The sequence below is a fragment of the uncultured Roseobacter sp. genome, assembly GCF_947495025.1.
GTDB lineage: Bacteria > Pseudomonadota > Alphaproteobacteria > Rhodobacterales > Rhodobacteraceae > Roseobacter.
The window spans coordinates 114,555-572,235 of sequence record NZ_CANLXG010000001.1 but is presented as its reverse complement, the minus strand read 5'-3'; the positions used below and the strand labels follow the sequence as shown (position 1 = coordinate 572,235).

437 protein-coding genes, 8 tRNA genes, 1 other RNA gene and 1 pseudogene (1 of these 447 running past the window's edge) are annotated in these 457,681 nt (G+C 59.6%); 220 read left to right on the top strand and 227 right to left on the bottom strand.

Annotated features, from left to right (window positions below; genetic code table 11):
* The 5 genes from Q0792_RS02790 to Q0792_RS02770 all read left to right on the top strand — a co-directional run.
* Positions 1-716 carry the 3' portion of an N-acetylmuramoyl-L-alanine amidase gene (locus Q0792_RS02790; protein WP_298836189.1) on the top strand. The gene continues 490 nt to the left of window position 1, outside the view, so 716 of the gene's 1,206 nt are visible here — the last part of the coding sequence; the start codon falls outside the window, past its left edge; the stop codon is at positions 714-716.
* A 95-nt stretch (positions 717-811) separates the two neighbouring features.
* On the top strand, positions 812-3,370 hold the full coding sequence (locus Q0792_RS02785; protein WP_298836187.1) for a penicillin-binding protein 1A: 2,559 nt from the start codon (positions 812-814) through the stop codon (positions 3,368-3,370).
* Between the two features lie 84 nt (positions 3,371-3,454).
* Positions 3,455-4,579, top strand: coding sequence for a peptide chain release factor 2 (prfB, locus tag Q0792_RS02780; RefSeq protein ID WP_298836185.1), 1,125 nt, complete (start codon positions 3,455-3,457; stop codon positions 4,577-4,579).
* 15 nt (positions 4,580-4,594) lie between these two features.
* A complete protein-coding gene (locus Q0792_RS02775; RefSeq protein ID WP_298836183.1) occupies positions 4,595-6,007 on the top strand; it encodes an amidase in 1,413 nt (470 codons plus the stop codon).
* Between the two features lie 30 nt (positions 6,008-6,037).
* Positions 6,038-6,823, top strand: coding sequence for a DUF2189 domain-containing protein (locus tag Q0792_RS02770; protein ID WP_298836181.1), 786 nt, complete (start codon positions 6,038-6,040; stop codon positions 6,821-6,823).
* Here Q0792_RS02770 and Q0792_RS02765 read toward each other — a convergent pair.
* From Q0792_RS02765 to Q0792_RS02755, 3 genes are all read right to left on the bottom strand, one after another.
* Positions 6,802-7,038: a hypothetical protein gene (locus Q0792_RS02765; RefSeq protein ID WP_298836179.1), complete on the bottom strand. Its 237-nt coding sequence runs from the start codon at positions 7,036-7,038 to the stop codon at positions 6,802-6,804. The two genes, Q0792_RS02770 and Q0792_RS02765, sit on opposite strands and share 22 nt — an antisense overlap.
* Positions 7,035-8,195, bottom strand: coding sequence for an aromatic ring-hydroxylating dioxygenase subunit alpha (locus tag Q0792_RS02760; protein ID WP_298836176.1), 1,161 nt, complete (start codon positions 8,193-8,195; stop codon positions 7,035-7,037). Before Q0792_RS02760 ends, Q0792_RS02765 begins: the two co-directional genes overlap by 4 nt.
* A gap of 102 nt (positions 8,196-8,297) precedes the next feature.
* Entirely contained in the window at positions 8,298-9,095 is a 798-nt protein-coding gene (locus tag Q0792_RS02755) for a helix-turn-helix transcriptional regulator (protein ID WP_298836174.1), read from the bottom strand.
* A 225-nt stretch (positions 9,096-9,320) separates the two neighbouring features.
* On the opposite strand from Q0792_RS02755, the gene Q0792_RS02750 reads away from it, so the two are divergent.
* Entirely contained in the window at positions 9,321-9,659 is a 339-nt protein-coding gene (locus tag Q0792_RS02750) for a hypothetical protein (protein WP_298836172.1), read from the top strand.
* Positions 9,660-9,678: 19 nt separating this feature from the next.
* Here the strand turns inward: Q0792_RS02750 and ilvN are convergent, their stop codons facing one another.
* The 5 genes from ilvN to Q0792_RS02725 all read right to left on the bottom strand — a co-directional run bounded on the left by ilvN (position 9,679) and on the right by Q0792_RS02725 (position 15,237).
* A complete protein-coding gene (gene ilvN / locus Q0792_RS02745; RefSeq protein WP_298836170.1) occupies positions 9,679-10,239 on the bottom strand; it encodes an acetolactate synthase small subunit in 561 nt (186 codons plus the stop codon).
* A gap of 66 nt (positions 10,240-10,305) precedes the next feature.
* Positions 10,306-12,057, bottom strand: coding sequence for an acetolactate synthase 3 large subunit (locus tag Q0792_RS02740; RefSeq protein ID WP_298836169.1), 1,752 nt, complete (start codon positions 12,055-12,057; stop codon positions 10,306-10,308).
* 322 nt (positions 12,058-12,379) lie between these two features.
* Positions 12,380-13,096 carry a methyl-accepting chemotaxis protein gene (locus tag Q0792_RS02735; RefSeq protein ID WP_298836168.1) on the bottom strand — a complete coding sequence of 239 codons (717 nt, stop codon included), beginning with the start codon at positions 13,094-13,096 and terminating at the stop codon, positions 12,380-12,382.
* Positions 13,097-13,159: 63 nt separating this feature from the next.
* On the bottom strand, positions 13,160-13,810 hold the full coding sequence (locus tag Q0792_RS02730; RefSeq protein ID WP_298836167.1) for a response regulator transcription factor: 651 nt from the start codon (positions 13,808-13,810) through the stop codon (positions 13,160-13,162).
* A complete protein-coding gene (locus Q0792_RS02725; RefSeq protein WP_298838576.1) occupies positions 13,807-15,237 on the bottom strand; it encodes a cache domain-containing protein in 1,431 nt (476 codons plus the stop codon). The genes Q0792_RS02730 and Q0792_RS02725 overlap by 4 nt, the downstream gene beginning before the upstream one ends.
* A gap of 252 nt (positions 15,238-15,489) precedes the next feature.
* On the opposite strand from Q0792_RS02725, the gene Q0792_RS02720 reads away from it, so the two are divergent.
* The 4 genes from Q0792_RS02720 to Q0792_RS02705 all read left to right on the top strand — a co-directional run bounded on the left by Q0792_RS02720 (position 15,490) and on the right by Q0792_RS02705 (position 20,914).
* Positions 15,490-16,578: a TRAP transporter substrate-binding protein gene (locus tag Q0792_RS02720; protein WP_298836166.1), complete on the top strand. Its 1,089-nt coding sequence runs from the start codon at positions 15,490-15,492 to the stop codon at positions 16,576-16,578.
* Positions 16,579-16,697: 119 nt separating this feature from the next.
* Positions 16,698-17,630 carry a C4-dicarboxylate ABC transporter permease gene (locus Q0792_RS02715; RefSeq protein WP_298836164.1) on the top strand — a complete coding sequence of 311 codons (933 nt, stop codon included), beginning with the start codon at positions 16,698-16,700 and terminating at the stop codon, positions 17,628-17,630.
* 42 nt (positions 17,631-17,672) lie between these two features.
* Positions 17,673-20,027: a TRAP transporter large permease subunit gene (locus Q0792_RS02710; protein ID WP_298836162.1), complete on the top strand. Its 2,355-nt coding sequence runs from the start codon at positions 17,673-17,675 to the stop codon at positions 20,025-20,027.
* A 371-nt stretch (positions 20,028-20,398) separates the two neighbouring features.
* Positions 20,399-20,914, top strand: coding sequence for a VPLPA-CTERM sorting domain-containing protein (locus Q0792_RS02705; protein WP_298836160.1), 516 nt, complete (start codon positions 20,399-20,401; stop codon positions 20,912-20,914).
* A gap of 75 nt (positions 20,915-20,989) precedes the next feature.
* Here Q0792_RS02705 and Q0792_RS02700 read toward each other — a convergent pair whose 3' ends face one another.
* From Q0792_RS02700 to Q0792_RS02690, 3 genes are all read right to left on the bottom strand, one after another.
* A complete protein-coding gene (locus Q0792_RS02700) occupies positions 20,990-21,808 on the bottom strand; it encodes an arginyltransferase (protein WP_298836158.1) in 819 nt (272 codons plus the stop codon).
* Positions 21,809-21,879: 71 nt separating this feature from the next.
* The gene (locus Q0792_RS02695) at positions 21,880-22,320 is read right to left on the bottom strand and encodes an RDD family protein (RefSeq protein ID WP_298836156.1); all 441 of its coding nucleotides are present in this window, start codon (positions 22,318-22,320) and stop codon (positions 21,880-21,882) included.
* 54 nt (positions 22,321-22,374) lie between these two features.
* Positions 22,375-22,794, bottom strand: coding sequence for a DUF2852 domain-containing protein (locus Q0792_RS02690; protein ID WP_298836154.1), 420 nt, complete (start codon positions 22,792-22,794; stop codon positions 22,375-22,377).
* Between the two features lie 246 nt (positions 22,795-23,040).
* On the opposite strand from Q0792_RS02690, the gene Q0792_RS02685 reads away from it, so the two are divergent.
* The 5 genes from Q0792_RS02685 to Q0792_RS02665 all read left to right on the top strand — a co-directional run bounded on the left by Q0792_RS02685 (position 23,041) and on the right by Q0792_RS02665 (position 28,701).
* Positions 23,041-25,830: a bifunctional [glutamine synthetase] adenylyltransferase/[glutamine synthetase]-adenylyl-L-tyrosine phosphorylase gene (locus tag Q0792_RS02685; protein WP_298836152.1), complete on the top strand. Its 2,790-nt coding sequence runs from the start codon at positions 23,041-23,043 to the stop codon at positions 25,828-25,830.
* Positions 25,827-26,099 (top strand): hypothetical protein, encoded by a 273-nt coding sequence (locus Q0792_RS02680; RefSeq protein WP_298836150.1) that lies wholly within the window; start codon positions 25,827-25,829, stop codon positions 26,097-26,099. The genes Q0792_RS02685 and Q0792_RS02680 overlap by 4 nt, the downstream gene beginning before the upstream one ends.
* A gap of 118 nt (positions 26,100-26,217) precedes the next feature.
* Positions 26,218-26,895: a DUF6778 family protein gene (locus tag Q0792_RS02675; RefSeq protein ID WP_298836149.1), complete on the top strand. Its 678-nt coding sequence runs from the start codon at positions 26,218-26,220 to the stop codon at positions 26,893-26,895.
* A 38-nt stretch (positions 26,896-26,933) separates the two neighbouring features.
* Positions 26,934-28,157 (top strand): RSP_2647 family RNA methyltransferase, encoded by a 1,224-nt coding sequence (locus Q0792_RS02670; protein WP_298836148.1) that lies wholly within the window; start codon positions 26,934-26,936, stop codon positions 28,155-28,157.
* A gap of 4 nt (positions 28,158-28,161) precedes the next feature.
* Complete coding sequence (locus Q0792_RS02665; protein ID WP_298836146.1) at positions 28,162-28,701, top strand: RSP_2648 family PIN domain-containing protein; 540 nt, start codon at positions 28,162-28,164, stop codon at positions 28,699-28,701.
* A 4-nt stretch (positions 28,702-28,705) separates the two neighbouring features.
* On the opposite strand, the gene Q0792_RS02660 is transcribed toward Q0792_RS02665, so the two are convergent.
* From Q0792_RS02660 to Q0792_RS02635, 6 genes are all read right to left on the bottom strand, one after another.
* Positions 28,706-29,401, bottom strand: coding sequence for a M48 family metalloprotease (locus tag Q0792_RS02660; protein ID WP_298836143.1), 696 nt, complete (start codon positions 29,399-29,401; stop codon positions 28,706-28,708).
* A 50-nt stretch (positions 29,402-29,451) separates the two neighbouring features.
* Positions 29,452-30,639 (bottom strand): VWA domain-containing protein, encoded by a 1,188-nt coding sequence (locus Q0792_RS02655; RefSeq protein WP_298836142.1) that lies wholly within the window; start codon positions 30,637-30,639, stop codon positions 29,452-29,454.
* A gap of 9 nt (positions 30,640-30,648) precedes the next feature.
* Positions 30,649-30,816 (bottom strand): apolipoprotein acyltransferase, encoded by a 168-nt coding sequence (locus Q0792_RS02650; RefSeq protein ID WP_298836140.1) that lies wholly within the window; start codon positions 30,814-30,816, stop codon positions 30,649-30,651.
* 47 nt (positions 30,817-30,863) lie between these two features.
* Entirely contained in the window at positions 30,864-32,231 is a 1,368-nt protein-coding gene (locus tag Q0792_RS02645; protein ID WP_298836139.1) for a DUF2927 domain-containing protein, read from the bottom strand.
* A complete protein-coding gene (locus tag Q0792_RS02640; protein ID WP_298836137.1) occupies positions 32,228-32,683 on the bottom strand; it encodes a GNAT family N-acetyltransferase in 456 nt (151 codons plus the stop codon). Before Q0792_RS02640 ends, Q0792_RS02645 begins: the two co-directional genes overlap by 4 nt.
* A 104-nt stretch (positions 32,684-32,787) precedes the next feature.
* Positions 32,788-33,627, bottom strand: a complete 840-nt coding sequence (locus Q0792_RS02635; protein ID WP_298836134.1) for a MoxR family ATPase — start codon at positions 33,625-33,627, stop codon at positions 32,788-32,790.
* Between the two features lie 132 nt (positions 33,628-33,759).
* On the opposite strand from Q0792_RS02635, the gene dksA reads away from it, so the two are divergent.
* Positions 33,760-34,215 carry an RNA polymerase-binding protein DksA gene (gene dksA, locus Q0792_RS02630; RefSeq protein ID WP_298836132.1) on the top strand — a complete coding sequence of 152 codons (456 nt, stop codon included), beginning with the start codon at positions 33,760-33,762 and terminating at the stop codon, positions 34,213-34,215.
* 41 nt (positions 34,216-34,256) lie between these two features.
* Positions 34,257-35,453: an FAD-dependent monooxygenase gene (locus Q0792_RS02625; protein WP_298836130.1), complete on the top strand. Its 1,197-nt coding sequence runs from the start codon at positions 34,257-34,259 to the stop codon at positions 35,451-35,453.
* Between the two features lie 74 nt (positions 35,454-35,527).
* Here the strand turns inward: Q0792_RS02625 and Q0792_RS02620 are convergent, their stop codons facing one another.
* Both Q0792_RS02620 and rocF read right to left on the bottom strand, forming a co-directional pair.
* Complete coding sequence (locus Q0792_RS02620; RefSeq protein ID WP_298836128.1) at positions 35,528-36,580, bottom strand: ornithine cyclodeaminase; 1,053 nt, start codon at positions 36,578-36,580, stop codon at positions 35,528-35,530.
* A 14-nt stretch (positions 36,581-36,594) separates the two neighbouring features.
* Positions 36,595-37,515, bottom strand: coding sequence for an arginase (gene rocF, locus Q0792_RS02615; RefSeq protein ID WP_298836126.1), 921 nt, complete (start codon positions 37,513-37,515; stop codon positions 36,595-36,597).
* Between the two features lie 109 nt (positions 37,516-37,624).
* Between rocF and Q0792_RS02610 the strand changes: the two genes are divergently transcribed.
* A complete protein-coding gene (locus tag Q0792_RS02610) occupies positions 37,625-38,050 on the top strand; it encodes an Lrp/AsnC family transcriptional regulator (protein ID WP_298836124.1) in 426 nt (141 codons plus the stop codon).
* Here Q0792_RS02610 and Q0792_RS02605 read toward each other — a convergent pair.
* Positions 38,047-38,505 (bottom strand): disulfide bond formation protein B, encoded by a 459-nt coding sequence (locus Q0792_RS02605; protein WP_298836122.1) that lies wholly within the window; start codon positions 38,503-38,505, stop codon positions 38,047-38,049. The two genes, Q0792_RS02610 and Q0792_RS02605, sit on opposite strands and share 4 nt — an antisense overlap.
* Positions 38,502-39,080 (bottom strand): YqaA family protein, encoded by a 579-nt coding sequence (locus Q0792_RS02600; RefSeq protein ID WP_298836120.1) that lies wholly within the window; start codon positions 39,078-39,080, stop codon positions 38,502-38,504. Before Q0792_RS02600 ends, Q0792_RS02605 begins: the two co-directional genes overlap by 4 nt.
* 125 nt (positions 39,081-39,205) lie before the next feature.
* On the opposite strand from Q0792_RS02600, the gene Q0792_RS02595 reads away from it, so the two are divergent.
* Positions 39,206-39,289: transfer RNA gene (locus Q0792_RS02595), tRNA-Leu, on the top strand.
* 336 nt (positions 39,290-39,625) lie between these two features.
* Here Q0792_RS02595 and Q0792_RS02590 read toward each other — a convergent pair.
* The 3 genes from Q0792_RS02590 to Q0792_RS02580 form a co-directional block, all read right to left on the bottom strand.
* The gene (locus tag Q0792_RS02590) at positions 39,626-40,249 is read right to left on the bottom strand and encodes a nucleotidyltransferase family protein (protein WP_298836118.1); all 624 of its coding nucleotides are present in this window, start codon (positions 40,247-40,249) and stop codon (positions 39,626-39,628) included.
* Between the two features lie 55 nt (positions 40,250-40,304).
* Positions 40,305-42,722, bottom strand: coding sequence for an FAD-dependent oxidoreductase (locus Q0792_RS02585; protein ID WP_298836116.1), 2,418 nt, complete (start codon positions 42,720-42,722; stop codon positions 40,305-40,307).
* A gap of 124 nt (positions 42,723-42,846) precedes the next feature.
* Positions 42,847-43,197 carry a DUF1330 domain-containing protein gene (locus tag Q0792_RS02580; RefSeq protein ID WP_298836115.1) on the bottom strand — a complete coding sequence of 117 codons (351 nt, stop codon included), beginning with the start codon at positions 43,195-43,197 and terminating at the stop codon, positions 42,847-42,849.
* A gap of 235 nt (positions 43,198-43,432) precedes the next feature.
* On the opposite strand from Q0792_RS02580, the gene Q0792_RS02575 reads away from it, so the two are divergent.
* Entirely contained in the window at positions 43,433-45,853 is a 2,421-nt protein-coding gene (locus tag Q0792_RS02575) for an FAD-dependent oxidoreductase (RefSeq protein ID WP_298836113.1), read from the top strand.
* Between the two features lie 75 nt (positions 45,854-45,928).
* Here Q0792_RS02575 and Q0792_RS02570 read toward each other — a convergent pair whose 3' ends face one another.
* Complete coding sequence (locus tag Q0792_RS02570) at positions 45,929-46,606, bottom strand: VPLPA-CTERM sorting domain-containing protein (protein WP_298836111.1); 678 nt, start codon at positions 46,604-46,606, stop codon at positions 45,929-45,931.
* A 659-nt stretch (positions 46,607-47,265) separates the two neighbouring features.
* Complete coding sequence (locus Q0792_RS02565) at positions 47,266-48,573, bottom strand: HlyC/CorC family transporter (protein ID WP_298836109.1); 1,308 nt, start codon at positions 48,571-48,573, stop codon at positions 47,266-47,268.
* 76 nt (positions 48,574-48,649) lie between these two features.
* Between Q0792_RS02565 and Q0792_RS02560 the strand changes: the two genes are divergently transcribed.
* Positions 48,650-49,465, top strand: coding sequence for a metallophosphoesterase family protein (locus tag Q0792_RS02560; RefSeq protein ID WP_298836105.1), 816 nt, complete (start codon positions 48,650-48,652; stop codon positions 49,463-49,465).
* On the opposite strand, the gene Q0792_RS02555 is transcribed toward Q0792_RS02560, so the two are convergent.
* Genes Q0792_RS02555 through Q0792_RS02545 form a run of 3 tightly spaced genes read right to left on the bottom strand, consistent with a single transcriptional unit; the run spans position 49,402 to position 52,026 of the window.
* A complete protein-coding gene (locus Q0792_RS02555; protein ID WP_298836104.1) occupies positions 49,402-50,370 on the bottom strand; it encodes a site-specific tyrosine recombinase XerD in 969 nt (322 codons plus the stop codon). The genes Q0792_RS02560 and Q0792_RS02555 overlap by 64 nt on opposite strands.
* Positions 50,367-51,887, bottom strand: coding sequence for a hypothetical protein (locus Q0792_RS02550; RefSeq protein ID WP_298836102.1), 1,521 nt, complete (start codon positions 51,885-51,887; stop codon positions 50,367-50,369). Before Q0792_RS02550 ends, Q0792_RS02555 begins: the two co-directional genes overlap by 4 nt.
* Positions 51,877-52,026, bottom strand: coding sequence for a hypothetical protein (locus Q0792_RS02545; protein ID WP_298836100.1), 150 nt, complete (start codon positions 52,024-52,026; stop codon positions 51,877-51,879). The genes Q0792_RS02550 and Q0792_RS02545 overlap by 11 nt, the downstream gene beginning before the upstream one ends.
* An 85-nt stretch (positions 52,027-52,111) precedes the next feature.
* Between Q0792_RS02545 and Q0792_RS02540 the strand changes: the two genes are divergently transcribed.
* Both Q0792_RS02540 and aroB read left to right on the top strand, forming a co-directional pair.
* The gene (locus tag Q0792_RS02540; RefSeq protein ID WP_298836098.1) at positions 52,112-52,705 is read left to right on the top strand and encodes a shikimate kinase; all 594 of its coding nucleotides are present in this window, start codon (positions 52,112-52,114) and stop codon (positions 52,703-52,705) included.
* Positions 52,698-53,807 (top strand): 3-dehydroquinate synthase, encoded by a 1,110-nt coding sequence (aroB, locus tag Q0792_RS02535; protein WP_298836096.1) that lies wholly within the window; start codon positions 52,698-52,700, stop codon positions 53,805-53,807. Before Q0792_RS02540 ends, aroB begins: the two co-directional genes overlap by 8 nt.
* A gap of 6 nt (positions 53,808-53,813) precedes the next feature.
* Here aroB and Q0792_RS02530 read toward each other — a convergent pair whose 3' ends face one another.
* Together Q0792_RS02530 and ssb are read right to left on the bottom strand one after the other, a co-directional pair.
* On the bottom strand, positions 53,814-54,251 hold the full coding sequence (locus Q0792_RS02530) for a GNAT family N-acetyltransferase (RefSeq protein WP_298836094.1): 438 nt from the start codon (positions 54,249-54,251) through the stop codon (positions 53,814-53,816).
* Positions 54,251-54,757, bottom strand: a complete 507-nt coding sequence (gene ssb / locus Q0792_RS02525; RefSeq protein WP_298836092.1) for a single-stranded DNA-binding protein — start codon at positions 54,755-54,757, stop codon at positions 54,251-54,253. The genes Q0792_RS02530 and ssb overlap by 1 nt, the downstream gene beginning before the upstream one ends.
* 219 nt (positions 54,758-54,976) lie before the next feature.
* Between ssb and Q0792_RS02520 the strand changes: the two genes are divergently transcribed.
* Both Q0792_RS02520 and Q0792_RS02515 read left to right on the top strand, forming a co-directional pair.
* Positions 54,977-55,567 carry a lytic transglycosylase domain-containing protein gene (locus Q0792_RS02520; RefSeq protein ID WP_298836090.1) on the top strand — a complete coding sequence of 197 codons (591 nt, stop codon included), beginning with the start codon at positions 54,977-54,979 and terminating at the stop codon, positions 55,565-55,567.
* Positions 55,568-55,683: 116 nt separating this feature from the next.
* Positions 55,684-56,097, top strand: a complete 414-nt coding sequence (locus tag Q0792_RS02515) for a hypothetical protein (protein ID WP_298836088.1) — start codon at positions 55,684-55,686, stop codon at positions 56,095-56,097.
* A gap of 71 nt (positions 56,098-56,168) precedes the next feature.
* On the opposite strand, the gene Q0792_RS02510 is transcribed toward Q0792_RS02515, so the two are convergent.
* The 5 genes from Q0792_RS02510 to miaA form a co-directional block, all read right to left on the bottom strand.
* Positions 56,169-58,262 (bottom strand): ABC transporter ATP-binding protein, encoded by a 2,094-nt coding sequence (locus Q0792_RS02510; protein WP_298836086.1) that lies wholly within the window; start codon positions 58,260-58,262, stop codon positions 56,169-56,171.
* Positions 58,263-58,344: 82 nt separating this feature from the next.
* Positions 58,345-59,562 (bottom strand): ABC transporter permease, encoded by a 1,218-nt coding sequence (locus Q0792_RS02505; RefSeq protein WP_298836084.1) that lies wholly within the window; start codon positions 59,560-59,562, stop codon positions 58,345-58,347.
* A gap of 12 nt (positions 59,563-59,574) precedes the next feature.
* Positions 59,575-60,624 carry an ABC transporter permease gene (locus Q0792_RS02500; RefSeq protein WP_298836082.1) on the bottom strand — a complete coding sequence of 350 codons (1,050 nt, stop codon included), beginning with the start codon at positions 60,622-60,624 and terminating at the stop codon, positions 59,575-59,577.
* A 208-nt stretch (positions 60,625-60,832) separates the two neighbouring features.
* Complete coding sequence (locus Q0792_RS02495; protein ID WP_298836080.1) at positions 60,833-61,639, bottom strand: AraC family transcriptional regulator; 807 nt, start codon at positions 61,637-61,639, stop codon at positions 60,833-60,835.
* An 89-nt stretch (positions 61,640-61,728) separates the two neighbouring features.
* Positions 61,729-62,628 carry a tRNA (adenosine(37)-N6)-dimethylallyltransferase MiaA gene (gene miaA, locus Q0792_RS02490; protein WP_298836079.1) on the bottom strand — a complete coding sequence of 300 codons (900 nt, stop codon included), beginning with the start codon at positions 62,626-62,628 and terminating at the stop codon, positions 61,729-61,731.
* A gap of 90 nt (positions 62,629-62,718) precedes the next feature.
* On the opposite strand from miaA, the gene pyrH reads away from it, so the two are divergent.
* The 13 genes from pyrH (at position 62,719) to lpxB (ending at position 75,374) form a co-directional block, all read left to right on the top strand.
* Positions 62,719-63,447, top strand: a complete 729-nt coding sequence (pyrH, locus tag Q0792_RS02485) for a UMP kinase (protein ID WP_298836077.1) — start codon at positions 62,719-62,721, stop codon at positions 63,445-63,447.
* Between the two features lie 554 nt (positions 63,448-64,001).
* Positions 64,002-64,565, top strand: coding sequence for a ribosome recycling factor (gene frr, locus Q0792_RS02480; RefSeq protein ID WP_298836075.1), 564 nt, complete (start codon positions 64,002-64,004; stop codon positions 64,563-64,565).
* Positions 64,566-64,714: 149 nt separating this feature from the next.
* Positions 64,715-65,455, top strand: coding sequence for a polyprenyl diphosphate synthase (gene uppS / locus Q0792_RS02475; RefSeq protein ID WP_298836073.1), 741 nt, complete (start codon positions 64,715-64,717; stop codon positions 65,453-65,455).
* Between the two features lie 7 nt (positions 65,456-65,462).
* On the top strand, positions 65,463-66,251 hold the full coding sequence (locus Q0792_RS02470) for a phosphatidate cytidylyltransferase (protein ID WP_298836071.1): 789 nt from the start codon (positions 65,463-65,465) through the stop codon (positions 66,249-66,251).
* A 4-nt stretch (positions 66,252-66,255) separates the two neighbouring features.
* On the top strand, positions 66,256-67,428 hold the full coding sequence (dxr, locus tag Q0792_RS02465; protein ID WP_298836069.1) for a 1-deoxy-D-xylulose-5-phosphate reductoisomerase: 1,173 nt from the start codon (positions 66,256-66,258) through the stop codon (positions 67,426-67,428).
* 4 nt (positions 67,429-67,432) lie between these two features.
* Positions 67,433-68,785, top strand: a complete 1,353-nt coding sequence (gene rseP, locus Q0792_RS02460) for an RIP metalloprotease RseP (protein WP_298836067.1) — start codon at positions 67,433-67,435, stop codon at positions 68,783-68,785.
* Positions 68,786-68,888: 103 nt separating this feature from the next.
* Complete coding sequence (locus Q0792_RS02455; RefSeq protein WP_298836065.1) at positions 68,889-69,020, top strand: hypothetical protein; 132 nt, start codon at positions 68,889-68,891, stop codon at positions 69,018-69,020.
* A gap of 151 nt (positions 69,021-69,171) precedes the next feature.
* Entirely contained in the window at positions 69,172-71,529 is a 2,358-nt protein-coding gene (bamA, locus tag Q0792_RS02450; RefSeq protein ID WP_298836063.1) for an outer membrane protein assembly factor BamA, read from the top strand.
* A 4-nt stretch (positions 71,530-71,533) separates the two neighbouring features.
* The gene (locus tag Q0792_RS02445) at positions 71,534-72,100 is read left to right on the top strand and encodes an OmpH family outer membrane protein (protein ID WP_298836061.1); all 567 of its coding nucleotides are present in this window, start codon (positions 71,534-71,536) and stop codon (positions 72,098-72,100) included.
* 83 nt (positions 72,101-72,183) lie between these two features.
* Positions 72,184-72,639, top strand: coding sequence for a 3-hydroxyacyl-ACP dehydratase FabZ (gene fabZ, locus Q0792_RS02440; RefSeq protein ID WP_298836059.1), 456 nt, complete (start codon positions 72,184-72,186; stop codon positions 72,637-72,639).
* Positions 72,640-72,643: 4 nt separating this feature from the next.
* Positions 72,644-73,426, top strand: coding sequence for an acyl-ACP--UDP-N-acetylglucosamine O-acyltransferase (gene lpxA, locus Q0792_RS02435; RefSeq protein WP_298836057.1), 783 nt, complete (start codon positions 72,644-72,646; stop codon positions 73,424-73,426).
* Positions 73,426-74,217 carry an LpxI family protein gene (locus Q0792_RS02430; RefSeq protein WP_298836055.1) on the top strand — a complete coding sequence of 264 codons (792 nt, stop codon included), beginning with the start codon at positions 73,426-73,428 and terminating at the stop codon, positions 74,215-74,217. The genes lpxA and Q0792_RS02430 overlap by 1 nt, the downstream gene beginning before the upstream one ends.
* Positions 74,217-75,374, top strand: coding sequence for a lipid-A-disaccharide synthase (lpxB, locus tag Q0792_RS02425; protein ID WP_298836051.1), 1,158 nt, complete (start codon positions 74,217-74,219; stop codon positions 75,372-75,374). Before Q0792_RS02430 ends, lpxB begins: the two co-directional genes overlap by 1 nt.
* A 52-nt stretch (positions 75,375-75,426) precedes the next feature.
* Here the strand turns inward: lpxB and mnmA are convergent, their stop codons facing one another.
* A complete protein-coding gene (gene mnmA / locus Q0792_RS02420; protein WP_298836049.1) occupies positions 75,427-76,569 on the bottom strand; it encodes a tRNA 2-thiouridine(34) synthase MnmA in 1,143 nt (380 codons plus the stop codon).
* Positions 76,570-76,691: 122 nt separating this feature from the next.
* Here mnmA and Q0792_RS02415 point away from each other — a divergent pair, with 122 nt between their 5' ends.
* From Q0792_RS02415 to Q0792_RS02395, 5 genes are all read left to right on the top strand, one after another.
* Positions 76,692-76,970 carry a DUF1153 domain-containing protein gene (locus tag Q0792_RS02415; protein WP_298836047.1) on the top strand — a complete coding sequence of 93 codons (279 nt, stop codon included), beginning with the start codon at positions 76,692-76,694 and terminating at the stop codon, positions 76,968-76,970.
* Positions 76,971-77,069: 99 nt separating this feature from the next.
* On the top strand, positions 77,070-77,789 hold the full coding sequence (gene ctrA / locus Q0792_RS02410) for a response regulator transcription factor CtrA (protein ID WP_298836045.1): 720 nt from the start codon (positions 77,070-77,072) through the stop codon (positions 77,787-77,789).
* A gap of 141 nt (positions 77,790-77,930) precedes the next feature.
* Positions 77,931-80,048, top strand: coding sequence for an NAD-dependent DNA ligase LigA (gene ligA, locus Q0792_RS02405; protein ID WP_298836043.1), 2,118 nt, complete (start codon positions 77,931-77,933; stop codon positions 80,046-80,048).
* Entirely contained in the window at positions 80,045-82,135 is a 2,091-nt protein-coding gene (gene recG / locus Q0792_RS02400; protein WP_298838573.1) for an ATP-dependent DNA helicase RecG, read from the top strand. Before ligA ends, recG begins: the two co-directional genes overlap by 4 nt.
* A gap of 85 nt (positions 82,136-82,220) precedes the next feature.
* Complete coding sequence (locus Q0792_RS02395) at positions 82,221-82,349, top strand: hypothetical protein (protein WP_298838678.1); 129 nt, start codon at positions 82,221-82,223, stop codon at positions 82,347-82,349.
* Between the two features lie 162 nt (positions 82,350-82,511).
* Here Q0792_RS02395 and Q0792_RS02390 read toward each other — a convergent pair whose 3' ends face one another.
* Together Q0792_RS02390 and Q0792_RS02385 are read right to left on the bottom strand one after the other, a co-directional pair.
* Positions 82,512-83,906, bottom strand: coding sequence for a methyl-accepting chemotaxis protein (locus Q0792_RS02390; RefSeq protein ID WP_298836041.1), 1,395 nt, complete (start codon positions 83,904-83,906; stop codon positions 82,512-82,514).
* 65 nt (positions 83,907-83,971) lie between these two features.
* A complete protein-coding gene (locus Q0792_RS02385; RefSeq protein WP_298836040.1) occupies positions 83,972-84,424 on the bottom strand; it encodes an iron-sulfur cluster assembly scaffold protein in 453 nt (150 codons plus the stop codon).
* 77 nt (positions 84,425-84,501) lie between these two features.
* Here Q0792_RS02385 and hisI point away from each other — a divergent pair, with 77 nt between their 5' ends.
* A complete protein-coding gene (gene hisI, locus Q0792_RS02380; protein WP_298836038.1) occupies positions 84,502-84,894 on the top strand; it encodes a phosphoribosyl-AMP cyclohydrolase in 393 nt (130 codons plus the stop codon).
* On the opposite strand, the gene gluQRS is transcribed toward hisI, so the two are convergent.
* The 3 genes from gluQRS to trmFO are packed head-to-tail and all read right to left on the bottom strand — an operon-like array spanning position 84,889 to position 87,764.
* Complete coding sequence (gene gluQRS, locus Q0792_RS02375; RefSeq protein ID WP_298836036.1) at positions 84,889-85,749, bottom strand: tRNA glutamyl-Q(34) synthetase GluQRS; 861 nt, start codon at positions 85,747-85,749, stop codon at positions 84,889-84,891. The two genes, hisI and gluQRS, sit on opposite strands and share 6 nt — an antisense overlap.
* Positions 85,746-86,360: a methyltransferase domain-containing protein gene (locus Q0792_RS02370; protein ID WP_298836034.1), complete on the bottom strand. Its 615-nt coding sequence runs from the start codon at positions 86,358-86,360 to the stop codon at positions 85,746-85,748. Before Q0792_RS02370 ends, gluQRS begins: the two co-directional genes overlap by 4 nt.
* A gap of 51 nt (positions 86,361-86,411) precedes the next feature.
* Complete coding sequence (gene trmFO, locus Q0792_RS02365; RefSeq protein WP_298836032.1) at positions 86,412-87,764, bottom strand: methylenetetrahydrofolate--tRNA-(uracil(54)-C(5))-methyltransferase (FADH(2)-oxidizing) TrmFO; 1,353 nt, start codon at positions 87,762-87,764, stop codon at positions 86,412-86,414.
* 342 nt (positions 87,765-88,106) lie between these two features.
* Here trmFO and Q0792_RS02360 point away from each other — a divergent pair, with 342 nt between their 5' ends.
* Positions 88,107-88,538 carry a PaaI family thioesterase gene (locus tag Q0792_RS02360; protein WP_298836030.1) on the top strand — a complete coding sequence of 144 codons (432 nt, stop codon included), beginning with the start codon at positions 88,107-88,109 and terminating at the stop codon, positions 88,536-88,538.
* Between the two features lie 114 nt (positions 88,539-88,652).
* On the opposite strand, the gene Q0792_RS02355 is transcribed toward Q0792_RS02360, so the two are convergent.
* Positions 88,653-88,886 carry a DUF1127 domain-containing protein gene (locus tag Q0792_RS02355; protein WP_298836028.1) on the bottom strand — a complete coding sequence of 78 codons (234 nt, stop codon included), beginning with the start codon at positions 88,884-88,886 and terminating at the stop codon, positions 88,653-88,655.
* Positions 88,887-88,980: 94 nt separating this feature from the next.
* On the opposite strand from Q0792_RS02355, the gene Q0792_RS02350 reads away from it, so the two are divergent.
* The 6 genes from Q0792_RS02350 (at position 88,981) to Q0792_RS02325 (ending at position 94,432) form a co-directional block, all read left to right on the top strand.
* Positions 88,981-90,396 carry a PLP-dependent aminotransferase family protein gene (locus Q0792_RS02350; RefSeq protein WP_298836026.1) on the top strand — a complete coding sequence of 472 codons (1,416 nt, stop codon included), beginning with the start codon at positions 88,981-88,983 and terminating at the stop codon, positions 90,394-90,396.
* 231 nt (positions 90,397-90,627) lie between these two features.
* Positions 90,628-91,089: a 50S ribosomal protein L13 gene (rplM, locus tag Q0792_RS02345; RefSeq protein WP_298836024.1), complete on the top strand. Its 462-nt coding sequence runs from the start codon at positions 90,628-90,630 to the stop codon at positions 91,087-91,089.
* A 2-nt stretch (positions 91,090-91,091) separates the two neighbouring features.
* Positions 91,092-91,583 carry a 30S ribosomal protein S9 gene (gene rpsI, locus Q0792_RS02340; RefSeq protein ID WP_298836022.1) on the top strand — a complete coding sequence of 164 codons (492 nt, stop codon included), beginning with the start codon at positions 91,092-91,094 and terminating at the stop codon, positions 91,581-91,583.
* A 134-nt stretch (positions 91,584-91,717) separates the two neighbouring features.
* Complete coding sequence (locus tag Q0792_RS02335; protein ID WP_298836020.1) at positions 91,718-92,083, top strand: group 1 truncated hemoglobin; 366 nt, start codon at positions 91,718-91,720, stop codon at positions 92,081-92,083.
* On the top strand, positions 92,080-93,135 hold the full coding sequence (locus Q0792_RS02330; RefSeq protein ID WP_298836018.1) for an adenylate/guanylate cyclase domain-containing protein: 1,056 nt from the start codon (positions 92,080-92,082) through the stop codon (positions 93,133-93,135). The genes Q0792_RS02335 and Q0792_RS02330 overlap by 4 nt, the downstream gene beginning before the upstream one ends.
* A 64-nt stretch (positions 93,136-93,199) precedes the next feature.
* The gene (locus Q0792_RS02325) at positions 93,200-94,432 is read left to right on the top strand and encodes an MFS transporter (protein ID WP_298836016.1); all 1,233 of its coding nucleotides are present in this window, start codon (positions 93,200-93,202) and stop codon (positions 94,430-94,432) included.
* A gap of 6 nt (positions 94,433-94,438) precedes the next feature.
* Here the strand turns inward: Q0792_RS02325 and Q0792_RS02320 are convergent, their stop codons facing one another.
* The 10 genes from Q0792_RS02320 to Q0792_RS02275 form a co-directional block, all read right to left on the bottom strand.
* Complete coding sequence (locus Q0792_RS02320; RefSeq protein WP_298836014.1) at positions 94,439-95,056, bottom strand: TetR/AcrR family transcriptional regulator; 618 nt, start codon at positions 95,054-95,056, stop codon at positions 94,439-94,441.
* On the bottom strand, positions 95,049-95,918 hold the full coding sequence (gene ppk2, locus Q0792_RS02315; protein WP_298836012.1) for a polyphosphate kinase 2: 870 nt from the start codon (positions 95,916-95,918) through the stop codon (positions 95,049-95,051). The genes Q0792_RS02320 and ppk2 overlap by 8 nt, the downstream gene beginning before the upstream one ends.
* A gap of 48 nt (positions 95,919-95,966) precedes the next feature.
* On the bottom strand, positions 95,967-96,947 hold the full coding sequence (locus tag Q0792_RS02310) for an alpha/beta hydrolase (RefSeq protein ID WP_298836010.1): 981 nt from the start codon (positions 96,945-96,947) through the stop codon (positions 95,967-95,969).
* Positions 96,931-97,848: a homoserine O-succinyltransferase gene (gene metA / locus Q0792_RS02305; protein ID WP_298836009.1), complete on the bottom strand. Its 918-nt coding sequence runs from the start codon at positions 97,846-97,848 to the stop codon at positions 96,931-96,933. Before metA ends, Q0792_RS02310 begins: the two co-directional genes overlap by 17 nt.
* A 91-nt stretch (positions 97,849-97,939) precedes the next feature.
* A complete protein-coding gene (locus Q0792_RS02300) occupies positions 97,940-98,788 on the bottom strand; it encodes an ATPase (RefSeq protein ID WP_298836008.1) in 849 nt (282 codons plus the stop codon).
* Between the two features lie 61 nt (positions 98,789-98,849).
* Positions 98,850-99,776 carry a DMT family transporter gene (locus Q0792_RS02295; RefSeq protein WP_298836007.1) on the bottom strand — a complete coding sequence of 309 codons (927 nt, stop codon included), beginning with the start codon at positions 99,774-99,776 and terminating at the stop codon, positions 98,850-98,852.
* Positions 99,777-99,876: 100 nt separating this feature from the next.
* Positions 99,877-101,001: an OmpP1/FadL family transporter gene (locus tag Q0792_RS02290; RefSeq protein ID WP_298836005.1), complete on the bottom strand. Its 1,125-nt coding sequence runs from the start codon at positions 100,999-101,001 to the stop codon at positions 99,877-99,879.
* A gap of 131 nt (positions 101,002-101,132) precedes the next feature.
* Complete coding sequence (locus tag Q0792_RS02285) at positions 101,133-101,996, bottom strand: DMT family transporter (protein ID WP_298836003.1); 864 nt, start codon at positions 101,994-101,996, stop codon at positions 101,133-101,135.
* Between the two features lie 22 nt (positions 101,997-102,018).
* Positions 102,019-103,593: a glutamine-hydrolyzing GMP synthase gene (gene guaA / locus Q0792_RS02280; protein ID WP_298836001.1), complete on the bottom strand. Its 1,575-nt coding sequence runs from the start codon at positions 103,591-103,593 to the stop codon at positions 102,019-102,021.
* A 166-nt stretch (positions 103,594-103,759) separates the two neighbouring features.
* Complete coding sequence (locus Q0792_RS02275; protein WP_298835999.1) at positions 103,760-104,557, bottom strand: alpha/beta hydrolase; 798 nt, start codon at positions 104,555-104,557, stop codon at positions 103,760-103,762.
* Positions 104,558-104,779: 222 nt separating this feature from the next.
* Between Q0792_RS02275 and Q0792_RS02270 the strand changes: the two genes are divergently transcribed.
* A complete protein-coding gene (locus Q0792_RS02270) occupies positions 104,780-106,321 on the top strand; it encodes a trimethylamine methyltransferase family protein (RefSeq protein ID WP_298835997.1) in 1,542 nt (513 codons plus the stop codon).
* Between the two features lie 2 nt (positions 106,322-106,323).
* Here the strand turns inward: Q0792_RS02270 and Q0792_RS02265 are convergent, their stop codons facing one another.
* A complete protein-coding gene (locus Q0792_RS02265) occupies positions 106,324-106,614 on the bottom strand; it encodes a DUF6477 family protein (RefSeq protein ID WP_298835994.1) in 291 nt (96 codons plus the stop codon).
* A gap of 390 nt (positions 106,615-107,004) precedes the next feature.
* Between Q0792_RS02265 and Q0792_RS02260 the strand changes: the two genes are divergently transcribed.
* Positions 107,005-108,114 carry a DUF6456 domain-containing protein gene (locus tag Q0792_RS02260; protein ID WP_298835992.1) on the top strand — a complete coding sequence of 370 codons (1,110 nt, stop codon included), beginning with the start codon at positions 107,005-107,007 and terminating at the stop codon, positions 108,112-108,114.
* Positions 108,115-108,225: 111 nt separating this feature from the next.
* On the top strand, positions 108,226-109,185 hold the full coding sequence (gene lipA, locus Q0792_RS02255) for a lipoyl synthase (protein WP_298835990.1): 960 nt from the start codon (positions 108,226-108,228) through the stop codon (positions 109,183-109,185).
* Positions 109,186-109,188: 3 nt separating this feature from the next.
* On the opposite strand, the gene Q0792_RS02250 is transcribed toward lipA, so the two are convergent.
* From Q0792_RS02250 to hpt, 4 genes are all read right to left on the bottom strand, one after another.
* Positions 109,189-110,079, bottom strand: a complete 891-nt coding sequence (locus Q0792_RS02250; protein ID WP_298835988.1) for a c-type cytochrome — start codon at positions 110,077-110,079, stop codon at positions 109,189-109,191.
* Between the two features lie 8 nt (positions 110,080-110,087).
* A complete protein-coding gene (locus Q0792_RS02245) occupies positions 110,088-110,564 on the bottom strand; it encodes a cytochrome c (protein ID WP_298835986.1) in 477 nt (158 codons plus the stop codon).
* Between the two features lie 105 nt (positions 110,565-110,669).
* Entirely contained in the window at positions 110,670-110,813 is a 144-nt protein-coding gene (locus Q0792_RS02240; RefSeq protein ID WP_298835984.1) for a hypothetical protein, read from the bottom strand.
* A gap of 33 nt (positions 110,814-110,846) precedes the next feature.
* Complete coding sequence (hpt, locus tag Q0792_RS02235) at positions 110,847-111,389, bottom strand: hypoxanthine phosphoribosyltransferase (protein WP_298835982.1); 543 nt, start codon at positions 111,387-111,389, stop codon at positions 110,847-110,849.
* A 69-nt stretch (positions 111,390-111,458) separates the two neighbouring features.
* Here hpt and Q0792_RS02230 point away from each other — a divergent pair, with 69 nt between their 5' ends.
* The gene (locus Q0792_RS02230) at positions 111,459-111,908 is read left to right on the top strand and encodes a type II toxin-antitoxin system RatA family toxin (RefSeq protein WP_298835980.1); all 450 of its coding nucleotides are present in this window, start codon (positions 111,459-111,461) and stop codon (positions 111,906-111,908) included.
* Entirely contained in the window at positions 111,905-113,185 is a 1,281-nt protein-coding gene (locus Q0792_RS02225) for an MmgE/PrpD family protein (protein ID WP_298835978.1), read from the top strand. The genes Q0792_RS02230 and Q0792_RS02225 overlap by 4 nt, the downstream gene beginning before the upstream one ends.
* Here the strand turns inward: Q0792_RS02225 and Q0792_RS02220 are convergent.
* The 4 genes from Q0792_RS02220 to ispD are packed head-to-tail and all read right to left on the bottom strand — an operon-like array spanning position 113,167 to position 115,273.
* Positions 113,167-113,646 carry a CinA family protein gene (locus Q0792_RS02220; protein WP_298835975.1) on the bottom strand — a complete coding sequence of 160 codons (480 nt, stop codon included), beginning with the start codon at positions 113,644-113,646 and terminating at the stop codon, positions 113,167-113,169. The two genes, Q0792_RS02225 and Q0792_RS02220, sit on opposite strands and share 19 nt — an antisense overlap.
* A gap of 1 nt (position 113,647) precedes the next feature.
* Positions 113,648-114,142, bottom strand: coding sequence for a phosphatidylglycerophosphatase A (locus tag Q0792_RS02215; protein ID WP_298835973.1), 495 nt, complete (start codon positions 114,140-114,142; stop codon positions 113,648-113,650).
* The gene (gene ispF / locus Q0792_RS02210) at positions 114,139-114,618 is read right to left on the bottom strand and encodes a 2-C-methyl-D-erythritol 2,4-cyclodiphosphate synthase (protein WP_298835971.1); all 480 of its coding nucleotides are present in this window, start codon (positions 114,616-114,618) and stop codon (positions 114,139-114,141) included. The genes Q0792_RS02215 and ispF overlap by 4 nt, the downstream gene beginning before the upstream one ends.
* The gene (gene ispD / locus Q0792_RS02205; RefSeq protein ID WP_298835969.1) at positions 114,599-115,273 is read right to left on the bottom strand and encodes a 2-C-methyl-D-erythritol 4-phosphate cytidylyltransferase; all 675 of its coding nucleotides are present in this window, start codon (positions 115,271-115,273) and stop codon (positions 114,599-114,601) included. The genes ispF and ispD overlap by 20 nt, the downstream gene beginning before the upstream one ends.
* 178 nt (positions 115,274-115,451) lie before the next feature.
* Here ispD and dusB point away from each other — a divergent pair, with 178 nt between their 5' ends.
* From dusB to Q0792_RS02180, 5 genes are all read left to right on the top strand, one after another.
* A complete protein-coding gene (dusB, locus tag Q0792_RS02200; protein WP_298835967.1) occupies positions 115,452-116,432 on the top strand; it encodes a tRNA dihydrouridine synthase DusB in 981 nt (326 codons plus the stop codon).
* On the top strand, positions 116,429-117,517 hold the full coding sequence (locus Q0792_RS02195; protein ID WP_298835965.1) for an ATP-binding protein: 1,089 nt from the start codon (positions 116,429-116,431) through the stop codon (positions 117,515-117,517). The genes dusB and Q0792_RS02195 overlap by 4 nt, the downstream gene beginning before the upstream one ends.
* A gap of 3 nt (positions 117,518-117,520) precedes the next feature.
* Positions 117,521-118,885: a response regulator gene (locus tag Q0792_RS02190; protein WP_298835964.1), complete on the top strand. Its 1,365-nt coding sequence runs from the start codon at positions 117,521-117,523 to the stop codon at positions 118,883-118,885.
* 102 nt (positions 118,886-118,987) lie between these two features.
* Positions 118,988-121,249 (top strand): PAS domain-containing sensor histidine kinase, encoded by a 2,262-nt coding sequence (locus Q0792_RS02185; RefSeq protein ID WP_298835963.1) that lies wholly within the window; start codon positions 118,988-118,990, stop codon positions 121,247-121,249.
* Positions 121,242-122,654, top strand: a complete 1,413-nt coding sequence (locus tag Q0792_RS02180; protein ID WP_298835962.1) for a sigma-54 dependent transcriptional regulator — start codon at positions 121,242-121,244, stop codon at positions 122,652-122,654. The genes Q0792_RS02185 and Q0792_RS02180 overlap by 8 nt, the downstream gene beginning before the upstream one ends.
* A gap of 5 nt (positions 122,655-122,659) precedes the next feature.
* Here Q0792_RS02180 and Q0792_RS02175 read toward each other — a convergent pair whose 3' ends face one another.
* Positions 122,660-123,688, bottom strand: coding sequence for an ester cyclase (locus tag Q0792_RS02175; protein ID WP_298835961.1), 1,029 nt, complete (start codon positions 123,686-123,688; stop codon positions 122,660-122,662).
* A 52-nt stretch (positions 123,689-123,740) separates the two neighbouring features.
* Positions 123,741-124,289, bottom strand: coding sequence for a hypothetical protein (locus Q0792_RS02170; protein ID WP_298835960.1), 549 nt, complete (start codon positions 124,287-124,289; stop codon positions 123,741-123,743).
* A gap of 36 nt (positions 124,290-124,325) precedes the next feature.
* On the opposite strand from Q0792_RS02170, the gene trkA reads away from it, so the two are divergent.
* The 4 genes from trkA (at position 124,326) to hflX (ending at position 128,926) form a co-directional block, all read left to right on the top strand.
* Positions 124,326-125,702 (top strand): Trk system potassium transporter TrkA, encoded by a 1,377-nt coding sequence (gene trkA / locus Q0792_RS02165; RefSeq protein ID WP_298835959.1) that lies wholly within the window; start codon positions 124,326-124,328, stop codon positions 125,700-125,702.
* A gap of 60 nt (positions 125,703-125,762) precedes the next feature.
* Positions 125,763-127,259: a TrkH family potassium uptake protein gene (locus tag Q0792_RS02160; protein WP_298835958.1), complete on the top strand. Its 1,497-nt coding sequence runs from the start codon at positions 125,763-125,765 to the stop codon at positions 127,257-127,259.
* A 132-nt stretch (positions 127,260-127,391) separates the two neighbouring features.
* Complete coding sequence (hfq, locus tag Q0792_RS02155) at positions 127,392-127,631, top strand: RNA chaperone Hfq (protein ID WP_007119530.1); 240 nt, start codon at positions 127,392-127,394, stop codon at positions 127,629-127,631.
* Positions 127,628-128,926, top strand: coding sequence for a GTPase HflX (hflX, locus tag Q0792_RS02150; protein ID WP_298835957.1), 1,299 nt, complete (start codon positions 127,628-127,630; stop codon positions 128,924-128,926). The genes hfq and hflX overlap by 4 nt, the downstream gene beginning before the upstream one ends.
* Here hflX and Q0792_RS02145 read toward each other — a convergent pair.
* Together Q0792_RS02145 and Q0792_RS02140 are read right to left on the bottom strand one after the other, a co-directional pair.
* The gene (locus Q0792_RS02145) at positions 128,923-129,486 is read right to left on the bottom strand and encodes a pseudouridine synthase (RefSeq protein WP_298835956.1); all 564 of its coding nucleotides are present in this window, start codon (positions 129,484-129,486) and stop codon (positions 128,923-128,925) included. The two genes, hflX and Q0792_RS02145, sit on opposite strands and share 4 nt — an antisense overlap.
* Positions 129,487-131,955, bottom strand: coding sequence for a penicillin acylase family protein (locus Q0792_RS02140; protein ID WP_298835955.1), 2,469 nt, complete (start codon positions 131,953-131,955; stop codon positions 129,487-129,489). It lies immediately after the preceding gene.
* A gap of 87 nt (positions 131,956-132,042) precedes the next feature.
* Between Q0792_RS02140 and Q0792_RS02135 the strand changes: the two are divergent.
* Positions 132,043-132,927: pseudogene (locus Q0792_RS02135) on the top strand (NAD(P)-dependent oxidoreductase); the annotation flags it as partial.
* A gap of 152 nt (positions 132,928-133,079) precedes the next feature.
* On the opposite strand, the gene Q0792_RS02130 reads toward Q0792_RS02135, so the two are convergent.
* The 3 genes from Q0792_RS02130 to hemB form a co-directional block, all read right to left on the bottom strand.
* Positions 133,080-133,565 carry a GNAT family N-acetyltransferase gene (locus Q0792_RS02130; RefSeq protein ID WP_298835954.1) on the bottom strand — a complete coding sequence of 162 codons (486 nt, stop codon included), beginning with the start codon at positions 133,563-133,565 and terminating at the stop codon, positions 133,080-133,082.
* Positions 133,566-133,714: 149 nt separating this feature from the next.
* The gene (locus Q0792_RS02125; protein ID WP_298835953.1) at positions 133,715-134,281 is read right to left on the bottom strand and encodes a YSC84-related protein; all 567 of its coding nucleotides are present in this window, start codon (positions 134,279-134,281) and stop codon (positions 133,715-133,717) included.
* 105 nt (positions 134,282-134,386) lie between these two features.
* Positions 134,387-135,391, bottom strand: a complete 1,005-nt coding sequence (hemB, locus tag Q0792_RS02120) for a porphobilinogen synthase (protein WP_298835952.1) — start codon at positions 135,389-135,391, stop codon at positions 134,387-134,389.
* Positions 135,392-135,512: 121 nt separating this feature from the next.
* Between hemB and Q0792_RS02115 the strand changes: the two genes are divergently transcribed.
* A complete protein-coding gene (locus tag Q0792_RS02115; RefSeq protein ID WP_298835951.1) occupies positions 135,513-136,040 on the top strand; it encodes a component of SufBCD complex in 528 nt (175 codons plus the stop codon).
* A gap of 33 nt (positions 136,041-136,073) precedes the next feature.
* Positions 136,074-139,538 (top strand): transcription-repair coupling factor, encoded by a 3,465-nt coding sequence (gene mfd, locus Q0792_RS02110; RefSeq protein ID WP_298835950.1) that lies wholly within the window; start codon positions 136,074-136,076, stop codon positions 139,536-139,538.
* A 3-nt stretch (positions 139,539-139,541) separates the two neighbouring features.
* On the opposite strand, the gene Q0792_RS02105 is transcribed toward mfd, so the two are convergent.
* From Q0792_RS02105 to Q0792_RS02095, 3 genes are all read right to left on the bottom strand, one after another.
* The gene (locus Q0792_RS02105) at positions 139,542-140,708 is read right to left on the bottom strand and encodes a multidrug effflux MFS transporter (protein ID WP_298838570.1); all 1,167 of its coding nucleotides are present in this window, start codon (positions 140,706-140,708) and stop codon (positions 139,542-139,544) included.
* Between the two features lie 177 nt (positions 140,709-140,885).
* Entirely contained in the window at positions 140,886-141,527 is a 642-nt protein-coding gene (locus tag Q0792_RS02100) for a DsbA family oxidoreductase (protein ID WP_298835949.1), read from the bottom strand.
* Positions 141,524-143,038: a class I adenylate-forming enzyme family protein gene (locus Q0792_RS02095; protein ID WP_298835948.1), complete on the bottom strand. Its 1,515-nt coding sequence runs from the start codon at positions 143,036-143,038 to the stop codon at positions 141,524-141,526. Before Q0792_RS02095 ends, Q0792_RS02100 begins: the two co-directional genes overlap by 4 nt.
* Positions 143,039-143,104: 66 nt before the next feature.
* Between Q0792_RS02095 and Q0792_RS02090 the strand changes: the two genes are divergently transcribed.
* Positions 143,105-143,728 carry a helix-turn-helix domain-containing protein gene (locus Q0792_RS02090; protein ID WP_298835947.1) on the top strand — a complete coding sequence of 208 codons (624 nt, stop codon included), beginning with the start codon at positions 143,105-143,107 and terminating at the stop codon, positions 143,726-143,728.
* Here the strand turns inward: Q0792_RS02090 and Q0792_RS02085 are convergent.
* On the bottom strand, positions 143,717-145,438 hold the full coding sequence (locus Q0792_RS02085; RefSeq protein ID WP_298838568.1) for an extracellular solute-binding protein: 1,722 nt from the start codon (positions 145,436-145,438) through the stop codon (positions 143,717-143,719). The genes Q0792_RS02090 and Q0792_RS02085 overlap by 12 nt on opposite strands.
* A gap of 427 nt (positions 145,439-145,865) precedes the next feature.
* On the opposite strand from Q0792_RS02085, the gene Q0792_RS02080 reads away from it, so the two are divergent.
* Positions 145,866-146,651, top strand: coding sequence for a 3-hydroxybutyrate dehydrogenase (locus Q0792_RS02080; RefSeq protein ID WP_298835946.1), 786 nt, complete (start codon positions 145,866-145,868; stop codon positions 146,649-146,651).
* A 59-nt stretch (positions 146,652-146,710) separates the two neighbouring features.
* On the top strand, positions 146,711-147,748 hold the full coding sequence (locus tag Q0792_RS02075) for a patatin-like phospholipase family protein (RefSeq protein ID WP_298835945.1): 1,038 nt from the start codon (positions 146,711-146,713) through the stop codon (positions 147,746-147,748).
* On the opposite strand, the gene Q0792_RS02070 is transcribed toward Q0792_RS02075, so the two are convergent.
* The 4 genes from Q0792_RS02070 to Q0792_RS02055 all read right to left on the bottom strand — a co-directional run bounded on the left by Q0792_RS02070 (position 147,749) and on the right by Q0792_RS02055 (position 151,224).
* On the bottom strand, positions 147,749-148,465 hold the full coding sequence (locus tag Q0792_RS02070; protein ID WP_298835944.1) for a DUF502 domain-containing protein: 717 nt from the start codon (positions 148,463-148,465) through the stop codon (positions 147,749-147,751).
* 87 nt (positions 148,466-148,552) lie between these two features.
* Positions 148,553-149,467, bottom strand: coding sequence for a pseudouridine-5'-phosphate glycosidase (locus Q0792_RS02065; RefSeq protein WP_298838567.1), 915 nt, complete (start codon positions 149,465-149,467; stop codon positions 148,553-148,555).
* Positions 149,468-149,472: 5 nt separating this feature from the next.
* Positions 149,473-150,366 carry a PfkB family carbohydrate kinase gene (locus Q0792_RS02060; protein WP_298835943.1) on the bottom strand — a complete coding sequence of 298 codons (894 nt, stop codon included), beginning with the start codon at positions 150,364-150,366 and terminating at the stop codon, positions 149,473-149,475.
* 48 nt (positions 150,367-150,414) lie between these two features.
* Positions 150,415-151,224 carry a DUF4198 domain-containing protein gene (locus tag Q0792_RS02055; RefSeq protein ID WP_298835942.1) on the bottom strand — a complete coding sequence of 270 codons (810 nt, stop codon included), beginning with the start codon at positions 151,222-151,224 and terminating at the stop codon, positions 150,415-150,417.
* Between Q0792_RS02055 and Q0792_RS02050 the strand changes: the two genes are divergently transcribed.
* A complete protein-coding gene (locus tag Q0792_RS02050; RefSeq protein ID WP_298835941.1) occupies positions 151,223-152,416 on the top strand; it encodes a HupE/UreJ family protein in 1,194 nt (397 codons plus the stop codon). The genes Q0792_RS02055 and Q0792_RS02050 overlap by 2 nt on opposite strands.
* Before the next feature lie 7 nt (positions 152,417-152,423).
* Here Q0792_RS02050 and Q0792_RS02045 read toward each other — a convergent pair whose 3' ends face one another.
* Positions 152,424-153,047: a thiamine phosphate synthase gene (locus Q0792_RS02045; RefSeq protein ID WP_298835940.1), complete on the bottom strand. Its 624-nt coding sequence runs from the start codon at positions 153,045-153,047 to the stop codon at positions 152,424-152,426.
* Between the two features lie 136 nt (positions 153,048-153,183).
* On the opposite strand from Q0792_RS02045, the gene Q0792_RS02040 reads away from it, so the two are divergent.
* From Q0792_RS02040 to Q0792_RS02030, 3 genes are all read left to right on the top strand, one after another.
* The gene (locus Q0792_RS02040; RefSeq protein ID WP_298838564.1) at positions 153,184-153,942 is read left to right on the top strand and encodes an RNA methyltransferase; all 759 of its coding nucleotides are present in this window, start codon (positions 153,184-153,186) and stop codon (positions 153,940-153,942) included.
* A 63-nt stretch (positions 153,943-154,005) separates the two neighbouring features.
* Positions 154,006-155,157 (top strand): heme A synthase, encoded by a 1,152-nt coding sequence (gene ctaA / locus Q0792_RS02035; protein WP_298835939.1) that lies wholly within the window; start codon positions 154,006-154,008, stop codon positions 155,155-155,157.
* Positions 155,157-156,632, top strand: coding sequence for a carboxypeptidase M32 (locus Q0792_RS02030; RefSeq protein WP_298835938.1), 1,476 nt, complete (start codon positions 155,157-155,159; stop codon positions 156,630-156,632). Before ctaA ends, Q0792_RS02030 begins: the two co-directional genes overlap by 1 nt.
* Before the next feature lie 98 nt (positions 156,633-156,730).
* On the opposite strand, the gene Q0792_RS02025 is transcribed toward Q0792_RS02030, so the two are convergent.
* Positions 156,731-157,327 carry a hypothetical protein gene (locus Q0792_RS02025; protein ID WP_298835937.1) on the bottom strand — a complete coding sequence of 199 codons (597 nt, stop codon included), beginning with the start codon at positions 157,325-157,327 and terminating at the stop codon, positions 156,731-156,733.
* A gap of 440 nt (positions 157,328-157,767) precedes the next feature.
* Positions 157,768-160,527, bottom strand: coding sequence for a DNA gyrase subunit A (gene gyrA, locus Q0792_RS02020; RefSeq protein ID WP_298835936.1), 2,760 nt, complete (start codon positions 160,525-160,527; stop codon positions 157,768-157,770).
* Between the two features lie 193 nt (positions 160,528-160,720).
* Here gyrA and Q0792_RS02015 point away from each other — a divergent pair, with 193 nt between their 5' ends.
* Positions 160,721-160,990 carry an usg protein gene (locus tag Q0792_RS02015; protein ID WP_298835935.1) on the top strand — a complete coding sequence of 90 codons (270 nt, stop codon included), beginning with the start codon at positions 160,721-160,723 and terminating at the stop codon, positions 160,988-160,990.
* Between the two features lie 35 nt (positions 160,991-161,025).
* On the opposite strand, the gene Q0792_RS02010 is transcribed toward Q0792_RS02015, so the two are convergent.
* Positions 161,026-161,973: a radical SAM protein gene (locus Q0792_RS02010; RefSeq protein ID WP_298835934.1), complete on the bottom strand. Its 948-nt coding sequence runs from the start codon at positions 161,971-161,973 to the stop codon at positions 161,026-161,028.
* 168 nt (positions 161,974-162,141) lie between these two features.
* Between Q0792_RS02010 and zwf the strand changes: the two genes are divergently transcribed.
* Genes zwf through pgi form a run of 3 tightly spaced genes read left to right on the top strand, consistent with a single transcriptional unit; the run spans position 162,142 to position 165,868 of the window.
* Positions 162,142-163,611 (top strand): glucose-6-phosphate dehydrogenase, encoded by a 1,470-nt coding sequence (gene zwf, locus Q0792_RS02005; protein WP_298835933.1) that lies wholly within the window; start codon positions 162,142-162,144, stop codon positions 163,609-163,611.
* Positions 163,608-164,279 carry a 6-phosphogluconolactonase gene (gene pgl / locus Q0792_RS02000; RefSeq protein ID WP_298835932.1) on the top strand — a complete coding sequence of 224 codons (672 nt, stop codon included), beginning with the start codon at positions 163,608-163,610 and terminating at the stop codon, positions 164,277-164,279. Before zwf ends, pgl begins: the two co-directional genes overlap by 4 nt.
* Positions 164,276-165,868 carry a glucose-6-phosphate isomerase gene (gene pgi / locus Q0792_RS01995; protein ID WP_298838561.1) on the top strand — a complete coding sequence of 531 codons (1,593 nt, stop codon included), beginning with the start codon at positions 164,276-164,278 and terminating at the stop codon, positions 165,866-165,868. Before pgl ends, pgi begins: the two co-directional genes overlap by 4 nt.
* Before the next feature lie 2 nt (positions 165,869-165,870).
* Here the strand turns inward: pgi and Q0792_RS01990 are convergent, their stop codons facing one another.
* The gene (locus Q0792_RS01990; RefSeq protein ID WP_298835931.1) at positions 165,871-166,353 is read right to left on the bottom strand and encodes a thioesterase family protein; all 483 of its coding nucleotides are present in this window, start codon (positions 166,351-166,353) and stop codon (positions 165,871-165,873) included.
* A 97-nt stretch (positions 166,354-166,450) separates the two neighbouring features.
* On the opposite strand from Q0792_RS01990, the gene Q0792_RS01985 reads away from it, so the two are divergent.
* The 5 genes from Q0792_RS01985 to Q0792_RS01965 all read left to right on the top strand — a co-directional run bounded on the left by Q0792_RS01985 (position 166,451) and on the right by Q0792_RS01965 (position 170,627).
* Positions 166,451-168,070, top strand: coding sequence for a long-chain-fatty-acid--CoA ligase (locus tag Q0792_RS01985; protein ID WP_298835930.1), 1,620 nt, complete (start codon positions 166,451-166,453; stop codon positions 168,068-168,070).
* A gap of 83 nt (positions 168,071-168,153) precedes the next feature.
* Positions 168,154-168,594 (top strand): hypothetical protein, encoded by a 441-nt coding sequence (locus Q0792_RS01980; RefSeq protein WP_298835929.1) that lies wholly within the window; start codon positions 168,154-168,156, stop codon positions 168,592-168,594.
* 269 nt (positions 168,595-168,863) lie between these two features.
* A complete protein-coding gene (locus Q0792_RS01975) occupies positions 168,864-169,139 on the top strand; it encodes a hypothetical protein (RefSeq protein ID WP_298835928.1) in 276 nt (91 codons plus the stop codon).
* A gap of 90 nt (positions 169,140-169,229) precedes the next feature.
* On the top strand, positions 169,230-169,637 hold the full coding sequence (locus Q0792_RS01970) for a hypothetical protein (RefSeq protein ID WP_298835927.1): 408 nt from the start codon (positions 169,230-169,232) through the stop codon (positions 169,635-169,637).
* Between the two features lie 21 nt (positions 169,638-169,658).
* On the top strand, positions 169,659-170,627 hold the full coding sequence (locus Q0792_RS01965) for a YeeE/YedE thiosulfate transporter family protein (protein ID WP_298835926.1): 969 nt from the start codon (positions 169,659-169,661) through the stop codon (positions 170,625-170,627).
* 100 nt (positions 170,628-170,727) lie between these two features.
* Here Q0792_RS01965 and Q0792_RS01960 read toward each other — a convergent pair.
* The 4 genes from Q0792_RS01960 to speB (Q0792_RS01945) form a co-directional block, all read right to left on the bottom strand.
* Positions 170,728-170,801, bottom strand: a tRNA-Gly gene (locus Q0792_RS01960).
* A 55-nt stretch (positions 170,802-170,856) separates the two neighbouring features.
* Positions 170,857-171,699, bottom strand: coding sequence for a class I SAM-dependent methyltransferase (locus Q0792_RS01955; protein WP_298835925.1), 843 nt, complete (start codon positions 171,697-171,699; stop codon positions 170,857-170,859).
* Positions 171,696-173,741 carry an ASKHA domain-containing protein gene (locus Q0792_RS01950; protein WP_298835924.1) on the bottom strand — a complete coding sequence of 682 codons (2,046 nt, stop codon included), beginning with the start codon at positions 173,739-173,741 and terminating at the stop codon, positions 171,696-171,698. Before Q0792_RS01950 ends, Q0792_RS01955 begins: the two co-directional genes overlap by 4 nt.
* A 140-nt stretch (positions 173,742-173,881) precedes the next feature.
* A complete protein-coding gene (gene speB, locus Q0792_RS01945) occupies positions 173,882-174,865 on the bottom strand; it encodes an agmatinase (protein WP_298835923.1) in 984 nt (327 codons plus the stop codon).
* A 160-nt stretch (positions 174,866-175,025) separates the two neighbouring features.
* Between speB (Q0792_RS01945) and guaB the strand changes: the two genes are divergently transcribed.
* The 6 genes from guaB (at position 175,026) to Q0792_RS01915 (ending at position 184,648) form a co-directional block, all read left to right on the top strand.
* A complete protein-coding gene (gene guaB, locus Q0792_RS01940; RefSeq protein WP_298835922.1) occupies positions 175,026-176,474 on the top strand; it encodes an IMP dehydrogenase in 1,449 nt (482 codons plus the stop codon).
* Positions 176,475-176,496: 22 nt separating this feature from the next.
* Positions 176,497-177,654 carry an RsmB/NOP family class I SAM-dependent RNA methyltransferase gene (locus Q0792_RS01935; RefSeq protein WP_298835921.1) on the top strand — a complete coding sequence of 386 codons (1,158 nt, stop codon included), beginning with the start codon at positions 176,497-176,499 and terminating at the stop codon, positions 177,652-177,654.
* Between the two features lie 204 nt (positions 177,655-177,858).
* Positions 177,859-180,066, top strand: coding sequence for a PAS domain-containing hybrid sensor histidine kinase/response regulator (locus tag Q0792_RS01930; RefSeq protein ID WP_298838558.1), 2,208 nt, complete (start codon positions 177,859-177,861; stop codon positions 180,064-180,066).
* Positions 180,067-180,473: 407 nt separating this feature from the next.
* Positions 180,474-181,553, top strand: a complete 1,080-nt coding sequence (gene recA, locus Q0792_RS01925) for a recombinase RecA (RefSeq protein ID WP_298835920.1) — start codon at positions 180,474-180,476, stop codon at positions 181,551-181,553.
* 141 nt (positions 181,554-181,694) lie between these two features.
* Positions 181,695-184,358, top strand: coding sequence for an alanine--tRNA ligase (alaS, locus tag Q0792_RS01920; RefSeq protein WP_298835919.1), 2,664 nt, complete (start codon positions 181,695-181,697; stop codon positions 184,356-184,358).
* A gap of 2 nt (positions 184,359-184,360) precedes the next feature.
* Positions 184,361-184,648 (top strand): DUF1330 domain-containing protein, encoded by a 288-nt coding sequence (locus Q0792_RS01915; protein ID WP_298835918.1) that lies wholly within the window; start codon positions 184,361-184,363, stop codon positions 184,646-184,648.
* A gap of 63 nt (positions 184,649-184,711) precedes the next feature.
* Here the strand turns inward: Q0792_RS01915 and typA are convergent, their stop codons facing one another.
* Together typA and Q0792_RS01905 are read right to left on the bottom strand one after the other, a co-directional pair.
* The gene (gene typA / locus Q0792_RS01910) at positions 184,712-186,529 is read right to left on the bottom strand and encodes a translational GTPase TypA (RefSeq protein WP_298835917.1); all 1,818 of its coding nucleotides are present in this window, start codon (positions 186,527-186,529) and stop codon (positions 184,712-184,714) included.
* 156 nt (positions 186,530-186,685) lie between these two features.
* Positions 186,686-187,144 (bottom strand): Lrp/AsnC family transcriptional regulator, encoded by a 459-nt coding sequence (locus Q0792_RS01905; protein ID WP_298835916.1) that lies wholly within the window; start codon positions 187,142-187,144, stop codon positions 186,686-186,688.
* A 110-nt stretch (positions 187,145-187,254) separates the two neighbouring features.
* On the opposite strand from Q0792_RS01905, the gene Q0792_RS01900 reads away from it, so the two are divergent.
* Together Q0792_RS01900 and Q0792_RS01895 are read left to right on the top strand one after the other, a co-directional pair.
* Positions 187,255-187,458: a DUF6356 family protein gene (locus Q0792_RS01900; RefSeq protein ID WP_298835915.1), complete on the top strand. Its 204-nt coding sequence runs from the start codon at positions 187,255-187,257 to the stop codon at positions 187,456-187,458.
* 114 nt (positions 187,459-187,572) lie between these two features.
* The gene (locus tag Q0792_RS01895; RefSeq protein ID WP_298835914.1) at positions 187,573-188,097 is read left to right on the top strand and encodes a hypothetical protein; all 525 of its coding nucleotides are present in this window, start codon (positions 187,573-187,575) and stop codon (positions 188,095-188,097) included.
* A gap of 50 nt (positions 188,098-188,147) precedes the next feature.
* On the opposite strand, the gene Q0792_RS01890 is transcribed toward Q0792_RS01895, so the two are convergent.
* The 4 genes from Q0792_RS01890 to Q0792_RS01875 all read right to left on the bottom strand — a co-directional run bounded on the left by Q0792_RS01890 (position 188,148) and on the right by Q0792_RS01875 (position 190,964).
* A complete protein-coding gene (locus Q0792_RS01890; RefSeq protein WP_298835913.1) occupies positions 188,148-189,362 on the bottom strand; it encodes an NADP-dependent isocitrate dehydrogenase in 1,215 nt (404 codons plus the stop codon).
* A 133-nt stretch (positions 189,363-189,495) separates the two neighbouring features.
* On the bottom strand, positions 189,496-190,074 hold the full coding sequence (locus Q0792_RS01885) for an HD family hydrolase (RefSeq protein WP_298835912.1): 579 nt from the start codon (positions 190,072-190,074) through the stop codon (positions 189,496-189,498).
* Positions 190,064-190,306, bottom strand: a complete 243-nt coding sequence (locus tag Q0792_RS01880) for a hypothetical protein (RefSeq protein WP_298835911.1) — start codon at positions 190,304-190,306, stop codon at positions 190,064-190,066. The genes Q0792_RS01885 and Q0792_RS01880 overlap by 11 nt, the downstream gene beginning before the upstream one ends.
* A gap of 4 nt (positions 190,307-190,310) precedes the next feature.
* Positions 190,311-190,964, bottom strand: coding sequence for an alpha/beta hydrolase (locus tag Q0792_RS01875; RefSeq protein ID WP_298835910.1), 654 nt, complete (start codon positions 190,962-190,964; stop codon positions 190,311-190,313).
* A gap of 181 nt (positions 190,965-191,145) precedes the next feature.
* On the opposite strand from Q0792_RS01875, the gene Q0792_RS01870 reads away from it, so the two are divergent.
* From Q0792_RS01870 to Q0792_RS01820, 11 genes are all read left to right on the top strand, one after another.
* Positions 191,146-191,604 (top strand): Rrf2 family transcriptional regulator, encoded by a 459-nt coding sequence (locus tag Q0792_RS01870; protein ID WP_298835909.1) that lies wholly within the window; start codon positions 191,146-191,148, stop codon positions 191,602-191,604.
* 88 nt (positions 191,605-191,692) lie between these two features.
* Entirely contained in the window at positions 191,693-192,877 is a 1,185-nt protein-coding gene (locus Q0792_RS01865; protein ID WP_298835908.1) for an aminotransferase class V-fold PLP-dependent enzyme, read from the top strand.
* 14 nt (positions 192,878-192,891) lie between these two features.
* Positions 192,892-194,430, top strand: coding sequence for a Fe-S cluster assembly protein SufB (gene sufB, locus Q0792_RS01860; RefSeq protein ID WP_298835907.1), 1,539 nt, complete (start codon positions 192,892-192,894; stop codon positions 194,428-194,430).
* A 27-nt stretch (positions 194,431-194,457) separates the two neighbouring features.
* The gene (locus tag Q0792_RS01855; protein WP_298835906.1) at positions 194,458-194,727 is read left to right on the top strand and encodes a hypothetical protein; all 270 of its coding nucleotides are present in this window, start codon (positions 194,458-194,460) and stop codon (positions 194,725-194,727) included.
* Complete coding sequence (locus Q0792_RS01850) at positions 194,724-195,038, top strand: heavy metal-binding domain-containing protein (protein ID WP_298835905.1); 315 nt, start codon at positions 194,724-194,726, stop codon at positions 195,036-195,038. The genes Q0792_RS01855 and Q0792_RS01850 overlap by 4 nt, the downstream gene beginning before the upstream one ends.
* Positions 195,039-195,105: 67 nt before the next feature.
* A complete protein-coding gene (gene sufC / locus Q0792_RS01845) occupies positions 195,106-195,861 on the top strand; it encodes a Fe-S cluster assembly ATPase SufC (RefSeq protein WP_298835904.1) in 756 nt (251 codons plus the stop codon).
* Positions 195,861-197,144, top strand: a complete 1,284-nt coding sequence (locus tag Q0792_RS01840) for a SufD family Fe-S cluster assembly protein (protein ID WP_298835903.1) — start codon at positions 195,861-195,863, stop codon at positions 197,142-197,144. The genes sufC and Q0792_RS01840 overlap by 1 nt, the downstream gene beginning before the upstream one ends.
* Positions 197,144-197,629: a YIP1 family protein gene (locus Q0792_RS01835; RefSeq protein ID WP_298835902.1), complete on the top strand. Its 486-nt coding sequence runs from the start codon at positions 197,144-197,146 to the stop codon at positions 197,627-197,629. The genes Q0792_RS01840 and Q0792_RS01835 overlap by 1 nt, the downstream gene beginning before the upstream one ends.
* Complete coding sequence (locus Q0792_RS01830) at positions 197,626-198,219, top strand: YIP1 family protein (RefSeq protein ID WP_298835901.1); 594 nt, start codon at positions 197,626-197,628, stop codon at positions 198,217-198,219. The genes Q0792_RS01835 and Q0792_RS01830 overlap by 4 nt, the downstream gene beginning before the upstream one ends.
* Positions 198,212-199,432, top strand: a complete 1,221-nt coding sequence (locus Q0792_RS01825; protein ID WP_298835900.1) for a cysteine desulfurase — start codon at positions 198,212-198,214, stop codon at positions 199,430-199,432. The genes Q0792_RS01830 and Q0792_RS01825 overlap by 8 nt, the downstream gene beginning before the upstream one ends.
* A 59-nt stretch (positions 199,433-199,491) precedes the next feature.
* A tRNA-Arg gene (locus tag Q0792_RS01820) sits at positions 199,492-199,568 on the top strand.
* A 131-nt stretch (positions 199,569-199,699) separates the two neighbouring features.
* On the opposite strand, the gene Q0792_RS01815 is transcribed toward Q0792_RS01820, so the two are convergent.
* A complete protein-coding gene (locus tag Q0792_RS01815; RefSeq protein WP_298835899.1) occupies positions 199,700-200,041 on the bottom strand; it encodes a copper-binding protein in 342 nt (113 codons plus the stop codon).
* Entirely contained in the window at positions 200,038-200,562 is a 525-nt protein-coding gene (locus tag Q0792_RS01810) for a DUF4142 domain-containing protein (protein ID WP_298835898.1), read from the bottom strand. Before Q0792_RS01810 ends, Q0792_RS01815 begins: the two co-directional genes overlap by 4 nt.
* Before the next feature lie 136 nt (positions 200,563-200,698).
* On the opposite strand from Q0792_RS01810, the gene Q0792_RS01805 reads away from it, so the two are divergent.
* Positions 200,699-201,655 carry an AraC family transcriptional regulator gene (locus Q0792_RS01805; protein ID WP_298835897.1) on the top strand — a complete coding sequence of 319 codons (957 nt, stop codon included), beginning with the start codon at positions 200,699-200,701 and terminating at the stop codon, positions 201,653-201,655.
* Between the two features lie 109 nt (positions 201,656-201,764).
* The gene (locus Q0792_RS01800; protein ID WP_298835896.1) at positions 201,765-202,133 is read left to right on the top strand and encodes a hypothetical protein; all 369 of its coding nucleotides are present in this window, start codon (positions 201,765-201,767) and stop codon (positions 202,131-202,133) included.
* Positions 202,134-202,416: 283 nt separating this feature from the next.
* Here Q0792_RS01800 and Q0792_RS01795 read toward each other — a convergent pair whose 3' ends face one another.
* The 6 genes from Q0792_RS01795 to Q0792_RS01770 form a co-directional block, all read right to left on the bottom strand.
* On the bottom strand, positions 202,417-203,322 hold the full coding sequence (locus Q0792_RS01795; protein ID WP_298835895.1) for an HAD hydrolase-like protein: 906 nt from the start codon (positions 203,320-203,322) through the stop codon (positions 202,417-202,419).
* The gene (phnE, locus tag Q0792_RS01790) at positions 203,319-204,134 is read right to left on the bottom strand and encodes a phosphonate ABC transporter, permease protein PhnE (protein ID WP_298835894.1); all 816 of its coding nucleotides are present in this window, start codon (positions 204,132-204,134) and stop codon (positions 203,319-203,321) included. The genes Q0792_RS01795 and phnE (Q0792_RS01790) overlap by 4 nt, the downstream gene beginning before the upstream one ends.
* A complete protein-coding gene (phnE, locus tag Q0792_RS01785; RefSeq protein ID WP_298835893.1) occupies positions 204,134-204,949 on the bottom strand; it encodes a phosphonate ABC transporter, permease protein PhnE in 816 nt (271 codons plus the stop codon). The genes phnE (Q0792_RS01790) and phnE (Q0792_RS01785) overlap by 1 nt, the downstream gene beginning before the upstream one ends.
* Complete coding sequence (gene phnC / locus Q0792_RS01780; protein WP_298835892.1) at positions 204,946-205,740, bottom strand: phosphonate ABC transporter ATP-binding protein; 795 nt, start codon at positions 205,738-205,740, stop codon at positions 204,946-204,948. Before phnC ends, phnE (Q0792_RS01785) begins: the two co-directional genes overlap by 4 nt.
* A 66-nt stretch (positions 205,741-205,806) precedes the next feature.
* A complete protein-coding gene (gene phnD, locus Q0792_RS01775) occupies positions 205,807-206,781 on the bottom strand; it encodes a phosphate/phosphite/phosphonate ABC transporter substrate-binding protein (RefSeq protein WP_298835891.1) in 975 nt (324 codons plus the stop codon).
* A 149-nt stretch (positions 206,782-206,930) separates the two neighbouring features.
* Positions 206,931-207,443, bottom strand: a complete 513-nt coding sequence (locus Q0792_RS01770) for an SRPBCC domain-containing protein (protein WP_298835890.1) — start codon at positions 207,441-207,443, stop codon at positions 206,931-206,933.
* Between the two features lie 133 nt (positions 207,444-207,576).
* On the opposite strand from Q0792_RS01770, the gene Q0792_RS01765 reads away from it, so the two are divergent.
* Positions 207,577-208,470 carry a LysR family transcriptional regulator gene (locus Q0792_RS01765; RefSeq protein ID WP_298835889.1) on the top strand — a complete coding sequence of 298 codons (894 nt, stop codon included), beginning with the start codon at positions 207,577-207,579 and terminating at the stop codon, positions 208,468-208,470.
* 220 nt (positions 208,471-208,690) lie between these two features.
* On the opposite strand, the gene Q0792_RS01760 is transcribed toward Q0792_RS01765, so the two are convergent.
* Positions 208,691-208,915: a DUF6552 family protein gene (locus Q0792_RS01760; RefSeq protein WP_298838556.1), complete on the bottom strand. Its 225-nt coding sequence runs from the start codon at positions 208,913-208,915 to the stop codon at positions 208,691-208,693.
* Positions 208,916-208,934: 19 nt separating this feature from the next.
* Positions 208,935-209,639 carry an SDR family oxidoreductase gene (locus Q0792_RS01755; protein ID WP_298835888.1) on the bottom strand — a complete coding sequence of 235 codons (705 nt, stop codon included), beginning with the start codon at positions 209,637-209,639 and terminating at the stop codon, positions 208,935-208,937.
* Between the two features lie 96 nt (positions 209,640-209,735).
* On the opposite strand from Q0792_RS01755, the gene Q0792_RS01750 reads away from it, so the two are divergent.
* Positions 209,736-210,614: a LysR substrate-binding domain-containing protein gene (locus Q0792_RS01750; protein WP_298835887.1), complete on the top strand. Its 879-nt coding sequence runs from the start codon at positions 209,736-209,738 to the stop codon at positions 210,612-210,614.
* Between the two features lie 138 nt (positions 210,615-210,752).
* On the opposite strand, the gene Q0792_RS01745 is transcribed toward Q0792_RS01750, so the two are convergent.
* Positions 210,753-211,322 (bottom strand): DUF882 domain-containing protein, encoded by a 570-nt coding sequence (locus Q0792_RS01745; protein WP_298835886.1) that lies wholly within the window; start codon positions 211,320-211,322, stop codon positions 210,753-210,755.
* A gap of 345 nt (positions 211,323-211,667) precedes the next feature.
* Between Q0792_RS01745 and Q0792_RS01740 the strand changes: the two genes are divergently transcribed.
* The 4 genes from Q0792_RS01740 to Q0792_RS01725 are packed head-to-tail and all read left to right on the top strand — an operon-like array spanning position 211,668 to position 215,876.
* Positions 211,668-213,242 carry a L,D-transpeptidase family protein gene (locus tag Q0792_RS01740; RefSeq protein ID WP_298838554.1) on the top strand — a complete coding sequence of 525 codons (1,575 nt, stop codon included), beginning with the start codon at positions 211,668-211,670 and terminating at the stop codon, positions 213,240-213,242.
* Positions 213,243-213,276: 34 nt separating this feature from the next.
* Positions 213,277-214,371 carry a UDP-3-O-(3-hydroxymyristoyl)glucosamine N-acyltransferase gene (gene lpxD, locus Q0792_RS01735; RefSeq protein ID WP_298835885.1) on the top strand — a complete coding sequence of 365 codons (1,095 nt, stop codon included), beginning with the start codon at positions 213,277-213,279 and terminating at the stop codon, positions 214,369-214,371.
* A gap of 33 nt (positions 214,372-214,404) precedes the next feature.
* Positions 214,405-214,662 (top strand): acyl carrier protein, encoded by a 258-nt coding sequence (locus Q0792_RS01730; RefSeq protein WP_298835884.1) that lies wholly within the window; start codon positions 214,405-214,407, stop codon positions 214,660-214,662.
* A 5-nt stretch (positions 214,663-214,667) separates the two neighbouring features.
* Positions 214,668-215,876 carry a beta-ketoacyl synthase gene (locus Q0792_RS01725; RefSeq protein ID WP_298835883.1) on the top strand — a complete coding sequence of 403 codons (1,209 nt, stop codon included), beginning with the start codon at positions 214,668-214,670 and terminating at the stop codon, positions 215,874-215,876.
* Between the two features lie 51 nt (positions 215,877-215,927).
* On the opposite strand, the gene Q0792_RS01720 is transcribed toward Q0792_RS01725, so the two are convergent.
* Positions 215,928-216,548, bottom strand: coding sequence for an invasion associated locus B family protein (locus Q0792_RS01720; RefSeq protein WP_298835882.1), 621 nt, complete (start codon positions 216,546-216,548; stop codon positions 215,928-215,930).
* A 415-nt stretch (positions 216,549-216,963) separates the two neighbouring features.
* On the opposite strand from Q0792_RS01720, the gene Q0792_RS01715 reads away from it, so the two are divergent.
* Positions 216,964-218,508 carry a helicase HerA-like domain-containing protein gene (locus Q0792_RS01715; protein ID WP_298835881.1) on the top strand — a complete coding sequence of 515 codons (1,545 nt, stop codon included), beginning with the start codon at positions 216,964-216,966 and terminating at the stop codon, positions 218,506-218,508.
* Between the two features lie 106 nt (positions 218,509-218,614).
* Here the strand turns inward: Q0792_RS01715 and Q0792_RS01710 are convergent, their stop codons facing one another.
* Positions 218,615-218,983 carry a GFA family protein gene (locus Q0792_RS01710; RefSeq protein ID WP_298838551.1) on the bottom strand — a complete coding sequence of 123 codons (369 nt, stop codon included), beginning with the start codon at positions 218,981-218,983 and terminating at the stop codon, positions 218,615-218,617.
* Positions 218,984-219,227: 244 nt separating this feature from the next.
* On the opposite strand from Q0792_RS01710, the gene Q0792_RS01705 reads away from it, so the two are divergent.
* Together Q0792_RS01705 and Q0792_RS01700 are read left to right on the top strand one after the other, a co-directional pair.
* A complete protein-coding gene (locus tag Q0792_RS01705) occupies positions 219,228-219,566 on the top strand; it encodes a hypothetical protein (RefSeq protein WP_298835880.1) in 339 nt (112 codons plus the stop codon).
* The gene (locus Q0792_RS01700; protein ID WP_298835879.1) at positions 219,566-220,171 is read left to right on the top strand and encodes a hypothetical protein; all 606 of its coding nucleotides are present in this window, start codon (positions 219,566-219,568) and stop codon (positions 220,169-220,171) included. Before Q0792_RS01705 ends, Q0792_RS01700 begins: the two co-directional genes overlap by 1 nt.
* 3 nt (positions 220,172-220,174) lie before the next feature.
* Here the strand turns inward: Q0792_RS01700 and Q0792_RS01695 are convergent, their stop codons facing one another.
* From Q0792_RS01695 to Q0792_RS01670, 6 genes are all read right to left on the bottom strand, one after another.
* Positions 220,175-221,491 carry a branched-chain amino acid ABC transporter permease gene (locus tag Q0792_RS01695; RefSeq protein WP_298835878.1) on the bottom strand — a complete coding sequence of 439 codons (1,317 nt, stop codon included), beginning with the start codon at positions 221,489-221,491 and terminating at the stop codon, positions 220,175-220,177.
* A complete protein-coding gene (locus Q0792_RS01690; protein WP_298835877.1) occupies positions 221,488-222,498 on the bottom strand; it encodes a branched-chain amino acid ABC transporter permease in 1,011 nt (336 codons plus the stop codon). Before Q0792_RS01690 ends, Q0792_RS01695 begins: the two co-directional genes overlap by 4 nt.
* A complete protein-coding gene (locus Q0792_RS01685; protein WP_298835876.1) occupies positions 222,498-222,953 on the bottom strand; it encodes a hypothetical protein in 456 nt (151 codons plus the stop codon). Before Q0792_RS01685 ends, Q0792_RS01690 begins: the two co-directional genes overlap by 1 nt.
* 5 nt (positions 222,954-222,958) lie before the next feature.
* A complete protein-coding gene (locus Q0792_RS01680; RefSeq protein WP_298835875.1) occupies positions 222,959-223,783 on the bottom strand; it encodes an ABC transporter ATP-binding protein in 825 nt (274 codons plus the stop codon).
* Positions 223,784-223,928: 145 nt separating this feature from the next.
* Entirely contained in the window at positions 223,929-224,708 is a 780-nt protein-coding gene (locus Q0792_RS01675; protein WP_298835874.1) for an ABC transporter ATP-binding protein, read from the bottom strand.
* 94 nt (positions 224,709-224,802) lie between these two features.
* A complete protein-coding gene (locus Q0792_RS01670; protein WP_298835873.1) occupies positions 224,803-225,993 on the bottom strand; it encodes an ABC transporter substrate-binding protein in 1,191 nt (396 codons plus the stop codon).
* Positions 225,994-226,174: 181 nt separating this feature from the next.
* Here Q0792_RS01670 and Q0792_RS01665 point away from each other — a divergent pair, with 181 nt between their 5' ends.
* A complete protein-coding gene (locus tag Q0792_RS01665) occupies positions 226,175-227,299 on the top strand; it encodes a PQQ-dependent sugar dehydrogenase (RefSeq protein ID WP_298835872.1) in 1,125 nt (374 codons plus the stop codon).
* 218 nt (positions 227,300-227,517) lie between these two features.
* On the opposite strand, the gene Q0792_RS01660 is transcribed toward Q0792_RS01665, so the two are convergent.
* On the bottom strand, positions 227,518-229,056 hold the full coding sequence (locus Q0792_RS01660; RefSeq protein WP_298835871.1) for an ankyrin repeat domain-containing protein: 1,539 nt from the start codon (positions 229,054-229,056) through the stop codon (positions 227,518-227,520).
* A 66-nt stretch (positions 229,057-229,122) separates the two neighbouring features.
* On the opposite strand from Q0792_RS01660, the gene Q0792_RS01655 reads away from it, so the two are divergent.
* A complete protein-coding gene (locus tag Q0792_RS01655) occupies positions 229,123-230,478 on the top strand; it encodes a hypothetical protein (protein WP_298835870.1) in 1,356 nt (451 codons plus the stop codon).
* On the top strand, positions 230,475-232,007 hold the full coding sequence (locus Q0792_RS01650) for an ankyrin repeat domain-containing protein (RefSeq protein ID WP_298835869.1): 1,533 nt from the start codon (positions 230,475-230,477) through the stop codon (positions 232,005-232,007). Before Q0792_RS01655 ends, Q0792_RS01650 begins: the two co-directional genes overlap by 4 nt.
* A gap of 227 nt (positions 232,008-232,234) precedes the next feature.
* Here Q0792_RS01650 and Q0792_RS01645 read toward each other — a convergent pair whose 3' ends face one another.
* A complete protein-coding gene (locus Q0792_RS01645; RefSeq protein ID WP_298835868.1) occupies positions 232,235-233,236 on the bottom strand; it encodes a GlxA family transcriptional regulator in 1,002 nt (333 codons plus the stop codon).
* 190 nt (positions 233,237-233,426) lie between these two features.
* On the opposite strand from Q0792_RS01645, the gene Q0792_RS01640 reads away from it, so the two are divergent.
* Positions 233,427-234,797 (top strand): class II 3-deoxy-7-phosphoheptulonate synthase, encoded by a 1,371-nt coding sequence (locus Q0792_RS01640; protein WP_298835867.1) that lies wholly within the window; start codon positions 233,427-233,429, stop codon positions 234,795-234,797.
* Positions 234,798-235,436: 639 nt separating this feature from the next.
* Here Q0792_RS01640 and Q0792_RS01635 read toward each other — a convergent pair.
* Positions 235,437-236,144, bottom strand: a complete 708-nt coding sequence (locus Q0792_RS01635) for a PAS domain-containing protein (RefSeq protein WP_298835866.1) — start codon at positions 236,142-236,144, stop codon at positions 235,437-235,439.
* A 287-nt stretch (positions 236,145-236,431) separates the two neighbouring features.
* Between Q0792_RS01635 and Q0792_RS01630 the strand changes: the two genes are divergently transcribed.
* The 11 genes from Q0792_RS01630 (at position 236,432) to phoB (ending at position 247,116) form a co-directional block, all read left to right on the top strand.
* Positions 236,432-237,322: a YicC/YloC family endoribonuclease gene (locus Q0792_RS01630; RefSeq protein WP_298835865.1), complete on the top strand. Its 891-nt coding sequence runs from the start codon at positions 236,432-236,434 to the stop codon at positions 237,320-237,322.
* A gap of 3 nt (positions 237,323-237,325) precedes the next feature.
* Positions 237,326-237,970, top strand: a complete 645-nt coding sequence (gene gmk / locus Q0792_RS01625; RefSeq protein WP_298835864.1) for a guanylate kinase — start codon at positions 237,326-237,328, stop codon at positions 237,968-237,970.
* Positions 237,967-238,494: a gamma carbonic anhydrase family protein gene (locus Q0792_RS01620; protein ID WP_298835863.1), complete on the top strand. Its 528-nt coding sequence runs from the start codon at positions 237,967-237,969 to the stop codon at positions 238,492-238,494. The genes gmk and Q0792_RS01620 overlap by 4 nt, the downstream gene beginning before the upstream one ends.
* Before the next feature lies 1 nt (position 238,495).
* On the top strand, positions 238,496-239,683 hold the full coding sequence (locus Q0792_RS01615) for an aminotransferase class I/II-fold pyridoxal phosphate-dependent enzyme (protein ID WP_298835862.1): 1,188 nt from the start codon (positions 238,496-238,498) through the stop codon (positions 239,681-239,683).
* 10 nt (positions 239,684-239,693) lie between these two features.
* Positions 239,694-240,743, top strand: coding sequence for an ATP-binding protein (locus tag Q0792_RS01610; protein WP_298835861.1), 1,050 nt, complete (start codon positions 239,694-239,696; stop codon positions 240,741-240,743).
* Between the two features lie 183 nt (positions 240,744-240,926).
* The gene (locus tag Q0792_RS01605) at positions 240,927-241,967 is read left to right on the top strand and encodes a substrate-binding domain-containing protein (RefSeq protein ID WP_298835860.1); all 1,041 of its coding nucleotides are present in this window, start codon (positions 240,927-240,929) and stop codon (positions 241,965-241,967) included.
* A gap of 104 nt (positions 241,968-242,071) precedes the next feature.
* Positions 242,072-243,544 (top strand): phosphate ABC transporter permease subunit PstC, encoded by a 1,473-nt coding sequence (pstC, locus tag Q0792_RS01600; RefSeq protein ID WP_298835859.1) that lies wholly within the window; start codon positions 242,072-242,074, stop codon positions 243,542-243,544.
* On the top strand, positions 243,541-244,896 hold the full coding sequence (gene pstA, locus Q0792_RS01595) for a phosphate ABC transporter permease PstA (protein ID WP_298835858.1): 1,356 nt from the start codon (positions 243,541-243,543) through the stop codon (positions 244,894-244,896). The genes pstC and pstA overlap by 4 nt, the downstream gene beginning before the upstream one ends.
* Positions 244,897-244,911: 15 nt before the next feature.
* On the top strand, positions 244,912-245,709 hold the full coding sequence (pstB, locus tag Q0792_RS01590) for a phosphate ABC transporter ATP-binding protein PstB (protein WP_298835857.1): 798 nt from the start codon (positions 244,912-244,914) through the stop codon (positions 245,707-245,709).
* Between the two features lie 4 nt (positions 245,710-245,713).
* Positions 245,714-246,421 (top strand): phosphate signaling complex protein PhoU, encoded by a 708-nt coding sequence (gene phoU, locus Q0792_RS01585; RefSeq protein WP_298835856.1) that lies wholly within the window; start codon positions 245,714-245,716, stop codon positions 246,419-246,421.
* Between the two features lie 5 nt (positions 246,422-246,426).
* Positions 246,427-247,116: a phosphate regulon transcriptional regulator PhoB gene (gene phoB / locus Q0792_RS01580; RefSeq protein WP_298835855.1), complete on the top strand. Its 690-nt coding sequence runs from the start codon at positions 246,427-246,429 to the stop codon at positions 247,114-247,116.
* On the opposite strand, the gene Q0792_RS01575 is transcribed toward phoB, so the two are convergent.
* Positions 247,117-247,950 carry a 3-keto-5-aminohexanoate cleavage protein gene (locus tag Q0792_RS01575; RefSeq protein ID WP_298835854.1) on the bottom strand — a complete coding sequence of 278 codons (834 nt, stop codon included), beginning with the start codon at positions 247,948-247,950 and terminating at the stop codon, positions 247,117-247,119.
* Between the two features lie 335 nt (positions 247,951-248,285).
* Between Q0792_RS01575 and Q0792_RS01570 the strand changes: the two genes are divergently transcribed.
* Complete coding sequence (locus Q0792_RS01570; RefSeq protein WP_298835853.1) at positions 248,286-250,010, top strand: bifunctional sulfate adenylyltransferase/adenylylsulfate kinase; 1,725 nt, start codon at positions 248,286-248,288, stop codon at positions 250,008-250,010.
* A 195-nt stretch (positions 250,011-250,205) separates the two neighbouring features.
* Positions 250,206-250,643: a type II 3-dehydroquinate dehydratase gene (gene aroQ, locus Q0792_RS01565; RefSeq protein ID WP_298835852.1), complete on the top strand. Its 438-nt coding sequence runs from the start codon at positions 250,206-250,208 to the stop codon at positions 250,641-250,643.
* A 93-nt stretch (positions 250,644-250,736) separates the two neighbouring features.
* Here the strand turns inward: aroQ and tsf are convergent, their stop codons facing one another.
* Together tsf and rpsB are read right to left on the bottom strand one after the other, a co-directional pair.
* Positions 250,737-251,612: a translation elongation factor Ts gene (gene tsf, locus Q0792_RS01560; protein ID WP_298835851.1), complete on the bottom strand. Its 876-nt coding sequence runs from the start codon at positions 251,610-251,612 to the stop codon at positions 250,737-250,739.
* A gap of 81 nt (positions 251,613-251,693) precedes the next feature.
* Positions 251,694-252,491, bottom strand: coding sequence for a 30S ribosomal protein S2 (gene rpsB, locus Q0792_RS01555; protein WP_298835850.1), 798 nt, complete (start codon positions 252,489-252,491; stop codon positions 251,694-251,696).
* A 260-nt stretch (positions 252,492-252,751) separates the two neighbouring features.
* Here rpsB and Q0792_RS01550 point away from each other — a divergent pair, with 260 nt between their 5' ends.
* Complete coding sequence (locus Q0792_RS01550; protein WP_298835849.1) at positions 252,752-253,330, top strand: PA14 domain-containing protein; 579 nt, start codon at positions 252,752-252,754, stop codon at positions 253,328-253,330.
* Positions 253,331-253,345: 15 nt separating this feature from the next.
* Here the strand turns inward: Q0792_RS01550 and Q0792_RS01545 are convergent, their stop codons facing one another.
* The 3 genes from Q0792_RS01545 to Q0792_RS01535 all read right to left on the bottom strand — a co-directional run bounded on the left by Q0792_RS01545 (position 253,346) and on the right by Q0792_RS01535 (position 255,240).
* Entirely contained in the window at positions 253,346-254,167 is an 822-nt protein-coding gene (locus Q0792_RS01545) for a 1-acyl-sn-glycerol-3-phosphate acyltransferase (RefSeq protein ID WP_298835848.1), read from the bottom strand.
* Positions 254,164-254,928, bottom strand: a complete 765-nt coding sequence (locus Q0792_RS01540; RefSeq protein WP_298835847.1) for a GNAT family N-acyltransferase — start codon at positions 254,926-254,928, stop codon at positions 254,164-254,166. The genes Q0792_RS01545 and Q0792_RS01540 overlap by 4 nt, the downstream gene beginning before the upstream one ends.
* A gap of 129 nt (positions 254,929-255,057) precedes the next feature.
* Entirely contained in the window at positions 255,058-255,240 is a 183-nt protein-coding gene (locus Q0792_RS01535) for a DUF3553 domain-containing protein (protein WP_298835846.1), read from the bottom strand.
* Positions 255,241-255,268: 28 nt separating this feature from the next.
* On the opposite strand from Q0792_RS01535, the gene Q0792_RS01530 reads away from it, so the two are divergent.
* Entirely contained in the window at positions 255,269-255,865 is a 597-nt protein-coding gene (locus Q0792_RS01530; RefSeq protein WP_298835845.1) for a histidine phosphotransferase family protein, read from the top strand.
* 8 nt (positions 255,866-255,873) lie between these two features.
* On the opposite strand, the gene Q0792_RS01525 is transcribed toward Q0792_RS01530, so the two are convergent.
* The 9 genes from Q0792_RS01525 to Q0792_RS01485 all read right to left on the bottom strand — a co-directional run bounded on the left by Q0792_RS01525 (position 255,874) and on the right by Q0792_RS01485 (position 263,370).
* Complete coding sequence (locus tag Q0792_RS01525; RefSeq protein WP_298835844.1) at positions 255,874-257,139, bottom strand: glutamate-5-semialdehyde dehydrogenase; 1,266 nt, start codon at positions 257,137-257,139, stop codon at positions 255,874-255,876.
* A 45-nt stretch (positions 257,140-257,184) separates the two neighbouring features.
* Complete coding sequence (gene proB / locus Q0792_RS01520) at positions 257,185-258,309, bottom strand: glutamate 5-kinase (protein WP_298835843.1); 1,125 nt, start codon at positions 258,307-258,309, stop codon at positions 257,185-257,187.
* On the bottom strand, positions 258,297-259,331 hold the full coding sequence (obgE, locus tag Q0792_RS01515; RefSeq protein WP_298835842.1) for a GTPase ObgE: 1,035 nt from the start codon (positions 259,329-259,331) through the stop codon (positions 258,297-258,299). Before obgE ends, proB begins: the two co-directional genes overlap by 13 nt.
* 35 nt (positions 259,332-259,366) lie before the next feature.
* Entirely contained in the window at positions 259,367-259,903 is a 537-nt protein-coding gene (locus tag Q0792_RS01510; RefSeq protein ID WP_298838548.1) for a GNAT family N-acetyltransferase, read from the bottom strand.
* A 2-nt stretch (positions 259,904-259,905) separates the two neighbouring features.
* Positions 259,906-260,508, bottom strand: coding sequence for a LysE family translocator (locus tag Q0792_RS01505; RefSeq protein ID WP_298835841.1), 603 nt, complete (start codon positions 260,506-260,508; stop codon positions 259,906-259,908).
* Positions 260,509-260,600: 92 nt separating this feature from the next.
* Complete coding sequence (gene rpmA / locus Q0792_RS01500; protein WP_298835840.1) at positions 260,601-260,870, bottom strand: 50S ribosomal protein L27; 270 nt, start codon at positions 260,868-260,870, stop codon at positions 260,601-260,603.
* Between the two features lie 11 nt (positions 260,871-260,881).
* Positions 260,882-261,529: a 50S ribosomal protein L21 gene (locus tag Q0792_RS01495; protein ID WP_298835839.1), complete on the bottom strand. Its 648-nt coding sequence runs from the start codon at positions 261,527-261,529 to the stop codon at positions 260,882-260,884.
* Positions 261,530-261,716: 187 nt separating this feature from the next.
* Positions 261,717-262,529 (bottom strand): DUF2059 domain-containing protein, encoded by an 813-nt coding sequence (locus Q0792_RS01490; protein ID WP_298835838.1) that lies wholly within the window; start codon positions 262,527-262,529, stop codon positions 261,717-261,719.
* A 1-nt stretch (position 262,530) separates the two neighbouring features.
* Positions 262,531-263,370: a DUF2059 domain-containing protein gene (locus tag Q0792_RS01485; protein ID WP_298835837.1), complete on the bottom strand. Its 840-nt coding sequence runs from the start codon at positions 263,368-263,370 to the stop codon at positions 262,531-262,533.
* 148 nt (positions 263,371-263,518) lie between these two features.
* Between Q0792_RS01485 and Q0792_RS01480 the strand changes: the two genes are divergently transcribed.
* Both Q0792_RS01480 and Q0792_RS01475 read left to right on the top strand, forming a co-directional pair.
* A tRNA-Ser gene (locus Q0792_RS01480) sits at positions 263,519-263,608 on the top strand.
* A gap of 471 nt (positions 263,609-264,079) precedes the next feature.
* Positions 264,080-264,427, top strand: coding sequence for a hypothetical protein (locus Q0792_RS01475; protein WP_298835836.1), 348 nt, complete (start codon positions 264,080-264,082; stop codon positions 264,425-264,427).
* A 15-nt stretch (positions 264,428-264,442) separates the two neighbouring features.
* Here the strand turns inward: Q0792_RS01475 and Q0792_RS01470 are convergent, their stop codons facing one another.
* Together Q0792_RS01470 and Q0792_RS01465 are read right to left on the bottom strand one after the other, a co-directional pair.
* Positions 264,443-265,339: a LysR family transcriptional regulator gene (locus Q0792_RS01470; protein WP_298835835.1), complete on the bottom strand. Its 897-nt coding sequence runs from the start codon at positions 265,337-265,339 to the stop codon at positions 264,443-264,445.
* A 399-nt stretch (positions 265,340-265,738) separates the two neighbouring features.
* Positions 265,739-266,674, bottom strand: a complete 936-nt coding sequence (locus Q0792_RS01465) for a LysR family transcriptional regulator (RefSeq protein WP_298835834.1) — start codon at positions 266,672-266,674, stop codon at positions 265,739-265,741.
* A gap of 129 nt (positions 266,675-266,803) precedes the next feature.
* Between Q0792_RS01465 and Q0792_RS01460 the strand changes: the two genes are divergently transcribed.
* From Q0792_RS01460 to Q0792_RS01445, 4 genes are all read left to right on the top strand, one after another.
* Entirely contained in the window at positions 266,804-267,811 is a 1,008-nt protein-coding gene (locus Q0792_RS01460) for a TAXI family TRAP transporter solute-binding subunit (RefSeq protein WP_298835833.1), read from the top strand.
* A gap of 96 nt (positions 267,812-267,907) precedes the next feature.
* Positions 267,908-270,124: a TRAP transporter fused permease subunit gene (locus tag Q0792_RS01455; protein ID WP_298835832.1), complete on the top strand. Its 2,217-nt coding sequence runs from the start codon at positions 267,908-267,910 to the stop codon at positions 270,122-270,124.
* Between the two features lies 1 nt (position 270,125).
* Positions 270,126-271,364 (top strand): FAD-binding oxidoreductase, encoded by a 1,239-nt coding sequence (locus Q0792_RS01450; protein WP_298835831.1) that lies wholly within the window; start codon positions 270,126-270,128, stop codon positions 271,362-271,364.
* 16 nt (positions 271,365-271,380) lie between these two features.
* Positions 271,381-272,118 carry an aspartate/glutamate racemase family protein gene (locus Q0792_RS01445; protein ID WP_298835830.1) on the top strand — a complete coding sequence of 246 codons (738 nt, stop codon included), beginning with the start codon at positions 271,381-271,383 and terminating at the stop codon, positions 272,116-272,118.
* A 358-nt stretch (positions 272,119-272,476) separates the two neighbouring features.
* Here Q0792_RS01445 and Q0792_RS01440 read toward each other — a convergent pair whose 3' ends face one another.
* The 9 genes from Q0792_RS01440 to Q0792_RS01400 form a co-directional block, all read right to left on the bottom strand.
* Complete coding sequence (locus Q0792_RS01440; protein WP_298835829.1) at positions 272,477-273,457, bottom strand: 2-dehydropantoate 2-reductase; 981 nt, start codon at positions 273,455-273,457, stop codon at positions 272,477-272,479.
* Positions 273,458-273,467: 10 nt separating this feature from the next.
* Positions 273,468-274,979: an acyl--CoA ligase gene (locus Q0792_RS01435; RefSeq protein WP_298835828.1), complete on the bottom strand. Its 1,512-nt coding sequence runs from the start codon at positions 274,977-274,979 to the stop codon at positions 273,468-273,470.
* Between the two features lie 52 nt (positions 274,980-275,031).
* Complete coding sequence (locus Q0792_RS01430) at positions 275,032-276,543, bottom strand: tripartite tricarboxylate transporter permease (RefSeq protein ID WP_298835827.1); 1,512 nt, start codon at positions 276,541-276,543, stop codon at positions 275,032-275,034.
* Positions 276,544-276,567: 24 nt separating this feature from the next.
* A complete protein-coding gene (locus Q0792_RS01425) occupies positions 276,568-277,071 on the bottom strand; it encodes a tripartite tricarboxylate transporter TctB family protein (RefSeq protein ID WP_298835826.1) in 504 nt (167 codons plus the stop codon).
* Positions 277,072-277,097: 26 nt separating this feature from the next.
* Positions 277,098-278,069 carry a tripartite tricarboxylate transporter substrate binding protein gene (locus Q0792_RS01420; RefSeq protein WP_298835825.1) on the bottom strand — a complete coding sequence of 324 codons (972 nt, stop codon included), beginning with the start codon at positions 278,067-278,069 and terminating at the stop codon, positions 277,098-277,100.
* A 121-nt stretch (positions 278,070-278,190) separates the two neighbouring features.
* Positions 278,191-279,042, bottom strand: coding sequence for a universal stress protein (locus Q0792_RS01415; RefSeq protein ID WP_298838545.1), 852 nt, complete (start codon positions 279,040-279,042; stop codon positions 278,191-278,193).
* Positions 279,043-279,713: 671 nt separating this feature from the next.
* Complete coding sequence (locus tag Q0792_RS01410) at positions 279,714-280,559, bottom strand: enoyl-CoA hydratase/isomerase family protein (protein ID WP_298835824.1); 846 nt, start codon at positions 280,557-280,559, stop codon at positions 279,714-279,716.
* Between the two features lie 103 nt (positions 280,560-280,662).
* Entirely contained in the window at positions 280,663-281,451 is a 789-nt protein-coding gene (locus tag Q0792_RS01405; RefSeq protein WP_298835823.1) for an SDR family NAD(P)-dependent oxidoreductase, read from the bottom strand.
* 43 nt (positions 281,452-281,494) lie between these two features.
* Complete coding sequence (locus Q0792_RS01400; RefSeq protein WP_298835822.1) at positions 281,495-282,277, bottom strand: CmcJ/NvfI family oxidoreductase; 783 nt, start codon at positions 282,275-282,277, stop codon at positions 281,495-281,497.
* Between the two features lie 96 nt (positions 282,278-282,373).
* Here Q0792_RS01400 and Q0792_RS01395 point away from each other — a divergent pair, with 96 nt between their 5' ends.
* Both Q0792_RS01395 and Q0792_RS01390 read left to right on the top strand, forming a co-directional pair.
* The gene (locus Q0792_RS01395) at positions 282,374-283,282 is read left to right on the top strand and encodes a LysR family transcriptional regulator (protein ID WP_298835821.1); all 909 of its coding nucleotides are present in this window, start codon (positions 282,374-282,376) and stop codon (positions 283,280-283,282) included.
* A 127-nt stretch (positions 283,283-283,409) separates the two neighbouring features.
* A complete protein-coding gene (locus tag Q0792_RS01390) occupies positions 283,410-284,312 on the top strand; it encodes a 2OG-Fe(II) oxygenase (RefSeq protein WP_298835820.1) in 903 nt (300 codons plus the stop codon).
* Positions 284,313-284,501: 189 nt separating this feature from the next.
* Here the strand turns inward: Q0792_RS01390 and Q0792_RS01385 are convergent, their stop codons facing one another.
* On the bottom strand, positions 284,502-285,455 hold the full coding sequence (locus tag Q0792_RS01385; protein ID WP_298835819.1) for a DMT family transporter: 954 nt from the start codon (positions 285,453-285,455) through the stop codon (positions 284,502-284,504).
* Between the two features lie 101 nt (positions 285,456-285,556).
* Here Q0792_RS01385 and Q0792_RS01380 point away from each other — a divergent pair, with 101 nt between their 5' ends.
* The 4 genes from Q0792_RS01380 (at position 285,557) to Q0792_RS01365 (ending at position 289,638) form a co-directional block, all read left to right on the top strand.
* Positions 285,557-286,459: a LysR family transcriptional regulator gene (locus tag Q0792_RS01380; RefSeq protein WP_298835818.1), complete on the top strand. Its 903-nt coding sequence runs from the start codon at positions 285,557-285,559 to the stop codon at positions 286,457-286,459.
* Positions 286,460-286,537: 78 nt separating this feature from the next.
* The gene (locus Q0792_RS01375) at positions 286,538-287,104 is read left to right on the top strand and encodes a nuclear transport factor 2 family protein (protein WP_298835817.1); all 567 of its coding nucleotides are present in this window, start codon (positions 286,538-286,540) and stop codon (positions 287,102-287,104) included.
* 49 nt (positions 287,105-287,153) lie between these two features.
* Positions 287,154-288,287 (top strand): aldo/keto reductase, encoded by a 1,134-nt coding sequence (locus Q0792_RS01370; RefSeq protein ID WP_298835816.1) that lies wholly within the window; start codon positions 287,154-287,156, stop codon positions 288,285-288,287.
* A 454-nt stretch (positions 288,288-288,741) separates the two neighbouring features.
* Positions 288,742-289,638 carry a sulfotransferase domain-containing protein gene (locus Q0792_RS01365; RefSeq protein WP_298835815.1) on the top strand — a complete coding sequence of 299 codons (897 nt, stop codon included), beginning with the start codon at positions 288,742-288,744 and terminating at the stop codon, positions 289,636-289,638.
* Between the two features lie 99 nt (positions 289,639-289,737).
* Here the strand turns inward: Q0792_RS01365 and Q0792_RS01360 are convergent, their stop codons facing one another.
* Entirely contained in the window at positions 289,738-291,387 is a 1,650-nt protein-coding gene (locus Q0792_RS01360; protein WP_298835814.1) for a VPLPA-CTERM sorting domain-containing protein, read from the bottom strand.
* 350 nt (positions 291,388-291,737) lie between these two features.
* Between Q0792_RS01360 and Q0792_RS01355 the strand changes: the two genes are divergently transcribed.
* Complete coding sequence (locus Q0792_RS01355) at positions 291,738-292,202, top strand: Lrp/AsnC family transcriptional regulator (RefSeq protein WP_298835813.1); 465 nt, start codon at positions 291,738-291,740, stop codon at positions 292,200-292,202.
* 93 nt (positions 292,203-292,295) lie between these two features.
* The gene (locus Q0792_RS01350) at positions 292,296-293,084 is read left to right on the top strand and encodes an inositol monophosphatase family protein (protein ID WP_298835812.1); all 789 of its coding nucleotides are present in this window, start codon (positions 292,296-292,298) and stop codon (positions 293,082-293,084) included.
* On the opposite strand, the gene Q0792_RS01345 is transcribed toward Q0792_RS01350, so the two are convergent.
* Genes Q0792_RS01345 through Q0792_RS01335 form a run of 3 tightly spaced genes read right to left on the bottom strand, consistent with a single transcriptional unit; the run spans position 293,081 to position 297,399 of the window.
* Positions 293,081-294,154 (bottom strand): ABC transporter ATP-binding protein, encoded by a 1,074-nt coding sequence (locus Q0792_RS01345; RefSeq protein WP_298835811.1) that lies wholly within the window; start codon positions 294,152-294,154, stop codon positions 293,081-293,083. The genes Q0792_RS01350 and Q0792_RS01345 overlap by 4 nt on opposite strands.
* Positions 294,151-296,370, bottom strand: a complete 2,220-nt coding sequence (locus tag Q0792_RS01340; protein WP_298835810.1) for an iron ABC transporter permease — start codon at positions 296,368-296,370, stop codon at positions 294,151-294,153. Before Q0792_RS01340 ends, Q0792_RS01345 begins: the two co-directional genes overlap by 4 nt.
* Positions 296,371-296,373: 3 nt before the next feature.
* Positions 296,374-297,399: an ABC transporter substrate-binding protein gene (locus Q0792_RS01335; RefSeq protein WP_298835809.1), complete on the bottom strand. Its 1,026-nt coding sequence runs from the start codon at positions 297,397-297,399 to the stop codon at positions 296,374-296,376.
* 393 nt (positions 297,400-297,792) lie between these two features.
* Between Q0792_RS01335 and Q0792_RS01330 the strand changes: the two genes are divergently transcribed.
* The 9 genes from Q0792_RS01330 (at position 297,793) to Q0792_RS01290 (ending at position 306,934) form a co-directional block, all read left to right on the top strand.
* Positions 297,793-298,971 (top strand): peptidase S41, encoded by a 1,179-nt coding sequence (locus Q0792_RS01330; protein WP_298835808.1) that lies wholly within the window; start codon positions 297,793-297,795, stop codon positions 298,969-298,971.
* A 320-nt stretch (positions 298,972-299,291) separates the two neighbouring features.
* Positions 299,292-299,828: a hypothetical protein gene (locus tag Q0792_RS01325; RefSeq protein WP_298835807.1), complete on the top strand. Its 537-nt coding sequence runs from the start codon at positions 299,292-299,294 to the stop codon at positions 299,826-299,828.
* A gap of 11 nt (positions 299,829-299,839) precedes the next feature.
* Positions 299,840-300,817, top strand: a complete 978-nt coding sequence (locus tag Q0792_RS01320; RefSeq protein WP_298835806.1) for an LLM class oxidoreductase — start codon at positions 299,840-299,842, stop codon at positions 300,815-300,817.
* Between the two features lie 42 nt (positions 300,818-300,859).
* Positions 300,860-301,483 (top strand): methyltransferase, encoded by a 624-nt coding sequence (locus Q0792_RS01315; RefSeq protein ID WP_298835805.1) that lies wholly within the window; start codon positions 300,860-300,862, stop codon positions 301,481-301,483.
* Positions 301,484-301,743: 260 nt separating this feature from the next.
* The gene (locus Q0792_RS01310) at positions 301,744-302,700 is read left to right on the top strand and encodes a TAXI family TRAP transporter solute-binding subunit (RefSeq protein ID WP_298835804.1); all 957 of its coding nucleotides are present in this window, start codon (positions 301,744-301,746) and stop codon (positions 302,698-302,700) included.
* Positions 302,701-302,754: 54 nt separating this feature from the next.
* Positions 302,755-304,527, top strand: coding sequence for a TRAP transporter fused permease subunit (locus Q0792_RS01305; RefSeq protein ID WP_298835803.1), 1,773 nt, complete (start codon positions 302,755-302,757; stop codon positions 304,525-304,527).
* Positions 304,528-304,976: 449 nt separating this feature from the next.
* Positions 304,977-305,561, top strand: coding sequence for a YceI family protein (locus Q0792_RS01300; protein WP_298835802.1), 585 nt, complete (start codon positions 304,977-304,979; stop codon positions 305,559-305,561).
* A 118-nt stretch (positions 305,562-305,679) separates the two neighbouring features.
* Positions 305,680-306,210, top strand: a complete 531-nt coding sequence (locus tag Q0792_RS01295) for an RNA polymerase sigma factor (protein WP_298835801.1) — start codon at positions 305,680-305,682, stop codon at positions 306,208-306,210.
* A complete protein-coding gene (locus Q0792_RS01290; protein ID WP_298835800.1) occupies positions 306,200-306,934 on the top strand; it encodes a hypothetical protein in 735 nt (244 codons plus the stop codon). The genes Q0792_RS01295 and Q0792_RS01290 overlap by 11 nt, the downstream gene beginning before the upstream one ends.
* A 34-nt stretch (positions 306,935-306,968) precedes the next feature.
* Here the strand turns inward: Q0792_RS01290 and Q0792_RS01285 are convergent, their stop codons facing one another.
* The 3 genes from Q0792_RS01285 to Q0792_RS01275 form a co-directional block, all read right to left on the bottom strand.
* Positions 306,969-309,593 (bottom strand): EAL domain-containing protein, encoded by a 2,625-nt coding sequence (locus Q0792_RS01285; protein ID WP_298835799.1) that lies wholly within the window; start codon positions 309,591-309,593, stop codon positions 306,969-306,971.
* A complete protein-coding gene (locus Q0792_RS01280) occupies positions 309,590-310,834 on the bottom strand; it encodes an ABC transporter substrate-binding protein (RefSeq protein ID WP_298835798.1) in 1,245 nt (414 codons plus the stop codon). Before Q0792_RS01280 ends, Q0792_RS01285 begins: the two co-directional genes overlap by 4 nt.
* A gap of 148 nt (positions 310,835-310,982) precedes the next feature.
* Positions 310,983-314,024, bottom strand: a complete 3,042-nt coding sequence (locus Q0792_RS01275) for an ABC transporter transmembrane domain-containing protein (RefSeq protein ID WP_298835797.1) — start codon at positions 314,022-314,024, stop codon at positions 310,983-310,985.
* 238 nt (positions 314,025-314,262) lie between these two features.
* Between Q0792_RS01275 and Q0792_RS01270 the strand changes: the two genes are divergently transcribed.
* On the top strand, positions 314,263-314,445 hold the full coding sequence (locus Q0792_RS01270; RefSeq protein ID WP_298835796.1) for a hypothetical protein: 183 nt from the start codon (positions 314,263-314,265) through the stop codon (positions 314,443-314,445).
* A gap of 23 nt (positions 314,446-314,468) precedes the next feature.
* Here Q0792_RS01270 and Q0792_RS01265 read toward each other — a convergent pair whose 3' ends face one another.
* The 3 genes from Q0792_RS01265 to Q0792_RS01255 all read right to left on the bottom strand — a co-directional run bounded on the left by Q0792_RS01265 (position 314,469) and on the right by Q0792_RS01255 (position 316,986).
* Positions 314,469-315,041, bottom strand: coding sequence for a hypothetical protein (locus Q0792_RS01265; RefSeq protein WP_298835795.1), 573 nt, complete (start codon positions 315,039-315,041; stop codon positions 314,469-314,471).
* Between the two features lie 98 nt (positions 315,042-315,139).
* On the bottom strand, positions 315,140-315,871 hold the full coding sequence (locus Q0792_RS01260; RefSeq protein ID WP_298835794.1) for an RlmE family RNA methyltransferase: 732 nt from the start codon (positions 315,869-315,871) through the stop codon (positions 315,140-315,142).
* Positions 315,871-316,986, bottom strand: a complete 1,116-nt coding sequence (locus Q0792_RS01255) for a Ppx/GppA phosphatase family protein (protein WP_298835793.1) — start codon at positions 316,984-316,986, stop codon at positions 315,871-315,873. Before Q0792_RS01255 ends, Q0792_RS01260 begins: the two co-directional genes overlap by 1 nt.
* Before the next feature lie 265 nt (positions 316,987-317,251).
* Here Q0792_RS01255 and Q0792_RS01250 point away from each other — a divergent pair, with 265 nt between their 5' ends.
* From Q0792_RS01250 to Q0792_RS01205, 10 genes are all read left to right on the top strand, one after another.
* The gene (locus Q0792_RS01250) at positions 317,252-317,548 is read left to right on the top strand and encodes a virulence factor (protein WP_298835792.1); all 297 of its coding nucleotides are present in this window, start codon (positions 317,252-317,254) and stop codon (positions 317,546-317,548) included.
* 47 nt (positions 317,549-317,595) lie between these two features.
* The gene (locus Q0792_RS01245) at positions 317,596-318,522 is read left to right on the top strand and encodes a methylenetetrahydrofolate reductase (protein WP_298835791.1); all 927 of its coding nucleotides are present in this window, start codon (positions 317,596-317,598) and stop codon (positions 318,520-318,522) included.
* A 16-nt stretch (positions 318,523-318,538) separates the two neighbouring features.
* Positions 318,539-319,618 carry a methyltetrahydrofolate cobalamin methyltransferase gene (locus Q0792_RS01240; protein ID WP_298835790.1) on the top strand — a complete coding sequence of 360 codons (1,080 nt, stop codon included), beginning with the start codon at positions 318,539-318,541 and terminating at the stop codon, positions 319,616-319,618.
* Positions 319,619-319,845: 227 nt separating this feature from the next.
* Positions 319,846-320,121: an STAS domain-containing protein gene (locus Q0792_RS01235; RefSeq protein ID WP_298835789.1), complete on the top strand. Its 276-nt coding sequence runs from the start codon at positions 319,846-319,848 to the stop codon at positions 320,119-320,121.
* The gene (locus tag Q0792_RS01230) at positions 320,118-320,483 is read left to right on the top strand and encodes a response regulator (protein WP_298835788.1); all 366 of its coding nucleotides are present in this window, start codon (positions 320,118-320,120) and stop codon (positions 320,481-320,483) included. The genes Q0792_RS01235 and Q0792_RS01230 overlap by 4 nt, the downstream gene beginning before the upstream one ends.
* A gap of 10 nt (positions 320,484-320,493) precedes the next feature.
* Entirely contained in the window at positions 320,494-322,734 is a 2,241-nt protein-coding gene (locus Q0792_RS01225; RefSeq protein WP_298835787.1) for a chemotaxis protein CheA, read from the top strand.
* Complete coding sequence (locus Q0792_RS01220) at positions 322,731-323,189, top strand: chemotaxis protein CheW (RefSeq protein ID WP_298835786.1); 459 nt, start codon at positions 322,731-322,733, stop codon at positions 323,187-323,189. Before Q0792_RS01225 ends, Q0792_RS01220 begins: the two co-directional genes overlap by 4 nt.
* A gap of 17 nt (positions 323,190-323,206) precedes the next feature.
* A complete protein-coding gene (locus tag Q0792_RS01215) occupies positions 323,207-324,043 on the top strand; it encodes a protein-glutamate O-methyltransferase CheR (protein WP_298835785.1) in 837 nt (278 codons plus the stop codon).
* 22 nt (positions 324,044-324,065) lie between these two features.
* Positions 324,066-324,452, top strand: coding sequence for a response regulator (locus tag Q0792_RS01210; RefSeq protein WP_298835784.1), 387 nt, complete (start codon positions 324,066-324,068; stop codon positions 324,450-324,452).
* Positions 324,453-324,830 carry a hypothetical protein gene (locus Q0792_RS01205; RefSeq protein ID WP_298835783.1) on the top strand — a complete coding sequence of 126 codons (378 nt, stop codon included), beginning with the start codon at positions 324,453-324,455 and terminating at the stop codon, positions 324,828-324,830.
* 364 nt (positions 324,831-325,194) lie between these two features.
* Here the strand turns inward: Q0792_RS01205 and Q0792_RS01200 are convergent, their stop codons facing one another.
* From Q0792_RS01200 to Q0792_RS01160, 9 genes are all read right to left on the bottom strand, one after another.
* Positions 325,195-325,713 (bottom strand): chemotaxis protein CheD, encoded by a 519-nt coding sequence (locus tag Q0792_RS01200; RefSeq protein ID WP_298835782.1) that lies wholly within the window; start codon positions 325,711-325,713, stop codon positions 325,195-325,197.
* Complete coding sequence (cheB, locus tag Q0792_RS01195) at positions 325,713-326,843, bottom strand: chemotaxis-specific protein-glutamate methyltransferase CheB (protein WP_298835781.1); 1,131 nt, start codon at positions 326,841-326,843, stop codon at positions 325,713-325,715. Before cheB ends, Q0792_RS01200 begins: the two co-directional genes overlap by 1 nt.
* Positions 326,844-326,957: 114 nt before the next feature.
* Positions 326,958-328,109, bottom strand: coding sequence for an acyl-CoA dehydrogenase family protein (locus Q0792_RS01190; RefSeq protein WP_298835780.1), 1,152 nt, complete (start codon positions 328,107-328,109; stop codon positions 326,958-326,960).
* A 79-nt stretch (positions 328,110-328,188) separates the two neighbouring features.
* Entirely contained in the window at positions 328,189-330,429 is a 2,241-nt protein-coding gene (locus tag Q0792_RS01185) for a molybdopterin cofactor-binding domain-containing protein (RefSeq protein ID WP_298835779.1), read from the bottom strand.
* 65 nt (positions 330,430-330,494) lie between these two features.
* Positions 330,495-331,568, bottom strand: a complete 1,074-nt coding sequence (locus Q0792_RS01180; protein ID WP_298835778.1) for a lipocalin-like domain-containing protein — start codon at positions 331,566-331,568, stop codon at positions 330,495-330,497.
* On the bottom strand, positions 331,558-333,921 hold the full coding sequence (locus Q0792_RS01175; RefSeq protein WP_298835777.1) for an FtsX-like permease family protein: 2,364 nt from the start codon (positions 333,919-333,921) through the stop codon (positions 331,558-331,560). The genes Q0792_RS01180 and Q0792_RS01175 overlap by 11 nt, the downstream gene beginning before the upstream one ends.
* Before the next feature lie 11 nt (positions 333,922-333,932).
* Positions 333,933-334,643: an ABC transporter ATP-binding protein gene (locus Q0792_RS01170; protein ID WP_298835776.1), complete on the bottom strand. Its 711-nt coding sequence runs from the start codon at positions 334,641-334,643 to the stop codon at positions 333,933-333,935.
* Positions 334,640-335,617: a 2-dehydropantoate 2-reductase gene (locus Q0792_RS01165; protein WP_298835775.1), complete on the bottom strand. Its 978-nt coding sequence runs from the start codon at positions 335,615-335,617 to the stop codon at positions 334,640-334,642. Before Q0792_RS01165 ends, Q0792_RS01170 begins: the two co-directional genes overlap by 4 nt.
* A gap of 107 nt (positions 335,618-335,724) precedes the next feature.
* Positions 335,725-337,251: an acyl--CoA ligase gene (locus tag Q0792_RS01160; RefSeq protein ID WP_298835774.1), complete on the bottom strand. Its 1,527-nt coding sequence runs from the start codon at positions 337,249-337,251 to the stop codon at positions 335,725-335,727.
* A gap of 164 nt (positions 337,252-337,415) precedes the next feature.
* Here Q0792_RS01160 and Q0792_RS01155 point away from each other — a divergent pair, with 164 nt between their 5' ends.
* Positions 337,416-338,102 (top strand): fumarylacetoacetate hydrolase family protein, encoded by a 687-nt coding sequence (locus Q0792_RS01155; RefSeq protein WP_298835773.1) that lies wholly within the window; start codon positions 337,416-337,418, stop codon positions 338,100-338,102.
* On the opposite strand, the gene Q0792_RS01150 is transcribed toward Q0792_RS01155, so the two are convergent.
* Together Q0792_RS01150 and uxaC are read right to left on the bottom strand one after the other, a co-directional pair.
* Complete coding sequence (locus tag Q0792_RS01150) at positions 338,095-339,099, bottom strand: NAD(P)-binding protein (protein WP_298835772.1); 1,005 nt, start codon at positions 339,097-339,099, stop codon at positions 338,095-338,097. The two genes, Q0792_RS01155 and Q0792_RS01150, sit on opposite strands and share 8 nt — an antisense overlap.
* A 61-nt stretch (positions 339,100-339,160) precedes the next feature.
* Positions 339,161-340,567, bottom strand: coding sequence for a glucuronate isomerase (gene uxaC, locus Q0792_RS01145; protein WP_298835771.1), 1,407 nt, complete (start codon positions 340,565-340,567; stop codon positions 339,161-339,163).
* A gap of 224 nt (positions 340,568-340,791) precedes the next feature.
* On the opposite strand from uxaC, the gene Q0792_RS01140 reads away from it, so the two are divergent.
* The 10 genes from Q0792_RS01140 (at position 340,792) to Q0792_RS01095 (ending at position 351,501) form a co-directional block, all read left to right on the top strand.
* A complete protein-coding gene (locus Q0792_RS01140; RefSeq protein WP_298835770.1) occupies positions 340,792-341,601 on the top strand; it encodes an enoyl-CoA hydratase in 810 nt (269 codons plus the stop codon).
* A 166-nt stretch (positions 341,602-341,767) separates the two neighbouring features.
* Complete coding sequence (locus Q0792_RS01135; protein ID WP_298835769.1) at positions 341,768-342,607, top strand: universal stress protein; 840 nt, start codon at positions 341,768-341,770, stop codon at positions 342,605-342,607.
* A 237-nt stretch (positions 342,608-342,844) separates the two neighbouring features.
* Positions 342,845-344,131: a serine/threonine-protein kinase gene (locus Q0792_RS01130; protein WP_298835768.1), complete on the top strand. Its 1,287-nt coding sequence runs from the start codon at positions 342,845-342,847 to the stop codon at positions 344,129-344,131.
* Positions 344,132-344,159: 28 nt separating this feature from the next.
* Entirely contained in the window at positions 344,160-345,281 is a 1,122-nt protein-coding gene (locus Q0792_RS01125; RefSeq protein ID WP_298835767.1) for an FHA domain-containing protein, read from the top strand.
* Positions 345,274-346,176 carry a protein phosphatase 2C domain-containing protein gene (locus Q0792_RS01120; RefSeq protein ID WP_298835766.1) on the top strand — a complete coding sequence of 301 codons (903 nt, stop codon included), beginning with the start codon at positions 345,274-345,276 and terminating at the stop codon, positions 346,174-346,176. Before Q0792_RS01125 ends, Q0792_RS01120 begins: the two co-directional genes overlap by 8 nt.
* Before the next feature lie 11 nt (positions 346,177-346,187).
* On the top strand, positions 346,188-347,306 hold the full coding sequence (locus tag Q0792_RS01115; protein ID WP_298835765.1) for a hypothetical protein: 1,119 nt from the start codon (positions 346,188-346,190) through the stop codon (positions 347,304-347,306).
* Positions 347,307-347,452: 146 nt separating this feature from the next.
* Positions 347,453-349,522, top strand: a complete 2,070-nt coding sequence (locus tag Q0792_RS01110) for a dynamin family protein (protein ID WP_298835764.1) — start codon at positions 347,453-347,455, stop codon at positions 349,520-349,522.
* Complete coding sequence (locus Q0792_RS01105) at positions 349,519-350,433, top strand: dynamin family protein (RefSeq protein ID WP_298835763.1); 915 nt, start codon at positions 349,519-349,521, stop codon at positions 350,431-350,433. Before Q0792_RS01110 ends, Q0792_RS01105 begins: the two co-directional genes overlap by 4 nt.
* A 40-nt stretch (positions 350,434-350,473) precedes the next feature.
* The gene (locus Q0792_RS01100) at positions 350,474-350,821 is read left to right on the top strand and encodes a hypothetical protein (RefSeq protein ID WP_298835762.1); all 348 of its coding nucleotides are present in this window, start codon (positions 350,474-350,476) and stop codon (positions 350,819-350,821) included.
* Entirely contained in the window at positions 350,818-351,501 is a 684-nt protein-coding gene (locus Q0792_RS01095) for a hypothetical protein (protein ID WP_298835761.1), read from the top strand. Before Q0792_RS01100 ends, Q0792_RS01095 begins: the two co-directional genes overlap by 4 nt.
* Positions 351,502-351,511: 10 nt before the next feature.
* Here the strand turns inward: Q0792_RS01095 and Q0792_RS01090 are convergent, their stop codons facing one another.
* The 25 genes from Q0792_RS01090 to Q0792_RS00970 all read right to left on the bottom strand — a co-directional run bounded on the left by Q0792_RS01090 (position 351,512) and on the right by Q0792_RS00970 (position 379,123).
* Positions 351,512-354,571, bottom strand: coding sequence for an efflux RND transporter permease subunit (locus Q0792_RS01090; RefSeq protein ID WP_298835760.1), 3,060 nt, complete (start codon positions 354,569-354,571; stop codon positions 351,512-351,514).
* Between the two features lie 4 nt (positions 354,572-354,575).
* Positions 354,576-355,820 carry an efflux RND transporter periplasmic adaptor subunit gene (locus Q0792_RS01085; protein WP_298835759.1) on the bottom strand — a complete coding sequence of 415 codons (1,245 nt, stop codon included), beginning with the start codon at positions 355,818-355,820 and terminating at the stop codon, positions 354,576-354,578.
* A 106-nt stretch (positions 355,821-355,926) separates the two neighbouring features.
* Positions 355,927-356,172 (bottom strand): MoaD/ThiS family protein, encoded by a 246-nt coding sequence (locus Q0792_RS01080; protein WP_298835758.1) that lies wholly within the window; start codon positions 356,170-356,172, stop codon positions 355,927-355,929.
* A 3-nt stretch (positions 356,173-356,175) separates the two neighbouring features.
* Positions 356,176-358,419, bottom strand: a complete 2,244-nt coding sequence (locus Q0792_RS01075) for a xanthine dehydrogenase family protein molybdopterin-binding subunit (protein WP_298835757.1) — start codon at positions 358,417-358,419, stop codon at positions 356,176-356,178.
* A gap of 1 nt (position 358,420) precedes the next feature.
* Entirely contained in the window at positions 358,421-358,897 is a 477-nt protein-coding gene (locus tag Q0792_RS01070; protein ID WP_298835756.1) for a (2Fe-2S)-binding protein, read from the bottom strand.
* 3 nt (positions 358,898-358,900) lie between these two features.
* On the bottom strand, positions 358,901-359,758 hold the full coding sequence (locus tag Q0792_RS01065; protein ID WP_298835755.1) for a xanthine dehydrogenase family protein subunit M: 858 nt from the start codon (positions 359,756-359,758) through the stop codon (positions 358,901-358,903).
* A gap of 273 nt (positions 359,759-360,031) precedes the next feature.
* Positions 360,032-361,129 carry a PucR family transcriptional regulator gene (locus Q0792_RS01060; protein ID WP_298835754.1) on the bottom strand — a complete coding sequence of 366 codons (1,098 nt, stop codon included), beginning with the start codon at positions 361,127-361,129 and terminating at the stop codon, positions 360,032-360,034.
* Positions 361,126-362,562, bottom strand: coding sequence for a PucC family protein (locus tag Q0792_RS01055; protein ID WP_298835753.1), 1,437 nt, complete (start codon positions 362,560-362,562; stop codon positions 361,126-361,128). The genes Q0792_RS01060 and Q0792_RS01055 overlap by 4 nt, the downstream gene beginning before the upstream one ends.
* Before the next feature lie 107 nt (positions 362,563-362,669).
* Positions 362,670-363,020 (bottom strand): light-harvesting protein, encoded by a 351-nt coding sequence (locus tag Q0792_RS01050; protein ID WP_298835752.1) that lies wholly within the window; start codon positions 363,018-363,020, stop codon positions 362,670-362,672.
* A gap of 14 nt (positions 363,021-363,034) precedes the next feature.
* Positions 363,035-363,190 (bottom strand): light-harvesting protein, encoded by a 156-nt coding sequence (locus Q0792_RS01045; protein ID WP_298835751.1) that lies wholly within the window; start codon positions 363,188-363,190, stop codon positions 363,035-363,037.
* Between the two features lie 461 nt (positions 363,191-363,651).
* Positions 363,652-363,741 (bottom strand) — tRNA-Ser (locus tag Q0792_RS01040).
* A 69-nt stretch (positions 363,742-363,810) separates the two neighbouring features.
* Entirely contained in the window at positions 363,811-364,530 is a 720-nt protein-coding gene (locus Q0792_RS01035) for an alanyl-tRNA editing protein (RefSeq protein WP_298835750.1), read from the bottom strand.
* Complete coding sequence (locus tag Q0792_RS01030) at positions 364,527-366,842, bottom strand: DUF3772 domain-containing protein (RefSeq protein WP_298835749.1); 2,316 nt, start codon at positions 366,840-366,842, stop codon at positions 364,527-364,529. The genes Q0792_RS01035 and Q0792_RS01030 overlap by 4 nt, the downstream gene beginning before the upstream one ends.
* Positions 366,839-367,867, bottom strand: coding sequence for a cysteine synthase A (locus Q0792_RS01025; protein ID WP_298835748.1), 1,029 nt, complete (start codon positions 367,865-367,867; stop codon positions 366,839-366,841). Before Q0792_RS01025 ends, Q0792_RS01030 begins: the two co-directional genes overlap by 4 nt.
* 54 nt (positions 367,868-367,921) lie before the next feature.
* Positions 367,922-369,031 carry an NUDIX domain-containing protein gene (locus tag Q0792_RS01020; protein ID WP_298835747.1) on the bottom strand — a complete coding sequence of 370 codons (1,110 nt, stop codon included), beginning with the start codon at positions 369,029-369,031 and terminating at the stop codon, positions 367,922-367,924.
* Between the two features lie 12 nt (positions 369,032-369,043).
* Positions 369,044-369,484 carry a TrgA family protein gene (locus tag Q0792_RS01015; RefSeq protein WP_298835746.1) on the bottom strand — a complete coding sequence of 147 codons (441 nt, stop codon included), beginning with the start codon at positions 369,482-369,484 and terminating at the stop codon, positions 369,044-369,046.
* 122 nt (positions 369,485-369,606) lie between these two features.
* The gene (locus tag Q0792_RS01010) at positions 369,607-370,815 is read right to left on the bottom strand and encodes a cyclopropane-fatty-acyl-phospholipid synthase family protein (RefSeq protein WP_298835745.1); all 1,209 of its coding nucleotides are present in this window, start codon (positions 370,813-370,815) and stop codon (positions 369,607-369,609) included.
* Positions 370,816-370,884: 69 nt separating this feature from the next.
* Positions 370,885-372,303, bottom strand: coding sequence for a deoxyribodipyrimidine photo-lyase (locus Q0792_RS01005; protein ID WP_298835744.1), 1,419 nt, complete (start codon positions 372,301-372,303; stop codon positions 370,885-370,887).
* A 68-nt stretch (positions 372,304-372,371) separates the two neighbouring features.
* Positions 372,372-373,595: an aminotransferase class V-fold PLP-dependent enzyme gene (locus tag Q0792_RS01000; protein WP_298835743.1), complete on the bottom strand. Its 1,224-nt coding sequence runs from the start codon at positions 373,593-373,595 to the stop codon at positions 372,372-372,374.
* A gap of 529 nt (positions 373,596-374,124) precedes the next feature.
* On the bottom strand, positions 374,125-374,769 hold the full coding sequence (locus Q0792_RS00995) for a LysE family translocator (protein WP_298835742.1): 645 nt from the start codon (positions 374,767-374,769) through the stop codon (positions 374,125-374,127).
* A 174-nt stretch (positions 374,770-374,943) separates the two neighbouring features.
* Complete coding sequence (acuI, locus tag Q0792_RS00990) at positions 374,944-375,936, bottom strand: acryloyl-CoA reductase (RefSeq protein ID WP_298835741.1); 993 nt, start codon at positions 375,934-375,936, stop codon at positions 374,944-374,946.
* 76 nt (positions 375,937-376,012) lie between these two features.
* A complete protein-coding gene (locus Q0792_RS00985; RefSeq protein ID WP_298835740.1) occupies positions 376,013-377,116 on the bottom strand; it encodes a dimethylsulfoniopropionate demethylase in 1,104 nt (367 codons plus the stop codon).
* Position 377,117: 1 nt separating this feature from the next.
* The gene (locus Q0792_RS00980) at positions 377,118-377,600 is read right to left on the bottom strand and encodes a DinB family protein (protein ID WP_298835739.1); all 483 of its coding nucleotides are present in this window, start codon (positions 377,598-377,600) and stop codon (positions 377,118-377,120) included.
* 23 nt (positions 377,601-377,623) lie between these two features.
* A complete protein-coding gene (locus tag Q0792_RS00975; RefSeq protein ID WP_298835738.1) occupies positions 377,624-378,331 on the bottom strand; it encodes a DUF1326 domain-containing protein in 708 nt (235 codons plus the stop codon).
* A gap of 3 nt (positions 378,332-378,334) precedes the next feature.
* On the bottom strand, positions 378,335-379,123 hold the full coding sequence (locus tag Q0792_RS00970; protein WP_298835737.1) for a DUF2182 domain-containing protein: 789 nt from the start codon (positions 379,121-379,123) through the stop codon (positions 378,335-378,337).
* A gap of 71 nt (positions 379,124-379,194) precedes the next feature.
* Here Q0792_RS00970 and Q0792_RS00965 point away from each other — a divergent pair, with 71 nt between their 5' ends.
* Positions 379,195-379,932 carry a GntR family transcriptional regulator gene (locus Q0792_RS00965; protein WP_298835736.1) on the top strand — a complete coding sequence of 246 codons (738 nt, stop codon included), beginning with the start codon at positions 379,195-379,197 and terminating at the stop codon, positions 379,930-379,932.
* On the opposite strand, the gene Q0792_RS00960 is transcribed toward Q0792_RS00965, so the two are convergent.
* Together Q0792_RS00960 and Q0792_RS00955 are read right to left on the bottom strand one after the other, a co-directional pair.
* On the bottom strand, positions 379,924-380,295 hold the full coding sequence (locus tag Q0792_RS00960) for a hypothetical protein (RefSeq protein WP_298835735.1): 372 nt from the start codon (positions 380,293-380,295) through the stop codon (positions 379,924-379,926). The two genes, Q0792_RS00965 and Q0792_RS00960, sit on opposite strands and share 9 nt — an antisense overlap.
* 86 nt (positions 380,296-380,381) lie before the next feature.
* Positions 380,382-380,837: a GAF domain-containing protein gene (locus tag Q0792_RS00955; RefSeq protein ID WP_298835734.1), complete on the bottom strand. Its 456-nt coding sequence runs from the start codon at positions 380,835-380,837 to the stop codon at positions 380,382-380,384.
* Between the two features lie 321 nt (positions 380,838-381,158).
* On the opposite strand from Q0792_RS00955, the gene Q0792_RS00950 reads away from it, so the two are divergent.
* The 6 genes from Q0792_RS00950 (at position 381,159) to Q0792_RS00925 (ending at position 385,245) form a co-directional block, all read left to right on the top strand.
* Positions 381,159-381,521, top strand: a complete 363-nt coding sequence (locus Q0792_RS00950) for a DUF4345 family protein (protein ID WP_298835733.1) — start codon at positions 381,159-381,161, stop codon at positions 381,519-381,521.
* Positions 381,522-381,599: 78 nt separating this feature from the next.
* Positions 381,600-381,946: a transfer-messenger RNA gene (gene ssrA, locus Q0792_RS00945) on the top strand.
* A 93-nt stretch (positions 381,947-382,039) separates the two neighbouring features.
* Positions 382,040-382,483 (top strand): nuclear transport factor 2 family protein, encoded by a 444-nt coding sequence (locus tag Q0792_RS00940; protein ID WP_298835732.1) that lies wholly within the window; start codon positions 382,040-382,042, stop codon positions 382,481-382,483.
* 114 nt (positions 382,484-382,597) lie between these two features.
* Positions 382,598-383,404: a chromate resistance protein ChrB domain-containing protein gene (locus tag Q0792_RS00935; RefSeq protein WP_298835731.1), complete on the top strand. Its 807-nt coding sequence runs from the start codon at positions 382,598-382,600 to the stop codon at positions 383,402-383,404.
* Positions 383,401-384,645, top strand: a complete 1,245-nt coding sequence (gene chrA / locus Q0792_RS00930) for a chromate efflux transporter (protein WP_298835730.1) — start codon at positions 383,401-383,403, stop codon at positions 384,643-384,645. Before Q0792_RS00935 ends, chrA begins: the two co-directional genes overlap by 4 nt.
* Positions 384,646-384,729: 84 nt before the next feature.
* Entirely contained in the window at positions 384,730-385,245 is a 516-nt protein-coding gene (locus Q0792_RS00925; protein WP_298835728.1) for an SspB family protein, read from the top strand.
* A 2-nt stretch (positions 385,246-385,247) separates the two neighbouring features.
* Here Q0792_RS00925 and Q0792_RS00920 read toward each other — a convergent pair whose 3' ends face one another.
* On the bottom strand, positions 385,248-385,802 hold the full coding sequence (locus Q0792_RS00920) for a hypothetical protein (RefSeq protein WP_298835726.1): 555 nt from the start codon (positions 385,800-385,802) through the stop codon (positions 385,248-385,250).
* 174 nt (positions 385,803-385,976) lie between these two features.
* On the opposite strand from Q0792_RS00920, the gene fumC reads away from it, so the two are divergent.
* From fumC to Q0792_RS00905, 3 genes are read left to right on the top strand one after another with little or no spacing between them, the layout of a single operon-like run.
* The gene (gene fumC / locus Q0792_RS00915) at positions 385,977-387,368 is read left to right on the top strand and encodes a class II fumarate hydratase (RefSeq protein ID WP_298835724.1); all 1,392 of its coding nucleotides are present in this window, start codon (positions 385,977-385,979) and stop codon (positions 387,366-387,368) included.
* On the top strand, positions 387,365-387,541 hold the full coding sequence (locus Q0792_RS00910) for a DUF4169 family protein (RefSeq protein ID WP_298835722.1): 177 nt from the start codon (positions 387,365-387,367) through the stop codon (positions 387,539-387,541). Before fumC ends, Q0792_RS00910 begins: the two co-directional genes overlap by 4 nt.
* Entirely contained in the window at positions 387,538-387,783 is a 246-nt protein-coding gene (locus tag Q0792_RS00905; RefSeq protein WP_298835720.1) for a ribbon-helix-helix domain-containing protein, read from the top strand. The genes Q0792_RS00910 and Q0792_RS00905 overlap by 4 nt, the downstream gene beginning before the upstream one ends.
* Here the strand turns inward: Q0792_RS00905 and Q0792_RS00900 are convergent.
* The 4 genes from Q0792_RS00900 to Q0792_RS00885 form a co-directional block, all read right to left on the bottom strand.
* Positions 387,765-388,655: a fructose bisphosphate aldolase gene (locus tag Q0792_RS00900; protein WP_298835718.1), complete on the bottom strand. Its 891-nt coding sequence runs from the start codon at positions 388,653-388,655 to the stop codon at positions 387,765-387,767. The two genes, Q0792_RS00905 and Q0792_RS00900, sit on opposite strands and share 19 nt — an antisense overlap.
* A 70-nt stretch (positions 388,656-388,725) precedes the next feature.
* Entirely contained in the window at positions 388,726-390,081 is a 1,356-nt protein-coding gene (locus tag Q0792_RS00895) for a cytochrome P450 (protein ID WP_298835716.1), read from the bottom strand.
* Positions 390,078-391,325, bottom strand: coding sequence for a hypothetical protein (locus Q0792_RS00890; protein WP_298835714.1), 1,248 nt, complete (start codon positions 391,323-391,325; stop codon positions 390,078-390,080). The genes Q0792_RS00895 and Q0792_RS00890 overlap by 4 nt, the downstream gene beginning before the upstream one ends.
* A 56-nt stretch (positions 391,326-391,381) precedes the next feature.
* Positions 391,382-392,134, bottom strand: coding sequence for a cytochrome c biogenesis CcdA family protein (locus Q0792_RS00885; protein WP_298835711.1), 753 nt, complete (start codon positions 392,132-392,134; stop codon positions 391,382-391,384).
* A gap of 93 nt (positions 392,135-392,227) precedes the next feature.
* Here Q0792_RS00885 and Q0792_RS00880 point away from each other — a divergent pair, with 93 nt between their 5' ends.
* Positions 392,228-392,464, top strand: coding sequence for a sulfurtransferase TusA family protein (locus Q0792_RS00880; RefSeq protein WP_298838542.1), 237 nt, complete (start codon positions 392,228-392,230; stop codon positions 392,462-392,464).
* 44 nt (positions 392,465-392,508) lie between these two features.
* Here Q0792_RS00880 and Q0792_RS00875 read toward each other — a convergent pair whose 3' ends face one another.
* The 7 genes from Q0792_RS00875 to purC all read right to left on the bottom strand — a co-directional run bounded on the left by Q0792_RS00875 (position 392,509) and on the right by purC (position 401,347).
* Positions 392,509-395,193 carry a ribonuclease E/G gene (locus Q0792_RS00875; protein WP_298835709.1) on the bottom strand — a complete coding sequence of 895 codons (2,685 nt, stop codon included), beginning with the start codon at positions 395,191-395,193 and terminating at the stop codon, positions 392,509-392,511.
* A gap of 478 nt (positions 395,194-395,671) precedes the next feature.
* Positions 395,672-396,442 (bottom strand): class I SAM-dependent methyltransferase, encoded by a 771-nt coding sequence (locus tag Q0792_RS00870; RefSeq protein ID WP_298835707.1) that lies wholly within the window; start codon positions 396,440-396,442, stop codon positions 395,672-395,674.
* Between the two features lie 84 nt (positions 396,443-396,526).
* Positions 396,527-397,861 carry a sigma-54 dependent transcriptional regulator gene (locus Q0792_RS00865; RefSeq protein WP_298835705.1) on the bottom strand — a complete coding sequence of 445 codons (1,335 nt, stop codon included), beginning with the start codon at positions 397,859-397,861 and terminating at the stop codon, positions 396,527-396,529.
* Positions 397,862-397,864: 3 nt separating this feature from the next.
* Positions 397,865-399,625, bottom strand: coding sequence for an ATP-binding protein (locus Q0792_RS00860; RefSeq protein WP_298835703.1), 1,761 nt, complete (start codon positions 399,623-399,625; stop codon positions 397,865-397,867).
* 36 nt (positions 399,626-399,661) lie between these two features.
* On the bottom strand, positions 399,662-400,330 hold the full coding sequence (purQ, locus tag Q0792_RS00855; protein ID WP_298835701.1) for a phosphoribosylformylglycinamidine synthase subunit PurQ: 669 nt from the start codon (positions 400,328-400,330) through the stop codon (positions 399,662-399,664).
* On the bottom strand, positions 400,330-400,560 hold the full coding sequence (gene purS, locus Q0792_RS00850; RefSeq protein WP_298835700.1) for a phosphoribosylformylglycinamidine synthase subunit PurS: 231 nt from the start codon (positions 400,558-400,560) through the stop codon (positions 400,330-400,332). The genes purQ and purS overlap by 1 nt, the downstream gene beginning before the upstream one ends.
* 25 nt (positions 400,561-400,585) lie before the next feature.
* Positions 400,586-401,347: a phosphoribosylaminoimidazolesuccinocarboxamide synthase gene (purC, locus tag Q0792_RS00845; protein WP_298835698.1), complete on the bottom strand. Its 762-nt coding sequence runs from the start codon at positions 401,345-401,347 to the stop codon at positions 400,586-400,588.
* Between the two features lie 155 nt (positions 401,348-401,502).
* Between purC and Q0792_RS00840 the strand changes: the two genes are divergently transcribed.
* The 4 genes from Q0792_RS00840 (at position 401,503) to Q0792_RS00825 (ending at position 404,594) form a co-directional block, all read left to right on the top strand.
* Positions 401,503-401,817 (top strand): DUF1476 domain-containing protein, encoded by a 315-nt coding sequence (locus Q0792_RS00840; protein WP_298835696.1) that lies wholly within the window; start codon positions 401,503-401,505, stop codon positions 401,815-401,817.
* Positions 401,818-401,959: 142 nt separating this feature from the next.
* Positions 401,960-402,982 carry a betaine--homocysteine S-methyltransferase gene (gene bmt / locus Q0792_RS00835; RefSeq protein ID WP_298835694.1) on the top strand — a complete coding sequence of 341 codons (1,023 nt, stop codon included), beginning with the start codon at positions 401,960-401,962 and terminating at the stop codon, positions 402,980-402,982.
* A 191-nt stretch (positions 402,983-403,173) separates the two neighbouring features.
* Positions 403,174-403,875 carry a B12-binding domain-containing protein gene (locus Q0792_RS00830; protein ID WP_298835692.1) on the top strand — a complete coding sequence of 234 codons (702 nt, stop codon included), beginning with the start codon at positions 403,174-403,176 and terminating at the stop codon, positions 403,873-403,875.
* Positions 403,876-403,955: 80 nt separating this feature from the next.
* Positions 403,956-404,594, top strand: coding sequence for a DUF1638 domain-containing protein (locus Q0792_RS00825; protein ID WP_298835691.1), 639 nt, complete (start codon positions 403,956-403,958; stop codon positions 404,592-404,594).
* On the opposite strand, the gene Q0792_RS00820 is transcribed toward Q0792_RS00825, so the two are convergent.
* The gene (locus tag Q0792_RS00820) at positions 404,591-404,998 is read right to left on the bottom strand and encodes a SufE family protein (RefSeq protein WP_298835689.1); all 408 of its coding nucleotides are present in this window, start codon (positions 404,996-404,998) and stop codon (positions 404,591-404,593) included. The genes Q0792_RS00825 and Q0792_RS00820 overlap by 4 nt on opposite strands.
* 110 nt (positions 404,999-405,108) lie before the next feature.
* Here Q0792_RS00820 and Q0792_RS00815 point away from each other — a divergent pair, with 110 nt between their 5' ends.
* Entirely contained in the window at positions 405,109-405,633 is a 525-nt protein-coding gene (locus Q0792_RS00815; RefSeq protein WP_298835687.1) for a hypothetical protein, read from the top strand.
* Between the two features lie 2 nt (positions 405,634-405,635).
* Here the strand turns inward: Q0792_RS00815 and rnd are convergent, their stop codons facing one another.
* The 3 genes from rnd to purM all read right to left on the bottom strand — a co-directional run bounded on the left by rnd (position 405,636) and on the right by purM (position 408,524).
* Positions 405,636-406,796, bottom strand: coding sequence for a ribonuclease D (gene rnd / locus Q0792_RS00810; RefSeq protein ID WP_298835685.1), 1,161 nt, complete (start codon positions 406,794-406,796; stop codon positions 405,636-405,638).
* Between the two features lie 79 nt (positions 406,797-406,875).
* A complete protein-coding gene (gene purN / locus Q0792_RS00805) occupies positions 406,876-407,481 on the bottom strand; it encodes a phosphoribosylglycinamide formyltransferase (protein WP_298835682.1) in 606 nt (201 codons plus the stop codon).
* A complete protein-coding gene (gene purM, locus Q0792_RS00800; protein ID WP_298835680.1) occupies positions 407,478-408,524 on the bottom strand; it encodes a phosphoribosylformylglycinamidine cyclo-ligase in 1,047 nt (348 codons plus the stop codon). The genes purN and purM overlap by 4 nt, the downstream gene beginning before the upstream one ends.
* 118 nt (positions 408,525-408,642) lie before the next feature.
* Between purM and Q0792_RS00795 the strand changes: the two genes are divergently transcribed.
* A tRNA-Ile gene (locus Q0792_RS00795) sits at positions 408,643-408,719 on the top strand.
* A 35-nt stretch (positions 408,720-408,754) separates the two neighbouring features.
* Here the strand turns inward: Q0792_RS00795 and Q0792_RS00790 are convergent.
* Positions 408,755-410,080, bottom strand: a complete 1,326-nt coding sequence (locus Q0792_RS00790; RefSeq protein WP_298835679.1) for an ATP-binding protein — start codon at positions 410,078-410,080, stop codon at positions 408,755-408,757.
* 47 nt (positions 410,081-410,127) lie between these two features.
* Here Q0792_RS00790 and Q0792_RS00785 point away from each other — a divergent pair, with 47 nt between their 5' ends.
* Both Q0792_RS00785 and Q0792_RS00780 read left to right on the top strand, forming a co-directional pair.
* Positions 410,128-411,054, top strand: a complete 927-nt coding sequence (locus tag Q0792_RS00785; protein WP_298835677.1) for an MBL fold metallo-hydrolase — start codon at positions 410,128-410,130, stop codon at positions 411,052-411,054.
* 66 nt (positions 411,055-411,120) lie between these two features.
* A tRNA-Asn gene (locus Q0792_RS00780) sits at positions 411,121-411,195 on the top strand.
* Positions 411,196-411,746: 551 nt separating this feature from the next.
* Here Q0792_RS00780 and Q0792_RS00775 read toward each other — a convergent pair.
* The gene (locus tag Q0792_RS00775; protein ID WP_298835675.1) at positions 411,747-412,373 is read right to left on the bottom strand and encodes a response regulator; all 627 of its coding nucleotides are present in this window, start codon (positions 412,371-412,373) and stop codon (positions 411,747-411,749) included.
* Positions 412,370-414,679, bottom strand: a complete 2,310-nt coding sequence (locus tag Q0792_RS00770; RefSeq protein ID WP_298835672.1) for a cache domain-containing protein — start codon at positions 414,677-414,679, stop codon at positions 412,370-412,372. The genes Q0792_RS00775 and Q0792_RS00770 overlap by 4 nt, the downstream gene beginning before the upstream one ends.
* Positions 414,680-415,079: 400 nt before the next feature.
* Here Q0792_RS00770 and Q0792_RS00765 point away from each other — a divergent pair, with 400 nt between their 5' ends.
* Positions 415,080-415,514 carry a hypothetical protein gene (locus tag Q0792_RS00765; RefSeq protein WP_298835670.1) on the top strand — a complete coding sequence of 145 codons (435 nt, stop codon included), beginning with the start codon at positions 415,080-415,082 and terminating at the stop codon, positions 415,512-415,514.
* 169 nt (positions 415,515-415,683) lie between these two features.
* Here the strand turns inward: Q0792_RS00765 and Q0792_RS00760 are convergent, their stop codons facing one another.
* Positions 415,684-417,018: a c-type cytochrome gene (locus Q0792_RS00760; RefSeq protein ID WP_298835668.1), complete on the bottom strand. Its 1,335-nt coding sequence runs from the start codon at positions 417,016-417,018 to the stop codon at positions 415,684-415,686.
* A gap of 164 nt (positions 417,019-417,182) precedes the next feature.
* Here Q0792_RS00760 and Q0792_RS00755 point away from each other — a divergent pair, with 164 nt between their 5' ends.
* The 4 genes from Q0792_RS00755 (at position 417,183) to Q0792_RS00740 (ending at position 420,921) form a co-directional block, all read left to right on the top strand.
* A complete protein-coding gene (locus Q0792_RS00755) occupies positions 417,183-418,364 on the top strand; it encodes a M24 family metallopeptidase (protein ID WP_298835666.1) in 1,182 nt (393 codons plus the stop codon).
* Positions 418,365-418,366: 2 nt separating this feature from the next.
* The gene (gene doeB / locus Q0792_RS00750) at positions 418,367-419,371 is read left to right on the top strand and encodes a N(2)-acetyl-L-2,4-diaminobutanoate deacetylase DoeB (protein WP_298838539.1); all 1,005 of its coding nucleotides are present in this window, start codon (positions 418,367-418,369) and stop codon (positions 419,369-419,371) included.
* A 3-nt stretch (positions 419,372-419,374) separates the two neighbouring features.
* The gene (locus Q0792_RS00745) at positions 419,375-420,757 is read left to right on the top strand and encodes an aminotransferase (protein WP_298835664.1); all 1,383 of its coding nucleotides are present in this window, start codon (positions 419,375-419,377) and stop codon (positions 420,755-420,757) included.
* Between the two features lie 74 nt (positions 420,758-420,831).
* Positions 420,832-420,921, top strand: a tRNA-Ser gene (locus tag Q0792_RS00740).
* Positions 420,922-421,052: 131 nt separating this feature from the next.
* Here the strand turns inward: Q0792_RS00740 and Q0792_RS00735 are convergent.
* Positions 421,053-422,579, bottom strand: a complete 1,527-nt coding sequence (locus Q0792_RS00735) for a hypothetical protein (RefSeq protein ID WP_298835662.1) — start codon at positions 422,577-422,579, stop codon at positions 421,053-421,055.
* 209 nt (positions 422,580-422,788) lie between these two features.
* Positions 422,789-423,409 carry a VPLPA-CTERM sorting domain-containing protein gene (locus Q0792_RS00730; RefSeq protein WP_298835661.1) on the bottom strand — a complete coding sequence of 207 codons (621 nt, stop codon included), beginning with the start codon at positions 423,407-423,409 and terminating at the stop codon, positions 422,789-422,791.
* A 183-nt stretch (positions 423,410-423,592) separates the two neighbouring features.
* Here Q0792_RS00730 and Q0792_RS00725 point away from each other — a divergent pair, with 183 nt between their 5' ends.
* Positions 423,593-423,994 carry a cytochrome c gene (locus tag Q0792_RS00725; protein ID WP_298835659.1) on the top strand — a complete coding sequence of 134 codons (402 nt, stop codon included), beginning with the start codon at positions 423,593-423,595 and terminating at the stop codon, positions 423,992-423,994.
* Here the strand turns inward: Q0792_RS00725 and choV are convergent.
* From choV to Q0792_RS00705, 4 genes are all read right to left on the bottom strand, one after another.
* Positions 423,985-425,040, bottom strand: a complete 1,056-nt coding sequence (gene choV / locus Q0792_RS00720; protein WP_298835657.1) for a choline ABC transporter ATP-binding protein — start codon at positions 425,038-425,040, stop codon at positions 423,985-423,987. The two genes, Q0792_RS00725 and choV, sit on opposite strands and share 10 nt — an antisense overlap.
* Entirely contained in the window at positions 425,037-425,870 is an 834-nt protein-coding gene (choW, locus tag Q0792_RS00715; RefSeq protein ID WP_298838536.1) for a choline ABC transporter permease subunit, read from the bottom strand. The genes choV and choW overlap by 4 nt, the downstream gene beginning before the upstream one ends.
* A 60-nt stretch (positions 425,871-425,930) precedes the next feature.
* A complete protein-coding gene (locus Q0792_RS00710; RefSeq protein ID WP_298835655.1) occupies positions 425,931-426,857 on the bottom strand; it encodes a choline ABC transporter substrate-binding protein in 927 nt (308 codons plus the stop codon).
* A gap of 94 nt (positions 426,858-426,951) precedes the next feature.
* A complete protein-coding gene (locus Q0792_RS00705; protein WP_298835653.1) occupies positions 426,952-430,209 on the bottom strand; it encodes a chemotaxis protein CheB in 3,258 nt (1,085 codons plus the stop codon).
* Positions 430,210-430,457: 248 nt separating this feature from the next.
* Here Q0792_RS00705 and Q0792_RS00700 point away from each other — a divergent pair, with 248 nt between their 5' ends.
* The 3 genes from Q0792_RS00700 to Q0792_RS00690 all read left to right on the top strand — a co-directional run bounded on the left by Q0792_RS00700 (position 430,458) and on the right by Q0792_RS00690 (position 432,767).
* Complete coding sequence (locus Q0792_RS00700) at positions 430,458-431,141, top strand: hypothetical protein (protein ID WP_298835651.1); 684 nt, start codon at positions 430,458-430,460, stop codon at positions 431,139-431,141.
* A gap of 67 nt (positions 431,142-431,208) precedes the next feature.
* On the top strand, positions 431,209-432,156 hold the full coding sequence (locus tag Q0792_RS00695) for an aldose epimerase family protein (RefSeq protein ID WP_298835649.1): 948 nt from the start codon (positions 431,209-431,211) through the stop codon (positions 432,154-432,156).
* Positions 432,157-432,431: 275 nt separating this feature from the next.
* A complete protein-coding gene (locus Q0792_RS00690) occupies positions 432,432-432,767 on the top strand; it encodes a TfoX/Sxy family protein (RefSeq protein WP_298835647.1) in 336 nt (111 codons plus the stop codon).
* A gap of 59 nt (positions 432,768-432,826) precedes the next feature.
* Here the strand turns inward: Q0792_RS00690 and ndk are convergent, their stop codons facing one another.
* Entirely contained in the window at positions 432,827-433,249 is a 423-nt protein-coding gene (gene ndk, locus Q0792_RS00685) for a nucleoside-diphosphate kinase (RefSeq protein ID WP_298835645.1), read from the bottom strand.
* A 131-nt stretch (positions 433,250-433,380) separates the two neighbouring features.
* Here ndk and Q0792_RS00680 point away from each other — a divergent pair, with 131 nt between their 5' ends.
* The 3 genes from Q0792_RS00680 to Q0792_RS00670 are packed head-to-tail and all read left to right on the top strand — an operon-like array spanning position 433,381 to position 436,563.
* On the top strand, positions 433,381-435,240 hold the full coding sequence (locus tag Q0792_RS00680; RefSeq protein ID WP_298838533.1) for an ABC-F family ATP-binding cassette domain-containing protein: 1,860 nt from the start codon (positions 433,381-433,383) through the stop codon (positions 435,238-435,240).
* 58 nt (positions 435,241-435,298) lie between these two features.
* On the top strand, positions 435,299-435,928 hold the full coding sequence (locus Q0792_RS00675; RefSeq protein ID WP_298835643.1) for a MarC family protein: 630 nt from the start codon (positions 435,299-435,301) through the stop codon (positions 435,926-435,928).
* Between the two features lie 53 nt (positions 435,929-435,981).
* A complete protein-coding gene (locus Q0792_RS00670; RefSeq protein WP_298835641.1) occupies positions 435,982-436,563 on the top strand; it encodes a TIGR02281 family clan AA aspartic protease in 582 nt (193 codons plus the stop codon).
* Between the two features lie 7 nt (positions 436,564-436,570).
* Here the strand turns inward: Q0792_RS00670 and Q0792_RS00665 are convergent, their stop codons facing one another.
* Both Q0792_RS00665 and Q0792_RS00660 read right to left on the bottom strand, forming a co-directional pair.
* Entirely contained in the window at positions 436,571-437,032 is a 462-nt protein-coding gene (locus Q0792_RS00665; protein WP_298835639.1) for a DNA polymerase III subunit chi, read from the bottom strand.
* Positions 437,033-437,038: 6 nt separating this feature from the next.
* Positions 437,039-438,511 carry a leucyl aminopeptidase gene (locus tag Q0792_RS00660; RefSeq protein ID WP_298835637.1) on the bottom strand — a complete coding sequence of 491 codons (1,473 nt, stop codon included), beginning with the start codon at positions 438,509-438,511 and terminating at the stop codon, positions 437,039-437,041.
* 133 nt (positions 438,512-438,644) lie between these two features.
* On the opposite strand from Q0792_RS00660, the gene lptF reads away from it, so the two are divergent.
* The 6 genes from lptF to rsmA are packed head-to-tail and all read left to right on the top strand — an operon-like array spanning position 438,645 to position 446,041.
* Positions 438,645-439,772 carry an LPS export ABC transporter permease LptF gene (gene lptF, locus Q0792_RS00655; protein ID WP_298835635.1) on the top strand — a complete coding sequence of 376 codons (1,128 nt, stop codon included), beginning with the start codon at positions 438,645-438,647 and terminating at the stop codon, positions 439,770-439,772.
* The gene (lptG, locus tag Q0792_RS00650) at positions 439,769-440,866 is read left to right on the top strand and encodes an LPS export ABC transporter permease LptG (RefSeq protein ID WP_298835633.1); all 1,098 of its coding nucleotides are present in this window, start codon (positions 439,769-439,771) and stop codon (positions 440,864-440,866) included. The genes lptF and lptG overlap by 4 nt, the downstream gene beginning before the upstream one ends.
* A gap of 4 nt (positions 440,867-440,870) precedes the next feature.
* Positions 440,871-442,997 (top strand): LPS assembly protein LptD, encoded by a 2,127-nt coding sequence (locus Q0792_RS00645; RefSeq protein ID WP_298835631.1) that lies wholly within the window; start codon positions 440,871-440,873, stop codon positions 442,995-442,997.
* 5 nt (positions 442,998-443,002) lie between these two features.
* A complete protein-coding gene (locus tag Q0792_RS00640; RefSeq protein WP_298835629.1) occupies positions 443,003-444,223 on the top strand; it encodes a peptidylprolyl isomerase in 1,221 nt (406 codons plus the stop codon).
* Positions 444,220-445,197, top strand: a complete 978-nt coding sequence (pdxA, locus tag Q0792_RS00635) for a 4-hydroxythreonine-4-phosphate dehydrogenase PdxA (RefSeq protein ID WP_298835627.1) — start codon at positions 444,220-444,222, stop codon at positions 445,195-445,197. Before Q0792_RS00640 ends, pdxA begins: the two co-directional genes overlap by 4 nt.
* A 1-nt stretch (position 445,198) precedes the next feature.
* Positions 445,199-446,041 (top strand): 16S rRNA (adenine(1518)-N(6)/adenine(1519)-N(6))-dimethyltransferase RsmA, encoded by an 843-nt coding sequence (rsmA, locus tag Q0792_RS00630; RefSeq protein WP_298835625.1) that lies wholly within the window; start codon positions 445,199-445,201, stop codon positions 446,039-446,041.
* A 32-nt stretch (positions 446,042-446,073) separates the two neighbouring features.
* On the opposite strand, the gene Q0792_RS00625 is transcribed toward rsmA, so the two are convergent.
* The 3 genes from Q0792_RS00625 to prfA form a co-directional block, all read right to left on the bottom strand.
* Positions 446,074-446,637: a DUF4167 domain-containing protein gene (locus tag Q0792_RS00625; RefSeq protein WP_298835623.1), complete on the bottom strand. Its 564-nt coding sequence runs from the start codon at positions 446,635-446,637 to the stop codon at positions 446,074-446,076.
* 225 nt (positions 446,638-446,862) lie between these two features.
* Entirely contained in the window at positions 446,863-447,678 is an 816-nt protein-coding gene (gene prmC, locus Q0792_RS00620; RefSeq protein ID WP_298838530.1) for a peptide chain release factor N(5)-glutamine methyltransferase, read from the bottom strand.
* Positions 447,679-447,695: 17 nt separating this feature from the next.
* Complete coding sequence (gene prfA / locus Q0792_RS00615) at positions 447,696-448,751, bottom strand: peptide chain release factor 1 (RefSeq protein ID WP_298835622.1); 1,056 nt, start codon at positions 448,749-448,751, stop codon at positions 447,696-447,698.
* A gap of 62 nt (positions 448,752-448,813) precedes the next feature.
* On the opposite strand from prfA, the gene Q0792_RS00610 reads away from it, so the two are divergent.
* A complete protein-coding gene (locus Q0792_RS00610; protein WP_298835621.1) occupies positions 448,814-449,101 on the top strand; it encodes a hypothetical protein in 288 nt (95 codons plus the stop codon).
* Here Q0792_RS00610 and Q0792_RS00605 read toward each other — a convergent pair.
* Genes Q0792_RS00605 through Q0792_RS00590 form a run of 4 tightly spaced genes read right to left on the bottom strand, consistent with a single transcriptional unit; the run spans position 449,045 to position 452,562 of the window.
* The gene (locus Q0792_RS00605; RefSeq protein WP_298835619.1) at positions 449,045-449,446 is read right to left on the bottom strand and encodes a DUF1499 domain-containing protein; all 402 of its coding nucleotides are present in this window, start codon (positions 449,444-449,446) and stop codon (positions 449,045-449,047) included. The two genes, Q0792_RS00610 and Q0792_RS00605, sit on opposite strands and share 57 nt — an antisense overlap.
* A gap of 23 nt (positions 449,447-449,469) precedes the next feature.
* Positions 449,470-450,420 carry an agmatinase gene (speB, locus tag Q0792_RS00600; protein ID WP_298835617.1) on the bottom strand — a complete coding sequence of 317 codons (951 nt, stop codon included), beginning with the start codon at positions 450,418-450,420 and terminating at the stop codon, positions 449,470-449,472.
* On the bottom strand, positions 450,420-451,388 hold the full coding sequence (gene speB, locus Q0792_RS00595) for an agmatinase (RefSeq protein ID WP_298835615.1): 969 nt from the start codon (positions 451,386-451,388) through the stop codon (positions 450,420-450,422). The genes speB (Q0792_RS00600) and speB (Q0792_RS00595) overlap by 1 nt, the downstream gene beginning before the upstream one ends.
* Positions 451,389-451,392: 4 nt before the next feature.
* Positions 451,393-452,562 (bottom strand): M20 aminoacylase family protein, encoded by a 1,170-nt coding sequence (locus Q0792_RS00590; protein WP_298835612.1) that lies wholly within the window; start codon positions 452,560-452,562, stop codon positions 451,393-451,395.
* Positions 452,563-452,625: 63 nt separating this feature from the next.
* On the opposite strand from Q0792_RS00590, the gene mazG reads away from it, so the two are divergent.
* Positions 452,626-453,441 (top strand): nucleoside triphosphate pyrophosphohydrolase, encoded by an 816-nt coding sequence (gene mazG / locus Q0792_RS00585; protein ID WP_298835610.1) that lies wholly within the window; start codon positions 452,626-452,628, stop codon positions 453,439-453,441.
* Here the strand turns inward: mazG and Q0792_RS00580 are convergent.
* Positions 453,438-453,848, bottom strand: a complete 411-nt coding sequence (locus Q0792_RS00580; RefSeq protein WP_298835608.1) for a hypothetical protein — start codon at positions 453,846-453,848, stop codon at positions 453,438-453,440. The genes mazG and Q0792_RS00580 overlap by 4 nt on opposite strands.
* Positions 453,849-453,933: 85 nt before the next feature.
* On the opposite strand from Q0792_RS00580, the gene Q0792_RS00575 reads away from it, so the two are divergent.
* From Q0792_RS00575 to Q0792_RS00565, 3 genes are read left to right on the top strand one after another with little or no spacing between them, the layout of a single operon-like run.
* Entirely contained in the window at positions 453,934-454,875 is a 942-nt protein-coding gene (locus Q0792_RS00575) for a nucleoside hydrolase (RefSeq protein ID WP_298835606.1), read from the top strand.
* Positions 454,872-455,321 carry an N-acetyltransferase gene (locus tag Q0792_RS00570; RefSeq protein ID WP_298835604.1) on the top strand — a complete coding sequence of 150 codons (450 nt, stop codon included), beginning with the start codon at positions 454,872-454,874 and terminating at the stop codon, positions 455,319-455,321. Before Q0792_RS00575 ends, Q0792_RS00570 begins: the two co-directional genes overlap by 4 nt.
* A gap of 41 nt (positions 455,322-455,362) precedes the next feature.
* Entirely contained in the window at positions 455,363-456,775 is a 1,413-nt protein-coding gene (locus Q0792_RS00565) for a YdiU family protein (protein ID WP_298835602.1), read from the top strand.
* Here the strand turns inward: Q0792_RS00565 and Q0792_RS00560 are convergent.
* Positions 456,772-457,659 (bottom strand): DMT family transporter, encoded by an 888-nt coding sequence (locus Q0792_RS00560; RefSeq protein ID WP_298835600.1) that lies wholly within the window; start codon positions 457,657-457,659, stop codon positions 456,772-456,774. The two genes, Q0792_RS00565 and Q0792_RS00560, sit on opposite strands and share 4 nt — an antisense overlap.
* Positions 457,660-457,681 lie beyond the last annotated feature (22 nt).

Sequence of the window (457,681 nt, the reverse complement as noted above, 5' to 3'; positions counted from 1 at the left end):
CTGCGGATGACGACATGTTCACTGTCGTGATTGACCCCGGTCATGGCGGCATAGATCCGGGCGCAGAACGCGACGGGATTTCAGAGAAAACGCTGATGCTCCGGCTGGCTGTTGAACTCAGAGATGCCCTTGAGGCCACTGGTCTCGCCCGCGCCGTCCTGACCCGGCAGGGCGACACGTTTGTTTCTCTGCAAACCCGCGTGGCGCTTGCGCATAAGGCGGGGGCTGATGCCTTTCTGTCGCTGCACGCGGATGCGCTGACGGATGGCGGTGCGCGGGGCGCGACGGTCTACACCCTGTCAGAGGATGCCAGCGACAAGGCGACTGCGCTGCTCGCGGCGCGTCACAACCGCGCAGATATCCTCGCCGGAGCGGATCTGACGGGTACAGACGACGCCGTCACCGGTGTGCTGCTTGATCTGGCACGGCGCGAAACGGTGCCGCGCACAACGGCACTGGCGCGTGCGCTTGTAAAGGGCATGACGGATGCCGGTGGTCCGATGAACCGTCATCCACTGCGCAAAGCCGGGTTTTCCGTGCTGAAATCAGCCGATATTCCCTCGGTTCTGGTCGAAGTCGGATTTCTGTCAAGCCAGCGCGATCTGGATAATCTGCGCCGGCCCGAATGGCGGACACAGATGGTCGGCGGTCTTGTTTCGGGTCTGCTCGCCTGGCATATGCAGGATGAGGCGCGCCGCAGCCTTGTGCGGCAGTAACAATTGCGCGTTTGCCCGCCGGCAGGCTTTTGACCATTCCGGCGCCGACCTTTATAACAGCGACAGCGCGCAAGCCCTGAAAAGTGAGTCCTTTTGTGATCCGGTTTATCCTGTCCTTCTTTGGCGGCATCTTCACCACCATAACCATGGCTTTTGCGATGGTCGTGCTTACCGTTGGTGCAATTTTCTGGGTTTACGGGCGGGATCTGCCCAGCCACGAGTCGCTGGCGCAATACTCCCCGCCAACGATCAGCCGCATATACTCCGGTCAGGGCCAGATCATCGACGAATTTGCCACCGAACGGCGTTTGTTTGCACCGGCGGAAACCATTCCGGACCTTGTCAAACAGGCGTTCATTTCTGCCGAAGACAAGAATTTTTACGAACACGACGGGTATGATCTGCGCGGTATTGCTGCGGCCGGCGTCGAGGCCGTGCGGTCGCGCGGGCAGGATGTGCGCGGTGCGTCAACGATCACACAGCAGGTTATGAAAAACTTCCTGTTGTCCGGAGACCGGCGTGCAGAGCGCAAAATCAAAGAGATCATTCTGGCCGCGCGTCTGGAAGAGACCCTGAGCAAGGAGAAGATCCTTGAGCTTTACCTGAACGAGATTTTCCTGGGCCAGAACTCTTATGGCGTCGCGGCGGCCTCGCAGACGTATTTCAACAAGCCGCTGGTGGATCTGGAGCCGCACGAGGCGGCTTTCCTCGCGTCTCTGCCCAAATCGCCGGGTAAATATCATCCCGTACGTCAGAAAGACCGGCTGCTCGCACGCCGCAATTTCGTGCTGCGCGAGATGATGGAGAACGGATATATTTCCACGGCCGCCTATGAGGCTGAGCGCGCAGCCCCTTTGCGGTCCGTGCAGAACGGGGATTTTGAAAGCTTTAAATCGGTCCTGCCGCCGCGCGACTATTTTACTGATGAAATCCGGCGCCAGCTGAGTGCGGATTTCGGGGAGGGCGAGTTCTTTACCGGCGGTCTGACCGTTCGGGCAACGATTGATCAGGAGTTGCAGCCCGTTGCCGCAGAGTCGCTGCGCAGGCAGCTTGAGGAATACGACCGCAATCTGGGTATCTGGCGTGAAGCGGTCAATAAGATAGACCCCGAACGCCTGACGTCGGAGGAAGCATGGCGCGAGGCGCTTGGTGAGGTCGAGATTGCCCGTGACATCGAACTGGATGGTCCGTGGTATCCGGCTGTTGTGCTGTCGATCGGAGGCGGAAACGCGCGTATCGGCATCGAAGGTGTCGAGGAGGACGCAGAAGGTCACTTCATCGCCGCCCGTGATGTGACATGGGCGCGTAAACGTACCATCGAAGGCGAAACCGGCCCCAAAGCCGATGCTGCGAGCGATCTGCTGGACGTTGGTGATGTCGTGCATGTGCGGGCCATCATTTCTGACGAGGACGGCAAATTCGTGCGCTGGTCTTTGCGCCAGGTGCCGAAAGTGCAGGGTGCCTTTGTAGCCATGGACGTGAACACCGGACGCGTTATCGCGATGCAGGGCGGTTTTTCCTATCAGTCCAGCGTTTTTAACCGGGCCACGCAGGCCAAACGCCAACCCGGATCGAGTTTCAAACCCTTCGTCTATGCATCAGCGCTCGACAGCGGCTATTCCCCGGCGACCATCGTCGTGGACGCACCAATCGAAATAGACACGCCTCAGGGCCTGTGGCGCCCGCGTAATGCTTCCAATGAGTTTTACGGCCCGACACCCCTGCGGACAGGTATTGAGCGTTCGCGTAACCTGATGACCATCCGGCTGGCGCAGGAAGTCGGCATGGATGTTGTCGCCGATTATGCCGAGCGCTTTGGCGTCTATGACAACATGGGCACCTTCCTTGCCAACGCGCTGGGATCGGAAGAGACCACGCTTTATCAGATGGTTGCCGCCTATGCGATGTTTGCAAACGGGGGCGAACGGGTAAAACCGACACTGGTGGACCGTGTCCAGGACCGCTATGGCAAAACCATCTACCGGCATGACGACAGATACTGTTTCGACTGCGAAAAACCGCAGCTGACACCGGGTGTTGCACCGAAAATCGTCTCGAATCGCGAGCGTGTGATGGATCCGGTGACGGCTTATCAGCTGACATCCATGATGCGCGGCGTCGTCCAGCGTGGCACCGCTGCGCGCACGGTCAACCTGCCGGTACCCACTGCGGGCAAAACCGGCACGACCAATGACGCCAAGGATGTCTGGTTTGTGGGCTTTACCAGCAACATCGTGGCGGGATGCTACATCGGCTATGACCAGCCCAGTGGTCTTGGGCGTGGCGCGTCCGGCGGCGGCATGTGCGGACCGGTGTTTCAGCGCTTTATGGAAGAAGCCACCAAAAAATATGGCGGGGGTGATTTCGAAATCCCACCGGGTGGCCGCTTTATCAAGATCGACCGCTTTACTGGTGCGCGTCTGAATGATGACGCTCAGGGTGAGTCCGTTGTCGCCGAATACTTCCGCGCAGGTGAAGAACCGGTGTTCGGGATCATGTATGACGGTGGCTTTGCTATGGGGGCCGATCTGCCGCTCTTTGAGGAGGTTGGCCAGAACCAGCAGGCGCAGCAGGTGACCACCTCGACGGGCGAAACGGTGACGGTCGGGCCCAACGCCGGGTTCGGTACGGTGAGTTCCGGCGGCCTTTATTAAGGCCGTCGTGTTCACCGCGCACCGCTTGCCGCCGGTGGGGCTGTGGTCTATCAACAGGCAGATATTGGCTGAGGCAGGATCGCAATGCGCGCAGACGCACAGAACACCGTTGAAAAAATTGAGAAATCGCTGGAGCTTCTGGCGCAGCGTCTGGATGTGGAAACAGCGCCGCACCGGCTCGAGGAATTCAATGCGCGGGTAGAGGACCCAAACCTGTGGGATGACCCGGAAGCGGCTCAGAAACTGATGCGCGACCGCCAGATGCTGGTGGACGCGATGGAGACCTATGAAAGCATCCGCCAGGATATGACCGACAACATCGAACTCATCGAACTGGGGGAGATGGAAGAGGACGAGGAAGTCGTTGCGGACGCCGAGAAGGCTCTGCATGCGCTGGCCGAGAAAGCCGCACAGAAAGAGCTTGAGGCGTTGCTGGACGGCGAAGCCGACGGCAATGATACCTTTCTGGAGATCAATGCCGGTGCCGGCGGTACTGAAAGCTGTGACTGGGCCAGTATGCTGGCACGGATGTATGTCCGCTGGGCGGAGAAAAAGGGATATAAGGTCGAACTGCAGGCCGAGAGTGCCGGTGACGAGGCCGGGATAAAATCGGCGACCTATAAAATCAGTGGTGTGAACGCCTATGGCTGGCTGAAGTCGGAGAGCGGTGTGCACCGCCTCGTTCGGATCTCGCCATACGATTCTGCAGCCAAGCGGCATACATCTTTCAGTTCTGTGTGGGTCTATCCGGTGGTCGATGACAACATTGACATCGAGGTTAACCCCGCGGACATCCGCATCGACACCTACCGGTCCTCGGGGGCTGGCGGTCAGCACGTGAACACCACCGATTCAGCTGTACGGATCACCCACCATCCTACGGGCATCGTCGTGACCAGCTCGGAAAAATCACAGCACCAGAACCGCGACATCGCTATGAAAGCGCTGAAATCCCGGCTTTATCAGCTGGAACTGGACCGCCGGAATGCGGCGATCAACGAGGCGCATGAAAACAAGGGTGATGCAGGCTGGGGCAATCAGATCCGGTCATATGTCCTGCAGCCCTATCAGATGGTCAAGGACCTGCGTACCAGTTTTGAAACCTCGGATACCAAGGGTGTTCTGGACGGTGATCTGGACGGGCTCATGGGGGCCACGCTGGCGCTGGATGTCTCGGGCAAAACCCGCGCCGAAGCGCAGGGTACCTGACGCGGCGGCGCCCGGATGGAGGACCATTCCTTCCGACCCGCGCTGGAACTCAGTGACGACATTGCCTCTGGCAGGCTGACAGCCGAAGCCCTTATGCGTTCCACGCTCGCCCGTATTGCGGCGGTCAATGCTGACGTGAATGCCATCATTTCGCTGCGGCCTGAAGAAGAGCTTGTGGCGGCTGCCCGTGCGGCAGATCAGAACCCGCGCAGCGGCTGGTTGCACGGTATCCCGATCGCGATCAAGGAGCTGGCCCACGCCCGTGGTCTGTCCGCAACCGCCGGGTCCCCGATATTCGCAGACCAGATCGCCGAAAGCGATGACCTCTTCGTCGCGCGCATCCGGGCGGCCGGCGCCATCATTATCGGCAAAACCAATGCGCCGGAATTTGGCCTCGGCAGCCATACATACAACTCTGTTTTCGGAACGACGCGTAACCCTTACGATCTCACCCGCTCTGCCGGCGGATCATCAGGTGGCGCGGCGGTCGCACTGGCCACGGGCATGCTTAGCATTGCGGACGGGTCGGATATGATGGGATCGCTGCGCAATCCTGCCGGCTGGAACAATGTCTACGGTATGCGCCCGACCTGGGGTCTGGTGCCGGATGCCGGCGCTGAAGATGCCTTTGTGAATACGCTGGCCACGGACGGCCCGATGGCGCGCAATCCCCGGGATCTTGCGGCGCTTCTTGATACGATGGCAGGGGCCGATCCACGCGTGCCTTTTCCATACAGGACGCAGGTGGCGCTTCGTGACCTTCGTGATCTGACCGATGCGCCCCGCATCGGATGGTTGGGGGACTGGGGCGGAGCTTTGCCAACAGAACAGGGGGTGTCTGAGACCTGCGAGGCGGCACTGACCCAGATGCAGCAGATGGGCTGGGTGGTCGATCCGGTGGCCCCGCCTTTCAGTTCTGATGCAATCTGGGACAGCTGGACGCGGCTTCGCGCCTGGCTTGTCGCGATGCGGCACCGGGAAAAACTGGAGAATGCCGCGCTGCGGGATCAGCTGAAACCGGCCATGGTATATGAAATAGAAAAAGGTCTCGGGCTGACAGCGCAGGAGATCTACAGCGCCAGCTGCACAAGATCAGCGTGGTTTCGCTCTGCGGCACAGCAGTTTGAGCGTTATGACGCCATAGCTCTGCCGTCCGCCCAGGTCTGGCCCTTTGACGCCAGCCTGTCGCATCCGGAGAGTATCGAAGGGCATCAGATGGACACGTATCATCGCTGGATGCAGGTGGTTGTACCTGCAAGCCTGGCTGGTCTGCCGGCTGTCAGTCTGCCTGCCGGGTTCGGGGAAAACGGCCTGCCTATGGGGTTGCAGCTGATCGGCCCACAGGGCAGCGACGCAGATCTGCTCCGGATCGCCGCGACCTGGCACAAAGAGACAGATTGGCCGGGGAAACGCCCTGCAATGGTGTAAAATCGCAGACAGGATCCGGGGGGAATCAGTATGAGCGACACGGCGACACAGGACCTTAAACCGGGCGCACCGGACATGCGGCCTGCACAGTTCGGTGACATCCGAACGGCTCTGGCCGCAGGTCTGGGTGATTTCAGACGCCATCCGTTCTATGGCCTCGTTTTTGGCGGCTTCTATGTCCTCGCCGGCTGGCTCATGACAGTTGTGACGCTGCAGACGGGTCATACCTTCTGGCTGGTTCTGGCTGCCATCGGCTTTCCGCTGCTCGGCCCTTTTGCGGCGGTGGGCCTTTATGAGATTTCCCGACGGGTTGAGGCCGGCCTGCCGGTCACGCCGTCGGCAGTGTTCGGGGTGATATGGCAACAGCGGCTGCGGCAGCTTCCGTCGCTCTGTACGATGATGGTGGTGATCTTCATGTTCTGGTTTTTTCTGGGGCACATGATCTTTGCGCTGTTCCTTGGCTTGTCGACAATAACAAATATATCATCATCTTACGAGGTGTTCCTCACGCCGAACGGGATCATGATGCTGCTGTTTGGCACCGGCGTCGGTGCTGTGTTTGCCATCCTGATTTTTTCGATCGCAGTTATTGGCCTGCCGATGCTTCTCGACCGCGAGGTGGATTTCATAACAGCGATGATCAACAGTTTCCGGGCCGTGAGCAGCGCGCCGTTGGTCATGCTGGTGTGGGCAGGCATGATTGCCGTGCTGACTTTTGCCGCGCTTGTGCCGTGGTTTCTGGGCTTGCTGGTCGCGCTTCCGGTGCTCGGACATGCGTCCTGGCATCTTTACCGTCAGTTATCCGCCGGATCCTGAAGCGCGGTTTCGCGACCAAGCGCGATCAGACGCGCTCTGAGACCCGGCACATCCGGGTGACCGCTCTCGAGTGCGAAAACATAGGCATGTGTCAGGTAGAAACCGGCGGCGTCCTCATCGTCAGCGTGCTCTGCCGCACGAGCATAGAGGCGCACGAGAGTTTCTGTATCATTCTGTTCATGCGCAGCGATCAGCTGCGCATCCAGTGTGCTCATTCCGCTGCCCGCGCCGCGCCGCGGGCAGTTTCGAGCCTGCCGGCCACCCAGTCGTGAAACAGATGCGTGGGGTTATCCATGACGGGTGAAAAACGGCCGCCGTCGAAGGATACAGCATGGCGGCCCCGCTGCATGCCCTCGACCACAAAAACGTCCTCGGCAAAGACAGTTTTCCACTGTGCTGCATTGCTGTCGCGCAGCGCCGCGTCCGTATCCGGCTGTGCATAATAAAGATGTACGTGTTCCAGCGTCCGTTCCGGACCTTCGGGCTGCAGGATTATCGCAAATGTATGGTCCCGGTGCACGCCCAGCAGCACGTTCGGGAAAGCAGTGATGTATTCTGCGGCGGTATCCCATCTGGCGCTCAGACCCTCAAAGTCCGGGAAAGTCTCTCCATTGTCACCTCTCAGCTGACGATACACCAGTGTTCCCTGACCGGAAAAACGCCCGGGCTCTTCGATATGGTAGTGGTCTTCGAGGCGCGAATAACTGTTCAGCCCGGGATGAACCCAGGGCAGGTGGTAGCTTTCACAGTAATTCTCAACAGCCAGCTTCCAGTTGCAGTTCACCTCAAGGGTAAACCGGCTCTCTGCGCCACCGTGGTAGAGGGGCACGCTGAACTCGTGCCACCGCGCCAGCAGGTCTGCGTTGACTTCCTCAAACGCGGGCGCCGTGCCCGAAACGTTGATCCAGACGACATCCATCCAGATATGACTGCGGACTTCAATCAGCCCCAGCAGCGCGCGGTCAATGCCTTCGTGGGTGTTCTGTCCGGGACCACCGACGTGAGGCGTGCTCACAAGACGCCCGTCGGTGGCATAGCACCAGCTGTGATAGGGGCAGCGGATTGCACCTTCGATGCGGCGCGGCTCCTCAATCAGGATCATACCGCGATGCCGGCAGATATTCTGGAAAACGCGGATTTTATCCTGACGATCCCGCACCAGAAGCAAGGGCATACCCAGAAAGGTGATCGGAACAGCATCGCCTGCTTCCGGGACCTGGGCTGCGACCGCGAGACCCGACCAGCCATCGAACAGAAGCGCCTGTTTTTCCTCATCAAAAACAGCGGGATCCGTATAGTGCGCATTGGGCAGACCATTGGCCTCGGTGATGGGAAGACGAACGGTGGACAGGTCGGTGACAGGTCGATCCATGGCAGTGATCCTCAGCGTGATGCCAGAACGTTACGCCAAAGCTGATGGATTGCGACCGTCAAAACGACGGGACTTTTCCCGTGGCGACATCAGAACAGTCGCTCAGCGGAAGGGATCCTCTGGCTGCAAAAGACGCTGATGGAAAGGCAGAAGCTCTTCAAAGCTGCAAAAGCCGGCAGATCGTGCCACCTGCATTACCTGCGGCCAGTCATTGCCAATGTGCTCGTAAACCAGCCGGGTCATCCGCGTACCTGACGACGTCTCGCGTACGGTGCGTGCGACGTAGCCGACCCAGAAGTTGTTCTGAAACGAGGTTACGCGCGTCAGATAGTTGAACGATCCGGTCATGCCGTGACGCCGTGTTACAATAGACCCCAGGCCGTCCTCGATGCGCAGGACAAAGCCGCGGAACTCGCGTGCCGACGGACTGGCGGGGATGCCCTGCATCGCCAGCGCCATCTTTGGCTCGTAGCCGCGAAGATAGGTGTCGCTGCCAACCCGCTGAACAAAAGCAAGGCCTCTGACAAACTCGCCATCGCGCACAAAACTGCGCCGGGTGAAATGATAGAAACCGCCGGGCAGGGCCTCTTCAGGCACGTGCCGCACAGTTTCGCCCATGAATTCGCGCAGCCAGTATCCGGAAGCCGCAGCGGATTCCGAAGATATTTCCTCCACCGGCTCCAGCAGCACACGTGCGTCCACACCGAAGAAGTCACAGATACGCGACAGCACATCAGGCCGGGGGAAACTCTCGCCGCTTAGATAGCGGTTGAACTGCGTTCTGTTGATCCCCAGCTCCCGGGAAAGTGCTGAAATCGAGGGGTAATCTGCTGCCAGAAAGCGCAGATTTGCGCCGAACATATTGCGCAGCTGAGCAGGGGTGCGGTTCGTCCCAGACATTTGCGTCCTTTGAAAGGCCTGTTTCACAATGCGAAACAGGCGCGCGGAAATTCTGAACCAGTTAATGTGTTGTCGCTACTTAGCGTCAACTGTCGTTTGTAACTGTGTCAACCGTAATCCAGCGCGACACAAATTCCAAGCGTACGGTGGTATTTTTATCGTGGGCGCTGACGTTAACTTGTTGCTACCATAAGTTGGAGAAAAAAACAGAATAGGCGTTTTGCTATGCTTGGGGTTGTGCTTTGGAGCGATGCATCTGACGGGAAAGCCGTGATCTGGTGTGAGGATCAGGGCGACCTGGCATTTCTGAACTCAACGGATCAGGTGCTTGGTGCCGAACCGTTTTTTGACGCCGGAGATCTCGTGCAGTTCGACATGGAGGTGCAGTCGTCCCTGCGGCGCGCGCACAACCCGCGACTCGTGGTGGAAAACGCGGGGGCGTCCCTTCCGGATGCGCTGCGCCGCACAGGACACGATCCGCGCCCCCGCAGTTCTGCACGGGTTCTTCCGTTTTCCAGACGGGAAGAGGAAAGCCCGCTGGCAGCGAACTGTCGCGCCGGCTGAGACCGGTTTTCCTGTGGATTTACTCGCCGCGTGACAGAGCGGCGACGCCTGTACGGGCAACTTCGGCGAGGCCGAGGGGCCGCATCAGATCCGCAAAGGCATCGATCTTGTCCGGCGCGCCGGTAATCTCGAACACAAAGCTTTCCAGCGTGCTGTCGACAACATTCGCGCGGAAGATATCCGCCAGACGCAGCGCCTCGACACGTTTGTCACCGGTGCCCACCACTTTGAACATCGCAAGTTCGCGCTCGACGCTGGCACCTTCAACGGTCAGGTCATGCACGTCGTGCACACTGACAATCCGCCCCAGCTGAGCCTTGATCTGTTCGATCACCTGCGGCGTGCCGGAGGTCACGATGGTAATCCGCGACAGATGGCCGGTATGGTCCACCTCGGCGACGGTGAGGCTGTCGATGTTGTAACCGCGACCGGAAAACAGACCGATGACCCGGGCCAGCACACCCGGCTCGTTTTCGACCAGCACTGCGAGCGTGTGCCGCTCGATTACATCCGAAAACGTCGGACGCAGGTTATACGCGGAATGGCTGGTGGCGCCTTTTTTGATTTTCAGTGCGGACATGTTCGTGGCCTTTCAGATTGCCGGCGCGCCCGGGGACAGCGGGCGCGCAGAGTTCGTGTCGTAAAGTCAGACCATCACGGCGCCATCGGCTTTGATGACACCCTGTGTTTCGGCTTCACCCAGCAGCATTTCGTTGTGCGCCTTGCCCGACGGGATCATCGGGAAGCAGTTTTCGTGTTTCTCGACGAGGCAGTCAAAGATCACCGGTCCGTCATGGTTGATCATTTCCATGATCGCATCATCAAGGTCGGCCGGGTCAGAGCAGATGATACCCTTGGCGCCAAAGGCTTCGGCCAGTTTCACAAAGTCGGGCAGGGCGTCTGACCAGCTGTGCGAATACCGTTCGCCGTGCAGCAGTTCCTGCCACTGACGAACCATCCCGAGACGCTCGTTGTTCAGGATGAACTGTTTCACTGGCAGGCGGTACTGTACGGCGGTGCCCATCTCCTGCATGTTCATCAGCCAGGAGGCCTCGCCGGCCACATTGATTACCAGCGCATCGGGATGCGCCATCTGTACGCCGATAGATGCCGGGAAGCCGTATCCCATCGTGCCGAGGCCCCCGGACGTCATCCAGCGATTGGGATCCTCGAACCCGAGATACTGCGCGGCCCACATCTGGTGCTGGCCGACTTCGGTGCAGATATAGCGGTCGTGATCCCTGGTCAGCGCTTCAAGGCGCGCGAGTGCATGCTGCGGTTTGATGACCTTACCGGCCTGGGTGAACTTAAGACAGTTCACTTTCTGCCATTCTTTTATCTGCCCCCACCATTTGCCGACAGCTTCGGCATTGGTCTTGCGGCCGCGCGCCTTCCAGACTTTCAGGATGTCTTCCAGCACGTGGCCCACGTCGCCCACAATCGGGATGTCCGTCTTGATGACCTTGTTGATCGAGGAGGGGTCAATGTCGATGTGCGCTTTGACCGACCTGGGGCTGAATGCGTCGAGGCGTCCCGTGATCCGGTCGTCAAACCGCGCACCGATGTTGATCAGCAGATCACAGTCATGCATGGCCATATTGGCCTCATAAAGCCCGTGCATGCCAAGCATCCCGACCCATTTGTCGCCGGAGGCGGGATAGGCGCCAAGGCCCATCAGTGTGGACGTGATCGGAAACCCGGTTGCCTTTACCAGTTCGCGCAGAAGCTGACTGGCCGCCGGTCCAGAATTGATCACACCGCCACCGGTATAGAAAATCGGCTTTTTCGCCTTTTCGATTGCGGCCACCAGTTCGGTGATCTCTTCCATGTCACCCTTGAGACGGGGCTGATAGTGCGACACCGATGGTTTCGGCGCCTGGTAGGTGCCTGTTGCGAACTGAACGTCTTTGGGAATGTCCACCAGCACGGGGCCGGGGCGACCGCTTGTGCAAACGTGGAAGGCCTCGTGGATTACGCCGGACAGGGCATCGGTTTCCTTGACCAGCCAGTTGTGTTTGGTGCACGGGCGGGTGATCCCGACCGTATCGGCCTCCTGGAAAGCGTCCGAGCCGATCATGAATGTCGGCACCTGGCCTGTCAGAACGATAATAGGAATAGAATCCATCAGCGCATCAGTCAGACCGGTCACCGCATTGGTGGCGCCGGGGCCGGACGTAACAAGCACGACACCCGGCCTGCCTGTGGAGCGGGCATAGCCTTCGGCTGCGTGAACTGCGCCCTGTTCGTGCCGCACAAGAACATGCCGGATCGCATTTTGCTGAAAGATTTCGTCGTAAATCGGTAGCACGGCGCCTCCGGGGTAGCCAAAGACGGTATCCACGCCCTGATCAATAAGGGCCTGGACAATCATTTTCGCTCCGGACATCTGCCGCGTCATATCTCTCAACTCCGTATCGGCCCCGGCAGGGACCCTGTGACTGTTGCGCATAAAAAAGCCCCCGGTTTTGGCGGGGGCGCATGGGTCAGACTATGGTCTACCGTTACCGGCCCATGCGCTTGGTTCCTACGATGACGACTAGTGCGTTCACGCCGTGTGCTCCTCAATGCTGCGGGGACATTATGGTCGTGTACGGGGGGCGTCAACACCCAAAGATACAAAATATATGTCTCTGGTGCGCAATTTATTGAAATTTACGTGCGCGCTGAGGGCATCGTGCGCAATTTTGCAAAATATGCCAGTGCTCTGTTCCCGGAATTTTCTAATCAACACCAATATCGCGGATATCGGTGCGGGCAGTCATGATGAGCTGCTGCACCTCTTCGGCAAGGGTTTTGAATTCATGTGCGATGATCGTCAGCCCCTTACCGGCGTCTCCCGCACGGGAGGCCTCGACGGAAGCGTTGATCGACATGGACCGGACATAACGGCCGATCCGGTCCAGCCGATCGAGGCTCGCCTCGAGGTTGCGGGCCGATTCCGCGGCGACGGCCAGCTGTGCTGCCCTGCCTTCCTCGATTCCTTCCCAGAGATGATTGATGATCGTCGTTACGGCAGTGAACACCTCCCCCTTGCCAGAGGATACGTAGCGAGCAAGTGCCTCGTCACTGATCTCTTCATCATTTTCGATACGCCTGACGAGGCTGCCGGTCGCCTCCGCCGCTGCCGTCACGACGCGGCGCTCGTTTTTCAGAGGTTCACACTGTGCCGCGATCCAGTGGCTGAGCGGTTCGGGCAGGTCGGGGAAAACGTCGTTTCCCCCGACTACTGATACAGCGAGCTGAACGGAACCGGCCAGAGCCGTCAGTTCCGTCACCAGCGCCGATGTGGATTTTCCGGCACGGTTCAGCTGGGAGATATCAAGGGCCACCCTGACCACCTGAGCGCGCAGCGTCGCAACGCGGTCAATGGCTTCGCGATAGGGAAGTGTGTCAAGAGTTGCGGCGTCGGGGACGGTGATCTGGCTGAAATCTTTCATGGCGCCACTCTGAGAGTTTTACCTTAACATGATCTGAACTGCCGCGGGTCAGAACGAAAAAAATCAGATGCTGACACCGGTACCCTGCAGCACGCCGTGCTCCAGTGCATAGCGGGTCAGACCCGCTGTGCTTGAGATGCCCAGTTTGCGTTTGATGTTCTTGCGGTGCGTCTCAACCGTGCGCACCGATATATCCAGCGCGATGGCGACTTCCTTGTTGGATTTGCCCTGGGCGAGCTGCAGCAGAATGGTCTGTTCACGCCCGGTCAGCGCCTCGCGCGCGTCGCCCTCTTTGGGTTGCAGCGACCCGCTGGCACCGGTGCACAGGTACTGCTGACCGGCCATCACAGCGTCGATCGCCTGTTTTATCTCGTCGGTGGGAACATCCTTGAGAATGTAGCCCATGGCTCCGTGGCTGAGGGCAGATGAGATATATTCCGGGCTGTCGTGCATCGACAGGACCAGCACACGCGTTTCCGGCCGCTGTTCCAGCAGAATCTCTGTCGCGGTCAGCCCGCCCATGTCGGGCATGTTGAGATCCATCAGAATCACATCCGGGTTGGTCGCGTCCAGTGTGTCGATGGCCGTGCGCGCAGCGTTGCAGGTCCCCACCACCTCGATATCGCCATAGCTTTCAAGGATGGACTGAATGCCTTCGGCGACCATCGGATGATCATCGACAATCAGGACACGGATCGGGGCAGGGGTGGTCATGCGGGTACTTTCGGTGCTTTGGCAGAATCAGAGGCGGGCGACAGCAGGTGGGTCAGGGGAACACTGACTTCGATGACAGTTCCCGGCCCGTTGCGCGGCGAAAAGATGCGGAACGTGCCTTCGAGCTGTTCGACGCGTTCCTGCATGTTTCGCAGCCCGAGGCCACCACCCGCAGGCATACTGCCGTGGGGGTCAAGGCCGCGGCCGTTGTCTTCGATACGCAGCGTGGCGCCGCGTTTGTGACCCCGCAGATCCACCTGGACATAGGTGGCCTGCGCGTGGCGTTCGATATTGGTGAGCGCCTCCTGCGCGATGCGGTAGAGCGCAATCTTGGCCTCCGGGTCCAGCCGGTTGCGGAACACAACTGTGTCGAACCCCGTGGCAATTCCGGTGCGTGTGCTGAATTCCTCGGTCAGGGTTTTGATTGCAGGGCCGAGCCCCAGATCATCCAGAACGCCGGGCCGCAGGTCACGGCTGATGCGGCGCACCTCCGAGATGGCCTCGCCCAGGGTCTCGATGCCTTTGCCGAGCGGTTCGGCAGCGGTCGGGTCACCCCGGTCCAGCTTGCGGCGCGCGGTATCAAGGGCATAGCGGATACCAACGAGGATCTGACTGATGCCATCGTGCAGTTCGCGCGCAACACGACCACGCTCCTCTTCCTGCGCGTCCAGAACCCGCTGTGTCAGTTTCTTGAGCTTGGCGTCCGCCAGCCGGCGTTCGCGGATGTTCAGGACCATGCCGGTCAGAAACACCAGCAGCAGTGCCGCAAACGCAATAGCCATTATATAGACGAATGTCTGCTGAACCCGGGCCTCGACCTCGGCGCGCGCTGTTGCGACTGTACTCAGCACGTCGTCAATGAAAACACCTGTGCCCACCGCCCAGCGCCAGCTGGGAAAGCTGGTGACATAGGTGATCATACGCGCCTCCTGTCCGGTAGTGGGTTTCGGCCACAGATGGGTCAGGTAGCCATCCCCCTGACGGGCGATGTCCAGCAGTTCGGCCACAACGGGCGTGCCTTCGCTGTCTGTCTCTTCGAGCCAGTTGCGGTTGATCCGTTCTGTCTGGCGCGGGCTGACAACGTTATAGCCGTCATAGTCATATACAAAAAAGAAGCCTTCCTCGCCGTAGATCATCGCCGAGAGGATCTGTGCCACCTGATCACGGGCCTCCTGATCGTCTGGTGCGGCATTGCCATAGATAAAGTAAAAACCGTTGCGCGCCTGGGTCACATAGTTGCGCAGTTCCGCCTTCTTGGCTTCCAGCAGCTGAACCTCCAGCGCCCTGATCTCGCGCTCTGCCAGAGCGCGGGACTGATGTGCCACCAGCACAGCAATTGCCGCCACCGCCGCGATCAGCGGGACCGTGGCCAGCAGTGACAGCTTCTGCCCGTAGCTGGGGCGCAATATTTCCGCAAGGCGGCGCATATCCATTCGTTACGGCGAATCCGGCCCGAATCAAAGGCCCGCAAGCTCAGACGGCGCCGTATGTTTGCGCAAACGGCACGGGACAGCCCCGAAAACTGGTAAAGAAATATGTCCAGACCGCCAGAAAACCTGTCCGTCTACGCAGTAGTAGGTATTTAATTCATTAACGATGACGTTAATGTGGCCGACACTCACAACGACCCGGGCGCGGGGTTTGCGCCGCGGGCGTCATATCTGGGAGGAGTATCTCTTATGGATCGTCGTTCATTTCTGAAGACATCTGCACTTGGCGGCTCAGCCGCTGCGGCCACAACGCTGGCAGCACCCGCGATTGCCCAGGGCAACCGCACCCTGACAATGGTTACATCCTGGCCCCGCGGTTTCGCGGTTCTGGACGATGCGGCAACGTATTTCGAGGAAATGGTCGGCGCGATGTCCGATGGCACGCTGACCATCGACAAAAAAGCACCTGGTGAACTGGTTGGCGCGTTCGAGGTTTTCGACGCTGTTTCTTCGGGTCAGGCAGACCTTTATCACTCCGCTGACTACTACTTCATCGGTCAGCACCCGGGCTATGCCTACTTCACAGCCGTGCCCTTCGGCGGTACCGCACAGGAAGTCACAAACTGGTACCACCACGGCGGCGGCCACGAGCTGCACACCGAGCTGGGCGAAATCTTCAACCTGAAATCCTTCCTGGCGGGTAACTCCGGATCGCAGTCCGGTGGCTGGTTCCGCAAGGAAATCAACTCCGCTGAGGATTTCAACGGCCTCAAGTTCCGTATGCCTGGTCTGGGCGGCAAGGTACTCGGCGAGCTGGGCGCATCTGTTCAGAACATCCCGGGCGGCGAACTGTATCAGGCGCTGTCCTCTGGTGCTCTGGACGGGCTTGAGTGGGTTGGCCCGTTCGCTGACGAACGTGCCGGTTTCCAGGAAGTGGCGAAAGTCTACTATACTGCTGGTTTCCACGAGCCGGGCTCCGCTCTGGCCTGCGGCATGAACCTCGACGTCTACAATGACCTGAGCCCGTCGCACCAGGCGATCATCGCCAACGCGGCGATGGCGACAACGCATTACCAGTTGGCCGAAACTCTGGCCAACAACGGTGCGGCTCTGGCCCGTCTGCAGGCACAGGGTGTCAAGGCGCTGCAGTTCCCGGATGATGTCTGGGATGCCTTCGGTGCTGCGTCCAAAACTGTTATGGACGAGAACATGGGCGATGAGCTCTTTGCGAAGATCCGCGGAAGCTTTGAAGAGTCGCTGGCACAGAGCTCTGACTGGCTGCTCAAGTCGGACGGCTACTACGTCGAACAGCGTAACCGCGTTCTGGCCAACGGCTGATCACTGTCAAACACTGCGGGAGGCTGCCACAGCGCGGCCTCCCGCTCCGGTCTGTCTCGCAGACCTGACTTTACTGGCATTCCGATGGGCCATTTCGTGGCCATCCGGGAGGGGGACATATGGAAAATGATGCAGCCGCAGGTGGCGGTTTTTTCAGCGTTGTTGCGGACTTCCTGATCTGGGTCATCTCGAATATCGGGCTGGCATTTTATAATTTCCTCTATGCCTTGTCTCATCCGTCCCTCTGGCTGGACTGGAGCGACAAGCAGGCGATCATGCGCTTTGTCTACTACGGCGGATCGGTCGAATTCTTCTTTGTGGTCTTCACCACTTTCCTTGTGATGTTCGCCATCGGTATCTGGCGTGGCTCTGTGATGTGGGGCTATGTGCGGGTGCTTGAGGGCATCTCCAACACGGTGGGTCGCTTTTTTGCCTGGGCGGGCCTGCTGATGGTGATCCAGCAGATCGTCATCGTCTTTATGCAGCGTATCTTTACGCGCCCCGACATCTCTATCGGCTTTGGTATCCCGCTCCAGTTCGACATCAGCTGGTTTGCCGAGGAACTCAAGCTCTACAACGCGCTCGTTGTCTGCCTGTGCATGGCCTATACCTTTGTCCAGGGCGGACACGTTCGCGTTGACCTGGTCTATTCGGCGGTAAAGTTCCGCACAAAGAAATGCATCGACATGTTCGGCGCGCTTTTCTTTATGATGCCCGTTGCTGTGCTGATCTGGATGTACGGCTGGTTCTTCCTCTGGCGCCACCTGATCGTGCCCAAGCCGTCGGCCTCTGACACGCTGGACCGCCTGATCAACAAATCCCGCGCCCTGCGCTGGAACGTCGAAACCATCGGCTTCAGCCCCAACGGCTTTAACGGCTACTTCCTGTTCAAGATCCTGCTCGTGGCCTTCACCGCGATGGTCTTCCTGCAGGCGATGGCGATGTTCTTCCGCTCGTTCCAGGAATGGCGCGAGGGCGAGGAGAGCGAGAACAAGTACCTTGACCGCGATACGCTGGGCGAAGGTGAGGAAGCGTACGAAGGTACGCACTGAGGACACTGCGCGCACCTGAGACGCGCTGAGAGGACGTAAGACATGTTTTTTGGTCTGGACGGGGTCGAAGTCGGCCTGATTATCGTAGCGATCTGCCTCTTTGGCGGCATCCTGTCGGGTTTTCCGGTCGCTTTCGCCATCGCCGGGGCAGGGGTGATCTCCTTCGGGATCATCGCGGCACTCGACAGCGCGGGCCTGCTGATACACCAGGCGATTGATACCGGCAGTGCGGTCTACCGCGACCTCGTGAACTCGGGGGTCAAGGCCGATACGATATCGATATTCCGATACCCGGATTTACCGCGCATCGAAGAACCGGTTTTCCCCAAGGGCTGGGAAGTCGCCCTGGACCGCAACGTGTCCTTTGTTGTGAACCGCATGAACGAACGCGTGCTGGCCGGCCAGTCCATCGAGACACTGCTGGCGGTTCTGATGTTCGTCCTGATGGGCATCACGCTTGAGCGCTCGAAGATTGCAAATGACCTGCTGACCACAATGGCGCGCGTCTTTGGCCCGCTGCCCGGCGGTCTGGCCGTGTCCATCGTTGTTGTGGGCGCATTCCTCGCCGCCTCCACGGGTATTGTTGGCGCGACCGTTGTCACAATGGGCCTGCTGGCCCTGCCAACGATGCTGCGCAATGGCTATTCACCCGAGCTGTCGACAGGCGTTATTGCGGCGTCGGGCACGCTGGGCCAGATCATTCCGCCTTCTATCGTGATTGTTCTGCTTGGCACACTGGCCGGTGACCTTTATTCCGCCGCGCAGGAAAAGCGCGCGGTCGCCCAGGGATGTACCGATGCGCTGACCTATCTGGGTGAGCCTGCGGTGCTGTCCGTTGGCACGCTCTTTCAGGCGGCACTGCTGCCGGGCATCATGCTGGCGCTGCTCTACGCGCTTTATGCCTTTGGCTATGCGCTCCTGAACCCGGATAAGGCCCCGGCAGTTGAAATGGGCTCGACCAATGCAGAGCCGGTCACACGGGGCGAGGCCTTCACCTGGTTCCTCGGCGCGCCGGTCCTGCTGGTTGTCGGCACCATCCTGCTGGGCAACCTCGGGATTGTGGGCAGCCAGTCCACCGAAGTCTCCCGCTTCTCCGACATCGGAGAGGGCGCATCACTGCGTACGAACGTCAGCGAGCAGTGCCAGGCCTCGATGATCGAACTGCACGGTCAGGAAGCATGGGATGCGGCCATCGCGCAGCAGGCGGTCATCAACGACGCTGGCGGCATCCAGGCATCCGAGCAGCTGACCGAGGAAGAGGTCGAGCAGGCGATCGCCGACCGGGTGAGCAATGCGGCCCCGATCGGGACCGGTGTTGCGATCCTGCTGATCCTGACATCGCTTTTCCTGACCACAGCACGCGGTGTGTCACCGTCATCCAGTGCACAGCCGCTGATCATCGGCGCGATCGGAACGGTGCTTGTTGTGCTGGTGGACATCCTGTTTGTCAGTGCCAACACGTCCGCCGGTGCCATGGTGGCCATGATGGCCCTGCCATTCGCGGCGGTCATGTACGGCGTGGTTCATGCCACTAAAATCTGCGCCACGAATGAACTGATCCGCGTGGTCTTTCCGCCACTGGTTCTGATTGTTGCTGTGCTGGGCTCGATCCTCGGCGGCATCACCAACCCGACACCCGCAGCCGCACTCGGGGCAGGTGGCGCGATCATGCTGGCGGCTTACCGCAAGCTGCGTGACCAGGACCGCACACCCAAGGTGATCATCTGGTCCACACTGGCGATCATTGTCTGTATTCTGGTGGGCATCAATTTTGACCTGCGCATCAATACCGACGAGGTCGGTTTTGAAAGCTGGTTCGCATTCTTTGTCGCCTATGCCGCGTATCTCTATGCGCTTTTCGGTCTGCTGTTTTCGTGCTGGATCCTGTTTACATCCGGCGTGCTGAGCCCTGTCGTGCGCGAGACGGCCAAGGTGACCTCGATGGTCTTCACCATCCTGATCGGCAGTCAGGTGCTGAACCTGGTGGTGATCTCGTTCGGTGGCGAGCACTACATCCAGCAGTTCCTCAAGAGCTTTGACAATGAGTTCACGGTCTTCCTGATTGTGATGCTGGTGCTTTTTGTGCTGGGCTTTGTGCTCGATTTCCTCGAGATCATCTACATTGTGATCCCGATCGTGGGACCGGTCATCTATGGTGGCAGCTTTGATCCCAAATGGGTGACGATCATGATCGCCGTGAACCTGCAGACGTCGTTCCTGACGCCGCCCTTTGGCTTTGCGCTGTTCTATCTGCGCGGTGTGGCCCCCAAAGAGGTTACGACAGGTCACATCTACCGCGGCATCATTCCGTTTGTTCTGATCCAGGTGGTCGGCCTTGCGATCCTGTGGTTCTTCCCGGGCATCGTGACCATTGTGCCGGATCTGATCCCCAACTGATCTGACACGGCAGACTGACAGAAAACGAGAGGGCCCTCTGCGGCCCTCTTTTTTCGTTCCGGGGACCGGCGCGACCTTGCTGGAGGGCACGTCGTCAGAGCGGCGTCTGTCGGTGCTGAGGCGCCGGATAAAGTACCGGATGCCCTGCCTCAGCGATTCGAAAAACCGAGGATGCTGTCGAAGACGGCTGAATCGCGACTGGTGTCGTGCAGGAAACAGGTCAGGTATGCGGGCCGGATTGTTTCGAATTCCCTGGCAGACTAAGGCGGAACCATGGCAGTACTTTGATTTTAAATAGAATTTTATCTTTAGAGATAGACAGCCTGGCCCACGCCTGATGTTTAGGACGCATCAAGTTAAAGGGTAAGATGATGAACAACCTTCTCAAAGCTACGTTTCTTGTGACCGGGCTTATGCTCGGTTCTGCAGCGCAGGCTGCAACGGTCGATCATGAATTCGCGGACTTTGGCTTCTTCAGCTGGTCCGGTGGCAACCCGGATGTCCGGTTCAGCCGGACGCCCACGCTGGACGTCACGGTAGACGAGGAATCTGTATTCACCTTCACGGCGACGGACGGTTACGTCGTCGGCGATGAATTCAGCCTTGTTGTCAACGGCAGCGATGTTGCCTGGGACAGCACGGAAACCACATCGCGTGGCTATTTCTCCGGCTCGGCCGCCATCCGGCTTTCGCCCGGTACCACTAAAATTGACCTCCGGGTTTCGACCTTCGCTCCGGGGTATACCGGCGGAGGCGCTTTCTGGAAGACCACAGCCGCGACACCGGTCGAACCGGAAGTTGTCGTAACGCCGCTGCCGGCGGGTATGCCGCTGCTGATTGCCGGTCTCGGGGTTCTTGGCATCATGCGTCACCGCAGAAAAGCCTGATCCGTCACGAACCATAATGAACAAAGCCCGCGTCTTCGTGATGCGGGCTTTTTCAGTTTTACGGCAGTCGTGGGGTCAGCGTACCGGGCGGGTATCCGGCAGATGAATATTGGCGACCTGTTCCGCAATCGGATCGGTTGAGAGCGGATGCATATCGGCATTGAACTGTTCAGGGTCCTTCATTTTCTGCCAGCGTCCGCCGGCATAAACCTCGAGCCCTGAAAACCGCGACTTGTATCCCATCTTCTGACTGCCCGGGACCCAGTAGCCCAGATAGACATATGGCAGACCAGCCTCGCGCGCGATTTCGATATGATCGAGGATCATCCAGGTTCCCAGAGACCGACGTGCCATGTCGGGGGCATAGAATGAATAGACCATGCTCAGCCCGTCCGACAGAACATCGGTGAGACTCACGCCAATCAGCTGTTTGTCGTCTTCGGCGGTGTATTCCACCACGCGGCTGCGGATCGGTGTTTCTTCGATCATGGCCGCAAATTCAAAGACGTCCATATCAGCCATGCCGCCATCCGCATGCCGGCTGTCCAGGTAGGAACGGAACAACTCGTACTGCTCTTCAGAGGCCCAGGGCGAGGTCGCCCGACGGATCAGGTCGCCGTTGCGCGCAGCGGTTCGGCGCTGACTGCGCGATGGCGCGAAATCGGCCACGCTGATCCGCGCGGACAGGCAGGCAGAGCATTCGGCGCAGGACGGGCGGTACAGCACGTTCTGAGACCGCCGGAAACCCTGCTGTGACAGGCTGTCGTTCAGCTTGTCTGCGCTTTCGCCCTGCAGGGCCGTAAACAGCTTACGCTCCATGCGCCCTTCGAGGTAGGGGCACGGTTGCGGAGCCGTCACGTAGAACTGGGGCGCGATGGGCAGCGTATGGCGCATGGAATTCCGGATGTCTTATGCGCAACAGGTTAGCAAGACCCGAAGCGACAGCCAAGCGCAAGTTTCGCCCCTCAGGCCCTCAGGGCGCGCCGGTTGAGCATCACCGTACCCAGTACATGATCACTCAGGCCCTGGCCGCGCCAGGTGCTGGCCATCATGACCACTGAAATCAGCTGAAACACCGGTACGAACCAGCTCAGCGTGTAGCCAAGTGTATGGGCAAAAGCTGCCCCCGCATCGAGCTGCGTGCCATCAGGGCGGCGCAGCTCGATCGAGAACAGCCGCATCCCCCAGGTCGCCGAGCCATTGGCGATCGTGGCCGTGCGGTAGGCAAAGCCGACCAGCAGAAAGAGAAGCGGAAAGAAAAAGATCCCCGTGAACGCGGTGAAAGGCAGTATCACAACACATGCCAGCAACGTCACAACCGCATCAACCACCCAGGCCATCAGGCGCTTGAGTGGTACGTCGCGGTAAAATTCAGGTTGCGTGTCAGGATCGGGCAGAACGTTCATGTCGGGGTCTTTCAGGCAGGATGATGGCGCCCTGTTGCCAGGGCGCCGGAAGGATCAGGCGTCGGCGGACTTTTCACCGGCCGGTTCGGCTCTGTCGTTCATGAACTGGTCAAATTCGGCTTTGTCCTTTGCGTCACGCAGACGCTCCAGGAAGGCTTCGAATTTCTCCTGTTCCTCTTCCAGACGACGCAGTGTGTCGGCCTTGTAGGCGTCAAAGGCAGAGTTCCCCGACGGGCGCATCGCCTTCATGGACGGCTGCATCATACGAACGGACCGGCGGCAGGATTTGGCGAACATGCGTTTACTCCAGATCATGTAAAACAGAAGGGCGAGGCCAACGGGCCAGAAAAAGATGAAGCTCAGGACCATAACGGCGATCCAGGCGCCCTTGCCGCGTTCATCGAGCCAGTGTTCGGCACGGGCAAACCAGCCGGGCTGGTGCGAAACGGTGGGGGTGTCAGTGATCGTCGTCATTTTGTAGCCTTTCGGTGCGGGTTGATGTGTCCCGGCGTGTCCGGGATGTGAATGCCTTTCACATTGGTAAGATTGGGCTTTATGGCGGGTGTTGCAAGGGCTAATGTGAATGTTTTTTACATTTACCGGAATAGTTGTTTTTAACCAACGGCTTAATGCGGGATACTCTGAGACCATGATTTGCTGCTAGAGGTCTTTCGGGACGTTGCCATTGACCTCGGGGCGTGTGCGGGCGACATCTGAGGCATGAGTCTCACAGCTTCACTGCGCCAGGTGCCACGCCCGTTTGACCCCGATCGCGGGCGCGAAGCTGCCGAACGTCTGCCGGGGCTGGACGCCGCGGCGGTCGGGCTGATTCAGGGCGCTGCAGGGTGCAGTCCGTATCTTGCCGGTCTGATTTCCAGGGAAGCAGACTGGCTGAGACAGGCCATTGAAACACCCGATGCTGCTCTTGCCGAGGTCATCGCGAACGCCGGCGGCTGTGAGGGGACGGATGTCGGGCGACATCTGCGCGAGGCAAAGCGCCGGGTTGCGCTGCTGACGGCGCTGGCAGATCTTGGCGGCGCCTGGCCGCTGGAGAAAGTGACCGGCGTGCTGACGGAATTCGCGGCAACGGCATGTCAGGCGGCCCTGCGCGGGGCCATATCCATCCAGATCAGACGCGGCAAACTGCCTGGTATGAGCGAGACAGATATCGCGGATGCCGCAGGTATGTGCGTGCTTGCCATGGGCAAGATGGGTGCGGGCGAGCTGAACTATTCATCCGATATCGACCTGATCTGCCTTTTTGATGAAACGCGTTTCGCGCCCGACGATTTTCATGATGCGCGTGCGGCCTTTGTGCGTGCCACACGGGCGATGTGCGCCACGCTGAGTGAGATCACGGCAGAAGGTTATGTCTTTCGCACGGATCTGCGGCTGCGTCCTGATCCGGCGGTGACACCGGTCTGCATGTCCATGGAGGCAGCCGAGCGCTATTATGAAAGTCTTGGCCGCACCTGGGAACGGGCCGCCTATATCAAAGCCGCGGTTGTGGCCGGTGACTTCCGCGCCGGTGAGCAGTTTCTGAAAACCCTCACGCCTTTCGTATGGCGCAGACACCTGGACTTTGCGGCGATCCAGGACGCGCATGACATGCGGCTGGCGATCCGCGAACACAAAGGTCTGGGTGGCCCGATTACGCTGCCGGGGCACAACATGAAACTGGGGCGCGGTGGTATCCGCGAGATCGAGTTTTTTACCCAGACCCGACAGCTGATCGCGGGGGGCCGCGACCCGGAGCTGCGATGCCGGGGCACACGCGACGGGCTGGCGGTACTGGCGCGCAAAGGGTGGGTTCCCGAAGAGACCGCGCAGGTTCTGTCCGACCATTATGTGGTGCACAGAACAGTCGAACACCGCCTGCAGATGATTAATGATGCGCAGACACATAACCTGCCCGGGTCCGAAGAGGGGTTCGCGCGGCTGGCCGCGATGATGGATACTGATCCTGACAATCTGCGCGCCGATCTCAGATCCCGTCTGGCGGACGTACACGAGATGACCGAAGGGTTCTTTGCTCCAAGCGCACGTCCGGAGCCCGCAGGGGACGTTGCAGATCTCATTGACGCGCAGACGGTAACGCGCTGGCTGAGCTATCCGGCTCTGCGCAGCGAGCGCAGCCGCGAGATATTCAACAGGCTGCGCCCTGATCTGCTTTTGCGTCTGTCGCGCACGGCAAAACCTGAGGACGCGCTCAATGCCTTTGACGGCTTTCTCGCCGGATTGCCGGCAGGCGTGCAGCTTTTTTCACTGCTGGAAGCCAATCCACAGCTTCTGGACCTGCTGATAGATATCACAGGCACGTCGCCCGCTCTGGCGCAGTATCTGTCCCGGAACGCGTCGGTATTCGATGCAGTGATCGGGGGGGACTTTTTCGCCGACTGGCCGGGAACCGGGGGGCTTTGCGCCTCTCTTGAGGCGGCGCTTGCGCAGGAGACCGACTATGAGACAGCGCTTGATGCGGCCCGCCGCTGGACGCGGGAGTGGCACTTCCGCATTGGCGTGCATCTGCTACGCGGTCTGACCACTGCTCCGGAGGCCGGCAGGCAATATGCCGATCTGGCACGGTCGGTGCTGCGCGTGGTCTGGCCACTGGTTCTGACCCAGTTCGCCCGCCGCCACGGGCCGCCGCCGGGCCGCGGCGCCGTTGTCCTTGGCATGGGCTCGCTCGGGGCAGGACGCCTGAATGCAGGGTCTGATCTTGATCTGATCCTGATATACGACCCCCTTGATGCGGAAAGCTCTGACGGACCAAAGCCTCTGGCCACGCGGCCATATTATGCCCGTCTGACGCAGGCACTGATAACGGCGCTGTCGGCACCAATGTCGCAGGGCAGGCTCTACGAGGTTGATATGCGCCTGCGTCCTTCCGGCAATCAGGGGCCGGTGGCGACCAGCTGGCAGTCATTCCGCAGCTATCAGCAAAAGGAAGCCTGGGTCTGGGAACACCTGGCGCTGACCCGGGCCGCGGTCATTGCGGGTCCGGCTGATCTGGCTGCGGATGTCGAGACCTTTCGTCGTGATCTTCTGGGTCAGGGCCGCAGCCTGCAGGAGGTCGGCCGGGAGGTCGCGCAGATGCGCGACCGTATCCGTGCAGCAAAATCCCCGAGCTCTCTCTGGGACGTGAAAACCGGCCCGGGGCGACTTCAGGAGGCCGAACTGCTGGCGCAGGCCGGTGCGCTGATCTCGGGCGCAGCCGACAGCACAGATGGTCTGCAACGTGCAGCGCAGGCAGGGCTCACAGACAGTGCGGGCGCTGCAGTTCTTGAAAAAGCAACGGACCTGTATGCGACGCTGAATATTGCAATGCGCCTTTTGTCGGAATCGGACACCGACCCGGCGGAACTGGGCCCGTCAGCCCAGAACTTTCTGCTCAGAACTGCAGAGGCGGAAACACTGGACGATCTGGCGCAGCGTCTGTCAAAGACAGCCACTGAGAGCCAGCGTGTCATAGACAGTGCGGTCGACCCCTGGCGTGCGGAGGATGGAGCATGATCAAAGGCGATGAAGACGATCCGAAAGGCCTGATCTATGAGGCCTATCGCATAGAAGGCATCTCAAAGCCGGAATGCCGGTCTGTGTTTCTGGACTGGGCGCTCAGCCTGCCGATGGAACGTGATACGGGCCAGACGCTGCGAACGCTGATCGCGCGCTACCGCGACATCCACCCGGACCACCCGATGACCGAAGTGATGACCGAAGGTCTGACAGGCATGGCGGCGCCACGGCGTCGTGGCGGCTGGCGGTCGCGCCCACGCAACTGAACCGCCCGCGTTTCGGCACAATTTGCTTAAAATTTGTCATAGTTCCGCCCGTTTCACCCGTTATCCGGGAAGATGAAACAGAGCTGGCGTTCAGCAGACGCTGGCAGGGAGACATGCTATGAAACTTCTGAAAGCTCTTGCAGCCTTTGCCGTTGCCACAGCCCTTTCGGCCTGTGCGTCCGGAGATATTCCAAGCCGTGATGCACCGCTGGAACTCATTCAGCCTTCGGTGGCTTTTACAGAGGCTGACAACGGCGAAATCCGGCTCCGCAACGTTGGTCGCTCCTACAGTGTTGAGCGCGTCGTGGTGGACGTGCCGCGTTCGCTGAAGGTTTCCGAGGCCAACAAGTACTATCCCAGAGGGGACATCGTCTGGCGCGAGGATCCGGTCGGTGACCGGTACAGCCAGGTAAAAGCCATTTTTGATGAGGCCATGGCCCGTGGTACAACCGGCGCCGAAGGACAGATACCGGTGAACCTGGGCGTCCGTGTCATGCGGTTCCACGCCCTGACCGAGAAAACCCGCTATACAATCGGGGGCATTCATTCCATCCGCTTTGAGCTTTCGGTGTTTCACGCCGAAACCGGCCTGTTGCTGGAACAGCCGCGGGTCATTCAGGCCGATCTGATCGGTTTCGGGGGGCAGCGTGCGATCAACGCGATTGCGGTCGGTCAGACCCAGAAGGTGCGGATCACCGATCACCTCACCAATGTGATCCGGACAGAACTCAACAGCCCCGAAGGGTACGTCAGTCAGCGTCTTGGCGTCGGACAGCTGATCAACAACACACTCTGAGCTTTCCACCACAGGCGGATAGAGGTAGAGGGGGCGCTATGACAGCGCCCCTTTCTGATGATCAGCCCGCCGTAACGGATATGCCCGTTGTACGCCTGCGCCCCAGGGCCAATGCCCGGGCGATCCGCCATGGATTTCCCTGGGTCTATGCCAATGAACTGGTCACGGACCGGCGGACAAAAAAACTTCAGCCCGGTGTGATTGCCCGGCTCGAGGATGATACCCGCCGGCCCATGGGTGTCGTTGCCGTCAACCCGGTGTCGCGCATCATCTGCAGGATGCTGGACCGGGATCCGGAAGCACAGATCAACGAGGCATGGTTTACCAGCCGGTTTGAAAAAGCACAGGCGCTGCGTAACCGGTTTTCTGATGCGCCCTTTTATCGTCTGATCCATGCCGAAGCAGACGGATTGCCGGGCGTGATTGTCGACCGGTTTGGCGATACCTGCGTCCTGCAGCCCAACGCGGCATGGGCCGAGGCCGCTCTGGAACCTCTGGTAGCGGCCCTGCAGGCGGTTACGGGCTGCACAACAGTGATCAAAAACGCATCGGGGCGGACACGTTCTCTCGAAGGGCTGGACGACGTCTCCGGTGTGCTGGCCGGGGCAGCGCCGGACGTGCCGGTGCCGGTGCAGATGAACGGCGCGACCTATATGGCGGATCTGACAGGGGGCCAGAAAACCGGCCTCTTTTACGATCAGCGCCCGAACCACGCGTTTGCGGCCGGGCTGGCCTCCGGGGCGCGCGTTCTTGATGTTTTCAGCCACGTTGGTGGCTTCTCACTTGCGGCGCTCGCAGGCGGAGCGCAGTCCGCGCTTGCCCTTGATGCATCGGCGCCTGCGCTTGAACTTGCCGCGCAAGGGGCAGAGCTCATGAAGGCCGCTGACCGGTTCAGCACGCGGCAGGGCGATGCCTTTGACGTTCTGACCGCACTGGCCGACGAGGGCGCGCAGTTTGATCTGGTGGTCTGTGACCCGCCGGCCTTTGCACCGTCAAAACCTGCGCTCGAGGCCGGGCTGCGCGCCTATGAACGTGTTGCCCGTCTGGCAGCGCCACTGGTGGCAGAGAATGGTTTTCTGGGACTGTGTTCATGCTCGCATGCTGCTGATCTCGGATCTTTCCGCACGGCAAGCGCGCGCGGCATTGGCCGGGCAGGGCGGCATCCACGCCTGATCCATACCGGGTTCGCCGGGCCCGATCATCCGCAATTGCCGCAGCTTGCCGAAAGCGGCTATCTGAAGTCCGTCTTTTTCGCGCTCTGAACCTGTGAAAATCCTCATCGATACCTGTGTGCTCTACCCAACGGTGATGCGGGAGATCGTCCTGGGTGTGGCACGCACGGGCGCGTGTCAGCCGGTCTGGTCGCCGCGCATTCTGGAGGAATGGGCGCGAGCAGCGATCAGGCTGGGACCAGAAGGCGAAGCGCAGGCGCGCAGCGAGATTGCCCTGTTACGTGCTGCGTGGCCAGGATGCGAAGTCACGCCGCCAGAGGCTCTGATTGCACGGCTCTGGCTGCCCGATGAAAATGATATTCATGTTCTGGCTGCAGCAGTATCTGCTTCAGCAGATGCTGTTATGACCCTGAATGCCAAGGATTTTCCACGCGGGATTCTGGCAGAGGAAGGTCTGGAAAGGGTCGACCCGGACAGCTGGCTGATGACTGTCTGGCAGGACAATCCGGAGGCTGTCCAGGCGGCTGCAGGCGATGTGCTGCAAACCGCTAGGCGTCTGTCCGGCAAAGACTGGGCCATGCGCCCGCTGCTCAAAAAGGCGCGCCTGCCGCGTCTCGCCAAGGCGCTGGGGTAACGTTTCAGGACGGTGTGGCCGCTGCCCATCTTGCCTCAAGCGCCTCAAGCGCGGCAATGCGCTCGGAGGTTTTGGGATGGCTCATCATCCAGGCCGGCACCGCACCGCCGCGCTGGCGGGTGAGGTCCTCGAGTTTCCGGAACAGCGTTTTCTGCGGCTCGACGCCGATCCCTGCCTTGGTCAGCAGTGCGGCAGCATATGCGTCCGCCTCATATTCATCGCTGCGCGACAGGCGGGCGGCCAGAAGAGACGTGAGCGCGCCGGCGATCATCACGCCGACACCGGGCAGAAACCGGCTGAGTACCATAGCAAGCGCTGTACGCAGCGCATTCTGACCCGAAAAGTCGATCATCCGACGGCGCGAATGTCCCAGAGCCACATGCCCCAGTTCATGGGCGATCACACTGGCCATTTCATCTGCCGATACTTCGCCCCGCCGGAATTTATTGTAAAAACCGCGTGTTATGAATATCCGCCCATCCGGTGCGGCCAGCCCGTTGACCGGATCAATCTCGTAGATGTGCACACGGATGCGATCAATCCCAAGCGCTGCGGCCATACGGTCCGTCAGGGTGCGCAGCATCGGGTCCGCCAGCTCGGTCGAGCGTGCATCCAGCTCGCGCGCGGTGCGCCAGGCAGAAAAACGATACATTGCGAACCCGTAGAGGATCGCCAGCAGGATTGGCGTAAACTTCAGCATGACCCTAATATGGTGCCCGCGCCCCGGTGCGGCAAGGCCCTGGTCTGGGTTCAGCGGGTCAGTTCCTTCATGCCGCGGGATAATCCCTCAAGCGTCATCGGAACCATGCTGTCCGGGCCCATGATTTCCCGGATCATCGCGATCGACTGGGTATAGGACCAGTATTTCTCAGGCACCGGGTTGATCCACAGCACTGATGGCCATTGCGCGCGGGCGCGGCTGAGCCAGGTGGCACCGCTTTCTTCATTCCAGTGCTCGGATGCGCCGCCCGGATAGGCCACTTCGTAGGGGGACATAGAGGCGTCCCCGACAAAAATGCATTTATAATCAGGGCCGTAAGTCCGCAGGACCTCATGCGTTGGAATCTGCGCGTTCCACCTGCGCCGGTTGTCACGCCAGACGCCCTCATAAAGGCAGTTGTGGAAATAGAAATATTCCATGTGCTTGAATTCGGCGCGCGCCGCGGAAAAGAGCTCTTCGACCACCCGAACGTGGGGATCCATTGACCCGCCCACGTCCAGAAACAGCAGCACCCGCACCGCATTGCGACGTTCGGGCCGCGTTTTGACGTCCAGATACCCGTTCTCAGCGGTTGCCCGGATGGTGCCGCCCAGATCCAGTTCTTCGTTCGCACCATCCCGCGCCCAGCGGCGCAGACGTTTCAGGGCAACCTTGATGTTTCGGGTGCCCAGCTCCACCGTGTCGTCCAGATTACGGAATTCGCGCTTGTCCCAGACTTTGACCGCGCGCTGATGCCGCGACCGGTCCTGACCGATCCGCACACCCTCGGGATTATAGCCATAGGCGCCAAATGGCGAAGTGCCTGCGGTGCCAACCCACTTGTTACCACCCTGGTGGCGGCCTTTCTGCTCCTCAAGGCGTTTTCTGAGTGTTTCCATGAGCTTGTCAAAGCCACCGGATGCTTCGATTTCAGCTTTTTCTTCGTCGGTCAGATGCTTTTCGGCCATCTTTTCCAGCCACTCGCGCGGAATATCCACCGCTTCCATGACCTGCGCGTCTGTAATCTCCTCAAGTCCGGAAAAGGCGGCTGCAAAGGCACGGTCGAATTTGTCGATGTTACGCTCGTCCTTGACCAGAACAGCGCGCGCCAGAAAGTAGAAGCCTTCGAGGTCATAGGTGACAAGGTCCGCTTTCATGGCCTCCAGAAAGGCCAGAAATTCCCGGAGTGACACCGGAACACTTTGTTTGCGCAGCGCCTCAAAAAAGGGAAGGAACATGACCCGGCCTCAGAACAGCAGCCGGTCAAGAAGAACTGTCACGAACATCGACACAATGGCAAAGACGAGCGCATAGACGGCTGCATATTGAGCAATATCCTTGCGGTTGCCGCCACGTTTGGACGCTTTTCTGCCGCCGATCACGGCGCCCAGCAGCGCCCCGATAATCACAATCATTCTCTGTCTCCACCGGTTCTGTCGTCCCACGGAAGGGCCGCTGATGTTCAGGCGGGTCCGTTGTCGCGGGTCAGGGCCGCGATTTCGCGCAGTTTTGCGCGCACGACCCAGTCAGCGCCAAAGCCGTATCGCGCCCAACCCAGACTGTCCAGTCTGACCGCGCGCGCCTCTTCGACGCGGCCTTCCTGCAGGAGCGCCTCGGCGCGCAGCAATTCAAGTGTCGCAAGCAGGGAAGCATTCTGCGACGCGCGTGCGGCGTCAGTATGGGGGGCGACAAGGGCCCGCGCGCGCGCCGGATTCCGTTCGGAAAGGGCATAGGCCGCAAGCTGGGTTGCCACATAGGCGCGATGAAGCTGTGTTCGCGGAGACCGGGCATAAAAGCGATCTGCCTCGGCATATTGCTGGCGGGCCGCGACACCGTCGCTGGCCTGCAACAGCCTGGCCCGTGCATAATGTGAGAAAGCGCGACGGTTATCGGTCCAGCCCTGACGGACGGCGATCCGAAGTGCCTGGTCGGCTGCCCCCTGACGTTCGCGGAGCCCGGCGCCTGGTCCCAGTGCCGTCTGGATGGCATCGCGCCATTCCTGTGGCGTCTGGCTGGCCCGGCCGGTTCCGGCGCGGTTCCCCGACGGGTTGATCCGGCGGAAGATACCGGGCAGGCGGTCTGCCACTTCCTGTTGTGTCATGCCCGAGCGCAGTTCGGGGGCGTATGTCGCGCGCAGCATCAGCATATCAAAACCCGTCAGCACCGTATGGACATTGTCATCGTTGAAAACAGAGTCCGGCAGTCTGTAGAGGTCGTTCAGCGGGCCAAGCGCCTGGGCCAGTTCCTCATGAAGGCAGTCACGGACTTCCTGAGGGCTGGAATCGCTGGGAATGAAGACGGCCAGTTTTTCGCGCACGCGCAGCTGCGCCCAGTTGGTGCGTTCTGTCCGGCGGGCACTGCGGTATTCCCGCAGGGATGTCACATTCGGTGCCACGAAACAGGCCGCCTGTGGCAGCACATTCCGGATGGCACGCCGGGTAACGGCCTGCACGGTGATGCTGGCGTCACTTTCGGTTGTCAGGCTGATCGGCACATCGGCCTCCTGCTGGAGCCGCGCAATCAGCTGACGCAGATCAGACCTCAGCGTGGGGGGTGCATCTCCCGTCACGCGCACTGTGACCGGTCCTTCGAACCGGGTGAAAGTGGTCAGGATACGCCCGCTTTCCATCTGAAAGGACAGCTGCATGAAATCGCGGATCAGGTCAGGATTGGCGTCCGGGGCACGGGGTGCTGATACCGGTGCTGCAAAGGTCTTCATCGGCGGCAGTTCGATATCGGGCCCGGCAAGCCGTGAGGGCTGTGAGCTCTGCGAGGCCGGCACACAGGCCGACAGCAGCATGATGAGCGGGAGAACGAGGCGGCGTCTCACGCGCGGTTGTACCTGATAAAGGGTGTCTTCACGCCGATCCGGTCATAGAGCAGACGCGCATCCTTGTTGAAATCCTGTGTCAGCCAGTAGACAGAGGGCACCCCCGCGGTATCGGCGGCAGCATAGACCGCTTCGATCAGGGCGCGACCGATGCCCTGGCCCCGCACCGCCGGATCTGCATAGAGATCCTGCAGATAACAGGTGTTTTCTGCAGACCATCCGTGGCGGTGAAAAAGGTAATGCGTCAGGCCGACCAGCCGGCCATCCAGCTCGGCCACCAGTGCATTGAAATCCTGCGGGTCGTGACCCAGCAGCCGCGTGAAGTAGAGATCGTGTATCTCTGTGGGGCGCGAAGTTTCATAGAACGCGAGATAAGCTGTCCACAAAGCCGACCATGCAGCCTTGTCGTCCTCACGCAATGCGCGCACCACGAGCCCTGGTGTCTGTGTCATAATCTGCCCGTCTGCCTCAGCCCGCGATCTTGCGCCACGGGTCAGAATTTGTGGTGCTCTGTGGCACCGTTGGGCAGAGTGTAGCCGCGGATGCGCTGATTTGTCTAGCGGCCGCTGCGCGCAAGGAAGGCAAGCCGTTCAAACAGGTGCACATCCTGCTCGTTTTTCAGCAGGGCGCCGTGCAGCTTCGGCAGGGCACCGGCGCCGCCGGATCTGAGGTCCTCTGCGGTCATATCCTCGGCCAGCAGCAGCTTCAGCCAGTCGAGCACTTCGGAGGTGGACGGCTTCTTTTTCAGACCCTGCTGTTCACGGATCTCAAAAAACTGCGTGAGCGCTGTGGTCAGCAGCGATTCTTTGATGCCCGGGTGGTGCACTTCGACAATGCGCCGCAGCGTGTCCATCTCGGGGAACCGGATATAGTGGAAAAAGCAGCGGCGCAGAAAGGCGTCCGGCAGTTCTTTTTCGTTGTTCGATGTGATGATCACGATCGGGCGGTGGACGGCGCGGATTGTTTCGCCGGTCTCGTAGACAAAGAACTCCATTTTATCGAGTTCCTGCAGCAGATCGTTGGGGAACTCGATGTCGGCTTTGTCGATCTCGTCGATCAGCAGCACAACTTTTTCTTCTGCTTCAAAGGCCTGCCAGAGTTTACCTTTGCGGATGTAATTTGACACGTCATGCACCCGCTCGTCGCCCAGCTGGCTGTCGCGCAGGCGACTGACCGCGTCGTACTCATAAAGTCCCTGCTGGGCGCGGGTGGTGGACTTGATGTTCCATTCGATCATCGGCGTTCCCAGCGCACCGGCGACCTGCCGTGCAAGCTCGGTTTTGCCTGTTCCGGGCTCTCCCTTGACCAGCAGCGGGCGTTCCAGTGTCACAGCCGCGTTAACCGCGATTGTCAGATCATCGGTGGCGATATAGTCCGCCGTTCCCTGGAATTTCATGCTGTTGTCAACCCTTTAGTAAGCAATTTTCATGACGCTTTTAACCGCGTTTGTACCGGATTGTGTAGTGACAATCCGGCGAGGCTGCGGTATCTGCACGGTGAGGGGCACCTGGCCAGGGGACAAGTGCAGATGGAAAACGTTAGCCACGTTGAGGGGAAGCAGATGAAACAGGAACTTTTCCTGCCGGATGACTACCGTCCGGCCGAAGACGAACCGTTCATGAATGAACGTCAGGTTGAGTATTTTCGCCGGAAACTGCTGACATGGCGCTCTGAGCTTCTGGCTGGCAGCCGCGACACGATCGAAGGCCTGCAGGACGGCACGCGCAACATTCCCGATGTTGCTGACCGCGCCTCCGAAGAGACCGACCGCGCGCTTGAGCTGCGCACCCGCGATCGCCAGCGCAAACTGGTGAGCAAAATCGACGGCGCGCTGCGCCGTATTGAAGAGGGTGAATTCGGGTATTGCAGCGTCACGGGCGAGCCGATCTCGCTGAAACGTCTCGACGCGCGCCCCATTGCAACCATGAGCCTTGAGGCCCAGGAACGCCACGAAAGGCGCGAAAAGGTGCACCGGGACGACTGATCCCGCAACAACGGAAACGACGGGAAAAGCGCCGGCATCTGATGTCCGGCGCTTTTGTTTTGGCGATGGAACAGAGACTGGCAAAAAATGCGGTTGTGATCGGTGCCGGCATCGGTGGGCTGGCCTGTGCTGCGGCACTGGCCATGCGCGGGATAGCCGTAACGCTGGTTGAGCAGGCGGATGAGATCACCGAGGTTGGTGCGGGTCTGCAGATCAGCCCGAACGGACTTGCTGTGCTGCGCGCGCTGGGGTTGGCAGAGCCTCTGCGCCGTCAGGGCGCAATCAGGGCCGAAGCTGTGGTCATGCAGGACTACCGGCAGGGGCGTACCGTCGCCAGGCTGGACCTGAACCGTCTGGCCGACCGCGACTATCTCTTTGTCCATCGGGCAGATCTGATCGGTCTGCTGGCCCGCGCCGCGCGGCATCAGAACGTCTCTGTCGAGATGGGCCGGCGTGCGGTACGGGTCACACCGGGAACTTTGCCTGGGGTGGCCTTTGCAGATGGCGGAACGCTGCGGTCCGAGCTGATCGTCTGTGCCGATGGCATCCACTCCGTGGGGCGCAGCGCAGTCTGGCAGGGGCCTGAACCGGCCTTTACCGGACAGGTCGCCTGGCGCGCGCTGGTGCCCGCCAGGACCGATGCAGCGCCTGTTGCCACAGTAACGATGGGCCCGGGACGTCATGTGGTCAGTTACCCGCTGCGGGGCAGGAGTCTGACAAACATCGTCGCGGTTCAGGAGCGCGATGCCTGGGCAGACGAAGGCTGGTCGCACGGTGATGATCCGGAGAACCTGCGCGCGGCATTTGCCGATTTCGGAGGTCCGGTGTGTGATCTGCTGGATCAGGTGCAGGATGTCGGGCTCTGGGGACTTTTCCGGCATCCCGTTGCGGAAAGCTGGGAAAAGCAGGGCGTTGCGCTGCTCGGAGATGCGGCGCATCCGACATTGCCCTTTCTGGCGCAGGGGGCCAATCTGGCGCTGGAAGACGCCTGGGTGCTCGCGGCTCTGGCAGCTTCCGGTGAACTGGCAGAGGGCTATACCCGAACGCGCAGAGCCCGCGTTGTCCGCGCGATTGATGAGGCCAGTGCGAACGCGCGGCGGTATCACCTGCGTGACGGCGCGGCGCGTCAGGCAGCGCATCTGGCACTGTCACTGGGTAGCCGCGTGGCGCCCGGTCTGATGCTGAAGCGGTTTGAATGGCTCTATGGGCACGACGTGACCGCAACTCATCCGCTGTGATCCGGCGGCGCGCGCGCCCTGCCGGGCGCACGCATTCTGTTTCCTGGTTCCGGGCGTGCCCGGAACGGCGCGGATCAGGGCCTCGCGCGTTGCAGCATACCGAAGAGATCGCGCGGATCATCCGGATCGGCCAGCATGTCCAGCATATGACACAGCGGGGTCTTGCGGATCTGGTCGCGCACGTACCTAAGGGCGCTGAAATCCTCGATCGCGAAGCCCACGGAATCAAAAACAGTGATCTGACGCTGTGACGTGCGCCCTGGTGCCTGGCCTGTGAGGACCTGCCAGATCTCCGTTACCGGATGGTCCGGCGCAAGCTGCTGAATTTCGCCTTCGATCCGGGTCTGTTCGGGGTATTCGACAAAGATGTCGGAGCGTTCAAGAATGCCGGGTGCCAGTTCGGTCTTGCCCGGGCAGTCGCCACCGATTGCATTAATATGCACGCCCGCGCCGATCATGTTGTCGGTCAGAATGCGGGCATATTGTTTGTCGGCGGTGCAGGTTGTGATGATCCCGGCCCCCAGAATGGCGTCTTCGGGCGAGGGGCATGCAACGACTTTCAGGCCAAGTCCCTCGAGGTTCCGGGCGCATTTCTGCGTGGCGGCCGGGTCGGTATCGAACAGGCGAACCTCTGTGATGCCACAGATCGCTTTCATAGCGAGGCTCTGAAATTCGGACTGCGCGCCGTTGCCGATCATCGCCATGGTTGTCGCGTTCTCCGGGGCGAGCAGGCGGGCCACCAGAGCAGAGGTCGCGGCAGTGCGTAAAGCTGTCAGTATGGTCATTTCGGAGAGCAAAACCGGATAGCCTGAGGCCACGTCTGCGAGCAGACCAAAGGCGGTGACTGTCTGCAATCCGTCGGCGGTGTTCTTTGGATGGCCGTTTACGTATTTGAAGCCATACACTTCGCCGTCAGAGGTGGGCATAAGTTCGATCACCCCTTCGGCAGAATGGCTGGCCACCCGTGGGGTTTTATCGAAGAGCTGCCAGCGGCGGAAATCGGCCTCGATGTAATCTGCCAGGCCGCGCAGCATGTCCTCGACGCCGATGTGGTGAATCAGTCGCATCATGTGATCCACGGAGACAAACGGCACGAGTGCTTTGTCGGAAGGTGCACTGTTGGTCATGGACATTCTCCTGTTCAGTATGCGCGGGTCGGGCGGTCGAAGACCCTGCGTCCGAACGCAGAGGCAGCAAGATCGACCATGACCTGCGCGGTACGGCCACGCTCATCGAGGAAAGGGTTCAGTTCCACCAGATCGAGCGAGGTCATCAATCCGCTGTCATGCAGCATTTCCATGACCAGATGGCCCTCGCGGATCGTGGCACCGCCCGGCACGGTTGTACCAACGGCCGGCGCGACGGAGGGGTCCAGAAAATCCACATCCAGCGACACATGCAGCATCCCTCCCGCGGCCGCCACACGCTCCAGAAAAGCACTCAGCGGACGCGCAATCCCGGTCTCGTCGATATCCCGCATGTCCACGCGGTGGATGGCAGTTTTCTGCAGGGCGTCGCGCTCCTGAGGGTCCACCGAGCGCAGGCCGATGATAGCAACGTTTTCTTCGGGCAGAGGATCAGTGATCTTTGGGAAACCATCAAACCCGCTTCGCCCCGTGACGTATCCCAGAGGTGTACCGTGCAGATTGCCGCTTTCGGTGCTTTGCGGTGTATGAAAGTCGCTGTGAGCGTCGAGCCAGAGGACAAAAAGCGGACGTTTTTCCGAAGCTGCATACCGCATCGCGCCCGCGACCGTGCCAAGTGACAAAGCGTGATCACCACCAAGGAACACGGGCAGACCCTCTCCCAGGCTGCTTTCGGCGACGTCGGCGAGGGTGCGGGTCCATGCGACAGTCTCGGCCAGCGCATGAAGCCTCGGATGCGGTTCAGCGGTGAACGGGGCAGGGGTGAGATTACCCCGGTCCTCGACATGATACCCGAGGTCCGTCAGTGCCTCATTGAGGCCCGCGGTGCGGTAGGCGTCGGGGCCCATGAGGCAGCCGGTGCGACGCTTACCGCAGTCCACGGGTGCGCCGATCAGAATACATTTGTCGGGGTTCATGTCTATCTCCGGATTTCGAACTGCCCACAGAATATGAACCGGATCGGGATATCGACAAGCACCCGTTTTGATCATAATGTATCCAAAATTATCAATATGGATATACTGAATGGACGAATTGGATGGTCGGCTGATTGCGGCCTTACGTCACGATGCACGTGCGCCGCTATCGGAGCTGGCCTCGCGGCTGGGTGTCTCTCGGGCTACCGTACGGTCACGGCTGGCGCGACTGCAGGCTGACGGCGATCTGCTGGGCTTTTCCGTCATGCTCAGGAGCGATCAGATACGCGACCCTGTCCGCGGGCTGATGATGATTGCGATTGAAGGGCGCGGCACCGAGAGGATCATCCGCCAGCTTCGCGCATTGCCAGAAGTGCGGCATGTCTGGTCCACAAACGGGCGATGGGACGTGATTGTCGAGATCGGTACGACCACACTGGAGGCTTTTGATCAGCAGCTGTCGCGCATCCGGCTTTTTGATGGCGTTACAGCAAGCGAAACCAGCCTGCTGCTGTCGACACGCAAAGCCAGTTAGGCCCGGCGCCAGGCCAGAAGCCAGAGGCAGGCCAATGCAAGCGAGATCACTGCGTTCCATCCTGCCATGCTCAGACCCAGCATTTCCCAGGGGATTTCATCGCAGCGCACGATGGGTGCGGCCATGATCTGGTCAAACAGCTCGTCTGCTGTCAGGCCCCCGATCGAGGCCGATGTGCAGGATGTGGGGCCTTCCCAGAAACCCCGTTCCACGCCGGCATGAAAAAAGCCGATGGCCGAGGTTGTCAGAGCAGCTGCCGCTCCGGCGAGGGTCAGCATGCGGTTCGACAGGCCGAGAGCCAGCGCGCCGATTGCGATGGCGATGATATGCGGGTAGCGCTGCCAGTAGCACATTTTGCAGGGCGGCATGCCACCGATGTACTGAAACGCCAGCGCACCGGCCATCAGCGTGACCGATCCGAACGTTGCCAGCCAGAGCGCCTGTCTGCCTGTCACAGATACCTCACAAGATAAAAACCACCGGCCAGGATGACCACGAACAGGGTGAACATAAGGCCGAGCCTGCGTTCGATAAAGTCACGGATCGGCGCGCCGAACTTCCACAACAGCAGTGCGACGAGGAAAAACCGGATACCACGCGCCAGAATGGACGTTGTAATAAAGGTCGCCAGCGGCATTCCCGTCCAGCCGGACATGATTGTGATGACCTTGTAAGGAAAAGGCGTCACACCGGCAGCCAGCACGGCCCAGAACCCCAGGTCATTGAACCGCGTGTTGAATTCGGTCATCCGCTCGGCTTTGCCCAGGCTTTCAAGGATCGGCTGGCCGATGCTCTCAAAGGCAAAGGCGCCGATGGCATAGCCTGCAATGCCGCCCAGCACGGATGCGACAAGGGCAACCCCGGCGATCAGCCAGGCGCGGGACGGGCGGGCCAGGATCATCGGGATCATCAGCACATCCGGCGGGATCGGAAAGACCGAGCTTTCAATAAAACTGACAAAGGCCAGCACCCAGAGTGCGTGGCGGTGCTCAACCATGCTGAGCGTCCAGTCATAGAGCTTTCTGAGCATCTCAGTTCCGTTCCTGCGTATCGCGCCCCGCAGATCATGAGACCGCCGTCTGGTCAAGATGCAGGCGTATAAAATCCCGGATTATACTTGCCCGGCGGGCGGCTGGCGTGTAATCGCAGGGTGCTGCCCAAGTGGCGGAATGGTAGACGCAGGGGATTCAAAATCCCCCGCCTTCGGGCGTGCCGGTTCGAGTCCGGCCTTGGGTACCAGGCAGCTTTGTAACGACACCGGTCTGTCGCCCGATCCGCGAAAGCATTACTGCGGCGGCACCGTTCGTTTCCTGAACCGGATCGCTACCGGCATCCTGCTGGCATTGTTTCCACGGATCAGCACGCATGGGGTCGGTTCCGGCAAAACTCCGCCCGCGCAGAGCACTGCACTTTGATTTCGGTAGGATGCGGCAGATGCCGGTGCTAACCCTCAGAAACCCCATGACGACGGGGCCGGGGCAAATCGCCCGGGGAAGCTTTATATGCAGCTGCCGCAGCCGGGCTGAACGCCCCGCGTGGCACAAACGGGAGAGTCCGCCAACGGCTCTCCCGTTTTTATTTCCTGGTGGCCTCCCAGGCCTGCCAGTCTTCGGGTGTGTCCAGATCCAGCCGCGCGCGTCGGCCGCCAAGTCTGATGCAGCGCAGCGCATTACGCTCTGCGGCACGTCTGCGCAGCTCCCGCGCACCGTTGTCGCCGGAGATTTTCAGCAGATCGTCAAAGAGGTCTGAGCCCAGCACTACCGGGTGACCTGGCTGGTCATCCTCTGTCATCGCGCACCACATCAAAGTGGTGTCACCCGTTTCCGCGGAGGCCAGCATCTTCCGGATGTCATCCGCCGTGATATCCGGCAGGTCGGGCAGCAGGATCATCGCCGCGCGCGTTGCCGGGGGCAGGGCCTGTACGCCCCGCCGCAGGCTTGCACTCATCCCGTCGCTGGCATCCGGCACCGATACGGAAACCGCGCGGGAGCCCGTGAGGCAGCCGTACCGGTCGTGGGGACCGGACGGCAAAAGCACGATCACAGGCCCGCATGTTGCCTCTGCGGCGCGCGCAATCTGACGCTGCAGCAAGGGAACGCCATCGACATGGCGCATCAGTTTGTCCTCGCCGCGCATGCGCGAAGAGCGACCCGCGGCGGGGATCAACACCGGAATATCGGACGGAGATGTGGTTTTCATGGCCCCGGTTTACAGCAGGACGGTCATTTTCAACAGAGCGCCTTGCCGCGTTACCTTATCCGCGCAGCCGTGAACCCTCCGGGTCGAACAGTGGCCTGGTGATAACCTTTGCCGGGCACATATGGCCCAGGATCTCTATTTCGACATCCGGTGCCTCGCCGACCCTGTCTGCGGGCAGAAAACCCATCGCGATGGACTTATCCGCGTAGTGCGACCATCCACCGGACGTGCAGAACCCGACAACCCCGCCATCAAGCCAGATCGGCTCGTACCCCTGAACATCGGCATCCCGGGCCTGCACGTCAAAGGCAACCAGCCGGCGTGCCGGGCCTGTGCTGCGTTCTGCCTCTGCTGCAGCACGACCGATGAAATCTGCGTTTTTCGACCAGCTGATGAACCGGTCGAGACCTGTCTCGGCCGCAGTGTAATCCGGCGAATATTCTGACATCCAGCTGCCAAAGAAACGGTCCAGACGCAGGGACATCATCGCGCGCATTCCGAACGGCGTTATCCCTTGCGGCTGACCGGCCTCCCACAGGGTGCGCCACAATGCGCGCTGGCTCATGGCGTCACAGTAGATCTCGAACCCCAGATCGCCGGTGTAGCTGACCCGCTGGACGACACAGTCTGCCATGCCAATGGTCATGCGCCTGACATCCAGAAATTTCATCTCCGCGACGTCGGCGAGCGTTGTGGCGGACAGAACATCGCGGGCGCGGGGGCCTGCGATCTGAAAGCCGGTCATGGTGTCAGAAATGTTTTCAATACGGATATCCGGTTCCGCGTGTCTTTCGAACCAGCGCATATGGAAGTCCTGAGCGCCATAAGAAGCCGTCAGCCTGAAGTCAGTCTCAGACAGGCAGGAAACGGTGAAATCCCCGATCAGCCGCCCGCGTTCAGACAGCATCGGCGTCAGGCTGAGACGGCCGGGAGCAGGAAGTCGCCCGGCCATGATCCGGTCGAGCCAGGCGCGCGCACCTGACCCGGTGATGCGATACTTGCCAAAGTTGTGAACTTCATTGATTCCAACGGCTTCCCGGACGGCCCTCACCTCGCGACCGGTCGCGCCAAAAGCATCCGAGCGGCGGAATGACGGGGTCTCAAACCCGGGCTCGTCCCCGCGCGCAAAGTAGTTCGGTACCTCCAGACCGTATTGCTGGCCCCAGACCGCCCCGAGATCGCTGAAAATGTCGTACATTGGTGTCGTGCGGAACGGGCGTGCGGCGGGCAGCTCTTCATTCGGGTAGGCGACTGAAAACCGCTTCTGATAGTTCTCGACGACCTTTGGCAGCGTGTATCCCGGTGTGATCCAGGACCCGAACCGGGCCACATCCATGGCCATCACGTCGCGTTCCGGCTCTCCCTCGATCATCCACTGCGCCAGTGTCAGACCGACGCCGCCGCCCTGACTGAAGCCTGCCATCACACCACAGGCCGACCAGTAGTTGCGCATGCCCGGCACGGGGCCGACCAGCGGGTTGCCATCGGGCGCAAAGGTGAAGGGCCCGTGGATGACGTTTTTCACACCGGCACGCTCCAGATCCGGGAAGCGGCGGTAGGCAAAGGCAATACTGTCCTCGATCTTGTCAAAATCATCGGGCAGCAGATCCTGGCCAAATTCCCACGAGGTTCCGCCAACTGCCCAGGGCCTGCAGGTCTGTTCGTAAAATCCGATGCACAGCCCGCGCCCTTCCTGGCGCAGATAGCTTTCACCCGCCGGGTCCATCACATGCGGGTGCTCAACCCCGTCGGCCATCATTTCGGTGATCAGCGGCACGTCGTCGGTCACCAGATACTGGTGTTCCATTGGGTGCAGCGGAAAATAGACGCCGGCCATGGCACCAACCTCGCGCGCCCAGAGGCCGCCGGCATTGACCACATGTTCGGCGTGAATGCTGCCTTTGTCGGTCACGACGTCCCAGGTGCCGTCGGCGCGCTGAAGGGTCTCGCGCACCATGCAGTGGGTCTCGATCGTGGCGCCCCCCATGCGGGCCGCCTTGGCATAGGCATGGGTGGTTCCTGACGGGTCAAGATGCCCGTCAAGCGGATCATAGAGCGCGCCGATAATGCCATCGGTATTGGTTACAGGCGCGATTTTGCGGATCTCCTCAGGTCCCACAATCTCTGTGTTCAGACCCATGAAGCGGTGCTTGGCACGTTCGGCCAGCAGCATGTCAAACCGGTCCTGATTATCTGCCAGTGTAACACCACCCACATGATGGAGCCCGCAGGACATGCCGGTAAGTTCCTCAAGCTCGCGGTAGAGACGGATGGTATATCCCTGCAGGGCGGCCATGTTGGTGTCACCGTTGAGCGTGTGAAAGCCGCCGGCCGCATGCCACGTGGAACCCGAGGTCAGCTCAGACCGTTCCAGCAGCATAACATCGGACCAGCCGAGTTTCGTCAGATGATACAGGACAGACGCGCCGACAACGCCTCCGCCGATGATCGCAACACGCGTGGTGGTCTGCATGGGGTCTCCGCTCCGCTCTTTGCGGAATGATGGAAGACCCCGCGCACAGCCGCAGGTTCAGAAACGACAGAACATGCCGTTTCGCGCGCACAGTATCCGTTAAGTTTCACACCGCTGTACGAGGTCAGGCTGTGTCCTCGCCTGCTGCAACACTGTTTGCGCCAGCTGCTTCGGGGACGTCTGCGGATTCGATAATGCTGATCTGATAAAACGGAAAGGCGCGGTCCCGGTTTTCCCGCACGGCCTGATATTCAGGGCTCTGGAAAACGGCGTCCACGGCTGCGCGGTCGGGGTAATCGACGACCAGTACGGATTTTGCATCCTGTTTTCCAACCACCACATCGTTGATGGCAAACCGCTGGCGGATGACGGCGCCCACGCTTTTGAGAAGTGGCTGCGTCGCGCGCATGTAGATACCAAGGTCCTCCACAGCATCTTCGTTGATGCTGACCAGAGCCATAACCGTGACGGGCATTAAGCGGTTTCCCCTGTTTCGATGCGCGTTTTTACGCGTTTTGCTGCGTTCAGTGTAACATATCCGCGTTATTGTTGCACGGCGAAATCGATTGCCTGCTCAGGTTGCGTCTAACCGCAACGCTGTGCCAGCGGATGCCTTGTACGCCCACGACCAAAAATGTCGCCAACGCGCAATCCGGGGGCGAGCAGGCGGGTCAGTATGAGCGCGAGGACCCGCAGAACAGGAAAGTATCATGCGCACACATGCCCAGGCCGTCGTCATCGGAGGCGGTGTCATCGGCTGCTCGATCCTTTACCACCTGACGAAACTGGGATGGACCGATGTGGTTCTTCTGGAGCGGGACGAGCTGACCAGCGGCTCCACATGGCACGCCGCGGCGAACATTCACGGCCTGCACGACAGCACCAACATCAGCCGCATCCAGCACTATACAATGAACCTGTATAACAGCCTTGAGGCCGAGACCGGCCAGTCCTGCGGCGTGTTTCAGCCCGGCTCGCTCTATCTTGCACAGACCGAAGCGCGCGAGCATCAGCTGCGGCTGCAGGCCGCCAAAGCGAAACTCTACGGCATGAACTTCCACGAAGTCAGCCGCAACGAAGCCGAGCGGCTGCATCCGCTGGTGGATTTTGACGGAATTCGCTGCATCATGTGGGAGCCTGACGGTGGCAATGTGGACCCGTCGGGGGTGACCAACGCCTATGCCAGCGGTGCGCGGCAGAACGGCGCCGAGATCATCCGGTTCTGTCCTGTGACCGCTACGGAACAGCAGGCGGATGGCACCTGGATCGTTCGAACACCCAACGGTGACATTGCAACGGAATGGGTGGTCAATGCGGCCGGCCTCTGGGGGCGCGAAGTTGCAGCGCTTGCGGGACTGGAACTGCCCCTGCAGCCGACAGAGCATCAATACTTTGTCACTGAAACCATTGCCGAAATCGACGCCCTTGACCGGCGCTTGCCATCCGTCGCGGACCGGGATGGTGAGTATTATCTGCGCCAGGAGGGCAAGGGCCTGCTGGTGGGGGCTTATGAAAAGGACCTGCGGTTCTGGGCAGAAGACGGCACGCCCCAGGGGTTCGGGCACGAGCTTTTCGCGGATGATCTGGAACGGATCGAAGACAACATGATGCGCGCGATTGAACGCGTTCCGGCGGTGGGCGAGGCGGGGATCAAACGCGTGATCAATGGTCCGATGATCTGGTCACCGGATTCCAATGTACTGTTTGGCCCGGCACCCGAACTCAGTAACTATTTCTGCTGCAACGGCATTATTCCCGGTTTCTCGCAGTCGGGCGGCATGGGGCTGCTGGCAGCAGACTGGATTGTCACCGGTGAGACACGGTATGACATGTTCGCCTGGGACGTGGCGCGTTTCGGAGAATGGGCGGACAAAAAGTTCACCAAAGCACGGGTGGGCGACCAGTACGCCAACCGCTTCAAAATTCACTTCCCGAATGAAGAACGCGCAGCAGGACGCCCCATGCGCAAGCGGTCTGCCTATGACATGCAGAAGGAAATGGGTGCTGTGTTCGGGCTGAACTATGGCTGGGAGCACCCTTTGTGGTACGCTGATACGCCCGGGACAACCGATACCGACGGTTTTACCCGCCAGAACTGGTGGGAACCGGTCGGGCGTGAATGCAGAATGCTGCGGGAAAACGCCGGGATCATCGATATCTCCAACTTTGCCAAATACGTCTGCAGGGGGCCGGGGGCCGAAGCCTGGCTGAACAGCGTTTTTGCCAACAACATGCCAAAGTCTGTGGGAAGGTCCTGCCTGACACCACTCATCGGAAAACGCGGCGGCATTGCCGGGGATTTCACCGTAACCCGGCTGGCAGAGGACGAATTCTGGGTGATCGGCTCGGGCATGGCCGAGCGGTACCACAAGCGTTTCTTCAGGCAGGTGCCGCTGCCGGACGGCACAGTCTTTGAAAGCAGAACAGAGGCATTCTGTGGGTTCAATGTGGCCGGTCCAAAGTCGCGCGACATGCTGCAACGGCTCACCAATACGCCGCTGGCGACCAAAGATTTTCCATTTATGCGGTCGTCCTGGGTTGAGCTCAGCGGTATCCGCGTGCTGGCCCTGAGGGTGAGTTTCACAGGCGATCTGGGCTGGGAGCTGCATTGTGCGGCGGACGATCAGGCGCGCCTGCTGGAGGTTTTGCTGGCCGCTGGCCGGGATTTCGGCGCAGGGCCTGTCGGCAGCCGCGCGCTGATGTCCCTGCGCGTTGAAAAGGGGTATGGCTCGTGGTCGCGCGAATACAGCCCGGAATACTGGCCACAGGAAGTCGGTTTGGACCGCCTTTGCAAGATGGACAAGAGTTTTCTCAACAGGGATGCGGTCAGTGAAACTCTTGCACAGAAGCCCCGGGAACATCTGGTGATACTGGCCCTCGATGCAGAGGCCACCGATGCATCAAACGCGGATGCGACCGGTGGAGAGCCCATTTTCAAAGACGGGCAGGGGGTCGGGCGGGTCACGTCGGGGGCTTATGGCTATTCCGTCGGGATGAGCCTTGCGATGGGTTACGTGTCAGGCGCTCAGGCGGGTGATCGTGTCGAGGTTATGGTTCTGGGACAGCCGCACGGGGCCACAATCCTGGATGAGCCGCCGTTTGATCCCGCCGGGACCAGGCTGCGCAGCTGACCGGGAGGCCAGTGGCGCAAAGAGAAAGGGCCCCGCTTTTCAGCGAGGCCCTTCACATTCAGAAACCTGATAAGATCAGGCTGCTTTCTTGCGACGACGCAGCGCGCCGAGACCACCAATGCCCGCGAGCAGCAGCAGACCAGCGGCAGGTACAGGTACCTGGTTGGTATTGATGTTGTCGATGCCCCAGCCGATGTTACGGGTGTGACCGTTGGTGGTACCAACGATGGACACTTCGTCAAACAGACCAGCATAGGAGATGGTTGCGATTTCGCCGTCACCGTCTACGTCCGAAGCGTCAACAACCACGGAACCCTGAAGGATGCCATCGAGCAGGAACTCGAACGTGAACACTTCGTCATTGTCTGTCGGGTCTACGCCAACGCCGCCGAAGTCCTGGCCGGGCTCGTCACCGTCGATGTCAGCGATATCAAAGCTGATAAAGTCGAGTGTGTGTGCACCGAATGTCAGGTTCATGTTCGTGTCGCCGTCGAAATCGCCTGTCAGGAAGATCTCACCGAAGTCACCACCGACCGGCATGTCGTCCGGAACGAAACCGCTTGTTGGCTCGCCAACAACGACCAGCTGCATGTTCTCGGTGGACGAGAAATCAATGATGCCGTTGGAGAACATTGTGCCGACGCTCAGCGGGTCGGAACTCAGTGGTGCCTCATCTTCAAAGTCGACTGTGGCCGCAAAGCCCGTCGTCGCAGTCAGTGCAAACGCACATGTAAGTATACTTAGCTTATTCATCAAAAGCCTCCTGGTGGAAAGAGGCACCTTAAAAAGGCACCGTTAAAGTCGATAACAAAGTATTAACACAAAAATGCCATGTCCACAGGTATTAACGTCATTCCGCACTGCAGAAATTCGCAGTTAAGGACAGTAGCTCTGAAAGCTTCTACTGGTGGTTGAAGTCTGTAAAGGGGCAATTTTCGTCAAAACCCCTGATTTTCAACGGTTTGAGCGAATTTCCGCCGGTTTTCGCTGGTATGGACCGCTCCCGTCCCTGCTATTTTCGGGGGAAAATAAAATTTCGGACGGTTTAACAGGTGATTAAAAAAGGACCTCTGATTGGAAACAAATGATTAATAAACGCAGTATAATGCCCGTTATTGTTGATGAAATGGGGATAATGAGGCGGGTGACCCAACGTCGCGCTGCGTTTGCGAATCATCCTGACGGACAGGAAAACGGGATTTAAGGCAGGAACAAGGCACTTACGGACAGGTTTTCCGGCCCAGGCATATCACTGCCGATACAACCTCTGCGAGAACATTTTGCGCGCGGTTTTCTGCGCAATGACCGTCAGTATTCACCGTGCGATGCTTCTCTTCCGATGCTCGCCAGGATGATCTGAACAGCTTTGCTGCAGCGCCGCAAAAGACCGTCTGATGGCATCACAGCGCCGCTCAGAGTGGCCGGATCTTAAGCTCTGTAATCCGGTTGCCGTCGCGTGCGCGCACCTCGAAACGGAACCCGTGGAAAGAAAACACCTGGCCCACGGTGGGGATCATCTGCGCCTCGTGAATGACCAGCCCCGCGACAGTGTTGGCTTCCTCGTCCGGAAGGTTCCAGTCGGTCGCGCGGTTCAGGTCGCGTATCGTCATGGCACCGTCAACGACATACTGCCCGTCTTCGGAACGCTGCACTGGATGCTCCGCCTGTGGGTCGAATTCGTCGGTGATCTCGCCAACAATCTCTTCGAGAATGTCCTCGAGTGTGATCAGGCCCTGCAGGGATCCGTATTCATCCACAACCAGAGCAAAATGCGTTCTGCGGCGCAGGAACTGCCGCATCTGTTCATCGAGCGTCGAGGTTTCAGGCACGAAATAGGGTTTCATCGCCACATCTGACAAACGGAAGCCGCGCAGTTTTGCGGCGTCGCCGTCCGGGCCGCCAATGATCTTGTACATGGCGCGCAACAGGTCCTTGGCGTGGATCACGCCGATAATATTCTCCTGGTCATCCTGAAAGACGGGCAGGCGGGTATGGCTGGACTGAAGACACTGTTCAAGAATGTCCTCGGGCGCATCGGCTGCATTGATCATCTCGATCCCGGAGCGGTGCAGCATGATCTCTTCAACGGCGCGTTCGTTGAGATCCAGCGCACCAAGAATGCGGTCACGATGCTCTTTTTCGACAACGCCCTCCTGATGCGCCATGGCAAGCGCGCCCTCGATTTCCGCGTGCACATCAAGAATGTTGCTGTCGGGGTCGATCTTGACCCCGAAGAGGCGCAGCACGCCCCGCACCAGCAGCCGGACCACAGCCACAATCGGTGAGAATACCCGCACCACCAGGCTGATCGGATAGGATACAAAACTGGCCGCTTTTTCCGAATTGGTGATTGCGTAGGTCTTGGGCAGAACCTCTGCAAAGATCAGAACAAGAAGCGTCATGACAAAGGTCGCAACGGCGACACCGCTGTCGCCGAACGCGCGGGTAAAGATATAGGTGGCAAGTGACGTCGCCAGAATGTTCACAAGGTTGTTGCCGAGCAGGACTGACCCGATCAGACGCTCGTTGTCCTCTGTGATCTGCAGGGCCCGTGCCGCCCCGCGTGATCCCTTGTCGGCCTGTGCCCGCAGTTTGCCGCGGGAGGCTGCCGTGAGGGCAGTCTCTGAACCGGAAAAGAAGCCGGAGAGCACCAGCAGCGTAAGGATTATTCCGGAGATGATCCAGAAAGCTGCATCAAGCGTTGCGGGGACAGAGTCCATTTGGGATGATACCTTTGAAAATTATGCTCTTTGGTTATGGGGGCGCTACCGGCTGCAATCAAGAGAGGAGCCTGCGATGCTGCAGGATTTGGGCACACTGGATGGGGCTGTGCTGGTTTTTGGCGGGCCCTATTCCAATATTGACGCACTGCAGGCGCTGATGTCGGAGGCAGAGGCGGCCGGGATCGGGTCCGGGCACATGGTCTGTACGGGCGATACGGTGGCCTATTGTGCCGCGCCGCGTGAAAGCGTGGCGCTGTTGCGGGACAAAAACATCTGCGTTGTAGCGGGCAATTGCGAAAAACAGCTGGCAGCAGGGGCGGACACATGCGGATGTGGATTTGACGCAGGCTCTGCCTGTGATCTGCTCAGCGGTTCCTGGTACAGTTTTGCAGCATCTCAGATCAGCGTGTCCGACAGAGACTGGATGCGCAACTGCCCGGATATTGCGGTTTTCCGGCACCAGGGCGCGCGGTACGCCGTTATCCATGGCGGTGTGACGGACATCGCGCGGTTTATATGGCACGACAGTGATGAAACGGTGTTTGCAGACGAGTGGGCCGCGCTGGAAGACATCACCGGGCCTGTGGATCATGTGATTGCCGGGCATTGTGGTATCCCGTTCATCCGCACTGTGAGCCACGGTCGCTGGATCAACGCAGGTGTGATCGGCATGCCGCCGCATGATGGCCGTCAGCAGACACGCTATGCTGTCATCGACGGTGGCGAAGTGCTGTTTCACCATCTCAGCTATGATACAGAGACTGCAGCTGCCCGGATGGAGGATGCCGGACTTGTCCAGGGCTACCACAGCGCGCTGCGCAGCGGTTACTGGCCGTCCGAGGATGTTTTGCCGTCGTCGCTGCGGCTGCCGTCTTTCGCCAGAGGGTGACGGGTCAGGACCAGCTCCTGCAGACGCGCTTCCAGCACATGTGTGTAAATCTCTGTCGTCGCGACGTCCGCGTGGCCCAGCAACGTCTGAATGGATCGCAGATCAGCGCCGTTGGCCAGCAGATGTGTGGCAAATGCATGTCGCAGGGTATGTGGCGTGACTTTGGCGGGGCTGACACCGCCTTCGACCGCGAGCTCTTTGATCAGCGCATAAAAACGGTGCCGCGTCAGATGTCCGGATTTACCGCGCGAGGCGAAAAGAAACTTTGACGGGGGCAGGCCCTTATCGCGCCGTGCCTGGTCATCCCGGTCACGGATTTCCAGCCAGTCCGTCAGTGCGGCACGTGCCGGCGGGGACAAAGGCACGAGGCGTTCCTTGCCCCCTTTGCCGGAAATCAGCAGCATTCTCGGGTCGCCGCGCGTCGCGCTGACGGGCAGGCTGACCAGTTCCGAGACCCGCATGCCGGTCGCATAGAGTAATTCCATCAGGCAGACATTGCGCAGCCGGTCGGTGCCGGCGCGTCCGGCCGTGCGGGCTGCATTCAGCAGGCGGTCGACCTCATCCTCAGTCAGGGTTTTCGGCAGGCGTTTGTCCCGCCCGGGCCCCGCAACCTGAAGCGCGGGATTATCTGCGCGCCAGCCTTCCTCGAAGGCAAAGCGGTAAAGCTGTCTGATGGCGGACAGACGGCGCGCTCTGGTCGCCCGCGACAGCCCCTCGGCATCACACCGGATCAGATAGGCCTCCACGTCATTGCGCGTGGCCCCTGCGAAATCCTGAGACTGCTGTTCAAGCCAGGTGTCAAAGGCCTGAAGATCGCGCCCATAGGCAAGCAGCGTGTTATGCGCGGCGCCCAGTTCAGCGCTCTGGGCCTCAAGAAAGGCGGGGATCCATGCTGCGCGGCTCACGGGTTGTACCTGTCCAGCAACAGCACCTGCAGCGCTGCCCGCCGCGCTGTCGTTTCAAATCCGAGACCGCGCAGTGTTTCCAGCGCCTGTTGGAGTGCTACAGGATCGCCGGCCGCGCCGTCCTCGAGGGTGGCCAGTGTGGTCAGGATGGTCTGACCGAGTTGTTGCCGGTCTGATTTGTCCGGACGCGGCGTGCCGGAAAAGGCAGCAGCAATTGCTGCATCCCGCGCGGTTCCTGCGGCCAGAGGCAGCGGCGTTCTTCTGGCGATGGCCGTGGCCAGATCACCGGGCAGCGCCGGCGCGTCCTCAAAGCCCGGGGACAGCAGGCGCATACGCTGCGCGATTGCCGCGGGTTGGCCGGTCAGCGCCACGCGGTCCAGGTCATCGGTAAAAAGTGTTGCGAACGGCACCTCCAGGCGCGCGCTTTGCATGGCCTGCCAGGCCAGGGGCAGGGCGCTTGCTGTTTCCGCGACGGAGGGGCGCTGCAGCGCGGCCTCCAGTTTCTGAACTGCCGATGCTCTGTCCCAGACGCCGCCCGATGCTGCAGGTCGGCGCGCAGTATACAGCCCCAGAAGCTGATTGTCCGGCAGGCTGCCGGCACGGGACAGACGTTCGGCCGCTTCCAGCTGCGCTTTCCATCCCGCGAGATCGCGCAGGTCTGCAACCGCATACTCGCGGGGCAGGAACCTGGTGGGCAACGGCTCCCCGATTGCTTCATGCAGGCGGAACAGCAGCGGGGTGATCTGCGCCGGAGGGGCCAGCGCCGGGTCGCCTTCGAAAAGGTCAGGGTCAAGAAAGCGCGCTAGCAGGTTGACCTGTGACGGTGCGATGGCTCCAAGCGCGTTGCCTGCATCATACAGGACAGCAGCGGTCGCCCAGTCGCCGCCACGCAACGTGCAGAATATCCGGTGTCCGGCACTCGGCGCGAGATGCGGCCGGTCGGTCAGCAAGGCGCAGGCGGCGTCTTCATCACCCGTCAGGAGAGCCAGATCCATAAATGCCGCAAAATGATCTTTGTCGCGCACAGGACCGGACTGACTGATCAGCGCCAGGGCAGGCTCCAGCGCGCCACTGCGCCGCAGAACCCGGGCGCGGGCCAGAGTGAAGACATCCTCGGTCGCAGCATCATCGCCGGGTCCATAGGCCTCGGTTAGCACGGCACGGTACAACAAAGCCTGCGCGGCCGGCAGGCGCAGATCGGGCAGCCTTTCCAGCAGTGTGCTGAGGACATCCGGGTCACTGCCGGCCCAGAGGCCGGGCGGCAGACCTGTGACATCCGGCGGCACCAGTCCGATCTGCCGCTGAACCCGCTCGTTCAGGGGGGCTACGGTGACATCGGGTGGCAGCCGTTCGGGATTGGCGGCAGACGGCGCCAGCGGGACGGATGCAACGGGCTGTTGCTGAACCACAGGCTGGCTGTCGATCCAGTCAATGGCCGACAGCGGCTGATCCTGCGCGCCCGCAGGCTGCGCGAGAGACAGTGCCGCGACAATATATGGGGGAAACCTACTCAGCATCCAGCGTGACAGGTACCCGGACTTCTGACTGGGGCGCGCCAAAGTCAGCCCCGAAGAACGGGCCGACATAGGCGTATCCTGTAAGCCCCAGAAATCCGAGGATCAGAAGATAGATCAGAAGTTTGAACAAACGTCCCATTGTGCTGCCCTGTTTTTTGCCTGCCTGCGCTTTTTAAGCAACTTATATATGGCCTTTTCAGCAATATCACGTCATTCAGACGATTATGAGCGATTTTCAGCAATCCCTGGCCGATACCTCCGGAACGCACCGTTTTGTGCTGAAAAAGACGATTGTCATGGTTGGTATGATGGGGGCCGGAAAGACTGCGGTAGGCCGCACACTGGCGGCTTTGCTCGACGTGCCCTTTCTCGATTCGGATCACGAGATTGAACAGGCAGCGAATATGACCGTTCCGGAAATCTTCGCCCGTGACGGTGAGGCCTTTTTCCGGGCGCGGGAAACAGAGGTGATCCAGCGGCTCCTGCAGGGCGCGCCCTGCGTCCTGTCCACCGGCGGCGGTGCCTATCTGTCCGGGGTCAACCGCGCCAAGATTTCCCAACATGGTGTTGCGGTCTGGCTGGACGCGGATATTGACCTGCTCTGGAACCGGGTCAGACACCGCGATACCCGGCCATTGCTGCGCACCGAAAACCCCCGCGCCACGCTCGAGGCGCTGTTTGAAGCGCGGGTGCCGGACTACAGCCGTGCCGATGTGCGCGTGCCCTGTGCGCCCCCGGTGTCACTCGAAGCGATGGCGCAGCGCGTCGCGGATGTGCTGGTAACACGGCCTGATGTCCTGGAGCGCTGCAATGCCTGAAATCGTTCATGTCAGTCTGCCGGGCCGGGCATATGATGTGCGGATCGGGCCTGGCCTCATTGCGGATGCAGGCAGACATATCGCGCCATTTCTCCGACGCCCGAAAGTGGCTGTTATCAGCGATAAAACAGTCGCAGGCCTGCATCTGCAGGCGCTGAAGGACGGTCTGGCAACGGCTGGTATCGAGGCCACAGAACTCCTGCTGCCCGCGGGAGAGGCGACCAAATCCTGGGGCCCGCTGGAACAATCCGTTGAATGGCTGCTGGATCAGAAAATCGAGCGGGGCGACATCGTTGTTGCCTTTGGCGGCGGTGTAATCGGTGATCTCGTTGGTTTTGCAGCGGCTGTTCTGCGCCGGGGCGTGCGGTTTGTGCAGATCCCGACATCTCTGCTGGCTCAGGTTGACAGCTCGGTTGGTGGCAAGACCGGCATCAACGCCCCACAGGGCAAGAATCTGATCGGCGCGTTCCACCAGCCCACGCTGGTACTGGCAGATACGGCCGTTCTGGGCACGCTCACGGCACGGGATTTTCTGGCCGGTTACGGTGAGGTCGTGAAATACGGGTTGCTCGGCGACGCTGATTTCTTTGAATGGCTGGAAGTGAATGGTCCGGCGCTGGCTGCCGGCGACATGGAGGCGCGCGTCGAGGCTGTCCGCCGGTCGGTGCAGATGAAGGCCGATATTGTCGAACGCGATGAGACCGAACAGGGGGATCGCGCGCTGCTGAACCTGGGTCATACGTTCGGTCATGCGCTTGAAGCGGCGACCGGATATTCTGACCGGCTGCTGCATGGCGAGGGTGTGGCGATCGGCTGTGCCCTGGCCTACGAGCTCTCCGCCCGTATGGGCCTTTGCAGCCAGGAAAGCCCGAGCCGTGTCAGGGCGCATCTGAAAGCGATGCGCATGAAGACCGACCTGAGCGATATCCCGGGCGATCTGCCGGATGCAGCGACCCTGCTGGGTCTGATGGGACAGGACAAAAAGGTCGTGCAGGGGCAGCTGCGGTTTATCCTGACACGCGGCATCGGAGAGGCTTTTGTCACCGGCGATGTTCCGGGCGATGCGGTTCTGTCCGTGCTCGAAGATGCGCTGCGGACCTGACATTACTCAGGTGCGGCGGATCACCATCGCGTGCTTGTCCTCTGACGAAAACCCGACGCTTTCGTAAAATCCGCGCGCCCCGCGTTTCTGTCCGGTCATCAGCATCACCTTATAGGCATCTGCGGCCCAGGCGGCCCCGATTGCAGCAGACATCACCGCGCGCCCGAATCCGAGCCGCTGGTGGTTGCGGTGCGTCACCACGTTCTCGATCAGCCCATAGGGTCGTGCGTTCCAGGTCACATTCGGCAGCAGGTGCAGGGTTACCATGGCCACTGCGGCACCTTCATGGAACGCGCCGAATACGGTTGTGCCCGGGTGCTTCAGGACCTGTAGAAAGGCCGCCGCGTTGTCCGCCGGCGGCCCGAATGTAAGGTCTGTATAAAGTGCCAGCGCCGCGTCGGTGTCCGCAGGTGTGAGCGCGCGGACAGAACACGCGGGCAGCATCAGAACGGGATTTCGTCGTCCAGATCCCGTGACGGTGCCGGGCTGGAGCTTCCGCCCCCGCCACTGCTGCCACCGTAGCTGTCGCCGCCACGGTCATCATAGCCCATCTGGCCACCTCCGCCGCCGCCGAAGTTGCCGCCACCACCGCCGCCATCGCGGCCGTCCAGCATGGTCAGTTCGGATTTATAGGGGCGCAGCACGACCTCGGTCGAGTAACGGTCCTGGCCGGACTGGTCCTGCCATTTGCGGGTTTCCAGCTGACCCTCGATGTAGACCTTGGAGCCTTTGCGCAGATACTGCTCGGCCACCCGGGCCAGTGGTTCAGAGAAAATCGCGACAGAGTGCCACTCGGTGCGTTCCTTGCGCTCGCCGGTGTTGCGGTCTTTCCATGTCTCGGAGGTCGCGATGCGCAGGTTGCAGACCTTGCCGCCGTTCTGAAAGGTGCGCACTTCGGGGTCACGCCCCAGATTGCCGATGAGAATAACCTTGTTTACTGAGCCGGCCATCATGCCCCCCTCTGATACGGTGTGTGCCGCCGGCCCGGTGCCCGCCCAGTGGCGAATCCGCTCCGGCAGAATTTGAGTAAAACTATACTGACCCGCGATGGTTTGAAACCGGTTAACCGCGCCGGGCAATGGCTTTACCACCATACCGGGCAAGGCTGGTGTCGGTCGTCGTTTTGGCTATAGTGGCGCGGAGGATGTCCGCGGAGGGGGCTTTGCAACATGGCAGTAAGGATCGGTATTGCCGGCGCTCTGGTGCTGGTCATCATCAGCACTGCGGCTGTGTCCGAGACGGTCTCCTCGAAAAACCGGACCAAACTTTTCCGCTCACAGACCAGCGTTCTCGATAACCGGGCTGCCAGTCAGTACAACAATTCAGTGCGCCTGAAGCCGCCGTCTGTTTATACGCCCAGCATCTGGGGCGACGGCAGCTACACCGGTAAATATGACGGTCCGTTTCTTGATATGGCCCGTCGTGCGGCACGCAAACACCGGATTCCCGAGGACCTGTTCCTGCGTCTCGTACAACAGGAATCCGGCTGGAACGCGCGTGCGAAATCACACAAAGGTGCCCTCGGCCTGGCACAGCTGATGCCCGCTACGGCACGTGCGCTGGGGGTCGACCCGCTCGATCCCGAAGAGAACCTTGAAGGCGGCGCGCGCTATCTGGCGAAACAGTACCGCGAGTTCCGCTCATGGCCGCTGGCGCTGGCGGCGTATAACGCGGGTCCGGGCGCGGTGAAAAAGCATGGTGGTATCCCGCCTTACCGGGAAACCCGGAACTACGTGCGGATCATCACAGGCCGTCAGTAGACACACCTCCGTCACAGCAAAATCAGGAAACTTTCACAGCAGGTCCCGATCCGGGCCACAGTGCTGCCTTGATCGCCGTTCATCCAGAGAGGGTAAGTGACGAGGGAGCCGTCGATATGGCAAATGATGTTTTCTATGCACGCCTTGAGCGTATCCAGCAGTCGCAGCAGCAGGCCATGCCGACCCGCTCTGTTCCGATCCGCCAGATGAGCGCCACCATGCCCGGCGCATCACCTGCAGGAATGATCAGCCAGCGTCAGCATCCGGTCTTTGCCCACCTCAAGGCTCTGTTTATCGGGACCGTCCTGGGGGTCATTGCTGCGATCGCTCTTATTGGTCTGTCTTGGGAAGGGTCACCCTGGGCTGCAGGCACCGGATATCACGACTATGTTTTCTGGCCGGCGATGGCCGGTCTCGCGATGGGCGGTGTGCTCATCCTGATCTCGCTTGTGGTGGCCTCGCGACGCCCGGCATTTGCGTTATTCTCGCTGGGCTATCTCAGCGGTCTGATCATCTCGCTGATCGTCTGAACCAGTCTGTTCTGTCAGTACAAAAGGCCCGTGCATCGCTGCCCGGGCCTTTGCTGTTGTCTGCACCGGCCTTATTCGGCCGCGACATCTCCCACCTCGATCACAGGCTCCATCCGGGCCAGTATATCGTCGCTGAGGTGACATTTGACCTGGTGATCGCCCTCCAGCCGGCGCACCGGCGGTACTTCTTTTTCGCAAAGTCCCCCCGGCACTTCGGATTTCCACCGGCACCGGGTCTGGAACGGGCAGCCCGGAGGCGGGTTCATCGCTGACGGAATATCCCCCTCGAGCACAATGTGCTTTTTCTTGACGCTGGTGTCGGCAATCGGCACGGCCGAAAGCAACGCTTCGGTATAGGGGTGATAGGGCGGCGCAAACACCTGATCGGTGGTACCCAGTTCGACAACATGGCCCAGATACATCACCATCACCCGGTCGCTGAGATAACGTACGATGCTGAGGTCGTGGCTGATGAACAACAGCGTGGTCTTGTGTTCGCGCTGGATCTCCATCAGCAGATCGGTCACTGCCGCCTGAACCGAGACGTCGAGCGCCGAGACAGGCTCGTCCGCCACCACGATCCTGGCGTCACCGGCAAAGGCGCGCGCAATCCCCACCCGCTGTTTCTGCCCGCCTGAGAGCTGCCGCGGCATGCGGGTGGCAAACTCGCGAGGCAGCTTGACAAGATCGAGCAGCTTCAGCATCCGCTGCTGGCGGTCTTTCTCATTTTCGCCGATGCCGAAAATTTCGAGCGCCCGGATGATCTGGCGCCCGACGGACATCGACGGGTTGAGCGTGTCAAAGGGGTTCTGAAACACCATCTGCACCTCAGAGACAGTTTTGGTGTCACGCTCCTCGATGGGCGTGTTTCCGATGGAGCGGTTGTCCAGCAGGATCTCGCCCTCGGTCGCCGTCTCCAGGCCCATCAGCACCTTGGCGAACGTCGATTTGCCACAGCCGGATTCGCCCACAATGGCGAGCGTCTCGGATTCGCGCGCCTCAAAACTCAGTGTTTCATTGGCTTTGACAACCTTTCTGTCGCCGCCGCCGAAGATCGCATTTGCGGTGACTTCATAGTATTTCTTGAGGTTGTCCATTTTAAGAACGACATCACCGATCTCGCCCTTGGTTTTGACGTCGGCCAGTTCCAGCGGCGCATCCCAGTCAATTTCGTTGAACTTCAGACAGCGCGTGGCGTGCCGGTCATTGCCCGGGACAGTATCCATCTGAATAACGCCCTGGTCGCATCTCCCGGCTTCGAAATAGTCGCAACGCGGCCCGAAGTTGCAGCCATTGGGACGTTCATGGGGCAGGGGAAAGTTCCCCGGGATTGCCACCAGCGGCCGCGCGTTCTTGTCAGCCCCCGGCAGCGGGATCGACCGGAAAAGCGCCTGCGTATAGGGGTGCTGCATCTTGTCGAACACATCCTCGATAGAGCCACGCTCCACCGCCTCACCGGAATACATCACGCAGATGCGGTCGCAGGTTTCCAGAACCAGGCCGAGGTTGTGGGAGATAAAGAGCATCGACGTGCCGTACTTTTTGCCCAGGTCCTTGACGAGTTCGACGACGGCGGCCTCGACCGTTACATCGAGCGCTGTGGTAGGCTCATCGAGAATGAGCAGCGAGGGCTCTGACATCAGCGCCATCGCGATCACGATGCGCTGTTGCTGACCCCCGGAGAGCTGATGCGGAAAGGAGTTCAGCATCCGCCTGGGGTCAGGCAGCTTTACGTCTGTCACCACCTGCAGCGCGCGCTGATAGGCATCCTTTTCGTTCATGCCCTGGTGGATCATGGGCACTTCCATCAGCTGTTTGCCGATCTTCATTGCCGGGTTCAGCGAAGCCATGGGTTCCTGATAGATCATCGCGATCTCAGAGCCGCGGATGTCCCGCAGTTCCTCGTCGCTCATCGCACCAAGGTCACGCCCCTTGAACTTGATCGAGCCGCCGACGACGCGCCCGTTCTTGCCCAGATCCTGCATCACGCCCAGTGCCACGGTGGATTTCCCGCATCCGGACTCGCCGACCAGGCCTACAGCCTCGCCCGGCTGAACCGTGACCGAAAAATCCATGACGGCAGGAATTTCCCGCAGCCGCGTGAAAAACGAAATCGACAGTTTGTCGATCTCCAGAATGGGACCATCATAATTGGTCTTTGCCATGTCGTTCTCCTTTTGGAGCGGGCCGTCGTCTGGCCCGGAATATCCCGGGGGTCAGGGGGGCAGCGCCCCCCTCAACCTCTCATCAGTCGCGCAGGCTTTCCTCGCGCAGGCCATCGGCCAGCAGGTTCAGACCGAGCACCAGCGTCAGAAGTGCCAGAGCGGGTGCGATCGCCGCATGCGGATAAAGCGCCAGCAGACGCCGCCCTGCGTTGATCGTGCTGCCCCAGTCCGGGCTTTCCGATTCCAGCCCCAGGCCAAAGAAGCCCAGCGTGCCCAGCAGGATCGTCGTGTAGCCGATCCGCAGGCAGAAATCGACGATCAGTGGCCCGCGCGCGTTGGGCAGGATTTCCCAGAGCATGATGTACCAGGGCCCTTCACCTCGGGTCTGGGCCGCCGCCACATAGTCGCGGGTTTTGATATCCATGGCGAGGCCCCGCACGATCCGGAAGACCGTCGGCGAGTTCACAAAAACCACCGAGACAAAGACCACCAGAATGCCCGGATCAATGTCAAAGAGGTCTAGGAACGGCGGCAGGCCCGGAATGGCGTATGTTGGTGTGGCAACCACACTGCCGTCGGTCGAGACAAGCGACAGATAGAGCCACCCGAGGCCACCCAGTACACCGATCAGCAGCGGCGTACGGACCTTGGGCTGCGTGTAGTACCGCGAGTTCAGCAGGATACACATAAAGATCAGCGGGAATACAAAGAGGAACAGCGCCATATAGTTCGGAATACCTGTCAGCACGATTTCCGGCGTCACCAGCAGGTAAAACAGCAGGATGACCGGGAAGGCGAGGATCAGGTTCGCCAGGAATGACAGCGTCGTGTCAAGGCGGCCGCCGTAATAGCCGGCGGGCAGGCCCAGGGTGATCCCAACCATAAAGGCAAAAAGCGTCGCAATCGGTGCGATCTGCACCACCACCCAGGCACCCTTGATCAGGCGGCTGAAAACATCGCGGGCCAGGTTATCACCGCCCAGCAGGAACCAGGCGTATTCGCCTTCCTCAACCCCGCGCATCGGTGTGCCCGGCGGTTTGTTTTTCATCCCCGAGACCTGGCTCAGAGGATCATGGGTGACCAGCATATCGAGCGGGCCGCCGTAAACGCCGACAAAGACCCAGAACATCACCAGCGCAAAACCGATCATGCCGATCGTGCTGTCAAAAAGCTTGCCATAGAGGCCCAGCCGGCGCTTGTAGGTCAGCGAGAGGGTGAAAAGGACAATCAGCGAGATCCAGACCGGTCCAAGCTGAAGGAACATGCGGGCAAGGATGCTGCCCCAGGAAAGTTCTTCCATGACAGATCTCCCTTATGCGATGCGGATGCGTGGATTGAGGTAGACATAACCGATATCCGATATCAGTTGTGTCACCAGAACCACGGCGACCGAGACAACCGAGACCGCCAGCAGCAGTTCGATGTCGTTGTTTCCTGCCGCCTGTACGAGCAGCCAGCCAAAGCCCTTGTAGTTAAAGAGCGTCTCGACAATCACGACCCCGTTCAGCAGCCAGGGGAACTGGAGCATGATCACGGTGAAGGGGGCGATAAGGGCATTGCGCAGGGCGTGTTTCAGAACGATGTCTGAGAATTTCACGCCCTTGAGGCGCGCCGTCCGGATGTACTGGGCGGTCATGACCTCGGTCATTGAGGCCCGCGTCATCCGCGCGATATAGCCCATGCCGTAAAGCGCGATGGTGACCACCGGCAGGGTAAAGTTCTCGAAGGTGGCGTTTTCCATGGCAGAGGTCGCAGACCCCTTGAACCATTTCAGGCCAAAGGCCGACGAGGCGAAGACCGCAATAAAAATGACGCCCGAAACGTATTCGGGCGTGGCAGTCGAGGCAATTGAGAAGGTTGAGAGCGACCGGTCCGTCACCGATCCCTCGCGCATGCCGGCCAGCACCCCGATGATCAGCGCCATGGGCACCATCACCAGCATCACGGCAAACATCAGCTTGCCCGTCAGACCCAGCCGGGTGGCCACGATACCGCCGACGTCATCCTTGAATACGGTTGAAAACCCCCAGTCGCCCTGGATCACACCGCAAAAGGTGCTGCGCTCTTCCTCCGGCGTGCCGGCCGCAAAACACCGGCCCGAGATTTCGCCGCTTTCCGGGTCTTCGAACTCCCATCCGGGCAGGACACCAAGCCACTGGCCGAATTTCACCGGCATCGGCTGCAGATAGCCGTTCTTGTCGAGAAAGCTCGCAACAGCTTCGTCTGACATGCGGAAGTTGCCCTGTGTTTTGGCCAGTTTCTCAAGGTTTGGATAGAGATTGGTGAGCCAGAACACGATGAACGTCAGGCAGAGTGCCGTCAGTATCATCACGCCCAGACGTCTGAGTATGAATAGTCCCATGGATGCCCCTGTTGTCAGGCTGTAGCGCGCTGATGCGCGTCAGTTATCGGGGATCGTGCGCCCCCGGTTTTGATTTATGACCCTATGAGGCATGATCACGGTGACCCCGTCAACGCAGACAAACGCCATCCGGTGTAATATTTGCGACATCCAGGGGTCGCATTCCGGCTTTTTCTGTCAGCGTTGCTGCGAAGTGCCGTATCTGGTGTCAGGCAAGCTCGGGGGCCTGAGCACCCGCGCGGCGCAATGCGGTGGGCGTGGCCTGGGTGTGGTGCTGAATAAACCGTGTGAAATAGGCGGCACTGCCAAACCCGAGATGGCGGGCGATATCCTGTGCCGGTGCGCGCGTACCGGTCAGCAGACTGCGAGCCTCATAAAGGACACGCTCCGTCAGAAGATCAGCCGCGGTCCGTCCCGTTGCAGCTTTGCACGCCCGGGTCAGATGCGTCGGCGTCACGCCCAGCGCCGCGGCATGATCGGCCATCGTCATGGTTTCCCGGAAATGTGCCGTGATACGTCCGCAATAGGCAGCACAGAGTCTGGCCGCAGCATTGCGTTTTTCCGGCATGTGTTCTTCCAGCGCCATCTGTCGCTGCAGCCAGACAGAAATCAGCGCGCCATGGGCTTCCATCGCCTGCGCGGTCAATGGCCGGGCGGCTGCCTGTTCCCGGGTTGCAGCCTCCATCAGCACCGTCAGCTCCGACATCGCGCTGACTTCGCGGATACGCAGCAGTCGCGGCATCTGGGGAAACAGAACCTGACAGCCTTCCGGGATAATCACGGCCTGACCCACGCCCTGACGCCCCATATCCAGCGAAAAAAGGTGATCGGCTGGCACCACAATCGCGTTGTGTGTGCCGACCCCCCGGCGCTGTCCGTTCAGCAACAGCCGTCCCTGACCACGCGTAACCCAGATCAGAAACTGTTCGCGGCGGTCATGGGCCAGTGTCAGGCGCCAGTCACTGTTGCCGGCAAGTTGCGACAGGGGCACAATTCTGAGATCTGTTTCCGGCATTCAACCAGTCCGCGAATAATCATTTTTCATCATGCCAGTGGAGGCTGCAGGCCGGATTCTGCAAGGCATATGTAAAATTTGTGAAAGTTTCAGCGGTTCTCCGCTGGTCGGAACTGCCACCAGGTCTTCATTTTCGAGCGGAACCATGTGCGCTGACGTTTTGCAAACTGACGTGTTGCGACCACGGCCGCCCCGCGTGCCTCATCCAGGGTCTTTTCGCCCCGCAGATGTGCGATCAGTTCCGGCGCGCCGATTGCGCGATGTGCCGGCAGCGAAGGATCGAAGTGTGGCAGGACAGTGCGGGCCTCCTCCAGCGCGCCTGCGTCCAGCATCATATCGAAGCGCTGCGCAATCCGCGGCGTCAGCCAGTCTTTCGGTGCATCAAAGACGATGCAGCGGGCTGTGTCCTCGGGGATGAGTGCAGGACCGGTGTCATCCTGCCAGGCCGCCAGACCCCGGCCCGTTGCGGTCTGGACTTCCCATGCGCGCTGTACCCGCATCCTGTTGGCTGTATCGAGACGGTGCCGTGTCTGCACATCTATGTCTTTCAACAGGTCATCGGCAGACATGCCGTCAGCACGGGTCCGTATTTCCGGCGGCGTTGCCGGGATATCGGCCAGACCGCGGGTCAGTGCGCTGAAATAGAGGCCCGTGCCGCCGACAATGATCAGCCGCTGATCCTGTGCCAGCAGGTTGCGCACCTCGCGCAGCCAGTGTCCTGCCGAATAGGTCTCCGTTGCGGAGATATGACCGTAAAGCGCATGGGGAGCGGAGGCTTCTTCCTCCTCAGAAGGGCGCGCTGTGAGCACACGCCAGCAGTCATAGACCTGGCTTGCATCGGCATTGACGATGATGCCACCACAGCGTGCGGCAGCTTCCAGCGCCAGAGCCGATTTTCCCGAGGCAGTCGGCCCGGCGATCAGCACAGGCATGTTCGCAGGAAGCCCGTCCAGCACCTCGTCAACAGAATGGATCGGGGCATTCGCCATTTTTTGCCTCAGCCCGTGCGGGGCGCATTGAAGTTGCCAGCGTTTTCGGACATTTTGCGCCGCAGTTAAACCCCTGTCAGGAGCACCGACATGACCCAGTCCGAACCACAGACCAAGTTCAGCAGGGTGATGCTCAAGATATCGGGAGAAGCGCTCATGGGCGATCAGGGCTTTGGCCTGAACCCGCCCACCGTGGAACGGATCGCAAGAGAGGTGCAGTCGGTTCACGAGATGGGCGTCGAAATCTGCATGGTTATCGGCGGCGGCAATATCTTCCGTGGCCTCCAGGGATCCGCGCAGGGGATGGAGCGGACCACGGCCGATTATATGGGCATGCTGGCGACCGTGATGAATGCGCTGGCAATGCAGTCGGCGCTCGAGGGGCTGGGCATACACACGCGGGTTATTTCCGCCATCACAATGAACGAGGTGGCAGAGCCGTATATCCGCCGCCGCGCTGTGCGTCACCTCGAAAAGAAGCGTGTCTGTATTTTTGCCGCAGGAACCGGAAACCCGTATTTCACTACGGACACAGCGGCCACACTGCGCGCGAATGAAATGTCCTGCGAGGCGATTTTCAAAGGCACCAAGGTCGACGGTGTCTATGACAAGGACCCGGCCAAACACGCCGATGCCACGCGTTACGATACAGTGTCCTATGACGATGTGCTCGCCCGGCGTCTTGGCGTTATGGATGCATCGGCCATCGCGCTTGCCCGCGACAACAACCTGCCGATCATTGTCTTTTCGCTTGATGAACCCGGTGGCTTCCGTGGCATTCTGGCGGGTGAGGGGACCTATACACGCGTGCAGGGCTGAGCAGTCTGTGGCCCGTCGGTTTTACGCTGAAACCTCCTTGCCGAGAGTTTTGCTGACGTCCGGAGACACGACATAACCTGCGGATGTGCATTCCCGGCGAACCGCTGCTGGTCCGGGAAAACGCCTCCCGGAAAGGCCGGCGGTTCAGGGCGTGCATCCTGCTGCCGTAATCCTTTTATGCTCACCTGGCGCACAATCATTCGCACGCGGGATGTGCGGCAATATACTGTTGTCCGGGTGCCGGGTGTAACGGATCGCTCCGGAGTTTCTGATTTGCAGCATGCGGTGCCAGGATGTGTCCGGACGGTGCTGATGGCTGCTCATCGGGTCGCTGAGGCGCGCAGGCCTCCGGGCGGTTTGCTCTGGCTGCGGTGACGACCGGGATCTTTGCACTGTGCCTCGCGGCTTTCCATACGCCCTGCGCCGGCCTCGGCCGCCGTTCCGGATTCTTGCGCAGTTGTTCTGGCCTTTCCCGGTGATCCCGCTTTATAAGCGTCTGGGAAAAGTTCGCGGTGCCGGTTGGCACTGCTGAAAACTGCGGCAGGAAGAATACCATGTCAGACGATTTTATGCTGGATACCGATGACCTTGAGCGGCGGATGGACGGCGCCATGTCAGCGCTGAAAACCGAGTTTGCCTCACTGCGTACCGGACGCGCCTCGGCGTCGATGCTGGAGCCGGTGATGGTCGACGCCTATGGGCAGCGTACGCCGATCAACCAGGTCGGCACGGTCAACGTACCCGAACCGCGGATGGTAACCATAAACGTGTGGGACAAGGGCCTCGTGGGCAAGGTTGAAAAAGCCATCCGTGAAAGTGGCCTGGGGATCAATCCGCAGCTGAACGGCACAATTATCATGCTGCCGATTCCGGAGCTGAACGAAGAACGCCGCCGTGAACTGACAAAGGTGGCCGGGCAATACGCCGAGAACGCCCGTGTGTCCGTGCGCAATATCCGCCGCGATGGCATGGACCAGATCAAAAAGGCCAAGGGCGACGGCATGTCAGAAGACGACCAGAAGCTCTGGGAAGGTGAGGTTCAGGAGATTACCGACCGCTTTATCAAAGCCGTCGACAGCCTGCTGGAATCCAAACAGGGCGAGATCATGCAGGTCTGACACTGCGGGTTTCGCGGGCCTGTGGCTGTATCGGATAGGGTATTGTCCCGAGCGGTTATGCTATAAATTCTTGCGAAATCTGCCTGTTTGCCGCACAAAGAAGCAGAGTAACCCGCGCCCGTGCGCAGGACAGGCAAGGAGCACACAGTATGGCGTTGCAACGCCAGCCTCAGGCGGCCCGCGTTCCGGGATGTCCCAACCACGTGGCAATTATTATGGACGGCAACGGCCGCTGGGCGACCCAGCGCGGCCGGCCGCGCCTGTTCGGTCACCATGCCGGCGCGAGGCGTGTGCGCGAGATCGTTGAAGCCTGTCCGCATATCGGTGTCGAATACCTGACGATCTTTGCCTTCTCGACAGAGAACTGGAAACGCACCCAGGTCGAGGTGGCGGGCCTCATGAGCCTTTTCCGCCGCTATATTATCAAGGAAACCAAAGCGTTGCGGGCTAATGGTGTACGTGTGCGCTTTATCGGGGACCGGGACCGGCTGGATGACAAGCTGATCGTTCTGATGAACGAGCTCGAACAGGCTACAGAACACAACAGCCTTGTGAATCTGACCATTGCGATCAATTACGGTGGTCGCGACGAGGTCACACGGGCGACCCGCCGTCTGGCGCAGGATGTGGCCGATGGCCGCCTGAAACCGGAAAACGTCGACGAAGAAACGCTGCCACGTTATCTTGATACCTGCGTGCTGCCGGACCCGGATCTGGTGATCCGCACCAGCGGCGAAGCACGGATTTCAAACTTTCTGCTGTGGCAGTCTGCCTATTCCGAATATGAGTTCATCGATACACTCTGGCCCGACTTTACCCGCGACGAATTTGAGAGCCTTTGCCAGGCCTATGGTGGCCGTGATCGCCGCTATGGTGGCGTAAAGGCCTGATGGCATCGTGACGGCATCACCCGATAAATGGTCTGACCTGGCGCAGCGGATGGGATCCGGTGCCGCGATGGTTGTGGGCGGTATGCTGGGTGTCTGGGCCGGCGGGCATGTTTTCCATGTCATGGTGGCCTGCATCTGTGGACTGATGATCTGGGAGCTGGTGCGCATGCTGCACCCCTCCGAGCCCGGCGTCGCGGTTCAGATGGGCGCCCTGTCGGGTGCTGCGACGCTTCTGGCAATCTATCTGCCGCTGGGGTTTGCCCTGCCGGTGTTGCTGGCACCTGCGCTCGTGGGCTTTGGCCAGCTGAGCGCGTTCAGGACAATATTCATGATCTTTACCGTCATGGTCATGCTCGCAGGTTTCGGCATGATGTCGGTACGCGATGATATGGGCTTTGTCTGGATGCTCTGGCTGGTGCTTGTGGTCGTTGCAACGGATGTCGTGGGCTATTTCGCCGGCCGTTTTATTGGCGGGCCGAAATTCTGGCCAAAAGTCAGTCCGAAAAAGACATGGGCGGGCACAGGTGCCGGGTGGATCGGTGCGGCGATTGTAGGGGCGGTCTTTATGTCTCAGACCGGCGCCGGTGTGCAGCTCATCGGTGTCTCGGTTGCGATTTCCATGGCCAGCCAGATGGGCGATATCGCTGAAAGCGCGATCAAGCGGCGGGTCGGTGTCAAGGACAGCTCTTCGCTGATCCCGGGGCACGGCGGGTTGCTGGACCGGTTCGACGGGATGCTGGGTGCGTCGGTTTTCCTGCTGATCATCGGGTCGTTCATTGGCCCGGCGGCGGGCTGACCCTGTGCGTCGTGTCAGCATATTCGGTGCGACAGGTTCCATCGGGCAGAATACCATCGATCTGATTGCGCGCGCGCCACAGGACTATCAGGTTGTGGCGCTGACCGGTGCGGGGAACATCAGTCAGCTGGCGGAAGATGCACGCCGGCTGAAAGCAGAAATTGCAGTAACTGCGCACGAGGGCCGTCTCGAAAATCTGCGCGCGGCACTGGATGGCTCCGGTGTTGCAGTGGCTGCCGGCACCGCGGCAATTGCAGAAGCCGCCACGCGACCGGCGGACTGGGTGATGTCGGCTATCGTCGGTGCGGCGGGTCTTGCACCTGGGATCGCTGCGTTAGAGCAGGGGGCAACCCTCGCGCTTGCCAACAAGGAATCGCTTGTCTGTGCCGGGGCACTGATGCTGGCGACCGCGCGCACACATAAGGCGCGCATTCTGCCTGTTGACAGTGAACATTCCGCTGTTTTTCAGGCACTGGTCGGCGAGGATATGGATGCCATAGAGCGCATTATCATTACTGCGTCGGGTGGTGCCTTCCGCGACTGGCCGGTCGAAAAACTCGCCACAGCCACCCTGAAGGAAGCGTCCTCGCATCCTAACTGGGATATGGGGCAGCGGATCACCATCGATTCCGCATCCATGTTTAACAAAGCCATGGAGCTTATTGAAACCAAAGAGTTCTTTGGGGTAAAGCCTGCGCAGATCGAGGCAGTGATACACCCCGAATCCATGATCCATGCGCTCGTTGGGTTCCGTGACGGCGCATTGATGGCTCATGTCGGACCGCCCGATATGCGACACGCCATCGGCTATGCGCTGCACTGGCCCGACCGTCGCCATCTGCCTGTGGAACGCCTTGATCTGGCGGCCATCGGACAGCTGAGTTTCCGTGCGCCCTGTGAGACCCGCTGGCCGGCGTTGCGGCTGGCGCGCGAAGTCATGGAAGCCGGCGGTCTGTCGGGGGCTGTTTTCAACGCGGCCAAGGAAACGGCGCTTGATGCCTTTATCGCGGGCGAGATCGGTTTTACCCAGATGTCAGAGGTGGTTGAGGCGGTGCTGGACACGCTCTCGGCGGCTCCGGGACATATTGATGCCAAGATGACCCTTGATAACGTCGCCAAAACGGACCATCTGGCACGAGAGGCGGCCAGATCGGTCATAAACAGAAGAGCAGGTTAACCTTTTGGATATTCTGGCACTGATCCCGCAGTTTGGCGGGCTGATCTGGACGATTGCAGCTTTTGTACTGGCGCTCTCTGTCATCGTGGCCATTCACGAATACGGACATTACATCGTCGGACGCTGGTCAGGCATTCATGCGGATGTGTTTTCGCTGGGTTTCGGCCCGGTGCTGTGGTCGCGGATGGACAGGCGTGGCACGCGGTGGCAGATCGCAGCTCTGCCGTTTGGCGGATATGTCAAGTTTGCCGGTGACGCCAATGCGGCGTCCGGCAAAGATGAAGAGGCCATGGCGGAGGTCAGTGATGATCCTGCGCGCCTGCGCGCCACAATGCACGGTGCGCCGCTCTGGGCGCGGACCCTGACTGTGGCTGCCGGCCCTGTCTTTAATTTTGCCCTGTCGATCGCTGTTTTCGCGGCAGTGCTGCTGACCAGCGGTGTCACCCGCGATCCGCTGACGGTCGGCAGTCTGCATCCTCTGCCTGTTGACGCACGCGGACTGGAGCAGGGCGATGTGATCCTGGCTGTCAGCGGTACCGAAGTGCCGTCCCGGGACGATACGGAAGCCTACAGCGCCTTTATCAGTGGGCTGGAACAGAGCCCGACCCTGCAGTACCGGGTGCTGCGCGACGGTCAGGAACAGGACGTAACCGGTACCTGGCTGATGCCGCCGCTGGTTTCAGGCGTTGCACCGCAGTCGGCTGCAATCAGCGCCGGAATCGAGGTCGGTGACGTCATTTCCGGCATCGACGGCGCGCCGATCTACGCATTTGACGAACTCAAGCAGGCCGTTGAGGGCGGGAACGGTACACCGCTGGCGCTGACAGTGTGGCGCAACGGAGATACGCTTGATCTGACGCTCACGCCAAAACGCGTGGATGAACCGCAGGCCGATGGTGGCTTTGCCACATACTGGCGCATCGGCATTTCCGGTGGGCTGGCCTTTGAGCCGGCAACGCAGACACCGGGCGTGGGCGAGGCGCTCTGGGGTGGTGTGCGCCAGACGGTGCGGATCATCGAAGGTTCGCTGTCCGGTCTGGGTCACATGATTACCGGCGCCATCAGCACGTGCAACCTGTCGGGTCCGATCGGTATTGCGCAGACCTCGGGGGCTATGGCCAGCCAGGGTGCTGAATCCTTTATCTGGTTCATTGCTGTGCTGAGCACAGCCGTCGGTCTGCTGAACCTGTTTCCGGTACCTGCGCTCGATGGTGGCCACCTGGTGTTCTACGCCTATGAGGCGGTGGCGGGTAAGCCGCCCAGCGACCGCGCGCTGCGTATCCTGATGACCGCAGGGCTGGCCATGGTGCTGACCCTTATGCTCTTTGCGCTGGGGAACGATATCTTCTGCCCGTAAGCGACAGGCGTTTCCGTCAAAATTGCCATAATTCCGCCATGATCTATCAAACTGGTGCCGCAATCGGCCGGTATCAGGGGATCACTAAAAGCGGAGTTGCATCATGCAAGCAGTACAAAGCGGATATCGTGGCCTGAGCCTTCTGATGGACCTGAACTGGGACCGCATACTTTATATCAGCACCATTGGCCTCGCACTTGGTGCCGGTGGCTGGATTGGTACGATTGCAGGCTGAAACCAACGGTTTCTGACCCTCTCCGGCCATGCGCGCACCGTGCAAAAGGTGCGCATATAGTTGTCGGTGCTTTTTCGACCACATAGTTTTGACAACCCCCGGCTTTGACGGTACTCAGTTAAGCATAATTTACTGAGGATCGGGGCAGATCATGACACGGGGCTTTTCGCGGGCTTTCACCGCCTTTTGCGCGCTTGGAACATCAGTCAGACCAGCAGCGGGTGCGGCGCTTTTTTATGTCGTTCTATCAGCAGCATGGCTTGCAGCACCCCAACCGGTCGTCGCCCAGCAGATCACCCTGAACTCGATTGATATCGAAGGAAACGCCCGCGTCGGTGATGCGGCCATACTGACCCGCGCCGGAATCGCCCGCGGACAGACCGTGACAGCAGGTGAGCTGAACACTGCCTATCAGGCGCTTATCGACTCAGGTCTTTTTGAGACCGTCACCTTCGAGCCCCGCGGTGCTTCTCTGCAGATCACCGTTGTGGAATTCCCGACAATCAACCGGGTCAGTTTCGAAGGCAACCGGCGGATCAGTGATGAGCAGCTCGCTGCTGCGATCAATTCCAGCGAGCGGCGCGTTTTCAACCCTGCCCAGGTCGAACGTGATGCTGCACGCATTGCCGATGCCTATGCAATCGAGGGACGGCTCGCGGCGCGGGTGACGCCCAAGATCATCCGGCGTACCGACAACCGTGTTGATCTTATCTTTGAGGTGCTCGAAGGCGATGTGATCGAGATCGAGCGCCTGAGTTTTGTCGGGAACCGGGTCTTTTCGGACCGGCGTCTGCGCCGGGTACTGCAGACCAAACAGGCCGGTCTGTTCCGCGCGTTTGTGCGCAGCGATACGCTGATCGAAGACAGGATCGAGTTTGACAAGCAGGTCCTGCGCGACTTCTATCTCTCCCGCGGCTACGTGGACTTCCGCACCAACTCCGCCAACGCCGAGCTGACGGAAGAGCGCGACGCTTACTTCCTCGTGTTCAATGTCCAGGAAGGCCAGCAGTTCCGCATCGGCGAGATTTCGGTGACCAGCGATATTGCGGAGGTGAATTCGGACGATTATCTGGCCATCGTCGGGATTGAGAACAACGATGTGTACTCTCCTACCTCTGTGGAAAATGACATCGCCCGCATGGAACGTCTGGCGCTGCGCAACGGCGTTGACTTTCTGCGGGTCGAACCCCGCGTCAGCAGGGACGAGCGCAATCTGGAGCTGGACATTGAATACGTGCTGAGCCGCGGGCCACGCATTTTCGTTGAGCGGATTGACGTTGAAGGCAACACCACGACCCTTGATCAGGTGATCCGGCGCCAGTTCACCAGCGTCGAGGGTGACCCGTTCAACCCGCGTGAAATCCGCGAAGCTGCGGAACGTATCCGCGCACTGGACTTCTTTGAGACAGCCGAGGTCAATGCGCGTGAGGGTTCTACGCCTGATCAGGTAATTGTCGATGTGGATGTTGAGGAAAAGCCCACCGGCTCGCTGAACTTCGGCGCATCCTTCTCGAACAACGATGGTATCGGCTTTGCGATCCGGTTCGCAGAAGACAACTTTTTCGGGCGCGGCCAGCGGTTCACGGCAACGATTTCGACAGCAGAGGATTCGCGCCGCTACGGTCTGTCCTTTGTCGAGCCGGCATTCCTGGGGCGTGACGTGGCTTTTGGCCTGGAGCTTGATGTCGCAGAAACAGACAGCTCATTTACAACCTATGACACGGACCGGTTTCTGTTCCGTCCGTCGCTCACATTCCCGATCGGTGAGAATTCCAGCCTGCAGCTGAGATACACCTTTGAGGACTCAGAGATGCTTGCACGCGAAACGCCGGTGAACGGCGTGGTGATTGGCAACGACATCAACGCGGGCAGGCTCAGCAGCAGTGCGCCGGGGTATGTCTTTACCTATGACACCCGCCGCCGCGGCATTGATACCTCTGCCGGCTATCTGTTGGAATTCGGCCAGGACTTTTCGGGACTTGGCGGTGACAATAAATTCATCAAGACCACTGCACGCGTTGTAGGTGAGCGTCGGGTATTCAACGAAGAGATCACGCTGCGGGCCTCGCTTGAGGGCGGCGCGCTCAGCTTTGGCAGCGGCACAAACCGTGCTGTTGACCGCTTCCTGCTGGATACCAACATTATCCGCGGCTTCGAGCCCGGCGGCATCGGGCCACGCGATCTTTCTGTTTCCGGCGAGGACCCCCTGGGCGGCAACCTTTATCTGGCTGCACGGTTCGAAGCGGAATTCCCGCTGGGGCTGCCGGAAGAACTGGGCATTCAGGGCGGCCTTTTCTATGACGTCGGTAATCTGTGGGATCTTGCGGATGTGAATACGGTCGGCGGCAATATTGTCGGCGAAAGCGGGTCTTTCCGTCATGTGATCGGTTTCTCCATTCTGTGGAACACGCCTCTCGGCCCGCTGCGGTTCAATTTCTCCGAAGCGATCAAGAAAGAAGATTTTGACCGCGATCAGACGTTTGAACTGACGCTCAGCACGACCTTCTGATCCGGTGGCTGCGCTGGTACGCAGTTTATTCGGGGCAACGCTTCTGGCGTTCGCCCTCGCTGCGGGCGCAGTGTCGGCACAGGAGCGCAGCCGGATCACGGTCAAAAGTCCGGTCCTGACGATAGATTCCGAACGGGTGTTTGAGGCGAGCAACTTTGGCCGGGCCACGGCACAGGAATTTGAGGCTCTGGGCGCCGGGCTGAGTGCCGAGAACCGCCGGATTGAGGAAGAGCTCAGCCAGGAAGAGCGCGAGATTACCGAAATGCGCGCTGGTCTGTCTCCGCAGGAGTTCCGCGAACTGGCAGACGCCTTTGATGAAAAAGTTCAGAACATCCGGCGCGAACAGGACGCCAAGACGCGCCAGCTCAACGCAGATCTCGAGGAACGGCGCAGGTTGTTTCTGAATGCGGCAGCACCCGTCCTGGAGCAGCTGATGCGCGAGGCCGGTGCTGGTGTGATTATGGAGCAGCGGACTGTCTTTATCAGCTCGAACGCGATTGATATAACCGACGTTGCCATATCGCGCCTGAACGAGGTGTTGCCCGAGCCCGGCAGCGCTCCCGAACAGTAGCTGCTGATTTCTCAGTGCGCTTGCCCCGGAAGGGTTGAGTTGCTAGGCATGTTCAAGCCCTTGAGGACAAAAGGACACTTTCTATGACAAGCCCGCGCGCCGAGGCGGATATACAGCTCATCCAGCGTATCCTGCCGCACCGTTATCCCTTTTTGCTGGTTGACCGTGTGGTCGATATCGATGGCACACAGTCTGCACTTGGGATCAAGAACGTCACCATGAACGAACCGCACTTCCAGGGCCATTTCCCGGGTTTGCCGATCATGCCCGGCGTCACAATCATCGAGGCGATGGCACAGACAGCGGCCGTGATGGTGGGTGTGACACTCGAGATGGCCGACAAGGATATGAAGGTTTATTTCATGGCGATCGACAAGGCGAAGTTCCGCCGCAAGGTCGTGCCCGGTGACGTGCTTGAGATGCGGATCGGGACACTGCGCGGCAAGCCCGGTGGCAAGGTCTGGCGTTTCGGCGGTGTTGCTTCTGTCGACGGCGAGATGGCGGCCGAATGCGAATTTACCGCGATGATGGATCTCTGAACGCATGGGCAACATTCATCCCAGTGCCGTGATCGGAGAGGGGGCCCGGATCGACCCCACTGCAACGGTGGGGCCGTTCTGTATGGTCGGCCCGGACGTGACGCTCGGCCCGGGGGTGGAACTGCGCAGCCATGTTGTTGTGACCGGACGCACCAGCGTGGGCGAGGATACAATCATTTTCCCGTTTTCCGTTATCGGGGAAATTCCGCAGGACCTGAAGTTCCGGGGCGAGGCCACCGAACTGGTGATCGGCAAACGCAACCGCATCCGCGAGCATGTGACCATGAACTGTGGTACCGAAGGCGGTGGCGGTGTCACCCGGGTGGGAGACGACGGGCTGTTTATGGCGGGATGCCACATTGCGCATGACGCCATCATCGGCGATCGCTGCATCATCGTAAACTCGGTGGCGATTGCCGGACACTGTGTTCTTGAGGACGACGTCATCGTCGGCGGTCTGTCCGGTGTGCATCAGTTTGTGCGCATCGGGCGTGGTGCCATCATCGGTGCTGTGACCATGGTGACCAATGATGTGATCCCTTACGGTCTGGTTCAGGCACCGCGCGGAGAACTCGATGGTCTGAACCTTGTTGGCCTCAAGCGCCGCGGTGTGTCGCGTGCGGATATTACCGCGCTGCGTGCTGCCTTTCAGATGCTGGCGCAGGGCGAGGGTACGTTCCATGACAGAGCGCACCGCCTGCGTGAAGAGACAACCAGCGATTATGTCCGCGAGATCGTCGATTTTGTGCTCGCCGACAGCGATCGCCATTTCCTGACTCCGCGCTGATGCTGGCCCTGATTGCAGGCAGCGGCGGACTGCCCGCTACGGTGGCCGCAGCACAGCAGGAGCCTCCGGTGATCTGCGCCCTTGAAGGGTTTGCGCCGGAGGGGCTGGCGGTGGATTATCCTTTCCGGCTGGAGCAACTGGGTACGCTGCTTGCGGACCTGCAGGCGCACGGTGTGACAGAGGTGTGTTTTTGCGGTGCGATCCAGCGTCCGGCGGTCGACCCGGCGGCCATTGATGCAGCCACGATGCCGTTGGTACCTGTCCTGATGCAGGCCATTGCCTCGGGTGATGACGGCGCTCTGCGCGCAGTGATCGGAATATTTGAGGACCGTGGTTTCACGGTGCGCGCAGCGCATGAGCTTGCCCCTGAAATTCTGGCGCCCGAGGGCGTGCTGACCGCGACATGGCCGGACGATGCCCTGTGCGAGGACGAAAAGCGCGGGCGCGCGGTGCTGGCTGCACTTGCGCCTCTGGATGTGGGCCAGGGATGTGTGGCCGGAGCAGGCCAGATCTGGGCGATTGAGACGACAGGCGGCACGGATCACATGCTTCGGACACTGCCGCCGGCTGCTGCAAAGACCCGGGCGCTTTTGATTAAATCACCCAAGGCGGGGCAGGACCTGCGCGTGGATATGCCCACCGTAGGGCCGGAGACAATTGATGCAGTGGCAGACGCTGGTCTTGCCGGGCTGGTCATCGTCGCAGGGCAGACCATACTGTTGTCCCGGGCGGAAACCATCCGGCGCGCGGATGAAGCAGGTCTGGTGCTCTGGTCGCGTGAGCCGGACTGATGCGGGTTTTCATTATTGCGGGCGAGCCGTCGGGTGACCGCCTTGGCGCGGCACTGATGGCGGGGCTGAAGGAGCTGCGGCCCGACATCACCTTTGACGGTATCGGCGGCGAAGGTATGCAGGCTGAGGGTCTGACCTCGCGCTTTCCGATGAAAGAGCTCAGCGTAATGGGCATCGCGGAGATCCTGCCAAAGTATCGCGCCCTGAAAGCGCGGATCCGGGAAACCGCGGCACAGGTCGTGGAAACCCGTCCGGACGTGATGATCACCATCGACAGCCCCGATTTTTCGCTGCGTGTGGCGCGCCTGGTGAAAGAGGCATGCGATGTCCGCACTGTGCATTATGTAGCACCCACTGTCTGGGCCTGGCGTCCAAAGCGCGCGGCAAAGATGGCGCGGTATATCGATCATGTGCTGGCGTTGTTCCCGTTTGAGCCGCCGCTTATGACACGGGAAGGAATGGCCTGCGATTTCGTCGGGCACCCGGTCGTTGCAGAGCCTCAGGCCACGCCGGAGCAGGCAAAGGCGTTTCGTGCTGCGCACGGTCTGGGCGACGCCCCTGTTGCCCTTGTGCTGCCCGGCTCGCGTTCCGGAGAGGTCGGGCGGCTGGCAGAAGTCTTTGGCGAGGCGCTGGGGTTGTTTCAGAAGGCGCAACCGGATCTGAAGATTGTTGTACCTGCCGCCGCCGCCGTGGCGGACCAGGTCGCAGAGGCCGTCCGGGGCTGGCCGGTGGACGCACTGGTTCTGGACCCACGGGCACAGAGCGCTGCAGATGCCGCGGCAGAGAAACGTGCAGCCTTCCGCGCAGCTGACGTGGCACTTGCGGCTTCGGGAACTGTGTCGCTTGAACTTGCAGCGGCACGTACGCCCATGGTGATTGCCTACAGAATGCACTGGCTGAGTTTTTATCTCATCCGCAGGATGGCGCTGGTGGACACGGTAACACTGGTCAACCTTGTGTCTGAAACCCGCGTCGTTCCGGACTTTCTGGGGCCTGACTGTACGGCTGAAAGGATTGCGGGGGGGCTGGCTGCTGTCCTGGCCGAACCCGACGCACAGAACCGCGCGATGGAACGCACCATGGAACGCCTCGGCGAAGGCGGTGACCCGCCGGGCATGCGTGCCGCCCGCGCCGTTCTTCAGGGAATGCAGGCGTGATCCGAAGGCCAGGCTGCGCCTGACACTTTTCTCCGTCTTTCAGCGCTGCTGATCAGCCTTTGTGAATCCATCCACCGCCGAATATCCGGCTGCTGTCGCGATCATAAAAAACACAGGCCTGTCCCGGAGAGACACCTTCTTCGGGGGTGATCAGCTCGACCGTTGCCTCTGTCGCACTGACCGGGCGGATAATGGCGTCGGTGGGCGGACGGGTTGAACGGACTTTGACAGCCACGTGCCATTCGCTCTGCGACGCAAAGGGTGCGTCACCCAGCCAGTTGATCTCCCGGACAGGCACAGTGCGTGTGGAGAGCATTGATTTGGGCCCGACAACAACCTGTTTGTTGTCCGCATCCAGCATGACAACATAGAGCGGATCCGCCAGCCCGCCGATCCCGAGGCCGCGGCGCTGACCGATGGTGTAGTGGATGACGCCCTCATGCGTGCCCAGAACCCGTCCGTCCGCATGCACGATTTCACCGGGATCGGCCGCCTCGGGCCGCAGTTTGCGGATAACCGAGGCATAATCGCCGTTCGGAACAAAACAGATGTCCTGACTGTCCGGCTTGCCGGCCACGCTGAGATCGTATTTCTCGGCAAGCGCGCGGGTGTCATCCTTTGACGGCAGATGCCCGAGCGGGAAGCGCAGAAAGTCGAGCTGGGCCGGTGTTGTCGAGAACAGGAAGTAACTCTGGTCGCGGCTCGAATCCGCAGCCGTGTGCAGTTCCGGCCCGCTTTCGCCGGAGATCCGCTGGATATAGTGGCCTGTCGCCATGCAGTCGGCCTCCAGATCCTTTGCCATGGCCAGCAGATCTTTGAATTTCACCCGCTCGTTGCAGCGGATGCAGGGCACCGGTGTCGCGCCCGCCAGGTAGCTGTCGGCGAACTCATCAATAACCGCATCTTTAAAAATGTTCTCATAATCCAGAACGTAATGCGGGAACCCCATTTTCTCGGCGACACGGCGTGCGTCATGGATATCGATACCTGCGCAGCAGGCGCCCTTTTTCGCAAGGGCTGCGCCATGGTCGTACAGCTGAAGGGTGACACCCACCACATCATACCCCTGTTCTGACAGCATTGCAGCGACAACCGAGCTGTCAACGCCGCCGGACATGGCAACGACGACCCGTGTTTCAGCCGGTGTTTTGGCAAACCCAAGGGAATTCAGGGGCTGATTCTGATCAAGCGGCATCGTGGTCTCCGGAACTTATGAGCGAATATAGGAAAATCCTAATTACTCTCAAGAGGCGGCTTCATGGGTCTTTAAGGCACCCGCGTCAAGGTGCGGATGAGTAGTAAAGACGAGTAACCAGTATGTATCTCAAGAAAGTAGATGGACCACGCTCCGTTACGCTGGCTGACGGAAGCGTCATGACCCAGGCGGATCTGCCGCCGGCCAATACCCGTCGCTGGGTTGCATCCCGCAAGGCGGCTGTGGTGCGCGGCGTGGCCTATGGACTGATTTCGCAGAGCGATGCCCTCAAGCGCTACGCGATCAGTGATGACGAATTTCATGAATGGGTGCGCGCCGTATCCGAGCACGGCGAGGACGCGCTCAAGGCGACAAGTGTACAAAAATATAGACAACCTTGAGTTGTTAAGTTATGTTTTTAGCAGACGGTAACGTGTGGTTAACCTTTTTTCGTCAGGGTTAATGGCAGGAACCTACGATCATCCGATGCGGAGAAAATGATGCGCGTACTGCTTGTTGAAGACGACCCTACGACCTCGAAAAGCATTGAGCTGATGCTGACACACGCCAATCTGAACGTATATGCGACAGATCTTGGAGAAGAAGGGATCGACCTCGCCAAGCTGTACGACTACGATCTGATACTGCTGGACCTGGATCTGCCCGACATGAACGGTCACGAGGTGCTGCGCCAGCTGCGTCTGTCGCGTATTGAAACACCTATTCTGATCCTGTCCGGGGCTGATGACACCGAGAACAAGATCAAGGGTTTCGGATTTGGTGCAGATGATTACCTGACCAAGCCGTTTCACCGCGAGGAACTGGTCGCCCGTATTCACGCAATTATCCGCCGCTCGAAGGGGCATTCGCAGTCGGTCATCGATACCGGTCTGATTTCTGTCAATCTGGATGCCAAGACAGTAAGCGTTGAAAACAAGTCGGTCCATCTGACCGGCAAAGAGTACCAGATGCTGGAACTTCTGTCTTTGCGTAAGGGGACAACCCTGACCAAAGAGATGTTCCTCAACCACCTCTACGGTGGCATGGATGAGCCGGAACTGAAAATTATCGACGTGTTCATCTGCAAGCTGCGCAAGAAGCTTTCTCAGGCAACAGGCGGCGACAATTATATCGAGACAGTCTGGGGGCGTGGCTACGTTCTGCGTGATCCCGATCCGAGCATTGCGGATGATCCTCAACCTCTTGCGGTCGGCGCCTGAAGCTCCCCACATTAACCTGCCGAACCCGTCGCGTTGCCGCGGCGGGTTTTGTCGTTCAGGGTCCACCGCACGATTAAACTGGACCACATCCGGTCGCAGGCTTATCACGTCAGAGAGTTTGACTGACAGAGGCCCCGACGCGTGTCCGACCCGGAAATCAGCCGTTTCACCGAAGAAGAAGCCCGCACAGAACTGGACCGTCTGGCGGGGCTTCTCACCAGAGCCAACGAAAATTACCACCTCAAAGATGCGCCGGAAATTTCTGATGCTGAGTATGATCGCCTAAAACGGCGGAACGCTGAACTTGAAGCGCTTTTTCCGCATCTGAAACGCGGGGACAGCCCATCGGAACAGGTGGGCGCAAAACCTTCGGATGCGTTTTCGAAAGTTACCCACGCTGTTCCGATGCTGTCGCTTGGCAACGCTTTCAGCGATGAAGACGTGTGGGATTTTCTGCAGCGTAACCGCAGGTACCTTGGGCTTGCCAATGACGCACAAATGGCAGTTTCGGCAGAGCCAAAGATTGATGGTCTGTCATTGTCCCTTCGGTATATCAACGGCGCGCTGGAACAGGCGGCGACCCGTGGTGACGGTGCCGTTGGGGAAAACGTCACAGCCAATGCGCGTACAATCAAGGACATTCCGCCAGCTCTTTCAGGTGCTCCAGACGTGCTTGAAGTCCGGGGCGAGGTCTACATGTCTCATGAGGATTTTGCGGACCTTAACGAGCGGCAGCAGGCGACGGGCGGAAAACTCTTCGCCAACCCGCGAAACGCTGCGGCCGGATCACTGCGCCAGCTGGACGCAGAGATTACACGTACGCGCCCGCTGCGGTTTTTTGCATATGCCTGGGGAGAGCTGTCCGCGCCCCTTGCTGAAACACAGACCGGTGCGATTAAGCGCCTGAAAGATCTTGGCTTCCGGACGAACCCTCTGACGCACCTGTGCGAAACGGCTGATGAGCTCATTGCGCATTACCAGAGAATTGAGGCACAACGCGCGACGCTCGGGTATGATATTGATGGTGTTGTTTACAAAGTAGACGATCTCGCGCTCCAGGAACGACTGGGGTTCCGGTCGACAACGCCCCGCTGGGCCGTGGCGCACAAGTTTCCGGCCGAGCTTGCCTGGACCCGGCTCGAAGCGATCGACATCCAGGTCGGACGCACCGGCGCTTTGTCACCCGTGGCCCGACTGGCGCCTGTGACCGTAGGCGGTGTTGTTGTTTCAAACGCAACGCTGCACAACGAAGACTATATTGCCGGGCGTGACAGCAAGGGGCAGCCGATCCGCGATGGCAAGGACATCAGAGCCGGCGACTGGGTACAGGTATACCGGGCGGGCGATGTGATACCAAAAATCGCCGACGTGGATCTGTCGCAGCGTCCGGACAGCGCGGAAACATTCGAATTTCCGCACAGGTGTCCTGAATGCGGGAGCGCCGCCGTGCGCGATGAGGGCGATGCCGTCCGGCGCTGTACAGGCGGTCTGATCTGTCCCGCACAGGCTGTCGAAAAACTCAAGCATTTCGTGTCCCGGTCGGCCTTTGACATAGAAGGCCTGGGCGCCAGACAGGTTGAACAGTTCTATCGGGACGGCTGGATCACTGAGCCGGCGGATATATTCAGACTTCGCGAAAAATATGGCAGTGGCGTCCGGCAGCTGCGCAACCGCGAAGGCTGGGGCGAAAAATCGGCAGGTAATCTGTTTGATGCAATTGACGAAAAACGGACGATCCCGCTGGCGCGCCTGATTTTTTCTCTGGGAATCAGATACGTGGGCGAAGCCGCATCCGGCCTGGTTGCCCTGCATTACGGTACATGGGAGGCTCTGCTGGAAGGTGTCACCAGTGCTGCCGACCTTTCGGGACCGGCCTGGGAGGACCTGAATTCTGTGGATGGCATCGGGGCCGTGATGGCACAGTCGCTGATCACCGCATTCAACCAGCCGTCCGAGCGCGCATCCATCGAACGCCTGGCCGGGCAGCTTGTGATCCTGCCGGCGGAGCGTGTTGGCACTGCTGACAGTCCCGTTACAGGCAAGACGGTGGTCTTCACAGGAACGCTCGAGACAATGACGCGAGCCGAAGCAAAGGTGCGTGCCGAAAAGCTCGGGGCAAAGGTCTCGGGATCGGTTTCGGCAAAGACGGATATTCTGGTCGCGGGACCGGGAGCGGGTTCCAAGGCGACAAAGGCAAATGCTCTTGGCGTCACGGTTCTGGACGAAGAGGCGTGGCTCAGGCTGATCGGCGACCGATGAGCGGTCGTCCGGAAATTCTGTTTCCATTATTCGCCGGGACCGAAACGCTTGCGGGTATTGGCCCGCGTACAGCACAGAACCTGCAGTCACTGGGCATTGCAACCGCGCGCGATCTGCTCCTGACGCTGCCGTATTCCGGGATCGACCGACGCCCCCGGGGCACGCTGCTGGGCTGTGATTTTCCCTGTGTTGCGACCGTTGAGGTTCGGGTCGGAGGCCATCAGCCTGCGCGGTCCCGGGGGGGGGCTTATCGCATTCGGGTGTCGGATGCTGAAACTGATTTCCAGATCGTCTTTTTTCATTCCCGCGCGGATTACCTGCAAAAAGTTCTGCCGGAAGGATCGCAGAAGCTCGTCTCCGGAAAGGTCGAGGTGTTCGATGGTGTCCCGCAGATGGTCCACCCGGATCACATCGCAGACCCCGGTGTCGCCGGGGATATTCCGGTGTATGAGCCGGTTTATCCGCTGACGTCGGGTGTCACGCAGAAACAGATGTACCGCGCCACGCGCGCAGCGCTGGAACGTGTGCCGACGGTTGCTGAATGGATCGATCCGTCTCAGATGGCGACCAGTGGGTGGCCTGCTTTTGCCGCGGCGCTGTCGCAGGCCCATGCGCCGCTTTCGGACGACGCCCTGCAGATATCGGCGCCGGCGCGTGAACGGCTCGCCTATGATGAACTTTTTGCCCACCAGATTACGCTGGCACTGGCGCGTGCGCGGGACCGGCAGCGCAGGGGACGCAGAACAAAGGGCGACGGACAGCTGCAGCAGCGGGTTCTGTCGTCGCTTCCCTATGAACCCACGTCGGCACAGTCCCGGGCTGTGAGGGAAATCAACACCGATCTGGCCGCGCCGACGCGGATGAACCGCCTCCTGCAGGGCGATGTGGGGGCGGGCAAAACCATTGTTGCTTTTCTGGCCCTGCTGCGCGCGGTTGAAGCGGGCGGGCAGGGGGTATTGATGGCCCCGACAGAGATCCTGGCGCGCCAGCACCTGGAAAGCCTGGCCGACATGGCCGCAACGGCCGGTGTATCTGTTGAAATTCTGACGGGGCGTGACAAAGGCGCTGAACGAAAGCGGAAACTGTCAGCGCTTGCCGGGGGGCACACTGATATACTTCTCGGCACACATGCGGTTTTTCAGTCGGATGTGGTTTTCGCCGATCTGCGCGTTGCGGTGATAGACGAGCAGCACAGGTTCGGGGTGCGCCAGCGGCTTGAGCTCGGCAGAAAGGGAGAGGCGGTAGATGTCCTGGTAATGACTGCTACGCCAATTCCGCGTTCGCTGGCCCTTGCCCGGTACGGCGATATGGACGTGTCGGTGCTCGATGAAAAACCGCCTGGCAGGAAGCCGGTAAAAACAGCGCTGATCAGTGACACCCGGCTGGATGAGGTCACTGAACGGTTGCGCAATGCAATCGCCGAAGGGCGTCAGTGTTACTGGGTCTGCCCTCTGGTGGAGGAAAGTGAAGCTGTTGACCTGACGGCGGCCGAGGCGCGGTTCAGGATGCTGCGGGCCGCACTGGGAGAAGACAACGTCGGCCTGGTGCACGGGCAGATGCCCGCTCAGGAAAAAGACGCGGCCATGGCGCGGTTCCAGTCCGGGCAGACCCGGGTTCTTGTGGCAACGACGGTGATCGAAGTTGGTGTCAATGTCCCCTCGGCCAGCATCATGGTGATCGAGCGGGCCGAGATCTTTGGCCTGGCGCAGCTGCACCAGCTACGGGGGCGGGTCGGGCGCGGGGCTGCGGAATCAACCTGCCTTCTGATGTATCATCCTCCGTTGTCAGACAGCGGTCAGCGCCGTCTGGAAGTGCTGCGCGAAACAGAGGACGGGTTTGTAATTGCCGACACGGACCTGAAGATGCGTGGCGCCGGCGACGTAATCGGCACTGCACAGTCTGGGATGCCCAGGTTCCGCATTGCTGACCCGGAGCGTCAGGCCGGGCTGATGGCCATTGCGCAGTCGGATGCGCGGCGTCTGCTGCACGATGACCCGGGGCTGGAGACCGGGCGCGGCGCGGCGGCCAGAGTGTTGTTGTGGTTGATGAGTCAGGAAGAAGCCATTCGTCTTATTTCCGTTGGATAGCGGTTTGTTCACAAAAGTTCCCATTTAGTTCTTTACAGAGAGTTAAATTTATGAGAACAAAGTAGCAACAAACAGGAGGAACGACATGGCAACTCTGAATATGATCCTTTCAGTCGCGACAAGGTCGCACTCTACACTGGTTCAGGATGCTGCCGGTGCCGCTGCTCTGGTCGTGATGCTCGTTGTCGGGCTGCACCTGCCAAGTTTTATCTGATTTCTGCCTGCGATTTCATGCCGGACGGGAGACCCGCACTGTCCCCAATCATGTGCCGGGGATTTCTACTGCCTTGTTCCTGATCCCCCGTTTTCCGCCGGATCCCACATGAAAGACGCTTTTACTGTGCCGCCGTCCCCTGGACGTGCGGCACTTTTTTTGTCAGAACGTGTAAGCTAGGCGCAGGCCGCCCCAGTGCCTGCCATTTACCGTGATCGGTGCTGACAGGTCCTTCATCATACAGAATTCACCGCCCCCCATGTCCCTGCGGTATACCTGCAGCAGAAACGGCTCCCGATTGCGCCCTGCTTTCAGGCCGACCCGATCATCGAATATGCGGCGGTTTCGACAGTTTGCGGTGTTCCAGACAGGGTCATCTCCGGGCGGGTGCGAAAACTTCATATTGTGCGTTGGCAGATACCCGTTCTCGTCAACTGCGGCGCAAAAGACAATCCTGCTGTCAAAGTCCAGCGCAGGTTCCTGAATGGGGGGTAACAGCTCGTCGAGAAGGTCAACTGCCTGTGTGGTGAACTGCTCCGGGTTTGTTCCGGGGACCGGCCGGTATGTCCGGTCGAACAGGCGTTCCATCGTAGTCCGTCCGGAACTGACGGCGTTCTCCAGAGCGTCAGCAATCCGACGGGACAGCTTCTGAACCTGTCCGATGTAGGGTCCGTCCGCGGATGATGTATTCAGCATGGCGGTGCACTGAACAATTGTTTCTGAGGTATCTATCAGCCGCAGCACCCGCTCATGAGTCTCTTCGATTCCGGAGGCGGTACTTTCGACGGCGTTTCCGATACCCGACAAAGCCGGAACGAAATCGGTCATCGCGTTTTCCACACGCCCGGTCTGGCCGGAAATGCGCTGTGCCTGTCTGTCCGCTTCTGAAATGGACTGCTCGATGCGTGAAAGAGCCGAATCCGTGCTGTCGGCGTTTTCCAGAACATCGACCGCCTGGATGGCAATATCGCCTGCTTCCCCGCGCAGCTCCGCAATCCAGCCCGTGAGAACTTCGATATTTGTTGAAATCTGCACCGCTGCATCGCGCGTCTGGCGTGACAATTCGTTGATGGCTTCGGCAACCACGGCAAAGCCACGCCCGGCATCGCCCGCCCGCGCCGCCTCAATCTTGGCATTGATCGCAAGCGTGTTGACCTGAGTTGCAATACTCGCAATCTGCAGGTTGTTGGTGCGCACGTCAGTGATGGTGCTGCTGACGGATTCCGTTCGCGCCGCCAGTGTATGGACCCATTCCGCGACGTTGCGTGTCTTTTCGCTGGTGGCCCGCACCAGCCCTGCTGATGTCTGTACCTCCCGCGCTGTTTCCCCCGTTCTTTCTGCCATTGTGCCCACGGCTTCCTGAACGTCCGTATTGGCCTGTGTCATGTCGGCGGCACGGTCATTGAGAACACGCAGGCAGCTGCGCTGGGACTTCGCGTGCTCCTCAACGAGGTCGAGGAACCCCGCGATATCCACAATTTCATAGCCGATTGCTGCGGCTGCTTCTGACAGGCGCCTGCTTTGTTCCGGCGTGGTGATCTGCTGATGTACGGTCATGAGGCCCCGCGGTTTGCTCCGGGTCCCTCGTGACAGAAATTTACTTAAAAATAGATAATGTCCGCTCAGGCGCAGTCAGACTGCAGCGCCTGCGCCATGGCTTCGGCGGTCGCTTCGATACTCAGAAGGATGGACGCATGGCGGTTTTTATAGTCGCGGGCAGGCTCCAGGACCCTGAACCCGGAAAAAGGATCCGAAGGTACAGGACCGCCGTCTTTCAGCATCGCGCGCAGTTCGTCGCGTGCCCGCTGGATTTCTTCGAGGCTGCGGCCAACGACGGCCCCCCCCGTTACGGCTGCGGCGGCCTGGCCAAGGGCGCAGGCTTTCACGTCCTGACCGAATGCGCTGATCCGTCCGTCTTCGACAGACAGATCCACCGTTACTGATGATCCGCACAGCGGCGAGCGACGCCGCACCGTTGCCATCGGTGCATCCAGCCGCGCGTGGTGGGGAATATCCGAGGCAAGCGCCAGGATCTGGCCGGAGTAAAGCTTTATCAGATCGGTATCTGTGGACATCGGGCGCCTTTGTGGTTTTCCTTGGTCTCTTCACTCCATACATAGGGGGCAGCAGGCGGATGCAAAAGGATTTTCTGATGCAGGATACAGCGGACGACCGGGTGGCTTTTGATACCGGCACACTGAAATACAACGAGGCCGGCCTTATTCCCGCGATCGCTCAGGATGCCGAAACCGGCGAGGTTCTGATGATGGCCTGGATGAACGCGGACAGTATCACGCAGACCCTGTCGTCCGGTCGTGTCACCTACTGGAGCCGGTCCCGCCAGTCGTTCTGGGCCAAAGGGGAGACCAGCGGGAATGTACAGGAACTGACCGGTCTGCGGATCGACTGTGACCGTGACTGTCTGCTGTTGCAGGTCCGCCAGACGGGCCCGGCCTGTCATACAGGCCGACGCAGCTGTTTTTACACCGACCTGCGGGACGGCGTTGAGGTGATCACAAGCGCGCCGGTCGCCACCGGTTCATAGCCCAACCATCGCGCGGATATCGCCGGGTGAGGCGCCTTCGGACCGGAAAAACGAGATCGCCCGCGCATCATCCCGCTTGGCAAGCCGTTTGCCGGCATCATCGCGGATCAACCGATGGTGGTGATAGACCGGCACCGGCAGGTCCAGCAAGTGCTGCAGCACGACATGGATTACTGTCGCATCAAAGAGATCTTCGCCCCGGACGACGTCTGTGATCTCCTGCATCGCGTCATCCAGCACCACGGACAGGTGATACGACGTGCCCATGTCCCGGCGGCAGAGCACCACATCGCCGGTTCTTGCGGCAACATCTTCTGTTTTGCAGGTGATGCGCTGCGGCGCAGACCCCTTGCCTTTTTCCTCAAAGGAGATTTCCGGAGGCAGATGCCGGGCTGCCGCCCTCAGATCCAGCCGGAGAGCTTTGCCGGACGGCAACGGTGCTCTGGTGTCGCGGGGCAGATCACGGCAGGTGCCCGGGTAGATAAGGCCGTCAGGGCCGGTCAGCGGTGCGCCTTCCTGCGGCGCTGCGGCTGCCTGTTCGATGTCGCGCCGGTTGCAGTGGCAGACAAAAAGCAGCCCGCGCGACCACAGAGCTTCGAGTGCTGCGCGATAGCGGGGCAGATTTCCGGACTGGCGCAGCACCGGACGGTCCCATGACAGCCCCAGCCAGGACAGATCGTCGAAAATCTGCTGTTCCCATTCCTGTCTTGCACGGGACTGATCTATGTCTTCTATCCGGAGCAGAAAACGGCCGTTATTCTGCTGTGCCAGTGCGTCAGCAAAAAGGGCGGAATAGGCATGTCCAAGGTGCAGTGGCCCTGTGGGAGACGGTGCAAAGCGTGTCGTAAAAATCACATTTTTTCAACAACGTAAACGTTGGACTTAAGGTCAATTCCGGGCAGGTGAGGGCCATGCTCACGAAAAAGCAGCCTCGCGGCACCGCAGTCGACCCATTCACACAGAGCCGCCTCATAGGCCGGATCCTCAAGCGCATGATCGTTATAAGAGAATACGAGTTTTCCACCGGATCCGAGCGCGTTCATCAGAACATGAAACATGCTCACAGGGGCCGCACCAGCTCCGATCACGCCGATGGCCGCAATCGTGTCGTAGCTGCCGGTCGGAAAGGACAGCGCGCCGTCCGCATCAATCCGGCGCAGGCTGCGGTAGACACCCTTTGCTGCGGCGTTGTCGAGCATCTCCTGAGACAGGTCCAGACCGTCGATGGTGGTGAAACCCGCAGCCGTCAGTGCCTCGCCCGACAATCCGGTGCCGCAGCCGAAATCCAGAACAGGTGCGGCAAAATCCTGTGTAAAGGAGGCGAGCGCCTCTGCGCACCGACCGGGCGTTGCATAGCCCTGGCCCGTGACTTCGCTGTCATAGCTGTCGGACCAGTCGTCGTAGAGCCTGCGGGTCGAATCTGCGTCCCGCGCGTCATACACTTTATCAAGAAAGGTTTCACTCATGGCTGCTGAGTATAACGGGGCAAACCATTGCCTGTCCACCCGACGGGTGTCTTATGCAGGCGTCAGTTCCCCCGCGAGCCAGCCGTGCCAGTCCGTTTTTGCACGGTCGGTATAAGCCCTGTACCGGTCCTTGCGCCCGCGACGACCTCCCTTCAGTCCCTCGACAGGAGGAAAGAGGCCGAAATTCACGTTCATGGGCTGAAAGGTCTTTGCCTCTGCTCCGCCTGAGATGTGCGTGATCAGCGCCCCGGTGGCAGTTGTATCAGGTGGCGTCGCCAGGTGACGGCCCTGGATTTCGGCAGCAGCAAGCCGTCCTGCCAGCATGCCCATGGCGGCGGATTCCACGTAACCCTCGACGCCGGTGATCTGGCCGGCGAAACGGATATTCGGGCGCGACCGCAAACGCATCTGACCGTCAAGCAGCGTCGGAGAGTTCAGAAAAGTGTTTCTGTGGATGCCGCCCAGACGTGCGAACCGCGCATTCTCAAGGCCGGGAATCATTTTAAATACATCGGTTTGCGCACCGTACTTCATCTTGGTCTGAAAGCCGACAATGTTGTAGAGCGTGCCCAGCTGGTTGTCGCGGCGCAACTGCACCACGGCCCAGGGTTTTTCCTCCGGCGCATGCGGGTTTGTCAGGCCGACGGGCTTCATCGGGCCAAACCGCAGGGTCTCGCGCCCGCGTTCGGCCATCACTTCGATTGGCAGGCAGCCGTCAAAATAGCCCGCTGTTTCGCCTTCCTTGAACTCGGTTTTGTCCGCCGCCAGCAGTGCGTCGATAAACGCCTCATACTGATCCCTGTTCATCGGACAGTTCAGATAGGCCGTGCGTTCTTCTTCGGTTTCACCCTTGTCATAGCGCGACTGCATCCAGGCGCGGCTCATATCAATACTGTCGAAGTAGACGATGGGCGCGATCGCGTCGAAAAAGGCCAGGGCTTCCGCGCCGGTTTCTGCCGCGATGGCCGCGCCCAGTGCGGATGAGGTCAGCGGACCGGTTGCAATGATCCAGCTGCCCTCTTCGGGCAGGGCAGTGATCTCGCCGTATTCCACGCGGATATTCGGGTGCGCTTTCAGCGCGTCCGTTACCGATTGTGCAAAGGGATCGCGGTCCACGGCCAGCGCACCGCCCGCAGGCAGACGGTGTTTATCGGCCGTTCCGATGATCAGACCTCCGGCCTCGCGCATTTCCCAGTGCAGCAGACCAACGGCGTTCTGTTCGTGATCGTCCGAGCGAAACGAGTTGGAGCACACCATCTCACCCAGCAGGCCGGTCTGGTGGGCAAAGGTGCCGACGCCGGGGCGCATTTCATGCAGAACGACGCTGACGCCAAGGTTGGCGGCCTGCCATGCCGCTTCTGATCCGGCCATACCGCCGCCGATGATGTGGAGTTCCTGTGTCATGCCCGCCATGTAGGGCAGGCGGCCTGCGTGCGCAACACGCGCGATGGTCTGACCGTGAGATAAGGAGAACGATGTGAGCCGGTTTTTGGGGTCGCCGCTGCGGGCATGTCGGTCAGTGAGAGGCTGACCTGGAGGGACCTTCCGCGGGGCGGCGACCCAAAAATGGCAGAAGGTGTCATCACCTTCGCCTTATATGTGTCACATTCGTGCCAGATTTATAAGGGGCCAAACAGGAAACGGACCCGGCCCGATCCGGAAACAATGACGCAGGGTCACAGCCTCTGTCGCTTGCCGCTGCGTCAAATCCCTGCAAATTTCCCGCAAGACACGAAGGGGAGCGCCATGGCGATCAAAGTCAACGCAGAAGAAATGATGGCCTTTATTGATGAGGTTTTTCCGCAGGTCAGGGGCGAGTTTGCCATAGACCGGCTGGATGATGAGCTTTTGGTGGCCCGGCTGCTGACAGGTGAAAAGCACCTGCGGCCGGGCAACACGGTGTCGGGGCCGGCAATGTTCGGGCTCGCTGATGTGGCCGCCTATATGGTGACAATGGCACATATCGGGCGCGAAGCGCTGGCTGTTACCACAAACTGCTCCATCGATTTTATGCGCAAACCTGTGGCTGGTGCCGATCTTCTGGCCGAGGCGCGCCTGCTGAAGCTGGGCCAGTCTCTGTCTGTTACGGACGTACTGATTTTCTCAGAAGGCGGTGACAGGCCGGTCGCACGCGCGTCGCTGACCTATTCGCTGCCGAAAACCGTGCGCCGGGACTGAGCCGTCGTCGCTGCAGCGATCGCACCGGTCCGGTGTCAGTGACGGCCGGGTACAAAAAAGCGGCCAGGACGAACCCGGCCGCAGGGAAGAGGTCTGGTGTGCATACCGGGGAGGTTATGCGCGCCAGAACACCTTGGAAGCCTCTGTATCAGCTTCGGCTGGTGTCAGTCCCACGTCTGCGAGCTGCCAGGTGCTGAGTTGTTTCAGCGCTTTTCTGGTGCGTCGCCGTGTGGCCCATTTTGACAGGCAGACGGCGAACTCGACCGCCAGGATCGACAGAACCGGCACAGAACGTGTGTGGTTCAGGTAATCCAGAGTACGGGGCGACAGCGTCATGTCCTGTGTCATGGGAATCTCCTTTAATTGTATTGACACAATATAGCGAAACAGCTATGATGTATTGATATAAAAAGTGGTACAAAGAATCGAGGGAAATATTGTAATGGGTACAATTTGGCAGCCTGAGCTGAAATCCTTCGATGGCCCCAAGTACAAAGCGGTCGTTGCGCTGATCCGGGACGGGATCGGGCAGGGGCTGCTGAAACCGGGGGACAAGCTGCCTCCTGTACGTGAGCTGGCCTGGACACTCAGGATAACGCCGGGCACGGTCGCGCGGGCCTATACCATTCTGACGGAGAGTGGTGCACTGGTGGCCGGTGTCGGGCGGGGTACCTTTGTCGCGCCGGAAAAGCCAGTACCAGTTGACGAGCAACCTATTGAAGTCGATGTTATTTCCCACCGTGCTGAGAAAGACGGAGATGTCTACAAAGTCAGTATGTTTTCACCGCATCTGCCTGCTGTGGGGCAGGACAGGCTGATCCGCAGACTGCTGGGTCAGATCGCGGATGAGCCGCCATCCGGCATGATGCATTACCCAAGCCGCTCGGGCGCACAGCCCGCGCGCGAGGCCGTTGTCCGGTGGCTCGCGGGGACGCCTCTTGGTGCTTTCAGCGAAAAGGACATTGTACTGTCACATGGTGGCCAGAACGGCCTGTCGCTGATCTTTCAGACGATCCTGCAGGGCCGCAGGCCCACGGTTCTGATCGAGGAGTTGTCCTATCCCGGCTTCAGACGGGCGGCAGAACTGCTTCGGGCGGATGTGGTGCCCGTCGCCATGGACGACGAAGGTGTCATTCCCGAAGCGCTGGACGAAGCCGCCCGCGCTCATGATGCGCAGATTTTCTGCACATCACCCGAAGTTCATAACCCGACCGGTGTGTTCACCCCGCTGGCGCGACGGGACGCGCTGGCCGATGTTGCCCGCCGCAATGACCTGCAGATCGTCGAGGATGACTGTTACCGCATGCGCGTCGACCGGGCGCCGACCTACCGGATGCTGGCACCGGAGCGGGGATGGTATGTCTCATCACTTGCGAAAACACTCACACCCGCGCTGCGGATCGGTTTCGCCATCGCGCCGGCGGGGCGGACACCAGAGCTGCGCCGCGTGGCCGAATACAACTGCTTCGGGCTTGCCACCCCGCTGATAGACCTCTGTGCATCGCTGCTGAGCCATCCGCAGATAGATGCCCTGGCCGAAGAGACACGCAACGCCTTCAATCTCTATGTTCAGAGTGCCGTGAACATTCTCGGCGGGTATGATGTGGTCTGGCGTGCAAACGTGCCCTTCCTGTGGCTGCGGCTGCCACTGGGATGGCGGGCCGGCGCCTTTTGTCAGGCCGCAGAACAGCAGGGCGTGCAGATCCGTACTGCCGAGGAGTTTGTCTGCCGCGATGCACGCGCTCCCCATGCGGTGCGGCTGGCGGTCAATGCGGGTGTGTCGCTGCAGAGCTTTGAGGCGGCGATCATGCGTCTGCGTCAGCTGCTGGACAGTCCGCCCGAACAAATCGGCGTCTGATCCGTCCGGGTGCATCTGTCCGTGCCGCGCTACCTGATGCGGTCGCGGGGCAGGGAATCTGATAGTGGAAATATGGGGTAATATAATACCTATATTTTAAGACCATGTTTTCATTGAAATTTATTGGGTCAAAGTCGCTTGACCCGATAACTGGCTCGTTTATAACGCCCCAATCGAATTCCGGCGCCATAGGTAACGATGGCACCTCTCACCTTATACGGGGAACCGTCCATGAAAACCTTTTCTGCAACACCCGCAGACATCGACAAGAAATGGATCCTGATCGACGCCGAGGGCGTTGTTCTGGGCCGTCTTGCATCGATCGTCGCACAGCGTCTGCGCGGCAAGCACAAGCCGTCCTTCACACCGCACATGGATATGGGCGACAACGTGATTGTCATCAACGCTGAGAAAATCCAGCTGACCGGCAACAAGCGTCACGAGAGCCATTACTGGCACACCGGCCACCCGGGCGGCATCAAATCCCGCACCAAGGAACAGATCCTCGAAGGTGCGCATCCTGAGCGCGTCGTGACCCTCGCGGTCAAGCGGATGCTGCCAGGCAACCGCCTGAGCCGTCAGATCATGACCAACCTGCGCGTCTATGCAGGCAGCGATCACCCCCATGAGGCACAGAGCCCCGAAGTTCTGGATGTGAAATCCATGAACAGCAAAAACACCCGGAGCGCATAAAGATGGCTGAAGAAATCAACACACTCGAAGAGCTGGGCCAGGTGGCCGGCGTTGAGGCCGCAGCCCCTGAGGCCGAAGTCATCACCCGCGAGCCCGTGCGTGACGCGCTTGGCCGGTCCTATGCGACAGGCAAACGGAAGGACGCTGTTGCACGCGTCTGGATTAAACCAGGTTCCGGCAAGGTTACTGTAAACGGCAAGCCGCAGAATGAATATTTCGCGCGGCCTGTTCTGCAGATGATTCTGGCACAGCCCTTCACTGTTTCCGGCACCGAAGGCCAGTTTGACGTGGTTGCCACGGTCAAAGGCGGCGGTCTGTCCGGTCAGGCCGGTGCGGTCAAGCACGGCGTTTCCAAAGCGCTGCAGCTCTACGACCCGTCCCTGCGCGGTGCCCTGAAGGCTGCAGGTTTCCTCACACGCGACAGCCGCGTTGTTGAGCGCAAGAAATACGGTAAGGCCAAAGCGCGTAAGAGCTTCCAGTTCTCCAAGCGTTAAGCCGGACCATAGACTGTTACCTGAAGGCCGCTCCTGTGAGCGGCCTTTCTGGTTCAGGGGTATGCTATGGCGCGGTGTTCTTGCACGCTTCGGGTCTTCGCCGTACAACGGTACCGGGAACCGGGTTCAGAATTATGTCCAGCACTTTCCAGAAATACGGTGGGTTCGGCGCAGTCAGCCGGGTGGTTCTGACGTTCTACGAGATGATCCTGGACAGCGATATCGTTGGTCACCACTTTGACAACATTGATATGGCCCGTCTGATGGACCATCAGACAAAGTTCGTCTCCGCTCTCATGGGTGGCCCTTCGGCGATGACCGACGACCGCCTGGCCCATGTGCATCATGCCATTGATATATCGGTTGCAGAATTTGATGAAGTTGTCCGCCTGCTCAGCGAGGCAATGCGCGAACATGGCATGGACGACCGCGATATCCGTGAAGTGACCCGCGAATTCGAGGCCCGCCGGGGCTTTATTCTGCGTCCGGGTGTGCAATGACCGGTAACCCGCTGACCACGATCAATGAGCAGCTTCTGAAATCTATCGGTGTCGGGATTGCCATTCTGCGCTGGTCCGATCTGACGGTATACTACCACAATGCCGCTTTTGCTGACTGGTTTGGCGACCCCAGGAAACCGGGCGCATTGTCTGAAGCAATTGAGGCCATCCGCGAATCCGCGAGCACAGCATTGCGCGAAACGGGCCGTTTTACCGGCGAGGTCGAGGTTAAACCGCGTCGCCGGACACTTGTTATCTCTGTCAGCCTGCACCTTGCCGAGGTTGAAGGCGAAAAAATGATTGTCGCCGAATGCCAGAACATCACGCGCATGCGCGAGCTTGAGCAGATGATCGACAGCTATTCAAAAATGGTCGAGCGGAATACCCGCCAGCTGGAACGCGAAAAGGAGCGGGTGGAAAAGCTGCTCCTCAATCTCATGCCGCGAAAGGTATACGAGGAATTCAAAACCTTTGGTGTGGTGACGCCGCAGCTGTACCGGAACGTCTCGGTTCTGATGCTCGATTTCGTGGGTTTCACTGATTTTACTGAGCAGAACGATCCCACTGTCACGCTGGGAGAGCTGAACGATATTTTTACCGCTTTTGACCGTATCAGCGAGCAGTTCGGTGTCGAGAGAATCAAGACCATCGGCGACGCTTATATGGCGGTTGCGGGAATGCCCGACGAGACACCGGATCATGCCTCGGCCGTTGCCAACTGTGCCGTACGGTTTCTGCGCTTTCTGGAACGCCGCAATCAGAGCCACCGGTTCAAGTGGGAGGCACGGATCGGCATCGGCAGTGGAGCAGCCGTGGGCTCCGTGGTCGGTGTTCAGAAATACGTCTATGACGTTTTCGGCCCCGCGGTGAATATGGCCGCAAGGCTGGAGGTCTTTGCGCACCCGATGAAAATCGTGGCACCTGTCGAGATGAAATACGACCTGATCGACGGTTTCCAGGTTGAAGAGATTGGCGCCTATGACATCAAAGGCCTGGGTTCGATGGAGCTGATCAACGTTGAGGGCAATCTCTCGCTTGCGCGCAGCTTCTGACTGCCGGCTTTCTTCGTATTGCTAAGCGTTTGACACGGGCATCGTGCGGGTCTCTTCTGGCGCCATGGCACTGCTTGCAAAAAACCGGTCGTTCCGCCTTCTGTTCTCTGCGACGGCTGTCTCCAACCTTGGCGACGGCGTGTCTGCGCTGGCCTTTCCCTGGCTGGCTACCCTGATCACCCGCGATCCGGCGCTGGTCGCCCTGGTGGCCTTTGCCACGACCCTTCCATGGCTTTTGTTTTCGGTGCCCGTCGGCGTGTTGGTGGACCGGTATGACCGCCGCTTACTGATGGTCCGGGCGGATCTGTTCCGGCTGGTGCTGACCTGTGGCGTGATCTCGCTCATCTTTTCGGTGCCCGCCTTCCCGCCGGATGGTGATCCGCTGGTTTATATCCTGGCACTGTCGGCGCTGGGTATGCTGCTGGGAACGGCAGAAGTTGTCCGGGACAACGCCGCGCAAACGGTATTGCCCTCGGTCGTGGCGAAGTCAGAACTTGAGACAGCCAATGGGCAGTTGTGGAGTGTAGAGCAGGTAATGGGCTCGTTTGTGGGGCCGCCGCTCGCAGGTCTGCTGATCGCGCTGGCCGTGCCCGCGCCCTTTGCTCTGGATGCGGTGACATTCGGTGTCGCGGCACTCCTCGTATGGTGCATTGCCATTCCACAGCGGCCTGATCCGCCGCGCCGGAAAATCTGGCCGGAAATGGTCGAGGGCTGGCAGTGGATGCGGGGCAGTACGACCATTTTCCGACTGGCGATCATGCTTGGTTTCATCAACGGTATCTCGGTCATGGCCATGACCATTCTGATCCTGTTTTCGCAGGAAGTGCTGGGTCTGAGCGCGGCGCAGCACGGCATAATGATGGCGTTTGGCGCCGCCGGAGGCGTTCTTGGGGGTGTCCTCGGGCCGCGGATCATTGCGCGGATCGGCGGTCAGAGGGCTGTGATCATTGCACTGGTTCTGATCTGTCTGCCCTTCGTCATTCTCTCTCTGACGGCCAGCCCCCTTGTGGCCGCCGGTGCGCTCTTCATCGAGGTGTTCTCGGCCCTGATGTGGAATATCGTAACTGTCTCATACCGCCAGCGGCGCATACCGGATGCGCTGCTCGGGCGGGTCAACGCACTCTATCGCTTCTTCGGCTGGGGCATGATGCCGGTCGGTGCCTTGCTGGGGGGATGGATCGTGACCCTTGCCGAACCCTCGCTGGGACGTGAGCTGGCCCTGCGTCTGCCCTTTATGTTTGCGTCCGCCGGGGCTGTACTTCTGTTGATCTACGGCGTGCGTAAACTGCGTCTCTGAGGGACTTCAGGTGTCCGGCGTGATCAGGCCCAGACCACGCAGGTATATCCCGATACCGGTCTCCAGCAGGTCCTCCGGTGGGAAAGGTGATGCGCGCCCGGGCGAGTTCCGTGCAAAAAGCTCCACGACGCCGTGGCTCATGGCCCAGATATGCGCTGAAAACATCGAAGCAGGGGGACGTTTTTCTTCCGGAATGTGTTCACTCAGATCGGTCGCAGCCCGTTCCAGTACGGCGTTTGCGCGCGCAGACACAGCGGCCAGTTCAGGCGTGCGGTTCACACTGATCCCGCTTTCAAACATAGCGATGTAATGGCCCGGGTATTTACGCGCAAAGGCAAGATAGGCGCGCCCCGTTGCCGAAAAAGCGGCGAGCGCTGAAGGCTGGCCTTTTTCATAGGCGTATTCCATCAGATCCGCGAAAATCTCATAGCCCTGGCGCGCGGCTTCGGCGATGAGATCCTCGCGGCCTTCAAAGTGGCGATAGACCGCCGCGGGCGTGACACCAGCCTGTTTCGCGGCCTCGGACAGCGTAAAACCGGTCGGCCCGCGCAGCTCAATCAGCTCAAGGGCTGCATCTACCAGCGCCTGCCGCAGGTTGCCGTGGTGATAGCCGCGTTTAGGCATTCCAGATGTCCGGACCGCCGCAGATTTTTGTATCAATGGCACCCAGAGCACCGGTGTCCTTGCGGTCGTAATCCAGACCGTGCAGCACTGCACGGATGGCATTCAGCCTGGCGCGACGCTTGTCATCGGACCGCACCACTGTCCAGGGTGCGTCGGCGCTGTGGCTGCGTTTCAGCGTGTCAGAGATCGCATGTGTATACGCATCCCATTTGCCCAGTCCCTTGACGTCGATGCCGCTGAGTTTCCATTGTTTCAGCGGGTCGCTTTCGCGGGCCAGCATACGGCGCAGCTGCTCGGCGCGCCCGACGTTCAGCCAGAACTTCACAAGGTGGATACCATCGTCTGCCAGCATGTCCTCAAAGGGCCTGACCTGAGCAAAGAAATGCTCGCGCTGTTCGTCGGTGCAGAACCCGAAGACAGGTTCAATCACCCCCCGGTTGTACCAGCTGCGATCAAAGAAAACGATCTCTCCGGCTGCGGGCAGGTGATTGATATAGCGCTGAAAATACCACTGTGTGCGTTCCGTTTCCGTCGGTTTGGACAGCGCGACCACGCGGGCACCACGCGGGTTGAGGTTGGTGCGGAAGCGGCTGATTGTGCCGCCTTTGCCCGCCCCGTCGCGGCCCTCAAAAACGATGGCAATCCGCGCGCCGGTCTCTTTGACCCAGGCCTGCAGTTTGACCAGTTCGATCTGAAGCGCTGCGAGATCTTTCTCATAGGGTTTGCGCGCCAGCCGCTCGGAATGGGGATAGGAAATATCCAGAATCGGGCCGGACTCCTGCCGGCGGATTGCGTTGCGCACCTGATCCGGCGCTTCATTTTCGAAAAAAGCGCTGATGGCGCCGTCAAAGGGCAGGTCCATGGGGCCTCCGCTGAAGTATTGCGCTTTATATATGGGATGTTAATCGGATTAACGCAAACCCGCACGCGCCGCCGCGCGGCCGATGGCCGCCAGAACCTCTTCAGTGCGGACATGTTGTGGCATATGGCCCACACCTTCGAGCCTGGTCAGGACGGCACTGTCGATCTGGCTGTCCAGTGGTTCGGAGTGAACGTGCAGCGGAACAATGGTGTCTTCGGTGCCATGCACGATTTCTACCGGCATTTTCAGCGTGTTATACTGCCGGGACATTTCAACGATAAAGGGGCGCAGGCCGTTCACCTGCTGAGCATTTGCGCGCATGGTGCCTCGGCGCAGCGTCATCTGCGGGCCGAAATGTTCCAGGTAGCCGTCGGGTACCTCCTGGGGCTCAAAGATTGACGAGACGGTGTCTTCGACAGTGCTGCGGGGTGCAAACGCCGTAATCAGCGGGATCACAAAGGCGCTTCCGATCCGTGAGGAATTGATCCGGTACAATGCGCCAAGGTCACCTTCCCAGGGATTTGATGCCGCGGCCAGCAGTACAAGAGCGGCGGTGTCTTCGGGCCGCTCCAGCGCCCAGGCCAGGGCCACAGCGCCACCATAGGAATGGCCGACAACCACAGGGTTCGTGACCCCGGCGGTATCCGCGGCCTTCTGCAGCAGCTGCGCCTGCAGGGCAGGCGGTTCAGGGGCTACGTTCCAGATGCCGCCATACCCCGGCGGACGGTCAGACCAGCCCATGCCCGGTCGGTCCATGGCGATCACCCGGAAATCCTTTTCGAGCAGACCGGCCAGACGGAATGTCGCATCGCGCAGGCTGCCGCTTGCACCATGGATCAGTACAACATCGGGTCCCGCGCCGGATACATGCATATGAATCCGGGTTCCGTCGATGTCGACAAACTGCCCCGACGGTGGATAGGCGGCCTCGGCTGCCTTTTCGTTGGCACCGGCACGCCACTGCACGACGGCAAAAAGCGCCAGACCGCAAAGCAGCAGAAGGACCACAGGCCTACGTCCCGATCGCATCGATATCGTAGGGTGTATCCTGATACACCTCTGTCAGCCAGTTGCCGTAAAGCAGATGTGCGTGGCTGCGCCACCGGTTCAGCGGTGTACGCGACGGATCATCGTCCGGATAATAGTTCATCGGCACATTGATCGGCGTGCCCGCTGCCACATCCCGGTCGTATTCCTGTTTCAGCGTATCACTGTCGTATTCAAAGTGGTTGAAGATATAGATCGCGCGGTGGCCGGGGTCTTCGACAAGGCAGGGTCCGGCTTCTTCACTGCCAAGCAGTGTCCGCAGGCCAGAGGCGGCGTCAATCTCGTCCTGGCGCATCTCTGTCCAGCGCGAAACCGGTATGACACAGTCATCCGAAAACCCCCGCAGATAGGGAGAGGCCGGTGCCAGATTACGGTGCCGGAAACAGCCGAATGCCTTGGCATCCAGCATATGTTTTTTCACGCCGTGAAAGTGGTTGATCATCGCCATACCACCCCAGCACACACCAAAGGTGGAGTGCACGTTGGTCTGCGTCCAGTCCATTACCTCGCGCAGTTCCTCCCAGTAGGTTACATCCTGAAAGGCCAGGTGCTCGATCGGCGCACCGGTGATGATCAGACCGTCGAACTTCTCGTGTTTCACGTCCTGGAAAGGCCGGTAGAACTCGGCCATATGTTCGGCTGCGGTATTCTTTGTCTGGTGCTCGGACATCCGGATCAGCGTCAGATCAATCTGCAGCGGTGTTGCACCGATCAGGCGGGCGAACTGGTTCTCGGTCTGGATTTTCTTCGGCATCAGGTTTAGCAGCCCGATGCGCAGCGGCCGGATATCCTGGCGCGCAGCCTGATCCGGGTCCATGACCATCACACCCTCGCGCGTCAGCACGTCATAGGCAGGCAGGTCGGCGGGGATCTTGATCGGCATAGGTTTTTTCCGGTTCCGGGTTGAGCTTGGTCAGATAGCTCTTTGCGGGCTCTGTCTCAAGAGGCGCGTTTTCACGAGGCTGTGCGTGTCGTTACAGGCAGCTCTCCACCAGATCATCAAAGTCTTCCGGTGTCTGTAACGCAGCGACCTGATCAGCGGTGACGGTGATGCCCCAGCGCGCCATTGCCTCGTAACGGGGCTGGCGGTGTGCGAGCGCGCGCGCATAGGTATAACGGATGAAATCATCAGGATTAACAGTCACCTCTGAGCATTTGTTTTCATTCAGATATTCCTGCCAGACACGTGCCAGGAATTCTGGCTGATACGCCATCGGTTTAGGCGCTTTGTCGAACCGGCGTACCAGTTCGGCGGTATGGGCGTCATCGCCGCGGATCCAGATCATCAGACAGTTCGCGGACAACTCGCGCATCAGCGCGTCGTCGTCATTACCGGCGTCCACCCATTCGCAGATCGACCCGCCTGTGTCGCAGATGAAGTTCGGATAGCCGTAGAGGGCTTCGGCCCGCTGCGCAAAGCGCGCAGTGTCCCGCAGGGCCGCGATTTCGGCCAGCCGGAACTGTTCCTGGCGCCGCGCGTATTCCGCCATCGGCAGACCGCCGCGTTCGGGATCGCCGGGCTTGCCGAGATATGTTGCCACAGGGCTGAGGTTGTCAAAGGTGATGTTGGAGCCGATGTAGATACTGTCACTCATCAGAAGATTGCGCAGAAACGGTACCTTCATCGCTTCGGCTTTGGCGTTATCGGCAATGTATTCGCCCATGTACCGCGTACCGATGCGGTAATCGATGGAGTAGTGAAACCATGATCCGCTGGCGCGCAGCAGGTTGGACATATGGGTCTTGCCCAGCCCGGACATGCCGTACACGAGCACAGACCGGCGCCGTGCGGAACGCCATTCGCTGGCAGAAGAATAGAGCATATGGGCGCCGCCTGTTGTGCTGAAAACCTCAGCACGGTCCTAGCCTTGCAGGGGCAAGGCGTCAATCTGTGGCCGCTGGTGTGCTCCTGCGCCGTGCGGGCAGGACACGGCCGTCGAGAATGATCAGACCACAGGCCAGCAGTGCGAAACCGGCATAGGCGTTCGGGCTGAGGGTCTCTCCCAGCATCAGCGCACCCAGCACAATGGCGACCGGCGGTATCAGGAGGGTCACCAGCATCAGGTTCCCGCTCCCGGCCAGTGCAAGCACGCGGTAATAGAGCAGATAGGCGCCCGCCGTGGCGACCAGAGCATAATACCCGATGGCCCACATTGTGCGTGGCTCGAGCGCCAGCGTGATAGGTCCTTCAAATACCAGAGCCAGTGGCAGGGTGACCAGAGTCGAACCGGTGAGCATGCCTGCTGCTGCCACCTGTGGCCTCAGGCCGCCCAGGTGCCGGCGCGCCCAGACGCCGGCAAGGGCATAGGACAGCGTCCCGCCGATCACCGCGATCTGGGCGAGTGACTGCAGGTTGAAGCTGCGCAGGTTTTCCAGACCAATGGCCACGGCAACACCGGAAAATCCAAGGAAAACGCCGGTGAGTTTGCGCAGCGTCAGCCGTTCATCGGCAAAGAACAGCGCAGCAACAAGTACGCCGAAGATCGCCGTCGATGCGTTCAGGATAGACGTCAGCCCGCTTTCGATATGCAGCTGTCCCCAGGCCATCAGCCCGAACGGGATCACATTGTTCAGCAGGCCCATCACCAGAAATGCGAGCCAGATGCCCGGATCGCGCGGGACTGGCAGGCGCATGACCAGCACCACCAGCCAGAGCAGGGCCATGGCCCAGAACGTACGGTGCGCCACGGACGTAAGCGGGCCGATTTCGTCCAGTGCCACACGGATGGACACGAAAGACGCGCCCCAGATGATGCCCAGCAGCAACAGCAGCCCCCAGGCATGCAGTGATATTGATTTCTGTTCGGTCATGCGCTGACCCTGAGCGAAATCCGGTGGGAGTGCCACCCGGATCATGCGCAAAAAAAACGCCCGCACGATGGCGGGCGTTTAGTAGTATCTGTTGGTACGATCAGAAGTTAAAGCCAACCTTGACGCCAAAGGCGATGGCATCGTTGTCATTGAAGGCGGCGGCTGGAGAGCCGAAAAGACCTGTGGTTGTGTCGCCAATTCTTACATAGCGCACACCTGTGGTGATCTTCATGTTGCCGCGGGTATAGATAGCGGCCAGACCGATGCTTTCCTGCCCGTCAGCAGGACCCAGGTTGGTGAAGAGGTTCTGCGTGTTCTCCTCATATCCGATTGTCGCGGCAACCGACCAGGTATCGTTGATCTTGTGACCGACGCCAAGGGTATAGGTGACAACGTCTTCCTCGTAGCTCAGCAGATTTGCACCTGTCAGCGTCGTATAAAGTGACGGGTCAAGCGCAAAGTCGGACCAGTCGACCCAGCGGATGCCGCCAAAGACGAGCGTTTTGGGTGCAACACCGGTCTGAAATGCCAGGTTGACGGACTGGGGTGTTTCAAACTCTGTCGACGTTGACCTTGTCGGAAGGCCAGGCTGGGTTTCCACAGTATCAACGTCGTGCGAGATCTCAGAGCTGTATGTCAGCGAGACGCGCAATGCGATGTCGGGCCGCTCATAAGCGACGCCGGCCACATAACCGATGCCATAATGCACGTCAGCATCTGCGGCATAATCGATTGCGTCGATCGTGGGGACCGGAGAGGTCAGCCCGATATTGACGCTGGCCTCTACAGACTGCAGGCGCAGACCACCATATACCGAGAACCCTGACGGGGTGTTATACTGCAGAAGCCCGGTCAGTGCATAGCTTTCGAAATTTGCGCCGGAACCGTTGGCGAAATATCCGGTACCACCGGGGTAATCAACATCGGCGCCGAAAGGCTCGTCGAGGATCAGCGCATAGGACCATGTTTCGTTAATGTCTGCTTTGTACGCGGCACCGAACCGGAAATAGCTTGGTGCGATATCACCGGAGCCTGAACCAGTAGGCAGGATCGGGTTGAGCGAAACGCCGGTCAGATCCGGTGTGACGCCGGTAAAGCTGAATTCAGCGTAGCGACCCTGTTCAAAGAGCGCGTCAATTGACTGGCCGGAGCGGTCGATCCCGCCTGCCTGGACGCCACCCGCCGCCAGACACAAAGCTGTTACACTTCCGATGTATACTCGCATGAAATCTCCTCCCCAGAAGATCGGTTATCGTTTTCTCGCACCATTGCTCAAAAGTGGGCGCAGGTAAGCACGATTCCGTCGCCGGTCAATTGTTGACGCAGGGGAAAAGGTCATTGTGACGTTACGTAGAACTAATTGCGTCTGCGCGTTTCGGACCAGAGGTTGAGGTATATTCCCGCAAAAATAATCAGCGCGCCGATGAAAACCTGAATTTCCAGCGGTTCCTGATACAGCAGCATGCCGACCACCGCGATGGTGGGCAGACGGAAAAAGTCGACAGGAACCACCACCGTCGCCGGTGCGAGCGACAGCGCGTTTGTCATGCAGAAGTGGGCCATCAGACCCGCAGCGCCGATCAGTAACACGAGAGGCAGCGCGCCGGCCGTGGGGATCGCCACGTCTCCGTCATAGCCTGCGGCAAAAATCCCGAAGACCAGCTGCATGGCTGTCAGCCAGAACAGAATGCAGGTGATGCTTTGTGTCCGGGTCAGCTTCTTGGTCAGCATGATCGTCAGAGCGAAAAAAATCGCTGAAGAGGCCGCGGTGATCACACCGGCATTGATGCCCGCCATGTCAGGCCGGGCAACAATCAGAATCCCGGTAAATCCCATAACAGCGGCCAGCCCGCGCATCGCAGTAAGGCGCTCTCCCAGCACGAGGGGTGACAGGACAATCACCCAGAGCGGAGAGGTGAATTCCAGTGCAAAGACCTGCGCCAGCGGAATGACTGTGACCGCGTAGAACCACAGATTCTGCCCGGTGAAATGGGCCATGTTGCGCACCAGATGCAGCCGGAAGTGTCCTGTGCTGATCTGAGCCAGAGTACCGGCAAACCCTGCCACCAGCAGCACGATCACAAGGCCGAACATGCTGCGGTACATCATGATCTCGAAGGTATCGAGCGAGGTGGACAGTTCGCGCCCCGCAACCGCCATGGAAGAAAACGAAGCGATGGAGCCGATCATCCACAGACAGGCTTTGAGGGTCGGGCTCACAGGATGTCACCGCAGCCGGGCGTTATTCCCATTCGATGGTGCCCGGCGGTTTTGAGGTGATGTCATAGGTGACCCGGTTGATGCCCGGCACCTCATTGATGATCCGCGTGGCGGTTTCCCCCAGAAACTCATGGCTGAACGGATAGTAGTCCGCCGTCATACCGTCCACTGACGTGACCGCCCGCAGCGCACAGGCGAAATCATAGGTCCGCCCGTCGCCCATGACACCCACCGTCCGGACCGGCAGAATGGCGCAGAACGCCTGCCAGATATCATCATACAGCCCGTGTTTGCGGATCTGGTCGATATAAACCGCATCAGCCTCGCGCAGGATGTCGAGCTTTTCGCGGGTGATCTCGCCCGGACAGCGGATTGCAAGGCCCGGCCCGGGGAAGGGGTGGCGTCCGATGAAGCTTGCCGGCAGGCCCAGTTCGCGACCCAGAGCGCGCACTTCATCCTTGAAGAGTTCGCGCAGTGGCTCAACCAGTTTCAGACCCATCTTTTCAGGCAGGCCACCCACATTGTGGTGCGATTTGATCGTGACGGATGGCCCGCCCGAGAAGCTGACGCTTTCGATCACATCCGGATAGAGCGTGCCCTGGGCCAGAAATTCCGCGCCCTCGATCCCGTCTGCGTATTTCTGGAACACATCAATAAAGAGCCGCCCGATGATTTTGCGTTTGGTCTCGGGATCAGACTGGCCCTCGAGTTCGCCCAGAAAAAGATCGCTCTCATCGGCGTGGATGACCTGCAGGTTCATGTTGTCGCGGAACATCGTCACGACTTCCTGCGCCTCGTCCTTGCGCAGCAGGCCGTGGTCCACAAAAACGCAGGTCAGCTGGTCGCCAACTGCCTCGTGGATCAGCGCTGCGGCAACCGAGCTGTCAACGCCGCCCGACAGACCACAGATCACCTTTTTGTCGCCGACCTGGTCGCGGATCGTCTGAACCGCCTGTTCGCGGTACCCGGCCATGGTCCAGTCGCCGGTGAAGCCTGCAAGACGCACAAAGTTTTCATAGAGTTTCGCCCCGCGTGGTGTGTGGTGTACTTCGGGGTGAAACTGTACCGCATAGAAATGCCGCGTGGGGTCGGCCGTGATCGCATAGGGCGCATTGGGCGAGGTACCAAAGACCTCAAACCCGGGGGCGAGTTCGGCCACATGATCGCCGTGGCTCATCCAGACCTGCTCTGGTCCGCCATCGAACCAGCCCTCCAGCAGATCGAGCGATCCGGCAGGCGTCACGAATGCACGGCCGAATTCGGCCGTTCCGCCGCCGCCTGAAATTTTGCCGCCCTCAACCCGGCCACCCAGTTCCTGCATCATGACCTGCTGGCCATAACAGATACCCAGGATGGGCACGCCATATTCAAAGATGCCTTCGGGCGGGCGCGGGGAGCCATCCCGAACCACGCTGTCGGGGCCCCCAGAGAAGATGATCGCTTTCGGTCCCATGTCGCGGATCATCTCCATCGAGACGTTCTGATAGGGATGGATTTCGCAATAGACACTCAGCTCGCGCAGGCGGCGCGCGATCAGCTGCGTGACCTGGCTGCCGAAGTCGATGATGAGGAGGCGGTCGTGATCAATCATGCTCATGTGCGCTGATTAGGGGCAGGGGGTGCCGGTGGCAAGCCCCCGGCGCGCGCTTGCGGGGAATCGCGCTTGCGGGGAATAGTGAACAAGGGCCCGGGATCTGGGCGGGCCAGGGCTGCAAACGCAGCACCTGCTGGTGGCGCAGCACAGATGTATTCCGGTCAGAGGTTCAGTAGCGTTGCAGATGTTCCTTCAGCCATTTGTGGATGTCGTCACTGGTATCCTCAGGCTTTACCAGGCTCTGGTGGTCTTGATCTGAAAGAACGTCAAAATCTGTACAAGTAAGGCCTGCGCTTCTTGCCTGCACGACCATCAGCGCGCCAAGGCTGTCACCGACGACATCTTTGTCTTCTCCTGCACAATGAACAGGAATTCGCATTTGGTTCTGGGCATTCGTCCATTGCCGCTCGAAACTGCCGAGGTAGTTACTGTCTCTGCTGCGTTGCAGTTCGTCGACGATGCCGCCCTGAAAACCGAGCCAGATTGCAAACGTGGCTAGCCCCGATCCTGCCATTGGTGTGCCAAGCGTTATGAGCGCCAGAGTTCGATCCGCGATATCCTGATCCTGCAAAATCGATTTCCGCGCGATAATCCCGCCGAGACTATGCCCGACAAAAATGATTTTCTCTCCCGTGGGGCGGTTCTGCAGAAAACGCTGGAGTTCTCGCGTTACGTCGGTGGCTACATCGTCAATACCCAGATTGGGATCGTTGAGTGACGTTGAATAGCTCACCACAGCGCTGTTGAACCAAGAAAGGTCCGTGTCCGTCCGGAAAAAGTCTGGCCAATAACTGCCGGAAGCAGGGTGCGTCCAGGCCGTTCTGGCATCACTGACAAAGCCGTGCAGGAAAATAACGGTCGTGTCCGCACCGTTTTCAGCACGTGCACTGATAAAGGTGATTGCCTGTGATGCGGTGGCCCAGAAGAAAAATGCGAAAATGAGCGTGAAAAAAGATTTGTGTTTCATAAAGACCCCCAAAAAAAACATCTGAAATCACCACAAGCGTAACCGGTTCGCTGTAAGCGGTCAAAGCGTGGTGACGGGTCTTACCATCGCTGTCCTGCAGTCCCGAGGGCCTCTGTTGCAGGGGAATGTCGCTTTTTTCTCTGCTTCGCCGCAACCGGTGCGGGGGGCTGCGCATGCCCAGGGTAACACCGGGGCCAGATACACCGAACGGAGAGTGGGATCATGGCTGGAGCAGAACGCAGACGGGCACGTGGCGGCGGTGGTGCGGCACGACGTGCAGCCCGCAGCGCAGTGTCTTTTGAGACCGCAAAATATATCGAGCGCAATATCCCCGATTTCGAGGTTCTGACCGAGGAAGCGCTGCAGATCATCGAGCACAACGCCGAGACCGTGCTGGAAGAGATTGGTGTGAACTTTGTCGAGAACCCGGCAGCACTGGCCCGCTGGAAAGAAGCCGGAGCCGACATTGACGGTGAACGGGTCCGGATCCCGCGCGGTCTGGCGCGTGAATTGTGCAAAACGGCACCGTCCAGCTTTACGCAGCATGCGCGTAACCCGGACCGCAACGTTGTGATCGGCGGCCGTAATCTGGTGCTTGCGCCGGTGTATGGCCCGCCCTTTGTGCGGGACGCCAGTGGCGGGCGCCGCTATGCAACGATGGAAGATTTCCGCAAATTCGTGAAGCTGGGCTATATGTCAAAGTGGCTGCACCACTCGGGCGGCACGGTCTGTGAGCCTACCGACATTCCGGTCAACAAGCGCCACCTTGATATGCTGCACGCGCATATGACGCTGAGCGACAAGCCGTTCATGGGGTCGGTGACCGAGCCCAGCCGCGCGCAGGACAGCGTGGATATGTGCAGCATTCTGTTCGGAGAAGACTTTGTTCAGAACAATCCGGTGATGACCTCGCTCATCAACATCAACTCGCCGATGACGTTTGACGATGTGATGATGGGTGCGCTCGAGGTTTACGCAAAGAACAATCAGGCCTGCATCATTTCGCCCTTTATCGTCGGCGGTGCCATGGCGCCGGTTTCGGTCGCGGGCACGCTGACACAGGTGCTGGCAGAGGTTCTGGCTGGTATTGCCTACAGCCAGCTGATCCGTCCCGGTGCGCCGGTGATCATGGGGGCCTTTGTGACATCGATTGATATGAATTCAGGTGCGCCAACCTTCGGCACACCGGAAGCTGCGCATATCACCTATGGTGCAGGACAGCTCGCGCGGCGTCTTGGGTTGCCTTACCGGTCCGCCGGGTCGTTCTGTGGCTCGAAGCTGCCCGACGCCCAGGCGGCCTATGAGACGGCGAACAGCCTGAACATGGGGCTGTTGTCAGGTGTGAACTTTATGCTTCATTCCTGCGGCTGGCTGGAAGGCGGGCTGGTGTCGTCCTTTGAGAAATTTGTGATGGACGCGGATCAGCTCGGGACACTGCATCACCTGGCACAGGGCGTCAGCATGGATGAGAACGCGCAGGCGCTGGATGCTATCCGTGAGGTCGGACCGGGTGGTCACTACCTTGGGTGCGCACATACGCAGGCAAATTTCAAAGCCGCGTTCTGGAAATCGGACCTGCTGGACTACAAACCCTACGAGACCTGGGAAGACGAAGGCGGGCGCGATACGCAGACGCTCGCGTCTGAGCGGGTCGAAAAACTACTGGGTGATTATCAGCAGCCGGCCCTGGACCCTGCGGTCAGTGAAGCACTGTCTGACTATGTCACGCGCAAAAAGGCCGAAGTACCCGACAGCTTTATGTGATCTCAGGCTGCCTGTGAGGCTTTGAGCACGCGGGCTTCGCCGAGCATGGCGATCAGAACATCCACATGGCGCACAAGGCTGTAGGCGGTGTCGCTGTTGAGGCGCTGCACGTTCAGCCCCGCCTCGATTTCCATCAGGCGCAGCAGAGCGGCACTGTGGCGGGGCAGGTTGCCGTACCCCAGAAGCCGCGGCAGGTGAACCGGGCGTCTGTAGTCTTCGGCGCCGATCCTTGCAGCGCGCATCAGAAGTGGTGGACGGCGCAGCGCGTGGAGCATCGAGAGAACGTCTTGCATGGGTATCTTCCTTTGTTGTGCGGTCACAGCCCCCACTGCAACCGGATGAAGACACTATGGCACAACCTTTCCGGGTGTTGCGCCAGGCGGGCTGCGCACGTACCGGGATGCCAGGGTTCTGTTAAGAGTGGTGAATAAAGTCTGACCGCGCACAATGTGGCGGGACTGTTGCGTATTCGTGCAAGATACCGTGCGTTGGTTTAAATACTGTTTATCCAATAGATACAATACTATCGGGAATGCCGGATATTAACGATCAGGTAACCATATTCTCCTCTAGGTTGCGTTCGAAGTCTGAATGCAACTCGTGGCAGGGAATGGTTACGGTAGGTTATGATGACACCTGAGGATTATCCGCTGGTCCCGGACAGGACCACAGAAGAGACGTCAATGCCAGACTGGGTTCCGGCATCCGCACAGATGTACCTGGCCCATACAGAGGCCGGTCTGCCGATCCGGGCTCTGGCCCGTGCGGCCGGATGCCACGCCTCTACTGTTCTGCGTCAGATCCGGCGCATCGAGACACGCCGTGATGACCCGCTGGTCGACGCGGCACTCCGTACCCTGGGTCAGGTCCACTTTCACAGCCCGCGTCCTGACCATGAGTTTGAAAAGGATCCGTTACGTATGAGTTTCCAACAAAAAATCTCTTCTTCCGACAGCAGCACCGATGATGCGATGCTGATGGCCGAAGCGCGCCGCGTACTGCGTCGTCTTTGCGAAAAAGGCGCGGTTCTCGCAGTGGCAACTGATATGGAAAAAGCGGTAATTGTCCGTGATGGCGCTGCAGGACAGGCCACGCGCACAGGCGTGGTGGAACGCTCTGTCGCCGAAGCGCTGGCCCTCAAAGACTGGATCACGCCCGCCAGATCAGGCCGTATCACGCGGTATTCGATCACTGCTGCCGGACGCACAGCGCTTGAAACCATGCTGGAGCATGGCGACGATACCAAAGTGCCAGGCTTCGCAGATGCGCAGGCAGGTTTTGGAGAGCAGCATCGTGACTGGGGCGAAAAAACACTGCCCGATACAGACACCGGTCGCCCGCGGCGCATGCGCTACAACCTCGCAGAAAGCCCGCTGACAGCTCTGGCGCGACGTCGGGACAAAAACGGCGAGAATTTTCTGAGTGACGATCTCGTCACCGTGGGCGAACGCCTGAGAGAAGACTTTGAGCTGGCTCAGATGGGGCCGCGTGTTGCCCAGAACTGGGACCGGTTCCTGACGGCCGGCGGGCGCGGCAGCTATGTGCCTGACAGTGGTGTGGGGGACGGGCCTGCAAATGCCCGCAAACGCGTTGCGGATGCGCTGGCAGATCTTGGTCCTGGCCTGTCAGATGTTGTACTGCGCTGCTGCTGCTATCTTGAAGGGCTTGAAACCGCTGAGAAAAAGCTGGGCTGGTCGGCGCGCTCGGGCAAGATCGTGCTGCGTATCGCGCTGATGCGTCTCAAGCGCCACTACGACGAAACTGTTGGCCCAGGCGGCCCGCTGATCGGCTGACATACACAGGGCGTGCGCTGCAGGGCAGCTATGCGCCCTGCGACAGTCCCGCCGGTTGAACCACACGGGTCAAAAGCGTTAGACAGGTGGAAATCCAACCGGAGACCCGCCATGGCCACCCGCGATCTGAAAATTCCCGCTCAGCGTCACCCTGAAAAGGCACGCCGGCCCGACAATCCGCAGCCGAAAAAACCGGACTGGATCCGCGTCAAGGCGCCGGGCGGCAAGGGGTATACCGATACGGCGCGGATCATGCGCGAGAACAATCTGGTGACGGTCTGCGAGGAAGCAGGCTGCCCGAATGTCGGTGAATGCTGGAGCCAGGGACACGCTACCATGATGATCATGGGCGAGGTCTGCACCCGCGCCTGCACCTTCTGCAACATCGCAACCGGTAAACCACCGGAAGAACTGGATGCCTTCGAGCCGGGACGTGTGGCACATGCCGTTGAGAAACTGGGCCTGAACCATGTCGTCATCACCTCGGTGGACCGGGACGATATCGAGGATGGCGGCGCGGATCACTTTGCGCAGACCATCCGCGCGATCCGCCACCGCAGCCCGGATACAACGATTGAAATTCTGACACCTGACTTTATCCGCTGCGACCCTGCGGTCCTGGAGGTCGTGGTCGAAGCGCGGCCCGATGTTTTCAACCACAACCTGGAGACCGTGCCGGGCCTCTACCCTGAGGTCCGTCCGGGTGCGCGCTACTTTCATTCGCTGCGTCTGCTTCAGCGGGTCAAGGAGCTGGATCCGTCGATGTTCACGAAATCCGGCATCATGGTCGGTCTTGGTGAGGACCGGCAGTCTGTCATCCAGGTGATGGAAGACATGCGCGCCGCCGACATCGATTTTCTGACCATTGGCCAGTATCTGCAGCCGACGCCCAAACACCACCGGGTGGACCGTTTTGTGACGCCGGATGAGTTCGAATCCTACGAGAAAGCGGCTTATGGCAAAGGGTTTCTGATGGTCTCGGCCACACCGCTTACGCGATCATCCTATCACGCGGGCGACGATTTCGCGCGCCTGAGGGCCGCCCGGAACAAGAAACTGGGCCTCGGCTGAGGCTCAGCGTACAGTTTCGATCCGCAGCATATAGGCCGCCAGCGCAGCGCGGTCCGCTTCGGGCAGCTTCGCCAGATTCTCAATCACGACGGCCATATCACCGCCGGCGCTGTCATATTCGGGTGTCAGCCCACTGGTGAAATAGGCTGTCAGATCAGCCTCTGACCAGCCCAGTACTCCAGGCGTGATGTTCGGGATGCGGCCCTTGCCCGTAGGGGACGGCGCCCCTGCCATCCACCGGCTGCGGTTCAGGCCACCCAGCGCATCGCGCTCTGTGTGGCACTCGCTGCAATGGGCCAGCCCCTCGGCGATGTAGCGCCCGCGTACTTCCTGTTCGGAGAGTTCCCCCTGCAGATGATAGTCCGCACTCTGATTGAGCACTTTCCAGACACCTAGACCCCGTCTGATGCTGAAGGGAAAGCCAAGATCATGCGGCTGGCTGACCGTGGGCGACGCGGGCAGGGTGCGCATATAGGCCAGCAGATCACCGGTGTCCTGCGGCGTCATAAAGGCATAGGCCGTATAGGGGAACGCCGGATAGTAGTGCTGGCCGTCCGGAGAGACACCTTTGGTCAGCGCCCGGGCAAAGTCCACCTCTGTCCAGCTGCCGATTCCCGCATCCGGGTCGGGTGAGATGTTGGGCGCATAAAATGTGCCGAAGTCGGTTTTGAAAGCGCGCCCGCCTGACAATACCGGCGCGTCGGGTGAACCGCTGCCGGGTTCTGCATGACAGGAGGCACAGCCGGCGGCCGCAAAAACCAGCGCACCGTTCACGGGATCGCCCGCAGGCAGTGCTGTGTCAGCGGGAAGCGTCGCGGGACGTGTTACAGCCCAGAATGCCAGCCCTGCGACTGCCGCTGTAAACAACGCCAGACGCAGGAGAACACGGATCATGTCGCGCCTCAGTTTTTGGGGCCGCGATACGCCTTGTGGCAGGTGCCGCAACTGGCACCGGCCGCCTGCATGGCGGCCCGCAGCGCATCAAGGTCCTGACCGGCGGCCACAACAAGCCCGTCTGCAGCTGTTTCCAGACCTACCGCAGCTTTTTCAAAACCCGCGGCATCTGTCCAGATTTCCGCCTTGGCACGTGTGCCCGGTACCTCGCCCTGCACTGTGCCGTCTGTCCACAGAATGCTGCGGTCCAGTTTAGCAACCTTTGCCAGGCTTTCCGCTGCGGCTGTCGCCGTTTCGGTGCTGAATTCGGTTTCACCTTTGGCCATCGCACCCAGGATGCCCATGTTATAGGCCACCAGTGACATCTGTGCCTGGCGTGCCTTGATCGCCGGGTCGGCATTCGCGTGCCCGTCGCCAAAGGCTGTGCCGACTGTGGCAGTAACGGCGAGCGCCGCGACCAGAGGAAGAATTACCCGTTTTTTCATCTCGAAAAGCTCCTGAGTTTGGTTCCGGACCAGCGCACGTGATAACAACAGTAGCGCATTCACGCGAAAGGTGTAGTCACAACCTGTTGTAGTCCGGATGCCGCCTCAGCGGTGCATCCGCTCAGCGGTCAGTGCTCCGGGCCAGAGCCCTGCCTGCTCCAGCCCCCAGACCACCAGCAGAACAAGAACCAGACCGATGGTCAGAAGCACCCTGCGCGACGAGGGCGGGTTGCGCTCCCAGAGGGCCATCTTATGGATCCAGCGCAGGTTCAGCGTCTGCGCTCAGGTATCTGTAAACCGCACCGCACCGATAAACGGCAGGTTGCGGTTGCGTTGGGCAAAGTCGATGCCATAGCCCACAACGAATTCGTCCGGAATTTCGAAACCGGTCCAGTCGGCGCGGAAATCGACCTCGCGGCGGCTCGGTTTGTCCAGAAGTGCTATGGATTTCAGACGGGCCGGCATCCGGCTTTTCATGAGCTGCGTGACGTGGTTCAGCGTGTGTCCGGTGTCGACGATGTCCTCGACCACCAGCACATCGCGGCCCTCGATGGCGCCGCGCAGATCCTTGAGAATACGGATCTCACGGCTGCTTTCCATGCCGTCGCCATAGCTCGAGGCCTCGAGAAAATCGACTTCGATGGGCAGGTCAAGTTCGCGAACGAGATCGGCAATAAAGACGAAGCTGCCCCGCAGCAGACCGACGACTACCAGCTTGTCGGTATCGCCGAACTCCCCCTGAATCTCTTTGCACAGGGTTTCGATGCGCGCGGCAATGGACTTGGCCGAGATCATTTCATCTATGACATATGGACGCGTGGGCATCGGAAATACCTTGATCTTGAGGATGGGACATACGACATGGATGGCTAACCTCTGAGACGTGACAAAGCAATGCCGACCCACTCTGAAACCAGAAAACTGCCCTACAGCGCGCAGCAGATGTACGACCTTGTTGCCGACGTGGCGCGGTATCCGGAATTTCTGCCGTGGTGTTCGGCGGCACGCATACGGTCGGTGACGCCAGAGGGGGATCAGGAAATCATGGAAGCGGATCTGGTAATCAGCTTCAAGGTTTTCCGGGAACGTTTTACCAGCCGGGTCGAGCTGACACCGGGGGAGCACCGGATCGATACCGAATATCTTGACGGGCCGTTTCGCTATATGAAGTCGAACTGGGTCTTCCGCGATATCGACGGAGGGTGCGAGGTTTCATTTTTCGTTGATTTTGCATTCCGGAACATGATCCTGCAGCAGCTGATCGGTGTGGTGTTCAACGAAGCCATGCAACGGATCGTGCGGGCGTTCGAAACCCGTGCCCGCGACCTCTATGGCCCCGGATGAGTATTACTGACCGCCTGCTTGACCTCGCGCAGCGTCGCTCCGACCCGGAAGCGCTGGAGATGATGCAGCTGTCGCTGGCAGACTGGGCTGCCTGCGGGATTGCCGGCGCAGAGGATACAACCTTTGATGGCTTCCGGCGTGCTGCCGGACACAACAGCAGTGGTGTGTCGACAGTTTTCGGCGGCGGCACGGCCGCGGCACCAGCTGCGGCGCTGATCAACGGCACGCTCAGCCATGCGCTCGACTATGACGACACACACTTCGCGCATATCGGCCATCCGTCAGTTGCCGTGGTCCCTGCGGTTCTGGCGCTGACAGAGCAACAGGAGGCCGGTTTTGCAGACCTGGCCGATGCAGCCCTTGCCGGTGTCGAGGCCTCGGTTCTGGTCGGGCAGTGGCTGGGGCGGGGGCACTACCAGATCGGATTCCACCAGACGGCAACCGCCGGAGCCTTCGGGGCTGCAGTGGGGGCTGCACGCCTGGTGGGGCTCGGCCAGGATGAGACGCACATGGCGCTCGGCCTTTGCGCCTCCATGGCGTCGGGCCTGAAATCACAGTTCGGAACAATGGCAAAGCCGCTGAACGCGGGCCTTGCGGCGCGTACCGGGGTCGAGGCGGTTCTCTGGGCGCAGGCAGGCGTTACGGCGGCGTCGGACGGGCTTGCCGGTCCGCTTGGTTTCGCAGAGACGCACCATGGCGCGGCGGATGACGCTGCCCTGCCGCCTGCAGACAGGCCTGCACAGCAGATATTGCAGATCAGTCACAAGTTTCATGCGTGCTGTCACGGCCTGCATGCCATGCTTGAAGCGATTGGAACTTTGAATATTGGCCCGCAAGACGTTGCGGCTGTTGATATATTTACACATCCGCGCTGGATGAGTGTGTGTAATCAGCCCGAGCCTGAAACGGGTCTGGCTGTCAAGTTTTCCTATGCGCATACAGCGGCTATGGCTTTGGCGGGTGTTTCGACCGCCGATATCTCGGGCTTTACCGACGCCACAGCGCAGGACCCGCAACTGCGCGCCTTGCGTCGTCTGGTGCGCGTCTGCGAAGACGCCGATCTGTCCGAAATGCAGTCGCGGGTTCGTATCACGCTGGCGGACGGGGGCGAAAAGACCGCCTTTTTCGATCTTGCAGCACCCATTTCGCTGTCGGAAAGACGCTCAAGGCTCATGCGTAAGGCGGTTGCCCTGATCGGCGCGCGCCGAGCAGACATGTTGTGGTCGGCGGTTGACAGGCGGGATCGTCGCGCATTTGTTCAGGTTATCGGTGACTGAAGCCTTGCCAGCAGCAGTTTCAGCGCGTGTTCGCAGGCGGCCTGTCGTACCTGTGCGCGGCCGCGTGCTCCGAATTCAACCGTTTCCGACTGTACGCTTTCCCCTGCGGCCAGGCCAAAGCACACGCGGCCTTCAGGTTTGAAATCCGACCCGCCAGGGCCCGCGATACCGGTGACCGACACGGCCAGACGGGCAGAGGAGTGCACCAACGCACCGCTGGCCATTTCACGCGCCACTTCTTCAGAGACCGCGCCATGCGCATCCAGCGTGCTTTCACGGACCCCAAGCATCTGCATTTTTGCTTCGTTTGTATAAGTGACGAAACCACGTTCGACGACTGCAGAAGCACCAGGAACTTCGGTCAGTGCCGCGGCAATCATACCACCTGTGCAGCTCTCGGCCGTTGCGATCATAACCCCGGATAACTTTGCTTTATCAAAGATCTGCGCGACGATGCTCATGTTATCCGATACCGTGATAGAGCCCGGCCAGCGCGACCACACTCAGAGCTGCAAACAGACCGGCAATTACGTCGTCCAGCATCACACCCAGTGCATCACCGCGACGGTCCGCCCAGCCTACGGGCCCGGGTTTCCAGATGTCGAACAGTCGGAACAGGGCAAATGCCGCGATCCAGCCGGGCCACATCACGAGGATGTTGAGGTCCATGCTCCAGGCCGCCCAGGACAAGGGCAGCAACGCAATCCACTGACCGACAAGCTCGTCCACGACGATCTCGGAGGGGTCATGATCCCCGCTGTCCCGGGTCATGACCGTTGTAGCCCACCAGCCTTTGAGGAACGCCACAACAATTCCGGTAAAAAGCAATGGAAAACCACCGACCACATGCAGCAGCCACCCCCAGGGCAGCGCAACCAGCGACCCCCAGGTGCCGGGTGCCGGACGGATATATCCGACGCCCAGAACGGTACCGATCAGCTGTGCAAGACGGTTCATGCGCGCACCAGAGCTGCGGTGGCAATGCAGGCGATGCCCTCACCACGTCCGGTAAAGCCCAGCTTCTCTGACGTAGTTGCCTTGACGGATACCCGTGTCGGATCCAGATCGAGAAGTCTCGCCATCTCGCGGCGCATGTCGGCGGCATGTGGGCCGATTTTCGGGAATTCGCAGATCAGCGTACAGTCAATGTTGCTGATCTCAAAGCCCATAGACCGCGCGAGAGACGCGGCGTGCTGCAGGAAAATTTCGCTCGCCGCGCCCTTCCATTGTGGATTGGACGGCGGGAAATGCTGGCCGATATCGCCCTGCGCCAGCGCGCCATAAAGCGCGTCGGTTACTGTGTGCATGCCGACATCGGCATCCGAATGACCGACAAGTCCCTGCGTGTGCGGGATTTTGACCCCACACAGAATGACGTGGTCGCCTGGCCCGAAAGCGTGCACGTCAAAGCCGTTACCCAGTCTGATGTCCATTGCGTGCCCTCAGTATGTGCCCGGCGCGTTCAAAGTCTTCGGGCAGTGTGATTTTCAGATTGTCCTCATCCCCGGCGGTGATGGCAACCCTGTGGCCGGCGCGCCGGGCGAGGCCGACATCGTCATCCGCGCCCTGCGGAAAGCGCGTGTGTGCCTCAAGGATCAGTTTCAGGTCAAAGCCCTGGGGTGTCTGGGCGCGAAACAGGCCTGTCCGGTCCGTTGTTCCCGTGACAAAACCATCCGCACCCGTCCAGAGTGCATCGACCACCGCCAGCGCCGGTGCTGCGGCACCTTCGGTTTCCAGGGCCGCCAGAACGCCGTCAATCGTGCCTTTTGACACGCAGGGACGCGCGGCATCATGGATCAGGACCCTGTCGCACCGACCGGCGACCGCCGCAAGACCGGCATTGACCGACGCGCTCCGCGTGTCGCCGCCGGTCACCGTTTCAACATCCGGGCCCATGGCCGTTGCGGCGATTTTCCAGTCCTCCGGGTGGATGACCAGAACAACCGGACCGATGCCCGGATGGTCAACAAAGGCCTGCACCGCATGGGCAGCAACGGGCTGGTCCAGCAGTGCACGCCATTGCTTGGGAACACCGCCCCCCGCACGGGTACCACGCCCGGCGGCGACGATAATTGCTGCTGTGGTCATGGCTCCCCCGACATTCCTTTGTCCTGTCTATGGTTTTGGTTCGTTCCTGGCAATCGTCAGGCGCGCTGCTTAAAAAACAGGCAAACCGCATTGTGTGACCTGCCTCACGACCAGCTAATATTGAGGAAATGCTGTATAATTGATAGATCAGGGCAATCTGCACAAGGATTAGGCATTTATGGCTGTTGCGCCACCCTTTGATATGACGCCACCGGTTCTGCTGGCGCCTATGGCCGGAATCACCGATCTGCCGTTCCGCGAGCTGGTGTCCGGTTTTGGCGCGGGTCTGGTCGTGTCGGAAATGGTTGCCAGCCACGATATGATCAATGCGCGCCCTGGCAGCCGTGAAAAAGCTGAACTGGGGCTGGGGCATACCGGCACCGCCGTGCAACTGGCAGGCCGGGAAGCCGCGCCTATGGCAGAGGCCGCGCGTATGGTCGAGGGTCAGGGCGCTGCGGTCATCGACATCAATATGGGATGCCCGGCAAAGAAGGTGACACAGGGATATTCGGGCTCTGCGCTGATGCGCACGCCGGATCATGCCCTGACACTGATCGAGGCGGTCGTGCGGGCCGTCAGTATTCCGGTAACGCTGAAAACGCGTCTGGGCTGGGACGACAATATGCTCAATGCCCCTGACATTGCGCGCCGGGCCGAGAGCGCCGGCATCACCATGATCACAATACACGGGCGCACGCGCTGTCAGTTCTACAAGGGTACGGCCGACTGGGCTGCCATCCGCGGCGTCCGCGATGCCGTGTCGATCCCGGTGATTGCAAATGGCGACATTGTCGATTCTGCGTCGGCGCGTCGGGCGCTGGAGCTTTCGGGTGCAGATGGCGTGATGATCGGCCGCGGTGCGCGGGGCAGGCCCTGGTTGCTGGCATCTGTGGCACACAGCCTCTGGGGGACGCCTGCACCCGAAGTGCCGGTGGGCGCCGCGTTCTGCGACATGGTCCGGGCCCATTATGACAGCATGATCCGCTTTTATGGCGAAACGCTGGGCCTGCGCGTCGCACGCAAACATCTTGGCTGGTATATGGACACCTGCGACACACCTGCCGATCTGCGCCGCGCGGTACTGACGGCCGCGACACCTTTGGAAACGGACAGGCTGATCGCAGATGCCTGTTTTGCGGGCGAAGGGGTAGCGGCATGAACTCAGATGCGAGCATCTGGGCCAGTCTGCCCGTGCCCACTCTGATCATCGGTCCTGATGACCTGATCATCGACATCAATTCCGCCGCCGAGGGCTTTCTGAATGTGTCTGCCCGAACCGTGCGCGGTGTGCCGGTCTGGGACCAGATTGCCGTGAATGATCCGCTGGAGGCGGCGTTTCAGCGGTCGCGGGACAGTGGAACGCCGCTCTTTGTGAACGATGTGGACGTTGGCAGCGGTGAGCGGGCGCCGATGCAGTCAGACCTGCAGGTTGCGCCGCTTGTGGGCAGCGATGGTCACATGATCCTGATGATCTCGCCGCGCGAACTGGCCGGTCGGATGACCCAGAACCATTCGGTTAAATCGGCGGCGAAATCTGCGATCGGTATGGCGGAAATGCTTGCCCACGAAATCAAGAACCCGCTGGCAGGGATCACCGGAGCTGCGCAGCTGCTGAGCATGAACCTCGGCGCAGAGGATCTGGAGCTGACGGATCTGATCGTCGAAGAGAGCCGCCGTATCGTGAAACTGCTGGGGCAGGTCGAGCAGTTCGGCAATCTGTCGAGCCCGGATTTTCAGCCGGTGAACATCCACGATGTGCTGGACCGGGCGCGCCGGTCAGCGCTGCTCGGCTTTGGCGCGCACATGAAAGTCGTCGAGGACTATGATCCGTCGCTGCCCATGGCCTGGGGCGATCCGGACCAGTTGCTGCAGGTTGTGCTCAATCTTATCCGCAACGCTTCTGAGGCTTCAAAGGGCAAGCCGGGGACGATCCGGCTGCACAGCTATTTTGAGCATTCATTCCGCCTGCGCCGCTCTGACGGATCGGGTCAGTCCCTGCCGCTTCAGATCGAGATCATCGACGATGGTCCGGGTCTGCCCGAGGCCATCAAGGGCGACGTTTTCGAACCTTTTGTATCGGGTCGCGAAAACGGCACAGGCCTCGGCCTCGCGCTGGTCAGCAAGATCATTTCCGATCATGGCGGCTGGATCTCGGTCACATCCGTCCCTGGTCAGACGGTTTTTCGTATTTCACTGGCGCGCGCGCCCCGCGACGCTGTTCAACAGTCACTCAGAGAGGAATAACAGATGGATGGTACCGTTCTGGTCGCAGACGATGACCGCACGATCCGCACAGTCCTGACCCAGGCACTGACCCGCGCCGGCTGCAAGGTGCATGCCACCTCGAGCCTGACGACGCTGATGCGCTGGGTCAGCGAGGGCAAGGGTGACGTTGTGATCTCGGATGTGATGATGCCGGACGGGAACGGCCTGGAAATGCTGCCGAAGATCAGCGAGGACCGGCCAGGGCTGCCGGTGATCGTCATTTCGGCGCAGAACACCATCATGACGGCAATTCAGGCCGCCGAGGCTGAGGCCTATGATTACCTGCCCAAACCTTTCGACCTGCCGGACCTGATGAAGCGGACAGCGCGTGCGCTTGAAACGCGCCAGCAGTCCCGGCGCGCGCCCGTTCAGGGTGACGAGCGGCCTGATGATCTGCCGCTGGTCGGTCGCACGGCAGTGATGCAGGCGCTCTACCGCATTGTTGCCCGGGTGATGAACACCGATCTGCCCGTACTGGTCTGGGGGGAATCCGGCACCGGGAAATCGCTGATTGCCCGCGCCGTTCATGATTTTTCAGACCGGCGCAACCTGCCGTTCGTCACTGCCACCGGCGCTGATCTGCAGGAACTGGAAGGGCCGGCGCGCCTGCTGGCCCGGGTCAAGGGCGGCACATTGCTGATAGATGAGATCGGGGATCTTTCCGAGGAGCTTCAGGCCAGGGTCGTCCGGATGATGGACACGCCGGGCGAATATGCGCCGCGGTTCCTCGCCACCAGTCAGAGTGATCTGAATGCGGCCATGGAAAAGGGCGAAATGCGCAAAGACCTCTATTACCGGCTCAGTGGCGCGACACTGATGGTGCCTGCGCTGCGCGAACGCGTTGACGATATTCCGCTGCTGGCGGAACACTTCCTGACCCGCGCCGAAGCTTCGGGGGCCGCGGCCCGCAGCCTGTCTGCGGAGGCCGCCGAGATTTTCCGGAACTATTCCTGGCCTGGCAACGTCCGCCAGCTGGAAAACGCGATCCGCCGTCTGGGCCTGACCAGCAGGGCAGCGGAAATCACCGCGTCAGAGGTGGAGCAGGTGCTTGGCGCTCAGCCGGATCTGGAGCCGATGCGCGCGGCAGGAAATACAGAGAAACTCGGGGCATCAGTTGAACGGCACCTTCGGCGGTACTTTGATCTGCACGGCAATATGCTGCCGCCTGCGGGCCTGTACGCCCGGATACTGCGCGAAGTCGAAGCGCCGATGATCGAGATTGCGCTGGAAGCGACCGGCGGGAACCAGGCGAAATGTGCGGATTTGCTGGGGATAAACCGGAATACTCTCCGGAAAAAGATCACAGATCTCGATATTGAGGTGACACGCCGCCGCAAATTGATGTAAAACCGCAACACAAACCGTGGCACATGGGGGACACTCCTCGTGGAGATCACAAAATAATGCGGTCTGGTGCTTCTGGCACCACATCATAGGTGAGGACATCGGGTGGCATCCCGTGTGGAAAAGTCACTGCGACTGCGGCTGGGGCGTTTGCGCCGCCTCAGACGTGTGCGCAATGCAGCAACGCTGGGCCTCGTGGTGCTGGGCCCGGTTCTGGCGCTGTCGACCTATCTGATTCTCGGGCCTCTGGGCGAGGCGAGCACCACGCTCAGCCTGCGGCTTATCCTGCTGGCGGATATGGTCTACATCCTGGTCGTCGCAGCCCTTGTGCTGGCACAGGTCGGACGGCTGATCGCGGCCAGACGGGCCAAATCCGCCGGGTCGAGGCTGCACCTGCGGCTGACCGGTGTGTTTGCCCTGCTGGCGCTGATACCGACCGTGACCGTGGCCATTTTTGCCGGCCTGACGGTGAATGTGGGTCTGGAGGGCTGGTTCTCGGACCGCGTGCGCGAGGTGGTCGGCAATTCGCTGGCCGCGGCACAGGCCTATGAGGCCGAACAGCGCGGCGATCTTGCGGAGGACGCGCTTGCACTGGCTGAATCCATCGACGAAGCCCGCCTGGCCGGTATTCTGATTTCGGACAGTGATCTGCTCAGCGAGGGACAGCGTCAGATCCAGCGCGGTCTGCGCGAAGCTTATCTGATCGACGGTACCCGCGACCTGCGTGCGCGCGGCGAGAGGTCTTACCTGTTCAACTACGAAGAACCGACCGAGGCGAATATCCGCGAAGCACAGGGCGGCGATGTGGTGATCATCGAGGACTGGCCCAACAACGAATTCCGCGCGCTGGTGATGCTGACGGCATTTACGGACAGGTATCTCTATGTCAGCCGCGATGTGGACGGCGAAATCCTCTCTCTGCTTGATGAGACACAGGAAACGGTGCGCCTTTATCAGCAGCTTGAGAGCGAACGCGGGCGTCTGCTGTTTGAATTCGGGCTTCTTTATCTGGCCTTTGCGCTCATTCTGATCCTTGCCGCGATATGGCTGGGGCTGTGGTTTGCCGAACGTCTGTCCGGGCCTGTTGGCCGGCTGACGGGGGCCGCGCAACAGGTTGGGGCAGGGGATCTGGATATCCAGGTCCGTGAAGAAGTCGGCGACGATGAAATTGCGATGCTTGGCCGGTATTTCAACCAGATGACGCGCCAGCTCAAAGTGCAGCGTGACACGCTGATGGACAACACCCAGCAGATTGAACGCCGCCGCAGGCTGTTCGATTCCGTGCTCAGCTCTGTGACCTCGGGTGTTGTCGGGCTGGACTCTGACGGGCGGATCACCTTTGTGAACCGCAGCGCAGAGCGGCTGCTGGACTGGAACGGCGAGCGTCAGACCGCCGCCCTGTCGGTTGCCGTGCCGGAATTCGGCCCCTTGTTTGAGGCCGTGAAACAGGCCCCCGAAGAGGTCTCTCAGGGCGAGGTCAAGGTCAGCCGGAACGGCAGGCGTGAGAATCTGCTGGTGCGCATGTCGACGCGGCGGAGCGAAGATGGCCGTCTGGAAGGCTATGTGGTTGCATTTGACGATGTGACCGACCTTGTGAGTGCCCAGCGGATGGCCGCCTGGGGCGATGTGGCCAGACGGATTGCGCATGAGATCAAGAATCCGCTGACGCCTATTCAGCTTTCCGCGGAACGGATCAAACGCAAGTTTTCCTCGCGCGTTGGCGAGGACAGCGAGGCGCTGGAACAGATGACCGGTGTCATCGTGCGCCAGACAGGCGATCTGCGGCGTATTGTCGATGAATTCTCCAAATTTGCCCGGATGCCCGAACCCGAACGCAAACCGCTGGACCTCAAACAGCTTGTGCGTGACGCGGTGCTGCTCCAGCAGACGGGGCAGCCGGATGTGAAAATCACGGCCAGTCTGCCGGATGAACCAGTCGAGGCGGAACTTGACAGCACAATGATCAGTCAGGCGCTGACCAACCTCATCAAGAATGCCGGTGAAGCCATTGAAATACTGCAGGAAAAAGGCGCGCCTGAGGGTCATTCCCCGCAGATCAGAGTGGATATGGTGCTTCGGCGGGGCCGCGCCCGGATCACAGTGGCGGACAACGGTACCGGCCTGCCCGAGGACCGCGCCCGGCTGTTTGAACCTTATGTGACAACCCGCAGCGAAGGCACCGGCCTTGGTCTGCCGATTGTAAAGAAGATCATTGAGGAGCACGGCGGCAGCCTTGTGCTCGAAGACGCGCCCGTTTTTGACGGGCAAACCCATTTCGGTGCGATGGCGGTGATCACACTGCCCTGTACGACATCTGATGCACCGCAAAAAGAACTGGCTCAGGAAGGAACCGGAACCGATGAGTGATATTCTGATTGTTGACGACGAACGCGATATCCGCGAGCTGATATCCGACATTCTGCAGGACGAAGGCTATGCCACCCGGCTGGCGGGCAATTCGGACGAGGCAATGGCGGCGATCAACGGAGAGCCGCCGGCACTGATTATCCTGGATATCTGGCTGAAAGACAGTCGTATGGATGGCATCGACATCCTCAAAACCGTGCGGCGGGACAACCAGGACGTACCGGTGGTGATCATCTCGGGACACGGCAACATCGAGATCGCCGTCGCGGCGATCAAGCAGGGCGCATATGATTTCATCGAAAAGCCTTTTAACATCGACCAGCTGCTTGTCGTGATCCGCCGTGCGATGGAAACCTCGCGACTGCGGCGCGAAAACCAGAGCCTGCGGCGTCGTGACGATACCCGCGCCGAGATGATCGGAAGTTCGGCGTCTTTCCGCACGCTGGTAAGCAACCTCGACAAGGTTACAAAATCCAACGGCAGGGTGATGCTTACCGGGCCCGCCGGCAGCGGCAAAGAAGTCGCCGCACGGTATATTCACGCCAATTCCAACCGGTCTGGTGGCCCTTTTGTGACGGTGAACTGTGCCGGTGTGGCGCCCGACCGAATGGAAGAAGTGCTGTTCGGGCGTGAGACGCCAGAACGTGGTGTCGAGCCCGGGCTGCTCGAAGAAGCGCACGGGGGCATCATCTATTTCGACGAGGTTGCCGACATGCCCGTCGGGACGCAGTCCAAAATCCTGCGCGTGCTGGTGGATCAGCAGTTCCAGCGCGTGGGGGGCAATGACAAGGTGCGGGTGGACCTGCGGGTCATTTCCTCGACCAACCGTGATCTTGAGGAGGCCATTGCAGCCGGAACATTCCGCGAAGAACTTTACCACAGGCTGAATGTCGTGCCGATCATTGTGCCCGCGCTTGAGGACCGGCGCGAGGATATTCCTGAGCTTGCACGCCATTTCATCGCAGAGATGAACACGTCGCAGGGATTGCCGCTGCGCGAACTGAGTGACGATGCGGTGGCCCTGATGCAGACAATGGTGTGGCCTGGCAACGTGCGCCAGCTCAAGAACCTGATCGAACGGGTGCTGATCCTGGGGGACGGCAACGGCGTCATCGAAGCGCGGGAACTGCCCGGCAACGAGGAAGGCGGCAGCGATCAGAACCGTGTGGTGCTTTCAGGCGCGCTTGCAACTCTGGCGCTGCGTGAAGCCCGTGAAGCCTTCGAGCGGGAATACCTGCTGACGCAGATCAACCGTTTTGGCGGCAATATTTCGCGGACCGCCAACTTTGTCGGCATGGAGCGTTCCGCGCTGCACCGCAAACTGAAGTCGCTGGGCGTTGTGACCTCGGCCAAATCAGGCGCGCGTGTCGCGCACATGGACGAAGAACCGGAAACAGCAGAGTAATCGGATCAGCCGCCGATTTCGGCCAGAATGTCGTGCCCCTGCATTTTCAGGAAATGCAGCATGTCGATGAATATCCAGTTCTCGGCCAGCCTGTCACCGTCCCGGCGGTAGATATCAACAACACGCATGTCCGCGCGGACCTCCGATGCCGGGAAGCCCATGAAACCGCCCGCGTTTGTCAGCGTCAGATTGGGCCAGCCAAAGAACCCGCCGTAGTTGCCCTCGGCCATGCGACACAGGTGGCCGTTGAAAGCGCGGTCGTCGATGGCTTTGCGGAACGGCCCCTGGTGCTGTTCGATGTAGCGGTCGATGGTATAGGTCGCGCCGATACCGGCAGGACCCCACCAGAGCATGTCCCGGTTCCAGTCAACCGCCAGTTCGTCACGCGGATGCAGTGGCGTGGCCGCGGCATTGGCGGCGTCAATGCTGCCGATCATGTTGTTGATACGTGCGAGCGTTATCCGTGACGCTTCCGGGTCGCCGGCGGCGAACTGCAGGCCATCATGCGTCAGCGGACCGGGCTGGATCAGGTGCGCACCGGTCTGTTCCGCGCGAAGAGGGTTCAGCCCCGCCTGCAGCATCAGATGCATCAGATCAACGAAAAGCGCCGATTCCGTGATCTGACCGTCCTCAATGTGGTGGAACTCGGCATAGCGCACCATCGCGATACGCCGGGTCGGAGGAATGCCCAGGAAAGGCTGATCAAACAGCCCCATCAGGTGGCCCATTGAACAGGTCCATTGCCCCTGAAACCCGTCGATCTCGTTCAGCCCCGCAAAAAAGATATCCTCGCGGCGCTGCACGCTGGTGAAAGCCTGCAGAAACGGTGACCAGAATACACCGGTGACGGCCTCAGGGCCGGTCTGTTCGTGAAACGGGTGCATGCCGTACCAGTGGCAGTCCGGAGCCATATAACGGCTGAGCACAGCACCGATCGTGTCAGCATCGGCGCGGGCCATATCGGCATAGAGATCCCTGACAAGGGTCCGGGCTGGCTGCAGGTCGGGTGTGATCCGGGGAATCGAAACGCTCATGCGCTATGAGTAGAAAGCCCCCGACAGGGGTGCCAGCGCAAAAGCGACAAAATCAGCCGGAGTTGTTCAGAATCTGCCAGGTTTTGTCCTTGTTGCTGATAATGCAGCTTTTTGGTGTCAGTTCCGGCAACACGCGTGTCACAGCGGGGATCGCGTTGCGCGATATATCGCCCGAACAGCGCGGGATACTGACCTGTCGGTAACCGCGCTCTTCCATACACTGGTTGGTCACCCGCGCGCGCAGGCCCGCATTCACATCTACCGTGTAGACATTGCCCGGATCAAAAAATCCGCCGGTTGTATAGCACGAGCCATCCCGTCGGCAGACGCGCCGCGCGGGGTAATACTGGGGTGGGTCACGCCGTACCTGATTGGAAACCGGAACGTTCTGTGCGGCGGAGACCTGACAGTTCAGCAGGTCGGTCTCCAGCCGGGATACTTCGGCGCCGGCGTCGTAATACATCGTCACCGGCGCGCAGGCGACGAGCAGCCCGAAAAGTGCACCAGAGCAGAAATAACGCAGAAACCGTTTCATACCCGCATATTGCACGGCCCGGTGCCCCTGGACAATTGAATTGACCGTATCAGAGCCATCTGCCATTCAGAGGGTCCGGAAATGCTCTGAAGGACGCAAAGCATGAAGGTCATCATCTGCGGTGCCGGTCAGGTTGGCTGGCAGATCGCGCGACATCTTTCCGGTGAGCGTAACGACGTCACCGTTGTCGACAACAACCCAGATCTTGTGCGCCGGGCAACTGACTCTCTGGATGTTCAGGGTATTGCGGGCTTTGCGAGCTATCCTGATGTGCTCGACCGGGCAGGGGCCCGGGATGCGGAAATGATCATCGCCGCAACCCATTCGGACGAAGTAAACATGGTGACCTGCCAGGTTGCGCATTCGGTGTTCGGCATAAACCGCAAGATCGCGCGCCTGCGCAGCCAGTCCTATCTGGATGCTATTTATTCTGATCTTTACCGGCGTGATCATATGCCCATTGACGTGGTGATCAGCCCGGAAAAGGAAGTCGCGGCGGCCGCGCTCCAGCGCCTGTCCGCGCCGGCGGCCTTTGACACCGAAGTCTTCATGGAGGGCAAGGCGCACCTGCTGGGCATCAGTCTCGATGACAGCTGCCCTGTGCTCAATACGTCGCTGCGCCAGCTGACAGATCTGTTCTCCACACTGCGCGCCGTCGTCGTGGGGGTGCGCCGCGATGGCACATTGTTTGCGCCCGAAGCCAAGGATCAGCTTTTTGCCGGTGACGACTGCTATATCTTCACGCATGTCGACGACATTCCGCGCACGATGGAAATCTTTGGCAAGAAGCAGTCCAAACAGGAACGTGTTGTGCTTGTTGGCGGCGGAAATGTTGGTCTGACCGTCGCGCAGACCCTCGAAAAACGCGTCGCGCGGGTGCGCACCAAGGTTATCGAAAAGAACCGGCATTGTGCAGAGCGCGCGGCCGAGGCGCTTGAACGGACGATTGTCCTGAATGGTGACGGGCTCGATTCCGGGCTGCTGGCCGAAGCAGGGATCGCGCGTGCCGATGCGATGCTCGCCATCACCGATGATGACAAAACGAATATGCTGGCCTGCGTTCGTGCCAAGGCCGAAGGCTGCGCCTATGTCATCGCGCTGATCAACGACCCCACACTGGTGCCGCTGATGGGGCCGCTGGGCATCAATGCCTACATCAATCCGCGTGCGACGACGGTCTCGTCGATCCTCCGCCATATCCGGCACGGGCGGGTGCGGGCGGTCTATTCCATCGGCGATGCCGAGGCAGAGGTGATCGAGGCCGAAGTTCTGTCGACGTCACCGCTGGCGGGTCAGAAAATCTCTGATATCGACTTCCCCGAAGGTGTTCTGGTCGGCGCGCTCCGCAAAGGTGATGAGGTGATCCGGCCGGTTGGCAGCACGCGTATCAGCGAAGGTGACGTCATCGCTATTTTCGCCCTGACAGAGGACGTGCCGGAAGTTGAGCGTCTGATGCAGGTCTCGATCGATTTTTTCTGATCCATGTCCCGCGCGCGACATACCGCCGGGCGCAGATCAGCCCTGGAACAGCTGCTGGAGATGCCACTGTTTCTGCTGATCTTCGGGGTGGCCTCTGTCTCGATGCTGGTGCCGGCTCTGCACGGCGGCGCTGTGCGCGAACTGGAAACCGCACGGGCGTTTTTCTACTGCTGCCTGCTGGGGCTGATCATCTTCGGGATGATTGCCACGGCACATGCAGGCCGCCGGCCGCGGCACGGTGCCCTGGGTACCCTGATGTCGCTGTTCTCGACCTTTGTTTTTCTGCCGTTTTTCCTCGCGGTCCCGTTTTTTGAGGGGCTGAACACCACGACTTTCATGAACGCCTATGTCGAAATGGTGAGCGCGGTCACGACGACCGGTGCGACACTTTTCGACCGTCCCGAAAGGCTGAATGACACGCTGCACCTGTGGCGTGCGCAGGTCGGCTGGATGGGGGGGATCACGATGTGGATCGCCGCGTCTGCTATCCTCGCGCCACTGAACCTTGGTGGTTTTGAGGTGACAGCACAGGCAGAACCTGGTCAGCGCGAGAGCCAGAGCACCATTTATGGCCGCACGGATCCGCGGGCGCGTCTGCTGCGCATTGTGACGGCGCTGGTGCCGATTTATGTCGGGCTGACGGTGCTGCTCTGGGTGCTGCTCTTTATCAGTGGCGACCGACCGCTGGTGGCTCTGACGCACGCGATGTCCGTTATGGCCACCTCCGGAATTTCAGCCGTCGGCGGTCTGGGCGAAAACGGATCGGGTTTCACCGGCGAGATCCTTATGCTGCTCTTTATGCTGTTTGCGCTGTCGCGGCTGACTTTTTCTTCGGACACGATCACCGCGACGCAGGGAGGGCTGACCACAGACCCGGAATTCCGGCTGGGACTGGCCATTGTTCTCGGGGTGCCGCTGATCATATTTCTGCGACACTGGCTGGGCGCGCTGGATTTCGAAACAGGCGAAGAACTGCAGGCGGCCATCCGCGCATTCTGGGGCGCGCTGTTTACCGTCATGTCGTTTCTGACAACAACCGGTTTTGCCAGTGCCGGCTGGACCGAGGCACAATCCTGGTCAGGCCTGCAGACACCGGGACTGATCCTGATGGGGCTGGCGCTTATCGGCGGCGGTGTTGCAACCACTGCGGGCGGGGTCAAACTCCTGAGGGTCTTTGCGCTTTACCTCAACGGCCGTCGCGAACTGGAAAGGCTTGTGCATCCCTCGTCGGTCAGTCGGGCCGGGCGTGAAAGCCGCCGCATACAACGTAATGGTGCCTTTATCGCATGGATTTTCTTCATGCTTTTTGCGCTGACCCTCGCGGCGATCACAATGCTGCTCGCGCTGCTGGGCGTGGAATTTGAGGACGCAATCGTGCTGGCTGTTGCGGGCCTGTCGACGACCGGACCGCTGATTTCTTTTGCGGCCGAAGAGCCCATTGCGCTGTCGGAGCTCAGCGGAACAGCCAAGGCGGTTTTCTGTGCTGCAATGGTGCTGGGACGGCTGGAAACCCTTGCCATTATTGCGCTTTTGACGCCTGATCTCTGGCGCGGGTAAACCTCTGGCGCGAATAGGTCCGTAACGGACTGTTTTTTGGGGTGGAATCTCTTCGCAGTCCCCTTCATACTCGCAACAGAGGGAGAGGGACCGGTCCGCGGCCCCCGGCAAGAAAAAAAGGCGAATACCAGAATGGCGTCGGACAGACAGAACCTTCAGGATGCATTCCTGAATCATGTGCGCAAAACCAAAGTTCCCGTAACGATCTTTCTGATCAATGGGGTGAAACTGCAGGGTGTGATCACCTGGTTTGATAATTTCTGTGTGTTGCTGCGTCGGGACGGTCAGTCCCAGCTGGTGTACAAGCACGCGATTTCCACAATCATGCCCAGCCAGCCGATCAGCCTTTATGAGGGCGAAGACGCTTCTTGAGCCGTCCTACATTTCAGATCGACAATACCGCAGGTCCCGGGGTGACCCGCGCCTGGGTTCTGCATCCTGACATCCGCACGGATCCGGAGCGCAGGATTCCTGAGCATGCGCTGGAAGAGGCCGTCTCGCTGGCGCGCGCGCTGCCGGAGCTTGAAGTGATCGGCTCTGAGATTGTGCCGCTCAAAACCGTGCGGGCGGGTATGCTTTTCGGATCTGGCAAGATCGACGGTCTGAAAGCCGTTTTTGAAGCGCAGGATATCGAACTGGTGCTGGTGGACGGCCCCGTCAGCCCGGTGCAGCAGCGCAATCTTGAAAAAGCCTGGGGCGTCAAACTGCTCGACCGGACAGGGCTGATCCTGGAGATTTTCAGTGATCGCGCCGCAACCCGCGAAGGTGTGCTGCAGGTCGAGATGGCAGCACTCAGCTATCAGCGGACGCGGCTGGTGCGGGCATGGACCCACCTAGAACGCCAGCGGGGTGGCCTTGGATTTGTTGGCGGCCCCGGCGAGACGCAGATCGAGGCTGACCGCCGGGCCATTGACGAGCAGCTTGTGCGCCTGCGCCGACAGCTGGACAAAGTGGTCAAAACCCGTGCGCTGCACCGCGCGGCGCGGGCGAAGGTGCCTTATCCGATTGTTGCGCTTGTCGGCTATACCAATGCCGGGAAATCCACGCTTTTCAACCGCCTGACCGGGGCCGAGGTCATGGCCAAAGACATGCTCTTTGCGACACTCGATCCGACGATGCGGCGGCTGCAGCTGCCCGAAGGACCGGAAGTAATTCTGTCGGATACGGTCGGGTTTATATCGGACCTGCCCACCGAGCTGGTCGCGGCGTTTCGTGCAACTCTGGAAGAAGTTCTGGCCGCAGACGTGATCTGCCACGTCCGGGATATTTCGCATCCGGAATCAGACGAGCAGGCAGATGATGTGCGCAGCATAATGTCCTCGCTGGGTGTGGAGGATGACCGGCCTTCGTTCGAGATATGGAACAAGCTGGACCTGATGCCCGAAGCAGAGGCCGACGCCATGCGCGCCCGCGCGGCGCGTGATGATACGGTGTTCGCGATCTCCGCGCTGACCGGCGAAGGCCTGGATGCGCTGCTGGAGGCGGTAACCACACAGCTCGAAGGCGCGCGCCAGACCGAAACCCTGTCGCTGGGGTTTGCCGACGGCAAGAAACGCGCCTGGCTGTTCGACCAGGACATCGTCGAGCACGAAAATCAGGGCGAGGCCGGTTTCGAGATCACCGTTCGCTGGACAAGGATGCAGCAGGAGCAGTTTGCACGCCTTTAGGGGCCGTCCGCATCCGCATACCGCCAGGCGCCGGGAGCCAGATGGTTCAACCGCCACTGCCCGATCTGAACGCGGATCAGCCGCAGACATGGCAGGCCCACGTGCGCGGTCATCCTGCGCACCTGGCGGTTGCGCCCCTCAGAAATGGTGATGCGCAGCCAGTGATCTGGCACTGATTTTCGGAACCGGACAGGCGGGTTGCGGGGCCACAGCGGATCGGGTGCGTCGATCTGGTTAACCTGCGCGGGGCGCGTCAGACCGTCTTTGAGCGTCACGCCTTTGGCGAGCCGGGCAACCGCCCCGGCATCAGGTGCGCCTTCGACCTGCACAAGGTAGGTTTTGGCCATCTTGTGCTTTGGGTTCGCGATGCGCGCCTGCAGCCTGCCGTCGTCGGTCAGAACCATCAGACCCTCGCTGTCGCGGTCAAGACGTCCCGCAGGATAAAATCCGGGCGCATCGATGAAGCCCGACAACGTGGGCCGGGGTGAGCCCTCTGTTCCCTTGTCGGTGAACTGTGACAATACCCCGAAGGGTTTGTGAAACAGGATGACCCGGGCCATTTATCCGGGCGGCCGCAGGACCGTCACCCCGACGGCTGCCGCGCGCGCCAGGTCTTCGTCGAGCGACATCGGAATGTATTCACCACGTCGCCACAGCTGCGCCATGTCGTCATAGTGCCGGGACAGAAAATGTCCGGACTGACCGGTTGAAGTGATGAAAACCGAACTGTCAGGGTCTGCGAAATCATAGACGCCGCGATAGGCCGCGCCATGCACGTTATGAAAGGGATCGGCACCGGTGCCGCCCCGCGTCAGGCCCCGCTGGAGCGTGTTGTCGCCACCATTGGTCGACTGGCGGATGTTCACAAAAAAGCGCAATACGGGCACGTCTCCCAGCACCGGATGATCATGCGTGGCCTGATGCGCATCGCCCCAGCGCAGCGTCTCGAGCGCCGGTCCCCAGTTTTCGCTGATCCACACAAGGGCGTCATCCAGCGCCAGTCGGGCCATGTCTGCGCAGGTCTCGACAGGTGCAGACTGGATCACATCGCACCAGACGGCGGCACCGTTCACATCTCGGAACGCGCGCTCGATAAAGAGCGGCTCCACATGGGTCAGCTCGCGCGCCAGCGGGCCCAGATCATCCTGGACCATCCGCGCCTGCAGACTGCGCAGCCAGGCCATGTAAATCAGCGGCTCGGGCATATGTTCGTTCATCTCACCCGACCAGCTGGCCAGCAGCGTCAGCGCGCGCTGACGCTGGCGCAGGGCGGTGCCGTCGGGCGCGGCCTCGCCGGTGAACCACAGCTCCGCACCGATGAGCGGCAGCAGCGACCGCGCGGTAAAGCTGACCATGTCCAGCTGTGCCTCGATAAAGCTGTCGCGGGTATGGACCTGGCGCGCCTGCATCAGGCGCTGCCAGCGCTGAACGCGCTGTGTGTCGCCCCAGGTAAAGGACACGTGGTTCGGGAAGGGCCGGTCAACGACCTTGTTGTTCGTGTTTCCCAGAATCCCGCCGTTGGGCGCAACAACCCGTGGGTTGGAGGCATAGGGCAGGCGGCCCTGCCAGCGGTTGGCGGCGATCCAGCCAGGGCTGGGCATCCGCCCCTGGCTCTGATGATTTGCGTCGCGCCGGGGCATTGCGCCGATCATCTTCATGGCGATCTCGTTGCGGTCTGCCAGAACCAGGTTTTGCGCAGGTGCGACAAAGGTTTCTGCGGCATCAATGCCCTCGGCGACTGATCCCGCGCTCATCAGCTTCAGTGCTGCACTCATCGAGGTGTCGTTAGGGCTGAGCACTGTCCACGCGAGTGACGCGACATGGCCCGGCGGTGTGATGGTCCCGAGGTTGTAGTGCGTACCGGGCAGCACAGGTCCGTTGTCGGTCCACCGCAGGGTGATGGTTATCGGGGTCTCATCCTTGATGTTGATGATCGACGATCGTGTCTCAAAGGCCTTGAAGCCATCCGGTGTGCGGTATTCTTCGGGGTTATCGGGGTTCAGCGCTTCGATATAGAGGTCCTGATCGTCCATTCCGGCCGAGGTCAGGCCCCAGCCGAGATCGGCGCTGCGGCCTGTAAGCACAACGGGCATGCCGGGGATGGTACCGCCGATCACCCCACCGCTTTCCAGTTCGAGGCGCGCGAGATACCAGATCGCCGGTGCGGTAAATCCCAGATGTGGATCGTTCGCCAGCAGCGTCCCACCGGCAGCAGACCGGCTCGGGTCGGCAGCCCAGGCGTTTGACGCACCCGCCATCATACGCCGCTTGAAAGGCGACAGGGGGTGGTCGTCATGCGGCACGCTCTGTGCAAAACGGGGCGCGTCCGGGAAGAGTGCGGCATACTCGGGCAGGGCAACGACACCTGTGCCGGGGGCATCGGGCAGAATGTCGGCCAGCCGGTCGGGGTCCGGCACGGCCAGAGACATACGTGCGCGCAGAACCTCGGCGTCGAGATGTCCGGACAGCTGCAGGCCCATCAGTTTGATAATGGCAAGCGAATCTGCCGGCCGCCAGGGCGCGACGGGCGAATTGAACAGAAACATCTCGGGCGCGCCGCGACCAAGAGCCTCTGCGTTTACCTGATCGAGACGCACGTTCACACCGGTGGCATAGGCACGCAGAATCCGCATGGTCCGCTCGTCCTGGGCATCCACCGAAGCTGTCGCCAGAGTGTAGAGGTCAAGGCGTCGCAGGAGCTTGTCGATGTTGACGGTCGCTGTGCCGAACACTTCGGACAGCCGGCCCTGCGCTGTACGGCGCATCATGGTCATCTGCCACAGCCTGTCCTGCGCATGGGCAAATCCCAGCGCATAGAAAACATCCTCGTCGGACTGGCCAAAAATGTGGGGCACGTTCGCATTGTCTCGCACAATTTCGACAGGCGCATTCAGGTATGGCACCTCGATCACCGCGTCGTAATCAGGCAGAGATCTGGACGCGAGATAATAGACGAGGCAGATCCCGAGAACCACCAGCGCAATCATCGCCCCTGCGATACGCATCAGCCATTTGAAAATCAGACCCATCGGCAGCCCGTTTATATCCTGTCGTTTTGTTGACCCGGCGCACCTGACTGTTAGGTAGGACAGCAGCGTAACGCAACACCCAAAGGGGAGGATACAACAATGGCCAAAGTGGCATTTCTGGGACTGGGCGTCATGGGCGGCCCGATGGCGGGGCATCTGCAGAAGGCAGGCCATGAGGTCACGGTTTACAACCGCACAGCATCCAAAGCAGAAGCCTGGGCTGGTACCTTTGGTGGCGCAATGGCGCTGACGCCGCGCGAGGCGGCGGATGGTGCAGAATTCGTCATGGCCTGCGTCGGTAACGACGATGATCTGAGAGGTGTCTGTCTGGGTGATGACGGCGCTTTCGCAGGTATGGGCAACGGGACGGTCTTTGTGGATCACACAACCGTTTCGGCCAAAGTGACGCGTGAGCTTTTTGCCGCGGCCGGCGATGGCGGTATCAGTTTTGTGGATGCCCCCATTTCAGGCGGGCAGGCCGGTGCGGAAAACGCCGCGCTGTCGATCATGTGTGGTGGCGATGCTGACGCCTATGACAAAGCACTGCCGGTGATGGAGGTCTATTCAAAGATCTGCCGCCGTATTGGTGACAGCGGTGCCGGTCAGATGACCAAAATGTGCAATCAGATCGCAATCGCAGGCCTTGTGCAGGGGCTCAGCGAAGCGCTGCATTTTGCCGACAAAGCGGGCCTTGACGGGCGTGCGGTTGTCGAGGTGATCAGCCAGGGTGCCGCCGGCAGCTGGCAGATGGCGAACCGCTACGAAACCATGCTGGACGATCATTTTGATCATGGCTTTGCCACTGACTGGATGCGCAAGGATCTCGGTATCTGCCTGAGCACCGCAGACGAAACCGGTGCCAGCCTGCCTGTCACGGCGCTGGTGGATCAGTTCTACAAGGACGTTCAGAAAATGGGCGGTGGACGCTGGGATACATCGAGCCTGTTCAAAAGGCTTCAGGCGCTCGGCTGAAGCTGCAGGCAATCTGCCGGACCCACCGGCGATCAAAAGCGGAGCCCGCGGTCTCCGCTTTTTTCGGAGGGAATGGCCGCTTTGCGGGACGGAGCGGGCGTTCGCTGCGGCTGCTCCAGTGTCAGATCATCATGGCTCAGTTAACAAACGGTTCAAAGTTGCATGGACATTTCATGCCAGGTCATTCCGCCATGATCGGAGGTCGACGGATGAAGATAGCTGTAGCCTAATCTCTGATAAAGCGGGACGTGATGCTCTTTGCACATAAGGTAGATCGCGGATTTGCCCAGCTTTCTCATGCGATCGACAAATTCAGTCATCAATGCCCGCGACAGGCCTGTTCCCTGATGCGCAGGATCAACGACGACAGACATAATGACGACATTTGGTGCGTCGGGGTCATGCCCCACCAGCTCCTTAAATTCCTCATCAGACATCTGGACTTCATGAGCACATCCGCAATTGATAAAGCCAACGATCCCGCCTTGTTCCTCAAGTATGAGGAAACCATCGGGATAGACGTTGATCCTTTTTGATATCTTTCCGAGGGTTGCTGCTTCGTCGCCTTCATAGGCAGCAGTTTCGATCTCAAAGCATCGAAGTGCGTCAGATTGTCGGGCGTTTCGGAACTTGCGCATGCAAATGACACTATGCGCGTTGTGTCAGGTTGCATAGCCGGCATTGGTTGAGCCCGCAGCATTCAGTGCTTTGGGCTCTGAACTGCCAGTCACAGTGCAGAATGACGCCGGCGCGAACGCCGGCTGTCAGATGTACGTTACCCGAAGATTCAGGGAATGATACGGCTGTATTTCGTGCCTTGCAGCGTCGCGCCCACCCGCAGGCCTGCGCGTCCGAAGACAGCCGCGATGACCGGTGCGAGGGCCGTTGTGGTGTTGGCACTGACGCCGTCACCCTGATCCGAGACGACATATTCAATGTCGCCACCGGCCGCCCAGCCCGATGAGCGGCGGAAGCCTGCAAGCGCGTCCTCGGTCATAAAGAACAGCACATGCGCGTATTGCTGTGCGCCAATCTGCAGACCGCCCGTGATCTTGGTGGTTGAATAATAATCAACGGTGATGTCGTTGACCCGCAGGGCACCCTGACCGTAGGCCCCGCCAAATCCGAAACCGGCCTCGGTCACCAGCGGCATCACCAGGATACCATTGGCCTTTTCGGCAAGGTTGCGCGTGTTAGGGTATGCCGCATACATCTGCTGGAGCGTTGCGTCGACGCGTGCATCAATCTGTGCGCCACCCGGAGAGCCGATGCCATTGCCGCAGGCGGCTGTGACAGCGGTGCCTGCGAGTGCCATGAGGGTGAAACCCCGCCGGGAAATTCCTGAACGTTTCATATTTTTGCCTGTAATCTGTTGCCCGAACGCCGGTTTGCCCGGCTTGTGCGCAAACATACGCCTATTGCGCTGCGCTGTCACCCAAAACCGCCCGGATTGCGCGGCTTATCGCTGTTTGGCCATCAGGCGGGCGGCGGCTGGCGCGAAATAGGTCAGGATTCCGTCGCAGCCTGCACGTTTAAAGGCCATCAGGCTTTCCATCATCACTTTTTCGCCGTCGATCCAGCCGTGTTCGGCGGCGGCCTGGATCATCGAAAACTCACCGGAGACCTGGTAGGCATAGGTGGGCGCGCCAAAGGTGTCTTTGACGCGCCGGCAGATATCGAGGTAAGGCAGGCCGGGCTTGACCATCACCATATCGGCGCCCTCGCGCAGGTCGCGTTCGATCAGGCGCAGGGCCTCGTCCGAGTTGCCCGGATCCATCTGATAGGTTTTCTTGTCGCCGGTCAGCGCCCCGGACGCGCCAACGGCATCCCGGAACGGTCCGTAAAAGGCCGAGGCATATTTGGCCGAATAGCTCAGGATCATGACCCGCTGGTGCCCTGCGGCCTCGAGCGCCTGCCGCATCGCGCCGATGCGCCCGTCCATCATGTCAGAGGGGCCGATGATATCGGCGCCCGCCTCGGCCTGGGCCAGTGTCATTTTCACCAGCGCCTCGACCGTGCGGTCATTCACGATCTCGCCGTTCTCAACAAACCCGTCGTGGCCGTTGATGTTATAGGTATCCAGCGCCACATCCGTCATCACGGCAATCCCGGGTACAGCCTTCTTGATGGCGCGGATGGCCCGGTTTGCATGGTTTTCCGGATCCCAGGCACCGGCGCAGTCTTCGGTGCGCTCTTCGATACCCGTGTAGGGAAAGATGCAGATGGCCGGAATGCCCAGATCAGCGGCCTCGCGTGCGGCCTCGGCGACTTTGTCTACCGAACGTCGAAAGACGCCGGGCATGGATGGTATCGGCTCCTCTATGCCTTCACCCGATCGAACAAAGACGGGCCAGATGAAATCATCCACGCTCAGCGTGTTTTCGCGCGTCAGCGCGCGCAGAGCAGGTGACTGGCGTGACCGGCGCAGCCGTGTCGCCGGAAAGGGGGCCTGTGTTGGTCGCATGGGGGAATTGTCCAATTTCTGTTACACCTGAGATTTGCACGTATTTTTACCCAAGCCAAGGCTAGGATTCGACACAAAGCACCGCTAAGACACTCAAAACCTGCAACCAAAGCGCACTCTCTTGGATTTCTATTCTTCTGTTTTTGAACTGATCGATATGCGGTCTTTCTCGAACCTGTGGTTCTGGATCGCACTGGCCGTGATGTGGTCAACCGCCAGCCACTGGGTCCTGGGTGTGCCGTTTGACATGGTTCTGCGCGCGCGCCGCCACGGAGGACAGTCCGAGCAGGATCTCGAGGATCTCGTCCGGATCAACACCAACCGGTTGCTTTTTATTGCGCGCGTCTCCGGGCTGTGGCTGCTGACGCTCGGATGTTTTCTGCTCACAATGCTGGGTGGCATGGGGTTTTTCTATGGCCTTGAAATTGCGCAGGCGCTGTTTCTGCTTGGACTGCCGATGGCCGTTGTGGCACTGATCTCGCTGTCGACGGCCCGGCTGATTCAACAGGAAGACTCAAGTGGGGAGCTTCTGCGTAAAAGGCTGACGCGGCATCGCCTCTATGTTCAGATGACCGGCGTCGTATCGATTTTTGTCACGGCCCTGTGGGGAATGTATCAAAACATGTCCACGGGCGTTCTGGGCGGTTGACACCGGCGCCCGATGCGCCAATTGAAGCAGCCCATGGCTGACAGTTCGCATATTACCGTTTCCGGCGTGCCCGAAGGGTTCGATGCCCAGTTCCTGCTGCAGGAACTGGCCGATGGTGGCCAACCGGTCATGCATGTCGCACGTGATGACAAACGCCTCGCCGCGATGCAGGCAGCCCTGCGGTTTTTCGCGCCTGATATGCCTGTTGTGGTTTTTCCGGGCTGGGATTGTTTGCCCTATGACCGGGTTTCGCCAAATGCGGACATTTCCGCGCAGCGCATGGCGACACTGGCAGCCCTCGTGCACGGCATGCCGGAGAAATTTGTGCTGCTGACAACGCTGAATGCGGCCAGTCAGCGGGTACCGGCCCGGGCGGTTCTGCGGGATGCGGCCTTTAAGGCGCGGGTTGGAGACCGGATTGACGAAAAGGCCCTGCGGGCGTTTCTCGTGCGGATGGGGTTTGTCCAGAGCCCGACCGTCACGGAACCGGGCGACTATGCTGTGCGCGGCGGGATTATCGACATCTATCCTCCCGGAGATCTGGGCCCCGTACGGCTTGATCTGTTCGGGGATGTGCTGGACGGCGCACGGCGGTTCGATGCGGCCAGCCAGCGCACAACGGAAAAGCTCGACATTGTAGAACTGGCACCGGTATCGGAAGTCATTCTGGACGAGGCCGCGGTCACCCGGTTCCGGCAGAACTATCGTATCGAATTTGGTGCCGCCGGCACGGATGACCCGCTGTATGAGGCAATCAGCGCCGGGCGCAAGCACCAGGGCGCTGAACACTGGCTGCCGTTTTTTCACGACACACTCGAAACGCTGTTTGACTATCTGCCCGGAGCCTCGGTCACGCTGGATGATCAGGTAACGCCGTCACGGCTGGCCCGCTGGGAAAGTATTGCGGATCAGTACGAAACGAGGCGGCTGGCGATGGCGAACCGGTCAAAGATGGATACTGTCTATAAACCGGCGCCGCCGGAAGGGCTCTATCTGGACGATGACGCCTGGAACAGTCAGGTCGCCGGACGCAGAGTGCTGCAGCTGGCGGCATTGCCACAGGCGACGGGGCCGGGTGTCACCGATGCGGGCGCACGCATCGGGCGTAACTTTGCGCCGGAGCGCCAGCAGGAATCCCTGAGCCTTTTCGGGGCACTGGCAGCACATGTTAAAGCCAGGATGGACGTGGGGCCGGTGCTCATTGCCAGCTATTCCGAAGGGGCACGCGAACGTCTGACCGGGTTGATCGAGGATGAAGGCCTTGCCGAGGCGATCCCCGTTCCTGATGCGACACGCATCGGCAAACGCGGGCTGCACCTGGCGGTCTGGGCGCTGGAGCATGGGTTTGAAGCGCCGGGTCTGACGGTGATTTCCGAGCAGGACGTTCTGGGGGACAGGCTGATCCGGTCGACCCGCAAAAAGCGCCGCGCCGAAAATTTCCTGACCGAGACACAATCGCTCAGCCCAGGTGACCTGATTGTACACGTCGACCACGGCATCGGTCGCTACAAGGGGCTTGAGGTTGTGACCGCTGCCGGCGCGGCACACGAATGCATCCTGCTGGAATATGCGGAGCAGGCGAAACTCTATCTGCCCGTTGAAAACATCGAACTGCTGTCGAAATACGGCCACGAAGAGGGCCTGCTGGACCGCCTTGGCGGTGGGGCCTGGCAGGCAAAAAAAGCACGCCTCAAGGAGCGTATCCGGGAGATTGCTGACAAGCTGATCCGCGTCGCTGCCGAGCGGGCGCTGCGCAAAGCACCGGTGCTTGAGCCTCCGCCCGGCATGTGGGATGCTTTCAGCGCGCGCTTTCCCTATCAGGAAACCGATGATCAGCTGCGTGCGATCGGCGAGGTGATTGACGATCTGACCTCTGGCAATCCGATGGACCGCCTGGTTTGTGGCGATGTGGGCTTCGGCAAGACAGAGGTTGCGATGCGTGCCGCTTTTGTCGCGGCGATGTCGGGGGTTCAGGTGGCAGTGATCGCGCCCACGACATTGCTGGCCCGCCAGCACTACAAGAGCTTTGCCGAAAGGTTCCGCGGTTTCCCGATCAACGTACGCCAGCTCAGCCGGTTCGTGAGCAGCAAAGAGGCAAACGCCACGCGTGATGGCATGTCGCGCGGCACCGTGGACATTGTCATCGGCACCCATGCACTGCTCGCAAAAGGGATCCGCTTTCAGAACCTGGGTCTGCTGGTGATTGACGAGGAACAGCATTTCGGGGTCACACACAAAGAACGCCTGAAACAGCTGCGCACGGACATTCACGTACTGACGCTGACGGCCACGCCCATTCCACGCACGCTGCAGCTGAGCCTGACGGGGGTGCGTGATCTGTCGATCATTGGCACACCGCCGGTCGACCGGCTGGCGATCCGGACTTATGTCAGTGAATTTGACGGAGTGACCCTGCGCGAGGCGCTGCTGCGCGAGCATTACCGGGGCGGTCAGTCGTTCTATGTTGTGCCCCGGATCTCAGATCTGCCCGAAATCGAGGAATTCCTGAAGGACCAGCTGCCGGAACTGTCCTATGTGGTCGCACATGGTCAGATGGCCGCCGGCGAACTCGATGACCGGATGAACGCCTTTTACGACGGGAAATTCGACGTGCTGCTGGCCACGACAATTGTCGAATCCGGTCTCGATATTCCGACAGCCAACACGATGGTTGTGCACCGTGCGGATATGTTCGGGCTCGCGCAGCTCTATCAGATCCGGGGCAGGGTCGGGCGGTCCAAAACACGCGCCTATGCCTATCTGACGACGAAACCACGCGCGAAACTCACGCCAACGGCAGAAAAACGTCTGCGGGTTCTGTCCAGTCTCGACACGCTGGGCGCAGGCTTTACTCTGGCCAGCCAGGATCTGGATATCCGGGGTGCCGGTAACCTGCTGGGTGAAGAACAGTCAGGCCAGATGCGCGACGTGGGTTTTGAGCTTTATCAGTCCATGCTGGAAGAGGCGATTGCCAAAATCCGCGCAGGCGAGATGGAAGGTCTGAGCGAGGCGGATGACCAGTGGGCACCGCAGATCAATCTGGGCGTGCCGGTGCTGATCCCCGAGGATTATGTGCCCGATCTGGACGTGCGCCTGGGTCTTTACCGCCGCCTGAGCAGTCTCACCACCAAAGTGGAACTCGAAGGTTTTGCCGCAGAGTTGATCGACCGGTTCGGAAAGCTCCCGCGCGAGGTCAACACACTGATGCTGGTTGTGCGGATCAAGGCCATGTGCAAACGGGCAGGCATTGCCAAACTGGACGGCGGGCCGCGCGGTGCGACGATCCAGTTTCACAATGATAAGTTTGCGTCGCCACAGGGCCTGGTAGAGTTCATTCAGGATCAGCGTGGTATGGCAAAGGTCAGGGACAACAAGATTGTTGTGCGCAGGGACTGGAAAGCGGACGCGGACAAGATCAAAGGTGCTTTTGCGATAGCACGTGATCTGGCGGAAAAGGTTGTGGCGGAAAAGAAAAAGCGCAAAGCACGGGCGGGCTGAGATTTATTCGGCCGGCACCCGCTTCTCGACGCGTGCCATATAGACCATCAGCGCGCAGGCGATGGTTGCCATCACAAACACCGCGCCGACCAGTGGCCGGATCGTTCCGTCAAACAACAGCCCGATCGGCGAGGCGATGGCTGCGGCCAGAACAGTGGATACGCCCCCGATTACGCTGGCGGCCATGCCCGCAATATGCCCCATGGGTTCCATCGCAATGGCATTGAGATTTCCCACGGTCAGCCCGGCCTGAAAGAACACATAGGCCTGCCAGACGAGAAACAGCGCAAAGCCTTCGGGACCGATTGTTCCGGCGGTCAGCAGCATAACACCTGAAAGCCCGATCTGGACAAAAAGCGCCACTGTCACCAGGCGGCGCATGCCCAGACGCACAACCAGCATGGCGTTCAGCAGGCTCGCCAGTGCTGATATCAGGGCAATGCCGCCAAACCAGAAGGGGAAGCTTTCGAGTTTGTCAAAGACCTTTTCGTATATTGGCTGGATCAGCATAAGGAGAGAAAACAGGATTGCCATGCAGAGTGTCTGCACAAAGATCGAAAGCCTGACGACAGGATGCGCAAACATCTGACGTACTGCGTTCAGGATCAGCCGGACGCGCACCGGGCGGCGCTTTTCAACTGGCAGTGTTTCGGGCAGGCGAAAGCCCAGCCACAAGGCCGAGATCAGCGAAAACAACACGAAAGCAATGAAAATACCACGCCAGTCACTCCATTCGATGATCACCACGCCCATCGCCGGCGCAAAGGCAGGGACCAGCGTAAAGATCATCATGACGATGGACAGAATACGCGCCATTTCGCGGCCTGAGAAAAGATCCCGGATGATCGCCACACACACGACCCGGGGGCCGGCAGCGCCGATGCCCTGTATAATTCTGGCAGCCAGAATAACCTCAAACGATGCAGACGCCCAGGCACAGGTTGCCGAAACAATATAAAGGCCAGCGCCACAGAACATGATGGTGCGGCGCCCGAATGCATCCGACAGCGGGCCTGCAAAGAACGTGCCCAGCCCCATTCCCAGTACAAATGAGGTCAGGATCAGCGGTGCCCGCGTCGGGTCATCCGGCGTCAGTTCCATCGCAATGTCCGGCAGTGCGGGCAGCATCGAGTCGATGGAAAAGGCGATTGTCGCGAACATCATCGCCATCAGCGCAATGAATTCGCCCCGTCCCACCGGTATCGGATTGTGTGAACCGCTCACCCGTCAGTACCCTGCACTTCAGCGCCGGTAATGTGGCGCGCATTAGCGTCAGGAGTAACCGGAAGTTGAAGCCCGCACAATCACAGAAAAGCACAGTTCACTCTGTGCACATGCACAGGGACGTTACCCGTCACCGCGCAGTTCGGTGATTACCTTTTGCCACAGTTCAGGGGGCTGTGCGCCCGGAACGGCATGTTTACCCGCAACAATGAATGTCGGCACCGACGAAATACCCATCTGCCGGCTGTGTGCGTCACGCTTGCGGATGTCTTCGACATCGGCGTCAGATGCCAGCAGTTTGGAAACCACCGCAGCGTCCATTTCGATACCGTCGGCGATATCGGCCAGTACCTCGTGGTCGCCGATGTCGCGGGTATCCACGAAATAGGCCTGAAACAATGCGCTGACCGCGGCGGTCTGACGGCCCTCAATGCCCGCCCAGTGGATCAGCCGGTGGGCGTCCAGTGTGTTCGGCGTACGCTGCATCCCTTCAAAATCAATGCTCAGTCCGGCGGCTTCGGCGTGCTCGACCACTGGTGCATAGGCGCGCACCGCGCCTTCCTTGCCGCCGAATTTGCCCTCCAGGTACTCACGACGTCCCATGCCGCCTGCAGGCATGTCGGGGTTCAGCTGAAAAGGGTGCCACTCAATCACAAACGGGTGGTCGGGGTGGTCAGTCAGGGCGCGGTCCAGATGCGCCTTGCCGATATAGCACCAGGGGCAGATCGGGTCGGACATGATGTCGAGCTTGATGGTATCTGTCATGCGGGGGCCTTGAATTGGTCGCGCAGCGCGCGGCGCAGGATTTTGCCATTGGCGCCCAGAGGCAGCGCAGGCATGTGAATAAAAAGGCGTGGTTGTTTGTAACGGGCCAGCTTTTCTCCGACATAGTCACGCAGCATTGCGTCGTCCAGTGGGGCGGGGCCGGTATAAAATGCGGCAATTACACGCGTATCCGGTCGCAGGGCCACATCCGTCACTGCAACGGCCGTGATGCCAGGCACATGCGCCAGTGTATTCTCGACCTCTACAGGAGATACCCGGAAACCGCCGGCATTCATCATGTCGTCATTCCGGCCGAGATAGGTGATCTGACCGTCATCATCCATGACCGCCTGGTCGCCGGTAAGGAACCACTCGCCCTGCATCCGGTCTGCGGTTGCACGGGGCGCATCCAGATACCCGAGCATCAGGCCGGGATCATCGCGGTGTACGGCGATGGTCCCCTCGGACCCGCGGGGCACGGGGCCATCCTGACCGATCAGCGCAATGTGCCTGCCCGGCTGCGCGCGCCCGAGCGTACCGGTCCGGGCAGGCGTTGCAGGGCACCCAGACACAAAGGTCGAGCATTCGGACATGCCATAGGCCTCGTAGACTGCGGTGCCGGTGACGGCCCGCCAGGTTTCTGCTACACTCTGCGGCAGTTTTTCCCCGGCGCTCAGCCCATGGCGCAGTTCCGGCAGATCCCAGGGCCCCGCGGCGCGCAGCATCTGCCGATACACGCCTGGTGCCGCAGCAAAAATAGTTGCCCCCGATCGCCGGAGCACACCGGGCAGGGCCTCGGACCCTGTTCCGGCGGCAGGAATGACTGCCGTCGCACCACATGTCCATGGATCCATGAGCCCTGTGCCCAGTGTATAGGTCCAGTTAAAGGCGCCTGCGTGCATCAGGCGGTCGCCGGGACACAGCCCGTACCACCCCCGGAACATCATCGCCCGGCCAAGAATGGCGCGATGTGCATGCAGAACCGCACGCGGGACACCGGACGTCCCGGAGGTAAAGATGATATATCCGGGCCGCTCAGGATCACCCATGTGCCATTCGGCCGGTGGCAGCTCGCGCCATCTGTGCAGTTCGTCCGGCATGATGACCGGTGTTTCCTTCGGGCAGGCCACATCCGGATCACGCAGAACAGCCGCAGGGCGTATGATTTCGATGATCCGCGCGACTTCGCCCGCGGTCAGCGCAGATGACGTCGGAACAGGCACAAGTCCTGCCGCAAGAGCGCCCAGATAGGCGATCGGGAAATCGACGGTATTGCCCAGGCGCATCAGCACCCGGTCACCGGGCACCAGGCCGAGGTGTCCAAGCCCGGTGGCTGTACCCCGGACCGCGGCAGACAGGCGTCCGTAGCTCCAGGTTTCGACCCTATCCGGGCCGTGGATTTCCAGCGCCGTTTTTTCGGAAAGGCCTGCGGCCTGTGCCAGCACATATGCCGCAAGATTGAACGGAGAGGGGATGTCAGGCGCACTGGCCTCATGCACGACAGAAAGCATATGCCACCTGCTAGACCGCCGGGGCCAGCGTTGCAAGCGCATGGCGATCCTCCTATAGAAATGGACATGACTGACCGTGACCCCAAAAATCTGATCCGGATCGCGCGTGAGAGCGGGCAGGATGCTCAGGCAGTACCGCTCGATCTGGGTGTGCGGGTGCGCGAGCTGCGCAAGGCACGTGACTGGACGCTGGAACAGGCCGCGCGGCAGGCAGGCCTTGCACGATCAACGCTCAGCAAGATTGAAAACGGCCAGATGTCCCCGACCTATGACGCCCTGAAAAAGCTGGCGACTGGTCTGGAGATTTCCGTACCACAGCTTTTTACCCCGCCGCGTCCGGGCCAGGTGAACGGGCGTATGTCAGTGACCCGCACCGGCCAGGGGACGCCGCAGGCCACGGTGACCTACGAACATGAGCTGCTGGCTGATACGCTCACCAAAAAGCAGATGCTGCCCTATCGTGCCCGGGTCCGTGCACGCGAGATGTCCGAATTCGACGGTTGGGTACGCCATGACGGCGAAGAGTTTCTGTATGTCCTGACCGGCGTGATCCGGCTCTATACTGAATTCTATGAACCGGTCGAAATGCGCCGCGGCGACAGCGCCTATTACGATGCCTCAATGGGACATAACGTCGTGTCGGTCAGCCAGGAGGATGCCAACATCCTCTGGGTCACCTCACTGGTCTGACGCCTCATACCACCAGACTTCCGGCATGTAATTGGGACCATCTCCGTAAAGCGGCAGTTCATCCGGGAATTTCATTTCTTTTATATGCGCGATGCGCCCAGTGGTGTACTGCCAGAACGGGATCACGTACCGCCCCGCTGTCAGAATTCTGTCCAGCGCGCGAACGGCAGACGTGAATTCCTCTGCGGTTCTGGCCTGGAGCATGGCGTCGATCATGGCATCCGCAGCGGGAGAAGTGACGCCCATAAGATTGCGGGATCCCTCCTGGCTCGCCGAGTCAGAGCCCCAGTAAAACCGCTGCTCATTTCCCGGTGACAGCGAAAGGGCCCGACGATAGGTGGTCATTTCAAAATCAAAGGCACTGGTGCGCTCGGTAAACTGCGCGTCGTCGGTCGCCTCGATGGTCATTTCCACGCCCAGACGGTCCAGAGCGGACTGGTAGATATCCGCGATGGCGCGGTTTTCGCTGCTGTTCTGTGCAATGAGCAGGGTAAAGGCAAGCGCGTCGCCGCTGGCGTTGCGCATGATCCCGTCCTGCGGTGTCCAGCCTGCCTCCTCCAGAAGTGCCATCGCCCGGCGGATCCCCCGGCGGTTGCGCAGGGAGCCATCGGTAACGGGCAGTTCGTAACCCTCGAGTGTTCCGGGCAGCAGACTGTCGGCAAACGGTGCCAGCAGATCTGCCACCGCGCCGGATGCGGGGCCCGGCGCCATCGCAAGAACGGAGTTGGAAAAATAGGAGGTAATGCGCGGCTGCGCGCCACCGGTGAGGGTGTCGTTGATATACTCAAAATTAAAGGCCTGGATCAGCGCTTCGCGCACGCGCCAGTCGTCAAAGGGCGGACGCCGCGTGTTCATCACAAAACCTGTCATGCCAGATGGCTTGAGGTGGGGGATTTCGGACCTGACCACATCGCCACGCTGAACGGCCGGAAAATCATACTGGCGCGCCCATTTTTCGGCATTGAACTCGCGCACAGCCGAAATATCCCCTGCTTTGAAGCCCTCAAACATCACTGAGGCATCGCCGTAAAAATCGAGCCTGATCCGATCGAAATTATGCGTGCCGGCACGCAAAGGGAGCTCCGCGCCCCAGTAGTCGGGGTTGCGCGTCAGCTGAACAAAGCGTCCGGCCTCATAATCACTCACAACATAAGGCCCCGTTCCGAGTGGAATGTCGGCAATAGGCGCGTTCGCAAAATCCCGGCCTTCCCACTGCGCCCGGCTGAGGATCGGGCGCATACCGGCCAGCAGTGCCAGTTCCCGGTTGTCTGTGTTGAAGGTAATCCTGAGACTGCGTGGCCCGGTCTGGTCAATGGCCGCGATCTGTCCGGCCAGGCCGAGATACCGCGGATGCCCCTGGCTGCCGAGCAGTTCATAAGAAAAGATCACATCATCAATCGTGACCGGTGATCCGTCTGAGAAGCGGGCATTTTCACGCAGCGTAAAAGCGACCCAGGAGCGGTCATCAGGGACCTCAACCGATTCGGCCAGAAGCCCGTAAAGCGTGAAAGGTTCGTCCCAGCTGCGACCCATCAGCGATTCATGGGTGAAAAACCGCAGTTGCCAGGGCACGGTACCTTTGCGCACAAACGGGTTCAGGCTGTCGAAGCCGCCGGTGTTGCCCAGAGTGATGCTGCCGCCCCTGGGGGCATCAGGCCGGGCATAGGGCAGGGACACAAAATCCGGTGGCAGCGCGGGATCGCCATACATAGATAGACCATGCTGCGGCTCTGCAACCGCATGGGTTGTGTAGAGAATCGCTGTCACAATCAGCAAAACCTGCCGGATACGACGGAAAAATACCGTGTTCATTTCGGAGACAATCCCCTGCTGCCCTTATTTTCATTGCCCATAACCTATCGGTGAATTTACGCGTTATCAAACTTTTAGCTTGGACAGCGGCGCGGGATTGCTTATAAAGAGATCACTGCTCGATAGGTTTCTTGCCTGTATGAAACCTGCCTCAATAACTTAACGCCTGCCTTGTGCAGGCGTTTTTTTTTGGACTGGCGGAATCCGGCCGTGCCGGGGTGCTGTCAGACCCGCAGAGCGGGCGTTTGCCGATTACGCATTCACTTTGCACCCGCAGCAAGGCATGATCACTGCAACGCAGCATATTGAAACGGGAAGGCGGAGCATGGCTTTTGAAATCTCACTAATCGGCAAAACGGCCGTAATCACAGGATCAAATTCCGGCATCGGCCTGGGGATCGCATGGGAACTGGCACGGGCCGGAGCGGATGTGGTGCTGAACTCTTTTACGGACAACGCCGAGGACCATGCCATTGCTGCTGAGATTGCAGAGAAAACCGGCGTATCCGCGCGGTACATCCAGGCAGATATGTCAAAGGGCGATCAGTGCCGCGCGCTGATCCGCGACGCAGGCACATGCGATATTCTTGTGAACAACGCGGGCATCCAGCACGTCGCCGGCATTCCTGACTTTCCGGCCGAAAAGTGGGATGCGATTATCGCGATCAATATGTCCTCGGCCTTTCACACGACGGCCGTTGCGCTGCCGATGATGCGCGCGGCGGGCTGGGGCAGGGTGATCAATATCGCCTCTGCACACGGGCTGACCGCGTCACCCTACAAATCAGCCTACATTGCGGCTAAACACGGAGTTGTGGGGCTGACAAAAACAACAGCGCTGGAAACAGCAAAAGAGCCGATCACGGCCAATGCGATCTGTCCGGGCTATGTGCTGACCCCTATCGTGGAAAAACAGATACCCGACACGATGAAAGAATATGACATGACGCGCGAAGAGGTCATCGAGAACGTCATGCTGACACGGCAGCCGTCAAAGGAGTTCGCAACTGTCGAGCAGATGGGCGGGACGGCGACGTTCCTGTGCTCCGATGCAGCGGCTCAGATCACCGGCACCACCATCAGCGTGGATGGTGGCTGGACGGCGCTGTAACGCGATATTCCGCCTCCGGAGGGGAAATTTCCCGCCGGACAAGCAAAAAGGAGCGCGGTATGACGGTCAGACGGATTAATCTGGCGCTGCAGGGCGGGGGCGCGCATGGCGCGTTCACCTGGGGCGTGCTCGACAGACTGTTGTCCGAAGAGGACATTCACGTGTCGGCCATCTCGGGCACCAGCGCCGGCGCGCTGAACGGTGCGGCGTTCAAGGCCGGGATGATAGAGGGCGGCCGCGAGGGCGCGCGGGCGCGGCTGGACTGGCTGTGGCAGGAAGTGGGCGCGCGGCCCGATCTGCACATTCCGCAGTGGATGACACCGTTTTCGCTGGGGGATTTTTCCACCGCGCTCGAGTATTCCTGGCCGGTGATGGCGTCCGAAGCATGGTCGCGGATGTTTTCGCCCTATTCCTACGGTCCGTTTTACCGAAACCCGCTGGAGCCGATTGTCAGCCAGCTGAACTTTGATCTGGTCTGTCAGGAAAACGGACACGGGCCCTGTCTGTTTGTCTGCGCCACCCGCGTGCGCAACGGCAAAGTGCGCGTTTTCAAGGACAGTGAGATCAGTACAGAAGCCATTCTGGCCTCTGCCTGTCTGCCCACAGTTTTCCAGGCGGTTGAGCTGGAGGATGCGGAAACAGGCACCACCGAGGCGTTCTGGGATGGCGGTTATACCGGCAATCCGGCGCTCTTTCCGCTCTTTAACAAAAACCTGCCGGACGACATTCTGGTGGTAAATATCAACCCGCTGGAACGCACCGAAATTCCGCGCACCGCACAGGCTATACAGAACCGTATCAATGAGATCAGTTTCAATTCTTCGCTTCTGCGCGAGCTCAGGGCCATTGAGTTTGTCCAGCGTCTGCTGGATCAGGGCACGCTGAGCACAGAACAGAAAAACCGCGTTCTGGTGCATATGATCGCCGATGACGCGCTGATGAACGAGCTGTCGGTGGCGACCAAACTGGTGCCGACGCCCTATACGCTGGCACGGCTTAAAGAGGCGGGACAGCGGGCCGCAGATGCGTTCATCGAACACCACAAGGATGATCTGAACAAGCGCAGCACCATCGACCTGCCGGCGATGTTCAGCTGATCAGTTCTGGTCCGGCGGCTGGGCCGGATCCTTGCCATTGGGGTAAACAAGGCCTGCAGAGATCACCAGTTTGGCGGCATCTTCCACGGTCATTTCCAGCTCGATCACATCCTCCTGAGGCACGAACAGCAAAAACCCCGAGGTCGGGTTGGGCGTCGTGGGCAGAAAGATACTCAGCATGGGCCGTCCGTCATTGGCGCGGGCAGCGATTTCGCCTTTGGTGTTGGTCGAGATGAACCCGATGGCCCAGATACCCTTGCGCGGATATTCGATCACACAGGCCTTCTCGAATGACCGCTCGGATTGCGCAAAGACCGTCTCGGAGATCTGTTTGATCCCCGAATAGATCGTCCGCACCACGGGCGTGCGTTCCACGAGGCTTTCGGCGAAACGGATCATCGACCTGCCAATAATGCCTTTGGCCATCCAGCCGACAATCACCGTAAAGATCAGGAAGATAATGACGCCGATACCGCGCACATTGATCTGCACAGAGGGGTCGAGGCCCAGCAGGTCCTGGATCAGCCGGTCGGGCTGGTAGGCGCGCGGCACAAGTGGCAGCACGAAGCCGTCGATCCATCCAACGACAGACCAGATCAGCCAGATCGTCAGTCCCACCGGTGCAATCACCACCAGGCCTGTCAGGAACGAGGCGCGGAAGCTTGCCAGAAGGCTGCGGCGGGACGGAGGGGTTTCAGGATCGAAGGGCGTGTTCATTCAGGTTCCAACGGGTGTTCACCGGATAGTTAGGCGCTTTGACCCGTATCCACAATGGCCCAGGGCCACCAGAGCACGCTGTTGTGCCTATGCGTTGCGGATTGTGCTCAGTGCCTGAGCGATACGGGCCGCCAGACGCGCGTTATTGCGGACCAGGGCAATATTCGCCGTCAGTGAACGCCCCTCTGTCAGCTCGAAAATCCGCTGCAGCAGATATGGGGTTACAGCCTTGCCGCGGATACCGTGCTCATCTGCGTCCAGCTGTGCCCGTGTAATCACCGGCGCGAGCTCTGCTGCGGGAATCTCATCGTCTGCAGGGATCGGGTTTGCAATGAGCTGCCCGCCCGGCAGGCCGAGAAGGCCACGCATGTGGTGTGCAGCTGCAATATCTTCGGGGGTATCCATGCGCAGCGGCGCACGCAGCGGCGAACCGGCGCTCCAGAAGGCGGGGAACGCGTCCTGGCCGACGGCGATCACCGGCACGCCCTGTGTTTCCAGCACTTCGAGGGTCTTTTCGACGTCCAGGATTGCCTTGGCGCCTGCCGCAACGACGCTGACAGGTGTCTGCGCCAGTTCCATCAGATCGGCCGAAATATCAAAGCTGTTCTCGGCACCCCGGTGCACACCACCGATCCCGCCGGTTGCAAACACCTCAATACCCGCAAGACGGGCTGCGATCATTGTCGCCGCCACCGTCGTGGCACCGGTGCCACCTGTTGCCAGACAGGCGGCAAGGTCTGCGCGCGACAGCTTGGCGACACCACGGGCCTGCGCCAGCGTATCGAGCTGTTCCGGCTCCAGACCGGCGCAGAGCGTCCCGTTCAGCACCGCCATAGTTGCCGGCACCGCGCCGGCTGCGCGGATGTCGTCTTCGACCTGACGGGCCACCTCAAGGTTCTGGGGAAATGGCATTCCGTGCGTAATGATGGTGCTCTCAAGCGCCACGACGGGTTTGCCTGCTGCACTGGCGGCGGCAACTTCGGTGCTTCGGATCATGGGCATGTCAGTCACAGGGGTGTTTCTCCGGATACAAAGTGGGCTGCAGCGCCCAGAGCGCGTGTCAGTGCCGCAGAGCGGTCCGCGCCTGCCGCTTCGGCGGCAATATGGGCGGCCATAAAGGTGTCACCGGCGCCGGTGACACGGGTCACCAGAACCTGCGGCGGTGTACGTGTGATCAGGTCATCGCCCGTGCCTTCGGTCGCGTCGTTTCCGCCATCGGTCACGAGCACGCGCGATGCACCGCGCTCCAGCAGGCCACGCGCGGCGTCGGACGAGGTGTCAAAACTCTGCTGGCACAACAGCCCGGCCTCTTCCAGATTGACATACAGCGTCCCGCGCCCGGACCTGACAAACGGCAACAGCCGTTCGGCTTTGCCTGGCGATGCGGGGGCCACGCGCAGGTCGGCCTGCGCGAGCAGCGGGCTGGTGGCTATATCGGTGAGCAGATCAAGCGTGAGGTTGCCATCAAGTGCGACCAGCCCCTGGTAAGGATGCGCCTCGGATGCAAGACGGCCATCGGACAAAGGTGACAGAATACGCGCACCCGCTGCTTCAAGGGAATGGGCGTCGGCGACAGCTGCAATCAGTCCGTTGGCGCCTTCTACCGCCATATATACATCCGTGGGCAGATCGTCGGACCGATAGACGTGATCCGTGATCATGCCCCGCGCGATACAGGCCGCCACCAGTTCCTCGCCCTCTGCGTCCCTGCCGATGGCCGTCAGCAACCCTGGCGTCAGGCCAAAACGTGCAAGCGTCATGGCGATGTTCATGGCAACGCCGCCGGGCAGCCGGGTAATGCGCCCCGGTACATCTGATCCCTGACGCATAGCGCTGGCAGAGCGGCCGATCACGTCCCACAGAACAGATCCGATGCACAGAATGTCGGGCTGGTTATTCATGAGGGCCTTTTGCCGGGGATCGACGCGCGGTGCAAGAGTGTGTCGGCGTCAGTCCGGCACCCGGAACGTCAGTGCCGCCCAGAGGGTGCGCCACACAGGTGCATCCGGCTCAGATCCCGCGCTTTCTGCTTCTCGCAGCACCACAGCATCCAGCAGGTATTCATGTCCCGCGCGCACGGGAACCGGTGCAATGCCACGCGCGTCGGTACGGACAAGCGATACAGTGACCTCACCCGACGGATCGCGTTCAAAAACCTCGACCTGAGCATCTGCGCGCGGCGCGTCCTGATACAATACGCGCACCCGAAGCGGGCCGGCGAAACCTCCGGCATACGGGTTGTCCAGCGCCACGATTTCAGTCTCAAGCCCAAAGGCACGGTCAGCTCCTGCACCGTCACCTGCTGCGATCAGCGCCTTCACGTGGCGGGTATAGCTTTCACGGAATTTTTCCGTCGACCAGCCACGCTCTTCATGCACAGCCGCCGCATCCGGGAAATCCTTGTGGTCCGCAAATTTCTGAAATTTTTCCCATTCGCGGTACGTCAGGCTGGCCGGAGTTGTTTCGTGCAGCACAACCAGCAGCCCGTCTGCTGGTGTCTGCATGTTCAGCGCCGGGTAATCACCGGGTCGCCCGTCAACTGCAACCAGCCGCTGACCGGCCGCAATATCAAAGCGGGTAAAGTTGTTGTCGAACCAGCCAAGCGACGTTCCCCTGAAATTCTCGCCATTTTTCAGGTCAGCAGTCAGAATTGCGCCGCTTTCGACTTGATACTCCGTCGGTTCGATCCAAAACTCGTGTGCAAGTACCGGCGCCCCTGCCAAAATCATCATCAGTATGAAAAGACGTTTCAACATCATGCCCCAGACCCTTGTTCGCTGCATTGCAAAGCTGATGCTTTTTGGTTTCGTGTCAACTCACTTCGTGGTGTTGGGCGCACGGGAGGTGGCGGCGCATGAACTGGTGCCGACCATTGTCGACATGGCAGTCACGGAAGGTGACGAAATCACCCTGGACATGCGTGTGAACATCGAGGCATTTCTGTCAGGTATCGATCTTGACGCTGTTGCGGATACGGATGAAGCAGACGGATCAGATGATTACGACAGGTTGCGGGCACTGGACGTGGCCGGGTTGCTTGCCCGGTTGCCCGAGCTAGTGGACGCCTGGAATGCAGTACCGCTGGCCGAGGCGGGCACGCCGCTGACATTTACGGTACGGAGCGCCCGGACCGAACCGGCAGAGGATTTCGAGCTGCCGCGGATTTCTCTTGTGCAGCTGGTCGCAACGCTGCCCCGGGATGCGACGGCGATCACGGTCAACTGGCCCGGAGGCGGCGGCCCGATGGTGCTGCGTCAGCAGGGGGTCGAAGAGCCCTATACCGGGTATCTGTCCGGCGGTGAAAGCAGCCCGCCGATCGGTTTTGACGGCGGTGGCGCCCAGAGCCCGGGCGAGGCTTTCATGAGCTATATTCCCGTCGGTTTCGACCACATCCTGCCCAGGGGGCTCGACCATATTCTGTTCGTACTTGGTCTGTTTTTCCTCAGCACCCGCTGGCGGCCGCTGCTGTGGCAGGTCACGGCCTTTACGCTGGCGCATACGGTCACGCTGGCTCTTGGGGCGCTGGGATGGGTCAGTCTGCCGGGCAGCATTGTCGAGCCGCTGATCGCTGCGTCCATTGTCTATGTCGCGGTCGAAAACATCTTCCACCAGGGGCTGAGCCGCTGGCGGCCGGCGATCATCTTTGGTTTTGGCCTTTTACACGGGCTGGGTTTTGCCTCTGTGCTGGGCGAATTCGGTTTGCCGGATAACCAGTTTATCCCCGCACTGGTTGGTTTTAATGTGGGCGTTGAACTGGGTCAGCTGACGGTAATCGCGCTGGCGGCTCTGCTTCTGTTGCTGTCTGCGCGGCTGGCCCGCCGGATGTCGCTGGATCCCACCGAGCAGCCTGCGACCACCTACCCGGTCGTCTTCCGGTCAGTCTCGATCCCGGCCTCACTGATCATCGCACTCATCGGTGCTTACTGGAGCGTCGAACGGGTGTTCTTCTGACCGCAGGTCAGCTCATTGCCGCGATCAGGTCGCCCAGCGCAGCGGCCGGGTCGTCCGTTTTCCAGATCTCTTCACCAATGCCGAAAAAATCGGTGTATCCGGCAAGCTGGCGCACCATGTCCGTGGACAACCCGCCCTCGGCCACAACCGGCACCTCAATCACTTCTGACCACCACTCGAAAAGATCATGTTCGGCAAAAGAGCCATCTCCCAGGGCTGACGCCCGGACCGGCCCGAAGCTGACATAATCCGCGCCGGCCTCGCCCGCTGCCATCCCGTCGTGACGGGACGTACCACAGAAGGCGCCCACGATTGCGTCCTCTCCAAGCGCTTTGCGCGTGTCCCGCACAGAGCGGGCCGCATCGTTCAGGTGAACACCGTCCAGCCCCAGGCGGTCTGCCAGCATTGTGTGCTCGCTCAGGACCAGCGCGATGTCGCGGGCATGTGTCACCTCGCGCAGCGCATCTGCGGCACGCGATATCCGGTCCTCGTCCCGGCTGGCCGGCGCAAGACGCACGCAGGCCACCGCATGGGCATCAAGCGTACGCGCCAGAAGATCCGGAAAGGTACTCAGCTCAAACTCCGGCGGGGTGATCAGGTAAATCTGCGGCAGTTCGGGCGTGTCATCCATGGGTCTTGTCCTTGAGGGTCTTCTGGCACTGATCAGTAGCCTCCGGCGCGCAAAAAGGAAAACGATTATGCCGGGCAATTCAGGAAATGACCTGCCAGACGTTGCAGCAGCGGCGCAGAGAGCCTATCAGGCCGCCATGTCAGACCCTGTTGAGATCCCCCGCGCTCCCGCTTTTGTGCTTGTCCGCCCCCAGATGGGCGAAAACATCGGTGCAGCGGCACGTGCCATGCTGAACTTTGGCCTTGATCATATGCGCATCGTGGCCCCGCGCGACGGCTGGCCCAACCCGGCGGCCGTGGCCATGGCCAGCGGTGCGGGCCGGGTGCTGGACACTGCCCGGCTCAGCGATGACCTTGCGGCAGGCATCGGCGACTGCGCGTTTGTCTTCGCCACCACCGCCCGGTCACGCGATCTGACCAAGCCGGTCTACAGCCCCGAAGCGGCAATGAAACTGGCCGCAGAAAAGACAGCACAGGGCCAGCGCGTCGCTGTACTCTTCGGGCCGGAACGTGCGGGCCTTGAAAACGACGACATTGCAAAAGCCAATGCGATTATCTCCGTTCCCGTCAATCCGGAGTTCCCCTCGCTGAACCTCGCGCAATGTGTGCTGCTTACAGGGTACGAATGGATGCGGGCCCACGGCGATGTGACCCACGCCGTGACCGAAATGGCCGGGACAGACTGGGCCGAAGGGATCGAGATCGAGCACCTGGCGCAGCACTATGAGGACCGGCTCAGTGACGCAGGCTTCTTTTTCCCGCAGCACAAAGCGCAGTCGATGCGCACCAACCTGCGCAATATGTGGAGCCGGATGCCGCTGACGCGCGCCGATGTGCAGATGCTGCACGGCATGCTGCGACAGATTATCCGGGGCAGGGACCGCGACAATCAGTGACGCTGGACCTCCCCTGCGCACGGGCGTAGGAATAGCGGCAACACCGTCACATAAGGCACCGGGATGAGCACGAAACGCAACATCTTCGAAGAAGTCGGCACCGCCGCCGACACCCGCCCCGCAGCAACACCGGGGCTGATTGACAAAGGCCGCACAGGCGCGCGCGGCGCGATCCGTGTCTGGCTGATATTCCTGTTTGCACTGGTGGTTGCCATGATCGCGGTAGGTGGCCTGACCAGACTGACCGACAGCGGCCTCAGTATCACCGAATGGCGTCCGATCACCGGTGCACTGCCACCCATGTCCGAGGCAGAATGGCAGTCCGAGTTCCTGAAATATCAGCAGATTGACGAATGGCGCATCCAGAACCAGTGGATGCAGATGGCCGATTTCAAAGTGATTTACTGGTGGGAATGGGGGCACCGGCAACTGGGCCGCGTGATCGGCCTTGTCTGGGCGGCCGGCTTCGTCTGGTTTGGCATCCGCCGGCAGATCCCGCCCGGTTTTACTCCAAAACTGCTGTTGCTTGGCGCACTTGGCGGCGCTCAGGGTGCGATCGGCTGGTGGATGGTTGCATCTGGCGTAACCCAGGGCGAGGGGATGGTCGATGTCGCCAGCTACCGGCTGGCCACGCATCTGGGCCTGGCCTTTGTCATTCTGGGCTTCATCACATGGTACATCATGGAACTGGGCCGCAGCGCTCAGGACCTGATGCAGGCCCGCCGCGCGCGGGAAAGCAGGCAGTGGGGCATGTCGACCGGACTGCTGCACTTCACCCTTCTTCAAATACTCATCGGCGCGCTCGTTGCCGGCATCGATGCCGGCCGAAGTTATACCGACTGGCCGCTGATGGGCGGACAGTTTTTTCCTGCAAGCGCGCTGGTACTGGAACCTTTCTGGCGCAACTTCTTTGAAAGCCCGGGGCTTGTGCAGTTCATTCACCGTATCACCGGCTATCTGCTTGCCGCTTTCGCGGTCGTCGTCTGGCTGCGCGGGCGCCGTTCTGCGCATCCCAGGACCCGCTTTGCCTTCAACGCGATGATCTGTGCTATGTCGCTGCAGATTGTGCTGGGCATCGTCACGGTTCTCTATGGCGCACCGGTGCATATCGCGATCTTCCATCAGCTTCTGGCTGTTGTGGTCTGGGTGCTGATCCTGCGCGCCCGTTTCCTGAGCGGCTATCCCGTTGCCACATCCCTGAGAGGATCTTCCTGATGAGTGCCTACGATGACCTGATGGCCTTTACCCGCGAGACGACCGCGCTCTCTGCCATCGCCGGCCGGCTTGAATGGGATCAGGAAACAATGATGCCCCGCGGTGCCGCGGAACAGCGCGGCGAGGAGGTGGCCGCACTGGAGGCTGTGATGCACGCGCGCCGTACGGACCCGCGGGTGGGCGACTGGCTCGCCAGCGCGGAGCAGGAACAAAAAAACGATGTGGCCCTTGCACAGCTGCGTCATATCCGCCGGTCTTACGACCGCGCGTCAAAAATTCCGGCAACCCTCGCGACCGAGATAGCCCGCGTCACGTCCGTCTCCCAGGGGATCTGGGCGGCGGCAAGAGCCAGTGACGACTTTGCGTCCTTCGCGCCCACGCTGGAAAACGTGATCCGCCTGAAACAGGAGGAGGGAGCCGCGCTGGCACAGGGTGGCGACGTCTATGATGCGCTGCTCTCAGACTACGAACCCGGCACGTCAGGCGCGGCGCTCGAGGCGATGTTCAGCGCACTGCGCCCTGGCCTGAGCACCCTGCGCGCCGCTGTGCTGGACGCCGAGCCGCCCGCGCAGCTCTCCGGTACCTTCGACGAAAGCGCCCAGATGAAGCTGACGCGCAAGCTTGCCCGGACATTCGGCTATGACATGAACCACGGCCGTGTGGACAAAGCCGTGCATCCGTTCAGCTCCGGGTCGGGTCTCGATGTACGCATCACCACGCGTACCAGTGAGACGGACCCGTTCAACTGTTTCTATTCCACGATCCACGAGGTCGGCCACGCCTGTTACGAGCAGAATATCAGCCGTGATTACCTGCTGACACCGCTGGGGCAGGGCGTGTCGATGGGCGTGCACGAAAGCCAGAGCCGTATCTATGAAAACCAGCTGGGGCGCAGCCGGGCCTTCACCGGCTGGCTGTATGGCGAGATGCGCGATGTGTTCGGTGATTTCGGCATCCCCGATGCGGACAGTTTCTATGCCACCGTAAACCGTGTGAACAACGGTTTCATCCGGACCGAAGCGGACGAGCTGCAATACAATCTGCATGTGCTGCTGCGGTTCGATCTCGAACGCGCGCTCATCTCCGGCGATCTGAAGGTCAGTGATCTGGAGGCTGCGTGGAACGACCGGTTCGAGGCGGATTTTGGTTTCGCCGTGGACAAGCCGTCGAACGGGGTGCTGCAGGATGTGCACTGGTCTGTGGGCCTCTTCGGGTACTTCCCGACCTACAGCCTCGGCAATGTCTATGCCGGCTGTCTGCATGAAGCCCTGCGCGGCGCAGTCCCGGATCTCGATGACCAGCTGGCACGCGGGGAAACCTCGGCGGCCACCGCATGGCTGGCGCAGAACGTCCAGACCCACGGCGGCCTATACGAGCCCAGCGACGTCATCGCCCGCGCCAGCGGCCGTGCCCCTTCTGAGGCCCCGCTGCTGGCCTATCTCAAAGAGAAGTTCTCGGGGATTTACCGGCTGTAAGACGTTTTATTGGCATGGGCTCTGGGAGTCGCAACGTCCGCTCTGAGCCCTTAGTTACAAATGCAGCGCTTTGTGTGAAGGTCTGCTTGAGCTAAGCTCTAGACCTCTCGGAACTCGGGCAGCTGGTGAACCTCTGGAACGTCATCGTTGCTACGGATGAGGGTGGCGATAAATCGGAGATACCTTCCAGAACGAAGCGATGAAACCGAACATATGAAACGTCCATTTGCGATCCGAAGACCAGTTCCATCTTTTATCGCTTCAGGCGCACCGAAAAATACCATCTCGTTTTCGATCTTGATCGCCATCGGTGGTGAGACCTCGATGACCTTTTTGTACTCTGGATTTTCAAGAAAGTGATCGCTCGCATCGATTAAACGGATGCACACAGAGTAAGACCCATCCGACCCTACACCCATTACAGCATAGAGAGCCTCATTCATCTGTTTTATGGCAGTCGGGGTATCAAACCATTTTTCGGGTAAAGGCTTTGAAGACACTGCTAAACATGCTGTATCCGTGCCAATCAGTTTGGGTCTTGTTGCGCTGACGATTGGTAATTGCGCAAAACCAGCGCGCGCCATCCGTACCTGTGCAAGCTTTGTAATCGAGGCATTTGGATTGTATGTTCCACGACTAGCGCGATACGCAAGTCTAAGGGTCTCCTGAACGTCCAAAAGGTCTGCTTCAGACATGCTATCGGCCGCCTTCACGGCTGTTCGACCCAATCCAATCGCGCGTCTGCAATACTGCATCCGTGTCCGCGCATCATCCTCTGAAAGTATGCTGTTTCCTAGCGCCCGGCATTCGTTTGCAACATTATTTTTCAACTGCGAGCAACCTCCGCCACTTTATGCTCATCATTGGTAAAGGCGCGCATCATCGGATACAACTAGCCTCCCGTGACACCCCAAAAACGGCCATTGGCGCAGCCGCAGCGAAAGCTCACTTTGTCCGCTAAACCTTCATTAACGCCCTTGTAACAAACCCGACCGCGCGGCCAGCTGAACACAGGCCCACCGACGCGTGCACCGACAAAATACCGACACCGCTCCAGCCATGAAAATAACGGGTGACCCGCGATTCGCTGGTCGGCGCGCCTTGCAGGCCACCGACCGTTGCGTAAACGTCATGGTCAGCTTTCCGCCTCTGCCTCTGCTGCGGCGTCATCATCGCCCTGATCCGCGATCCAGGCGACGCTGACGACCTCTTCGCCCTTGCCGGTGTTGAACACCCGTACGCCGCCTGCAGACCGGGACCGGAAAGAGATGCCGTCAACAGGCACGCGGATCGACTGGCCGCGCGACGTGGCCAGCATGATCTGGTCGTCCATCTCGACGGGGAAGGAGGCCACAAGCGCGCCGCCGCGCATCGCTTTGTCCATCGCCTGCACGCCCATGCCGCCACGTCCGCGGACGGGATAATCGTGGCTGGAACTGAGCTTGCCCGCACCGCCTGCGGTCAGGGTCAGGATCAGGTTTTCGGCCGCCGACATTTCGGCATAGCGTTCCTGGGAAATGGTTGCATTGGCATCTGTTTCATCATCGTCTGCCGCCGCATCCGCATCATCAGCGAGGCCCGCCATGGCGCGGCGCATCTTGAGGTAGGCGGCGCGCTCATCCGGGCTTGCATCAAAGTGGCGGATCACAGACATCGACACAACCTTGTCGCTGCCTGTCAGCTTCACGCCCCGCACGCCAACCGAGGAGCGTGAGTTAAACACCCGCACATCCGTCGACGGGAAGCGTATCGCCCGGCCCGAAGCCGTCACCAGCATCACGTCATCATCGGGCGATGCAATCCGTGCATTGATCAGTGTCGTCTCTGCGTGCTCGTCCTCGAACTTCATGGCAATCTTGCCGTTCGATTTGACATTTGTGAAGTCTGACAGAGCGTTACGCCGCACAGTTCCAGCAGATGTCGCAAAGACAATCTGCAGCTGATCCCAGTCATCCTCGTCCCGGTCGATGGGCAGAATGGCTGCCACAGAGACGCCGGGTGGGATCGGCAGGATATTCACGATCGCCTTGCCCTTGGACGTGCGTCCGCCCTGGGGCAGACGCCATGTCTTGAGTTTGTAGGCCATCCCGTCGGTCGTGAAAAAGAGCAGCTGCGTATGCGTATTGGCCACGAAGAGCGTGGTGACCACGTCCTCTTCCTTGGTCTGCATACCGGCCAGGCCCTTGCCGCCGCGACGCTGACTGCGGAAGTCAGCCAGAGGGGTCCGTTTGATATAGCCGCCCGACGTGACCGTCACGACCATATCCTCGCGCGCGATCAGGTCTTCGTCTTCCATGTCGCCGGACCAGTCGACGATTTCGGTGCGCCGCGGCACGGCAAAAAGCTCGCGCACTTCGCGCAGCTCGTCGGCGATAATGCTCATGATGCGGTCGCGGGAGCCCAGAATCTCAAGGTATTCCTTGATCTTACCGGCCAGTTCTTCCAGCTCGTCCGTGACTTCCTTGACGCCGATCTGGGTGAGCCGCTGCAGGCGCAGATCCAGAATGGCGCGCGCCTGGGTCTCCGACAGGTTATACGTGCCGTCGTCGTTGGCGGTATGGGTCGGATCGTCGATCAGAGCGATATAGGGCAGAATGTCCTGCGCGGGCCAGCGCCGGGTCATCAGTTTCTCGCGGGCTTCTGCAGCGTCCGCAGACGAGCGGATCGATGCGACGATCTCGTCAATATTCGTGACCGCAACGGCCAGACCACACAGAATATGGCTCCTGTCGCGCGCCTTGCGCAGCAGGAACGCCGTGCGGCGGGCGACGACGTCCTCGCGGAAATCAATGAAATACGTCAGGAACTTGCGCAGTGTCAGCTGCTCCGGACGGCCGCCATTCAGGGCCAGCATATTACAGCCAAAGGATGTCTGCATGGGCGTGAACCGGTAAAGCTGGTTCATCACCACCTCTGCGGTCGCATCCCGCTTCAGTTCGACAACGACCCGCACGCCATTACGGTCAGATTCGTCCTGAACATGGGAAATGCCCTCGATCTTTTTCTCGCGGACCTGCTCTGCGATCCTTTCGATCATCGTGGCTTTGTTGACCTGATAGGGAATCTCGTCGATCACAATGGCCCAGCGGTCCTTGCGGATTTCTTCCACGCGGGTTTTCGCCCGCACAATGACCGATCCGCGCCCTTCGAGGTATGCTTTGCGCGCCCCGGTGCGGCCCAGCATGATACCACCTGTCGGGAAATCCGGGCCGGGTACGTATTCAGTCAGCTGCTCGGACGTCAGGTCCGGCTCGTCGATCAGCGCCAGCGTGGCGTCCACAACCTCGCCGAGATTATGCGGCGGGATATTCGTGGCCATACCCACGGCAATACCGCCGGCTCCGTTGACCAGCATGTTCGGAAAACGGGCGGGCAGAACCGTCGGTTCCTGCTGCTTGCCGTCGTAGTTGTCCTGGAAATTGACTGTGTCCTTGTCGATGTCCGCCAGCAGATAGGCCGCCGGCTTGTCCATGCGCACTTCGGTATAGCGCATTGCGGCCGGATTATCGCCGTCCATCGAGCCAAAGTTACCCTGGCCGTCAAGCAGCGGCAGCGACATGGAAAAATCCTGCGCCATGCGGACCAGTGCGTCGTAAATCGCACTGTCCCCATGCGGGTGATACTGACCCATGACATCGCCGACCGGACGGGCTGATTTGCGATAGGCTTTGTCGTGGCTGTTGCCGGTTTCGTGCATCGCAAACAGGATGCGCCGGTGCACAGGTTTCAGACCGTCGCGCAGATCGGGGATCGCGCGGCTGACGATAACGGACATGGCGTAGTCCAGATAGGACGTGCGCATTTCATGCTCGATGCTGACGGAGGGACCATCATAAGCAGGTCTTTCCGGTGTCATTTCGTCATCGTTTTCAGGAGGTTGTGGTGTGTCGCTCACGTAAACTGCCCGATCTTTGTGCAGGGTCTATATTTTGTGTCCGAATACTAGCAGAGGGTGCATATAAGGTGCAATGCCTCTGTGGCGCCACCGCTGGCAGCACGGGGAGCGGAGTGATAACACGTTGTTTTTATTGAAAAGTAATTTTTGCATGGCATGCTGTACGTGAGCAACTGAAAAAGAGGCCCGCTGAATGCCCCTGAACGAGACCGAAATGATGCTGAAAGGCTACGGCCTGACGACAGCAGAATTCTATTACCGGATGCCGGATTATACCCATGTACTGAACACATTTGTCTGGCAGGAATACGATATTGCGCCGGATCATCCCCGGCTGTTCCAGTTTGTGGAATACTGGCAGTCAGAGATCGAAGGGCCGCTGCATTCGGTCCGGTTTACGCACCGCAAAATGATCAGCCCCGGCGAGTGGCGTAATGTGACAGGGGAATTCACACTGCACTGAAATGCAGTCGGGAACAGTATCCGCTTTCCACAGGTTCAGGCCGAGCAGCTGGCCCCGCCAAGAACGCAGAACTTGGCGCAATGGGGATGGTTGAGCGCAACTGATCCCTCTGCTTCGGCCAGTGTTGTTCCAAGTTCGAATTCAGCGTCATATGGCAGCAGCGTGCATGCCAGAACAGCAGGCTGTGCGGCGCCTTTGCGTTTCACGACCATGCGGGACGAAGCACACATCAGATCATCCGGGCTTTTGTTGAGGATGCCCCAGCAGGCAGTTGTGATCTCGGGCACTTCGACGGTGGTGTCCATTTCGGGAAAGAGCACCGTCATACCCGGATCCTGCGCATCAATGTCAAACCCGTGCTCGGCGAAAAAGGCGGCATAGCCTGCGCGGCTCTCGGCCTCGCTGTGCGCCATCACCGACCGGCCCGCGACGGCCATGCGTATGCCGTTGTCGCGCAGCCACTGCATGCCACGCAGCGTTTTATCAAAAGCACCGGCACCCCGTTCGGCGTCGTGCAGGTCCATATCGTAATGATCAACCGAAATGCGCAGTGTCATTTTGCCGGGCCAGGCCTCGTTAAGCCGCAGCAGTCCCTGCTGCATGCCGCGCCGCATCATCGGACGCATAGCGTTTGTCAGGATCAGGACCTCGTACCCGCGCTCCAGCGCAGCTTCGGTCATTTCAATCATCTGCGGGTTCATGAAAGGTTCACCACCGGTGAAGGCAATTTCACGCACGCCCCATCTGCGTGCCTCAAGCTGATCCAGATAGTCGCGGACCTCGTCAGCGGTCATATAGACCAGTGCGTCATTCGACGGGCTGCTGTCGATATAGCAGTTCACACATTCGATATTGCACAGCGTTCCGGTATTGAACCAAAGCGTTTTCGCCTGGCTCAGAGCGACCCGCGCCCGCGGTTCTCCCTTTGCTGTGATATCGGGATCGAGGAATTTGCCTGCATTGGCCTCTGCGAGATCTTTCATTTCGCGGGGGGTCCTTTGTTCTTCTTGAGCCAGAAAATGGTGCAGGGTACAGATAAAGGCAAGAAAACATCCGCCCACCACCGTGCACGGTCTTGTGATCAGGGTGCTTTTGAGTATGTTTGCGCTAACAAAATCCAGCCTTCGGGCAGTGCACTCAGGAAAAACACTATGGTTTCGCGCGTTATCCCTGTCGATCCCTTTGATCTTGTCATCTTCGGAGGCACGGGCGACCTTGCCCGGCGCAAGATCCTGCCGGGGCTTTTCCGCCGGTACTGTTCCTCACAGATGCCCGGTGATGCGCGGATTATCGGTGCCGCGCGCAGCGAAATGGACCGCGCCGCGTACCAGGCTCTGGTAGCCGAAGCGATCCGCGAGTTTGGCGGCGGCCGTGCCTGCGAGGACGGCACGCTGGATAAATTTCTGGAATGCCTCGACTATGTGGCGATCGACGCACGTGGAACCGGTGGCTGGGAAGCCCTGCGGGACAAGGTTGCGGGCAGCGACAGGATCGAGGCCTATTATTTCTCTGTGGCGCCCTCGCTCTTTGGCGATCTGGCCGAACGGCTGCAGAGCTACGGAATGGCCGATGACACATCGCGCATCGTTGTGGAAAAACCATTCGGGCGTGACCTTGCATCGGCGCGCGCACTCAATGCCACTCTTGCGCGGTATTTCGACGAGAAACAGATTTACCGGATTGACCACTATCTGGGCAAGGAAACCGTCCAGAACCTCATGGCGATCCGTTTTGGGAATATGCTGTTCGAACCGCTCTGGAACAGCCAGTTTATCGATCACATCCAGATCACTGTGGCAGAGACGGTCGGTGTCGGCGGACGAGGTGAATATTATGACAAATCCGGCGCCATGCGCGACATGGTGCAGAACCACCTGATGCAGCTTTTGTGCCTGATCGCGATGGAGCCTCCGGCACGGTTTGACCCGGACGCCGTGCGTGACGAAAAGCTCAAGGTGATCCGGGCGCTGGAACCGGTGGAGCCGCACCATATCGTGCGCGGACAATATGATGCCGATCCGGACGATCCCGAAAACATGCCGGACTACCGGACTGCTGTGGGCGATGCACGCTCCAAAACCGAGAGCTTTCTGGCCATGAAAACCCATGTCGCCAACTGGCGTTGGGCGGGCACACCGATTTACCTGCGTACCGGCAAGCGCATGGCAGCGCGGTCCAGCGAGATCTCTGTTGTTTTCAAGGACACGCCGCATTCGATCTTTGGTGATGAGGCGGGACGCCACCGCAACGTGCTTGCGATCCGGCTGCAGCCCAACGAGGGCATTACGCTGGGGGTCACCATCAAGGAACCGGGGCCAGGCGGGATGCGTCTGATTGATGTGCCGCTGGATATGACGTTTGCGGATGCCCTGGGACCGGAGGGTGCCGAAAACGTTGATGCCTACGAGCGGCTGATTATGGATGTGATCCGCGGAAACCAGACACTGTTTATGCGCGGTGACGAAGTGGAGGCGGCGTGGGCCTGGACGGATCCGATTATCGACGGCTGGACCGCGCGCGGCGATGTGCCCAAACCCTATGACAGCGGCAGTGCAGGGCCGGATGCAGCAGATCAGCTGATGCGTCGTGAAGGCCGGGAATGGCGAAAGGTGGAAGTATGAACCTGAACACATATCCTGACCGCGATATGGCGGTCATCAAGCTGGCGGGGGTGCTGGCAAGTGCGCTGCGCAACTGTCTGATTCAGCATGAGGTTGCAAGCCTTGCGGTGCCGGGCGGTACGACGCCCGGGCCCGTCTTTGACGTGCTCAGTGCGGCCGAAATCGACTGGAGCCGTGTGCATGTCATGCTGACAGATGAGCGCTGGGTCCCCGGGGATCATCCGCGATCCAACACCGCGCTCGTAAAGGAGCGGCTGCTGACCGGCCCTGCTGCTGCGGCCCGGTTCTTTCCGTTTTACCGCGAAGGCCTGACAGCGCAGGAGGCCGCCGGGGTATTATCCGAAGAGATCACGCCGCTGATCCCGGTATCGGTTCTGCTGCTGGGTATGGGAGCAGACATGCATACCGCATCGCTCTTTCCGGACGCAGACGGGGTCGATGCTGCGCTGTCCAGAGATGCGCCGGCAGTCGTTGCCATGGCGCCGGACAGCCAGCCTGAAGCGCGTATTTCACTCAGCGGCCCGGTTCTTGCCGGGGCCATGGACAAACATCTGCTGATTTTCGGCGATGAAAAACATGCCGCGCTTGATCGTGCGATGACCCTGCCGGGTCCCGAAGCACCGATTGGTATGGCGATCAGGGGAGGAGAGGTCCATTGGGCAGCCTGAATGCAGAATGGGACGCGCTGCGCCAGCTTGAAGCGCAGCACAGTAACCGCAGGATCCTGTCGCTGTTTGATGATCCGGACCGGGCTGCCGCGTTCAGCGCCCGGACCGGTGACATGCTCTTTGACTATTCGAAAACGAATATTGATGCCGGCATACGCGATGCGCTGATCGATCTGGCGCAGGCCGCAGGCGTTTCGGAAAAGCGCGATGCAATGTTCAGCGGTGCAGCCATCAACGACACAGAAGGGCGCGCCGTGCTGCATACAGCGCTGCGCAACCTTGATGGTGGCGCTGTTCTGGTCGACGGCCAGGACGTTATGCCGGGCGTGCACGACACACTGGACCGTATGCGCGCCTATGCCCGGCAGGTGCGCGACAGCGCCATCACAGACGTGGTCAATATCGGCATCGGTGGGTCTGATCTCGGCCCGGCCATGGCGTATCAGGCACTCAGCCCCTGGGCCGACGGGCCGCGCTGTCACTTTGTCTCCAACGTGGACGGGGCGCATATTGCCGATACGCTGCGTGGCCTTGATGCCGGAACAACCCTGGTGATCGTCGCCTCCAAGACCTTCACGACCATCGAGACCATGACCAATGCACGCTCAGCGCGGGCCTGGATGGATGACCAGGGCGGAAACCCGGAGGCGCAGTTTGCCGCTCTCAGCACCGCCGCTGATCTGACCGCAGACTTTGGTATTCCGCCCGAAAGGGTGTTCGGCTTCGAAGACTGGGTCGGTGGCCGATATTCGATGTGGGGGCCCATCGGTCTGTCGCTGATGATCGCCATCGGTCCCGAGGCATTTGACGCCTTCCTGCGCGGTGGGCAGGCGATGGACCGGCACTTTCAGGCGGCGACTTTTGAGGAAAACCTGCCTGTACTGCTGGCGCTGACCGGCGTCTGGCATGCGCAGGTCTGCGGCCATGCCAGCCGCGCGGTGCTGCCCTATGATCAGCGCCTCGCGCGTCTGCCGGATTATTTCCAGCAGCTGGAGATGGAGTCCAACGGCAAACGTGTACAGATGGATGGCACGCCGGTCGTGGTCGACAGTGGCCCGGTGGTCTGGGGGGCCGCGGGCACCAACGGGCAGCACGCGTTTTATCAGCTCATCCATCAGGGCACGCGCGTCATTCCCTGTGAGTTCATGATCGCCGCTCAGGGCCACGAAAGTGATCTGGCCCATCATCATCAGCTGCTGGTTGCCAACTGTCTTGCACAGTCCGAGGCGCTGATGCGCGGTCGCAGCATTGACGAGGCCCGTGCACGCATGGCCGAAAAGGGGCTGACCGGAGACGAACTGGAACGTCAGGCCCAGCACCGGGTGTTTGAGGGCAACAGGCCGTCGGTTACACTGGCCTATCCGCAGCTTGATCCTTTCACACTGGGACAGATTGTGGCGCTTTATGAGCACCGCGTATTTGTCGAAGGCGTGATCCTCGGTATCAACTCGTTCGATCAGTGGGGCGTGGAGCTGGGCAAGGAACTTGCCACATCACTGCAGCCTGTGGTCGAGGGCACAGCCAGCGCCGACGGCAAAGACGGATCAACAGCAGCGCTCGTCGGGTTCATCCACCGCCACAGTGACTGATATCAGCCGTCCGGTTTCGCACCATCGACGGTGCGGAACCGGTCGATCATGGCGTCGGGGATCGGATAGCGACCGTCACCATCCTGGTTCAGCAACACCAGAACACAGTCGAACGTCGACCGCAGCGTGCCGCCCGCCCAGAGCTGCTGTGCCAGCGTAAAGGACGTAGTGCGGAAACCCGTGCACTGACAGGTCACCACATAGTCCTCATCCATCAGCATTTCCTGACGATAGTGGATCGCGCCGGAACGGATCACAATACGTGGCCCGTCCCCGGTGAGCGCATAGCGGGTCAGACCCCATTCCTGTGTGTATCTGATCCGCAAACGTTCAAACCAGTTCATATAAACCGCATTGTTCACATGTTTCAGCGGGTCCAGTTCGGAAAACCGCACGCGGTCGGCCATCGCGAGAGCTGCGGGCGGATCAATGCCAAGCTCTGACTGGTGATCAGGGCTCAGCGGGGTGTGATACAACAGTGCCATTCCGGGGGCTTAGCCGCCCCGCAGCGGTTTGCCAAGGCTTGCCAGAACATGTTCAGACGGGCACGCTGTCCTGACGGGCGATCAGGAGGGGATTCCGATGCTGGGACAGATGATGCATATGCCGCTGACGATTTCGTCACTGGTGGCGCATGCCGGGCGATATCATGCGCAGACAGAGATCCTGTCTGTGAACACCGGCGGCGGGACGGAGCAGACCACCTGGGGAGGCATTGACGCCAATGCCCGGCGGCTGGCTTCGGCGCTCGGGGGGCTCGGTCTGGGGCCACAGGCACGCTGCGCCACCATCGCCTGGAACAACCGGCGCCATCTGGAGATTTATTTCGGCGTGTCAGGCGGTGGTTATGTCTGCCATACGATCAACCCGCGGCTGTTCCCCGAACAGCTGATCTATATCATCAACCATGCAGAAGACGAGGTGCTGTTCATCGACAGCACATTTATCCCTCTTGTGGCCGCGATCCGGGACAAACTCACGACTGTGAAGCACATTGTGCTGCTGGAGACAGAAGTGGGTGGTGCCGGCGACACATTGCCCGGAATTGTTGCCTATGATGCGCTTCTGGCGCACGGTGACACCGGTTACGAATGGCCCGATCTGGATGAACAGACGGCGTCAAGCCTCTGTTATACATCAGGAACCACAGGAAACCCCAAAGGTGTTCTCTTCTCGCACCGGTCCACTGTGCTGCACAGCTTTGCGTCGAACCTGACGGACAGTATAGCCTTTTCGGCGATGGATGTGGTGCTGCCGGTTGTGCCGATGTTCCACGTCAACGCCTGGGGTACACCCTACGCCTGCGCCATGGCCGGATCGCGGATGGTAATGCCCGGGCCGGGGCTCGACGGGGCATCACTGGTCAGTCTGATCGATACCCATCAGGTGAGCATCGCGCTGGGTGTACCGACGATCTGGCTGGGGCTGCTGGGCCATGCAGAAGCTGCGGGCAGCGAACTGAAATCACTCAGGAGAACCGTTGTTGGAGGCTCCGCCTGCCCGCCGTCCATGATAGAAACGTTCCGCGAGCGTTACGGAGTGGATACCGTGCACGCCTGGGGTATGACGGAAATGTCGCCGCTTGGCACAATCAACCAGCCGCTCGCAAAGCACTCCGGTCTGCCCATGGATGCGCAGCACCGTCTGCGGGAAAACCAGGGTCGTCCGCCCTGGGGGGTAGAGCTGAAAATTGTGGACCCAGACGGCGCGGACCTGCCTCATGACGGCGAGACACAGGGCGAACTGCTGGTTCGGGGCCACTTTATTCTCGACGCCTATTTCCACAGCACCGCCGCTGAAACGCTGCAGGACGGCTGGTTTAACACCGGCGATGTCGCAACGATAGACCCCGACGGGTACCTGACGATCCGCGACAGATCCAAAGACATCATTAAATCCGGCGGCGAGTGGATCAGCTCGGTCGAACTGGAAAGTATTGCGATTGCCCACCCGTCTCTGGCGGATGCCGCTGTTATTGGTGCGAGGCACGCAAAATGGGACGAACGCCCTGTGCTGATTGCAGTTCTGGCCGAGGGCGCAGAGGCGACGCCCGAGGAAGTTCTGCAGATTTTTGAGGGCAGGGTGGCCCGCTGGCAGGTGCCGGACACGGTCGTTTTCACGGACGTTCTGCCCAGAAACGCGACCGGAAAGGTGCTGAAACGCAACTTACGCGATAAATTTGGGGAAGTACTGCTGGTATAAGTCGTAATTTAACCACTTTTCACCAGAATAATGCAGAAAACGCGCCCGGACGCGTGTCGAGCATTGTGAAAAGGACCCCCCGAATGAGATTTGCCCCGCTCTGTCTTGCCCTGTTGTTGCCAGCCGCTGCCCATGCGGGACCGGACCGTATCTCGGTTCTTCTCGGGTCAGAGCATTTCAATGCGACAGAGGATTTTCAGGAGTTCAATCCGGGCCTCTTTCTCACATGGGAAGGTTCCTGGGATGTGAGCGTCGGCGCTTATTACAACAGCTACGAAGAAGTCGGCGCGCTGGTTTCGGTTGGGCGCGATTTCTGGCAGGGCGAAAACTATGCGGTCGGTGCGTTCGGTGCGCTGGCGCTCTACCCGGGCGACGGGGACCGTTTTGACATCGCGGTGGGCGATGTGGTGCCCCTGATTGGCCTTCAGGCACGTTATGGCAATGTTTTTACACAGCTTATTCCGGGAAACGGTGAAACAACGGATGGCGTACTGACCTTCGGCCTGACGTTTGAGCTGCCATAGGTTACGTCCGGAACTCTCTGCTACAGGATGAGGATAAACTATCGTTCGGGGCAGTCTCTGGGCTGCGTTCGACGAACGCACTGTGTGCGGCGATACCTTCAGTTGTTCTGCAGAACCGCGAGTGCCAGCGCTTTGCCTGAACAGCAACATAGCTCGTCGGGTTTTGGTCACGGGATCAGGACCGCAGGTTGACTGGTATCTTTTGCCCAGGCAATTCTGTTGGTCCGCTGAGCGACCCGGGTATTCTGGCCTGAGCACGGGACATCTTCGTGTCAGAGTTTGCCGCGCATTTCGACGCTGACACGCAGATGTCGCGTGACGTCGACGGGATTGTCGAACGCAGGACCGACAGGGGCGATACTGCAGACTATTGCGCGGAACCCTTTGAGGGGCTGCACGCCGCAACAGGCCGACGCCCCAACAACGAAAGGATCGAGAATACCTCGCTGGCCCTCGACCATCGCGGTGCGCCGCGCCCCGATCACATAACCATACACGCCGACATGCCGGGGGATAGTCTGCCCTCCGTTTTTTGCGACCGGTGATTCCACGACTGATCTGCGCCCACCGCATGAAGCTGCCGCCCAGGGCTGCCTCGCAGGTGAAAATGCCGTACGACATCCGGAAGTCTGTCTGTGCGCCCGGCGTACCGAACAGAGCGTCGTTTTTCCGATCCGCAGATTGCCATTGCCGGACGTGGTGATGCGGATCCTGCAAATACCTGGGTGGACTTTGCCCATGCCGGGGTATCTTTTGGGGGTCAGATACGCGCCCGCGTCGCTGGCAGGGACAAGGGGTCATCGCGCGTCTGGTCCGAGTGTGACACCGGTGTTCTGCCGGTCTCGGAAATGATCGGGCGCGCTGCCGAAGACACCGGACACCTGCGTGCCTGGTCCATTGAAAGCCGCCTTACTGTGACCGAGACTTTACAGCGTCCGTTCTGTCACCCGGTTCTGAAAGAGGGCCACGGGACCGCTGTCGCCGAGCCTGATACGGGTCTCATCACGCCGCTGCGCTGTATCGACAGCGGGCCTGGTGGCTGAAAGAATGCGGGGCACATCACCATGTTTCTGATCCCATTGCTGCTGGGGCTGTCTTTTCTTGTCGGTTATGCCATCCGGCGTGGCAGTATCTGTGCTGTTGCGGCGACGCAGTCGCTGATTGTTGACCGGCGCGGTGCGCGTTTCCGCGCCTTCGGGGTGGCCGCCGCCGGAGCCGGCGCAGCAATTATTCCGCTACACTGGCTTTTCCCGGCGGATGTGACGCTGTCAGCAGGATACCCCGTCACGGTGTCCGTCGTCGCGGCAGGCGCCGTTTTTGGCCTTGGCGCGCGTCTGAACAACGCCTGCGTACTGGGGACTCTGGCACATCTGACCGGTGGGAACATAGTCTATGGCCTCAGTGTTCTGGGGATGATCATCGGCGCAACAGCGATGACCTCAACTGACCTTGCACTGCTCAACAGTGTTGAACCGGTCCCGTCTCAACTTGAAGAGCCCTCAGTTATCGGCGGCGCATTCGTGGCTGTTCTGGCCACGTCGCTCATTCTTGCCTTGTACCGTCGTGTGCCCAGATGGCTGAGAGGTCTGCGTGATCCTGCCTCTGCGCGTATGGGGCCCTATCGGTCCATGCTGATCGTCGGAATCAGCGCTGGGCTTCTGTACGCGCTTGCCGGCAACTGGACCTACATGAGCGTCCTGTCTAACCGCGCTGCCCGCCTGATTGATCCTGCGCTCACAGCGAGTGGCTGGCCGGTTCTGATCTGTGCCACAACCGTCATTGCCGGAGGAGTGATGGCGGCCATCAGGTACAGGGACTTTCAGCTGCAGCGGCACGATCCGGCATTGGCTTTCAGATGCTTTGCCGGCGGTGCCGTGATGGGTGCATCCGCCACAGTTATTCCCGGTGGCAACGGAACGATGCTTGTACACGGGCTGCCGTCGCTCGCGCCCCACGCAATTGCCGCATACCTCGCAATGACGGTTGTTCTTTGCCTGTCGTTTCTTGTCACGCGTCGCCGGCTTTCAGCATAGCGACCGGTGGCAAAACCACGGGGGCCGGGCGCAGTCAGTCTAACATTCAAAGGTGGTAAGACAAACCGTTCCACAGTCACTGATTTTCTGAGGCGTGAAGTGGAGCGGGTAACGGGAATTGAACCCGTAACTTAAGCTTGGGAAGCTCGCGTGATACCTTTTCACCATACCCGCACACTGTGCTGTGATTAGGCCCGGCGTCGGGACGCGTCAAGCGGGTTCCGGTGCGCTATGCCAGTGCGGTGACATAGTGAACCGAGGCAGGGATCCGCAAGCCGTCCGGCGTGGAAAATATCCCGACGGCTTTGCTCAGCGCCTGCTCAACCGCTTTTTGCATGTCTGCACCGGCCTGCGCGTATCGCAACGCCGCTTCTGCGGGTCCGATCCGGCACATCGTCTGTGCAAGGCCAGCCGGGTCGCTGCCGCCATCCAGCGCGGTATGCGCAGTATCAATGCAGATGTCGGTAAACCCGGCGGCATTCAGAATATCCGTTACGCGGCCGGCGTCCCGAAAGGCAAATGGTCCCGGGGCATCAGGGTCGGGGCGGGGCGGGGCGCCCACAAGGCTCTTTGCCACCTGCGCGGGGGTTGTGAAAAACGGATTATCCGGGATGGCGGCCCAGGCGGCAAAAGTGATCCGGGCGCCCGGCACCATAGCCGCACGGATGTTGGCAAAGGCCCCGGCGGCATCTGCGAAAAACATGACACCAAAGCGCGACACGACTGCGTCAAAACTGTCGGGCTGAAACGGATGATGCGCGACATCAGCGAGGATGAGCGAGACATCCGGCCTGCCACCGGCGCGTTTTCTGGCAAGTGTGGTCATAGTATCAGATATATCCGCGCCGGTGACATGCCCGTCCGGAGCCACCTGATCTGCGGCCTGCAGTGTGCTCGCACCGGTTCCTGAACCCACATCAAGAACCCTCTGGCCCTGCGTCAGTCCGGCGCGGATCCAGACGCCATCCAGAACCGGCTGCATCAGCTGATCCATCTGTGCCTGCATCTGCACCCACTTGGGGCCTGCAGCGTCTGACCAGAATTCACGCTGGTCGCTGTTGTCGCTGCTCATGCCCGCCGCCGCCTGCGGCGTCCACCCGAAGTACCACTGTCGCCGCCACCGGTGTTAAAGGTGGCCGAGGGCAGTGACACCAGACTGTTCAGGATCGGGAAGGGCTCGACTGCGTTCGGTATGGCAGAGGCATTCACGAAATGCTCCTGAAAGCGCGGCTCGATCGCGGTTTCGACTTTGTGGATTGCGCGCACGGTTGCTTCGATGCCAGCGCGTGCGCCTGTATTGAGCAGCGCGATCCGCGCGCCAGTGCCTGCGGCATTCCCTGCAGAAGTCACCTTGTCCAGCGGCGCATCCGGGATCATACCCAGCACCATGGCGTGTTTGCTGGAGATATGCGCACCAAAGGCGCCGGCCAGTACCACACGGTCGACTTTGTCCACACCGAATTTGTCCATCAGCAGCCGCGCGCCGGAATAAAGAGCGGCCTTGGCCATCTGAATCTCGCGGATGTCGCGGTTGGTGATGGTGATCAGCGGGCCGCCCTCGAGACGACCGTCATGCACCAGATAGGAATAGGTGCGCCCGTCCAGAAAACAGCGGTCCGAGCCGGTCTGTTCGGGTGAACCGATCAGCCCCGCCGCATCGACAATGCCATGGATCCGCATTTCGGCGACCATTTCGATGATGCCGGAACCGCAGATGCCGGTGATACCGGTCGAACCGGTTTCGATTACAAACCGCGGATCATCTGACCACAGATCACTGCCAATGACGCGGAACCGCGGCGCTTTTGTTTCCGGGTCGATTTCAACACGTTCAATGGCACCCGGCGCGGCACGCTGCCCCGAACTGATCTGCGCACCTTCGAACGCTGGACCGGTGGGCGAGGAACAGGCGAGCACTCTTTCCTTGTTGCCCAGCAGAATTTCGGCATTCGTTCCGACGTCTACCACCAGCACCAGATCATCTGATTTATCGGGTGCTTCAGACAGCGCAACGGCTGCCGCATCTGCACCCACATGACCGGCGATACAGGGCAACAGGTAGACGCGCGCCGACGGGTGAATATTCAGCTCCAGATCGTCACCCCGCAGGCGCAGCGCGTTGTTGGTGGTGAGCGCAAAAGGCGCCTGGCCCAGTTCAAAGGGATCAATGCCGAGAAAGAGGTGATGCATGACCGGGTTGCAGACAAAAACCGCATCGACGATCAGCCTGCGGTCCACACCAGCCTCTTCCGCGATCTGCTCAAAAAGGTCCCGCATGCCCTGACGTACGGCGCGGGTCATCTCGGCGGCGCCGCCTTCATTCATCATGGAATAGCTGACCCGGCTCATCAGATCCTCTCCGAACCGGATCTGCGGGTTCATCAGCCCGGACGATGCCAGCACCTCGCCGGTCTGCAGATCGCACAGGTGCGCGGCGATGGTGGTCGAGCCCAGATCAACGGCCAGGCCGTAGACCGTGCCGTCATAATATCCCGGCCAGATATTCATGATGCGCGGGTTGTTTTCGTGATCACCCAGGTGCACGGCGACAGTGACTTTCCAGCCACCTTTACGCAGTACGGGCTGCATTTCCTGCAGGATGTGCAGGTCGGCTGTGATGTTCTCCAGCTCCCACTGATCCCGGAGCGCATCGCGCAGGCGCTCCAGGTCACCAGAGGGGTCATGCATGTCCGGCTCGGCGACCTCCACGTAAAAAAGCCGTGTTGACGGGTCGAGCGTAATGTCCCGCACTTCGGCACGTTTGCGCACCACCTGTTTGTGGACCTGGCTTTCAGGTGGGACGTCGATGACCACATTGCCCTGGACTGTCGCCTGACAGCCCAGACGCCGCCCGTCGATCAGGCCGCGTTTGTCCTTGTAGCGCTGTTCGACACTGTTCCATTCTGACAGCGCGCTGGCGTCGACAGTGACACCGTGTTTCGAGAATTCACCATAACCAGGCGTGATCTGACAGCGCGAACATATGCCACGACCACCACAGACGGAATCGAGATCAACCCCCAGCTGGCGGGCCGCCGTCAGAATGGGCGTACCCACGGGAAAATTTCCCCGTTTGCCAGAGGGTGTAAAGACGACGAGGGGATCGCTGGACATATGGCTTCGGTCACCTGTTGCTGCGGTTGTCACCAGTTTAAGGGATTGCGCGCCCCTAAAGTGCTGATCTGCGTCACATAATGCACCCTGGGCGGCATTGCCCGCCAGAAATTGTCATGAAGGTTATGAGCCGCGGTTGATCACGCCGTTGCAGGGGTCTGCGCACGGGCGTGGAATACAAACCCAAGCAGGTTCAGCAACAGCTGTGCCGCAAGCACAGACGTGGAACCTGTCGGGTCGTAATCCGGGGCAACCTCAACCAGATCAATACCCGCGACGCGGTGGTTCTGCGCCACACCCTGCAGTATTTCCAGTACCTCGTAATACAGGAACCCGCCATGGCTGGGCGTGCCGGTGCCCGGGGCGATAGAGGGACAGAAGGCGTCGATATCTATTGTGATATAGATATCCGCGTCTGCGGGCAGGTGTTCCAGAACACCACGCGTGCCCATGACGCGCGCCTGACGAACAGATATTATGGTGGACCCCATCGCACGGGCGTCAGCATATCCTTCCTGTGCGGTCGAGCTGACATTGCGGATCCCCACCTGGGTCAGCCCGGTGACATATTCCTGTTCGGCTGCACGGCGCATGGGGTTGCCATGTCCGTGGCGGACACCGTGGCGCTCATCAACGAAATCGAGGTGGGCGTCGATCTGCAGAATATGCAGTGGGCGACCGGTGTATTCCGGGCCGGAAAAGGCACGGATGCAGGGGATGTTGACCGAATGATCCCCGCCAATCACAACCGGCAGCGCGCCGGCGGCAAGGGCGGCACGCACGCCCGTTTCGATATTCGCGTGGCTCTTTTCGGTGTCGGTATGCACGATGTCTGCGTCGCCCATATCCACGATACGCACGTCGCCCGGCAGATAGGTGGCGTCGTCCTCGTGGTCGTATGCCCCGGCGTGACCAAAGCTGAAAAGCGTCGAGGCTTCGCGCACGCCGCGTGGTCCGAACCGCGCGCCGGACCGCCACTGGGTCCCCGCATCAAAGGGCGCGCCCAGAATGGCGACATCAGCGCTGAGAGCATCCCAGTCCGGCTCATAGGGACGCTTGCCAAAGGTTGAAATGCCCACGAATGGCAGATCCAGTCTGCCGCTCTCGTACCCGTGTCCTGCCATGCAATTTGTTTCCTTTGGTGAACCTTTGAGCCAGTTTCCTCCTGGATGGGGCTCTTGGCAATGGGTGAGGGGCCATATTTGGTGGTTTTTGCCCTTTCATTTTCCCGAGCCCCGTGAAATAGGAAACTGCCAAATGAACACTCCAGCTGCGAGGTAGACAATGGAGATTCGCGAGGCACTCACCTTTGATGATGTACTGCTTGTTCCGGGCGCGTCCTCGGTCCTGCCGTCAACGGCGGACACGCGCACCCGGGTGACGCGGTCCATTTCAATGAACATTCCGCTGCTCAGCTCGGCAATGGATACTGTCACCGAAGGTCGTATGGCGATTGCCATGGCTCAGGCCGGCGGGATCGGTGTTGTTCACCGCAACCTGAGTATCGGGGAACAGGCCCGCGAAATCCGCCGTGTAAAGCGGTTTGAAAGCGGCATCGTTTACAATCCGATCACTCTGCGCGCCGACCAGACCCTTGCAGATGCCAAAGCACTGCAGGAACGCTACCGCGTCACAGGTTTTCCGGTCGTGGACGAACAGGGCCGCGTGCTGGGCATCGTCACAAACCGGGATATGCGTTTTGCAAGTGATGACGCGACGCCCGTGTCCGTCATGATGACAAACGACAATCTGGCCATTCTGCATGAACCTGCAGACCGGGAAGAAGCCATCAGCCTGATGAAAGCGCGGCGTATCGAAAAGCTGCTGGTCACAGACAAAGACGGCAAGCTGACCGGTCTGCTGACGCTGAAGGACACCGAACAGGCCGTTCTCAACCCCACAGCCTGTAAGGATGATCTGGGGCGTCTGCGCGTGGCTGCAGCGACGACTGTGGGCGATGCCGGCTTTGAGCGTTCCGAGGCGCTTGTGGATGCCGGTGCCGACATGATTGTTATCGATACGGCTCACGGTCACTCCGAAGGGGTCGCGGCAGCTGTGCGCCGGGCAAAGGCGCTGAGCAATGAAGTGCAGATTGTCGCGGGAAACGTTGCGACAGCAGAGGCGACACGGGCGCTGATTGATGCGGGGGCCGATGCGGTCAAAGTGGGGATCGGACCCGGCTCTATCTGCACGACACGCATGGTGGCTGGTGTCGGCGTTCCGCAGCTGACTGCCATTATGGATTGCGCGCGCGCGGCGGGCGACATTCCCGTGATCGCCGATGGCGGTATCAAGTTTTCCGGCGATTTCGCCAAGGCGATTGCAGCAGGCGCATCCTGCGCGATGGTGGGCAGCATGATCGCCGGCACCGATGAAAGCCCGGGCGAGGTTATTCTCTACCAGGGTCGCTCGTTCAAGAGCTATCGTGGCATGGGCAGTCTGGGCGCCATGGCCAGCGGGTCAGCGGACAGGTATTTCCAGAAAGACGCCGCCAGTGACAAACTTGTGCCCGAAGGTATCGAAGGACAGGTGGCCTACAAAGGGTCAGCGGGCGCCGTGCTGCACCAGCTTGTAGGCGGGCTGCGCGCCGCGATGGGATACACCGGTTGTGCGACCGTCGACGAAATGCGCAAAAACTGCAACTTCGTAAAGATCACCGGCGCGGGTCTCAAGGAAAGCCATGTGCATGATGTACAGATCACGCGCGAGAGCCCGAACTACCGGATCGGATGATGGCTGAGAAAGCGCGCAGAGCATGACACCGGGTGCGCGCGTCGCCGCTGCGATCTCCGTTCTGGATGCCATTTCGGACGGGCAGGCGGCGGAACAGGCACTGACACGGTGGGCGCGTGCCAGCCGTTTTGCCGGGTCCGGCGACCGGGCTGCTGTGCGCGACCATGTTTTCGATGTTCTGCGCCGCCGTCGCAGTGTCGCGGCACGGGGAGGCGGTGCGACCGGACGCGCCCTGATGCTGGGGCTGCTGCGCGAGCAGGGTGTGGATCCGGAAACTCTGTTTACAGGCGAGGGGCATGCGCCCGCCCCTCTGACGGCGAGTGAGCAGAACGCCGGGACAGAACCGGGTTCCGAAGCGGAGCGCTGGAACCTGCCGGACTGGCTCGCAATCTGTTTCCGGAACAGCCTGGGCACACAGGCAGAAACCACGGCCAGGGCCCTTCAGGACCGCGCGCCGGTCACCCTGCGGGTGAATACGAAACTGACAGACGCGGCAGAGGCGGCGGTAAAGCTTGACGCCGATGGCGTCGGAACCAGACCGCTGAACGGATTTCCGGGGGCATTGCTGGTGACCGAAGGAGCACGGCGGCTGCGCGGTTCGCAGGCCTATACCGGTGGGCTGGTCGAGCTGCAGGATGCGGCGTCACAGGCCGTTGTTTCCGGACTGCCTCCGGCTGCGCGATGCCTCGATTATTGCGCCGGCGGGGGTGGCAAGTCACTTGCGCTGGCTGCTGATCCGGACAGAACTGTTACTGCTCATGATATCAGCCCCGGGCGCATGCGCGACCTGCCGGCGCGCGCAGAACGCGCGCAGGTCAGGATTAAAACGGCGACACAGCGGGAGCTTGTATCACAGCCTCCCTTTGATCTGGTACTGTGCGATGCGCCCTGTTCCGGCAGCGGGTCGTGGCGCCGCGCGCCAGAGGCCAAGTGGAGCCTTACACCGGAACGGTTGCAGGAACTGCAGGACACACAGGCACAGATACTGGCACAGGCCGCGGCGCTGACCAGTCCGGGCGGCTGGCTGATCTACGTTACCTGCTCTGTGCTTCCCTCTGAGAATGAGGACAGTGTCGGGCGTTTTCTCGCAGCGCACCCGGAGTGGCGCTGTAATGCAACACAGCGGTTTGATGTCACCGCGGAAAACGACGGTTTCTTCAGCGCACACTTGACGCGTTAATCATATTATACATACTCAACCTGCGCGGGTGTAACCCGAAATCGTGGTTAAGCGATGATTAAGACATCCTGCGCTTAATACGGATGTGATTCCATCCGCAGGAGCCCCGAATTGTCGCGCAGCGCACTATCCCCTTCACGACTGACCCGTTTTTCCCTGCATGCGCAACGACGGCTTGGCACCCTGGTTCTGATTGCGCTGCTGATGGGCGTTCTCGGGCTCGCTGCACCGGATCTGCTCGCACGACAGGCGCTCTATGCCGCGGCGACGACCCTTGTGGTAATGAGCATTGTGCTGGTGCTCATTGCTCTGCGTCACAGGCGGCGCAATGCTGATGCGTTGCGCGTTCTGCAGGATTTCACTCTGCGCGATGGCAGCCCGACACTTGTTACAGATTCCGAGGGCGATGTGCTGTTTTCAAACCACGCGGCCCGGCGGCGCTTTGAAAAGGATCTTGACCAGACGCTGACCGGCACGCTGCAGACTTCGCTGGCCAATCCGGCCGGGATCGTATTCCGGCTGAAAACCCGCGCGGATCTGGAAGGATCTGCCAGCGAGGCGATGGTCACACGGCGGGGGCACGTCCGGCTGACCGTGCATCAGGCAGGTACGGATATCTACATCTGGCGGCTCGAGGATGTGCCGGCCGGGTCTTCTGCACACGAAGGCCCGGCGCTGCCGATGCTTCTCGTCGGGCGGACCAACGCAGTTCTTTATATGAATGAACAGGCCCGGACGCTTGCCGGCGGACGGGTCAAGACGCTGGATCGCCTGTTCACCAGCCTGCCGGTTGTTCCCGGGTCTGTATGTGAAATCAGTACAGAAGACGGCCCCTCGCGCGTTCTTGTCGCCGAAGCGGATGCCGGGGCAGGGCGACGGGCGCTGTACCTGTTGCCCCCCGGTACCGAGACAATCGCCCGGGACGGCTGGGCAGTATTCCAGGATCTGCCGGTGCCGCTGCTGAAAGTGAGCCCCGAAGGTGACATCGAAGCCTATAACCGCATGGCGGCGTCGCTGATCGGCACGGCGCTGGAAGAACAGGTGAGCCTGAGCGACGTGATGGAGGGGCTTGGCCGTTCGATCACCGACTGGCTGCGCGAAACACTGGCGGGGCGTGCGGCGCAACAGTCTGAATTCCTGAGGCTGAAACGCACCGACAAAGAGGTATTTGTGCAGGTCACACTCAACCGTGTGACAGAAGACAGCAAACCGGCTCTTATCGCGGTTCTGAACGATGCGACCGAACTGAAGTCGCTCGAAGCACAGTTCGTACAGAGCCAGAAAATGCAGGCGATCGGGCAACTGGCCGGCGGTGTTGCGCATGATTTCAACAACCTGCTTACCGCCATTTCCGGCCATTGCGATCTGCTTTTGCTGCGGCACGACCAGGGTGATCCGGATTTCAGCGACCTGGTGCAGATCAATCAGAATGCCAATCGGGCTGCGGCTCTTGTCGGTCAGCTTCTGGCCTTCTCGCGCAAACAGACCCTGCGGCCTGAAACCCTGGACATGCGCGATACGCTGTCCGACCTGACCCATCTGCTGAACCGGCTTGTCGGCGAGAAAGTCACACTGACCCTCAGCCACGATCCCGTGCTGCATCCGATCCGTGCCGACAAACGACAGCTGGAACAGGTGCTGATGAACCTGGTGGTGAATGCACGCGATGCAATGCCCCAGGGAGGCGAGATCCGGGTTGTGACCGAGTGTACCGATCTCAAGGAACCTCTCGAACGGGACCGTGTCAGTGTGCCTCCGGGCGAATACGTTACGGTGAAGGTGTCGGACGATGGTGTCGGCATTCCGCCGGACAAGCTGCAGAAAGTATTCGAGCCCTTTTTCACCACCAAGAAAACCGGCGAAGGCACGGGACTGGGCCTTTCGACGGCTTACGGTATTATAAAACAGACCGGCGGGTATATTTTTGTCGACAGCACAGTGGGCAACGGTACCTGCTTTACCCTCTATTTTCCTGTTCTGGAGGAAAGCGAAATCCGCGCGCAGCCGGCGCCGCGCGAGGTGGTTCACAAACCGGCCGGAAAGCACGGGGATGGCGTGATCCTGCTGGTCGAGGACGAGGCACCGGTACGTGCGTTCGCAAGTCGCGCTCTGCGTCTGAGAGGGTATACAGTGCTTGAGGCGGATTCAGCGGAATCCGCCCTGAAAACACTGGAAGACCAGAGCCTCAATATTGATGTGTTTGTCACCGACGTGGTCATGCCAGGAATGGACGGACCCAGCTGGGTGCGCGAGGCGCTGAAAGACCGACCCGGCGTAAGAGTGGTCTTTGTCTCCGGATATGCTGAGGACAGTTTCGGTGAGGCACAGATGAAAATACCGAATTCCGTCTTTCTGCCCAAACCGTTCTCTCTCAGCGATCTGACCGATACGGTCCACCGTCAGCTGCACTGAGTGTTGCGAATCCGGTCTGTTGGCGCCCACCCGGGCGGACCCGTTCCCGCCTGCTGCAATCTATCGTTGCTCATGAAAATCCACCATCTGCAAGAATCGCACCGGCACAGAACACCTGCGATTTCCCGCATAACCAGAACCCGTAATTCAAGGCCCGGACACTTGCTCCCGCACCGGCCTGCCAGAGCGCTGAAACCAATAACAAATATTAAAATCCGCACGCCACCGGACGGTTTCCCGGCCTCTTCAACCTTCCTTTAACCAATTTGGAAAAGAATGATTTTCAGAAATTTTGATTGAAATGTTCTCCTTTTGATCTCATAAGGAACAGAGGCAGAACATTAACCTTTCAGGCACTGACAGCGATTGCCGCTTCACAGTATCTGTGACACTAAGAGGAAACGAAAATGGCAACAGCAGATCTTTTGAGCATGAACAGTAAAAAGTCAGCCGACAAACAGAAGGCGCTGGATTCAGCCCTGGCCCAGATCGAACGTCAGTTCGGTAAGGGATCAATCATGAAACTGGGCACCGAAGGCGCTGTTCAGGACATCACGGCAAGCTCGACCGGATCGCTGGGACTGGACATTGCTCTTGGTATCGGTGGTCTGCCGATGGGGCGGATCGTTGAAATCTACGGCCCCGAAAGCTCCGGTAAAACAACACTGACACTGCACTGCGTGGCAGAGCAGCAAAAGGCCGGCGGCGTCTGCGCCTTTGTCGATGCGGAACACGCGCTTGATCCTACCTATGCGAAAAAACTGGGTGTCGATCTTGACGAGTTGCTGATCAGCCAGCCTGACACCGGTGAACAGGCGCTTGAGATTACAGACACACTGGTGCGTTCGGGTGCTGTCAACATGGTCATCGTGGATTCCGTTGCGGCCCTGACACCCAAATCCGAGCTTGAAGGCGATATGGGTGACAGCTCGGTCGGCGTGCAGGCCCGCCTGATGAGCCAGGCGATGCGTAAACTGACAGGCTCGATCAGCCGTTCGAACTGCATGGTCATCTTCATCAACCAGATCAGGATGAAGATCGGCGTTATGTTCGGCTCGCCCGAAACAACGACCGGCGGTAACGCGCTTAAATTCTATTCATCCGTCCGCCTCGATATCCGACGCATTGGCGCACTCAAGGACCGCGATGAGGTCGTTGGCAACCACACCCGCGTCAAGGTCGTGAAAAACAAGGTAGCGGCTCCCTTCAAGCAGGTGGAATTCGACATCATGTATGGCGAGGGTATCTCCAAAATGGGCGAGCTGCTTGATCTGGGTGTCGCCGCCGGTGTCGTGGACAAGTCCGGGTCCTGGTTCAGCTATGGCGACGAGCGGATCGGACAGGGGCGCGAAAACGCCAAGTCATTCCTGCGGGAAAACACTCAGATGGCGCTCGAGATCGAGGATAAAATCCGCGCGGCACACGGGCTGGATTTTGACATGCCCGAATCCGAGCGCAAGGAAGACGACGACATCCTCGAGGCATAACACCTCATTGCAGACGTGATCAGGCGGGGCGCAGTGCAGACTGTGCCCCGTTTTTTGTTTCCGGAGGCCCCGCTCTGTGGACAGCCGCCCGGTAGAGGGTTATCTGGTCGGCAACGCATTTACGTACAAAGGCCGCAGCCCATGCAGACGCTTAATGATATCCGGTCCACCTTTTTGTCGTATTTCGGCAAGCAGGGGCATGAGGTCGTGCCGTCAAGCCCGCTGGTACCGCGGAACGATCCGACGCTGATGTTTACCAACTCGGGCATGGTGCAGTTCAAGAATATGTTCACCGGCGTCGAGACGCGGGACTATTCCCGCGCCACGACCAGCCAGAAATGTGTGCGCGCGGGTGGCAAACACAACGACCTCGACAATGTGGGTATGACGGCCCGCCATCTGACTTTTTTCGAGATGCTGGGCAATTTCAGCTTTGGCGATTACTTCAAGGAAGCGGCCATTCCCTTTGCCTGGGAGGTTCTGACCAGAGAGCTGGATATTCCGAAGGAAAAGCTGCTTGTCACGGTCTATCACACTGATGATGAGGCCGCGGATCTGTGGAAAAAGGTGGCCGGTCTGAGCGATGACCGGATCATCCGCATCGCCACAGACGACAACTTCTGGCGTATGGGGCCGACCGGCCCCTGTGGTCCGTGCACTGAGATATTCTACGACCATGGTGATCACATCTGGGGTGGCCCTCCTGGATCACCTGAAGAAGATGGTGACCGGTTTATCGAGATCTGGAACAACGTCTTCATGCAGGACGAGCAGTTTGCGGATGGTTCCACAACACCGCTGCCGATGCAGTCGATCGATACCGGTATGGGGCTGGAAAGGATTTCCTCGCTGCTGCAGGGCACAAACAATGTGTTTGAGACCGATCTGATGAAGGCGCTGGTAGAGGCCTCTGCGCATGCCAGTTCGACGGATACCAGCGAAGAGATTATCACGCACCACCGCGTGATTGCAGATCACCTGCGGTCGACATCATTCCTGATCGCCGAAGGTGTACTGCCTTCGAACGAGGGCCGTGGCTACGTGCTGCGCCGGATCATGAGACGTGCCATGCGCCATGCACACCTTCTGGGGGCAAAAGATCCGATGATGCACCAGCTTGTACCGGCTTTGGTACACCAGATGGGGGCGGCATATCCGGAGCTCAGCCATGCGCAGAGCATGATCGAGCAGACGTTGCTACAGGAGGAAACACGCTTCCGTCAGACCCTTGACCGGGGTCTGAAGCTGCTGGAGGAAGAGGTTTCAGCTCTGCCTGAGAATGCAGCGCTGCCGGGCGCTGCGGCCTTTAAGCTTTATGACACTTTTGGATTTCCGCTTGATCTGACACAGGACGCTCTGCGTGATCAGGGCCGGGCGGTAGACACAGACGGGTTTGACACCGCAATGGCCGAGCAAAAGGCCAAGGCGCGCGCGGCCTGGTCCGGTTCGGGCGAGGCTGCCGATGCGACCGTCTGGTTTGACGTGGCAGACAAGCATGGCACAACTGATTTTCTGGGCTATGACACAGAGTCCGCCGAAGGACAGATCACCGCGATCGTTTCCGGTGGTGCAGAAACCGACAGCGCCAGCCAGGGCGATACCGTGCAGATCGCGCTGAACCAGACACCGTTTTATGCCGAAAGTGGTGGCCAGGTCGGCGACAGCGGGATGCTGACAACGCCCGGCGGTTCGGTGGAAATCACCGATACGCGCAAAACCGCCGGCGTCTTTCTGCACACGGGCAGGGTGATCAAAGGGACCGTGCGGACGGGAGAAGCCGCCGTGCTGGAGGTCGATCATGCCCGCAGAACAGCCATCCGTGCCAATCACTCGGCCACGCACCTTCTGCACGAAGCCCTGCGCGGGGCGCTTGGCGATCACGTGGCGCAGCGGGGCTCACTCAACGCACCGGACCGGCTGCGGTTCGACTTCAGCCATACACAGGCTCTGACGCCTGAGGAACTGGCGCAGGTCGAGGCTGAGGTGAACGCCTATGTCCGGCAGAACGCAGCTGTCGAGACCCGAATTATGACGCCCGACGACGCCCGGGCTCTGGGCGCTCAGGCGCTTTTTGGCGAAAAATACGGCGACGAAGTCCGTGTTGTTTCCATGGGTCAGCAGACCGGGTCTGGTAAGGGCACCGATGGGAACACCTATTCGCTGGAGCTCTGCGGGGGTACGCATGTGCGCCAGACGGGCGACATAGGTGCATTTGTAACCCTTGGTGACAGCGCAAGCAGCGCAGGTGTCCGCCGGATCGAGGCCCTGACGGGTGCGGCCGCTATGGAATATCTGCGTGCTCAGGACCGTCGCCTTGCAGAAGTGGCACTGGAGCTCAAGGCGCAACCTGGTGACGTTGCAGAGCGTGTCCGGGGTCTGGTCGAAGAGCGTCGCGCGCTCAGCAATGAAGTTGCTCAGCTGCGTCGCGAGCTTGCTATGGCAGGCGGTGGTGGGGCCAGCACACCCGAAGCGCGTGACATAGGAGGCACGCCTCTGATGGCGCAGGTGCTGTCTGGCGTAACGGGTCGGGATCTTCCGGCGCTTGTCGATCAGTTCAAGGAAAAACTTGGCAGCGGCGCGGTCCTGCTGATTGCGGATGCAGATGGTAAGGCTGCGGTGGCTGCCGGTGTTACCGCTGATCTGACCGGCTCTCTGTCTGCTGTCGACATCGTCCGGACCGCGGTTGCGGAACTCGGCGGAAAAGGCGGTGGTGGACGGCCGGATATGGCACAGGGCGGCGCACGAGATGTTGCGAACGCTGACGCTGCAATTGCCGCGGTGGAAACTCTGATCGGAGGAAAATAACGATGGGCGCACTCTGGATTGCACATGTCACCGTCACGGATGATGAGGCCTATGCCAAATACGCAGCACTCGCGACCGAGGCCATCGCAGCCCACGGCGGCCATTTCATTGCGCGCGGGGGCCGGTTTGTCCAGCTTGAGGGGCAGGCGCGTCCGCGCAATGTGGTCGCGCGGTTTCCCGATGTCGAAACAGCGGAAAAATGCTATAATTCAGATGTTTATCAGCGAGCATTGAATCATGCACGCGACGCATCCGAACGCGAGCTGATGATCATCGAGACCAGCGAATAACACGCTCTTTTCTTCTGATCGCAAAAAACCCTGTGGCTGCGGAAGCAGTAAGCTCCCGGGGCGTCAGCTGGCGCGCGCCATCCGCTTGCGCTCATGCGGGTCCAGATAGCGTTTGCGCAGACGGATTGCATTCGGGGTCACCTCTACCAGCTCATCGTCATCGATATAGGCGATGGCCTCTTCGAGGCTCAGCGTGATCGGCGTGGTCAGGCGGACGGCTTCATCGGTGCCGGAGGCCCGGACGTTTGTCAGCTTCTTGCCCTTGAGCGGGTTCACTTCCAGATCGTTTTCCCGGCTGTGCTCGCCGATGATCATGCCCGTATAGACATCCGCCTGCGCGCCGATCATCATTTTCCCGCGTTCTTCGAGGTTCCACAGCGCGTAGGCAACCGACGTCCCGTTTTCCATCGAGATCAGCACACCCGCCCGACGGCCCGGGATTGGTCCCTTGTGCGGGGCCCAGCCGTGGAAAACCCGGTTCAGCACACCGGTGCCGCGGGTGTCCGTGAGAAATTCTCCGTGATACCCGATCAGGCCGCGTGACGGCACATGCGCCACGATCCGTGTCTTTCCGGCACCGGCAGGTTTCATCTCGACCAGTTCTCCGCGCCGTGTGCCAGTGATCTTTTCGATCACTGCACCCGAGTACTCATCGTCGACGTCAATTGTCGCTTCTTCAATCGGCTCGTGTCTAACGCCGTCGATGTCCTGAAACAGGACCTGCGGGCGCGAAATACTCAGCTCAAAGCCTTCACGCCGCATATTTTCAATCAGAACACCCATCTGCAGTTCGCCGCGACCGGCAACCTCAAAAGCCTCGCCACCGGGTGTGTCGCTGATGCGGATCGCGACATTGGACTCGGCTTCTTTCATCAGGCGCTCGCGGATCACCCGCGATTGTACCTTTTTGCCATCACGACCGGCCAGCGGGCTGTCGTTGATCCCAAAGGTCACGGTGATGGTCGGCGGATCAATCGGCTGGGCGGGCAGGGCCTCGGTTACCTGTGGGGCAACGATGCTGTCGGCCACGGTTGCTTTGGACATACCGGCCAGGCTGACGATGTCGCCGGCTTCGGCCAGATCAATCGGCTGCTGGTTCAGACCACGGAAGGCCAGGACTTTGGTGACGCGGAAGGATTCGATCTGCGTACCATCGCGGCTCAGCGCTTTGACCGTCTCTCCGGCTTTGAGCGTTCCCGCTTCGACGCGACCGGTCAGAATGCGCCCGATAAACGGGTCTGCGCCCAGTGTTGTGGCCAGCATACGGAAAGGTTCATCCCGTTTGGTCAGCTGCGCAGGCGCCGGGACATGCTCGACAATCAGATCAAAAAGCGCCGAGAGGTCGGCGCGCGGCCCGTCAAGCTCCATATCGGCCCAGCCGGAGCGGCCGGAGGCGTACATTGCGGGGAAGTCGAGCTGGTTATCATCAGCACCGAGATTGGCAAAGAGATCAAAGCACTCGTCCAGCGCGCGGTCAGGTTCTGCATCCGGCTTGTCGACCTTGTTGAGCACCACGATCGGGCGCAGACCGAGTGCCAGCGCTTTTGAGGTCACAAACTTGGTCTGCGGCATCGGCCCTTCGGCCGCATCAACCAGCAGCACCACGCCGTCGACCATGCTCAGAATCCGCTCAACCTCGCCGCCGAAGTCGGCGTGGCCCGGCGTGTCCACGATATTGATCCGCGTGCCTTTCCATTCGACCGACGTGGCCTTGGCAAGGATTGTGATCCCGCGTTCGCGCTCCAGATCATTGCTGTCCATCGCCCGTTCGGTCGTGGCCTGGTTTTCCCGGTAGGTACCGGATTGTTTAAGCAATTCGTCCACCAGCGTTGTTTTGCCGTGGTCAACGTGAGCGATGATTGCGATGTTTCGCAGGTCCATAAGAACAGCCTTTAAACCGGGAGGAAGCGCAGCTTTGGCGCGTTTGACGGGCGCATACCGCGAGACCGGGCGGAATGCCAGTGAAAACCGTGCCTGCAGCCCGTGACATGATGGCAGGTGCCCGACAACCGGCCATCCTGCGCCCGCTCCGAGGTATCACAGCGGCAACTGATGCGTGTCCTTGATCTGTTCCATGACAAAGCTCGCAGAGACATCCGCGAGGGGAACTTTGCGGATCAGACGCTGATAGAGCGCATCATACCCCGCCATATCCGCCACCCGTGCGCGGATCAGATAGTCGAGGTCGCCACTCATCCGGTACACTCCGAGGATCTCGGGCATGGCACGCGTGGCGGTGCGAAAACGGTCGAGCCATTCAGGTGCGTGTTCGCTGGTGCGGATCTGGATGAACACCATCAGTCCCTGACCGATTTGCGCAGGATCCAGAAGCGTAACCCGGCCAGTAATTACGCCGGCCTCCTCAAGAGCCCGGATGCGCCGCCAGCAGGCGTTACGACTCATCGACACCCGCTCTCCCAGAGCCTCCAGAGACAGAGAGGCGTCACGCTGCAATTCGGTCAGTATCCGTCGGTCTGAATCATCAAGTTTCACCATAACGGGCAGTATCGGGTACGTTTTTCCCACGATCAAAGGAAATCTGGTGATAATTGGGAAAAACTCTCCTGTCCTGTCCGGTACTCTCTGCGAAACCTGAGGAGGTACAGATGATTCAGCGCATTTTTCTCGCCCATCCGGCAAAAGTGGACGAAACGTTTTTTCAGCACATGCTGTTTGCCGGACGTTTCGCGGGGTTGCTGTTCGTCGCAGCAACAGCTGCACTGGTGCATGCCGTGGTTCCCTGTCTCTTTGAAAAGACAGCCAGCCGTATCGTCGCGGACCTGCACAACAGAACTCACAACAGAGGTTAATAATAACAACAGGTTAACAGATAAAATTCGAGTTTAATCTGCGTTAATTTAAAGGTTTGTAAACCGGGGGGCGTCCAGGGTCTTTTCGATTCTCTTGGAAGACTGGAGTGCCCTTTGCGACATCTGTTATCAGCTCTGGCTGTGGTCTGTCTGGCCCCGCCCTTATCTGCAGCTCCCCATGCAATGTTTTCTGCCTCGACCGGGCACATGGCGGGGGTCGGGTTGTATTCACCGGATGAGAAACTTGTCCCGCGCAGCACTCTGTTTCACCATGCAAAGCATGTTCCCGGCGGTGATCTGCCGCTGCAGCTGGAAAAAGCGGCGTTGTTTTCGGTTTCGACGCCAATGGCTTTGCGTGCGCCGGGCATTCTCTCCTCACTGAGAAAACCGGGACCGGCTTTGTCGCACCGCTGGCAGACGGTTGGCCCGGTCGCGTCGCTGGCGTGGAATCCTGTATCGACAGAAACTTCCGATCGGCTGCGCAAGGTACCGGTGCCGGCGTCAGCGCAGATGCTTCTTGTCAGCGTCGCTATGCTGGGCACGTTTAATGCCGCGCGCCGCCCGGCATCCCGGCGCACTCTGAGCCGCATCCGACAGGCGCGCGCATCCCGTATCCGCTATCGCAGCGACCGACGCTGATCCGGGCCATTCCGGTTGGGAATGGCCCTGGCTTCAGAATTCTGACCGTTTTATCCAGCAAGCGCTTTGTTGAGATTCTCGTCGATTTTCTCAAGAAAGCCCATTGTCGTCAGCCAGCTCTGATCCGGTCCGACCAGCAGCGCCAGATCCTTTGTCATAAACCCGCTCTCAACGGTGTCCACGATGACCTTTTCCAGAGTTTCTGCAAAGTTCAGCAGCGGCGCGTTGTCATCCAGTTTGGCGCGGTGCCTGAGACCACCCGTCCATGCGTAGATGGAGGCAATAGAATTGGTCGAGGTCTCTTCGCCCTTCTGGTGCTGGCGGTAATGGCGCGTGACGGTGCCGTGCGCCGCTTCGGCCTCGACCGTCTGGCCATCAGGCGTCATCAGGACTGACGTCATGAGACCCAGAGAGCCAAAACCCTGTGCCACGGTGTCAGACTGCACGTCGCCGTCGTAGTTTTTGCAGGCCCAGACATAGCCACCGTTCCATTTCATCGCGCAGGCGACCATGTCATCGATCAGGCGATGTTCATAAGTGATGCCGGCGGCTTTGAATTTTTCTTCGAATTCTGTCTCGTAGATGTGCTGGAACAGTTCGAGAAAGCGTCCGTCGTATTGCTTGAGGATCGTGTTCTTGGTTGACAGATACACCGGCCAGCCGAGCGAAAGACCATAGTTCATGGAGGCGCGCGCAAAATCGATGATCGACTGGTCCAGGTTGTACATGGCCATGGTCACACCGGCGCCCGGTGCGTCAAAGACCTCTTTTTCGATCTCGGTGCCGTCTTCACCGACAAATCTGATGGTCAGTTTGCCTTTGCCGGGAAATTTGAAGTCGGTGGCACGATACTGGTCTCCGAACGCATGGCGGCCGACCACGATGGGCCTGGTCCAGCCCGGCACAAGACGCGGCACGTTTTTGCAGATGATCGGCTGACGGAAGATCACCCCGCCGAGGATGTTACGGATCGTGCCGTTGGGGGACCGCCACATCTCCTTGAGGCCGAATTCCTCGACCCGTGCCTCATCCGGCGTAATCGTCGCGCATTTCACGCCGACGCCGTGTTCCTTGATGGCATGGGCTGCATCTATGGTAATCTGGTCGTTGGTTTCATCACGGGCCTCGATACCCAGATCATAGTATTTCAGATCAATATCGAGATACGGCAGGATGAGTTTTTTCTTGATGAAATCCCAGATGATGCGGGTCATTTCGTCGCCGTCGAGTTCGACGAGGGGGTTGTCCACCTTGATCCTGGTCATGTGCGCTCCTGTGCGTTGCGTGAATCGGCCTGTGGCGGGGTGTAGCGCAGAAACGCCTGGTTTAGAACCGGTATACCAGTGTATACCGTGCAGTTTTTTAAACGTATGCAACCGACAGGACAGAGAATAACTGTCAGGGTCCGAAAAATCCGCGCAGTTTTGGCAGCAGCCAGGCCCACAGACCAGGAGCGCCGCGACGGACCGGAACGCCGACGCGCTTGTCGAGCTGCTCAAAGGTGACGCCGTAGTCCTTCCATGACCCGCCACCATTTGCCAGGTTGCCGATGGGCGTCTGCACACGGTCTACCGATTTGGCAAAAACCGCATCAGGCGTTTCCGCCGCCTCGAATTCATCCCAGAGTGCCCTGAACTCTGCCGCCTGGTCTGCGGGAAGAAGGCCAAACAGCCGGTCCGCGGCTGCCTGTTCCCGAGCTTCCATTTCCGCAGGATCAAATGTGCCGTGAATGGGATTGTCACCCGCATCGATTTCTACGATGTCGTGCAGCAGCAACATACGCAGTACGCGGTCTGTGCGTACGTCCGGACCGGCCTGATCTGCCAGCACAAGTGCATAAAGCATTACATGCCACGAATGCTCGGCCGAATTCTCGAAACGCGAATTATCGTGCAGCCGGGAGGCGCGCAGGACTGATTTCAGCCGGTCGGCCTCGGACAGAAACGCGATCTGTGCATCCAGCCGGTCAGTTGTCATCCGGCGTGGGCAGGCTCCGGGCCATGTCGTCCTTGAGCTTTTGCAACAGTTCGCGCGCCCGCTGTTCCGCGCGGCGCACCCGCACCGCTGTCAGATAGGCTTCTTCCATTGTCTGCGACGAGCCACCGATGGTTTCCGCGATCCGGTTCACGAACGCGTCGTCTCCGGTGGCATTGATGATCTTCAGGCTCTCAACAGCAAGCTCATCCGCGACATCCTCGACAATTCCCATGGGCCTACCTTGAGGTTTCGGTCAGACGCCGCTTGACGTAGGCCGTTGTCGTGTCGATCAGGGTTTCCTGATGCGGTTCCTCAAAAAAGTGACCGGCGCCCTCGATCTGCTCATGCGTGATCGTAATGCCCTTCTGCTCGTGCAGCTTGGCGACGAGCGCCTCTGTGTCCGAGGGGGGCGCAACGCGGTCGGCTGTACCGTTGATAATGAGGCCGGACGCCGGGCAGGGGGCCAGGAACGAAAAGTCATACATGTTGGCGGGCGGTGCGACAGAAATAAAACCCGTAATCTCGGGCCTGCGCATGAGCAGCTGCATGCCGATCCAGGCGCCGAAAGAGAACCCGGCAACCCAGCAGTGCTTGGAGTTGTTGTTCATCGACTGCAGGTAGTCGAGCGCGGAGGCCGCGTCTGAAAGCTCGCCGATGCCCTGATCGTATTCACCCTGGCTGCGCCCCACACCGCGGAAATTGAACCTCAGCACAGTGAACCCCATGTTATAGAAAGCATAGTGCATCCGGTGCACAATCACATGGTTCATCGTACCGCCGAACTGGGGGTGCGGATGCAGAATGATTGCAATCGGTGCGTCGCGCTCTTTCTGGGGGTGATAACGGCCTTCAAGACGGCCTTCGGGTCCGGGAAAGATGACCTCGGGCATGTGTATCCCTGCAATGGGGTTCCGGTGTCACGCCAATTCTTGACGAATTCGCTCAGGCACCTTAGAACGGTTCTAATCTTTTTCCCCGGCGCTTGGCGGCGGGTTCGTATCGGATTTAGGCATTTTATCGCAGCGCGTCAATCAGATGGCGGTGCAAATGCCGGATTGCGGAGGGTTACAGGTGAAGCTTTCGACAAAAGGGCGCTACGCGATGGTCGCACTGGCGGATATTGCCCTGCAGCCCGCAGACAAACTGGTACCTTTGGGCGACATCGCCGAGCGGCAGTCGATTTCGCTGCCATATCTGGAACAGCTGTTTGTGAAACTGCGCCGGGCCGAACTGGTTGCGTCCGTACGCGGACCCGGCGGTGGATACCGCCTTGCGCGGAGTGCATCGGACATCCGGGTCGTGGACATACTCTCTGCGGTGGATGAAACCGTCGATGCGATGCACAAAGGGGCCGGTGTATCGGGCGGCGCATCAGGCAGCCGCGCGCAGTCTCTGACCAACCGGCTCTGGGAAAGCCTGAGCGCCCACGTCTATGTGTTTCTGCATCAGACCCGCCTGTCAGATGTGATTGAAAATGAGCTGGCACCCTGTCCCGCGGTACCGAACCTCTTTGCGGTTGTGGACGAATGACGCGGGCGGCGGTTCATTGGCCGCGCCGCTGCAGGTGTGCTGAGTGCTGCCGGCGCTGCGCTTTTGAGTATTTTGGGAAGGGTGAAGGGTGAAGGGGCGCGTTTATCTAGATCACAATGCGACAGCGCCGCTGCGTCCTGAAGCGCGCGCGGCGATGGTCGCGGCGATGGATGTTATGGGCAACCCGTCATCGGTGCATGCAGAGGGGCGGGCCGCGAAGGGCCTGGTGGAGCGGGCGCGCGCTCAGGTAGCGGCCCTGGTGGGGTGCACACCTACGCAGGTTATTTTCACGGGCAGCGCCACCGAAGCTGCCGCCCTGGCGGTGGCGCAGAAGGCGCGGCATGGTGGGGTGTTTGCCGCACTGCCTACAGAGCACGATTGTCTGCGCGTCTGGAGCGAAGCGGATCTGCCTGCGCTGCAGGGCGCAGAAGGTCGGTTGTCAGCGGCTGGCATTACGGCGTTTCAGAGCTGGCTTGTGGGTTTGGCCGGGCATGAATGGTCATCGGACAGAGGGCCGGTTGCGTTGCTTGCCGCGTCGGCTGCCAATAGTGAAACGGGATGTCTTGCGGTGAACAGGACGGTCGTACCGGACAGTTACGTCAACGCTTTCCGGGCGGGAACGGTACCGTATTCTGTGGTTTGCGACATCACACAGCTGGCGGGCAAAATGCCGGTGACATATCATGGCGATCAGCGGCCGTCCTATATGATCCTGTCTGCGCATAAAATCGGCGGACCAAAAGGAATGGGTGCGCTGATCAACTTTACCTCTGATGATCCGGAGGCAATCCTTCGGGGAGGCGGCCAGGAAATGGGCCGTCGGTCGGGCACAGAAAATGTCATCGGGATTGCAGGTTTCGGGGCCGCTGCGGAAGCTGCGGCGCGCGATGTTGCAGGCGGGCGCTGGGATCGGGTCGAAAAACTTAGAAAGATTCTAGAGAACACTCTTGCAGCTGGTGCAAAGGAAACTATTTTTGTCGGGAAAGAGGTGGAACGCCTTCCCAACACGAGCTGCTTTGCGACCCCGGGCTGGAAGGGCGAGGCCCAGGTCATTCAGATGGATCTGGCCGGATTTGCGATCAGCGCAGGATCGGCCTGTTCCAGCGGCAAGGTGCGCGCCAGCAAGGTGCTGAGGGCGATGGGATACGATGACGAGACAGCCGGTTCTGCGATCCGCGTATCGCTGGGGCTGGAGACCACAGAAGAAGACGTGCTGCGGTTCGCCGATGCATGGCTGAAACAGGAAAAGAAATTCCGCGCCCGAGCGGCGTGAGACCGGAGGACGAGATGGCAGCACTGGACAATCCCGACGCAGGTGAAATGCAGGTCAAAGAAGGTGTCGATCAGGAAACGGTCGACGCGGTGCGCGAGGTTGGCGGCAAATATAAATACGGCTGGTCCACTGACATCGAGATGGAGTACGCGCCCAAGGGTCTGAGCACCGATATTGTGCGTCTGATCTCGGAGAAGAACGAAGAGCCGGAATGGATGCTGGAATGGCGTCTGGCCGCCTATGAGCGCTGGCTGCAGAAGAAAGAGCCCAAATGGGCGATGGTGGATTACCCGGAGATCGATTTCCAGGACCAGTATTACTATGCGCGTCCGAAATCGATGGAAGTGAAGCCCAAATCGCTGGATGAGGTGGACCCCAAACTGCTGGAAACCTACAAGAAACTGGGCATTCCGCTGAAAGAGCAGATGATCCTCGCCGGTGTCGAAGGCGCAGAGGAACTGGGTGACGCGCCGCGCAAAGTGGCCGTGGATGCGGTGTTTGATTCCGTCTCTGTCGGCACGACCTTTCAGGATGAGCTGAAGAAGGCGGGCGTGATTTTCTGCTCGATCTCCGAGGCGATCAAAGAGCATCCGGAGTTGGTGAAGAAGTACCTCGGGACCGTCGTGCCGGTCTCGGACAACTACTATGCGACGCTGAATTCGGCCGTTTTCTCGGATGGCTCGTTTGTTTATGTGCCGCCGGGGGTGCGCTGCCCGATGGAGCTGTCGACCTATTTCCGGATCAATGCGGAAAACACAGGCCAGTTTGAACGCACGCTGATCATTGCCGACAAGGGCTCGTATGTGTCCTATCTCGAAGGCTGCACGGCCCCCCAGCGGGATATCGCACAGCTGCACGCGGCCGTGGTCGAGATCATCGTCGAGGAAGATGCAGAGGTGAAATATTCCACCGTGCAGAACTGGTATCCGGGTGACGAGAACGGCAAGGGCGGCATCTATAACTTTGTGACCAAACGCGCCGATTGCCGGGGCGACCGGGCCAAGGTGATGTGGACGCAGGTTGAGACCGGCTCGGCGGTCACGTGGAAATACCCGTCGTGCATTCTGCGGGGCGATGACAGCCAGGGTGAGTTCTATTCCATCGCGATTGCCAACAACATGCAGCAGGCGGACACCGGCACCAAGATGGTGCACCTGGGCAAGCGCACGAAATCGCGGATCGTCTCGAAGGGGATCAGCGCGGGCAAGGCGCAGAACACCTATCGCGGGCTGGTCTCGATGCACCCCAAAGCCAAAGAGGGCCGGAACTATACTCAGTGCGACAGTCTGCTGATCGGTGACAAATGCGGCGCGCATACGGTGCCCTACATTGAGGTCAAGAACAACTCGAGCCGTGTCGAGCATGAGGCGACGACGTCGAAAGTGGACGATGATCAGCTGTTCTATTGTCGCTCGCGCGGGATGGATGAGGAAGAGGCCGTGGCGCTCGTGGTCAACGGCTTCTGCAAGGACGTGCTGCAGGCGCTGCCGATGGAGTTCGCCATGGAAGCGCAGCAACTGGTGGCGATTTCGTTAGAAGGGTCGGTCGGTTAAACCCTGAGTTGATACCGGTCGTGCGCAATGACAACTGACGCAAAACATGAATTGGGGAGGGCACGTTTGTTGCTCAGAAGAAGACAACAGCAACGTGGAATTGCGGCCATACCTCTCATCGCAATCGTGGTTTTGATGGTCGCGGAAGCGTTTCTGAGCTGGCGTTTACTAACGCCCGAAATACTTTTCTTCGCGGTCTTCCCTGCAATTGTTCTGGCGTTACCCTTTCATCTTCGTGCGGTAACAGCAGAGAAAAGATATCTGACGGTTTCCAAACATCTGAGAGCAAGCAAATGATCCTCACCACCACAAACACCATCGAAGGGCGCCGCATCACCGCCTATCACGGCATTGTCGTGGGTGAGGCGATCATGGGTGCTAATATCGTGCGCGACTTTTTCGCCAGCGTCACGGATGTGATCGGCGGGCGCTCCGGTGCTTATGAGGGTAAACTGAAGGACGCGCGCGACGAGGCGATGGCCGAGATTGAGGACCGCGCGCGGGCCGCGGGCGCAAACGCCGTTGTCGGCATCGATCTGGATTACGAGGTGATCGGGGACAGTATGCTGATGGTCTCCGTCTCGGGCACCGCCGTCACAATTGAATGAACTTTAAGAACATGCCGCAAGGCACTGAAATGAAACGCCTGACCGCAGGCACACAAAGGAACACGACATGCTGAGCATCAAAAACCTCGCCGTGAAACTGGAAGAAGAGGACAAGCAGATCCTTAAAGGCGTCGATCTGGAGATCGAGGCCGGCAAGGTCCATGCGATCATGGGTCCGAACGGCTCGGGTAAATCCACGCTGTCTTATGTGCTGTCCGGAAAGGACGGGTATGAGGTCACCGGCGGTGAGGCCACGCTTGAGGGCGAGGATGTCCTGGAGATGGAACCCGAAGAGCGCGCGGCAGCGGGTCTGTTTCTCGCGTTCCAGTACCCGGTGGAAATCCCCGGTGTGGGCAACATGACCTTCCTGCGTACGGCCGTGAACGCGCAGCGCAAGGCGCGCGGCGAAGAGGAAATGTCCGCCGCAGAGTTCCTGAAGGTCGTGCGCGCCCGCGCCAAAGAGCTGAAGATCGACGCGGATATGCTGAAACGTCCGGTCAATGTCGGCTTTTCGGGTGGTGAGAAAAAGCGCAATGAAATCCTGCAGATGGCGATGCTCGAGCCTAAGATGTGCATTCTGGATGAGACCGACTCCGGCCTCGACGTGGATGCGATGAAGCTGGTGGCCGAGGGTGTGAATGCCCTGCGCTCTGAGGGGCGCGGCTTTCTGGTGATCACGCACTATCAGCGTCTGCTGGATCACATCAAACCCGATGTTGTGCATATCATGGCGGATGGCCGCATCGTGAAAACCGGTGGCCCCGAGCTGGCGCTGGAAGTCGAAAACAACGGCTATGCCGGCATCCTCTCTGAGGTGGCGTAATGGCTGAGGCAGCACTGAAACAAAGCGCGACAGAGGCGCGCCTTGCCGGGCTGGACATGCCGCAGGGCGGCTGGTCTGAGGCCGCGCGCCGCGATGCCCTGGCCCGTGTGACCGCGATGGGTCTGCCAGAGCGTCGTGATGAGTACTGGAAATATACCCGCCCCGATACGCTGGTGCAGGCCGATCCGGTGCCCGCAGCCCTGTTTGATCATTCCGACGAGGCGCCGTTGTTTGACGGGATCGATCGTCTGAATATCGTCTTTGTGGATGGTGTTTTTGATGCAGAGGCCTCTGACGATCTGACGCTGGCCGGTGTCAGCATTGAGCGTCTTGCCGAAGCCTCCGCAGACATTCACTGGGCGCGCGACCTCTACGGGGTGCTCGAGGCGAACGGCCAGAAACCGGTGGAACGTCCACTGGCGGCCCTCAACACCGCCTTTGCCCCTGATGGCGTGCTGATCCACGTCACCGGCAAGGCGGCAAAACCGGTAAACCTGACCTACCGGCACCAGTCCGAGACATCGGATGCCATGCTGCACCACGTCATCCGCGTGGATGCCGGGGCCGAGATCACGGTTCTGGAGAACGGACCCGCGGCGGCACGGTTCAACAAGGTCATGGAAGTCGATATTGCCGATACGGGCACGTTCCACCACGTCCGTGCTCAGGGGCGCGATCACGAGCGCCGCGCGGCCACGCATATCTTTGCCCGGCTGGGTGCGGAAAGCATTTTCAAGTCTTTCACACTCACGGCCAACGGGGTGCTGACGCGTAACGAATGTGTGCTGGAACTGACAGGCGATGACGCGGTGGCTCATGTGGCCGGCGCCTGTGTCGGTGACGGTGATTTCCATCACGATGACACGGTGTTCATCACCCATGATGCGGTAAACTGTGAAAGCCGCCAGGTATTTAAGAAAGTGCTGCGCAATGGTGCCACAGGTGTGTTTCAGGGCAAGATCCTGGTGCAGCCCGGCGCGCAGAAAACCGACGGCTACCAGATCAGCCAGTCGCTGCTGCTGGATGAGGACAGTCAGTTCCTGGCCAAACCAGAACTGGAAATCTATGCCGATGATGTGGCCTGTTCGCACGGCTCCACCTCTGGCGCGATAGACGAAGAGGCGCTGTTCTACCTGCGCTCGCGCGGGGTGCCGGAAGGCCCGGCAACAGACCTGCTGACGCTCGCTTTTCTGGCCGAGGCCGTAGAGGAAATCGAAGATGAGGCCCTGCGCGACGAGATAAACGCGCGCCTGAGCGGCTGGCTGGAACGGCACCGCAGCTGATGCCAGTCACTCGGGACATTCCGGCCACATACCGCGGACCTGGCCGGGTCGTCCGGCGGCTTCTGGCTGCCGGGCACCGTGAAGACCGCGCACTTGCCTATCTGATGGCGGGCTGTGTACTGATGTTTCTGGCGCAGCTTCCGCGCCTCGCACGCGAGGCGCATCTGACCGGTCAGGAACTCAATATGCTGATGGGCGCATCGCTCATGGCATGGGTCTTTGTCGCGCCGCTCATGCTCTATTGTGTGGCCGCACTCAGCCATATCGTGGCGAAACTCATGCGGGGCAGGGGCACATGGTACAGTGCGCGGATCGCGCTCTTCTGGGCCTTGCTGGCCTCTTCGCCGCTGGTCCTGCTGAATGGTCTTGTCGCGGGGTTCATCGGTCCGGGGCTCGAGCTGCAGCTTGTTGGGCTTGCATGGATATCGGTTTTTGCCTGGTTCTGGATCGGCGGCATGCTGGCCGCAGAGAAAGGCGCCGTATGACGCAGACCAATACCTGGCCCGCACTGGCACTTCTGACGCTGCGCGACCCCGGTGAAGCCGCCGGTATCATCCTCAGCACAAGGCTGCCCCGGCAGGCACTCTGGATCGCTGTGGCGCTCATTTCAGTGGCGAACACAATCCTGTCCTACGCCTCCCACCTTCTGTTGCCCGTGCCAGAGCCTCTGGCATCCATTGTGACCAGCCCCTTTGGCTATTTCACCCTGGTTGCGGGTGGCTTCGTTGTAATGGTCCATGCCCTGTACTGGACCGGCCGGATGCTTGGCGGCAGCGATGATATGGGCGACCTTCTGCAACTGCTGATCTGGCTGCAGGTCCTGCGCACGGCCGCACAGGGTGTGATCATCGTGATGCTCCTTCTGGCGCCCGCGATCGCGACGCTGTTTCTGCTGTTCGTAGGCATTGCGACGCTATGGATTTTTCTGAACTTTCTGAACATCGGCCTGAAACTCAATTCGATCTGGCATGCCGTCGGTGTCCTGGTCGCCGGATCGGCCGGCATGGTGCTGGGTCTCTCGCTCATTCTGTCGCTGATCGGCGTTTCCGCCATGGGGGTGCCCGCAAATGTATGATGTCGAAAAAATCCGAGGCGACTTCCCGATCCTGTCACGCGAAGTGAATGGCAAACCACTGGTCTATCTGGACAATGGTGCCTCCGCCCAGAAACCGCAGGTGGTGATTGATGCTGTGACCAACGCCTATACAAATGAATACGCCAATGTGCACCGCGGTCTGCACTTTCTGTCGAACCTGGCGACCGACAAATACGAAAGTGTGCGCGGCGTCATCGCGCGGTTCCTCAATGCCGGTTCCGAAGACGAGATCGTGCTGAACTCCGGCACGACCGAAGGCATCAACATGGTTGCCTATTCCTGGGCAATGCCCCGGATGGAAGCGGGTGACGAAATCCTGCTCAGCGTGATGGAGCACCACGCGAATATCGTACCATGGCATTTTCTGCGCGAACGCATGGGCGTCGTGCTGAAATGGGTCGATGTGGACAGCACCGGCGCACTTGATCCGCAGGCCGTTATCGATGCCATCGGGCCAAGAACAAAGCTGGTGGCCATCACACATCTTTCCAATGTGCTTGGGACCCGTGTTGATGTGAAGACCATCACGCGGGCAGCACACGAACGCGGTGTGGCCGTGCTGGTCGATGGCAGTCAGGCCGCCGTTCATCAGCCTGTGGATGTTCAGGACATCGGATGCGATTTCTATGCCATCACAGGTCACAAACTCTACGGCCCCTCCGGGTCGGGCGCGATTTACGTCAGGACGGACCGGATGAAGGAAATGCGACCCTTTATTGGCGGCGGTGACATGATCCGTGAAGTCAGCAAGGACGCTGTAACCTACAATGATCCGCCCATGAAGTTTGAGGCCGGTACACCGGGCATTGTCCAGACGATCGGCCTTGGTGTGGCGCTGGACTATATGATGTCCCTCGGCATGGAAAACATCGCGGCACATGAGGACCAGCTGCGCGACTATACGGTCGAACGTCTGGGTGGGCTGAACTGGCTTCAGGTCCAGGGTACGACACCGGACAAAGGAGCCATTTTCAGTTTCACCCTCGATGGCGCCGCACATGCGCATGACATCTCGACCATTCTGGACAAAAAGGGTGTCGCGGTCCGGGCCGGACAGCACTGTGTCGGGCCTTTGATGGAGCATATGGGCGTCCCGGCCACCTGCCGCGCGTCCTTCGGGCTTTACAACACAAAGGCCGAGGTCGATGTGCTGGTTGATGCCCTTGAGCTGGCGCATGATCTTTTTGCCTGACGCGGCAGCGTTTTTTGCAATTGCAGGCGCGCGCAGGCGCGTCTATACCGCAGGCAAGTGGACCCTTAGCTCAGCTGGATAGAGCGCTGCCCTCCGAAGGCAGAGGCCAGAGGTTCGAATCCTCTAGGGTCCGCCACTGTCACTTCTCCCGTTCATCATCCCGTTCCGGACGGCCCCGCAGCGGTGTTTAACCGCGTCGGAACCGGCAGGCGCCACTGTGCGCCGACGCTTGATCGTCCTGACCAGACCTGCACTTCTGTTCGCCCACTAGTCGATAATCTCTATCCGGCCCTTCATATGCGGGTGAAACGCGCAGAAATAGGTTGTTTCCATACCTGCAGTCACCTGTACCTCGGCAGCGGCATCTTTAGCCAGAGTGCCGGTATCCCACCCGGAGTCATCGGCCGTGGCCGTGTGGGGCGCAATGTCATTGTTGGTCCATCGGATCACATCGCCGAACCGGACCTGAACGAGTTCCGGAAGAAACGCAAACGATCTGACAGCGATGTCGTGCACCTTTCCGGTTTCTGCCAGCAGGAGACCCGGAACAGCAGCTGTTGCAACCGTTCCGGCAATCACGCTCCGGCGTTTCAAGCGGCGCGTCGTCACTGAAGCGCCTTGACCATCATTTCGGCGTGGTGCTCATGCGCTCTGAAGATTTCCAGACCCTGCACGAAAAGGGCCCGGACCTCGTCGTTGTCTATGTTCGGGATCATGGTGTCTTCGACGAGTTCATTCACAGCCTGATGATAGGCCAGTTCGTTGGCCGCATAGGCTGCGTCAAATTCTGCTCCGCGCAACTTCACAAAACCGTCGATGATTTCTTCGGCATTGGCGTTCAGCGTCTGGCTGACCGGGTTGTCCTGTGCTGTTGCACCCAGTTTGGCCAGCAGGGCAAGCGCCGCTTCGTTGACGGCTGTATGATCGCGGATCATTGTATTGGCGAACTCATGAATGTCAGGATTGTCCGACAGCACCAGGGCAAGATGCGCATAACGAATGTCGATATTATCGGCCGTATAGGCGATATGGGCGAATTCGAGATCACTCATCTCGGCGACATCCTGGGCGGACGCCTGAACAGCTGTCATGGCAAATACGACAGCAATGGTGGAAAGCAGCTTTTTCATTTCGGGATTTCCTCTGAAGTTAGACATCGTATGGATACCCCTGCGTTCGCCTGCGTTTGAATGCGCGTTCGTCCCAAATACCGTGCAGATCGTTCAGACCTCTGTACAGAACCGCACTCCCGCGTATGATGTGAACATGCTTGATCTTCTCAGTGACATTCTGACGAACCTGTCCATGCGCGGAACAATTTATTTCCGCACGTCCTTCACCAAACCCTGGGGCGTCGCCGTTCCGAAGTATGAAAACGTCGCGCGCTTTCACTTCGCACACCGCGGCAGTTGCCTTGTCCGCGTCGAGGGTGTCGGGGAGCCCGTCGATCTGGCGCAGGGGGACCTGGTGATTATTCCACACGGCGCACCACATGCGCTCTATTGTGGTCACACACCCGAACGCACGATCATGCCCCTCGATACCGTTCTGCAGGTCTCTGGCTTCACCGGCTCTGGTGTTCTTGTCCATGGCGGCGACGAGCCGCAAAGCGAAACTCAGTTGATCTGCGGTCATTTTTCGTTCGACCCGCATGCACGGCATATCCTGTTGGAGCGTTTGCCGCCTGTCATTCATATCAGGAACTACGGCGAGAGCGCGGGCCGCTGGATGGAGGCCACATTGCGCATGATCGGGGAGGAATCCGGTGGTCAGAAGATGGGTGGCGACCTGATCGCCCTCAAGATGTCTGAAACTATTTTCGCGCAGGCAATCCGCACGTTCATTGAAGGCAGCGATGCCCGCGAATGGGGTCTGGGCGCTTTTGCCGACCGCAACCTGAGCCGGGCGCTGGACGCATTCCACAAAGCACCAGCGGACAGCTGGACAGTCGGGACACTGGCACGGGCCGCAGGCATGTCGAGGACCAGTTTTGCTGTTCAGTTCCAGAAGGCGATGGATATGACGCCCATCGATTATGTCACCAGATGGCGCATGGAGATCGCAAAAACAGTCCTGTTGTCGCCGGGGTCATCTCTGACCGATGCAGCCGAAAGCGCAGGCTATGCTTCAGATTCTGCCTTTGCGCGCACCTTCAGGAAAGAAACCGGGATGTCGCCCGCGGAGTTCCGGAAAGCTGAAATGTCCGGAAGTTCACAAACCTGAACGATCTGCATGCAGTTGCGGACGCTCTGACATGTATCACCGGGGTAATTATCCCTACCTTTGTCCTGTCTCTGTAGCACACAGCATCTCAGGAAAAGGACAGCTCATCATGTTTCCCCGTTTCATCACTAAATCGATCCACGCTTATCTGGACTACCCCGTCGCTCTGGGCCTGATCGCCATGCCGTTTCTCTTTGGTCTTGGTGCTGAAAATGCGCTGGCATTCTGGCTGTCGGTTGCGACCGGCATTGCCGCCTTCGCGCTCACTGTCCTGACGGATCACCATCTGGGTGTCATACGGGTTCTGCCGTATTCCTTACATCTGGTCGTGGATGGTCTGGTTGGGGTCGCGTTCGTGATCGCACCGCTTTTGCTCGGCTTCACCGGTTTTGATTTCTGGTACTATATGGTTCTCGGTCTGACCGTGCTGGCTGTTGTCGGCCTGCATAAGCCCGAGGGCCGCGTGGCAACAGCCTGACCGATCGTGACTGACAAAGGGCGCCGACATTGTGTCGGCGTCCTGTTCGCCGGAACCCTTTCCGGCGCTCTGGCGGGAACAGGGCACACTGTCCGGTTTTTGTCAGACATGACGGCGAGCGCTGCCGGCACGGGACCGTAGTTGCGCGTCCGTTCACGCATGGTCCGCACGCCGGTTCTTATACAGTCCTGACTGCAAGGTTCCGCAGTTGCGGCGCAACGCACATCCGGCAGGCGCATTCGATCAGCGCCTGACCCAGGCCGGCGGCCCTGGGGGGTCGGCGTTATGGCCTCTCGGCAATGAAATCCGGTACGATTCCCGATTGTGCAATGGCTGCACCGGCGTCATGGCCTGCAAGAAAGCCATATCCTGCGATCAGCACTGAGGCGATCCCGGCGGACTTCGCGCCAAGAATGTCGGTGTGCAGGCTGTCGCCGACCATGACCACACGGCTGCGATCCACCGGTCCCAGATGGGCGAAAACCAGATCGTAGATGTTCATAAATGGTTTGCCGAAAAAGCGGGGCTCTGTTGTCGTAACCTGTGCAATCCGGTGCGCAAAATAGCCGGGCTCAACAGAGAAACCATCTTCGCGCGGCGCGACAATGTCGGGATTTGCGACCCGCACCTGCCGTGGCCATTTGTTCAGCGATGCTTCGAGCAGGTTCTGTCTGTGGTCCGACCAGTCACCACTGCCGATCAGAAGGAAACCGCCGGCCCGGTCATAGGCATCAGGGTCATCCTGCAAAAGATGCCATTGTATGGGACCAAAATCATCCATCGGAACGCCCGGTAATCCCATAACGCCCCAGGTAATCTCCGGCGCATCACCAAGATTTGCAGATGTCGCCATCCGGCTGGTAAGGACATCTGTGGCGTCAAATTCATATCCAAGCCGGCGATATTTTGCCAGGAGCGTATCGCGCGGCACGCTTGCGGCATTGGAGACAACAAGCACCCGCTTGCCCGCCGCCTGAAGGTCGCGCACCCGTTCCGGGGTGCCCGGGATGGCCTCGTCGCCAATGTTCAGAACGCCGAAAGCATCCAGCAGAAAAACGTCGAAGGCGTCGGAGATTTCGGCCAGGGACCGGATGTTTCGGGCAGGGGCCCGGGACGGTCGGCATGACGGCAGCCGGGCACGCGCGTTTTCATAAGCCGAAAACGCCTCCGCAACACTGAGGTTCATCATATGATTGCGCCGCGTACCTTGGCCGAAACCCATTCGCTGATGATAACGGCCACCAGAATAACGATAAGGATCAGGCTGACCTGCGGCCATGCCAGTACGTTCAGAGAGGCCGACAGCTGCAGGCCGATCCCTCCTGCGCCGACAAGGCCCAGAACTGTAGATTCACGGATATTGATGTCCCAGCGAAAGACTGCGATCCCGGCAAACGCCGGCAGGATCTGCGGTACAATCCCATAGGCCATGACCTGCCAGCGCGAGCCGCCCGTTGCTGTAATGGCTTCCACCTGGCTGTGATCAATTTCTTCGATCGCCTCGTAAAGCAGTTTGGCGCAGAAGCCGACGGACCGGATTGCAATGGCGATCACACCGGCAAAAACACCGGGCCCGATAATGGCGATCAGCAGCAGCGCCCAGATCAGCGAGTTGATCGAGCGCGTCGACACGATGATCAGAAGGGCCAGCGGACGGATAAGCAGCTTTGAGGGTGTTGTGTTCTGTGCGGCCAGAAACGCGACCGGCACGGCAAGGAACAACGCGATGATGGTGCCGAGCGTCGCAATGTTCAGCGTATCCCAGATCGGGCGGCCCAGCTGTGTGATGTATTCCCAGCGGGGCGGTGTGGCGCGGGTCCAGATATCGTTTGCGATGCGCGGCGCATCCCAGACAAAGAACCAGGTGGTAGAGGCCGAGATGATCTGCCAGCACCAGGCAAAAACAACCAGCCCGGCGAGCCAGCCGAACCACCGGATCATGTTCTCGCGCGTCGTCCGACGCCGCCAGATCTGTGTATCGTCCCGTTCAAAAACCGGCATTACTGGACCCTCGCGCGGATGATACCCGAGAGGTATTCAAGGGCCATAACGATCCCGATGATGATCAGCAGGATTGCCGCAGCGGTGTCGTACTCGTAGCGGTCGAATGCGGTGTTCAGGGTCGCCCCGATGCCACCCGCGCCGACAAGCCCGAGGATCGCGCTTTCGCGGAAGTTGATATCAATCCGGTACATCGACAGGCCAACCAGGCGCGGCATAACCTGTGGCTGTACGCCGTAGTTGATCCATTGCACCCAGCGGGCACCGGAGGCACGGATTGCTTCGGCCTGCACTCTGTCCATTGCCTCAATGTCCTCGGCCAGAAGCTTCGACAGGAACCCGATCGTCGCAAAGCTCAGTGTCAGAAAGCCTGCCAGCGGTCCGAAGCCGAAAATGGCGACGAGCAGGATGGCAACGATGATTTCCTGCAGGGCCCGGCTGATGGCGACAATGCCGCGACAGATCACATAGACGGGCAGGGGTGCTACGTTGCGGGCGGCCCCGAGGCCTATCGGGATAGAGATGATTATACCGACCACAGAGGCGGCAACCGTCATCACAATGCTCTCAAGTAGTCCGCTCCAGATGTCGCTCCAGCGCGAGGTGAAATCCGGACTGGTGAAGGCCAGCACGAATGCCCATCCGCGGTCCAGACCCTCGTAGACACGGCCCCAGTCGACCTCGATGGTCATGAAGGCAGCGATCAGATAGGCGACAAAGCCCAGGATGAGGGTCCAGCGCAGGGCGACGTTCTTTATGAAGGCCGGTTTGCGCCACCGGTGTCCGACCATATTGTCGAGGGTGACGTCGCTCATTCCGCTGCCTCTGTTTCGTCTTCGTCCTCTACCTTTTCGATGGTCGCTTCCCAGTCTTCCTCGCCGTAGATCTCGGTCAGTTTATCGGGCGTCAGGCCGGTTGGCAGACCGTCATAGACAATTTCACCAAAGCGCAGGCCCACAACACGCGGCACGAACATCTGTGCCAGTGCGACGTCGTGAATATTGATGATCGCGGCAAGGTCACGCTCGCGGCACAGCTCTGTAATCAGACGCATGATCTGACGGCTGGTTTTGGGATCAAGCGAGGCTGTCGGCTCGTCAACAAGCAACAGCTTCGGGTTCTGGATCAGGGCACGGCAGATACCGACCCGCTGGCGCTGCCCCCCGGACAATTCATCCGCGCGCTTGTCCGCCATATGCAGAAGACCCACGCGATCAAGCAGACGGAATGCCTCGTCGGTGTCCGACTGGGGATAGCGGCGCAGAAAGGACCGCCAGAAACCGACATAGCCCAGACGCCCTGACAGAACGTTTTCCATCACCGTCAGACGTTCAACAAGGGCATATTCCTGAAAGATCATCCCCATCTCGCGCCGCGCCCTGCGCAGCGCACCGGCACCAAGCTTTGTCAGATCGACCCCGTCAAGCAGAGCTTCGCCGCTGGTCGGCTCAACCAGGCGGTTGATACAGCGGATCATAGTGGATTTGCCGGCACCCGACGGGCCGATCAGAGCAAGCACCTGACCTTTCGGCACGTCAAGATCAATTGCCTTCAGTGCCTGATCGCCGGTCTTATAGGTCTTGGTGAGTTTTCTGAGTTGCAGCATGCCCCGCCCCTGAAATAGCAGAACAGGCCCACCTGGGCGGGCCTGACTGTCTGTCGTATTATTGTATTATTCGCAGGCGTAGGACACGCCGTTCGCAGTGTCGATCTTGCGGATAACATCCCAGAATTCCTGGTACGTCATCTCAAGGAACTGACCCTCGTTCGACTTGGAGAATTCGGCCTCAAGCGACGTGCCTTCCCACTCAAAGCTGAAGAAGGCGTTGCGGATGTTTTCCTGCAGTTCCGGCGTCAGGTTGTAAACCGTACCAAAACCGGTCGTGGGAAAGGTTTGCGATTTGTAGATCGTGATGACGTCGTCTTCCTTGATGACGTCCCGGCTGATCATCCGCGATTTTACCGAGTTCGCGATTGAGGCAGCCAGATAGTCCTTGTTGGCCACGCCGAGGATCGAGTTGTCATGCTTGCCGGAATAGACCGGTTCAAAATCACGCTCCGGCAGAAGGTCAAAATCGCTCTTCAGGATCGCAGAGGGTGCTTTGAAGCCGGAGTTGGATGTGGGTGAGGTAAAGGCCAGTTGTTTGCCCTTGATGTCCTCGACCTTTTCGATGCCGGATCCCGGAAAGGTAATGATCTCCATTTCGTAGCCGAAATTGCCGTCTTTGGACGCCATGATCGTGAAGGGCCGGAAGCCGGCACAGTTCACAGCAAGCGGGTTTGACCCGGTATTGAAGCCAGCGATATGCAGACGACCGGAGCGCATGGCTTCGATCTGGGCTGCGTTGTTCTGGACCGGGAAGAATACGACGTCTTTACCGGTTTCCGCTTCGAGGTGCTCCAGGAAGTCGGACCATGCGGTCTTGTAGACTGCCGGATCCTCGACAGGCGTGTAGGCAAAGATCAGAGTATCCGGGTCAAGCTGCTCGGACGGGTCCGTGGGAATGTCCGCAATCAGATCGCCGTCGGCGTCACAGAACCGGTCGTCCAGATCGCCGCGCGGACAATCCTGAGCCGAGGCTGTGCCGGCAAAAGACACAAGCGCAATCGCGGTCGCGCCGAGCAGTGCTTTGAGTTCAGTTTTCATATTTTCCTCCCTGGGTTTTCTTTCACTATGCATTCGGTGTCTTTTCTTTCGCAACACGAATGTCTGACTTTGCGGGAATTAGAACGGCAGAACGGCTTTGGCACACCCCTGCGGGCGCGGTGATACAACCGTAGATATGAACAGGACCTTCAGGCCACGGACTCGACCCGGGTCTTCAGGGCAAGATTCATGGCCTCAAAACCTCTGCAGATGTTTTCGCCCATCAGGGCCATGAGGGGACGGGCCAGCATCCCGCTGAAATCCTCACCATGGCGGAGGATTGTTGTGCCGGTTTCCGTTTCGTTGAGGACGAAATAGTGTTCACCATCGAATATACCCTTCACACCCAGCTTACCGGCCCAGCGGAGCTCACGGTTTTCATCAGCCACCAGAACCTCGGGGGTAAAGACAAACGGTGCTTTTCCTGCAGGCTGAACAGTGATGGTAAGGCGCTGGCCTGCCGCCAGATTGCCGGAAAGATGGCGTATGAACGGATTCCATTCAGGATAGGCGGTAGCGTTGGTCAGCTCTTTCCACACCACGTCGGCCGGCGCGGCGATCTCTGTTGCTGTGCATATGGAAAAGCCGGTGAACCTGGGGGCAACCACCGTTGCAACGCGGCCGGCACTCACGACAGAGCCAGCTTTTGTTGGGGAAATCATCGTCCTTACTCCTTTTGAAACCTCGCCAGATGGTTCTTTTCGGTCTGGCAAATCCAGAGTGATATATGTGCGTGCGTTGATAAATCAGTAAAATGCCCATAGGTATTATACAGAATTATATACTGGAAATATGATGAACGTCTCGCTGGACCACATCCGGACTTTTCATGCTGTTGTCGAGCACGGTTCACTTCTGGCCGCGTCAGGGCACCTGGGCCTGACGCAGCCCACTGTCGGCCGTCATATCGACCTGCTGGAAGGTGCGCTTGGCTTCAGGCTCTTTGTCCGGGGGCGCGGCGGAATGCGGCTGACCGGGAAGGGTGCTGATCTGGTCGCCACCGCACGTGACCTTGTAAGTGATGCAGTCGCGTTCGAACGTTTGGCAGGCGGGATGGAGGAAAAGATCGAAGGCGTCGTCAGGCTTTCTGCCAATCAGATCATCGGAACCTTTCTTTTGCCCGGAATTCTGGGAGACTTCATGCGGGACTATCCCGAAATCGAGGTTGAGACTGACGTCAGCAATGAAGCCACCAACCTTCTGCAGCGGGACGCAGACATCGCGATTCGCATGTTCCGCCCCAGACAGGGTGATCTGGTCGCGCGGAAAATCACAGAACTTCCGATAGGACTGTTTGCGCACCGGGACTATCTCTCACGCTGCACGGCACCCACTGAACTGAGCGACCTCAGACAGCACTCACTTATTGGTTCGGATCGTGATGCCTCTCTGATCGACGCTTACCGGGCGGCAGGTCTGGCGCTTGTGCCGGGGGATTTCGCATTCCGCTGTGACAACGATCTTGCCGGGATAAACGCTGTGCGCGCAGGCATCGGCATCGGCCCTTTGCACAGGGGAATGGCCGCGCTCTGGCCCGGGATTGTGCAGGTCCTCTCCGACCTGCCCATACCGCCCGTCGAACTCTGGCTCGCCTGCCACAGCGACGTGCGTCATAACAAACGCATCCGCCTGATGATGGATTTTCTGAGTGAACGCCTCAGGTCACCATACGCGGGATGTCTTTCTTGATCAGGCGACAGAGATACAGGCGGAGGATCGGATATCTGGTACTGTCAGGTGCCGCTCCCCGTTTATCGATGCACTAACGGGCATGCGCAGAGGGCGCGCAATTGGGACGCACCCCTGAAGGTTCTTCGGCACCCGATCAGCGATGCAAAGGTTTTTTAGCGCTGAGCGGGGAATGATACTGTTCAGCAGGCCGTCGCCGGCAGCATCCGGCGACTGCGTTTTACACCTGCGTCATGCCGGCAATCATGGCCGCCAGCGCCACAAGATGCACCAGCATGATCGCACGATCTTTCCACAGGATACCGACGACCAGCCAGCCGAGAACACCAACGATAAACAGACAGAGGTTCCACGGGGTGTATCCCGCCGCCGTTGCCGCATATCCCATGATCTGCACCACGGATGCTCCCCACTTGACCACAGTGGTCAGCGCCGCCGGACCCATGGCAGGACCCGTGGTCGTTTCACACTGCACGTGTCAGCCCTCCGTCGATCCGTAGATTCTGACCGGTTACATATCCGCCGTCCTCAGACGCCAGCCACGAAATCATGGACGACACTTCTGCTGCCCTGCCATACCGACCGAGCGGGATGCGTGCTTTTCTGTCTTCCGTCTCGGGAAGGCTGTCGATAAAGCCCGGCATCACGTTGTTTATGCGGATGTTGTCCGCTGCGTATTTGTCTGCATAGAGCTTGGAAAATGCTGCAAGGCCTGCACGAAACACTCCAGAGGTCGGGAAAAGCGGATCGGGTTCGAATGCGGCAAAAGTGGAAATATTGATGATTGCACCACCACCCTGCGCCTGCATCACCGGAGTGACAAGCCGCGTCGGGCGGATCACATTCATCAGATAGACCTCCATCCCGTCGTGCCAGTCTGCGTCGCTGATCTCCAGAACCGGACCTTTCGGACCATGACCTGCCGAATTCACAAGTACATCCACACGTCCCCAGCGCGATACAGCGCCCTGCACAAGCGCCTCAAGCGCATCAGGGTCCAGATTGGAGCCGGTCACCCCAAAGCCGCCGAGCTCGGTGCCAATGGCCTCCCCCTTGCCGGAGGACGACAGGATACCAATGTTGAAACCATCCGCTGCGAGACGGCGGGCTGCGTCCGCTCCCATGCCGCTGCCGCCCGCTGTGATAAGCGCTACTTTTTCTACTGCCATGATTGTCTCCAGTTTCATTTTACACACAATACGCGGAATTTTTCAGGACTTCGCGGGAGTATTGATCTTTTGTGACAGTAGAATTACTACAGCCCCATGAAACAGCTGCCTCCCCTGAACGGATTGCGTGCGTTTGATGTTGCAGGGCGGCGGCTGAGTTTTCGCGCGGCCGCCGAGGAGCTTGGCGTGACCCAGGGCGCTGTCGCACAGCAGGTACGGCAGCTCGAAGCACATCTTGGTGTGACGCTCTTTGACCGGCTTCCGAAAGGGCTGGCGCTCACACAGAGCGGCAGACGGTATCACAGCCGGATTGCAGCAGCCTTTCTGGAACTGCAGGAGGCAACCGCCGATCTGCGACCGGAACCGGGCAGGGTGGTCATCAGTGTAACGCCAACGTTTGCTGCGAAATGGCTGATCCCCAATCTGCCGGATTTCTCGGCCAGGCACCCCGACACAGATCTGCGCATTATGGCAACCGAGAAAATCTCGAGCTTTCACAGCGACGGGATTGATCTGGCGATCCGTCAGGGTGCGTCCCCCTTTGGCGCCGCGTTGCGCGCAATCAGGTTGTTTGATCAGGAAATCATCGCGATTGCGTCACCATATTTGCCTGGGGTCGGCCAGTCCGGATCGGCTGCTTCCCTCGCTGGTCTGCCGAAAATTCACGACACACACGGTCTTTGGGCCGCGTTTCTGGCTGAAAACGGCATATCTGACGAAGCTCCGCGAAACCTGCGTCTCAGTCAGACAGCGCTGGCAATTGATGCAGCTGCTGCCGGACAGGGCGTGGCGCTGGCCAGCCGTTTTCTGGTCGAAAGAGACCTGAAAGCGGGGCGACTGATACAGATCGGAGAAGCCTGCCTGCATGGCGGCCAGGACTTTTACCTGCTTTCACAGCGGGACCGGAAATCAGGCGCTGCCATCGGTACGGTCACTGACTGGCTGGTGTCCAGGTCTCCGCTACTGACGACGTAACCCTCAAAGCCACCCGAACGCCCTGGTCATCCGCGCACCGGCCTTCGCCAGTACGGAACCGGGCGCCTGAGCGCGCCTGCCGGCCACAAAAAACGGCCCCGCGGGGCCGTTGGTCAGACGCAACAACTGGGCGGGGCCTTACCGACCCCAGGTACGCACCACGCCACAATCCATATGCACAAAATTCGAACCGCTGTATTTGCCGACACCACCGCCGCGACAGGCCGCAGCCGCCTTTGCGATCTGACCGACGGAACGCGATGTCAGGCGAAGGTCCGCCGCCTGGCCTTTCATGTGCAGCGAATTCTTGGCAACACGGCGGCTGCGCGACCGCAGCATCGCGTTCGTCTGCGGGCTGCGATACCCTGACAGCAACATATAGGGCTCGCTGGCGTCCAGCATATTATGCGCGGCCGCCATAATGTCGATTGTGCGCAGATCCATCGAGATAGATCCGTCCGTGCGCCAGTCCCGCATGAAGTAATTGATTTCCTTGACCGCTTCGGGAACGTATTTCCCCTCGATCCAGTAGATCGTATCCATCCGCTCGCCGGTGCGGCCGGAATACATCTTAATGCGGCGGATATCTCCACCGCCTCTCAGGAAACCGGCTGCGTTACTGTATGTGGGGGCTGCAACAAGCGCTGTCGCTGCAAATGCCTGAAGAAGCGCACGGCGTGTAAAGCCCGCTGAGCTGTCATTCGTCATAGCCTGGTCTTGCCTCGTTCCTGCCTGGCCCGTGATGTTACACGGGCATGTCATCTCTGTCCCAGATGCAACAGTTGTATGTCATAGACGCAATTGTTAACCAAGTCGTGAAAACGCAATGTGCTGTTTTCGGACAATTTTAGGCAAAAAACCGCGCATCGACGTCCGGGTGGCCGTTTTTGCGGAACCGGTGCATCCCTGCATCATTTTCACCTTTCCTTGACATGAATCGGAAATGTTATTGGACAGCACCGGGTAAGGCCCGGCACAACAGGCTGTCTGCTATTTTCGAGTGAGGTTTTTATGTACCTGCGCGCTGTTTCTTCGACCCGGATTATGTTCTGCATGCTGGCGTTTGTTGCCGCTGCATTTTTCTCAGCATCCGTCCCATCATCTGCTGCCGCTGAAAATACTGCTTTTAAACAGGCAGTTGCGTCTGCTGCTGCACGTGACAGCGATATTTCCGCCTTTTACCAGGCCAACGGCTATGAAAGCATCTGGACCGGCAAAGGGCGCGACCGCAAACGCCGCGCCGCGCTGATCGATGCGCTGGAACGGGCCGGGGATCACGGACTGCCTCAGGGCCGGTACGATCTTGCCGGGCTGCAGTCGCGTATGCAGAACGCGCGCACGGCCGCAGAAGTCGGTGCGCTCGAAGTTGAGATGAGCCGCGTTTTCCTGCAGTACGCGCGTGATATCCAGACCGGTGTTCTGGTGCCCGGCCGCGTCGACAAGGCGATTGTCCGCCAGGTGCCGTATCGCGACAGGGGATCCTATCTGACCAATTTCGCGAAATCCTCGCCCACCGGTTTCTTCCGCGCTCTTCCGCCCGACACGCCCGAATATACCGCTCTGATGAAAGAAAAACTGCGGCTGGAGCGATTGCTGGCAGACGGCGGCTGGGGAGCAACTGTCCGGTCCAAAACGCTGAAACCAGGTGCAACCGGCCCCTCCGTTGTTGAACTGCGCAACCGCCTTGTACGCATGGGCTACATGAAGCGCAGCTCCGGTCAGACCTATGATCCGGCAATGCAGAGCGCCGTTCTGTATTTCCAGCGCGCACACGGGCTGGCCGAAGATGGCGTCGTGGGCCCCGGTACGATGAAAGAGATCAACAAATCGGTCAAAGACAGACTGCAGTCTGTGATCGTCGCGATGGAACGCGAGCGCTGGCTGAACCTCGACCGCGGCAAACGCCATATCGAGGTCAACCTGACCGATTTCTCGGCCAAGATTTTCGACAACGGAAAAGTCACGTTCAGCACGCGTTCGGTGATTGGCGCACGGGATTCTGACCGGCAATCCCCCGAGTTTTCGGACGTAATGGAATTCATGGTCATCAATCCCAGCTGGTACGTGCCACGTTCGATCATCACTAAGGAATACCTGCCAGAGCTGCAGAAGAACCCGAATGCTGTGAACCATATCGAAATCACTGACCGCTCCGGTCGCCGGATTGACCGGTCAGCGGTTGATTTCACACAGTTTGACGCCCGTTCGTTCCCGTTTGCAATGCGTCAGCCCCCAAGTCGTGGTAACGCGCTGGGGCTTGTGAAATTCATGTTCCCGAACAAACACAACATCTATCTTCACGACACACCGGCGAAAAACCTTTTTGGTCGCGAAATCCGGGCATACAGCCACGGATGTATCCGTCTGGCTGATCCCTTTGACTTTGCCTATGCTCTGCTTGCAAAGCAGACCAGCGACCCTGAAGGGTTCTTCCAGGCGAAACTGGCCACGGGCAAAGAAACAACCGTTTACCTGAAAAAACCGGTCCCGGTACATATTATCTACCGCACGGCCTTCGCCGATGAAAAGGGTAAGGTGCGCTTTCGCCGTGACATCTACGGGCGGGACGGACGTATCTGGAAAGCACTTGCCGGCGCAGGGGTGGCAATGCGGGCCGTTCAGGGTTAAATCAGGGTCCCTGACCACAAGGGAAACCCCGCTCATGACGCATTATACCGTCCGTCAGATCGCTGAAGCGATCGGTGCTGACGTCTTCGGCGACGCCGACATCACTGTTAAGGCAGTGGCCGAACCTCAGAGCGCCGGGCCGGACGATCTGGCCATGGCAACGCGGCCACAGTATGCCGGGCATCTGCCCGAGGGTCGTGCGCGCGCTGCCATGCTCTGGCCTGACGCTGACTGGCAATCCATGGGCCTTGAGGCCGCGATCATTCCTGACAGGCCCCGGTATGCAATGGCCGGACTGACGAAAATGATGGACCGCGGGCAGGGCTTTGGTGCCGGAATTCACCCTGGTGCGATCGTGGCAGAGGATGCGCAGATCGGCACGGGCGTCAGCATTGGCCCCTTTACTGTGATTGCGCCCGGGGCGCGGATCGGCAACAACACCATCATCGGCCCACATTGCTACATCGGTCAGAACAGCACGATCGGCGCGGAGTCGTATCTGCGCGAACATGTTTCCATTGGTGCACGCGTCACCGCCGGTCAGCGCCTGATCTGTCAGCCCGGATGCCGGGTCGGTGGGGATGGATTTTCCTTTACGACGCCCGAGGTATCTGCGGTTGAAAAAGCGCGCAGTACGCTGGGTGATCAGCAGGAAGCAGCAGCACAACCCTGGGCCCGCATACATTCTCTCGGGGGTATTACCATAGGCGACGACGTGGAAATCGGGTCCAATGCAACGATCGACTGTGGCACCATACGCGATACAGTTATCGGCAACGGGAGCAAGCTCGATAACCTTGTACATCTCGGTCACAACGTCGTGGTGGGCGAGGATTGCCTGTTGTGCGGGCAGGTCGGTATCGCTGGTTCTGTGACAATCGGCAATAACGTGGTGCTGGGTGGCCAGGTCGGTGTGTCCGACAACATCTTTATCGGTGACCGCGTGATCGCGGGCGGTGGCACCAAGATCCTGTCGAATGTGCCGGCAGGGCGCACGATACTCGGGTACCCGGGTATGAAAATGGACACACACATTGAAACCTATAAAGCGCTGCGGCGTCTGCCCCGTCTGATGCGCGACTTTTCAGCGCTACAGAAAGCGGTTTCCAAAACCAGCGGGAATGACTAAATCCACTTCGTGAGAGCCACGGAGGAAGAGCCGATGAGCATTCAGGAACAGGTTATTCAGATCATTGCCGAACAGGCCGTGCTGGACCCGTCCGACGTCACCCCGGAGAGTACACTTGAAAGCCTGGGAATCGACAGTCTCGGACTGGTCGAGAGCATTTTTGCCATTGAGGAGACCTTTGATATCTCGGTCCCTTTCAACGCCAATAATCCGGCCGAGGGCGATTTTGACATATCGACAGTTGCTTCCATCGTGTCGGGTATTGAACGGCTGATTGCGGAACAGGCCTGATCGCCATGAACCGTGTTGTCATTACGGGTGCCGGTACAATCAACGCGTTGGGGCATAATGTTCCGGCGACCCTTGAGGCGATGCGCGAAGGCGTCTGTGGCATCGGCGAATTGTCTCTGCGTGATGTCGAACGCCTTTCAATCCGTATCGGCGGGCAGGTGCGCGGTTTTGAGGCTGAGGGGCGGTATAACCGCCAGCAGATGTCCCTATATGACCGTTTCACCCAATTCACCCTTGCCGCGGCGAAGGAAGCCATAGACCAGTCCGGTCTGACCTTCAGCGGCGAGCTTTCGGCCCGCTCCGGCGTCGTGTTGGGCACGGCCGGTGGTGGTGTCAGTACCTGGGATGATAATTATCGCTCCGTCTATGAAGACGGCAAAAACCGGGTACATCCCTTTGTGGTTCCCAAGCTGATGAACAATGCCGCAGCATCGCATGTCAGTATGGAACACAACCTCAAGGGGCCGTCGTTTACCGTCTCCACCGCCTGTGCCTCGTCCAACCATGCAATGGCGCAGGCCTTTGCCATGGTACGCTCCGGCATGGCGCCGGTTATGGTCACGGGCGGTTCGGAATCCATGCTGTGTTTCGGTGGTGTCAAAGCCTGGGAAGGGTTGCGGGTTATGTCCCGCGACGCCTGCCGGCCCTTTTCCGCAAACCGGAACGGGATGGTGCAGGGCGAGGGGGCAGGGGTATTTGTCTTCGAGGAAATGGAACACGCAAAGGACCGGGGCGCCGATATTCTGTGCGAAATCGTCGGGTTTGCCATGTCTTCAGATGCGGCCGATATTGTCATGCCGTCCAAGAACGGTGCTGCACGGGCCATGTCGGGCGCGCTGGCAGACGCCCGGATCAGCCGGGATGACGTCGGCTATATCAATGCGCACGGAACAGGCACGGCAGCCAATGACAAAACAGAATGCGCCGCAGTGGCCGATGTCTTTGGCCCCCATGCTGACAAGCTGATGATTTCATCCACGAAATCCATGCACGGTCACCTGATCGGCGGCACCGGCGCGGTCGAGCTTCTGGCCTGTATCATGGCGCTGCGGGACGGAGTCATCGCGCCGACAATCGGTTACGAAGAGCCGGACCCCGAATGTGCGCTGGATGTGGTGCCAAATGAAGCCCGGGAGGAAAAGGTCAGCGTCGCGTTGTCGAACGCCTTTGCCTTCGGCGGGATGAATGCCGTTCTGGCACTCCGGGCCGTGTAAAAAGCCGTACCCCGGGCGGGCACGGCTTTGGTCAATTCATTTCAGACGGGATCAGCGTTCAGCAACCGTCGTTTTATCGTAGCTGGCCGTAAACCCGGTGAGAGACAGACGCACTGTAACGACCTGGTCCGGAGCCGCGACGGGCACGATGCTTATGGCTGCTTCATTGCCACGCTTGTAATTTGCCACATCCTCAGAGGTCAGGCCAATGCGCGCGTAGCAACCAACCGGGTTGCAGAAGGCAAACGGATAGGCTTTGCCGGTCTGCAGATCAACCTGAATGGACAGTTGCTCCTGCAAGGAGGTTTCCAATGGCACGATCACAGTCGCGCCGGCTTCTGCCGCGCCACCTTCCGGCAGGCGGAACAGTGAGAACTCCGCGATCGGAGAGCCTTCTTCGTCCGACAGAAGCTGCACCATCTGACAGGGGTCGTTTCCGTCTTCGGTTTTGATGCAGCGCAGCGTCCAGTCGCCGTTCTGCTCGGCGGTGTAGGCCTCACCGACCTTCGGACCGGCGTCGGCCTCCGTTCCCAGGCTCAGACCCTCATCCGCGGTTTCCGCAGGGTCGGTTGTCTCTTCGCTTGTCGTCTGTGCCGCGGCCAGTCCGGCCACCAGAACAAGAGGTGCCACCGCGAGGGCTGCACGGGTCAGACTTTTCGAAAAATCAGGCATGATTACTCCCTAAGCTCGATCTTTCCGCCATCTACCACAGGCGGCTGGCAGTGTCAGTCAACAACAGCCACCAAAGACCATGTTCACTGCAATATTATCGATCTGCCAGAAAGAAAAAAGGGACGCACCAGGCACCCCTTTTTCCGGAATTTTTTTCTCCCCGTCGGACTGGCCGACTTATTGACGTGACGGTACGAAACACGGGCCAGGCCGTCAACCGGAAATCCCGGCTTTTTCGGCCCATTCGGATAGTTTACCGACAAAAAAAGGCCGTACCGATAATCGGCACGGCCAGTCTGACAGGGAGGATGTCCGGCGGCGAAAGGACATGGCCGTTCTCCGGACATATTTGGTATGGCGGAAAACAGTTAAGAACGTATGGTCATACAGGAGAATTCTGAGGCGGGGAGCGGACATGACAGATGATATTTTTATCGGCGGTGGCGGCGAAGGGTATGGTACCCAGCAGTATCTGAGCCTGAAATATGCCAACCGGCATGGGCTGATCGCCGGCGCGACGGGTACCGGCAAGACCGTAACACTGCAGATCCTGGCCGAAGGGTTCTCGGCGGCGGGCGTGCCCGTCTTTCTGTCAGATGTCAAAGGTGACCTGTCAGGTCTTGCGAAATCCGGCACGGAAACACACAAACTGCACGGTGCCTTTACAGGCCGGGCAGAGACGATCGGCTTTTCAGATTATGCCTATGGCGCGTTTCCGGTCACCTTCTGGGACATTTTTGGGGAACAGGGCCACCCGGTGCGGACCACTGTTTCCGAGATGGGGCCGTTGCTGCTGGCACGCCTGCTTGACCTGAGCGAAGCCCAGGAGGGTATTCTCAACATCGCGTTCCGGCTGGCGGACGAAGAAGGACTGCCGCTGCTGGACCTCAAGGATCTGCAGTCGCTGCTCGTCTGGATTGGTGAGAACAGCAAACAGCTGTCCCTGCGCTATGGCAATGTTTCAACTGCGTCCATCGGTGCGATCCAGCGTCGCCTGCTGGTTCTGGAAAACCAGGGCGGAGCCGGACTTTTTGGCGAGCCGGCCCTGGCATTAAGTGACATCATGCGAACCGCCGCGGACGGGCGGGGCCAGATCAATATCCTGGCCTCCGACAAGCTGATGGGGTCGCCGGGGCTTTATGCAACTTTCCTGCTCTGGTTGCTTTCAGAGCTGTTCGAGGAACTGCCCGAGGTCGGCGATCCGGACAAGCCAAAGCTGGTGTTCTTTTTCGATGAAGCACATCTGCTTTTTGACGATGCCCCCAAAGCGCTTGTGGACAAGGTCGAACAGGTCGCGCGGCTGATCCGCTCCAAGGGTGTGGGCGTCTATTTCATCACCCAGAACCCCGCAGATGTGCCCGAGGATATTCTGGGCCAGCTGGGCAACCGCATCCAGCACGCGCTGCGTGCCTTTACCGCCAAAGACCGCAAAGAGCTGCGTCTGGCAGCACAGACCTACCGCGAAAACCCCGCCTTTGACACCGAAGCCGCCATCCGTGAGGTGGGCGTCGGCGAGGCGGTAACGTCGATGCTGCAGAAAAAGGGCGTTCCGGGCATCGTCGAACGGACTCTGATCCGGCCGCCGTCGTCACAACTGGGGCCCATCACGGCCGCTGAACGTCAGGCGCTGATGGCGACCTCCGAGATGGGTATGCGGTATGACAAGCCGGTGGACCGGCAGTCTGCGTTTGAGATCCTTCAGGCCCGTGCGGAAAAAGCTGCAGCCGAAGCAGCCGTTGCAGAGGAAGCCGCCGAAGAGGCGTCTGCCGCAGAGCGCGAATTCAACGCCGGTCGCAGATATTCGGGCGGCAGGGTGGCGCGCTCGACATCCCGACGCAGCCAGCGCGCGCCGGACAGCCTGGGCTCTGCCGTAGCCACCGCGGTCCTGAAGGAACTCAAGGGCACCACCGGACGCCGGATTGTGCGCGGTATCCTTGGCGGGCTGTTCAAAGGGCGTTAGGGCCGGCAGGAGACGGAAAATGCGCCCGGGCAGTGCAGCAGGGCGTGCAAAACCGCCGTCCGCGGGGGTATTCCAAGGAGCATCTTGACCCGCTCTTTTCCGTACGTCAGCGGTTTTTGTAGTCGGTCATCAATGCCAGCAGCTCTTCCGGACTGGCCGGCGTACGGGCATAGCTGTGTCTGACCGGAACAGTTGCCCAGCTCATTTTCTCGTCTGTCATCACTTCGACGAAAGGCTCAAAATATGTGGCGTCATCCAGAACTGATGTGCGCAGATTGATCCGGTCCTCTGCACCCGCGATCTGGGAATAGATGAAATTCAGACACGACTGACAGAAATAGTGATCCTTTCCACCCGCGCCAAGACCTCCCCTGATCAGGTCGCCCGTGCAGGAAACGCTCTCACGAGGAAACATCGTCGTGAGAGAATACGCGCTGGCGGTAAACTTCTGACAGCCGCGGCAATGGCATACCACGGTCAGGAGTGGCAGAGCGTCGACGCGCACCTGTACGGAACCACAAAGGCAGGAACCGACGAAGGGAGGATTCAGAGCAACCAAGACCAGTCACCTGTTATCTGAGGATTGTCCGACGGTAGCAGACATTACATGATTTTATCCAGACGGTACCGCCGTCTGCAAAACCGCTTCAGAGAAAGTTCTTGATCAAAACGCACGTTTTGGTGGTATCCTTTCTGTGTATTTTGACAGGGGTGGTATTATGCGGTTTGTTTTTTCAGTGATTTTTGCGTTTTCTGCCTGCATGTCGCAGGCGATGGCGCAGGAAACTGTCGGTGAGGCCATGGAGATGGTGCGTGACACCTGCCAGACGGCCAGGGACGAAGGCAGTTTCTCGAGCCTGACGGCCAAAGGTCAGGTGGAAGGTAATATCCGCGTCAAACTCATCGGGAAAGTCGGTGCAGACGCTTTTGTCGAGATGTCCGAAGAAGAATGGACCAGTATCCGCCAGGTGGTGCGCACTGATCAGCTGGCCGACAATCAGGACTACAGGGACTGTGTCAAGGCACTGACCCCGGTCGTCCTTGACAAGATGCCATGATGCGCCGCGCGCTTTTGACAGCGCTGATACTGCTGATAGTCGCCCCGGCTGCCATGGCCCAGCAAAGCGTTATCGAAAAGGCGGCGAAACTGGCTCAGGACAGCTGTACAGTCAGTTCCGTGCAGGGGTCCAGGCGGACCAGCGATGGTAAAAGACTGGTCACGCTGCCCGGCAGCAACGAGGAAATCGAAATCAGCAAAGAGCGCTGGAACGGTATCCAGCAGGTGTTGCGGGAACATCAGCAGAAGGAAAGCGCCAACTACCGCGACTGTGTGCGTGATCTGACGCGCACTTTCATTGATGCGGAAAAAGAGATGCAGCAGCAGGCCGTGGTTCAGCAACCGCAACAGAACAATGGTATCTGTGAATATGAAAACGATGGTTTCTGCGATGTGCCGGGCGACTGTCCGTTTGGCACTGACCTGAACGACTGTGCGGTCGAGCAGCAGGTTCAGCAAAACCCGCTAACGCGGCAGCAGCCACAGCTTTATTGCTGCGACTATGTGTACGGGCAGAAGTGGTGCGCAATGACTTCCGGTCCCTTCGGCGTTGGCCTGCCATGTGTCTGCGCCGGTGTCGCGGGTTCCGGCTTTCAGTGCTACTGATCTTTACCGCTCCGGGATCAGCCCACGCGGGCTGAACCGCAGCACCAGCAACAGCACCATGCCCATGGTAAAGAGCCGCATATGCGCCGCGCTTTCAATCAGATGTGCCTTGAGCGCACTGCCATCTGCCATCCCCGCCGTAATCACCTGCATGAGCCAGAGCCCGATGGGTTCCACCTGCACCCAGAGAAACCAGATCAGAAATCCACCGAGAACAGAGCCAAAATTATTGCCCGATCCGCCGACGATCACCATGACCCAGACCAGAAAGGTAAAGCGCAACGGCTGATAGGTGCCGGGTGTCAGCTGGCTGTCGAGTGTTGTCATCATGGCGCCGGCAATCCCGCAGATAGCCGACCCCAGCACAAAAACCTGCAGGTGGCGGGCCGTGACGTCCTTGCCCATAGCTTCAGACGACACCTCGTTGTCGCGGATGGCGCGCATCATCCGGCCCCAGGGGCTGTTGAGCGCGCGCTGTGCCATGACCAGCAGGATCACCAGCACCACCGTAAAAAGACCGGCATAGGCGAGCTTGACATAAAGCGTCGACGCGGTCACCGGATCCATACCATAGAGCGCAGCTGTTTCCACAAAGCCGGGATCGTTCTGCAGGTCAATTTCAAAGGGTGTCGGACGGGGCAGGCCAACAACGTTCTTCACACCACGCGAGAGCCAGTCTTCGTTTTTCAGAACGGCAATGATAATTTCAGCGATCCCGAGTGTCGCGATTGCCAGATAGTCAGAACGCAGACCCAGAGCCGTTCTGCCGATAATCCAGGCCGCCCCTGCAGCAAAAAGACCCCCCACAGGCCAGGCAAGCGCTACCCAGAGACCCCGGTCAATGCCGAGCCCGCCCAGATACCCGGTACCGGCCGGGTTGATCGCCTCAATGGCTTCGACGCCCGGATCGAACAGCGCACGGTAAATGACAAACCCTGCGATCAGCATTGCCAGTGTGACCAGCGCCCGCATCCAGCCCGGTGTCATTGCCCGGCGGGTCAGAACCACCGCCACGATCGTCGCGACAGCAAAAATCAGCGCCCCTGCGATGTTCCAGCCACCTGCGGCCCATGCGCCCGGCGTCGCAGGCATGCCAACCAGCACAGCAGCCAGACCGCCCAGTGCCACAAAGCCCATGATGCCAACGTTGAAAAGGCCGGCAAAGCCCCACTGAAGGTTTACCCCCAGCGCCATAATCGCGGAAATGAGCCCCATGTTGATGATCACCAGCGCCGAGTTCCAGCTCTGCGTGAACCCCGTCGACAGGATCATCGCACCGACAATCGCAAAGAGCAGTGTGTTTTTGACTGCCGGGTTCATACTGATTTCCCCTTGAAGAGACCGGTGGGCTTAAAGAGCAGCACAATCAGCAGGATGCCAAAACTGACCGCCAGCTTGTAATCTGTGCTCAGCAGCTGCACCAGCGTATCGGGCGCCATGCTTTCAGGCAGCACATAGGTGGCAACCTTTTTCCAGGCATAGGTCACCGTCACTTCGGAAAAGGCGATGACAAAACCCCCCGCAATGGCCCCGATCGGGTTGCCCAGACCGCCCACGATGGCACTGGCAAAGATCGGCAGCAGCAGCTGGAAATAGGTGAAGGGTTTGAAAGACTTGTCGAGCCCGTAGAGCACGCCTGCAATGGTCGCCAGACCCGCCACAATCAGCCAGGTGATCATCACCACACGTTCCGGGTTGATGCCCGACAACAGCGCCAGATCCTCGTTGTCGGAATAGGCGCGCATCGATTTGCCCGTGCGCGTGCGGTTGAGAAACCAGAAGAGCAGGGCGACAACGATCACCGCCGTGATCACCGTGATGCCCTGCGTGGTCTTGATCGCCAGCCCCTCGCGCAGGCCGGTCATCTCGCGGAATGTCCGGGCAGAGACGATAAAGCGCTCACCATCGGAAAACCGCTGATCATCCGGCCCGATGATAAACCGCACAATACCGTTCATGATAAAGGTCACACCGAGGCTCACGATCACCAGAATGACCGGTTTGGCCTTTTGCTCGCGGTAGAACCGATAGACGACACGGTCCGTCGCCAGCAGCAGCGCCATGCAGCCAAGGATGCCAAAGGGCAGGGCCAGGAGTGCGGTGGGCAGCGGCCCCAGACTGATGCCCCAGCTCTGAAAGAGCCATGTCACCAGCACGGTGACCATCGCGCCGAATGCCATGGTGTCCCCATGGGCAAAATTCGAGAACCGCAGAATGCCATAGATCAGCGTGACCCCCAGCGCCCCAAGTGCAAGCTGGCTGCCATAGGCAATGGCCGGCACCAGAACAAAGTTCGACAGGGCGATGATTGCGTTCAGGAAGTCCATTAGTCGATTTCTCCGCAAGGTCCTGCAATGATGGTTACCTGCGTGAAAAGACGCTTTTGCTCTACTATGGTCAATTCAATGGGCTCATTGTCCGCAAGAGTTTCGATATGTGCGTAGTTTACAAACTCGTCTGTTTTCATTTTTGCTGAAATTACTGAATCCATTGAAAGCTCATAATCCAGGGTAAAAGCGCCAAACGAGTCTCGGCTTTTTTTGTCGTACGAGATCGAAAATACATTCAATTGATCCCCGATCACCGATATTTCCACTAAGAAGCTTCCGGAAACACATTTCGTCGCGTCACAGTTTTCGCTCAACATACAGACGGAAACTACTTCGCACATGGTCACTCTGCACAAGGTGGGAGCGAACAACTCTGCGGCGCCAAACCTAGGAAAACAAAACGTAAAAAAGCAAGCCAGCCGTAAAAGAGGGAAAATCAGGCTTTTCCTCATTTACCTCACCCCCCCAGAAAACTCTTGCGCACTTCAGGATCGGCCAGCAGTTCCTTGCCCGTCCCCGTGTATGCATTGCGCCCCTGCACCAGCACATATCCCTTGTCGGCGATCTCCAGCGCCTGGCGCGCGTTCTGCTCCACCATCAGAATGGGGATGCCTGTGCGCGCCACCTCGATGATCCGGTCAAACAGCTCATCCATCACAATGGGCGACACGCCCGCCGTCGGCTCATCCAGCATCAGCACCTTGGGCTGCGTCATCAGCGCCCGGCCCACCGCCACCTGCTGGCGTTGCCCACCGGACAGCTCACCGGCCGCCTGGTTGCGCTTGTCGCGCAGAATAGGGAACAGATCATAAATCTGCTCCATCGTCGGACGGATATCATCGGTGCGGATGAAAGCCCCCATTTCCAGGTTTTCCTGCACGGTCATCGACGTGAAAATATTCGAGGTCTGCGGCACAAACCCCATGCCCCTGACGACACGTGCCTGCGGGCTCAGATCCGTGATATCCTCACCATCCAGTTTTACATGGCCCTGGCGCAGATTCAGCATGCCGAAGACGGCCTTCATCCCGGTCGATTTTCCGGCACCATTGGGTCCGACGATCACGGCAATTTCGCCACGGTCTACAGCAATGGTGCAGTTGTGCAGAATGTCCGGCCCGGCACCGTAGCCACCGGTCATGTTCTCGCCGATCAGAAAAGGCCCGCCGGCGGACGGATAGGCTTTGCCGCCTTCCTTGACCGGCGTACTTGTACCCATGCCTGCCGCATTGCCCAGAGACAGATCGCGGTTGCCCCGGTCCGAATAGGGATCGCTGGTCATTGCGCGCCTCCCGGGCCTTTGCCGGCCGGACATGTCTGCGCCGACCGGATTTCACCGGCCAAGCTCGGCCGTTTCCGCGCGTGCGGGCACAGCGTACTGCGCAAACCGCGAAAGCGAGGCGACATCAACAGGATACCGAGGCTGTTCATCCCACCTTGTCCTTGTTCTTCAGACCGGTGCCGAGATAGGCCTCGATCACCTGTTCATTGGCCTTGATTTCGGCCAGGGTGCCCTGCGCCAGCACCTTGCCTTCGGCCATACAGATCACCGGATCACACAGGCGCCCGATGAAATCCATATCGTGTTCAATCACTACGAAAGTATAGCCGCGTTCTTTGTTCAGCCGCAGAATGGCATCCCCGATGGTATTCAGAAGCGTTCGGTTCACGCCCGCACCGACCTCATCCAGAAAGACAATCCGTGCATCGACCATCATTGTACGGCCGAGTTCCAGCAACTTTTTCTGTCCGCCGGATATCTGGCCCGCCTTCTGATCCGCCAGATGCTCAACCGTCAGGAATTCCAGCACCTCGTCTGCTCTGGCTCTCAGCGCGCGCTCTTCGTCCGCAATACGTTTGCGACCGAACCATGTGTTCCAGAGTTTCTCGCCCGACTGCCCGCCCGGCACCATCATCAGGTTTTCACGGCAGGACATCGACGAGAATTCATGCGCGATCTGAAACGTCCGCAGCAGACCCTTGTGAAAGAGCTCATGTGGCGGCAGACCGGTGATGTCCTCGCCCGCCATAGTGACGCGGCCGGACGTCGGTTTAAGAACGCCTGCAATCACATTGAAAAGAGTAGTTTTTCCAGCGCCATTTGGTCCGATCAGACCGGTAACCGACCCTTCGGCGATTTCAAGGCTGGCGCCGTCCACGGCGTGAAAGCCGCCAAAATGCTTGTGCACGTCGTCAACGACAATCATGTGCATTCCCCTGTCCGCGCTTCTTTTGCCAGCGCTTGTTATTGAAACAGCCCGGAGAGGGACCTCCGGGCTGCCTGGCTGTCAGATCACCGGCTTATTTGAAGCCGATTGTGACGTTTTTCTCGTCCTGAACTTCGATCATGCGGTACGTGCCTGCAGATTCACCCGGCCCGATCAGTTCGACCGCCGAAGCACCGACATAGTCAACATCGCCACCGCCGCGGATGATGTCGAGCGCCTTGCCCAGTTCGCCAGGATAGATTTTCTCGCCCGGCGCGTTGGCCACATGAAGGATGTGCTTGCCATATTCCGCCGGATCCGTGCTGTCAGCGGCCTGCATGGCCAGCATGAACAGAGCTGCAGCGTCATAGCTTTCCGGTGTGTAGGGCGAGGTTGCGTCGAACGCGTCACCTGCCATTGCGGTCAGCTTTTCGATACCTTCACCGCCGGATCCTGCGATCTGACCGTAAGAACCGTTCAGCGCCGAGCCGACGTTCGCGGGCAGGCTGTCACCGATCATGCCACCCGGCAGACCGAATGTATCAAATGCGCCGGTGTCGAGGGCCGCGTTGATGATGCCAAGGCCACCCTGATCCAGATAGCCCGCGACAACCAGCAGATCACCGCCTGCAGAGGCAAGTGCGCCCATTTCCGCAGAGTAGTCGGCCTTGCCGTCTTCATGCGCGGCAACGATTGTCACCTCGCCGCCGACCGCCTTGAAATTGCTTTCAATCGCGTCCGCCAGACCTTTGCCGTAGTCGTTGTTTGTGTAGGTCAGTGCGATGGACTTGACGCCACGCTCCTGCAGGATCTCCGCCATCACCTGACCTTCGCGCGCATCAGAAGGTGCCGTGCGGAAGAACAGGTCGTTGTCTTCAACCGTGCTGAGGCCTGGGGACGTCGCAGAGGGCGAAATCATCACCATGCCATTCGGAATGGCAACGTTCTGCAGGATCGCACCGGTCACGCCGGAGCAGTCGCCACCGATCAGGCCGTTGATACCCTCGGCGATCAGGCGTTCGCCGTTGGATGTGGACAGGCCGTTGTCGATACAGCCGGTGTCTGCACGGATCGGCGTCACTTTGGCGGCGTCCAGCAGTTTGCCGCTCTCTGTCACTTCGGACATCGCCAGCTCTGCGCCGGCGGCCATCGGGCCGGTCAGCGATTCAATCGGGCCGGTGAAGCCGATCAGGATGCCGAGTTTGACTTCTTTTGCGTGACCACCCGCCATTGCGGTGGTTGCCATGAGTGCCGCAGCCGTTGTGGCCATAAGCATCTTTTTCATGTGGTTTCTCCCAAGTTGGAACTTTGCGTTCGCGGGGCAGCGTAAGCGGGCAAAAGCAAAAAGAAAAGGCATTTCAGAAGCAAGGCAGCAGCGTCATCCATGCAGCGCGCCGCGCATTGGTGGCAATAAATGGCGACCCACCTATATTTCTTGTTATATGCTCAAAAATAAGGAAAAAATCATGTCCACAGGCCGGTTTAAGTCTTTTTTCCTGACGACAGCGCTGATGCTCGCCGTCACAACAGCGGCACAGGTCGCTGCACCAGCGCGCGCACAGGAGACGGCGACACTCGCTCCGGTGGTCACGGGGCTGGATGAACCCTGGGCCGTGGGCATTCTGCCGGACGGCAGTTTTCTGGTGACAGAAAAGGACGGAAGGCTGCTGTATTATCCGGACGGGAACAGTGCTCCTGTTTCTGTCGCCGGTGTGCCGCAGGTACAGGACAACGGGCAGGGGGGGCTGATGGACATCACGATCGCACGTGATTTTGCCAGTTCAGGCACGCTCTGGTTGAGCTATTCCAAACCACAGGCCGGGGGGAGCGGAACAGCACTTGCTGCAGCGGTGCTTTCAGCCGACCGAACACGCCTTGAGAACTTCCGCGACCTTTTCGTGATGAAGCCGGGATCATCCGGCGGCCGGCATTTTGGCAGCCGGGTGGTCGAGGCAACGGACGGCCGCCTCTATCTGACCATCGGAGACCGGGGCGACCGGCCCTCGGCCCAGGACCGCAGCAACCACAACGGCAGCATTATCCGGGTAAACCGCGACGGTTCAGTCCCGGCGGACAATCCCTTTGTGGACAATCCCGGTGTGCTGCCGGAGATCTGGTCCTATGGACACCGCAACCCGCAGGGCGCGGGTCTGGATGGTGCGGGGAACCTCTGGACGGCAGAGCACGGTGCACGGGGTGGCGACGAAGTCAATTTCGTGCGCAGAGGTGCCAATTATGGCTGGCCGGTCATTTCCTACGGGCGGCATTATTCGGGTGGAAAGATCGGCGAAGGCACCGAAAAGGCCGGAATGGAACAACCAGCATTTTACTGGGACCCATCGATCGCGCCATCGGGCCTGCTGGTCTATTCGGGTGACATGTTCCCGGCGTGGCGGGGCGATATTTTTGTCGGCTCGCTCAAGTTCGACTACATTGCGCGGCTGGAGGCGAACGGACAGTCGGCAAGCGAGGTCGCAAAAATCGAAAACAGCGCCACCGATCGCGTGCGCGATATCGTTCAGGCCCCGGATGGCAGCATCTGGTTTATTTCCGTCGGCAATGGAGCGGTCTACCGCATATCCGCGCCATAGGCGAAAGATACGGCACGCCTGATATTTCTCCGGGACAGCCATCAGTTGCGGGTTTGAAACAAAGGCTTTTAGGTATCATGCCTTCTGCGACATACCCCGCGGTTGCTGTAACCGGAGACGCAGTGCCGCATCCACATCTGCAGAGTGAGTGCTCATGATCCGAAGGCGGGTTTCGGCAGACCGCGCTGTCCGCACCCCCTGGTGAAGACCTCTGCGGATCAGAAAACAGACTTACACGCCACCCCGGGGAGAGTGCCGATGTCTCCGCTCACGAACCTGTCTGCGCCTGGGAGGCTGTGCTCATAACCGGGGTCTTCCCCCAGCCTGATCACGAATGAACTGCCCAGCAGCGTTGCGCGGATTTCCCCGGCAAATCCATCGCGGCAGTCACGAACGCTGATGTTTCTGCTTTTCCAGCCATTCGGGCGAAAAGCGGGAACGCTGACCGCGTTGTAAAAGTGACCGAAATATCCCGAATGCTGCTCGTCCTCAAAAGCCACGCCATACCCGACGGCTTCAGGGCCGGACACACCAAATATCCGTTCGCCAAAGAGGAAAATACTCTGATCTGACTGACTGCGCCTTGTGCTGGTACGGCCAAATCGGCGGCTGTCATCGCGCGACCGGTGGTAAGCGTATTCGGCACGCTCAACCACGAGGGGTGCAATGCCCATCACATATGCAAGAATGCCGTCATAGGTTCCCTTTCCGGGAAGACCATCAATCTTTCCGTCGTACAGTCCTTCGGCCTTCAGAGTGCTCTGAATACGCTTCCAGTGAACTGGTTTCGGTCCACCCGTCGGGCGATCCATGCGAAGCTCATATTCAAGCGGCGGCAGGGGCTGAACCACCTGCGGGAAAAGATCGTCCACAACAGAAAGGCGAACACCGGTATCGAGCAGGAGGTCTCTTTCAACGCCGTCAGAACCTTTCCTTCTCTGCAGAGGCAGCGCATTTTTGATGGCATCCGCATCCACAAGGCCCGCGGAGACCAGTCTTTCAATTGCCTGTACGCCAAAGCGCCGCATTCGGTCATCGGCAGAACTTGCTATTGTAAAAGCAAGCAGGCTTCTCAGATCTCCCTCGTTCAGGGCCTTGTCGCGAAGCCAGGACGGAAGCTCACTCAGAAATTCAATGGTCGGCGCCTGCTGCGCGGCCATGCCAACCTGCAGCACTGTCTCGCCGGAAGGTGTGCGCGCATCAAGATCGGCGCCTGCTGAAACCGCTTTTTTCAGAGCTTCCGTGTCGCCGCGTGCGGCTGCATCCAGCAGCCACGCATTGGCGATTGTTCTGCGCTCGGCTGTAAAGGGCAGTGTCTGGAACGCGAGAACGGTGTCACCACGGAACGCGGCGATTTCCGATGCTGTCAGGCCCGCGCGGCCTGTGAGCGCACGGTCAATGTTGCTGTCCAGCAGGACGGTCACGACATCACCCGCATCGGTTTCCACCGCCAGGGTCAGCGCCGTATCGCCTCGCGGCCCGATCGCATTGACGTCGAGCCCGGCCTCCAGCAGAGCCGTCACCATCCCCGCGTCATGCTGCATGACGGCGTAATGCAGTAAGGGCGTACGCCCGATGCGCAATGCATCCCGGTCCGGCTCCGCCTCTACGATCTCGACAAGCGCTGCGGTATCCTGGGCCCGCATCGCCGCCGCCAGCGCGGCCCCTTTCGTGTCCTGCGCCGAAGCAGGCCATGCCAGCGAAATGAGCATTGTGACAACCGCTGTCCCAAAGCGACTGCGCCCAGAACCGACCACTGCACAAACTCCTTCACGCGAAAACAAGCCGATGGTATCGTCTGCCTGTGGAAAGGGTCAACGGGTATGCGTTTTGCGGTCGGTCTTATTGCTGTTCTGAGCCTTCTGGGGTCGGCGCATGTTGCTGATGCTGACTGGTTGAACCCGCGATCCTTTCAGGATTGCCGTGAAGGGCTGGTACCACTGGAGACACAGAAGAAAGCGGCAGGTCGCAGAGCCAACCAGTGTTATCACTCGATTTATCTCAAGCCACACAGCGCATCGCATGCTTTCGGAGAGGTCTGCTATATCGGCAAGCGCGCTTTGCGAAACTATGACATCTGCACAGAGCACACGCAGAGCGTCTGCGATGCAGATCAGTTAATCCGTGAACGCCGCATCACCTGCGAAGCCCGGCTGGAAGAATATCGCCGGTTCACCCGTGCACAGGAAGAGCAACGCCGCGAGCTGGAACGCCTGGCGCGCGAAAACGGGCAGAGCGCCGTGGGGCAGGCAGTGCAGGAGCGCTACGGCTTTCTTCCCGACGGGCCCGGCCGGCTGGTCAGTGACACGCAGCTTGCGGGTACGAGCGTGGCGCGCATGATGGGCGTGCGCATGACGGGCGATCAGAGTGCCTACACGCTGTCAAACGCGATGACGCGGGTCGGTGGCAGAATAGTCGGGCGCCTCAACCAGCGTGCGCTTGGCGATCTCGATGCCTCGCTGCAACAGTTCGGCGCCGGCAACCCCCGCCCCACTGCCGCGCAGCGCGAGGCGTATTATGCGCAGCGCGACAGGCTTGCAGGTCAGTACGCCACCCATATGACCCGCGTGCAGAACACGCAGTATAACCTACCGCTCAGAGACAAAAGTGCTGTTGTGGGTGCCTATGCCGGAACAATTGCACAACTGGTGCAGCTGCGAAATTCCGGCGATATCGACGAACCCATTGCAGCACTTGGCGCGGTTGCGGCCACCTATCTTGCCGTGCGTGCCTATCGTGACGCAGAAAAACGGGTAAGGGCGCAACAGGCCCGGAACGCACCCCGCGTGGTTGCACCAGAACAGTTGCGCGCAAGACGGCAGGCGGTGCTGGCGCCGGTCGCGGCAAAGCGCGCGCAGGCTGCGGCGGTTGTGCGCGCCGAACAGGAACGCAGGCGCAAACAGGCTGAATTAGACGCATTGGCGCGGCAGCTGGAGCTGGATGCCCAACGCATGGCACGGGATCAGGCAAACTTTGAACGTGAACAGGAAAGGCTGCGGCGGGAAAGGCTGCGGCGGGAACGTGAGAGGCAACAGAACATCAACACCGCAATCGGGATCCTTGGTGGTATCGTCCAGGGACTTAACGGTCAGACACCGGGCGCGACATACACCTGCCCGGCAGATCAGATGCGGCAATGCGGGAGGTGTTCGTGCGAGCTTGGCCGGGGCGGGCCATGACGCACCAGCGTCGAAAGCTGGTCGCTGTCGCTGCTGTACTGTTCTGCCTGGGTGGCACCGGCATACGCGCCGACGAGAACGGACTCAGCGCGCAGGTCCTAGAGCAGTACACCCAGACAGTCCTAAGCGGCTCCCTGCGTAATCTCGCTGATTTCTCGGCGGAGATTGCACCTCTCAACGACATCCGGATTGCGGATGAGCTTATCCTGATCCATGCCGCGCGTCATTTTGAACCGGATCGCCTGCAGGTCATCATCAAATCCCATACCTCACTGGATATCAGGGACGAAAACGGTACGACCGCGGTGATGCACGCTCTGATGGCGGGTCGCACTGACAACGCGCAACTGCTTCACGAGTGGGGCGCATCGCTCGAGGGCATCAACAACGAGGGCTACAGCGTCCGAGTGCTTGCGGAGAACGCGGGGTTACCGGGGTTCGGACCCGAACCGGAATTCCTGGCACCAGACCCGGATATTGAGCAGAAGGACCTGGATCAGTTGCTTTTGGTTGCTGCGGAAGCCGGCGACCAGTTGCTGGTGGAATGGGCGCTTTCGCTTGGCGCGGATATCTCGGCGCAGGCAGTGAACGGCCTTCAGGTTGCGCATGTCGCGGCGCTCGGAGGTCACGTACAGACCTTCGATCATGTTCTGTCGCATGAGAGCGCCCCGGGTACATGGGCCACTCTGGGGTCCCCCGACATGCAGGACGGGCCGTTGAGCGTCATAGATTTTATTATCGCAGGCGAAGGTGGCGGAGATCACGAACGTGCCGGACTGATGCTTGAACGTGCCGCTGGGGTCCCTGGCCTGGCAGCGCAGATGTCTGATCATCGCGACCGGCATCGCGATGCGATGATGATTATAGGCTACCCGCCCGGGATGATCACAAAGCATTTCGGCGCGTTTGAGCTGCCCGCCTGGGACACCGGCATTCCGGTCTGGAGCGACACGCCCGGGGGCACACCCGAAGAGTGGCAGGATCTGCAGCGCTTTCTGGCAGAGCAGGGTCTTTATACCGGCGCTGTCGACGGGATACCGGGCCGCGGCACTTTCTGGGGGGTCATCCGGCACACTGTGCGTAATCTGCCCGAGCTGATGGACACTGTGGAGTTGATGTACGACCTGTCCCGGACGCCGGACACAGCAGGTGAGATCCAGTGGCAGATCAGCGGTGGGAAATGGCGGCTGTCGACGGCAAAAGACGGGTTGCCTCTGGGATATGGTCTGATGCTGCCCGAAGGGGTCGAGCCATCGCCGGCGTTCCCGTCACCGGAACGTGTCTCTCAGGGACAGACTTTTTACTACAACGGGAGCAATGAAAACGGGACGCTGACAAACGACATTTACTTCACACCCGCTCCGCCAGAGGAAAATCATACAGCAGAAATGAGGCTGCTGGTGATGAACTATGCCCTCTGGGTTGTGTTTTACGATGATCGGGTCAGGTACGGCTACGACGGCACCCAACGCGACTATACGTCTGCCGAACCGATTCAATGGCCGGATGCGCTCTCCCGTCTCAGGTGAATTCCTGCGCTCTGAGGTGGCAACCGAGCGGCAAAGGGGAGGGTGGGGAGATCAGCCGCGCGGTGTTCTGTCCTTCATGAAACCCGTCGCATTGTCTTGAAAAAAGCCATCGCACCCCATGCCCGCCACCGCAGAAATCGTCGGGTGGCGCAGCTGAGACGCACGCGTGCTCACGCCCTTATGCCCTCTGTTCGCACCAGGCATCCGACAGGCACCGGACGCGTCAGTCAGACAGACAGTCGCGCCGCATGGCTGCCCCGTTCGCGGTAGGGGGTCGTGTCATAATGCGCGCGGTAACATTTCGAGAAATGCGAGGGCGAGGCAAAGCCACAGGCCAGTGCCACATTGATCACACTCATATCCGTCTGCATGAGCAGGTTTCGGGCCTTCTGCAGACGCAGTTCCATGTAATAGCGTTTCGGACTGCGGTTCAGATACCGCCGGAAGAGCCGCTCCAGCTGCCGGGTGCTCATACCAACGTCTTTTGCCAGAATTGACGGACTGATGGGTTCTTCGATGTTGGCTTCCATCATCTGGATCACCGACGACAGTTTCGGGTGCCGCACACCGATCCGTGTTGGCACTGAGAGGCGCTGGGTGTCCTGGTCAGTGCGGATCGAGGAATAGATCATCTGATCGGCCACCAGATTGGCCAGTTCCTCACCGTGCTTGTCCGCGATCAGTTTCAGCATCAGGTCAATGGAAGAAGTCCCACCCGCCGTGGTCAGACGGTTGCCATCCACCACAAACACAGACTTGGTCAGCGTGACATCCTCAAAATCCTCGGCGAAACTGTCCTGGTTTTCCCAGTGGATCGTTGCCTTTTTCCCATCAAGCAGACCGGCTCTGGCCATCACGTGCCCGGCGGTACAAAGACCACCGATCACCGGGCCTTTGCGCGCCTCGCGCCGCAGCCACGCCAACAGACGTTTGGTTGTCGCGTCCTGAACATTCACGCCGCCACACAGCATGATCACATCGTCGCGTGTCACATCCTCAAGATCGCCATCGACCTTGAACCGGATGCCTGCGCTGCTGACGGCCTCGCCGTCTTCGCCCAGGGTCGTCCATTCATAGAGCGTCCGGCCGGACATACGATTTGCGATCCGCAGCGATTCCACCGCAGAGGCAAAGGACAAAATCGTAAAGTCATGCAACAGGACAAAGACAAAGCGCTGAGGTCGCTCAGCCGGAGCATCAATGCGTGTAGCGGGTTGCTGTGTGGACATTGCTGCCTCGTGATACCGGTCTTTCCCTCACCGGGTCGCTGGCGGCCACAGTGTACGGCCACCTTGGTCACGAGCCGAAAGCGACGTCAAGAGGGCGAATTTGTGATATGGTCACTCCTGAAAGGCTTTTGTATAGAGAGCGCTGAGATGGTAGCGCTCGCACTGCGGGCCGGAAAGCGGAGTACCGACAATGAGTGAATGGAGCAAATCAAGCTGGCGTGCAAAACCGCGGATCCAGATGCCGGATTATCCGGATCAGGAGGCGCTGAAAGCCGTCGAGGAACAGCTCTCCCGGTTTCCGCTTCTGGTCTTTGCCGGTGAGGCACGCCGCCTGAAAAAGCACCTTGCAGCCGCAGGCCGCGGCGAGGCTTTCCTGTTGCAGGGCGGAGATTGCGCCGAAAGCTTTGAGCAGTTCAGCTCGGATGCGATCCGCGACACCTTCAAGGTGATGCTGCAGATGGCAATTGTTCTGACACACGGTGCCAAGGTGCCGGTGGTCAAGGTTGGTCGTATGGCCGGTCAGTTCGCCAAGCCGCGCTCCGCGCCGACAGAGACAGTGGATGGCGTTGAGCTGCCAAGCTACCGCGGCGACATCATCAACGAACTGGACTTCACATCCGATGCGCGGATCCCGGATCCGTCGAAAATGATGCGCGCCTATACGCAGGCCGCCGCCACGCTCAATCTGCTGCGCGCATTTTCGACAGGTGGCTACGCAGACGTGCATCAGGTGCATGCCTGGACGCTCGGTTTCACCGAAAGCGAGAAGGCAGAGCGTTACAGAGAGATCGCCACGCGCATCTCTGACACGCTGGATTTCATGTCGGCGGCGGGCGTCAATTCCGACACAGCCCACACGCTGCAGACCGTAGAGTTCTATACCAGCCACGAATCGCTGCTGCTCGAGTACGAGGAAGCGCTGACACGCGTGGACAGCACCACCGGCAAATGGCTGGCAGGTTCCGGTCACATGATCTGGATCGGCGACCGCACGCGTCAGCCTGACGGCGCGCATGTCGAGTTCGCCAGCGGCGTGCAGAACCCCATCGGGCTCAAAGCCGGGCCGACAATGACCTCTGACGATCTTAAGGTGCTGATGGCCAAGCTGAACCCCGAAAACGAAGAGGGCCGTCTGACCCTCATCGCCCGTTTCGGTGCCGGGTCGGTCGGCGAGCATCTGCCACGCCTGATCAAAACCGTGCGCGAAGAGGGGGCCAATGTAACGTGGGTCTGCGACCCGATGCACGGCAATACGATTAAATCATCTTCGGGCTATAAAACGCGGCCGTTTGAATCCGTTCTGCGTGAGGTGCGCGAGTTCTTTGGCGTGCATGGTGCCGAGGGTACAGTGCCCGGTGGTGTGCATTTCGAGATGACCGGGCAGGACGTAACCGAGTGCACCGGTGGTGTACGGGCCGTCAGCGATGAAGACCTGTCAGATCGCTACCACACCGCCTGCGACCCGCGCCTGAATGCCAGCCAGTCGCTGGAACTGGCGTTCCTCGTGGCCGAAGAGCTTTCGGACCGCCGGGCGGCGCACAAGGAAAAAGCGGCAGGCTGACCAGTCGCCGGCGTCACGCCCGGATATCCCGGGCGTGCGCGCACCTTTTCAGATGCAATGTCACCCGGCCCGGATCAGAACCATCCGGGACGTGGTCATGTTTGTTTCATGCAGAAACAGGGTGTCCGGCACAGACTCCCGCAGAAATGCGCGAAGCGTTTGCCGGTACTGAACGGCATCGCAAACCGGCTGAGGTTCTGGCGCAATTCCGCTCTGACCTTTTGGATGGGCTGGCGGCAGGCCGCAGGCGCTGGCTGATTGCCACTGCGTGGGTGTGCGTCCATCGGTTTGCTGACCGTGCGTGACAAACTGCGGGACGAGGATGCTTCGCCGCACCTTCAGCAACACCTTTGCATCCGGATGGACTTAGACCAGTCAATCCGGGCAATCCTCCCTGAGGCCGCAATCCAAACAGATTTTGCCGGTTATGACGTATCCCGGGCGTTCCGGGTATCCTTGTCTGACCATTTACCTGTCCGTCCGAACCCGGGTTCGATGGTTTTGAATTTTTCTCCGAAACCGGCATTGGTACCAGGCCCGGCCTGCGCAACCTGCGCGCAGATTGCGGGTCGGCACAAAAAATCAGGCCGCTCTGCGTTCTGCAGAAGCGGCCCGTTCCTGATCAAAGGAAATTCTGTTTCAGTCGTCTGACTTCACCAGCCGGAGGTAAGGCGCATCCTTGCGTGGTGTTTCGGTGCGGAAAGCCGCCCGTGGTTCAGCGAAACCCGCGGGTTCACGCTCTTTGCGCTTTTCCTGAGTTGCCGCAGCTGGCTTGCGCAACGCCGGTTTTTCGGGTTCCGGGACTTTGCTGCCTGTCTTGACAACGGGTGTCGCGGCGCCGTTCACAATCGGGCGCAGAGAGCTGCGAACAACATCAAAGCGGCGCGGACTGCGGCCCGGATCGCCGACAGCGATCAGCACCCCCAGCAAGCGGCTTACATCGCCCAGATCGCTCTTGAGAGGCAGCAGCAGCATACGCGCATCAAGTGCAGGCATTCCCGAGGCCTCCTCGGAGTGCAGGTGCAGCGTGCAGGCTGCGGGGGTCTCGAAAACCTCTTCCAGCGTATCACTGACCTGACGACGCGATCCCGGCGTGATGAATGAGGTCAGCGGCATGCCGCGCACTTCCATACCCATCAGGTCACTCAGATGGCTGCCGGCAATCCGCAGACGTGCGATACCCGGCGCAATACGTTCAACAATAAAGGAATATTCCAGCGCCTGCTCGATGCCGCGGGGGTCAATCTCGGCGCGGCTGGGCATCAGACGCGTGCCACGCAGCGCCTCCCAGTAGGCCTCAACCTGTGCAATTGGCGAAAAGCCGGTATTTGAAACGTGCTGCGTCATGTCCACCACATTGTGCTTGTTTTGACCCGAATTGTCCATTGTCTGAACTCTTCCTTCCGCCGGGTAAATGCCCGTGCGCTGCTTTTTCGCGGTCCGCAGGCGCCTCTCAGTAAGATTTGCCCATATCCCGCCTTAATCGTTGATGAAATATTAATACCAACAATTTTTCATAAATGGGGTTCTAACTCCGCTTTTGGTTAACCGCCGACCCGGTGCCGGGGGTTGCTCTTGTGTCGGATTTCACCATAAGGCTGATCACGCGCTGTATCTGTGAAGAGGAACACACAATGATCCGTTCAATGACAGGCTTTGCCTCGGCAACCGGCAGTCTGTCGCCGCACTCCTGGAGCTGGGAGCTGCGCAGCGTGAACGGCAAGGGGCAGGATCTGCGTCTGCGTGTGCCGGACTGGATCGGGGGTCTGGAGGTTGCGCTGCGCAAACAGCTGGCAGCCGCAACGACAAGGGGCAATGTCACGCTGGCACTGCGTGTCACCCGCGAAGAGCACGTTGGTGCGCTTCAGATCAACAGTACTCAGCTGGATATGATGCTGGCTGCCCTGGCCGAGATTGAGGCCCGTGCCATGGACGCCGGCGTCTCTCTTGCCCCGTCACGGGCGTCGGATCTGCTGGGTCAGCGCGGGGTTCTGGAACAGACCGGGTCGGCAGACGACACAGATGCGCTGCTCGCGGCGCTGACGCAGGAGGCCACCGCGCTCATTACTGCATGGAACGGCATGCGCGAAACCGAAGGGGCAGCGCTTGAAGCGGTCCTGACCGGGCAGCTGGATGAGGTTGCGCGTCTGACGGGCGAAGCCGCCGTTCTGGCAGCGGCCCGCACAGAGGAGATGGCTCAGACACTGCATCGCAATCTGTCCCGCGTGATGGAAAACAGCGATGGTGCAGATGCGGACCGCGTTGCCCAGGAACTGGCCCTGCTGGCCGTCAAATCCGACATCACCGAGGAAATCGACCGGCTCGCGGCTCACGTGGACGCCGCCCGGGACCTGATCGCCAGGGGCGGCCCGGTCGGGCGAAAGCTTGATTTTCTGATGCAGGAGTTCAACCGTGAAGCCAATACACTGTGCTCCAAGGCGCAGAACACCGATCTGACGCGCTGTGGACTGGCTCTCAAGGCCCTGATCGACCAGATGCGCGAGCAGGTGCAGAATGTGGAGTAAAACATGAGTGCGACACGACGTGGTCTGCTGATCATCCTCAGTTCCCCCTCGGGTGCAGGCAAATCAACACTGGCCCGGCGGCTGCGCGACTGGGATCCGGAAATTGAATTCTCCGTTTCGGCCACAACACGCGCCGCACGACCCGGCGAGGTCGATGGCCGCGAATACCATTTTGTCAGTGAGACCGATTTCAAAGCTCAGGTATCCGGCGAGGGCATGCTGGAACACGCCCATGTCTTTGGCAATTTTTACGGATCGCCGCGTGCACCTGTCCAGGCAGCAATCGATGCCGGCCGTGACGTGCTCTTTGATATCGACTGGCAGGGTGCACAGCAGATCACCAACTCGTCGCTCAGCGCGCATACGCTGTCGATCTTTCTGTTGCCACCGTCGATTACCGAGCTGCGGACCCGTCTTGAAAAGCGCGCCCAGGACGATGCCGACACCATTGCCCGGCGCATGGACAAGAGCTGGGACGAAATCAGCCACTGGGGCAGTTATGATTATGTCCTCGTGAATGATGATCTGGATGAGACCGAAACCCGGCTGCGCACAATTATCGAGGCCACGCGCCTGCGCCGCAGCCAGCAGCCTGGCCTGACCGGACATGTGCGCGCCCTGCAGTCTGAATTTGAGGATCTGGCATGACGATATACGCACTGGGCAACAACACGCCGGAAATCCACCCGGATACCTGGGTAGCTCCGGACGCCAACCTGATCGGCAAGGTCGTTCTGGAGGCGGGCGCTTCGGTCTGGTTCGGCGCCACTATCCGGGCTGATCACGAAGAAATCCGGGTGGGCCGCGGTTCAAACGTGCAGGAAAACTGCGTCTTTCACATCGATGCAGGCTATCCGCTGACCATCGGCGAGAACTGTACGATCGGTCACAAGGTGATGCTGCACGGCTGTACCATCGGGAACAATTCGCTGATCGGCATGGGGGCCACGATCCTGAACGGCGCGCAGATCGGCAATAACTGCCTGATTGGCGCCGGAGCGCTGATTACAGAAAACAAAGTCATTCCTGATGGCAGTCTGGTGATGGGTGTGCCCGGCAAAGTCGTTCGCCAGCTGGACGAAGATGCCATTGCCGGCCTGACTGCCTCGGCACGGCACTATCAGGACAATATGCGCCGGTTCCGGGATGAACTGCGCCCGACAGAGGTTTGATATGAAAAACGAAAAGGGTTCGCTGATGCGCCCCGATGCGCTGCCGGCCTCTGCGTCACGCCCGGTTGTCACGCCGCTCAGCCCGTCCGTTGTCTATGCCTCGGATACGCCTGATATGCTGGATCAGCAGTACGAGGGCGGACTGCAGGGGTACACCTATTCCCGCGAAGGACATCCCAATGCGGATGTGGTCGCCGGGCGTCTCGACCGGATGGAGGGTGCGCCGCATCCGGGGGTCATGACCTCGTCCGGGATGGCGGCGGTATCTGCGGTTCTGCTCGGGCTGACCAGCACCGGCGATCACGTGATCGGCGGCAACCAGCTTTACGGGCGTTCACTGCGCATGATGTCCGAGGACCTGCCGCGTCTGGGTGTTTCCACGTCGATGGTCGATCCCGGAGATATCGGCGCGATGCGCGCCGCGATCCGCCCTGAGACGCGGATGATCCTGGTCGAGGTGGTCTCCAACCCGACGCTGCGGGTTGCCGATATCCGGGCGCTGGCGGCACTGGCGCGGGAAACCGGTGTTCTGCTCGTCGTGGACAACACCTTTACCACTCCACGCGCGTTCCGGCCGTTTGAGCATGGCGCAGACGTCGTTCTGCATTCTGTGACCAAACTGCTTGCCGGACACTCCGACGTCATGCTGGGATACGTTACAGCGCGCGACGAGGCGCTGAACGATCGCCTGCGGGTATTTACGGTCACTGCCGGCATGTCACCCAGCCCCTTTGACTGCTGGCTCGCCGAACGCGGTATGCTGTCGTTTGAACTGCGCTACGACCGCGCCGAGGCAACGGCTGCGATCCTGGCTGATCACCTTTCCGGACTTAAAGGTGTTACACGGGTGCTCTATCCGGGACGTGCAGATCACCCTGACCGGGCGCTGCTGGACGATCTGATGCAGGGACGGTTCTGTAACATGGTCAGTTTCGAGATTGACGGGGGCAGGGCGCAGGCCAATGCCTTTACCCGGGCAGCAGACGGGCTTTCCTTTGCCCCGACGCTGGGCGATGTGGGTACGACGATCTCGCATCCTGCGTCCTCGTCGCACCGGGCTCTGACATCCGCGGCACGCCATGCTCTGGGCATGTCCGAGGGATTTTTCCGGATATCCGTTGGTCTGGAAGATCCCGAAGCGCTCTGTGGTGTCTTTACAGGTGCCGTTGCTGCGGCAATGGCTGTCTGAGGGGCAGAAGATGTCTGAGGCGGTCCGCCAGTTTCTTGACGCGATCCCGATGCCTGCACTGGCGATTGACAGCTCGCAGAGAATTTCTGCGGCGAATGCGGCAGCCCGCAGGCTGATCAACGACGGTGTGGAAGGGCGTAACTATGTGACGATGCTCCGGCAGCCTGCACTGATTGATGCGATCGAGGGCACGCTGCGTGACGACCAGCCCAGAACGGCAACCTGGCTTTCCGGGGACGGCGCCCGGGATATCACCTTTGAGGTAACGGTCCGGGTGATCAGCGCCATGAAGATCACTCTGATCTGCTTTCGGGATATCACGCATCTGCAGCAGGCCGGTCAGATGCGCCGGGATTTTGTGGCAAACGTCAGCCACGAGCTGCGCACCCCTCTGACCGCGCTCATGGGATTTATCGAAACACTGCGCGGACCCGCGCGGAATGACGAAGCGGCGCGCGACAGGTTCCTTGATATCATGGAGGGTGAAGCGGGCCGGATGAACCGGCTGGTGGGTGATCTTCTCTCTCTGAGCCGGGTTGAGGACGAGGAACGCGTCCGACCCAAAGACAGTCTTGTACTGAACGATCTGCTGAGCAGTGTACTCCGCACGCTTACGCCGCTGGCAGACGAGGCCGGGGTAAAGCTGACGAGCGAGATGCCGGACCCGCCCGTAGAGCTGATCGGAGACCCTGACCAGCTGATGCAGGTTTTCACCAATCTGATTGAAAACGCGATCAAATATGGCGGGACGGGAGGCTTGGTTGCGCTGCAGGTTGCCGCACCCGAACGGGATCCGTCGCTGCGGGCCATGGGCGTGCGCATTGATGTTATCGACCGGGGCCCAGGCATTGATGCAAAGCACCTGCCGCGCCTGACAGAACGGTTTTACCGCGCCGACAACCACCGCAGCCGGGCGCTGGGAGGAACGGGTCTCGGCCTCGCGATCGTCAAGCACATCATCAACCGTCACCGTGGTCGCCTGCGCGTCGAGAGCGAGCTGGGGCAGGGGGCCTGCTTTACGGTGATTCTGCCGCTGGCACCTGACGCCGGTCGGCCCTGATCCTCTGCAAAACACTGCACAACCCGGTTCTGTGAAGCTTTTCAGGAATTTTTCCGATCCACCGGGACGCTGTCATAAAACTGTTACGCAACTGTCACAAAAGCATAGCGCGTGATCCTTAGGTCACGGGGCAGGGTCGCCATTGGGGGTGATCAGATTCGCGAAACCATGACAGGAGACACCATGTCGTTCGTAAAACTCACAACATCCGCGCTTGCTCTGGCCGCGCTGTCGGCCACAACCGCCGTCGCCCGGGATCAGGTTCAGGTCGCTGGTTCATCCACCGTGCTGCCCTATGCGTCTATTGTCGCGGAAGCCTTCGGCGAAAACTTTGACTTTCCGACACCGGTCGTCGAATCCGGCGGTTCCTCGGCGGGCCTCAAGCGCTTCTGCCAGGGCGTTGGAACCGAGCATACCGACATTGCCAATGCCTCCCGCGCGATCCGCGAGAAAGAAATCAAGGCATGTGCTGAAAACGGTGTGACAGACATCATCGAAGTCCGCATCGGATACGATGGTATCGTCTTTGCCAGCCAGTTCGATGGTCCGGCCTTCACCGCGTTCACGCAGTCCGACATCTTCAACGCTCTGGCCCCGAAAGTGATGGTAGACGGCGCGCTGGTCGATAACCCATACACCAGATGGTCTGATTTCAACGCAGACCTGCCAGATGCCGAAATCCTGGCCTTCATCCCCGGCACCAAGCACGGAACCCGCGAAGTGTTCGAGGAAAAAGTCATCGCGGCAGGCTGTGAAGCCACAGGTGCCATGGAAGCGATGATTGCCGGTGGCATGTCCGAAGACGATGCAGAAGATGCCTGCCTTGAGGTCCGCACAGATGGCCGCTCCGTGGACATCGACGGTGATTACACCGAGACCCTTGCATCCATTGACGCTAACGCCAACGCAATCGGTGTCTTTGGCCTGGCGTTCTACGAGAACAACACAGACAAGCTGAAAGTGGCAACAATGGCGGGTGTCGAGCCGACAACCGAATCCATCGCTGCCGGCGAGTACCCTGTGTCCCGCCCGCTGTATTTCTACATCAAGAAAGCGCACATCGGTGTCATCCCGGGCCTGAAGGAATTCGCCGAATTCTTCGTCGCCGACGAGATTGCCGGCCCCGATGGCCCGCTGGCGGAATACGGTCTGGTCTCTGACCCCGAACTGCTCGCCACGCAGGAAGCCGTTTTTGACGAAAAAGTCATGGGCGGCGGCAGCTGATCCTGACCCGGACGGTCTGAAAATCAATTCGCAACGGGCGGCAGAGGCCGCCCGGGGCAAACACCGGGGCCCCTGTCGGGCCCGACTGTTTCTTCGGGGGAACCATGCCTTTACTCTGGCTTTTGCTGCTGATCCTGGCGCTTTCTGTTGCAGGATTTGTTCTGGGCCGCGGGCGCGCTCTTGCCAGCGCTGGTGGCGACAGCAGGCTCCTGCACTCACTGCCTGTGTACTATGGGTCCAATGCCTTCATGAAATCTGTGGTGCCGGCATCTGGCCTGCTGATCCTGTGGATGCTGGTGCAGCCTCTTGTCCTTGAAAACCGCATATCGGGGATGATCCCGCAAAGCGAAATCGCTGAAGGCTCCAGCATGGGGCTGGTGATGTCAGAAGTCCGCCGCACGGCCGAAGGACTGGACAATGCGGTGGCTGCCGGTGCCATGCGTGCAGAGGATGCCTTTTCCCCCACGGCCGATACAGCCGGTATTACCCAGGCACTGAAAGACGCAGGTCAGGTTGTGACCAGCGAGATATCCCCCGCTATGCTGCGCGCTGCTCAGGCCTACCGGCAGATGAGCGCCAGCTCGGGTCTGCTGATGAGCATTGCCGTCCTTGTGGTGGCCGCTGCCGGAGCTGCATGGGGCATCCGGGAAAGCGGCCGCGACTTCCGGGCGCGCAATGTTGTGGAACAGGGCATCCTTGCCATTCTGATCGCCGCAGCCTCTGTCGCAATTCTCACAACCATCGGCATTATTCTGTCGCTTATCTTTAACACGGTTGAGTTCTTCAGGCTTTATCCTGCGGCTGACTTCTTTACCCTGCTGGAATGGGCACCGAGCTTTTCCGGGCGCGGCGGCGCGTCCAGCCTGGGCATTCTGCCGCTGCTCTGGGGCACCATCTATATCTCGATTGTGGCACTGCTGGTGGCCGTCCCGATCGGCCTCTTCTCGGCCATCTATCTGTCGGAATATGCGAGCGCCCGCGTGCGCGGTATCGCCAAGCCGCTGCTGGAAATTCTGGCGGGCATTCCAACCATCGTTTATGGCCTGTTTGCCCTGCTGACAATCGGCCCGATGCTGGTGTCCGTCTTTGGCAACGAGGGGCTTGGCTGGATGGGCGGCGGACGGTCCGTCATGACGGCGGGCATCGCGATGGGCATCATGCTGATCCCCTTTGTCAGCTCGCTGTCTGATGACATCATCAATGCCGTGCCACAGTCACTGCGTGACGGATCCTACGGCCTGGGTGCAACACGGTCCGAAACCATAAGACAGGTCGTGCTGCCCGCCGCACTGCCGGGAATCGTCGGCGCCATTCTGCTTGCGGCAAGCCGCGCAATTGGCGAGACGATGATCGTGGTGCTTGGGGCAGGGGCCGCAGCCCGACTGTCGCTCAACCCTTTTGAGGCGATGACCACGGTCACGGCCAAGATCGTTTCTCAGCTGACTGGCGACAGTGATTTCGCCTCGCCTGAGGCGCTCGTAGCCTTTGCCCTTGGGATCACGCTTTTTGTGCTGACCCTCGGCCTGAATGTCTTCGCCCTCTACATCGTGCGCAAATACCGGGAGCAGTACGAATGACCGATGCAACCACGCCTGTCACGCCCCGCAGCAAAAAATCTGTGTCGCTGACATCGCCAGATGCCCGTACCCAGAAGCGCAAGGCCGCCGAGGCCCGGTTCCGGATGTACGGCATCGCAGGCATCGCGACGGGCATCTTCTGTCTGATTGTTCTGCTGACGTCGATCCTCGCCAGTGGCACGGGCGCATTCCAGCAGACGTTCATCAGCGTGCAGGTCTATCTGGATCCGGCCAAGCTGGACAAAAAAGGCAACCGCGACCCTGCGGACATCGCAAAGGTGTCGACCTTCGGCTACACACCGCTGATCCAGCAGGCCGTTTTCGACGCGGTCCAGCAGGCCGGCATTGAGACGCCACTGACCAGAAGCAAGGACATGAAGGCACTGATCTCAGCCTCCGCAGCCGCGCAGGTGCGCGATGTCGTGATTGCCGATCCGACCCTGATTGGTGAAACCATCGGGTTCCGCATTCTGGCTTCCAGCCGCGTTGACGGCTACCTCAAGGACCGTGTCATGCGCGAGGATGTCGCGCGGGACAAGAATATTGATGCAGAACACCTTGATCTTGTCGATGCACTTGTGCCGCTCGGAATTGTCGAGAAGACCTTTAACATGGACTTCATCACCGGTGCTGACGCGTCTGAAAGCCGCGCAGAGGCCGCTGGCATCGGCGTCGCGATGATGGGGTCTTTCTTTATGATGCTGGTGGTACTGGTGCTGTCGTTGCCCATCGGTGTCGCCGCGTCGATCTATCTGGAAGAATTTGCCCCAAAGAACCGCTGGACTGACCTTATCGAGGTCAATATCGCCAACCTCGCCGCGGTCCCGTCCATTGTTTTTGGTATCCTGGGTCTCGCCGTTTTTATCCAGTTCATGCACCTGCCACAGTCCGCTCCGCTGGTTGGTGGTCTGGTGCTGACGCTGATGACCCTGCCAACAATTATCATCTCGACCCGTGCCTCTCTCAAGGCGGTTCCGCCGTCCATCCGGGACGCCGCGCTTGGGGTCGGTGCCTCGAAAATGCAGGCGGTCTTCCATCATGTGCTGCCCTTGGCCGCCCCGGGAATTCTGACCGGCACGATCATCGGCCTGGCACAGGCGCTGGGGGAAACGGCACCACTGCTGCTGATCGGCATGGTCGGATTTATCGCATCCAACGCGCCTGATGGCATTGCCAGTGGTCTGCTGGACCCGAACTCTGCAATGCCTGCACAGATCTACGAGTGGGCGAAACGCGCCGATCCGGCCTTTTACGAACGCGCCTGGGGTGGCATCATCATCCTGCTCGTGTTCCTGATTTCGATGAACACCCTTGCCGTCATCCTGCGCCGTCGTTTTGAACGCCGCTGGTAAGACAGGAGCCCGACCATGAACGATATGAGAATACTGGAGAGAGCCGTGGACACCAACGAGGTCAAGATCGCCGCAAAGGGCGTCCAGGTTTACTATGGCGATACACACGCCATCAAAGACGTTAACGTCGATATCCAGGACCGGACCGTGACAGCCTTCATTGGTCCGTCGGGTTGTGGAAAGTCGACTTTTCTGCGCTGTATCAACCGGATGAACGACACAATTGATATTGCGCGCGTCGAAGGTGACATCCGGATAGATGGCGAGGATATCTACGACAAGCGGGTGGATCCGGTGCAGCTGCGCGCCAAGGTCGGCATGGTGTTTCAGAAACCGAACCCCTTCCCAAAATCGATCTACGACAATGTGTCCTACGGGCCGCGCATACACGGGCTGGCTAAAAACAAAGCCGAACTCGACGATATCGTGGAACAGTCACTGCGCAGCGCGGCACTCTGGGACGAGGTCAAAGACCGGCTGAATGCGCCGGGCACGGGTTTGTCCGGCGGCCAGCAGCAACGGCTTTGCATCGCGCGCGCCGTTGCGACAGAACCTGAGGTTCTGCTGATGGATGAACCCTGTTCAGCGCTTGACCCGATCGCAACCGCTCAGGTCGAAGAGCTGATCGACGAGTTGCGCCAGAACTATTCCGTGGTCATCGTCACGCACTCCATGCAGCAGGCGGCGCGGGTCAGCCAGCGTACCGCATTCTTCCACCTTGGAAACCTGGTTGAATACGGAGAGACAGGGCAGATCTTTACCAACCCCGAAGACCCCCGCACAGAAAGTTACATCACAGGCCGGATCGGATAGAATGATGCAGGACCAACATATTGCCTCGGTTTTTGACCGCGATCTCGAAGCCATTCAGGCGCAGATTATGAAAATGGGTGGCCTGGTTGAGGCAGCGATCCGCGAAAGTGCGCAGTCCCTGGACACACGCGACGAGGAACTGGCCGAAAAAGTCCGCAAGTCCGACCGTGCAATTGATGATCTTGAGGAGATGATCAACGAAGAAGCGGCCCGGGTGATCGCCCTGCGCGCACCGATTGCGCGTGACCTTCGACTGATCCTCAGTGTCATTAAGATCAGCGCCAATCTGGAACGCATCGGCGACTATGCCAAGAACATGGCCAAACGAACCGGTGTTCTGGCCCAGATGGCGCCCGTGGATGACAGCACCGGCGCATTGCGGCGGATGTCGCGCGAGGTCGAGAAAATGCTCAAGGACGCCCTTGATGCCTATGTCCAGCGGGATGCAGAGCTTGCCACCAGCGTGATCATGCAGGACCGCGATGTAGATCAGATGTATAACGCGCTGTTCCGCGAATTCCTGACCTTTATGATGGAAGACCCCCGCAACATCACAGCCTGCATGCACCTCCATTTTATCGCAAAGAACGTCGAGCGCATGGGTGACCACGTCACGTCTATTGCCGAACAGGTCGTCTATCTGGTGACCGGCGAGCACCCCGAGGATGCACGCCCCAAAGCCGATAAAACGTCGCTGATAGCCGAAGGGTAGGGACCATGTCAGCCGATCAGCCGAGAGTACTGGTTGTTGAGGATGAGCCGGCGCAACGCGAGGTGCTGGCGTATAATCTCGAAGCGGAAGGCTTTGCGGTCAGCAGGGCCGAGGACGGTGAAGAGGCGCTGCTGCTCGTTGATGAGCATGCGCCGGATGTCATTGTTCTGGACTGGATGATGCCGAACCTGTCGGGCATCGAGGTCTGCAGGCGGCTCAAGATCCGCACAGAGACGCGCAATATTCCCGTGATCATGCTGTCGGCCCGATCCGAAGAGGTTGACCGGGTGCGGGGTCTCGAGACGGGTGCAGATGATTATGTCATCAAGCCCTATTCGGTGCTGGAACTGATGGCGCGCGTGCGCAGTCAGCTGCGCCGTGTACGGCCGGCCGCCACCGGTGAGCGTCTGGAATACGAAGACATTGTGCTCGACGCGACAAGTCACCGTGTCAGTCGTGGCGAGGATGAACTGCGCCTTGGGCCGACTGAGTTCCGGCTGTTGTCAACGTTCATGGAAAAGCCGGGCAGGGTATTCTCGCGCGAGCAGTTGCTGGACCGGGTCTGGGGGCGTGATATCTATGTCGATACGCGTACCGTTGACGTACATATCGGCCGGTTGCGCAAAGCGCTGACGCAACATGGCGGCAGCGACCCGCTCAGAACGGTCCGCGGGGCAGGCTACGCTCTGGGCTGATCATGCCGCCGGTCTCAGTCCGAGGATAGCGCGCGCCTGTTCCGGCGTTGCTACAGGGCGCTCATACTTGTCGCACAACGCCGCGGCGCGCCGTATCAGCGCGGCATTCGATGGCGCAAGAGTTTCGCGGTCCAGACGCACATTGTCTTCAAGACCGGCTCGCGTGTGGCCGCCGGCGGCAATGGCCCATTCATTGACCTCTATCTGCGCCGGACCGATCCCTGCCGCGCACCAGGCGGCGTCGGGCGCGCGTTTCCGGATCGTCTGTACATAAAAATCAAAGACTTCGCGGTCTGCAGGCATGGCGTTCTTCACACCCATCACGAACTGAACATAAAGGCGCCCGAACAGCCGGCCGGCATCATGCATCCGGATGGCGTGCAGAACGTGGCTGAGATCAAAGGCTTCGATCTCCGGAACAATCTCATAAGTCTGCATCTGCGAGGACAGCCATGCCACAAGGTCTGGTGGATTTTCGTAGACACGGGTTGGAAAATTGTTTGATCCGACCGAAAGCGAAGCCATATCCGGTCGCAATGGCAGCATACCGCCGCGTTCTTCGCCGGCACCCGACCGCCCGCCGGTTGAAAACTGAATGATCATGCCGGGGCAGTGTTTTTCCACACCCTCTTTGAGTGCCGCGAATTTTTCGGGATCTGACGATGGTGTTTCGTCCGCGTTTCGCACGTGCGCGTGACAGATGGCGGCACCTGCTTCATAGGCTTCCTGCGTACTTTCAACCTGCTCCTGCACCGAGATCGGCACCGCAGGATTGGCCGCTTTCGTCGGCACACTGCCCGTGATGGCGACGCACAGAATGCAGGGATCAGACATATTCGTTCCTTTTCACAATCACGCCGGGCGTTTTTTACCACGTCCCGGTCGGGCCGGTCCTGATGGCATTCTGAACGCCGGAACCCTAGCTGTGTCACGCCCGGCATATCAAGCCCCGGTTCACAAACCGGAACACTGCATCAGACAACAGATCAAAGCCCGACAGGAGCATCTTCCAAACAATAATCCGGCCAGAGACCGATCTTTTCCAAACTGGCTGCAATCAGGGCAGGGAACAAAAAAACAGTTGAAACCAGCCTGTTTCCGGCGTTTAAGCCCCCCTGAACAAGGCACGCAGCATCCTGCGCAATTTTCCAGTGACTGAAGAGACCATTATGAGCAGAGCCAATCTTGCACCTATTCCCGAACTGTATGTTTCCTACGATTCCGCTCAGAAGCTGAAGACGGAAGCGGCTGACCTCGTCAGCCATGATCTGACACCGCGTCAGATCTGTGACCTTGAACTCCTGATGAACGGTGGCTTCAATCCACTGCGCGGCTTCCTGTCAGAGGCGGATTATAACTCGGTCGTCGAGACCATGAGACTGGCAGACGGCGCGCTCTGGCCGATGCCGGTGACCCTGGACGTCTCAGAGGAATTTGCTGACGGCCTCAGCATCGGACAGGACATCGCCCTGCGTGACCAGGAGGGCGTGATCCTCGGAACCATGACGGTTACCGACCGCTGGACCCCGGACAAATCGCGCGAGGCCGAAAAAGTATTCGGTGCGGACGACGACGCACATCCGGCGGTAAACTATCTGCATAACACGGCCGGGAAAGTATACCTTGGCGGCCCGGTAACCGGCATCCAGCAGCCGGTGCACTATGACTTCAAAGCACGCCGTGACACACCAAATGAGATGCGCGCGTATTTCCGCAAGCTGGGATGGCGCAAAATCGTTGCTTTCCAGACGCGTAACCCGCTGCACCGTGCACACCAGGAACTGACGTTCCGTGCCGCACGCGAAGCCCAGGCTAACCTGCTGATTCACCCGGTTGTAGGCATGACAAAACCCGGTGATGTGGACCATTTCACCCGTGTCCGCTGCTATGAAGCAGTGCTCGACAAATACCCGGCCGCAACAACCTCAATGAGCCTGCTGAATCTCGCAATGCGTATGGCGGGCCCGCGCGAGGCTGTCTGGCATGGCCTGATCAGAAAAAACCACGGCTGTACGCACTTTATAGTTGGTCGCGATCATGCGGGTCCCGGTAAAAACTCAGCTGGCGACGATTTCTATGGTCCATACGATGCGCAGGAGCTGTTCCGCGCGCACCAGGAAGAAATGGGCATCGAAATGGTCGACTTCAAACACATGGTCTGGGTCGAAGACCGTGCGCAATATGAGCCGATGGACGAAATCGAAGACAAGGACAAAGTCACGATCCTGAACATCTCGGGCACAGAGCTGCGCCGACGCCTGCGTGAGGGCCTTGAGATCCCGGAATGGTTTTCTTTTCCGGCTGTTGTGAACGAACTGCGCCGGCGTTATCCGCCGCGGAACCAGCAGGGCTTTACCGTTTTCTTTACCGGGTTCTCCGGGTCGGGCAAGTCAACGATCGCGAACGCGCTGCTGACCAAACTCATGGAAATGGGCGGCCGTCCTGTGACACTGCTGGATGGCGATATTGTCCGTAAGAACCTCAGCTCTGAGCTTGGCTTTTCCAAGGAGCACCGCGACCTCAATATCCGGCGTATCGGCTATGTTGCCTCTGAGATTACCAAAAACGGCGGCATCGCCATCTGTGCGCCAATTGCGCCTTATGCCACGACACGTCGGGCAGTGCGCGAAGATGTCGAGCAGTTCGGTGCCTTTATCGAAGTGCATGTCGCGACGACCATCGAGGAATGCGAACGCCGGGACCGCAAAGGGCTCTACAAGCTGGCGCGTGAAGGCAAGATCAAAGAGTTCACCGGCATCTCGGATCCATACGATGTCCCTGAAAACCCCGAGCTGCGGGTCGAGACCGAAAATGTTGATGTAGACAACTGTGCGCATCAGGTTCTGCTGAAACTGGAGAGCATGGGGCTGATATCTGCGACCGGCGGGTTCTGAGGTTTACCAGCTTTTTCATTAGATTACTGATGTCTGTGCCGTCAGATATATTTACATAATACAGATTATACACTTTAGTACAGTGTCACTCAGAGGCCGCGGTTGCGGCCTTTGTCGTTTCTGACACTGTGCCCCGCTGGACAGAACGCACCACGACTGACTATGCAAAGACCAAGCAAACTGAGAGCAACTGAAATGACATCTGTTCTGATCCTGAATGGCCCGAACCTGAACCTGCTTGGCACACGGCAGCCAGAAGTTTACGGAACGACCACGCTCGCCGACATTGAGGCCCGCTGCAAAAAACACGCGGAAGCTATTGGAACAGAAGTAGAATTTTTCCAATCCAACCACGAAGGTGTTCTGGTCGACAGCATCCACGCGGCGCGTGGTACACATGATGGCATCATCCTGAACGCAGGTGCCTATACACACACCTCCATCGCGCTGATGGACGCCCTCGCCTCTGTGGAACTGCCAGCCATCGAACTGCATCTGAGCAACGTGCACGCCCGCGAGGATTTCCGGCACAGGTCTTATATTGCAAAAGTTGCGCTGGGGATTATCTGCGGTTTTGGCGCGGACGGCTATCTGCTGGCGATGGATGCGATGAAACAGCATCTTTCCGGTTAACTTTAATAGTCTACCATAAATTATTGATTAAAATAAAAAAAGAGCGCCATAAGCGCTCTTTTCTCCGTGTGAATTCTGCCGGATGGCAGGAACTCAGCCTTTGGCTGCTTTCGCAACTTCGGCAGCAAAGTCTTCCTTGACCACCTCGATGCCTTCGCCGACTTCAAGCCGGACGAAACCAGTGATTGTCGCACCCGCTTCTTTGGCCGCGTCACCTACTGTGAGGTCAGGGTTCACAACAAACGCCTGGTTCAGCAGTGTGACTTCGGACATGTACTTTTTCATACGACCGATGATCATCTTTTCGATAACCTGCTCGGGCTTGCCGGATTCGCGGGCGATGTCCATCTGTACCTGCTTCTCTTTCTCGACCACAGCCGGATCGAGATCGTCCTCAGACAGCGACGCCGGGTTCACAGCAGCGATGTGCATTGCGACCTGTTTGCCAAACGCTTCGTCACCACCGTTCAGGCCGACCAGAACACCGATCTTGCCCATTCCGGGTGCCGCTGCGTTGTGCACATACGAAACCACTGCATCTGCATCGATGGCGGACATCCGGCGAACCGACATGTTTTCGCCAATGACCGCAACAGCGTCGGTCACCGTCTGTTCGACAGTTTTGCCGCCCATGTCCGCCGCTTTGAGGGCCTCAACGTCTGCGACGCCCATGGCAACATCCGCAATGCCGGAAACCATTTTCTGGAAGTCCGCGTTTTTACCAACGAAGTCGGTTTCGGAGTTCACCTCAACAGCAACCCCGTGACCGCCGCTCACTTTAACCGCAACAAGGCCTTCTGCCGCTGTACGGCCGGATTTCTTGGCCGCCTTGGCCAGACCTTTGGTGCGCAGCCAGTCAACAGCGGCTTCCATATCGCCATTGTTCTCTGTCAGCGCTTTTTTCGCGTCCATCATGCCTGCGCCCGTGCTGTCGCGCAGTTCCTTGACCATAGATGCTGTAATCGCCATCTCAGGTTCTCCTTTAAACGTGATAGGTTCCGGGGCAGGTCATCCCTGCCCCGTATGTCATGCATGTGACTGCGCCGCGCCTCAGACTTCGGCGGGTGTCTCAGCAGCGGCTTCAGCGGGTGCCTCTTCGGCAACGGCTTCTTCCACAGGCGCTTCTTCCATTGCGCCAAGGTCTACACCGGCCGCGCCCAGCTGAGCGGACATACCGTCAAGAGCCGCACGCGCTGCGAGATCGCAATAGAGCGAGATCGCGCGCGCCGCGTCATCGTTACCCGGAATGATATAGTCAATGCCATCAGGTGCGCAGTTGGTGTCGACAACGGCCACAACCGGGATACCCAGCTTGTTTGCTTCGGCCACGGCCAGCGCTTCTTTTTTCACGTCAATGACGAACAGCAGGTCCGGACGACCGCCCATTTCGCGGATACCACCCAGCGATGCCTGCAGTTTGCCCTGGTCACGCTCCATGCCCAGGCGCTCTTTTTTGGTCAGGCCGGCAAAGCCGTTCTCTGCCTGCTCGTCGATGCCCTTCAGACGGTTGATCGACTGGGACACAGTCTGCCAGTTGGTCAGCGTGCCACCGAGCCAGCGGTGGTTCATATAATACTGTGCGCATTTCTCTGCGGCATCGGCGATCGGCTGCTGGGCCTGACGCTTGGTGCCGACGAAGAGAATGCTGCCGCCTTTGGCGACGGTTTCACGGATAACATTCAGTGCCGCGTCCAGCATGGGAACGGTCTGTGTCAGGTCCATGATGTGGATGCCGTTGCGCGCGCCGTAGATGAACGGACCCATACGGGGGTTCCAGCGCTGCGTCTGGTGGCCGAAGTGAACGCCTGCTTCAAGCAGCTGGCGCATGGTGAACTCTGGAAGAGCCATGTGCGTATACCTTTCCGGTTTTATCCTCGGCGGGGGCATGACAGCTTGCTGCCAACCGGCGGACCTCAGGGGATGTCTCTCCCATTGGCCCAAACCCCGCCTGCGGGTTTCAGTGAGCGCCGTATAGGCCAGCCTGACCGTTGCTGCAAGCCCCGAATGACCTTCCACCACCCCTCCCCTTGCCAGCAGGCAAACTGCCCCCTTAAAGTACTCCGGGAAAGGACCGCACAGACGGTCTGACATGAAAACCGGGAGTAATCATGAACAACACGACAAGAGCCGCCGTACTGGTGGCAATGCTGACATTACCGGGCACGCTTGTGGCCGAAGTCCTGAGCCTCACACCTGCTGATCCGCAGCCCAGTGCGGGATCGCTTCAGTCCGGTCTGGCAGTTACATATTCCTACCCCAGCGATGTGCGCACAGTTCGAGACGCCAAAAACGCACTCAAACGCCGCTCAGAGCAGGGTCCGCCGCTGCAAGGTCTGTCGTACGAGGACAACAAAGAAGGCGAACCGATGATGACGGCGAAAAAGCCGATGAAGGTCGCGGCGGCAATCACCGGGTATATCAAATTCGATGCTGCGGGGACCTATACGCTGGATTTTCTGAACAACGACGGGCTTGAGCTGTTCATCGGCGGTCAGCTTGTGGCCGACTATGACGAAGTGCATGCCTGCGGATATGCCGGAGAGACTGAGGTAGATGTACCGAAGGCCGGATATTATGCGCTTGAAGCCACCTATTTCCAGCGTAAGGGTACGGCCTGTCTGATGATGGAATGGGGCCCTGACAGCGACGGGCTGGAACAGGTTCCCGACAGCGCGTTCTTCCACTGACACCCCTGTGGGCGCTCACCCCGGGTGGGCGCTCCTTACGGCTTTCTCACAGGCAGCGGCCAGCGATTTGCGGTCGCTGAAGCTGTGTACAGCCATAGGTGGATGACAGATAATCTCTGCCTGCCCGCCAGCCCCAAAAGCCAGAACGGTCAGAAAATGACCGCCAAAGGTCATGTCACCCCACCAGCCGAAAAACCGCGGATCCTGACCGGTTGGGGCATGATACACCAGTGTCACAGGCTGCACGGAAAGCGTCTCGCGCAGACCTTCGGCGAAAAAGGCGGCAAACAGGCTGGTTTTAAATGGCAGCACGTGCTGGCCATCACTGCTGGTGCCCTCGGGGAAAAACAACAGCCGGTGCCCCGCTGACAGACGTGACCGGAACAGTTCGGCCTGACGACCGGCCTGCGACCGGTTCCGTTCGATAAAAACCGTACCTGTCGCGCGCGCGAGCCATCCAATGCCCGGCCAGCCGGCCACCTCTGCCTTGGATACAAAATAAATGCGTTTGACGGCATTCAGCACAAAGATGTCCAGCCAGCTCGAGTGGTTTGTCACAACGGCGCCCTGCCCCTGCCTGACCTCGCCCGAAACGCGCAGCCTGATGCCAAGAATGCGCAGGGCACTGCGACACACAAAGACAGTGATATGCGGCGTTACGGGGCGCTTTGCGCCACAAAGTGGCCGCTCGGCCAGGCGCAGAAGCAACATCAGAAGCAATCCGCCCAGAACCAGCACCAGCAAAGGCACCCCCCGGAGAATGATACGGGCCCAGCCGGCCATACCCGGCGGCGGCAGATCGGGGGGTGGTGCCTCTCCGTACCAGGTGGGTGTCATGCACCACCACCCTGGTAAAGCCTGGCCTGGCGGTCGTTCATCCGTGCCGTATCGAGAATCAGGCAGACATCAGTCGTGTTGAAAGCATGATCAATAAAGGCCCCCTCGCCCACGAATCCGCCCAGACGAAGATAGGCCTTGATCAGTGACGGCACCCGGACCATCGCCCGCCGCCGGTCGAGCTGATCCTCGGGCACAAGATCCATGCGCTGGAATGCCCCGGGCTGGGCGCGGGCGCGCAGTTCAGGCGGCGCCAGATGCCTGTGATGCAACAGCGACAGCGGCTCTGCCAGATCTGCGACCGCCGTGCCGTGGAAGCTGGCCACACCGAACAGAACTTCCACGCTGTGATCCGCGATGTAAGCTGCAAGACCGCTCCAGAGATGATACATCGCCATACCACCACGATACTCGCGGTGCAGACAGGACCGGCCCAGCTCCAGCACCTTGCGCCCGGACCCCAGCAGAACAGACAGGTCATACTCGTCTTCGCTGTAAAACTGGCCGGCAGCACGCGCCTGATCTTCGCGCATCACCCGATATACACCCGCAATCCGTCCACGGCTGTGATCGGTAAGGATCAGATGGTCAAAGAACGGATCGAACCTGTCCCGCTCCAGACGGGCGTCATGATCCACCAGCGGACCACCCCCGCCGAGTTCCTCAACAAAGACGTCATACCGCAGTCTCTGCGCGGCCAGGAGTTCTTCCTCTGACGCGGCGAGCCGGACCGAAAATCTTGGCGCGGTACTGTCGGTCATATCGGCGTTAACATCCAGGAACGGTTGAGGACTGGAATTTTCATAAGGAATTCAGAACACCTGCGCAACGTGACACAGTGGCACCGGTTTACAATCAGACCTTGCGCGTTAACCATTTGGAAAGGATGTTCAGCCATCAAAGACGGGGATCAGAGCAATACGGGCGCTATCAATGACGACCTTACCTTCGTCACGGAAATTTACGGTCACCCGACCGCCGATGTTGCTTTGCACCTGTCCGGTGCCCCAGTCAGGCTGGTCGGGATGACGTACAAGCATACCGGGCGACAGAATTGCATTGAGATCTTCCATGACACCCCACCCCTACAGGAGACAACAGATGGGCAAAAGTGACGTTAATCTCGCCGCACTGATCGGCAGCCGCATCTGTCATGACCTGATATCGCCTATCGGCGCAATCAACAACGGTCTGGAACTGCTGGGGATGGCCGGCGGGGACACCGGACCGGAAATGGACCTCATTCAGGAGAGCGTTGGCAACGCCAGCGCCCGCATCCGGTTTTTCCGCATCGCCTTTGGTGCAGCAGGTGAACAGATGATGGGCCGGGCTGAGGTTGTCTCGATATTGCGAGACCTGATGGAGGGCGCGCGACTGACCGTCGCCTGGGGTCCGATGGACGCCCAGCCCCGCGCTGAGGTACGCATGGCGTTTCTCGCGCTGCTCTGCGTAGAAGCGGCCATGCCCTATGGCGGACGGATTGAAATCAGTGTCGACGGCGGCAACTGGACGCTGCACGGACGCGCAGACAAGCTCAATATTGATCAGCCTCTCTGGAATATCCTGGCAACAAAGGATGCGCCCTCTGACCTGCGGCCCGCGCAGGTGCAGTTCGCCCTGCTGCCACTGGTCGCAGCCGATGCCAGCCGTCGCGTAACGACCGAGATTGCAGTGGAAGACATCAGACTGAAGTTCTGAGGCACCTCTCAGCCCCGGACCGTTCCCTCGCCTTTGACCAGGTATTTGAAGCTGGTCAGCTGCGCTGCTCCCACAGGGCCCCGCGCATGCATCTTGCCCGTGGCGATACCGATCTCGGCGCCCATGCCGAATTCACCACCATCGGCAAACTGCGTCGATGCATTGTGCATCAGAATGGCAGAGTCGAGTTCCGTCAGGAAACGAGTGGCAGTCTGTTCGTCTTCGGTCAGGATACAGTCCGTATGGTTCGAGCCGTGTTTGCGGATATGTGCCATGGCTTCATCAACATCCGCGACTGTACGGGCGGCAATGATCATGTCCAGGTACTCCTGCCCCCAGTCTTCCTCTGTCGCCGCACGGGTTCCCTCGACCGCACTCAGCGTTTCATCCGCGCGCACCTCGACGCCCGCATCCATCAGTGCCTGCAACAACCCGCGGCCCACAGTCAGGGCGATGTCGCGGTGGATCAGCAGGCATTCGGCCGCACCACAGATACCGGTGCGCCGCGTTTTCGCGTTCAGCACCACGCGCAGAACCTTTTCGGGATCAGCAGCAGCGTCCACATAGATGTGCACGATCCCTTCGAGGTGCGCGAAAACCGGCACCCGGGCCTCGCGCTGCACAAGCCCGACAAGACCTTTGCCGCCGCGCGGAACGATCACATCGATTGTATCCGTCATTGTCAGCATCTCGCTTACAGCACCACGGTCTCTCGTCGGCACCAGCTGGATTGCATCTTCGGGCAGGTCCGCATCCCGCAGTCCCTGCACCAGACACCCATGAAGTGCGGCAGACGAATGAAAACTCTCGGAACCGCCGCGTAAAATGACCGCGTTCCCGGCCTTCAGACAAAGCGCACCGGCGTCCGCTGTAACGTTCGGGCGACTTTCATAGATCACGCCGATCACGCCGAGCGGCGTGCGCACCCGCTGGATATGCAGGCCGCTGGGCTGCGTCCACTCGGCGATGACCTCGCCCACCGGATCTGCCTGCGCCGCAACCGCACGCAAACCCCCGGCAATCGCATCGATGCGGTCATCGGTCAGCAACAACCGGTCCATCATTGCGTCCGTCAGCCCCTTGTCGCGGCCATAGGCCATATCCTGCGCATTTGCCGCAAGAATATCTGCCCGGCCCGCCTGAACATGCTTTGCTGCAGCCTCAAGCGCTGCGCGTCGCTGCGCAGCCGGCGTCGATCCGAGTATTGCCGAAGCGGCTTTCGCGCGTTGCCCGATCTCAGCCATCAGCGCGGGGATATTGTCCATGTCTTTCATAGTCCTGTGCCTTCTCCGGCGGTCAGTTCGGTGGCGTCTGATGCATCACGCATCTGTCACAGCCTGCAGCGCCATATCATCTCTGTGCACCAGCGCGGCCCGCGCAGGATAGCCCAGTATACTCTCAATTTCATGTGATTTCCGGCCAGAGATCAGCCGTGCCTCATCTGCGGTATAGCGGACCAGCCCCTGCCCCATGACGTGGCCGGCGCGATCCGTGATCGCAACCGGATCACCGCGTCCGAACGTGCCGGACACGCCCGTCACGCCCGCCGCCAGCAGGCTTTTGCCGCCCTGCAAAGCACGGATCGCGCCATCGTCCAGGGCCACACTGCCGCGGGGCTTCATCGCTGCAATCCAGCCTTTACGCGCGGCCTGCGGATCGGTCACAGCCGAAAACCACGTTGCGTTTGCACCATTTTCCAGAGATTTCAGCGGGTTAAAGGCCGAACCTTCTGTGATTGCCATTGCGCAGCCGGCAGCGGTTGCGGTTCTGGCCGCCATGACCTTGGTTTTCATCCCCCCCTTGGACAACCCTGAACCCGCATCTCCGGCCATGGCCTCGATGTCGCCCGTTATCCGGTCGATGACATCAAAACGCTGCGCCGTCGGATCCTCGGCCGGATTTGCAGAGTAAAATCCGTCCACGTCAGACAAAAGGATCAACTGATCCGCACCAACAGTCACGGCAATCTGGGCAGCCAGCCGGTCGTTGTCACCAAACCTGATTTCGTCTGTCGCGGTTGTGTCGTTTTCGTTTACGATCGGGACGACACCCATCGAGAGCAGCTGTTCAAGGGTTGCGCGACTGTTCAGATAACGCCGCCGGTCGGCGCTGTCTTCCAGCGTGACAAGCACCTGAGCTGTTGTAATACCATGCGGGGCAAGCACTTCCTCATAGGCGCGCGCAAGACGGATCTGACCGACAGCGGCGGCGGCCTGGGATTGCTCAAGAGCAAGTTCAGTCCCCGGCAGCCCCAGCACTCCGCGCCCCAGCGCAATCGATCCGGAAGATACAAGAACCACCTGACACCCCTGCTCCCGCAGCCAGGCCACGTCTTCGGCAAGCGAAGCAAGCCAGTCCTGTCGCAGCGTGCCAGTATTCCGGTCCACAAGCAGTGCAGACCCGATTTTAGCAACCAGACGCCGCGCGGTCGTCAGGGACGCCATGGTTCGGCCTCCCCGACCGGCCGATGGCGCAGGCGATCATCGTCGATCTGCCCGCGCAGCGTACGCAGCACTTCGGTGAGGCCCTCGCGTGCGACACCGGACATCATCATGACAGGACCGCCGCAGGCTTTCTCCAGTTCATTGCGGGCTGCAAGCCGTTCGTCTTCGTCCAGGGCATCGATTTTGTTCAGCACCGTAACCCGGGGTTTTTCCGCAAGATCTCCACCGTAAGCCTCGAGCTCGCCGATGATCGTGGCATAGTCCTCAGCGACCGTTTCCGAGGTGCCGTCGATCAGATGAAGCAGCACCGCGCAGCGTTCGACATGTCCGAGAAACAGATCTCCGAGGCCGCGACCTTCTGATGCCCCCTCAATCAGACCCGGAATATCGGCAACCACAAATTCTGTGTTGTCGACACCCACAACGCCGAGATTCGGATGCAGTGTCGTAAAGGGATAATCTGCGATTTTGGGGCGCGCATTCGATGTCGCCGCAAGGAACGTGGACTTGCCCGCATTGGGCAGCCCCAGCAGACCGACATCAGCAATCAGCTTGAGACGCAGCCAGAGGGTCCGCTCGACCCCGTCCTGACCCGGGTTGGCCCGCCGCGGCGCCTGGTTGGTCGCGGACTTGAAATGCAGGTTCCCAAAGCCGCCGTTGCCGCCGCGCGCCAGCTGCACGCGCTGGCCCACTTCGGTCAGATCGGTGATCACCGTTTCCTGATCCTCGTCCAGGATTTCAGTGCCGACCGGCACCCGCAGCACAATATCGTCGCCGTCCTTGCCTGTGCGCTGCCGCCCCATGCCTGGCTGGCCGTTTTTGGCGAAAAAGTGCTGCTGATAGCGAAAATCAATCAGCGTGTTCAGCCCTTCGACGGCCTCCGCCCAGACCGATCCACCGGTGCCGCCATCGCCCCCGTCCGGACCGCCATATTCAATGTATTTCTCGCGACGAAAGCTGACGCAGCCGCCCCCGCCCGCGCCGGAACGGATATAAACTTTGCACAGATCGAGAAATTTCATGTCTGTTTCCTAGCGTGCGCGGGCCTCGGCCTCAATCACAGTTTTCGCGTATATGTCCAGGTGGGAACCGTTGTATCGCGCGCCAGCGAAAAGCTCTCTGCATCGCCCAGATACTCAAAACCGCAGTGGGTCAGCACCCGCGCGGACGCCGGATTGTCCTGAAAAACACTGGCAAACATCGTCTTGTTCTGCATCGGGTTTGCATCAACCAGCGCCTGAACAGCATCAGATGCAAGACCGGTGTTCCAGTAAGGTGGCGCCACCCAGTAGCCGACCTCGGACTGTTCGCGGTCCATCCGCTCCAGCGAGATAAGGCCCATCAGTTCGGACGCCCCCGCTTTGGTGCCATCCATCGCCCAGATATCCTCGTCGCGCTCGTCTGCCATCGCACGGGTGACAAAAGCCTCGGTCATACCGGGCGGAACCGGGTGCGGGATAGAGGTCGTCATGCGGGCAACGCGTTCATCGCCGCCGTAAAGCTCGATCAGCCCCATATCAGACCGGCGCAGCGGACGCAGGTCAAAGCGCTCCGTCTCGATCACGGCCTGCACCGGTATCTTTTTCAGTTCCATCGTCATGTCCCTCCTCCGAACAGTACGAACAGGACAGAAGCGACGGTCAACGCCGCAAGTGTCCACATAAGATAGGGTTCCGCACGCGTTCCTGCTACGGTGCGCGCGATCGCATCACCGGCAAGTGTCCACATGGGATGCAGCAACAGCTGACAGGCCAGCAGTACCGCAGCAATGGTTGCTGTTGCCTCAAGAGAAGGCGTTCCCGGGGCCACAAAGGCGGTGAAACCACCAATGATCATCGCCCAGGCCTTGGGATTCAGCGGGTGAACGATCAGCCCTGCGGCAAATCCCGGCGCTGACCCCTCTGCGCGCGATGTGCCAAGGCGCAGGTTCGCGACCTTCCAGGCAAGCCAGATAATGTAAGCGGCAGATGCAAATCTCAGGAGCGTAAAAACGGCGGGCGCGCGTTCTGCGAGCTCCATCAGGCCGAACCCGACGGGCCATATCACCAGTTGCTTGCCCAGGGCCACCCCCAGCACAAACGGCAGCGCCGCCCGGATACCAAAGCGCGCACCGGTTGCCATCAGGGCCATATTGGCAGGCCCCGGTGTGCCGACCTGGCTGGCGGCGAAAATGGCGAAACTGGTCACGGCAACCGACATGGTTTCTGTCCTGCAAAGGCCTTCTGGCAAAAGAAAAGGGGACCGGCGGTATCGCCGATCCCCCTGAGTGTGTCATGTCCCTGAGGAAGGGCTTATTCCGCGGCCTCCGCCACCGGCAGAACGGAAATAAACGTACGGTTTTTCAGTCCCTTGTGGAACTTTACCGCGCCGTCGACTGTTGCAAAAATCGTGTGATCCTTGCCCATGCCAACGCCTTCGCCCGGCCAGAATTTTGTGCCGCGCTGACGTACGATGATGTTTCCGGGGATCACCTGCTGACCACCGTAGAGTTTCACGCCAAGACGGCGACCCGCTGAGTCGCGGCCGTTCCGGGATGAACCACCTGCTTTTTTATGTGCCATCTGGTCTCTCCTTAGCCTTTAGCCAGTTCTTTGGCCTGTTCGATCCAGCCTTCACGCTCGATCCGGCCTTTGAACGACAGTTGCTCGTCCATAGCAGCAACGTCCGCGTCGGTCCATGCTGCGATCTGGGCGAATGTTGTGACACCGGCCGCGACCAGCTTCTTCTCCAGCGCCGGGCCAACGCCTGACAGCTGTTTGAGATCGTCTGCGCCGGCAGCGGCTTTGGGCGCCTCTGCTTTTGCTTCGGCTTTCCTCGGGGCTGCTTTTTTGGGTGCTGCGGCTGTCACGGCCGTCGCGGACACCGAACCTGCACCCATTGCTGCCTTTACGCCGGACTTTTCAGCACCGGAGGCCAGAATATCGGTCACTTTGATCAGCGTCAGCTTCTGACGGTGACCCTTGGTGCGCTTGGAAGAGTGCTTCCGGCGGCGCTTGACGAAGTTGATGACCTTCTCGCCCTTGACCTGATCGACGACCTCGGCCTGAACGCCGGCGTCTTTCACGAAGGGCGCGCCAACGACGGTTTTGTCACCGCCGAGCATCAGAACTTCGTTGAACTGAACTGTTTCGCCAGCGTCAGCTGCAAGTTTCTCAACACGGAGCATATCTCCGGACTGAACCTTGTACTGCTTGCCGCCGGTCTTAAGAACCGCAAACATGCGTTTTTCCTTTTCTTTGCCGCGTCCTGTGGTCCCCGTTTCCGGGTGTTCCGGCCTGATGGCCACCTCGAACAGCGCATCCCGTTTCAGGATGTACATTGATACCGCAGCGGACCGTCGCAACGGACCCGTCTGAGTGAAGCCGCCAGATGCACCAGCGGCAGCGCTTTGTCAAGCGTTGCGTTGGTCAGATGTCGTTGCCCGCGGCACTGAGCGCAACAGCGCGTCCCAGCGCATACGAAATTTCACCGAAGACCGTGTCAAATCCGGCAAACAGGGCAGAATTAAGCGCTTTTCCCGCATCTGTTGTGGAGAATGCGATATAGGCTTTCAGATCGTCCGTGCCGACCGGCTGATAGGCCATCAGAAGAAACGCACCCAGCCAGCTTTCCGTGTCAGCCTCGATCTCGTCCCGCTGCGCGTAGACATCGGCAAGCATCTGATCCTGGGACTGAACCAGCAGACCACCGTCAGACAGCCCCAGAAGGAACTGATAGTTCGATGTCATCGTCCCCGAAACATTTCGTTCCACCAGATCGAGATCCTCCATATAGGCCCCCACCTGCACGACTTTCGGATCACCCGCATCGACGCTTTGCTCCCATGCCTCTCTTGCGGCCTGCTCAACCGCCGGATCAGACATCGCGGCACGGGCAGCATTTTCAAGAGCCACGATCCGGCCACCGGCGTCGGACGAGAACCAGCTGATCGCAGCATCTTTTTCCGCGTCGGTCAGACCGGTCGCCAGCGCCGTCCGCAAACGCTCGTCCATACGCTGGCTGTCATAAATGCGGTCGACCTGTTCCGTCAGAAAAGCGCCGCCCTGCCCGCCCAGCATATCGGCATCCAGTTCACCGGCGTATTCCAGTCCCTCACGGCGCAGGATGGCCGTGACCTCGCTCACTTTCAGCAGGTCCATCAGAACCGTCAGCCTGGCATCCGCCCAGGCCGGTGCCGCACCGATCAGCAATGCCAGCGAAAGGATCGCGCCGCGCAGCATGTCAGAGTTCCTGATCAGGCTGCAGTCCGCGCATTCTGCTGGCCAGTGCCTCATAGCGTCCGGCCATGATCTCGAACTGTACAGCATTCATCAGCTGATAGACCGTCTGCATGGTCGGATGCTCGAGCGCATCAGCATACGCACTGATCTCCTCATCCGAGAACGCCTGATAGGTATAGGCAGACCCGGACAGTGCCGAAAGCTGCAGACTGCGCCGCAGTTCGCCCTCCTGCCGCTCCAGATTTTCACGCAGATCGGATTCGTCCATCTGCAGCTCGATCACACCAGCCACAGCGGCTGCCATGAGAAACCGCACCTGAACTTCGTGGATCGCATGCACAGAGGCATCCTCAGACCCGGTTGCGGCGTTCAGCCGCTTGATTTCCTCCAGACGTGGCGAGCCGATACGGACCAGTCCTGCAACAATGGCTTCGCCTGCCTCCTGCTTGAGCCCGTCATCCTCCGCGAGGTGCGAGGCATTTTCGACCTCGACCAGACGCTGCCCGAAATCTGACGCATAGAATTCGACCGCATGGTTCAGCATATCGTCATCCAGCGTCTGGGACAGAATGCTGATCGCTTCGTCATGCATGACCTCTGTGTCAAACACATCATCTGCAAGCTGGGTCCAGCGGGTTCCGAAAGCCCCTTCCTCAAGGCCCAGCATCAGTGGCGCGCTTTCGGCGGTCAGACGGATACTTTCCAGCGCCACATCAAAACCCGTAACCTCCAGAAAGGCCTCAAGCCGTTCTGTGTCCTGCACGGCTGCGTTCAGCGTACTGCCGAGCGCCATTGCAGTCATCACAAGCGCCGCAAAGCCGGCGCGCAGAGAAGACGTCATGTTCGATACCTCATTTGCCCGTTTGAACGGAAGGTAGTGGTTTAAAGATAAGGAGCAATGAAAATTCCCGTGTGGCGCGGGAATTGACCGATCTGCTCTTGCCAGCGCGTGCAAAGCGCTCTAAACGCGCCAGCACCAAGACCCCCGCGGAGAGGTGCCGGAGTGGTCGAACGGGGCGGTCTCGAAAACCGTTGTGGGTGCAAGCCTACCCAGGGTTCGAATCCCTGTCTCTCCGCCACACTGCCTGATATCCTGTTGTTAACTCGCAGTGATATCTCAGTCTCAGCAGAAGTTATCGCTTTCCCGAAACCGGTTGCGCGAAACAGTCCCCGACGGTTTGATACGTGATTGTCCGCCCAGGGCCCACGTTGGGTAAAATCGCAAATTTCCGCATTCTGAACCCGCGTTGTACGCATTCGCTGGTATGGCGCATTCCCGGAGTTGCCGAACTGGAACCCCATGAACCAGGCAGACGAATCCTGTTTTCTGAAACTGCCCGCCCGAATTGTCTGTAAAACTGCAAGCGGTACTTGCAGCGGTGCCCATCGACGCATTCTCTGCCGGGTAATAGTCTCCTCTCAATGGAAAACGGGCCTCGCAACGGAACATTCAGTGTGCTCACGACTGCACCGAACACCCCGTCAGCCGACGAATGACGCGAGCTCTTATGCGATCCAAACCACAAACTGTTTTTGCCTGGAGACATGATATGAAGAGAGTGTTTTTCGCACTGATGCTTGCACTCGCCCCGAGTTTGCCGGCGGCTGATGAAACGCCTGCCCAGAATCCTGTCTGGATGATGGTCGCATTCGAGGTTGCGAGCTATGATACCTGGCGGGCCGCTTTCGACAGTGACCTGTCACTGCGCCGGGATGCAGGCGAGTTGAGTTTCGAGATCAACAGATTCCCCCGCTTTCCCAATCAGATCATTGCAATCTTCAAGTGGGACAGCGCAGAACGCGCACAGGCGTTCATAAGCGACCCCGCGCTGCACGCATCAATGAAAGCAGGTGGTGTGGTAAGCAAACCAACAATCACCTTCCACGAAGAGCCGTAGTGGTTAAAACGGCAGTCAGTCCAGACCTGTCAGCAAGGCCCGGTTTTCCTTCAGGAACGCAACCAGGGCGTCCAGAACAATGCGCATCCGCTGAGAGCCACGGGCGGATTCGTGATAAATGACCCAGGAGTCTGTCTGGTCGAACGGGTCAGGAAAGACCCGTTCGATGGTTGGATGCGCATCAGCAAATGCGCAGAAGAGCGCGCCAATACCTGCGCCCTGCTCGATCATCAGGCGGGCGGAATCTGTATTATCCACCCGAATGCAGGGGCGCTCAGGATTGTCGAACCGGTCCAGAAAAGCAGACGGCTTTGAAGGAGAATTGCCGGTCCCGATCCGCACCAGTGTGTGGTCCCGCAGGTCGACCGGTTCGTTGGGACGGCCATTCTGCTGAAAGTAAGTTTTTGAAGCATAAAGACACCTTCCCCACGTAAACGAATATGCAATCACGAGACCCGGATGCGTGGGCGCACGCGTGCGGACCGCAATATCAGCCTCGCCCTTCGCGAGGTCACATGCAGCGATCGAACTGATAATATCCACGTTCAGACCCTCATGCCGCGCGGATAATTTCGAAACCAACGGACGCAGAACGTGCGCCGCCGTGGGAACACACGCTATCCTGACAGTACCCGTCGGCTGCTGGCGCATTGCGCTCACACGGGTCCGGGCTTCATTGACGACCGCGTCCATTTTCTTTGCGGCATCTGCAATGACCAGCCCTTCGGGCGTAAACGTAAATGCACCGCCGCCCCGTATGATTAAAGTTGTCCCGAAAACCTGCTCGGCAGCCGCCAGCCTCCGGCTGACAGTCGACCCATCCACAGCCAGAATACGCGCGGCTCCTGCAACCGAACCTTCGTCTTTCAGAGCGAGTATAACGCGGAAATCACTCCAGTTTGGGCTTGCCATAGATCACCGTTTTTCTGAGCTGTGATTTTGGTGCCTGTTACGGTTATGAGCAAGGAATACCTGCATCGCGCCCTTCTGTTCCGGCAACTGACGTCCCCCAAGACCCGGTCCCGTGCTAGCGTTCATCCTGCTGCGGTTTCTGACTGACATTTATCGAATAATCGAATAGGCAGCCCAGGGTAACAGGAATGTGGTTCGTCGCTGTTTCGGCGACAGCGTACCCAGCATTTTCCTGTGCGGACAAACAGGACCCGGGACGACAAATTTGCCAAAAGCAGGGTATGTTTTGTCTCCTGCGCACGTCAAAAGGCTGAAACGCTTTTGGCAGATACCCAAAATCGATCTTTCAGTGCCGGTAAGAGCAGCCCAAACCGCCTGCCGGGTGCCGGCTGACGCGTTTTAATGTGAGGGTCCTGCCCCCATTTCGTCAAACATCGTAAACAGGCTCTCCATCCAGCTGTCTTTCACCCGTGTTGCCAGTTGCGACGGCGGGCGATGCAGGGGGGTCAGCGTCGCATATTCATAACGGATGGGGGCGTCGAACGGCAGAAAGACCACCTGGCCGCCGGCAATATTCAACTCCTGCTCTGTCACAACCGTAAGCGGGTCCACAATCGCGCAGCAATGCCCCAGACTGATAAACGGGATCAGTGGCAGAAAGAACTGGGCCGCAATATTGGACTTGAACGTGGCATTTTCCTGCTGGAAAGCCTGTACCAGTTTGCGCGGGAACGGGTGATTGCCATGAAGTGTGCCGATAGAGTGGCCATCCAGGTCGGAAATGGTGATCCTCTCGTTCTGTGCCAGCACATGGTCGCGGTTCACGGCACAAAAGCAGTTCGAACTGATAATCTCGGAATAGTACTGCGGCGACTTACCTTCGGGCGCATCAAAATCTGCAAACCCGAAATCGATGCTCTGTGTGCTCGCCAGTTCCCGGATCTGAGGTGAGCTTCGCGACGATATCGTGGTCTGAAAGCTGGCATCGGACCCGATGTTCCTGCTGATAAAACGCGGAAAAATATAGGCCGAAGGTCCCGGCATCGCGGCCACGTTCAGGCTGCCGGTCTCCGCTGATCTCAGGCCCTTCATTGTGCCCGTAACCGTAGACAGCCGGTCCAGCACCATCGTTGCCTCGGCCAGCAGGTACTGCGCCTCGGGCACCGGCACCAACCGTCTGCCACGCCGTTCAAACAGCGACAGCCCGAGGCTCCGCTCCAGGTTTTTGATCGCCAGGCTGATCGCCGGTTGCGTACGGCCCAGCTTTTTGGCGGTTTGAGAGACAGAGCCGGACTCCATCACCTCGCGAAAGACGGTGAGTTGGGTGAAATTCATCCCCTTTATATAAAGAAAACTTTCCTTTTGTGAAATATAACAAATTTGTCTTTATGTGGTTTTCCCATAACCTGATGGAAACAAAGTTCGGCTGAACCGAATCTCGAATTCATCAACTGGGAGACTTCAATGAATATGATCAAAACCCTGGCGGGCATTGCACTGGCAAGCGCGCTGGCTGTACCAGCGGTCGCTCAAGACCCTACTTTTTTCCGCATCGGCACCGGCGGCGCCGGCGGCACCTATTTCCCCATCGGCGGGACTATCGCCAACGGCATCTCCGCCCCTCCCGGCTCGCGCCCCTGCGATGAAGGCGGCCAGTGCGGTGTGCCTGGTCTGATCGCAATTGCGCAATCGACCACCGCTTCTGTGTTCAACAACGCAGCCGTTCAGAATGGCGAGCTGGAAGCAGGCCTTGCCGCCGCTGACGTCACCCGTTCGATGTACCTGGGCGAAGGCAAATTCGAAGGCAAAGAACATCCCAAACTTCGCATTGTCGCCAATCTCTACCCCGAGGACCTTCACCTCGTCATGCCCGCAGGTACGTCCATTAACGACCTTGGTGACCTGGCCGGCAAACGTGTCGGCATCGCGCAGGCAGGGTCCGGCACGCAGGTCGCCGTTCTGCAGATGCTCGAAGCCTGGGGCGTTACCCGAGACAACATGGATGAAGCGGAACTCAACAACAGCCAGTCCGCAGAACGTCTGGCGGACGGTCAGATCGATGCGTATTTCTACGCCGCAGGCTGGCCCGTGGCCGCTATGGTGCAACTGTCGTCCACCAAGGGCATGAGCCTGCATTCCTTCAGCGAAGCTGATCTCGCCAAAATCAACGGGATCATCCCTGCCTACATCCCGTCTAAAATTCCGGGCGGTGTCTATGAAGGTGTCGACGAGGACGTCCTGACCCCTGCCGTGTCGGCGATGCTGGTCGTGTCGTCCGATCTGTCGGAAGAGCTGGTCTACGGTCTGACAAAGGCGCTGTGGAACGACAACACCCGCAAACTGCTCGACAACGGCCATGCCAAGGGCAAGCAGATCACGGCAGAAACCGCTCTTGACGGCGTTGCCGCACTTGGCGTCCCGCTGCACGCAGGCGCCGAGAAATTCTACAAAGAAGCCGGCCTTCTGAAGTAACTCTCCCCGACCAGACTGGTCACAGAAACCGGCGGTGCCCCCTCAATACGGGGCACCCCATTCTCCAACTGCACGCGCGCCAAGGGGGCATCTGTCATGTCGGACACCAACCAGACCGGTACACACGAACTGACCGCCGAAGAGCTCGCAGCGATCGAAGAAAAATACGATGAAGGGTCCGCTACCCGCGCCGTTGGCCCCACCACAGGCGTCATCCTGCGCGCTGTTGCGCTGAGCTTTGCAATCTACCATTACATCACCGCCGGTTTCGGCTTGCCCGCAGATCACTGGCACATGGGCTGGCACCTGACGGGACTGTTCATCCTGACCTATGCGCTCTTTCCCATTGTCGGGTCGAAAAGCCTGTTTGCGATGAAGGCCAGCGCGCTGCGCATCGGCAATATCCCTCTTTATGACCTTGTCTTTATGTTTCTCGGTGTTGCCTCGGCGCTTTACGTGGGCTTTGCATGGCGCGGCGTTCCGGTACTGGGCATAGAAGAACAGACCTTCCGGATGGGCAATCCCAACAGCTATGACGTTTTCTTCGGGGTCATCATCATCTTACTGGTCCTCGATATCGCACGACGCACCCTGGGCTGGGTCCTGCCGCTGATCATCTGTGTGTTCATCAGCTACGCCCTGTTTGGTCAGTATTTTCCCGGGTTGCTCAAACACCCCGGCGTGAACTTCAGGACTTTCGTATCCTCTATGTATTTCCCGCAGGAGGGTATCTTCGGGGTCACGCTCTGGGTGGTCAGCACAATCGTTTTCCACTTTGTTCTGTTCGGCGTCATCGCGCAACGCACCGGACTGGGCCAGCTCTTTATCGACAATGCCACGATTCTCGCAGGCCGCTACACCGGCGGGCCAGCCAAGGTGTCGGTCGTCTCCTCCGCCTTCTTCGGCACGATCTCTGGCTCATCCGTCGCCAACACCGTTTCGACCGGCGCGCTGACCATCCCCAATATGAAACGCCTGGGCTATCCGGGTCACTTTGCGGGCGGCGTCGAGGCTGCCTCTTCTGCAGGCGGCCAGATCACACCTCCGATCATGGGTGCCGCCGCCTTCATTATGGCCGAGTTCCTTGAGCTGCCGTACACCACCATCGTCATCGCCGCCATTTTTCCGGCGCTGCTGCACTATGTGGGCGTGTTCACCGTCGTTCACCTGATGGCCCGCAAGCTGGACCTCAAAGGTCTGACCAGGGAACAACTGCCGCAATTCAAAGCCGTCTGGGCGCAGGGGTGGGCCAATATTGTGCCTCTGATCGGCCTGCTGGTGGTGCTGTTCTCCGGCTACACGCCCTTTATGTCGGCTTTCTGCGGCATCTCGCTGGCGGTCGTTGCGGGCATGTCACGCCTGCGCGAACCGCCGACGCTGATCTATTCAGCCGCATTCATCGCTTTTGTTCTGTGGAAATTTTCCGGAGGCGGGTTTGATCTGATCATGACCATGATCCTCTGTGCGGGATCCGCAGTTGCCACGCTCAATCCGCAAGACCGTATCAAAATCCCCGAAATGTCTGCCGCGATGGAACTCGGCGTGAAATATGCGCTGGCCGTGGGCGCTGCCTCTGCCGCCGTCGGCATCGTTGTCGGCGTCATCAACACCACCGGCATCGGATTCCGCATCGGGTTCATGGTCACGCAGGGTGCGGGCAATCTGGCGTCTGACATGTTCGGGTTCCTGTCTCTTGGCGGTTTGTTTGAGTGGTTCACAGTGCAGGATCTGCAGCTCTTCATCTCGCTCGTCTTCATCGCGATTGCCTGCATCCTGATGGGCGCAGGGATCCCGACCACAGCGCTTTACATCATGCTGGTCTCTGTGGCGCAGCCGGCACTGGCACAGCTCGGCGTGCCACCGATCGCCAGCCACATGTTCGTGCTCTATTACGGCGTCGTATCCGAGATCACACCGCCGGTCTGTACCTCCGCCTATGCCGCCGCCGCGATTGCCAATTCGAACCCGTTCCGCACCGGCCTCTCGGCCTTCTCACTCGGGCTTGGCAAGGTCGTGGCCCCGATGGCCTTCGTCTATGCGCCGGTTTTGTTGTTTGTCTCCTCAACCGGTTTCGACATCTGGGAATTCAGCTATACGGCGACCAGCTGTATTGCAGGCGTCATTGCGCTGTCGACGGCTGTGGTCGGCTACTGGTTCGCCCCGATGGGCACCCTGTCACGGATCCTGATGGCCGTCGCAGGTCTTGTCTTTGTGGCCCCGTCACTGGCGGCTGATATGGTTGCGCTGGTCATTGCGTCACCCGTGATCATCACGCAAATGCTCGCCCGTCGGTCCACGCCGACCCCTGCCTGAGGTGGAGGAACCCGTCACCATCATCGGTGCTGGCATCGTCGGTATCTGCTGTGCTTTGTCACTGCAGGAACGTGGTGTGAAGGTCCGGCTGATCGACCGTGGCGCGCCCGGGCAGGAAGCCTCCTTTGGAAACGCCGGTGTCATCTCACCCTGGTCTGTCATCCCGCAGGCCATGCCGGGCATCTGGAAATCCATCCCCAGAATGCTGTTCAGCGCAGATGGCCCCTTATCCGTCAGACCAGCCTTCTGGCCCAGAATGATCCCATGGGGCCTGCGGTTTCTGTCCCATTCCAACGAGACCGCCGCACGCGCGGCCTCCGACGCGATGGAAATTCTCTGCCAGCCCTCTGTGATGCTGTACCGACGGCATCTTGAGGGCACAGGCCATGAAGACCTCGTGGCGGAAAGCTGGTATGTGCATGCGTTCCGGAATGCAGACAGCGCCAGCCTGCGTGACCTCGGCTTCCGGATACGCCAGGAAAAAGGCGCTGAGCTTGAGCTGATCGGCCAGGACCGGATCCGACAGGTAGAACCCGCCCTCTCCCCCGACTTCAAAGCGGCCGTCCTGATCAAAGGTCAGGCCAGAGCGCGCGCGCCCGGCCGGATCGCCGAAGTGCTCGCCGGAAAGGCCCTGAGCCAGGGTGCCGAAATCCTGCACGCCGAGATCACCGCCCTGGAGCGCAGAACCGACACAAGCTGGCATCTGACAACCACAACCGGCGCGATCAGGGCCCGGAAACTCATCCTCGCCGCAGGCGTCTGGAGCGCGGAACTGCTCAGACCGCTCGGCATCAGAATGCCGCTCGCCGCTGAACGTGGCTACCACGTTGCATTCGCCAACCCCGGCGTTACGCTCAATAATTCCGTCATGGACGTGGACGCCAAGATCGTCGCCAGCTCTATGATTGAGGGTATCCGGGTCGCAGGCTCATCCGAGTTCGCCGCCATCGACGCCCCAGCCGATCCGCGCAAGGAAAAGCTGCTGGCCCGGCAGGCCCACGCAATGCTGCCCGATCTCGATACCAGCGCAATGACCACATGGATGGGCCGCCGTCCGTCTTTCCCCGACAGCCTCCCGGCACTTGGGCCTGTCAGAAATCAGCCCGGCCTTTATGCCGCCTTCGGCCACTCGCATTACGGGCTGATGATGGCTCCCAAAACAGGCGAGCTGATCGCTGATCTCGTTGCAGGTGTCGCCCCGAACACAGACCTCACCCCATTTGAACCTCTCAGGTTCTGATCAGAAAGTACCCACCATGACACTCTTCCAGGGCGGCCAAAACATATGCGGCGCAACCATCGGCGTTCTGTGCCTTGAAAGCTATTTTCCCAAACCACCCGGCCACATCAAGAACCCTTCCGGCCTGCCCTTCCCTGTTCTCTACGAGATGATTGACGGGGTCACAGTCCCTGACCTGCTGAACAACCCGACACCGGACCTGCTGGAACCATTCCTGGCCGGGGCCAGAAAGCTGGAGCGTGAAGGTGTCCGTGCGATCACCGGCAGTTGCGGATTTCTGGCGCTGTTCCAGCGCGAACTCGCCGCCGCCGTAAACATTCCTGTCTTCGCCTCCAGCCTGATCCAGGTGCCGCTGGCCTTCCACATGACAGGCGCGACCGCCCCGGTCGGTATTCTGACTGCGGATGCCTCTGCCCTGACCGATACACATTTCAAAGCGATCGGTGCTGGCGACATTCCGGTTGCTGTTCAGGGGATGGAGGGCAGCGCCGAGTTTGCTGAAGTGATCCTGAAATACGAACGTACCGCAATGGACACCGACCTGATTGAGGCAGAGGTCCTTGACGCCGCCCGTAAACTGATGGCCCGTGCGCCGGATATACGTTCGCTGGTACTGGAATGCACAGATCTGCCACCCTATGCGTCGAAACTGCAGCAGGAATTCCGATTGCCGGTTTTTGATCTCACGACCCTGGCGACAATGGCCCATACCGTAGTTACCCGGCAGCCGTATTCTGGTCATATGCCCTGGTGAGCACGCCCCGGGTATTCCTGAAGGCTACCGGTATGGACCTTGGGCAGGATACCTGCTGGCAGAAGCGTCAGTTCAGAGCAGTTACCGCACCTGTCGCGATGCACGCTGCGCCGCGTGGCGGCTTCAGCTTTGTGACGCGGGATAATTGATTTCTGCAGGGCCGGTCCTGACGGGTTTCCGGCGTAAATCCCGCGTTTTTGACCGCGACCCCATTTGCTGGTACGTGCCGCGCCCGCGACACCCGGCGTCACGTGAACCTGGAAACTGCAGGGCTTTTCTGCCGTTAGCTTCAGTTGCGACCGGGGCCGTACGCTGTGGACGGCTCGCGGACGATGCACTGTCGCGGTGCAACCGCGCTTCAGGTATCGTAAAGCCCGGCGGTTTTACCTCGTAGCGCGATCAGCGACAGGACCGTATCAATTGTTGGCGTAGGCGTGTCTGTTACACGGCCAAGTTCCTTAACCGAGCCGACCAGCGCGTCGATCTCCATAGGGCGGCCCTGATCGAGATCCTGCAGCATGGAAGTGCGATGCGCGCCCACATCAGCGCCGCCCTGGATCCGGCGGTCAACGTCGATGGGAAATCTTACACCCAGTTTTTCGGCTATCGTCTGCGCTTCAATCATCATGTTGCGTGCCACCTGGCGCGTGCCCGGATCCGTGCACAAAACGTCCAGTGTCGCATGGGTCAGCGCAGAGATCGGATTGAACGAGAGGTTCCCCCAGAGCTTTACCCAGATTTCATCGCGGATCTTTGGTCTCACAGGAGCCCGCAGCCCTGCATCGGACAATGCACGGGAAAGGGCCAGCGCGCGGTCGGATTTTGATCCGTCCGGTTCCCCGAGCGAGAAGCGGTTGCCTTCGATGTGCTTGACCACGCCCGGTTCGATCACCTCTGCTGCCGGGTAGACCACACAGCCCAGCACCCGGTCAGGTCCGAAGCCGTCCCATTGCGCATTTCCGGGGTCGACGGTTTCAAGTCTTGTGCCTTCAAGAGGCCCCCCGATCCTGTGGAAATACCACCATGGCACCCCGTTCACGCCAGAGACAACAGTGGTCTGATCCCCGATCAACGGCTGCATTTTTGGCACGACAGGCGGCACGGAATGGGCTTTCAGAGTGACAATCACGTAATCCTGCGGGCCCAGGTCAGCTGCATCGTCAGAGGCGGTGACGTTCACGGTCGTCTCACCGCTGTCCTCAATCAGACGCAGCCCGTGCTCACGCATCGCTTTGAGGTGCGGACCACGCGCCACAAGACTGACATCTGCGCCCGCCTGTGCAAGTTTTGCACCCATATAGCCTCCTATCGCACCGGCCCCGAAAACACATATCTTCATGGTGCGTTCCTTAGCCAAGACCCAGTTTCTCGGCCAGACCGATGCGCTGGAGTTTGCCCGTCGCACCTTTGGGGATCTCATCCAGAATGAGGATTTTCCGCGGAACCTTGAAAGCGGCCAGGCGTTCACCGGCAAACTCACGAATGTCCCGGTCTGTGGCGCTCTGACCTTCTTTGAGGACAACTGCGGCGCCGACATCTTCCCCGAGTTTCGCGTGCGGGACGGCAAAGGTCACACACTGGCCAACAGCCGGATGATCAGACAGGACGCCATCAACCTCAAGCGGGCTGATTTTTTCGCCGCCCCGATTGATGATTTCCTTCAGCCGGCCCGTCAGGGACAAAAACCCGTCCTCATCAAACATGCCCTGATCGCCGGTACGAAACCAGCGCCTGCCGTCGGCTTCAAAGAAGTTCTTTTCGTTGGCCTCGGGGTTTCCTTCATACCCCGGTGTGACGTTTGGGCCGGAAATAGAGATTTCCCCGACACCTTCAATCAGGCGGTTTTCAACTTCGTGCGCGATGCGTACTTCGGGACCGGCGGGCAGGCCAACGGCTCCGGGTTTCTGGCGGCCCGGCTCAATCGGGTTGCAACACATCTGATGTGCAGCCTCCGTCATGCCGTAAGCTTCAACAACAGGCGCGCCGAACGTCTCTGCCAGCTGGGTCATAACAGGACCGGGAAGTGACGACGATGAAGACCGCAGAAACCGAAGGCGCGCGTTCCTGATGACCTCTGTATTGCGCGGGGCACGCGCCAGAATGGCCTGATGCATCGTCGGCACGGCGGTGTACCAGGTCGGGTTCACCTCTTCGAGCCATCCGTAAAATTTCAGCGCGTCAAAGCCGGGTGCGCAACTGATTGAGGCGCCGGCAGCAAGTGATGCGCTGACCGCAGCAATAAGACCGTGGATATGGAACAGTGGCATCACGTTCAGGCAGCAGTCCTCCGACGTCAGGGCCAGAGACGCGCAGATATTTTCCGCCGAGGCCGCGATATTGGACTGCAACAGCGGTACGATCTTGGGGCGCGAAGTGGTGCCGGATGTGTGAAGGATAAGGGCGACGTCATCAGCGGCTGGTGCCGTGTCCGGGGCGTCGCCGGTCACATCGGCAGACAGTTTAAAGTTACCGGCAGGCTCTGTCGCCGTGAGCTCAATCACTGTCATGTCAAACCGGTCTGCCGCGACGCGTGCGGGACCGTCATAACCGGCTTCGACGATGATCGCGCTGGCTTTGAGATCTTCGAGGTAGAATGCGAATTCTTCCTCCTTATATGCCGGGTTCAGCGGAGCCGTGGTCGCGGATTGCGCCACCGTGACAAATGCGGCGGCCATTTCCGGGCCGTTGGGCAGGACGATCGCAACCCGATCTGTGGCACCAATACCTGCGCCGCGCAAAGCGGCACGGACGTCTTCAGTCAGGCCTTTCAGATCGCCGTACGTCATCCAGTCCCGGCCGGGTGCACCAATTGCATCTGCGCTTTCGGGATGCCGCTGGATTAGGTCCTCAAGTATTGGCATGGCGTCTCTCTCATTTCGTTAGGTGGTTTTGTGGGGCAGATAACAGCGTTTTTCAGCCGGAAGCCACAGACCTTTTGCGGCGCAAAAGCCTGAGTGCCGGCAGCAGGATCAAAATGATCGCGACCACCGTGATCGGCCCGGCAATCGGCCTGTTAAAGAAAATCATCGGATCGCCGGATGACAAAAGCAGGGACTGGCGCAACGTCGGTTCAGCAATCGGTCCAAGGACAATCGCCAGAACCGCAGGGGCCAGGGGATAGTCGAACTTGCGCATGAAGAACGCGCCAAGCCCGAAAATCACAATCAGCCAGAGATCATGCATGCTGCGCGACGCTGCAAAACCACCCACGATGGACAACACAAAGATCAGCGGAGCAAGGATGGTGAAGGGCATCCGCAGCATCCAGACAAAGAGCGGGATAAACGCAAGGTTGATCAAAACCGCTGCCAGATTCGAGATATAAAAGGACCCGATGAGGCCCCAGACGAATTCACTTTCGTCAATAAAAAGACGCGGTCCCGGTGTCAGCCCCCAGATCACCATACCGCCCAGCAGGATCGCTGTCGTCGGGGAACCGGGAATGCCAAGGGTCAGCATCGGCAACATCGAGCCCGTGGACGCGGAGTTGTTTGCCGCCTCAGGAGCTGCGACACCGTCAGGTGAGCCGTGTCCGTATTCCCCCGGTGTCTTTGAAATCATCTTTGCAACACCGTAAGACATCAACGACCCCGGCGTGGCCCCGGCGGCTGGCAGAACGCCGACAAAAAAGCCCAGAACCGAGCCGATCCAGGTGCCTTTCCATCCACGACGCACTGCTTCTCTGGCGTCCGAGGCGAGCCCCTTTGCCGTCATCCGCGGATTTGTTGTCGTGATGTCGCCGCGTGTCTGCTCAATCGTCCAGAGCATCTCTCCGATGCCGTAGACACCGATGGCCAGCACGATAAAGCCGATACCGCGGATAAACCCCTGGATGTCAAAAAGCACAAGCCTCGGTTCGCCGGAAATCGTGTCAAACCCGACAGTCGCCAGAACCAGACCAAAACAGATCGAGAAGATCGTTTTGGGGATATCATCACCACCGAGACCCACAAAGGTCGCAAAAGCCAGCAGCATGAGGGCGAAGATTTCGGGTGGCCCGAAGTTCAGCGCGACTGTTGCCAGCAGCGGTGCGAAGAGGCTGAAAAACACGGTGGCCACTGTGCCGCCCACAAAGGACGCCAGAGCGGCCGTCACCAACGCCAGGCTGGCCCGCCCCTGCAGTGCCAGGGGACGTCCGTCAAAGGTAGTTGCCACGGCCGTCGAGGCACCCGGAATGCCCAGCGTGACCGACGAGATGGCACCGCCGTACATGGCGCCATAGTAGATAGCCGCGAGAAAAATAATGGCCGAAGCGGGTGGCACCAGAAACGTAACCGGCAAAAGAATGGCGACCCCGTTCACTGATCCAAGCCCCGGCATCGCGCCGATAAAAAGACCAACCGTCACACCGATCAGAATCAATCCGAGATTGATCGGCTCAAGCGCTGTTAAGACGCCACTGGCAAGAAATGAGAGAACTTCCATGATGATCCCCGGCCCCGGACTGCGTCAGTAGATGATGTCGTACATCAGATCGAAAAAAGGCTGTGTGAACGGCAGGCCCTGAGGCATCGAAACCTGCATCGCACCTTCGAAAAAGAAGAAGAGGCCGATCGGCAGTATCAGTGCGATTGCCAGCGTCAGAAGCCAGGAATGGCGCCCCAGAAACCGCAGATAATACACAAGAAACAGTGCAACGGCCCCGTACATCGACACGACAGATATCAACGCAACAAATCCGACAACCCCTCCGCCCACGTGAAGGACGGTTCGCCATCCGAAGGCATCCATAAGTGGTTCATCGGACACGGATGCCGGACTGTTGCCGCGCCACCAGTTCCAGGCGATGGCGAGGCAGCTCAGCAACATCCCCACCGAAAGCCAGAAGGGCCAGAATCCGCCCCCCGGCCCCTGGCCACGAATGAATCCGATGGGCAGCTCGGCGCTCTTCCAGATCAGGTACAGGGAAAAAAGGGCAAGGATCCCTGCGAGTGATATCTCACCTTGGCGCATCTCTGCCCCTTTCCGTATTGCGTATGTCAGCCGTCGATCTCAGACAGAAGCTTGCGGTGGTTTTCCACCTGCGTTGTCCAGTATGCGCGCGTCTGGGCTTCATCCATCGGCAGCGGAGACAGGCTTTCTGAAACAAGATAGGTCTGCCAGTCTTCGCCCTCATAGACCTTTCCGAACAGGTCACGATAATAGGCTGCAGCTTCGTCTGACATGCCCGGCGCACCGACGATGGCCCGCTGGTTATAATAGGAAAAATCGTGTCCTTTTTCTTTCAGTGTCGGCACATCCGGATAGGCATCCATGCGCTCGTCTGAAAAGGCCAGAAGCGGGATAAAATCACCTGCTTCGTAAAAGCCCTTGGCTTCGGCAGGATTGTTGACCGTGGCCATAATCTGCTGGCCTGCGAGGTCTTTGGCCACTGCGCCACCGCCGTCATAGGGAATGTACTTGATATCAAGATCGAACGCGCCCGACATATAGGCGATAACGATGGAATCTTCCTGACCTGTGCCGGTACCGCCCATGACGAACTCGCCGTCCATTTCACGAACCTTTTCGATATACTGCTCGAAGGTCGTGATGCCGGAGTCTTTGTGAACCCAGAGCACAAAGGGATCCACGCCCATCATAGTGATCGGTGTGAACTTTTCGATATCGACACCCAGACCTTCCTGGCGGATCGGGGTTGTGTAGAACGAATTCAGCGTCACCATGAGCGTGTGGTCGGGGTCGCGCGCATCCTTGAGATGCAGCAGCGCTTCGGCGCCTGATCCGCCGCCACGGTTTGTCGGGATCAGCGGCCGGTTCGTCATATCATTCGCTTCGACAACGGATTGCACGAACCGCGCGATCTGATCAGCGCCGCCACCCGACCCGGCCATGATCGTGAAATCAACCGGACGGGTGGGTTGCCAGTCCTCAGCCCAGGCTGACATGGGCAGTGTTGCAAGTGCGCTGCCGGCGGCAAGCCCCAGAAAAACTCTCTTTGAAAATTTCATTCTGTATTCCTCCCTGAATATGTCCGCTTTCCGGACGTGGATTTTGCGTATTCGCGCAAACTCTGAAACTGGCGGGGATGTCCCCGATGTCTTTGCGACGACCTTTCGTAACCGGGGTGGTTCAATGCGCCATCAGGATGGGCATTTCTGTCTTGTCGACGATGCGTTCTGTGTTGCCTCCAAAAAGCATTTCTGTCTCGTGGCTGTGGCTGTAGGCACCGGTGATCAGCAGACTGGCCCCGATCTCGTTGCAGGTCCTGAGCAGTCCGGTTGCGGGGTCTTTCCCCTCAAAAGCCATGACTTCAGCTGTGATGCCGCGCAATGCGTAGTAGGCAACAAGTTCCTCTGCCGAAGGTCCATGCACCTGCACCTTTCCGCCTGCAAGGATACTGACACGCCTGGCCGCGTGCACCACGTCGAGAGACGATGCAACGGCGCGGGCAGCAGGAAGCGATCCGTTCCAGCCAACGGCCACGTGCTGCGCAAAGGTTTCGTCAGGCTGCAACTGCCCCGGACAGATGAGCACGGGCCGCCCTGCACCATAAAGAGCAGCTTTCAGAGAGCTTTGTCCGAGATTTCTCTCTCTCTGAGGCTTCGGGAGAACGATAATATCCGACAGCCGCCCCGCATGTTTGACGACGTCGGCCATACGGCCCTGTTCCTCGACAAAATTACAGTTTGCAGAGCCGTTCTGGTCAGTATCCTCCTGGAGACCAAAGTCGCGGGCCAGGCGATGCAGGATGCCGCGCAGATGATCTTCCTGGCGGTTCGCAAGCTCGCTGGCCTGTTCCGTCATAACTTTCCGGGCGAAGTCGTTCAGGGCAATGCCCTGCGGGATCAGATCCTTCGGCTGCGCGCGGCAATGGACAACGTTGACCTGTGCCTCGTGCTGTTTGGCAAGTTCAGCGGCATGTGCGAGCACGGTCGCAACCATGCCATCGCCACGCACTGGAACAAGGATCGATTTAATCATAGCCAAGAGCCGCTTCTGGATGACAGCGCCACTACAACGCCCGAACTTACTCAGCGAGATATGCACCACGGGTGCAGTACCGCGCCGTCCGCAATGAACTGAGCGCGTAATTAAATTTCGTCAAGTATTTTTATTTTGAAATTTTATTGCGACATGAATTTCTCTATAATTTTTAAGCCGTTGTAAAACGTATGTTTTTCTGTATCCGAAAGTATACCGGACAAATGCGGGCCAGATGGGGGTGTCCTGATCAGATGACGGACCCATCAGCCAAAAGCCCAACCGCAACCTCCCAGCCTCGCAGTCAGAGCGGTCATCGCTCACCCTGACCAAAGGTTAAAAGACGGACGCCAGTACATGCAGCGTTTCCCCGGCGGCAACCTTTATTTTCTGCGTGCACGCGCCCGGTTTTTCGCCCGCCCGTTTCATGTCCACGTCTTCCTTCTGACGTGAACCGCTGAGGTTTCGCCCGGGCACTTGTTCCGGGTCAGATTTTGATGAAAACCCCTGACCATTCAGGTCACGCTCTGGTGGGCGACGGGCCCTGCCCTCTCGATGCGGACAACGCGGTAAGCTTCTGCGGTCCAAACCACGCTGCCGGCCAGATCGTGTACGACCTCGGGGACAGCCACCCGGCCCTGACGGCCCGGTAGCTGCACCTTCATTCAACCTCAGTTGATATCCTGAACATCCATCACCAGTGTTTCCCAGTTCCGCTGGTTTTCCATGTCATGCTCCAGACCCTGCTCATCTGCTAGGGCGAAGCGTTTGACAGCGGGGGTCTTGCTGGTCGCCTGGTAAAGCCAGAAGGCCTCTGCCTTCAGCGCCTCATCAATAGGTTTGTCAATCGACTCATAGACCATCTGTTTGCAGGCATTGATCGACTCTGCCGGGAACTTCGCGATCCGCTGCGCCAGGGCGTTGACGTAACCGTCGATCTCGTCTGCATCCAGAGCCCTGTTGATCGTGCCCATGGCCTCGGCTTCATCGGCATCAAAATCGCGGGCGCTCAGGATGATTTCCAGCGCGCGGCCCAGACCTGTCTGACGCGCCATGCGGGATGCACCACCGCCACAGGGCAGGATGCCCATGCCCACTTCCATCTGCATGAATCTGAACCTGCCGCGTGCCGCAAACCGCATGTCGAGCGCAAGCGCCAGTTCGTGGCCACCACCCCGCGCAAACCCCTCAAGTTTGGCAATCGTCGCCTGAGGCACTTTGCTGATGCGTTCGCAGACAGTCTGCAGGTCCAGCAGTTGTGCTTCGTCGCGCGACACGGCCTCTGTCGACAAATCCCTGAGCAGTTCAGTGTCGTAGTGGCACACCCATACTTCGGGGTTGGCTGACTGGAAGATAACCACTTTGGTATCACGATCCCGCTCCAGCCGCATCGCGAGGCTGTTCAGATCGGCCAGCATCTCCTGGCCCTGGACATTCACCGTACCAAAATCGAAGGTCACAGTTGCAATGGCATCTTCGACCTTCACGTCAAATGTCTGGAAGTTCTCATATTTCATCGGACAGTCCTTTCTTGTGTCCGGACGACAGGTATCGCCGGAGGCTTCGGGTCTCATGTGGTGGATTGGCGAAGAGCCCGGCGCTGTCCGGGCCTCTTCAGGGTCAGTTCAGGGACTTCAGTGCATCTTCAATACCTTGCATCACCTGTGCAGAATGGGCTGCATCCCGTGCTGCTGCGTGTGGTTCTGCAAACCGGCCGCTGTCATTGTCAAAATACTTTCCAGTGGCATCCGCAAAGGAAGCACCGATCGCTGCCTCACGCAGAATGTCAGCACCAACAGACAGATCACTGCCCTCGATTCCATAGCCTTCCCTGACCATCTTCGAGGCCAGCAACGACCCGGGGTTAACCGCAACAACCACAGGTCCGTCGGCAAGTTCCTTGGCCAGTGCGCGGGTCCAGATCGTGATAGCGAGTTTGCTTTGCGCATAGGCGTCATTATGGCCAGGCTGCCTTTCGCCACGCATTGCGGCCAGATCAACGGGGGCCTGCGCCGCTGAGGACAGGTTCACAATCCGCCCGTCTTTCGGGATAACCGGCAGCAGGGCACGGGTCAGCGCATAGGGCGCGAAGGTGTTAACCATAAAGCGCACGTCATGGCCCTCCTCGGTTCTGGTATCCGCAATTTTCAACACACCGGCATTGTTGATGAGCACGTCAAGGCGGCTGTGTTTTTTGCGCACTTCGTCGGCAAAGGTCCGGACATCTGCCATGCGCGACAGATCAGCGGCATAAGTTTCAACGTCACCATTCACCTTTGTTAAGGCAGTTTCCAGTCTGGCTGCGCTGCGCCCGTGAAGCAGGATCCTGTGGCCTTCCTTTGCAAGGTACTGCGCCGTCAGCAGGCCGATGCCGTCTGTTGATCCGGTGATGAGGATTGTCTTGGTCATAATGTCTCTTTTCGTTTGCCTGTGTTTTGCGACCTGGTTGGTATCACGCAAAGCGCACCAGCGTGCGGCTTTCGATGCTTTTACGGACGGTTGTAACGCCGGGGTCCTCAACCATGTCCAGCGCGGAATGGCCGATCGAAGGCCGCCCCCGGTTGTCGAAAATATTGAAAATCGCAACCTCGTCCGGGGTCATACCGGACATATAAATCCACTGATGACCCGGGTTTGCCGCCAGTCCCAGGATCTGTCCTTTCCGGTCGGGATAGATCAGATCAAGCAGGATCCAGTCCTCAGCCGAAACGCTCGACGGCAGGATGAAACCCAGAGGCGCAGAGTTGACCGGTGCCTCCACCGGACGCCAGATGTTAATAAAGGTATAGTGGCCAGCGCTCCATTCTGATGCCTTCTCTGCGCCCAGAATGTCAACCAGGCGTTGCTCTGCACCTTTAGGGCTGTAGTCGCTGTGTACGTTCCGGGCGGGTTTGCGCACGGCGTCCGGATCATCAACGCGAATGGTGTGATCAAAAACGATCACTTCCCGGGCGTCGAGCCTGTCGGTCAGAAGAGCGGCAAGCTCTGTGTCATATGCTGCCTGCCAGGCGTTGCCGGTATCAGAAAAAGACGCTTTTGTCGGGGCGAACGCAAAAGTGACAGCCTCGTCATGAAACGACACATCTGCGGGCAGCGCGCGCACATCCCGCACCCGGACCTCCGTCGGTGCCAGTTCCGGCGCGATAAGGTTGCCTTTTATCCCGCCTGCATCCAGCTCAAAAGCCTGACGCCCGGGTTTATGCACGTGATAATTCACGGTCGCGGTCTGGGTCATCACGGTCTCCTTCCTTTTCTGGCCTTTGATCTATACTTCTGATCAGATATATAAATGGGATTGAATTTAATTCAGTATTCCGGAAATGCATATAATATGGACACTCAAAGCCTTCGCCTCTTTGTCCTTGCGACAGAAACACTGAACATCAGCGCCGCGGGTCGCACTCTTGGGATGGCGCCGGCTGTGGCAAGTGCGCGTCTGGCCAAACTCGAAAACCTGCTGGGGGCAGAGCTGCTGCACCGGTCCACGCGAAAAGTCTCCGTGTCTCTGGAGGGACAGGACTTCCTGCCCTACGCCCGCGAACTGATCGCACAGGAAGAAGCCGCCCTTGCCGCCTTTGGGAAAGGCACGGCCGAGGTGAGCGGCACACTGCGCTTTGCAGCGCCCAGTACTTTTGCTCAACTCTATATCGCCCCGCTGCTGCCGGCCTTTATGGATACCTGTCCGGACCTGACGCTGGATCTTCACTTATCGGATGCGCAGTTTGATCTGATCGAGGGCAGCTATGACCTGGCCCTGCGCAACTCAGTCCTCGAGGACAGCAGCCTGACGGCGCGCAAACTGGCTGATGACAACCGCATTCTCTGCGCTGCACCGGAATATCTGGACAAATATGGTACACCAACCACACCAGACGATCTGCTGGCGCATCGTCTGGTTGCCTTCAGGGATCCGGAGCCGCGGGAGCTGGTGTCGGTTGATGGAACCAAAGCGGCATTTGCCCCCCGCAAGGCGGCTCAGCGACTGATCGTAAACGACGGGCTGACCCAGGCGCGGGTAACGCGGGAAGGCGCTGGTATCTCGATAAACTCGTTGTGGGCAGTACATCGTGAACTGAAGGAAGGGTCACTCGTACGGGTGTTGCCTGACTATACTCTCGCCGAAAACCCTGCACTGTGGCTGATCTACCCGAAAAGCAACGTAGTTTCCGCAAAAGTCCGCGTGTTCATGGACTTTCTGATCCGGAACATCGGCAAAACGGCGGCATGGTCAGAGCTCTGAGTGCGGTTTATTTATTTAGAAAAAGCGAATTCTGTTATAAATAATCGCCCGTTTATACATCTTTAGCATGGCATTACCTGTGATCCTGAAAGCAACAGGCTTGAACACAGGAAAGTTGAACGACGCCATGACACAGGATGCACTCGCGCGCGCACGCGCACTGGATCGCCCCACACGGGACGCAATGCTGCAAAGAGCCCCGGAAGCCGGCCGGTTCTGGCATGAGAACCAGGGGCTTTTCGAGGCAGCCTGGAAAGAATGGGAGCAGGCAAATCCAACTGATCTGGATGCGTCTGTCTATGACAGCCGTCTGCGCGCCGCAGTAGAGGCGGCATGGAAAGACCCCGCGACCGAAGGCGCAGTCAGGGACCTTTGGGAAGAAGTATTTCCGGGTGTCTACAAAACCCGGTTCTTTGATCCCGAACGCCTGTGCGTACTGCGGAGCTACCTGGATAAAGTCGCCAGCGCCGGCATCCCGCTGCGCCCGCCCTATGGCATCTCCCTGAACCGTGGCGGTGCAATGCTTGACCCACGCTCGGAAGGGTATCTTGGCGCGCCGGCCTTTCAGACGTTTTACCGCGGCCTGATGAACACCTATATGCGGCCCGTATCGCGCCTCCTGTTCCCGGATATCATGGGCTGTGATACGCAGACTTTCGGATTCTCTGTTCAGTGGCAGGCCGAAAAGGACGCGTCACTGCGCCCGCATTCTGATGCGTCGTCGGTCACGCTGAACATCAACCTCAATTTGCCGGGCGAGAGCTTTTCCGGATCTGCTGTGAGCTTTATTGACCCGGCAACACGACGGGTCAAAAAGCTGTATTTTGAACCCGGTACAGCCCTGATCCACCACGGCAGTGTTCCCCATGCGTCCGAGCCAATCATACAAGGACAACGCACGAACTTCGTGTTGTGGCTTTACGGCAGAAACGGCCGGATCCCGCATCCCGACGCTGAAATCCCCAGGATTGATCCGCGTGTTCGATGGACAGTTCCACCTGAGCCATCTGACGGGTTTGCCCCGTTCTGACCGGCCGATACAGACACGGTTCACTGTCTTCGACATTGTTGGCCGGGCGATGAAAATCGCTCGGCCCCAATGGAAGGATCACGTCACAGCTCCGGATGTCCACGAGCAACAGGTCATAAACCCGGTCAATCTGCTGTCCCGGCCGGTGCTCTGGCCCTCCCATTAAAACCGCTCGCAGACGCCGATATCCTAAGTCGGAAAAACCGGGTTCGTCTCTGAAGCGGCAGACCGCCTTCGCTGAATGGCGTTCAGAACAGAGGTGCCGCCTGTTGTTATGCTGAAGCCCAGAAAGATAACTGCAGCTCCGATAAATTCCACAGAATGAGGGCGCGTCCCGAAAACGACCCATGCGATAATCATGGCAACAGCCGGCGTGAACGTGGGCAGCACTGCAGCTGTCTGCGCCGTCAGCCGTTGCAGCGCTGCAACCAGCACGACGACGCTCAGGATGCCGCCTACAATGCCCTGCATGACAAGTTGGGTCAGCAGCATCACTGTACTCGTCTCTGCAAGTGATGGCCACGCAGCCGGACCAAGCAAAAGAGCAGCAAAGACCGCGCCAAAGGCGGCAATGGCGCTTGTGCCTTCAAGCAAGGGAACCTGCCACAGGCGCAGTAAAACGGTGTATCCGCCCCACATGATCCCCGCCGCTGTGAACAGGCCGGTACCCACAAGCCAGGTGCCCCGGGCGTCAGGAGTTTCAAAACCTACCAGCACGGCAAGACCGCCAAACATGATAAAGGCCCCGAGGACGCGGGACACGAAAATGCGTTCCTTTAAAAGGACAGCCCCGAAAACCGCTCCGGAAACAAAAACAGCGACGGGCGCGAACAGCAAACCGTGAGAAAGCGGAGCGTATTGGTAACCCGCAACAGCAATCAGGCCAAAAAGCGGGCCGCCAAGGACCGCAAGGATGCACAGCCTGAGGCCTGGCAGGCCCTTGCCCCGGTTGCGATGCCGCAACCAGATCAAAAGCGGGAAAGCGACAAACCCCGGCGTCAGATATCGCAGAAAGCTGACGGCCGAAGGCGACATTCCGGCGTCGACGCCAGCTTTGGCGGCGACGTTGAACCCTGCCCAGCAGAGAACTGTGATCGCACCGAATAAGGTCCCTGCAATTCTCGCCTCTGTCTGCTCTGGCATCACACTTGCTCCGAATGCTTTGTCATGGAACCAGAGGTAGAGACTTGGCTTCATGCCTGCCAATGCTAAGTTGTGTTGAAATTTATGCTCTGGAGGTATGTATGGAGCTCCGTCACCTGCGATATTTCGTGGCCGTCGCTGAGCATGGTGGTATCAGTCGCGCTGCAGAACGGCTCAACATTGCGCAACCCGCTGTCTCGCGTCAGATCCGGGATCTTGAACTGGAACTGGGCTTTGACCTCCTGTTGCGCGAAGGTCGCCGGGTTGTGCTGACGGATGCAGGGCGCGTCTTTGCCGACCGGGCACGCGCCATTCTGCAGGACACCGAAGACGCTGCTGAAACTGCACGTCGCATCTCGGACGGAGAGACAGGTTCCCTGAGGATCGGCCTGCTAGAGGCCGCCTCCTGGGCAGGTCATCTGCCGCTGACCCTCAACCGGTTCAAGCGCAGGCACGACGGTATCAGGCTGGATATCCGACCGATGCGGTCGGTGGATCAGATTGACGCGCTTCTTGCCGGTGAGATCGACGCGGCATTTGTTTACCGACAGGACAACCTTGTGAGCGACGCGCTGGCCGTGCACCCGCTGCGCACCGATAACGTCGTTCTGGCGGCGTCGACGGATCTGGTCTTTGACACCGACGGCAAGCTGACCTTTGAAGACATAGACGGTCTGCCCATCGTCGCGTTTCCCAGGTCCGTGGCCCCGGCCTATCACGATCAGCTGTTCGGCGCTTTGAAAAGTCTGGGGTTTGAGGCACAGATCGTACAGGAAGCCGTGGATGAAACGACAATGCTCAGCCTCGTGTCGGCCGGAGTGGGATGCGCTTTTGTAAACTCAACCAACATGCAGCGGCCGCCGCGCGGCGTTCAGTTCCGCGAGGTCGAAGGGTTATCTGTTCCGATCGAATTCCTGTTTCTGACACGAAAATCGCCCGGCAGCCTGACCCAGTTACTTACGCATACGGTTCTGGAAATAAATACCCATCAGGCATTGATATAATACTTATACAGACTTTTAAATTATCTCCCGCGACTGCCATGTTGAAGCCATCGAGACACATACCGATGGAGAAACAACATGGTATCCACGTTCAAAACAGCGCTCACAGGCACGGTCCTTGCGATTGCGACAAGCCTGCCGGGCGTCGCTGAAACAACAGCCGGTACGCCGGTTACTGTCGAAAACCTTGTCGACCATGCCGAGATGATCCGCATTGCGGACACGATAGACGCAGCCGTTGACGCAAAGGACTGGGCGCTGGCCCGCAGCCTTTTCGTCGATGAAATCCAGGTGGATTTCACCTCTCTGGTCGGAGGTGCGCCGGCCACGATCCCTGCAGATGCACTGATTGAGGGCTGGTCGGCGAACCTTACCGACGAAAAGGCGTCTTTCCACCTGCGCGGCAATCACCGGATCACATTTGAAAACGCGGGAACCGCTACAATGGTCAGCCATGGCTATGCCTGGAACAGGATGGAGCGCGGTGCACTGACCGAGAATGGCGGCAATGCACTGTGGGAGGTCTGGGGCACCTATGAACACAGTTTCGTCCGGACCGAAGAAGGCTGGCGCGTGGATGGCATGAGTTTCTTTGCCACCGCCGAACGCGGCAATGACTTTGTCCGCAACACGCCCGGCCGCTGAACAACGCCCGCACCCGACCACACAACACGAGAATTCAAGGAGCTTTCCCATGACCACATCAAACGGAGACATCAATCATAATCGCCGCGCTTTTCTGGCCGGCATCCCGGCCGCTGCGGCAACAGTCGCACTGGGCGCCACTCAGGCCGGGGCCCAGGCCAGCCCACTGGTTGCGACCGGGCGCAGACGTCTGGGCAACCTGGAGGTGTCCGAGCTTGGTCTCGGTGTCCAGAATATGCACCGCACTTTCCACACAACCGTGCCGGATCGCGATGAGATGATCCGCCTGATCCGGTCGGCCTACGAGCAGGGGGTGACCTTTTTCGATTGTGCCGAAGTCTACGGCCCCTTTGAATGTGAACGCATTCTGGGCGAGGCAATGGCACCGTTCCGCAACGACATTCAGGTGACGACAAAGTTTGGGTTTGGCGTCGACCCCGATACGGGTGTATGGGATTTTACTGTCACCAGCGAGCCCCGGCGCATTCGCCGTGCGGTCGAAGGATCGCTGCGCCGCCTTGGAACCGATCGCATTGACCTGTTGTACCAGCACCGTGTCGATCCGAACGTGCCGATTGAAGAGGTTGCCGGCGTCGTCAGAGACCTGATGGACGAAGGCAAAGTGCTGCATTGGGGACTGTCCGAAATGGGCCCGGGGACGCTGCGCCGCGCGCACGAAATCCTGCCCGTCAGCGCCGTACAAAGCGAATATTCAATGCTCTGGCGCGGTCGGGAAGCAGATATCCTGCCACTGTGCGCGGAACTTGGCATTGGTTTTGTACCTTTTGCCCCGTTGGGATACGGTTTCCTGACCGGAGCCATCGACATGGAAACCAGTTTTGCGCCCGGAGATTTCCGCGCAATGACCACGCGCATGGACACCGAAAACCGCGCAGCAAACATGGCGCTGGTGGATCTTGCCCTTGACTGGGCCGCCAAAAAAGGGGTGAAACCAGGCCAGATTGCACTTGCGTGGCTTCTGGCGCAGGGCGACGGCATTGTTCCGATCCCTGGCACGACGCAGATGTCCCACCTCAGGGACAACGTCGCAGCGGCGCAGGTCAGGTTCACGCCAGCGGAACTGGCGGAGATCCGAACAGCACTGGACACCATCAAGGTGCAGGGCGGTCGTGCACCTCAGCTTGTTGCTGACTGGTCCGACGTCGAAGCTCCCGACGCGTGAAGCGCCGTCGCATGGCTCGTCACAGAGCCATGCGATCCGGCTCTGCAGTTTGTTGTTCCCCTGCCCCAGTCGGAAAAGCCACTTCTACACCTGACGGGATGATCGCCGGGACCTGCCCGGCGGCGTTCCTGATCAGAAACCGTCCCTGCGCGAAGGTCTGTCCGGTCTGCCAGCCAGGCCCGTCCGCTAAGCAATCGCGACACGGCCGACCGGGGATGAGACGCCGCTGCACCCGCGTGGCTGACATCTGCGTCCGGTTTTGTATCTGCTGTCCCTGACCTGTCCATCCGCAGCCAGACATGTGCCCTGCCCAGTGCAGGCAGTATCTTTGCCATGATGCTTTCGACCCGGATCAGAGACACCGCAGAACCGGGGCGAGGCTTTGCTCATACAGGGCATTTCGTGATTTTCCGCAGCAGTGTTAATGTCGCTGCACCAGCCAGAGGGAACTGAAATGAACATGGTGCGCACCGAACGCCAGCGGGATTATAGCGGCCCGGTCACAAACACAGAGATCTGGGACACCTTTCAGCTGCGAACTGACGATGTCATTGTCAGCACGCCGCCAAAATGCGGGACGACCTGGACACTGAACATCGTGATGATGCTGATCCATGGTCGCGTCGTTCCGGACGCCGGCAACAGAAATGATGCCCCCTGGATCGACTGCGCATTTCGCGACCGGCAGGCGCTTGCCGCCGGCCAGACAGCCCTGACGCGCAGGCGGTGTCTGAAGAGCCACACGCCGATGGATGGTATCGCATATGGTGCTGAACCGACCTATTTCGTGGTCTACCGTCACCCGGTCGACGTCCATTTCTCATTCCGCAATCACGTCGCGAATATGAAACAGCCGGGCGTTCTGCAGGACATGTTCCCGGATGATATCAGAGAAGGCTTCAGGCGCTTTGTCGAAAACCCGCTGACCGATACCGGCACCGATGATCTGACCATTGCTTCTGTTGCGCATCATTTTCTAGAGGCCCGCAGGCTACGCGATAAAGGCAATGTCCATTTCTTCCATTATGCCGATCTGACCAGAGATCTGCATGGCCAGATTGCGCGTATGGCCGGGCTTCTGGAAATTGATCTGTCCGGGGACACCTTGAGCGCAATTACAAAGGCAAACACCTTTGCAAGCATGCGCAGAGTTGCCGAACAGAGTGAAAAGCGGTTCCACGAAGAGTCGCCTTTCAAAGACATGGCTGATTTCTTTGCATCGGGCACCTCAAACAAGTGGGAAGGCCGGCTGAGCGATGCTGACATCGCCACCTATACCGACCGATGCGCCGAACTGTTGTCGCCGGAGGAGGCCTGCTGGCTGAACTGGGGAGAGCGGGGAACACCCTGAACGCTGCCGCGCCCGGGCGCGCTGCAACCATGGTCTGCGCCAGAAAACCGCAACCGGCCCCCACAGATGCAGGAGCCGGTGTTCAGACAGAGACGCAGGTCAGGCGCGCTTTTGCGCCTTGCGCATCACCCCGAGGCCAGCCAGTCCACCCAGCAACAGCCATGCGCCGGCAGGCAGCGGAACCTGAGATGGCAGAACGATCTCGCCGACGCGGAACGTCATTGCTTCGCCCTCAAACATGCTGAACCCACCAAGCGCAAAGATCTCATCGAACAGAGCAACGCGGCCAAAGCTGGTCTCGCCGCCTGTTTTGAATACAGGGCCGAATGAGCCTTCGAATGCGTTCACACCGCCCGTCCCCACGGTGAGATTTCCCTTGAGCAGGTCAATGTTGAAATCGGCCCCGAAGTCGAAGCCTGTGGTGCTGTGCAGCATCGCCTGCGTAAAGAATGTCGGCGTAGCGATGGTGGTATCGATCAGGCTGAAATCCGGAAGCTCTTCCCACAGTCCGGTCCAGCTTTTGGTCAGACCTATGCCCGCGATATCGACCTGTTTGTCAAAAGACAGATCGACCATCAGATCCTGCGTCAGTCTGAACGTCTGGAACACGTCGATTTTCGGACCTGTCTCAATGTCGATCAGATCGATCGAACCGGACACGAATTTGCCAAAGTCGGCGCGGATGCCCAGAGGCGGTAACGCCCCTGCATAGGTCAGCAGACCGTCGATGTCGGCTCTCAGCGCCAGAAAGTCAGCTTTGCCATCAACAACAATCTCGTCTTTGCCGTCTTCTTTCACGCCATTCAGTTCCAGAAGCGGAACTTTCGCGTCAACGCGGGCCAGTTCAATGAACAGACCACTGCCGGGCTCGGTTGAATCGACGATATTCTCTTTCTTTGTTTTGGGATCGTCGGGATCGCCCGGTGCACCGGTGTCATTGTTCACGTTGGTGTTAAAGTCCAGCTTTCTGGTTACCAGATCCGCTTCAAGCGACGTCGGCACATCCCCGATCGGTGTGGAAAGTTCCACCAGGTCGGGCAGAAATCCATCGAGATAATTGATTTCCGTGGGATCAATGGAGATCAGTTCCTTGCGGAAGCCATCAACGTTGATCAGGTTCTTGCTGCCCGATGTACAGGCGCCGACGGCACAGCCGGTGGTCGAAACATCCACCTGGATATCGGCGACGACGTCAATGGACGCCTCGGCCGTGGGTGATTGAGAGTCCAGCGTGCCTGATACAAGCTCCGCAGTCGTCGTCAGGGAAACCGTCTGACCTTTTTTCAGGGTGGTTCCCGGAACGTCCGCATGTGCGACATACTCCAGTCGTGACCCTACTGAGCCTGCGTCCAGCGCATAGCTGAGTTCCAGCCCGGCGCGGCCGGAACTCGAAATCGAGGCCTGCGCGCCCGTTGTTGTATCAAGTTTGGTTGTCAGGTTCTTGGCAGGTTCCCTGCCGCATTTTGAGCCGATAAAGGGGATGAGCCTGCAGGCTTTCCAGGCAATATGCTTGGGATTGGGATAGGTGATCGAGGTTGCGCCGCCGACAAAACCACCAAATGTCTCGGATTCACTCCAGGGATCCGGTCCGATGAAGATTGTATCGTCCAGCCGCGCGGCATCCCCCGGACCCCATGCGCTCTGCCTGGTCTCTGTTTCGAGCACAATACCGGACTGCTGGTAAGTGGCAGCCTGTGCCCCCAGAGGCAAAAGACTTACGGCCCCCAAAATCAGTAAACTACGTCTCATAAAAATCTGCTCCTTCAAAATCAGAGTAAAAAAAGCGGGCCGGAAAAAAGCCGCCACATGGCGAGGATGAGTCCGGTGAAAAAAGACGCGCACCGGGGTTCGGTTTATGTGTCAAAAAGTTCAAATCAATACACGTCAGAGGTCAAAAACCACAGTCTCAGTTCAGTCGGATGTCCGGACAGAAACCGTCACGGCACCTGAAAATGCTACTTCAGAACGCGACATCATTGCCGGATGGTTTCGGGACAATTGGTCTGAAAACAGCCCCATTTTCCCGTATTCGTCCGATTTACGGCCCTAATTCGATTAATCACTTCGGCATTGTCCGCTTTTTGGCCATCATTGTACCTATGGATCGATTCGACGCCGATATTTTGCAGGCGCTTCAGCAAAACTCACGACTGACGGCAGAGGCCGTGTCTCAGGAGGTCGGCCTGTCACCTGACGCCTGTCGGAAACGCATGGCGCGACTGCGGGCTTCGGGCATTATCGAAGCCGAAATTGCGCTTCTTGATCCGACCAGAATTGGCCGGGGGCTGCTGCTTATCGTCGAAGTGTCCCTGCACCGTGAGCGCAAGGCTGATCTGGATTACTTCAAGGCCAGAATGCAGAAGGCACCGGAGGTAATGCAGTGTTACTATGTGACGGGAAATGCGGATTTCATTCTGATCGTGTCTGCACGGGATATGGCCGACTATGAGGCCTTCACGGCAGAGTATTTCCTTGAAGAGGAAAATGTCCTGCGGTTCAGGACCAGTGCCGTAATGAATCGTGTAAAAACCGGTTTCGCCATGCCGGTCGACGCAGACAGCTGAGACCTTATCACCGGCGTTCCCGGTCACACAACGGTGGCCGCGTCGCGGTCCCTGCCGTAGAAAGAAAGCCGGAACCCAGGAAAGTGGATGCTCATGACAGACCGGAAAAACACAGCCGTGGAAATCGCCCGCAAGGCCGGGCAGCTGGCACTTGAGTATTTCACCGATCAGGACGCGCTGGTTATTGATCACAAAGGGCATCAGGACTTCGTCTCGCAGGCAGACAGAAACGTCGAACTGCTCACGCGTGAACTGCTCGCCGGCGCATTCCCCGACGATGCAATCGTGGGCGAGGAACACGCCCCCGCGACCGGCACATCGGGCTATACCTGGGTGATCGACCCGATCGACGGCACAACCAATTTTATCAACGGCATTCCCGCCTGGACCGTTGTGATCGCAGGCGTGCAGGACGGACAAACGCAGATCGGTGTCATCCACGACCCGTGCAACAATGAGACATTCGTTGCCGTCCGCGACCAGGGCGCCTTTCTGAATGACGCGCCCCTGCGCCTGAGTGACGACCGCACAATGGCAGACGGCTCTGTGGGGATTGGCTATTCGAACCGGGTTGATGATCAGGGTGTTGTAAGACTTGTCACCGCGCTGGTGGGCCAGGGAGCGATGTTCTATCGCAACGCGTCCGGGGCGCTGTCGCTTGCCTATGTCGCCGCAGGACGTCTGCTGGGGTACTCCGAGGAACACATGAATGCCTGGGACTGCCTTGCCGGTCAGCTGATCGTCAGCGAGGCGGGTGGCTGCGTCGAAGCGCAGGATGCCGATGCGATGATCCGTGACGGCGGCCGTGTGGTTGTCGGGACAGCCACTGTTTTCGATACGCTGCTGCAGGTGTCACAGGATGCCTTCGGGCAGGCACGCTAGGCTTCGGGCAACAACACCGGACCTTTGTCCGAAAACCCGACAGTTACATCGAGACCAACACCGAGCGGGCTGTCGACATCGTCGTGCACAGCGAACATTGAGCCAAAACTGGCCTCGAGAGTGTATTCCATGCGTACCCCGACATACGTCGCCTTGGTCACCCTGGCCGCAAAGCCGCGTGCTGCGCCAATGACCAGCCTTGAGGGCCGCACGGCCAGTTTTGCAGGCCCTGCCCCGAGGCCTCGCGCCGGCAGTCTGTGAGCGTACCCTTCAATCGATATGGTTGCCGTGTCGCCCTCGACGCTGTCGATGGTGCACGGCAGAATATTTGCCTCGCCAATAAAGTCGGCGACAAACTGATCAACCGGTGCGTCGTAAAGGCTGCGGGGCGATCCGATCTGCGCAATCCCTGCGTTGCGCATCACCACAATCTCATCTGACACCGCCAGCGCTTCTTCCTGATCATGGGTTACATAGACAACCGTCAGCCCGAGGTCCTGCTGTATCGCCCGGATGTCCTCGCGGACCTGACGCCGCAGTTTGGCATCAAGGTTGGAAAGGGGCTCGTCGAACAGCAGTACTTGCGGCTCCAGCACCAGCGCACGTGCCACAGCGACGCGTTGCTGCTGCCCCCCTGACAGCTCGCTCGGCAACCGGGTATCGAAACCCTTCAGGCCAACAAGCTCAAGCCCGGCCAGCGCGCGTTCGCGGGTCTCTGCCTTTGAAAACCCTGAAAACGTTAGACCATAGGACACGTTCTCCAGAACGCTCATATGCGGGAAAAGCGCATACGACTGAAACACCATCGAAACGTCGCGGTCCGTCGCCGGCAGCGTGGTGACATCACGGTCACCGATCAGAATACGCCCGTCCGAGGCCATCTCCAGCCCGGCAATCATGCGGAGCGTCGTCGTCTTGCCACAGCCTGACGGGCCGAGAAGCGTTACCAGCTTACCGGCCTCGACGTTCAGGTCGATGTTGTCGACTGCCACAACATCACGCCCGAAGCGCTTGGAAACATTCTCAAACCGCACAGGCGCTGCCTTGCCCACAATGGTTGCTTCGCTCATGGCTTTTCTCCTGACGTGAACTGTGTCCGGCGACCGATTTTCGTGCGTCCGACAAGAAGCTGAAGCAGGCCGACCGCTGCCAGCATGACGAAGATCAGCGTTGTCGAATAGGCAATGGCGAGCCCGTAGTCGTTGTTCTCAACCCGCCCGATGATGTAGCTCGTGGCCATGTCGTACTCGGCTGAGACGAGGAAGATCACAGCCGAAATCGCCGTCATTGCGCGCACGAAACTGTAGACAAGTGCGGCCAGAATTGCCGGGCGCAGAAGCGGCAGGATGACCTTGCGGAACGTCTGCCAGGAATTGGCGCCGAGGGTCAGCGAGGATTCGTCAAGGGACTTGTCCAGCTGGCTCATCGACGCGATACCCGCGCGCACGCCCACCGGCATATTCCGGAAAATAAAGCTGACGATCAGGATGATGCCGGTCCCGGTTATTTCAATCGGCGGCACGTTGAAGGCCAGAATGTAGCTGACGCCAATAACCGTGCCGGGAATAGCAAACGACAGCATCGTGCCGAATTCAAAGGCGTTTTTACCCGCAAAGCTCTGACGGGTCAGCAGATAGGCGGTCACCAGGCCGACGATGGCAGTCAGCGGAGCAGCCGCCGCGGCAATGTAGATCGTTGTCCAGAAGCTGTCCCAGGCGGCCCCGGTCCAGCGGATGCCCGCGTCTTCAAACCGGACAGAAAACGCAGTGACGTAGTGTTTGAACGTCAGCGTGTTGTTGACACCCCAGAGCTCAACCACGCTGCCATAAAGGATCATGCCGTAGACGACGACAGTGAACAGGCCCCAGACGCCAGCGGCGATAAAGACCGGCACGGCCAGACCCTTTGGCATCAGGGGGTGGACACCCGCATCACCTTTGCCGGAGACGGTGGTGTAGCTCTTTTTACCCAGCCACATGCGCTGGGCATAAAAGGCTGAAAGCGTGAAGAAGAGCAGGACCATCGCCAGCACCGCCGCGCGCCCCTGGTCGTATTGCGCGCCGACGATGGCAAAGAATATCTCGGTCGACAGAACATCGAAATTTCCGCCCAGAACAAGCGGATTCCCAAAGTCGGCCATGCTTTCGATAAAGCCGAGCAGGAATGCGTTCGCCAGGCCCGGACGCATCAGCGGCAGAGAAACCGTCCGGAACGTCTGCCACCGGTTCGCGCGCAGGGTCTGTGCGGCTTCCTCCATCGATGGCGAAACGCCTTCGACAACGCCGATCAGCACAAGAAAGGCGATGGGTGTGAATGCCAGCGTCTGAGCGATCAGTACCCCGGGCATCCCGTAAAGCCAGCGCGTCGGTTGTACGCCAAACAGCTCGGCGAAAAACTGGGTAACCGAGCCGGACAGCCCAAAAAGCAGAATGAGTGCCAGCCCGATGACAAAGGGCGGTGTAATGATGGGCAGGACGGTCAGCGCGCGCAGCGCCCGTTTGTACCGGAAACCCGACCGCGTCACCACAAGCGCAAAGACAAGACCCAGTACGGTCGTGATGAGGCCTACAAGAACGGCCAGGATCAGCGAGTTCCATGCGGCGCCACACCGCCCGCCCCAGAGACACCCCAGCCCCCAGAGACGGTCGTCAAAAAACTTGGCGGCAAAGACGGCGGCTGAGTATCCGCCCTCTTCGGTGATGAAGGCTGCCAGCAGCATCCTGGCAATCGGAAAAAAGACAAAGGTGGTTACGATGACGATCACGCCGCCAATGGCACTGACGACAAAAACGTCTCCGTTAACGGCACCCCGGGCGGCAATGCCCTGCGTGAACAGAAACAGAAACGATGACGCAACCAGCAGCGCGCCGTAGCCCATGCCAAACTGACGATCATCCAGATCACCGAACAGAGTGGTGAGCCAGTCGAATGTGAACCCGCGGATCCCGATCCCGAACCCCTGGGCGATCAGCCACGCAAAGCCGAAAGCACCCGAAAGTATCAGTAGACGGGCGTAATTCGGATCGCTCTTTTTCAGCCTCAGCGCCAGCAGTGGTATCACAAGCGGCAGCAGCAGCGGTGCCAGCCAGAGCTTTTCCCCCTGCCCGATCAGAAAAGCCGCCGGCGCAAAATCCTCATCGAAAGGGTATCCGTCGAACAGCCATTCAAGCGCGAAAAAACCATCCTCGACCCCATACCAGGGCAGAATGAGAAATCCTGCCCACCCGGCAAGGATCCAGAAGATCAGTGCCGGGGAAGCGGATGCTTCGGTCAGGTTATGGCGCAAGTTTTACTGCGGCAGTGTTGAGACGTCTTCGTCCCACTTCTGCAGCAGGCGTTTGCGCTCGTCCGACGAACCATAGGTCTTGAAGTCATAGTCGATCAGCTTGATCGTCGACATATCCGGCGCGGAGGCAGACGTTTCAGCACCTTTATTCGACGGCACCTGGAACGCATTTACCTCAAGCGCAAGGTTCTGAGCATCGGTGGACAGCGCCCAGTCGTAGAACTTTTTGGCCTCGTCCATGTTGCGGGCACCATCGATGATCGACATCGATCCGATCTCGTATCCGGTGCCCTCGCAGGGCGCCACGACATTCACCGGGAAACCCGAAACCGCCTGCTTTACGGCGTCATGCATGAACACGATACCGATTGTGTTCTCGCCGCGACCCGCCGCCTTGATCGGCGCAGAACCCGATTTTGTGTACTGGTTGATGTTGGCATGAAGGCCCTTCATGAACTCAAAGCCCTCGTCTTCGCCGAAGATCTGCACCATCGAAGCCAGTGTCGTATAGGCCGTGCCCGACGAATTCGGGTTTGCCATCTGGACGTGGCCTTTGTACTCGGGCTTCAGCAGATCTTTCCAGCAGGCAGGCTCCGGCAGGTTGTTTGCCGCCAGCAACTCGGTGTTGTAACCGTACCCCAGCGCGCCGGAATAAATTCCGATCGTCCTGTCACCAGCGCTCGTTGCCTGGCTGATCGCCCAGTCATGCAGCTGATCGCGCATCGGCGAAACATAGGCCGCTGTCAGGCCTTCTTCGGCCGCCTGCAGGTGCGGATCACCGGTGCCACCCCACCAGACGTCGCCCTTCGGGTTAGCCGATTCGGCTTTGATCTGCGCAAAGGTTTCGCCCGACGACTTGCGTGTCATGTTCACGTCAATCCCGGTTGCGTCCTCAAAGCTGCGCGCCATCAGCTGGCACCAGTCCTCCTGGGCCGAGCAGTACAGCGTCAGTTTGTCTGCCTGCGCTGCGGAAACGCCGGCCGTCAGTGCAACAACAGATGTAAACGCAAGTGTGCTGAGTTTTTTCATTTTAATCCTCCCTGGGTGAGCCGTTTCGGCTCATTATATGCGTTCCCTTGATTGGCTGGCCCGTCTTCCGGTCGTATCCGGAGTCCCTCGTCCGGAACCAGCCGGAACACGTAAGTTCCTGCAGCTTAGACAGATTCCTGTTTTTGGGAAGCATTTTTCTGGGTGAGGCCTCTCGGCTGAACCTGTCCTGAACAGCATTTTTGCCGGCAGCAGGTGATGACATGTCAGAGGCCGTTGAGCAAAAAAGCGCTTTGCATACTCCCCATTGACGCATCTGACAAACCACAGGTTCTGACCCTCAGCGCCACCTCAGGCCGGACCTGCCGGCAGACGACCGGACATGGGAAACCAGCGGGATGGACAACGCGATCCTGCCGCGGCTAACGTCACGCTGTGCCCCTATCGCAAGATCTCGACCTTATTCTGGATACTGTTGAACGCGCTGATCCGTCCTTCGGGACCGTCGCGCGGGAGACGAAGGACAGACATATTGAGGCTGTCCGGCAGAGCGCCCTGCAGGGAAAAACAGATGAGTTTCTGCTGTCGGCAATGTCGCTTCTGGCGCTTGCGGAAAACGGGCACACGCGTCTGATTCCGAATGAAGCAATCAGAGTGTTGCCCTGTCGTTTCGTCAGCTGCGGCGGTTCGGTGTTTCTGACCAGAGTGGCCGGAAAAGGGTCTGGGCTGCCGCCTGCCCGGCTGATTGCTGTGAACGATGTCACGGTGGATGTCATTGAAGAGCGTATGCAGCCTTTGCTGGCCGGAACGCGTCAGAGAAAACGCGTTACAGGCCCGATACTGATGGCCTGGCCTGCCGCATTGTCCGCACTGGGCATATCCACCGACGCGCCCACGATCAGATACCGGCTGCAGTACGCCGCGGGCCGGGTCAGCGATTTACAGATGCCGGTAACACAGACCGTTCCTGCCACTGAACTTTATCCGCGGAACGAACACGGCCTGTCAGAGCCTGACCCGGGCGTCCGGTCATTTGCCAGCGTTATGGAATGGCCGGATAACTGTCGCGCCGTCGCGCTGCCGTCGTTCTTTGATGAGGAACGTCATGCACTGCGCCGCGCGGTCTCGGACGCAGCTGACAATATACGCGCAGTGCCGGGCTGTCGTCTTGTGCTGGATGTCCGTGGGAATACCGGCGGCAGCTTTCTGGAGGCTATGCCGCTGGCAGATGCCGTCACCAGCAGCTGTCAGTCAGGCCACTGTACCGTGCTGATGGACAGGTTTACATTTTCCGCAGCAATCGTATTCGTCGCCATCCTGAAATACAGGCTGGGCAACAGGCTGACACTCGTGGGAGAAGAGCCGGGTGACGGACTGAGGTTTTTTGCCGAAGGCGGGCTGATCGAGCTGCCGGTAACCGGAGCCCTTGTCCGGTACTCGACAGCTCTGCACGACTGGGAAAGCGGATCGGTTGATGAAACCACGCCACCGGACATCGCACGGCACATCGTTCCGGTCGGAAACATCAACACAGACCGGCACTGGGTTCAGACGCCGTTCGACAAAAGCGAAACAACGGACATCTATCGCAGGTTTCTGGACGAGATGACCTGACACGCATGGCAGCAGTTTTGTCCCGTCATGCGCGCCGGTGTGCCGCCACCTGAACGCTGCAGGCCCCATGCCTGCAGTGCATCTGTGCTGGAACACCGCCCGGATCGCGTACACTGGGGAGATGCAATGAATGATCTTCTGATCGGTACCTTGCGGAATGCGCCCGTCTGTGTGTCGACCCTTTTCTGTGTCATTGTCGCGAGTGATCTGTTGGTCATGCGCACCCGCAACAGTCCGGTTGTGCTATATTTTCCCATCCGTTGTTCGGCCTTTCAGCGACCCCTTCAATCAGAGACCCGGCAAATGCGCCGGCCAGCCGCATGGCCTTTTCTGATGCCTGTTTTTCTGGTGTCATCCTCGCTTTCGGCCGGCAGAACAGCCTGACACTTCGGAAATCCGGTTGGTGGATTCAGATCAAAGGGGAGCGGATAACCCTGCTGGCCCTTCTGGTGATGTACTTTTCCGGCTTTGCAGATCAGGTGTTCCCGGCGACAGCGAGCGATCTGCGGGAAAGTCTGATGGTCAAAATCATTTTTGCAGCCATTGCAGCGACCTCTTCAGGCAGCTTCACCGGCAGAGCGTGCTGCATCATCGCTGAGCCACTCATATCAGCACTGAGCGCGACAGATCGACTGGCCCAGAAGGCCGCGGACATGCCAGTTTGGCAATGCCGGTCACCAGCGGGTTGCACCGCTGCTTGCCAACATCCGGCGATTGTCTTGACGGCGTTCCAGCCGCGTTCTGCACCGCACACCAGTCAGTCAGGCAGGACAGATCCAGGACCAGGCGGGCTCTGCCCAGACTGTGGGTTTCCCCGGACTGAGATCTGTGTCCATGTACTACCGGACACCACCTGAGAGATTTCATGATGAGCGACACCAGAGAGACCCGGTCCTTTCCAGCGTTTAACCGGGCTTATTCAGCGGCATTCAACCCCGGCAGGCTCACGGTTGGTCTGGTCACCCCGCTGGAGGCCTGTGCCTATGAGGAATTTCCCACCCTGGAGCGCCATATCGAGCGGGCGAAGCTGGCGGAGGCTCTCGGTTTTACGGCACTGTGGCTCAGGGATGTTCCCTTTCATGTACCGTCTTTCGGCGATGTTGGGCAGATGCTCGATCCGTTTGTCTACCTGGGCGCACTGGCGGCGGCGACTGACCGGATAGGGCTGGGCATCGCCAGCGCTGTCCTGCCCCTGCGCCACCCCGCTCACGTGGCCAAGAGTGCCGCATCTGTCGACATGCTGTCGGATGGACGGATGCTCCTGGGCATTGCCTCCGGTGACAGGCCGGAAGAATACCCTGCCCTTGCGATGGACTACGACAACCGCGGCGCCCGGTTCCGGGACAGTGTCGATTACATCCGGGCGACCTTTCAGGATTTTCCAACTTTTGACGGGCAACAGGGCCAGTTGAAGGGCTATATCGATATGCTGCCGAAACCCGTATCGGGACGTATCCCCATGTTCATCACCGGCGGGGCACAGCAGTCGTCTGAATGGGGGGCCGAACATGGTGACGGCTGGATCACCTATCCCCGCAGGCTCGAACAACAGGAGCAGATCGTCGCTGACTACCGCGCGCGTGTGAAAAATTTCTGTGATACCGACAAGCCGGTGATCCAGTCCCTCTATGTTGATGTGATGGAAAACTCCCGCATGCCGGCCCGCCCCATTGCGCTGGGCTATGCGGCCGGCACCGGTTTCCTGCGCGATCACCTGAAATCGCTGGAGGCAATCGGCGTGAACCACGTAATGCTCAACCTGCGCTACAATAACGCCGGCATCGAGCCCACTCTGGAACGGATTGCAAGCGAGATATTGCCGGACTTCTCGCAGAGTTTTCCATGAGATGGTCTGGAAAACGGACCATTTGAATGGCACAGTTCTGCAATGACAGATACCTCAGCCCCACTGAACAGCCGCTATGATGTCGCGGCCCCCCGCTGGGGCGACAAAATGCGCACCCTTGGATACTACGATGGTTATCTGGGGTTTCTCTCGGCGCCGGAAAATCAGAGCGGTCCGGATGTCAGCGTCACTGACGTCGGATGCGGCACCGCGTCATTTGCCGAAGCCTGGGTTGCAATAAACGGCGCGCCAGCCAGCCTGACCCTGATCGACCCCAGCCGCGCGATGCTCGAACGCGGTCTGGCCGCGCTGCAGTGCCGGGACGTTGAGCCAGGGCTGATACAGGCCCTGCTTGGACAGGCAGCGCCCCGTCCGTCGGACGTGGTCATGGCGGCCCATGTTATCGAGCATTGCCCCGACCCGCTGACGGCGCTTCGACAGCTCAGAGATCTTCTACGCCCGGGAGGCAGGCTGTACCTCGTGGTGTCGAAACCGCACTGGTGCAATTCGATCATCTGGCTGCAATGGCGGCACAGGACTTTTCGCCAGGACGAAATTACAGCGCTGCTCGGGGATGCAGGGTTTCATACAGACCGGGTCTACGCGTTCCCCTCAGGTCCGCCGTCGCGGACAAGTCGGGGCATTGTTGCAACCAGAACGGGGTGAACGGCTTTCTTTGCGGTCCTGTCAAACGCCGGATGCTCCGCCCTTTGCCGGTGCAGTTTATCATTCCCGGCCCGTCGCAGCGCCCCGTTCCGGCGGAGGCCGCAGGCGCGGATGGCACGAAAGACGGATGTTGCCGGTCAATCCGGATCAAACAGTATGCCCGGCTCATGACGCGCGTTTCTCTACAACCCCCTTGCGACAACAGCATAAAAACCCGATAGAATTTCCGTATCAATATTTGTCTCTGGGAGGGAGATGCCATGAAACACCTTGTAAAAACGCTCGTGGCTGTATCAGCAGCCGCACTTATGTCCACATCCGCATTCGCGCAGGAACGGATCACATACAAGTCGGCGAAAACCGCATCTTCCTATTATCAGATGGGCGTGCAGATTTCCGAGGCGATGCGCGCTGGCACGGATGGCGGCGTTGTTGTCACCGTCGAGGAGAGCCAGGGGTCTGTACAGAACGTGATGGAAGTCCGCGCGCGCGGTGGTGACTACGTTTTCACGACACCACCGGCTCTCGTGGGCCTTGCGCAACGCGGTGCAGCGATGTTCGAAGGTAAAGGAGACCCTGCCTTTGACGAAATCCGTGCCCTGTTTCCGATCCCTTCGCTGACAATGCATTTTGTGGTGTCCGAAGCGAGTGGCATCACCTCGTTCGAAGGTATGGAAGGCAAGACAATCCTGCTGGGCAGCGGATCGTTCGGCGCGCGTGAGGGCGAAAAATACCTCGGCCTCTTTGGTCTTGAAGGCAAGGTCACCCTGGCCGATTCCGAACTGTCGAACGCTGTGGCTGCTCTGAAAAACGGTCAGATTGATGGCTTTGTCACAGCAGGTTCCTATCCGGCACCAAACGTGATCGAAGCTGCGGCATCCACAGGTGTTACGGTTCTTTCCCTGTCGGACGACCAGGTAGCACAGACCAAACGGACACCACTGACCATTCCCGCAGGCACATACGCAGGTCAGGACGAAGACATCCTGACAACGTCTCTGCCGGTTGTCGCCTATACAACAACAGCAATGGACGACGAAACGGCCTATCTGCTGACCAGGACCTTCTGGGAGCAGCGCGATGAGATGGGAAGTGCGGCCGCCTGGTGGAATGGCATCAACCCCAACATGATTGCCAACATCACAACGCAAATTCATCCCGGCGCGCTCAGGTATTATGAAGAGACCGGCGCAGAAATTACTGACGCGCATCGCTGATTTACACATAAATGCCCGGCGCTTACCGCCGGGCATTAATCCGGGAACGTTTATATGACCGAAGACCGCTTCAGGACGCCCTGGGTCCTTCTGGGGCTTCTGATGATTGTGGCGCATCTCGGCCTCATCTTTTACGGACTTGTCCCCAATCTGGTGTCACGCCCGCTGCACCTCGCGATGATCCTGCCCTGGGTTTTTCTGTTCAGCTCCGCCGGAAAGCTGCGGTTTTCAACAGACGTTGTTCTGACCATTCTTGGTATCGGATGCTGTCTGTGGATTGCGCTCAACCATCAGAACCTCAAGGATCAGTACGGGTTTCTGGAAGGCCGGCTGCAAACTGCCATGGCCATATTCCTGCTGCTGCTTGTGATGGAGGGCGCACGCCGGATGATCGGCTGGCCGCTTCCTGCTGTTGCAGCCGTCATGCTGGCATACGGGCTTTTCGGGAACCTCATCCCGGGCGAATTCGGCCATTCCGGAACACCCCTTGGCAGCTTTCTTGGTACACTGACAATCGCCGAGGGCGGTATCTGGGGCAGCCTGACAGGTGTATCGGTGGGAGTTGTGGCCGTCTTTGTCATTTTCGGCGCCGTGCTGAACGCAGGCGAAGCCGGTCAGGGATTTATGAATGCTGCCAGCGCTGCTGCGGGCCGCCTGCGCGGTGGCGCCGCAAAAGTGTCGGTCCTGTCCTCTGCTCTTTTTGGCTCGATCTCCGGTTCGGCCTCCGCAAATGTAGCGTCCACAGGTGCTGTGACGCTGCCTGCAATGACAAAACTGGGCTATCCCAGACGCCTGGCTGCCGCGGTCGAGGCCGTTGCGTCTTCGGGCGGGCAGATCATGCCACCGCTGATGGGTGCCGGCGCATTCGTCATGGTTGAACTGACCGGTGTTCCCTACACAGAGATTATGTTTGCAGCAATCCTGCCGGCCGTGCTGTTCTTTGCTGCCGTCTGGCTGGGCATAGACGCCTACGCAACCCGGTATGATCTGAGAGAAGTTCCGGTCGACCAGCGGCCGGACAAGCGCGATGTGATCATAACATCTGCATTTTTTGTTGTTCCGTTCACGACGTTGCTCGTTGCGATGTTCGCATTCAGGTACACGCCGCAGTATTCCGCGGCACTGGCCATTTTCGTCGGCCTGATCGCATTGCTCTTCAATGGCAGGACCGGTTTTGATCCGAAACTGGCAGCCGGGCGTCTGGCAGCGGCCTGTGTCAACGCAGGGCGACAGATTGCGATGATCGGTTCAATTATCATCTGCGCATCAATTGTTATTGGCGTTCTTGGTATCACGGGCCTTGGGGTGAAACTGACCTCTTTCATTGTCTCGGGATCGGGTGGTCTGCTCTGGCCATCGCTGCTGCTGACCGCGCTTGCCTGCCTTCTGCTGGGCATGGAAGTCCCCACGACAGCGGCTTATGTCATCTGCGTATCGGTTGCAGGACCTGCCCTGATCGATCTCGGACTTGAACCACTTCAGGCGCATCTCTTTGTGTTCTGGTTTGCGCTTCTTTCCACCATCACCCCTCCGGTTTGTGGAGCAGTGTTCATCGCTGCGGGCATGGTCAGCGAGAACTGGCTGAAAGTGGCGCTGAGCGCGATGGCACTTGGCATCGGGCTGTACATCATTCCGCTGGGTATGATCGCGAACCCCGACATTATCCGTTTGCAGACTGATCCGGTCGGGTCGGGCATTGCTTTCCTGCAGATGGCTGTCGGCCTGGGGTGCTTGTCATTTGGCGTCATCTCGAACTGGACGTTTCCTGTTCGGGCCATGCTCTGTGCAACAGGAACCGGGGTCATATTTTTACGTCTGTTCGTCTGAGCGATGCCCTGCAGCCGGATCAGTTGTTTCCGCCAGAACGCGCGGATCCGCCCCCCTGCCAGAAATGAACAGACACAATGCCCGCGCTTTTTCTGTCGGTTGCCGCGTTTCCTCACGGGCAGAACGTCGCGCGCTCTGGCTGGTCCGGTACGATTGACCTGCCCGCGTTCAGGCTGAGATTCTGAGCGCGCGTCCCACGTGCACTGGCGCGCTTTCAGAGACCGGGAGATAAACTGTGCCAACCTTTCGCACGGCCGCAAGCCACCAGATTGCCGGCCGGTACTTTACGACTGGTCAGATGATGGATCTGAGTGCCGCCGCGTGACCGGCACACGGTTTTGTGATGGCAGGCTCTGCACTTATTTGCAGAAGCAACCGAATAAATCCGGCACCTGGCGCGTTTTCAGTATGTGGACGCTGTGTTCACTGACTTTGGGAGGCACCATCACATGAAGATTTTTGCAGGTTTCTGCAGCGCTCTGGCGCTCAGCGCGACAACAGCTCTGGCGGGAGGACACGCAGGCTGGGTTTCGGTCGACGACCAGTCCAGCGTCGCTTTCGGTTCGGTCAAAAACAGCGAATTTGGCGAAGTTCATCACTTTACGGATGTGTCCGGGAAAGTGAGTGAAGCTGGTGATCTCGAAATCAGCATCAATCTGGCTTCTGTACAGACAAACATCGACATCCGTAACGAGCGGATGAACGAGCATGTCTTTGCTTCCGGGCCGGTCAGCGCAGTGATCAGCGGACAGATTGACATGCAAGCGCTCTCAGCCCTCGGGACAGGCGACATAATGCTGGCGGATGTCGAAGCTGAACTGAGCTTTGCCGGCACCGAAAACGACATCGAGGCCCGGATGATGGTCGCGCGACTGGCTGAGGACCGCGTCCTGGTCACAACGGCTGACTTCATCATGCTGTCAACCGACGACCTTGGGATAACCGCGGGAATCGACAAGCTCATGGAACTTGCATCCCTCGACAGCATCACACGGGTCACGCCAGTGTCAGTTCGCATGGTGTTTGAAAAGTGACATACTTTGTAGCGAGTGTGCCCCTGCCTTGTCTGAACGGACAGGCCAGGGGTGTTTTTTCCGGTTCGGAGCCGGGGCGCAAATGAGGTAGCACTGTGACTGACCCGAAAGCGGAAAAATGAGCATCTGGCGCCGCAAAACGGCCGCTGAACAAATTGGTGACGTATTGCCGGAGGTTTTTCCGCGCCTCTGGCGTTACAGTCTCTCGCTGACCGGTAACCGGGACGCTGCAGATGATCTGGCGCAGGCCGCCTGTCTGCGTGCCATGGAAAACGCCACCCGTTTTGCCCCGGGCAGCGGTATAGACGCGTGGATGTTCCGGATAACACACAACCTGTGGATCAGCACACTGCGCAAGACAGCGGTTCGCACCGGCGGCGGGCTTGTCGCGGTAGATGAGACTGTCGTGGAGGATCCGGCACCGGGCCCTGAGCGGCAGGCGCTGAACCGCGAGGTTCTGCGGACGGTGCTGCGTCTGCCAGAGGCGCAGCGCGTTACGGTGATCCTTGTTTATGCTGAAGGCTACAGCTATCGCGAAGCGGCGGACATTCTGGATGTTCCGGTGGGAACAGTAATGAGCCGTCTGGCGACCGCGAGGGCCGCACTGGGACAGAAATTCCGCGATCAGGAGACGCAGGATGCAAGATAGGCACTTCACAGATGAGGAACTTGTCGCTTACCTGGACGGCGAAGCTGATCATGCGCCCGTGGCTCTGATTGATGCCGCTCTGGAGCGTGACCCGGTTCTGCGCCAGCGTGTCCGGGCTCTCGGACTGGACACGCTGGCCCTCAGGGCAGGCTACGAGACTCTCCTGAACCCTGCCCCGGCCAGCATCCCTGCCATGCAGACAACCGGTAACGGCTGGTTGCGCAGCACCAGCGTCGCTGCGGGTATCGCGCTGGCCGCCGGTATTGCCATCGGGGTTCTGATACCTGGTGGCAAAGATGATGGCTGGACAGAGTATGTTGCCGCCTACCAGGCGCTCTACTCCAGCAGCACACTTTCCCATATTTCCCCGGTGCCCTCAGATCAGCAACGGGAGCTGGCACGGGTTGGTGCGGCCATCGGCAAGCCGATTGACCTGGCACGCCTGACCGCTTTTCCTGACGCCGAGTACAAACGCGCCCAGGTTCTCAGTTTCGACGGCAGGGCGCTGGTACAGCTGGCGTTTCTGACCAGCACGGGCGAGCCGCTCGCGTTGTGTATCATCCGGTCAGACAATGTGCCTGCCGGACAGCCCGACACCCGCGAAATGGAAGGTATGCACGCGGCCAAATGGTCGGACGGCACCTATGAATATCTGCTCATCGGTGGATCAGATGACGCTCTGATCCGCAGGATGTCATCAGGATTTGCGGATACAGGGGTGTAAAACCCGAAGCCTCTTTACCCGACGACCGCGTCCTTTACGCCGGGCCTGCTGACACCGGACTGTCGCCGGAACCACTTTCGGAAACGGGCCGTGGCTGATGGTTTTTCATAAACTCCTGCAGATCCTCAAAACTCAGCGGCTGAGCAAAATGATACCCCTGCAGGGTCGAACAGCCCATTTCCATCATCAGATCTGCATGGGCTTCCGTCTCGACACCCTCTGCAGTTACTGCGATCCCGAGTGACCTGGAAATGTCTATGATGGAACGCACCATATCGCGACAGACGTCCGAGTCGGGTGCACCAAGTACCAGTCGCTGGTCGATTTTCAGAACGTCGGGATTGACCTGCATGAGACTGATCATCGACGCATGGCCCGAGCCGAAATCGTCAATCTCGATCTGAAGCCCCTCATCCTGAATGAGATCCAGGGCAAAATCCAGATATTCCTGCCGGTCGTCGAGGAAAACTGACTCAAGTATTTCAAAAGATACCCGGGTATCCCGGAAATTCTGACTGGCAATCAGCTGAACAAGTTCGGGATCTGCAATCCTGTTTGCGGTAACGTTGAAGGCGACTTTGGGAACGGGCATGCCGCTGTCTTCAAGGAATTTTATGTCCGACAACGCGCGTTGCGTGACCATCTTGTCCAGCCGCGTCAGCAATGACAACTGATCTGCAACGTCGAGGAAGGCCGATGGCGCAAGCGTCCCCATATCCGGCTGCTTCCAGCGCGCCAGCACTTCGACCCCGACAATCCTGCGGGTCTGCGCGTCAAACTGTGGCTGATAGAAGGGTACAAATTCGTCTCTGTCGAGGCCGATGCGGATAAGCTCTGCCGTGTCCCGGGTTTCAATGGCGGAATGGTGCAGTTTCGCGTCGTAGACAGCGACCTGATTGCGCCCGGCGGATTTGGCCGCATAAAGCGCTGTGTCCGCTGCACGTACCAGTTCCGCCGCATCGACGAGGCCACATCCGGATGAGGCGATGCCGAAACTGGCTCCTGTCAGGATCTGCTTCCCTTCATAGACGATCGGACGGACAATGCGCTCTCGGATATTTTCGGCGACAGAGCAGGCCTGCCTGAGGTCAACACCGGGCGCCAGCAGAATTATAAACTCATCCCCGCCTATCCGGACAGGCAGATCATCAGTTGAAACCTCTTCCCGCAGAATTTTGGCAACTTCGCACAGCACGTGGTCGCCTGCCTCGTGACCCATGGTATCGTTGACGTTTTTGAAGTGATCAAGATCGACACGGATGACCGATGTATCCGCCAGGCCCGCCATGCGGGTTCTTTTCTCAAACACCGCGTTGAATCGACGACGGTTTGCAAGGCCGGTCAGCTCGTCGTGGAGCGCCTGGTGCTCGATCGCTTCGCGGGCTTCGCGCAACCGTGTCTCCTGCGCTTTACGCTCACTCACATCACTTGAGATGGACATATAGCCATATGGCTTGCTGTGTTCATCAAACAGCGGCGCAATACTGATCCGTGCCCAGTAGGGAAACCCCAGTTTACTGTAATTCAGCAGTTCGACCCGCACAGGCTCGAGCGATGCCAGAGCCATTCGGATCTGATCCACCTCCATCGGGTCCGTATCGGCACCCTGCAGCAATGCGCCGGGCCGCTTGCCCACCAGCTCTTCGGGGCGATAGCCGGTCATGCGCGAAAAGGCCGGGTTACTCCAGACGATGTTTTCGTCGAGATCGGTAATCAGAATGCCCTCTTCGGCCTTGCGGGCAATTGCCGCCAGTTCACCGAGTTCTTTTTGCTGCTCGCGCAGCATGTTCCGCGAGGCTTCAAGGTCTGCATGGGGTTTCAGAATCGTCCGGCGACCAGCCCAGCCGAAGGCCGCAAAGGGAACAAAGAGCGCACCGGCAACCGCAATCATCGTGCTGGACACCAGCTCCTGCCCGACCCGCGACACGATGGACAGGTCAGGTTTGAGCACCACAGACAGATCGGAGACAGACAAAACAGCACTGTGTTCGGCCAACCGGACAGCGGTTGTATCTGTTTTCAGAATTCGAAACGGCGCCCCCATCTGTGCCTCACCTGACCGGCCAAGCCCGGGAATGAGATCTGCGATGGCAACGACAGCACCTTCGGGCAGGCCACGGTTCATGACAGGCACCGCTATCAGAATGTGACCCGGACCCTGCTGCTCTGCTTCCGGTGCGCTGATCCAGTTTGCGCGAGGCCCGGCGGAAACCATCGCCCGGCGGGCAAGCTCACTGGCCTTGTCCTTAAGTTTCCGACTGACTGCCGGACCGATCTGCGCCTGCTGCCGCGGTGCCTCATATCCCGCGATTTCTTCTGCCAGAAAATCAAAAAAGTAAACTTTGCGAAGTCCCTGTGGCAGTGCCAGATCGTCCAGCCTGTCAAGCGTCTGATCCGCTGTGATCGCGTTTCCAACAACAAACGAAACAAGATTGGGCTCGGAAGCGATGTATTCTGACAGGCTTAATACAGGCTCAATCCGCTGGTCGATCTCCGTTGCTTCACGTTCGACATAGACATCCGCGGCCTCGCGCTGGGCTTCGACAAGAAACGGGCGCGACGTCAGCCATACGGCAGTAGCAGAGCTGATAACCGCAAAAACAAAAACGCCGCCAAGCAGCATCCAGAATACATGATATATTGATACTTTAGGGGTCATTGCCGCAGGCTGGCCCCGCGATCAGGCAGAACGAGCCGTCCATCCCGGGAAAACCCCGCGACGCAAAGATCCGAAAGCCCGAGTGCTTCGTGCGCATCCGGGTCCGAGATGCTGTACCGGCGAAAAGGCCGGTTGTAGGTTTTCAGTATTCCTTCAACAGGTTTCTGCAGGTTTTCCAGTGCATGACGCAACAGAGCCCGTCGCCCTTGCATGTCGGCTCCGGCCCAGTCTTCAGACAACACGGCCTGCCCGAGCGCCACAACAAGGATGCGGGTAAGATCGTAACCATGGACAAATCCGGCAACCGACGGCACGTCAGAAAGAGACCGAAAAACGGTATTTCCATCGCCTGCCATGTCCAGTGCCCTCTTTACCTCAGGACGTCCGGCCTCTTCCGCGTGAAGCCCGCAGGTCTGCAGGACTTCTATCTGCATTTCCTCGCGTATCTCATTTGCAACGCTGCCTGGAAAATCCCCGGCCATAATCCCCCAGTGGCTGATGACACGAACGGGGGCGCTTTCGGTAAACAGCTTGCGAACAATCAGCGCTCCGTTGGCGTCATTCGCCAGCATGATGGCACAATCAATACCAGCCTCGCGCACTTCGACGGCGATGCGCGACGCTTCGGTAGCACCGACCGTTCCGGAAAACATCCAGACACCCGGCTGCTCCTCCAGCCTGCCCTCAAAACTCTTGAGCAAAGCGATCCGGTTCACCCGACCCCAGCCGGTGTCCATCAGCAACAAGCCGGGCCTTGTGCAGTTGTGAACGTCGACAACCCGACCCACCAGAAATTCAGCCGATTTAGTATCATCAATGGACACGCGGAAAATCCAGTTTGTCTGGCCCTCGGCCGCGCGGGTCACAGGGCCGGCGGCCGACCAGGGAAGAAGAAGCAGGATACCGTTTTCGTTGATAAATTTCCGGTTCGTCAGGTAAGGCGGCGACTGGACGCCCCCGATCACGGCCAGGGCTTCGGGATCTGACACAAAAGTCCTGAGCGTTTGAAGCGAACGCTTTGCATTGGCCCGGTTGTTGAACAGCATGACATCAAGCGACAGATCGCCGACCCTGCCACCGACCTCGCGGAGCGCTGTTCTGACCCCGAGTTCGATCGCCTCGGCCGCCTGCGCGCCATGAGAGAAGTCGGCGTCGATATAGAGCCGTACAGGCTCCGCCGATACCGGTGACGCCATCAAAAACGCGGCAATCACCAGACTTTTCAGCCCTCGAAAACGCATAAAACCCTCTTGGTCCACCCGGTCAAGGAAAAGCCTTCCCGGTCAGCGCACAATATTGCCGCAGAACGCACCAAAGGATTAACCGGTGGTCGCAAACACCGGTACACTGCTCACTCTTTACGTTGAATTTTCGTAAAACCGATAGGCGTCAGGATGTATATCCCGCCACCACCTGCAACAGTCTGAACGACGTTGCCGCGTCGTTTTCAACAACTGCCAGAAACTCTTCTGTACCCAGCCGCAGCGCCTCAAAATCAGTTTCCGCCCTCAGTGTGAGCGCCCTCGGAACATTCCGGATCAGACCCAGTTCACCAACCAGCTGACCGGGTCCGGCCAGCGCAATCTGCTGAATGCCCGTATCCGCATCCGGATTATACAGGCCAGCCGTCCCCGACAGGATCATATATGCACCGTCGACGGGATCATCGTTCTTGGTGAAAATGGTTTCACCGGGCGCCGCGCGATACCAGCGTGCACCAAAGGCCAGCAGCCGCAACTGGCGTCTGCTGAGCCCCGAAAAAAGATCTGTCGCCTCGAGAGCACGCACTTTGCGCATCAGATCAGCGCCTGCCGCTGTTTCGTCGGCGGGAACCGCACCTGTTCCGTCCGTTATCAGGCGGCCCTGTACAATCTCGATGTGCACATCGAATACGTCCCGTTCCTCGAAACTCTCGCCCAGATAGATCAGCATGGTATCTGGCAGCAGTCTGCACAGGTTTCTGTGCATCTGCACACGCACGGACTGATCAAATCCGGCCAGAGCCTGTTCCAGTATCAGGATATCCGGCCGTTTGACGGCCGCCCGGCAGAGCGCCAGCGGTTCTGCGAACACCGCCGGAAGATCTCCGCCATTCCGACCCAGCGGCAGATCATATATCAGCGCCATCACATCAGGGCGCAGTCCCTGCGCCTCGAGCGCTGACGACACGATGCGGCGCAACTCGTCCACGCGCGCCCCCGCCGCGTCCGAGACTTTGCCGAAGAGCGCGTTTTCAAGAACGGAAAGACCGGGGGCAACGGCGGTATCATCAAGTGGCACAAACAGATCGCTCAGGTCATCTGAGGCCACACTGAGAACACTCTGTCTGCGCTTAAGAACTTCATTCTTGATGCTCTCTGAGAAAGCAGGACCGATCTGTTCCGCGGTGATCTGGGCAGGCAGGCTCATCAGAAGGCGCCGGTCTTCTTCAGGCAGTGGCGCGTCCGGGTTCAGACGCAGACGCCGGCGAACAGTGACCGAACGTTCATACAGTGCCGGGTCGAGCCCCAGCTTGCGAAACAGAGGGTGTTCGGTGCCATCTGTGCCAAAGGTCTGGTTCAGCAGGCCGACAACGTCCAGCGCCAGATCGAGAAGCCCCTGTTCGAGCCCCATCTGTGCCAGCACCTCGAAAAGGTCTGAACGGTTCGCCAGTTCGCTCTGCGTCATCGGCTGTCGCGGTGTGGCAAAAAAGATGTTGCCTGCCACGGTCAGCGCCGGATTATAGACCAGCGGGTCAAACGGAAAAACGTGACGGGACAGGCCGGCTTTTTCCACAGCGGACCGGATAGCCGGTCGTGCGGCCACGATGCCGGCGCGCAGCCTTTCGTTTTCCTGACCCGTCATGATCTGATCAAGGGACCGGCGGAACAGCATTTCACCCGATCCGGTCGCATCAACAAGCGTCAGCCACCAGGACCGCAGGTCTTCGGCGGAAGACAGTCCGGCAGACTGCGGGTCAAGCCAGTCACCGCCGGCCAGATCAGCACTGTTCCCCGCTGCAACAGCCTCCCGGATAAGCTGGTTTGCCTCCGTATCATGAGATCCCGCGGGAGTGCTGCGCAGAGCCATCATAACGTTGTCGCCGAACGACCCCTGAAAAAGGACCGGCCGGTTCCCCGCATGACCGATGCGCGCCGAAATAACGCGCTGGTGCAGACCGGAAAGAGGCTGGCCGGAGACTGTGACCGTACCGTTCACAGGTGTGACCTCACGGATCAGCACATCCGCCAGAGCCCTCCGGTCCTGCTCACTTGCAGCTGTCACCGCAACCACCGAACCTTTGGGGAACACAGCGGATACGCCGTCCAGCACCAGGTTGCCGTCTGCATCGACCACGCTGATATCATCCAGTTCAACCGCACCATCCAGCCGCGGTACGGAAGCCGGCTCTCCCTGCATCAGATCTTCGGAAATCACACCCGAGGGTGCGAACCGTTCCATCACGGTTTCCCAGCGCAGGCTCATATCCTGAGCCTGATTGTAATAGGTAAGCAACTCTTTCCATGGCGAGCTGAGGTCTTTGTAGGCCGCCAGCGCCGCAACGAGTGCCCCGAGCGAAACGGCCCCCTGAATGACCAGGTAACCGCCCACGGAAAAGAAGAAGAATGGTGTAAGTTGTGTAATGAAGTTGTTGATAAACTTCATGAAAAACTTTTTCTGATAGATCTGGAACCGGATTTTGTAAACCACACCAAGACGTTCCGTGATCATGGCAAGCCGGTAGCGCCAGCCGCCGTGCATTCGCAACTCTGACGCGCCGGCGGCACTTTCACCGATCATTGCGGCCAGTGTGCGCACCTCCCGTATTCGCTTTTTGTTCATCAGATTGATCTGACGCTGAAGCTTTGGGATCAGCCAGGCCTGAAGCGGGATGAGTGCAACGGCGGCGAGACCGAACCAGACACTCTGCAAAAACAGAAAGACAAGAATGGTCAGCATCTGACCGGCCTGCAGAACGGGTTGCGTCAGAGCGTCCCCCATCATGCCACCCATCGGCTCTGTCTCTCCGGTGATCATTGCGACAAGCTCACCTTCGGAAGTGCGCTGGAAATAGGGCCGTGGGAACCGCAGCATCCGCGCGATCAGACCATAGCGCAGACGTCGCAGCATGCGTTCCGACAGCACGCCCTTCATCGTGTTGATGCGCATTTTCAGCAGGCCGTGGCAGAGTACGGCCAACAGGAACGCGCCGCAGAGCACCCAGAGAAACGCCACCTGATCCAGTTGCATGCCGAACAGATTGACAACCGACGTCTGTGAGCCGATCGCGTCGTTGATGATGCGTTTGGGCAGCTCAAGTGTCAGAAACAGAAAGGGAAACAAGGTGCAGGTAAAGACAAGCAGGACAAACTGGTCCCGCTTTGAGTGCTTCCAGATAAACTGAAAAAGTGTCTTTTCGATCCTGCGTACCCCCAGCTCTCGGGGTTTCATCCCTGCACCTTTGTAGGAGCGCTGTGATTTTGCCGCAAAGGTTTTTCTGCAAACCTGCAGAAAAACAAAGACTTCTTCAGCCAGCAGTTGAAACCAGCGTGATGTCTGCCCCCCGCGTCGGGTATCGCCCGCACGAAAATGGCGGGCCTTTCTGCCACCGGCCTGCCGCTGCTGTGCCGAAACTCTGCCGCAGTTGCTGTGTATTCGAAGACCGGACATCACCAGCGACGGATCAGACATGACCCCAGGACAGTATGAGAAGACACGCCGGTACGGGCGCCTTTTTGAACTGATACGTCAGGAAAACCAGGCAGAAGTTACTGCCGGACGCGTGGTGCATACCGAGGTGCGCGCGGCGTCACAGGCTGATCTTGACCGTTTGCTCAGATCAGCACAGAATTCATTGCAGGCGCGCGCCTGACGGGCGCCTGCAACAAGGAGATATCAGAAGAACGCTTCTGCATTGAGACCAATTGTCATGGCCCCGACAACTTCGCCCGTTTCAGGGTCTGTCAGCGAAACTGAAATCTGTCCCTGGTAGGTCTGCGAGCTTTCGTCAAACTCAATGGCGTCGACAAAAACCGCGCCGGACCCGGCACCATAGCTTTTTGAGTATTTGTCTTCATCACCCTGCCAGTAGTCAGAAGTAATATCACTGGCAGCGACGTTCAGGCCAAGCGCATCCATTACAAAGATCTCGGTGATCCGCCCGCCGGAGTCGGCAACCTTCTGCTTGAGAAATGCAGACAGATCGCGCCCCATCACTTCGCTGATGAATGGCTGATCCGTTACGCCGACCTGGGCGCGCCAGGTATTGTCCCACTCGATGATCTGGGCTTCGCTCGCGCCGGCGGTCACTGCATTCTGCTCGATAACGGCAGAAATGACATCAGGGCTCATGGCCCAGTCCATAACGTTGCTGTCTACAAACGCCCGCATCGCGGGCGGAGCATCCACGGCCTGAGCGATACTGGCTGCAAGCACCAGGGGTGCAGAGAGGAGAATTTTGCGGAACATGGGTACCCGTCCTTTGAGTTGCTCTGGCCCGGAAACATCTTCGGGCCCCGACGGGATGCTAGACATGACAGGCTTAAGGTCCGGTAAAAGGTCGTGCTTCAGCCCCGAAAGCCCGTTGCCACAACAAATTTTTCGGAACTGTCTGAGCGGGACGCCGGCGGTTTGATGTTGGCAACCCTGTCGAATCGCTGCTTGAGAAGTTTCTGCAACTCTCCTTCGGCACCGCCTGCCAGAACCTTGGCCACAAAGGTGCCACCCTCGTCCAGAACGTCAAAGGCAAACCAGGCTGCGGCCTCGCAAAGCGCGATAATGCGCAGATGGTCAGTCTGCTTGTGCCCTGAACTGGAGGCAGCCATATCAGACATGACCACATCAGCCTTTCCCCCGAGCCATTCGCGCACCTGCAGGTCAGCGTCGTCTGCCATAAAATCCAGCTGGTAGAGCTCGCATCCGGCGATCGGTTCCATCTCCTGCAGATCAATTCCGAGAATACTGCCGACGGCCTTGCCCTGTTTTTCCCCCAGCGCATTGACCCGCTTCACCGCAACCTGACACCAGCCGCCCGGCGCAGCGCCCAGATCCACGACCCGGGCGCCGGGCACCAGAAACCGGTATTTGTCGTCGAGTTCCATGATCTTGTATGCCGCCCTGCCCCGGTACCCTTCGGCCCGCGCGCGTTTGACATAAGGGTCATTCAGCTGGCGCTGCAGCCAGCGTGTTGAGCTGAGCTTGCGGCCGCGGGCGGACTTTACCTTGACCTTGAGGTCACGCTGACCCCGGCCGGACGTGTTTTTGCCTGTTGGCGTTTTGCCACCCGGTATTTTCGCCATCAGAAAGCCCCCTCAGCAAGTACACCGTCGGCGCTCATCTGTGCATACAGCAATCCCTCGCGCAGGCCACGGTCCGCCACAGACAGACGATCTGTCGGCCAGCAGCGCATCAGGGCCTGCAGAATCGCCGCCCCGGACATGATCAGCGCCTGCCGGTCCTGACCGATCCGCGGGTCGGCACGGCGGCCTTCGGGGCCAAGCGCCAGATACGACCGGATCACCCGCTCAATCTCATCGGTGGTCATATGCAGACCGTCCACTTTTGTGCGATCATAGCGCTTGAGCCCCAGATGGCTTGCTGCAACTGTCGTGACAGTGCCCGAGGTTCCGACAATCTGAAATTTCTCATGCACATGCGTGTCGTGATACGGTGCGAAATCCGAGAGGTTCTCCTCGAAAAACCAGCTCATCAGCGCAAAGCGTGCGGCATCGTCCTCGACATCACTGAACTGATCGCGCAGGGTTGCCACCCCCAGCGGAACGGATATCCAGTCCACAACACGTGCTGTCGGTTCATCCGCATGACCCGCCCCGAAACCCTGATGCAGGCGCATTATAGAGCCCGACCGTTCACGCGGGGGAACGTCGCTCAGGTCGATCCAGACCAGTTCTGTTGATCCGCCACCAATGTCCACCACCAGGAGGTTCTCTGTTGTGCTGCTGACAAGCGGGGCACAGGAAATCACCGCCAGACGGGCCTCTTCCTGCGGCTTGATAATGTCGAGCTGAAGACCGGTTTCACGCTGAACCCGGCGGATGAATTCACGCGCATTTCGCGCGCGGCGGCAGGCCTCGGTTGCCACCAGCCGCATCCGCCGCACCCTGTTACGGCGCAGTTTCTGCTGACAGATCCGCAACGCCTGTATCGTCCGGCTCATCGAGCCGTGCGAGAGCCTGCCGGTCTTTTCCAGGCCGGCCCCAAGCTGAACAGACTTGGAAAAGCTGTCCACGACGCTGAAACCCGACCCCTGTGGCTGGGCGATCAGCATGCGGCAACTGTTTGTACCGAGGTCCAGCGCTGCGTACAGCTCACCGGGCCTCGGCGGAACTGGCGCGGGGCTCAGAGCCGTCGTCTGGTCGAGCGCGCCCGCACCTTTGGGACGCTGTGGCGCCATTATCTGCGCCTTTCATTTCGAGTTGCCTCCAACCTAGACACTGGGTCGCTGCAGCGCAAGCGCCGGGATTGTCCGCAATCCGGCCACCATGACCAACGCTCACAAAGATGATGAGAATTTCCACGGGCCCGGCCCTCGCCCTGCGGGGCCGGAAAGGTTACATGATCAGGTGAGGTCGCTGAAAGCGCGTGTTCTGTCGAAAAACGACGCAGAACCCGCCCATGCAGCCGTTAGACAGAGTCGGGAAACGTACGGGGAATCACCAATGCCTGAAGTGACTGTTGTGTACTGGAGAGACATCCCTGCCCAGGTCATCGTGGGCAAAGGGCGGCGTGGTGCCAAACGCCCCCTGCCCGAGCGTTTTGAACAGGCCATCGACCGCGCAGCCATGAAGACCGGGGCTGCGGATACGGATGCCTATCTGGCCGAATGGCGCAAAGCAGCGCCCTACAGCATGGACGGCAATCCGGATGAGATTGCCGATGCAGAAGCCGCCCGCATCGATACGGAATACGACCAGGCCCGTATCAGAACCCTGATTGATAACGACGGCTGGGCCTGACCCTGCCGTCTCTGTCTGCCACCCTCTTGTCCGGGAAGGAACGCCTCATGGCTCTTCTGAATTTCAGACGCAAAGACACCGAAACGCCCAAAGGCGCGTCACCGCAGGTCGAGGCCTTTTTACAGGACTATTCAATCGAGGTCATGCCCCGCACGGCCGAAAAAGTAGACAACTTCCGCGACCTTCTGCCCACAGGCACACGGGTTTATATCGCCCACATCGAAGGCACACCCATCGAGGACATGGTCCGTACAGCAGCACGGCTGAATGACGACGGTTTTCAGGTTATGCCGCATTTTCCCGCGCGCATTATCAGAGACAGGGCGACACTGGCCGACTGGATTGCCCGTTACCAGGGTGAGGCCGATGTGAAACAGGCGCTGCTGCTGGCCGGTGGCGTTGCGCAGCCGCTGGGCGATTTCGACAGCTCGATGCAGCTCATGGAAACCGGGCTTTTTGACGCCGCCGGTTTTACCCGTCTGCATGTCGCGGGTCACCCCGAAGGCAACCGGGACATTGATCCTGACGGCGGTACCGGCAATGTGGATGCAGCGCTGCGCTGGAAAAACGATTTCCAGACACGCACGGATGCGCAGATGGCGCTGGCCACGCAGTTCGCGTTTGACGCAAAGCCAATCATCGCCTGGGCTGACGGACTGAAAGACGCCGGCATCACTCTGCCCGTTCACATCGGCATCGCGGGACCTGCCAAACTGCAGACACTGATCAAGTTCGCAATCGCCTGTGGCGTGGGTCCCTCACTCAAAGTGCTGCAGAAGCGCGCACTGGATGTCACCAAACTGTTGCTGCCCTATGAGCCGACGGACGTGCTGAACGATCTTGCCGCGCACAGAGCCGCTGATCCGGACTTCAATATCTCGAACGTACACTTCTTCCCGCTGGGTGGCATAAAAACCAATGCGACCTGGGCCATTGAAAACGGCGGCAGCGCAGCTGTCCCCGCCAACGCGTGATCCAAGGACCCCCTGAATGACCCGGACAATCGTCGAATCCAAAACCAAAACCGCCATCATCGGTTTTGACCAGCCCTTCTGTGTGATCGGCGAGCGGATCAATCCGACCGGCCGTAAAAAACTGGCACTCGAGCTGGAGCAGGACGATTTCAGCACTGTTGAGGCGGATGCAATCGCTCAGGTCGCGGCAGGCGCCACAGTCCTGGACATCAACTCGGGGGCCGTTTTTACGAACAAGATGTCGGAAGACACGCGTTACGCAGACAACAACTTTGTCGAACCCCCTCTGATGAAGGCACTGATCGAGCGGGTCCAGACAATTGTTGATGTGCCTTTGTGCATCGACAGCTCTGTTCCGGGAGCGCTTGAAAGCGGTCTGGAGGCCTGCGAAGGCCGCCCGCTTCTGAATTCTGTGACAGGCGAGGAGGAACGTCTCGAGCTCGTGCTGCCGCTGGTGAAAAAGTACAACGTGCCTGTCGTTGCCATTTCGAACGATGACACCGGTATTTCCGAAGACCCCGAGGTTCGCTTTGCGGTGGCAAAGAAAATCGTCGAACGGGCTGCTGATTATGGCATCCCTGCGCATGACATTGTTGTCGACCCGCTGGTAATGCCCATCGGTGCCATGGCAACGGCGGGAAATCAGGTGTTCACACTTGTCCGCCGCCTGCGCGAAGAGCTCGGCGTGAATACGACCTGCGGCGCGTCAAACATCTCGTTCGGTCTGCCGAACCGCCACGGTATAAACAACGCGTTTCTGCCGATGGCGATGGGCGCAGGCATGACATCTGCGATCATGAACCCGGTCGCCCTGCCCGTCAGCGCCGCGAAGATCGAAGCCAAAAAGCTTGAACTGATGGCGGCCGGCATAGTGCTGCCTGAGGATATGGACGACGAACTCTTCTGCCAGACCTTCGGCATGGGATCGACCAGACCGCGCCCGGGCAAGGAGATGGAGGCCATCCGCGCTGCCAATTTCCTGACGGACAACGATCCGCACGGCGGGGCCTGGATTGCCTTCAACAAGGAAGCACCGAAACCCGGCCAGGAAGGTCGTGGTCGCAGTGGCCGGACCGGCGGCCGCCGCCGGCGCTGATCTTCAGCGTTACCAGACCTGTTCGAACAGTTTGTCAGGGGCTGCAGGGGACTGCGGCCCCTTTCCTTTGTCTGCGTTCAGACACCGCGCACCGGGATTATCGGAAAATGAAACGGGAGGTAACCGAGTCTTAACGGAACGCCCCATACAACCTCGTCCATGCACCTGATCAGCCAGCGTGGAGGAATCAATGCGCCCGGAAAACAAACCCGCCCGCGGAGGTCCCGATGAGTGAACCTCTGATCGCAGAATCCAAGCTTGATCTGTCTGCAGCTTCAGATCTGGCAACAGCTCTTAAATCCCGGGCCGGCGAGGATCTCACGGTAGATCTGTCAAAGGTCAAACATCTGGGCGCTCTCTGCCTTCAGGTGTTTCTCTCCGCCGCCACCAGCGCGAACGCAAGCGGTCACAGAATTTCCTTCGTGAATGCTTCCGATCGCGTGATCGATCAGCTGCGTGTCATGGGCATGACACCGGAAACTATCTCAGGGGGTCGTCAATGACTTTGGAAATTCTCGCCGTAGATGACAGCCGCACAATGCGTGACATGATCCGTCTCGCTCTCCTGCCGGCCGGGTTCAATGTTCACACTGCCGACGACGGCGTTCACGGGATTGAGGTTCTCAGCGGCATTGAACCGGACGCGATTATTACTGACATCAATATGCCCCGCATGGATGGCTTTGGCTTCATCGACGCCGTGCGCGAGCAGGAGCAGCACAGGGCAACGCCCATTCTCGTGCTCACAACAGAAGCAGCGCCGGAGCTGAAAGCCCGTGCCCGCACTGCTGGCGCGACAGGATGGATCGTAAAGCCGTTTGACCCTGCAAAGCTGATCAAAGCCCTCCAGATGGTTGCCGGATAAGGGGTAAGACATGGCTGATACCAACGACCCTATGGCAGAAATCCGGGCGTCATTCTTCATTGAATGCGAGGAACTGCTCGAGGCCCTCCAGGACGGGCTCCAGGAACTTGACGACGGTGCGGATGATACTGAGACAATCAACGTCGTCTTCCGAGCCGTTCATTCGATCAAGGGCGGCGCCGGCGCGTTTGGCCTGGAGGCTCTGGTACGTTTCGCACACCGGTTTGAAACCGTGCTCGATGAAGTGCGTGCAGGCAGGATGACCGCCGGGCCTGATGCTCTGAAGGTCTTTTTTCAGTGTGCTGATCACCTTTCCGACCTCGTCCGGATTTCCCGCGATGCCGGCGATCTTCCAGAGGCACGTACAGCAGAGCTTCTGGGTTTCCTGAATGAAATGCTGGGCGAAGACGCTGGCGCAGAAGAAGAAGCCGAAGAAGACGAGGATATCGATTTCCAACCCGCCACTCTGTCACTCGACATGGATTTTGGCGATGATGACGGGGACGGACTGGCGCTGCCTGATATTGACCTGCCAGACCTGCCGCCACTTCCCGGCCTCAACCGGTACACGATTGAATTCCGGCCTGAAAACGAGCTTTTTGAGACCGGAAATGAACCCTTTCATATGCTGCGCGCCCTGGATGAAATGGGTGACTGCGACGTTACATGTAACCTCGGCAAGATACCCGATCTGGACGAACTGTCACCAGAGCACTCTTATCTTTCATGGACGATTGAACTTGCCTCGGCAGTAGACGTCGCCGAGATCGAAGCTGCATTCGAATTTGTAGAAGGGCTGTGCTCACTGACGATCTCACAGAACGGAGATGCTCCTGTATCAGACGAAGCAGGACCAGAAGTCGTCAACGGCGTGGCAGACCCCATCGAAACAGATACACCGGAAATTCCTGAACAACACGAAACCGGGTCTGCACCGGCTCCTGCTGCCGAGCTTCCTGCCGTCAGCGAGGATAAACCGGCGCCGGCGCCGTCAGTAGCCAAAAGCAATACCTCATCTTCGGCACCGGCAGCCGCGGCAAAGTCAGTTGTACGGGTCGATCTGGACCGAATAGAACGTCTCGTCAACCTGGTGGGCGAGCTGGTGATCAATCAGGCGATGCTTTCCCAGAGTCTGGAGTCATCTGGTTTATCGCCCCACTCAGATGCAATGAACGGCCTGGAGGAATTTCAGCGACTTACCCGCGATATTCAGGACAGTGTCATGATGATCCGCGCTCAGCCGGTTAAATCACTGTTTCAGCGCATGTCACGGATTGTCCGCGAATCTTCCGCCTCCGTTGGCAAAGATGTCAGACTTCATACAGAAGGTGAGAATACTGAAGTAGACAAGACCGTTATCGAAAGGCTCGCGGACCCTCTGACCCACATGATCCGCAATGCTGTCGATCATGGCCTCGAAACTTCGGAGGAACGCCTTGCCGCCGGAAAACCCGAACAGGGCCGGGTAAACCTGGTGGCCGCCCACCGTTCAGGACGCGTCGTGATTGATGTGTCCGATGATGGTGGTGGCATCAACCGCGAAAAAGTCATGCAGATTGCGATCGATAAAGGGTTAATTCCGGAAGATGCATCACTGAGTGACAGTGAGATCGATAATCTCCTCTTCCTTCCGGGCTTCTCCACAGCCACCGTTGTATCCGATCTCTCCGGTCGTGGCGTCGGAATGGACGTCGTCCGAACAGCAATTCAGGCCTTGGGTGGACGAATAACAATTTCCTCTACACCAGGAGTTGGCACAACGTTTTCCATCTCATTGCCCCTGACGCTGGCCGTTTTGGATGGAATGGTTGTTCAGGTCGCGGGAGAAACGCTCGTACTACCCCTCAACGTGGTCATTGAAACTCTGACGCTTTCAAACAAAGACGTGGAAATGGTGCGCCCGGGTTCATTTGTTGTGCGCGTGAGAAGCGGCTTCGTTCCGATTTTCGACCTCGGAAAAGAGCTCGGATACCGTGAATCCATTGAAGATTTTGAGGGCTGTGTCGTATTGCTCATCGCGCACGAAGACGAAAGCCATGCAGCTCTTATCATAGACAGCATCCAGGACCAGCGACAGGTGGTAATCAAAGGCCTTGATGACAGCTTCTACCGGGCTCCAGGAATAGCCGCCGCAACCATACTTGGAGACGGACAGATTGCGCTGATCCTCGACACTTCAGACATCATAACAAACGCTATGGGCTCTGTCGGAGCCAGCAACTCCACACCAGCTACGGGGATACCGGCATGACCGAAAAAGAATCTTCTGCATCCATTGAACTGCTGACCTTCCAACTGGCCGACCAGGAGTACTCGCTGGATATAATGTCAGTGCGCGAGATCCGCGGATGGACACAGACCACGCCACTGCCCCATGCACCAAGCTACATGAAAGGTGTGATCAACCTGCGCGGAACAGTCCTGCCGGTCATGGACCTGTCGCAGAGACTGGGCCTGAAAGCCAGGGAACACTCTGACCGCAACGTCATTATAGTGGTAAGCCACGAGGACACTATGACTGGCCTTCTGGTCGATGCTGTGTCTGACATAATCGCAATTACCGAAGATGATCTGCAGCCTCCACCTGAAGTAAATACCGGAAATGTTCCAAGCGTGGTCAGTTCGCTGACGCTCATAGATGAACGGATGATACGCGTCCTTGATCTTGGCTCTGTGGTCGCTTCTGTTCAGAGTTCTGCAGCGTAATGAGCGTGGGCAGCAAAATGGATCTCAACGCAGCCGACTTTGATGTCATTGCAAAGATTGCGTACCGGGAGAGCGGTCTCCAACTGGTGAAGGAAAAATCTTCCATGATCCAATCTCGGCTTCGTCACCGTGTCAATGCGCTGGGTCTCGAAAGCTTCGGCTCGTATACCAACCTGATTTCGTCCGACAATGGTCGCACGGAACTGCGACACATGATCTCCGCGCTGACTACGAACGTTTCACACTTTTTCCGTGAAAAGCACCACTTCGATATCTTTGAGACAAAAATTGTGCCCGGCCTCAGGGAAAAAATGAAAAACGGTGAAAAAGTAAGAATCTGGTCTGCTGGCTGTTCCAATGGCCAGGAGGGTTATTCAATTGCTATGGTTCTGTTGAACAAAATACCCGACGTGGCGTCATTTGATGTTAAAATACTTGGGACAGACATTGATCCCAATGTCGTGGAATTTGCGCGAAAAGCCGACTATCCGGAGCGCCTGACCGATGGTATTCCAGAAGAGTTGTTGAAAAAGTTTTTTGCACGCAGCCAAGCTGGTACCGAAAACCAGTTCTCTGCCGGTGATGCACTCAGAGAGTTGGTTTCGTTCAAAGAGCTCAATCTTCTTGCCGATTGGCCAATGAAACAGAAGTTTGACGTCATTTTCTGTCGAAATGTCGTCATCTACTTTGATCTGGAAACTCAGAATAAGCTCTGGCCGAGATTCCTCGGTGCTCTGAAAGCCGACGGACATATATTTCTGGGCCATTCAGAACGCATTATCGATAATGAAGCGGTTGGCTTTCTTACGGATGGACCCACCACCTACCGTCCAAAAACAAACCGAACAAACTGACGGACAGAGTGAAGGAAGCGATATGTCACTGAGAGATAAAATTCGGATAATGGTTGTTGATGACATGTCAACCAGCAGAGGCCTAATTACCCAGGCTCTTGACGCTTTTGGGGTGCGCAATGTTTCCACAGCTGAAAACGGAGTTGAAGCATTACAGTCTTTGGCAACACATCCTGTGCATCTCGTCATCTCAGATTATAATATGCCACAGATGGATGGCCTGCAGCTGCTGCACCAGTTAAGGGCCTCTCCGAAAACAAAAGGTGTTGGCTTCATTCTGATTACCGGACGCGCTGAGCAACAAATTGTCGATCACGGCAAGAAGCTGGGTATGAACAATTATCTCAAAAAGCCATTTGAGCAAGCAGGACTGCGAAACTGCATTGAAGCAGTAGTCGGGCGCCTTTGAATGAAATGGGACGAACAGAACTCTCTGGGCATTTCTACTCTACTGGACAGAATGTCCAGCCAGCTGGACCTGCTGGCCGGTCAGGCATTCGACGTGGAAGAAGCCATAGGAACATCGATGACGGATGGGCAGCCCGCACATGGCGTTGAAATAACGAGACTTCAGGCGCTTGACTATCTTCGTCAGTGTCTTGAGGATCTGGCTCTGCTGACGACGCTTCTGAGCCGTGAGGACGAAAATCTGTCGGCCCGCATCGGCAACCTGAATGAGCTGAGTTCAAAACTGAAGCTTGAAGTCACAAAGGGCATTCTGGCCGGCGAACGCCGACCTGAAGAGAGCAGCCTGAAACGCGCTGTCGGTGATGTCGATCTTTTCTGAGACTTTTCTGCAATTCAGAAACGGGCGGAAACAGAACAGATTATCTGGAGAGCTCACGGTCTGGACGATTAACGAAAACTCTGTGACAGCTCGGTCTTGGTCAAAGCAACCCTGTCAAAACAGGTCCCACAATCTTTAACCCTCCTCCACAATCATGGTCGCGCAAAATTGCTGGCCAGGGCGATTTTGCGCCCAGACTCGTTTGGTAGAGCAATACTAAGCCGAGTACGGATCCGGAGATCCTGTTCAAAACATGCGCGGTTTGCCTGCAGAGCTGAGTGAGCTGACTTTTGCATCCGGATCCACTTTCACTTGCTGAACCCGGAACACCATATTCCCGGGAACATATTAAAACCGAAGAATTTCAGAACAGCTCCAGATCGTTTCCGCCGGTCTCAGGCGCTGTCACTTCGGCACGGAGTTCCACAGGTGCGTCTTTTCTTACCTTTTGCATGACCCTTCCCGTGGCCGGCCAGAACATGACATGTCGGGCTGCCTCTCCACCCAGTGAATGCCCCTCGCACTCTATGCCCTCTGCACGCAGAAAACCGAGCGTGAACTCACTGTTGGTCTTTCCGATATCACTTAACCCACTGACCATGCGGGCACCGCCGAATGCTTTGGCCCTTAGCCTGTGACGCTGACCGCCCAGTTTAAGAATATCGTTGATCAGCAATTCCATCGCATTGATGCCTGCAAGATTGCATATACCGCTTTCGACGGTGCTGACAGTCAGCAGCATGTGGTTCATGCCGCCAACTTTTGCGATCGGGTCCCAGAGACAACAGGAAACACATGACCCGAGAATTGTGCTGATGACAGCTTCGGGATCGGCACTTGCAAGTTTCTCGCCCTGCGTGATGTGAACACGTTTGCCCTGCATTATTTTGGCACTCCGGCATGCTGTTCACCTCTCGCCGGTTTCTTTTGCGGGCTTTCGCGCATCGCAGTCCCGATCCGGTCCAGCGGAAGTTCGCGACCGACTGCACCCAGCGCTTTTGCTGCCCGGGGCATACCATACACAACACAGGTGTCTTCGTTCTGACCGAACGTGCGGGCTCCGCCCTCTGACAGCTGTCGCAACCCCTCTGCGCCGTCTTTGCCGAGTCCGGTCAGAATCGCAGCGCTTACGTGTCTGGCTTCGCTCACAGCTGACTGAAAAAGGACGTCCACCGCCGGACAATGAAGAGCCGGAGGATCATTTGGTTCAAAATGGCAGACCCATGCATCGTTGCGCCTGCGGATGGCCGTATGCTGGCCAGCACCGGGTGCCAGCACGATATCACCACGTTCAAGGCGCATCCCCTCTTCTGCAAGGCAGACGTTCTGCTTGAGATGTCGGTCCAGCCGCTGGGAAAAACTGACCAGAAAATTTCCGGGCATGTGCTGAACAATTACCACCGGCGGACCACCCGGATCGAGCATCGGCAGCACGCTTTCCAGAGCAGCAACACCGCCCGTGGACGCACCGATCAGAAATATGGTTTTCCGCCGGCAGCCCCGGAACGGTGTCGTGTCAGCAGATACCTTTGCAGCAGGTGTCGCCGCCAGTGGCGACGACTGCACCCGCAGCCTTGAAGCTGTTGTGCAGGCCGCCTGAAACACCCGCTCGCAGATGTCATCGGTCAGCTCACGTCCGTAGGCACCGCTGGGTTTGACCATACAATCGACTGCCCCACGGGACAGCGCCTGAATAGCCGCGTCGCTGCCCGCAGAAGTAAGACTCGACATCATGACGACCGGCATTGGCCGTGCTTTCATCAGACGGGTCAGAAATTCGAGACCGCTCATTCCCGGCATCTCTATGTCCAGGGTCAGCACGTCGGCGTGACTGGCGCGCAGAAAGTCCCGCGCAGCAACAGCATCTTCGGCCTCGCCCACGATTTCCAGGCGCGGGTCGGCTGCAAGCGTAGCCCGCAGCCACGCGCGGATCGTTCTGGAATCGTCGACAATAAGAACTTTTTTGGGAGCACCTCTCCAGGTACTTTCGGAATCGTATGAACTCAGCGCCACGCGGTCACCCTGCTGCTCGAAAACGGGCGCCAGTCAGGATCGCCCTCCGGCTCCTGTTATGACTATCAGGGGTAAATCGACACTTAACAGACGAGATTTACAGCCCCAAACGGACTATCGCCCGTCGCGACCTGCCAGCATCTGACGCGAAATAATTACCCGCATGATCTCGTTCGTCCCTTCGAGGATCTGATGCACTCTGAGATCCCGCACGATCTTCTCCACACCATAATCCGCGAGATACCCATACCCGCCATGCAACTGGAGTGCGTCGTTAGCCACGTCAAAGGACACATCCGTGACAAACAGTTTTGCCATTGCACAATACTGCGTCGCATCAGGTGTTTTATTGTCCAGTTTCCAGGCCGCCTGACGCAGAAACACACGCGCGGCCTGAAGGCGCACTTCCATATCAGCAAGCCGGAACTGCAGCGCCTGAAACTGGTCGATGGATCTGCCGAATGCTTTACGTTCGCCCATATAGGCAAGTGCCGCGTTCAGCGCCGCCTGCGCTCCGCCCAGAGCGGAAGCAGCGATATTCAGGCGGCCGCCATCAAGACCTGCCATCGCATAGGCAAACCCCCGGCCTTCTTCCCCGACCAGGTTTGCCGCGGGAACCGCGCAATCATCGAACTGCACCTGCGCCGTGGGTTGTGCACGCCAGCCCATCTTGTCTTCGGAGGCGCCAAAAGACAGGCCGTCGCTGCCGTTTTCAACCAGCATCGCCGAGATGCCTCCTGCCCCGTCAGCGCCTGTGCGGACCATGCTCAGATAAACATCCGAGTACCCCCCGCCGGAGATGAAGGCCTTGGTCCCGTTCAGCCGGTATCCCCCGTTTGTTTTCTCGGCCCGCGTCCGGAGGGCCGCTGCATCAGACCCTGATCCGGGTTCTGTCAGACAGTACGAAAAAATCTTCTCCATCGAGCAAAGCTGCGGCAGCCAGTGCGCACGCATCTCATCAGAGCCATAGGTATCGATCATGCCGCCACACATATTGTGGATCGACAGGAATGACCCAACGGCCGGGCACGCCATCGCAAGGGCCTCGAACACGAGGGTGGCATCCAGACGGGTGAGCCCGGAACCGCCGTATTTCTCTGATACGTAAATACCGGCAAGCCCAAGTGACGCGACCTCCGGCCAGAGCTCTTTCGGGATTGTGCCCTGCGCCTCCCAGGCGCGGGCATTAGGCGCTATATGTTCCTGTGCAAAAGCCGCCGTCATCTCAAAGATGGCAGATTGCTCCTCTGTCAGTGCGAAATCCATACTCAGCCTCCCCGGTCCGGCGCAGAAAAGCGCGCCCCGGACAGATACCTGCCCCGGCAACAGGCATCAAGCAAAGGTGTCAGACAAAGGCAACATGCCGGTTAAACGGCATCTCCCGCAGCCGCTGGCCCGTCGCAGCGAAAACTGCGTTGGCCAGCGCTGGAGCTGCCGGCGGCACCGGTGGCTCGCCGATACCCCGGATCTGTGACGCGTTCTGCAGTGTCCGGACTGTGATCTGCGGGGTCTGATAAAGCCGCATGCCCTCGGCCTCGTGGTAGTTGCTCTGCTGCGGTGCACCATCGGCATAGGTAATTTCCGAATTTATAGCGTGACCAAGACCCCAGATCACACCTCCCTGCACCTGCGCCTCAAAGTTCAGCGGGTCAATAACCGTGCCTGCATCGGCAGCCACCCAGACCCTGTCGATGCGCAGTCCGCCGGGCGTCCGGGTTACATCTGTGACCTGAGCGACAGGCACCCCGAAGGATGTGACCAGCGCCACACCCCGACCCTGCCCCGGTTTTTGGGGCGCGCCCCAGTCTGACATGTCTGCAACGGCCTCCAGTACTGCGCGCGCCACAGGGTCACTCACCAGACGCAGCCGCTCCTCCATGGGATCGGCGCCGGCGGCATGGATCACTTCGTCCAGCAGGCACTCGGCAAAAAAGCCCGCTGTCGACGCGCCCACGGATCGCCATGAGCTGACCGGCGCCAGCCCTTCGACCGCAAAGCCCGTAACGCTCAGAGTCGGGATTGCGTAGGGCATGTTCCAGGCACCCGCAACAATCTGCGTATCCGGCCCGGGTGCAGGCAGACCTGCCCGGCCAGCCTGCGACCGGGTGACGGACGGGCTTGCGATGTTCAGCGCCAGATGGGTCACCTGCCCCGCACGCCAGCCCCCGGCACCGCGTGCCATGCCGATCTGGCGTGGGTAATCCTGTGCAAAATCCTCTTCGCGGCTCAGGACCAGACGCACAGGCCTGCCCGGTATCTGCAAGGCGATCTCGGTGGCATAGTCGATAACGTCAAACTCCAGGCGATGCCCGAAGCTGCCACCGGCCATCTGGTTGTGAAAGACGACCTGCGACGGGTCCAGCCCTGCCGCACCGGCAACGCGCGCCTGAACAAGTCCCGGCATCTGGTGCGCCGCCCAGACCTCTGCATGATCACCCGTGATCAGAACCGTGGCATTCAGCGGCTCCAGCGGCTGATGTGCCACGTAGGGCGCGCGGAATTCCAGTTCTGCAGTAAAACCATCCGCGACTGTCTGATCAGGGTCGCGGTCATCACGCCAGATCCGGTCAGGCGTATCGCCGTCCAGCGCAAACCCGAGCAGACGCCAGTGGTCTTTCTGTTCTGCAGGATAGGGGGCGCCGCCCCAGTCACAATCAATCTCTTTCAGGGCCTGAAAGGCATACCATGTGTTGTCAGCAATCACCGCAACTCCGTTCTGCAGGGGCAGGATCTGCCGCACCCCCTGCATGCCTTCGGCCCGGGACGCGTCATAGCCTTTCAGGCCACCGCCCTTGCCCGGATTCAGTCGGGCGGAGGCAAAGAGCACCCCATCGGGTCGCGCGTCGATGCCATAGCTTTGGCGACCCGTGGATTTGGCGGCAATATCAAGCCGCTGCACCTGCTGCCCTGCCAGCCGCCATTCGGACGGGGGCCTCAGGGAACCCGGAGAAACCGGAGAGATCTGCGCCGCCTCAGCCGCAAGGGAGGTATAGGTCAGCCGCGCGCCGTCGGGCAGGATCACAGCAGCGTCCTGCGTGCGCAACCCGTCCGCGGGAATGCCTGATTTCGCTGCTGCCGCAGCCTTCAGTGTTTCACGGGCCACCGCACCGGCATGTCGCAGTTTTTCAAAGCTGTCCGGAACCGAAGTCGAACCGCCGGTTATCTGCAGACCCATAACCTTTGATACGACACCCGCGGCATCCCGCACCGCCCCGGCCAGTAACCCGGTGTCTGTCGACACAAAAGGCACGGCGTCGCCGGCGACGGCCCGGTTATAATATGCCGCATCCGGCTGACCGAAAGATGTCTCGAACTGTCCGAAACCGATATCCATTTCTTCGGCGATCAGCATCGCCTGCATGGACTGCGCGCCCTGCCCGACATCTGCATGCGGGGTAATCAGCGTGATGCCACCGGGAGTCACCAGCACAAACGGATTGAAGCTGGCCTCGCCCGGCGCGAGCGTTGCCGTGAGAGGGTTATCGTGCGGCCGCGCCAGCCGCCAGGCGCCGAAGGCCACACCGCCCGCGACCGCAAGCGATCCGATCAGCACAGTGCGGCGTTTCATATTTGCGTTACGCGCCATGGCCTGCTCCTGTGGAAAAGCGCCCCTGTGGGTCCGTCAGGTTCTGCCGACGGCAGACCGGTTGGTCAGTAACCGGTCATTTCCAGATATCCCCTGCCGGGATGGCTGCCTGTTATGGTCACGGGCCCTTCCCAGTAGGAGACCGACGTGTCCATCCACGCCTGCGGATTGAGCGCACGGACTGTCACGTCAATGCCTTTGTCAGGCAAAAGCACCTGCCATACAACCGGAACGTCACGTCCGGCGACCTGCGCTGTCTCAAGGGGGCGTGACTGAAACGCCCCGTTGGGATAGGGCGTGGGCGTGCCGTCGGATGCGATCCATGTTGCGGCTGTGAAGTCGCCGGTTTCGCTGTCGTGCAGGGTAAAGCCCATAAGCCGCTCTCCCCCGTCAAACACCATCGAGAACCAGTCCCAGCTGATCTGGGTATCGCCCAGCGGCTGTGACGCCCATTCGCGGTCGAGCCAGGCCGTGCCGGTAACAGTTACGTCCCGTTCCGGCAGACGCAGGGTCCCTGAAATCTCATAAAACGGCTGCGAGTAGTAATAGCTGGCGCGGCCACCTGTGGATTTCACGGAATAACCCCTGTCACCCTGCAGAACGATGGGACCTGTTGCTGACAGCGTCATGTCGTAGCCGAAATCGGTCCCGCGTGCTCTCAGCTCAAGTGCATCAATGCCATCACCGGTTGCCGTCATTTCCCAGTCATCGATCCAGGCGCTGAAAGGGTCGGCGCGTGCCCCGGCCTGCCCGATCCCTCCCCGTGCAAGCCGCTCGGCGACATAGTGCGCTGTGGGTGTTGTGACTGCCGCGTGACCCATCCAGATCTGCGGACTTGCCCAGCCGTCCTTTTCTTCCGGAGCCATTGCGGAACGGAAAAGCGTCCACTGCAGACCGTACTTCGTGCCGTCAGCGTCCTGCAGATTGGCCGTCAGGTACCACCACTCGATGCGGAAATCAGGATGCGGACCATGATCGCGTGGAAAGCTGACCGGAATATCACGCGAGGGCTGCGTGAACCCTTCGGCCGCTGCGCCCAGGCCAGCGAACCCCTGTGCAACCGCGGACACTGCAGGAAAAACTGCAAAGCAGAGCGCGAGGATCACCCGGAGCAGGATCTGTACAGGCCTACCGTTCATTGCTGAACACCCGGAGAAGTGTCTGCGGTGGCATCCGTGCAAGTCTGACCGCTGGCCAGAGGGCTGCCAGAAATGCAACAATGAGCGTCAGGGCACCCAGACGCAGCATGTCTGCGGGAAAAAGGAACATCGGCAACCGCCAGCCAAAGGCCTCTACATTCACCACGGCCAGAAGGACCCAGGCCAGCAAAAGGCCCAGTGGCACCGCCAGCAGACCTGTCAGTACTGCAAGGCTGACGGCGCGGATGAGTTCGAGCCCGGCCAGCTGTCGCCGTGTCATGCCAAGCGCCCAGACAGGCGCAAGCTGCGGCAGACGCATCGCCGCCAGTGTCAGAAGGCTGATCAGGATCGCAAGGCCTGCAACCGACAGGGTCAGAACATTCAGCGCGGCCGTGACAGAAAACGTCCGGTCAAAGACGCTGAGCGAGAAGGCCTTGAGATCCTGCTGGTTGATCAGCGCATCCGCAGGCAGATCAAACCGCTCCTGCAATGCAGCCGCCAGAGCGTCCGGCCGGTCCGTACGCAAGCCGAACTGACGGGCTGTGGCCCCCGGATACCTGCTGGTGAACAGAGCCTCTGAGATAACGATCTGCCCGGCAGGGTTCCCGTAATCGCTGTAGATACCCAGCACCACATCGCCACCGCTGAGCGTGTCTCCCGGCACAAGATTCTGACGCCGGGCCAGCTGTTCGTTGATAAGGGCACCGTTTCCGGCCGCGAGCTGGTCCCAGACATCGGCGCGCGCTTCCAGCAAAGGCCAGTTGTCCCGGTAGGTCTGATGATCACGCAGCCCGAAAATCTCGGCTGGCAGACCGCCTTCGCGCGCATCCGCTGATACAACAGGCAGAACCGCATCAGCATTACTGACAAGAAATGGCATCATTTCAATAACCTGTGCATCACTGTTCACGCGGAGATACAGCTCAGATGACAGTCTCTGGTCAAGGTAGCCGGTAAAGGTCAGCCGGAAACTCGATACCATGGTCGATACGCCGATGTTGGCAGCCATCGCGAGCAGCAGCGCCATAAGCGCCATCGACAGTCCCGGAAGCTGCTGACGGCTGTCTGCCCAGAACCACTGGGCGACTGCACCTCCCGCGCGCGTCTCAGCGAGGCGCAGGACAGCGGACAGAACCACAGGCAGGCAAAGGGCTGCGCCCAGCAACAGCCCTGCAAGCAGACCGAACCCGGCGACCAGCCCATCGGCCAGCCAGCTGATCATCAAGCCGCCGGCACAGAAAGCGCACGCGACCAGCAACAGAATGTGTTGGGTCCCGGCGGCCTGCAGGCTCATCGCGCGGGGATGATTGAACGACAAAAGCGGCATACGCGCCAGCCGGATCAGCGCAGCAACCGCGGCAACCGCCGTACCCGCGACGGCCATGGCCAGCCCCGAAATCCACCACGACCAGCGCAACGTCAGCTGGCCGGTGATTTCGGCGCCATACAGACCGCGCAGCGTAGCCGCTACATCCGGCAGCAAAGCCGCTGCAATCAGATACCCCAGCGCCACACCTGCTGCGCCTGCGACCAGCGCGAAAAGGCCCAGCTCTGCCGTCACCAGAAGCATCAGCCTGCTGAGCGGCAGACCCAGCGCGCGCAGTGTCCGGAACACCGCCCGCCTCTGTTCAAATGCAAGGCCTGTGGCGCCATAAACAATGAAAATGCCAACCGCAAAGGACAACAGTCCGAACGCTGTGAGATTCAGGTGAAAGCTTCGGGTTAACCGGCTGATATCTGTTGTATTTTCCGGTACGCTGATCCGATAAGCTTCAGGCAGGTCGGGAATGCCGCGCGGTTGATCCGGCGACACAATCAGATAGTCAATACGACCGCGCCCTTCCAGCAGCCTTTCAGCAAGCGCGATATCTGCCAGCAGGCGGCCCCGCGTCCGGCCTGTGTCGGCGCGCACCGGTGCATCAATGTCGCTCAGCAGTGCTGCGTCATCCGGGTGCGCCAGCACCGCCGCCTCCTCTCCGAGAAGACCCCCGGGAACGGCCGCAGAACCTGTCTCTGCCCCCGGTGACGCCCCGGGCCAGGTCAGCGGCTCTATGCCCGTGAGCACAAATTCGGTACCCTGCGCCTCAAGTATGCCCTGCATCACGGGACTGACCAGCCAGCCACTGCGACGCAGGGTTGTGTATTCGTCGGTGCTCAGTGAACGTCCATCCACCCGGCTCAGCCGCGCGAGATCACCGCCCCCGAGAACATCGGAGGCAGCTGCATAGCTTGCCCGCGCTTCTGCGTTGATGGCCTGAACGCCCGACCAGAGCGCCGTGGCCAGCGCGAGGCCCGCGATCAGGGTCAGGAGTTGCCACGGATTACGCCACCAGTGCGACATCAGCGCTGACATGCCGGACGCCATCATGCAGGTTGCCTCTGGTCGGGTGCTTCACCTGCCCGACCCTGCACAATCCTGCCCCGTGACAGGGTAAGCTGGCGGTTCATACGCCCCGCATGGCGCGCGGAATGCGTCACCATCAGCACGGCAGCTCCTGCGTCCCGGGCTGTGTCCAGCAAAAGATCAAGTACGCGATCCGCCGTTGCTTCATCAAGATTCCCGGTCGGTTCATCAGCCAGGATCAGCGCGGGTCTGCAGGCAAGTGTCCGCGCGATTGCCACGCGTTGCTGCTGGCCGCCTGAAAGAGTTTCGGGATATTTCCCCAGATGATCTTCAAGACCAAGCCGCGCCGCCAGTTCCCCGTTTCTGTCCGGATCATTCCGACCCGACAGGCGCGCATGAAAAGCGATGTTCCCGGCCACCGTCAGGCTGGGGATCAGGTTGAACTGCTGAAACACCAGCCCAACGGTTCCACGTCGCATCGCAGCGCTGTCGGCGTCGCTCATGCCTGCAACCTCGACCCCGCTGATCTCAATACTCCCGGCGCAGGGCCTGTCCAGACCGGCAATCAGATGCAGCACCGTGCTCTTTCCCGAACCGGATTCGCCGACCAGCGCGAGCGTCTCGCCGCGTTGCATGGAAAAACTCACGCCTTCCAGCACAGGAACCTTTGCCCCACCACTGGTGTAGGCTTTGGTCAGACCGGACACCCTGAGCGCCAGCGGATCGTTCATTTTGCGCTGTCCCGGGATTGTTCTCTTAACCTGACGAGGGCCAGAACGGTGTCGATGACCGGCGTGGGCGTGTCAGTGATGCGCCCCAGCTCCTGAACGGCCGTCACCAGCGCATCCGTCTCAAGAGGCCTGCCGGCTTCGAGATCCTGCAGCATTGATGTTCGGTGCGCACCAACAGCGGCGCCACCATCAATGCGCCGCTCTACATCGATCGGAAACTTTACACCAAGTTTTTCACCGATCTGCTGCGCCTCCAGCATCATAGCCCGTGCGACATTACGTGTCCCGGGATCGGTACACAGCACGTCCAGTGTTGCATGGGTCAGCGCCGAGATCGGGTTAAAAGACAGGTTCCCCCAGAGTTTCACCCAGATTTCGTCCCTCAGGCGCGGCCGTACCGGCGCGCGCAATCCGGCGGCAGACAAAACCGCCGAGAGAGCCTGCGCCCGTTCCGACCGGCTGCCATCCGGCTCGCCAAGCGAAAACCGTTTGCCTTCGATGTGGCGTACAACCCCCGGCTCGGATACTTCGGCGGCGGGATAAACCACGCAGCCCAGCACCCGGTCCGGACCAAACCCGTCCCACTGCGCATTTCCCGGATCTACAGTCTCCAGCCGCGTCCCCTCCAGAGGGCCGCCCAGTTTGTGGAAATACCACCAGGGCACGCCGTTTACACCGCTGACAACGGTCGTTTCCGGCCCGATCAGAGGCTGCATTGCCCCCACGACAGGCGGCACCGAATGGGCTTTGAGCGTCACAATCACATAGTCCTGCTCACCCAGTTCCGCAGCATTGTCGCTGGCGCGTACCGGAACTGTGATCTCCTCGCCGGCTTCCAGCAGCGTCAGACCGCGCGCTTTCATTGCCGCAAGATGCGGTCCGCGCGCGACCAGGCTGACATCGGCACCGGCCTGCGCAAGTTTTACGCCCATAAAGCCGCCGATGGCGCCCGCTCCGAAAATACAAATTTTCATCTTCTGTCCTTTTCAGGCCTGTTTTGCAGACATCACACCCTGTTGATGCCGAAAGTGTCCGAGGGGTCGTACGCGTCTGACCGCCTGCCCTCTTTGTTGCGCGTCCGTCAGGCCCTCGCAACCAGCCCCAGCTTCTCGGCCAGGCCAATCCGCTGCATTTTGCCTGTAGCGCCCTTCGGGATCTCATCCAGGATGATCACCCGGCGTGGCACTTTGAAATCCGCCATGCGGGAGGCGGCAAAATCGCGGATGTCCCGCTCGGTCACATCTGAGCCTTCGGCCAGGACGACCGCAGCCGCGACTTCCTCTCCCAGCTTCGGATGCGGCAGGGCGAAGGTGACCACCTGCGCAATACCCGGGTGATCCAGCAGCACACCATCAACCTCCAGCGGGCTCACCTTTTCGCCACCCCGGTTGATGATCTCTTTCAGACGGCCAGTCAGCCGCAGATATCCTTCCTCATCGAATGCTCCCTGATCTCCTGTCCGGAACCAGCGGTGCCCTTCAGCGATAAAGAAGCTTTTTGCGTTGGCTTCCGGGTTATTCTCGTAGCCCGGCGTCACATTGGGTCCGGAGATCACAATCTCACCGGTGCCGGTGACAAGCTGGTTCCCGACCTCATGGGCAATGCGCACCGCCGGCCCGGCCGCCACCCCGACGGACCCCGGTCTCTGTGCGCCACGCCCGAGCGGGTTTGAGGCCATCTGGTGGGCTGCTTCTGTCATGCCGTAGCCTTCGATGACAGGAGCATCAAAGGTCTCTTCCAGCTGCACCATAACCTGTGCTGGCAGGCTTGCAGAGGACGACCGCAGGAACCGCAGCGGCGTTGATCCGATGACATCCGCATTGCGCGCCGCCCGGGTCAGGACAGCCTGGTGCATCGTCGGAACCGCTGTGTACCATGTTGGCCGGGCGTCTTTCATCCAGCCGAAAAACCGCAACGCATCAAACCCGGGCGCGCACCAGACAGAGGCCCCCGCAGAAAGACTCGCCAATACGGCTGCGATCAGTCCATGGATATGAAAGAGCGGCATAACGTTCATGCAGCGATCTGCCGGTGTCAGCCCCAGAGACGTACGGATATGCACAGCAGATGCCGCGACATTTGACTGCAGCAGAGGCACAATCTTGGGCCGCGACGTCGTCCCTGAGGTATGCAGGATCAGCGCCACCTCATCCGGGCCGGGCGCACCTGTGTCCGCACCGGGCTGATCCCTGCCATGCAGCGTGAAAAACCCGGCCGGCGCGCCGTCCGGTACCGAAAGACGGATCACCCGCAATCCGTGATGCGTTGCAGCAGCAAGAGCAGGCCCATTGTAGTCTTCGGCGACCACCAGCGCCTTTGCGCCAAGATCACCGAGGTAAAAAACGTATTCGTCTTCCCGGTATCCGGGGTTCAGTGGTGCGGTAACCGCGACCTGCGCTATTGCCACAAAGGCCGCAGCCATCTGCGGACCATTGGGCAGGACGATGGCCACGCGGTCTCCTCTGCCAATGCCCATGCGGTGCAGGGACGCAGCGACATCCCCGCATAACCCGCGCAGACCGTCGTATGTCAGCCACCCTGTGTCAGGGGCGCCAAAGGCAGGGGATGAGCCGGATGGGTCGTTCAGTAATCCCGATATTGTCTGCAAGACTGCGGTTCCTTCGTCTTTTCGCGCTGCTCCATGCCTGTGGTGGGAAGCAACTGTGCCTGCCCAACAGATAGCGGACACTCAGCCGAAGGCCAGCGCTTCCCAAACTGCCGGGCAACCGATAGACCGGCAGTCAGTGACAAATTGCAGATGCTGGAGCCAGGATGACCCGTTACGCATTTTCCCCCCCCGCTGTACCTGCTCTGCCTGTGGCAGGATCCGACGCTGTGTTTCCGGTCCGGCGGGTATATTGCGTCGGCCGGAACTATGCCGCCCATGCCATAGAAATGGGCCATGACCCGGATCGCGAGGCCCCTTTCTTTTTTCAGAAAAATCCGGACAATCTGAACACGACCGGCACCTTTCCTTACCCGCCCCGGACATCAGATGTACATCACGAGGCGGAACTGGCGGTCATGCTGAAAACCGGTGGTCGCAACATCCCGGTTGAGGAGGCGGGTGATCACGTTTTCGGATACGCGCTGGCGCTCGATATGACCAGGCGTGACCTGCAGGGCGAAATGAAAAAGGCTGGCCGTCCCTGGGCGATCGGAAAAGCCTTTGAAGGCTCTGCGCCGGTGGGGCCTGTCCACCCGGTCGAAACGACAGGGCCGCTTACCGAGGGCGCGGTGACGCTGCATGTAAACGGATCATTGCGTCAGGAAGGAGATCTTAACCAGCTGATCTGGAAAGTACCCGAGATGATCGCGTTTTTGTCGGAGTACTTCGAGCTCGCACCAGGTGATGTTATCCTGTCAGGTACACCCGCAGGCGTCGGTCCTGTCGTTCGCGGCGATGTTATGGAAATTGCCATCGCCGGTCTGGGCAGTATGCGCGTGACAGTCATCTGAAACCCTTTCGGGCAAGATATGACTTCACTTCGGCTGCCAGCGCCTCAGCGCTGTCGAATGCGGCCTCAACCCGTCCGTGTTCACACCAGTCGCCGGCCGCGCCGACACCAAGATCCGGATCAAACAGGCAGGGACGTCCCGCAGGCGTCTGAACTGCCGCATAGCGCCAGCGATGCAGGCTGACATAACTGGCAGCATCCGTGTTCAGACCTGTTGCGTCCGCCAGCGCCGACAACAGCTCCTGCTGTATGTCCTGCTGGTCGCGCTCAAGGTTTTCCTCTGCCCAGGCGTTACTGGTCTGGCACAGAAGCGCCGCCGCGTCCGTGCGCCCGGGTCGGGAATGGCCCGCCGCAATCCAGGCAAGCGGTGATCCGTCACAAACCAGCGCATCCCAGCCCAGATCCGGCAGATCAACAAAACCGCACATAAGGCTGTAACAGCCCAGCATCCGGGCGCCTTCCAGCGCGGCACGGCCTGACATCTCCTGCGGTAACAGTGCCGCTGTCTGCACCGCTGGCGCAGTAGACAGAACCGCGGCAAAGGGCCCTGCCTCTTCACCCGAGGCCAGTTCAAGCTTCCAGCCGTCTGCATGGCGATGCAAGGTCCGGACGGCATCACCATGCGCAACCGCCAGTGCCCCGGCAGCAGCCTTGCACAGGCTGTTCATGGCCGGAACGCCCACGTACCGGGACGCATTCCAGCGGAGTTCATCAGTTTGCCTGTCGGACGGTGCCGCTCTCAGCCGGGGTTTCCATTCGGCAACCGTTCCACTGGCAATGAACGGTGCCAGAAACGCCCGGAACGCCTCTCCGCGCGCTGTGAAATACTGCGCACCGTGGTCAAACTGAAAACCTTCCGCACGCCGCGTGGACATGCGCCCGCCTGTGCCGCGCGATTTTTCAAAGATTTTCACTGTTGCCACGTCACGCAGCAACCCTGCAAGCCGGACACCTGCAAGGCCCGCACCGATCACTGCTATTTCCGGACGTCCCGCCATGTTGCCTGCCCTATGTTCCGCTGTCCTGCGCCACCTAATCCGGTGCACCGGACCGGCAAGGTCAGAGACGGTAGGTTCGGCGCGCAAGCCCGCAGGAAAGTTCTTCGATCATGTCAAACGCTTCATCCTCGCGCAGCCGGTGGTCGGCCACCATGCGGGCCAGCCAGGCACAGTCGACCCGCCGGGCCACTTCGTGACGGGCCGGGATTGAGGGAAAGGCGCGCGTATCATCGTTGAAACCGGCGGTGTTACAGATGCCGGCGGTTTCCGTCGTCATCTCGCGGAACCGCCGCATGCCTTCCGCACTGTCGTGAAACCACCAGGCGGGCCCGAGCACCAGCGAGGGCCAGGCCCCGGCCAGCGGTGCCAGCTCGCGGGCATAGGTGGTTTCATCAAGTGTAAAGAGCACAATTCTCAACCCTGGTTTATTGCCAAGCGCATTCAGAAGAGGCCAGAGGCTGCGCGTAAACTCGGTCTGCGTTGGAATATCGAACCCTTTGTCACGCCCGAAACGCTCAAATACATGCCGGTTATGATTGCGGAATGACCCGGGATGGATCTGCATCACCATGCCGTCCTCTGCGCTCATCCGTGCCATTTCCGTCAGCATCTGCGCCCGGAAAAGGGCATGATCGTCCGGTTCTGGCCGCCCGCGCCTGATCCGGTCGTAGAGCACTGCTGCTTCTGACCAGTCAAGGTCTGCCGTCCGGGCATCCGGCGTGCCGTGGTCGGTTGCAGTCGCACCGCGCGTCCGGAAAAACGCCCGGCGGCTGTGGTGGGCTGCCAGATACCCCTGCCAGGTACCGGTGTCCTCGCCTGTTAAATCACCCATGCGGTCCAGTGCTGCCGCAAAACCTTCGTGATCCGGATCAGTGACCTGATCCGGTCTGTACGTCGGGATGACCCGCCCTTTCCAGCCACTCGCCTGTATCGCAGAGTGATGCTCCAGCGTATCCAGTGCGTTGTCGGTTGTGGCCAGAACCTCGATACCGAACCGCTCGAAGAGTGCACGGGGCCTGAATTCGGGGGTCTCCAGCGCGGCCGCAATGGTGTCGTAAACCGCATCAGCCGTCGCCGGCGTCAGCGGATCGGTGATACCGAACAAACGCTGAAATGTGATATCCAGCCACAGGCGCGTCGGCGTGCCCCGGAACAGGTGCCAGTGTTCTGCGAACCGGCGCCAGATGGCACGCGGGTTTGATGCGCGCCGCGTCCCGTCCCTGCGGGCAATGCCGAAATCATCGGGGCTCAGACCCTGACTTGTGAACATACGCGTGATGTAGTGGTCGGGGGTGACGATCAGCGCGGCAGGATCCTGAAAGGCGCTGTTTGCGGCAAACCATGCCGGGTCTGTGTGCCCGTGCGGACATATCAGCGGCAGGCCCGCTGCAACGTCGTAGAGCGCGCGCGCGACGTCGTCGGCGCCGGTACCCCGCAAGAGCGTATCCTCGTGAAAAAGACGGCTCATGTCCTGCGCTTTCCGGCACTTTTTTCCGGAAACCTGTGTCCCATGCTCTGCCCTTTCCGGTTCTGTGGCAGTCCCGGCTGGCTGCTCTGTCAGACGCGACGTGACCAAATGGACCCGGCCATGTCAAGTCAGTCAGGTCAGGCCCGGACACGCTGGGGTCTTGCACAGGCAGACGGAATACCGACTATGCCGCAAGGCACGACGGCACAAAAAAGGACCCCGATATGCACAGAACGCTTCCCACATTCGCCGAAGGTAAACTGCTGGTCGAAAGAGAGGGCGCAACCGGACGGATCATCTTCAACAAACCTGACCGGCTTAATGCGATGTCCCTGGACATGTGGGACGGCCTGCGGGACGCGCTCGCATTTTTTGCTGAGGACGATGACATCCGCGCTGTTGTGCTCAGTGGTGCGGGCGAGCGTGCCTTTGTATCAGGCGCGGACATCACCGAATTCGATGCGATGCGCTCTACAGATGAAGGTATCCAGGACTACAACGCCCGGTACGAAGGAGCGGACGCCGCGCTCTATACGTTTCCGAAACCGACCATCGCCCAGATTCATGGTTTTTGTGTTGGCGGCGGTCTGGCAATCGCCCTGAGCTGCGACATACGGATCTGCGCACAGGGCACACGTATGGGCATTCCGGCGGCAAAACTCGGCCTCGGCTATGGCTATGCCGGCGTGCGCCGCCTGAGATCTGTGGCCGGGCCCGCCATAGCCTCGGAAATCCTGTTCTCGGCACGCCTGTTTGAGGCTGAAGAAGCGCTCAGACACGGACTGGTGAACCGCGTTGTGCCGCAGGACGATCTGGCGGAGGAGGTAAGCGCTCTGGCCACGACCATCGCCGCCAACGCGCCCCTGACTGTTGAAGCCGCCAAAGCCGCGATCCGGATGGCCGGAAGCTCGGAGGCAGAGTCTGCCGCCGATCAGATGAACGCACGGGCTACGGCATGCTCGAAAAGCGAAGATTATGCCGAAGGCCGGCTGGCATTTGCCGAAAAACGCCATCCCGTTTTCCGCCGTCGGTGATCGCCGGGTGACATCCGGCGGAATGCACCACGCCACTGCCCCGTTGCACGTTTGATACGGATCAAGGCGCGCCTGTCGCAACCCGTCCAGTATGGCGTCAGGCAGTGTCGCAAAGCAGCAGTGGCTTTCTGCACCTGCACCGCGCTGCAGCAGGGAGAACAGTGCTATGCCAGTGAAAACCATCCAGGTCTGTCTGACCGGCAGCCGCCATGCCGAAACGCTGATGCGTACTGCAGTGCCCCTGGCCCGCGCCCACAATGCGCATCTTGTCGGGGTGCACACTATCGAAGCACTGGTTGTCTATCCGGGCATCGCGATGCACATACCTGATCAGGCCTATGGGGCTTTCAATCAGAGCCAGGCGGATGAAGCCGCCGAAATCGGGAAAATCTTTGAAGACTGCTGTCGCAACGAGGACTTTCCCCACGAATGGCGTCTTCTGAGGGCCGAAGCTGTCTCTGCTGCGGAACGGATTGTTGAAAGTGCACGGGCGGCAGACCTTATCATTATGGCGCACGCGGACAGTACTTCGGACAGGTTTGACCAGCGCAACGTACAGGAACGCGTCATCCGCGAGAGTGGCCGGCCGGTGATTGTGGTGCCGCTGGATTACGACGGCCCCCCTGTCGGAAACCGGATACTTCTGGGCTGGAGCAATTCGCGCGAAGCCGCCCGCGCGGCACATGACGTCGTCAGCGTTGCCATGCCCGGGGCGGATGTCGATGTGGTCCACGTGGGGCCGCCGGTTCTGGACGAACTGACAGATTTCGATGCACTGGCGGTCGCCTCCATGTATGCACGCCACGGCCTGAAGGCATCGGTCACACACCGCGAGGCCGGTGGATCAGATATCGCCCCCCTGCTCAATACAGCAGCACACGAGACCGGCGCCGATATGATTGCGACCGGTGCCTTCGGCCATTCCCGTATCCATGACTTTGTCGTGGGTTCGGTGACCTGGTCCCTGTTGCGGGATGCAGAACTACCGGTTCTTTTCAGCGGCTGAAACGCGGGGCATCCTATGCGATGCCCCGCACCCTGTGCACCTGACAGCCGCGTTAACCACGCTGCACGATATTTACCATAAAAACCTGATTTATCGTGGTTAATCCGGCCGGATGCCACGCAGGCGCCGCCTGTATGCCATTTTCTGATCACATTCTGAGACGACAAATACAATTGTAATCAAATGAATTTCAAAGTCCCGATCACCCGCCTCAGACCGGCAAACAGGTAAAGACAGATGACACGGATGCCCGCACTCGAAGACCTCATTCAGGAAGACGAACTGCCCGTTGGCGCAACGCTGCTGAACGGCCAGTACGAGATCACACAACAGCTGCGCCGTGGTGGTTTCGGCATTACCTATGTCGCCCGGAACAGCCTGGACCGCGCATTTGTGATCAAGGAGTGCTTTCCAACCGATATGTGCCGCCGCGTTGCCGGGATCGTCGAACCGGTCGACACCCGTTTCGACCGCGCTCTGAATGCTGTGCGCCGCCAGTTCGTGCTCGAAGCGCGCCGCATGGCAAAGCTGGAGCACCCGAACATCGTCGGCGTGCACCAGGTTTTTGAAGAAAACAACACCGCTTATATGGCTCTCGACCTGGTGGCCGGCGATGACCTGATTGATCTGGCAGAAACCCACCCGGAACGTCTGACCCCGGCGTTTGTCAGCAGCATACTGGAGCAGATGCTGCGTGCACTGACCTATACCCACAGCCACGCCGTTCTGCACCGGGACATCTCTCCGGACAACATACTGGTGGACGATCAGGGCCACGTCACACTGATTGACTTTGGCGCCGCCAGCGAACCCGCTGGTATCAGCGAGAACGGGAAATCGCGGATGATTGCCGTCAAGGATGGGTATTCCCCGCATGAATTTTACACGCCCGGCGCCGAGCACGATTTCTCCAGTGATCTTTATGCTCTCGGCGCAACGCTTTTTCGCATCATTTCGGGAGAAACCGCACCTGACTGCCAGACGCGCCTGCGTGCGGTTGCAATGGGTCACAGTGATCCACTTGTGCCACTGGCCGGAAACGCTCCGGCGTTTGACGCCCGCCTGCTCGAAACCATCGACCGGGCGATGCAGATCACCCAGGCTGACCGCTTTCGTTCAGCCGACGCCTGGCGTGCGGCTCTTGAAGGCACCGGATCTTCCACGCCTGCACGCACGACGCCGGTGCCCACGGATCCGATGCTGGAAACACGGATCTCGGAACTCGTCACACAGATCAACACCGAGATTGAGCCGGCTCTGCGTGCCGAAGCCGAAGCGAAATCTGCCCCGGAGGAAACTGAAACTGTGCCGGTGACGCGCACGGTGGTCGATATCTTTGGCAACCCGATCGACGATGTCGATGCCTGGCTTCAGGAGCAGGAGCAGCAGGCCATGACCTCAGCCCCCCTGGTTGAAGCGGCAGAAGCCCCTGCCCCGGAACCGCAGGAACAGGTTCAGCAAGCCCCCAGAAAATCTCTGCTGGGCAAAATCGTATCCCGCTGCATGAGCAGTAAAACAACCTGAGCAGAACAGACTGAAAACGGAGAAACCGATGAAATTTATCCGCGATATTATCAATGAAAAGCGCAACACCGGACCGGTGAGCGCCTCCATGCCAGCAGAAGAAAACCAGCTGGATTTCGCCCCCGAGTACGAAGCGGCGGAAACATCACCCGCAGCACTTAATCTGGGCCAGTACCTGGAGACATCCGGCACAGATCTGCCCGGTGATGATGATCTGACACCGGGTCATGATGATGATCAGTATGGAGCCGGCACCTGGGACGACGACGCATGGGACGAAGAGGACGAAACATCGTTTGCGGATGACTCTGAGGATGAAATGACGCTGGAAGCTGCACGCCGTGCCGTAACTGAGGCTCTGGATGCTGACACAGAGCCGCAGTCTGACGATCCTATGGACCGGCTCTTCTCAGAGCGTCACCTTGCCGGAGACAACGAGGAAATGACCCTCGAGGAAGAAGCAACTTCTGACGACTGGGAGGCATACGAGGACGAAACCGAAAACGGCCCCGCGACGTCACTGGCCTCGCTGGCCGAAATGCGGCGCGCGATGGTGAGTGACCGCCCGGCCGCCCGTGCCATCCCGACAGCGCCCGGGACCGCGCCGGAACCAAAGGCGGTGACAGAGTCTGACAGCGCGGATCTGCTGGAAATGCCGGCTCCGACGCCGGGCCGTACTGCTCAGAGTTCCGGCCGTGTCAAAACGCGCCTGCTGGGCTTTGCAACCGACAGCGATACAGCCCTCGACCCAATTGAGAAAGCGGCCCGCAGCGGTCAGGCACGGTTCCCCGTTGCCTGGATGGTTGTGGTGTCCGGACCCGGACGCGGTGCATCCTTTACCCTGCAGGACGGCGTGTCCCGCATCGGCCGCGCAGATGATCAGACTGTTGCACTGAATTTCGGTGACAACGCAATTTCCCGCGAAAACCACGTATCGGTTGCCTATGATGCAGAGCAGAACAGCTTTTTCATCGGGCACAGCGGCAAGGCAAACCTGGTGCGTCTCAACGACAAACCACTGCTGAGCACAGAAACGATTTCCAATGGTGACCTGATCCGTATCGGCGAGACGACGCTCCGCCTTGTTACGCTTTGCGGCGAGGCGTTTTCCTGGAACGATGAAGATCAAAAAGACGCCAGATATGCCTGATACGGAAAGGTTTCTCTGCGATGCGGCCCCGGCAGTCAACCAGGGCCGCCGCGCCTGTCAGGAAGACACTCTTGCGGTAGATTTCACTGCCGGTGCGGACCTCGGTTTCGCTGTTCTGGCGGACGGAATGGGTGGGCATGCCGCGGGCGATGTCGCCAGCAAGGTCGTCGTTACGGAAGTCTTCAGTGAACTGAAAATGCAGGCCGGCGATCCGTCAGCCACCGGTGAGAACATCGGCAGTCTGCTGCGCCGCGCAACCGACGGCGCCAATGACTGTCTTGCGACCTATATCCGGCAGTTTCCTGAAACAGCCGGTATGGGCGCAACGCTTGTAGCGCCGGTCATTTCAGGCAATCAGCTCTACTGGATCTCCGTCGGAGACAGCCCGCTCTACCTGTTCCGGGGACAGCATCTTTTCCGCCTGAACGAAGAGCACTCTCTGGGCCAGCAGCTTCAGGACCGCGTGGATGAGGGCGCCCTGTCGCAGGAACTGGCGGACCTGCACCCGGACCGGAACTGCCTGACATCCGCTCTGATGGGAAACAGGATTCCGCAGGTGGACTGTCGTGAAGTCCCGGTTGAACTGCGCCATGACGACATCATCGTCGCGGCCAGCGACGGGCTTCAGTATCTGACAGATGTGCAGATCGCGCGGGTGATTTTTGAAAACCGCTTCCGCCCGGCGTCTGAAATCACGGACCGTCTGATGCAGGCCGTTCTTGATCTGCAGGATCCGGAACAGGACAATATCGCGCTGTGCACGATCCGCGTCTCGGACCCCCGTGCACGGCGTCAGGACCCTCCGGTCCGGGTCGCAACGCGGCGGATATTTCTGAACCTGCATGGTGAAAAGAAACAGGTGATCGGGCGCGCTCAGGCGCAGGCCCTGCTCTGAAAGACGGAAAAATGGCGACAGAAATTACTGAAGCCCTGCGCACGATCCTGAAATCCGAAGGGCTTTCCGACACGCAGCGCGCCTCTGCTCAGAGACTGATCACGAGCCTCGAACGTCCGGTCCGTATTGCCGTGGTCGGAACGCGGGGCAGCGGAAAAACCTCGGTTGCAAACATGCTGGTCGGCGGCAATGTCATGCCGCGGACCGATGGTCTGACCATCACAGAAACCGTCTGGGCAGCTCAGGAAAAGATAACCTGCGAATACAGTACCGGCGAAATCGTTTCCTTTGACGGCGTGAGTGATGATTTTACTCTGCCGGAACAGGCCATGCGGCTGCGTTTTGCCCTTTCCGACGCGCGCCTCAGACAGCGCAGTCTGACAGAAATCTGTTTGTCCGATCAACCGGGCATGGCCCGCGACCTGCTGGACATGATCGCGCCCCGGACGGATATTCTGCTCTGGTGTTCAGGCGCGGGGGTGGCACGTGCCGGCCTGTGGCAACATCTGCCGGATCACCTGAAAGACAACAGCCTGTTTGTAATCACCATGGCAGACAGGCTGCACGCTGCTGGCAGACTGACCACTGTGCTTGCACAGGCACGCGAAACGGCAGGCGCTGATTTCATGGGCGTCTACCCGCTGGTGGCGCATCGTGCCGGGATCGCGGCAGACGCCGGGGACACCTACGGCATTCTCAGAAGATCAGGCGGCCAGGCGATACTGGACGATGTTGCGCGGATTATCCGCCTTGCCCGGCAGTCTGACATGATCAGAGCTCAGGCGCTGCTGGATCAGATCAGCGCCGCGCAGACCAGCGTCCAGGGGGCCATCCCGGACGCTGCCGAAAACGCACTGAAAAACGGTCTGGCGCGACTGACTGCAGGCTCAGATTGTGCCGACAGGGCCCGAGTGCTGACAACCTGCAGGATTGCAGTCTCAGACCTGGTTGCCACGTTACCCGCCGATCCGCCCGAGGGCTCTGGCGCGGTACGCCTGCGCGCCGAAGCCGAAGACGCCGCTGCTTATATGCAGCGGTTCTGCGCGGAAAGCACCGATTCTGCTGCACGCAATGCTGTTGCTCTTCTTTTGCAACTCAGCCGGGAACTATCCGGCCGCGTTTACGCTTAAAGCCCGAAATCCGGAAACAATGCCGGATGGTCGCCACATTTCCAACACATGAACGCCCGGACTGCTGCGTAGATTTTGTTTCAAATACAGAACAAATCCGATTCAATACCTGTTTTTGAAACCAGAAAGCTCCCGGGCACCCAAGTATGACCGATACGCCGCAGACAGATGAACAAAAGACCGAAACAACAACGGGGCCGGACGGGTTTCTGCCGGAGGCGCCTGATGCGTTTGTGGAGTTTGCCGTACGGCATGAGCAGCTGTCCCGCGCAGTAGCACAACTTGCCAGACTGGCCGGCACCTCGGCCAAAAAGCCGATAGCACGCCTGGAAAAGGACCTCGGGGGTTTTGAACCGGCCGTGACATTTCTGGGTCAGGTAAAGTCCGGCAAGACAACGCTGGTGAACGCCATGGCAGGCTGGCCTGATCTGCTGCCTGCTGATGTGAACCCCTGGACGTCGGTGGTAACCTCGCTGCATATCCGGCCCGGCGGGACCCGTTGTGTCGGAAACGCCAGTTTTCAGCTGATGAAAGAGGCGGAATGGGATCGCCTGATTCAGAAAGGTGGTCGTCTTGGCGAACTTGCCGAACGTGCAGGCGCCGAGGAGGAACAGGAAAAAATCCGCGCCCAGGTCACGGCCCTGCGCGAGAAATCGAAACGACGTCTGGGACGGAAATTCGAACTTCTTCTGGGGCAGAAGCACGATTACGACAGTTTCGACACGGAACTGCTCGAACGGTATATCTGCCTCGGCGATGACCTGGACGGCACCTCTGGCGACCCGAAGGAAACACAAGGCCGCTTTGCGGACATAACCCGCTCTGCGGACCTGTGGCTGGAAAGCCCGTCCGCCCCCGTGCCGATGTGTCTGCGGGACACTCCGGGGGTAAATGACACATTCATGATGCGCGAGCAGGTCACGATCAACGCGGTCCGGTCCAGCCGGTTCTGTGTGGTTGTTCTGTCAGCGCACCAGGCGCTGAGTTCGGTGGATATGGGACTGATCCGCCTGATCTCGGCGATGCCCTCCCGCGATGTGCTCATCTTTGTGAACCGGTGCGACGAGCTGTCAGATCCGCAGAACGAGATTCCGCAGATTGAACAGAGCATTCGCAAGGTTCTGTCCCGAAACAGCGGACCAGAGGACGCCGCAATTCTTTTTGGCAGCGCGCTCTGGGCGCATCTGGCTCTGTCAGGAGACGTTCCGGACAGCGACCGTCCGGGGATTCTGGCGCAGCGCGGTGCGGTGCCACCCGGCGAGACACTGTCGGAAACGGCGTGGCAGGCATCGGGCCTGCCCGCGCTGCAGGCCGCGATTGCCGCGCAGATTTCCGGCACCACCGGCAACGCACTCCTGCGCCGGGTCGCTTCCGATGCCGGCACTGTGGCAAGTGGCCAGCAGGCCGCCAACAAAGTCAGGATTTCCGGCGAGGCACAGGCCGAGGGGATGACCATGCAGGATATCCGCCGCGAGCTGGACAGCCTGGTGGACCGGCACACAGAGGCAATGGCCAGAACGCTCAGCACACTGACGGATGGTTTCCGCGAACGCGCAGACCGGGCGCATGCGGGCTTTCTGCACAACGCGTCATCAGCGCTCGTGCGCCATCTGGAAAACTACGGCCCGGAACAGCCCTGGCGTTTCAGCCCTGACGGTCTGCGCAGCCGGCTGCGCTCTGCGGCGTCTGTTTACGAAACCCGGGCAAGAGCTGCAGCGCACAGGCATTATACCGATGCCGTGACTGATATCGCAGAATTCTATTTCCGTGCTTTCGGCAAGGCGGTGGAGGGCGTGCGCCTGTCTGTGCCTGACACACCGGACCTGCCGGCACCGGTTGGCATTGCCGGTAGCATCGCCCTGGATTTCCGCGAAGGCTGGCTGACCAGCTGGTGGCGGCGTACCCGGGGTTACAAGGCCTTTGCCCGTCAGTTCCAGGACCTGATCTCGGCGGAAACCCGGGAGTTCATGGAGAACCTCAAAACCGGCCATACCATTGATGTCACTGCGCGACTGCAATCCGTGCTCGAGACACTGATGTCTCAGAACCGCGATATTCTTTACGAGATCGGCGACAGCCGCGGAGACAAGGACGGGCTGGAAACACTTTGCCTTGGCGCAGATGAAGCGGAGAAAACCCGCGCGATCGATGACCTGCTGGCAGAATTTGAGAAGCTCTCTGCCGATCCGGAAAATGTGAGGCATGCAGCGCAATGACTGACATCCCCGCCGACACCCTCATGCCGGAACCAACGGGCCGCAAACCACGCGTGGCCCTGATGGGCGAATTCAGCGCCGGCAAGAGCACTCTGTGCAATATCCTGCTCGGGCGCGCGCCACTGCCCATGCGCGTAACGGCGACGCGTCTGCCCCCTGTGCTGATGACCTATGGTGCGCCTGGCGCTGCGGTCGTGGACATGGAAGGTCAGCGCACCGAAGTATCCCTGAATGCGCTCGATGACGTCTCCTTTGACGACACGCGCTATATCCATGTGACGATGGAGGCCGACACGCTTGCATTGTGTGATCTCATTGACATGCCAGGCATCTCGGATCCGAACATGCCACGCAATATGTGGGAAACGGTCGTTGGCGAAGCGGACCATGTGGTCTGGTGCACGCATGCGACCCAGGCCTGGCGCCAGTCTGAGGCCGCGATCTGGGAGGCGATCCGCAACCGCACCCGGTATGAGAACCTGCTTCTGGTCACCCAGTACGACAAGCTCCGTACCCCGCGCGACCGTGACCGTGTTCTGACACGCATCAGGCGCGAAACGGACGGACTTTTTTCAGAGATCTTTCCGGTCAGCCTGCTTGAAGCGCTGAATGCCGAAGAAGATGTCGGTGTCTGGGCAACCAGCGGTGTCGCGGCATTCTGTGAGCACCTGATTGAGATCCTTATGCGCTCTGCGCCCGACATGCCTCTTCTGGAAGAGGGCGAAACAGCAACAGACGAGGTCTTTGCAGCGATCGAACGGGACAACGCGATGAGCGATACCGAAGAGCCGGAAGAGGTGTCTGACGTCCCTGACGATGGCGTTGTCCGCCCACGCCGCGTCCGCCTGAGCGCGCGTTCTGCCAACCGCCAACGCGCCGAACGGCAGCAGTGGTCCGGAGCCGCGGAGTAACATGGTAATGCCCCGCCAGGCCCGGACACCGGATGACATAATGACGGCTCTCAGAGACAGGTGCGCCCCATGCGACGTGGCGATGTTTGCTGATCTCGGCACATGCCAGCCCCTGACCAGCGCAGCACATACGCCTGTAAGCCAGGACCGCCTGGATGCACTGACAGTACGGGCATCCGATGGCTTTGCCCTGGCCGGTATCGCAGTTCCGGATGCGCAGACGGTTATTCTTTTTGATGCACAGTGCAATCAGATCTGTGTCAGGCACGGCAGCGAAGGGACCGATCTGACCTGTGTCCAGAACCCGGCCTCTGGCCGGTATGGCCTTATCGATATCCTCTCGGAAACACGCATTGCGGCCCGGGACCTGGACGGTGCAGACCAGTGAACGTACCGTTCCCGCCCCCAGTGCAGCAGGCACTGTCACACGATCTGCAGAGGCTTTTTGACGCCACCGGCGCGACTGTGTCCGGGGCAGAGACACTGCCGGCTGACCTGCTGTCGCGACTGAACCGCATTGCCTCTCTCGCCGGGCAGACCATACTGCCCCGTGCGTTTGAAATCAGTTCAGGCGCACAAAAACCAACACAGATTATCGCGGCCAGCGGCATGTTGATGTCCATCTCAGATGTGGCCACCGGTGATATGCCATCCGCACTGGTGGCTGCGCTGTCCCGTCCCGGCATCCTTGAGCTGACCTGTCTCGGGCGACCCGCGGAAACTGTGCCCGTAACCGGCGGCATTCCGGCCGCTGACATATCCACCCTTCCCCTGCGGATCATGAGCAGGGAAAAGCTGCTCTTTGCCTGTCTGAAACCGGTTGCCAGCGCCGTCTTCTGCTGGGGAGACGATGCCGCCGCCCCATCCGGCCCGCAGAATGAAGTGCTCGCTCAGGTCGCACAGGCCTTTCGCGCCCGGTCCCGTGGCGGCTCACCGCGCGGAATAATTGTGCCGGACGACAACCGCGATGCCACCGTCCTGCACGGCACGGCGCAGGCCGGGTTTGCCGTCCGCGCGCCGCAGACAGCAGCGCTGAAGGCCCTGCAGGCCTGGCAGCAGCTGGCCTGAGCCCGATTTATTACCCGGCTGGTGTGCTTTTCTCTCCGGAGGCCGGCGGGATGCGGAAAAAGATCGTATAGAGCGTCGGCACAACGATCAGGGTCAGGATCGTCGCAAAGCTCAGACCACAGATGATCACCACGGCCAGTGATTTGAAGAACGGGTCCCACAACAGCGGGATCACCCCCAGCACAGTGGTCAGAACGCCAAGCGCCACAGGCCGCACCCTGCTGACCGCGGCATCCACAACGGCCTGCAGGCGTTCTTTGCCCTGGCCGATCTGACTGTCGGTCTCATCGATCAGCACGATTGCGTTTTTGATCAGCATGCCCGCAAGAGACAGCACGCCGAGGATCGCCATGAACTCCATGGCCGTACCGGACAATGCCAGCCCCCAGATCACGCCAATCAGCGCCAGAGGCACCGTCAGCCAGATGATAAGTGGCTGACGCATGGCATTGAAGAGCAACAACACCACGATGATCATTGCACCAAATCCGAGCGGCATTGTCGCGGCAAGACCTTCGTTGGCCTCGGCACTGCTGCCGTATTCGCCTTCCCAGCTCATGGTATACCCGGGTGGCAGTTCTATTGCCTCGATCGGTCCGCGCACCTGTTCAAACAGATCGCCCGACAGAACGCCCTCCGCATTGTCCGATTGCGCCGTGATACCCAGCTGCCGGTCAAACCGCTGCAGATTTCCGGCCTCATAGACGAGCCGGAACTCGTCGACGACCTGCGCCACAGGCACATAAGTACCGGCGACTTGGCTGAAGATCTGTACGTCCTGCAGGCGTGCTGCATCGTCACGCTCGGGTTCAAAGGGCCGCATAATGATCGGACGCAGCTCTTCCGCCTCGCGGTAGGTGCCGATACGCGTACCGTTCATATGGCCATAGATCGCTGAAACAATCTCGCCCTGGGTCAGCCCCAGACGCCGTGCGTTTTCGGTATTGATAACCGGCCTGATCACAGGGCGCAGCTCGCCCCAGTCATCCTTGATGGCAATTGCACCATAATCCGCCATAACCTGTTTGGCCTGAGCGGCAAGATCGCGCAGGACGGCCGGATCATTTCCATAAAAACGCGCTTCGATCTTGGCACCGCCACCGGGGCCGAGCATGAACTTCCAGACCTTTGCGTTTGCTGCCGGGAAATTTTCGTCGATCCAGGGCTGGACTTCGCTGACAAGACCGGCGATCTGCGCAAATTCCTCTACATCGACAAGGATCTGCGCATAGGCAGAGCTTGCGTCGGCAGCCTCGTATGTCAGCATAAAGCGGGTATGCCCCTGCCCGATTGTGGTATTCGTTCCTGTCACACCCGGGAGTTCACGGATATGAGCCGCGATCTCACTTATGTTCGCCTCAGTAACGGAAATATCCGCACCTTCGGGCAGGAAATAGTCGACCACGAACTGCTCACGCGTAGAGGCGGGAAAAAAGCCGGGCGGCACCTGCGAGAACATCGCGAGAGCAGAAGCAAAAAGGCCCACAACGATGGCGACAGTGATCCAGCGGATCCGGATGGCCCTGTTCAGAAAGACACGGTAGCCACGCAGGATGATGTTTTCACCCTTTTCCGTCTCCTTTCCGGGTTTGAGCAGCAACGTGCAGTAATAGGGCGTCAGCCAGATGGCGACCAGCCAGGAAAACAGCAGGGCAATGCTGACAGTCCAGAACAGGCTGCCTGCGTATTCTCCGGTGTTATCGGGTGAAAAACCGATCGGCGAAAAGGCCAGAAAGCCGACAATCGTACCGCCCAGAAGCGGCCATTTTGTCTGGTTCACAACCGCAATGGATGCATCCTCCGGGCTTTCTCCGGCCTGAACACGTACCAGCGTTCCCTCAACCACCACAATCGCGTTATCCACCAGCATGCCAAGCGCAATGATCAGAGCACCCAGCGAGATCCGCTGCATATCGAGGCCGTAAAGATACATTCCCAGAAGCGTGCCCGCGACAGTGATCAGCAGAATACCTCCCATCAGGATGCCCGACCGCAGCCCCATGAAGATAAGCAGCGTGCCCACGACGATGGCCAGCGCAAGCACCACGTTCATCACAAAGTCATTGACCGACACCCGAACCGACGAGGACTGGTCAGAGATCGTCTCGACATCCATCCCGATGGGCCGCTCGGAGATCAGTTCGGCCATGCGCTCCTTGACCAGATCGCCCATGTTCACGACGTTTCCGCCAATATTATTGGACACCCCGAGACCGATCGCGGGCCGCCCGTTGCGATAGAGCAGGCTTGCTGCGGGCTCGACAAACCCGCGCGATACCTCTGCGATGTCAGACAGGCGGAAAGTTGCGCCGTTCTGCGGATTTGCGATCACAAGATTCTCGATGGCTTGGATGGAATCCACAGCGGCCGGCGCGCGTACAGTCAGCCGGGCAGGCCCGGCCTGTACTGACCCGCCAGGCGTCACGAGGTTCTGACCCTCCAGCAGGTTGGCGATCTGCGAAGGCGCCAGCCCCAGTTCGATCAGACGCGCTGGTGCATATTCAACATAGATGACTTCTTCCTGAACGCCGCTCAGGACCACCTTGGATACGCCATCAACTGTCACCAGGTCGCGCTGCAGATCCTTGCCGTATTCATAAAGCTCGCTCAGCGAATAGTCGTCTCCGACAATCGCAAAATAGAGCGCATAAACATCGCCAAAATCGTCATAAACAATGCTCGGCAGGGCGTTGGGCGGCAGATCCCCGGCAATATCACTGATCTTGGCGCGCATCTGTGTGAATTTCTGCGCCAGCTGATCACGTGTCTTGGTCGAGGCAATTGTGAACTCAATCTTGACTGTACTGCGCCCGGGCGAGGATACGGATGTGACCTCATCAACACCGGAAAGCTGCTGGAGCGCGTTCTCCACCACTTCGGTGACCTCACCGACGACCTCCTCGGCACTGGCACCGGGATAAGGCGTGATGATCTGAGCCTGGCGGATGATGAACTCGGGGTCCTCAAAGCGCGGCAGGGCTGTATAGGCGAAATATCCACCCAGCAGGATGAGAACCGTAGCCAGCGCCGAGATCAGGCGCTTTTCAATAGCGAAGCGGGCAAGATCCATGTGCTTATTCCCCGATCCGGGAAACCGGCCGGATCACCGCGCCCTCCCGCAGATAGGAAACCCCCGCCGTCACGATGGTTTCTCCGGGCGAAAGGCCGTCGACCACGTCCACTTCATCGCCTTCAACGTCGCCCAGCGTGACGGGGCGCGCTGCAACGGACTGATCATTCTCATCGACGATCCAGACAAATGTGCTGGCATCGGTTTCGGTCCCGACGGCGGAAAACGGGATGCGGATCAGGGCAGAGACCTCTTCGTCGGTCGATACGATCACGGTGCCGACCATACCGGGCAGCACCTGCGCACCTTCGGGAACCGTGATGCCGACGCGCGCCCGATAGGTCTGTGTGCCGAGATCCGCCTGTGTCGAGAACTCGACCAGTTCAGACGGTATGGCCTGGCCCGGGCGCGCCTCCAGCAGTACCTGCGAATTCACATTCTCGCGCGAACTCCAGATCAGAACATCGGGACCGGGCACATCAAATGCCAGATCAACGGTGTCCAGCGCCTGAAGCAGTACAACGCTCTGGCCGGCTGAAACATTGGTGAAGTTGTCGATGTCCCGCCGCGCAATGATGCCGTCAAACGGTGCGCGCAATGTGGCATCATCAAGGTTGTCGCGCGCTGTGCGCAGCTGGCTGTCAAGCCCGCGGATCACCGCTTCGGCAGCTGCAATGTCCTCCTCGCGCCCCCCGGCCCGCCCGATGGCAAGCTGTTCCAGTGCGGCCTGCAGTGCGGCACGGGCGACCTGTGCTGCGGCATCATCCTGTTCCAGCCGCGCTTCCGAGACCACGCCGCGTTCGGCCAGCTGACGTGTCCGTTCAAGCTGGTCCTGCGCCTGATCGACCTGTGCCTGAGCGGCTGAAACATCAGCCTCCAGAGCTGCAACTTCTTCGTCCCGCGCGCCACTGCGCAGGATCTGAAGCTGGGCAACCGCCTGATCCCGCTGGCTTTCCAGTTGCGCCACTGCTTCAGTAAACGCACGCTGGTCGAGCTTTGCGATCACATCCCCCCTCGACACGTTCATGGCCCCACGCACCGGCAGTTCGACCACCTCGCCAGACACTTTGAAAGACAGGACCGCCTCCTGAGAAGACTGCACGATGGCCGGATAGCGCCGTTCGATTACTCTGGCGCTTTCTTCTACGGTGATCACCTTGGCTGGCCGCGGCGGCTGGCCCGGCGTGTCCTGCGCCGTCGCGGCAACAGTCCAGATTGCGGTAAAAATCGGAATCAGCGCAAATTTCATAGATGCCCCCTGTCTTTACAACAGGCATATCCCCTGCCCCATTGATTTGACAGAAAAAACCTGCGTCCGGAAACGGATCAGCCTGTCACATCCTGCAGAAAGCGTTTCAGCCGCCGACCATATAAGGCATCAGCACCAGTTCGCTGTTGTCGTCCACCTTTGTGAACCAGGCATCGCGGTAGATCACACCATCCAGGGCAAAGGACACACCCCGCCTGATCCGGGGTTTCAGGCCGGGGTGCTTTGCCTCGAGCTGGTCGAGAACCTGCCGCAGATTACTGGCCTCAACCTCAACGATTTCCTGGCCATCTGCCAGACTGCGCAGCGATCCCCAGAGTTTTACCCTGACCACGGCTCAGGCCTTTGCACTGAGCGCTTTCAGCAGGCGTGGCGGCGACATCGGCAGGTCAGTCAGACGAACGCCGGTTGCCCGGGAAACAGCGTTGCCGATCGCGGCCAGTGGCGGAACGATCGGTGTCTCACCCACACCGCGCACACCGTAGGGGTGACCAGGGTTTGGAATTTCGAGGATCACCGTCTCAATCGGCGGAAGATCCGAGGCGACGGGTATGCGGTAGTCAAGAAAACCCGGGTTCTGCAACCGGCCATCCTCGCCGTAGATATATTCCTCGTTCAGCGCCCAGCCGATCCCCTGCACGGCACCTCCCTGCATCTGCCCTTCGACATAGTCAGGGTGCACAGCCTTGCCCGCATCCTGGAAAATCGTGTAACGCAGCACTCTGGTGGTGCCGGTTTCAGGATCCACCTCGGTATCAACAAGATGCACACCGAAACTGACGCCGGCACCATCTGCATTGATCTCGTGGTGGCCCGCAATCGGACCGCCCGTGTTGTCGGCCAGAGCTGCAATCTCGGCAATACTCATGGGCTCAAAATCACCGGCGTTGGGGCCCGACGGACGCGCATAACCGTCCTCCCATATGACCGCCTCTTCGTCGATATCCCAGATTTTCGCAACCCTTGCGCACATTTCACGGATCGCCGCACGTGCCGCTTCGATCGTTGCAAGCCCCACAGCGAATGTCACACGGCTGCCGTCGGTCACATCATTGAAGCCCAGCGAATTTGTATCCGTAATCACGGTGCGCACTTTTTCATACGGGATGCCAAGCTCTTCGGCTGCCATCATCGAAATCGACGCGCGCGAGCCACCGATATCCGGATTGCCCTCGACCACACCGACAGTCCCATCAGAGTTGATGTTCAGCGACACACAGGTGTTGCCGCCGAAGTTGAACCAGAAACCGCAGGAGAGGCCCCTGCCCTGGTTTTCTCCCAGCGGCGCGCTGTAATGCGGATGGGCTTTTGCAGCCTCCAGCGTCGCCACCAGACCGATCTCGTTGAACGTGGGCCCATAGGACGAGAGTGTCCCCTTGCGCGCCGCGTTCAGCAGACGCGTGTCCAGCGGATCAAGGCCCAGTTCCTGACAGAGTTCATCCACAACGCTTTCAACCGCATAGATGGCCATCGGTGCGCCGGGTGCCCGGTACGCGACCTCTTTGGGGCGGTTGGTCATGACGTTCCAGCCCAGCGTCTGCACCGCTTCCAGATCATAAGCCGCAAAAGCAGACTGAGCACCGAACTCAACGGTGCCGCAGGGGTACGCCCCGCCCTGATAGCGCAACTTTGCCTGTGCGGCGGTGATGCGCCCTTCGTTTGTCATACCGATTTTGACGTCCGTGGATGACGACACGGTCGGACCGGTTGCGCGAAACACTTCCTCGCGGGTCATGACGATTTTGACCGGCCGGCCCGATCTGCGCGACAGCGCCAGCGCGACAGGTTCAATAAAGACGGTTGTTTTGCCGCCAAAACCGCCGCCGATCTCTGATGCAGTGACGCGCAGCTGGCTTGCGTCCATCCCCATGAGGGCCGAGCATATGCTGCGCACATTGTACTGCCCCTGGGTGCAGCACCACAGATCGCCCCGGCCGTCCGGGCCCATCGAGGCCAGACAGGCGTGCGGCTCGATGTAGCCCTGGTGCGTCGCCGCCGTTGTGAAACTGCGTTCGATGATGCGGTCTGCTTTGGCAAAACCTGCGTCCAGATCGCCGTGACCGAACTCAAAATGGCTGGTGACGTTTTCCGAAAAGCCCTCGCCAACGGATTCGTCCGCGCGGCCGCTCTGCACTACAGGTGCGTCGGGCGCCATCGCAGCATCAACGTCGGTCACATGGGGCAGAACCTCGTATTCGACACGGATCAGGCGGATCGCGTCACGCGCCGTTGCCTTGTCCACCGCCGCAACTGCCGCGACAGCGTGACCATCATAGAGCACCTTTTCGCCCGCCAGGCAGTTGTCCGCGATATCCGCGAGCCCCTCATCCTCCGGATGCACAAGGTCAGCGCCTGTCACGACGGCCTTGACGCCTTTGAGCGCTTCGGCAGCCGAGGTGTCGATGGACACAATCCGCGCATGCGCATGCGGGCTGCGCAGAATGCGGCCAAAAAGCATGCCCGGCGCCGTCATGTCCGCACCGTAAAGCGCCTTGCCGGTGACCTTCTCAATGCCATCAGGCCGCTCTACCCGCTGACCCACAACTTTGAACCGGCGCTCCTGTCCTGCATCAAATGCCATCTTACGCGCTCCTCATCTCTTCAGCTGCGATCTGTACTGCCTTGATAATCTTGTCATATCCGGTACAGCGACACAGGTTTCCCGCCAGCCAGAAACGGATCTCTGTCTCTGTCGGATCAGGGTTTTTCTCAAGCAGCGCCCGGGCGGCCACCAGAATGCCCGGCGTGCAGATCCCGCATTGCAGGGCGGCTTTTTCGATGAATACCCGCTGCAGCACGTGCAGGTTATCGCCATCGGCCATCCCCTCGATGGTGCCAATCTCGGTCCCTTCGGCTTCGGCCCCCAGCATCAGGCAGGAACAGACCAGACGCCCGTTCACTGTCACGCTGCACGCCCCGCAGTCGCCAGTACCGCAGCCTTCTTTCGCGCCGGTCAGCATCAGCCTGTCGCGCAGCACATCCAGCAATGTCTCGTCCGGGGCGCAGACAAATTCGGTCTCATCACCGTTAATCGTTGTCGAAACATGTATTTTTTTCATGGATTACCCCCGGGCCCGGTCATAGGCGACCGCTGCCGCTCTTTGCGCGAGAACACCCGCCGTGCTGGTCCGGAACGCAACCGTACCCCGTTTGTCGTCAATCGGGCTGCATACGGCCTCAACCGCGGCTCTGAGCGCCGTGACAGCACCCGCGTTCAGGTCGGTTCCGACGATGGCATCGGCTGCAGCATCTGCCAGGCGTACTGTCGGCGCGACAGCTCCCACCGCGACGCGGGCCGTCGTGATCACACCGTTTGCGTCCACCGTCAGGCTGACGCCGGCGCTGGCCACCGCGATATCCATCTCTGTGCGCGGAATAAACCGCAGATAGGCATCGCCCGAACCCTCCGGGCGCGCAGGAAGGAACACCGACGTGATAATGTCGCCACGACCGAGCGATGTTTTCCCCGGCCCTTTGGGGATTTCCTGCACCGGCACATCGCGAACACCTTCGGGTCCGTGCACGCGCACCACGGCGTCAGCAGCAAAGAGCGCAGGCACACTGTCTGCCGCAGGCGAGCCGTTGCACAGGTTGCCGATCATCGTGGCCCGCCCCTGCACCTGCGTTGACCCGATAAGGTCCAGCGCTTCGGCGACACCAGGCCAGAGCGCACAAACGCCTTCATGCTCGTTCAGTTCAGCGCCCGAGACCGCCGCACCAATGCGAAATCCGCCGTCTTCGGCGCGGATATCGCGCATACCATCAAGATGCTTGAGATCAACAATCAGATCCGGCTCTACGACCTCTGATTTCATCTGCACCAGCACATCCGTGCCGCCGGCCAGAATGCGGGCGATGCCAGCCTCGGCGGCGAGCATCGCGGAAGCCTGATCGAGGCTTTCCGGTCTTTCGTATCTCATATCTGCAACCCTGCTGTTTTCGGATCATTTGTCCGGCCGGAGCCTGCAGACATCTCTGTGTCCCGTCCGGGCGGCTGTCCCGGCCAACATGGCGATTCCAGCAGGCAATGGCAACGGCGCGGATGGCATTTCGGAACGGAAACTGCCGCACCGGACCGGAGAGCCGGTGCGGCGCCAAACATGAAGATGATCCGGATATCCGGTCGCCCTGACGGCGACAGCGACAGCATTCTGAGACCGCCGGGTCATCGGCGCTCTCAGGGTCTTTTTTACCTAGCCTGCTTTGGTCTTTGTGTGCGGCAGAATAAAGTTGGCCATATATTTGTGGCCGGGCACAATATGACCGAACGGGAATTTGGCATAGTGTTTGTGTCCCGGAACGATGTGCCCAAACGGGAACTTCGCCATAAATTTATGGCCCGGCACCAGCAGCCCGAAGGGGAAGCGGCCATAGCGGCGGTTGTGGGGCACAAGGAAACCAAAAGGGAAACGCCCGTATCGTTTGCTGTGCGGCACAAGGTGATCAAAAGGGAATTTCGCCTGGTATCTGTGCCCCGGGATCAGGGCGTTCTTACCCTGCTTACCATTGATCAGCAGCGGGAACGGCCAGCTTGCCATGCGTTTGCCGCCCTTGATCAGCAGATCAAACGGGAACCGCCCGTAGCGTTTGGCATGTGGCACCAGGAAGCCGAAGGGGAAGCGCCCGTAGCGTCTGGTATGCGGCACGAGCAGGCCAAAGGGAAAACGACCATAGCGTTTGTCATGCCGGACCAGGTGGCCGAAGGGAAACTTTGCCTGGAACCTGTGACCCGGGATCAGATAATCGAACGGGAAGCGACCGTAGCGTTTGTTGCCCGGCAGCAAAAGGTCGATCGGCCAGTTTGCCATCCGCTGGTGTGGTTCGAAAACCATTTCTTTGAAAGGCTTGCGGCGACTGATCAGGCCAATCGGCCAGTCAGCCATGTGATGTGACGTGCTGTACGGGTCGCGGGGCCGGTACAGGAAATGGCGGTGATCACGCAGCACACTGCTGGTGGGCGGCCGGTCATCAGCGATTTTCGCCTCCTGAACCAGATCGCCCATGTCGGCAGCACCCATCCGGGCGGTAAGCTCGCGCGTGATTTTGGCAACGCCAAGAGGCTTGTAGCCTGCCCGGACCATGATCACTGCACCACCATCTGCCATTCTGTCCTGATAGGCTTTGGCCGTTTTTTCCGGGATCTGCATGCCGGTGAGCGTTTCCACCAGCCCGTCGGCCGACTCGTGCATGCTCAGAATTCTCAGCGGAAACCGTTCCCGGTGCAAAAGTTCGTGCCAGACCTCACGTGCCTGGGATGCGCTGTCGAAGTATCGCGTGATTACCGTAGTCATGGTGCCTCCACCGGGTTGGTTTGTGGGGTGCCAACAGGATGCACGGCCTTTGCGCGGGTCAGCCGTACTGTCAGCGGGACGGCCACCAGAATGGCCAGTGCGAGAAATGCAATCTCGGTCATGAATACAAAATTGTAGGGCGCATGCGGCGGAAGTCCCGAAAATTGCGGTGTTGCCACAAGAATGTCACGGGTAATGCCCGCCAGCGCCACGCCAATGCCCGCGCAGGTCGCCTGAACCGCGCCCCATGCGCCGATGGACAGTCCGGCCTGATCTGGCGGAGCGCTGCGGATCGTGGCAGTCAGTGTTCCGTGGCCGAAAAGACCCGCCCCGAGACCGGTTGCCAGGACCCCGGCCACAAAAAGTGCCGGACCGCCCAGAACGGATGACATGATGATTGCAGCAAAGCCGGGAATACCCGTCGCAGCCCCGACCGATGCCAGTCTGACGGCAGAACCACCGCGGCTCAGCATGCGCGAGGCAATCCCGAAACCGGCCAGCGTACCGCCTGCGAAAATTGCTGTGAGCTGTGTTGTCTGGGCGACCGAGAAACCAAGTGCCTGCCCGCCGTATGGCTCCAGCAGGACGTCTGCCATGCCAAATCCGAAGGTACCGCAGCCAATGACTGCCAGAAGGCGCATTGTCCCCGGCCGGGCGACCAGATCGCGCCAGGCATCCGCAAACTGCACCTGCGGTGCGCTGGCCATTTCCTGCGCGCGGTCCCGGTTCCGGCTTTCCTGTTTCCACATCGCAAAGAGGTTCAGCGCCACCGTCACGACCGCCGATCCCTGGATCACCTGAATCAGCCGGCCGGGTGTGTAATGCGTCAGCAGTGCGCCATAGATCAGCGCGCTGATGACCATGCCAAAGAGCAGCATGACATACATCAGCCCCACGACTTTCGGATGGTCCTTGGGTTTTACCAGGTCGGTCGCCAGGGCGAGGCCGACCGTCTGCACCATATGCAGTCCGGCACCGACCAGCAGAAATGCAAGAGCCGCAGAGCCCAGACCGACCCAGCGCGGCGCATCAACGGCCTCGCCGTAGCCCGACAGGACCAGCAGTGCAAAGGGCATAACGGCGAAACCACCGAACTGGTACATCGTGCCTTTCCAGATATACGGCACCCGCCGCCAGCCAAGGGCAGAGCGGTGGTTGTCCGAGCGAAACCCGATCAGGGTCCGGAAGGGTGCAAAAAGCAGCGGCATGGCCAGCATGCCCGCAACAAGCGTTGCAGGAACCGCAAGCTCGACAATCATCACGCGGTTCAGCGTGCCGACCAGCAGCACAAGCGCCATACCCACGGTGATCTGAAAAAGTGAGAGCCGTAAAAGACGGGAAAGAGGCACCTCTTCAGTCGCGACATCTGCAAACGGCAGGTAACGCGGCGCGACAGACGCAATCTTTCGCAGAGTGAAGGTGCGGTAGCTCATATGACCCGTCTCAGCTCTTCCGGTTCCTGGACCGCGCCATCATCAGAACGGCCACAGGACTCCGGAGGAAGTGCCCACGGGCGCGGACGCCCGGGGCATAGAACCGCCTAATCGGTGGCGATCACTTTTGGCGGAGCCGCTGAAGCCATGACCTCATGGGTCTGAAGCACCGCGCGCGCAACAGTCCCGTCCGGCAGGACAACTGTCACTTCCCTGGATCCGTCTGCACGGTCCAGAACATACGACGCTTTTGCTACATCAGCATCCGGAGCGATGGTCGTGGCCGCAGCCATTTCATCGCCGGTTCCAAGGGGTTGTCCGGACAGGAAGTCCGCCACCCAGGACGTGTTGCTGAGCACGGCCACGTGAACTGCAAAAGAGCCCACCGCAACTGCACCAAGAAACACTGGCACCCCTACAGCCGGGGGTACTACAAGCCACATCTTTGCATTGTTCATTTTCTAATTACCCCCTAGCCGAGCCAGGGCGTCGAAAACGCCACAAGAATGTGTGCAAGAAGCGCGATGCCACCGAATACACGGGTGCCATCAATGAGGTAGCTGTGAACCTCTTCAGCTTCTTTAAGGTTCAGACCTGTTGGCCAGACCTTATCTGGATCGTCGGACATATCCGATCTCCTCCATAGTTGAATTGGGGAGTGGAGAACGACCGTGCGGAGAAAAGGACGGCCACGCCCACACACCCACAACAGCGCTGCAGAACACCGCGGTTGATACCAAAAGTATGTCAATACTAATTGACACTGTAAATAGTAAACTAGAGTTGACACTTTTTCAGCGCAGCGGGTGTCAGGCATTGAAGCCATGAATCAAAGGGTTACCCCCGGATTTTTCACGGTCCGGCGGAACCGGCGGCGGGAACGAACCGGCACAACACCCTGAAGAACCCGAGACATGTCGCGAATATCTGACTGTATCTTCGTGTCAGTGTGCCGGACCACCCTGGGAGAGGCTCATTGCAGCAGGAGAAGCACGTCGCGTTGGCACGGGTCCTGAGTGATGCGCGCAATGACGGCATTGTCCACGGCGTTCCGGCCCGAAACGGCTGAAGGTTTACTGAAAAGGGGTATGGCGGAGCGACAGGGATTCGAACCCTGGAGACGGTCTCCCGCCTACACACTTTCCAGGCGTGCGCCTTCGACCACTCGGCCACCGCTCCGTTGGCGCGGTTTAGCGCGCCCGCACCGTGCTTTGCAAGAGGCAAATTTCGCGCTGCTGAAATGTCGTTTCAGCTATCCAGATGCAGATAAACGCGACGGTTCATCCGGCCTTTCTTTTCGCTTTTGCCCAGACGCACCCTGCCGATTTCGCCAAGACGCGCAACATGGGTTCCGCCACAAGGCTGCAGGTCCGTCGGCGCAGATGCCTCTCCGATGCGGATCAGCCGGATGCGTCCTGATCCGCGGGGCGGCTGTACGGTAAGCGTTTTCACCAGATCAGGCTGCGCGTCGAGTTCCTCACCGGTGATCCAGTCTTCGGTCACTGGGGCATCGGTCGCGATCATCGCATTGATGGCAGCTGCTGTGGCGTCCTTGTCCGTCAACGGCTCGGCCATGTCGAAATCGAGGCGCCCCTTGTCCGTACCGACCGACCCTCCGGTAACGCCGAAAGGAATGGCGACCGACAAAAGGTGCAGCGCGGTGTGAATGCGCATATGTCCATACCGCCGGTCCCAGTCCAGGCGCATGTTTACCGTCGCGCCGACCGGCGGGAGCCTGCCCGGGTCGTCGGGCACAAGAACGATTTTCCCGCCCTCAACTTTGACCGTCGTGGCAACCGCACAGCTTCCACCGTCCCAGTCCAGCCAGCCACTGTCGCCTGGCTGCCCCCCACCTGTTGGGTAGAATATGCAGGCGTCTGTGACGATACCGCCCTGGTCCGTATGGCACGTGACCGTCGCGCTGGCCTCCTTCAGATACGGGTCATCGCGAAACAGCATTCTGGTCATGACGTATCGTCCTTCAGCGCCTCCGGGTTTCGCAACCACACATCGCGCTGCGCAAAGGGGATCTCGATCCCCTCCTCCCCGAACCGCTTTGCGATTGCGTGGTTGATGTCGTTCTGGACACTCAGAATCCAGTTCACATCCCGAAGAATGACCCGGATTTCAAAATCCAGCGAATCCGCGCCGAACCCGGAGAAAACGACATTCGGTGGAGGATTATTCAGCACCATCGGCTGCTCCTCTGCGATTTCACGCAGAATGCCATCCACACGTTTTGTATCTGTTCCGTATGCCACGCCCACCTTCACGATCAGGCGGCCAACGGTATTGCCCCGCGTGTAGTTCGTGACCGTGCCGGAAATGAGATCAGAGTTGGGGACGATGACATCTGTACGGTCAAAGGTTTCGATCCGGGTGGCACGCACAGAAATGTCGCGCACATATCCCATCTGGCCACCGACCTCGATCCAGTCGCCCTCCGAAATCGGCCGTTCGACCAGAAGGATGATCCCGGACACAAAGTTGTTGACGATATTCTGAAGGCCGAAGCCGATACCGACAGACAGGGCACCGGCGACAATCGCGAATGCTGACAGATCAATGCCTGCGCCGGTTATTGCAAGCACTGCGGCAAGAAATATCCCAACATAGCCGACGCCTGAGACCAGCGCATTCTGGCCACCGATGTCCAGGCGGGTTTTGGGCAGAACGTTCTGGCGCAGCGTGTTCTGGATCAGGCGGGTCAGCCCGTACCCTATGGCAAATATGATGGCAAACTTCAGGAAATCGCCAGGAGACACCCGTGTCCCGCCGATATCAAAGCCCAGCAGAAAGAGTGTCCACAGCTCGGTCAGATCGGTGACGCGTGCCCCCCAGGTCAGCGCCAGAAATGGCAGCGCGGCAAGCACCAGCAGAAAACCCGCAAAGATCGCAACAAGCCCTTCGCGCGCCTCGGCGCCCTGCCCTGTGATCAGGCCATATACGTCTGCAAGAAAGCGTTGCAGTACCATGACCAGACCCAGGATCAGAAGACTGAGCACGGTGGGATAAAGCAGTGCATTGCCGGCTTCGGCATAGCCGGCGGCAGCCATCACAGGTGCCGTTACAGCAACGACTATCATGCCGGTGCCCAGCACGCGCAATACGCGGGCGATGCCGGTGCCGCGCGCCTGTTCATCCACATCCGGGTCGACATCGACCCGGTAGCTGCGCAGCATGATCCCCATCAGGAACAGCACAATCGCCATCAGAACGACAATCGGGAAGGATGCCACGGCAATGGACGCCGGTGCGGCCTGTTCCAGACCAAAAATCAGCTCGAGCAGGCCGCGTGTTACGAACAGCAGCGACAGCAGGAGCATATAAATCCGCGCCCGCGACCTGTTGTCATCCGACAGCTGGATCACAGCGTCGTCCTCGTGGCGCGGGAACAGCCGTTCGGCCAGCCATCTGAACCCCAGCAGAAGCGCACCCCAGAGCGGAATGACCTCAAGCAACTGGTCCATCCTGCTGCCTGCCATCCCGGTCATGCGAATAGCGTGGGTCAGCAACAGCAATCCGGTCAGGGGCAGAATGATCCGGAAAAGCGAGACCAGAAAACTCCAGACACCCGAACCGCGCCCACCCCAGCGCCGCAGCCATCCAAGCACCTTGCCCGCCCAGGGGCGTCCCCGGACGATCAGCGTCAGGGCCAGCGCCAGCAGGAAAAGAACAAGCGGCAGGCGGTCGCGCATCTGAGACTGCTTTACCGGATCGCCAAGGGCACTGATCTCGTCCCGCAGGTCGGTCCAGACCCGGCCCATATCCGCAATTGCCAGAGGCCAGTGCAGCGGATTCAGCGGCGAAGGACCGAGCGACAGCAGCCTTCGGGTCTGTCTCTCGCGGATGATCGTATCAATTTCACCGATCAGCCCGTTGGCGCGGCTGAAGGCCTCGTCAGCAACCCGAACAGGCGCAAGCAGCGTCTCGAGCTGTGCGTTCAGCTCGGCACGGCGCGCGGCAATATCCCCGGGTTCTTCGCCGCTCTCCGGCACGGGCCCGAGTGCTTCGATCTGTGCCTGAAGCGTACTGATACGCTCTGCATTTGCGATCCTGCGGGTGGAAAACTCTGAGCGGAATTCGACAATGCGCGCACGCAATTCCTCAAATTCATCATTGCTGACCTGTTCCTCTGTGACCCGCTCCTCGGCGCGCGCTGCAAAGTCATCCCAGAAGGGATATAACGGGTTTTCGTCTGTGTTCAGACCTTGTGCGACACCCAGACCGGCCCAGATAACCAGAACCAGCGTCAGGCATATCCGGGACAACCGCGTCATGAGTCCTCAAAAACAACCGGAATGTCCGCAAGCGCCCGGTCCAGCCAGTCAGGCACAGGCAGGCCTTTGCTGCGCAGGAACTCCGGATTGAACAGTTTGGACTGATAGCGTGTGCCGTAATCACACAGGATCGTCACGATCGTGTGGCCCGGACCAAGCGCGCGCGCGAGGCGCATCGCACCGGCGATGTTGATACCCGACGACCCCCCAAGACACAGGCCTTCGTTCTGCAGCAGATCGAACACAATGGGCAGCGCCTCGGCATCCGGCACTTTGTAGACCACATCGGGTGTGAAACCCTCGAGATTTGCGGTAATCCGCCCCTGCCCGATGCCTTCAGTGATCGAATTCCCGCCCGCCTGTTCGCCGGTATAGAGTTTGAAAAGACCGGACCCTTCGGGATCGGACAGGCCAACTTTCACGCCGCGCGGCTGGAGCGCCTCGCCCACACCGGCCAGCGTCCCGCCAGATCCGACCGCACAGATGAAACCATCAACCTTACCCCCGGTCTGCTCCCAGATTTCCGGACCGGTCGTCTCAACATGCGCTCGCCGGTTGGCGACATTGTCAAACTGGTTGGCCCAGATCGCACCGTTCGGGTCAGACTGGGCCAGCCGTTCCGCCAGCCGGCCTGAATACTTCACGTAATTGTTGGGGTTGGCATAGGGCACGGCAGGAACCTGAATAAGCTCAGCACCGGCCAGGCGCAGCATGTCCTTTTTTTCTTCGCTCTGGGTCTCGGGGATCACAATGACGGTGCGGAACCCCATGGATGCACCCACAAGGGCCAGACCGATGCCGGTGTTGCCTGCTGTGCCCTCGACGATCGTGCCTCCCGGACGCAGCGTGCCCTTCTCGATCGCATCACGGATAATGAACAGCGCGGCACGGTCCTTGACCGACTGGCCCGGGTTCAGGAACTCTGCCTTGCCAAGGATCTCGCATCCTGTGGCCTCACTGGCCTGGTTCAGCCGGATCAGCGGTGTGTTTCCGATAGCCTGCGCCAGATCGTTCATGACTTGCATGGATGTGCCCCTTATCACTGCCTGACCGATACCTAGCCCTGCAGACCGGTGACCTCAAGCCATTGCGCGCAACCGGTCACGGTGCCGTGCAAGCCAGTAGGCAGACATAATCAACGGTGCGTTGGCCAGTTGCAGCTGGTCGCACATCTGCATCAGGTCATCAAAGGCCATGACATGCGAACGGATGTCCTCTTCTTCCTCGGCCAGACCGCCGGTGCCTGTAACGGTGTCCGGCAGATCCGCAAAACCCACATAAATGTAGTAGAATTCCGACGAGTTGCCCGGAGAACAATAGGCTTCAGCCACAGGGAACATCTCACCGATCTCCAGACCCGCTTCCTCGAGCGCCTCGCGCCGTGCGGCATCCTGTGGCGCTTCGCCGGGGTCAAGCCGCCCCGCAACAGGCTCAAGCTGCCACAACGTGCGGTCGCCCCTTGCCAGCGGCCCCATGCGCATCTGCTCGACCAGCAGAACCCGGTCCCGTACCGGGTCATAGGGCAGCACAAGTGTGGCATCCGGTGCACGGAACACCGCGCGCATCACTTCGGGTGTCATGCTGCCGTCAAACCGCTCGTGACAGAGATCGTATTCCTCGAGCGCGAAGTAGTTCGCATAGGGGCGGCGCATATTCGCCACGGTCACGCTGCCGCTGAGCGTACGCGCGCCATGTACACTGTGTTCTGCGTTCATGGCAGACCACGCCCGCGCCCTGATCATCGGGAACATCTCCGAGATTTGCGCCGGCGTTTTGCTGTGCCGGTAGGTCATAACTTCCCTGGCGGCAATAACGCTGAGGCGACCATGCGCATCCGCCCATTCGCCTACCTGCCAGGGGCCCTGAAGGGTCAGAGTGTTTTTTGGCGGCATGTAGACCTGCACCCGTTGGCCGCCTTCGAGTGTGCCGTCTTCCAGCGTGTAACCAAATGCGCTTTCGTAATAATTCAGCCGCGCGAGATCATCGTCGCGCAGACCTTCGGCCAGTATACCTGTTGCCTTCGCACCGGCATTGAGGGCTATGGCCGGAAACGACCCTTCGGCCACCGCATGCACGGAGTATCCCGGCATCGCGGCGGGCGTCAGTGTCAGATGATCAGTATTGCCGGCCACCGCCTCAAGAAGCGGTGGGTGGCAGAGTGTTCCGAAGAAGAAGAGAGAGTGCGCCATGGCGCGCGCATATCAGCGCCAGGTGCGCCATGCAAACTCTGTCGCAAGCCCGGAAATGATGCCCCCGGCAATCAGGGTAAAGATCACCAGCGGGTTGATCAGCATCAGGGCATATTCAGCCATGAATTCGAAAATCGCCGCCAGCGCTACAAAGGCGCCGTTGTACCAGTTGTCCATGGCACGATCGAACATCTGATAGCACGAGTGAATAAAGAGGCCCCACAACACGAGCATCAGCGCGCCGCCGAAACCGTTGTTGATCGCAGCCGTAATGCCGCGGCCAGCGCGTTTGCCCATGACGACCCATCCGGTCAGCAGACCGATAAAGGCATTGTAATAGGCGAAGTTCCCGAATGCCGTGCTTTCCGGAAACAGCGGCATGACCTGAAAGGACACAATCAGCCCGAGCAAACCGATCAGGATGCCTGCAATGAGTTTTGCTGCGTCTGGCATAACCACTCCTGTGAAACTGCCTGTGTACTGCCTGCCTGTCGCCACACGGGCGCAGGTCAGCACTGTTTATTCCACACAGCTGGCTCAAAAAGGGTTAATCCGGGGCATTTTCAGGGAATTTTTCAGCCCGGGCGGCGCACCGTAATCTGGGTGACATCGCAGTTGGAGCTTTCAAAAGTCGACGCGCAGGAGGTCAGATAGAAGTTCCACATGCGGCGGAACCGCTCGTCAAAGCCCATAGCACTGACCTGATCCCACCGTTCGTTGAACGTCTCATGCCAGCGACGCAGGGTGATCGAATAGCTGTGACCAAACTCAACAGAGCGCTCAATCCCGAGACCTGCCCGGTGTATCTGTGACTTCAGCGCGCCCGGGCTGGGCAGCATACCGCCCGGAAAGATGTATTTCTGGATGAAATCGACACCGCGCTTGTAAACCTGCCACCGGCGGTCAGCGACAGTGATGATCTGCAGGGTGGCGGTTTTGCCCGGCTTCAGACGTTCGCGCACGGTATCAAAGTAAACGGGCCAGTATTTCTCGCCGACAGCCTCGAACATTTCGATGGATGCGATCCCGTCATAGGTACCGTCCTCGTCGCGGTAATCCTGCAGCTTGAAGGTAACAAGATCAGAAAGACCTGCATTTTCAATGCGTTCTCTGGCGTATTTAAACTGCTCTTCGCTGATGGTGAGCCCTGTGACCTTCAGCCCGCGCTCTTTGGCAGCATATTCGGCAAACCCACCCCAGCCGCAACCGATCTCAAGGATATGATCGCCGGGTTTGACGCCCATCTGATCCACCATGGACCTGTATTTTGCTGTCTGGGCATTTTCGGTGCTTTCCTGACCTGTCTCGAACAGCGCCGAAGAATAAGTCATCGTGTCATCCAGCCACAGGCCATAGAACTCGTTGCCCAGATCATAGTGATAACTGATGTTCCGCCGCGCCTGCGTCTTGTTGTTACGCTGAAGCCAGAAGCGGAATTTTTCAAAGTTGCGCACCAGCGCCATACCAGGAAAACCGTCGTAGATGTCTTCGTTATCCGCGTGCACCAGATCCATAAAGGCCTGAAGATCAGGGGTAGACCACCAGTTGTCGAGATAGGCGTCACAGAATCCCAGATCACCTTCCCGGATCAGACGGGCAAAGAGATCGTCGTTGTGAATGTCCATCTCGGCCACAGGTCCGGGGTGCCTGCCCTCTGCACGAAATCGCCGGCCATCCGGCAGAACAAAATCAATGCGGCCGTTGTTCATCTGCTGCGACATTGCAAAGACACGGGCAAAGTATCGCGGCAGTCCGGTCTGGCCGTCAGTGGAGGTGAGGATCATAGATCGGTGTTCCGTTCGTTCTTGCGGCATGGCAGTTTACAGAAATACGTTAACCTGAGACACAGAGTTTCAGAAGCCCCTGTTTTCGTAGGCAGAAAGCGCGATTTTGCGACCTTCGTCCGCGGGCACTACCGGAGCGGGATATCTGTCGTCCGGTGACAGCCCCCACGATTGCGGAATGGCCCTGTAGAAGGACACAGCCGTGTCTGACGGGTCTTTGTACCCTTCGGCAATCCACCGGCGGACATAGGTTTTGTCCCCATCGAATTTTTCGAGCTGTGTGACCGGGTTGAAGATGCGGAAATAGGGAGTGGCATCCGGGCCTGAGCCAGCCGACCACTGCCAGCCCATCGCATTGCTGGCAGGGTCCCAGTCGATCAGGCAGTCAGCAAACCAGTCCAGACCGATTTTCCAGTCCGTCAGCAGGTGCTTGGTCAGATAGCTGGCCACGATCATACGGCCGCGGTTGTGCATCCGGCCGGTGACGTAGAGTTCGCGCATCGCGGCATCGACAAACCGGATACCCGTCCTGCCCTGTTTCCATGCCACAACTTTTTCAGCCTGGGCATCGGTGTTCCAGGGAAAGGCGTTCCAGTCCTCTTTCCAGTTCGATGTCAGGATATGCGGCGTGTGATGCATCAGGTGATAGGCAAACTCACGCCATACCAGCTCCTTCAGGAACGTTTCCGCCCCGGCGCGCCCCTCTTCCATTGCCCGCCGTCCGGCATGCCAGCACTGGTGCGGGCTTATCTCTCCCAGCGCCAGGTTCTCGGACAGCCCGGAGGTTCCGTCGACACCCGGCAGGTCGCGCGTCGTATCATAGCGCGCAACGATATCTGACATGAACGTCTGCAGACGGTCCTGGGCTGCGTCCTCGCCCAGCCGGACCCAGGGGCGCACCACGTCGGCACCCCGGTTCATGGCATCGCTCATGTGCCAGTCGTCCAGCGCATCGCCCAAAGGCCAGCTGTCAGGCGCGGCAAGTGTTGCGGGCGCGGGCACCGGTGCCTCGACATCCCGTGTCTTTACGGAGTTCCAGAATGGTGTGTAGACCCGGTAATACCCACCGGTTTTTGTCTCAACCGTCCAGGGTTCAAACATCAGATGGCCACCGAAAGAACGCGCGTCGACCCCCGCGTCCTTCAGATTTGATTTTATCTCGCTGTCCCGCGAAACCGCGTCCGGATCATAAAGGCGCGACCACCAGACAGCACCGGCACCGGTTTCTGCAATCAGTTCGCGCAGAACAGCCAGCGCATCCCCGCGCCGCAGGATCAGACGGCTGCCGAGAGCGTCAAGACGCCTGGCAAAATGCCCGACACCAAGCTCCAGACGCCATTTCGGGGCTGCGCCGAGTTCTTCAACCTGTTTGTCATGGATGAAAACAGGGATGACAGCTCGCCCTGTCGCAGCCGCCGCAGCGAGCGCGGCATGATCGCTCAGACGAAGATCACGGCGAAACCACAGAATTACCGGTGAACTGCTCAAACCCTGACCCTTTCCAAAGTCTTAACTGGAATACGGATGCCATGAGCACATGGATCAGGAAAATCTGCTCAAAGAACACGATCCAGCGCAACGGTCAGTTTTTCGACTTCTGCACGGGTGGTGTAATGGGTGAAACTCAGCCGCAGTACACCGTGCCGCATATCCACCCCCATCGCCCCGAGCGCACGCCCGGCATAGAAATCGCCGCCTCCGGCCATAATCCCATGCTCTGCCAGCGCTGCAGCCACCTCTTCGCCATCCCGGTTCAGCGACAAAGCCACAGTCGGCGCACGGTTTTCGGCCCTGTCGGGGCCCAGCAGCCGGACAGAATTGCGCGCTGAGACCGCATCCAGAAGGGGCTGAAGCAGGGACACTTCCTGCGCACGCATCAGATCATGCACAGCCTGTCCGCGCACAGTGGGCGCCGCGTCTTCGTCGAAATGATGCGCGTAAAGCGTATCAACATAGTCTGCCATGCCCGCGCAGGCCGCGACCTGGGCATGATCCGGCCCGGCGGGCGTGAAGCGTTTGTACAGACTGTCCCCGTTAAAGTGATGCCCCTGGTTGGGCAGCAGTTCTGCAAGGGTGCGCCGGATAACCATCAGGCCCTGGTGAGGACCGTACGTTTTGTAGGCCGAGAACAGATAGATGTCCGGTCCCAGCGCACCCACATCCGGAAACCCGTGCGGCGCGTAGGAAACGCCGTCGACGCAAGTAAAAGCACCCGCCGCGTGCGCCAGCGCGGTGATTTCCGTCACCGCATTGATCTCTCCCACCACGTTGGAGCAGTGCGGGAAACACACAAGACGCACGCTTTCGTCCAGCAGGTTCTCCAGATCATCCGGATCCAGATGGCCGGTATCCGGACTTATCTTCCATTCACGGATTTCGATTCCCCGTTCGGCCAGGCGCCGCCAGGGCCCTGTGTTTGCCTCGTGGTCCTGATTGGTGACAACGATGGCCTCACCCGGCTGCATCATCCCGGCAAAGGCCTGGGCCAGCACATATGTATTCTGTGTCGTCGAGGGGCCAAAGCTCAGCTCATCCCCGGCCACGCCCAGAATGGCCGCCATCCGGGTGCGTGCCTCATCCATCTCCTCACCGCCGAGACGGCTCGCCTCGTAGGGTGCATAGGGCTGGACCTTGCGCTCGGTATAGAACCGCATGAGCCGGTCAATCACCTGCCGGCAGGTATAGGAACCGCCTGCGTTTTCAAAGAATGCCTGCCCTGCAAGAGCCGGTTCACCAAAGGCCGGAAACTGCGCCCGGACGAAGTCTGTATCAAGTGTCATGCCCGCACCGTTGTCCGGTCAGGCGCTGGCGTCAAGAGGCCGGTTTCCACAAAAGCTGACCGGCCATGTATGTCGCAAACCTGTAGTCTGTACCGCGCTGACATCTGCTCCGGGGCGACACATGCTTCTGACCCTTAGAACCGGTCTTTTCGGTCCCGGTCGCCGTACACCGGGAGACCCGGATCTGACGTATTTCCGGAACGCGAAAGCTCAGAGAGTTGTGACAGAGCCCTGTCCTGCGACCCGGAACCAGTCAGCGCACAGAGCGAAGTCAGTCCTCCACCGGTCAGGGAACACATCTGCCGGCGAAGGCTGCTGGCAATCGGTCGTGCGACTTTAAAAACTCACCGGGCCACCGGTCTGTTTGTGATCATGCCACGCCCGCTCTGCGCCGGCCGGCCCGCGCCAGACCATACCGGGCCGCGGTGAGGGCCTCTTGCCTTCTGCACAACTGAGTGGGCGACTTTGCCATCATCGGAAACGTGCCTGCCGCTCTGCCATTAGGCAAATGCCCTCGTGTGGCCGCTGTCTATCTGGCTGGCATCTGATTATCAGGCTGAAAATCCTTACCTGCCAGCAGAGCCGCCGCCGCAATCATTAGGCCACCGCATATTTTGTTCAGCAGGCCGAAAGAGAACTGGCTGAGCGCTGCAGCAGCCCGCTGCCCGAGCCAGGCCCACAGAAGCAATATGGCGCCGTCGACGGCCAGATACGTGATGCCCAGAAGAACAAGCTGGGGCAGTACGGGCATCGCAGGGTCGATAAACTGCGGAAAAAGGGCACCGAAAAAAACCACTGCAAAAGGGTTCGCCAGAGATGTCACAAAGCCCTGCCGGAACAACCGGAATGCCTGACCGGACTGATCGGCTGCAACATCACCGGGTCGGGCACGGGACAGCAGAAGCTGAACGCCAAGCCAGACCAGATAGGCAACACCCAGCCATTTTATCCAGACGAATGCTTCGGCCGACGTGGCGATGACAGCGGCAAGTCCGAACGCCGCGCAGGTCATCTGAAGGCTGTTTGCGACGAGATCTCCGGCAATTGTAAAGGCACTGCGCCGCAGTCCGTATCTGACACTGTTTGAAATAATGAGCAGCTGGCTGGTGTCGGGTGGTGTCGCAAAGAAAACCGCGACCGCCGCGAGGTAGATCAGATAAGTCTCCATCAGCATCGTCGCATTCCATTGCCCGCCAGAGTCAGGCTACGGCCGATGTAGCAGATCGGTCAATCTGTCATAGCCGCAGTTGCCTGAGGCAGCAGGGAGTTCACCCGCCCGACCGGGCGGCCCGGCTGTGGTGGCCGGGGGCTGCCACCCGGCACGGGCGCCCCCCCTGGCACAGAAACATCAGGCATTTACGTCGACAACGACCCTGCCCTTGACCTGGCCTTTCAGAATGTCAGCACCCAGCTGTGGCAGGTCAGAGAGCGTGGCGGGCTGTACCATCGCTTCAAGCTTGTCCATCGGCAGGTCGTCCGCAATACGCTGCCAGGCCCGCAGACGGTTATCATAAGGCTGCATCACCGAATCGATGCCCAGCAGGTTCACACCGCGCAGCAGGAACGGAATGACGGTGGCCGGCAGCCCGGCCCCTCCGGCAAGGCCGACAGCCGAGACCGACGCACCATATTTCATCTGCCCCAGCACGCGGGCCAGCATTGCTCCCCCGACAGCATCGACACAGCCCGCCCAGCTTTCAGCCTCGAGCGGGCGTTTGACTGTTTCATTAATCTCTTCGCGGGCAACGATCTGGGTGGCACCGAGCGATGTCAGATAGTCTGCGGTTTCAGGACGTCCTGTGACACCCGCAACTTCATGGCCCAGAGCAGCAAGGATCGCCACAGCGACCGACCCGACACCACCGGCAGCGCCCGTGACCAGAACCGGGCCGTCACCGGGTCTGAGACCGTGATCCTCAAGTGCCATTACGGCCAGCATCGACGTAAAGCCGGCGGTGCCCACCGCCATCGCCTGACGTGTATCAAGGCCATCGGGCAGCGGCACCAGCCAGTCGGCCTTTACGCGCGCTTTCTGGGCATATCCACCCCAGTGCACCTCGCCGACGCGCCAGCCGGTCAGCACGACCTTGTCACCGGGTTTATAGCGTGAATCGTCCGAGCTTTCGACGGTACCGGCGAAATCGATGCCCGGCACATGCGGATAGTTCCGTACAAGACCACCACCAGGCCCGATACACAGACCATCCTTGTAGTTCACAGTCGAATACTCGACTGCAACAGTTACATCGCCTGCGGGCAGCTGTTCGGTACTGATTTCCTGTACAGCCGCCGAGGTCTTGCCGCTGTCCTCATCCTTGCTGACCACCAGTGCGTTAAACATCGTTATCTCCTTCCGGGCGCTCGGCCCCGTTTGTCATCATTTCCGGTCGTGCCGCAGGGGCGTTACCTGTCTGGTATCAGATCCAGAACCCAGGCTGAACCGTTGCGCGCCGCATCCCGTCAGGCGTTTCGACCTCAAGTTCGGTGCCGGTGTCCCAGTGGGTCATCCGCACCATGCCGATTGATACATTGGTATGATAGTCCGGACTCCACGCCGCGGAGGTAATCTGTCCGACGCGGCGCCCGCTGGCAAAAAGCGGCCATGCCCGGTCAGAGCCAGGCACCGGATCGCCGTCTATCGCAATGGCGCGCACCTGCTGAACCGGCCCTTCCTTTGCAACCCGCAGCAATGCGTCCCGGCCGATACAGCCGATAGCTGTCTGCGTGTCGCAGAACCGGCCGAGGCCGCATTCGTGCGGCGTGTTGTCGTCCGTCATGTCATTGCCGTAAGACAGCAACCCACCCTCGATACGCTCGATCGCATTGGGGCAGCCGGCCCGAACCTGCAGGTCTTCGCCCGCGGCGAAAAGAGCGTTCCACAGCGGCATTCCCAGATCGGCGCCCTCAACATAAATCTCAAAGCCGCCCTGCTTCGAATAACCGGACCGGGCCACCACCAGCTCCCGGCCTTCGAACTCAAAGAGGCCGAAACGAAAGAACTTTACGTCTCTGATGGTCTCGCCAAAGATCCGCACCATCAGCTCGTCTGCCTTCGGGCCCTGCACCGCCAGCGGCGAAACGTCGGGTTCGTCGACCAGCACATCCAGTCTGTAACCGTTTGCGATACCCTTGACCCAGAGCAGCAGGTCACTGTCAGCAATAGAAATCCACCAGCGGTCTTCGGCCAGTTTTACAGCAACGGGATCGTTGAGCATTCCGCCGGTCTCGTCAACGATCGGCACATAAAAACAGCGGCCCGGCAGCATGCCCCGCAGGTCGCGTGGTGTGAGCATCTGCATCAGGCGCGCCGCATCCGGGCCACGCAGCTCGACCTGGCGTTCGACCGATACGTCCCAGACCTGAACATGGTTTTTCAGGTGGTGGTAATCCGCCTCAACACTTTCGAAAACTGTTGGCAGCAGCATCCGGTTATAGACCGTGTACGCCTTGACGCCGGCGGCTTCGACACCGTCCGAGAAAGGGGTCCGGCGCAGGCGGCGGGAAGGAGAAATAAACGCCATTTCAGGCATCCTCTGGCATGAGAAAGAGATCAGAGACCGGCGCTGTCTGACCCGCAGCGGTCAGCATGGCGTGGATCTGGCCCCTGTGGTGGGTCTGGTGGTTGAAGAAATGCACAATAGACGGGGCCAGCGGCGCTCTGACATCACGGTCCAGAACGCTGGAGTAAAATGACAGCTCGTTGGTCATATCCAGTTGCCGCAGACTGTCAGCCCAGTACCGGATTTTGCCGTCCATACGGAACCTTTCTGCTGCCCAGGATCCTACTGTCGGATGGATCTGTGCACTTCCGGATATATCCGCCTTTGGTTTTTCAACCGACGGATCAAACCGGCTCATCCACATGGTATCGCCCCAGAGCAGATGGTTGGCAGTCTCCAGCAGACTGCCGAAGAATGCGCCTCTGTTCTTTGTCAGTTCCTTGACCGGCAGAGACTCAAGCAACGGGATCAGCTGGCTGTTCTGCCAGCTGTTGTAACGGGCCATGGTCCGCACATATCCCGGGTCGATCACGCCTTGGGACCTTTCCAGTCGATCGGACAGATCTCCGCCGATTTTCCGCCAAAGTCCCAGACACGTCCGTAATCGCGCACCCGGCTTTTCAGGCCGGTCGCTGCGATGATGTCGGGACCCATCCAGTATTTGGAGTTGCTGACCATAACGGGATGCGCGGGGTCCTTGCCCGCAACCATCTCGATCTCACCCTGGATCTTACGGCCGATCATGATCGACCTGCGGTTACCCTCGCGTACAATCTCGACAGGTGCGCGCTCGGCACCGATGATCTCGCTCACCAGCATCGTAAAGAGACCGGTCGTGCCGCCCGCAGCGCCCGAGAAAATCTGGAGAATACCGTTATAGGCCTTTCCGGTGGCGCGTTCGTCGACATAGGCGGCCACTTTCCAGTTCCCTTCGCCCATGCGGCCCGGAATATCGACCAGCAGGCCGATGTTCAGACCGGCAAGGCTCTCGCCCTCATAGTGACCCTCGTCAATGGCAATCGCCATCCAGGCATGACAGTGACCTTCGGTTGGTGGGTGCGCACCAAGGCTGACCACACAGGGGCAGAAAACCGTACAGGAGCAGTTCAGGAAAAGCTCGCCCTTGATGGCCCATTCCGTCGGAGTTGACTGCCGCCGTTTGGGGTTCGGCATTCTCTGGTCGATGCGCTGACTGATTTTCAGCCGGTCCGCATCGGGCTTTCTGTTGGTCGCCATGTCCTATCCTCCCGTAAAGATGTGCCAGACCGGCAGGGCGAGACCTGCAGGAACCAGCGCAAAGCCCATTGGCCGTGTCACATAATGCCCTACCTGAGGCAGCTTTTCGATCACCATGAAAAGCGTGGCGAGTCCCATCCAGGCGAGGTTCATGACCCCGCCGACAAATCCCAGCGCCATGAACCCCCAGCAGCAGCCGACGCAATAGGCGCCCAGACCGAGACCCATGCGCAGACCGCCGGCAAAGCCGGTACGCCAGTGCCCCAGGAAATACATCGCCGGTGCATGACAGACACCGTGACACAATTCTTTGGTGCGGGTGAACTGAAAGAGGCCAACTGCACCCAGCAGCCCACCGGCAAACCACGGCGATTTCGCAATGCCAAGCATGTCGACGACGCCGCCGAAAAGCAGAGCGAGCTGCGCGCCGGTGATCAGCGCCGCAAAGGCGACCCAGACGATGAAATATCCCAGCAGAACGGCCAGCCACCCTGCCCGCGTGCCGTTGGCACTGTGCATCAGGTCCTCATAGGCCCGCAGCGTCGGCACCAGCGTTGGCAGCATCATTGCCGCCATCATGATCGCCCACATCGCAAACAGCGGCCCGAAGTTTGCCATTGGCATGTACATGGGCATCCGCGGGTCCATCGCCGCCATGCGCGCGCCGATTTCACCCGGGCGCCCCAGCAGATCAACGTCCATATCCACACTCATGGCATACATGACCCACCACGCCGCGAGGATCGCCGCGAAGAAGCCGAGCCAGAGAGTGGAGCGGAGTATGCCCTGCATGGTGAGTCCCTTGTTCTTGCCTTTCAAATGCCAGACAATTAGAAAACGGGCAAACAATAAATGTAAGACATATGAAAATTGATCCTGACAGTCCTGCTGATCTGTCCGCCCAGATTGCGGGTGCCATCCGTGATGCAATTGTTGACGGCACACTGATCGTCGACGAACGCCTGCCCTCGGAGGCTGAACTGGCCGAGCACTTCAATGTGTCCCGGCCGACAGTGCGCGAAGCGCTCAAGCGGCTCGCGGCTCAAAGCCTCATCCGCACGCAGCGCGGTGCCACGGGTGGCGCATTTGTGAACCGCCTGAGCTTTGAGGCCGCCTATCCGCAGCAGATCACCACTTCGACCCTGCTGCTCAGCATGAACGCGGTTAAATTCGAGACCGCATGCGAAGCACGCTATGCGCTGGAACGGGCCTGCGCACCGCTGTCTGCGGAACGGCGGACCCCTGACCACCTGGCCACGATGCGCGCAGAAATTCACCGTCAGGGCCAGCCCGGCCTCACGGACGAGGCTTTCTGTGCGTCAGACGTGGCCTTTCACCGGGCGCTGGTGGATGGCGCCTGCAACCCGGTGCTGAGTTATCAACTCGCCGGCGCGGTAGAGGCGATGCAGCCGCTGATGAATATGATTACATTTACAGCCAGATCCCGCAGCAGAATCGTCGAAATCCACACTGCAATTGCCGATGCCCTTGAAGAGCATCACGGCCTGAAGACACAGGAAGCCCTTTCGTCTCTCGAACAGGAAACGCAGGCGCTTGCAACGAGTGTCTTTGAAGCAAAGGCGCGGGCAGCGTCAGAGTGAGCCGTCAGGCCTGCCGGGTCTTGTCGTAACTGTGCCGCGGGCGGCTTCTTCGGCAGCCGCACGTTCGTCGAGCGATGCATCGACAAGATACTGCAGCGCACGCCAGATGTTCTTCATGTGTCGGGCCGACCCGGGCTGACTGTGTTTGTCGATCAGTTCGCCGATACGCATCAGTGACAGTGACTCGCTCTGCTCAATATCATCCCGCACTTCGTCCATAACCGCATCGGCCAGGTCAAAAAAGGAACGGACAATATGCGCTTTCTCGGCGTCACTGAGCACAGTGTCGACCGCGAACACGTCTTCTTCGTCTGACAGCCCCGGATGGTCGGACTTGCCGGTTGAGATAAGGCTCGAAGACATAGAGGTGTAGGATCGCACTGAATTCTGGAAGGCGGAATTAACATTCCGTAAAGATATTCTCAACCTTAAGTGTAGTCAGAAAGATGTCAATACCAGCGCCGGGCCGGGCGGCTTCTGAACAGAAGTTTTTCTGCTGTTTTTGTCGCCGTCAGAATGGCCTCTATCTGCTCGGGGCGCCAGCGATGGATATGAGGTAACATCGCGCAGACGGTTCCGGCAGCTTCGCCGTTTTCACGGAACATCGGTGCTCCGGCGTACGACCCTATACCCAGTTCAGAAACGGCCGGGTTCCCGCGAAGCAGTGGGTGGTTGAAAGCGTCATCGACGACCAGAGGGAACCCCATTGCAACTGTGTGTTCGCACACCGGATACCCTATGGGCAGCTCGTGACGCAGATGCTCTGGCAGGCGCGGGCCGCGGTGCGCATGCACCACATGTCGATCCTCCAGAGTTTCGGTTATCAGAACGCTGCCCGCGCCAACACAGCGCAGCAGCCATCCTGCAACATCGACCGCAGAGTCTGAAATTCCGATGCCTGACATCGCAACCTCCGAACGGGCAGGAAACGCCTGGTGCGTAACACTCCCGGAAAATTCCAATAATTCAAATCCACGGCAGCCGCGTACGACCACCGCGTAAGGCCACAAGGCAGCACACACAGCGCGCCCCGGTACCGGCACAAAATAAAATACGCAATTTACAGTTGCCGGCTCTCCCTCCGACACATCAACCATAACACAGACGGGCAGGTTCCGGAAGTCTGATGACGCATTTACCTCATTTCTACCACTGATTGAATCGTTGAATATCAATTCCTTTCGCAGTGTTCTTGCAGTTGCCGGGAAACCACCTAGATCTCCGGCATGGGAGAAATCGTAAGTATCATCTGTTGTGTGCTGACCATCGCCTTCGGCCTTTTCGGGTTCCTGGCACCGCGGTATACGGCTGCAGCTCTGGACCTGGAAACCACCGGATCAACGATGGGGCTTTCAGAACTCCGCGCCTCTATGGGCGGGTTGTTTGTTATTGCAGGCGCAGCGGCCATTGTTATCGGTGACCCGGTTGCCCATGCGATGATCGGCTTTGCTTTTGTCGGTGCTGCACTGGGTCGTCTGGTGTCGCTTGCGCTGGACGCGCCTCCGACGCAGAAAGTGCTGATTTTTGGCGGAATTGAAGCCGCCCTGGCCGCATCTCTGATCGGGTTCAACCACACTGCTGTGTTCTGAGCCGCGTTGCCACTTCAGCTTACCAGCGTAAGTTTATGATATATAAACGATAAATATGGACTCTGAATATTTCCGCCTGCACTTGAGCAATACGGCGAGTGCCCCTATATTGGAAATGTTCTTCGGAACTATGGGCATAAACGTGCACGGAATAAGCGGATCGGACCCGGGGGCGGTACCCGGCGGCTCCACCAACATCCTTCATTTGAGGATCATGGGGCCGAAACAGGATCGACGAACGTGTAAAGGTGTGGCTTTGTCCCGGTGAGATACCACCGTTATCGGTTCAAAATGTACAATTGCAAATGACAATCGTGCTCCGGTGGCAATGGCTGCGTAAGCAGTCGGATCTACCGAAATCTAAGTCCTCTCGCCTAGCCGCGTGAGGCGGGGTTCGCAGGCACCTGGCAACAGAAGCCTGCACTTCCCCTCACTGTCGGCACCCGGCGTTTCGGAGGTCTGTTAAGACATCTGCAACTGGCGCCGGTGTATCATCTGCGCGAACGGATATGATACAGATGACTCCAAACCTCAGCATCCTCAGAGACTGGTACACGCGCGTCTGGGAGAACAGTGATCTTGATGCAATGGATGAGTTGCTGTTGCAGAACACTGAAAACTCCCATGCCGGTGGCTACAGCCTGATCCCCAACCTTGTGTCCGAGCCGAATGAGCTGCGGGAATGGATCACTGTTTTCAACAGCCTGGTAGAAGATATCCGCGTTACCTTTGTGCGAACCACTGAGCAGGGCGACTGGATCAGTGTGATGATGGAAATTCACTGCCGGCAGATCGGGACAGACAAAACGATCTGCGTCAATCAGCAGGTCACAGCTCGGATAGCCGGAGACAGGATTGCTGAAAGCTATCCGGCCTTCGACTTCATCCGTTTTTTTGAACAGCTGGGTCAGCTGCCGGCTGATTGTCATGCTCTGCTGCTGACCGGAACCCGCCTGCACTGACAGCGATTGACCGATGTTGCGTTACATGGCATCACCGTGTGGTGGGGCTTCGCGATCGCCCCGTGAGGCTCCGGCCCATTGATCGCATCCTGTTCACGTTGAGGATGCTTTGCCATGGCCCGTTTCCGGAATATTTCCCCCGATGCACTGATGCGCATGATCGGTACGCCGTCTGCGCCGGTTCTGATTGATGTCACGCTGGACGAAGATTTTGAGAAAGACCCCTGTGTGATCCCAACGGCCAGGCGATACCCGCATGACCGTCTGGAAGCGCTGGTGCCGGAGCTGGCCGGGCGGCATGTCATTACGATCTGCCAGAAAGGCCTCAAGCTCAGCCAGGGTGCAGCGGCGCTTTTACGTACGGACGGCATCCGCGCCGAAGTACTCGAGGGCGGGAACGAGGGCTGGAAGGCTGCTGGCCTGCCCCGCATCCCGGCCGCGGCCCTGCCAGATCCCCTGCGCGGCAGTCGGTGGGTGACGCGCCACAGGCCGCGTGTCGACCGGATCGCCTGCCCCTGGCTCATCCGGCGTTTTGTCGACCCGGCTGCGCGCTTTCTCTTTGTGCCGCCATCAGAGGTAGAAGGTGTCGCCGTGCATTACGGGGCAGTATCCTTTGATGCCCCGGGCGCGCGGCGGACCCATCAGGGTGGCAACTGTACATTCGATGAAATGCTTGCAGGCTTTGGCCTGAAGACACAGCCGCTGGCGCGCATGGCACGTGTCATCCGCGGCGCAGACACAAACATGCATGACCTTGCACCGGAGGCTGCCGGCCTGATGGCGCTGTCCGTTGGCCTTGCGCGCATGTATTCCGACGATGCGGCGCAGCTGGAAGCAGGCCTGTCCCTTTACGACGCACTCTATCGCTGGGCGCGCGACGGGCAGTCAGAAACAACCCACGCACTGCCAGAGGCTTCATGAGCGCGCCGGAGTATCAGGAGATGTTCCGCGTTTTCGGACGGATTGGCCTGCTGTCGTTTGGCGGCCCCGCAGCCCAGATCGCGCTGATGCACCGTGTACTGGTGGACGAGCAGCGCTGGCTCAAAGAGCAGGACTATCTGCGCGCCCTCTCCCTGTGCATGTTGCTGCCAGGACCGGAGGCGATGCAGCTGGCAACCTATACAGGATGGCGGATGCGCGGTGTACCAGGCGGCCTGCTTGCCGGCGTGCTTTTCGTACTGCCCGGGGCGCTGGTGATACTCGCCCTTGCGCTTGGCTACGCCGTCTATGGACAGGTCCCCCTCGTCCAGGCCGCTTTTACCGGTGTCAAAGCCGCAGTCGTCGTCATCGTGCTGCAGGCGCTGCACAAGGTGGCCCGTCGGTCACTTCGGTCCCCTGTGGCCTGGACACTGGCCCTGCTGGCCTTTCTGGGGTTGTTCCTGCTCGGCCTGCCCTTCCCGATAATCGTGATCGCCGCCGGGATCTGGGGATATGCAACAGCGACGGGCACAGCACCCGCAGACACACCGCCACCACAAAACCCGCAAAGCCTGAGAACACTGCTGATCTGGGGCGCGCTGTGGCTGTTGCCGGTCGCTTGCCTTCTGGCTCTGGATCAGCCTTTCCTGTCTGATGTTGCTCTGTTTTTCTCCAAACTCGCAATCGTTACCTTCGGCGGGGCCTATGCCGTACTGGCATGGATGACGCAGGCCGTTGTCACTGATTTCGGGTGGATCTCGACCGAGCAGATGATAGACGCTCTGGGGCTGGCGGAAACGACACCCGGCCCGCTGATCCTGGTGACTGAATTTGTGGCTCTGCTGGCAGGATACGCGCAGGGCGGGCTCCCGATGGCGCTCGCGGCCGGCGCTGTGGCCCTCTGGGTGACGTTCACACCGTGTTTTCTGTGGATCTTTCTCGCGGGTCCGTATCTCGATGTGATCAGTGCGCGCCCGCGGCTTGCAGCAGCGCTTGAAGCGATTACCGCAGCGGTGGTCGGGGTCATTCTGAACCTCGCCGTCTGGTTTGCCATCCATGTAATCTTCAGCCACGTCGAGACAGACCGGTTTCTGGCCGCTCCCCTGCCCGTTCCGGCGTCGGTTGATCCCGTTGCGGTTCTGCTTACTACGCTTGCCGCCACGCTGATGCTGGTTCTGCGCCCTGGCATCCTGCCGACGCTGGTTTTGATGGCACTCTGCGGACTGCTGACCAGTCTCTTCTGATTTTGCCGGAATTGCGGATGCTGCCTCTTTCCTCCGCTGATGAATCAGCTATGCTTTGCGTGTCTGACCGCGCGGGGGAACCCCATGAGCCGAAGCATCGACTACGGAAACCTAATGCACGACGCCATGCGTGGCCTGATCCGCAAGGTTCTTCAGGATGTGTCAGACAATGGCCTGCCTGGCGCGCACCACTTTTTCATCACTTTTGACACCAGCCACCCGGATGCAGAGCTCGCCGACTGGCTCTCTGACCGGTATCCCGGCGAGATGACCGTGGTCATGCAGCACTGGTACGATAATCTGGATGTCGGAGAAGAAGGCTTTGCGGTTACGCTGAACTTCGGTGATGCGCCAGAGCCGCTTTATATCCCCTATGACGCGATACGCACGTTTGTGGACCCGTCTGTTGAGTTCGGCCTGCGGTTTGAAACCCAGCAGGACGACGAAGGGGACGAAGACACCTCAGATGAGGCGTCACCCTTGCCGGCAAAACTGCCAGCTGCCCGCAAAAATGACGATGCGGTCAACACGGTTTCAGAAGACGGGGATGACAAACCCGGGGATGCAGAGATCGTGTCGCTGGACAGCTTCCGCAAATAACCTCAGATCTTTTTCAGAAACGTGGTCACAGTACGCTGTATCTCGCCATTGCGGACCGACTGATATTCGAGCGTCAGGCCGCCTTCGGTCAGGGTGCGGTTGAACTGCTGGATTTCGTACCCCCCGTCCTCGGCCACGAAAAGTGAATAGACGCTGAGTGTGTCCCCATCAATCCGGCTCCACACATAGGGCTCGCCTTTCATGGGATCCAGCTGGACCGAATGACCGAACACATTGCGCTTCATTGCAGAAGCAAAGACATCGGCCCGGTCGCTGGGGACAAATTCGATGGAATAGGATTTTTCTTTGGCCGTTCCGTTCGGACGATAGGTCGTTGATGTCCAGCTGACGGTATACCCTTCCTGTGTCGTGCCGATCGTGACGCTCATGTCGCGCGGTCGCGTCGAGCCATCGGCGGACACCACATCCGCGCTGCCCTCGTAACTCCCGACAAAGCGTTCAATATCGGCCTGAACAACGGATGCCACGAGAACGAGTGCCATGACAGCCAGGCAGCGCATCAGGAACAACCGGGTCGCAGCCAGAGACCTGTTCATATTGATCTTTCCTCCTAAACGGGCCTGCGTATTCATATCCTCCAGATATAACTTAGAGCACAAAGCGCATCATGCAATCTCTCACCCTGCGGCACTTCGCAGCGATCTGGCCGTTGCACCGCGCCACATGCAGCGGTACACCCGGTGCGACGCAATTCACGCACGGAGCCACCCATGTCCCAGACCCGCACCGAAACCGACAGCTTTGGCCCTCTTGAAGTTCCCGCAGACAAATACTGGGGTGCCCAGACGCAGCGCTCCATCATGAACTTCCCCATTGGCTGGGAAAAGCAACCCGTTGCAATCGTGCGGGCACTTGGCGTGATCAAAAAGGCGTGTGCACAGGCCAACATGGAACTTGGCAAACTTGATGCAGAACGTGGCAACGCGATTGTCGAGGCCGCCGGCGAAGTGGTTGCGGGAAAGCTGGATGACAATTTTCCGCTTGTTGTCTGGCAGACAGGGTCCGGTACACAGTCCAACATGAACGCCAATGAAGTGATCGCAAACCGCGCGATCGAACTGCTGGGGGGCGTCATCGGTTCAAAGGATCCGGTGCATCCGAACGATCACTGCAATATGGGGCAGTCCTCCAACGACACTTTCCCGACCGCGATGCACATCTCGACAGCGATGACAGCACGCGATGTGCTGCTGCCTGGCCTGGAAAAGCTGCACAGCGCTCTGGAGGCCAAAGTCGCCGAATTCGAAGGCATCATCAAAATCGGCCGGACCCATACGCAGGACGCCACGCCGCTGACCCTCAGCCAGGAGTTCTCGGGATATACGCATCAGGTCGCCATGGGAATTCAGCGGGTCAAAGACGCGCTCGGGCGCATTTACGAACTCGCCCAGGGCGGTACGGCCGTGGGCACTGGTCTGAACACCTCCCCCGGCTGGGACGTGATGGTTGCAGCAAATATGGCAGAAATCACAGGACTGCCTTTCGTGACGGCCCCCAACAAGTTCGAAGCGCTGGCCGCACATGATGCCATGGTCGAGATGTCCGGTGCGCTGAAAACCGTATCGGCATCGCTTTTCAAGATCGCCAACGATATCCGCCTTCTGGGATCGGGCCCGCGCTGTGGTCTGGGCGAACTGATCCTGCCGGAAAACGAACCCGGCTCCTCGATCATGCCCGGCAAGGTCAACCCGACCCAGTGTGAGGCGCTGACCCAGGTCTGTGCGCATGTTATGGGCAATGACGCCGCCGTTGGGTTTGCCGGCAGTCAGGGCCATTTCGAGCTGAACGTCTACAAACCGATGATGGCCTACAACGTCCTGCAGTCCATGCAGCTGCTGGGCGACGCGGCCTCGGCCTTTACCGATAATCTGATCGACGGTCTGCGTGCAGACGCGGACCGGATCGAGAAACTGATGCGCGAGTCGCTGATGCTTGTCACGGCACTGGCCCCGGAAATCGGCTATGACAATGCGACAAAGGTCGCGAAAACAGCACACAAAAACGGCACCACCCTCATCGAAGAGGCTGTGAACCTCGGGTTTGTGACCGAAGAGCGCTTCAACGAAGTCGTGCGCCCGGAAAACATGACCGGACCCAAATGAGCAAACCGGTCAATCTGAACAGGTTCCGCAAGGACCGTGCCCGGCAGGAACGCCGGGCGCAGGCCGATGAAAACGCTGTCAGGTTCGGGCGCAGCAAGGCCGAAAAAGAGCTGGAACAATCCAGGCGCGCGCAGTCAGAGCGCCGGATTGACGGCCACAGGCGGGATGAGTGAGCCGCCGTCCGGTCAAACGCTCGGTCACGCTGAAAGGACACCGGACCTCTATTTCGCTGGAAGATGAATTCTGGCAGGCGCTGCGGGCCATCGCCGTCCGCCAGTCAAAGCCACTAAACGCCCTGGTGTCCGAAATCGACGTGTCACGCGGGGCGGAAACAGGTCTTGCTTCCGCCATACGCGTCTATGTGCTGCGCGATCTGCAGACCAGGCTGGAAACAGGTCAGACGGACGCGCGGTAGATTTTGTCGATGTTGCTGCCGAGCGCTGCATCGAACTCTGCATCAGACATGCTGACATTCAGGCCTTCTGTCAGCGCGCGGCTGAAGCTCGCAATCATATGGTCGTTCTGCGCCAGACGCGCCGAAGCGTCATCTGTGGAATACCCACCGGACAGAGCCACAACGCGCAACACGCGCGGATGCCGTGCAAGACCATCATAAAGGCCCGGTTTTTCCGGCAAAGTGAGTTTGAGCATCACATCAACACCGTCAGGCAACGCATTGAGATGTTTTGCAATTTCAGCTTCGAGCAGCGCCTCGGCCTCTGCCTTGGTGTCCGAGTGAATGTTCACCTCAGGCTCAAGAATGGGCACCAGACCGGCAGCTGTGACTGTTGCGCCCACCTCGAACTGCTGGGCAACGATTGCGGTAATGCCCTCTGCATCCGCCTCGTGCACCACCGACCGTTCCTTGGTCCCGAAAATACCTTTGCCGCGTGCTTCGTGCAAAAGCGCTTCGAGGCCGGGCATCGGTTTCATCAGCTGCACACCATTGGCCTGGTCTTCCAGCCCTTTGTCGATCTTCAGGAACGGCACGATACCGCGATCGTTCCAGAGCAGCTCGGCCACCGGCTTTGCGTTGATCGTATCATTCATCGTCCGCTCAAAAAGGATCGCACCGATGACCTTGTCGCTGGTGAAATCGGGGGACAGGATAATGCGGGCACGCATGTCATGCATGGCACGAAACATCTCTTCGTCACCGGAATAATCCGACGGTTCAACACCATAGAGGCTCAGTGCTTTAGGGGTCGATCCGCCCGACTGGTCAAGCGCTGCAATAAATCCTGCGCCGGACTGCATCTGTGTGCGCATTGAAGACTGGTCTGACATATCTCACTCATTCCTTCTGATTCCGCCCCTGGCCCCTTCCATAAATCACTGATTAGAAGGATGATACATGTTAGCGCCGGACAACCCGCAGGCGGATACCATCACGCGACCGGACTGTCAGATGGGCGACCGGCACCGGGGCCGCGTCTTCGCAGAGTTCTACCTTCAGATCGCGCAGCACTGTTGCCAGCATCAGCACGCCTTCGAGCATTGCAAATCCTGCGCCAGGACATACGCGCGGTCCGGCACTGAACGGAATAAACGCACGCCGCGCACATTCCTGACCGTTTTTCGTGCGCCAGCGTCCGGGATCAAATCCATCCGGGTTGTCCCACAGACGCGTGTGTCGATGCAGGTGCCATGGGCTGAGGATCATCTGCGTACCACGGGGCAGATCACGCCCGCGCATATGTTCCACGCCCTGCGTCTGGCGCACCATCATCGGCACGGGTGGATAAAGCCGCAGTGTTTCCCGAAACACATCCCTGGTGACACTCAGGCCAGACAGCGCGGAGAACTGCGACAGGTCAGCGGCCTGCGCCTCGGCTGCGACCCTGTCCTGCCAGTCCGGATACCGCGCCAGCAGCCACAGGGCCCAGCTGAGTGCGGCGGCACTGGTCTCGTGGCCCGCCAGAAAAAAAATTGCCACCTGATCGGTCATTTCGGCGGCATCGAATGTATCCCCCGTCTGCGGATCGGCCTGCGTCATAATCCTGGTCGCAAGATCATCCGGTGCGGTGCCTGCCGTAATTTCCGCAGCCCGGGCACGTGTCATATCGCCGATCAGACGCCTGATCTGCCGGGCACTTTTGCGGGTTCCGCGCCGAAAGAACCGGGGCATCCACTGTGGTAACGGCACAAATGCGGCAAGGTTCAGAACAGGCTGGCTGCGTTGATAGGTCCGGAAGGCCCGGTATGTCTCTGAGGCGAGCCTGCTGTCGACCGGAACCGAAAAAAGCGTCCGGAAAATGACGTCGGCGGCCGCATGAATGGCTTTCTCCTCAATATCGACAACCCGGTCGCTTTGCGCTGACAGGCGCGCGGCCAGCGCCCTGGACGCAGCCCGGATGGCCGGGAAACTGTCCCGCAGGCGGCCCCCCTCAAAAGCCGGGTCAATAATCCGCCGCTGACGTTTCCAGACATCGCCGTTGGTCACAAAGACCGAATTGCCAAGCAGGGGTCGCAGACCTTCGCTGACACGCTCGGACTTGGGGAAATCACCGGGCCGTTCGCGCAACAGCAGTGTGACCAGCGCCGGGTCATTCGCAAGACAGCTGCGAAACCAGGGCGTCCTGAAATCGGCCATCCACGCGCGGTAAAGGTGTTCGGGTTGTGCGGACAGAATGTCCTTTCTGAAGAGCCTTGCATATCGCACCAGCGAAACGCGACCGGCGCGGCTGGCAGGTTTGGGCGGCAGAACCGTCACGGGGTCACCGACGTATACCCACTCACAGAATGCACGATGCGCGACCGCGAAGCCGGTCGGTCGCGATAGCGCATGTGCAATGTCTGGGGCCCGGCCGTGATCTGAAAGTAGTCATAGTCCCGTGGTCGGTCGAAGGCACAGAGGTACTGGAAATGAAGCCTGAAAAACCGCCAGCGCAGAGCACGCCAGCGTTCCGGGGAAAGGCTTTGAGAAAAGGCTGCAGAGAAAACCAGCGGCCCCCTGGCATTTGCGCCCCCCTGCCCGGACACCGCCACCGGGTCGCACAGCGCAAAGCAGCACCCGTCCCCCGGTGCCGTGACATCCACCCATGTGACATCTGCTGACCTGGAGAGTTGTTTCAGATCGGCTCGCAATCGCTCCGCCCCTGGCAGAAAGGACACCATAGGGATTACATGGCCAAGCGTCAGCAGGCTGATCGTCGGACCGTCGGATCGTTCTGTGTGCTTTCTCAGAACCGATGCCAGAACCGACACGGCGATATGTGCGCCGGATGAGTGACCAACGATCAGAACCTCATCAAGGTCGTCCGCAAGCGCGCGGCGCAACTGGTGTTCAAAGGCAGTCATGCGTTTTGCAAGCGCATCCGGCCAGGCCCCGCCGGCAGAGGCCGAATAGGCAAAATCCTGCATCAGGTAATAAACATAGAGCCGGCCGTCCTGATTACGAAAATACCTCAGCAGCCACATAAACGCGTATGCCGCCGGCGCGCCGGCCACCGCATAGGCCCAGACGGGCGAACCCGACGGCCCAGCGACTGTATCCAGCACATGTAATGCTGACGAAAGAACGCATACCGCGAGCAACAAAGCCAGCAACGCCTGCAGGGTGAGCATACCCACCGGATAAAGCGCCGCAATCACAGGGCCTTTGCGCAGGCGCATGATCCGAAAGAGTGCACCGGTTGAAAGATAGGTCCAGATCGTCTGCACAAGCGCCAGATAGACTGCACCGACCGACCGGCTCTGGCTGTCGCGCACGATGTCAGACCATGTAAGAACCTCATAGTCAGTCAGCGTTGTCTGGCCATCCGTAACGGTTTCGACCTGCCAGCCAAAACCCTCTCCGCCGAGCGGTCCCTTCATCGCAAGTGCATATCCGGAAATCTCTGCCTGAACGGCGCTTTCGCGCCGGTAGAGTTCGCGGTACCGACGCGCCGGAAACGGGTCGTAACCCGGAATATAGAAAACCTTGCGGCGTCTGACTGTGGTATCGCCCTGGCGCATCACCCGACCTTCTGCGCGCTTCGCACTACAGCGGAAGCATGGTCAGTCTAGCGTCATCATCCCAGCAAGGCGAGAGCCGGAAACTGTTCCAGCAGCCACCACGAGAAAGTCGTGAACGCACCTGTGAGCATGGCCAGCCCGACCAGAAGCAGCAGGCCGCCCATCACGCGCTCGATCGTGTGCATGTGACGCTTGAGACGGTTCATTACTCCCATCGCGCGCGTGATAAACATCGCCGCCAGCAAGAACGGAATACCCAGACCCGCAGCATAGATACCCAGCAGGAACGTTCCCCGTGTGACAGAGGCCTCGGATGCCGCAAGTGACAGGATTGCGCCCAGCTGCGGGCCGATGCAGGGTGTCCACCCAAAGGCAAAGGCAAGTCCCAGAACATAGGCGCCAAAGCTGGAGCCACCGCGTTCGCCGGCATCAAGCCGGGCCTCGCGGTCGAGGAAAGGAATGCGGAAAACACCCAGAAAATGCAGACCGAACACAATAATGACCAGGCCCGAGATACGGGCGAACAGAATCTGGTTCTGCAGAAAAAAGGCCCCGAATGCCGACGCGGTGAACCCCAGTATGAGGAAGACCGTGCTCAGGCCCATCACGAAAAACAGCGCCGAGACAACAGCACGTCTGCGCGCGGCGTTTTCCCCCGACATCTCATTCAGGCTCACACCGCTCATATAGGCGAGATAAGGCGGCACAATGGGCAGAACACAGGGGCTCAGAAAGCTGACGATCCCAGCGAAAAGCGCAACCGTCATTGCCGGAAGCAGACCTGCGTCGATGATTTCTATTCCAAACATACCCGACCCCTAGAGCATCGTGTGCCGGACGTCACCCCGACGAATGGTCACAACATTGTGGACAGAATGAAATATCGCCCCTATCTGAGCGATATGAGTAAAGATACCGCTACTGAACTTGATGCGACGGGGCTGCTTTGCCCCCTGCCTGTGCTGAAGGCCCGAAAGCGGCTGAAAACTATTGCAGCAGGAGATACCCTGACGGTGCTTGCCGATGATCCGGCTGCAGTGGTGGATGTGCCCCACTTTTGCAATGAAGCCGGGCACGAACTGGTCTCCGCCGACAGCGACGGCGATGTTCAGACCTACGTTATTCGCAAAAAGGCATAAAAAAACAGGCCCGGGAGCCTGTTTTTTTGCTGTTTTCCAGTCTCTCAGCCGCCCAGCGACCACCAGCCCTTGCGCTTGGGGCGTGCGGGCTCTTCCGGTGCAGGTTCCGCGACAGCCACCGGTTCGGGTTCGGGCGCCGGGGTCTCTGCGACAGGTTCTGCCGCAACCGCTTCAGGTTCCTCCGGAGCAGCCTCAGCCGGTTTTTCCTCTGCGGCGGGAGCAACGTCGGCGTCTTTCTTTTTGGCGCGGCTCGCCCGCTTGCGCTTGGGTTTCTCCGGCTTGCTTTCAGCCTCAGCCTCCGCAGCTGGCGCCCCGGCATCAGCAGAAACCACGTCCGCCTCAGCAGGTGCTTCCTCTGGTGCCTGTTCAGCCACCTCCACGTCTTTCTCAGCCTTTGGCTTTCTTGTACGCGAGCGCGTCCGCTTGGGTTTTTCCGCCTTTTCTTCGGCTTCGGGCGCTGCAGGTTCTGTCACACTGCCGGAGTCAGCTTCGGTCTCAGCTGCGTCCTTCTTGGCCGCACCATTCTCCGCGTCATCTGATCCGCCAGCTTCACCTGAGGACTGATCGGCGTTCTCGTCACCCGACTGTTGTTCAGCGTTGTTGTTACGGTTCCGGCTGCGACGGCGACGACGCCGGCGGCGCTTGGGCTTGCCCTCGGTATCACTCTCATCTGTGACGGCAGGCGCCTCTTCCTCTTCAACTGTATCGTCTGCATCCACCTCGTCCATAAGCGAGGTATCGACCGATACAACGGTTTCGGCCACGGCTTTGACAATGCGCGTCGCGGTCTTGAACTTTTCGAGGCTGAAGTCGGGACTGACCAGCGTGGGGTCCCCTTCGATCCGTACCGAAAGACCATAGCCGGCTTCAATCTGCGCGATATGCTCGCGTTTCTGGTTCATCAGGAAATTGGCAATACCGACGGGTGCCTTGATGAGCACCTCGCGGGACCGCTTGCGCGTGCCTTCTTCCTCAATCTGGCGCAGAATCGACAGTGCCAGGTTGTCGTCGGACCGGATAAGCCCGGTGCCGTGACAGGCGTGGCAGGGCTGTGTCGTTGCCTCGATCATACCCGGACGCAGACGCTGACGCGACATTTCCATCAGGCCGAAACCGGAAATGCGGCCGACCTGAATGCGGGCGCGGTCTGTCTTGAGTTTTTCCTTCATGCGCTTTTCGACGGCCGCGTTGTTTTTGCGCTCGTCCATGTCGATGAAGTCGATAACGATCAGGCCGGCGAGGTCACGCAGACGCAGCTGACGCGCCACCTCATCAGCGGCCTCCAGATTGGTCTTTGTCGCCGTCTGCTCGATTGAGCCTTCTTTGGTCGCACGGCCAGAGTTCACGTCAATTGCTACAAGCGCTTCGGTCACCCCGATCACAATGTAGCCACCCGAAGGCAGCTGCACCGTCGGATTGAACATTGACGCCAGGTAGCTCTCGACCTGATAGCGGGCAAAGAGAGGCAGGCCCTCGTTGTAGAGTTTCACGTTTTTGGCATGGGACGGCATGATCATTTTCATGAAGTCCTTGGCGATGCGGTAGCCCCGCTCGCCCTCGACAAACACCTCGTCGATCTCGCGGTTATAAAGGTCGCGGATCGAGCGTTTGATGAGGTCGCCTTCTTCGTAGATTTTCGCCGGCGCGATAGACTTGAGCGTCAGTTCGCGGATCTGCTCCCACAGACGCTGCAGATACTCATAGTCACGCTTGATCTCGGCCTTTGTGCGCTTGGCACCTGCCGTGCGCACAATAAGACCGGCGCCCTGCGGCACCTCGATCTCGTTGGCAATCTCCTTGAGCTTCTTGCGGTCAGCGGCGTTCGTGATCTTGCGGGAAATCCCGCCACCACGGGCCGTATTCGGCATCAGGACACAGTAGCGACCGGCAAGGCTCAGGTATGTCGTCAGGGCGGCACCCTTGTTGCCGCGCTCTTCCTTGACCACCTGAACCAGCAGGATCTGGCGGACCTTGATGACTTCCTGGATCTTATAACGGCGCGGTCGCGGTTTGCGCGCGGGCCGGATGTCGTCCTGATCATCCTCGTCCGCAACAGATTCGATGCTGTCATCCTTGGCAGACGCATCCGCTTTGCGTGGCTTATCGTCGTCGTCATCATCACTATCGTCGTCAGCGCCTGCGTCCGATCCCGTATCATCACCGGTGGATGCATCAGCACCTTCTTCACCGGCTGTATCCGTCCCGTCATCTGCGGCGTCTTCAGGCTCTTCCACCGGCGTTTCGGCCACCCGCTCCATCGGAGATGTGCCTTCCTCGTCGTCGAGGTCGATGGTCTGCATCCCCTCGATCTGATCTGCATCCACTTCTTTGGTGGCAGTCGCATCCTCAGACTGGGTATCTTCCGCTTTGGCGCGCGAGCGGCTGCGACGACGGCGTTTGGGTTTTTCCTCGTCGTCTTCCCGGGCTTTCTGAGCCTCGGCATAGGCGCGCTCTTCCTCGAGCAGCGCCTGACGGTCTGCCACCGGGATCTGATAGTAATCAGGATGAATTTCCGAGAACGCAAGGAAGCCGTGGCGGTTGCCACCGTAATCCACAAACGCCGCCTGAAGCGACGGCTCGACCCGTGTTACTTTTGCGAGATAGATGTTGCCAGCGAGCTGGCGTTTATTTTCGGATTCAAAGTCAAACTCCTCGACCTTGTTTCCGTCGACCACCACAACGCGGGTTTCTTCCGCGTGGGTGGCATCGATAAGCATTTTCTTAGCCATGTTTCCAGATTGCACAGCCGCAGCCTGCCCCATCCCGGAGGATCGGCCAGATGCGGAATATGTCTTGTCAGGGCGATCAGGGACGCACGCGATTCCGGCCCAGGCGGTGCCAAGGGAAATCTGCTCAATGCTGCGGCGCGCGTCATCGCGGTTCTTCTCCGACGCAGGCTCACTCAGGCGGCCTTGCGTCCATTATTTACTGCGTGTTTTGGGGCGTTTTCGCCTTACAACCCGTCAGCGGTTCGTCAGCCGTTGCCGGCTCAATCGGTCTGACACGGTGACCTGATGTCTCAGGCGTCACGCAGGTGCCAGCGAAACTCACCAGAGCCCGGACACAGTGGCCCGCATCTCTGTCCCTTCAGATAATGCTACCTGGGGTAAAAACACAATGGGTAAAGTGCACTGCGCAGGTATCCACCATCGATACCGGCGCGTCTGAAGGCCCGGAAAACCGGATCATTCGTCCCTCAGGAGGGTATCAGAGCGGTTTGTCCAGCTGCCAGATCTGCTCGACAGGATAGTCTCTGGCCCATTCGGCCGGCACTGCACCGCGGACATCATCTGCATGGTCAGGTGCGTAGATTTCATCATATTTTCTGACCGAGAACCCGATTTCGGCAAAAAGGCTCATCCAGTCCGCGAATGTCAGATTGAAACAGATGCCGCTCGGATCAATCTCGACCGTGGTCCAGTCTGCGCCCCACATGCCCCGGTACGGGCGGTGCAGAACCCGGTCACAGGGTGCGCCGTCCAGCGGGGAACAGAGCAGAGACAGCGGATGATTGCCCAGAAATGCCAGACGCCCCCCCGGTCTCAGCAGACGCCAGGCTTCGGTCAGCCAGTCCCGCGGCGGGCACCAGATCGCGGCGCCATACTCTGAAACCGCAAAGTCGAAGGAACAGTCAGGCAGCCCTGTTTTTTCCGCATTCCCTTCGATAAAGGTAATGCCTGCGTCATGCTCCGCTGACAGACGGCGGGCCGTCGCCAGTTGTTGTGGCGAGACATCAATCGCGGTCACCCGGGCCCCTCGGCGGGCCATCCAGCCCGAGACATACCCTGTGCCGCACCCAAGTTCGATGGCGTCCCTGCCCGTCATATCGGCAGGCAGCATCCCTATGCCCTCGTCAGTGTGGTTCCAGTTGCCCCATACCGGTGCATCAAGGCCCCAGAGGCGCTCGCCCGCGCGGACCCAGTTCGGTGCATCCGCATCCCAGATATCTCTGTTTACAGAAACGTGGTCCCTGCCCATTGCCCTGCTCCGTCATCTGTTGCGTTGCAGATATACCATGGGTCGGGCCGTTCAGCCAAATCCACCAGCCCGCACAGACGGATGTCAGAGATAATCGGACCGCTGCAGTCCGTATTTGGCCATTTTCTCGTTGAGTGTCCGGCGCGGGAGGCAAAGCTCGTCCATCACACTGGCGATGGAGCCGCGATGCCGGCGCATGGTATTGTCGATCAGCATGCGCTCAAAGGCCTCGACGTATTCCTTGAGCGGCTTGCCCTCCGTCGTCATGACCGGCTGCATGTCCTCGTGATCGTTCATCAGCAGCGATGCGATGGTTCCCGCACCGCGGCGCGACTGCAGGACCGCGCGTTCGGCCACGTTGATCAGCTGACGCACGTTTCCGGGCCAGGGCGCCTGGAGCAGCTGTGCTGCCTCCTGCGCGGTCACCTTGGGGGCTTCGCATCCGTATTCATCCGAGAACTGCTCGCTGAGGCGGGTAAAGAGCGTCAGAATATCCTCACCCCGCATCCGCAGCGGCGGCACGGTAATCCGCAGCGCCGCCAGGCGGTAAAACAGATCCGCGCGCAGCGCATCCTCGGACGTGCGTCCGGCCTCCTGCAGGTTTGAGATCGCCACAATGCGTGTTTCCGCCGGCGTGCCCTGCTCGTTGATGACACTCAGCAGACGCGCCTGCATGGTTTCAGACAGCGCCTCGATGTCCTCAAGCACCAGCGTGCCGCCACGGGCCTCTTCAATGGCCGGCAACTGGGCATCTTCGGGCATCATCGGCCCGAAAAGACGCTTGCTCAGCGCTTCTTCCTCAAAGGCCCCGCAGCTGACCAGCACAAATTTCTTGCCCGCGCGGCTGCCCACCGCATGCAGCGCATGCGCTACGAGTGTCTTGCCGGTTCCTGTCTCGCCGTCGATCAGCACATGACCATCGGCCTGCCCCAGATCCAGGATATCCTCGCGCAGACGCTCCATCACCGGGGACTGACCGATCAGTTTTTTCATGATCTGGCCACCGTCGCTGAGTTCGCGGCGCAGGGCGCGGTTGTCCATCACCAGGCGGCGCGCACCCGTGGCCCGCTTGGCCAGTTCGCTCATCCGGTCGGGGTTGAACGGTTTCTCCAGAAAGTCATAGGCGCCGACACGCATCGCCTCTACCGCCATCGGCACATCGCCGTGGCCTGTGATCATGATCACCGGCAGCGCGCTGTCACTGCCCATCAGCTTTTTGAGGAACTGCATGCCGTCCATGCCCGGCATCCGGATGTCGGAAATCACGATCCCGGGATATTCCGGCCCCAGCACACGCAGCGCGTCCTCGGCGCTGGAAAAGGTTTCCGTGTCGTATCCGGACAGCGCCAGCCACTGACTGATCGACTGCCGCATGTCCTGTTCGTCGTCCACGATTGCAATTTTCATCGCCTGGGCCATGATTTACTCCGCCGCCTGTGTCGCCTCGTCACCGGTGAGTACCGGCAACTGCATTTCAAATACCGCGCCCCCTGCCTGCCCGTTACGGGCAGTGAGCCGTCCACCAAGGTCGTTAACGATCCCCGAAGAGATGGCAAGCCCCAGGCCAACGCCGTCGCCGGGCTGTTTGGTCGTGTAGAAAGGTTCAAACAGCGAATCGAGATCTTCGATGCCGGGCCCGTTGTCGCGCACGGTCAGCGTTGCTGTCTCGCCGGCAGAGAGCATAACTTCCACCTTAGGTTGGCGTTCAGACTTGGTCGCGTCAATAGCGTTGCGCAGCAGGTTTACCATCACCTGCTCGATCCGCAGCCTGTCCCCCATCACGCGCACGGGTGTATCGGGCACAATTCTGACGATCTCCACCTGTCGCTGACGCAGCTGCGGCTCCATCATCGACAGGCTCGACGCAAGCGCTTCGCCCATATCTACAGGGGTGAACGCCTCCTGCCCCTTGCGGGCGTAAGATTTCAGCTGGCGGGTTATCCCCCCCATCCGCTCAATCAGATCATCGATCCGGCCAAAGGATGAAAGCGCCTCTTCCTGACGGTTCCGCCGCAGCAGAAGCCGCGCGCCTGCAAGATAGGTTTTCATGGCCGCCAGCGGCTGGTTCAGCTCGTGACTGACCGCGGCTGACATCTCGCCCAGAGCGGCCAGTTTGCTGGATTGTTCAAGCGTCTGTTCGGCCACAGCAAGCGTCTCCTGCACTCTTTTACGCTCGGCGATTTCCCGCTGCAGTGCTACGTTCAGCGAGCGCAGTTCAGCGGATTCCTGCTGAAAAAGCGCCATGCGCAGGGCACTGCGGCGGCTCAGCGCATAAAAGGTCAGTGCGAGAAGAATCGCAAAACCCATAATTTCCAGGGCCAGCACGCCGTTTACGCGTTCGCGGACTGATGCGTAGGTGGTGAACGATGTCATCTTCCAGCCGCGGAACGGAATGCGCGTCTCAAGCCGCATCACCGCTTCCCCCTGCAGATAGGCATCCGGTGGCAGCGCGGTCCAGTCGGCGGTCGCCTGGATCGCACGCTGAATTGCGTTTTGCGGGGTCTGACGTGCGAGCGCTTCTTCTTCTGTACGTCCCCGCCAGCGCGGCTCGGTGCTGAGAATAATGGCGCCGGTGCTGTCCGTGACGATCACCGCGTCCGAAATACCGGCCCAGGCCGCCTCAAACTTCTGCAGAGCGACCTCGACGACGATCACCCCCAGCACATCCGCGCCGTACTCCACCCTGCGGGAGTAAACGAAATCAAAAGCGCCGGAATCGCGCTGCGAGACCGTGAATACAGTGGCGTTTGACCGGATTGCATCAACAAAGAACGGGTTCTGACGATAGGCTGACCCCAGCCGGCTGCGGTCCGTGGCAGCGACCGTGCGCCCGTCAATATCCAGAAGCATGAGCGAGGCCGCGCCGATTTCCTCAACAAATGAGATCAGCCGCCGGGTCGAGGCTGTGTAATCGGCCGAATTCAGGGCCGAAATCAGCTCTGCGTCACGGGCCAGAAGGCGCGGCACAATGGCGTTCTGGCGCAGTTCCGCCAGCAGGTTGCCGCTGTACAGCGCCAGCCGCAGTTCGGCACGGTTTTTGGTGCTCTCTGTAAACCTGTCCGTCAGCAGCTTGTTGGTCACCGACACCACCGCCACGGCGATCACAATAAGGGCCACGACCACCGCGCGCACGCGCCAGCTGTTCGTCAGGGCCGGTGGATCTGGATCGGTTTCAGCAGACATGCCCCAGACTACGCCGAAGCCGCCGACACCCTCAAGTCACGCTGTGCTGAGCACACCACGCAATGCGCGAAAGAGCGCCTGCCCGTCCGTCCCGCCATGGCCGGCATCCGCCGCCCGCTCGGGGTGCGGCATCATACCCAGAACCCTGCGGTTCTCAGACAGAATACCCGCGATGTCTGCCCGCGCGCCATTGGGGTTGTCTGTATAGGTAAAGGCCACCCGGTCCTCGCCCTGGAGCAGGGCAATTGTCTCGTCATCGGCATAGTAATTGCCGTCATGGTGCGCGATCGGCACATTGATCACGTCACCGGCATTGTACCCTTCGGTGAAAGGCGATGCAGAGGTCTCGACCCTGAGGCCAACTGTCCGGCAGATGTATTTCAGACCCGCATTGCGCAAAAGCACACCCGGTAAAAGGCCCGTTTCGGTCAGAACCTGGAACCCATTGCAGATACCGATTACATAACCGCCCCGCCCGGCATGATCGGCAACCGACCTGCAGATCGGCGAGTTTGCGGCGATCGCCCCGCACCGGAGGTAATCGCCAAATGAAAAACCACCCGGGATACCGATGATGTCGACACCATCAGGCATCGACGTATCCTTGTGCCAGACCATAGACACCCTGGCGCCGGCTGCCTCGAAAGCCACAGCAAGGTCGCGGTCACAGTTGGAACCCGGGAAAACGACGACCGCTGCGTGCATCAGGACATCTCCACCGAGTAGGATTCAATGACCGTATTCGCGAGCAGCTTTTCACACATCGCTGTGACGTCGTCCTCTGATGTCCCGTCGGCCAGATCCAGCTCGATCACCTTGCCCTGGCGCACCCCGTTGACACCGTCAAACCCCAGCGCCCCAAGCGCATGACGTACCGCCTCGCCCTGGGGGTCGAGAACACCATTCTTCAGCATTACATGCACCCGGGCTTTCATACTGCGATCTTCCTTTGTTGCTGGATCAGTTAATCAGAGTTGGTTTGCTGACAGGGGTCGATGACTTCGGCATCACACCGAGACGTCTGGCGACTTCGGTATAGGCGTCGGTCAGACTGCCCAGATCACGCCGGAAAACGTCCTTGTCGAGTTTCTGGCCGGTTTCGATATCCCACAGGCGGCAACTGTCAGGGCTGATTTCGTCTGCAACGATCAGCCGCGGGAATTCGCCGTCGAAAACCCGTCCGACTTCAATTTTGAAGTCCACCAGCCGGATGCCGACAGCGAGCATGACCCCGGACAGGAAATCATTGACGCGCAGCGCAATGCTCAGGATATCATCCATTTCCTGCTGACTTGCCCAACCGAAGGCCGCAATGTGCTCTTCGGTCACCAGCGGGTCGCCCAGACTGTCATCCTTGTAGCAGTATTCGACGATCGGGCGCGGCAGCTGCGTACCCTCTTCCAGACCGAGGCGCTGCGACATTGTACCGGCGGCATAGTTGCGGACAATGATCTCGAGCGGCACGATCTCGACACTGCGTACGAGCTGTTCGCGCATATTGAGCCGCCGGACGAAATGGTTGGGGACGCCAATCTGGGACAGGCCGGTCATGAAGAATTCGGACAGGCGGTTATTCAGCACACCCTTGCCCTCGATCACAGCCTTCTTCTCGGCGTTGAATGCGGTGGCATCGTCTTTGAAATACTGCACAATCGTCCCCGGCTCGGGGCCTTCATACAGAATTTTTGCTTTGCCTTCGTAGATTTTCTTGCGCCGGGCCATGGGCGTCCTTTCGCGAATGAGCGACGGCAGATCTGCCCCCGCTGCGCTCCTCTTAGTGCAACGCCGATGATGCTGCAAGACAGCGGCCCTTGCGTCAGACGATTCCACACCGCATATCTGTTTAAACAGCAAACCATCACCCTGAGGAGACCACCGTGAGCACTTTTGACGACCGCGAGAACGCCTTTGAAAACAAATATGCCCATGACGCAGAAATGCAGTTCAAGGCAGAGGCGCGGCGCAACAAGCTGCTGGGGCTCTGGGCCGCTGAGCTGCTGGGCAAGTCCGGCGATGATGCGGCGGAGTATGCCAAGGAAGTCATCCGGTCAGATTTTGAGGAAGCTGGCGACGAGGACGTCTATCGCAAAGTGTCCGGAGATCTGGAGGGCCGCGCCGACGAGCAGACCATCCGCGCCAAAATGGCCGAGCTGATGATAGAAGCCAAAGCACAGATTATGAACGAAGTCTGAGCTTTTCCACTGCATCGCCGGGGCGGACCATCGCCGGCCCGGCGAAACCACCAGCAGAATTCATAACAAATGTGAATATTATGAGTTTGCCTGGAGCAGGCATTTCTGACAGGTGAAGGCTCGGTTTACGAAAGGCCCGGGCATGACAAATATCCTCGAAGCGCTGCTGCAGGAAAAAGGCACGCTGCTTGCCGACGGTGCGACAGGCACAAATCTTTTCAACATGGGCCTGATGTCCGGCGACGCGCCGGAGATGTGGAACACCGAACACCCGGACCGGATCACAGCGCTTTACAAAGGCGCAGTCGATGCCGGCAGCGACCTCTTTCTCACAAATTCCTTCGGGGCGAATGCGTCACGGCTGAAGCTCCACGATGCCGCGAACCGCGCGCATGAACTGAGCCGCGTTGCCGCGGAAATCGGCCGCGAGGTCGCAGACACCGCCGGACGGAAAGTGATCGTCGCCGGATCGGTGGGACCGACAGGCGAAATCATGGAACCCGTGGGCACACTGAGCCATGCGCTCGCAACTGAAATGTTTCACGAAACAGCAGACGGCCTGAAGGCAGGAGGTGCTGACATCGGCTGGCTGGAAACCATCAGCGCACCCGAGGAATACCGCGCCGCCGCAGAAGGTTTTGCGCTGGCCGGCCTGCCCTGGTGCGGCACCATGAGTTTTGACACAGCAGGCCGCACGATGATGGGCGTGACCAGTTCGGATATGGTGCGGATGGTCAGTGATCTGGGCGACAATGCCCCGCTCGCCTTTGGGGCCAACTGCGGCACCGGCGCCTCCGATCTGCTGCGCACTGTTCTTGGTTTTGCAGCCCAGGGAACAGAGCAGCCGATCATCGCCAAGGGCAATGCGGGAATTCCGAAGTATGTCGAAGGACATATTCATTACGACGGAACGCCGGCGCTGATGGCCGATTATGCCGTGATGGCCCGTGCCTGTGGCGCGCGCATCATCGGCGGATGCTGCGGTACCATGCCGGAACACCTTGCCCATATGCGCGAAGCGCTGGATACCCGGGTAATGACCTCGCCCCCCTCGCTGGAAGAAATTGCAGACAGGCTGGGCGCCTTCTCGTCGGCGTCTGACGGTACGGGCGAGAATGAACAGCCCGCACGGCGGACGTCCCGGCGGCGACGCGCTGCGCACTGAGGACGGCAGAGGCGACAGATGAGCACCGACCCGAAAATCCCTTTTAGCCTCTGGGGCATAGCCGGATTTTCCTGTGGAAAAGTCGCGCCCGGATATGGCGGTGTCGCTATTGTGACAGTTCGACGCACCTGACTTGTCGCAATACTTGAGAAGATCGCGCCCGCGAAGCGCGACGTCAGAGAGGAAAACACATGTCCGACGAAGAAGACGATATCATCCTGTCAGAACTGGACGACGACGAACTTGTTCAGCAGATGTTTGATGACCTCTATGACGGTCTGAAAGAAGAAATCGAAGAAGGCGTGAACATCCTGCTGGAACGCGGATGGGCGCCCTATGACATCCTGACCAAGGCACTTGTAGGCGGCATGACCATCGTCGGGCATGACTTCCGCGACGGTATTCTCTTTGTGCCTGAAGTGCTGCTGGCGGCGAATGCCATGAAAGGCGGGATGTTCATCCTCAAGCCACTGCTTGCAGAAACCGGCGCCCCGCGCGTCGGCAAGATGGTCATCGGCACCGTCAAGGGCGACATTCATGACATCGGCAAAAACCTCGTCGGCATGATGATGGAAGGCGCAGGTTTTGAAGTGGTTGATCTTGGCATCAACAACGCAGTCGAGAAATATATGGAAGCGCTGGAAACAGAAGCACCTGATATTCTGGGGATGTCCGCTCTGCTGACCACAACAATGCCCTATATGAAGGTCGTGATTGATACGATGGTCGAACAGGGCGTGCGCGACGATTATATCGTACTGGTCGGTGGCGCACCGCTGAACGAGGAATTTGGCAAGGCGATCGGCGCAGATGCCTATTGCCGTGACGCGGCGGTTGCCGTGGAAACCGCCAAGGAATGGGTCGGACGCAAGCACAATCAGAAATCCGCCTGATCAGACAGTCGGGCACTGTGGTTCTGAAAGGCCTGCACCGGCACACCGGCGCGGGCTTTTTTGTGACAGGAGGCGGTCTGTTGACCAGCATAAGTGACACTGGACTGACCGAAGACGGCCTGCCGCTGGTTCACCGGACCGGGCGTGTTCTGCTGATTGCCTGCGGCGCGCTGGCCCGTGAAATCCTGGATCTGAAAGCGGCAAACGGCTGGGACCATCTTGATCTGACCTGCCTGCCGGCCAAGCTGCACCTCTATCCCGAAAAGATCACCGAGGCGGTCCATCACGCCGTGCAGCAGCACCGCGCAGAATACGATCAGATTTTTGTCGTATATGCCGATTGCGGAACAGGTGGGCTGCTGCAGGCCGCCTGTAATGAAATGGGGGTCTCGATGATTGCCGGGCCGCATTGCTACAGCTTTTTCGAAGGCAACACAGTTTTTGCCGGACGGGCAGAGGAGGAATTCACCGCCTTTTACCTGACAGATTTTCTGGTGCGCCAGTTTGATGCCTTTGTGGTACGGCCGATGGGTCTGGACCGGCATCCGGAGCTGCGCGACATGTATTTCGGTAATTACGAGAAACTGGTTTATCAGGCCCAGACCGACGACCCGGAACTGACCGAAAAAGCCAGAGCCTGCGCAGACAGACTTGGCCTCGCATTTGAGCGGCGGTTCACCGGATACGGAGATCTGAAGTCGGCTCTTGCCGGGCTTTAGGACGCCGCTGCAGTTTCCCGGATACGCTCTATCATCGCGCGCAGCCCGTTGGAGCGCTGAGCTGACAGGTGATCGTTCAGACCAAGACGTCCCATTTCAGCGCGGGCATCAACGGCCATGACCTCTGCAAGGCTCAGCCCGTTGTAAAGGCGTCGTAAAACGGCAATCAACCCGTTCACGATCATAGCGTCGCTTTCGCCATCAAAGCTCAGCTTTCCGCTGTCGGTCACCACATGCAGCCAGACCTGACTGGCGCAGCCATCAACCTTTGTGGCCGGCACTTTGAGAGCCGGGTCAAGCGGCGTCATTGCCTTGCCTTCGTCGATGACCAGCCGGTACCGGTCTTCCCAGTCGTCGAGAAATGCGAAATCCTCGACCAGTTCTTCAAATGCTGCCTGCGCCATATGCTTTCTCCGGTAATCGCGTATGACCTATGTCGCACCACCTCAAAGGTCCAGACCCTTCCTTGATGCTTTTCAACACCGCCGGGACAGGCTACACCGGGAACAAGTTAATGACGGCAGGCATCATGCGCACATCAGTTACCGCCCTTCTGGTTTCCACTCTTGTTCTGACAGGTTGCAGCACCAACCTGAACCCGCTCAACTGGTTTGGCCGAAGCAGTTCCGAGGCGCCGGCGCCGGTCGCGGAAAACGACAACCCGCTGATCCCGCAAAGAACCGGCCTTTTTGCAAGACAGCGCAACGCAGAGGTGGTCTACCCGGGCAGCCCGGTTGAGACGATCAGCGATCTGATCGTCGAGCGCGTGCCAGGCGGTGCGATTATCCGGGCCACAGGGATTGCATCTGTGCAGGGTGTTTATGACGTACGGCTGACACCCGCCAACGAGGATGAAAAAGCCGAAGACGGCGTTCTGAGCTACAGGCTGGAAGGCATCCGGCGAAACGATGTGGCCAGAACCGGCGGACCCGCAACGCGCGAAGTAACTGCAGCACGCAAGGTAACCGATCAGACCCTGTCAGGCGTGCGCAGCATTCGTGTTGAGGGTGTCACCAACGCCCAGGTTACCCGACGCTGAGATCAGTCCAGGCTGACAATCCGAACATCCGAGCCATCTGCAGCCAGCGCGATCTTTCCTTCGCACAGGCGCAGCGCATCCGTGCCGAAAACCTCAAGCCGCCACCCGGAGAGCGCAGGCACATCGCGCAGACCGGCCGCAATAGCATCCAGATCAGCCGCAGGAGCAATCAGTTTGGCGGCGACGCCCGCGCTTTCGGTCTTTGCCTTGAGAAGAACACGCAGCAGATCTGCCAGTGCTGGGTTCACCTGCAGTTTGTCGCGTGACCTGTCGGGTTTCGGCATGTCGTCCTGCGGGCAGGCCAGCCCGGCAGAAACAGCCGCAAGGATTCCCTCGGCGATGTCACCGCGTCGCGCCTCGCGCAGTAAAAGCCGCGATCGCCCGAGCTCTTCATTGTTTTTCGGCTTGTTGGAGGCCAGCTCGACCAGCGCATCGTCCTTAAACACCCGGTTTCGCGGAATGTTGCGCGCCTGTGCATAGTCCTCGCGGAAAGCCGCAAGCTCGCGGACAAGTGCGAGGAATTTTGGCGAATTGGTACGTGTCTTGACCCGGCGCCAGGCCTCGCGTGGTTCGACCACATAGGTCCCGGGCGTGGTCAGCACCGTGAGTTCTTCCTGAACCCAGCGGCTGCGCCCGGTCTCTTCGAGGCGCGCGGCCAGATACTCGTAGATTTCGCGCAGATGGGTCACATCCGCCAGCGCATAGGTTTTCTGCGCATCTGTCAGGGGTCGCCGTGACCAGTCAGTAAAGCGCGAGGTCTTGTCCAGTTGCTGTTTTGCGACGCGACGCACGAGCGTTTCGTAACCCACCTGCTCACCGAACCCGCACACCATTGCAGCGACCTGGGTATCAAAGAGAGGTTCGGGGAAAACGCCGGCATCCACAAAGAATATCTCGAGGTCCTGACGGGCTGCGTGGAATACCTTGACCACCGACTTGTCGCGGAACAGACCATAGAGCGGCTCCAGCGACAGACCGTCGGCCAGCGGATCTACGAGCACAGCGGTATCGTCATCACGACCCGGCATCGCAAGCTGCACAAGACAGAGTTTGGAATAATACGTCCGTTCGCGCAGAAACTCAGTGTCTACAGTGACATAGTCATGCTGAGCTGCCTCTTCGCAGAAATCTGCGAGTTCCTGCGTTGTGGTGATCGTCTTCATACGGGCAATTCTTTTTTCTTGTCGCGGCCCCACGTCGCAGCACTGTTACACGACTGCCGGAGGAATGACCAGAACCCCATTATGACTGCCCTTCGCGCAGATACACAGGCGTCCGGTCGCCGGCGGCAAAGCGGCGCAGAACCGCCGGGTAAAGGCGGTGCTCCTGCACCAGCACCCGGGCTGCCAGCGTATCCGGCGTGTCACCGGGCAACACGCGCACTTCGGCCTGGCCCAGCACCGGACCATCATCAAGTTCGGCCGTGACTTCATGCACCGTGCAGCCGTGAACCGTGTCGCCGGCCTCCAGCGCGCGGGCATGGGTGTGCAGGCCTCTGTATTTCGGGAGCAAAGACGGATGGATATTGAGCATCCTGCCCTGCCACTGGTCCGTAAACCCCCCGGTCAGTTTGCGCATGAAGCCGGCCAGACAGATCATGTCCGGCCGGTGTGGTCCCAGTGCGGCGGTCACTGCCGCCTCAAAGGCCGGGCGATCACCGGCAAAATCCTGGTGCTTTACAACTTCGGTCGCAATACCGCGCGTCCGGGCCTTCTCCAGGCCGCCTGCGCCGGGGTCATTGGACAAAACAACGCAGGCACGGGCCGGATGGTCACCTGTCATACTGTCGAGCAGCTGCACCATATTGGAGCCGCCGCCCGATATGAAAACGGCAACTCTTTTTGTCACAGAAGGGATCCGGAATACTGCACGCCCGGGGCGTCGGAGACTGTGCCGATGCGTGTCACCTGTTCACCTGCCCCGGTCAGCAGGTCCGCCAGCCCATCTGCACGGTCTGCGGACACACAGAGAACCATGCCCAGCCCGCAGTTGAACGTTTTGAGCATCTCGGCCTCTGCCATGCCACCGGTCTGCGCCATCCAGGCGAAGACGCCCGGCAGCTGCCAGCTGTTCAGATCGATATGAACGCCCAGATCGTCCGGAAGAACCCGCGGCAGGTTTTCTGTCAGACCGCCACCGGTGATATGCGCCAGTGCGTGCACTCCCCCTGCCCGCACAGCCTCGAGAGCCGGACGCACGTAAAGGCGTGTTGGCGTCAGCAGAACCGAACCAAGTGTTCCGTCAGCCCAGGGACAGTCGTCGTCCCAGCTCAGGCCGGACAGATCAACCAGGCGACGCACCAGACTGTAGCCGTTGGAATGCACACCATCCGAACCCAGCCCCAGCAGGACATCCCCGGCCTGAACGCCGGCAGGCAGATCTGCACCACGCTCCATCGCGCCGACGGAGAAGCCGGCCAGATCGAAATCCCCCGGTGGATACATGCCGGGCATTTCGGCGGTCTCGCCCCCGATCAGGGCACATCCCGCGCCCTCACACCCGCGGGCGATCCCCTCGATGATGCGCGCGGCCTTATCGGTGTCGAGTGCACCTGTTGCAAAATAGTCGAGGAAAAACAGAGGCTCAGCACCCTGACAGACCAGATCGTTGACACACATTGCCACCAGATCGACGCCCACGCCGTCGAGATATCCGGTATCAATCGCGATCCGCAGCTTGGTGCCGACACCATCAGTTGCCGCCACCAGAATGGGGTCCGTGTACCCTGCATCCTTCAGATCAAAGAGCGCGCCAAACCCACCAAGCCCGGCCATGACACCGGACCGGGTTGTTCGTTTTGCAGCAGGTTTGATCCGGTCAACCAGCGCGTTTCCAGCATCAATATCGACGCCGGCATCGGCATAGGTGATTCCGTTTTTCGGCGCGGTCATGCTCATTCTCCTGGCCCGTGCAGTCCCTCTGCGCGGGTTAGAGCATTCAGGCGCTGACTGCAACGTGCGCTGTGCTCTTGACCTCCCCAGCCTGCGGGCTTAGGCACACAATTATGGCGGGCCTGTAGCTCAATTGGTTAGAGCAGAGCGCTCATAACGCTTTGGTTGCGGGTTCAAGTCCTGCCGGGCCTACCATGTTTTCCGCCTTATCAGATGTCCTCTGAACCGGGTTACCGGGCGATGACGATATCCGCCTGAAGCCCGCCCATGCGCTGGGAACTGCCCAGCCGCAGCACCCCGCCGTGCGCCCGTGCGATATCCGTGGCAATGGCAAGGCCCAGACCCACACCGCCACCCTGATCCTGGTTACGGGACGGGTCAAGGCGCGTGAACGGCCGGGTCGCCTCTTCGCGCCGCTCGGCCGGAATGCCTGGTCCGTCGTCTTCCACCCTGATCCGCAAGGCCTTGTCGCTGAGCATCACAGAAACCTCTGCCCGGGCTCCATAGCGAACCGCGTTGGATATCAGGTTGTCGAGGGCACGACGCATTGTCAGCGCATTGAGTTTGACCATGCCGGTGCCGTCGCCCTCCGACCCGGCAACACTGACATCCCGTCCGGCCCGTCGGGCTTCCTCCACAACCTCGTGAACCAGCGCGTGCGGGTCGACCGGTTGCGGCTCGCCCTCACCCGCCCCTTTCACAAAGTTCAGGAACGCATCCAGCATCCGCTGCATATCGTCCACGTCCTGCTCCAGCAGTTCACGCTCGGAATCCTCCAGCATGGACAGGCTGAGACGCATCCGCGTCAGTGGTGTCCGCAGATCATGGCTGACGCCGGAGAGCATCAGAGTGCGCTGTTCGATCTGGCGCTCGATCCGCGCACGCATGTCCAGAAACGCATTGCCTGCCGACCGCACCTCAATAGCACCCGCGGGCGTGTAGGGCTCGTTGCGCCCCCGTCCGAATGCCTCGGCCGCGCGGGCCAGCCGCTTGATCGGACGCAGCTGATTGCGCAGATACAGGATGGCGACAAAAGTAACCAGGCCTCCAAAAAACAGCATGTTGACAAACAACTGGTGCGGGTTGGATGCCGAGATGCGGCGCCTGTCAAAACTCAGCCGCACAGGACCGTGACGGCTGTCGACATAAACGTGCACCCGCCGGTCTTCGGTCAGATCAACCGACCGCGTGTCAGGCACATCTTCGGGCAGACGGGCCAGAATTACCCGCCCCGAAAAATCGTACCAGTCACGCATGTGTCGGGGCGGAACATCTGCATCCGTCACCGGCGTTGCAGTCAGTGCCAGCTGACCCAGCCTGCTCACGACCTCACCGGCGACAGATCCCCTGTCAGGAGCACTGTCGACAATATCCAGGACCAACCGCAGCTCCCGAGAAACAGTATCCGCCATCTGCCGCGTAACGTCCTCAAAATGCCGCGTCAGAAAGAGGATGGTCACAACAATCTGCAGCACCACCACCGGCAGCAGCAGTATCAGCACGGCACGCGCGTACAGAGAGCGCGGCATGTATTGTTTGAGCCAGCCAAAAAACATAAACCTGAACCTAACCGTGCCCCTGGCGATTAGAAAGAGCCAAACAGATGCAGTTGCCCGAGGATTTCAACCCCGTCTGCGGTGAAGCAGAAGCACTGGAAACCGGGGTACGCCGGATCGTGGCACCTAATCCGTCTCCGATGACCTGGCGCGGCACAAACACATATCTGCTGGGTTCCCAACAGGTGGCGGTGATCGATCCCGGGCCGGACAGTGAGCTGCACCTGGAGGCCATTCTCGCGGCAACCGACGGCGGCAGATCAGTCAGCCATATCATCGTGACCCACGCGCATCTGGATCACTCGCCGCTTGCGCGCAGGCTCGGGTCTCGGACCGGGGCGCCGGTTCTCGCCTTCGGGCCGGCCCACGCCGGACGGTCCGCCGCGATGGTCAGGCTCGCGGCGACAGGTCTCACAGGCGGAGGAGAGGGTATCGATGAAGATTTCGAGCCGGATATCAGGGTGAGGCACGGTGAATTTATTGAGTGCGATGACTGGTCGCTCCGCGTTCTGCACACGCCCGGACATATCGGAAACCATATATGCCTCGCCTTCGGAGACCTGTGTTTCACAGGAGATCATGTGATGGGATGGGCCAGCTCTCTTGTGTCGCCACCTGACGGGGATCTGACCGATTTCATGGCCAGCTGCCGTGTGCTGCAACAGCAGCACTGGCGGGTTTTTTTTCCCGGACACGGTAAACAGATAACCAGCCCGAATGAACGTCTTGACTGGCTGATTTCACACCGCCTCGGGCGCGAGGCAGCAATTCTGCAGGCGCTTGCATCCGGCCCCGCCACCGCGTCGGACCTGGCGGCGGCCATCTACACCGACACACCGGCTGCACTCATCCCGGCAGCAACGAGAAACGTTCTCGCTCATCTTATTGATCTGGATGGAAAAAAGTTGGTTTCTGGCGACAGAGCTACCGGCGAAAGCACGGTTTATTCACTGTCCCAGGAAAGCGCGCGCTGAATCTGATATTTTTCACCAAAACCCTCTGGACGCGCGTTTTGAGCGCTGCTATATCGCCCAGACCGTTCCGGCGTAGCTCAGCGGTAGAGCAGTTGACTGTTAATCAATTGGTCGTAGGTTCGATCCCTACCGCCGGAGCCATTTCCTTCACAGCAACCTGGTCCGCGATGGATCGAGGACGCCGGTTGGCGATCATACGCCCACAGCAATCACGCCGTCGCACGGGAGCAAACCGATAGCTGTCCGCAAGGAATTCCGTGTGCCGTGTCCGCCGGAGGTGCGAACGATGTCGGGCGCTGTCTGCTCTCCCCGAAACAACGCCGCACCGGACAACGTCGTGAACCGGTTCTGAGACGTGCAGACCTGACTGTTGGAAAGGCTGCAGGAGACAGCGTACCGGCGGATTAAGACATCTGATCTGATGAATTGCAGCTGGTGTGCCGGTCACTCGGTTTTACACACCAGCGTGCAGCCAGTTCAAAAATTTATACAATGTTAATCTGGTATTCCGGAAACCCGCCCGGTGTAACTGGTACTGCAAATACTGGGAAGCCGAACACATGGCCCCGAGAGTGTCCGCGGATCAATACACATCCGTAAAATCACGCTACCACGTGAATTAACATCGTCATATTGGCACGATTACGTAGGCAAAACTGCCTATACCCGGACAGCGGGCAACCACACGCAGGTCACGACAGGCGCTGTGATGCAATAGCCAGGTCAATCAGCTCGACCATCGAATTTGCCTGCATCTTTTCCAGAATGCGCGCACGATGATGGTCGACCGTCCTGGGGCTTATCTGAAGCGCGCGCGCAATTTCCTTGCTCGTGGTGTTTGACGGGTTGGACACGATCATATCGACAATCTCCCGCTCGCGCGTCGTCAGCGTGTCGAGCATCATTTTTGCCCGCAGTGCTTTTTTCCGGGTTTCGCTGGTGGCCGCACTGATCTTCAGAGCCTGCCTGATGCGTTCGACCAGAGTGTCGGTACGAAATGGCTTTTCCAGAAAGTCGACCGCACCGGCTTTCATGGCCTGCACCGATTCAGGCACGCCGCCGTGTCCTGTTATAAAGACGATCGGCAGGGCGCGGCCCTCGGTCACGAGTTTCTGCTGAAGCTCCAGGCCATTCATACCGATCATGCCATAGTCGAGAATGATGCATCCCGAAAGACCAGGTTCATAGGCGTCAAGAAAGGCCTGAGCGGAGTCAAAGGTCTCAACGACAAAGCCACGTTTACTCAGGGATCTGGTGAGCGACGACCGGATGTCCTCGTCGTCATCCACGATAAAAACTGTCTCTTTATTGTCGGTCATTTGTCAGCCACCGGAACTGTAAAACAAAAACGTGCACCAGACGGATCGCCTGCTTCATGCCACATGCGACCGCCGCCTGCTTCAATAATGGAGCGACAGATGGATAAGCCCAGCCCCATTCCGTCTGCTTTCGACGTTTCGAACTGCGAAAACAGATCCAGACCGGGGTCAACGCCGGGCCCCGTGTCATCAACGGATACCTTGACGAACCCCTTTTCGACACTGGCGGTGATACGGACTGATCTGTCGGTGCTATCGGATTCTGCCATCGCCTCAATGGCATTGCGGAGCAGATTTACGATCACCTGAGCGATCTGAATCCGAATACCCAGCACCCGTGGCAGATCGTCGAGTGCAACAGCGATACTGACCCCATGTTCGGTGGCCTCGGCCTGAACAAGATGCAGGGTCTGGTCGATAAGAGCATCAAGATCAAAGGGGGTTTTCCATTCCTCACCCTTGCGCGCAAAACTTCTGAGCGCTTTGATAATGTCGGCAGCCCGGTGCGCCTGCTGGTCAAGATCACGCAAAATCTGGTTCAGCTCTTCGTTCTGTACTTTGTTTTCTCCGGCCGTCATCAGGGCGGCATCTGCGTTCTGCGTTATGGCGGTCAGGGGCTGGTTCAGTTCATGTGCCAGGCCAGCGGCCATCTGCCCAAGCAGTTCCCCCCGCGCGAGATGAGACAGATCACGGTTGAGCTTTTCGATCTGTTTCTGTGTGTTTCTGGTCTTGGTAATGTCATTGATGGTCGCCACGATATGCAGCGGTTTACCGTGGTTGTCGCGGATCATGATCGCATTCACCCGCAACCAGACAGACTGGCCATCCTTGCGAACACATTTCTGCTCTATGCTGGCATCGCCCGATTCCAGCGTCTCATCAACAATCTGATCGAACAGTGCCGGATCCTCAGGCGCCAGAAAGTCAGCGACATTCCTCTCCAGCAGCTCCTCGACCTCGTAGCCCATAATGCTGGCAAATTTCGAATTGACCCGGATGAGCGCGCCTGTTTCCGCTGAAATCTGCACCATACCACGCGAAGACAGCTCAAATGTCTGCCCATATTCACGCTCCGTTGTCTTGCGCTGCATGATTTCTTCGGTGAGCGCGGTATTCGCCCGCTCCAGCTCTTTGTATGTCCGGGGCATGGGCGCTGCGGGGTCGACTTCACCCTGCGAGATCAGCGCCGCGCGCACGGCAAAAGCCCGTACGGGCCGGTTTATATAGTTCGCCAGAAAAAGCCCGACCACCCCGGTCAGCACAGAAACCAGCGCGGCAATCCAGATGTTGCGCGTTCTGTTCTGAACGATTGCACCGATAAAATCCGCCTCGGGCGCGTAGACCGCAATGGTCCAGGGCAGTTCAGTGCTCATGGTTGGCATGATCGTTGATACATAGTCCGCGCCACGGTGACTGAACTCTGCGTATCTTTCGGTGTCGATCAGAACCTGGTCCATTCTGGACAGGTCACCGAATGCTGCCTGCGCGATCTGATCCTCGATCTCTCCGATACCGGCAAACCGGAAAGTTCCGTCGGTGTTAACGGCCCTGAGCAGGCTTGGCTTTGGATGTGCTATGACATCGCCGTTCTGATTGACGATCAGCGCGGTGCCGTTTTCGCCGATCTTCAGCTCAGAAAGAAATTCCGACAGCTCGCTGATCTCGATGTCCACACCAACAACACCCTGGACATCACCGTCGTCGGAAATGACCGGAACGGCAATCGTAATGCCCGGGTTCTGAGAGCTGAAAAATATGTAGGGATCAGTCCAGACCGTCGTGCGTTCAGTCTGTGCGCGCAGGTACCATGGCCGGTTTCTGGGATCAAAAGTGTCTGCCGGATCGGCGATACGGCTGACCGGTTCATAGGTATGGTCCCGCCAGATCAGTTCGGTTTCCCGGTCCTCCCCGTCGCGCGAGATGATCTTGGAGCGGAAGGGCGCCGGTTCCTCGCTGTGTTTGACGTAGACAAAGTTGCCGCGCTGGTCGCCGTAAAACAGTCCGGCAAGATGCGGTGCCGTCTGAAGCTGCTGAAACAGAAGCTGTTCCAGCAGCTCTCTGTTGTCACTCGCAATAATTCTGTTCTCGGCAATCCGTGCGGCCAGTTCCGCAGCGCCCTTCGCAGGTTCAAGAAACCCTTTGGAATGCGCAATTGTGTTCACACCGACATCGCGCAGAAGGCTGCGCGCGTGATTCAGCAGCACACGCTCGGACGTCACGTAGGAGGACGACATGATAATTGTGATTGCGACAAACTGCAGGCCAGCAAGGCAGAACGCAAGCACCAGCCCTAAAGAGGTTTTCATCTGAAGCCGCCCCCATCCATTCCTTTCAGGCATCACACCTGTCGGGCCACGTCCCGGCCCGGCCACAGGGTGATGTTGCCACCACACCGGATTTTTTAACAGCGCTCACGCAGTCTATAGGCAATTCTACCTAGGCAAACATACCGGTTTCCTGATGAGGGCCGTCAAAGGTACCATCGTACCTGTAACAAACGTCTGTACTTCCCATTCTGGAAGAACGGCAAGGTACCCGAATGAGCAATGCGTCCTCCGCCCCCGGCGATGTCCTGTGTCGTGTGGTTTCGTTTATGTTCCAGACAAGGGGACAGAAGCGGGATCAGTCCCGCCGCCCTGCACTCTCTGCACGGTTGCTGAGCCGGAAGATATCAACCCGACGTGCAACCGCCTCCACCTGTGAGCCATGAACAGAATTATCAATCTCGAACAGATGACTGTGTCTTTGCAGGACGTGACGGTGGTAGCCAACGTCGCCGTGCGTCAGCTGTCGGCCGTCACCGACAAGGTTCAACATCTTGTTTCTGATCTGTTGCTGAACGAGCCCTTTGCGCTCGGCTATACCATCGGCTTTACCGAAGAGGCCTGCCGGCGTTTCAACAAAGGCGACGATGACGATGTGTGTCCGGACTATATGGGGCATGTGATCGGTCAGATGCTGGGCAATACAAAAGTTGCAGCCTCCTTCGTCCTGTTCGCGGCATCCAAGCGCGGAGAGCGCTATTTTGAAGGCGGATACGATGCCGGAACACTGGACTTTGACGCATGGTTCAACAGCCAGGGTGAAATAATGCCCCGCGGCCTTGTCAGCCATCTGATCCAGACGCGTGGAGCGGGATAAATTCCAGGGACGCCGGGTGCGGTCCCGCTGCCCGCAGCACTGCCCCCAGAAGTTATCCGGACAGGCACAGACTGCATTGAATTCACGTGACATGCCGCGACTGAGGTTTTCCTGAAAAACCGGATGCCCCTTCCGGCGGTTTGCCCCTGAGGAAGATCCGCCCGGGCAGTTATTCCGGCGCGGTTACCTCGCGCAGGAAAGCAATCAGATCCGCCCTGTCCTGTGCGTCCGTGATACGCTGCATGGGCATTTTTGATCCCGGAATATAATGATCGGGTCCGAGATCAAACAACAGGTCAATCGTTTCTTCTGACCACACAATGTCAGCCGAAATCAGCGTGTCGGAATAAAAGTAATCTGTGACGGCACCGGCCGGCCGGCCAAACAGCCCGAACAGTGTCGGGCCGGCACGGCGCTTGCTGTCCGGTTCAAGCGTATGGCAGACAGAGCACTTGCGCTGAAACTGGCGCTCGCCGTTGGACATCAGATCGGGGTCCTTCAGAAACGACCGTTCCGTCCCGGCCATCTGTTCCGCAGTGTCCAGGCTCGCAACAGGCCAGCTGTGCAGTGCATCCGATATGCCGCCGGCGTGGATGTTCCGGCCGTCCGGCGAAAATGCCAGCGCCCAGACAGGACCGGAGGCTGTCGCGCGAAAGTCATCGGATATCCGCCACTCGGCGGTATCGATCATCATGATGTAACCCTGAGCGTCCCCAACCGCGATCCGGTTGACTGCGCTGTTGTAGGCCATCGCTAGGATCGGACGGCGGTCTGCGGTAAAATCTCCGCTTTCACCACCGTCAGGAAGGGAAATAACACGGGTGCCCCCGTCGACAGCACCATAGGCCAGCCAGCTTTCGTCCGGTGCCACAAGAACAGTGTTTATCCCGAAACCATGCTGCACAAGACGCCTGGTAAACGCGCCGGTATCCGCGTCCCATAAACGTACGGTGCCGTCTGCTGAAACAGTATAGACCCGCGCGCCATCGGGGGAAAACGCGACATCGCTGACGGTGTTGGCGTGACCGCGCAGCACGACAGGCTGGCTGCCATCCAGAGGCCAGATCGTCACCGTCCTGTCCCAGCTGGCAGAGGCAACCCGCCTGCCATCGGGCGATACGGCCAGACGGATGATCTTGGCATCGTGACGCCCCAGAACACGCCCCTGCCCCGTTTCCGGATCCCAGATGCGCAGGGTAAAGTCATCGCCACCGGACACGATCATTCCGTCCCCGACCTGTACCACTGCGTTCACAGCAGCCTCGTGCCCGTCAAACCAGCGCGGCCCCGCTTTCGTCCAGAGGCCCACCGAGTTATCAAAACTCGCCGTCAGAATTGTACCGTCCGGGGTCGTGCCAATGCCCTTTACCGGCCCGCCGTGCCCTTCAAGGCGGAAGGCTTCCTGCGTCGCGGCGCCTGTCGCAGCAAAAAACAGTGAGCAGATGGCCGCCAGAAATATACCGGCACGGGTGGTCGGCTGGAAACTCGTTGCACGTCGTATCATCAGCTGCCTCTGTTCAGCGTTCCGGCCATCTTGCCGGACCACATCCGACCTGTCAAAGCAGCCTTGCCAATCTGTGCAGAACTGTGCTCATGCCCGATAGACCGATACGAAGTGATCCGCTAACGTCGCCTTACGTCCCTGCCCCGGGATGACCGGAGACCGCGATGCCCGTAACAGATCTGCCCTTTGAAATTTCAGAATACGATACCCGCATCACCCGCACCCGCGCGGCGATGCAGGAGGCGGGGGCAGACGTCATTGTAGTGTCTGATCCGGCAAACATGGCGTGGCTTACAGGATATGATGGCTGGTCATTTTACGTGCATCAGGCGGTTATCCTGCCCATGGCGGGGCCACCGCTCTGGTGGGGGCGCGGAATAGATGCACTGGGAGCGAAGCGTACGGTCATGATGCCCGACACCTTCATCCACGGATATGACGACACCTATGTGCAGAACCCCGAAAAACACCCGATGGAAGACCTTGCGCGCCTTCTTGCAGACAACGGCTGGTCCGGCGCAAACATCGGGCTGGAAATGGACAATTATTACTTTTCAGCTGCCGCATTTCTGTCTTTGCAGTCAGCGCTTTCCAGCGCCACATTCAGGAACGTGAACGGCCTTGTAAACTGGCAGCGCTGTGTGAAAAGCCCGGCAGAGATCACCTTTATGCGGCGTGCCGCCCGCATTGTCGAAAAGATGCATGCGACAATTCTGGAACATGCAAGACCCGGTCTGCCAAAGAACGCGCTGGTTGCCGAGATCAGCCACGCAGGGATCACCGGCGCGGACGGCCACTGGGGTGACTACCCCTCGATTGTGCCGCTTGCCCCGTCCGGCGCGGATGCAACGGCGCCGCATCTGACCTGGAACGCCGCGCCCATGAAAGAGGGCGAGGCCACATTCTTTGAAATCGCAGGCGTCTACCGGCGGTACCACGCCCCCCAGTCGCGCACGCTGTTTCTGGGCGAGCCACCTGACCGCTACCGCCGCGCCGAGGCCGCTGTGCTCGAAGCAGTGGACGCAGGCCTTGCGCAGGCACGTCCGGGCAACACGACAGGCGATATCGCACGGGCATTCAACGGGGCGCTGAACCGGCTGGGATTCGAAAAAGACAACCGGTGTGGATATTCAATCGGGTTGTCTTATCCGCCGGACTGGGGCGAGCGCACCTTTTCACTGAGGTCCGGAGACACGACAGTTCTGACCCCGGGCATGACGTTTCATTTTATGCCGGCACTCTGGCTGGATGACGGCGGTATCGAAATTACAGAGCCTGTGCTGATAACTGATGACGGTGCGGAGTGTCTGTGCACGACGCCCCGGGAACTGATGGTCAAGACATGAGCCTGCCGCCCTCTCCGGTCAGCAGCACGGTCGACTTTGATGCACCGGGTGTGCAGCACGGGCATCTGCAGCTGCCATGGAGCCGCGACGACAGCGCCTGGGGCTCGGTGATGATCCCGGTGACCGTTATCCGTAACGGCACAGGACCAACCGCCCTGATCACCGGCGGAAATCACGGTGACGAATATGAAGGACCGCTCGCCATTCTGGAAGCAGCACGGACCCTCACCGCAGATAAGGTGTCGGGCCGGATTATCCTGATCCCCTTCATGAATGCGCCTGCCGTCTCAGCAGGGACCCGCACCTCGCCCATCGACGGCGGCAATATGAACCGCTCGTTCCCCGGGCGCCCGGATGGCAGCATCACCGAAAAGATCGCCGATTATTTTACCCGCGTTCTGTTGCCTATGGCCGATGTGGTGCTTGATTTTCATTCCGGGGGCCGGTCTCTGGACTTTCTGCCCTTTGCCGCCTGTCACACGCTGGACGACAAAGAACAGGAAGCGCGCTGCAGAGCGGCACGCGACGCGTTCTGTGCGCCGTACAGCCTCCAGATGCTGGAGATCGACCCGGCCGCGATGTATGACCACGCGGCGGAACGCCAGGGCAAGACATTTGTCACCACCGAACTGGGCGGGCGCGGAACAGCGACACCTGAAACCACGGCGATTGCCCGGCGCGGCCTGCGCAACCTGCTCATCCATACCGGTATTCTGCAGGGGAGGCAGGAAACCGCAGTAACCCGACATCTCGCCCAGGATGATGCTGCTTGTTTTCATTTTGCCCCGCGGGCCGGGATGCTCGATTTCGCGGTATCAATCGGAGAGACCGTGGCACAGGGCGATCTGCTCGCACGCATATGGCCGACCGACCGGACCGGCGCAGAACCAGAGCATGTCCATGCCAGCACGCCCGGCCTTGTGATGGTACGCCACCACCCGGGCCTGATCCGGCACGGTGATTGTCTGGCCGTGCTGGCAACAGAACTTCAACATGTAAAGGAATAGAGGATGCTGACGAACGACACGCTGGCCGAATGGGATCGGGACACATTCTTTCACCCATCTACGCATCTGGCGGCGCATGCCCGCGGCGACACTCCCACGCGCATCATCAGCGGTGGCGAAGGTGTCTGGATAGAGGACCGGGACGGACGACGCATGCTTGACGCTTTTGCAGGCCTCTACTGCGTGAATGTCGGATATGGCCGGCGCCAGATTACGGATGCCATTGCAGAGCAGGCGCATCAGCTGGCCTACTACCATGCCTACATGGGCCATGGCACCGAAGCCTCTGTCACACTGGCAAAAATGGTGCTCGACCGCGCGCCCGCGAATATGTCCAAAGTGTATTTCGGCCTGGGCGGTTCGGACGCGAATGAAACCAACATCAAACTCGTCTGGTACTATCACAATATCATCGGCAAGCCGCAGAAAAAGAAGATCATCTCTCGCTGGCGGGGCTACCACGGCTCAGGTCTGATGACCGGGTCGCTCACCGGGCTCGCGCTCTTTCACAAAAAGTTCGATCTGCCGCTCGATCAGGTGCTGCACACCGAAGCACCCTTTTATCTGCAGCGACAGGACAGAGATATGTCCGAAGCTGATTTCACCCGTTTCTGTGCCCGTAAGCTCGAAGAGATGATCCTTGCAGAAGGGCCGGATACGATTGCGGCCTTTGTTGCGGAACCCTTGCTGGGAACCGGGGGGATTGTGCCACCGCCCGAAGGTTACTGGGCCGCCATTCAGGAAGTCCTGCGCCGCTATGACATCCTGCTGGTCTGTGACGAGGTCGTGACCGGTTTTGGTCGCCTTGGTACGATGTTCGGTGCGGAACACTTCGGCATTGAGGCCGATCTGATGACCATCGCCAAAGGACTGACATCCGCCTACGCACCGTTGTCCGGCAGCATAGTCTCCGACCGGGTCTGGAAAGTGCTGGAAAAGGGCACCGACGAGAATGGCGCAATCGGGCACGGGTGGACCTATTCCGCGCATCCGATCGGCGCCGCAGCAGGCATCGCAAACCTCAGGCTGATTGATGAACTCGATCTTGTAGCAAATGCACGCAGTACCGGCGCCTATATGCTCTCGGCCCTGCAGGATGCTGTGGGTGCGCATCCCAATGTGGCCGAGGTACGTGGCGAAGGACTGCTCTGTGCTGTCGAACTGGCAGAAACCGCAGAGCCTCCCGTCGGGTTTGATCCTGCGCGCAGCGTAGTACCGTCGATCGTTGCCGCCATGGGCCAGCGTGGTGTGATCGCAAGAGCGATGCCGCAAAGCGATACGATCGGGTTCGCCCCGCCGCTGTGCATTACACCTGCAGAGGTCGATCAGGTCGTCAGCGTGACACGCGAAGCGATCTCCGAGGTCCTGGGAAATGGCACGGCCTGAGCTCTGGCAGGATTTCCTGTTCCGGCAGGTTTTTGCACTTGTTTTCCGCCAAACTGCCCGATAGGACGGTCGGCGGAGACGTGGCCGAGTGGTCGAAGGCGCTCCCCTGCTAAGGGAGTAGGCCCGGAAGGGTCTCGAGGGTTCGAATCCCTTCGTCTCCGCCACTTTACGTGTGCAGCCCTCTCATACTGGTCTGGATCGATACGGAATGATCGTTGCATTCTCCGGGCGTCGTCGCCATTCGGTTTTCACGTGTCAGAAACGTTGCTGACCCGGGCTCTGACCCGTGACGGAGTCACGCCCTATTCAGGCCCGCTGCCTGCCACCCTTTCAGGAACAATCCGGTTAACTCGGTATTGTGTTGCCAGTGGTTGAGGTGAGCAGAAATGATGCCGTCAGATCCCCGGCACATATGCTTCAGCTTCTTATGGCTGACCATGGCCTTCTCTGTTTCGCCGAGTATCCCCAGAATGGAGACTTCCTGGGCGAGATACCAGGCACTGTCGGGATCGGGGTACGCCCGGAGAAGACCCAGCGCCTTGTCCGCGTAGCCCAGACGGACGTACTGCCAGATTTTCGCATAATTGTACCAGGCCGGGTGGACCATACTCAGTGAAACAGCTTTCTCCAGCAGAGACACCGCCTCTGCTTCCTGTCCGATCAGCGCATAGGCATACCCGGTTTCGGCCAGCACAACCGGATCGCGGGGTGCGAGAGAAACGGCGACCTGCGCCGAAGCATCGCATGCTTCACGGTCCCCTGTGAGCGCCTCGCATTGCGCCAGTGCCGCCTGCCCGGATGCGCAGGCAGGATCGGCCGCAACGGCGCGCGCAGCGGCCCTGCGCGCCTTGCCGGAAATACTGTGCGGATCATCAAAGACGGCTTGTCTGAGCAGTGAGAGATACAAAAGAGACGCGGTTGCACACACGCCCGGATCATCGTCGGAATTGCAAGCCACCCCGGCGTACTCACTCAGTAGAGCCCTGGCAGAGGCGATGTCCCCGCTTCGGTATGATGCGCGTGCTGCAGCAGCCCATCTGAAGGCTGCCAGACTGCCATATCCGGGGCACGACCGCGTTTCGCCGCTGGTATCCGGCAAACCACTTCCTGCAATACCATTGTGGCGCAGGATCATCCGGGAAATGTGCCGCGCGGCCTCTGCCAGACCTCCGACGGATGCGTCGCTGTCTGCCTGTATGGTTTTGATAATGCTGCTGTGCCGGGCTCTGACAAGCCGTACCCGCAGACGGTAACCGGCCGGCTGATGCATCAGACTGCCCTCTGTAATGAACTCCACGCCTGTGCGGTTTTCCAGAGCGGCATAGTCCGGATCAGAACCACTGGCTGCTTCCGCTGTCGGACGGCTGAGAAGCCTGACGTTCTCGGACTGCATCAGGTGCCCGGCAATCAGATCGGTAACACCGTCGGCGATCAACTGGTCATTTCTGTCCCCGCCGATCAGACGCAGTGGAAACATCAGCAGGCACGCAGGGTCCCGCGCCCGGTCCGGTCTGCCGTCTACGGCACGCGCCGGCACCTTGAGACGATACCCGGATGTTCCGGCAGTCCCGATCAGACGCTCTGCATCATGACCGTCGCCGAGCAGTTCACGCAGACATCCGATCGCGTCTCCGACCTGCATCCGGTCCTGAAGTCCGGCGATCACCGCTTCCAGCGTAGTGCTGGCGACGGGCGCACCTTCTGCGTCGAACAGACTGCGCAGAATGCGCGCGGCAGCTTCAGGCAACGGCTGCAGCCGCCCTGCCCTGCGAACCGCCGCTGCATCAAAGTCTATTTCGGCATCAGCTATGAGAATGCGCATCTGTGGCAAATGTCCCCGTCTCCACAGCCGCGGTATTAACACATCCTGTGATCACATGCAGGTGATATTGGCAGAACGGGTCACCGGATCATGGCCGGAAACCTCAACCGCGCATGTTACCGGACCCGCACCAGGCAAAAGACAGCTGCCCCCTGCAAACGTAAAAAGGGTGCCATGCGGGCACCCTGTTCGCCATTATCAGAGCGGTTTCAGGCCTTGCGGCGTGCGATGTATCCCAGCCCGGCAATGCCGCCGAGCAGGAGAAGTGCACTTTCCGGAAGAGGTACAACGCTGATGCGGATATCATAGCTCGCCGCACCTTTGTCCCGGGCAACGCGGCTGTCGACGCCAAAAGAATAGGTCTTGCCAGCTTCCCCGCTGAAAATCAGTGCGCTGCCACCGGAACCCGCTGCCTGAGAAATATCCGTTCTCAGACGCCGGACCTGGTCTGCAGCCGGGTCTCCGAGTGTACGCAGAACAAAGTCGGCTTCGTTCTGGCGGCGACCCTGCCGGACAAATCCGCTGACCAGCTGTTCGCCTGCGACGCTTACGCCATCAAATGCAAAGGAAATTCTGAAATCAGATGTCGCGCGGAAGGTGAAAAAATCTGCGTGTCCGACAATACGCCCGAAGATGCCAATCTGGCTGTATTCGCCCGCGCCGCGGCCGATTGTGCCCAGCATAAAGCCGCTGGCCGCTGCATCGCCGCCCGCAATACGCATCGTGCCGTCCACAAGATCACGCCTGCCTTCGGTATATCCGACAGTGGCCGCACTCGCCGGAATGGCAAACACAAGAAAAACACCGGCAATCATGGAAATCAGTTTCATTTTCACACAACCTCAGAAATCACAGTTAACAGACTGGTAACGCCCAATTCTGGCGAGAATAAGTCAGTTCCTGTGAAGATTACGTTGACTGAGAGACGTTGCGCACTTCTGGATTGTTTGACGTGTGTCAAAGCCAGAACCCGTCATCCGGATTAGATTTCCGTCAATATCCGGGAGGTTCCCATGCGTGTTTTCCTTGTCTTTCTGTTCTGCTGGATGCCTGTTTTCGCAAAGGCTGATACTGTCGGCGACCCGGAGAGCGGCGCGCGGCTTTTCGGGCTGCACTGCGCGGCCTGTCACGGACCTGGGGCGCGGGGAGACGGACCACTGTCCGATGGCATGACCCCTGCGCCGCCCGATCTCACCTTGCTGGCAAAGCAGAATCACGGCGCGCTTCCGCTGACAGGAATTGCCACCCGCATTGACAGCCGGAACAGCCAGAACAGTCAGCACGGCGGGATGCCGGTCTATGGCTGGTTCTTTGACGGACCGGTCGTCACGATCAGTTCCGGCACGGCCGGCGATTTTGAAACCACACAACCCATCGCCGATCTGCTGGCGTGGCTCGGAACCGTTCAGGACTGACCGTCGCTCGGTCCTGATCCGGTCTCGCGCGGGTCCAGAATTCCAGCGATGACGCCGCGCCGGCTGACCTGTCCGACAATCTCGCCGTTGTCTTCCACCGCAATCGGTCTTTCGTCTTCCAGCAGCTGTCGCATGACCGCCTCAACCTGCATCCGCGCGGGCACTGTTTCACCTGTCTGACCGGTTGCTGGTTCCATCACGTCCTGAGCCCGCAGCACACCCAGCGGGTTCATATGCGCAACAAAATCAGCAACATAGTCATTCACGGGGCGCGAAAAGATATCCTGGGGTGTGCCGCACTGAACAATGCGGCCCCCTTCCATGATGGCGATGCGATCCCCCAGTTTGAACGCCTCATCAAGATCGTGGCTTACAAAGACGATAGTGCGTTTCAGATCGCGCTGCAGATCAAGTAGTTCATCCTGCAGCCGCGCCCGGATCAGGGGATCAAGTGCGGAAAACGGCTCGTCCATCAGCAGAATCGGCGCATCCGTGGCAAAGGCGCGCGCCAGACCGACACGTTGCTGCATCCCCCCCGACAGTTCACCCACGCGGCGGTCCGCCCAGTCCGCAAGACCAACCAGCTGAAGCTGACGGTCCGTGCGTTCAGTCCGTTCCTTTTTGGGCAGATCAGCCAGTTCGAGGCCAAGGCCCACGTTTTCACGCACAGTGCGCCATGGCAGCAGTCCAAACTGCTGAAACACCATCGACACACATTCACGGCGCACGCGACGCAGATCGCCTGATGAGCTGTGCGTCACATCACACGACCAGTCGCCGTCAAAAACACGCACCGTACCCCGCACAACGGGATTGAGGCCATTCACCGCCCGCAACAAGGTTGACTTGCCCGATCCGGACAAACCCATCAGCACAAGGATTTCGCCCTGTTCAATGCTCAGCGAGCAGTTGTGCACCCCCAGGATCTGCCCGGTCGACTGTTCGACCTCGGCGCGGGTTTTGCCTGCATCCATTTCAGGCAGTGCTTTCTGGGGCGCTTCGCCGAAAACGATGGATACGTTGTCAAATTCAACAGCAGCGGTCATTTGCGGTCCACCCTCAGCATACGGTCCAGCATGATCGCGACAACCACGATGATAAAACCACTCTCAAAACCCAGCGACGTGTTCACCTGGTTGAGCGCACGCACGACAGGCACACCCAGACCATCCGCGCCCACAAGTGCTGCGATGACCACCATCGACAAAGACAGCATGATGGTCTGGTTCAGACCCGCCATGATTTGTGGCAGCGCAAACGGCAGCTCGACTTTCCAGAGTTTCTGCATCGGTGTCGCACCAAAGGCATCCGCCGCCTCGAGCAGTGGCCGCGGTGTTGTGCTGATGCCAAGATGTGTGAGGCGAATGGGTGCCGGCACCACAAAGATCACCGTTGCGATAAGACCCGGCACCATACCGATGCCAAAGAAGACAATCGCAGGAATGAGATAAACAAACGTCGGCAGGGTCTGCATCAGGTCCAGCACCGGCCGCATGGCCTGATAAAGACGCGGCCTGTGTGCCGCAGCGATGCCAATCGGCACACCAACCGCCATACAGACCACACAGGCCGACATCACCAGCGTGATGCTCTCTGTCATCTCCTCCCAGTAGTCCTGGTTCAGGATAAAGAGAAAGCCCAGCATCACAAAGACACAGATCTTCCAGCTGCGTTGCAGCAGCCAGGTGATCGCGACAAAAGCGGCGATGATCACAAAAGGATGCGGTGTCTGCAGGATCCAGAGGATCGCATCGATCATCCATTCCATCACAATGGCAAGTCCGTCAAAGAACCACTCGCCATTGATCTGGAGCCAGTCAAAGAAAGCCGCGGCGGTCTTGCCAACCGGGATCTTGGTTTCGGTCAGCCATTCCAGCACGTGTCACCTCTTGTCTGGTCGAATATGCCCCGCCCGCACATAAGACGGGGCAGAGTTTTACAGCCCCAGGGCCGCGTTGACAGCTGCAACCGCGTCACCGCCGTCAACAGTAGTCACGCCGTCCAGCCATGCCACGAACGCATCAGGATTGGCTTTGAGCCAGGTTTCGGCCGCTGCATCCGGGTCTTCGCCCCCGTCCAGTATCGCGCCCATGATTTCGTTTTCCATGGCCAGGGTGAACTTGAGATTGCCCAGAAGAGCCCCGACATTCGGACACTCGCTGACATATCCGGCACGCGTGTTGGTATAAACCGTAGCACCGCCCAGATCGGGGCCGAAGTAGTCATCGCCACCCGTCAGGTAGCCCATGTCAAAATTCGCATTCATCGGATGCGGCTCCCAGCCGAGGAATACAATGGGTTCGTCGCGCTTGGAAGCACGTGCGACCTGTGCCAGCATTCCCTGTTCCGAGCTTTCCTTGACCTCAAAACCACTCAGCCCGAATGCATCCGCGTCGATCATCGACTGGATCAGACGGTTCCCGTCGTTGCCGGGCTCGATGCCATAAATCTGCCCGTCCAGAGCATCTGCATGCGTGGCAATATCGGCAAAATCCTTAATTCCCAGATCAGTAGCGGCCTTGTTTACAGCAAGTGTATACTTGGCGCCTTCCAGGTTCTCACGCACCGTATCCACAGTACCCGCTTCACGGTAAGGCGCGATATCGCCTTCCATGGTCGGCATCCAGTTGCCAAGGAACACATCGATATCGCCCTCGGCCATCGACGTATACGTCACCGGTACCGACAGCACTTTGATGTCGGTCTCGTACCCCAGCGCGCGCAGCACGACAGTGGTTGCTGCTGTGGTGGCGGTGATGTCTGTCCAGCCAACATCCGAGAAGGTGACTTCGGTGCATTCTGCGGCGGCGGCAGTCGCCATTGCAGCAAATGCGAGTGCCGATGCAGTTGTTCTGAGGTACATGTCTGATCTCCCTTGTTTATTTGCGCAAAGGGTGCGCAGGTTTGCGGGCGCGGTCAACCGCAAACCTCACTGAAAACCGCAGGAGACTACAGGATTATTCGGCCGCCTCGCTTGCCTGCGTATCCTCAAGAGCCCGGAAAACACCGACCAGTTTGTTGACCTCACCGGTCTGATCAGCACGCGCCAGACCAAAGGATTCGATCGGCACGGTTTTCCCCGCCCGGGTCACAATCCGGAGACGAAACCGGAATTCACCACCTTCTTTGCTGATACGGCCCACTTCCTTCCGGACCTTTTCCTGATCCTCCGGATGATAGAAGCTGATACCGTCTTCGAGATCCGGTGAGAACGTCTCTTTGTCCTCACCGTGAATGCGGTACACTTCATCAGACCAGTGCACCCGGTTACTTTTCAGATCAACGGACCAGAAACCAACCCCGGCAAAATCCTGCAACAGGTAAAGCTGCGCAATCGCATCCTCCGCTTTGTCCCGCGCGGTCACGACATCGGTGATATCGGTGCCAACGGAATAAATCGATGAATTCGGCACAGAGGGATCGGCAAAGACGAAGTTCTCCGTCTTCATCCAGATTTCCCCCTCGCCCTCGGGTGCGGGCCAGTGGTCCACATGCTCAATACGGCCGGTTTTGCTGTCCATCAGCAGGTTGTCCCGTTCGGCCACCGAACGCTGAATGTCTTTGGGCGCTATGTCTCGGAAAGCAGCGCCTTCCGCATCTGCACGCGTCGTGCCGAGCAGCGAAGCCGATTTCTGGCTGATCCGAAGAACCTTGCCGTCTGTTGAGCGGTTCATCATGTAGATTTCCGCATGATCAAGGATCAGGTCCAGCTCCTGCGCAAGGCCCGGGAATTCCGCCACAACCATTGTGACGCCTTTCATCTGACCACGCATGTCAAAGAATGGCGAACAGGTGAGTTTGAGCCGCGAGCCACGCGCGGTGAATTCGCGCGAGATCGGCTCGCCCAGCTTGAGCGTCTCATTGCAGATCGGGGCGAGTGTCGGGAAGCCTTCGGGCACGACACACTGGCTGATGTGCGGGTTCGACACCGGTCGGGTCAGGCCAAACATATCTGTTGCAGCATTGGTCGCCTGGCTGATCTGCAGTGCTGTATCCAGCACCATGATCGACAGCGGTGCCGTTTCCAGGACGGACATCAGTTCGCCTGTACGTCCGCTGAGCTCAGCCGCCGTCACCTGCAGTTCTTCGTTGACCGTGATCAGCTCTTCGTTGGTCGACTGCAGTTCCTCGTTCGAGGTTTCAAGCTCTTCGTTGGTGGCCTGCAGTTCTTCGTTGGTGGATTGCAGTTCCTCGTTCAGGGACTGCAGTTCCTCATTCGAAGTCTCAAGTTCTTCAATCGTCTGCTGCAGAGCCTCGCGGGTGGTTGCCACCTCGTCCTCGAGCAGGCGGATGCGGTCATGCTCGAAATCATCGCCATCGCTCTCCGATTTGCTGACCGCGCCCTTGGCCCGGTCAACCTGAACTTCACTGAACACCACCAGGGCAGCGCGTTCGTTGATGTCACGGGCAATGATCGGATAGACATCCAGCCTGATTTCCTCGTCATCACCATCGGCAAGGAGATGGCGCACGCCCGAGCGTGTCTCGCCGTTCTTGAGTGCCAGGGTAACCAGGCTGCGCGCTTCTTCGCGGAACGGGCGCCGCAGAAGATCAATATGCATCTTCAGGTTCGATGCTTCGCTGACCTCGATGAAACTGCTGACATTTCCGTAGACCCGCACGATCGAATATTCATCCGTCACAAGCATCGAATTCTTGCCCAAAGACAGGGCAAGCGCCTCGAACATCTGGCGGTCAGTAGAATCCCCGACCGGTACAGACGGCTGCACCGGATTGACCGAGCGAGACTGCGGAACAGTACGGTTTGCTGAAAAGGGGGCGGATTCCGCGCGACGAATGGACCGCCGCCGGTAGATATGCGCGGAATTGCTGTCCTGGACGAACATCTCATCGGATCCCGCAACGCTCTCGGCGGTACCAAGGAACATCAGAGAGCTTTCAGTCATCGCATAGTGGAACCGCGACATCACCTTGTGCTGAAGCGCATTTCCGAAATAGATCAGAAGGTTACGACAGCAAAGCAGATCTACTTTCTGAAACGGCGGATCCTGGCAGACATTGTGATCGGAAAACAGAATAGCCGAGCGCAGCGTGTCAATGACGCGGATACCGTCGTTCTGCTGTATGAAATATCTGTCGGCCAGCGACTTCGGAATATCGTTCAGCGCCGCGAGGCCGTAGACCCCTTTGCGCGCCACATCCAGCGCATCCTTGTCGATATCGGTGGCGAAGATCTGCACGTGGTCTTTGAGCGGAACCTTGGCGCCGCCAAGCGCTTCGCACAGCAGAATAGCGATGGAATAAGCTTCCTCGCCTGTCGCGCAGCCTGCAATCCAGACCCGGAGGGGACCGTGGCTTTTCTTTTTGAGCAGAGCCGGCAGCATGTCCCGCAGCTGTTCAAATTCTGACTTGTCCCGGAAAAACCGGGTGACGGAAATCAGCAGATCCTTGAACAGAGCATCCACCGCATTCGGATTAACCCGGCAGAACTGGGTGTACTCGTCGTGGCTCTCGATCCCCAGCGCGATCATGCGCCGCTCGATACGACGGTTTATCGTCGTCTGTTTGTATTCACGGAAATCAACACGGGTGCGTGCCAGCAGGATCTGCAGCAGATCCGTCGACGGGCTTTTTTCTGATTTTTCCTGCCGAAACGCATCAAAATCGCGCGGCGATGTCAGGATTTTTTGCAGGTGCGTCCCGATCTCAAACGGGCGGAGCACAAGATCGACACACCCGGTCTGCATTGCCGCCATGGGCATCCCGTCGTATTTCGCGCTTTCGGTATCCTGGGCGATTGTAATGCCCCCTGCCTCGCGGATCGCCTGAACGCCATAGGCGCCGTCTGTTCCGGTACCGGACAGGATGATCGCCATGGACCGCTCACCATGCCCGTCCGCAAGGCTCAGCAAAAACCGGTCTACTGAAGGTTTGGGTGATGCGACCTCGGTGCTCGGCTCCACCAGAAAGAGTTTGCCGTCTTCGTAAACGACATCAGTTTTGGGCGGCGTCACGTAGATTACGTTGGGCTGTGGCGCCATACCGTCTGTCACGTCAACAACGCTGAGTGCTGTCTGCCGCGCGACCAGTTCGGTCATCAGGCTTTTGTGATGCGGCGACATGTGCTGCACGACCACGTAAGCAACGCTGAGGTCTGTAGGAAGCGTCGAGACCAGTTCCCGGATCGCCTCAAGGCCACCGGCAGATGAACCGATCCCGATGATCGTCAGATCATTTGTTTCAGATGTCGTCACGCACTGACCCCCTGACATTTCTGTGCCCGCTTTGTTAACGCGAACTTTAACCAGATGTCTCATCCAGAGGCAGCACTTGGCAACCCCCAGTTGCGCCAAATCAGGAAAATCTACCGTGAAACCGGTGTTTTTCCGGCCAGATTCCCGTGCTTGTCACGGCACGCAACGGGCACCGTACGGTGCGTTTACCAAATTCGCAGCCGCATCACGTTAATCTGAGCCTGAGATTTTATTGACGGTGCGTGACCATGAGTGATTTGAAAGAGGCCAATACCATTCCCTCGGTACTTTCCGAGCGAACCATGACGCTGAACCTCACGCTGGACGACAGCACAGGTGTTGTCATCCGGTCCTGCGAAGTTGTTGCGCGGGGTTTCAGAAACAGAATTTCTTTCAGCGGATATCAGGATATCAGTGGCGTGCTGGTCGAGAAGCTTGAGCATGCCGTGCGTGAAAGCCTCGGATCTGTGCCGGACGAAGGGGCGCATGTGCTGTCCCTGCCCGATTTTCTGGTTGAACTGCCCGGGCTTGCCCTGTCGGGCGTACACGTGATGATCATGGAGGCGCGCAACGGTTTCCGCAGCGCCATCCTGCGGTTCAAGGAATTCATCGGCTCGCTCGGAAGTGCCTTTCTCAGAGACATTGGTTTTCAGGAAGAATATGCCACACAGGCCGAGCGGCTGGCGGCCGGTGTTCTGGCGGACATCTGTATTCCTGTCCTCAATCTGTGCCGCGAGATGGAGTTTGCGCTGCGCGACGGGCTGGCGGAGCCGGCACCTGAGATCCTTGCAAAAGCGCGGGAGTTTGAGTTCCAGACAGAGCTGCTGAAGCGTTTCATCTTTAATGCTGGTCGCGGGCTGTCTGATCCGACGCAGGCGCATCTGAGCATCAGCGCGCAACCCTCTGTCGGGCTGCTGCCCGGGCAACAGTAGCAGCCGGGCTTGGCGCGGCTCTGGTCACATGGCAGAAGAGAGTCGGAGACTGTGACCGGAGCCGCCCATGATTTTCCTGCAGAGTGACACGCTGAGGGCGCAGATATTCCCGGAAGGCGCAACGCTGGGCGGATTATGGCTGCGCGACAAGGTTTCCCATTCCCTGGTTCTTGGCACCGCAACCGGTGCAGGTTACGACAGTGATCTGGTTTATGCCGGTGCGATCGTAGGCCCTGTTGCCAACCGGCTGCGCGATGCACGGGCCCGTCTGGGCGATCAGATCCTGACGCTGCCGGCCAACGATGGTGCACATTCTCTGCACGGCGGACCCGGCGGCCTGCACCGCGATATCTGGCAGGTCGAACACGAAACACAAGACAGTGTTGTTCTGAGCACCCGCCGTGTTGACGGGGCAGGCGGAATGCCGGGCAACCGGGACTTTTCAGTGCGCTACTCACTGGAGGCTGCCATGTGCCTTTCTGTGACAATCACGGTTTCGACGGATACGGATACGCTGATAAGCCCTGCTCACCACCCTTATTGGAATCTCGACGGATCCCACGATGTGTCTGGCCACCGCCTGCAGGTTATGGCGGACAACTATCTGCCGGTCGACGGGGATACGTTGCCTACGGGCCGGGTCGCTGACGTGGCTGAAACCTCCTACGACTTCCGGACGCCGCGGGCTGTTCCGGTGGATCAGACACTCGATGCCAACCTCTGTCTTGCGGAAAACCGGCGCCGCGACCCTGTGGCCGTGGCACATCTGACCGGTGGATATGGCACAGCGATGACCATAGAAACAACCGAGCCAGGCCTGCAGGTCTATAACGGAAGCGGCCTGCCACAAAGCGATCTGGTGCTGCACGACAACCGCAGACCGCAGCCATTTGCCGGTATCGCGCTGGAACCGCAGGGGTGGCCGGATGCACCAAACCAGCCACATTTCCCGTCGGTTCTGCTGCGCAGATCACAGCAATACCGTCAGGTAACACGTTACCTGTTTTCCGTCTGATTGTCGGAAATTGTCACAGTCCGGTCATGCAGCCGCCCTGCTACCGGCAGAAATCTCCGCCAGACTTCAGGCCGTACCAGTAATCGGTTTACCCCTGAAAGGAGCCGGAAATGTCAAAAGAACCAGTTCAAGCCCCTGCCCCGAAACCTGCGCCGCAAACGACCGGTCAGCAGGGCACGGCACCTTCCGGACCGCAACCGGTCATTACCGACTACGCCAGCCTCTGAGCAACAAAGCGGCTGGCAGAACTGCAGGGCCCGATTTAAGATAGGCCCATGAGCGATCCTGTTTCCTCAATCCGCAATCTGGGGCCTGCCATGGAACAGGCCTGTGCCGCTGCGGGCATTCATTCGGCGGATGAGTTGCGCAGTCTGGGGGCTGATGCCGCATACACGAAACTGCTGCAGAATGGCACAAAACCGCATTTCATCGGATACTATGTGCTGGTCATGGGCCTGCAGAACCGCCCGTGGAATGACTGCAGGGGCGAGGAAAAGAAAGCGCTGCGCAAAAGGTTTGATGCCATCAGGGAGAGCGCCTTTGATTCCGACCGCGACGCATTTGAGCAGATGATGAACCAGATCGGTGTCCGCCCGTCCACCAGCGCCTGAGCGCACAAAAAAAGGCCGGAGAACCGGCCCCTTCTGTCGTCAGCTTCGGGTCAGCCTGTTCAGCCGACCAGCTCCATACCGGAGAAGAAGTATGCGATTTCGACCGCTGCCGTTTCAGGCGCGTCGGAGCCGTGTACCGAGTTTTCACCCACGCTTTCGGCAAATTCGGCGCGGATTGTCCCCGGTGCGGCGTCTGCGGGGTTGGTCGCACCCATCACTTCGCGGTTTTTCGCGATGGCGCCTTCGCCCTCGAGAACCTGAACAACAACCGGCGCGGAGGCCATGAATTCGCACAGTTCGTCATAGAACGGACGCTCGGCGTGCACGGCATAGAAAACGCCAGCCTGCTCTTTGGTCATGTGGATGCGCTTTTGTGCGACGATGCGCAGGCCGGCATCCTCGAACTTGGCGTTGATTTTGCCTGTCAGGTTACGGCGGGTGGCATCGGGTTTGATGATCGAGAATGTGCGCTCAAGAGCCATTGGGTTTCTCCGGGTTGTTCAGCCGGGACAGATCGCCCCTGCAGTGTGAATTTCGCGGCTCACCTAACACGGGTCTTCCGGTATGAAAAGCCGTGATTGACGCCGCCCGGCGGATGCGGCACACCGCGCGCATGCTCAGGATTTCAGACATCAGCTATTCGGTCGAGGGACGCCCGCTTTTTGAGGGCGCAGGCTGCGTGATCCCGGACGGCCACAAGGTCGGACTGGTCGGTCGCAACGGCGCAGGCAAGACTACGCTGTTCAGACTGATCCGTGGCGAGCTGGCGCTGGATGGCGGCGATATCTCTCTGCCGTCACGCGCCAAGATCGGCGGAGTGGCCCAGGAGGTTCCGTCATCTTCGACATCGCTGATCGACACAGTGCTGGAGGCTGATACCGAACGCGCCGCCCTGCTGCGCGAGGCCGAGACGGCAACCGACCCGGCCCGCATCTCCGAAGTGCAGACGCGTCTGGCAGACATCGACGCCTGGTCCGCCGAAGGACGCGCTGCGGCCATTCTCAAGGGCCTTGGGTTTGACGACGCCGAACAGCAGCTGCCCTGCTCGGATTTCTCCGGGGGCTGGCGCATGCGCGTGGCCCTGGCCGCAGTGCTTTTTGCCCAGCCCGACCTGCTGTTGCTTGACGAGCCGACAAACTATCTTGATCTCGAAGGCGCGCTCTGGCTTGAGGCCTATCTGGCGAAATATCCGCACACAGTGATCATCATCAGCCACGACCGCGGGCTGCTGAACCGCGCGGTCGGCGCCATCCTGCATCTCGAAGACCGCAAACTGACGTTCTATCAGGGCCCCTATGACCAGTTCGCCCGCCAGCGCGCCGAACAGCGCGCAGTCCAGGCGGCAATGGCCAAAAAACAACAGGCCCGCCGGGATCATATGCAGGCCTTTGTCGACCGTTTCAAAGCCAAAGCGTCCAAGGCAAAACAGGCCCAGTCCCGCCTGAAGATGATCGAAAAGATGGATATGATTGCCAGCCCCGAACAGGCGGCCAAACGCGTCTTTTCGTTCCCCGAGCCCGAGGAGTTGTCACCGCCGATCATCTCTATCGAAGGAGGATCAACCGGGTACGGCGGCCCGCCGGTCCTCAGCCGGCTGAACCTGCGTATCGACCAGGACGACCGGATCGCCCTTCTGGGCAAAAACGGCCAGGGTAAATCCACCCTGTCGAAACTGCTCAGCAACCGCCTTGTGCTGATGGACGGCAAAGAGGTGCGTTCCAACAAGCTGCGGATCGGTTTTTTTGCGCAGCACCAGGTTGACGAGCTGAACATCCGTGAAACGCCGCTGCAGCATATGATCTCCGCGCGCCCCGGCGTACTGCATTCGAAACTGCGCGCGCAGCTTGCGGGCTTTGGTCTCGGTGCAGATCAGGCCGAAACCGAAGTCGGACGCCTGTCAGGTGGTCAGAAGGCACGCCTGTCGCTGCTGCTGGCGACACTGGACGCGCCCCATCTGCTGATCCTCGATGAGCCGACCAACCACCTGGACATCGAAAGCCGCGAGGCGCTTGTTGAGGCGCTGACCGGATATTCGGGCGCTGTTATCCTTGTCAGCCATGACATGCATCTTCTCAGCATGGTCGCGGACCGCCTCTGGCTGGTCTCGGACGGGACGGTGAAACCTTACGAGGATGATCTGGAAGCCTATCGCAAGATGCTGCTGACACCGGCAAAACCCGTCAGCAAATCCGCGGCACCAAAAGCGACGCCCAGGCCCAGACGCGCCAGCCGTGACGAAATCCTTGCGATAAAAGCTGACCTGCGCAAATCCGAAGAACGTGTCGAAAAACTCAACGACATGCGCGACCGGCTGGCCAGCAAGCTGGCCGATCCGGCACTCTATGAGGATGCCAAGGGCGGCGAGCTGGAAGTCTGGAACAAAAAATATGCCGAGGTTATGCAGGCCCTGGAACGCGCGGAATCGCTCTGGATGACTGCAGCGGACCGGCTGGAGAAGGCACAGGCGCAATGACCCTGTACAGATCCGGAAAACCGCCGCGTTCGGGGCAGCGCACCGAGAGCAGACCGCTGTGATCGACACCGCCTTTCTGATCACCGCCTTTGTAACTATGTTTGTGGTCATTGACCCTATTGGTCTGGCACCGCTGTTTGTCGCACTGACCCAGGGGCTGTCCGATCAGGCCCGCCGCCGGATTGCCTGGCGCGCGACCCTGACCGGTGTGCTGATCCTGCTGGCTTTCGCGGCTTTTGGCGAGGCACTGCTCAGCTTTATCGGCATCTCGATGCCCGCCTTCCGTGTTGCCGGGGGCGTTCTGCTCTTCCTGACAGCTCTGGACATGCTGTTTGAGCGGCGCACAAAACGGCGCGAAGACCAGACCGAAGAAGACGACGGTGACGATCCATCGGTATTTCCGCTGGCTATCCCGCTGATTGCCGGTCCGGGTGCCATTGCATCCGTGATCCTGCTTATGGGTCAGCGCCCGGGCATCGAAGGCGCGGTTATGGTGCTTGGTGCAACCGGTCTGGTGATGGTCATCGTGCTGGGTTTCTTTCTCGCCAGTGGCATGATCGAACGCGCACTGGGTCGGACGGGCATCACCGTTGTTACGCGGTTGCTGGGCATGTTGCTTGCGGCTCTCTCTGTCCAGTTTGTGCTGGACGGCCTCGCGGCCTTTGGCTTTGGTCCGGGCGCGGGCTGAAATCCTGTTCCGGCGTGCCTATATTCCTGACATGAAGGACAGGAGAGTGAACCGTGACCGGCAATGACGTGGGCAGTCTGATCTATCTGATCATCCTCGGCCTGATGGTGATCAGCTGGTTTGTGGCGCAGAACCGCTATTCCATGAATAAAACGCTGCAGGCCGCCGCCGTCTGGGCGCTGATTTTTGTAGGTGCTGTGGCGGCGTATGGCCTCTGGGACGACATCAGCAACACGGTGATGCCCCGCCAGACCAGCTATTCGGATACAGGTCAGACGGTGGTGCCCAGACACCCCGACGGTCATTACTACCTGCGTGCCGAGGTCAATGACGTCCCGGTGGATTTTGTGCTGGACACCGGCGCGACTGACATGGTGCTGACCCGCCGCGATGCTGAAGCCATTGGCCTTGATCCCGACAACCTGATCTATACTGGCCGCGCCATGACAGCCAACGGGATGGTCGAAACGGCCGCCGTGCGTCTGGACAGCGTCACCCTGGGGTCCGTGACGGACCGCAACCTGCCGGCCGTCGTCAACAGCGGAGAGATGTCCCAGTCGCTGCTTGGCATGAACTATCTGCAGCGCTGGGGCAGTATCGAGATTTCCGGCGGCGAGCTGACCCTGACACGGTAACGACCGTTCAGGTCTCGGCCTTCTTTTCCCAGCGTCCGGATTCCTCGGACCAGTACTGTGCAGAGACACCGGCATCTTTCAGCGTTTTCCACTGTCCTCTTGCGGTGTTTACCGCCGCAGGATCATTGCCATCAAAGAGGATGCAGACCCGCTCCAGCGCGCTGACTTCTTCGGCTGAGACCGGCGCGCCGTCGACCGTCATCACACAGGTTGCTCCGTTTGCCGCAGGTCCCTCACCGGTGGCCAGAAGAACGGGCTGCAGGGCATCATGTGGCCCGCCCGCCAGACCGTGCGGCTGAAAACTGTCCTGGGGCCCGAGCCAGAGTTGCTGGTCCAGCCAGTCCATCCGCGCAGGTTCGGTCCCGCGCACCAGAACACGCCACCCCGCCTGCCCGGCCTTGCCAAGCAGCATCGCGAGCGTCTGTTCCAGCGGATGCCGGGTCAGATGATAGAACATCGCGGTGCCCAAGGCGGGTTACTCCGTTTCGTAGTTATCCGCGACCAGGCGGTCGAGTGCGCGCACACCCCAGCCTGTCGCCCCTTTCGGTGCAAGTGACGTTTCGGATTTCAGCGAAGCGACACCTGCGATGTCGAGGTGGATCCATGGCATGTCATCGCGCACAAACCGCTGCAGGTACTGGGCTGCGGTGATCGAACCCGCAGGCCTGCCACCGATGTTTTTCATATCCGCAATGGGTGATTTGAGCATGTCGTCATAGGCCTGGCCGAGCGGCATGCGCCAGGCACCCTCGTTTTCTGCCTCGGCCGCGCGCAGAAAGGATTTGCAGAAGTCATCGTTGTTGGAAAAGACACCGGCATTCTCATGCCCCAGACCGATGATGATCGCACCCGTAAGCGTGGCCAGATCGATCATGCCCGCGGGTTCAAACCGCTCCTGCGCGTACCACATCACGTCACAGAGCACGAGACGGCCCTCGGCGTCTGTGTTGAGGATTTCGACAGTGTCGCCTTTCATTGAGGTCACAACATCGCCCGGACGGATCGCCGATCCTGACGGCATGTTTTCAACCAGACCCACGAGGCCCACGACGTTCGCTTTTGCCTTGCGCACTGCCAGCGCGCGCATCACGCCTGCGACGGTACCGGCACCGCCCATGTCCATGGTCATATCTTCCATACCGGCAGCCGGCTTGAGGCTGATCCCGCCGGTATCAAAAACCACGCCCTTGCCCACGAGCGCCAGCGGGGCTTCACCCTTTTTGCCACCGTTCCACTGCATTACGACAACCTTCGAGGGACTGTCAGAGCCCTGACCGACAGCCAGCAGCGTGCGCATGCCAAGCTCTTCCAGCCTGTCTTCGTCCAGAACCTCGACGTCAAGGCCAAGGCTTTCCATCTGTTCCAGACGCGCGGCGAATTCTGTTGTGGTCAGCACGTTGGCGGGTTCGTTTACCAGGTCACGGGTGAAAAAGCACCCTTCTGCGACCGCGAGATGCGGTGCGGCTTCGGCGCCGGTTGCGGCCGGATCGCTGCACATCATCTCAATGCTGCCTGCCGGTGCATCGGCACCGGTCTTGTGATCGCGGAAACTGTAGTCACGCAGGACAACACCGGAAATCAGATGCCCCGGGCGGCGCAGACGCGCCGCAGCAATCAGCAGATCAGCCTTACCCCGCAGCTTGCCCAGGGCCGCTCCGGCGCGGCGCGCCAGTGTTTCCGAGGCATTCCGGGGCAGACAAACGATATCAATGGCTTCTGCCGCCATACCCGCCGGATAGGCCAGCGTGAACACAGCCCCCTCTTTCATGCCATCGCCCGCGCGGGCTGCAAGCGCGCGTTTCACCGCCCCCTTGCTGAGCCGGTTGACCCGGCGCCCTGCAACATCCAGGCGCCCCTCTGTATCGACGATGACGGCGATCCGGCCCTCGTGCTCCGCAAAGCGCTCGATGTCCTGTTCGGAAAAGCTGACGGGCGTGGGCTGGGTCATGGATTGTTCCTTTCATGGTATCCTGCATCCGACCTAGCGCGCCGCGCGGCTGTTGACCAGATAGCAGTTTTACCCGCCGTCTGATTGGTCTAGTCTGCGCACAACAGCGCCAGAGTGAACGAAGGGGGACAGCTTGGTCAGAATTGACAGATATGTGCTGTCGCAACTGCTGCTGCTGTTTGGCTTTTTCGCGCTCGTGCTTGTTGCTGTGTTCTGGATCAACCGCGCTGTGGTCCTTTTCGACCGCCTGATCAGCGACGGCCAGTCTGCGCTGGTATTTCTGGAATTCACCGCTCTGGGTCTGCCCAAACTGATCACAACAGTGCTGCCGATCGCCACCTTCTGTGCGGCGGTCTATGTCACCAACCGGCTGAACAATGAAAGCGAACTGACGGTGATGCAGGCTACCGGTTCGGGACCTTTCAGACTGGCGCGACCTGTGCTTGTTTTCGGCGTAGTCGTCTTTGTGATGGCCTCCGTGCTGCATCATTTTCTGGTGCCCCTTGCCCAGCAGCAACTGGATGAGCGCGAAGCGGAAATTTCCCAGAATGCGACTGCCAGACTGCTGACCGAGGGCACATTCCTGAACCCTTCGGCAGGCGTCACCTTCTACACCAGGGAAATAGACGCCGAAGGGGTGCTGCGGGATGTTTTTCTGTCTGACCGGCGCGACGCAACCGAAGGCGTGATCTATACCGCAGCCCAGGCCTATCTGATCAGAAGTGACGCCGGTACGACGCTGATCATGGTTGACGGTATGGCACAGCGCCTGGGAACACTCCGGAACCGGCTGTCGGTGGCCAACTTCAGGGATTTTTCCTTTGATATCTCCAGCCTTGTGCGCAATGACGCGCGGGCGGCAATCCGCGCCCGAACAATGACAACGCCGCAGCTTCTGACCCCCCGCGCCGTTCTTTCGGAGCAGACAGGCCAGCCACAGGGTGTGCTTGCCGAGGAATTCCATGCACGTTTTGCAGAGCCGCTTTTCTGTATTGTCGCCGCACTCATCGGGTTCACGACCCTCCTGATCGGCGGATTTTCGCGGTTTGGCGTCTGGCGGGAAGCATGCCTGGCTTTCGGGCTGCTCATTCTGATCGACGGGGCCCGCAGCACACTGGTCGATCCGGTGAGAGATGACGCGCGGCTCTGGCCTGTGCTCTATCTGCCTGTGTTTGCCGGTGCCGGCGTCGCGCTCTTTATGCTGTGGCTGGCCGCGCGCCCCAGAAAGCGCAGACGCCTGTCAAAGGAGGTCGTCGCGTGATCCTTCATCTTTATTTCGCCCGCCGTTTCGCCATCAGCATTCTCGTAATTACCTTCGTGCTGTTTGCTCTTGTTGCGCTGGTCGATCTTGTGGATCAGACCCGCAAATTCGGCGATTTCGGCATCAGCTTTGCGCAGATCCTCGGTCTGACGCTGCTGAATGTGCCAGAGACGATCAACCAGATCCTGCCGCTGATCATGATTCTGGCGACGGTGGTTCTGTTTATAGGACTGGCCCGGACGTCCGAACTGGTTGCGACCCGTGCCGCCGGTCGGTCGGCCCTGCGCGCTCTGATCGCGCCGGTAGCGGTCGCAATGATTATCGGTGGGCTGGCTGTGACAATGCTCAACCCGATCGTTGCGGGCACCTCGTCCCGCTACAGCCAGCTGACCGAGAGTTACCGGTCCGGCGGCGCGTCGACCCTCTCGATTTCCGGCGAAGGCCTCTGGCTGCGTCAGGGCAGCGAAGATGGTCAGACCGTGATCCGCGCATGGCGTTCCAACAAAGATGCCTCGATCCTCTATGATGTCATGTTCCTTGAATACGCCCCCGGTGGCGGTCCCGTCAGGCGCATCGCAGCCGAAAGTGCCGCTCTTGAGCCGGGCGGATGGACGCTGAAAAACGCCAAGGAATGGTCATTGCGGGCAGGCCAGAACCCCGAAGCCAACGCGACCCGGCATGACCGCCTTGAAGTGCCGTCCACGCTGACGCTGGAACGGATAAGGGAAAGTTTTGGCCGCCCCAGTTCAATATCCATCTGGCATCTGCCGGAGTTCATTGCCCAACTCGACCAGGCGGGGTTCTCATCGCGCCAGCACCGGGTCTGGCTTCAGTCGGAACTCGCGCGGCCCGTGTTCCTGATGTCGATGGTTCTTGTTGCGAGCGCCTTTACCATGCGCCATACCCGTTTCGGGGGCACCGGTATCGCGGTGCTCGCAGCAGTACTCTTGGGGTTCAGTTTGTACTTTATTCGCAGCTTCGCTCAGATCCTCGGCGAGAACGGCCAGATACCGGTGTACCTGGCGGCCTGGGCACCACCCGCAGCATCTGTCCTGCTGGCTCTGGGGCTTTTGCTGCATGCGGAGGACGGCTGACAAGATGCGCCTCATCCTGACGCTGATTACAGCTCTTCTGCTGCCCTCGGCGCTGCTGGCCCAGTCGGTTGATGACGCCGGTAAACCAGCGGTGCTGATCGCGGATGAGCTGTTTATCAGCCAGGACAGAATTCTCGTCGCCCGGGGCAACGTCGAAGCCTTTCAGGGAACCTCGCGCATGACCGCCAGCGAGATCCGGTATGACCGCAGCACAGGGTCACTGACAGTCGAGGGCCCGATTGTCATAACGGACGCCGGCAAAAGCACTGTCCTCGCCTCGGCCGCCCAGCTCAACGGCACATTGCAGGCCGGGTTGCTGCAGGGCGCACGCCTTGTACTGAACCAGCAGCTGCAGCTGGCTGCGGTGCAGATGCAGCGGGTCAGCCCGCGCTATGACCAGTTGTACAAAACGGCCGTGACATCGTGTCAGGTCTGCGAAGACGGCAAGCCACCCCTCTGGCAGATCCGCGCAAAACGGGTGATTCATGACCGCGAAGAGCGACAGCTCTACTTCGATCAGGCCCAGTTCATGATCCGCAACACCACGGTCGCCTACATTCCACGTCTGCGGCTTCCGGATCCGACAGTGGAACGCGCGACAGGCTTCCTGATCCCGTCTCTGCGCACCACGTCCGAACTCGCAACAGGGATCAAGGTGCCCTATTTCATCGTGATTGACGACCAGCGCGATGTTACGGTCACGCCGTATATCTCTTCACGCACACGAACGCTGGAACTGCGTTACCGCCAAGCCTTTGTGAATGGCCGGATTGAGTTCAACACTGCGGTAAGCCGGGATGATGAAAGACCGGGCGAGACACGCGGTTATGTGTTCGGTTTCGGCGCCTTCGAACTGCCTGATGATTTTCGTCTGACGTTCGATATCGAGGTCACCAGCGACGACGCCTATCTCAAGGATTATGGTTTCTCCGGCAAGGACCGCCTCGACAGCGAGGTCAACGTTCAGCGCGCGCGCCGCGATGAGTTCATTTCCGGCAGTCTTATCGGTTTCAGATCGCTCCGGGACGGGGACGACAACTCTACTCTGCCAACCATTGTAGCGGATGGCGTCTACGAAAAACGCTTCTTTCCTGCCCTGACCGGTGGCGAATTCCGGCTGAATGCAAAAGCGCACAGCCACTACCGGTATTCCGACGATGATATCGTCGGCCGCGACGTTTCCCGCTTTAATGTTGACGCCACATGGCTGCGCGGCTGGACCCTGCCGGGCGGTGTGCGCACAGAGACAACGCTCACACTTGCAGGCGATATTTTCAACATCACCCAGGACAGCACGACACCCCAGACCCAGACCCAGCTGACGCCCGGTGGCGCAATCGCTTTCCGCTATCCTATGGCCCGCCAGACGGCCCGCGGGGTAACGCACTTTCTGGAACCCGTGGCACAGATCGGCTGGGTCGGCGGCGACCGGCTGGATATTCCGAACGAAGAAAGCACGCGGGTTGAATTTGATGCCGGCAACCTGCTGTCGCTGTCGCGGTTCCCCGCGCCCGACCGACGCGAGCGCGGAACAATCGGCGCCTATGGAATCAACTGGGGCCGGTCCGATCCGGAGGGCCTGGAGACTTACCTGACACTGGGTCAGGTTTTCCGTAATCTGGTCGACGACGGCTTTTCCGCATCTTCGGGTCTCGAAGGCGGCACTTCTGATTTTCTGATGGCCGGCCAGCTAAAGACCCGGACCGGATGGGCGCTGACAGCAAGGACGCTCTTTAATGACAGCTTTGACTTTACCAAGGCTGAAATCCGCGGTCAGTTCGCCAATAGCCGCACGAGGGTCAGCGGAAACTACCTCTGGCTGGTCGAGGATGAGGATCTGTCCTCGACAGGCAGCGTATCGGAAATTTCCCTCGACGGCTCCTACCGCGTTGACCGCCACTGGACGGCGAACGCGGACTGGCGCTATGACCTGAACGAAGACCGCGCGAGTACGATCGGTTTCGGGTTCAACTACAGCAACGAGTGCGTGACGGTGGATGTTTCCGCCGAGCGTCGCTTTACAACCTCGACAAGCCTTGAGCCTTCGACCAGTCTGGGGTTTAACATCGGCCTGCGCGGCTTCTCCGCCCGTAAAGGCACCGAAACATACGCAAGAACATGCAAAAGCTAGGCAACATGAGCATTCTGAAACGTCTTGGAACCACAGCGGTTCTGTCTGTGGCTATGATCTGCAGCGGCCCGTTGTCCGCGCAGGGGCTGTTTGATCCGGTTGTTATCGTCAATGACGACGTTGTGACCGAGTATGAAGTTGAGCAGCGACAGCTGTTTCTGACGGTGCTCAACGCGCCAGGCAGCTCGCGCGAAGCGGTCATCGAGACACTGATTGACGAACGGCTGCGTTCTCAGGCTGTCGATGAGGCGGGCCTGACACTCACTCCGGAGGGTCTCGAGGCCGGTATCGCAGAGTTTGCCGGGCGCACCGGTCTGGAACCCGATGAGTTCATTTCCCAGCTGGAACAGAACGGCGTGGAACGCGCCACCTTTGTCGCGTTTCTCAGCGTGGGTCTGACATGGCGTGATCTGATCGCCGGGCGTTTCGGACGCCGGCTGCAGATCACCGAGGACGAAATCGATCGCGCCTTGGCGTCATCGGCCGGTGCCGGTGGCATTCGCGTGCTGGTCTCGGAGATTATCATTCCTGCGCCTGCAAACCGGCGCGCTCAGGTCGAGGAACTTGCCCGCGAGATTGCCCGGTCACAGTCTGAAGCAGAGTTCTCGGATTATGCCCGTCGCTATTCCGCGACAGCGACACGGGACGCCGGCGGACGCCTGCCATGGCAGCCCCTCGCGCAGCTCGCGCCGGTGCTCCGGCCGCTTCTGCTCTCTCTTGCCCCGGGCGAAGTGACAGACCCTCTGCCCCTGCCCGACGCTGTGGCCCTTTTCCAGCTGCGCGGCATTCAGGAAACCTCCGCTTCCGAGCGGGAATATGCCTCGATAGAATACGCGGCATATTATATTCCCGGCGGTCGCACTCAGGCCGGTCTGTCAGAGGCGCAGGATGTACGCGCTGAGGTCGATTCCTGTGACGACCTCTACGCAACCGCACAGGGCCAGCCCGAAGAAACTCTTGTGCGCGAAACGCTGCCGCCTGCGGATCTGCCGCAGGACATTGCACTGGAACTCAGCAAACTTGATCCGGGCGAGGTATCCACAGCGCTGACCCGCAACGACGGGCAGACACTGGTGTTCCTGATGCTCTGCGGCCGCACTGCGGCAGTCAATCAGGAAGTTGCCCGCGAGGATGCCGCGGCTGCACTGCGCTCGCGGACCATCAACACCTATGCCGAAGGCTTCCTCGCACAGCTGCGTGCCGACGCCCGTATCGTTACCCCATGACCACAGCCACCGGGCCGGTGCTGATCACCTGCGGCGAACCTGCGGGCATCGGGCCGGAGATCGCGGTCGGCGCCTGGGAGGCCTTGCGGGACACTGTGCCAGTGGCCTGGATGGGCGATCCCCGTCATTTGCCAGATGGCACTGTGTGGCAGGAAGTTCTTTCGCCTGCAGGCGCCGCCTCTGTCTGCGCATCCGCTCTGCCCGTCCTGCCCCATACGTTTGATGGCGGTGCCGGAAAAGGTGTCGCTGATCCGGCAAACGCCCGGGGTGTCATCGAGGTGATCGCCCGCGCTGTGGACCTTGTTAAGACCGGAAACGCATCCGCTCTGTGCACAGCGCCGATCCACAAAAAGGCGCTTATCGAAGGTGCGGGCTTTGCCTATCCCGGCCACACCGAATATCTCGGGGCACTTGCGGGCAGCGACAGCCGGGCGGTGATGATGCTGGCCTCCGATGCGCTGCGTGTCGTGCCCGTGACCATCCACATCGCACTGAAAGACGTACCGCAGGTACTGTCGCCGGAGCTGTTGCGTGATACCATTCGCATCACGCATCATGATCTGCAGTCCCGTTTTGGTATCGCCACACCACGGATCGCGGTCGCCGGGCTGAACCCGCACGCGGGCGAAGGGGGTGCCATGGGACACGAGGAACTGGACTGGATCGCGCCGCTGATTGCGGAACTCGCCGCTGGCGGCATGCAGATCACCGGGCCCCTGCCGGCCGACACCATGTTTCACGCAGGGGCGCGGGCACGCTATGACGCAGCGGTCTGCATGTATCACGACCAGGCCCTCATTCCGATCAAAACCCTGGACTTTGACAGGGGCGTAAATGTGACGCTTGGTCTGCCCTTCATCCGCACATCCCCCGACCACGGTACGGCCTTTGACATCGCAGGAACCGGCACGGCGAACCCCTGCAGCATGACCGAAGCGGTGCGTCTCGCTGCCAGGCTGGCGGCGGCTGCCTGAAATGGCTGCAATCGACACGCTGCCGCCGCTGCGCGAGGTGATCCGAACGCATGATCTGCAGGCACGCAAATCCATGGGACAGAATTTTCTGCTGGACCTGAACCTCACGGCAAAAATTGCCCGGCAGGCAGGTGATCTGTCTGCCTGTGATGTTCTGGAGATTGGACCGGGGCCCGGCGGACTGACCCGCGGACTGCTGGCAGAAGGCGCACGCCGCGTACTGGCCATCGAGAAGGACGCGCGGTGCCTGCCGGCACTGCAGGAAATCGCGGCGGCCTATCCCGGAAAACTGGAGGTCCTGGAAGGTGACGCACTGGAAACCGATCCGCTGAGCCTGCTGACACCGCCCATCAGGGTGGCGTCAAACCTGCCATATAATGTCGGAACCGAATTGCTGGTGCGCTGGCTCACACCACCGGAATGGCCGCCGTTCTGGCAAAGCCTGACACTGATGTTTCAGCGCGAGGTCGCGGAGCGGATCGTCGCACAGCCCGGCAGCAAAGCCTATGGCAGGCTGGCGATCCTGTCGCAGTGGCGGGCAGACGCGCGGATTGTGATGCAACTGCCGCCCGAGGCCTTTACCCCGCCACCAAAAGTGTCGAGCAGCGTTGTTCACCTGGATGCACTGCCGGGCCCGCGTTTTGAGGCCGACGCCGCTGTGCTGAGCCGTGTGGTGGCTGCAGCCTTCAATCAGCGGCGCAAGATGCTGCGCGCGGCGCTCAAGGGGATTACGCCCGATATTGAGGATCGTTTGCTGACCGCGGGAATCAGGCCAACCGACCGCGCAGAACAGATCCCTCTGGAAGGGTTCTGCGCTCTGGCCCGGGTTATTGCCCGACCCTGAATTTTTCTGAAATTACAAACCTGTGCGGCGCGTTATTCAGCCGCTTCAGGCGCGTCATCACCGCCACCGCCTGATGGCTGCTCGGGTGTGTCACCGTCAGAACGCGGACGTGGCTTGCGACGTGGCGCACGGCGCGAGCGCGGCTTGCTTTCCGGAGTTTCAACCAGATTGCTGTCAGCTTCTTCAGCCTCCTGGCCGTCCTGCGGTTGCGGATCCGGCTGGTTCTGCTGGTTCTGCTGTTGCTGAGCTTCGCGTTCCTGACGTTCGGCGCGTTCGCGGTCGCGCTCGGCCTGGCGTTCGCGGTTCTGCCGCTCCTGCTCTTCGCGCCGCGCGTCAATCTCCCGCTGCGCCTCGCTCAGCATACGCGTGTAGTGCTCTGCGTGCTGCTGAAAGTTCTCCGCCGCGACCCGGTCGTTGCTCAGTTGCGCATCGCGCGCAAGCTGATTGTATTTTTCAATAATCTGCTGCGGGGTGCCGCGTACCTTGCCCTCAGGGCCCGAGCTGTCGAACACACGGTTGACGACGTTGCCGCCCTGATTGTTATTCGACCGGTTACGGTTGCTCTTCGAGCGGGACCGGGATCTCGATGATTTCATGAAGCTGTCTCAGCCTTCGTGCTGTTGATCGTAGGACCGGTTACGCGCTGCGCGTCTTTAGGAACCGGAATTCGATATGTTGGGCATAATGCCGCGCGGGACCATGCCTGTGGGCATATCCACCGCTGCAACACCCTAGGAATAAGCACGGCTCACCCATTGCCGCAAGGGGTATTACCGGATTAAACGCATATTCTGCAGATTTTCGTGTCTTTTCAGGTCAATTCACCCGGGTTTGGCGGCCGAAACCACCCGGTCATGTCCGCCAAGATCAGGGAGAATCGCCACTTCGGCCCATCCCTGCGCGCCGAAAATTCCCGCAACTGAGGCACCCTGCTGCCACCCGGTTTCGACCAGCACACGCCCTTCGGCGCTCAGGTACTGCTGCGCCTGTGTCGCGAGCAGTCGGTACACACTCAATCCGTCACCCTCATCAGTCAGCGCCATACGCGGCTCAAACCGGCTGAGTTCCGGTTGTACGTCAGTCATTTCGCTGCGCGCCAGATAAGGCGGATTGGACACGATAAGATCAAACCGTCCCTCCACCCTGTCAAACCAGTCGGACTGCATCACCTGCGCACGATCTGCAACGCCAAGCCGGACCAGGTTGGCACTGGCCTGCAGGCAGGCGGCCTCGCTCAGATCCACCGCCACGCCCGTCGCAGCGGGCCGCTCGGCCAGCAGCGTTCCCATGATACAGCCTGAGCCTGTACCAAGATCGAGGACACGCTCAAACGGTGCAGCAAGCGCGCTTTCAATCAGGCTTTCGGTTTCGGGTCTGGGGTCAAGGACATCCCTGCTGATCGCAAAGCTGCGCCCATAGAATTCGCGCGCACCAATCAGCTGCGAGACAGGCACACGAACAGCGCGCAGTGCGATCAGGTTTTCGTAGCGTTCCGCAATCTCGGGCGCGATGTCTTCGGGCGCAATCAGGGTCACCCTTGCGGCGTCCACCTGTGCTGCATGCGCCAGCAGGAGCCGTGCATCCCGCGCAGGATCCGGCACGCCGGCCGCCCGCAGACGCGCTACGGCAGTGACCATAGCTTCGGCGGCTGTCGTCACGTGCCCATCTCCGCCAGCAGCCGCGCCTGAGCATCGGCTGTCAGAGCGTCGATGATCTCGTTCAGGTCACCCTGCATAACCGCATCCAGCCTGTAGAGCGTCAGATTGATGCGGTGATCCGTCATCCGGCCCTGTGGAAAATTGTAGGTGCGGATACGCTCGGACCTGTCACCGGACCCGACCTGGGATGCGCGGTCCGCAGAGCGCTCGCTGTCGGCGCGGGTGCGTTCCAGATCATAGAGCCGCGCCTTGAGCACCTGCATCGCCTTGTCGCGGTTGCGGTGCTGGGACTTTTCGGAGCTGGTCACCATGATACCGGTCGGCAGATGCGTGATGCGCACAGCTGAATCCGTTGTGTTCACGTGCTGCCCTCCCGACCCTGAGGCCCGCATCGTGTCGATCCGCAGATCACCGGGATCTATCCGGATATCCACATCCTCGGCCTCGGGCAGCACGGCTACCGTCGCCGCCGAGGTATGGATGCGCCCACCACTTTCCGTACTGGGCACCCGCTGGACCCGGTGCACTCCGCTCTCGAACTTCAGCCTTGCAAAAACATCCTGGCCGCGGATGTGGGCAACCATTTCCTTAACACCGCCCAGCTCGGTCTCCTGCAGTTCGATGATGTCAAAAGCCCACCCCTGAGCTTCGGCATATCGCTGATACATGCGCATCAGATCGCCGGCAAACAGCGCTGCCTCATCACCACCGGTTCCCGGCCGGATTTCCAGCATCGCCGGTTTTGCATCCGCTTTGTCACGCGGCAGCAATGCGAGCTGCAGGGCCACCTCGGCCTCCGGGATGGCCGCTCTGAGCTTTGGGATTTCTTCCCGGGCCAGTTCAGCCATATCGGCGTCAGCCAGCATCTCTTCGGCGTCCGCCAGATCGCTCAGCAACTGTCTGTACGCTTCAATCTGCGCGACCACCGGACGCAGTTCAGAGTATTCGCGGCCCAGATCTGCGATGTCTGCCCCCGTGGTGCCATCCGCCATTGCAGCCTCCAGATACTGGAAACGGGCGGTAATCTGGTCGAGGCGGTCTAACGGGATCATGCCTCTGCAATCGGACATTGAGGGGGATTGGTCAAGCCGTGGCTCCGTGTTATACTCAACGCATGAAACGTTTTTTGTGCATTCTGATCTGCGCAGGGCTGCCAGCCGGTGCGGATGTCACCTCACCCAGCGGCAAGACCGTGGACTGCTACTGCACCGATCGTTCCGGCGCGCGCATTGAGCTTGGACAGACGATCTGTATGCAGGTCGACGGGCGGATGTTCATGGCGCAGTGCCAGATGTCACTGAATGTGCCGATGTGGCGCGAAGTGGAACAGGGCTGTCTGTCGTCGTCACTGGATGGCGGCCAGAAGCTGCTCCAGTCGACCGCGGTTTACCCCCAGATCTGACACACCGAACCGCAGCCGCGCGTATGCCCGGAGCGTGCCGTTGTTGTACTGCAGCGTTGTGTAGTCGGGAAACCCGAATACCCGCGACCGGGTGACGTACGTAACCATGCCTTCCTCTGCGGACCCTGCCAGTCTTGTGGTACGTGGCAGCGTCTGCAGATAAACGTCGGCCTGCGCCAGTGCGTCAGGTTCGGCCGGAATGACCCGGATGGCACCACCGGGCATATCCTGGTCGCTGTCTGACGCGACAGGCTGATGCCAGCGCGCCGGGTCATCAGGGGCGAGACGGACGGCCACCATGACCGCCAGCAGCAGACACAGCACGCCCCCCAGAATGATACGCATATGCCGCTCCCTGTCAGTGCCGTTCAGCGGAATTTTACGCCCGGCAGAACACAGAGCAGCTCAAACAGAATGTTGGCTCCTGTCAGCGCGGTGTTCCCGGACGTGTCGTAGGGCGGTGAAACTTCGACCAGATCGCAGCCCACGATCTTCAGACCCTTCAGACCCGCAATAAGCTCCATAGCCTGAGGCGTCGTCAGACCACCAATTTCGGGCGTGCCCGTTCCCGGCGCATAGGCGGGATCAAGACTGTCGATATCATAAGAGACATAGACGGGCATTTCGGTGCCGATGTCGCGGCGGATCTCACCGCCCAGGGTGCTCAGACTGCGGTGCCAGAGCTCGCGCGCCGGAAACTGCTGAAAGCCCCAGCCCTGTGCCTCTTTGAAATCGTCCGCCGTGTAGCCAGACCCGCGCAACCCGATCTGATAGGTCTTGTGAGGATCTATCAGACCTTCCTCGTAAGCCCGGCGGAACACCGTGCCATGGGTCTCACGCTCGCCGAACATGTCTTCGTTCACATCCGCATGGGCATCTACATGCACCAGCGCCATCGGTCCGTGGCGTTTGTGCATCGCGCGCAGGATCGGCAGCGTAATGGAATGGTCGCCACCGATCGCCATCGGCATGGCGTCATAGTTCAGAATAGCCTCATAGCTGGACTGGATAATCTTCAGGCTTTCGCTGAGAGAAAACGTGTTGATTGCCAGATCACCGATATCGGCCACCTGCAGGCTGTCAAACGGCGCGGCACCTGTTCCCATATTGTAGGGCCGGATCATCGCACTTTCTGCCCGCACCTGTTTGGGGCCAAAGCGCGTACCGGACCGCCAGGAAGTTCCGATGTCCATCGGAATACCGAGGACGGCAACATCGAGACCCTTCAGGTCGTTGACCATCGGCAGGCGCATGAAACTGTTCGGGCCCGAAAAACGCGCAAGATCATTGCCGCTGATTGGCTGGTTCTTGTCCGTCATCACGCGCCTCCCCGCAGTTTCCAGCCCAGCAGGCAGAGGATCTCTGTCGCAACATGCGCACCGGCAATCGCGGTTGCGCCTGTGGTATCAAACGGCGGCGACACTTCGACGACATCGCCGCCGACAATATTGATCCCCGCGAGGTCCCGCAGCATGGATGCGGCCTGCGCCGATGTCAGCCCCCCCCAGACCGGCGTACCTGTACCCGGCGCATAGGCCGGGTCCAGCGCGTCGATGTCAAACGTCAGATAGGTCGGCCTGTCGCCCAGGATCTCACGGATGCGCGCGACAGTGGCCACCGGCCCCTGCTCATGCACTTCGCGCGCGTCGATCACGGTTACGCCCAGTGTATCCTCGTTGGTCGTCCGGATGCCGACCTGCACAGATGTGGCGGGATCAATAATGCCCGACTTCACGGCTTTGTAGAACATCGTGCCGTGATCCACGCGGTCCATGTCATCGTCCGGCCAGGTGTCTGTATGGGCATCAAACTGCAAAAGGCTGATGGGCCCGTATTTCTCCGCATAGGCCCTGAGGACCGGAAAAGTGATGTAATGGTCTCCGCCCAGAACAACGGTGGGTACGTTATGGGCCAGGATACCCCGTATGTGATCGGTCAGCGCCGCCGGAAAGGCCGGCACATTGGCATAGTCAAAGGCGAGATCGCCATAGTCCACTATGGCAAACTCCTGCATCACATCAAAGGGCCAGCCATAGGGCGCATCGGGTGCCTGCAGTGCAGAGGCCTCGCGGATCGCGCGCGGACCAAGCCGGGTGCCCGTCCGGTTTGTCACGGCCTGATCAAACGGGACCCCTGTTACCGCGATATCTACCCCGGTCAGGTCTTTGGTGTATCTGCGCCGCAGAAACGATGTCGCCCCGGCAAAGGTCAGCTCGAAACTGTTGCCCTTCAGATCGTCGCGCGTGAAGGCGTGATCGATCTGGTTCTTTGCGTCTTCCAGTGCCATGTCTTCAGGATCCGGCCACCGGCTGCGCACGTTCCACGATCCGCGCAAAGAACGATGCGCCGACCGGTCCGATCTCGTCGTTGAAATTGTACTGCGGATGATGGCACATCGGCCCCTCTCCCTGGCCCAGGAAGAGATAGGCACCCGGGCGCGCTTCGAGCATATAGGCAAAATCCTCGGCACCCATCACCGGCGTGACATTGGAATCGACGGCATCCTCGCCCGCGATCTCGCTGGCCACTTCGGCCGCAAATGCCGCGTTGTCAGGCCGGTTGATCGTTGGCGGATAGCCGTATTTGTAATCAAGCTCGGCAGTCACACCGTAAGAAGCCGCCTGCCCGGCCATGATCTCCCTGATCCGTTTCACGGCCATGGCCTGCACGTCTTTGTTAAATGTGCGTACCGTGCCGTTGATCATGCAGCTTTCCGGAATGACGTTATGTGCAGTACCCGAGTGGATCTGAGTGACTGAAATTACCAGCTGTTCCATCGGATCGCTGTTGCGGCTGACGATACTCTGCAGCGCCTGAACCATGGCACAGCCCGCCACAACAGGATCAACACAGGCGTGCGGCCGGGCCGCGTGGCCCCCGACACCGGTTATATGGATCGAAAACTCATCAGCCGCCGCCATGATCGGCCCGGGATTGAGCGAAAAGGTCCCTGCTTTGTTCACCGGGCTGTTATGGATCGCATAGACCTGTCCGATGTCGAATTTGTCCATCACACCTTCCTGCACCATGGCCTCGCCGCCGCCCGTATCTTCTTCGTCAGGCTGAAAAATCAGCGCAACACGTCCCGAAAATTTCCGCGTCTCAGCGAGGTATTTTGCCGCCCCCAGCAACATTGCGGTGTGTCCGTCGTGCCCGCAGGCATGCATTTTCCCCGGATGCGTTGAGGCATATTCCAGAGGTGCAGTTTCCTCCATGGGCAAGGCGTCCATGTCCGCGCGCAACCCGATCGTCGGCCCCTCGCCCTGTCCGTTGATGATCGCCACGATCCCTGTTGTTGCAAACCCTTCGTGGATCTCGTCCACACCGAATTCGCGCAGCCGTTCTGCCACAAATGCCGCTGTCTTGTGGCAATCGCGTCCCAGTTCAGGGATCGTGTGCAGGTGCTGTCGCCAGGCCGTGATCTCTTCCTTCATGGCAGCAATTCGGTTTACGACGGGCATGGGGTAGACTCCTCAGCGAAAAATCAGTCAGGTGCATCAGACACCGAAGAGGCGCGCGCTGCAATGGCAGAAGACCTGATCAATGACACCAATGCGGGAATCGAACGTCTGCTGGAAATAATGAGGCGTCTGCGCGACCCGGTCACCGGATGCCCCTGGGATATCGAGCAGGATTTCGACAGCATCGCGCCCTACACGATCGAGGAGGCCTATGAGGTCGCCGATGCGATTGAGCGCCGCGACTGGCCGGAACTGGAGGGCGAACTGGGCGACCTGCTGCTTCAGACTGTCTATCACACCGCCATGGGCGAAGAGGCCGGACATTTCAGTTTTCAGAGCGTGGTCCGGGCCATTTCAGACAAGATGGTCGCGCGGCACCCGCATGTCTTTGGCGATGAAACCCGCGACAAAAGCGCCGATCAGCAGACCGCCGACTGGGAAAAAATCAAAGCCGCCGAACGCGCGGGCAAGGAGCAGAAAGGCACGCTGGACGGTGTCGCCACCGGCCTGCCTGCCCTCCTGCGCGCGCTGAAGCTTCAGAAGCGCGCCGCCCGGGTCGGTTTTGACTGGCCCTCGACAGATGAGGTGATGGATAAAATCACCGAAGAGGCGGCAGAACTGGTGGAAGCACGCGACAGCCTCAGCCAGGCGGAGATCGAAGAGGAATTCGGAGATCTGCTGTTCGTCATGGCCAATCTGGGTCGGCACCTCGGACTGGACCCGGAGGCCGCCCTGCGCGCTGCAAACGCGAAATTTATCCGCCGGTTCCGGGGCGTAGAGGCGCGGCTTGCGGACATTGGCAAAACGCCTGCCGAAAGCGATCTGGCAGAGATGGATGCGCTGTGGAACGCGGTAAAGGCCGCCGAGCGCCGGTCCTAGCGTTCTGTCACCTTCACCCCAAGAGCAACAAGTTGCGCAATGAATGTTCCGCGTGGCGGAATGTCGCCGCTGAAAACGCGGATGACATCACCCGACCGCATGTGCACTTCCATGTCGGTGCTGTCGCTCCATTCGATGAACACCACCTGTCTGATATCCGCCAGTGCTACTTCACGCGGGCGCTGCCAGGGCGAAAGAATGAGCGTATCACGGGTCAGACGCAGCCCGCGCACCGGGTTTTTTATCAGTTCATTCAGTAAAAACGCGGCAACAGGCACCCAGATGACCCAGATATACCAGGGCGCGTTCTGCGTGGCCGCGATGGTCAGCATCAGCACCATCAGGATGCTGGCGATCCACACGACCGCGCGACGACCCTGAAGCCTGTATGCATAAACGTCTTCCATGACCGGGGTATGCCGGAAAAATACGGCACCGTTTTGACGACAATGTGTACTGGACTCCTGGCTTTTACCGTTTCACAAAGCGCACATGAAAAAGCACAGAATAATCATCGATACGGACCCGGGTCAGGACGACGCGGTGGCCATTCTCCTTGCTCTGGCCAGTCCCGAAGAGATTGACGTTCTGGGCATCACCTGTGTGGCCGGCAACGTGCCGCTGGAGCTGACGTCAAGAAACGCACGGATGATCTGTGAGCTTGCGGGACGCCCGGATATGCCGGTCTATTCCGGTTGCGACCGACCGCTTGGCCGCGAACTGGTAACTGCAGAGCATGTACATGGCAAAACCGGTCTCGACGGACCGACACTGCCCGAGCCACAGATGCCACTGCAGGAACCGCACGCGGTGGACTTTATCATCGGGACCCTGCGCGCAGAGCCGGAGGGCAGTATCACCCTGTGCGCTCTCGGGCCGCTTACCAACATTGCAAAGGCGCTGACCCGCGCACCCGATATCGCCGGACGCATCAGAGAGATCGTGCTGATGGGCGGTGCATACTTCGAAGTGGGAAACATAACGCCCGCAGCCGAATTCAACATCTACGTCGACCCGCAGGCGGCTGATATCGTGTTTAAATCCGGCATTCCGATTGTTGTGATGCCGCTGGATGTCACACACAGGGCTCTGGTGACCGCGCCACGCAATGACGCCTTTCGCGCAATGGGTACAGCCGTCGGGACCGCCGTGGCCCAGATGACGGAATTCTTTGAACGTTTCGACAAGGAAAAATACGGCTCTGCCGGTGCTCCGCTGCATGACCCCTGTGTCACGGCCTGGCTGATCAGGCCCGAAATATTTTCAGGCCGCCAGATCAATGTCGAGATAGAGACAACCTCCGAACTGACACTGGGCATGACGGTCGCTGACTGGTGGGGCGTGACCGACAGGCCGAGGAATGCCCTGTTCATCGGAGACCTCGATGCAGATGCGTTCTTCGGTCTGCTGACAGAACGGCTGGCCAGGCTGTGAGCGCCTCGCTGACACTGGCAACACCCGAACATTTTGACCGGCTGGATGCCCTTGTTGCGGCGTTCCATGCCGAAGAAGGTATCACGCTGGCTCCGGACGCCCGTCGCGACGGAATAATGCCGCTGCTCGAGGGAATTCCCCACGGTGCCGCCTATCTGATCGGTCCGCCGCGCGCGCCCATCGGCTATGTTGTCGTGACTTTTGGCTGGTCGGTGGAATTCGGCGGTCTCGACGGGTTCATTGACGAAATCTATGTGCGTCCCGGTGTCCGGGGCCGCGGTGTGGCATCAGAAACGCTGCAAAGTCTGCCCCGCGCACTGGCCGGTGCCGGTCTCAAGGCGCTGCATCTCGAAGTTGACCGCACAAAGACGTCCAGTCAGAGGCTGTACGCGCGGGCGGGCTTTCGCGGACGCGAGGGCTATATGCTGATGAGCAAAACCTTCTGATCCTGCTGGTGTCGGGCGCAGCCGGCACCTATATCTGACACATGCAGGTCACCATTCCATTCGATAACACCTACGCCCGTCTGCCCGCGGCGTTTTATACACGCATTGATCCCACACCGGTACGGGCGCCCGGGCTTGTTGCGTACAACGAGGATCTGGGTCGGCTGCTGGGTTTGCCGGATGCCGGTGAGACCGACCGCGCCCGGGTTTTTTCCGGTGTGCGCGTGCCCGAGGGTGCCGCTCCGCTGGCGCAGCTGTATGCTGGTCACCAGTTCGGCAACTACAACCCCCAGCTGGGCGACGGCCGCGCTGTACTGTTGGGCGAGGTTGTGGGTACAGACGGTCTGCGTCGCGATATCCAGCTCAAAGGCTCAGGTCCCACGCCGTATTCACGAATGGGTGACGGACGTGCCTGGCTGGGCCCGGTTCTGCGTGAATATGTCGTGTCAGAGGCCATGCATGCGCTTGGCGTGCCAACGACGCGCGCGCTGGCCGCGACACTGACCGGCGAGGACGTGGTGCGCGAAACCGTTCTGCCCGGCGCCGTACTGGCCCGTGTGGCGGCCAGTCACCTGCGGGTTGGCACTTTTCAGATTTTCGCCTATCGCGGTCAGAAAGATGCGTTGCGCGAACTTACACAATACGCCATCGCACGGCACTGGCCGGATGCTGACGGGCCGATGGGCCTGCTGCGCGCAGTCTGTGCGGCGCAGGCCGGCCTGATTGCGAGATGGATGTCCCTGGGTTTTATTCACGGGGTCATGAACACCGATAACTGCACCATATCAGGTGAAACCATCGACTATGGCCCCTGCGCTTTTATGGATGATTTCCATGAGGATACGGTGTTTTCCTCAATTGATCAGCACGGGCGGTATGCCTGGTCCAACCAGCCCGGCATCATTGTCTGGAACATGGCGCAGTTTGCCACATCCCTGTTGCAGCAAATGGATGATCCGGGCACAGGCGTCGAAGAGGCAACCGAAATCGTGCACGCGATGCCAGATCAGATCGACGCAGAACGCACCCGTCTTTTCGGCGCAAAGATCGGTCTTGCTGATGCGGGGCCGGAAGACGCTCCGCTGATCAGCCGCCTGCTGGCCCTGATGCAGACCCAGAGCGCTGATTTCACCAATACGTTCGACGCACTGGCCCGCGGTGACGCACGGGATCAGTTTGTAGACCGCGCGGCATTCGACGCCTGGAGCACCGACTGGCAGGCGCGTATCGCCTCCGAGAAGGAGCCGCAGGCCATTATGCAGGCAGCCTCGCCCCGGATCATACCGCGCAATCACCGCATCGAGGAAATGATCACAGCGGCCGTTGCAGACGATTATGCCCCGTTCGATCGGCTGATGCACGCGCTGCGCGACCCTTTCGGCACTGATGACACCGACCTGATGCGGCCACCGACGACAGCGCAACGGGTACCGGCCACGTTCTGCGGCACCTAGACCGCGCGGGGCCGCCGGTTGATGAGCCAGATACCCGCCGCCACCAGCAAAAGGGCGGCCCACACCTGAAGACCCACATCCTCTCCGAGCAACAGCCAGCCCAGGATCACCGCGAACACGGGTGACAAAAAGCTGAAGGATGCAACGGATGACGCGGGATAGATCGACATGAGCCAGAACCACGCCAGAAACCCCAGGCTGGCCACGGCCACGATCTGAAACAGCAGCCCGGCATAATGGATCGGCTGTGGATCGCGCAGAAAATCACCGATGATCCAGGCCGCAAACAGCATGACCGGCGCGGAAACAACCACCTGAAACAACAGCTGCTGTGCCGGGGGCACCTTGCTGAGTGGTGTGATCTTGACGCAGAGCGCAATGCCGGCCCAGCACAGTGCGGACGTCAGCGCCATCAGGTCACCGATCAGACTTGCACTGGCATCGCTGCGGTCGAGCAGCGCAAGCGCAACGCCGGACATTGCCAGAAACAGACCGACCACGCGCACCCCGGTAAGCCGGTCAGAAGGCATCAGAAAATGGCTCGCAATCGCCAGCCAGACAGGCATGGAATAAAAAATTACGGACGCCCGGCTCACGGTGGTAAAATCCAGTGCTGAGAAAAGCACCATGAATTCAAGCCCGAACAGCAGCCCGGAAAGGATGCCCGCGGGCACCGCCGCACGCGGAACACGCATCGGAATGCCCCGCAGCTTCATCCAGATCAGCAACACAACAACGGCGCCCGCAGACCGCACACCGGCAGAAAACACCGGCGCAAAGCCATCATTGGTGACTTTGATAACGACCTGGTTGAAAGCCAGATGCAGGGCGAACACGATCAGCGCAACGGCGCCGAACGTGTCCATATGTGATTTGCGTTCCATGCCGCCACAAGGCGTCGCGGCG

Bases quoted from the DNA above. Each gene is read 5' to 3' on its own strand.
- prfB (WP_298836185.1), top strand. From the start codon at position 3,455: ATGCGCGCAGACGCACAGAACACCGTTGAAAAAATTGAGAAATCGCTG.
- Q0792_RS02775 (WP_298836183.1), top strand. From the start codon at position 4,595: ATGGAGGACCATTCCTTCCGACCCGCGCTGGAACTCAGTGACGACATT.
- Q0792_RS02770 (WP_298836181.1), top strand. From the start codon at position 6,038: ATGAGCGACACGGCGACACAGGACCTTAAACCGGGCGCACCGGACATG.
- Q0792_RS02765 (WP_298836179.1), bottom strand. From the start codon at position 7,038: ATGAGCACACTGGATGCGCAGCTGATCGCTGCGCATGAACAGAATGAT.
- Q0792_RS02760 (WP_298836176.1), bottom strand. From the start codon at position 8,195: ATGGATCGACCTGTCACCGACCTGTCCACCGTTCGTCTTCCCATCACC.
- Q0792_RS02755 (WP_298836174.1), bottom strand. From the start codon at position 9,095: ATGTCTGGGACGAACCGCACCCCTGCTCAGCTGCGCAATATGTTCGGC.
- Q0792_RS02750 (WP_298836172.1), top strand. From the start codon at position 9,321: ATGCTTGGGGTTGTGCTTTGGAGCGATGCATCTGACGGGAAAGCCGTG.
- ilvN (WP_298836170.1), bottom strand. From the start codon at position 10,239: ATGTCCGCACTGAAAATCAAAAAAGGCGCCACCAGCCATTCCGCGTAT.
- Q0792_RS02740 (WP_298836169.1), bottom strand. From the start codon at position 12,057: ATGACGCGGCAGATGTCCGGAGCGAAAATGATTGTCCAGGCCCTTATT.
- Q0792_RS02735 (WP_298836168.1), bottom strand. From the start codon at position 13,096: ATGAAAGATTTCAGCCAGATCACCGTCCCCGACGCCGCAACTCTTGAC.
- Q0792_RS02730 (WP_298836167.1), bottom strand. From the start codon at position 13,810: ATGACCACCCCTGCCCCGATCCGTGTCCTGATTGTCGATGATCATCCG.
- Q0792_RS02725 (WP_298838576.1), bottom strand. From the start codon at position 15,237: ATGCGCCGCCTTGCGGAAATATTGCGCCCCAGCTACGGGCAGAAGCTG.
- Q0792_RS02720 (WP_298836166.1), top strand. From the start codon at position 15,490: ATGGATCGTCGTTCATTTCTGAAGACATCTGCACTTGGCGGCTCAGCC.
- Q0792_RS02715 (WP_298836164.1), top strand. From the start codon at position 16,698: ATGGAAAATGATGCAGCCGCAGGTGGCGGTTTTTTCAGCGTTGTTGCG.
- Q0792_RS02710 (WP_298836162.1), top strand. From the start codon at position 17,673: ATGTTTTTTGGTCTGGACGGGGTCGAAGTCGGCCTGATTATCGTAGCG.
- Q0792_RS02705 (WP_298836160.1), top strand. From the start codon at position 20,399: ATGAACAACCTTCTCAAAGCTACGTTTCTTGTGACCGGGCTTATGCTC.
- Q0792_RS02700 (WP_298836158.1), bottom strand. From the start codon at position 21,808: ATGCGCCATACGCTGCCCATCGCGCCCCAGTTCTACGTGACGGCTCCG.
- Q0792_RS02695 (WP_298836156.1), bottom strand. From the start codon at position 22,320: ATGAACGTTCTGCCCGATCCTGACACGCAACCTGAATTTTACCGCGAC.
- Q0792_RS02690 (WP_298836154.1), bottom strand. From the start codon at position 22,794: ATGACGACGATCACTGACACCCCCACCGTTTCGCACCAGCCCGGCTGG.
- Q0792_RS02685 (WP_298836152.1), top strand. From the start codon at position 23,041: ATGAGTCTCACAGCTTCACTGCGCCAGGTGCCACGCCCGTTTGACCCC.
- Q0792_RS02680 (WP_298836150.1), top strand. From the start codon at position 25,827: ATGATCAAAGGCGATGAAGACGATCCGAAAGGCCTGATCTATGAGGCC.
- Q0792_RS02675 (WP_298836149.1), top strand. From the start codon at position 26,218: ATGAAACTTCTGAAAGCTCTTGCAGCCTTTGCCGTTGCCACAGCCCTT.
- Q0792_RS02670 (WP_298836148.1), top strand. From the start codon at position 26,934: ATGACAGCGCCCCTTTCTGATGATCAGCCCGCCGTAACGGATATGCCC.
- Q0792_RS02660 (WP_298836143.1), bottom strand. From the start codon at position 29,401: ATGCTGAAGTTTACGCCAATCCTGCTGGCGATCCTCTACGGGTTCGCA.
- Q0792_RS02655 (WP_298836142.1), bottom strand. From the start codon at position 30,639: ATGTTCCTTCCCTTTTTTGAGGCGCTGCGCAAACAAAGTGTTCCGGTG.
- Q0792_RS02650 (WP_298836140.1), bottom strand. From the start codon at position 30,816: ATGATTGTGATTATCGGGGCGCTGCTGGGCGCCGTGATCGGCGGCAGA.
- Q0792_RS02640 (WP_298836137.1), bottom strand. From the start codon at position 32,683: ATGACACAGACACCAGGGCTCGTGGTGCGCGCATTGCGTGAGGACGAC.
- Q0792_RS02635 (WP_298836134.1), bottom strand. From the start codon at position 33,627: ATGAAATTCCAGGGAACGGCGGACTATATCGCCACCGATGATCTGACA.
- dksA (WP_298836132.1), top strand. From the start codon at position 33,760: ATGGAAAACGTTAGCCACGTTGAGGGGAAGCAGATGAAACAGGAACTT.
- Q0792_RS02625 (WP_298836130.1), top strand. From the start codon at position 34,257: ATGTCCGGCGCTTTTGTTTTGGCGATGGAACAGAGACTGGCAAAAAAT.
- Q0792_RS02620 (WP_298836128.1), bottom strand. From the start codon at position 36,580: ATGACCAACAGTGCACCTTCCGACAAAGCACTCGTGCCGTTTGTCTCC.
- rocF (WP_298836126.1), bottom strand. From the start codon at position 37,515: ATGAACCCCGACAAATGTATTCTGATCGGCGCACCCGTGGACTGCGGT.
- Q0792_RS02610 (WP_298836124.1), top strand. From the start codon at position 37,625: ATGGACGAATTGGATGGTCGGCTGATTGCGGCCTTACGTCACGATGCA.
- Q0792_RS02600 (WP_298836120.1), bottom strand. From the start codon at position 39,080: ATGCTCAGAAAGCTCTATGACTGGACGCTCAGCATGGTTGAGCACCGC.
- Q0792_RS02590 (WP_298836118.1), bottom strand. From the start codon at position 40,249: ATGAAAACCACATCTCCGTCCGATATTCCGGTGTTGATCCCCGCCGCG.
- Q0792_RS02585 (WP_298836116.1), bottom strand. From the start codon at position 42,722: ATGCAGACCACCACGCGTGTTGCGATCATCGGCGGAGGCGTTGTCGGC.
- Q0792_RS02580 (WP_298836115.1), bottom strand. From the start codon at position 43,197: ATGCCCGTCACGGTTATGGCTCTGGTCAGCATCAACGAAGATGCTGTG.
- Q0792_RS02575 (WP_298836113.1), top strand. From the start codon at position 43,433: ATGCGCACACATGCCCAGGCCGTCGTCATCGGAGGCGGTGTCATCGGC.
- Q0792_RS02570 (WP_298836111.1), bottom strand. From the start codon at position 46,606: ATGAATAAGCTAAGTATACTTACATGTGCGTTTGCACTGACTGCGACG.
- Q0792_RS02565 (WP_298836109.1), bottom strand. From the start codon at position 48,573: ATGGACTCTGTCCCCGCAACGCTTGATGCAGCTTTCTGGATCATCTCC.
- Q0792_RS02560 (WP_298836105.1), top strand. From the start codon at position 48,650: ATGCTGCAGGATTTGGGCACACTGGATGGGGCTGTGCTGGTTTTTGGC.
- Q0792_RS02550 (WP_298836102.1), bottom strand. From the start codon at position 51,887: ATGCTGAGTAGGTTTCCCCCATATATTGTCGCGGCACTGTCTCTCGCG.
- Q0792_RS02545 (WP_298836100.1), bottom strand. From the start codon at position 52,026: ATGGGACGTTTGTTCAAACTTCTGATCTATCTTCTGATCCTCGGATTT.
- Q0792_RS02540 (WP_298836098.1), top strand. From the start codon at position 52,112: ATGAGCGATTTTCAGCAATCCCTGGCCGATACCTCCGGAACGCACCGT.
- aroB (WP_298836096.1), top strand. From the start codon at position 52,698: ATGCCTGAAATCGTTCATGTCAGTCTGCCGGGCCGGGCATATGATGTG.
- Q0792_RS02530 (WP_298836094.1), bottom strand. From the start codon at position 54,251: ATGCTGCCCGCGTGTTCTGTCCGCGCGCTCACACCTGCGGACACCGAC.
- ssb (WP_298836092.1), bottom strand. From the start codon at position 54,757: ATGGCCGGCTCAGTAAACAAGGTTATTCTCATCGGCAATCTGGGGCGT.
- Q0792_RS02520 (WP_298836090.1), top strand. From the start codon at position 54,977: ATGGCAGTAAGGATCGGTATTGCCGGCGCTCTGGTGCTGGTCATCATC.
- Q0792_RS02515 (WP_298836088.1), top strand. From the start codon at position 55,684: ATGGCAAATGATGTTTTCTATGCACGCCTTGAGCGTATCCAGCAGTCG.
- Q0792_RS02510 (WP_298836086.1), bottom strand. From the start codon at position 58,262: ATGGCAAAGACCAATTATGATGGTCCCATTCTGGAGATCGACAAACTG.
- Q0792_RS02505 (WP_298836084.1), bottom strand. From the start codon at position 59,562: ATGGAAGAACTTTCCTGGGGCAGCATCCTTGCCCGCATGTTCCTTCAG.
- Q0792_RS02500 (WP_298836082.1), bottom strand. From the start codon at position 60,624: ATGGGACTATTCATACTCAGACGTCTGGGCGTGATGATACTGACGGCA.
- Q0792_RS02495 (WP_298836080.1), bottom strand. From the start codon at position 61,639: ATGCCGGAAACAGATCTCAGAATTGTGCCCCTGTCGCAACTTGCCGGC.
- miaA (WP_298836079.1), bottom strand. From the start codon at position 62,628: ATGGCGAATGCCCCGATCCATTCTGTTGACGAGGTGCTGGACGGGCTT.
- pyrH (WP_298836077.1), top strand. From the start codon at position 62,719: ATGACCCAGTCCGAACCACAGACCAAGTTCAGCAGGGTGATGCTCAAG.
- frr (WP_298836075.1), top strand. From the start codon at position 64,002: ATGTCAGACGATTTTATGCTGGATACCGATGACCTTGAGCGGCGGATG.
- uppS (WP_298836073.1), top strand. From the start codon at position 64,715: ATGGCGTTGCAACGCCAGCCTCAGGCGGCCCGCGTTCCGGGATGTCCC.
- Q0792_RS02455 (WP_298836065.1), top strand. From the start codon at position 68,889: ATGCAAGCAGTACAAAGCGGATATCGTGGCCTGAGCCTTCTGATGGAC.
- bamA (WP_298836063.1), top strand. From the start codon at position 69,172: ATGACACGGGGCTTTTCGCGGGCTTTCACCGCCTTTTGCGCGCTTGGA.
- fabZ (WP_298836059.1), top strand. From the start codon at position 72,184: ATGACAAGCCCGCGCGCCGAGGCGGATATACAGCTCATCCAGCGTATC.
- lpxA (WP_298836057.1), top strand. From the start codon at position 72,644: ATGGGCAACATTCATCCCAGTGCCGTGATCGGAGAGGGGGCCCGGATC.
- Q0792_RS02430 (WP_298836055.1), top strand. From the start codon at position 73,426: ATGCTGGCCCTGATTGCAGGCAGCGGCGGACTGCCCGCTACGGTGGCC.
- lpxB (WP_298836051.1), top strand. From the start codon at position 74,217: ATGCGGGTTTTCATTATTGCGGGCGAGCCGTCGGGTGACCGCCTTGGC.
- mnmA (WP_298836049.1), bottom strand. From the start codon at position 76,569: ATGCCGCTTGATCAGAATCAGCCCCTGAATTCCCTTGGGTTTGCCAAA.
- Q0792_RS02415 (WP_298836047.1), top strand. From the start codon at position 76,692: ATGTATCTCAAGAAAGTAGATGGACCACGCTCCGTTACGCTGGCTGAC.
- ctrA (WP_298836045.1), top strand. From the start codon at position 77,070: ATGCGCGTACTGCTTGTTGAAGACGACCCTACGACCTCGAAAAGCATT.
- recG (WP_298838573.1), top strand. From the start codon at position 80,045: ATGAGCGGTCGTCCGGAAATTCTGTTTCCATTATTCGCCGGGACCGAA.
- Q0792_RS02395 (WP_298838678.1), top strand. From the start codon at position 82,221: ATGGCAACTCTGAATATGATCCTTTCAGTCGCGACAAGGTCGCACTCT.
- Q0792_RS02390 (WP_298836041.1), bottom strand. From the start codon at position 83,906: ATGACCGTACATCAGCAGATCACCACGCCGGAACAAAGCAGGCGCCTG.
- Q0792_RS02385 (WP_298836040.1), bottom strand. From the start codon at position 84,424: ATGTCCACAGATACCGATCTGATAAAGCTTTACTCCGGCCAGATCCTG.
- hisI (WP_298836038.1), top strand. From the start codon at position 84,502: ATGCAGGATACAGCGGACGACCGGGTGGCTTTTGATACCGGCACACTG.
- Q0792_RS02370 (WP_298836034.1), bottom strand. From the start codon at position 86,360: ATGAGTGAAACCTTTCTTGATAAAGTGTATGACGCGCGGGACGCAGAT.
- trmFO (WP_298836032.1), bottom strand. From the start codon at position 87,764: ATGACACAGGAACTCCACATCATCGGCGGCGGTATGGCCGGATCAGAA.
- Q0792_RS02360 (WP_298836030.1), top strand. From the start codon at position 88,107: ATGGCGATCAAAGTCAACGCAGAAGAAATGATGGCCTTTATTGATGAG.
- Q0792_RS02355 (WP_298836028.1), bottom strand. From the start codon at position 88,886: ATGACACAGGACATGACGCTGTCGCCCCGTACTCTGGATTACCTGAAC.
- Q0792_RS02350 (WP_298836026.1), top strand. From the start codon at position 88,981: ATGGGTACAATTTGGCAGCCTGAGCTGAAATCCTTCGATGGCCCCAAG.
- rplM (WP_298836024.1), top strand. From the start codon at position 90,628: ATGAAAACCTTTTCTGCAACACCCGCAGACATCGACAAGAAATGGATC.
- rpsI (WP_298836022.1), top strand. From the start codon at position 91,092: ATGGCTGAAGAAATCAACACACTCGAAGAGCTGGGCCAGGTGGCCGGC.
- Q0792_RS02335 (WP_298836020.1), top strand. From the start codon at position 91,718: ATGTCCAGCACTTTCCAGAAATACGGTGGGTTCGGCGCAGTCAGCCGG.
- Q0792_RS02330 (WP_298836018.1), top strand. From the start codon at position 92,080: ATGACCGGTAACCCGCTGACCACGATCAATGAGCAGCTTCTGAAATCT.
- Q0792_RS02325 (WP_298836016.1), top strand. From the start codon at position 93,200: ATGGCACTGCTTGCAAAAAACCGGTCGTTCCGCCTTCTGTTCTCTGCG.
- Q0792_RS02320 (WP_298836014.1), bottom strand. From the start codon at position 95,056: ATGCCTAAACGCGGCTATCACCACGGCAACCTGCGGCAGGCGCTGGTA.
- ppk2 (WP_298836012.1), bottom strand. From the start codon at position 95,918: ATGGACCTGCCCTTTGACGGCGCCATCAGCGCTTTTTTCGAAAATGAA.
- Q0792_RS02310 (WP_298836010.1), bottom strand. From the start codon at position 96,947: ATGCGATCGGGACGTAGGCCTGTGGTCCTTCTGCTGCTTTGCGGTCTG.
- metA (WP_298836009.1), bottom strand. From the start codon at position 97,848: ATGCCGATCAAGATCCCCGCCGACCTGCCTGCCTATGACGTGCTGACG.
- Q0792_RS02300 (WP_298836008.1), bottom strand. From the start codon at position 98,788: ATGCTCTATTCTTCTGCCAGCGAATGGCGTTCCGCACGGCGCCGGTCT.
- Q0792_RS02295 (WP_298836007.1), bottom strand. From the start codon at position 99,776: ATGACCGAACAGAAATCAATATCACTGCATGCCTGGGGGCTGCTGTTG.
- Q0792_RS02290 (WP_298836005.1), bottom strand. From the start codon at position 101,001: ATGCGAGTATACATCGGAAGTGTAACAGCTTTGTGTCTGGCGGCGGGT.
- guaA (WP_298836001.1), bottom strand. From the start codon at position 103,593: ATGAGCATGATTGATCACGACCGCCTCCTCATCATCGACTTCGGCAGC.
- Q0792_RS02275 (WP_298835999.1), bottom strand. From the start codon at position 104,557: ATGAAACACAAATCTTTTTTCACGCTCATTTTCGCATTTTTCTTCTGG.
- Q0792_RS02270 (WP_298835997.1), top strand. From the start codon at position 104,780: ATGGCTGGAGCAGAACGCAGACGGGCACGTGGCGGCGGTGGTGCGGCA.
- Q0792_RS02265 (WP_298835994.1), bottom strand. From the start codon at position 106,614: ATGCAAGACGTTCTCTCGATGCTCCACGCGCTGCGCCGTCCACCACTT.
- Q0792_RS02260 (WP_298835992.1), top strand. From the start codon at position 107,005: ATGCCAGACTGGGTTCCGGCATCCGCACAGATGTACCTGGCCCATACA.
- lipA (WP_298835990.1), top strand. From the start codon at position 108,226: ATGGCCACCCGCGATCTGAAAATTCCCGCTCAGCGTCACCCTGAAAAG.
- Q0792_RS02250 (WP_298835988.1), bottom strand. From the start codon at position 110,079: ATGATCCGTGTTCTCCTGCGTCTGGCGTTGTTTACAGCGGCAGTCGCA.
- Q0792_RS02245 (WP_298835986.1), bottom strand. From the start codon at position 110,564: ATGAAAAAACGGGTAATTCTTCCTCTGGTCGCGGCGCTCGCCGTTACT.
- Q0792_RS02240 (WP_298835984.1), bottom strand. From the start codon at position 110,813: ATGGCCCTCTGGGAGCGCAACCCGCCCTCGTCGCGCAGGGTGCTTCTG.
- hpt (WP_298835982.1), bottom strand. From the start codon at position 111,389: ATGCCCACGCGTCCATATGTCATAGATGAAATGATCTCGGCCAAGTCC.
- Q0792_RS02230 (WP_298835980.1), top strand. From the start codon at position 111,459: ATGCCGACCCACTCTGAAACCAGAAAACTGCCCTACAGCGCGCAGCAG.
- Q0792_RS02225 (WP_298835978.1), top strand. From the start codon at position 111,905: ATGAGTATTACTGACCGCCTGCTTGACCTCGCGCAGCGTCGCTCCGAC.
- Q0792_RS02220 (WP_298835975.1), bottom strand. From the start codon at position 113,646: ATGAGCATCGTCGCGCAGATCTTTGATAAAGCAAAGTTATCCGGGGTT.
- Q0792_RS02215 (WP_298835973.1), bottom strand. From the start codon at position 114,142: ATGAACCGTCTTGCACAGCTGATCGGTACCGTTCTGGGCGTCGGATAT.
- ispF (WP_298835971.1), bottom strand. From the start codon at position 114,618: ATGGACATCAGACTGGGTAACGGCTTTGACGTGCACGCTTTCGGGCCA.
- ispD (WP_298835969.1), bottom strand. From the start codon at position 115,273: ATGACCACAGCAGCAATTATCGTCGCCGCCGGGCGTGGTACCCGTGCG.
- dusB (WP_298835967.1), top strand. From the start codon at position 115,452: ATGGCTGTTGCGCCACCCTTTGATATGACGCCACCGGTTCTGCTGGCG.
- Q0792_RS02195 (WP_298835965.1), top strand. From the start codon at position 116,429: ATGAACTCAGATGCGAGCATCTGGGCCAGTCTGCCCGTGCCCACTCTG.
- Q0792_RS02190 (WP_298835964.1), top strand. From the start codon at position 117,521: ATGGATGGTACCGTTCTGGTCGCAGACGATGACCGCACGATCCGCACA.
- Q0792_RS02180 (WP_298835962.1), top strand. From the start codon at position 121,242: ATGAGTGATATTCTGATTGTTGACGACGAACGCGATATCCGCGAGCTG.
- Q0792_RS02175 (WP_298835961.1), bottom strand. From the start codon at position 123,688: ATGAGCGTTTCGATTCCCCGGATCACACCCGACCTGCAGCCAGCCCGG.
- Q0792_RS02170 (WP_298835960.1), bottom strand. From the start codon at position 124,289: ATGGCAGATGGCTCTGATACGGTCAATTCAATTGTCCAGGGGCACCGG.
- trkA (WP_298835959.1), top strand. From the start codon at position 124,326: ATGAAGGTCATCATCTGCGGTGCCGGTCAGGTTGGCTGGCAGATCGCG.
- Q0792_RS02160 (WP_298835958.1), top strand. From the start codon at position 125,763: ATGCCACTGTTTCTGCTGATCTTCGGGGTGGCCTCTGTCTCGATGCTG.
- hfq (WP_007119530.1), top strand. From the start codon at position 127,392: ATGGCGTCGGACAGACAGAACCTTCAGGATGCATTCCTGAATCATGTG.
- Q0792_RS02145 (WP_298835956.1), bottom strand. From the start codon at position 129,486: ATGGCCCGGGTCATCCTGTTTCACAAACCCTTCGGGGTATTGTCACAG.
- Q0792_RS02140 (WP_298835955.1), bottom strand. From the start codon at position 131,955: ATGGGTCTGATTTTCAAATGGCTGATGCGTATCGCAGGGGCGATGATT.
- Q0792_RS02130 (WP_298835954.1), bottom strand. From the start codon at position 133,565: ATGCGCAAGTTCCGAAACGCCCGACAATCTGACGCACTTCGATGCTTT.
- Q0792_RS02125 (WP_298835953.1), bottom strand. From the start codon at position 134,281: ATGAAACGTTCAGGAATTTCCCGGCGGGGTTTCACCCTCATGGCACTC.
- hemB (WP_298835952.1), bottom strand. From the start codon at position 135,391: ATGCGACCAACACAGGCCCCCTTTCCGGCGACACGGCTGCGCCGGTCA.
- mfd (WP_298835950.1), top strand. From the start codon at position 136,074: ATGGCTGACAGTTCGCATATTACCGTTTCCGGCGTGCCCGAAGGGTTC.
- Q0792_RS02105 (WP_298838570.1), bottom strand. From the start codon at position 140,708: ATGGCGATGATGTTCGCGACAATCGCCTTTTCCATCGACTCGATGCTG.
- Q0792_RS02100 (WP_298835949.1), bottom strand. From the start codon at position 141,527: ATGACAGATACCATCAAGCTCGACATCATGTCCGACCCGATCTGCCCC.
- Q0792_RS02095 (WP_298835948.1), bottom strand. From the start codon at position 143,038: ATGCTTTCTGTCGTGCATGAGGCCAGTGCGCCTGACATCCCCTCTCCG.
- Q0792_RS02090 (WP_298835947.1), top strand. From the start codon at position 143,105: ATGACTGACCGTGACCCCAAAAATCTGATCCGGATCGCGCGTGAGAGC.
- Q0792_RS02085 (WP_298838568.1), bottom strand. From the start codon at position 145,438: ATGTATGGCGATCCCGCGCTGCCACCGGATTTTGTGTCCCTGCCCTAT.
- Q0792_RS02080 (WP_298835946.1), top strand. From the start codon at position 145,866: ATGGCTTTTGAAATCTCACTAATCGGCAAAACGGCCGTAATCACAGGA.
- Q0792_RS02075 (WP_298835945.1), top strand. From the start codon at position 146,711: ATGACGGTCAGACGGATTAATCTGGCGCTGCAGGGCGGGGGCGCGCAT.
- Q0792_RS02070 (WP_298835944.1), bottom strand. From the start codon at position 148,465: ATGAACACGCCCTTCGATCCTGAAACCCCTCCGTCCCGCCGCAGCCTT.
- Q0792_RS02065 (WP_298838567.1), bottom strand. From the start codon at position 149,467: ATGCCCATGATCCGAAGCACCGAAGTTGCCGCCGCCAGTGCAGCAGGC.
- Q0792_RS02060 (WP_298835943.1), bottom strand. From the start codon at position 150,366: ATGAATAACCAGCCCGACATTCTGTGCATCGGATCTGTTCTGTGGGAC.
- Q0792_RS02050 (WP_298835941.1), top strand. From the start codon at position 151,223: ATGCCCCAGACCCTTGTTCGCTGCATTGCAAAGCTGATGCTTTTTGGT.
- Q0792_RS02055 (WP_298835942.1), bottom strand. From the start codon at position 151,224: ATGATGTTGAAACGTCTTTTCATACTGATGATGATTTTGGCAGGGGCG.
- Q0792_RS02045 (WP_298835940.1), bottom strand. From the start codon at position 153,047: ATGGATGACACGCCCGAACTGCCGCAGATTTACCTGATCACCCCGCCG.
- Q0792_RS02040 (WP_298838564.1), top strand. From the start codon at position 153,184: ATGTCAGACCCTGTTGAGATCCCCCGCGCTCCCGCTTTTGTGCTTGTC.
- ctaA (WP_298835939.1), top strand. From the start codon at position 154,006: ATGAGCACGAAACGCAACATCTTCGAAGAAGTCGGCACCGCCGCCGAC.
- Q0792_RS02030 (WP_298835938.1), top strand. From the start codon at position 155,157: ATGAGTGCCTACGATGACCTGATGGCCTTTACCCGCGAGACGACCGCG.
- Q0792_RS02025 (WP_298835937.1), bottom strand. From the start codon at position 157,327: ATGTCTGAAGCAGACCTTTTGGACGTTCAGGAGACCCTTAGACTTGCG.
- Q0792_RS02015 (WP_298835935.1), top strand. From the start codon at position 160,721: ATGCCCCTGAACGAGACCGAAATGATGCTGAAAGGCTACGGCCTGACG.
- Q0792_RS02010 (WP_298835934.1), bottom strand. From the start codon at position 161,973: ATGAAAGATCTCGCAGAGGCCAATGCAGGCAAATTCCTCGATCCCGAT.
- zwf (WP_298835933.1), top strand. From the start codon at position 162,142: ATGGTTTCGCGCGTTATCCCTGTCGATCCCTTTGATCTTGTCATCTTC.
- pgl (WP_298835932.1), top strand. From the start codon at position 163,608: ATGAACCTGAACACATATCCTGACCGCGATATGGCGGTCATCAAGCTG.
- Q0792_RS01990 (WP_298835931.1), bottom strand. From the start codon at position 166,353: ATGGCACTGTTGTATCACACCCCGCTGAGCCCTGATCACCAGTCAGAG.
- Q0792_RS01985 (WP_298835930.1), top strand. From the start codon at position 166,451: ATGCTGGGACAGATGATGCATATGCCGCTGACGATTTCGTCACTGGTG.
- Q0792_RS01980 (WP_298835929.1), top strand. From the start codon at position 168,154: ATGAGATTTGCCCCGCTCTGTCTTGCCCTGTTGTTGCCAGCCGCTGCC.
- Q0792_RS01965 (WP_298835926.1), top strand. From the start codon at position 169,659: ATGTTTCTGATCCCATTGCTGCTGGGGCTGTCTTTTCTTGTCGGTTAT.
- Q0792_RS01955 (WP_298835925.1), bottom strand. From the start codon at position 171,699: ATGAGCAGCGACAACAGCGACCAGCGTGAATTCTGGTCAGACGCTGCA.
- Q0792_RS01950 (WP_298835924.1), bottom strand. From the start codon at position 173,741: ATGTCCAGCGATCCCCTCGTCGTCTTTACACCCTCTGGCAAACGGGGA.
- speB (WP_298835923.1), bottom strand. From the start codon at position 174,865: ATGGCAGGACACGGGTACGAGAGCGGCAGACTGGATCTGCCATTCGTG.
- guaB (WP_298835922.1), top strand. From the start codon at position 175,026: ATGGAGATTCGCGAGGCACTCACCTTTGATGATGTACTGCTTGTTCCG.
- Q0792_RS01935 (WP_298835921.1), top strand. From the start codon at position 176,497: ATGACACCGGGTGCGCGCGTCGCCGCTGCGATCTCCGTTCTGGATGCC.
- Q0792_RS01930 (WP_298838558.1), top strand. From the start codon at position 177,859: ATGGGCGTTCTCGGGCTCGCTGCACCGGATCTGCTCGCACGACAGGCG.
- recA (WP_298835920.1), top strand. From the start codon at position 180,474: ATGGCAACAGCAGATCTTTTGAGCATGAACAGTAAAAAGTCAGCCGAC.
- alaS (WP_298835919.1), top strand. From the start codon at position 181,695: ATGCAGACGCTTAATGATATCCGGTCCACCTTTTTGTCGTATTTCGGC.
- Q0792_RS01915 (WP_298835918.1), top strand. From the start codon at position 184,361: ATGGGCGCACTCTGGATTGCACATGTCACCGTCACGGATGATGAGGCC.
- typA (WP_298835917.1), bottom strand. From the start codon at position 186,529: ATGGACCTGCGAAACATCGCAATCATCGCTCACGTTGACCACGGCAAA.
- Q0792_RS01905 (WP_298835916.1), bottom strand. From the start codon at position 187,144: ATGGTGAAACTTGATGATTCAGACCGACGGATACTGACCGAATTGCAG.
- Q0792_RS01900 (WP_298835915.1), top strand. From the start codon at position 187,255: ATGATTCAGCGCATTTTTCTCGCCCATCCGGCAAAAGTGGACGAAACG.
- Q0792_RS01890 (WP_298835913.1), bottom strand. From the start codon at position 189,362: ATGACCAGGATCAAGGTGGACAACCCCCTCGTCGAACTCGACGGCGAC.
- Q0792_RS01885 (WP_298835912.1), bottom strand. From the start codon at position 190,074: ATGACAACTGACCGGCTGGATGCACAGATCGCGTTTCTGTCCGAGGCC.
- Q0792_RS01880 (WP_298835911.1), bottom strand. From the start codon at position 190,306: ATGGGAATTGTCGAGGATGTCGCGGATGAGCTTGCTGTTGAGAGCCTG.
- Q0792_RS01875 (WP_298835910.1), bottom strand. From the start codon at position 190,964: ATGCCCGAGGTCATCTTTCCCGGACCCGAAGGCCGTCTTGAAGGCCGT.
- sufB (WP_298835907.1), top strand. From the start codon at position 192,892: ATGGCAGCACTGGACAATCCCGACGCAGGTGAAATGCAGGTCAAAGAA.
- Q0792_RS01855 (WP_298835906.1), top strand. From the start codon at position 194,458: ATGACAACTGACGCAAAACATGAATTGGGGAGGGCACGTTTGTTGCTC.
- Q0792_RS01850 (WP_298835905.1), top strand. From the start codon at position 194,724: ATGATCCTCACCACCACAAACACCATCGAAGGGCGCCGCATCACCGCC.
- sufC (WP_298835904.1), top strand. From the start codon at position 195,106: ATGCTGAGCATCAAAAACCTCGCCGTGAAACTGGAAGAAGAGGACAAG.
- Q0792_RS01840 (WP_298835903.1), top strand. From the start codon at position 195,861: ATGGCTGAGGCAGCACTGAAACAAAGCGCGACAGAGGCGCGCCTTGCC.
- Q0792_RS01835 (WP_298835902.1), top strand. From the start codon at position 197,144: ATGCCAGTCACTCGGGACATTCCGGCCACATACCGCGGACCTGGCCGG.
- Q0792_RS01830 (WP_298835901.1), top strand. From the start codon at position 197,626: ATGACGCAGACCAATACCTGGCCCGCACTGGCACTTCTGACGCTGCGC.
- Q0792_RS01825 (WP_298835900.1), top strand. From the start codon at position 198,212: ATGTATGATGTCGAAAAAATCCGAGGCGACTTCCCGATCCTGTCACGC.
- Q0792_RS01810 (WP_298835898.1), bottom strand. From the start codon at position 200,562: ATGAAAAAGCTGCTTTCCACCATTGCTGTCGTATTTGCCATGACAGCT.
- Q0792_RS01805 (WP_298835897.1), top strand. From the start codon at position 200,699: ATGCTTGATCTTCTCAGTGACATTCTGACGAACCTGTCCATGCGCGGA.
- Q0792_RS01800 (WP_298835896.1), top strand. From the start codon at position 201,765: ATGTTTCCCCGTTTCATCACTAAATCGATCCACGCTTATCTGGACTAC.
- Q0792_RS01795 (WP_298835895.1), bottom strand. From the start codon at position 203,322: ATGATGAACCTCAGTGTTGCGGAGGCGTTTTCGGCTTATGAAAACGCG.
- phnE (WP_298835894.1), bottom strand. From the start codon at position 204,134: ATGCCGGTTTTTGAACGGGACGATACACAGATCTGGCGGCGTCGGACG.
- phnE (WP_298835893.1), bottom strand. From the start codon at position 204,949: ATGAGCGACGTCACCCTCGACAATATGGTCGGACACCGGTGGCGCAAA.
- phnC (WP_298835892.1), bottom strand. From the start codon at position 205,740: ATGCTGCAACTCAGAAAACTCACCAAGACCTATAAGACCGGCGATCAG.
- phnD (WP_298835891.1), bottom strand. From the start codon at position 206,781: ATGAAAACTGAACTCAAAGCACTGCTCGGCGCGACCGCGATTGCGCTT.
- Q0792_RS01770 (WP_298835890.1), bottom strand. From the start codon at position 207,443: ATGATTTCCCCAACAAAAGCTGGCTCTGTCGTGAGTGCCGGCCGCGTT.
- Q0792_RS01765 (WP_298835889.1), top strand. From the start codon at position 207,577: ATGAACGTCTCGCTGGACCACATCCGGACTTTTCATGCTGTTGTCGAG.
- Q0792_RS01760 (WP_298838556.1), bottom strand. From the start codon at position 208,915: ATGGGTCCGGCGGCGCTGACCACTGTGGTCAAGTGGGGAGCATCCGTG.
- Q0792_RS01755 (WP_298835888.1), bottom strand. From the start codon at position 209,639: ATGGCAGTAGAAAAAGTAGCGCTTATCACAGCGGGCGGCAGCGGCATG.
- Q0792_RS01750 (WP_298835887.1), top strand. From the start codon at position 209,736: ATGAAACAGCTGCCTCCCCTGAACGGATTGCGTGCGTTTGATGTTGCA.
- Q0792_RS01745 (WP_298835886.1), bottom strand. From the start codon at position 211,322: ATGACGAATGACAGCTCAGCGGGCTTTACACGCCGTGCGCTTCTTCAG.
- Q0792_RS01740 (WP_298838554.1), top strand. From the start codon at position 211,668: ATGCTGGCGTTTGTTGCCGCTGCATTTTTCTCAGCATCCGTCCCATCA.
- lpxD (WP_298835885.1), top strand. From the start codon at position 213,277: ATGACGCATTATACCGTCCGTCAGATCGCTGAAGCGATCGGTGCTGAC.
- Q0792_RS01730 (WP_298835884.1), top strand. From the start codon at position 214,405: ATGAGCATTCAGGAACAGGTTATTCAGATCATTGCCGAACAGGCCGTG.
- Q0792_RS01725 (WP_298835883.1), top strand. From the start codon at position 214,668: ATGAACCGTGTTGTCATTACGGGTGCCGGTACAATCAACGCGTTGGGG.
- Q0792_RS01720 (WP_298835882.1), bottom strand. From the start codon at position 216,548: ATGCCTGATTTTTCGAAAAGTCTGACCCGTGCAGCCCTCGCGGTGGCA.
- Q0792_RS01715 (WP_298835881.1), top strand. From the start codon at position 216,964: ATGACAGATGATATTTTTATCGGCGGTGGCGGCGAAGGGTATGGTACC.
- Q0792_RS01705 (WP_298835880.1), top strand. From the start codon at position 219,228: ATGCGGTTTGTTTTTTCAGTGATTTTTGCGTTTTCTGCCTGCATGTCG.
- Q0792_RS01700 (WP_298835879.1), top strand. From the start codon at position 219,566: ATGCGCCGCGCGCTTTTGACAGCGCTGATACTGCTGATAGTCGCCCCG.
- Q0792_RS01695 (WP_298835878.1), bottom strand. From the start codon at position 221,491: ATGAACCCGGCAGTCAAAAACACACTGCTCTTTGCGATTGTCGGTGCG.
- Q0792_RS01690 (WP_298835877.1), bottom strand. From the start codon at position 222,498: ATGGACTTCCTGAACGCAATCATCGCCCTGTCGAACTTTGTTCTGGTG.
- Q0792_RS01685 (WP_298835876.1), bottom strand. From the start codon at position 222,953: ATGAGGAAAAGCCTGATTTTCCCTCTTTTACGGCTGGCTTGCTTTTTT.
- Q0792_RS01680 (WP_298835875.1), bottom strand. From the start codon at position 223,783: ATGACCAGCGATCCCTATTCGGACCGGGGCAACCGCGATCTGTCTCTG.
- Q0792_RS01675 (WP_298835874.1), bottom strand. From the start codon at position 224,708: ATGATTGTCGTTGACGACGTGCACAAGCATTTTGGCGGCTTTCACGCC.
- Q0792_RS01670 (WP_298835873.1), bottom strand. From the start codon at position 225,993: ATGAAAAAGATGCTTATGGCCACAACGGCTGCGGCACTCATGGCAACC.
- Q0792_RS01665 (WP_298835872.1), top strand. From the start codon at position 226,175: ATGTCCACAGGCCGGTTTAAGTCTTTTTTCCTGACGACAGCGCTGATG.
- Q0792_RS01655 (WP_298835870.1), top strand. From the start codon at position 229,123: ATGCGTTTTGCGGTCGGTCTTATTGCTGTTCTGAGCCTTCTGGGGTCG.
- Q0792_RS01650 (WP_298835869.1), top strand. From the start codon at position 230,475: ATGACGCACCAGCGTCGAAAGCTGGTCGCTGTCGCTGCTGTACTGTTC.
- Q0792_RS01645 (WP_298835868.1), bottom strand. From the start codon at position 233,236: ATGTCCACACAGCAACCCGCTACACGCATTGATGCTCCGGCTGAGCGA.
- Q0792_RS01640 (WP_298835867.1), top strand. From the start codon at position 233,427: ATGAGTGAATGGAGCAAATCAAGCTGGCGTGCAAAACCGCGGATCCAG.
- Q0792_RS01635 (WP_298835866.1), bottom strand. From the start codon at position 236,144: ATGACGCAGCACGTTTCAAATACCGGCTTTTCGCCAATTGCACAGGTT.
- Q0792_RS01630 (WP_298835865.1), top strand. From the start codon at position 236,432: ATGATCCGTTCAATGACAGGCTTTGCCTCGGCAACCGGCAGTCTGTCG.
- gmk (WP_298835864.1), top strand. From the start codon at position 237,326: ATGAGTGCGACACGACGTGGTCTGCTGATCATCCTCAGTTCCCCCTCG.
- Q0792_RS01620 (WP_298835863.1), top strand. From the start codon at position 237,967: ATGACGATATACGCACTGGGCAACAACACGCCGGAAATCCACCCGGAT.
- Q0792_RS01615 (WP_298835862.1), top strand. From the start codon at position 238,496: ATGAAAAACGAAAAGGGTTCGCTGATGCGCCCCGATGCGCTGCCGGCC.
- Q0792_RS01610 (WP_298835861.1), top strand. From the start codon at position 239,694: ATGTCTGAGGCGGTCCGCCAGTTTCTTGACGCGATCCCGATGCCTGCA.
- Q0792_RS01605 (WP_298835860.1), top strand. From the start codon at position 240,927: ATGTCGTTCGTAAAACTCACAACATCCGCGCTTGCTCTGGCCGCGCTG.
- pstC (WP_298835859.1), top strand. From the start codon at position 242,072: ATGCCTTTACTCTGGCTTTTGCTGCTGATCCTGGCGCTTTCTGTTGCA.
- pstA (WP_298835858.1), top strand. From the start codon at position 243,541: ATGACCGATGCAACCACGCCTGTCACGCCCCGCAGCAAAAAATCTGTG.
- pstB (WP_298835857.1), top strand. From the start codon at position 244,912: ATGAACGATATGAGAATACTGGAGAGAGCCGTGGACACCAACGAGGTC.
- phoU (WP_298835856.1), top strand. From the start codon at position 245,714: ATGCAGGACCAACATATTGCCTCGGTTTTTGACCGCGATCTCGAAGCC.
- phoB (WP_298835855.1), top strand. From the start codon at position 246,427: ATGTCAGCCGATCAGCCGAGAGTACTGGTTGTTGAGGATGAGCCGGCG.
- Q0792_RS01575 (WP_298835854.1), bottom strand. From the start codon at position 247,950: ATGTCTGATCCCTGCATTCTGTGCGTCGCCATCACGGGCAGTGTGCCG.
- Q0792_RS01570 (WP_298835853.1), top strand. From the start codon at position 248,286: ATGAGCAGAGCCAATCTTGCACCTATTCCCGAACTGTATGTTTCCTAC.
- aroQ (WP_298835852.1), top strand. From the start codon at position 250,206: ATGACATCTGTTCTGATCCTGAATGGCCCGAACCTGAACCTGCTTGGC.
- tsf (WP_298835851.1), bottom strand. From the start codon at position 251,612: ATGGCGATTACAGCATCTATGGTCAAGGAACTGCGCGACAGCACGGGC.
- rpsB (WP_298835850.1), bottom strand. From the start codon at position 252,491: ATGGCTCTTCCAGAGTTCACCATGCGCCAGCTGCTTGAAGCAGGCGTT.
- Q0792_RS01550 (WP_298835849.1), top strand. From the start codon at position 252,752: ATGAACAACACGACAAGAGCCGCCGTACTGGTGGCAATGCTGACATTA.
- Q0792_RS01545 (WP_298835848.1), bottom strand. From the start codon at position 254,167: ATGACACCCACCTGGTACGGAGAGGCACCACCCCCCGATCTGCCGCCG.
- Q0792_RS01540 (WP_298835847.1), bottom strand. From the start codon at position 254,928: ATGACCGACAGTACCGCGCCAAGATTTTCGGTCCGGCTCGCCGCGTCA.
- Q0792_RS01535 (WP_298835846.1), bottom strand. From the start codon at position 255,240: ATGGAAGATCTCAATGCAATTCTGTCGCCCGGTATGCTTGTACGTCAT.
- Q0792_RS01530 (WP_298835845.1), top strand. From the start codon at position 255,269: ATGGGCAAAAGTGACGTTAATCTCGCCGCACTGATCGGCAGCCGCATC.
- Q0792_RS01525 (WP_298835844.1), bottom strand. From the start codon at position 257,139: ATGAAAGACATGGACAATATCCCCGCGCTGATGGCTGAGATCGGGCAA.
- proB (WP_298835843.1), bottom strand. From the start codon at position 258,309: ATGGCGTCCCTGACGACCGCGCGGCGTCTGGTTGCTAAAATCGGGTCT.
- obgE (WP_298835842.1), bottom strand. From the start codon at position 259,331: ATGAAATTTCTCGATCTGTGCAAAGTTTATATCCGTTCCGGCGCGGGC.
- Q0792_RS01510 (WP_298838548.1), bottom strand. From the start codon at position 259,903: ATGGAACTGAAAAAGATACCGGTGCAGGCCGTGATCGAGACGGAGCGC.
- Q0792_RS01505 (WP_298835841.1), bottom strand. From the start codon at position 260,508: ATGTCGGTTGCCGTGACCAGTTTCGCCATTTTCGCCGCCAGCCAGGTC.
- rpmA (WP_298835840.1), bottom strand. From the start codon at position 260,870: ATGGCACATAAAAAAGCAGGTGGTTCATCCCGGAACGGCCGCGACTCA.
- Q0792_RS01495 (WP_298835839.1), bottom strand. From the start codon at position 261,529: ATGTTTGCGGTTCTTAAGACCGGCGGCAAGCAGTACAAGGTTCAGTCC.
- Q0792_RS01490 (WP_298835838.1), bottom strand. From the start codon at position 262,529: ATGCTGCGCGGCGCGATCCTTTCGCTGGCATTGCTGATCGGTGCGGCA.
- Q0792_RS01485 (WP_298835837.1), bottom strand. From the start codon at position 263,370: ATGACGTCTTCTCTGCGCGCCGGCTTTGCGGCGCTTGTGATGACTGCA.
- Q0792_RS01475 (WP_298835836.1), top strand. From the start codon at position 264,080: ATGAAGAGAGTGTTTTTCGCACTGATGCTTGCACTCGCCCCGAGTTTG.
- Q0792_RS01470 (WP_298835835.1), bottom strand. From the start codon at position 265,339: ATGGCAAGCCCAAACTGGAGTGATTTCCGCGTTATACTCGCTCTGAAA.
- Q0792_RS01465 (WP_298835834.1), bottom strand. From the start codon at position 266,674: ATGAATTTCACCCAACTCACCGTCTTTCGCGAGGTGATGGAGTCCGGC.
- Q0792_RS01460 (WP_298835833.1), top strand. From the start codon at position 266,804: ATGAATATGATCAAAACCCTGGCGGGCATTGCACTGGCAAGCGCGCTG.
- Q0792_RS01455 (WP_298835832.1), top strand. From the start codon at position 267,908: ATGTCGGACACCAACCAGACCGGTACACACGAACTGACCGCCGAAGAG.
- Q0792_RS01445 (WP_298835830.1), top strand. From the start codon at position 271,381: ATGACACTCTTCCAGGGCGGCCAAAACATATGCGGCGCAACCATCGGC.
- Q0792_RS01440 (WP_298835829.1), bottom strand. From the start codon at position 273,457: ATGAAGATATGTGTTTTCGGGGCCGGTGCGATAGGAGGCTATATGGGT.
- Q0792_RS01435 (WP_298835828.1), bottom strand. From the start codon at position 274,979: ATGCCAATACTTGAGGACCTAATCCAGCGGCATCCCGAAAGCGCAGAT.
- Q0792_RS01430 (WP_298835827.1), bottom strand. From the start codon at position 276,543: ATGGAAGTTCTCTCATTTCTTGCCAGTGGCGTCTTAACAGCGCTTGAG.
- Q0792_RS01425 (WP_298835826.1), bottom strand. From the start codon at position 277,071: ATGCGCCAAGGTGAGATATCACTCGCAGGGATCCTTGCCCTTTTTTCC.
- Q0792_RS01420 (WP_298835825.1), bottom strand. From the start codon at position 278,069: ATGAAATTTTCAAAGAGAGTTTTTCTGGGGCTTGCCGCCGGCAGCGCA.
- Q0792_RS01415 (WP_298838545.1), bottom strand. From the start codon at position 279,042: ATGATTAAATCGATCCTTGTTCCAGTGCGTGGCGATGGCATGGTTGCG.
- Q0792_RS01410 (WP_298835824.1), bottom strand. From the start codon at position 280,559: ATGAAATATGAGAACTTCCAGACATTTGACGTGAAGGTCGAAGATGCC.
- Q0792_RS01405 (WP_298835823.1), bottom strand. From the start codon at position 281,451: ATGACCAAGACAATCCTCATCACCGGATCAACAGACGGCATCGGCCTG.
- Q0792_RS01400 (WP_298835822.1), bottom strand. From the start codon at position 282,277: ATGACCCAGACCGCGACCGTGAATTATCACGTGCATAAACCCGGGCGT.
- Q0792_RS01395 (WP_298835821.1), top strand. From the start codon at position 282,374: ATGGACACTCAAAGCCTTCGCCTCTTTGTCCTTGCGACAGAAACACTG.
- Q0792_RS01390 (WP_298835820.1), top strand. From the start codon at position 283,410: ATGACACAGGATGCACTCGCGCGCGCACGCGCACTGGATCGCCCCACA.
- Q0792_RS01385 (WP_298835819.1), bottom strand. From the start codon at position 285,455: ATGCCAGAGCAGACAGAGGCGAGAATTGCAGGGACCTTATTCGGTGCG.
- Q0792_RS01380 (WP_298835818.1), top strand. From the start codon at position 285,557: ATGGAGCTCCGTCACCTGCGATATTTCGTGGCCGTCGCTGAGCATGGT.
- Q0792_RS01375 (WP_298835817.1), top strand. From the start codon at position 286,538: ATGGTATCCACGTTCAAAACAGCGCTCACAGGCACGGTCCTTGCGATT.
- Q0792_RS01370 (WP_298835816.1), top strand. From the start codon at position 287,154: ATGACCACATCAAACGGAGACATCAATCATAATCGCCGCGCTTTTCTG.
- Q0792_RS01365 (WP_298835815.1), top strand. From the start codon at position 288,742: ATGAACATGGTGCGCACCGAACGCCAGCGGGATTATAGCGGCCCGGTC.
- Q0792_RS01360 (WP_298835814.1), bottom strand. From the start codon at position 291,387: ATGAGACGTAGTTTACTGATTTTGGGGGCCGTAAGTCTTTTGCCTCTG.
- Q0792_RS01355 (WP_298835813.1), top strand. From the start codon at position 291,738: ATGGATCGATTCGACGCCGATATTTTGCAGGCGCTTCAGCAAAACTCA.
- Q0792_RS01350 (WP_298835812.1), top strand. From the start codon at position 292,296: ATGACAGACCGGAAAAACACAGCCGTGGAAATCGCCCGCAAGGCCGGG.
- Q0792_RS01345 (WP_298835811.1), bottom strand. From the start codon at position 294,154: ATGAGCGAAGCAACCATTGTGGGCAAGGCAGCGCCTGTGCGGTTTGAG.
- Q0792_RS01335 (WP_298835809.1), bottom strand. From the start codon at position 297,399: ATGAAAAAACTCAGCACACTTGCGTTTACATCTGTTGTTGCACTGACG.
- Q0792_RS01325 (WP_298835807.1), top strand. From the start codon at position 299,292: ATGGCCTTTTCTGATGCCTGTTTTTCTGGTGTCATCCTCGCTTTCGGC.
- Q0792_RS01320 (WP_298835806.1), top strand. From the start codon at position 299,840: ATGAGCGACACCAGAGAGACCCGGTCCTTTCCAGCGTTTAACCGGGCT.
- Q0792_RS01315 (WP_298835805.1), top strand. From the start codon at position 300,860: ATGACAGATACCTCAGCCCCACTGAACAGCCGCTATGATGTCGCGGCC.
- Q0792_RS01310 (WP_298835804.1), top strand. From the start codon at position 301,744: ATGAAACACCTTGTAAAAACGCTCGTGGCTGTATCAGCAGCCGCACTT.
- Q0792_RS01305 (WP_298835803.1), top strand. From the start codon at position 302,755: ATGACCGAAGACCGCTTCAGGACGCCCTGGGTCCTTCTGGGGCTTCTG.
- Q0792_RS01300 (WP_298835802.1), top strand. From the start codon at position 304,977: ATGAAGATTTTTGCAGGTTTCTGCAGCGCTCTGGCGCTCAGCGCGACA.
- Q0792_RS01295 (WP_298835801.1), top strand. From the start codon at position 305,680: ATGAGCATCTGGCGCCGCAAAACGGCCGCTGAACAAATTGGTGACGTA.
- Q0792_RS01290 (WP_298835800.1), top strand. From the start codon at position 306,200: ATGCAAGATAGGCACTTCACAGATGAGGAACTTGTCGCTTACCTGGAC.
- Q0792_RS01285 (WP_298835799.1), bottom strand. From the start codon at position 309,593: ATGACCCCTAAAGTATCAATATATCATGTATTCTGGATGCTGCTTGGC.
- Q0792_RS01280 (WP_298835798.1), bottom strand. From the start codon at position 310,834: ATGCGTTTTCGAGGGCTGAAAAGTCTGGTGATTGCCGCGTTTTTGATG.
- Q0792_RS01275 (WP_298835797.1), bottom strand. From the start codon at position 314,024: ATGAAACCCCGAGAGCTGGGGGTACGCAGGATCGAAAAGACACTTTTT.
- Q0792_RS01270 (WP_298835796.1), top strand. From the start codon at position 314,263: ATGACCCCAGGACAGTATGAGAAGACACGCCGGTACGGGCGCCTTTTT.
- Q0792_RS01265 (WP_298835795.1), bottom strand. From the start codon at position 315,041: ATGTTCCGCAAAATTCTCCTCTCTGCACCCCTGGTGCTTGCAGCCAGT.
- Q0792_RS01260 (WP_298835794.1), bottom strand. From the start codon at position 315,871: ATGGCGAAAATACCGGGTGGCAAAACGCCAACAGGCAAAAACACGTCC.
- Q0792_RS01255 (WP_298835793.1), bottom strand. From the start codon at position 316,986: ATGGCGCCACAGCGTCCCAAAGGTGCGGGCGCGCTCGACCAGACGACG.
- Q0792_RS01250 (WP_298835792.1), top strand. From the start codon at position 317,252: ATGCCTGAAGTGACTGTTGTGTACTGGAGAGACATCCCTGCCCAGGTC.
- Q0792_RS01245 (WP_298835791.1), top strand. From the start codon at position 317,596: ATGGCTCTTCTGAATTTCAGACGCAAAGACACCGAAACGCCCAAAGGC.
- Q0792_RS01240 (WP_298835790.1), top strand. From the start codon at position 318,539: ATGACCCGGACAATCGTCGAATCCAAAACCAAAACCGCCATCATCGGT.
- Q0792_RS01235 (WP_298835789.1), top strand. From the start codon at position 319,846: ATGAGTGAACCTCTGATCGCAGAATCCAAGCTTGATCTGTCTGCAGCT.
- Q0792_RS01230 (WP_298835788.1), top strand. From the start codon at position 320,118: ATGACTTTGGAAATTCTCGCCGTAGATGACAGCCGCACAATGCGTGAC.
- Q0792_RS01225 (WP_298835787.1), top strand. From the start codon at position 320,494: ATGGCTGATACCAACGACCCTATGGCAGAAATCCGGGCGTCATTCTTC.
- Q0792_RS01220 (WP_298835786.1), top strand. From the start codon at position 322,731: ATGACCGAAAAAGAATCTTCTGCATCCATTGAACTGCTGACCTTCCAA.
- Q0792_RS01215 (WP_298835785.1), top strand. From the start codon at position 323,207: ATGGATCTCAACGCAGCCGACTTTGATGTCATTGCAAAGATTGCGTAC.
- Q0792_RS01210 (WP_298835784.1), top strand. From the start codon at position 324,066: ATGTCACTGAGAGATAAAATTCGGATAATGGTTGTTGATGACATGTCA.
- Q0792_RS01205 (WP_298835783.1), top strand. From the start codon at position 324,453: ATGAAATGGGACGAACAGAACTCTCTGGGCATTTCTACTCTACTGGAC.
- Q0792_RS01200 (WP_298835782.1), bottom strand. From the start codon at position 325,713: ATGCAGGGCAAACGTGTTCACATCACGCAGGGCGAGAAACTTGCAAGT.
- Q0792_RS01190 (WP_298835780.1), bottom strand. From the start codon at position 328,109: ATGGATTTCGCACTGACAGAGGAGCAATCTGCCATCTTTGAGATGACG.
- Q0792_RS01185 (WP_298835779.1), bottom strand. From the start codon at position 330,429: ATGGCGCGTAACGCAAATATGAAACGCCGCACTGTGCTGATCGGATCG.
- Q0792_RS01180 (WP_298835778.1), bottom strand. From the start codon at position 331,568: ATGAACGGTAGGCCTGTACAGATCCTGCTCCGGGTGATCCTCGCGCTC.
- Q0792_RS01175 (WP_298835777.1), bottom strand. From the start codon at position 333,921: ATGTCAGCGCTGATGTCGCACTGGTGGCGTAATCCGTGGCAACTCCTG.
- Q0792_RS01170 (WP_298835776.1), bottom strand. From the start codon at position 334,643: ATGAACGATCCGCTGGCGCTCAGGGTGTCCGGTCTGACCAAAGCCTAC.
- Q0792_RS01165 (WP_298835775.1), bottom strand. From the start codon at position 335,617: ATGAAAATTTGTATTTTCGGAGCGGGCGCCATCGGCGGCTTTATGGGC.
- Q0792_RS01155 (WP_298835773.1), top strand. From the start codon at position 337,416: ATGACCCGTTACGCATTTTCCCCCCCCGCTGTACCTGCTCTGCCTGTG.
- Q0792_RS01150 (WP_298835772.1), bottom strand. From the start codon at position 339,099: ATGGCGGGACGTCCGGAAATAGCAGTGATCGGTGCGGGCCTTGCAGGT.
- uxaC (WP_298835771.1), bottom strand. From the start codon at position 340,567: ATGAGCCGTCTTTTTCACGAGGATACGCTCTTGCGGGGTACCGGCGCC.
- Q0792_RS01140 (WP_298835770.1), top strand. From the start codon at position 340,792: ATGCACAGAACGCTTCCCACATTCGCCGAAGGTAAACTGCTGGTCGAA.
- Q0792_RS01135 (WP_298835769.1), top strand. From the start codon at position 341,768: ATGCCAGTGAAAACCATCCAGGTCTGTCTGACCGGCAGCCGCCATGCC.
- Q0792_RS01130 (WP_298835768.1), top strand. From the start codon at position 342,845: ATGACACGGATGCCCGCACTCGAAGACCTCATTCAGGAAGACGAACTG.
- Q0792_RS01125 (WP_298835767.1), top strand. From the start codon at position 344,160: ATGAAATTTATCCGCGATATTATCAATGAAAAGCGCAACACCGGACCG.
- Q0792_RS01120 (WP_298835766.1), top strand. From the start codon at position 345,274: ATGCCTGATACGGAAAGGTTTCTCTGCGATGCGGCCCCGGCAGTCAAC.
- Q0792_RS01115 (WP_298835765.1), top strand. From the start codon at position 346,188: ATGGCGACAGAAATTACTGAAGCCCTGCGCACGATCCTGAAATCCGAA.
- Q0792_RS01110 (WP_298835764.1), top strand. From the start codon at position 347,453: ATGACCGATACGCCGCAGACAGATGAACAAAAGACCGAAACAACAACG.
- Q0792_RS01105 (WP_298835763.1), top strand. From the start codon at position 349,519: ATGACTGACATCCCCGCCGACACCCTCATGCCGGAACCAACGGGCCGC.
- Q0792_RS01100 (WP_298835762.1), top strand. From the start codon at position 350,474: ATGACGGCTCTCAGAGACAGGTGCGCCCCATGCGACGTGGCGATGTTT.
- Q0792_RS01090 (WP_298835760.1), bottom strand. From the start codon at position 354,571: ATGGATCTTGCCCGCTTCGCTATTGAAAAGCGCCTGATCTCGGCGCTG.
- Q0792_RS01085 (WP_298835759.1), bottom strand. From the start codon at position 355,820: ATGAAATTTGCGCTGATTCCGATTTTTACCGCAATCTGGACTGTTGCC.
- Q0792_RS01075 (WP_298835757.1), bottom strand. From the start codon at position 358,419: ATGGCATTTGATGCAGGACAGGAGCGCCGGTTCAAAGTTGTGGGTCAG.
- Q0792_RS01070 (WP_298835756.1), bottom strand. From the start codon at position 358,897: ATGAAAAAAATACATGTTTCGACAACGATTAACGGTGATGAGACCGAA.
- Q0792_RS01065 (WP_298835755.1), bottom strand. From the start codon at position 359,758: ATGAGATACGAAAGACCGGAAAGCCTCGATCAGGCTTCCGCGATGCTC.
- Q0792_RS01060 (WP_298835754.1), bottom strand. From the start codon at position 361,129: ATGACTACGGTAATCACGCGATACTTCGACAGCGCATCCCAGGCACGT.
- Q0792_RS01055 (WP_298835753.1), bottom strand. From the start codon at position 362,562: ATGAGCTACCGCACCTTCACTCTGCGAAAGATTGCGTCTGTCGCGCCG.
- Q0792_RS01050 (WP_298835752.1), bottom strand. From the start codon at position 363,020: ATGAACAATGCAAAGATGTGGCTTGTAGTACCCCCGGCTGTAGGGGTG.
- Q0792_RS01045 (WP_298835751.1), bottom strand. From the start codon at position 363,190: ATGTCCGACGATCCAGATAAGGTCTGGCCAACAGGTCTGAACCTTAAA.
- Q0792_RS01035 (WP_298835750.1), bottom strand. From the start codon at position 364,530: ATGACCAGAATGCTGTTTCGCGATGACCCGTATCTGAAGGAGGCCAGC.
- Q0792_RS01030 (WP_298835749.1), bottom strand. From the start codon at position 366,842: ATGACGCGGTTGTCCCGGATATGCCTGACGCTGGTTCTGGTTATCTGG.
- Q0792_RS01025 (WP_298835748.1), bottom strand. From the start codon at position 367,867: ATGCAAGTCATGAACGATCTGGCGCAGGCTATCGGAAACACACCGCTG.
- Q0792_RS01020 (WP_298835747.1), bottom strand. From the start codon at position 369,031: ATGGCGCACTCTCTCTTCTTCTTCGGAACACTCTGCCACCCACCGCTT.
- Q0792_RS01015 (WP_298835746.1), bottom strand. From the start codon at position 369,484: ATGCCAGACGCAGCAAAACTCATTGCAGGCATCCTGATCGGTTTGCTC.
- Q0792_RS01010 (WP_298835745.1), bottom strand. From the start codon at position 370,815: ATGATCCTCACCTCCACTGACGGCCAGACCGGACTGCCGCGATACTTT.
- Q0792_RS01000 (WP_298835743.1), bottom strand. From the start codon at position 373,595: ATGACACTTGATACAGACTTCGTCCGGGCGCAGTTTCCGGCCTTTGGT.
- Q0792_RS00995 (WP_298835742.1), bottom strand. From the start codon at position 374,769: ATGCTGATGGAGACTTATCTGATCTACCTCGCGGCGGTCGCGGTTTTC.
- acuI (WP_298835741.1), bottom strand. From the start codon at position 375,936: ATGTTTAACGCACTGGTGGTCAGCAAGGATGAGGACAGCGGCAAGACC.
- Q0792_RS00985 (WP_298835740.1), bottom strand. From the start codon at position 377,116: ATGGCGTTTATTTCTCCTTCCCGCCGCCTGCGCCGGACCCCTTTCTCG.
- Q0792_RS00980 (WP_298835739.1), bottom strand. From the start codon at position 377,600: ATGGCCCGTTACAACAGCTGGCAGAACAGCCAGCTGATCCCGTTGCTT.
- Q0792_RS00975 (WP_298835738.1), bottom strand. From the start codon at position 378,331: ATGGCGACCAACAGAAAGCCCGATGCGGACCGGCTGAAAATCAGTCAG.
- Q0792_RS00970 (WP_298835737.1), bottom strand. From the start codon at position 379,123: ATGCAGGGCATACTCCGCTCCACTCTCTGGCTCGGCTTCTTCGCGGCG.
- Q0792_RS00965 (WP_298835736.1), top strand. From the start codon at position 379,195: ATGAAAATTGATCCTGACAGTCCTGCTGATCTGTCCGCCCAGATTGCG.
- Q0792_RS00960 (WP_298835735.1), bottom strand. From the start codon at position 380,295: ATGTCTTCGAGCCTTATCTCAACCGGCAAGTCCGACCATCCGGGGCTG.
- Q0792_RS00955 (WP_298835734.1), bottom strand. From the start codon at position 380,837: ATGTCAGGCATCGGAATTTCAGACTCTGCGGTCGATGTTGCAGGATGG.
- Q0792_RS00950 (WP_298835733.1), top strand. From the start codon at position 381,159: ATGGGAGAAATCGTAAGTATCATCTGTTGTGTGCTGACCATCGCCTTC.
- Q0792_RS00940 (WP_298835732.1), top strand. From the start codon at position 382,040: ATGACTCCAAACCTCAGCATCCTCAGAGACTGGTACACGCGCGTCTGG.
- Q0792_RS00935 (WP_298835731.1), top strand. From the start codon at position 382,598: ATGGCCCGTTTCCGGAATATTTCCCCCGATGCACTGATGCGCATGATC.
- chrA (WP_298835730.1), top strand. From the start codon at position 383,401: ATGAGCGCGCCGGAGTATCAGGAGATGTTCCGCGTTTTCGGACGGATT.
- Q0792_RS00925 (WP_298835728.1), top strand. From the start codon at position 384,730: ATGAGCCGAAGCATCGACTACGGAAACCTAATGCACGACGCCATGCGT.
- Q0792_RS00920 (WP_298835726.1), bottom strand. From the start codon at position 385,802: ATGAACAGGTCTCTGGCTGCGACCCGGTTGTTCCTGATGCGCTGCCTG.
- fumC (WP_298835724.1), top strand. From the start codon at position 385,977: ATGTCCCAGACCCGCACCGAAACCGACAGCTTTGGCCCTCTTGAAGTT.
- Q0792_RS00910 (WP_298835722.1), top strand. From the start codon at position 387,365: ATGAGCAAACCGGTCAATCTGAACAGGTTCCGCAAGGACCGTGCCCGG.
- Q0792_RS00900 (WP_298835718.1), bottom strand. From the start codon at position 388,655: ATGTCAGACCAGTCTTCAATGCGCACACAGATGCAGTCCGGCGCAGGA.
- Q0792_RS00890 (WP_298835714.1), bottom strand. From the start codon at position 391,325: ATGCGCCAGGGCGATACCACAGTCAGACGCCGCAAGGTTTTCTATATT.
- Q0792_RS00885 (WP_298835711.1), bottom strand. From the start codon at position 392,134: ATGTTTGGAATAGAAATCATCGACGCAGGTCTGCTTCCGGCAATGACG.
- Q0792_RS00880 (WP_298838542.1), top strand. From the start codon at position 392,228: ATGAGTAAAGATACCGCTACTGAACTTGATGCGACGGGGCTGCTTTGC.
- Q0792_RS00875 (WP_298835709.1), bottom strand. From the start codon at position 395,193: ATGGCTAAGAAAATGCTTATCGATGCCACCCACGCGGAAGAAACCCGC.
- Q0792_RS00870 (WP_298835707.1), bottom strand. From the start codon at position 396,442: ATGGGCAGGGACCACGTTTCTGTAAACAGAGATATCTGGGATGCGGAT.
- Q0792_RS00865 (WP_298835705.1), bottom strand. From the start codon at position 397,861: ATGGCCCAGGCGATGAAAATTGCAATCGTGGACGACGAACAGGACATG.
- Q0792_RS00860 (WP_298835703.1), bottom strand. From the start codon at position 399,625: ATGTCTGCTGAAACCGATCCAGATCCACCGGCCCTGACGAACAGCTGG.
- purQ (WP_298835701.1), bottom strand. From the start codon at position 400,330: ATGCACGCAGCGGTCGTCGTTTTCCCGGGTTCCAACTGTGACCGCGAC.
- purS (WP_298835700.1), bottom strand. From the start codon at position 400,560: ATGAAAGCCCGGGTGCATGTAATGCTGAAGAATGGTGTTCTCGACCCC.
- purC (WP_298835698.1), bottom strand. From the start codon at position 401,347: ATGGCCCGGCGCAAGAAAATCTACGAAGGCAAAGCAAAAATTCTGTAT.
- bmt (WP_298835694.1), top strand. From the start codon at position 401,960: ATGACAAATATCCTCGAAGCGCTGCTGCAGGAAAAAGGCACGCTGCTT.
- Q0792_RS00830 (WP_298835692.1), top strand. From the start codon at position 403,174: ATGTCCGACGAAGAAGACGATATCATCCTGTCAGAACTGGACGACGAC.
- Q0792_RS00820 (WP_298835689.1), bottom strand. From the start codon at position 404,998: ATGGCGCAGGCAGCATTTGAAGAACTGGTCGAGGATTTCGCATTTCTC.
- Q0792_RS00815 (WP_298835687.1), top strand. From the start codon at position 405,109: ATGACGGCAGGCATCATGCGCACATCAGTTACCGCCCTTCTGGTTTCC.
- rnd (WP_298835685.1), bottom strand. From the start codon at position 406,796: ATGAAGACGATCACCACAACGCAGGAACTCGCAGATTTCTGCGAAGAG.
- purM (WP_298835680.1), bottom strand. From the start codon at position 408,524: ATGACCGCGCCGAAAAACGGAATCACCTATGCCGATGCCGGCGTCGAT.
- Q0792_RS00790 (WP_298835679.1), bottom strand. From the start codon at position 410,080: ATGTTTTTTGGCTGGCTCAAACAATACATGCCGCGCTCTCTGTACGCG.
- Q0792_RS00785 (WP_298835677.1), top strand. From the start codon at position 410,128: ATGCAGTTGCCCGAGGATTTCAACCCCGTCTGCGGTGAAGCAGAAGCA.
- Q0792_RS00775 (WP_298835675.1), bottom strand. From the start codon at position 412,373: ATGACCGACAATAAAGAGACAGTTTTTATCGTGGATGACGACGAGGAC.
- Q0792_RS00770 (WP_298835672.1), bottom strand. From the start codon at position 414,679: ATGAAAACCTCTTTAGGGCTGGTGCTTGCGTTCTGCCTTGCTGGCCTG.
- Q0792_RS00765 (WP_298835670.1), top strand. From the start codon at position 415,080: ATGAACAGAATTATCAATCTCGAACAGATGACTGTGTCTTTGCAGGAC.
- Q0792_RS00760 (WP_298835668.1), bottom strand. From the start codon at position 417,018: ATGATACGACGTGCAACGAGTTTCCAGCCGACCACCCGTGCCGGTATA.
- Q0792_RS00755 (WP_298835666.1), top strand. From the start codon at position 417,183: ATGCCCGTAACAGATCTGCCCTTTGAAATTTCAGAATACGATACCCGC.
- Q0792_RS00745 (WP_298835664.1), top strand. From the start codon at position 419,375: ATGCTGACGAACGACACGCTGGCCGAATGGGATCGGGACACATTCTTT.
- Q0792_RS00735 (WP_298835662.1), bottom strand. From the start codon at position 422,579: ATGCGCATTCTCATAGCTGATGCCGAAATAGACTTTGATGCAGCGGCG.
- Q0792_RS00730 (WP_298835661.1), bottom strand. From the start codon at position 423,409: ATGAAACTGATTTCCATGATTGCCGGTGTTTTTCTTGTGTTTGCCATT.
- Q0792_RS00725 (WP_298835659.1), top strand. From the start codon at position 423,593: ATGCGTGTTTTCCTTGTCTTTCTGTTCTGCTGGATGCCTGTTTTCGCA.
- choV (WP_298835657.1), bottom strand. From the start codon at position 425,040: ATGACCGCTGCTGTTGAATTTGACAACGTATCCATCGTTTTCGGCGAA.
- Q0792_RS00710 (WP_298835655.1), bottom strand. From the start codon at position 426,857: ATGTACCTCAGAACAACTGCATCGGCACTCGCATTTGCTGCAATGGCG.
- Q0792_RS00700 (WP_298835651.1), top strand. From the start codon at position 430,458: ATGAGTGATTTGAAAGAGGCCAATACCATTCCCTCGGTACTTTCCGAG.
- Q0792_RS00695 (WP_298835649.1), top strand. From the start codon at position 431,209: ATGATTTTCCTGCAGAGTGACACGCTGAGGGCGCAGATATTCCCGGAA.
- Q0792_RS00690 (WP_298835647.1), top strand. From the start codon at position 432,432: ATGAGCGATCCTGTTTCCTCAATCCGCAATCTGGGGCCTGCCATGGAA.
- ndk (WP_298835645.1), bottom strand. From the start codon at position 433,249: ATGGCTCTTGAGCGCACATTCTCGATCATCAAACCCGATGCCACCCGC.
- Q0792_RS00680 (WP_298838533.1), top strand. From the start codon at position 433,381: ATGCTCAGGATTTCAGACATCAGCTATTCGGTCGAGGGACGCCCGCTT.
- Q0792_RS00660 (WP_298835637.1), bottom strand. From the start codon at position 438,511: ATGACCCAGCCCACGCCCGTCAGCTTTTCCGAACAGGACATCGAGCGC.
- Q0792_RS00645 (WP_298835631.1), top strand. From the start codon at position 440,871: ATGCGCCTCATCCTGACGCTGATTACAGCTCTTCTGCTGCCCTCGGCG.
- Q0792_RS00640 (WP_298835629.1), top strand. From the start codon at position 443,003: ATGAGCATTCTGAAACGTCTTGGAACCACAGCGGTTCTGTCTGTGGCT.
- pdxA (WP_298835627.1), top strand. From the start codon at position 444,220: ATGACCACAGCCACCGGGCCGGTGCTGATCACCTGCGGCGAACCTGCG.
- rsmA (WP_298835625.1), top strand. From the start codon at position 445,199: ATGGCTGCAATCGACACGCTGCCGCCGCTGCGCGAGGTGATCCGAACG.
- Q0792_RS00625 (WP_298835623.1), bottom strand. From the start codon at position 446,637: ATGAAATCATCGAGATCCCGGTCCCGCTCGAAGAGCAACCGTAACCGG.
- prmC (WP_298838530.1), bottom strand. From the start codon at position 447,678: ATGGTCACTGCCGTAGCGCGTCTGCGGGCGGCCGGCGTGCCGGATCCT.
- prfA (WP_298835622.1), bottom strand. From the start codon at position 448,751: ATGATCCCGTTAGACCGCCTCGACCAGATTACCGCCCGTTTCCAGTAT.
- Q0792_RS00610 (WP_298835621.1), top strand. From the start codon at position 448,814: ATGAAACGTTTTTTGTGCATTCTGATCTGCGCAGGGCTGCCAGCCGGT.
- Q0792_RS00605 (WP_298835619.1), bottom strand. From the start codon at position 449,446: ATGCGTATCATTCTGGGGGGCGTGCTGTGTCTGCTGCTGGCGGTCATG.
- speB (WP_298835617.1), bottom strand. From the start codon at position 450,420: ATGACGGACAAGAACCAGCCAATCAGCGGCAATGATCTTGCGCGTTTT.
- speB (WP_298835615.1), bottom strand. From the start codon at position 451,388: ATGGCACTGGAAGACGCAAAGAACCAGATCGATCACGCCTTCACGCGC.
- Q0792_RS00590 (WP_298835612.1), bottom strand. From the start codon at position 452,562: ATGCCCGTCGTAAACCGAATTGCTGCCATGAAGGAAGAGATCACGGCC.
- mazG (WP_298835610.1), top strand. From the start codon at position 452,626: ATGGCAGAAGACCTGATCAATGACACCAATGCGGGAATCGAACGTCTG.
- Q0792_RS00580 (WP_298835608.1), bottom strand. From the start codon at position 453,848: ATGGAAGACGTTTATGCATACAGGCTTCAGGGTCGTCGCGCGGTCGTG.
- Q0792_RS00575 (WP_298835606.1), top strand. From the start codon at position 453,934: ATGAAAAAGCACAGAATAATCATCGATACGGACCCGGGTCAGGACGAC.
- Q0792_RS00565 (WP_298835602.1), top strand. From the start codon at position 455,363: ATGCAGGTCACCATTCCATTCGATAACACCTACGCCCGTCTGCCCGCG.
- Q0792_RS00560 (WP_298835600.1), bottom strand. From the start codon at position 457,659: ATGGAACGCAAATCACATATGGACACGTTCGGCGCCGTTGCGCTGATC.